This is a genomic window from Curtobacterium sp. MCBD17_008 (genome assembly GCF_003234475.1).
GTDB lineage: Bacteria > Actinomycetota > Actinomycetes > Actinomycetales > Microbacteriaceae > Curtobacterium.
In genome coordinates this window covers 1-360,748 of record NZ_QKTK01000002.1, presented here as the reverse complement: position 1 = coordinate 360,748, position 360,748 = coordinate 1, and the positions used below count along the sequence as shown (strand labels likewise).

The following is a 360,748-nucleotide window of genomic DNA, read 5'->3' as shown; positions in this document are numbered from 1 at the left end:
GGGTACGGGTACGGGTGGGACGGGCCGCGGGGGTCACGGCGCACCCACCTGCGCGGTGGTCGGGTCGGTCGCGGACCAGCGGACGGTCAGGGTGTCGCCGTCGCGCTCGATCGACTCCGGACGGTAGGTGTCCGCCATGGCGTCCAGGGTCTGCTCGGTCGCCGCGGCGGCCCGCACGCTGCTCGCGTGCAGGACGACCTGCCGGAACGTCTGCCCGTCCTCGCCCGGCAGCGGGGTGAAGCGGTCGACGCCCACGGGACGGTCGGCCAGGACCTGACCGAGGGAGACCACGGCGCGCGGGTCCACCTGGCCGGCGCGGAACTGGGACGCGGTGCCGGCGTCGGCACGGAGGGCGGGGTTCTCCGCGAGCTCGGTCCCGAGCGTCTTCCGCAGGTCGCTCGCCCTGGTGGCCTCACGCTCGGCCGCTGTCCGTCCCTGCGCGTTGATGAGCCGGACGTCGACCTGCTGGTTGCCGGTGCCGAACGACGCGACGGTCGTCGAGTTCGCGATCGCCTGCCGCACGTCGGGCGAGGAGGTCCCGCCGGTGCGCATCGAGTCGGTCGTGACGACGTAGTCGGAGTCCTTCCAGCCGTTCGGGGACTGGCGCTCCACGGCTCCGTCGGTGTCGAGCTTGTAGTACCAGACCACGTTGTTCCGCGCGAAGCCGTCGTCGACCAGGTCGACCCACATGGCGTCGTCGACGAGCAGGCGGGAGCTCTTGTCGACGTTGTCGCCGATCCAGTCCTGCGCCTGCGCCATCGGTCGGTCGAGGTCGGCGACCAGGAACCCGCGCAGCTGCGTGCCCCAGAGCGGGACGGCGACGACGACGGCAGCGGCCGTGCCGAGCGCCCAGACCCCGCCGAGCGTGCGACGGCCGGCACCGCGGACCCGGTTCCGGGCGCGGAACGCGGTGGCCCCGGTCACGGCGAGCACGGCGCGCTCCGCGACGTACGCGACGAGCAGGGCGCCGAACGGCACGAGCATGATCACGTACGGCACCGGCAGGTAGCCGCTCGGGCGGAACATGAAGACGAGCAGGAACACGAGCATCGCGGCGACCGGGCGGACGCGGCGGAGGAACAGTCCGACGACCGCGGCTGCCGAGCCGAGCACGATGAACACCGGGTCGAGTGCCCACCACTGTGCTGCGGCCTCGTTCGCGAGGCTGCCGCCGGTGAAGACGGAACCGCTCGCCGCACGCGTGCCGAGCTGGTAGGTGATGCCCTCGAGCAGGCTGACCCGACCGGCACCCGGCAGGAGCTCGCCCTTGACGCCGGCGAGCAGGACGTACGCGCCACCGATCACGGCGAGGACCGCTCCGGCGACGCTGAGCGTGTACCGACGGGTGCTCGGGTCCGCTCGACGGGCGGCGGTCCAGACGAGGAACGGCAGCGCCAGCAGGAAGGTCTCCTTGCTGAGCACCGCGATCCCGAAGCACGCGGCGGCGCCGATGAACCCGGCCAGCTGCTGGCGGCGACTCAGCACGAGGACGAAGGCGGCCAGCAGCCACGGGGTGGCGACGTTGTCGATGTAGACGGTGCGGTGGTACTGCAGCGCCAGCGGCGAGAGGTCGAAGACGAGCACCGCGGCGGCCGCGGTGGGCCGGGCGGCACCGAGACGGCGGGCGAGCACGAAGAGGAACACGGCGGAGACGGCGGCGAAGAACACCATCGCCTCGCGAGCGGCCTCGACGGCGAACGGGTAGCGGGCGAACGCGCCGGTCAGCTGCGTGTAGCCGGCAATCTGGACCCAGCCGAGCGGCGGGTGGTCGTACCAGTACGTGTAGTGCGTGATCTCGCCGAGGTGGGTGATCGCCCACGCCTGTGCGGTGTACGTCCCCTCGTCGTCGATGCGCTGCGGGGTGCCGCCCATGTTCCAGGCCTGCACGACCGCGGCGATCGCGACGACGGGCAGGAGCCAGGCCGCACTCCGGGCGTGCACGCGGATCCAGGTGCCGATGCCGGACGAGTCCCGTGTACCGCGGATCGAGATGCCGGTCGTGTCCGTGATGCTGGCGGTCATCGGTCACCTCCCGCGGTGGCGCCGACGAGGGCCGGCTCGGGTTCGGTCACGGCCGACGGGAAGCCCTGGACCTCGGGCTGGCCGGCACCGCGGTGCTGGCCGGTGTGCTCGGTCTTCTCCCACCCGTTCTGCTTCCGGGCGTGCCGGATGACGGCTCGGACGGCTGCGGCGGCCAGGAACACCTGGTACGGCACGAGGCCGAGCACGAGCTTCACGTAGTCGCGGACGCGGACCTTCTCCTTGTAGAGCCGGCCGAACTCGCCGAGCCCGGCGATCTCGACCGCGAGCAGCATGAGCGTCGGCGCGAGCGGGATGAACGAGATCAGGGCGATCCCGGTGGGCACCTTCACGAACGCGATCATGACCACGCTGAGCGGGATGAGCAGCCCGGTCGCGGCCTGGATGAACGGCATGGTGAGCAGGTAGCGGGCGAAGAAGCGCTGCTTGAACGTGGGGAGCTTCTTCCACTCGCCCTTCTCGAGGACCTGCAGGAAGCCCTGGTTCCACCGGGTGCGCTGCTTCAGGAGCGAGGCGAACGTCGGCGGGGTCTCCTCGCGGGTGACCGCCTCCGGGCTGTACGCGACGACGACCTTGGCGTTGTCGGCCGACAGCCGGACGCCGAGCTCGCAGTCCTCGGCGAGGCAGTGCGCGTCCCAGCCGTCCGACCAGTCGAGCCGCTCCTTCGTCACGAAGACGGTGTTGCCGCCGAGCGGGATGAACTTCGACTCGGCGTGGAAGTGCAGGCGCGACCGGAACCAGAAGTAGTACTCGAGCACGTTGCGGAGCGACCACCAGCTGGACTTGAAGTTCATCAGCTGCACGCCGCCCTGCACGACGTCGGCGCCGGTCTCCTGGAACCGCGAGTCGACGAGGCTCAGCAGGCGCGGGTAGACCTCGTCCTCGGCGTCGAACACGCCCACGATGTCGCCGGTCGCGTACTGCAGGGCCAGGTTCATCGCCTTCGGCTTGTTCTTCGGCAGGGTGTCGTCCACCACGACCCGGATGAGCCCGGGGTGCCGGGCGGCGGCCTCGCGCACGACCCGGTCGGTGCCCGGGTCGTCCTCGCCGACGATCGCGATGATCTCGAAGTCGGGGTGGTCCTGGGTGGCGAGCATGTCGAGCGTCTGCCCCATGACCTCCTCCTCGTGCCGCCCGGGCACGAGGAGCGTGAAGCGGTGCGCGGCCGGTCGCGGTGTCTGGCTGAAGCTCGTGGCGCGGAGGGCCGAGCGTGAGCGCCAGGCGTGCAGCATCCACCAGAGGGTGGACAGCGCGACCAGGGTCAGCAGCACGGAGATCGCGACGAGCGCCGAGTAGCCGATCCACTCCCCCAGGGACCAGGCGACGTGCGCGCTCTGCCCCGACCCGCCGGTCGGGACGTCCGTGGTGCCGCGGTTCGGGACGTCCCCCGGCGTCCCGGCGGGGTCGTTCGGCTGGAGCAGCGGCGCGGCGGCCGCTGTCAGCGTGGTGAGCATGGTCATTCGGTGGGCTCCTTCGTGCGACGAGCGTCGGGGGAACGGAAGACGAGGGTCTTGTACGCGGCGAAGCGGAACGCTGTGCCGAGGACGAGACCGACCCCGTTGCCGGCGACGTTGTCGGCGAGGGTGCTGGTGAGACCGAGGACGTGGTGTGAGACGAGTAGGCAGCCGGCTGCGATCGCGAGCCCGCCGGCGTTCGTGGCGGCGAAGAGCACACCCTCCCGGACCGTCTCCCGACGGCCGCGGGTGCGCTGCGTCCGGAAGGTGACGAACCGGTTGCCGAGCCAGGCGACCAGGGTGGCGACGACGACCGACACGGCCTTCGCGGTCACGGCGTGGTCGGCGAGGACGCCGGCACGGAGGACGTTGAAGACGACGAGGTCGACGACGAAGGCGATGAGGCCGACAGCGCCGAAGGTGGCGAGCTCCCGCACGGCCCGGGTCAGGCGGACGAGACGGGAGGCCGCCGCAGCGGCCACGGGTGCTGCCGGCGCTCCGGGCGTGACGGCTCCACGGCTGGTGGACGGGTGCGGAGTGGTGGACGGGTGCGGGGTCGACGCGGGCGCCACCCCCTGGACGGGTGGCACCAGGACGGGGGTCACTGGTGAGCGCATGCCCCCGGTTCGGGGGTCACGGGGAGGTGGTTTGGTCGGGGTACAGGGTTTGCCAGGCCCCTGCCAGTCGCGCGACACGCGCTGTTCATCTGCCATGGCCCGCAACTCCGTCATGGCGAGCGTCCACGGAGGCGCCGACGCCCGTGCACGGGGAGGTCACCCGGCGCGGCCGGTACCGCCGCGCAGCACACCGGGCCCCGCGGGGTCGTTCGGCGACCAGGTCGCAGCGACCTCGGTGCCGCGCCGGTGGACGCGGTCCGGCGCCAGCGCACCCTCGAGTCCGCGCAGGCGCATCTCGGCCTGCTCGGCGGCGGCGGTGTTCGTGGCCCGCAGGACGACGCCGCGGCGGGCCGTCTCCTGCTCCCCCGGCACCACCGGGAGCGCGGTGAGCGTCACCGGACCGGCCGCGAGCACCGCCCCGATCCCGACCGTCGCCCGCTCGTCGACGCCCCCGCTGCGGAGGAGCGCCGTCTGGTCGTCCGAGGCACGGAGCGCCGGGTTGCCGACGAGCTCCGTCCCGACCCGCTCCCGGGTCGCCGCGGCCCGCTCCGCACCGGCCCGGAGGTGCTCCGCCCCCTGCCGGTCGATGCGCCGGACGACGACCTGTTCGCCACCCTCGCCGAAGACCGCGACCGGCGCCGAGGCGCGGAGTGCGGCCTGGATGCCCGGCAGCTGCGTGGCGCCGATCGCCACGGACTGCGTCGTCACGATGTAGTCCGCGTCGCGCCAGCTGGAGGGGTTCTGGCGTGCGACGGCGCTGTCGGTGCTGAGCTTGTAGTACCAGATGACGTTCTGCCGTGGGAAGCCGGCCCGGACGAGGTCGACCCAGAGTGCGTCGTCGACCAGGAGCCGGTCCGACCGGGAGACGTTCGCGGTGATCCAGTCCTGCGCGCCGAGCATCGGCGCGTCCGCGGAGGTCGTCATGAACGACCCGAGCCGGGCGGCGGAGGCGGGAGCGGCGGCACCGACGACCCCGACCGCCGCGACCGACCAGACCGTCAGTCCGACGACCGAGACCACCAGGCGACCCGGTCTGCCCGACGGCTCGCCGGACGCCCGGGCCAGCCGTGTCCGTCGGACCGCATCGACCACCGCCCGGACGAGGACGTCCGAGACACCGGCGATCGCGAGGGCGGCGAACGGCAGGATCGCGATCGGGTACGGCACGGGCAGGTACCCGTTCGGACGCAGCACGACCGCGATGAGGAAGACGGCGACGGCTGCGACCGAGCGCAGACGCGGCACCGCCAGAGCGGCGACGCTCGCGACCACCCCGAGCGCCACGAAGGCGGGGTCGAGGCCGAGCCACAGGCTCACCACGTGGTTCGCGGGCGTCGCCGGGTCGAACACCGAGCCGCTGCCGCTCCGGTCCCCGAGCTGGAACGTGACGCCCTGCCACAGGCTGACGTGTCCGGGCCCGGGCACGAGCTCGCCCTTCGTCGCCGCGAAGACCAGGTACGACGACCCGCCCAGCGCCAGGACGACCGCGGCGACGCTGAGCGTGTATCGGCGGATCTCCGGGTGCGCCGACCGCCACATCGTCCACGCCAGGAACGGCAGGGCGAGCAGGAAGGTCTCCTTGCTGAGGACCGCCGCGACCATGCAGGCGGCCGAGCCGGCGAACTCGACGAGCTGGTGGTGACGGGACACGGCGAGCACGAAGGCCGCGAGGAGCCAGGGGGTCGCGACGTTGTCGATGTACACGTCGCGGTGGTACTGCACCGCCAGGGGCGAGAGGGCGAACACCAGCACCGCCGCGGCGGCGGCCGGGCGGCTGACGTGCAGCTTGCGCGCGAGCACGTACAGCAGGGCGGCGGATGCGACCGCGAACACCACCATCGCCTCGCGCGCGGCGCCGACCGCGGTCGCGTGCCGCACCCAGGCTCCGGTCGCCTCCGTGTACAGCGCGATCTGGATCCACCCGAGCGGCGGGTGGTCGTACCAGTAGGTGTAGTGGGTGAGGCCGCCGAGGTGGAACACCGACCACGCCTGAGCCGCGTACGTGCCCTCGTCGTCGATCCGCTGCGGGTTGCCCTCCAGGCCGACCACGAGCACGGCGGCCGTCACGGCGAGGACCGGGAGCAGCCAGGCCAGGTCGCTCGCGGACGTGCGCGCCGCGGCGGCGACGGCGCTGTCGGCGAACGACCGGCGGGCTCCGATCGAGGAGGCGGTCACGGGCACCGCAGCAGGTCGCGGGCGTGCGGGAGCAGGGGCATCGTGGAGCCTTCGGTCGTTCGGGTCGCCGGGCAGCAGCGTGGTGAGCGGTGCTCCGTCATCACAACACCGGCCCGGGTTCCCGCACAGGGCACGAGGACGCGTCTGCGGTTTCCCGCACCGATCACGCGGTGTCCCCACCGGAGCGCCCTGCGCCTCCCCCGCCGGTCACGAGCCGAGCAGCGGTCGCCTGCCGGTGGGCGCACGACGGACGGGAGGCCCGGTACCAGCTGGTACCGGGCCTCCCGTCGGTTGGTCGGTCGCGACCGCGACCCGCCGGATCAGGCGGGGCGCTGCGCCGGCGACACGTTCTTCGACGCGTCGCGCTCGGGGATGTCGCCGAGTGCGTCGTCGATCGCGGCGAGCGCGTCGGCGTCGAGGGTGACGCCCGCGGCCTTGACGTTGTCCGTGACCTGCTCCGGGCGCGATGCCCCGACGATCGCGGACGCGACGTTCTCGTTCTGCAGCGTCCACGCGATGGCGAGCTGGGCGAGCGTGAGTCCGGCCTGGTCGGCGACCGGCTGCAGGCGCTGCACGGCCTCGAGGACCTCGTCGCGCATGAACCGCTTGATCATGTCGGCGCCGCCCTTCTCGTCCGTGGCGCGCGAGCCCTCGGGGAGCGGCTGGCCCGGCTTGTACTTGCCGGTGAGCACGCCCTGCGCGATCGGGGACCAGACGATCTGGGACAGACCGAGCTGCTTCGAGGCCGGGACGACCTCGCCCTCGATGACGCGCCACAGCATCGAGTACTGCGGCTGGTTCGAGATGAGCTGGAAGCCGAGCTCCCTCGCCAGCGCGGCACCGGCGCGGATCTGCTCGGCGGTCCACTCGCTGACGCCGATGTAGAGCGCCTTGCCCTGGCGGACGACGTCCGCGAAGGCCTGCATGGTCTCCTCGAGCGGCGTCTCGTAGTCGTAGCGGTGCGCCTGGTAGAGGTCGACGTAGTCGGTCTGCAGCCGCTCGAGCGAGCCGTTGATCGACTCCATGATGTGCTTGCGGCTGAGGCCGACGTCGTTGTGCCCCTTCGGGCCGGTCGGCCAGTACACCTTCGTGAAGACCTCGAGGGACTGCCGACGCTCACCCTTGAGCGCCTCGCCGAGGACGGTCTCGGCGGCGGTGTTGGCGTACGTGTCCGCGGTGTCGAACGTGGTGATGCCGGCGTCCAGCGCTGCCCGCACGCACTGGGTGGCGACGTCGTTCTCGACCTGCGAGCCGTGCGTCAGCCAGTTGCCGTAGGTGATCTCGGAGATCTTGAGTCCGGAGTTGCCCAGGTACCTGAATTCCATGTGCCCGACGCTACTGGAGTGAGCGCTCTCGTGAGGGGTCTCCGCAGTACCCGGGTCGACTCCTCGGTGAACAATGGTTGACGCTTCAACCAAACGGGTGCAGGATGGGGTAGCATCAAGGTCGATGCAGGCGCATGCACCACCGCGCCGGCCCCCCGACTCACCGCTCGAAGACACATCGCTCGAAGAAGGACACACCATGGCTCTCACCGCCTCCGCCATCCCCGGCTACGTCACCGGCACCTGGAAGCTCGACCCGACCCACTCCGAGGTCAGCTTCTCCGTCCGCCACCTCGCGATCAGCAAGGTCAAGGGCAAGTTCGAGCAGTTCGACGCGACGCTCGTCACCGCCGAGAACCCCCTCGACACCACCCTCGAGGCCTCGATCGACGTCGCCAGCATCAACACCAACCAGGCGCAGCGCGACCAGCACCTCGCGACCGGTGACTTCTTCCTCACCGAGGAGCACCCGCACATGACGTTCCGCTCGACGGGCATCCGCGAGGACGGCGACGACATGCTCATCGACGGCGAGCTCTCGCTCCGCGGCGTCACCAAGAACGTCACGCTCAAGACCGAGTTCGGCGGCGTCACCACCGACGGCTACGGCCAGACCAAGCTCGGCGCCGAGGCGATGACCAAGATCGACCGCACCGAGTTCGGCGTGAACTGGAACGCCGCGCTCGAGGCCGGTGGCTTCACGCTCGGCAACGACGTCACGATCAACCTCGACGTGCAGTTCGTCCTCCAGGCGGCCTGACCCGCGGTCCCACTCGACGAGCCCCGGCGCCCTCGGCGTCGGGGCTCGTCCCGTGTCCCGACGCACGACGTGCCGAGCGGTAGCGTGAGCAGCACCGCTGACGAACAGGAGTCACCACGATGCCCACCGACTGGATCGCCCTGCAGACCATCGCGGCCGCGGAGTTCGGCCGCCGCGTCGCCGCGGTCACCGACTGGGACGCCGCCACCCCCGACTCGGAGTGGACGACCCGGGACCTCGTCGCCCACGTGGTCGACGAGCAGCGGTGGATCCCGAAGCTCCTGACGGGGTGCGACCACGAACAGGCCGCGGCCGACCTCGAGCCGATCGGTGACGACCTGGTGGCGGCGTGGGAGCGGCACTCGAGCGCGGCGATCGAGGCGTGGCAGCGCGCACCGAAGGACACCCCGGTGCACCTGGCCACCGACGTGGTGAGCGCCGGCGAGTACCTGGCGGAGCAGACGAGCGACATCGCGATCCACACGTGGGACCTCGCGCGGGCCACCGGCAGCGACGAGCACCTGCCGGACGAACTCGTCGAGGCGGTGTGGACGCACTTCGAGCCGCAGATCCAGTCCCTCGCCGCGACCGGCCTGTACGCGGCCCCAGTGCAGGTGGACGACGATGCTCCGCTGCAGGTGAAGCTCCTCGCGGTCACCGGGCGCGACGCCCGCACGACCGCCTGACCGTCCCGTCGGTACCTGCACCGTCACGTCCCGGGAGGACCCGCATGTCCGACACCACGACCGTCCCCACCACCCGCCTCGGCAGCTCCGGCCTCGAGATCTCGAGCATCGTCCTCGGGATGATGTCATACGGGGACCCGGCCGCCGGCTCGCACGCCTGGAGCGTCGGACTCGATGACGCCCGACCCTTCGTCCGCCGCGCCTTCGAGGCGGGCATCACCACGTTCGACACCGCGAACGTCTACTCCGCCGGCAGCAGCGAGGAGATCACCGGGAAGCTCCTGGCGGAACTCGCCCCGCGCGAGGACGTCCAGGTCTTCACGAAGGTCTACAACCGGATGCGCCCCGGGCGGAACGGTGCCGGACTGTCGCGTGCGGCGGTCATGCACGAGATCGACGCCTCGCTGACCCGCCTCGGCACCGACTACGTCGACCTGTACCAGATCCACCGCTTCGACCCGGACACGCCCGTCGAGGAGACGATGGAGGCGCTGCACGACGTCGTCAAGTCCGGGAAGGCCCGGTACATCGGCGCGTCGAGCATGTGGGCATGGCAGTTCGCCGAGATGCAGCACGTCGCCGAGCTGCACGGCTGGACGCCCTTCGTGAGCATGCAGGACCAGTACAACCTGCTCGAGCGCGAGGAGGAGCGCGAGATGCACCCGTTCTGCGAGCACACCGGCGTCGGTGTCATCCCGTGGAGCCCGCTCGCGCGCGGCAAGGTCACCCGCCCGTGGGACGCGCAGGGCTCCGGCTCGCGTGCCGACACCGACGAGTTCGGCAAGACGCTGTACCGCCAGGACGAGGACGCGAACCGCGCCATCGTCGACGCGGTCGGGCAGGTCGCCGAGGAGCGGGGCGCGAGCATGGCGCAGGTCGCGCTCGCGTGGGTCGCCGGCAAGCCCGCCGTCTCCGCGCCGATCATCGGCGCGACGAAGGAGCACCACATCGACGACGCGGTCGCGGCGACCGCGATCACGCTGACCGAGGACGAGGTCACGCGACTCGAGCAGGCCTACACGCCGCGGGTGCCGTCCGGCTTCTGAGCCACCGGCGGACGGGAGGCGCGGCACCAGCTGGTGCCGCGCCTCCCGTCCGTGCCAGCGCTGTCCGCACCCGGGCCGGTCGCGCTGTCCGCACCCGGGCCGGTCCCGCTGTCCGCACCCCGGGCCGGTCGGGCCCGCGAGGTCGCACGACACGCCGCCCGCGCGGCGCCGAGGTCGCACGAACGCTCGGCCCGGCAGTATCCGGACGGCCGAGCGTGCGACCTCGGCCAGGCCGTCAGGCGCCGTCGATGCCCCGCTCCGCCGCCGCCTCGCGCTCCAGCCGGGCGATGCGGGCGAGCGCCGCACGCTCGGTGCCGGACTGCGTGCCGAGCACGCTGCCGATGCCGTCGAGGACGACCCCGGTCGCCCGGTCGACGGGCAACTCGATCGGTCCGATCGCGGGCGTCCGGATGCCGAGCAGCGACCGGTGCCGCGGGTCGAGGGTCGAGACCGCGCCCTGGTACACCGCCCGGTAGCCCGGTCGCAGCAGCTGGGCGAGCGGGGGGTTCTTGATGAAGCGCAGGACCTCCCGGGTCCTGGGCGTCACCGCGAGCTCCCCGCGGTCGAGGTACCCGTCCATCTGGGCGCGCAGCTCGGCCTCGGACTCGGGGGCGTCCGCGACCCGCATGAGCCGACCGGCGACCGCCCACTCCTTGACGTAGGCGTCCGCGCCGCCGGGGATCGGCTGCCCCCAGCGCTGCGCCGTGCGCAGGAACGCGTCCGTGAACGCCAGGTGCACCCAGCGCGCCAGGTCGGGGTCGTTCGCGGTGTAGGGCCGTCCGACGCCGTGCCCGTCGACGTACACGCCGCGGACCCGCTCGTGCAGCTTCAGCACCCACTCGCTCCCCGCCCGGGCGGTCGCGGTGTCGCCGTGCGTGACGGTGTAGATCCACCGGATCGTGCCGGCGAGCCGACCGAAGGGGTCCTCCTTGTACCGGGAGTGGTCCGCGACGCCGGCGAGCGCACCCGGGTGCAGCGCCTGGACGAGCAACGCGCGCACACCGGCGACGATGGTCTGGTTGCCGCCGTGAACCGACCACGTGGCCGAGCCCGGGCCGAAGAAGCCGGCGTCGGTCCCCTGCTCGAGGGCGTCCACCCACTCCGGACTGCCGGCGGTGCTGCCCGTGAACGTGGCCTGCAGACGGGTGCGGAAGGCATCGGAGACGAACGACATGGTGCAATGGTCCGTCGCGCCCCTGACAGTGCGCCCTCCGTCCGCCCGGGAGCATGCCTGACGAGGACTCGGGTCCGCCCGCTAGGTTGGTCCGCGTGAGCATCGACACGCCTCGTCCCTGGCTTGCCTCCTACGCGTCAGGGGTGCCGCACGACATCGAGCCGATGACCGGGTCCCTGCCGGACCTGGTCGAGCAGTCCGCGGCGCGCTGGCCGAAGGCGGTGGCGCTCGAGTTCTTCACGCGGACGACGACGTACGCCGAACTCGAGGAGCAGATCGCGCGCGCGGCCAACGGCCTGCGGAAGCTCGGGGTGACGAAGGGCGACCGCGTGGCCCTCGTGCTGCCGAACTGCCCGCAGCACGTCGTCGCGTTCTACGCCGTGCTGCGGCTCGGCGCGATCGTGGTCGAGCACAACCCGCTCTACACCCCGCGCGAGCTCCGGCACCAGTTCGAGGACCACGGCGCGAAGGTCGCGATCGCCTGGGACAAGTCGGTCGCCACGCTGCAGGACTTCCCCTCGGACCTCACCCTCGACGCGATCGTCTCGGTCGACCTCACGCGCGCCATGCCGCGCCGCACCCGCCTGGCGCTCTCGCTGCCGGTCGCGAAGGCCCGCGAGTCGCGCGCGAAGCTCACCGCACCGGTCACCGGCACGACCCGCTGGGACGACCTGGTGTCGAGCCGGAAGCTGTCGAAGCGGCACCCGCGCCCGGAGACCGACGACGTCGCGCTCATCCAGTACACCTCGGGCACGACCGGCACCCCGAAGGGCGCCGTCCTGACCCACCGCAACCTGCTCGCCAACGCCGCACAGGCCCGCGCCTGGATCCCCCAGATCAGCGCCGGTGACGGCAGCGTCGTGCACGCCGTGCTGCCGATGTTCCACGCCTACGGCCTGACGCTCTGCCTGACCTTCGCGATGAGCATCGCCGGGCGCCTCGTGCTCTTCCCGGCGTTCGACCCCGCCCTCGTGCTGGCGGCGATCAAGAAGCGCCCGCCGACGTTCCTGCCGGCCGTGCCGCCGATCTACGCGCGGCTGCAGCACGCCGCCGACTCGGCCGGGGTGTCGCTGCAGGGCATCGACATCGGCATCTCCGGCGCGATGCCGCTCTCCCAGGACGTCATCGAACCGTGGGAGGCCCGCACCGGCGGCTTCCTGGTCGAGGGCTACGGCCTGTCCGAGTGCTCTCCGGTGCTCATGGCCAACCCGGTGTCCGACGCCCGTCGACTCGGCGCGATCGGCCTCCCGCTGCCCTCGACCGAGTGCCGCGTGGTGGACCCCGACGACGAGACGAAGGTCCTCGGCACCGGCGAGTCCGGCGAACTGCAGGTGCGCGGGCCGCAGGTGTTCAGCGGCTACTGGGGCAAGGCGGACGCCACCGACGAGGTGTTCACCCCCGACGGCTGGTTCCGGACCGGCGACATCGTGGCGATCGACACGGACGGCTTCGTGCGGATCGTCGACCGGCTCAAGGAGCTCATCATCACGGGCGGCTTCAACGTCTCGCCGTCCGAGGTCGAGGACACCCTGATGAAGCACCCGAGCGTCAAGGAGGTCGCGGTCGTCGGCATCACGCAGGCCGGCAACGAACAGGTCGTCGCCGCGGTGGTGCCCGCCGACCCGTCCTCGTTCGACGCCGACGCTCTGCGCGCCTGGTGCCGCGACCAGCTCGCCGCGTACAAGGTGCCGCGGCGCGTGGTGGTCGTCGAGGACCTCCCCCGCTCGATGATCGGCAAGGTCCTGCGCCGCAAGGTGCGCGACGCGATCACCGACCGCGACTAGGAGCACTCCGGGCGGCCCACCGCGGCCGCCCGGAGCCCTGCGTCAGGTGCTGCTGATCCGGGTGTACTTGCGCACCGCCCACGGCACGAACACCGCGAGCATCACCACGATCCCGATGAGCACGGTGGCGACCGGGTGCTGCATCGTCCAGATGTCCGGCACCGGCGCGGACCCCGCGTTGCCGAACAGCTGCCGAGCCGCCTGCACGAGCGACGACACCGGGTTCCACTCCGCGAAGACCCGGAGCACGAGCGGCATGGTTTCGCTCGGCACGAACGCGTTCGAGATGAACGTCAGCGGGAACAGGATCATGAACGACGCGTTGTTGATCACCTCCGGGGTCTTCACGCTCATGCCGAGCAGCGCCATCACCCAGCTGAACGCGTAGCTGAACAGCAGCAGGAGCCCGACGCCGGCCAGGAACTCGAGCGGTGACGAGGTGACGCGCCACCCCACCGCGAGGCCGGTCGCCATCATGATGACCATCGAGATGCCGTTCAGCACGAGGTCCGACGCCGTCCGACCGACGAGCACCGCGGACGCCGACATCGGCAGCGTGCGGAACCGGTCGACGAGTCCGTCCTTCAGGTCCTGCGCCATCGCCGACCCGGAGAAGGTCGCGCCGAACACGACCGTCTGCGCGAAGATGCCGGCCATGAGGAACTGTGTGTAGTCGGTCCCCTGCACGCTGATCGCACCGCCGTACACCTGGCTGAACAGCAGGACGAACATGATCGGCTGGAGGACGGCGAAGACGAGCATGTCCGGCGACCGCTTGAGCTTCGTGAGGTTCCGCTTCGTGACGACCCAGCCGTCCTCCATCCACACCGCGAGCGGGGACGTCACCACGACGGGCAGCTGCCGCCCGAGGGCCGACCCGGTGGACGTCGCGGTCACCGGCTCCGCTCCCGTCCGGCACCCGCCGCCAGGTGTGAACCGGCGTCCGGGTCACCGGGCGACCCCGCCCCGGTGCCGGTGGTGCCGTCGTCCGGCGGTGGTGCTCCGCGGCCCCGCCGGGAGGCCCGGCCCGCGCCCGCCCCGTCGCCCGCCTCCGCCTCGTCCGCCGTCGCCGCGTGCCCGGTCAACCGGAGGAACACGTCGTCGAGCGTGGGGCGGCGCATGCCCGCGTCGTGCAGCGCGACGTCGGCCGCCCCGAGGTCGGCCAGGACCCGTTGCAGGGCCGCCGGCCCGGCGTCGACGGCGACCGCCAGCGACCGGCCGTCCGCACTGGTCTCGACCTCGCCGCTGCCGTGACGCCGGAGGACGGCCGTCGCGGGCTCCCCGTCGGCGGCGTCGACCAGCGTCACCGCGAGCCGGTGTCCGCCCACCTGCGCCTTGAGCTCGTCCGAGGTGCCCTCGGCGATGACCCGACCGTCGTCGATGACGGCGATGTCGTCGGCGAGCTGGTCGGCCTCCTCCAGGTACTGCGTGGTGAGGAGCACGGTCGCACCGTCGGCGACGAGGTCCTCGATGATCCCCCAGAGCGCGAGACGGCTGCGCGGGTCCAGGCCCGTCGTCGGTTCGTCGAGGAACAGCACCCGCGGGTTCATCACGAGTGCCCCGGCGAGGTCGATCCGCCGGCGCATGCCGCCGGAGAACCCCTTCACGGGCCGGTCCCCCGCCTCGGCGAGCCCGAACACGTCGATGAGCTCGCGGGCCCGGTCGCGCGCGGCCCGACGTCCCAGGTGGTACAGCCGGCCGATCATCTCGAGGTTCTCGGCCCCGGTGAGGTTCTCGTCGACCGCGGCGTACTGCCCGGACACGCCGATCGCGCGCCGGGTGCCCTGCGGATCGGCGACGACGTCGGTGCCGGCGACGGTCGCGGTGCCGGCGTCCGGGACGACCAGGGTGGTGAGCACCTTCACGGTCGTGGTCTTCCCGGCGCCGTTCGGGCCGAGCAGTGCGGTGACGGTGCCCTCCGGCACCGAGAGGTCGAGGCCCGCCAACGCGTGGACGGGCCCCGACCGTGACGTGTACGTCTTGGTGAGGCCGGTGGCCTCGATGATCGCCATGTCGCTCCTTCGTGACCGGCTGGACAGGAGGGGCCGGTGGAGCGCGGAGCGTCACTCAGACGTCGAAGCCACCACCGAAGTCGCCGCCGAAGTCCTGGTCGAACCCGCCGCCGTCGTTCGAACCGCCGAAGTCGGATCCGCCATCGCCCCAGGAGGCGTTCTCGTACCCGCCGCCGTCGGACGCACCGCCGTCACCGGATCCGTCACCAGTGTCCCCCTGACCGCCGTCGTCCGCAGCCCCTGCATCGGTTCCACCGTCGAACGACCCGGGGTCCGGCAGGAAGGCGCTCATCAGGGCGGACCCGATCACGTACCCACCGACGGTGCCGAGCAGGGAGGCGCCGAGCATGCTGCCGAAGCCGGATCCCTGCCGTCCGCCGAACCCGCCGCCGCCGCCGATGCCGCCGAGCGAGCGCTCCATGTACCCGGGCTGGCGGAGCTCGGAGCGGGTCGCCGACTGGGCCAGGGAGCGGGGGTCGTCGCCGCGCGGGGCCTCACCGGCGGATGCGGTGCGTGTGAACTCCTCGTAGACCATGCGGCGCTGCTCCGGGGTGAGCTGCGCGAAGGCCTCGGCGTGCACCTCCTCGATGCGCTCGGGCGGAGCGGTGCGGAGCAGGTAGCGGTAGCGCGCGACGGCGCGCTCGTCCTCGCCACCGCCCTGCTGCTGCGGTGCGCCGGTCGGCTGCTGCGGTGCGCCGTACGGCTGCTGGTACGACTGCTGGCCGTACTGGTACCCCTGCTGCTGTCCGCCGCCGGGTCGTGGCTGTGCCGGACGCTCCTCGCGGCCGAGCAGACGGTCGAGGAATCCCATGACGTGCTCCTTCGTGCGGACACCGTGCCCGCTGGCGCCCACGGTAGGCACCCCCGGCCCGGACTGACTGGGTGTGTGCTCAGAAGCAGCCGCAGAGCGTCACCGCTCCGACCCCGCACCGAGCAGCGCCGCGGACCAGATCGCGGCCAGCTCGTCGGCGGCGCCGGGGTGCGCCACGAGGAACGGTGCCCCGACCGGCGGGAAGTCGGACACCGGTCCGTCCAGGGTCAGCACCACCCCGCCGGCCTCGTGCACGAGCAGGACCGCGGCACCGTGGTCGACCGGGTCGAACGCGGGCGTGCACGCGCCGATCCCCCGCCCGGCCGCGACCTGCGCGATCGTCAGCGTGCCGGACCCGGTCACCCGCACGGAGCACGACCGCGCGGCGAGCGCCGTGACGAACGCGGTGAAGCCCGACCACGGACGGTGCCCGTCGAGCTCGGTGCCGACCACCGCACCGGCGAGGGCACGCGGGCTGTCGTCGAGACGCAGGACCCGGTCCCGCTCGGTGGCGCCCCGGCCGCGGCGGGCTTCCAGCACCTCGCCGCGCCACGGGTCGGCGACGACGCCGACGACGGGTCGTCCGGAACGGGTCAGGCACAGCGAGGTGCTCGTCCACGGCACGCCGTTCGCCAGGTTCGTGCTGCCGTCGACGGGGTCGAGGTACCACCGGTGCTTGTCCCCGGGCGCGACGCCGTACTCCTCGCCCGTGAAGCCGTGCTCCGGGAACACCGCGCGGACCCGGCCGCGGACGTGCTGCTCGATCGCGCGGTCGAGGTCGAGGACCCGGGCGGCGGCGTCGCCGGCGTCCGTGCTGATCCGGTGCTCCCGGGTGAAGGCGATCACCTCGTGCGCGATGCGGTGTGCCAGGGCCTGGGCCCGTCCGGCGACCTCGGGCTCGGTCGGCTCGCGACGCGGGACCCAGCCGTCCCGCTCCGCCGCAGCGAGCACGGCGTGCACCGTGGCGACGTCCTCGGTGAGCAGCAGGTCGGCCCCGAGTCGGGTCGCCCAGCGCGTCGGCTCGGGGTCGTCCACGGTCCACACCGCCACGCAGAGGCCCAGGGCGTGTGCGGCCCGGACGGTCGCCGGGGTCAGGAACGCGACGTCGAGGTCGAGCGTCGAGGGCCGTACCGTCGTCAGGTGCGCGGCCGTCGGCGCTCCGAGCGAGTCCCACGGCAGCCACACGTCGGCCTCGGGCAGCAGCGCGCGCACGGCCGTCACGGCGTCGGTGGTCCCCCGCCAGGCGACCGGCACGGACCCCGCCGCGGCCTGCACGGTGCGGACCGCCACGGCGGCGTCGGCCGGGTCGGCGAGCCGGACCAGCAGTGACGCCGAGCACCCGTCGAGTCGCTCGAGCACCGCGTCGAGCCGTGGGATGCGGTCGAGTCCGTTGCCGAGCCGGGCGACGTCACACCAGGACACCTCCGACACCGGGCGGCCGTCGCCCCACATCCGCCCGAGGGTCTCGTCGTGCAGCAGCACCGCGACGTCGTCGGCGGTGCGCCGGACGTCGACCGCGATGACGTCCGCGCCGAGCGCCTCGGCGACCGCGACGGCGGGCAGCGTGTCCTCGCGGCGGACGCGCGGGGCACCGCGGGACGCGACGACCCGCGGCGGACGCAGGCCGGGCCTCCCGGTCGGTGCGGGGGCCGGGCTCTCGAGCGTCGTCACCACTCCATGGTGGGAGGGCCGCCCCAACGGCACGTGACCGAACGGTGAACTCCTGGCTGCCCGCCGCACCCGGACGCCTGCGAGGATGGTGCCGTGGAGACTCGACCCTGGAACTGGCTCGCGGCGGTCGTCGACGTCGTGCTCGTCGTGACGTTCGCCGTCATCGGCCGCGGGTCGCACGGCGAACCGTTCGCGCCGCTCGGCCTGTGGACGACCGCGTACCCCTTCCTCGTGGGGTGGGCGATCGCGTACGTGACGTCCGGGGCGTGGTCCCGGCCGCTCGTCACCTGGCCGACCGCGGTCGTGGTGTGGGTCCTGACCGTGTTCGTCGGTCTGGCCATCCGGGTCGCGACCGGGCAGGGCGTGGTGGACGGGAACCCGCTGCCGATCTCGTTCGTGGTGGTCACGACGATCGTCCTCGGGGTGTTCCTGGTCGGGTGGCGACTGCTCGCCCGACTGGTCCTGCGCGCCCGTGCTCGCCGGACCGGAGCCCGGACCGGAGCGACGCCGCAGCGCTAGAAGAGTCCGCCCCGCGGGCCCTCGTCGGGTCCGTCCAGCCCGCGGAACATGTCCGAGACGAGTGCGGCGATCTGCGGTTCGACCAGACGGTCGACCGCCTCGGCGATGCGCTCCCGGTGGTCCGTGAGCGCCAGGCAGACCGCCGTCCCGGTCGACCGGGCGCACTCGTCGGACAACTCGATCTCGTGCCGGAGCGCGGCCTTCGCCTCGTCCGACAGCGGCTCGCGCGGCTCCTGCTCGCTCGCGCCGGTGCCGGCGAGCTCACCGAGCGTGAACAGGAACGGCTCCCCCGGCTGCGGCTGCGGGTCGACGTCCAGACCCTGGAACTCGGGCTCGAGTCCCTCCGCCGGCTGGTACCCGGCCCGTCGCTTCCGGGCGGCGGCGCGCTCGAGTTCCCGCTGCAGGAGCGGCAGGTTCCGCGCGGTGTACTCGTCGACCGCGTCCTCGACGATGGCCGACATCCGACCGATCAGCGCGTGCTGGACGGGGTGCGGCACGTCCGGCCCGAAGCCCGCGGCCGCCGCGATCGGCGACCCGGTGCAGCGTCGGCAGATCCGGGTGCGTGGACGTGCGGAACCGATCTGCCACCGCGGCAGCCAGCGCAGCCAGACGTCGACGGCGTTCCGCACGCGTCCGTCGATGCCGTCCATCCCGCCAGCGTAGGCGGCGCGCCCGGGATCCGCGCGGAGGCGCCGGGCGGGTCCGGACGGGAGGCCCGGTGCGGGTCCGCCAGACCGGTGCGCGCGGGTCAGACCGGTTCGGTGACGAAGTCGATGAGCTCCTCGACCCGTCCGAGCAACTGCGGCTCGAGGTCGGCGAAGGTCCGCACCTGCCCGAGGATGCGCTGCCACGCCCGGGCGATGTCGGCCTGCTCAGCGTGCGGCCAGCCGAGCGCCTGGCAGATGCCGGCCTTCCACTCGATCGACCGCGGGATGGTCGGCCACTCGCGCAGTCCGACGCGCGCGGGCTTCACCGACTGCCAGACGTCCACGAAGGGGTGCCCGACGACGAGCACGTGCGCGCCCCACTTCCCGCGCATCACGGCGTCGGCGAACCGCGACTCCTTCGAGCCCGGCACGAGGTGGTCCACCAGCACGCCGACCCGGCGCTCCCGGGTCGGGCGGAAGTCGTCGAGGACGTCGGCCAGGTTGTCCACGCCGGAGAGCTCCTCGACCACGACGCCCTCGACGCGGAGGTCCGCGCCCCACACCTTCTCGACGAGTTCGGCGTCGTGCTTGCCCTCGACCATGATCCGGGAGGGCAGCGCCACGCGGGCGCGCTGCTGCTCGACCGCGAACGAGCCGGACGCGGTGCGCAGCCGGCCACCCTCGGGCGCACGCCGGACCGCCGGGGCCTGGACGGGCCTCCCGGCCGGTCCGCTCGTCCTCGCCGGCGGTGCCGCGGCGGCGGCGCGGCCGACGGGAGCCTGTGGGCGGGTCAGTGTGACGAGTTCGCCCTCGAGCAGGAACTGCCCCGTGAAGGGGAAGGCGCGGGTGCGGCCCTTCCAGTCCTCGAGCGACACGTTGCCCGCCTCGAGCCCGACCACGGCGCCGGCCCAGCCGGAGGCCGGGTCCTCGAGCACCATGTCCCGTTCGAGCGGCACCTGCCGCACCTTCCGCACGCCTCGCGAGCGCCAGTCGCCCGAGAGCACGTCACTGCCGTACCGGTCCTCGTCCACCCGCACGAGCGTACTGTCGACGGGCGGCAGGACGACGTCGACCGGCCGGTCCCCCACCATCACGACGGAAGGCACTCCCCGTGCGCGCAACAGTCATCCACGCTCCCCGCGACATCCGCGTCGAGGAGCGTGACGCCCCGACGATCATCGAGCCGACCGACGCCGTGGTCCGCATCACCGCCGCCTGCGTGTGCGGCTCCGACCTCTGGCCGTACCGGGGCGTCCGCGACACCACCGAGCCGCGTGCCATCGGCCACGAGTTCGTCGGCGTCGTCGACCAGGTGGGCGACGGGGTCACGGACCTGCACGTCGGCGACTTCGTCATCGCCCCGTTCACCACGAACGACGGCACCTGCCAGGCCTGCGCGCACGGCATGACGAGCGGCTGCGACCACCGCTCCACGTTCGGCGTGACGCCGGACGCGTACGGTCACCCGCTCGGCGGCGCACAGGCGGAGTACGTCCGCGTACCGGATGCGGCAGCCACCCTGGTGGTCGTGCCGGGCCCGGTGGACGACGACCTCGTCCCGTCGCTGCTGACGCTGTCCGACGTCTTCTCGACCGGGCACCACGCTGCGGTCTCCGCCGAGGTCGGCCCGGGCAGGACCGTCGTCGTGGTCGGTGACGGTGCGGTCGGCCTGTCCGGTGTCCTCGCGGCCGCGCGACTCGGCGCGGAGCGGATCATCGCCATGAGCCGCCACGCGGACCGCCAGGCCCTCGCACGCGAGTTCGGCGCGACCGACATCGTGGAAGCCCGCGGTGACGAGGGCGTGCAGGCGGTCCGTGACCTGCTCGGCGGCGACCTGGCCGACTGCGCGCTCGAGGCCGTCGGCACCGCGGAGAGCATGGACCAGGCGCTGCGGGTCGTCCGTCCGGGCGGCAACGTCGGGTACGTCGGCGTCCCCGCGGGCGACCCGGAGCTGCCGATGCCGTTCCTGTTCGCCCGGAACATCACGGTCGGCGGCGGCATGGCCCCGGCCCGCGCCTACATCGAGGAGCTGCTCCCCGACGTGCTCGCCCGCACGATCGACCCGGGCCGCGTGTTCGACCTCGAACTGCCGCTCGACGACGCCGCCGAGGCGTATGCCGCGATGGACGAGCGCCGGGCGATCAAGGTGCTGCTGCGCCCGTAGGGGTCGGTGTCCCTCGCGGGACGCACCGTCGTGCGGAGGGGGTCAGCCCCGGACCGCGAGGACCCGGTGCGGGGACGCCGACTCGGCCCGCCACCCCGGCGGCAGGGCGGCGGCCAGCTCCGGCACCGTGAAGCTGCGGCGGATCGAGCGGAGCCCGTCCTCGCGGATGAACGTCCCCGCGGTGACGAGCACCGACCCGATCGCGTACAGCCGGTAGGCGGCTGCGGACCGCCGGATGTCGGAGTGCACGCTGCGCGACCCGGCGAGCACCGCGGAGTCACGCAGGAACGCGTCGCGCTCGGCGTCGTCGAGGTGGTGCAGCACGTGGTTCGAGACGACCACGTCGAACCGCTCACCAGCGGCGACGAGTTCGGCGCTCGACTGCTGCCGGAAGGTGACTCCGGGCGCCGACAGCCGCTCGGCCGCCCGGATCGCGCGCGGGTCCGGGTCGACACCGACGACCTCGAGGTCGAAGCCGTCGCCCCGCGCCCACCGGCTCAGCGACCGGGCGAGGTCCCCGCCGCCGCAGCCGAGGTCGAGCACGCGGGCCCGTCCGGTCGCGGGCAGCGCCGGCACCACGTGCGTCTGCCACACCGCCCGCCAGCCGCTCACGGCGGCGTTCACGACCGCGAACCGCCGGTAGGTGCGGTCGAGCGTGGCCGGATCGCAGTGCGGGTCGTCCATGAGTTCGCGCAGGTCGACGGCGCGCGCGGACAGGTCGATCCGGTCCGTCACGCACCCACCACCGTCAGTGCCGCGGCCTCGACCGTCAGGCCCGGCCCGAAGGCGAGTGCGACGACCGGGGTGCCGTCGGTCGGTTCCGCGGCCAGGGCTTCCTGCAGGACGAACAGCACGGTCGCGCTCGACATGTTGCCGTGCTCGCGCAGCACCGTCCGGCTGGCCGTCAGGGCGCTGTCGGGCAGGTGGAGGGCGTCCTGGGTGCGGTCGAGGATGGCCCGACCGCCCGGGTGCACGGCCCACACCGGCACGTCGTCGGGGGTCCAGCCGCGCGGGTCGAGGAGCGGGGCGACCGCTTCCTGCGCGTGCACGCCGATGAGCTTCGGCACCGCGGTGCTGAGGACCATCTCGAAGCCCTCGTCGCCGATGTTCCACGCCATCTCGCTCGCGCCCTCGGGCAGCACCATGGTGGTGAACGCGTCGAGCCGCAGCCCGGAGCCGTCCGCGGTGACGACGGCGGCGGCGGCCCCGTCCCCGAAGACGCTGTTCGCGACGATCTGGTCCGGGTCCTCCGAGTGACGCACGTGCAGCGTGCAGAGTTCGGCGCACACGACGAGCACCACGGCCGACGGGTCGGCTCCGACGAAGGCGTCCGCGATGCGGAGGGCCGGGAACGCCGCGAAGCACCCCATGAAGCCGACGTGCTGGCGGAAGACGTTGCGCGGCAGGCCGAGTTCCTCGACGATCGCCAGGTCCGGACCGGGCTGTGTGAAGCCGGTGCAGGACACGGTCACGACGTGCGTGACGGTCGCCGGGTCGACGGCGGCGCGTTCGAGGGCGTCGCGGGCGGCACCGACGAACAGGGGCGGCGCGAGTTCGCGGAAGCGGTCGTTGCGCATCCCGGTGCTCGGCGAGGCGAGCACGCCGTCGGCGTCGCGGAAGGGCCCGGGCTCGGCCGCTGCGTCGAGCTCGGGCAGGACGCTGTGGCGGTGCTCCACCTCGGAGGCGTCGAACGCCGCCGGGACGAGTCGGGTCGCCAGCCGCCCCAGGCCGGGCTGGGCGGCGAAGAGGTCACGGACCTCCGCCTGCCCGAGGGTGGTCCGCGGGACGGCGGTACCGATGGCTCGGATCGTTGCTGACACGCTCCATCCTGTCACCAGGTCGCTGACGTGTCCCCAGGATGGTCCGGACGCCGTGGCTGGCGTCCGAGCCGCCCGCGGACGGACGGGAGGCCCGTGGCGATCCCGCCACGGGCCTCCCGTCTCGAATCGCCCCGCCCTACTGCTGCTGGGCGCGCTCCAGGACCAGCTCGCGGACGCGTGCGGCGTCCGCCTGGCCCTTCATGGCCTTCATGACCGAACCGATGATCGCGCCGGCGGCCTGGACCTTGCCGTCGCGGATCTTCTGCAGCACGTCGGGCTGGCCGGCGAGGGCTTCGTCGACCGCGGCGGTGAGGGCGCTGTCGTCCGAGACGACCTTCAGCCCGCGGGCCTCGACGACCTGCGCCGGTGAACCCTCACCGGCGATGACGCCCTCGAGGACCTGGCGTGCGAGCCGGTCGGTCAGGTCGCCGGACTCGACGAGCGCGATGACCTCGGCGACGTGCTGCGGTGACACGAGGTCACCGGGTGCGGCGTCCTGCGCGTTGGCGACGCGGCTGATCTCGCCGGTCCACCACTTGCGGGCAGCCTGCGGAGCGGCACCGGCGTCGACCGTGGCCTGGACCTCGTCGAGCAGGCCGCCGTTGACGACGTCCTGGAACTCGAGGTCGGCGAAGCCCCATTCGCCCTTGAGCCGACGACGGCGGGCCACCGGTGCCTCGGGCAGGCCGGCGCGGAGCTCCTCGATGAGGGCCGGGTCCGGCACGACGGGCAGCAGGTCGGGCTCCGGGAAGTACCGGTAGTCGTCCGCGTCCGACTTGGGGCGCCCGGCCGAGGTGCGGCCGGTGTCCTCGTGCCAGTGCCGGGTCTCCTGCGTGATCGTCCCACCGGCAGCGAGGATCGCGGCCTGGCGCTGGATCTCGTAGCGGATGGCGCGCTCGACCGCGCGGAACGAGTTGACGTTCTTCGTCTCGGTCCGGGTGCCGAGCTCCTCCTGTCCCCAGGGGCGGAGCGAGATGTTCGCGTCGCAACGCAGGTTCCCGCGCTCCATCCGGGCCTCGGAGACGCCGAGCGCACGCACGAGGTCGCGGATGACCTGCACGTAGGCGGCACCGAGCTCGGGCGCGCGCTCCTTCGCGCCGATGATCGGCTTCGTGACGATCTCGACGAGCGGGACGCCGGCGCGGTTGTAGTCCACCAGGGAGTACTCGGCGCCCTGGATGCGACCGGTGGCACCGCCGACGTGCGTCAGCTTGCCGGCGTCCTCCTCCATGTGGGCGCGCTCGATCGGCACCTGGAAGATGGTGCCGTCGGCGAGTTCGACCTCGACCTCGCCCTCGAACGCGATCGGCTCGTCGTACTGGGAGATCTGGTAGTTCTTCGGGTTGTCCGGGTAGAAGTAGTTCTTCCGCGCGAACCGCGAGCTCTCGGCGATCGAGCAGCCGAGCGCGAGCCCGAGCTGGATCGAGTAGCGCACGGCCTGCTCGTTGACGACCGGCAGGGACCCGGGCAGGCCGAGGTCGACCGGTGTCACGTTCGTGTTCGGCTCGCCACCGAAGAAGTTCGGCGCGTCCGAGAACATCTTGGTCTTCGTCGCGAGTTCGACGTGCACCTCGAAGCCGAGGACCGGCTCGAACCGCTCGATCGCCTCGTCGAAGTCCATGAGTGCGTCCTTGGCCATCAGATGACACCTTCCTCTGCGGCGGACTGCTGTACGGCGTCCAGGTCCGGGATCCGGGAGATGAGCGGGGCGCCCCACTGCTGCTCGAGGAGCCGCTCGAGGGCCGCGCCGACGCGGTAGAGCCGGGCGTCCTCGCGCTGCGGCGCCATGAGCTGCACGCCGGTCGGCAGGGAGTCCTCCGGCGCGAGGCCGTTCGGGATGCTCATGCCCGGCACACCCGCCAGGTTCGCCGGGATCGTGGTGAGGTCGTTGAGGTACATCGCGAGCGGGTCGTCGATGCGCTCACCGATCTTGAACGCGGTGGTCGGCGCCGACGGGCTGATGAGCAGGTCGACCTGGTCGAACGCGGCGGCGAAGTCCCGCTGCACCAGCGTGCGGACCTTCTGCGCGCTGCCGTAGTAGGCGTCGTAGTAGCCGGCGCTCAGCGCGTAGGTGCCGAGGATGATGCGGCGCTTGACCTCCGGACCGAAGCCGGCCTCACGCGTGGCGGCCATGACGTCCTCGACCGTGGCCCCGCCCTCGGGCGTGACGCGCAGACCGAAGCGCACGGAGTCGAACTTGGCGAGGTTCGAGGACGCCTCGGCCGGGAGGATCAGGTAGTAGGCGCTGATCGCGTAGGCGAACGACGGCGCGTCGATCTCGACGACGACCGCACCGGCCGACTCGAGCAGCGCGACGGTCTCCTGGAAGCGCTGCGTCACACCCGCCTGGAAGCCCTCGCCACCGGCGAGCTCCTTGACGACGCCGATGCGGACGCCCTGGAGCGAGTCGGCCTGCAGGCCCTCCCGCGCGGCGGCGGCGAACGACGGCCACTCCTGGCGGAGCGAGGTCGAGTCCTTCGGGTCGTGCCCGCCGATGACGTCGTGCAGGAGCGCGGCGTCGAGGACGGTGCGGGACACCGGGCCGATCTGGTCGAGGCTCGACGCGAGCGCGATCGCGCCGTAGCGGCTGACGCCACCGTAGGTCGGCTTGACGCCGACGGTGCCGGTGACGGCGCCCGGCTGGCGGATCGACCCACCGGTGTCGGACCCGAGGGCGATCGGCGCCTCGTACGCGGCGACCGCAGCGGCCGAGCCGCCGCCGGACCCGCCGGGGATCCGGTCGAGGTCCCACGGGTTCCGCGTCGGGCCGTAGGCCGAGAACTCGGTCGACGAGCCCATGGCGAACTCGTCCATGTTCGTCTTGCCGAGCGGCACCAGGCCGGCACGGCGGAGCTTCGCGACGGGGGTGGCGTCGTACGGCGGGACCCAGCCCTCGAGGATCTTCGACCCGGAGGTGGTGGGCATGTCCTGCGTGCACAGGACGTCCTTCACGGCGATCGGCACGCCGGCGAGCGGGCCGAGGTCGTCCCCGGCGGCGCGGCGCGAGTCGATCGACTTGGCCGCGGCGAGCGCGTTCTGGTTGACGTGCAGGAACGCGTGCACGTCCCCGTCGACGGCGGCGATGCGGTCGAGGTGCGCCTGGGTCGCCTCGACGCTCGAGACGTCGCGGGCAACGAGGGCGTCGGCGAGCGCAGCGGCGCTCAGTGTGGTGATGTCGTCGGTCACTGTTCCGCCTACTGTTCTTCGCCGAGGATCGCGGTCACGCGGAAGCGCTCGCCGTCCGAGTCGGGGGCACCCGAGAGGGCCTGCTCCTGGGTGAGCGTCTGGCCGACCTCGTCGGGGCGGGAGACGTTCTCGAGCGGGACCGGGTGGCTCGTCGCGGGGACGTCCGGGGTCGCGACCTCGGTGACCTTCGCGACGCTGTCGACGATGAGTGACAGCTCCTCGGTCATCTTCTCGATCTCGTCGGGCGTGAGTGCGATACGTGCGAGGTTCGCCAGGTGGGCGACCTGCTCGCTCGTGATGTCAGGCATGGTGCTCCGTCGATCGGTTCGTGGAATGCCGCCCAGTCTATTGGGCGGGCCGGACGGAGGTCGGACGCCCCTCCTCGGCCCCTGGACCCGGAGCCGGAGCCGGACCCGGAGCCGGAGCCGGAGCCGGAGCAGCCGATGCCGGAGCGGGCTGCTGCGCCTGACCCTGCGCCTGGGCACCCTGCGTACCCGCGCCCACAGACGTCCCCGAGCCCGCGCCCGGTGCTGTGCCCGCGGTCGGCGCCGGCGCCGCGGACCCGATGAGCGCCGGGTCGGGCGCAGGCAACGGCCCCCCGCCGACGACGCCGTCCAGGTGGGCCATCATCTGCTTGCCGACCCCGAACTTCGCGCTGTACCCGGTCGTCCCCTGCAGGAACGGCCAGTCCGCCAACCGGACGTGGCCCTGCACGTTGCCGATCCACGTGGCGTTCGTGTACTTCGTCGACGAGGCGATGAGCCAGTTCTGCTCGTCACCGTCCGTCGTGCCGGTCTTCGCGAACTTCGGCACCGCGTCGCCGGGGTTCGCACTCGCGGCCGTCCCCTTCCCCGACAGCACGCCCTGGAGCGCGTAGTCGACGGTGCCGGCGACCTCGGCGCTGACGCCGCGCGAGCACGTGGGCGGGGTCGGTCGGATCGTGCCGCCGCTGGCGGTCGTGACGGAGTCGATCGTGGTCGGCGTGCAGACGATGCCGCCGTTCGCGAAGCCGGCGTACGCCTCGGCGAGGTCGATCGGCGACAGTGGGTTCGTTCCCAGGACCGACGCCGGGTTCGAGTCGGGTGCACTGCCGTCGGCCTGGTGGATGCCCATCGCCTCGGCGGTCTTCTGGATGCCGCACAGGTCGAGCTGCTTCGCCATCGCGCCGAACGCGGTGTTGATCGACTCCACGGTGGCCGCGAGCACACTCATCGTCGGTTCCACCTGCTCGGCGTTGGCGACCTGCCACGGCGCACCGCCGACACCGACGCACGAGTTCGTGAACTCCGACTGCGGGAACGTGTGCTCGGTCGTCGACACCGACTGCGACAGCGTGTGTCCGTTCGCCAACCAGTCCGCCAGGGTGAAGACCTTGTAGGTGGAACCGGTCGGGAAGCCGCCCGAGCTGCCGACGGCCTGGTCCGCGTTGTAGTTCACCGCCGTGGCACCAGCGGTCGGGGCGTCCGACTGCGTGTAGTCCGTGTTCTGCACCATCGACAGCACGCGTCCCGTCCCGGGTTCGACGGTGACGTTCGCCCCACCGGCGTCGACGCCCGCCATGGTGGTCGGCACGTACGACGACAGCGCCGCCTGCGCGGTGTGCTGCAGGTCGAGGTCGAGCGAGGTGTGGATCGACAGCCCCTTCGTGTCGAGCGTCGCGATCCGGTCCGAAGCCGTCTTCCCGAACGCCGGGTCCGCGAGCAGCTGTGACCGCACGGCGTCGCAGAAGTACCCCGCGTCGTACTTCGTCGCGGCGCTCGAGCACCCGTTCGCGGTGTCGGTGATCCGCGGTGTGATCGGCGTCGCGACCGCCTTCCGCAGGGCAGCCGCCGAGATCGTGCCGTGGGCGTGCATGCGGCGCAGGACGTAGTCGCGCCGGACCTTCGTCAGCCGGTACCCGTTCGCCGCACCGTTCGCGGTGCTGTCCGGCTCGTCGATGCGCAGGTACGACGGGTTGTTGAGGATCGCCACCAGGGTCGCGGACTGCACGAGGGAGAGGTCCGCCGCGTGCACGCCGAAGTAGTACTCCGCACCGGCCTCCGCACCGTAGACACGCCCGCCGAGGCCGACGATGTTGAGGTACCCGGTCAGGACCTGGTCCTTCGTGTACTTCTGGTCGACCGCGATCGCGTACCGGATCTCCTGGAGCTTCCGGGCCTCGGTCTGGCCGGCGACCTTGTCGTAACAGGCGTCCACCTTCGTCTTGGTTGACGCGGGGTCCTTACCGGTGAGCTGCTCGCACTGCTGCACGAGCACGTTCTTCACGTACTGCTGGGTGATGCTCGACCCGCCTTGGACACCCGCGTGCAGGGCGTCGGCGATGGCGGCGCGGATGGTGCCGACGACGTCGATGCCGCCCTCGTCGCGGAACCGGGGGTCCTCGGTGTCGATCGCGGCCTGCTTGAGGCTGTCGGCGATCTGCGACGACGTCACGTCCGTGCGGTTCTCCGCGTAGAACGAGGCGATCGGCACGTCCTTGCCACCCTGCTTCGCGTAGACGGTCGAGAGCTGTTGCGGTGTCTGGATGTCGAGGTAGCTCGGCAGGTCCTCGAAGAACTCCGCGGCCCCCGAGGCCCCCTCGCCCGCCACCGCCACCGTCGGCGTCACCGCGACGGCGACGAGCAGCCCGGCGAGCACGGACATGACGACGAACATCAGGAAGGCCCCCGGCCAGCGCGCGATCCGCATGTCGAGGACGGTAGGGAGCCGCGCTGGGTCGGGTCTGCTGCGCGCCGGCTCGGGGCTGCGCGGCCGCACAGGAAGGCGCACGACCGGCTCGCACCCGCCCCGACGGTGCGGCCGGGAGGCACGGATCGCCTCCCAGCGCACCCCCGGGTCACGATCCGGTCACGTCCGCCGACCCCGTGGTCGTCAGTCGCGCGGCTGGAGGTCCTGCGGCCGGACGAGGTACATGTCCGGCGTCGCCTGGACGATGTCGCCGTGCCGGCCGTCGCCCTCGTGGTGCTCACCACGGACCAGGTCACCCCGTCCGACCGCGATGAGCGCCACGTCGTGCAGCGACGCGGTGCCCGGCTTGAGGTAGTCGTTGTGCCCGAACGGCTGTCGGAACACGTCGCCGCCTCCGTCCGGGTCGTCCGCGACGAGGAGGTCGAGCCGTGCCGCCCCGAACGCGGCGAGGCCCGGGTCGGTCCCGAAGAAGCCGGTCCCGGCGACCGGGTCCCAGTGCGCTCCGCCGACGTACACCTGCCCCGGGGTCACCGCGAGTTGGTCGGCCGTGGTGACCGCGCTGCCGGGCGACCCCAGCATGGTGAGGCTGTCGACCGTGACCCGCCCCGAGGAGAGTGCGATCATCGCGGTGGTGGACCCGTACGAGTGCGCCACGACGCCGAGCCGTGGCTCGTGGCCGGTGCGGACGGATCGGATGCCGTCGAGCGTCCGGACGAGTCGGTCCGCCCCGAGATGCGCGAGGTCGAGCGACATGAAGTCGGAGATGCCCGGCGTGCGGTAGCCCATCCAGGCCAGGACCGCCACCCCGGGTCCGTCCGCGGGTGCCGCGACGGGGGCGACGGTCGCCTGCTCTCGGTACACGTCACCGGCGGTCGCGGTGAAGTCCGCCATCTGCCCGTTCACGGTGAAGAAGATGCCCGGGACGACGACCGACACGTGCCCGGCCGTCCCGATGTCACCGACCGAGATCGCGCACCGACCGCTCCCCCGCGTGTCCAGCGTGACGAGGTACTTGCGCGGGTCGCCGGGCTCCTGCTCGAGCGATTCCTGCACCTGTCCGAGCATCGCGGCCAGCGCCGTCGGGGCCTGCGGGTCGGCGAGTTCCGACGTCAGCACCGCTCGGTTCGCCGCGTCCCGCACGTCGAAGGGGACCCCGTCGAGGTTGCCGAGGACCGCCGGGGCGTCGTCGGTGAGGACGGTCCGCGTCGCGGGTGAGAGCGCCGACCACCACGCCGTCACCGTGCTGCTGGTGGGCGGGTCGTCCATCGCGGTGGTGAGGACCCGGCCGTCGGCGTCGGCCGCGCGCAGGACGGTCGGCGGTGCCGCCGCGAGCACCTCGAGCCAGCGCTGCCCGGTGGCGTCGGCGAGAGCGTCGACGGCTCCGTCCCGTCCCTGCTCGGGAGGCGCGTGTCGCATGGGCGCGGACGAGGTCGCCTGGACGACGGCGACGGCGGGCACGGCCGGGGCCTCGACCACTCCCTGCGAGTGCATCGAGGCGGTCAGCAGCGCCGCGGCGAAGAGCAGCAAACGGGTCTCCCCCTGGAAGGCCAGCCTGTCGTTCCCCTGCAGACGACAGGTGATGCGCTGTCGAGTGTATGGAGAACGGCCCTTCGGGGGTCATGCGGGATGCAACTTGCCCCCCGTACTGGGGACAGGCCCTGGCGCGTCGCAGCAGCCGGATCCCGCTCCGGTGTGCATGCGTCCGCATCAGGTCGCGGGCTTCTCCGCGTCGTCCGGCACCGCGTCGTCCGGCACCGCGTCGTCCGGGGCTGGGTCGGCGAGCGCTGCCGGCCCCTCGGTGACGAGGACCGCGAACTGCGCCGCGTCGATGACCCGCACGCCGAGCTGCTCGGCCTTGGTCAGCTTCGACCCCGCACCCGGCCCGGCAGCGACGAAGTCGGTCTTCTTGCTGACGCTCGACGCGGCCTTCCCGCCCGCCGCCATGATCGCCTCGAGCGCACCCTCCCGCGTGAAGCCCTCCAGCGATCCCGTGGCGACGACGGTCACGCCGCTGAGCACACCGCCCTCGGCGACGGCTGCGCCCGGGCCCGGGTGGCCGGGGGTGGTGAGCTGCACGCCGGCCGCGGTCCACCGGTCGATGATCTCGCGGTGCCAGTCGACCTCGAACCAGTCGAGGAGGGCGTCCGCGATGATGCCGCCGACGCCGTCGACCGCCGCCAGGTCCTCCCGCGAGGAGGACCGGATCGCGTCGAGCGACCCGAAGTGGTTGGCCAGCGCGCGGGCCGCCACGGGTCCCACGTGCCGGATGTTCAGGCCGACCAGGATCCGCCACAGCGGCCTCGTCTTCGCGGCGTCGATGTTCGCGAGCATCTCGAACGCGTTCTTCGAGGGGTAGCGGCCCGGCTCCCCCGTGTAGTCGGCGCCGCGGGCCTCGGGGTCGAACGGCGGGTCGGTCTTCTTGCGTGCCCGGCTGAACGGGGTGACGCGCTTCGGGGCGCCGCCGTCCTCGGTCTTCTCCATGCCGGTCTCGGCGTCCCGCACGATGACCTCGATGGGGACGATGTCCTCCATCGTCAGGTCGAAGAGCCCGGCCTCCGTCACCAGGGGTGGCGTCTCCGGGTACACCGGCTGGGTCAGGGCGGCGGCGGCGACCTCGCCGAGGCCCTCGATGTCGAGCGACCCCCGCGATGCGATGTGCTCCACCCGCCCGCGCACCTGCGCCGGGCAGCTCTCCGCGTTCGGGCAGCGGAGGTCGATGTTCCCCTCCTTCGCCGGGCGGAGTGGCGTGCCGCACTCGGGGCAGTCCGTCGGCATCACGAACTCGCGCTCGGTGCCGTCACGGAGCTCCACCACGGGGCCGAGGACCTCGGGGATGACGTCGCCGGCCTTGCGGAGCACGACGGTGTCGCCGATCAGCACGCCCTTCGCCTTGACGACCTGCTGGTTGTGCAGCGTCGCCTGTCGCACGACCGAGCCGGCGACCTCGGCCGGGGCCATCGACGCGAACGGTGTCGCGCGCCCGGTCCGTCCGACGCTCACGACGATGTCGAGCAGCTTCGTGTGGACCTCCTCCGGCGGGTACTTGTACGCGATCGCCCAGCGCGGCGCGCGAGAGGTCGAGCCGAGCTCCTCGTGCAGGGCCAGGTCGTCGACCTTGATGACGATGCCGTCGATCTGGTGCTCGACCGCCGACCGGCGCTCCCCGTAGTCCGTGACGAACCCCAGGACGTCCTCGATCGAGTCGAACACGCGGTGGTGCGTGCCGGTCGGCAGTCCCCACTCGTGCAGGAGCTCGTACACCTCGGACTGGGCGCGGACGTCGGTGTCCCGCTCGAGGTCCCGCACCGGCCAGGCACCGATGCCGTGCACGAGCATCCGGAGTCGGCGGAGGCGGTCGACCATGAGCTCGCGCTTCGCCGGGGACTTGCCCTCCTCCTTCTGGCGCAGGGAGCCCGCTGCTGCGTTGCGGGGGTTGGCGAACACTCGTTCGCCGGCGTCGCGCTGCCGGGCGTTCAGCTCGTCGAACTGCGCGACCGGGAAGAAGATCTCGCCGCGGACCTCCACGAGGGGCGGGTGTCCGGTGCCGGCGAGCCGGTCCGGGATGGTGCCCATCGTCCGGACGTTGCCGGTGACGTCCTCACCGACGACGCCGTCGCCACGGGTCGCCGCCGAGACGAGCCGGCCGTGCTCGTACCGCAGGTTGATGGCAAGGCCGTCGATCTTCAGCTCCGTGAGGAACCGCACGCGCTCGGTCCCGGCGTCCCGCTGGACCTTGAGCGCCCAGTCGGTCAGTTCCTCCGGGCCGAACACGTTGTCGAGACTGAGCATGCGTTCGGCGTGCTCGACCGGCGCGAACTGCGTCGTCTGGGCCTGCCCGCCGACGGTCTGCGTCGGGCTGTCCTCGGTGAGCAGCTCGGGGAAGCGCTGCTCGATCGCGTCGAGCCGGCGCATCATCGCGTCGTACTCGGCGTCGGCGACGGGGGAACCGTTGCCCTCGTAGTAGGCGTGACGCAGCTCGGTGACACGGGCGCGGAGCCGGTCGACCTCCCGAGCGGCCTGCGCGGCGTCGAGCCCCGCGGGGTCGATGGTCTCGAAGGTCGCGTCGGTCTCGCTCATGCAGTCAGTTCTACCGTGCTCCACCGACGCCGCGCGCAGCAGCGGTGCGCCCGTCCGGGGGCGTGGACCGCCGGATCAGGCGGGGACGGGAGCGGCCGACACCGTGGTGTCGATCGTGCACTGCCCGAGCACCCGGGTGCCGACGTACACGACCGCGGTCTGCCCCGGTGCGACGCCGGACAGGGGCTCGTCGGGCTCGATCACGAGGGCGCCGTCCTCGACCCGCGCGGTCGCCGGTTCGGGGTCGGCGTGGGCGCGGATCTGCACGTCGCACCGGAACGGCGTCGACGGGTCGGACGGGGCCGATCCCGCCCAGGTGTACCGGGTGCCGGAGAGCGAGGCGACGTCGAGGGCCTCCTTCGGGCCGACCACGACGGTGTTGTCCTTCGGTCGGATCTCGAGCACGAAGCGGGGCTTGCCGTCGGCTGCGGGACGGCCGAGTGCGAGGCCGCGACGTTGTCCGACGGTGTACCCGGTGGCGCCCTCGTGGGAGCCGACCACTGTTCCGTCGCGCTCCACGACCTCGCCGGGCGCGGTGCCGACACGGTCCGCCAGCCAGCCGCGGGTGTCGCCGTCCGGGATGAAGCAGATGTCGTAGGAGTCCGGCTTCTGCGCGACCGTCAGCCCGCGCGCCGTCGCCTCGGCCCGGACCTCGTCCTTGGACGGGGTGGCGCCCAGCGGGAACATCGCGTGCCGGAGCTGCTCGGCGGTCAGCACGCCGAGGACGTACGACTGGTCCTTCGCCCACGCCGCCGAGCGGTGCAGCTCGCGCGAGCCGTCGGCGCCGGTGACGATCGAGGCGTAGTGCCCGGTGCAGACCGCGTCGAAGCCGAGGGCGAGGGCCTTCTCGAGCAGCGCGGCGAACTTGATGCGCTCGTTGCACCGCATGCACGGGTTCGGGGTGCGCCCCGCCTGGTACTCGGCCACGAAGTCGTCGACGACGTCCTCCTTGAAGCGCGCCGAGAAGTCCCACACGTAGTACGGGATGCCGAGTGCGGCGGCGGCCCGCTGGGCGTCCATCGAGTCCTCGATGGTGCAGCAGCCGCGACTGCCGGTCCGGAGGGTGCCCGGCATCCGGCTCAGGGCGAGGTGCACGCCGACGACGTCGTGGCCGGCGTCGACCGCCCGGGCAGCGGCCACCGCCGAGTCGACCCCACCGCTCATCGCCGCCAGAACACGCATGCGTCCAGGGTAACTCCGACACCGGCGTACCGTTGCTCGACGATGACGAGCACCCCGAACGACGGCTTCGACCTCCGTGGCGTCCTGCTGTCCGGCTTCCTGCCCGCGGCGCTCTTCGCGATCGGCGAGGGCGCGATCATCCCGATCATCCCGATCGCCGCGGACTCCCTCGGGGCGAGCCTCGCGATCGCCGGCTTCGTCGCGTCCCTCATCCTCGTCGGCGAGCTCATCGGCGACGTGCCCTCCGGGGTCGTCGTCGCGCGGATCGGCGAACGGAACGCGATGATCGGCGCCGCGGTCGTGTCGGTCGTCGGCCTGCTCGTCTGCACGGCAGCGCCGAACCCGGTCGTGCTCGCGGTCGGGGTCTTCCTGGTCGGCCTGTCGACGGCGGTGTTCGCGCTCGCCCGGCACGCCTACATGACCACCGCGATCCCGCTCCGGATCCGGGCCCGCGCGCTGTCGAGCCTGGGCGGGGTGTTCCGCTTCGGCTACTTCGTCGGCCCGTTCCTCGCCGCGGGCGTCGTGCACCTCACGGGGACGACGCAGAGCGCGTTCTGGGTGCACGTCGTGTGCTGTCTCGGCGCGGCCGTCGTGCTCCTCGTCATCCGCGACCCGGCGACGGGCGCGCGCGGCCCGCAGTGGCCGCGCCGCGCCTCCCGGCCGGCGCCCGCGGAGCACGAGGGCGAGCAGTTCGTGCAGGCGGAGTCCGAGGGGCTGTTCCGCACCCTCCGTCAGCACCACCGGGTCCTCGTCCGGCTCGGCAGCGGTGCCGCGCTCATCGGCGCGATGCGGGCGGGCCGCCAGGTGATCCTGCCGCTCTGGGCGGTCAACGTCGGACTCGACGACTCGGCGGCCGCGCTCGTGATCGGCATCGCCGGGGCGGTCGACTTCGCGCTGTTCTACACGAGCGGCCAGATCATGGACCGGTGGGGCCGGTTGGCGAGCGCCCTGCCCTGCATGCTCGGCCTGAGCGTCTGTTACTTCCTGCTCGCCGGGAGTGACCACCTCGACGCCCGGGTCGGTTGGTTCGTCGCGGTGGCGATGGCGATGTCGCTCGCGAACGGCGTCGGCTCCGGCATCCTCATGACGCTCGGTGCCGACCTCGCGCCCGCCGACCGTCCGGCACCGTTCCTCGGGGCGTGGCGGTTCACCGGGGACGTCGGCTCCGCGGCAGCCCCGCTCGTCATCTCGGGTGTCACCGCGGTCACGACGATCGCGGTCGCGAGCGGGGTGATGGGCGTGCTCGGGCTCGTCGGTGCCGGCGTCCTGCTCCGCTACGTGCCGCGCTACCTGCCCCGCACGCTGCGCTGAGCGGCGCCGCCCCGGCGGTGTCCCGCCGCGGGTGGCCGGCCGGCCGGCGGGTGGCCCACTGCGGCTCCGCCACGGGCCCTCCTGCGTACACTGGTGCGGCCAGCGGGAGTGGTGGAATCGGTAGACACGCAGGATTTAGGTTCCTGTGCTTCGGCGTGAGGGTTCGAGTCCCTCCTTCCGCACCGGGTGACGCGGGACCGACGGTCCCGGTCCGTGCGCCGGCGATCGTCGATCGACGTCAGCCTGACGACGGATGGCCAGGACATGCCCGCACGGTACCCTCGGTCCGGCGGGTGCCATCCGCCCTCGTCCGCCGACCGGAAGAACCATGGACTCCGTCGCACTCGCCCTGATCCCCTGGCTGGATCCGCAGTACATCCTCGACCACTTCGGGGCGTTCGCCGTGCTCGTCGTCTGCGCCATCATCTTCGCCGAGACGGGCCTGCTGGTCGGGTTCATCTTCCCCGGGGACAGCCTGCTCGTCATCACGGGCCTGTTCGCCTTCGACCGCCACGGGCAGATCGGCGGCATCCCGATCTGGGTCGTCGCGCTCATGATCGGCGCCGCCGCGTTCATCGGCGGCGAGCTCGGGTACTACATCGGCAAGAAGGCCGGACCGCCCATCTTCGAGCGGAAGGACAGCGGTCTGTTCTCGAAGGCGAACGTCGACCGGACGAACGCGTTCTTCCACCGGTACGGGGCCCTCGCGGTGATCCTCGCCCGCTTCGTCCCCGTCGTCCGGACCTTCGCGCCGATCGCCGCGGGCGTCGGCCGGATGAACTACCGGAAGTACTCGCTGTACAACGCCGTCGGGGCGGTCATCTGGGGCGTCGGCGTGACGTTCCTCGGGTACTTCCTCGGGTACATCCCCGCGGTGGCGTACATCGTGCGCAACTACATCGACGTGATCCTGCTCGCCGCCGTCGTCGTCACGGTGGTCCCCGCCGTCATCACGTACGTCCGCAACTCCCGCAAGGCGAAGCAGGCCGACCCGCTGCCGTAGCCGCCGCAGTGGCCGACGGACGCCGGCCCGACGGACGGACGGACGCCGGCCCGACCGAGGCCGGCGCGAGCTGGACCAGCACAACACGAACCGGCTCGAACCACGGAGATCCGCGGTTCGAGCCGGTTCGTGTTGTGCCCGTCCGATCGGCACCGGGCACCGGGCACCGGGCACCGCGCCGCCCGCCGGCGGCTACCGCTCCGCGCCCTCGAACCACTCGCGGACGATGGGCGCGATGCCCCGGAACGCCTTCGACCGGTGGCTCAGCGCGTTCTTCTCGGCGCGGGTCAGCTCCGCTGCCGACCCCTCCGCGTCGTCCGGCCGGAACACCGGGTCGTAGCCGTGGCCGCCGTCACCGACCGGCTCGGTGCCGACCTCGCCGTTCCACACCGCCTCGAACACGTGCTCCGTGCCGGAGGGCGTCACGAACGCGGCCGCGCAGACGAAGGCCGCGGTCCGCTCGACCACACCCTCCAGGTTCTGCAGCAGCAGCGCGATGTTGTCCGCGTCCACGCGGGTGCCGGCGTACCGGGCGGAGTGGATGCCCGGCGCACCCCCGAGCGCGTCGACCGCGATGCCCGAGTCGTCCGCGAGCGCGGGCAGCCCCGTGTGGGCGACCGCAGCCCGGGCCTTGATGAGCGCGTTCGCCGCGTAGGTGTCGCCGTCCTCGACCGGCTCGGGGCCGTCGTACGCGACGAACTCGACCCCGCCGAGGGCCTCGCCGAGGATCTCCCGCAGCTCGACGACCTTGCCCTGGTTGTGCGTCGCGAGGACGACCGTGCCGGTCACGAGGACAGCCCCAGCACCTCGCGCTGGACGGCCGCGAGCGAGGCGTTGCCCGCGAGTCCGAGGTCGAGCAGCGCGTCGAGCTCCTCGCGGTCGAACGGCGCGTGCTCCGCCGTGCCCTGCACCTCGATGAACTTCCCCGACCCGGTCGTGACGATGTTCATGTCGGTGTCGGCGCGCGAGTCCTCCTCGTACGCCAGGTCGAGCATCGGCACCCCGCCGACGATCCCGACCGAGATCGCCTGCACGCTGTCCGTCAACGGCGTCGCCTTCTTGCCGATGAAGCCCTTCGACCGGCCCCACTCGATCGCGTCGGCCATCGCGACGTACGCGCCGGTGATCGACGCCGTGCGGGTGCCGCCGTCGGCCTGCAGCACGTCGCAGTCGAGGACGAGCGTGTTCTCGCCCAGGCCCTTCATGTCGACGACCGCGCGGAGCGACCGGCCGATCAGTCGCGAGATCTCGTGCGTGCGGCCGCCGACCTTGCCCTTGATCGATTCGCGCTGCATGCGTTCGTTCGTCGACCGCGGGAGCATCGAGTACTCGGCGGTGACCCAGCCGGTGCCCTTGCCGGCCATCCAGCGCGGGACACCGTTCGTGAACGAGGCGGTGCAGAGCACCTTCGTGTTCCCGAACGAGATGAGCGCGCTGCCCTCGGCCTGGCTGCTCCAGCCGCGTTCGATCGTCACGGGGCGGTGGTCGGTGGTCGTCCGACCGTCGATGCGGACGGGTCCGTCGGTGGCGTTCATGGTGTTCCTCTCGGTCCGGCCTGGAGGCTCGGTGCGGGTGGTCCGGTCGGTCGCGCGCCCGCCGGGTGGCGGGCCGGGCAAGGTCAGCGCAGGGCGCGTGGGAGCGTGATGGTGCCGGTCTCGAGGTGGCCGACGGCGGCGACCTCGGGTCCGAGGAAGCGACGGGCGAGCCGGACGAAGCCGTCGGGGTCGGCACCGGTGGCCTCGAACGAGTGGCTCGGCGGCTCGGTGCTCGTGCGCTCGAGCCCGTGTTCGACCAGGCGGCGGTAGACGTCGCTCGCGGTCTCCTCGGCGCTGGAGACGAGCGTGACGTCCGGCCCCATCACGTACTGGATCGCGGCCGACATGAGCGGGTAGTGCGTGCAGCCGAGGACGAGGGTGTCGACCCCGGCGTCCCGGACCGGGGCGAGGTACCCGGCGGCGACCTCGCGGAGTTCGGCGGACGAGGTGTCACCCGCCTCGACGAACTCGACGAACCGCGGGCACGCGGCCGTGGTGAGGGTGACGTCGGCGGCGACCGCGAAGGCGTCCTCGTAGGCGCGGGACGCGATGGTGCCGATCGTGCCGATGACCCCGATCCGTCCGGTGCGGGTCTGCTTGACGGCCGCGCGGGCCGCGGGCTGGATGACCTCGACGACGGGGATGCCCGTCGCCTGCTCGTACCGTTCGCGGGCGTCCCGGAGCACTGCCGAGGACGCGGTGTTGCACGCGATGACGAGTGCCTTGACGCCCTGGTCGACGAGGTCGTCCATCACCTGCAGCGCGTACCGCCGGACGTCCGCGATCGGCTTCGGGCCGTACGGCGAGTGCAGGGTGTCCCCGACGTAGCGGACGCTCTCGCGGGGCAGCTGGTCGATGATCGCCCGGGCCACCGTGAGCCCGCCGACGCCGCTGTCGAAGACTCCGATCGGTGCATCCGTCACGGTGACCAGCGTACCGACGCCACCGACGGGGCGGACGCGCACCGGACCTCCCGGCGGTCCCTGGCCGGGCGGCGGGCCCGCTGGGTAGGGTCGGACGCGTGACCACCGCGCTCCTGACCGACCAGTACGAACTCACCATGGTCGACGCCGCGTTGAAGGACGGCACCGCCGACCGCCGCTGCGTCTTCGAGGTGTTCGCCCGCCGCCTGCCGGACGGGCGCCGGTACGGCGTAGCGGCCGGACTCGGGCGCTTCCTCACCCAGCTCACCGAGTTCCGCTTCGGCGACGAGGAGATCGGCTTCCTCCGGGACCGCCGCGTCATCGACGAGGGCACGGCGCGCTGGCTCGCCGACTACCGCTTCAGGGGGGACGTGCGCGCCTACCGCGAGGGCGAGGTGTTCTTCCCGAACTCCCCCGTGCTGCAGATCGAGGGCACCTTCGCCGAGGCCGTGATGCTCGAGACGCTCGCGCTGAGCGTGTTCAACGCCGACTCGGCCATCGCCTCCGCAGCCGCCCGGATGGTGTCCGCCGCCGACCGACGCCCGCTCGCCGAGATGGGCTCCCGCCGCACCGGCGAGTGGAACGCCGTTGCCGCCGCCCGTGCCGCGTACATCGCGGGCTTCGGCGCGACGAGCAACCTGGAGGCCGGGCGGACGTGGGGCATCCCGACGATGGGCACGGCCGCGCACGCCTTCACGCTCCTGCACGACACCGAGGAGGCTGCGTTCCGCTCGCAGATCGACGCGCTCGGCACCGGCACGACGCTGCTCGTCGACACCTACGACATCGAGGCCGCCGTCGACACCGCCGTCCGGTTGACGAACGGCAAGCTCGGCGCCGTCCGCATCGACAGCGGCGACCTGCCGTCGGTCGTCGCGAGCGTCCGCGCCCAACTCGACCGGCTCGGGGCGACCAGCACGAAGATCACCGTGACGAACGACCTGGACGAGTACACGATCGCCGCGCTCCGGGCCGCCCCGGTGGACTCGTACGGCGTCGGCACGTCCGTCGTCTCCGGCTCCGGGCACCCCGCCGCGGGCATGGTGTTCAAGCTCGTCGCGCACCACTCCCCCGCCGGCGAGTGGGTCCCGGTGGCGAAGAAGTCGGCCGACAAGGCGTCCACGGGCGGCCGCAAGGAGGCCGGCCGGCGCCTGCGCAACGGGATCGCGACCGCCGAGGTCGTGCTGACCTCCGGACCCGTCGGACCGGACGAGCGGGACCTGCTCGTCCCCGTCGTGACCTCCGGTGAGGTCGACCCCGCGTTCCTCGGCGCCACCGGGGTCGAGGCAGCCCGGGCGCACCACAAGCGCGCGAAGGCCGAGCTGCCGGCGGACGCCGAGCGCATCGGTCGCGGCGATCCGGCCATCCCGACGCTCGTCATCTGAGCGCGCGGGTGCCGGGCGGCGGGGGTCCTACTCGGACTTCATCTTCTCGTAGATGGCCTTGCAGTCCGGGCAGACCGGGAACTTCTCCGGGTCGCGGCCCGGGATCCACTTCTTGCCGCAGAGCGCCTTGACGGCCTTGCCGGTCAGGGCGGACTCGAGGATCTTGTCCTTCTTGACGTAGTGGGAGAACCGCTCGTGGTCGCCGGGCTCGATCGCCTCCTCTTCCAGGAGCTTCTCGAGTTCGCGGTCCATCACGTCGAGGCCGCCACCACCGGGTTCCGTCGTGCTCATGACACCAGCGTACGTCGCCGTCCGCGGACGCGCTGCCCTCCGGTCTCGTCGAGGGCCTGCGGACGGTCAGTTCCGCTGCGCGGCGGCCAGGAGGTCCGGGCCGCGTCGGTCGAACACCGCGCCGCCGACGACGACCCCGAGCACGAGCACCGCCAGGCCGACGCCCGCGCCGATCCACAGCGCCGGCCACGGGTCGCCGCCGTCGAGCAGGACGTGGACCGCCGACCACCCGGCCGGGACCATGCAGGCCAGCGTGCCGAGGACCATCAGCGTCTGTGCGACCGTCGCCGTGGCACCCGCCGCCTGGGGCTGGTGGAAGGGGTGGTCGCCCGGTCGGACCGTCGGGTAGGCCAGGGCCACCGACACGACGCTCGACAGGCCGAGCCCGCCGAGCAGCGCACTCGCCGAGACACCGACGAGCAGCGGGAACGCGTCCGGGTCCCCGTACAGCCGAGCCGACACCGCGGCACCGAGGACGAGCAGCGGGACACCGACGACGATGAGCGGCACGAGACGCCCGAGGCGGTCGGTCCACCCCGGGGCACCCGAGGCGACGTGCAGCCAGACGGCCGTGTTGTCGTACGAGACGTCGTTGTGCGGCAGGAACCCGGCGATGAGCGCCATGAGCGGCAGCGGCGCGAGCGCGGTCCACGCCCACGGCACACCGGCCACGCCGAGCGGCACCACCACGAGCGGCACGAACACCAGGATGAGGTACGAGCTCCGGTAGCGCGGGTCCCGTCCCCAGTACGTCAGCGCCCGGGCGGCGACCGCGCCGAACGGGGTGGCACCGAGCCGGTCGAACCAGCCGAGGGTGCGGTAGTGCCGGCTCCGGCTCCGGCCCTGGACCGTGACGAGCAGCCGCCCGACGAGGGCCCACCACGCGAGGGCGAGCAGCCCGACGACGACGAGCGCGACCAGCAGCTTGCCGGCGGCCGACCCCACGTCCCCGTTCGCGGCGTCCGCGGGGACGGCCCACGCCGCTCCCCACGGCGTCCAGCCGGCGACGTCCGCGATGCGCTGCAGTTCCGGGCCGGCGGGTTCGACCCACGCCGGGCGGAGCAGCAGCGGGACCGTCGGGACCGACAGCACGACCACGACGAACGTCACGAACCAGGCGGCGTCCCGGGCGCGGTGCGCGGCGAAGAGCCAGGCGCCGACGGTGCTGCCGACCCGGATGAGCAGGGCGTTCGTCGCGATGACCAGGACCGCGGCGAGGACCCCGAGGAGCGCCGGCCCGACCCCACGGCTCCACGTCACCACCTGGCCGACGGCGAGCACCGCCACCGCGAGCACCGGGACGCCGAGGAGTCCGGCCAGGCCGAGTCCGACGGCGAGGTCCCGGCGGGAGATGCCGTGCACGAGGAAGCGTCGCGGGTCGAGCGGGTCCGCGACCCCGACGGCGAGGGACACGAAGGTGCACCCGACGGCGACGGCGGCCCCGACCAGGACCACGACTGCGCGGGCGGCCGCGGGGTCCGCTCCGCGGAGGCCTCCGAAGACGGACGCGACCCAGACGGCGACGACGAGTGCGACGAGGCTGCCGACCACCACGGCCACGGACCGTCGGGCTCCCCCGCGGACCTCGCCCGCGAGCAGGTCGGCCCTCAGCCGGAGAAGCTGTGCAACCATTCCATGCTCTCCGTGACGGGGCGGCCTCCGGCGAGTTCGACGAAGGTGTCCTCGAGGCTGCGACGCCCGCGGACCTGCGCCATGGTGCCGGCGGCCAGGACCTTCCCGCCGACGATGATCGCCACGGAGTCGCAGGTGCGCTGGACCAGTTCCATCGAGTGGCTGGAGAGCACGACGGTGCCGCCCCCCGCGGTGTAGCGGCGGAGGATGTCGGTGATGGTCGTCGCGCTGACCGGGTCGACGGACTCGAACGGTTCGTCGAGCACCAGCACGCGCGGCGAGTGGATGAGGGTGGCGGCGAGGGCGATCTTCTTCGCCATGCCGACCGAGTAGTCGGCGACCGGGCGGCCGAGCGCGTCGCCGAGACCGAACGCCGCGGCCAGGTCGGCGCTGCGGCTGCGAGCGGTCGCGCCGTCGAGCCCCCGGAGCGTCGCCGAGTAGAACAGCATCTGCGCGCCGGTCAGGCGGTCGAAGAGCCGGAGCCGGTCGGGCAGGACGCCCATCGCCCGCTTCGCCGCGGTCGGGTCGGCCCACACGTCGTGGTCGAGGACGGTGACGGTGCCGGCATCGGGGCGGAGCAGGCCCGTCAGGATCGACAGGGTCGTCGTCTTCCCCGCACCGTTCGGCCCGACCACGCCGAAGATCGAGCCCTTGCGGATCTCGAGGTCGACGTCGTCCGCCGCGAGCGTCTGTCCGTACCGCTTCACGAGGCCGTCGGCGCGGAGCACGACGGGCTGCTGCGGCACGTTCTGCCGGGGTGAGGGGCGCTTCGTCGTCCGCGCTGCCCGGTCGGGCGCACCGGAGGCGCCGGAACCCTCCCGGGCCTCCTGGTCGCCCCGCCCGTCCTCGGGCTCCGCGCGCTCGTCGGCGGTCCGGGACGCGGCCGAACCCTGTGGGCGTGTCGCCCGCCCGGACCGCTTCTTGCCCTTCTTCGTCGGTCGCGGCGCAGGCGTGCTCGTGGCGGCGGCCGCAGCAGCGACGCCGGCTTCCGCGCCGCCCCCTGCCCGCACCGCGCTGCCGGTCGTCTGGTCCGTCATGTCGTCACCCGCGGACGCGTCGTGTGCGCCCGTGTCCCCCGTGTCGTCGTGGTCGCCCGTGCCCGGCCCCGGGGCAGCGGTCGCGTCGTCGTCGTCCTGATCGGCCGTCCATGTGGCGTCCGACGTGCTGTACACGTCGTCGTCTCCCGTTGTTCCTGCCGACACGAGCCCAACCGTACCAACGGTTCCGACCGGTCGGGGAGCCGCGTCCGGCAGGGTCACGAAATGAACACGATGCCGGGCGAGCCGTACCCCGACGCGGCCTGGTTCCGTATCATTCACCGGGACACGACGCAGTGTTCACCACTCGGAAACCTGCCCGCGCCGCGCGGAGCATCCGCCGGTCGGAGCGCGTGTCGCTCCGGATCGCGCGGACTCTCTGCGAACCCGAACCGGCAGCGAGCAGACTCGAAGAGTCCACCCAGCGCCAGAGGGAGCGCGCCCAGCCAGGGCAGCTCCCGGACACCGGCACCGGTGGACACCGGAAGGGACAAGCATGACCACGCAGATCGTCATCCTCGCAGCGGGGATGGGCAGCCGCCTCGGGCGCAGCCTGCCGAAGCCGCTCACCGAGCTCAGCGACGGCCGCACCATCATGCAGCAGCAGTTCGACAACATCCGCGCCGCCTTCGGGTCGAGCGCCCGGGTGACCATCGTCGTCGGCTACAAGTCGGAGTACATCGTCGAGGCCTTCCCGGAGGCGAACTTCGTCTACAACGAGTCCTACGACTCCACGAACACCTCGAAGAGCCTGCTGCGTGCCCTCAAGGCGACCGGCAAGAGCGGCGTCCTCTGGATGAACGGCGACGTCGTCTTCGACCCGATGGCGCTCGTGCGTGCCGCCGACATGATCGACGAGGGCCGCTCGTTCGTCAGCGTCAACACCGAGAAGGTCTCCGACGAAGAGGTCAAGTACACGGTCGACGCCGAGGGCTTCATCGCGAAGCTCTCCAAGAAGGTCGTCGGTGGTCTGGGTGAGGCAGTCGGCATCAACTACGTCTCCGCGGCCGACAAGCAGGCCCTGGTGCGCCAGCTCGGCCGGGTCGACGACCAGGAGTACTTCGAGGGCGGCATCGAAGCTGCCATCGCCGAGGACGGGCTACGCTGGACGCCGATCGACATCTCGGACCTGTACGCGGTCGAGATCGACTTCGCCGAGGACCTCGAGCGCGCGAACGACCTGTTCGCCTGACCGTCGTCAGGACCCCCTGGTCGTCGCCTGCCTCCGGCGTGGTCCCGACCGGAGGGAACCCATGAGCGGAACGCGCACGCACGCCACGGCAGTCGCGGCGTCGCCGTCGCGGTCCCGGGGCACCGGCCGTCGGTACCGGCAGGCGCTCTGGCTGCTGACCGTCCGCGACCTGCGTGTGCGGTACTCGACGTCCGCACTCGGGTACTTCTGGTCGATCCTCGACCCGCTGGTGATGTCGGCGATCTACTGGTTCGTCTTCACGCAGGTCTTCCACCGCGGCTCGGTGGGCGAGGAACCGTACATCGTGTTCCTGCTCGCCGCCCTGCTGCCCTGGATGTGGTTCACCGGCGGCGTCTCGGACTCCACCCGCGCGTTCATCAAGGAGTCGAAGCTCATCCGCTCGACGACGATCCCGCGGAGCATCTGGGTCGCGCGCATCGACGCGTCGAAGGCGATCGAGTTCCTGCTGAGCATCCCGGTGCTCGCCGTGTTCGTGCTCGCGACCGGGGCGCACCTGCACTGGCAGGTCGTGCTCTGGCCGCTCGCGATCGTGCTGCAGGCCACCCTGGTCTACGGCCTCGGGCTCATCGTGGCCCCGCTCGTGGTGTTCTTCCGCGATCTCGAGCGTGCGGTGAAGCTCGTGCTCCGCTTCATGTTCTACGCGTCCCCGATCATCTACGGCACGCAGGCCCTCCCCCCGGCGTTGCACGACCTGGCCGCGATCAACCCGCTCAGCGGCATCTTCGGGATCTACCGCTCGGCGTTCTTCCCGGGTCAGCTCGACTGGGTCGAGGTGCTCGCCTCGGTCGTGGTCACGGCCGTCGTCCTGGCCGTCGGGCTCGTCGTCTTCCGCCGCAGCGAGCACCGCGTCCTCAAGGAGCTGTGATGGCCACCACCGAACCGACCGTCACCGCGAGCACGACCGCCCCGGTGATCTCCGTCACCGACGCCGGCATCCGGTTCAAGCGGAACCGGCGGGCGAGTCGGAGCTTCAAGGACCTGTTCGGACGCGGGCAGCGGCGACGCAAGGCCGACGAGTTCTGGGCGCTGCGGAACGTCTCGTTCGACGTGCGCCCGGGCGAGGCGATCGGCGTGGTGGGTCGGAACGGGCAGGGCAAGTCGACACTGCTGAAGCTCGTGGCGCAGGTCATGCTCCCGGACGAGGGCCGTGTGCACGTCGGGGCCGGCGTCGCGCCGCTCATCGAGATCACCGGTGGGTTCGTCGGGGACCTCACCGTCCGCGACAACGTCTACCTGACGGCGGGTCTGCACGGGATGTCCCGCGCCGAGATCCGGGCCGCGTTCGACGAGGTCATCGCGTTCGCCGAGATCGGCGACTTCGTCGACACCCCGTACAAGCACCTCTCCAGCGGCATGAAGGTCCGGATCGCCTTCGCGGTCATCTCGCGGCTGGACGAACCGGTGATCCTGGTCGACGAGGTCCTGGCGGTCGGTGACAAGGCCTTCCGCGAGAAGTGCTACAAGCGCATCGAGGAGCTCCTGGCGGGCGGGCGGACGCTGTTCTTCGTCTCCCACAGTGACAAGGACCTGCGCCGGTTCTGCGACCGCGGGCTGTACCTGGACAAGGGCCGACTGCAGTTCGACGGGCCCATCGGCGAGGCCCTCGACCGGTACAACGCGGACCACGGGGCCTGAGGCCACTCCTGCACAACCGGGGCCTCCCGCACCGCGCTCCACAGCCCCCGGTCGTCCGGCGGGCTGACGGGGCCCCGGCGTCGGACCCCACCCCTATCGTGCTGCCCATGCACCACCCCACCACCGCGTACCCAGTACCGTTCACCGTCGACCGATCGGCCGCCCCACGGCGGTACGAGATCATCAACACCAGTACCGAGACCCTGGACGGCATCGACCTGACGCACCTCGGGACGGGCTACTCCCCGCCGCTCGTCGTCCGTCGGCTCGAGCCCGGTCGGGGGCTGTCCCTCGCCGTCTTCGGCGCAGGACCGGAGGAGACCGGCGTCGTCATCGTGCGGTGGCGTCGTCCGGACCGGTCCGAGTACCTGTGGCGGATGTCCCTCGCCGGTCCCGGGCTCGCGCCCTGAGGCCGCCGCCGCCCGGACCGGTCAGGAACCGGACCGGGCGGCGGCGACCTCGTGCCAGTGGGCGACGAGGCGGTCGACGGCCGCGTGGAAGCGCGCGGTCGCCGTGCCCGGCGTCGTGTCGCCGAAGTACCGCTGCACCCAGTGGCGGAGTCGCGCGAGCTGCTCGGCGTCGTTCGCGGCGCGCTCCACACGGGCGATGACGTCCCCGGCGTCGTCCGCGCGCAGCCAGTCGGCGTCGGACAGGTACCCGCGCTCGTCCACCTCGGCGTCGGCGGACACGGGTCGGGTCACGAGCAACGGCTTCCCCACGGCCAGGCGGTCGTAGATCATCGCGCTGATGTCGGTGATCGCGACGTCGGCGTCCGCGAGCTGCCAGCCGAGCGTCGGCCCGTCGTCGTACACGTGGTGCGCCGACGGGTCGGCGGCGTTGGCGGCCGCGATCGCAGCGACGATCCGCTCGTGCGCGGCCTTGTACGCGGGGTCGACCACGCCGCTCCGCGGGTGCGGGCGGTACACGAGCCGGTGCTGCGGCGACGCGAGCACACGGTCGGCGATCGTCGTCCCGTGACTCGCGATGGACCCGTAGGCAGCGGCGCCGCGGTCACCCTCCCACGTCGGGGCGTACAACACCACGGTGCGGTCGTCGGACGGGTAGGGCGGCTCCCCCACGAAGTGGTCGGCCTGCGGACGCCCGATGGCGATGGTCCGGGCGTCCAGGTCGTAGTCCCACAGCGCGTCGGCGAGTCGGTCCCGGGCGGCGTCACCGGCGATCAGGGCGTAGTCGTACGCCTTGAACTGGTTCGTCGTCATGTACATCTTGTCGCTCTCGCCGTGGTTCACGAAGACGTGCCACATGCGCCCGTACCGCATCATCTGGAAGTTGCGGGCGTTCTGGTTGACGTAGAGCACGGTCTTCGGGGCCTGCTCGGCGACGAACCGCTCGAGGTCCACGACCTGCCGGGCGTAGACGACCGGGACCGGCGACTCGTCGAGCAGCGTGAGCATCGCGCCGGGGCTCCGCGAGATGATCGCGACCCCGCGGTGCCGCGCCAGCTCCGCCAGGGGGCCGTACCACTGCCGGATCTGGTACATGTTCACGGGACCGTCGGCGAAGTACACGGCGATCTCGACCGACCCCGGTGCGGGCCGCGGGACCGAGGGCAGGCGACGGGCCAGCTGCGCGCGGACCTTCCGCGACCGCAGCAGGCGGGCCACGAGACGGATCGCGGTGCGGGCGTCCTTGACGATGGCCATGCTCTGCTCCTGCGTGGTGGTCGGTCGGTGGATGGTGGTCGTGTCGGGGTCGGGCGAGTCCGAGGCGCGCGCCGGGTCTCAGACGACGGGCGGTCGACCCGCGAGCGTCATCCGGCCGATCGTCAACCATCCCATCACCCGGACCGGCCCGCAGTCCGCGCGCCACCCCTCGGCGACGCCGGCGAACCAGGTGGTGAGGCGCCGCGGGGAGCGCCACCAGCGCAGGACCTGGATGGCAGCCCAACTGCCGACGTACAGCGGCCGGAGGACGGCGGGCAGGTTCCGTCGGGCCAGCCAGACCCGGTTCCGCGCGTTGAGCCGCACGTACTCACGGTGCCGAGCGGGGTCGATCGCGGGGTGGTTCGCGACGAGCTCCCCCGCGTACCAGGTGCGACGACCGGCGTCCCAGACCCGCCACGCGAGCTCGATCCCCTCGTGCGCGTAGAAGTACTCCGCACCCCAGCCTCCGACGGCGCGCCAGACGTCCATCGGCAGGACGACGGCGCCCTCCCAGACCGAGAACACCGGAGAGCTCTGCTCCGGGTCGCCCTTGCGGATGCGCGGCACCCAGCGTCGGGGGTTCGCGGCGCCGCTCGGGTCGACGACCCGCGGCTGCACGAGCCCGAGCGAGGGGTCCCGCTCGAAGAGCGCGATCGCGTCGCGCAGGAACGTCGGCGACGGCACCGAGGCGTCGTCGTCGAGGAAGAACACGTAGTCGCCGTCGACCGCCGCCGCCCCGGCGTTCCGACCGGCGGGGATCCCGAGGTTCTCCGGCAGCGCCAGCGCCCGGACCCCGTCCGGCAGGTCCACCGGTTCCCACCCGTTCCCGACGCACACGACGTCGAGGTCGACGTCCTGCTGCGCGAGCACGCTGTCCAGGCCACGGCGGAGGTCCTCCGGCCGGGTCCCCTGCGTCAGGCTGACCACGGCGACCCGTGGCCGCTCGCGGTGCGGGACCGCGCGACGCCGATCGGTCCCCGGCATCACGCGCGGACCCGCTTCGACGAGATGATGGCGAGGAAGTGCCCGACCGTCGCGAGGACCGCGAGCGGCAGGAGTGCCCCGACCAGGACCCGGTCGGCCAGCGGGTGCCCGACGACGAGGGCGACGAGCGCGACCACGAACGTGATGATCGTCAGCTCGACCGAGTGGTACAGACGGTGGAACGGCAGGAACCGCGCCACCCGACGCAGCGTCGCGAGGCGGGCACCGGACGGCACCGTCACCCCGTCGCGGCGGTCGGCGAGCTTCTCCATGCCGCCGTGGGCACGGGCGACGTGCACCATGTCGTTGAGCGCCTTGTTGAGCACGATGACCAGGCCGAGCGCGCAGCCGATCGTCGTCCACATCCAGTCGACGCCCTCGATCGGCCACGTCGCCGCGCGGACGCCGAGCGCGATCGGGATGAGTCCCTCGGTGGTGTAGTGCCCGACCTTGTCGAGGAAGATGCCGGCCGGGGACCGTGTGCCCCGCCAGCGCGCGACCTCGCCGTCGGAGCAGTCGACGAGCATCTGCAGCTGCCCGAGCACGAGGGCGAGCAGCGCGCCCCAGATGCCCGGGATGAGGAGTGCGGCCGCGGTCGACCAGCCGACCAGGATCATCAGGCCGGTGACCTGGTTCGCGCTGACCCGGGTCCGGAGCAGCACCGAGGTCAGATACGGCGAGATGTCCCGCAGGTACAGCGAGGCCGTCCAGTGCTCCGCGTTCGCCCGGGCGCGGACCTCGTCCGGCTGGGCGACGGCGCGGAGTTCCGCGATCGAGGTGGGGCGTGCGAACCCGCGGCTGTCGGAGGGACCCGGCAGGCCGCCGTTCCCGCGGTCGTCGTCGGCCATGTCGGTCACCGTCCCGTGTGCGTGGTCAGATCGGAGGTCCGGGTGAGGAACCCGATGATGAAGCCGACGCCCCAGCCGACGTGGATGCACGGCAGGACGACGAGCAGCCACGCCCGTGTCGCCGGGTCCGACCGTCGTGACACCGCGAGGGCGCCGACGACGACGAAGAGGAGGTAGACCGCCGGGACCACGAAGCCGACCGTCGCCCAGGCGACGGGACTGCCGAGCAACGCTCCGACCACACCGACGAGCCCGGCGACCAGGCCGAGCGCGACGGCGACGACCATCGCCGGCGGGACGAAGTAGCGCAGGCCGTTGCCGGCGGGGAAGCGTCGGGCGAGTTCACCGCGCCACAGCCCGGTCGCGACGAACTGGCGGACGAGACGGCGGAGGCTCGGCCGGGGCCGGTAGGTGACGACGAGCTCGGGGGTGAACCAGACCGTGCCGCCGGTGGTGCGCAGGCGCCGGTTGAGCTCCCAGTCCTGCCCGCGCTTGATGCCCTCGTCGAAGAGCCCGACGGCGAACAGCCGCTCCCGTCGGAACACCCCGAGGTACGCCGTCTCGGCCGGTCCGGCCTGCCCGCCGACGTGGTGCGGGGTGCCGCCGAGGCCGACGCGACTGCCGTACGCCAGGGCGACGGCCTTCTCGAAGGGGGTGCGGCCCTCGGCGCGCATGATGCCGCCGACGTTGTCCGCGCCGGACTCCTGCAGGGTCCGCACGGCGATCCGCGTGTAGTCCCGCGGCAGGACGCTGTGGGCGTCGACCCGGACGACGATCGGGTGCTCGGAGGCCCGGATCGCGACGTTCAGCCCGGCCGGCGTGGAGCCGACCGCGTTCTCGACCGCGCGGATCCGCGGGTCCGCGGCGCTCATCTCGGCGACGAGCTCGTTCGTGCCGTCGATCGAGGGGCCGAGGGCCAGGATGACCTCGAACGGCCCCTGGTAGTCCTGCTCGAGCAGACTGCCCACCGCCGCGCGGACCTCGGTGACCTCGTTGAGGACGGGCATGACGTAGGAGACACCCGGCAGGGCCTGTCCGTCGTGCTGCATGTGATCCTCGGGGTCCGGCGGGCGCGGCACGGCCCGCCGGGGCCGTCTCCGCAGAGCGGACCCGAGCCTATCAAGCACCCGGGGCGGCCACCTGGCCGCGCCCCGCCGCGCCCCGGCGGACGCACGGGAGGCTCCCCACCAGCTGGTGGGGAGCCTCCCGTCCGGAGCGTCCCGGGTCAGTTCGAGCTGTCGTACGTGCCGAGCTTGACGTTCGCCGTGCGGGTCTCCCCGTTGCGGACGTAGGTGATCTCGGTCGTCGCACCACCGGCGTAGAAGCGGACCTGCGCGGTGAGGTCGGTGGCGTCCGCGATGGAGGCGTCACCGAGCTTCGTCACGACGTCGCCCTTCTGGAGCCCGGCGTCGGCCGCCGCGCCGCCCGAGGTGACGTCCTTGATGAGTGCGCCCACCTGCGTGGCGCTCGCGTCCTCGGTCGCGTCGCCGACGGATGCGCCGAGCAGACCGTGGGTGGCCTTGCCGTTCTCGACGATCTCGGTCGCGACGCGCTTGACCAGGTTCGACGGGATCGAGAACCCCACGCCGATGCTGCCGGCCTGCGAGCTGGACGAGTCCGAACTGCCGGCGCTGGCGATCGCGACGTTGATGCCGATGAGCGCGCCCTTGTCGTCGAGCAGCGCGCCACCCGAGTTGCCGGGGTTGATCGACGCGTCGGTCTGGATCACGGGGAGCGAGACGGTCGTGCTGGCTCCGGAGCTGCTGCCGTTGTCGCCGTTGCCCCAGAAGTCGAACGGGCCGTTGCCGTTGTTGCCCTGGCCCTCGTTCGTGTCGCCGCCGGCGTTCGGGTCGCTCGAGGTGACCTGGATGCTGCGGTTCAGCGTGGAGACGATGCCGTCGGTGACGGTGTTCGACAGGCCGAGCGGCGCACCGATCGCGACCGCGGTGTCGCCGACGTTGAGCTTCGACGAGTCGGCGAAGTCGATCGGCGTGAGGTCGGGCGCGTCGATCTTGATGACCGCCAGGTCGACCGTCGGGTCGGTGCCGACGAGCGTGCCCTTGTAGACCTTGCCGTTCGAGGTCGTCACCGAGATGGTGCCGTTCGCGCTGTCGCCGTCGAGCGTCACCACGTGGGTGTTCGTGACGATGTAGCCCTCCTTGTTCAGCACGACACCCGAACCCGTGCCGGCCTCGCTGCTCGCGGAGACGTTGATCGTGACGACCGACGGGGTGGCCTTGGCGGCGACCGCGGTCACGACGGTGGCGGAGTCGTAGTCGTTCACGGTGAGGTTGCCACCGCTCTGCGAGGTGCCCGAGCCGCTGACGACCGTGCCGCTGTCCGTCACCGAGTCGGCAGCCCAGACCACGCCGCCGCCGATGAGACCGCCGACCAAGGCTGTGGCGAGGAGCGGTACGAGCAGGCGGTTGCGGCCGGAGCGCTGACGCGGGGTCGTACTGGTCGCGGCCGCGGCGCCGCTGAAGTAGTGGCCGTTGGCGGGCTGCTGGTCGGCGGCCCCTCCGAACGCGCTCGCGCCGGAGGTCGTGTGGTGCTCGCTCGCGTGCTCGCCGTACCGGGGTGCGTCCTGTCCGTACGTGCCCTGCTGGCCGTACTGGCTCTGCCCGTACGTGCCTTGCTGACCGTACTGGCCCTGGCCGTGCTGGTCCTGCTGGCCGTACTGGCTCTGCCCGGACTGGCCCTGGCCGTACCCGGTGCCGGACTGGTCGTGCTCGCCGTACTTGCCCTGCCCGTACTGGGCGGTGCCGTACTGGCCGGCCCCGTACTGGTCCTGCCCGTACTGCGCAGTGCCGGACTGGCCGCTCCCGTACTGACCCGAGCCGTACTGGTCCGAGCCGTACCGACCCGAGCCGTACTGCCCGCCCTGGCCGTACTGACCCTGCTGCGCGTACTGGCCGTACTGGCCGTACTCGGCCGTCGGTGCCGCGTCCGCGGACCCTGCGTCGGCGGTCGGGTACGGGGCGGTGTACCGGTCCGTGTGGTCGGAGGCGGCAGCGAACTGCTCGGTCTCCTGCGCCGGAGTCGTCCCCACCACGTCCGTGTCGTCGGCGTCGTGGTGCCCGTGGCGGGTCCCGTTCGACTCGTGCGGACCGGTGGTCTCGTCGCGACGGTCGTCGTCGCCGTGTCCGTGGTGTGTGTCGCTCATGCTGGACGTGCTCCTTCCAAAGCTCCTGCAGTCTTCTCCACCGACCTGGGCGGTCCTGATGGCGCAGCTGCGAGCTGACCAAGCCGATCGTATGCGTCAGCTGTGTGCTCGACCCGCAGATGTCCGCCGGAGGCGACCACCGGAGGCGACTGCCGGGCGGAGGCTAGGTTGGGGTCCGACGCGCGCCGAGCCTCCCGGCCGGTGCCCCGAGGGTGAGAGGGGTCGCGCATGCGGCAGACCGGTCCGTGGCTCCGAGCCGCCGAGGGAGCGATGCTGCTGGGCCCCGACGGGGTGCCGGCGCCGACCGTCTTCGCGGAGATGAGCGCCCTCGCCGCAGCGACCGGCGCCGTCAACCTGGGGCAGGGGTTCCCGGACGAGGACGGGCCCGCAGAGGTCCTCGACGCGGCCGTCCGTGCGATCCGGGACGGTGCCAACCAGTACCCGCCCGGCCGCGGGACCCCGGACCTGCGCGCCGCCGTCGCCGAGCACCAGGCGCGCTGGTACGGGCTCGACGTCGACCCCGACCGGGAGGTCCTCGTCACCGCCGGTGCCACCGAGGCCCTGGCCGCCACCCTCCTGGCGCTGGTCGAGCCCGGCGACGAGGTCGTCACCTTCGAGCCGTTCTACGACGCGTACGGCGCGCTCATCCGACTCGCCGGCGCGGAGCACGTCACGGTCCCGCTCCGGGCGCCGGACTTCCTGCCGGACGAGGCGGACCTCCGCGCCGCGTTCTCCGACCGGACCCGCGTGGTCCTCGTGAACACCCCGCACAACCCGACGGGTCGGGTGCTGCCGGTCGAGGTGCTCCGCACCGTGGTCGAGCTCGCGGAGCGCCACGACGCCGTGATCGTCACCGACGAGGTCTACGAGCACCTGGCGTTCGCCGGCACCCACGTGCCGCCGGCGTCGTTGCCCGGAGCGCGGGACCGCACGGTGTCGATCTCCAGCGCCGGGAAGACCTTCAACACGACGGGCTGGAAGATCGGTTGGCTCACGGCCCCGGCAGCGCTGGTCGAGGCGATCACGACCGTCAAGCAGTACCTGACCTTCGTCAACGGGGCGCCCTTCCAGCCGGCGATCGCGACCGGGCTCCGCCTGCCCGACGCGGTGTTCGCCGGGATCGCCGCCGAGCTCGGGGCGAAGCAGGAGCTCCTCGCCACGGGCCTGGCCGACGCCGGGTTCGGGGTGCTGCGCCCGGACGCCGGCTACTTCGTCATCGCGGACGCCGCTCCGCTCGGACACGACGACGCCCGCGCGCTCTGCCTCGAGCTCCCACGGCTCGTCGGCGTCGTGGGGGTGCCGGTGTCCGCCTTCGTCCGGCCCGACCACGTCGACGGGTACCGGTCGCTCATCCGGTTCGCGTTCTGCAAGCGCCGGTCGGTCCTCGAGGAGGCCGTGTCACGGCTGGCCGGGCTCGCTCAGTCCCGCGGGACCACCGCGTAACGACCGAGGGACAGCGACGGGTTCACCGCCCGCACGCGGTCCGTGACCGCGGTGTCCACCGTCACCACGAGGAGCCCCGGTTCCGCGCCGAGCGCTGCGACCGCGGTGCCCGTCGGGTCGAGCGCCACCGACGCCCCGATCCCGACCGGGGGCGCCTGACCGACCCCGAGCACCCACACGGTGTTCTCGACGGCGCGCGCCGTGAGCAGGGTCCGCCAGTGGTGCTCCTTGCCCGGACCACGGACCCACTCGGCCGGCAGCACGACGACGTCCGCGGCCCCGGTGTCCGTCGCGGCGAGACGTCGCGTCACCTCGGGGAACCGCAGGTCGTAGCAGGTCTCCAGCCCGACCCGGACGCCGTCGACCTCCACGACGGGCAGCTGCGCGGGGTCGCCGGCTTCGATGCGGTCGGACTCCCGGGAGCCGAACGCGTCGTACAGGTGCACCTTCCGGTAGGTCTCGAGGACCGAGCCGTCCGCACCGATCGCGACGAGCGTGTTGCGGAACCGACCCGGGGTCTCCCCCGCCTCGGCGACGCCGACGACGAGTGCGATGCCGGTGCTCCGCGCGATCCGACGGAGGCCCGTGACGAACGAGCCGTCGAGCGGCTGCGCGGCCGCGACGAAGCGGTCGTCGATGTCGGCGGTGAAGTACGAGGTGTACTCGGGCGTGACCAGGAGGCGGGCGCCGCGCGCGACCGCGTCGACGGCGGCGGCGCGGACGGTCTCGAGGTTCGCGGCTGGGTCGTCTCCGGGGGCGAACTGCGCCGCGGCGATGGTCAGTGTCGTCACGGTGCCAGGCTAACCACGCCGGGCTCCGTCAGGACCGGACGTCGAGGACGTCGAACGACCGCCGCAGGATCCCCACGACGTCGTCGCCGCCCTCCGCCCACCTCGCCACCGAGACGTCGAAGCACCCGAGCGCGGCCTGCACGACCGTCCGCGCACGCAGGTCGCCGTCCGTCCCCCCGAGCCGGTCGACCACCAACGGGAGGAGCACCTCGGCCCAGGCGTGGTGCTTCTCGGTGTTCCGCGCCCGGAGCGACGGTGTGCTCAGCATCACCCGGACGGAGCGCCGTCCGGTCTCCGGATCGTCGTCGCTGCCGTGCTCGAGCATCGCCACGAAGGCCTCACGCAGGGCGCTCCAGACCGGTTCGTCCGCCGGACGTGCGCCGAACGCCGCGGCGAGGGCGGCACCGTGCCGGGCCGGGTCACCGATGACCGCGTCCTCCTTCGCCGGGAAGTACCGGTGGAAGCTCCGTGCCGAGATGCCCGCCTCCGCAGCCACCTGCTCGACCGTCACCCGGTCGAACCCCTCCGCGTCGAACCGGGCGATGGCGACCGCGGCGATGCGCGCTCGCACTGCATCGCGGGCGATGTCCCGTAGTCCAGGCCGTGCCTCCGCCGTCTCGCTCATGGTTCGATCGTACCCCTGAGTCAGCGTCTGCCGTAGTTGACAGACTCTGACAAGTACGGCGTACAGTGCCACTCGAACCACGATCCGTTCCAGGAGGACGACATGCAGCAACGAACACTCGGACGACAGGGCCTGGTCGTCAGCGCGATCGGCTACGGCGCGATGGGCACGACCTTCGCGTACGGCCCCGGCGACGACACGGAATCCGTCGCCGCGATCCGGCACGCGCACGACCTCGGCGTCACCCACTTCGACACCGCGGAGCTCTACGGCTGGGGAAGCGGTGAGCGGCTCCTCGGCGCCGCACTCGCCCCGATCCGCGACCAGGTCACGATCGCGACGAAGTTCGGCTTCACGGACACGTACGCCCCGAACTCGCAGCTCGACCACATCCGCGACGTCGTCGACGCCAGTCTGCGCAACCTCGGCACCGACTCGATCGACCTGCTCTACCAGCACGTGCACGACCCGCAGGTCCCGGTCGAGGACGTCGTCGGCGTCATGCAGGAGTTCGTGCAGGCCGGCAAGGTCCGCTACCTCGGCCTGTCGAACACCGACGCCGAGAACATCCGCCGGGCGCACGCGGTCCACCCGATCTCCGTGCTGCAGACCGAGTACTCGGTCTTCGCCCGCGAGTCGGAGGACCTGTTCCCGGTCGTCGACGAACTCGGCATCGGTCTCGTCGCCTACTCACCCCTGGCACGCGGCTTCCTCAGCGGCGCAGTGCGACCGCGGAGCGCCTACGCGGAGGACGACATCCGCCAGTGGCTGGAGTGGTGGGCCCCGGAGAACTGGGACGCGAACACCGCGGTCGTCGCAGGGCTCACCGAGCTCGCTGCGGAGAAGGACGTCTCCCTCTCGCAGCTGGCGCTCGCGTGGATCCTGGCGCAGCGCGACGACATCGTCCCGATCCCGGGATCGCGGAATCCGGGGCGCGTCGCCGAGAACGTCACGGCCGCTGACGTCACGTTCACCTCGGACGAGCTCGCGCGCATCGACGCGCTCGGCCGCGGCGTCCGTGGCGCACGCGCCACGAGCTGAGCGAGCGACCGCGTCCTGGCAGGACCGGTGACGGACGGGAGGCCCGGTGCCAGCTGGCGCCGGGCCTCCCGTTCGTTCTCCACGCACCCCGGCGTGTCGACCCCGACGGCGGACGCGACGATGAGCCACGACGAGCAGAGGACGTCCGGAGGCACCGGACGGCGCGAGCGCGCCGGGATCGGCTTGAACGGGCAGAGGGGCCGGGAACGCGAAGAAGCCCCGGTCCGTGAGGACCGGGGCTTCTCGTGTCGCGTTGGTTGCGGGGGCAGGATTTGAACCTACGACCTCTGGGTTATGAGCCCAGCGAGCTACCGAACTGCTCCACCCCGCGGCACATGGAAAACACTACACGGGATCGGGCGGGGTGCCAAATCGAGCACCCCGCCCGCCCGCATCAACCGTCGGAGCCGCTGCCACCCTGCGCTGCGATGGCGTCCTCGACGGCCTCCTGCAGTCGCTGGTCGGCCTCGGCGGCGGCGACCAGGTCGTTGTCGGCGTACGCCTGCTCACGAGCCCGGAGCGCCTCGTCCGCTTCGGACAGCGCCTGCTGCAGGTCCGGCGTCGCAGCGCCGGAGGACGACCCACCGGTCGCGCCGCCGGTCGCACCACCGGTGGCACCGCCCGTCGAGCTCCCACCCGTCGACGTGTCGGAGCCCTCGTCGTCGGAGTCCGAGTTCCCCGCAGCCGCACCGGAGTCACCCGCGGCCGCGCCCGAGTTGCCGCCGAACAGTTCGTCGAGCGCCTCGTCGAGCGTGTCCTCGAACGCGATCTTGTCCCCGAAGGCCACGAGCACCTTCTGCAGCAGCGGGTACGACCCACTCGACGTGGACTGCACGTACACCGGCTGCACGTAGAGGAACCCACCACCGACCGGCAGCGTCAGCAGGTTGCCCTGCTTGACGGTGCTGTTGCCCCGCTTGAGGATGTTGAGCTCCTGCGAGACGGCCGGGTCGGAGTTGAACAGGTTCTGCACCTGCGACGGGCCGGGGATGCTGTCGGTCTTCGGGATCGTCAGCAGCGTGAGCTTGCCGTAGCCCTCGCCCTTCTTGCCCTTGCCTGCCCCGCTGGCGTCGGATCCGACGGCCAGGTAGCCGGTCAGCACGTTCCGCGCGTTCGACGACGAGTTCTGCTTCGGGATGTAGGTGCTGTACAGCGAGTAGGCCGTGCCCGCGCCCGGCACCTTCATCGTCAGGTAGTACGGGTCCTGCTGGTCCGGGTTCGTCGCCGTGGTCTGCGTCCCGAGCGCGTTCGTGGTGTTCGCGTTCGTCCCGGTGGTGGTGCCCGCCGAGTCGGCGTCCCCGGCGCTCGTCGAGGTCGAGGTCGGGTCGACCGGCGTCGTCCACGCGTCGTCGCCCGAGTAGAACGAGTTCGCGTTGGTGACGTGGTACGTGCCGAGGATGCTCCGCTGGACCTTGAACAGGTCGGTCGGGTAGCGCACGTGGGCGAGCAGGTCGGCGCTCATCGCGGACACCGGCTGCAGCGACGTCGGGAAGACCTTCTGCCACGTCTCGAGCACCGGGTCCTTCGTGTCCCAGGCGTAGAGCGTGACCTTGCCCGTGTAGGCGTCGACCGTGGCCTTCACCGAGTTCCGGATGTAGTTCACCTGGTCGGTGCGGAAGCTGCCGGATTCGGTGCCGTTGATGCTGTCCGTCATGCTCTGGCTCTGCGAGTACGGGTACGCGTTGCTCGTCGTGTAGCCGTCGACGATCCACTTGATGCGGTTGTCGACGATCGCCGGGTACGCGTCCTGGTCCAGCTTCAGGTAGGGCGCGACGTTCTGCACGCGCTTGACCGGGTCACGGTCGTACAGGATCTGCGAGTCGGCGTTGACGGCGTTCGACAGCAGGATCTGCTCCGACTGGAACTTCGCCGCGTAGACCAGGCGGTTGAAGAAGTTGCCGATCTTCGGTCCGCCGTCCGCCGCGTAGGTCGTGGTGGCGTTGCCGTCGTCGTCGTCCGAGCCGGACGGGTAGTCGAGCTCGACGTCCTTCGTGCCCTCCGGTGCCCCGACGATCGAGTACGCCGGCGAGTTCTCGCCGAAGTAGACGCGCGGCTGGTACTTGCCGAGGGTGTCGCCGGCCGGGATGCCCGACTCGATGAACACCGGCTTGCCGTCGGATGCCCGCTGGTTGCCGTACGCCGCGACGACGCCGTAGCCGTGCGTGTAGACGAACGTCCGGTTGTACTGGGTGGCCGAGGCACCGAGGCCGTCGAGGTCGATGTCACGCACCGCGAGCACGGTGTCCTCGGTTTTGCCGTCCACCTGGTAGCGGTCGACGTCGAGCTGGTCGGGGAACTTGTAGTACTGCCGGTACTGCTGGAGCTGGCTGTACGTGTCCGAGACGATCTTGGGGTCGATGATGCGGATGTTCGCCGTCGTCTGGGCGTCCTCGGACAGGGCACCGGTCGTCGCCGTGGTGGTGGCGTCGTAGTCCTGTTCCTGGACCCCGGCGACGTTGTAGGCGTCCCGGGTGGCGTCGATGTTCCGCTGGATGAACGCGGACTCGAACGAGCGCTCGCTCGGTGCGACCTGCAGGCGCTGGACGATCCAGGGGTAGATCCCGCCGATGACGATCGCGGACACCAGGAGCAGCCCGGTCCCGATGATCGACACGCGCCACCGGCCGATGACCGCCGTCACGATGAACAGGATCGCCACGATCGCCGCGATGCCCGCCATGATCTCGCGGCCCGGGATCGTCGCGTTCACCTCGGTGTACTGCGCGCCCGTGATGAGGGAGTTGTCCTTCGTCAGCGCCGTGTACTGGTCGAGCCAGAGACTGGCGGCCTGCAGCGCGATGTAGAGCGCGGCCGTGATCGCGAGCTGGATGCGCGCGGCCTTCGAGATGCGGACCTCTCGACCGCCGAAGCGGATCGCGCCGTACAGGTACGTCGCGGCGAGCGCGGCGAGGCCGGCGATGAGCACGACGGCGGAGGAGTACGCCACGACGGCGCGCCAGAACGGCAGCTCGAAGACGTAGAACCCGACGTCGAGCCCGAACTGCGGGTCGGTCTTGCCGAACGGCGTCCGGTTGAGGTACTCGAGGACAGTGCTCCAGCGCGGTGCGGTCGCCAGACCGGCGAAGACGCCGAGCACCGCGGGGATGCCGAGCACCACGACGCGGCGCAGCGGCTCGATGACCTGCTGGTAGCGGTCGAGCTGCGCGTTGAGCTTCGCGTAGACCGGACGGAACCGGAAGGCGAGGACGATGCTCAGCCAGACCGGGATCGCCATGCCCAGGAAGCCGGCGACGAACATGGCCGTCCCGGCGAGCCACCGGGTGGTCAGGACGCGCTCGAACCCGAGCTGCGCGAACCACGCGTAGTCGGTGTACAGGCTGGCGAAGATGAAGAAGCCGATCACCAGTGCGGCCAGCACGATGATCGTGACCACGATCGGGACACGCGGCGAGCGCCGTCCCGCGGTGGACGAGGTGTTCGTCACTTGTTGTGCTCCAGACGTGTCGGACCGGCGGCGCCGGCAGGCCGAGCCGTCAGTGCTGACGATCCTATTCGTCCCGGCCGACAGTGAACCTGTGCCGCATCTCAGGATCGCGCCCCGGGTCTCCCGGCCGAGCCGTCCTGGCCGTCCGTGCCGGTCGTCCGGGAGGCCGGCGGCCCGGAGACCGCGGCAGCGCGCCGGGCGCTCAGGAGGTGCAGCGCTCGAGACCGGCCGTGCTCCGGCCCGCCGCGATCGTCTCGAGGTCGGTGACCGCCTGGTCGAGCGTCGAGACCGCGTACACGTCGAGGCCGTCCGGGACGTGTCCGACCACCTCGTCGCAGTTCGCCTTCGGGGCGAGGAACACCGTGGCGCCCGCCGACTCGGCGCCGTGGAGCTTCTGCCGGATGCCGCCGATCGGTCCGACCGCGCCACCGGCGGTGATCGTGCCGGTCCCCGCGACGTGCTCGCCGCCGTTCAACGCGCCGGGCGTGATCTCGTCGATGATCCCGAGCGCGAACATCATGCCCGCCGAGGGCCCGCCCACGTCCTGCAGCGCGATGTCGACGTCGAAGGGGAAGTCGTAGTGCTCGACCACGCCGACGCCGAGCAGCGCGGTGCCCTGCTCGGTCCGCGGGGTGACCGAGAGCTCCCGCGTCGCCCCGTCCCGCTCGACGGTGATCGTCGCCGGTGCGCTCGTGCCGTGCTCCGCGACGAGCTCCCGGAGGGTCGACGCGTCGGAGTTCGTGGTGAGGGACGTGCCGTCGAACGCCGTGATGACGTCCCCCTCACGGACCACGCCGTCGGCCGGGGAACCCTGCTGCACGGTGCCCACCTCGAGTTCGCTCGGGACCTCGAACCCCTCCTGCACGAGGGCCGCGGCGACGGAGGACTGCTGGGAGTTCGTCATGTCCGCGGCGTCCTGCTCGTTCACCTGCTCGGTCGTCCGTCCGGGCGGGTAGATCGCGCTCGCGGGCACCACCGCCTCGGACTCCGAGAAGAGGGCGCGGATGACGCTCGTCCACGGCGGCCGTTCGGTCGCCGTGCCCTGCACACTGACCGTGAGCATGTCGAGCGCGCCCGACGTCGGGTAGGTGCGGTGCCCGTCGATCTGGATGAGTTCGACGTCCTTCGCGTCCTTGCCGGTCCCCTGCCGCTGCGTGCCGATCGTGTTGAACACCGGGCCGGGCATCTCGATGAGGTACGGGCTCGGCAGCAGGCTCGCGACGACCGCCAGGACGAGGGCGCCGACGACGAAGGCCCAGCCGACCGTCCGTGAGCGCGAGCGACGACGGGGGGCGGGGGCGAAGAGGGTCACACGGGTCCTTCCGGGGGCTGTTCGCCCACGGCGCAGCCGGACGGGCGGTTGCCCGGGCCGGTCCCAGGCACGGCCTCACGGGCAGCGGTTAGCGTAGTCGGCATGCCTGATCAACCGCAGCCGGGGCCGGACGACGACTTCCGGGAGATGCTCCGCAAGCTCCTGTCCGGCGAGGGCCAGATCGACCCGTCGCAGCTCGCCGGAGCCGCCGGCCTGCCGAACGACCCGACCTTCGTCGCGAACCTCATGAGCCAGCTCCAGCGGGCGGCGCAGGACGGCGGCGACGGCATCGACTTCACCGTGACGGCCGAACGCGCCGCCACGATCGCCCGCGAGGGCGAGCAGCCGCTCGACCCCGCCACCGCGCAGGCAGCGGCGCAGGCCTTCCAGGTCGCGGCGCTCTGGCTCGACGAGGTGACCACCGTCGCGGAACTCACCTCGACACCGAGCGTCTACACGCGCGAGCAGTGGGCGAAGGCGACCGCACCCGTGTGGTCGCAGATCGCCGAGCCCGTGGCGTCGAGCATCGCGACCGCCCTCACCGAGGCGATCGACCAGCGCGCGCCCGAGGAGCTCAAGCTCATGCTCGGCGACGTCTCGAAGGCCATGCGCGGGGTCGGTGGTGCGCTCTTCGCGATCCAGCTCGGCCAGGTCGTCGGGCAGCTCGCCAAGGAGGTCGTCTCCGGCGGCGACGTCGGCGTCCCGCTCCTCGACGAGCAGCTCGCCGCGCTCGTGCCGCAGAACGTCGCCGAGTTCGCCGAGGGCCTGGACGTCCCGGCCGACGAGGTGCGCATCTACCTCGCCGTCCGCGAGCTCGCCCACGCCCGGCTGTTCCGCTCGGCACGCTGGCTGCGGCTGCACATCATCTCGTCGATCACGGAGTACGCCAAGGGCGTGCACATCCCGTTCGACCGGGTCGAGGAGTCCCTGTCGGGCATCGACCCGACCGACCAGGAGCAGCTGCGGGACGCGCTGGCCTCCGGGGCGCTCATCCCGCCGCGGACCCCGGAGCAGGACGCCGCCCTCGCCCGGCTCGAGACGATGCTCGCGCTCGTCGAGGGATGGGTCGACACCGTCACGGCCGCCGCGACCGCCCGTCTCCCCCGCTCCGGCGCGATCGCGGAGATGGTGCGACGTCGCCGCGCCGCAGGAGGCCCGGCCGAGTCCGCCTTCGCGACGCTGGTCGGTCTCGAACTCCGCCCGCGCCGACTCCGTGAAGCGGCCGCGATGTGGCAGCGGGTCACCGACGAACTCGGTGCCGGCGAGCGCGACGCGCTCTGGGCCGCGTTCGACCTGGTGCCCGGCTCGGACGACATCGACGCGCCGGAGTCCCTGGTCGCCCGGCTCCGCGACCCGTCGCAGACGCCGGAGGACGACGCGTTCGACCGAGCGCTCGAGGACCTGCTCAACGACACCACCGCCGACCGTCCGCACGAGGACGAGGACGGCGGCATCGAGGACTCCGGCATCGAGGAGTCCGGCGACGGTCCGGCGGCCGGGCCCGCCGACGGCGACCCGCAGGGCGGACCGCGGCACTAGTCACCCCGGTCGGGACGGGAGGCGCGACCCGCCTTGCGTCCCGACCGTCCGGCCCGCCTCGTCTTGTCCACAGATCGGCGTCCGGACTGCCCCGTCGGCGGTGCCTGCGCCAGCGTGGACGCATGGGCATCCGCATCGACCCGACGCTCGAGTTCATCTGGCGCGATCCGTGCACGGTCCAGCTCGGGGTCGACCCGCCGCGCGCGCTGGTCACCGTCCCGACGACGGCCGAGGAGCGCTTCCTCTGCGCGCTCCGGAGCGAGACCGGACGGGACGCGATGGCCGGGGTCGCCCGGAGCGTCGGGTGCCCGCCCGCCGTCGCGGCCCGGTTGCTCGGGGACGCCGCTCCGGCCCTGGTCGACCTGGGCGCGGAGCCGGCCGCCCGGGTCGAGGTGTCCGGTGCCGGGCCGCTCGCGCAGGAGCTCGACCGGATGCTCACCGGTGACGGCGTGACCGTCGTGCGGACGTCGGTGCCACGCGGCGGCCCGGTCCCCGAGCCCGACCCGCCGCCGACGCTCGCCGTCCTCGTCGCCGACCACGTGACCGACCCGACGGTCCGGGCCGCCTGGTGTCGCCGGTCGGTCCCGCACCTGCCGGTGGTGGTGGGCGACGGACGTGTCCGCGTCGGGCCGTTCCTGGTCCCGGGAGCCGGGCCGTGCCTCCAGTGCGTGGAACTCGAGCGCACCGACGCGGACCCCGCCTGGCCGGCGATCGCCGCGCAGGTCTGGGGCCGTCCCGTGGCCGCGCTGTCGCCCTACCGGGCTGCGACGGTCGCCACGACGGTGACCCGGCTGGTCCTCGAGCGGCTCCCCCTGGTGACCCAGTACCCGGACGCGCAGCAGCTCCTGGTGGACCGGACGGACCTGTCGGTCACGGTGCGGCGGGTCGCTCCGCATCCGCGGTGTGCGTGCCGAGGGCTGCCAGGAACCGACTCGCCACCCGGGCCCCACCCCGTGTGGACCCCTGACCGGACCACGTCAGCGTCAGGGAACGACGAGCACGGGTGATGCCGACGTAGAAGAGCCGTCGTTCCTCGTCGACGCCGTCGTCGGTCGTCGCGTACGAGATCGGCAGCAGCCCCTCGGCGACGCCCGCGAGCACGACGTGCGGCCACTCCAGGCCCTTCGACGAGTGCAGCGTCGCGAGCGTGACGGCGTCGAGTTCCGGCTCGTGGTGGGTCGCGGCACGGTCCACCAGGTCGGCCGTGAACTGCTGCATGGTCGTCCCGGCCGGCGCGGACTCGGCGAGCTGCATGATCGCCTGCAGGGCCTCCCACTGCTCACGCACGGCACCGGTGCCCTCCGGCGGGGTGCGCGTCCACCCGCTGATCTGCAGCACGAGCTCCACCCGGCGCAGGAGTTCGTCGTCGGTCTGCCGGACCGCCTCGCCGCGCATGTGGTGCACGGCGAGCTTCACCTCCGGGCGGTCGAAGAAGCGCTTCCCGCCCTGCACCCGGTACGGGATCCCGTTGCGGGCGAGCGCCGACTCGATCGCCGCGGACTGCGCGCCGACGCGGTACAGGACGGCGCACTCGCCGTACGCCGCCCCGCCGTCCACGAGCTCGGTGATGCGGCGGGCGATCGTCGCGGCCTCGTCCCCGTCGTGCGCGCAGGCGAGCACCGTCGGCTCCGGACCGGGGACGGTCTCCTGCGCGACGAGGTCGAGCGCCCCCGGCTGCCCCCGCATGAGTGCGTTCGCCGCGTGCACGACCTCCCGGGTGGAGCGGTAGTTCCGTTCGAGCCGGAGCACGGACGCGCGCGGGAACTCCGAGCCGAACCCGAGCAGGTAGCGGCTGGACGCGCCGGTGAACGAGTAGATCGTCTGGCTGGCGTCACCGACCACGCACAGGTCGTCCCGACCGCCGAGCCACGCGCGGAGCAGGTCGTGCTGCACGGGCGAGACGTCCTGGTACTCGTCCACCACGAAGAACCGGTACTGCTGACGCACGTAGGACGCCACCCGGGGCTCGGACTCCACCATGCCGAGGGTCGCGAGCAGCACGTCCTCGAAGTCCATCTGCCGACGGTCGTCCTTGAGCCGCTCGTACGCGCGCATGAGGTCGACCACGCGGGACGGCGAGGTGTCGCGTGGCATCGTCCGCTCGGTCGCGGCGGACTCGTACTCGTCGTACGTGAGCCGCTGCACCTTGCGCCACTCGACCTCGCCGGCCAGGTCGCGGAGCGTCGGGGTGTCGACCCGCAGGCCGATGGTGTCCGCGGCGTGCGCGATCATCCGGCCCTTGGACTCGACGAGCCCGGGGGCGTGCCCGCCGACCGTGTCCGGCCAGAAGTACCCGAGCTGGGACATCGCCGCGGCGTGGAACGTCCGGGCCTGGACGGCTCCGGCGCCGAGGGCGCGCAACCGCGAGCGCAGCTCTCCCGCCGCCCGGGTGGTGAAGGTCAGCGCGAGGACGTGGTTGGGCGAGTACGTGCCGGTCGCGACCCCGTAGGCGATGCGGTGCGTGATCGCGCGGGTCTTGCCGGTCCCCGCGCCCGCCAGCACGGCCACCGGACCGAGGAGCGTCCGTGCGACCGTCCGCTGCTCGGCGTCGAGTGCGGCGAGCAGCGCGTCCGGGGTCGGGGTCGACGGGTCGCCGGCACCGGGTGCGATCGTCACGGCAGGTCGAGCGGCCCGCCGTACCACTCCTCGATGATCACGCGGGCGATCGAGGTCCGGCCGGGCAGCAGGATCGTGTCCCCGGCCTGTTCGCGGATCTCGTCGCGGGAGAACCAGCGGACGTCGAGGATCTCGACACCGTCCGGCCGGGCGGCGGAGGGGTCGCCGTCGACGGCACGTGCGCGGAACCCGACCATGAGCGACGCCGGGAACGGCCACGGCTGCGAGCCGAGGTACTCCGGTTCCTCGATGGTGACGCCCGCTTCCTCGAAGACCTCACGCCGGACGGCGTCCTCGAGCGACTCCCCCGGCTCGACGAACCCGGCGAGCAGCGAGTACCGGTTCGCGTCCCAGGCGGCGTTCGAGCCGAGCAGGATGCGGTCCTCGCCGTCGGTGATGCCGACGATGATCGCCGCGTCGGTCCGCGGGAAGTGCTGGTGCCCCTCGGGGTCGCGGCGGACCCACCCGCCCGAGGTCGACTCGGTGGCCGAGCCGGTCCGCGGCGAGAAGCCGTGCACCGCGTGCCAGTTCGCCATCGCGACCGCCTCGACCGCGAGGCCCTGGTCGCGGGCGGACAGCTCGGTGCCGAACATGCGCAGGTTCTCCCACGCCGCAGTGTCCGGTTCGATGGCGGCTGCAGCGTCGTCGTCGACGAGCGCCGCGACGAAGCGGGTGCCGGCCGGAGCGTCGGCGGCGTCGGCGACCGCGCGTCCGAGGTAGAGCAGCGTCGCGTCCTCGGGTACCTGTCCGGCGTCGACGAAGCGGAGCGCGCCGTCGCCGCCCCGGAGCATCGCGCCGGCGTGGACGGGCAGGAACCGCGTCGCCGGGTCGTCCCGCAGCACGCGGTCGAGGTCGGGGGTGGCGCGGTACTCGGCATCGCGGTCGAGCTCGTTGCGGGCGAGCGGCAGCCGGGCGGCGAACTCCACGGTCACGCGGATCTCCTCGTGGTCGACACGTCCCGGGTCAGCGTGGCGCGCACCGATCAGGTGTGCCGCGGACCTACCCTGATGGGCATGGCGGGATCGCAGTTCACTCTAGCCGCGTTGGCGACGACGGCCGTGCCCGGGCTCGTCCTGACCGGGACGCGCACGCTCGGCTCGGTGGCCGCCGGTGACTACGAGTCGGCGGTCGTCCGTGACGCGGAGGGCCACAGCTCGGCGATCCGCCGTCCCCGGAACCAGCGCGCCGAGGCCCGCCAGTCCGCCGACCTGGTGGCAATCCGCGCGCTCAGCGCCGGGATCCGCACGCGCCTCCCGTTCGCCGTCCCGGAGTACCGCGGACAGGCGCCGATCGGGTCAACCCGCGCCATCCTCACCACGTTCGTCGAGGGCGAGCACCCCGCGCTCCGTGACCTGACGGAACGTCCGGAGCTGGCGACCAGCGTCGGCCGCGCGGTCGCCGCGCTCCACGTCCTGCCCACGAGCTTCGTGACGGACGCCGGCCTGCCGTCCCTGACGCCCTTCGAGGTGCTCCGCTCCGCGGTCTCCGTGATGGACCGGGCCGTCGCGACGAAGCTCGTGCCGGCCGCGCTCCAGGAGCGCTGGGAGGGTGCCGCGCGCGACCAGCAGCTCTGGCAGTTCACGCCGACCGTCGTCCACGGCTCGCTCGGCGTCGACTCGCTGCTCGTGCAGGGCGACGAGGTCACGGGTGTGCTCGGCTGGGGCGAACTCCGCCTCGGCGACCCGGCGAAGGACCTGGCCTGGGTGCTCGCCGGCCGCCGCGAGGCGTTCGACACGGTCCTCAGCGCCTACACCGCCGGCGGTGGCGGTCGGGACCGACAGCTCGGGCAACGCGCCCGCGTGCACCACGAGCTCGAGACCGCCCAGTGGCTGCTGCACGGTGTGCAGGTGAAGAGCACCGAGGTCGTCGACGACGCGGTCGCGATGATGCACCGCCTGGCCGAGGCCGTCCACGCACCGTCGGCCGCGCCGCTGCAGGCGGTGTCGCCGGAGACGATGGAGATCGGCGAGGTCGAGCAGCTGCTCTCCTCGACCGAGCGCCGGCACGGCTGATCCGGCCTGGAGGCGCGGCTCGCCTCAGCCGATCGCGTCCCGCCAGGCGCGTTCCAGCCCGGCGCGGTCGAGCAGCGAGGTCGGTCGGACCTCGAGGTCGTCCGCCACGAAGTAGAACACCGCGTCGACGTCCTCGATCGGTCGGCCGGTGAACTCGGCGTACGCGACCCGGTACAGCGCGAGCTGCACCTGCCGGCGTTCCAGGTCCTCGGCACCGGTCGGGGCCTTGCCGGTCTTCCAGTCGACCACCTCGATCCGCCCGTCGATCTCGTAGACGGCGTCGAGCTTGCACACGACGCTGTGCCCGAGGAACGGGATGTGGATCTCGCGTTCGACCTCGAGGGGCGTCAGACCCGCCCAGCGTGACCGGGCGAAGGTCTCCTGGAAGTCGGCCAGCCGTCGGGCGTCGTCGTCGGTGACGGCGAGGTCACCGTCGGTGGCGGGAGCGGTCTCCCCGACGTCGAGGTCGAGTTCGCCGGCCCAGGCGTCGAGCCCGCCGTCCCACCCGCCGAGCGGCGCCGCGGCGCCACCGCCACGGGCACGCTGTTCGACCCACTGGTGGAACAGGGTGCCGAGGCGGGTGGCCCGGTACGGCCGCTCGGGCATCGGACGGCGCAGCCGTTCGGCGACGCGGTCCGGCTCGCCGAGGTAGTCCTTGAAACCGGACGCCGGGACGCGGTGCGGGACGACCACCGCGTGCGCGGCCGACCGGGCCGCCCGGCGTTCCGCGAGCAGCAGGTCGATGTCGGCGGCGTGGCGACCGGCGGCGCCGGGGTTCGCGTTGCGCACGCGCTCCGCGGCGGCGAGCACCCGCGGACCGCGGGAGCCGAACGGCACGTGCGGCCAGGTCTGCGTCGCTCCCTGGTCGCCGAGCGGGTTCGACTCGTGCGCGGTGCCCTCCGGGATCCGGTCGGCGGGGAGCACCCCGGCGTCGACGAGGTCGTGCAGGTACCGGCTCGGGGCCGTCGGCTTCACCCCGGTCGACCACGAGGACCCGGTGACGAGCAGCTCGTGCTTCGCGCGGGTCAGCGCCACGTAGGTCAGGCGGCGTTCCTCGTCCTCGTTCCGCGCCCGGACCTCGTCCTTGAAGGCGTCGATCGCCGTGACGACGTCCTTCTGGGTCTCCTGCCCGCGCCAGGCCAGACGGGGCAGTTCCTCGGCGTCGCCGCGGAACTCGTACGGCAACCGGCCGAACCCGAGCCACCCCGTCGACCCCTCCTGGGGCCGGGCGGGCAGGGCGCCCTCGACCATCCGCGGCACGGCGACCGCGTCCCACTCCAGGCCCTTCGAGCCGTGGATCGTCAGGATCTGGACGGTCCCGCCCTCGGGTTCCTCCGACCGCGGCCCCATGTCGTCGCGGCGGGCTGCGGCGTCGATCCAGCCGAGGAAGGCGCCGAGGTCGGCACGGTCGTCCGTCTGCACGAAGCCGCTCAGTTCGTCGACGAAGGCGTCGAGGTACGCCGACCCGCCCTGCTCGTGCGCGGCGACCTCGATGTCGAGCCGCATCTCCTGCACCACGAGCGTGACGAAGTCGACCAGGTCCCCGCCGGCACGGGAGCGCAGCGTGGCGAGCTGGGCGCCGAGCGCGCGCATCCGCTCGCGGCCGGCCGGGCTGATGCCGGCGAGGGCGGAGTGGTCGTCGGGCGCGGTCGTGACGAAGTCGAGCGCGTCGACCACGGAGCCCTGCTCCCCCGCGGCGACGGACGCCCGGAAGGCCGCGGTGACGTCGTCGTCGAGGCGCTTGTGCGTGTGGTCGCGGCCGAACAACCAGCGCGCGAGACCGTGCAGCGCGACGATGTCCGCCGCGCCGACCCGCCACCGGGCACCGGCGAGCAGGCGGATGAGGTCGTTGCCCGCCGCCGGGTCGTGCAGCACGCGGAGGCAAGCCACCAGGTCGACGATCTCCGGCCGCTGCAGCAGCCCACCCGTCCCGAGCACGTGGTACGGCACCCCGCGGGCGGCCAGCGCTGCGGTGAACGCCGCCAGGTCCTTCCGGGCGCGCAGCAGGAGCGCCATCGAGCCGTCCGGGTTCCGCCCGCGGTGGTCCGCGAACCACGCGGCGACGGCGTCCGCCTCGTCGGGCAGGGTCTCCGGGAAGGCGACCGCCACCGTGCCGCGGTCCGCTCCCGGTCGCGGTGCGAGCTGCTCCACCCGGACGTCGGACGCGGCGGAGAGCGGGGAGACGACCGCGTTCGCCGCGGCGAGCACGTCGACGGGGTTCCGCCAACTCGTCGACAGGGCGTAGGTGACGACGGGGTCGGCGGCGGGCGCGCCGAAGTCCGCCGGGAACCGGGCGAGGTTCGCGGCACTCGCTCCGCGGAAGCCGTAGATGGACTGGTGCGGGTCCCCGACCGCCATCACCGGGTGGTCCCGGAACAGCCGCGCGAGGAAGCGCGTCTGCACGACCGAGGTGTCCTGGTACTCGTCGAGCAGCACCACCGCGAAGCGGGCTCGGAGGTCGGCGGCCACCCGCGGGGCGGCGTCGGCCGCGGCGAGCGCCAGGGCGATCTGGTCGGAGAACTCGACGAAGCCGCGGTCGACCTTCTGCCGACGGAACTCCTCCACCAGGTCGGCCAGGGGTTCGAGCGACCCGATCGCGGCGACGGCGTCGGTGACGGCCTTGTAGGGCGTGCCCCTGGTCGAGCCGGGCAGTTCCAGGAGCTCCCCGAAGTCGATCGCGAACCGACGGAGGTCCGCCGGGTCCACGAGGTGCTCGGACGCGGCCCCGGCGAGCGCCACCACGGCCGCGGTGACGGTGTCGACGTTGCGGTCGAGTCCGGCCAGGCGGTCGTCCCGTGCGGCGACGACGACCCGACGGGCGAGCTGCCAGGCAGACGGCTCGGTGAGCACCTGTGACTCGCCGTCCCGGCCGACGAGCAGGGCGTTCTCGCGGAAGACGGCGTTCGCGAAGGCGTTGTAGGTCGACACCGTGGGCGCGAGGAAGGCGTCGCCGGCAGCGATGAGCCCGGCGTCCTCGAGCGCGGCGATCCGGTCGTTGATGCGCACGCCGAGCTCGCCCGCGGCCTTGCGGGTGAAGGTCAGGCCGAGCACCTGGTCCGGCTGCACGAACCCGTTCGCGAGCAGCCAGACGACACGGGAGGCCATCGTCTCGGTCTTCCCGCTGCCGGCACCGGCGACGACGAGGGCCGGCGCGAGCGGTGACTCGATCACGGCCCGCTGCTGCTCGGTGGGTCGGGGCTTCCCGAGGGCGTCCGCGATCGCGTCGGCACCGACCCGCGGTGTCAGCGGGACGCCGCCGTCGGGCACGCGGTGCTCGGGTCCGGGTACAGGGACGGCGGGGTCCGACCCGGTCCGACCGGTCCCGGCGCCGTCCACCGCTGTCGGCGCCTCGTCCGCGCTCACCAGGTCACCTCGCCGACGACGTGGATCCGGCACTCGGTGCCCGTGCGGGCGCGGTCACAGTGCTCGTCGACCGCCGCCAGGAACGTCCGTCCCGCCATGCCGCGCGCGACGCCGTGCAACCGCTCGCGGTACGCCTCGCGCGCTTCCGGGTCGAGCGCGCGCTGGGTCCGTTCCGAGTACGCGTGCGCGCCCTTCGGGTTCTGCACGAAGACGAGCCGGGCGTCGGTGGTCTCCGCTCCGACCGGGACGCCCTCGACCGCGCCGTCGGCGACCGCGAGCTGGTAGGCGGCGAGCTGTGGATGGGCCGGCATGTCGTTCTTCTCGCTCGGCATCGACCGCCCGGTCTTCAGGTCGACGATGCTGATCCGGCCGTCGGGGTCGACCTCGATCCGGTCGATGCTCCCCCGCACCCGGGCCGGGCCGGTCACCAGGGCGAAGGAGGACTCGGCCCCGAGCAGTCGACGCCCGGCGCTGGCGGTGGTCCGGAGGTAGTCGCTGAGCCCCTCGATCATCCGTCGGGTCCTCGCGCGCTCACGGTCCGCGATCCACGGCGACTCGAACGTCAGCTCGTCCCACCGGCCCTCGACCCGCTGCCACAGTGACTCGACGTCGATCTCGGTCGCGTGCTCCATCGCCTCGTGCACGATCGTCCCGATGCCCATCGCGGGGCTCGGGGCGCCGCCGCCGAACGTCTGCGCGAACCAGTGCACGGGGCACTCCTCGAACGTGCCGATGCGGGAGGGCGACACCGACACCGTCGGCGGGACGGGCTCGTCGCCGTCCTCGGGCACGACCGGTGTGGCGCCGAGGTCGACGAGCGGCGCGTCGGTCGTCGGCTCGGCCAGGCCGTACCAGTCGTCCGGCGACGCCCCCGGCACGTCCTCGGCGGCGAGGCGCGCGAGTGCGGACGCCGCCTCGGAGTCGCCGGTCGCGACCACGCGCCGACGCAGCGAGCCGGCGAGGCCGCGCAGGGACAGCGGGTGCGCCGACGGCTGTCGGTCCGGCGGGACCGGGACGAGCCGGACGAACGGCGACGGGGACTCGTCGTCGTTCGCGACGGTCGCGATGACGACCTGCGTCGTCGCCCGGGACACGGCCCGGGCGAACAGGCGCAGCTCGTCGCCGATCACCGCCGCCCGGTCGTCCGTCGGCGAGTGCGGGACGCCGGCGGCGGCGCGGACGAGCCCGTCCGGGTCGAGCAGGCTGCCCCGCACGCGGGTGTTCGGCCAGACGCCGTCCTGGAGGCCCGTCACCACCACGACGTCGCACTCCAGTCCGACGGTGGCCGAGGGGGTCAGCACCCGGACCCGCCCGGCGGTCCGGTCCGGTCCGATGGAGTCCTCGGGCAGGTCGGCACCGAGGAGGTCGTCGACGAAGACGCGCGCCGGGGCGTCCGGCGTCCGCTCGACGAACCGCTTGGCGGCCGTGAAGAGCCCGACCACGGCGTCGAGGTGCCGGTCGGCCTCGGCCGCTCCGACACCTCCGGCGACCGACTGGGCACGCCAGGTGCCCGCGAGACCGCTGCGCTCCCACAGCCCCCAGAGGACCTCCTCGATGCTCGCCCCGGTCTCGGCGTCGTGCCGCGCGGCCGCGAAGCTCCTCGCCAGCCGTGCGGCACGGCGGGCGAAGGGCGCGTCGATCGTCGCGAGTCGCTCCGGGGCACCGAGTGCGTCGACCAGGAGTTCGTCGGACGTGCGGGTCCCGCCGCCCGCCAGCTCCTCGCGCCGGAGCGCCAGCCGCAACCGTCGCATCGCCAGGGTGTCGAGTCCGCCGAGCGGTCCGGTCGCGAACGCGGTCGCGAGCTGGGCGTCGAGCGGCACCACACCGAGGGCGACGGCGGCCGCGTCGACGAGCGCCCGGGACGCGGTCTCGTCCCGGGGCCGGGTGGGCGCGGCGCCCGCGGTCGCCGGCACCTCGGCCACCGAGAGCGCCCGGACGAGTTCCGGGATCGCCGCCCCGCTGCGGGTGACGACGACCATCCGGTGCCACGGCACACCGTCGAGCAGCCGGTGTTCGCGGAGGCGCCTCGCCACCGCGGCGACCATCGCGGACCGGCTCGGGGCCTCCAGGTGCAGGACGGCGTCGGAGCGGCCACGGGCCTCCCGGGCGACGGCGGAGCGCTGTCGGCCCGCGGCGGCGGTGCCGATGCGGCCGGTGACGCCGGTCACCAGCGCCCGGACCGGTCCGGCGTGCCGGTGCACCGTGCCGAGCACGATCTCCCGGACGCCGGTGACGCCGAGGCGCGGACCGAGGCGGCCGAGCACGTCCGGCTCCGCGCCGCGGAAGGCCGAGGCGGCGATGTCCGGGTCGCCGAACGCGACGACCTGCACGCCGGAACGGGCCAGGGCACCGAGCAGGGCGATCTCGCCCTCGACGAGTTCCTGCACGTCGTCGACGACGACGAGACGCAGCGCGGCCACCGCGGGCGGGAGGTCCCCCCGCAGCACGGCCGCGGTCGCGAACGCCACGAGCTCTGCCGCGTCCAGCGCGGTCGTCCGGAACGCGGTCACGGTGGCGCGGTACTCGTCGACGAGGTCCCCGACGGCACGCCACTCGGGGTGCCCGGTCTCGTCCCCGAGCTCCCGCATGTCGTCGGGTTCGATGCCGGCCGCGACCGCACGCATCATGAGGTCACGCAGCGCCGTGCGGAAGCCCGCCCGCTCGCGGACCACCGCGGTGATCGGTGCCGGCCAGTCCGGTCCGCCGCCGTCGAGCTCGTGTCCGGCGAGCAGGTCGGCGAGGATGCGGTCCTGCTCGCCGCCGGTCAGCAGGGTGGGAGCGTCCTGGCCCTGCACGGTCGCCGCGTGCGCCACGACCTGGAAGGCCAGGGAGTTGACGGTCCGGGCGAGCGCGCCCGGCGTGACCCGGTCGACCGCGGCGGCGAGCCGGTCCCGGAGCGCCGTGGCCGCCATGCGGGCCGAGGTGAGCGCGAGCACGGTGGCGTGCCCAGCGGCGTCGACGGCACCGGGTCGGGCGATCCGGTCGGCCACGAGCCGCGTCAGTGTGCTCGTCTTGCCCGTTCCCGGCGCGCCGAACACCGCGGCGTGCTCGCCGTCCGGCAGGGCCAGGACCGCCTGCTGCGCAGGGTCCTCGACGAGCGCACGCGACACCGAGCCGAGGTCCGGCGCGGGCGTCAGGGTGGTCGGTGGCACGCACGTACGGTACCCAGCGCTGCCGACATCGCGCGCCACCCGCGCCGGATGCGGGGACCGGGTGCGGGGACCGGGTGCGGGACCGGGTGTGCGCCCGCGGCGAACGCTCCGGGCAGCCCGGGTGCGCTCGACTACGCTGACCTCGTGGACATCAAGATCGGCATCATCAACAGCCCGCGTGAGATCGGTTTCGAGACGGCCCAGACCGCCGACGAGATCGAGACCGCCGTGTCCGAGGCCCTCGCGGCCAAGGCCACGCACCTGTCCCTCAAGGACGACAAGGGCCGCCGGTTCATCGTGCCGGTCGCGTCGCTCGCGTACGTCGAGGTGGGCTCCGAGGAGTCCCGCCGCATCGGCTTCGTCGCCTGACCCTCCCGGGCGTGGAGCTCCTCTTCGCCGTCCTCGGCGGGATCCTGCTCGGGGCCGTCGCCCATGTGGTCGTGCCACTGCGCACGACCCGTGGCGTGCTGGTCGGCCCGGCTGTCGGCGGCATCGCCGCGGCGGTCCTCTGGGAGGTCCTGACCTGGGCCGGGTGGCCGTACGACGGCACCTGGATCTGGGTCGTCGCGTTGCTCGGGGCCGCCGCGGTCGCCCTCGTGGCGCAGGTGGTGCTCGGCCGCCGTCGGACCGCTGCCGACGAAGCGCACTACGAGCGTCTGGTCAAGCAGGGCGCCTGAGCCCGTCCGGCTGCTCGCCGTGGCGCTGCTCACCGTGATCGGCGGACCGTTGCTCGCTCTCGTCGACGCGCGGGGGTCCAGCCAGCAGGCCGATCAGGCCGTGAGGCCGAGCGCGTCCATCCGCCGGGTGTGCGCCGCGATCAGTTCGGTCCACACCGGCTCGAGCCGCTCCTGGTCCTCGCGGGCGTGCGAGGCGAGCGCCGACCGCGCCACGAGGAGCGTGTCCCCGACCAGGCGGCGCCCCCACATCGCGAGACGGGACGCCACGACCGGGTCCTCGTCGATGCGTGCCGTGAGCTCCTCGACCACGGCCGGTTCCTCCCGCGCGTCGAACACGGTGCGCAGGCGCTGCCGGACGTCGATCGGGAGCGACCGGAGCAGGTTCGCGAACAGGTCGTTGAGGATGCCGGCGGTCACGTACCCGGTGAGCATCGACTCGTACCAGTCGGCACCGTTCGTCCGCTCGAGGAACCGGTCGATCGCCTCGCGGTGCGGCGCCATCAGGTCGGCCGGCTCCTGCCCGCCCCGCTCGATCTCCGCGACGATGGCACGGTGCCGCTCGAGTGCGGTGGTCGCGAGCACGCCCGTGACCAGCCGGCCGGAGAGCGTCGGGGCACCGGCTCCGGCGCGGCCCATCGTCTCGTACAGCGACAGCTGGAGGTAGGCGGCCTGGCCGAGGTACACGTCGAGCTCGGGGCTGACGTCGTCGAGCCGGAGACGCTCGACGGCACCGCCGCGCGGGTTCCGCGACGCGAGCCAGGCCGCGGCGAGCTGCGCAGCGCGCTTCCGGTTCCACCACGACACCACACGACCAGCATACGGGTCGGCTCGTCCTCGTCCGGCACGTCGGTAGACTGGGCGGGACTCCTCCCCACGAACAGGGTGAACTTCTTGACTTTCTCAGAACTCCAGATCGAGCAGGACATCGTCGATGCGCTCGCGAGCAAGGGCATCATCGAGCCCTTCCCGATCCAGCAGCAGACGATCCCGCTCGCCCTGACCGGCCAGGACATCATCGGTCAGGCCAAGACCGGCACCGGCAAGACCTTCGGGTTCGGCCTGCCACTGATCCAGCGCATCGGCGCCGACCCCGGGCCGGGGGTGAAGGCGCTCGTCGTCGTCCCCACCCGCGAACTCGCCGTGCAGGTGAGCGAGGACCTCGAGTCCGCGATGGTCAACCGCCCCACGAAGCTCGTGTCGATCTACGGCGGCAAGGCGTACGAGGGCCAGGTCGAGCAGCTCAAGGCCGGCGCCCAGATCGTCGTCGGCACGCCCGGTCGACTCATCGACCTGCACCGGCAGCGTCTCCTCGACCTGTCGCACGTGCAGGAGATCGTCCTCGACGAGGCCGACCGCATGCTCGACCTCGGCTTCCTGTCCGACATCGAGCGGATCTTCCAGGCGGTCCCGGCCGTCCGGCACACGATGCTCTTCTCGGCCACGATGCCCGCCCCGATCGTCGCCCTCGCACGCCGCTTCATGTCGCGTCCGGTGCACATCCGCGCGACGGACCCTGACGAGGGTCTGATGCAGGCGAACATCAAGCACGTCATCTACCGCGCGCATTCCCTGGACAAGGACGAGGTCATCGCCCGTATCCTCCAGGCCGAGGGCCGCGGCAAGACCGTCATCTTCACGCGGACCAAGCGCGCCGCCGCCCGCATCGTCGAGGAGCTGAAGGACCGCGGGTTCAACGCCGCCGCCGTCCACGGTGACCTCAACCAGGAGCAGCGCGAGCGCGCGATGGCCGCCTTCAAGGCCGGCAAGCGCGACGTCCTCATCGCCACCGACGTCGCCGCCCGTGGCATCGACGTCGACGACGTCACGCACGTGATCAACCACACGATCCCGGACGACCCGGACACGTACCTGCACCGCGCCGGTCGCACCGGCCGTGCCGGCAAGACGGGCATCGCGGTCACGTTCGTCGACTGGGACGACCTGCACAAGTGGACGCTCATCGACAAGGCGCTCGAGTTCGGCATCCCCGAGCCCGTCGAGACGTACTCGTCATCGCCGCACCTCTTCACCGACCTCGACATCCCGGCCGGCACGAAGGGTCGCCTGCCCGGCACCTCGCCGCGCGCAGCGACCGCCGGAAGCGAGAAGCCGGCGTCCGGAGGTCGCTCCGGTTCCGCCTCCGGCAGCGCCGGCGGTTCGCGGTCACGCAGCCGCACCCGGTCGTCGGGCTCCGAGGAGTCCGGCTCGCGCCGCACCTCGGCAGACCGACCGGAGCGCTCCGCTCCCGTAGCGGAAGCCACTGCCCCGAGCGGTGCGTCCGCCCCCGCCTCCCCCGCGGGTGACGAGACCGCCGACGGTGCCCAGAAGCGCCGTCGCCGCCGCCGACGTCGTGGCGGCACCGGCTCGTCCGAGGCGACCGCCTCGGCACCGCAGGGTTCCACGGACGGCGAGTAGCGTCTCCAGGCCGAAGGCCCCGTCACGAGCGTGACGGGGCCTTCGTCGTCCCCGGCTCCGGGACGCAGCCCAGCGCCGACGCCGCATCGGCCGCCCTCGCTCCACGAGGACGGGAGGCCCGAGCCTGGTCCGACGGACCGGCCGACGGTCAGGACAGGCGGGAACCGGGCCCGACGACGGGCGCACTGCCGGTCGCCTGGTCGACGATCGCGTCGAAGGAGCGTCGGGCCGTTCGGTGCTCGCCGAGGCGGTTCGGCTTGCCCTCGCCGTGGTAGTCGCTCGAACCCGTGACGAACAGGCCGTACCGACCGGTCCAGTCCAGGAGCGTCCGCTTGCCGTCCGCGCTGTTCTCGCGGTGGTCCACCTCGAGTCCGCCGAGGCCCGCGTCGACGAGCTCGCGGAGCATCGGCTCGTCGATCACGATCCCCCGCGATGACGCGGCCGGGTGCGCGATGACGGGCACACCGCCGGCGGCACGGATGAGCTCGACGCCACGGAGCGGGGTCGGGGCGTCGTGCGGCTGGTAGTAGCCGGAGGACGGGTGCAGGATGCCGCGGAACGCTGCGCTGCGATCGGGCTCCAGGCCGAGTCGGACCAGGGCGTCGGCGATGTGCGGACGTCCGATCGTCGCCCCCTCGCTCGACTCCGCCAGGACGTCGTCCCAGGTGACCGGGTGGTCACGGCCGATGGCGTCGACCATGCTGCGGGCACGGGTGAGCCGGCCGTCACGGATCGCGGTGGTCTCGGCCGCGAGTCCGGGATCCGCCGGGTCCACCAGGTAGCCGAGCACGTGCACGCTCCGCCATCCGATGCGCGTACTGAGCTCGAGCCCGGGCACCAGGGTCATCGGCAGCTGCCGGACCGCCTCGGCGGCCTCGTGCCACCCGGCCGTGGTGTCGTGGTCGGTCAGGGCGACACCGTCGAGTCCGCTCGCCGCCGCCGCGCGGACGAGGTCGGCCGGGCGCTCGGTGCCGTCGGAGACGCTCGAGTGAGCGTGCAGGTCGATGAACGGATCAGGCACGCGGCAATGCTACCGACACGTCGACGGCCGGTCGGACGCCGTTCACAGCCCCTCCCCGCGCGCCGTTCCTCGCGCTGCGCTCGCACCACCGCACGGCTGCGACCCCGTACCGGTCCCTGCGGTTCCGGACTGCGCTGCCGGACCCCGCTCGGTGCAGCGGTGCGATGATGGGGACATGGCCGACACCACTCCCCGCGCGACGAGCAACCGCTCCACCACCCCCGGCTCGTCCGTCTTCAAGGACCACATCGCTGCGAACTGGGCCGAGCGTGAGCGCCCGCTGCCGGCCCCGCGCGAGCAGTCCGCCTTCGCCGCCGCGCGTCGCGCCCGGCTCTCCGGACTGCACCCCGGTCGGACGATCGTGGTGCCCGCCGGCCAGGCGAAGGTCCGCTCGAACGACTGCGACTACCCGTTCCGCCCGCACTCGACGTTCGCCCACCTGACCGGCTGGGGCACCGACACCGTCGTCGGCTCCGTGCTCGTCCTGACGCCGAACGGCGACGGCCACGACGCCACCCTGTACTTCCGCGCCACGGCCGGCCGTGACTCCGAGGAGTTCTACGCGAACCCGGAGATCGGCGAGTTCTGGGTCGGACCGCGCCCCTCCCTGGCCGAGGTCGCCGCGGACCTCGGTGTCGCCACGGCGGACCTCGGTGCGCTCGACGCCGCACTCGCCGGGCTCGACGCCTCCGTGCTCGTGGTCCGCGACGCCGACCCCGGGTTAACCCGCGCACTCGACGAGCGCCTCGGCACCACGGTCGGAGGCGCGCCGGAGCAGGACGGTGCGCCCGCGACGGACGACGTCCTGTCCCGCGACCTGTCCGAACTCCGCCTCGTGAAGGACGCCTACGAGGTACACGAGCTGCGCAAGGCCGTCGACGCAACCCGCCACGGCTTCGACGACGTCATCGCGGACTTCGACGCCGTGCTCGCACACCCCCGCGGCGAGCGCATCGTCGAGGGCACGTTCAACCGTCGCGCCCGTGCCGACGGCAACACGGTCGGCTACGACACCATCGCCGCCGCGGGCCACCACGCCTGCATCCTGCACTGGACCCGGAACGACGGTGCCGTGCAGCCCGGCGACCTGATCCTCATCGACGCCGGGGTCGAGGTCGACTCGTTCTACACGGCGGACATCACCCGTACCCTGCCGGTCAGCGGCACGTTCTCACCCGTGCAGCGCATGGTGTACGAGGCCGTGCTCGAGGCCGCCGACGCCGCGTTCGCGATCGTGGAGCCGGGCATCACGTTCCGGCAGGTGCACGCGACCGCGATGGAGGTCATCGCGCGCAAGACCGCCGAGTGGGGCTTCCTGCCGGTCTCCGCCGAGGAGTCCCTGCAGCCGGACAACCAGTTCCACCGCCGCTACATGGTGCACGGCACGAGCCACCACCTCGGCCTCGACGTGCACGACTGCGCGAAGGCCCGCCGGGAGATGTACCTGGACGGCATCGTGCAGCCCGGCATGGTGTTCACGATCGAGCCCGGCCTGTACTTCCAGCAGGACGACCTGACCGTCCCGGAGGAGTTCCGTGGGATCGGTGTCCGGATCGAGGACGACATCCTGGTGACCGAGGACGGCGCCGAGAACCTGTCGGTGCACATCCCCCGGACCCCCTCGGAAGTGGAGGGGTGGATCGCGAGGTCCGCGCGCTAGCCTGGGCCTCGTGAGCGCTGAAGCCCCCTCGGGCACCTTCCTGATCGACGTCGAGCACTTCGACTCGCCCGACGCCCAGCGGCTGCGAGCGGCCCAGCGCATCGAGATCGACAGCACGTACGGGGCCGACACCGAGCCGGGCCCGAAGCCGACGGCCGACTCGATCGCGGTGTTCTTCGTGGCGCGCGACGAGGCGGGCACCCCGGTCGGGTGCGGCGGCTTGCGACTGGTCGACGACGGCATCGCGGAGGTCAAGCGCATGTACGTCCGGACCGAGTCCCGCGGCTCCGGCGTCGCCGCGTTGATCCTGCGTCGGCTGGAGGAAGCGGCGCTCGACCTCGGGTCACCGGCGCTCGTCCTCGAGACCGGTACGGAGCAGAAGGGCGCCATCCGGTTCTACGAGCGCGAGGGCTTCCGACGCATCGCGAACTTCGGGCCGTACGTCGGCGCAGCCCGGTCGGTCTGCTTCTCGAAGATCCTCTGAGCGCACACGCTCCGCCGACACGGCGAGCGAGGCCGCACCAGTCCGCCGAGCCCGACCCGCCAGCCGGGTCGGACCAGCCCGCCAGGCCACACCAGTCCGCCAGGTCGGACCAGCCCGCGGGCCGCGCCGAGCGGGCGCGATCGCCCATGCGCGACACCGGACACGACGACGGGCTCCCGGTCGGTGCAGCACCGGCCGTGAGCCCGTCGTCGTCCGCTCACTCCCGACGGTGGCACCGTCCGGAGCGGGACCGCTCACGCGCGGCTGTCGTCGTCCTCGCGCCGGTTCGTGTCGTCCGCGGCGCCGTCGGTGTCCGACGGCGTCGGGGCCTGCTCGCCGTACCGCGGGCCGTCGTTCGTGCCGTAGCTGCGGGTCGCCGCTGACGGACGCTGCGTCTGGTCAGCGGTCGCGTCGGCCTCCGGCGCGCGGGCAGCGCCCTCGTTCGTGCCGTACCGCGGTGCGGTCGAGCGCTGGCCGGCCCCGGGGGCAGGGTCACCGGTCGGCGCCGTCCGGGCACCGCCGTCGTTCGTGCCGTAGCGCGGCCCGTCGTTCGTGCCGTACCGCGGCCCGGCCTGCGCCTGTCCGCGGGCGTCGTCCGGACGCGATGACCCGTCCCCGCCCTGCTGCTGAGCCGAGTCGCCGGGCCGAGCCGGGCCGCCGGACTGCGCCGGGCCTCCCGGCTGGTGCGGGGTGGCGTGCCCACCGTAGGGCGAGCCCTGCGGCGGACCGCCCGGGCGCCACTGCTGCTGGCTCGGCTGCCCGTACTGGCCCGGCTGGCCGGCGCCCGGCTGACCGTACTGCGGCGGCTGGCCAGCGCCCGCGCCCCCGCCCGGCTGACCGTACGGTCCCGGCTGACCGTACTGCCCCGGCTGACCTGCGCCCGGCTGACCTGCGCCCGGCTGGCCCGCGCCGTACTGCCCCGGCTGACCGTACTGCCCCTGCTGGGGCGGCACCCCACCGGGCCCCGGACGCCACTGCTGCTGTCCCGGGCGCTGCCCGAGCTGGTCCTGCCCCTTCTGCCCGGGCCCCGGCTGTCCGCCGTACCCGCCGGCGTTCGGCTGGTCCCACGACGTGTGCTGGATCGCACCGCCCTGGCCGAGGATCCGCTGCGCCTGACCGGACAGCTGCGGGTCGACGACGATCTGGTACGTGGTGGCGAGCACCTGGTGGATGCTCGTGAAGTCCCGCTGTCGCTTGGTGATCGCGAACGAGACGATGCCGTAGAGCATGCCGAACCCGGCACCGATGACGGCGGCGGGGAGGAAGAGCCCGCCGGCCTGCGGCGAGAAGAGCGTCAGCACGATGCCGAAGAAGAACCCGAGCCAGAGCCCGGACAGCGCGCCCGCGAGTGCTGCTCGTCCGTAGGTCATCTTGCCGGTCACGCGCTCGACGGTCTTGAGGTCGTTGCCGACGATGGACAGCTTCGCGACGGGGAAGTCCGACTCCGCGAGCTTCGCGACCACGCGCTGCGCTTCGGGGTAGCTGTCGTAGGTGCCGAGGACGTCACCGCGCGGCAGGGTGGGGAACGCCTGTGCCGTGCGGCCGCCGAAGGGGCTCTGAGTACTCACCCAGTCATCATCCACCGGAGTCCTTGCGATCACACGAGAACCACCAGGGAAGGGGCGGCGAGCACGCCCGGACGAGCGACTACGCTGGACGGGTGAGCGCCTCGAAGGTCTTCGTCGCCCGCCTCGCCGGGTGCTCCGTCTTCGACCCCGCGGGCGACCGTGTCGGCAGGGTGCGTGACGTCCTCGTCGTGTACCGCCGCGTCGACGCCCCACAGGTCGTCGGGTTGATCGTCGAGGTCCCCGGCAAGCGCCGCATCTTCGTCAGCATCGGCCGGATCACCTCGATCGGCGCCGGGCAGGTCATCACGACCGGGCTCGTCAACATGCGCCGCTTCGAGCAGCGCGGTGGTGAGGTCCGGGTGATCGCGGAGATCCTCGGCCGCAAGGTCCTCATCAAGAAGGAGCAGATCCGGGCGACGATCGAGGACGTGGCGATCGAGGACCACGGGCAGGGCGACTGGTCGATCGCGCAGCTCTTCCTCCGCAAGCCGAAGACCACGCCGTCGCCGTTCGGCAAGGGCCCGACGACGTTCGCGACCTGGAACGAGGTCACCGAGGACGAGCTCCCCGGTGAGTCCCAGTCCGCCGAGCACGTCATCGCCGCCTACTCCGACCTGGTGCCCGCCGACCTGGCGTCGACCCTGCTCGACCTGCCGTCCGAGCGCCGGTTCGAGGTGGCCGAGGAGCTGCCGGACAACCGCCTCGCGGACGTGCTCGAGGAGATGCCGGACCAGGAGCGGATCGAGATCCTGTCCGCGCTCCGGGACGCCCGTGCCGCCGACGTCCTCGACCAGATGCAGCCGGACGACGCGGCGGACCTCCTCGCCCAGCTGCCCGACGAGCGCAGCGAAGCCCTCCTCGAGCTCATGGAGCCGGAGGAGGCGCAGGACGTCCGCATGCTGCTCGAGTACGAGCCAGACACCGCCGGTGGTCTCATGACGACCGAGCCGGTGATCCTGTCCGCGGACTCGACCGTGGCCGAGGGCCTGGCCCTGGTCCGTCGGCACGAGCTCGCCCCGGTGCTCGGCGCCGCGGTGTGCGTCACGCTCCCGCCGTACGAGCCGCCGACCGGACGGTTCCTCGGGCTCGTGCACTTCCAGCGCATGCTCCGGTACCCGCCGAACGAGCGGCTCGGCACCCTCATCGACCAGCAGACCGAGCCGGTGGAGGTCGACGCGAGCGCGGCCGAGGTCACACGGGTGATGGCGACCTACAACCTCCTGTCCGTCCCCGTGGTCGACGACGCCCACCGACTCGTCGGGGTGGTGACCATCGACGACGTCCTCGACCACGTCCTCCCGGACGACTGGCGGAGTCAGGACGCGGCCGACGCCAACCCCGGCGCCGCGTCGCGACCGCGGACCCGCACCCGCCGCACGGCGATCCCCTCGGGAAGGAGGACGAATCGTGGCACGCCCAGATGAGAACCGCCGGGAGCGGCCCGAGGAACGCCTCGACTCCCCGAAGGGCATGCGCACGCGTGTGCTGCCCACCCGTCGACGCGGACGCGGCGACGCGTTCGGTCGCGCCACCGAGGGAATCGCCCGTGCGATGGGCACGCCCTGGTTCCTGATCGGGCTGACCCTGTTCTGCGTGCTCTGGATGGGGTGGAACACGCTGTCGCCGAAGTCGTGGCAGTTCGACTCGGCGGCGATCGGCTTCACCGCGCTGACCCTGGTGCTGTCGCTGCAGGCCTCGTACGCGGCGCCGCTCATCCTGCTCGCGCAGAACCGGCAGGACGACCGGGACCGCGTGCAGTTCGAGCAGGACCGGCAGCGGGCGGAGCGCAACCTCGCGGACACCGAGTACCTCGCCCGCGAGGTCGTCGCCCTTCGCCTGGCGATGCGGGACATGGCGTCGAAGGACTTCATCCGTGCCGAGCTCCGCTCCCTGCTCGAGGAACTGGACCGCCGCGACGGCGACCCCGAGGACCTCGACGACCTGGACGACCGCGGCCACGAGCGTTCGGTGACGCGTGGCTGACGGCACCACCGCGCAGGACCAGCTCGGCGCCGCGGTCCTCGCTGCGCTCGGCCGTGTCCTCGACCCCGAGATCCGCCGGCCCGTCACCGAACTCGACATGATCCGGGGCGTCGACGTCCAGCCGGGAGGCTCGGTGCGCGTCGACCTGCAGCTCACGATCGTGGGGTGCCCGGCCGCCGACACCATCGAGCGGGACGTCCGCGCCGCCGCCGGTTCCGTGGCGGGGGTCGCGGCGGTCGATGTCGACGTGTCCGTGATGGACCCCGCCGTGCGTCGCGCCCTCACGGAGCGGCTGCGCGAGGGTCGTCCCCAGGGCGTCCAGTTCACCCCGGACTCGTTGACCCGCGTCATCGCGGTGACGAGCGGCAAGGGCGGCGTCGGCAAGTCCACCGTGACGGCGAACCTGGCGGCGGCGCTCGCGCGTCGGGGGCAGCGGGTCGGCATCGTCGACGTCGACGTGCACGGCTTCAGCATCCCGGGGCTCATGGGACTCACCGACGAGCACGGCGTCGCCCCGCGGCCGACCCGCGTCGACAGCATGATCCTGCCGCCGGTCGCCCACGAGGTGAAGGTCGTCTCGATCGGCATGTTCGTCGACGACGTCTCCACCGCGGTCTCCTGGCGCGGGCCGATGCTGCACCGGACGGTGAACCAGTTCCTGTCCGACGTGTGGTTCGGCGACCTCGACGTGCTCCTGCTCGACATGCCGCCCGGCACCGGCGACGTGGCGATCTCCGTCGGCCAGCTACTCCCCCACGCCGAGGTGCTCGTCGTGACCACCCCGCAGGCGGCCGCGGCGGACGTCGCCGAGCGGAGCGGCATCGTCGCACGGCAGACCGGGCAGAAGGTCATCGGCGTCGTCGAGAACATGGCGGGGCTCGTGCAGCCCGACGGCAGCGTGCTGCACCTGTTCGGCGAGGGCGGCGGCGACGAGACCGCCCGACGGCTCTCCCGCGGTCAGGACGCCCCCGTGCCGGTGCTCGGCCGGGTCCCGCTCTCGGTACCGCTGCGCGCCGGCGGCGATGCGGGCCTCCCGGTCGTCCTCGGTGACCCGTCGGACCCCGCGGCGGTCGCGCTCGACGCGGTGGCCGACCGGCTCACCGCGATGGGTCGGGGACTCGCCGGCCGGAAGCTCGGCCTGTCGCTGTCCTGAGCGACGACGGACGACGTCCGGGTCAGGTCGCTTCGACGTCGAACGGCGCGGGCTCGCCCGCGGCCAGTGGCACCACCGGCGCCGGTGCCCGCACCTTCGCGGCGGTGACGGTCGCCGCCGTCGCCGTCGCGGTCTCGGCCCCGGACGAGGGCGAGTCGAGCAGGGCGTCCCGGATGATCCGGCGCGGGTCGTACTGACGCGGGTCGAGCTTCTGCCAGTCCACGTCGTCGAAGTCGGGGCCCATCTCCTCGCGCATCCGCTCCTTGGCGCTGTCCGCGAACCGGCGGACGGCCTTCACGAACTCGGCGAGCTTCTGGGCGTAGACGGGCAGCCGCTGCGGCCCGAGCAACAGCACGGCGATGATCCCGATGATCAGGATCTTGTCGAGCTGGATGTTCACGGGAGCGAGCCTAACGCGTGGACCCGGCGAGTCACCCGTAGAGTTGACCGACGAGGAGTGTGCGTGTCAGAGAAAGACTCGAACTGGAAGTTCGCGGAGGACATCGTCTCCGAACCCGATGGTGTCGCCCGTGCGCGTGAGCACTCCCTCGAGCTCGGGGTCGAACCGGTCTCCCCGGCGATCGGTGCGCAGATGAGCGTCATCGCCGCGGCGTCCCGCGCGACGAGCATCATCGAGATCGGGACGGGTCTCGGCGTGTCCGGGCTGTACCTGCTCGCGGGCGCGCCCGATGCCACGCTGACGACGATCGACGTCGAGATCGACCACCAGCAGTACGCCCGGGACGCGTTCATCGCCGCCGGCACCGCGCCCGGCCGGGTCCGGCTCATCCCGGGTCGTGCCGCCCAGGTGCTGCCGCGCATGAACGACGCCAGCTACGACGTCGTGCTCATCGACGCTGACCCGGAGCACGTCATCGAGTACGTCGAGCACGGCCTGCGCCTGGCGAAGACCGGCGGTACCGTGCTCGTCCCGCACGCACTGTGGCGCGGCAAGGTCGCCGACCCGGTCAAGCGCGACCGGGCGACGACGGACTTCCGCCTGCTGCTCACCGAGGTCTCCACCTCCGGCGCCGTCCGCAGCGCCCTCTCCCCCGCGGGCGACGGGCTGCTGCAGATGACGAAGCTCACGGCCTGACGCGGTCGGCATCGCTCGGTCTGATCCGGTCAGTCGGGTCGGTCCGTCGGCCGGGAGGCCGCCTCACTCCAGGTGCCGCAGGGACCGTCCCGGGTCCTGCAGGGTCGTGGTACCGCGTCTCGGGCCGGGCGCCGGGGCGTTGCCGGAGGCCCGCTCAGCGGCAGGCCCGGACGCACGGAAGGCCCGGGACGTACGCGTCCCGGGCCTTCCGTGGTGGTGCGTCGACGTACTAGGCCGAGACGACCTCTGCCAGTGCGTCGTGGAGTTCCTTGGCCTCGGCGTCGTTGACCGAGACCACCAGGCGGCCTCCACCCTCGAGCGGAACCCGCACGATGATGAGTCGACCCTCCTTGACAGCCTCCATCGGCCCGTCGCCGGTCCTCGGCTTCATCGCTGCCATCAGATGTCCCCTTTCGTGCAGTACGAACAGGGGCCATTATCCCGTAGACAGGCGCGACTGCGAAACCGCCCCGGTCGGGGGTGCTCCGAGCGGACGGGTCAGGGCGTCACGGTGGGGTCCAGTCGTACCCGTCGACCCACCAGCAGAAGTACAGCCAGGTCCACTGCAGCACGACCGCGAGGACCACGAGCGCGACCCGGTAGACCCGCGACCGTGGCAGTGCGACGACGCCGAGCAGGGGTGCGATCGGGAGCAGGATGCGCCACGTGCTCGACTGCGGGAAGAACACCGCGAGCAGGTACACGAGGTACGCGACGCCCCAGAGCCGCAGCTCGAGGCCGATGCGCCGGGCGGCGGGCTGGAAGACGACGGCGGCGAACCCCAGGAGCACCGCGACCAACAGGATCGCCCCCGCCGGCTGGTGGAACCACCACCCGAAGCCCTGCACCCACGGGGTGAACGGGACGAGCTCGCCCCAGCCGATGTACGACGACCGCCAGGCGAGCTCGGTGTCGGTGTAGGCCCTCGGGACACCGGTGACCGCCCAGGCGACCGCGGGCCAGGCGAGCCCGACGAGTCCGGAGACCACCGCGACCGTGGCCGGTGCGACCGCGGTGCGGGGGGTCAGTCGCTCCGGCATCCGCAGCCACGCCGGCCGGAGGACCCCGACGAGCACGAACAGGACCATGAGGAGCGCGAAGGCGAGCCCGGTCGGCCGGGTCATCCCGAGCAGCAGGACGACGGGCAGCATCGCCCAGAACCGCCGTTGCACCAGGAGCAGCAGGGCGACGAGCAGCAGCAGGACCCCCATCGCCTCGGCGTAGGCGACCTGGAACACGACGGAGACCGGCGCGACGCAGAACAGCACGGTGGCGAAGGTCGCGCGGGTCGGGTCGAGGAACCGGCCCATCAGCCGGCGGAACACCAGCGCGGCGCCCCAGCCGGAGAGCAGGGAGACCCACACGGCGACGAACTCGAAGGACGCTCCGGTCAGGGCCATCAGCGCCCGGACCGTGAACGGGTACGCGGGCATGAACGCCCACGCGTTCTCCGTCACGTGTCCCGCGGCGTCGACGGGCAGGGTCGACGGGTACCCGCTCGCGGCGATCACCCGGTACCAGGCGCCGTCCCAGATCGAGGCGAACGACAGGTACGTCGGGTTCTGCACGGTGAACGAGTTCGCCGCCTGGATCCGGGCGAAGCCGGACATCATCACGGTCGCCAGGACCCGCGAGAGGGTGTAGACGACCGTGATGCGCAGCCACCACGGGACGAGCCGCCACCGGACGACGACCCACGTCAGTGCCGCCCTCGACGCCCGCGGACGGGGCACGGCCGTGGAGGCGGTGGTCACGCCGTCAGCCACCGCCGCAGTCCGTCCTCGACGGCCGTGATCTGGGCGACGGGGACCTGCTCGTCGTCGTGGTGTGCGAAGACGGGCTCACCGGGGCCGTAGTTGACCGCAGGGACGCCGAGCGCGGAGAAGCGGGCGACGTCCGTCCAGCCGTACTTGGGGCGCGGGGCCGGACCGCCGACGGCCGCGACGAACTGCTGGGCGAGCGGCGCGTCGAGACCCGGGCGGGCTCCAGCGGCGAGGTCGACGATCGTCACGTCGTACCCGTCGAAGAGCTCGCGGATGTGCGCGACGGCCTCGTCGGCGGAGCGGGACGGCGCGAAGCGGTAGTTGACGTGGACCATCGCCTCGTCCGGGATGACGTTGCCGGCGATCCCGCCCGAGATGCCCACGGCGTTGAGGCCCTCGCGGTACTCGAGCCCGTCGACCGAGACGGTCCGGGGCTCGTACGCCGCGAGGGTCGCGAGGATCGGGGCGGTCTTGTGGATGGCGTTGTCACCGATCCAGCTCCGGGCGCTGTGCGAGCGCGTGCCGGAGGTGCGGATCTCGGCCCGGAGGTTGCCGTTGCAGCCGCCCTCGATCTGCGCTCCGGAGGGTTCGCCCAGGATCGCGAAGTCGCCGGCCAGGAGCTCGGGTCGGGTACGGGCCAGACGACCGAGGCCGTTCAGCGCGTCGCTGACCTCCTCGTGGTCGTAGAAGACCCAGGTGACGTCGACGTTCGGCGCGACGAGGTCCACCGCGAGCTTGAGCTGCACCGCGCAACCGGCCTTCATGTCGACCGTCCCGCGACCCCAGAGGATCTCGGTGCCGTCCTCGGTGGTGCGGAACTCGGTCGGCAGGTTGTCGTTGAGCGGCACGGTGTCGATGTGCCCCGCGATGACGACCCGGCGCTCCCGACCGAGGTCCGTCCGCGCCACGATCGCGTCCCCGTCGCGCACCACGTCGAGGTGCGCGAGCGGGGCGAGGGCGGCCTCGATCGCGTCGGCGAGCGCACCCTCGTTCCCGGACACCGATTCGATGTCGCAGATGGCGCGGGTGATGTCGATGGACGAGGCACTGAGGTCGAGCGGCTGCGGCATGCGGTCACCTTATCCGCCGGCCCTGTCGTCCCGCTGCCGCGGTCGCAGCCCGGCCGGGAGGCCCGTCCCGACCCCGCAACGTCCGTCCGGCCGGTCCGGGAGTCGGGTCCGGCGCCTCGGTACCCTGGTGCGGTGACCGACACGACCGACACGTCCGCCGACGCCCGCCCGACCTCTGCATGGGGCCACGGCCTCGCGACGATCGCCGCCGACGGCACCGTCCTCGACACCTGGTTCCCGGAGACGCACCTCGGTGAGCGGCCGGCCGACGCAGCGGTGCCGGCCGATCTGCAGGCCGCCGCGGGCGAGGACCCGCGCCGCGAGGTCCGGCTCGAGGTCGTCACCGTCGACATCGTGATCGACGAGGCCCCGACGAGCACGCCCGACGCCTACCTCCGTCTCCACCTGCTCAGTCACCTGCACGTCCGGCCGAACGAGGTCTCCCTCGACGGCGTGTTCGGGCACCTGCCGATCGTCGCCTGGACGAACGCCGGCCCGGTGCACCCCGACACGCTCACCCGCCTCCGGCCGACCCTGCAGCGCGCCGGCATCGCCGTGCACGCGATCGACAAGTTCCCCCGGCTGGTGGACTACGTCGTCCCCGACCGGGTCCGCATCGGCGACGCCAACCGGGTGCGGCTGGGCGCGCACCTCGCGCCGGGCACGACCGTCATGCACGAGGGCTTCGTGAACTTCAACGCCGGGACCCTCGGCGAGGCGATGATCGAGGGGCGCGTCTCCCAGGGCGTCGTCGTCGGGGAGGGCACCGACATCGGTGGTGGCGCCTCGATCATGGGCACGCTCTCCGGCGGCGGGACGCACCGTGTCCGCCTCGGTGCCCGTGCCCTGCTCGGCGCGAACGCCGGCCTCGGCATCTCGCTCGGCGACGACTCCGTCGTCGAGGCGGGACTGTACGTCACGGCGGGCACGAAGGTCGTCCTGGTCGGGGCGGCTCCGGGCCCGGACGGCACGCCCCGGACCGTGAAGGCCGCCGAGCTGTCGGACGCGCCGAACGTCCTGTTCCGGCGCAACTCCGTCACGGGTGCGGTCGAGGCGCTGCAGCGGAAGGGCGAGGGGATCCAGCTCAACACGGCGCTGCACGCCTGACACCGAGGAGACGGCGCCAGAGGCGGGGGCCTCCGACGCGCCCTGAGCGTCCCGACCCGGCGCCGGTCGACGAGACCGGCTCCGGGCCGTGCGTCAGCGCGTCAGCGCTGCGGCAGGTCGCGCTCCGGGTACCCCACGTACAGCTGCTGCGGGCGGCCGATCTTGTTGAGCGGGTCGTTGTTCAGCTCGCGCCACTGCGCGATCCACCCGGGCAGCCGACCGATGGCGAACAGGACGGTGAACATCCGCGGCGGGAACCCCATCGCCTTGTAGATGATGCCGGTGTAGAAGTCGACGTTCGGGTAGAGCTTGCGGCTGACGAAGTACTCGTCCTCGAGTGCGATCTGCTCGAGTTCCTTCGCGATGTCGAGCAGGTCGTCCTGCACGCCGAGCGCCTCGAGGACCTCGTCGGCGGACTCCTTCACGAGCTTCGCGCGGGGGTCGTAGTTCTTGTACACGCGGTGTCCGAAGCCCATGAGCTTCACCCCGCGCTCCTTGTTCTTCACGCGCTCGACGAAACGGGTGACGGGCTCCCCCGAGTCCTTGATCTGCTGGAGCATCTCGAGCACGGCCTCGTTCGCGCCGCCGTGCAGCGGGCCGTAGAGCGCGTTGATGCCGGCGGAGATCGACGCGAACATGTTCGCCTTCGTCGAGCCGACCAGCCGCACCGTCGCCGTCGAGGCGTTCTGCTCGTGGTCCTCGTGCAGGATGAGCAGCCGGTCGAGCGCCTTCGAGAGCACCGGGTCCGGCTGGTACGGCTCGGCCATGGTGCCGAAGTTGAGCCGGAGGAAGTTGTCGACGAACGACAGCGAGTTGTCCGGGTACAGGAACGCCTGTCCGATCGCCTTCTTGTGCGCGTACGCGGCGATGACCGGCAGCTTCGCGAGGAGCCGGACGGTCTGCAGCTCGACCTTCTCGGGGTCGTCGACGTCCATGTCGTCCTCGTAGTACGTCGAGAGGGCGCTGACGGCACTCGAGAGCACGGACATCGGGTGGGCCGAGTGCGGCAACGCGTCGAAGAGGCGGCGCAGGTCCTCGTGCAGCAGGGTGTGCCGGCGGATCCGGCTGTCGAACGCCTCGAGCTCGGTCGGCGACGGGAGCTCGCCGTAGATGAGGAGCCAGGCGACCTCGAGGAACGTGCAGTTCGACGCGACCTGGTCGATGGGGTACCCGCGGTAGCGGAGGATCCCCTGGTCGCCGTCGATGTACGTGATCGCGCTCTTCGTCGAGCCGGTGTTGACGAAGCCGTAGTCGAGGGTGTTCAGCCCGGTCTGCTTCTTCAGCGAGGAGATGTCGATCGTGGACGCGCCGTCGACGCTCTGCAGGATCGGGAACTCCGCCTGACCCCCCGGGTACGACAGCGTGGCCGTCTCGGTCGCCTGCTCGGCACCGGGGCTCACCGGGATGGGCGTCGTGGGCGGTGTGGCCGTCTTCTGAGCGTCGTTGGCAGTGTCAGTCACGCTGGACAGCCTAACGGCGGCGACTGTCGATCGGGTACAGCCCGGGGACGGTCGGTTGGTGTGCAACCACGGTTGCGCGGACGCGCCGCCCGTGGGTCGATCCCGGCCGGGAGGCCCGTCAGCCGCCCGCCATGCGACCCGCGCTGGCGAGGCGCTGGGCAGCGGCGGCGATGCGGTCGTCCGTCGCCGTCAGGGCGACGCGGACGTGACGAGCACCGGCGGCGCCGTAGAACGTGCCGGGCGCGACGAGGATGCCGCGGTCGGCCAGCCACGCGACGGTGTCCAGGGCGGGCTCGTCCCGCGTGGCCCAGAGGTAGAGTCCGGCACCGCTGGCGTCGATGCGGAACCCCGCCCGCTCGAATGCCGTCCGGAGCACGTTCCGCCGGGTGCGGTAGCGGGCTTTCTGTTGCTGCACGTGCGTCTCGTCCTCGAGTGCGACGACCATCGCCTGCTGCACGGGCAGCGGCGGCATCATGCCGGTGTGCTTGCGGATCGCGAGGACGTCGGCGAGCAGTGCGGCATCCCCGGCGACGAAGGCTGCGCGGTACCCGGCGAGGTTCGACTGCTTCGAGAGGGAGTACACGCTGAGGACGCCGTCGAAAGAGTCACCGACCACGCGCGGGTCGAGGATCGTCGGGGTGGGTCTGGTGTCGTACGGGGCGTCCCAGCCGAGTTCGGCGTAGCACTCGTCGCCGACGATGACGGCGCCGAGCTCCCGCGCGCGGGCGACCGCGGCGCGGAGCTGCTCGATCGAGAGCACCCGCCCGTCCGGGTTGCCCGGGGAGTTCAGCCAGACGAGCTTCGTGCTGGTCGGCCACGATGCCGGGTCGTCGGCGGCCAGGGCGTCGGCGCGGACGAGTGCGGCGCCGAGCTCGTAGGTCGGGTAGGCGGCCTCGGGGAACACGACCGTGTCACCCGGTCCGAGTCCCATCCAGAGCGCGAGCCCGGCGATGAACTCCTTCGACCCGATGGTCGGCAGGACGTGGTCGGCGGTGAGCCGGACGCCCTGGCGACGGCCGTACCAGGCCGCGATCGCCTCGCGGAGCGCGGGCGTGCCGGCGACCTGCGGGTAGGCGTGGGCGTCGGTCGCGTCGGCGAGTGCGCGACGGACGACCTCGGGCGTGGGGTCGACCGGCGAACCGACACTGAGGTCGACGATGCCGCCCTCGTACGCCGTCGCTCGCTGCTTGTACGGGGCGAGCTGGTCCCAGGGGAAGTCGGGGAGGTCGAGCGCCACGGGTGTCAGGCCCGGGGCTGTGCCATGACGACCGGGTGGTCCTTGTGGATCACGCCGACCTTGGCCGCTCCGCCGGGCGAGCCGATCTCGGAGAAGAACTCGACGTTGGCCTTGTAGTAGTCAGCCCACTCCTCGGGGAGGTCGTCCTCGTAGTAGATGGCCTCGACCGGGCAGACCGGCTCACACGCACCGCAGTCGACGCATTCGTCCGGGTGGATGTAGAGCGACCGGTCACCCTCGTAGATGCAGTCCACGGGGCATTCGTCGATGCACGCGCGGTCCTTCACGTCGACACAGGGCTGAGCGATCACGTAGGTCACGAGCGGGTGCTCCCTTCCGGGGTTGAGCGACTGCGAGTCTACCCGTGCGGTGCTGCGACCTCGGACCGGTCGGCCTGCCGTGCCGGGTCTGCGCGCAGTCCGGAGAGGTCGGGCCAGGCGAGCACGAGCATCGCGACGACGGCGGGGCCGAAGGTCCAGACGTACCCGGCGGCGTTCGCGAGGACGAGGGGCGAACTCGTCCCGGCGACGGCGACGAGCACCTGGGTGGCGAGGATGACCCCGACCCCGACGGCCGCGACGAGCAGCCGCGACCGGTACAGCAGGCGGACGCCGACGACCACGCCGATGACGATCAGCATCGTGAGGACCATGCCGATCGGTGCTGCGCTCCACGACCCGATGGGAACGGTCTGCTGGTGGGTGACGGTGCCGAGGCCGCCGACGATCAGGCCGACGGCCGCGGCGACCACGAGTGCGGCGGCTCGGCCCGGGCCCGACATCTCGGCGAACGACTGCGGCGCGGTCGGGACCGGGGGCACGTCGTGCCGGAAGCCCTCCAGCGCGGGCACGGCCTGCCGGGCGCCGTGCGGCAGGACGTACGACAGCGCACCGGGGTCGCGCGGATCGGCGGCGTCCACGGTGAGCTGGCTGCGGTACTGCTCGAGCGCTGCCCGGACCTTGCCGCGGACCGGGAGGACGTCGACCGTGACGTCGGCGCGGCCGGAGTCCGCGTCGACGATCATCGAGAACGCGACCTCCTCGGCGCGCGCGGCGTACCGGGCGGCGGCGTGGACGCGGACGTGGTCGGGGTGTCCGTACCCACCGTCGTCGTCGTAGGTGACAACGGCGTCGGCACCGGTCGACCGGATCGCCGCACGGACGTCGTCGACCACCTCGCCCAGGTCGGCGCGCGTCAGGGAGTCCTCCGGTGCGTCGCCGGCCGCGGTCGCGCGGCCGTCCGGCCCCCACTGCATGCCCGAGTCGGTGTAGCGGCGTGTCGGGAGATCGGTCGGCCGGGCACCGGGGCCGCCGAGCCACAGGTGGGCCGGGCCGCCGAGGGCTGCGAGGGCCGCCGCGATCTCGGTCTCGCGGTGCGCGGCGACGCGTGGGCCGTCGCCGGCGAGCGGTGCGAGCTCGGCCGTGAGCATCTCGCCGCGCTCCCCCCGGGTGGCGGTCAGCACGGTCACGTGTGCGCCGAGCTCGAGCAGGGTCGCGATGGTCCCGCCGGACGACAGGGTCTCGTCGTCGGGGTGCGCGTGGACGAAGAGGACGCGTTCAGGGCGCGTGGCCGGTGCCGTGGACATCGCCTGCAAGCGTACGGGAAGGGCTCCGGGCGCCGCGCGGCGGCGGACCGCCCCGGGCGTCAGCGCGAGGTGACGATGTAGGTGGCGGTGGCGCCGCCGTCGGCCGCGGAGAACGTCAGGACGACGCGGTGGTCGTCGCTCCGGAACAACCCGAACGCGCTCGAGCTGTCGGCCCGCTCGGCCGACTCGGTGAAGCCGGCGTCGGCGAGCTGCTGCGCCGCCGTGCTGAAGTCCCCCACCGACGCGGTGCGGACCTGCACGACCCAGCCCGAGCCTCCCGGGCCGGCCCCACCGCCGAGCGCGGTGCCGTCGACGAGCGGGACGGACGAGGACGGGAACCCGTCGGGGACCTGGCCGTCGCTCGTCACGTGCGTCCCGCGCAGGGCCGTGTCGAGCGCTCCGTCGATCCCGCCCGCCACGTCGGCCATGCCGCGCTCGATCGCGGCTCCGTCGATGCCCTGGACCCCTTCCGAGACGGTCGACGCGACCGAGGAACCGAGGTCGGTCGCCTGGCGGACGGCGTCGGACGAACAGCCGCTCAGACCGGCGAGGGCGACGCCGGCGGCGACGGCAGCGGTGAGCGAAGTGCGGATCGGGCGGCGCATGCCGGTACCGTAACCGGCCGGACGGCGGAGTCGTGGTGCGTTCGCTGGGAAGTCGCCCCGGACCGGCCTCAGGAGAGGTACGCCCGCGCGGCCGCGACGAGCGCGTCGACCCCGACCGGGATCGCCGTCTCGGCCTGCGGTGCGTAGAACGGCGAGTGGTTGCTGGGGATCTCCGCGCCGCTGCGGAACAGCTCCGGGTCGGTGATGCCGGTGAACCAGTAGACGATCGGGGCACCCGCGGCGGTGGCGAGCTGCCCGACGTCCTCGGACGCCATCGCCAGTCCGGACTCCATGTCGACGGCGTGCGGCACGACGGCACGGACGGCGTCGAGGACGACCGCTGCCTGCTCGGGGTCGTTGACGAGCACGTCGGCCCCCGGCGCACGCGCGATCGTCGGAGCGCCCAGTCCCCCGGCCTCGCTCTCGGCACGGACGATGCGCTCGATCGAGGCCACGATCCGGGCTCGTGTCTCCTCGTTGCGGGCGCGCGTCGAGATCTCGATGACGGCCGTGTCGGGGATGATGTTCGGCCGCGTGCCGGCGTGGAACGACCCGACGGTGACGACCCCGGCGTCGCTCGGGGCGACCTCCCGCGACACGATCGTCTGCAGGCGCACGACGGCGGACGCGGCGGTGACGATCGGGTCCAGGGACGCCTGCGGTGCCGAGCCGTGCGCGCCGCGGCCCGTGAAGGTCACGGTGAACCGGTCGCTCGACGCCATCACCGCTCCGGACCCGACCGCGACGACACCGACCGGCGCCGGGGCGGAGTGCTGCCCGAGCACCACGGTCGGCTTGGGGAAGCGGTCGACGAGACCGTCCTCGATCATGGCCCGCGCGCCGGAGATGACCTCCTCCGCAGGCTGGAACACGGCGACGACCGTGCCGTGCCAGTCCGCGGTCGCGGCGACGAGCCGTTCGAGGGCGCCGAGCAGCCACGTCACGTGGATGTCGTGGCCGCAGGCGTGCATGGTGGGCCCCTCGTTGCCGTCCTCGTCCACCCCGCGGTGGGTGCTGGCGTACGGCAGGCCGGTGCGCTCCTGCACGGGCAGCCCGTCGATGTCGGCGCGCAGCCAGAGCACCGGGCCGTCCCCGTTCCCGAGCACCCCGACGACCCCGGTGCCGCCGACCCCGGTGGTGACCGTGATGCCGCCGATCTCCGCCAGCCGGTCAGCGATGACGCCGGCGGTGCGGTGCTCCTGGAACCCGAGCTCCGGGTGGGCGTGCAGGTCCTGGTAGATCGAGAGCAGGTCGAGAGTCACCGGACCACCGTATCCCCCGGTCCCGCTCCCGACGGTACGGGCGCCGACGGTACGGACGCCGACGGCCCGGCCACCTGGAGCGGTGACCGGGCCGTCGGGAGGAGGACGGGCCTCCTGGATGGTGCTCGGCTGCTTACGCGTCCTGGCGCTTCAGGCGGGCGTAGCTGCGCTGGCGGGCCTGCGCGTCGAGCTCGACCTTGCGGATGCGGACCGCGTCCGGGGTGACCTCGACGCACTCGTCCTCGCGGGCGAACTCCAGGCACTCCTCGAGCGAGAGCTGCCGGGACGGCGTCATCGACTCGAACGTGTCGGCGTTGGCCGACCGCATGTTGGTGAGCTTCTTCTCCTTGGTGATGTTCACGTCCATGTCGTCGGCGCGCGAGTTCTCGCCGATGACCATGCCCTCGTAGACCTCCTCCGTCGGGTTGACGAAGAACGTCATCCGCTCCTGGAGGTTCGTGATGGCGAACGGGGTGACCACACCGGAGCGGTCGGAGACGATCGAGCCGTTGATGCGGGTCTGGATCGGGCCGGCCCAGTCGTCGTAGCCGTGGAAGATCGCGTTGGCGATGCCGGTGCCGCGGGTCTCCGTGAGGAACGACGTGCGGAAGCCGATGAGGCCGCGCGACGGCACGATGAACTCCATGCGGATCCAGCCGGTGCCGTGGTTCACCATGTTCTCCATGCGGCCCTTGCGGGCGGCCATGAGCTGGGTGATGGCGCCGAGGTGCTCCTCCGGCGTGTCGATCGTCATGTGCTCGAACGGCTCCTGCAGCTTGCCGTTCTCGTCACGCTTTGTGACGACCTGCGGCTTGCCGACGGTGAGCTCGAAACCCTCACGACGCATCTGCTCGACCAGGATGGCGAGTGCGAGCTCGCCACGGCCCTGGACCTCCCACGCGTCCGGGCGTCCGATGTCGACGACCTTGAGCGAGACGTTGCCGACCAGCTCACGGTCGAGACGGTCCTTCACGAGACGCGCGGTGAGCTTGTGGCCCTTCACCTTGCCGACGAGCGGCGACGTGTTCGTGCCGATCGTCATCGAGATGGCCGGGTCGTCGACCGTGATGGTCGGCAGCGGGCGGACGTCCTCGGGGTCGCTCAGCGTCTCACCGATGGTGATCGTGTCGAAGCCCGCGACGGCGACGATGTCACCGGGGCCGGCGGACTCGGCCGGGAAGCGGTTCAGCGCCTTGGTGATGAGGAGCTCGGTGATGCGTGCGTTGACGACGGAGCCGTCGTGCTTGACCCACGCGACCGTCTGGCCCTTCTTCATCGTGCCGTGGAAGATGCGCAGGAGCGCGAGGCGGCCGAGGAACGGCGACGCGTCGAGGTTCGTGACGTGCGCCTGCAGGGGGTGCTCGTCGTCGTACGTCGGGGCCGGGACGTGCTGGAGGATCGCCTCGAAGAGCGGCTCGAGGTCGTCGTTGTCCGGCAGCGTGCCGTCCTCTGGCTTGTTGCGGCTCGCGGCACCGGCGCGACCGGAGGCGTACACGACCGGGACGTCGAGGATCGCGTCGAGGTCGAGGTCGTCGACCTCGTCCGCCAGGTCGGAGGCGAGCCCGAGGAGCAGGTCCTGGCTCTCCGAGACGACCTCGTCGATCCGGGAGTCCGGGCGGTCCGTCTTGTTGACGAGCAGGATCACCGGCAGCTTGGCGGCGAGCGCCTTGCGGAGCACGAAGCGGGTCTGGGGCAGCGGGCCCTCGGACGCGTCGACCAGCAGGACGACACCGTCGACCATGGAGAGGCCGCGCTCGACCTCACCACCGAAGTCGGCGTGGCCGGGGGTGTCGATCACGTTGATCGTGATGCGGCCGCCCGGGTTGAACTCCTCGGCGTGCTTCCCGTTGTAGAGCACCGAGGTGTTCTTCGCGAGGATGGTGATGCCCTTCTCGCGCTCGAGGTCGTTCGAGTCCATCATGCGGTCTTCGCCCTCGAAGTGGGCGTCGAACGAGTTGGTCTGCGTGAGCATCGCGTCGACGAGGGTGGTCTTGCCGTGGTCGACGTGTGCCACGATGGCGACGTTGCGCAGGTCGGACCGAGTGGCGAGCGCCATACAGGACATCCTTTTGTGTTCGGAAGAAGATCGGGCGAGCGCCCGGTTTCGGGACCGGCCCGAAGGGGTTCGGGACCAGCCCGAGGAGTGCGGGACGGTGCCCGACGGGGTTCGGGACCATGCCCGACTCGCCAGTCTACCGGTAGTTCTGCAACCAGGAGGAGTACAGCCGATGAGCCGACGGCGAACGTGGACCGAGATCGCCGTCGTGCTGATGCTCTCGCTCGGCGCGAGCGCGCTGTACTCGGTCCTGCAGATCATCGACGACCTGTCGCAGACGACACCGCTCGGCGAGCAGTCCACCGCGCTGAACAGCTCCACGACGACGGTCCAGTACGTCGACCTGGCGCGGCAACTGCTGGGCATCGCCGTCGACCTCGCGCCCGTCGCGCTGGTGTGCATGCTGCTCTGGGAGTCGTCCCGCCCCCACCTGGGCCGGCTCGGCATCGACCGGTTCCGCGTCCGGCCCGACCTCGGCGGCGCGGCGCTCATCGCCCTGGGCATCGGCATCCCCGGGCTGGCGCTCTACTTCACCGGACGGGCGCTCGGCATCACCGTCGCCGTGGACCCGGCGGCGCTCGACTCGTACTGGTGGACGAGCCCGGTGCTGCTGCTCTCCGCCGTCCGGTCCGGGCTGCAGGAGGAGGTCATCGTCGTCGGCTACCTGTACGCCCGGCTCCGCGACGACCTCGGGTGGGGACGCTGGCAGGTCATCCTGTCCACCGCCGTCCTGCGCGGGAGCTACCACCTGTACCAGGGCTTCGGGGCGTTCATCGGCAACGCGGTGATGGGCGTCGCCTTCGGGTGGATCTACACGAAGTGGGGGCGGCTGCTCCCCCTCGTCATCACGCACGTGCTCCTCGACGCGACGGTCTTCGTCGGCTACCCGTTCGTCGCGCGGGCGTTCCCCGGACTGTTCTCCTAGCGGCAGATGTCCTGCGGCGCCCCGCCCACCCGACGGGAGGCGCGGGGCCAGCTCGGCGACGCGCCTCCCGTCCGCCGGTCTCCCGTTCTCCACAGCTCCCCCGACCGCTCGTCCACCCTGCGTCTGAAATGCTACGTTCTACACATCAGAACGAGCGATGGGGGGGGACGATGGGGATCGAGTTCGAAGACGCCGCGGCCGTGCGGCTGCTCGCGTGCGCGTCGGAGGTCGCGCTGTCACTCCGGGCGGGTTCCGCCGGACGACGCGCCAGCGCCGAAGACGCGCTGCGCGACTTCCACGGCGCCTACGCACGGCTCTACGAGCAGGCGCACACGGTCGAGTCGGAGGACCGGGTCCGCCTGGTCCGGGCGCTCGACGACCTCGCCGGGCAGCTCCACGTCGTCCGGCGCCAGGCACACGACGAACAGCGTCGACAGCACGACCTGGCAGCGTGGCACGAGCGTGAACGGCAGCGCGACCAGGTGCTCGTCGGCGTCGGGGCCCCGTTGCGACCCGCGCTGGACTGGAGCGACGCGGTGGTCGACCCGAAGCCGTCGGAGACGCCGGTCCGCCCGACGCCACTCACGGCACGGTTCCGCGCGCGCACTCGTGTCCGGACGAGCAGCGGTGGCTCCGGCGGACGCAGCGGCGCGGACCCGGACCGCCTACGCCGGGTCGCTGCGCGCGCCCGCGCGCAGGACGCGGCCACCGCCCAGGAACTCACCCGTGTGCGGAACGCCTGGGTGACCTTCTCCCGGACGTGCGCCTGGGTGCCCGTGGACGACGCGTCCCTCGTGCCGGGGTTCGAGGACCACCTCGCCGAGAACGCCGCGGACGCTGCCTGGCTGGACCGGATCGCGGACGCCTTCGCCGCGGCGGGAGGAGGGTCGCTGTCCGACGGCGTGCTCGACGCGGCCGGGGCGTCCCGACTGCCCCGGGAGCTCCAGCGTGTCCTCGACCCGTCGTCGACCACCGTCGAGGTCGCGGCGGCCTGGCATGCGCTCGGCTTGTCCGACCAGGACGTCGAGGCGCTGCCGCTGAGGACGAAGCTGCAGCTCGCCGGGATCGACGGGCTCCCGGCCGTGGCGCGGGACATCGCCTCGCGCGCGGTGCTCCGTGCAGCGGTCGCGAACCCGGGGCGGGTGTACCGGATGCTCGGGCTGCCGTACACGTACGGCGCGGTCGGCCTCGAGGAGTTCACGCGGCAGGTCCTGGCGCTGCGGGACGGGCTCGAGCGTGCTGACCAGTCTGCGGCCAGGCTCGCCCCGCCATCGGCGCAGGTCGGTCAGCTGGTCGGGTTCGGGACTTCGAACGGCGCGCTCGTCGCGGCGATCTCGCTCGGGGACCTCGACACGGCGTCGAACGTGACGGTGAACGTACCGGGCGCGACGACGACGATCGGGAGTGCTCCGGAGAAGGTACGTGCTGCACACGGGCTCCTCTCGACGGCAGCACGTCAGGACCAGAAGTCGTCGTTCGCTGTCGTCTCCTGGTTCGGCTACCGCGCGCCGTCCTTCCCCGAGGTACCCGGCCAAGGCCGAGCAACCACCGGTGGGGCGAACCTGGCTTCGTTCCTCGACGGCGCCGTCGACAGTCGCGCGGGAAGCCCACCGCGCTCCATCGCCGTCCTCGGGCATTCCTACGGATCGACGACAGCTGCGGAAGCACTAGCCCAGACACGTCACCGGATCGACTCATTCGTCACGTACGGCTCGGTCGGGTTCACCGACGCGACGAAGCCGGACCAGCTCAACGTCGACCGTGTGTTCGCTACCGAGGGTGAGAACGACCACGTTGCGGCCCTCGGTCGGTCAAGGCGAACGGATCCTCGGGATCTCCCCGAGGTCGAGGTCTTCTCATCCGAAGCCGCCCCCGGTACGAAGGCAGTCACGGGCCACGACATGTACCCAGAGCACGGAGTCGGGTACCTCTCGTCCGGGTCAACGGCTGCACGGCACATCGCCGAGATCATCGCGAACGGGAAGCCAGGATGAAGATCATGACCACGAAACTGCTCGCGATCGTCGTCGCTGCCCTGATCCTCGGGGGGACGGTCAGCTGCACAGCAGGAGGGAAATCCATGCCGAAGGACGCAGCCGGTCTGACACGTGCCGATGTCTCGGAACTCAGTTTGCGCCAGGAATTCAACCGGTACCGGGAGCACTACGAGGAGATGCAACGAGTACTGGCTGCGGCACAGCGCGCGGTCCACGAGGGAGAGTGGGCCTGGAACGGTGGCGACGACAACCCGCAGATCGGTGGCGACGGCCGCACTCCCCTTCCCGGCGCGGACGTCGACAACAGCTACTTCCTTGAGTCGAGCAGATCCTGGACCCCGGAGGGAGCCACGGGTTCCAGAGGAGACCTCGATCCGATGATCGACTACTTCGAGCACCGCGGCGCGAACATGCACATCGAGCGGGTCGCCGACACCTACTACCTCGACGGCAGCGTCCGTGACGGCTGGCACGTCGAGTACTTCATCCAACCGAGCGGCCGCTACTCCCTCACCGTGTCGAGTGACCTCTTCTGGACCAACAACGCCGACGCACTCGCCAGGGCAGTGTTCGGCCGAGCATCACTGCGATGGCCGGATCGCTCTTCTCCCGGTGAGTACCCGGAGCCGCCCGAGTGGGATGCGCCGATCATCAACCGCCCCCGAATCTGATGCAGCCACGACGACGGCCGCTCACGCTCGTCGCCCTCGTCATGACCGTGCTCCTAGCCGGTTGCGCGGCGGGAGCAGCGCAGCAGACGAAGGACGCAGCCGGACTGACGCAGGACGACGTCGCGGAACTCACGCTGCACGGGCAGATCCAGTACTCCCTCGACGTCGACGGCCGGTACTCCCTCGACGTCTACAGCGAACCGTTCTGGACCAACGACTCCGACGCGCTGTCCGCAGCCGTCTACGGCCGAGCGACGCCGGACTGGCCGACCGAGTCCCGACCGGGTGAGTACCCGACGCCGCCGACGTGGGACGACCCGGTCGTCAACCACCCGAGGACCTGAGCAGGCGGGCGCGCCCGGCTGACGGACGGGAGGCGGCGCGCGGTCGGTGCGCACCGCCTCCCGCCCGGCAGCCGGCTACGCCGCGATCGAGGGCACCTTCTCCGGGTAGTGGCACGCAGCCCGGTGGTCGACGTGCTCGCCGCGACGCGGCGCCTTCTCCGGCTCCTCCTGCTCGCACCGGCGCCGCTCGTCCTCGGGGAGGAGCGCGTAGAGCGGGCAGCGCGACCGGAACCGGCACCCGGTCGGCCGGTCGGTCGGGCTGGGCGGGTCGCCCGGCAGCAGGATCGTCCTCCGTGCCCGCTCGACGACCGGGTCCGGCACCGGCACGGCCGACATGAGAGCGGCCGTGTAGGGGTGCATCGGGCGCTCGAAGACCTCGTCGACGGCGCCCTCCTCGACGGTGCGACCGAGGTACATCACGCTGACGCGGTCGGCCACGTGCCGGATGACGGACAGGTCGTGCGACACGAACAGGTACGACAGTCCGAGCCGCGCCTTGAGCTCGGCGAGCAGGTTGAGCACGCCCGCCTGGATGGAGACGTCGAGCGCGGAGACCGGCTCGTCGAGCACCACCAGGTCCGGCTCCACGGCGAGGGCACGGGCGATCGAGATGCGCTGCCGCTGACCACCGGAGAACTCGTGCGGGTACCGGTCGGCCTCGGCCGCTCGCAGACCGACGAGCTCGAGCAGCTCCGGCACGCGGTCGGCGATGCGCGAGGACGGGGCACCGACCGCCCGGAGCGGTTCGGCGACGACGTCGTACACCGACATGCGCGGGTCGAGGCTGGCGGACGGGTCCTGGAACACCATCGAGATGCGTTGCCGGAGCGCCCGGGTGCCGGCGGCCCCGCGCGCGGTGGCGTCGGCGAGTGACTCCCCGAACAGCTCGACCGTGCCGGCCTCGGGCCGTTCGAGGTCCATGAGCTGGTGGAGGGTCGTCGACTTGCCGGAGCCGGACTCCCCGACGAGGCCGAGGGTCTCCCCGCGGCGGATGTCCAGGTCGACCCCGTCGACGGCGTAGACGTCTCCGACCTTGCGGCGGAAGACGGAGCCCTTGACGAGCGGGAAGGTCTTCGTCAGCCCTTCGACGTGCACGACGGGTTCGCGGTCGGTCCGTGTGGCCTCGATCCGGATGCTGTGGTCCGGGATCACGGGGAGCGAGAAGATGCGGCCGGCGTCCGCGTGTGCGGCGGCGACCTCGGCGGTGCGGTGGCATGCGGCGGTGTGCCCGACCGGCACGGTGCGGGCGGTGCCGGCAGCGGCCGTGTCGGCACCGGGTACGACGTCGACGGGCGGGGCGAGCACCGGCTCGGTCGACCGGCAGACCGCACTGACCAGGGGGCACCGGTCCGCGAAGGGGCAGGCGTCCGGCAGCCCGATGAGCGACGGCGGTGCGCCCGGGATCGGCACGAGCGGAGACCGGTCGGAGGCGTCGAGCCGCGGCAGCGCGCCGATGAGCCCGATCGTGTACGGCATCCGCGGTCGGGCGAAGAGCTCCTCGGCCGTGGCCGTCTCGACGATCCGGCCGGCGTACATCACCGCGATGCGGTCCGCGATCCCGGCGATGACACCCAGGTCGTGGCTGACGAACACCAGCGCGGCCCCGGTCTCGCGCTGGGCGGTCCGGAGCACCTCGATGATCTGAGCCTGGATCGTCACGTCGAGCGCCGTGGTCGGCTCGTCGGCGAGGATCACGTCCGGGTCGTTCGCCATGGCCATCGCGATCATCGCGCGCTGGCGCATGCCGCCGGAGAACTCGTGCGGGAAGGCGTCCACGCGGCGACCCGGTTCGGGGATGCCGACGAGTTCGAGGAGTTCGATCGCCCGTGCTCGCGCCTCCGCCTTCGAGGCGCCGCGGTGCAGCCGCACCGTCTCCGCGATCTGGTCACCGATCGTGTACACCGGCGTGAACGCGGACAGCGGGTCCTGGAAGACCATCGCCACCTTGTGCCCGCGGAGCCGGCTCATCTGCTTGTCCGACCGGCCGAGCAGTTCCTCGCCGTCGAGCTCGACCGACCCGCTGACCTCCGTGGTGTCGGGCAGCAGCCCGAGGACCGCCATGCTCGTCACCGACTTGCCGGACCCGGACTCGCCGACGATGCCGAGTACCTCTCCGCGGCGGAGTTCGAGGTCCACGCCGCGGACCGCGTGCACGGTCCCCCGCGGGGTCGGGAACCGGACGTGTAGGTCCCGGACCCGCAGGATCGGCTCCGTGGTGGTCGCGCCCGTGGTCGAGCCGTTCGTGATGGTGCTCATGCTGCTTCCCCGGTCGTCCGCGACGCTCATGCGCCCGATCCGGCCTGTGTGTTCAGCGCGGCCACGTCGACGGCCGCCTGGTTCTGGTCACGACGACGGTTCTGCTTCTGGCGCTTCCCGGTCGTCGAGGTCGGGTCCAGCGCGTCGCGGAGCCCGTCCCCGATGAGGTTCGCGGCGATCGCGAACACCACGAGGGCCCCGGCGGCGAAGTAGAAGAGCCACGGACTCGTCAGGGCGTTGTCCTGGTTCTGGGCGATCAGCGTCCCGAGCGAGACGTCCGGTGCCTGCACGCCGAACCCGAAGTAGCTCAGCGTCGTCTCGCCGAGCACCGCGGTCGCGACCTGGATCGTGCCGTCGATGATGAGGAAGGACGCCACGTTCGGCAGGATGTGCCGGAAGATGATCCGGAATGGCCCGATGCCCATGTACCGGGCGGCCCGCACGAACTCGCGCTCCTTCACCGACAGGGTCATGGCCCGCACGACACGTGCCGTGATCATCCAGCCGAAGACGGTGATGAGGACCACGAGGACGATCCACCCGGCGTTCTGGATGCGCGGGCTGATGATCGCGATGATGAGGAACGACGGCAGGACGAGCAGCATGTCGACGAAGAACATCACGATGCGGTCGACCCAGCCGCCGAAGTAGCCCGCCGCTGCCCCGGTGATCGCGGCGATGGCGGTCGAGAACACCGCGACGAGCAGCCCGATGAGCAGGCTCTTCTGCATGCCGCGCGCGGTCTGGGCGAAGACGTCCTGCCCGATGCCGTTCGTCCCGAACCAGTGCGCACCGCTCGGGGGCCGGGTGAACGAGGTGTAGTCGATCTCGGAGTACTGCCACGGGCTGACGAGCGGCCCGATGAACGCGAAGGCGAACAGCAGCAGGACGACGACGACGCCGATCCCGGCGCCGCGGTTCATGAAGAGCCGGCGCACCGTCTGGAGGATCCGGTTGCCCTGCGCGGTCGGACGGGCCGGCACGTCGCTGCGCGCGACGAGCGACGGGTCGACGGGTTCGATCCGGGTGTCGGTCATGTCATGCCCTCCTGACGCGCGGGTCGAGCGCAGCGGTCGCGAGGTCGGCGAGGAAGCCGGCGACGAGCACCACGACCGCCGCGAACAGCGTGTACGCCGTGACCACGTTGACGTCGTTGTTGTTCACCGCGTCGATGAACCACGACCCCAGCCCGTTCCAGGCGAAGATCTTCTCGGTCAGGGTCGCACCGGTCAGGATGCCGAGGAACCCGTAGGCGAACAGCGTCGTCATCGGGATGAGCGCCGTGCGGAGGCCGTGCTTGAACGTCGCCCGGCCGCGGGTGAGGCCCTTCGCCCGCGCGGTCCGGAGGAAGTCCGAGCCGAGCACGTCGAGCATCGTCGCCCGCTGGTACCGGCTGTAGATCGCGATGAGACCGACGGCGATCGAGATCGTCGGCAGCAGCAGGTGCGCGCCGCGGTCGAGGAGCAGCGTCCACGGTGTCCCGTCGAGCCCCGGCGTCGCCTCCCCCGTGAAGTTGATGAGCTGGCTGCCGGCGTCCTGGTTGAGCTTCGTCGCTCCGATCTTCAGGAACACGGCCGTCAGGAACACCGGCGTGGAGAACAGGACGATCGAGATCGCCGCACTCACCCGGTCGGAGATCCGGTACTGCCGGATCGCGTTCCACACGCCGACGAGCACGCCGAGCACGATGCCCGCGACCGACCCGACGAGCAGGAGCCGGAGGCTGACCCCGAGCCGCGGGAAGAACTGCTCGTTGACGGGGCGGTCCTGGATCGTCTGCCCGAGGTCACCGTGCGCGACGTCACCGAGCCAGTGCGTGTACCGGATCACGATGGGCGTCTTGTCGTTGACGCCGATGTCGTCGAGCTTCGCGTCGATGACCTGTGCTGACGGAGCCGGATTGCGCTGCGCGTACACGGAACGGGGACTGAACGTCGCTGACGCGAGGAAGTAGGTCAGCGAGGTCGCGAGGAACACGAGCACGACGTAGTACACGAGTCGCCGCCCCAGGAAGCGGATCATGGAGGCCACCATAGGGCCTGGTTTGTTTCCGGTACATGTCGTCCGACGTCCCGCCACGTAACGAAAGGACGTCGACAGCAGAAAACGCGCTCTACCCCCTTCGGAGGGCCCTAGGCTCGACGACAACTTCCAGAGGGGAACCACATGAAGCACAGGAAAGTCCTCGCGGTGACGGCGGCCCTCGCCGGCATCGCCCTCGCCGTCACCGGCTGCTCGGGCGGCTCCGGCGACTCCGGCGGGACCGGTGGGAACGACTCGGGCAAGAAGTCACTGCCGACCTCGGCCCAGATCAACGCCACGCCGGTCTCCGACCTGCAGGACGGCGGCACGCTCCGTCTGCCGATCTCGCAATGGGTCTCGCAGTGGAACTACAACCAGGTCGACGGCCCGCTCGTCGACGCGTCGACGATCGAACAGGCGACGATGCCGTTCATCTACACGATCGACGCGAAGGGCGCCCCGGCGCTCAACCAGGACTACGTGACGAAGGCCGAGGTCACAAGCGACGACCCGCTGACCATCGAGTACACGATCAACGACGAGGCGCAGTGGAACGACGGCACGCCGATCACCTGGCGTGACTTCGAGAACGAGTGGAAGACCACGAACGGCGAGGACGAGGCGTACCTCATCGCCGGCTCGACCGGCTACGAGGACATCGAGTCCGTCACGAAGGGCGCGACCGACCGGGACGTCGTCGTGACGTTCTCGACCCCGTTCTCGGACTGGAAGTCGCTCTTCAGCCCGCTCTACCCCGCCAGCCAGACCAGCACGCCCGAGCAGTTCAACAACGGCTACAAGGGCAAGGTCCCGGTCTCCTCCGGGCCCTACGAGATCACCGACCTCGACGAGACCGCCGGCACCGTCACGATGAAGCCGGACGACAACTGGTGGGGCGACGAGCCGAAGCTCGACCAGGTGATCTTCCGGTCGCTGGACGGCAACGCCGACGTCGACGCCTACCTCAACAAGGAGATCGACTCCGTCCTCACGACGACCTCCGAGCGCTTCGACCGCGTGAAGAAGGCGAAGAACACGAGGATCCTCGCGTCGACGTCCGCGCAGTACACGCACGTCGACTTCTCGTCGAACGGCCTGCTCAAGGACAAGCAGCTCCGGCTGGCGATCCAGCACGCCGTGAACCGTGACGCGCTCGCGCAGGTCATCGGCGGCACGCTCCCGTACAAGCTCGGCACGCTCGACAACCACCTGTTCCTGTCCACGGACAAGGGCTACACGTCGAACACCAAGCCGAACGCGACGTTCGACGTCGAGAAGGCGAAGCAGCTGCTCGACGACGACGGGTGGAAGACCGACGGCGCGTACCGCTCGAAGGGCGGGAAGAAGCTCTCCATCGCGATCACGATCCCGTCCGGCGCTCCCACGTCGCAGCAGCTGGCGCAGGTCATGCAGCAGCAGCTGAAGGAAGTCGGCGTCGAGCTGAAGCTGAAGTCGGTCGCCACGGACGACTTCTTCGAGCAGTACGTCACGCCGGGCAACTACGACATGACGATCTTCGTCTGGGGTGGCACCGGCTTCCACTCGAGCAGCGCGACGATCTACACCTCCGGTGACGTCGGCCAGAACTACGGCCGGGTCAGCTCGAAGGAGATCGACGACCTGACGAAGCAGGCCCTGTCCGAGCCGGACACGGACAAGGCGAACGCCATCTGGAACAAGATCGACGAGGAAGTCTGGGCGATCGGACACTCCATGCCGATCACCGCGAAGCCGGCGCTCGTCGCGCAGAACCCGAAGCTCGCCAACTACGGTGCGTTCGCGGGGGCGCAGAACATCGATTGGACGAAGGTCGGCTTCACCGACTGACCGTCCACGGGCGGTGCCCGCTGATCGAGGGAGGGGCCGGACGCACTGCGTCCGGCCCCTTCGTCGATCCGGTGCGCGAGCTCGCAGGGGATCCTCGGTGCGGTCCACGGATCGACGGGCCCCTGGACCGTACGATCTGCCTCATGGCCATCCCCGAGATCGGTTCCGCCGCCCCCGCCTTCACCCTGCCCGGCATGCTCGTCCGCCAGGGCGTCCGCACCGACGCGGAGTACTCGCTCGCCTCCGAGATCGGTCGCCCGGTGGTCCTCGCCTTCTACCCCGGCGACGCGACGCCCGTGTGCACCGCGCAGCTCTGCTCGTACCAGGAGGAACTCGACGACTTCCGCGACCTCGGCGCGGTCGTCTGGGGCATCAGCCCGCAGGGACTCGACTCGCACGAGGGGTTCGCGCGCGGCGCCTCGCTCGCGTTCCCGCTTCTGTCGGACGTCGGCGGTGACGTCATCCGCGCCTACGGCGTCCACCTGCCGGGGATCGGACTCCGTCGCTCCGTCTTCGTCATCGGTCCGGACGGCGTCATCCGCTGGCGGCACGTCGGGCTCGTCGGACTGCGCTTCCCGAGCGCCCAGGTCATCCGCGGCCAGATCGAGGCGCTCGTCGTCTGACCCGTTGACAGCCGGCCGTGTCGGCGTGACCATGGTCTGGACGACGACCCCCGGGTTCGCCTCCTCGGGACATCAGGTCCACCGGTACGCGCACGGCCCGTCTGGCCCGCTCGGTTGGTGGTCCCGAGGAGGCGCTCTCGTCACCGCCCGAGGCCGGGTCTCCTAGGCTTGCTCCATGCCCGCCCGGATCGTCGCGACGAACATGCGCCGCTTCGCCGTCGTCCTCTGGATCGTCGCCGCAGCCCTCGTCGTCATCGGCCTCGTCACGAACGGGCCGGGCGCCGCGTTGCTCGTCCCCGTGCCGTCGCTCTTCACCGCCTGGTTCGCGTGGGTCGTGCTGTGGCGTCCGCGGATCGAGATCACCGAGGACGCCCTGGTCGTCGTCGACGTGCGCCGCACCACCCGGTTCGCGTGGCGGCGCGTCCGGGAGGTCCGGACGAAGTACGGGCTCGCGGTGGTCACCGACCAGGGCGAGCAGCGCGTCTGGATCGCGCCGCGTCCGGACGCCCGCCTGGCGGTGCTCCAGCCGGGAGGCCCGGTGCCGGTGGGCGTCGCCGCGGCGGCCGACGAGATCCGCGCGTCCGTCCCCGCGCCGGTCGTGTACGACGGTGCTCCCCCGGCCACGGTCACCGCGGCCCCGATCGTGCACCGCGTCCACGGCTGGTCGATCACCGCGCTCGTCGTGCTGGGCATCGCCGCGAGCCTCGCCGGCGCGCGCCTCTGAACCGGCCCACCTCAGACGTCGGCGTCCGTCCCTCGATGACGGAACGCGCCGTCCCGTGATCGGGGCGGCGCGTTCCGGCGGACGCGAGGTGCGGCGGGTCAGCGTCCGAACTCGAAGCCGGCGCCGGGGATGGCTGCCAGCAGGTCCTTCGTGTACTGCTCCCGCGGGTTGGCGAACACCTCGTCGGTGGTCGCCTTCTCGACGATCTGGCCCTTGCGCATGACGCACACGTTGTCCGCGACCAGACGGACGACCGCGAGGTCGTGGGTGATGAACAGGTAGGTCAGGCCGAGCTCGGACTGCAGCTCGGTCAGCAGGTCGAGGATCTGCCCCTGCACGAGCACGTCGAGTGCGGACACGGCCTCGTCGAGCACGATGACCTCGGGCTTGAGCGCGAGCGCGCGCGCGACGGCGATGCGCTGCCGCTGCCCACCGGACAGCTCGCTCGGGTACCGGTTGACCATCGACTTCGGCAGCGACACCTGGTCGAGCAGTTCGAGCACCCGCGCGCGGCGGGACGCCTTGTCACCGACCTTGTGCGTGCTGAGCGGCTCGGCGATCGTGTTCCCGACGTTGTACATCGGGTCGAGCGACCCGTAGGGGTCCTGGAACACGGGCTGCACCCGGCGACGGAAGTCGAACAGGTCCTTGCCCTTGAGCGCGCCGATGTCGATGCCGTCGAACTGCACCGAGCCGGCGGTGATCGACTCGAGCTGCAGCACGAGCTTGGCGACCGTCGACTTGCCGGAGCCGGACTCGCCGACGAGCGCCGTGGTGGTGCCCTTCGGGATCGAGAACGACACACCGTCGACGGCCTTGAGCTCGCGGGTCGCGATGCCCTGCCCACGCAGCTTGTAGACCTTCTGCAGGTCCTTCACCACGATCAGGTCCTCGGTCGGCTTGCTCTCGCGCTCGTGGGCGCGGGACAGGAGCTCGTCGTCCTCGCTGCCGGTGCCGGACGCGATGTCCACCGTCTGGTGCTGCACCTTGGACTGGATCCGGCGGCTCGCGAGCGACGGCGCCGCAGCGACGAGGCGCTGCGTGTACGGGTGCTGCGGGTCGGCCAGGATCTCCTTCGACGGACCGGCCTCGACGACCTGGCCCTTGTACATCACCACGAGCTTCTCGGCACGCTCGGCGGCGAGCCCGAGGTCGTGGGTGATGAACAGGACCGAGGTGCCGAAGTCGCGCGTCAGGCTCTCCAGGTGGTCGAGGATGACGCGCTGCACGGTGACGTCGAGCGCGGAGGTCGGCTCGTCGGCGATGAGCAGCTTCGGCCGGCTGGACAGGCCGATCCCGATGAGCACGCGCTGGCGCATGCCGCCGGAGAACTCGTGCGGGTACTGCTTGAGACGGCTCTCGGCGTCGCCGAGCCCGGCCTCCTGCAGGACCTCGACGGCACGGGCGCGGACGGCGGCCTTGCCCGTCGCCATCCCGTTCGCCTTGATCGCCTCCTCCACCTGGAAACCGATCTTCCAGAGCGGGTTGAGGTTCGACATCGGGTCCTGGGGGACGTACCCGATCTCGGTGCCGCGGATCTCGGCCATCTGCTTCTCGTTCATGCCGACGAGCTCGCGCCCGTTCAGCTTGATCGAGCCGCCGGTGATCTGGCCGGTGCCGGGCAGGAGCTTGATGATCGCCTGGGCGCTCGTCGACTTGCCCGATCCGGACTCGCCGACGATCGCGAGGCGCTCGCCCTGCTCGAGCGTCATGTTGACGCCGCGCACGGCCTGCACGAGACCGCTCTGCGTCTGGAAGCCGACGTGCAGGTCGGTGATCTCGAGCAGCGGGGCGCCGGCGGCACCGGACGTCCGGGCGTTCAGCTGGGTGAGTGTCTCGCTCATCGGCGGGCCCTCGCCTTCGGGTCGAGCGCGTCGCGGACCACGTCACCGAGGAGGAGGAACGCGAGCACGGTGATGGACAGGGCGGCGGACGGCCAGAAGATGGTCGACGGGTTCGTGCGGATGGAGCTGCGCGCCGTGCCGATGTCGAGACCCCAGCTGAGCGCCGACGGCGGCAGACCGATGCCGAGGAACGACAGGGTCGCCTCCGCGACGATGAACGTCCCGAGCGAGACGGTCGCGACGACGATGACCGGTGCGAGCGAGTTCGGGATGACGTGCTTGACCAGCGTCTGGAAGCGGCTGACACCGAGCGCCGCCGAGGCGGTGACGTAGTCGGACTGCTTCGCGCTGAGCACGGCACCACGCATGATGCGCGCGATCTGCGGCCAGGCGAACACGGCGAGCACGAGCGACACCGTGATGGCGTTGCGCTGCGGGATGACCGACATGATCACGATCGCGCCGAGGACGGTCGGGATCGAGAAGAAGATGTCCGCGATGCGGGACACGACCGCGTCGAGCCAGCCGCCGTAGAACCCGGCGATCGCGCCGATGACGACGCCGACGATCGTGACGAGCACGGTCGCGAGCAGCCCCACGAGCAGCGAGTTCTGTGCACCCCAGATGACGCGGGCGAACACGTCGGACCCCTGACGGGTGTACCCGAGCGGGTGTCCGGCACGGGCACCCTCGTCGCTGTAGTCGAGGTTCGCGGCGCGCGGGTCCACGTGCGTGAAGAGCCCCGGGACGATCGCGACCACGAGGATCAGCAGGATGAGGACCGCGGAGACCCAGAACGTGGGACGACGACGCATGGACTCCCACGCGTCGGTCCACAGCGAACGGGTCTTCTCGTCCACGTTGACCTGGTCGACCGCCTGCAGCGGCGTCTCCTCGATCGGGGCGACGTAGTGCGTGGCCGATCGCGGTTCGGTGTTACTTGGCATAGCGGATCCTCGGGTCCAGGACGGCGTAGAGCAGGTCGACCAGGAGGTTGGCGAGCATGAAGATGATGACCATCACGGCGACGAACGACACCACCGTCGGGCCTTCGCCGAGCGTGACGGCCTTGTAGACCGTCCCACCGACGCCGTTGATGTTGAAGATGCCCTCGGTCACGATCGCGCCGACCATCAGGCTGCCGATGTCGACGCCCAGGTAGGTGACCACGGGGATGAGCGAGTTCCGGAAGATGTGCACGGTCACGACGCGACGACGGGACAGGCCCTTCGCGGTCGCGGTGCGCACGAAGTCGGCGCTCATGTTCTCGGCGACGCTCGCGCGGGTGAGGCGCACGATGTAGGCGAACGACACGGTCGCGAGCACGATCGCCGGCAGCACGAGCTCCGACCACGGTGCCTGACCGGAGACCGTGACGCGGAACAGCCCGAGGTTGATGCCGAAGACGTACTGCAGCAGGAAGCCGACGACGAAGGTCGGCACCGAGATGAGCAGCAGCGAGACGACGAGCGCGGTGGCGTCGAACCACTTGCCCTTGCGGAGGCCGGCGATGACGCCGACGAGGATGCCGGCAACGGCCTCGAAGACCAGCGCGAGGATCGCGAGACGGGCGGTGATCGGGAACGCCTGGGCGAGCTGCTGGCTCACCGGGAGGCCCGAGTACGTGACCCCGAGGTCACCGCGGAAGAGACCGCCGACCCACAGCAGGTACTGGATGATGAACGGCTTGTCCAGGTTGTACTGCGCCCGGAGCTGCTCGATCACCTGCGGCGACGGCTGGCGGTCGCCGAACAGCGCGGCGATCGGGTCGCCGGGCAGCGAGAAGACCATGAAGTAGATGAGGAACGTGGCCCCGAAGAACACGGGGATGAGTTGCAGGAGGCGCTTGCCGAGGTACCAGAGCATCAGATCCCTGCCTGGTTCGCAGCGCGCATGTCGTTCAGGTTCATGTCGTGTGGGGTGGACGGTCCGAGGGTCGGCACGGGTGTCCGGTGCGGGCGGCGGCGCCCGCGGTCGTGGGGGAAGGTGTAGCCGCCGTGGTACGGGGGTTCGGGGACCGTGTGGTCCCCGAACCCCCGTCCGGTTGGCCGCGGAGCAGGATACCTGCTCGCGATGGGTCCTCCGCGAGGACCGGTGTTACTTGGTGACCTCGATGTCGTAGTACAGCGGCACCGAGTCCCAGCCGAACTTGACGTTCTTCACGTTGTCCGCGGACCACACGCCGGTGACGTTGGAGTACCAGAGCGGGATCTCGGGGAGGTCCTTGAACAGGAGCTCCTGCGCCTGGTCGAAGTACTTGTTGCCCTCTTCGACGGTCGCGGCAGAACGGCCCTTGGCGAGCAGCTCGTTGTACTCGGCCGAGTCGTAGCGCGAGTAGTTGTTCGACGAACCCTCACCCATGGTCGGGCCGAGGAAGTTGTACAGCGACGGGTAGTCGGCCTGCCAACCGGTGCGGCTTCCGCCCTCGAGCTTGTCGTCCGTCTGGAGCTCGAGTGCCTCGGCGAACGTCGGGACCGCGTTGCCCTCGGCCTTGATGCCGAGCGTGTTCGAGATCGAGTTCGTGACGGCGGTCACCCATGCCTCGTGGCCACCATCGGCGTTGTAGGTGATGGTGAGGGTGTCGTCGTACTTCGACATCTTGTCGGCTTCGGCCCAGAGCTTCTTGGCCTCGTCCGGGTCGTACTTCAGGACGTCGGAGCCCTTCAGGTCGCCGGTCCAGCCGTCGATCACCGGGGAGGTGAAGTCCTTGGCCGGGGTGCGGGTGCCCTGGAAGATCTTGTCCGTGATCTGCTTGCGGTTGATCGACATCGAGATCGCCTCGCGCCGCAGCTGGCCCTCTTCACCCTTCCAGTGCTCGAGGTAGTAGGGCAGGTACATGGCCTGGAAGATCGCGGCGGCCTGGTTGACGTTCGAGTCGGGGAAGTCCGACTTGTAGTTCGAGAACGCCGAGTCCGGCACGACGTCGAGGACGTCGAGGTTGCCACCCTGGGCGTCGGAGTACGCGGTCTCCGGCGTCGTGTAGAACGTGATCGTGAGACCACCGTTCTTCGGCTTGCGCTTGCCCTGGTAGTCCTCGTTCGCGACGAGCTTGATGTCCTGGTTGTGGGTCCAGGCCTTCTTGCCGTCGAGCTTGTACGGACCGTTGCCGATCGGGTTCTCACCGAAGGCCTTGGGGTCGTCGTAGAACGCCGAGGGGAGCGGCACGAAGGCGTTGTAGCCGAGCGACAGCGGGAAGTCCGACTGCGCCGACTTGAGCGTGACGGTGAACTCGTCGTCGTCGACGACCTTCAGGCCGGTGAGCTCGGAGTCCTTGTCGGCGTCGTAGCCCTCGATGTTCTCGAAGAAGTAGCTCGCGCCCTGGGCGTTCGACTTCTGCGCCGCCCAGTTCCACGCCTTCGTGAAGGACTCCGCGGTGATCTCCTCACCGTTGGTGAACTTCCACCCGGTGTTGATCGTGATGTCGAAGGTCTTGGAGTCGTCGGTCTCGACGCTCTTCGCCAGTTCCTTGACCGGCTTGCCGTCGGCGTCGTAGGTGAACAGACCGTCGAACAGCGACGTGATGATCTTGCCGCCACCGGTCTCGGTGGTGTTCGACGGGATGAGCGGGTTCTGCGGCTCGCTGCCGTTGGTGGTGACGATGCCGTTGGCGTTCGTGGAGCCGGAGCCCGAGCCACTTCCGCCACCGTTGCCGGAGCAGCCGGTCAGGGCGAGAGCTGTGGCCCCGAGCACGGCGAGGGCAGAGAGCCCAGCGCGCTTCTTGATCAAGAGTTCCTCCTGGTGCATGGGACGCGCCGGGCACAGAGGTCCCTCCCGCCGCGTTTGACTCCTGAACTGTAGGCAGTGCTGAGGGGCCCGTCCAAACCCAGCGCACATCGGTTACACGTCTGAAACCAAGTTGCAGGATCGTTGCGGCAAAGTGCAACTTCCCCGCGTGCGCGAGCCGGGATCAGGTGATCTGTTGCGTTTGCATCGAGGTCCGTGCATCGTCCAGGTGACGTCCCGGTGAACCACAGGTGTGGTCGAGAGCGGCTCGTGGTCGGAGCGCTCCACCGTCGTCGTCAGGATGGCGATCCGGCTACGCGAACGCCTCGATCGGCGGGCACGCACACACGAGGTTCCGGTCCCCGTACGCCTGGTCGATGCGGCGCACCGGCGGCCAGTACTTGCGCGTCGCCTGCCCGGCCGACGGGTAGACCGCCTGCTCCCGCGTGTAGGCGTGGTCCCACTCGCCGGTGATGACCGACGCTGCCGTGTGCGGGGCGTTCACGAGCGGGTTGTCCTCCGCCGGCCACTCCCCCCGGCCGACCGCGTCCGCCTCGGCCCGGATGGCGAGCATCGCGTCCACGAAGCGGTCGAGCTCGGCGAGGTCCTCGCTCTCGGTCGGTTCGACCATGAGCGTGCCCGCGACCGGGAACGACATCGTCGGGGCGTGGAAGCCGTGGTCGATGAGCCGCTTCGCGACGTCGTCGACGGTGATCCCCGTCGCCTCCCGCAGCGGGCGGAGGTCGAGGATGCACTCGTGCGCGACCAGACCCGACTCACCCGTGTACAGGACCGGGAACGCCTCGCGCAGCCGCGCCGCCAGGTAGTTCGCGCCGAGCACGGCGACCTCGGTGGCGCGGGTGAGGCCCTCGACGCCCATCATCCGGACGTAGGTCCAGGTGATCGGCAGGATGCTCGGGCTGCCGTACGGCGCGGCGGAGACCGGACCGCCCGCGTGCGCGAGCCGGCCGTCCTCGGTCGACGCCTCGGCACCCGTCCGCCGGTCGGCCTCCTGCGCCATCGGGTGCCCGGGCAGGAACGGTGCCAGGTGCGCCTTCGCGGCGACCGGCCCGACGCCCGGACCGCCACCACCGTGCGGGATGCAGAAGGTCTTGTGCAGGTTGAGGTGCGAGACGTCCCCGCCGAAGTCCCCGAATCGGGCGTGCCCGAGCAGCGCGTTGAGGTTCGCGCCGTCGACGTAGACCTGGCCGCCGGCGTCGTGCACGGCGTCGCAGACCGCGGTGATGTCGTGCTCGTACACCCCGTGGGTCGACGGGTACGTGATCATCAGCGCGGCGAGCTGCTCGGCGTGCTGCGCGGTCTTCGCCCGGAGGTCGTCGAGGTCGACGTTGCCGTCCTCGTCGCAGGCGACCACGACGACCCGCATGCCGGCGAGGACCGCCGACGCCGCGTTCGTGCCGTGCGCGCTCGACGGGATGAGGCACACCGTGCGTGCCTCGTCGCCGCGGGAGCGGTGGTAGCCGCGGATCGCGAGGAGTCCGGCGAGCTCGCCCTGGCTGCCCGCGTTCGGCTGCACCGAGACGGTGTCGTAGCCGGTCACCTCGGCGAGCCAGGTCTCGAGGTCCCCGATCATGTCGAGGTAGCCCTCCACGTCCCCGCGCGGGGCGAACGGGTGCAGTCGGGCGAACTCGGGCCACGTCACGGCGGCCATCTCGGTCGCCGCGTTGAGCTTCATGGTGCAGCTGCCGAGCGGGATCATGCCGCGGTCGAGCGCGTAGTCCTTGTCGGACAGGTGCTTGAGGTAGCGCATCATCCGCGTCTCACTGCGGTGGGCGCTGAACACCGGGTGGGTCAGGAACGCGCTCGCGCGCTCCAGCCCGGACGCGACGCCCGTGGTCGCGTCCCGCACGGCGGTCTCGATCGCCGGGACGGTCACGTCGGTCGCGCCGAACACCCGGGCGAGGGCGACGACGTCCTCGGGCGTGGTGGTCTCGTCGACCGAGAGCTGGAGGGTGTCGGCGTCGACGAGGTGCAGCAGGTACCCGGCCTCGTGCGCTGCCGTGACGACGGACTCCGCGCGGCCGGCGAACCGGAGCGTGACGGTGTCGAAGAAGGCGTCGTGCACGAGCTCGGCGCCGGCTGCGCGGGCGACGTCGGCGAGGGCCGTGGCCGTCCGGGCCACCCGGGACGCGATGAACCGCAGGCCCTCGGGCCCGTGGTAGACCGCGTACATCGACGCCATGACGGCCAGCAGCACCTGCGCGGTGCAGATGTTGCTCGTCGCCTTCTCGCGGCGGATGTGCTGCTCGCGGGTCTGGAGGCTGAGCCGGTAGGCCATGCTGCCGTCGGCGTCGAAGGACACCCCGACCAGCCGGCCCGGCAGCTGACGCTCGAGGCCCGCGCGGACGGCGAGGTACCCGGCGTGGGGTCCGCCGAACCCGAGCGGGACGCCGAAGCGCTGGCTGGTCCCGACCGCGACGTCGGCACCGAGGTCACCGGGGCTCGCGAGCAGCGTCATCGCGAGCAGGTCCGCCGCGACGACGGCGATGCCGCCACCCGCGTGGACGCGCTCGACGGTGCGGCTCGGGTCGACGATCCGGCCGGAGGCGCCGGGGTACTGCAGGACGACGCCGAAGGCACCGTCGAGCTGCTCGTCGGTGGGGCCGTCCGCGGCGTCGAAGGACCGCAGGGTGATGCCGACCGCCTCGGCGCGGTGGCCGAGGATCGCGGCGGTCTGCGGCAGGAGGTCGGCGTCCACGAGGAACGCGTCACCCTTCACCTTCGAGGCGCGACGGGCGAGGAGCATGCCCTCGACCACGGCCGTGCCCTCGTCGAGCATCGAGGCGCCCGCGGTGGCCATGCCGGTGAGGTCGGACACCATCGTCTGGAAGTTGATGAGCGCCTCGAGCCGGCCCTGCGAGATCTCCGGCTGGTACGGCGTGTAGGCCGTGTACCAGCTCGGGTTCTCGAGCACGTTCCGCTGGATGACCGCCGGCGTGTGCGTGTCGGAGTAGCCCAGGCCGATCATCGCGCGGCGGACGGTGTTGCGCCCGGCCACGGCCCGCAGTTCCGCGAGCGCCTCGGTCTCCCCCACCGCGGTCGGCACGCTCGAGTGCGCGACCGGTGCGGCGTGGATCGACTCGGGGACGGCTGCCCGGACGAGGGCGTCGAGCGACGGCTGGCCGACGACGTCGAGCATGGCTTGCTGTTCGGCCGACGTCGTGCCGATGTGGCGGTCGGCGAAGGTGGTCTGCAGGTTCGTCGACGTGGTGAGGTCCTGGTCCGCGGTCATGCGATCGAGGCCCGGTACGTGTCGTGGTCCATGAGGTCCTCGGGGAACGACGTGCCGTCGACCTTGAGCTTGACGAGCCAGCCGGCGCCGAACGGGTCGTGGTTGACGGTGTCCGGGGTTGCGACGACGGCCTCGTTGACCTCGACGACCTCGCCCTCGATGGGGGCGAAGAGCTCGCCGACGCTCTTGGTGGACTCGATCTCACCGAGCTGCTCGCCGGCGGTCGTGGTGGTGCCCACGGCGGGGAGCTCGACGTAGACCACGTCACCGAGCTGCTCGGCCGCGTGGTCGGTGATGCCGACGGTGACGACGTCGCCCTCGACGAGGATCCACTCGTGGTCCTTGGTGTACTGCAGTGCGGTCTGGTCGGTCATGGGATCAGCCTTTCGAGGCGCGGCGGTAGAAGGGGAGCGCGGTCACGGTGCCGGGGATGGCGGTGCCACGGACGTCGATGTGGAGGACCTGTCCCCCGTCGGCGCAGTCCGGGTCGACGAACGCCATCGCGACCGGGTGGCCGAGCGTCGGCGAGAGCGCGCCGGAGGTCACGGTGCCGACGACGACCCCGTCGCGCAGGACGTCGTACCCGGCACGGGCAGCACGGCGTCCTTCCATCACGATGCCGACGAGGACGCGGGCGTCGGGGGCCGGCTGCACGCCGGCGTCGCCGACGAAGGACCCCGAGGTGGCGACGACCCGGCCGAGTCCGGCCTGTGCGGGTCGGACCGAGGTGTCGAGCTCGTGGCCGTAGAGCGGCATGCCGGCCTCGAGGCGGAGGGTGTCACGCGCCGCGAGCCCGGCGGGCACCACCCCGCGCTCGGCCCCGGCGGCGAGCAGGGCGTCCCAGATCGCCGGGGCGACCTCGGTGTCGCTGTACAGCTCGAAGCCGTCCTCGCCCGTGTACCCGGTGCGGGCGATGAGCACCTCGCTGCCGTCGAACAGGGCGTGCAGGACGCGGTAGTACCGGAGCTCGTCGAGCGGGGACTCCGGCTGCAGACGGTCGGCGACGACGAGGGCGTCGAGCGTGCCCGCTGCGGCCGGCCCCTGGATCGCGACGAGGGCCGTCCGGTCGGAGTCGTCCGTCACGAGGACGTCGAACCCGGCGGCACGGTCCTGCATGGCCGCGACGGCGACGTCCCGGTTGCCGGCGTTCGCGACGACGAGGAAGACGTCCTCTCCGATGCGGTACACGACGAGGTCGTCGAGGATGCCGCCGTCCGGGGTGAGGAGCAGCGAGTACTTCGCCCGGCCGACCGGCATCGCGCCGAACGACCCGGCGAGCGCGGCGTCGAGGTAGGGGACGGCGTCGGGTCCCTGCACGCCGATCTCGGCCATGTGCGACAGGTCGAACACCCCTGCGGCTCGACGTACGGTGTGGTGCTCGGCGAGGTCCGACGAGTACCGGACCGGCATGCGGTGGCCGGCGAAGTCGGTGAAGGTCGCACCGGCGGCTTCGTGCGCTGCCTCGAGCGGCGACGAACGCAGTGGTTCGGACAAGACGGAGTCCTCCTGACATCGGCAGGGCCCGACGACCGTCGTCGGGTGCGGAACTCCCCCTCTGTCATGGGCCTGAGAGCTTCACCGCGGCCCGTGAGGTCCTGCGGCTTTCACCGTGGGCGAGACGGTGCGCCGCGGGATGCGCCCACGTCGATCGCGTCTGCTTTTCAGAGTGGCCTGTCCGCTGCGGTGTTGGACCTGAGAGATTGGCGGGGAGCTTGCTCCTTCGGTGCCCGGGACCGGAGGAGCATCGATGATGCGCTGCGATCCGGTCGGGCTCTCCCGCGGCGGGTGGTCGGCCGTCGTGTTCTGTTGTCCGGTGAGCATACCGAGCCCGCGTTACGGGCATGTGTCGGACTGCGCGTCCGGCGGTCTCCCCGACCACCGATCCGGTCCACGGCGGCGGGAGCACCGGTCGGCCGTTCGACATCACGTAGAGTGGCGGTCGTGGCAGGACAGCGATCGCGCCCCCGCGGGCAGCTCGAGCAGGCGGTGCTCGACACGCTCTGGTCCGCCGACGCCTCGGCGAGCGACGGGCTCACCGCCCGCCAGGTCCTCGACGCGTTCGGGGAGCCCCGGCCCGCCCTGACGACGGTCCTCACCGTGCTCGACCGGCTCGGCCGCAAGGGTGCGGTGCTGCGCGAGGAACACGCGGATGCTCCGCTGACCTTCCGTGCCGCGCACTCCCGCGAGGACCACACCGCGTCGCTCATGTCGACCGCGCTCGCCGCGGCCTCCGACCGTGAGGCCGCGCTCCTGCAGTTCACCGGCTCGCTCGCGTCCGGGGACCTCGAGGTCCTCCGCCGCGCGATCGACTCGCGCACCCGTCCCTGACCGGTCCGTCCCGTGGTCGTCACCGGCGTCTGCCTGGTCGTGCTCGCCCTCGCCGTGGTCGCGTTCGTCCCGCGCGTGCTCACCCGGGCGGGGTGGACGATCGACCGCCCGCGGACGGCGATCGCCGCATGGCAGGCCGCGGTGGTGGTCGGGACGGCCGGGTTCGTCGTCGGCATCGCCTTGGTCGTGCTCGCGGACCGGCCGCTGGGCGACCCGTTCGGCATCGGCGACTCGCCGAGCCACGGGCTCAACGTGGGCGTCGCCGTCCTCGCCGTGATCGCGTTCGCCGTCGCGGTCCGCGTCCGACCGGGTCCCGCGCACGCGGCCGTGCGCGAGGCCTTCCGCGCCGGCGCAGCACCGCACCGCGAGGTGGACGGCACCCTCGTCGCGGTGCTGCAGGCCGACACCGCCCTGGCGTGCGCCGTGCCCGGCCGGTCGGGCGGTGTCCTCGTCAGCACCGGGCTCGCCGACCGGCTGCGCACGGACGAACTGGAGGCCGTGGTCGCCCACGAGCGTGCCCACCTCCGGCAGCACCACGCGTCCGTCGTCGGCTTCGCCGAGTCCGTGGAACGGGCCGTGCCGTGGGTCCCGGGAGCACGGGCGATGGCCCGGTCCACCCGTGTCCTCGTCGAGTTCGCCGCCGACGACGCCGCCGCGCGTCGCGTCGGCCGCGACGCGCTCCGTCGGGCGGTGCTGGTGGCGGACGGGACCGGTGCGCTCGGCGCGGTCCGGGCCTCCCGGCTGTCCTGAACCGGACGGGAGGCCCGCGCTGCGTCCGCCTGTCGGCGCACGGGGCTAGCCTGGTCCGGTCCGCCACCGCGAGGGGAACCGTGCAGCCGCTCACCGAATCCGACATCCGATCGTCCTTCGTCAACGCGACGCCCGACGAACTCGCGCAGCTCCCGATCCCGGGGCTGCACGAGACGTTGTGGAACGAACGCGAGTACCTGGGCTGGCGTGACCCCCAGGCCGCCCGCCGGGGGTACATGGTGTCCTGGATGGACGGCAAGCCCGTCGGCATCGTCGTCCGGGCCGCGGGTGGTTCGCTCCGTCCGGGCATCGCGGCGATGTGCTCGTTCTGCCACTCCCCGCAGCCGGCGACGCAGGTGCGTCTGTTCTCCGCTGCCCGCGCGGGTGAGGCCGGCCGGAACGGCAACACGATCGGCTCGTACATCTGCGAGGACCTCGGCTGCTCGATGCTCATCCGCACGGCACCGCCGCACCTCAACCCGCCGGCGACGATCGCGATGCGGTCCGAGTCGTTGCTCGCGCGGCTGCACAACTTCACGGCCGACATCATGAAGACGGCGTGACGCCGGACCGCTTCCGTACCGCACGGTGGGCCGTCGCCGAGGAGCTCGGGGACGGCCGGTGGCGTCTCACGCTCCGGGACGAGGCCGACGACGAGCTCGGCGCGTTCGGCCTCGGCGTCGAGGGGCCGTGGGACCCCGACGTCGAACCCCACGTGGCGTTCGTGCTCGTGCAGCTCGGGCTCGCGCTGACCGGCACCCGTCCGTGGCGCGAGGACGAGCTCGGCGACCAGCGCGCACCGGTCCTGCCGCTCGGCTGACTCCGCGCCCGGTCAGTCCGCGGCGGCGAAGTTGCGGAGGACCTCGCGGTCGTCACCCGACCGGGACGCCCAGACGAGTTCACTGCGGTGCGCGCTGCCCTCGAGCGGCAGGAGCACCACCGTGTCCGGGGCCGCCAGCGCCGCGCTCTCCGGCAGCACCGTCACCCCGAGGCCGACGCCGACCAGGTGCAGCACGGTCGCCCAGGTCGTGGCCTCCTGCACGATCACCGGACGCCGACCACCCGAGGCCACTGGCGCGGTGTTCCGCTCGGTGGCGAGCCTGCCGGCCTCGGCGGGGAAGAACACGAACGGGTCGTCGAGCAGCTCCGGCCCCCGGATGCTCGTCCGCCCGGCGAACCGGTGGCCGCGCGGCACCGCCGCCACGAACGGCTCGCTCCGGAACCGGGTGAACCGCACGCCGTCGACCGGGTCCGGGTCGCGCACGACGGCCAGGTCGAGTTCCCCGCGCTGGACCGCGGTGACGAGCCGCGAGGAGAACCCCTCGGTGAGTTCGACGCGCACGAGGGGGAAGCGCTCCCGGAACCGTTGCACGCGCTCGATCGGACCGAGTGGCAGCGCCGAGACGACGAACCCGACGTCGAGCCGACCCGCCTCTCCCCGTCCGACCCGCACCGTCTCGTCCAGGTCCCGTCGGGCCTGCGCCAGGAGGGACCGCGCCCGACACTGCAGCACCCGACCGGCGGGCGTGAGGGCGACGCTCCGCGAGGTGCGCGCGAACAGCTCCACGCCGAGGGCGACCTCGACGCGGCGGATGAGCTGGGACAGCGCGGGCTGCGCGATCCCCAGGTCGACGGCCGCCCGACCGAAGTGCAGTTCGTCGGCGAGCGCCAGGAACGCCCGGAGCTGTCGGAGGTCGACCTCGGGAGCACGATCCATACCGGGATGCTATCGATCCGTCCGAACGAGTATTGGACGTGTCTGGTTCGGCGACCCAGGATGGAGGCATGCCCGCCACCACCGAGGTCGTCATCGACGACATGTCCTCCGCCGCCGACGCCGCCGCGTTCCGCTCCCTGAACGAGCGCTGGATCACGACGTTCTTCACACTCGAGGACGAGGACCGTCGACTGCTCGGCGACCCCGTCCAGCACATCGTCGAGCCCGGCGGCGTCGTCCTCGTCGCCCGACTCGGCTCCGACGTGGTCGGCTGCGTCGGGCTCGCCCCGCACGGCGACGACGCGTTCGAACTCGTGAAGATGGCCGTCGACCCGGACCACCAGGGGCACGGCACCGGACGCCGGCTCATCCGCGCCGCGGTCGACCGCGCCCGGGAGCTCGGCGCACGCCGGGTGCTCCTCGAGACGAACAGCGGACTCACGAGTGCCGTGCACCTGTACGAGACGACGGGGTTCCGTCACCTCCGGACCGACGAGCACCCGCCGAGCCCGTACGTCCGAGCGGACGTGGCGATGGCGCTCGACCTCTGACGCCGGCGACGCAGGCCGGAGCGCGCACCTGTTGACGGGCCTCCCGGCCGGTCCGCGTACGGTCCTCGACATGCCCCGCGACCAGTACGAGTACAGCGACCCGACGACCCGGTACCCGAACACCAGCCCGGAACCGCAGCAGCAGCCGGAGCCCGGCCTGGAGTCGCGGATGGACCCGAAGCCGGACCACGGTGAGGACTCCTACCGCGGCACCGGGCGCCTCACCGGGCGTCGCGCGCTGATCACCGGCGCCGACTCCGGGATCGGCGCGGCCGTCGCGATCGCCTACGCGCGCGAAGGCGCCGACGTCGCCCTCGCCTACCTGCCCGACGAGGAGGAGGACGCGCAGCGGATCGTCGCCCTGGTCGAGGCCGCCGGCCGCAAGGCCGTCACGATCCCGGGCGACCTCACCGCTCCGAACTACCCCGCAGCGCTCGTCGAGCGGGCCGTCGCCGAACTCGGCGGGCTCGACGCGATCGTCAGCTGCGCCGGCAAGCAGCACTGGCGCGCCGAGGTCACCGACATCCCGGACGACCAGCTCGTCGACACCTTCACCGTCAACGTGCTCTCGCTCTTCCGGCTCGTGCAGGCGGCGCTCCCCCACCTGGAGCCCGGCTCGACGATCATCACCACCGCGTCGATGGAGGCCTACCAGCCCGCTCCCGACCGGCTCGACTACGCGGCGTCGAAGGCGGCCGTCAACAACTTCTCGAAGGGGCTCGCGCAGCAGCTCATCCCGCGCGGCATCCGCGTGAACGTCGTCGCGCCCGGGCCGACCTGGTCGGTGCTCCAGGTGTCCGCCGGGGTCGACCCCGAGACGCTGCCGGACTTCGGGTCGAGCGAGTCGCCGATGGGTCGCCCCGGGCAGCCCGCCGAGCTCGCTCCCGCGTACGTGTTCCTGGCCTCGCACGAGTCGAGCTTCGTCGCGGGCGAGACCCTCAACGTGAACGGCGGCATGGTCACGCCCTGAACACTCCGAGCCGCGGGCCACTCCGAGCCGCGGGGCGCTCCGAGCCGCGGGCCGCTCCCATCCGCTGGCCGTCCGGGGGGCTCCGCCGTCCTGGCCGGTCCGCTGGTGCCGTTGCTACGCTTCGGGCATGGCGACGCACGAGGTCCAGGCCGTCCGTGAGCAGGGCATGTGGCAGGTGTTCATCGACGGGTTCCCCGTGACCGAGGTCCGCCGGTGGCCGTCCGTCGCGTTCGTGGCCCGCGAGTGGATCTCCCTGACCGACCAGGTCCCCTCCCGCGAGGTCGACCTGCACGTGACCGTCATCGGTCGCAACCACTTCGCGCCCGTCGCCTGAGCGCGGGTCACTCCGCGGCGGCCACCAGCTGCTGCGCTCGCTGGTACGAGCACCGCTCCGGCGTCCGCGTCAGGCGACGTGCCAGACGACACCCTCCTGCGTGCTCGACGGGTACGCGGCAGCGATGCGGAACACCGCCTCGCGCAGGGTCTCCGGCGAGCACGCCAGGTTGATCCGGGCGAACCCCCTGCCCTGCGCCCCGAACGGCAGGCCGGAGTTGAGCGCCACGAACGCGTGCTCCCGGAGCTGCACCGCCGGGTCATCGCCGAGGCCGAGCCCCCGGAAGTCGAGCCAGGCCAAGTACCCGGCCCGCGGTCGCGCGTAGACGACGCCGGGCAGGTGCTCGGCGAGGAGCTTCGCCAGCAGCCGGTCGTTCGCGACGATGCGGTCGACGACGTCGTCGAGCCACCCGACGGCCAGGCTGAAGGCCGCGACGTTCGCGTGCAGCCCGAGGATGCTCGTCCGACAGGCGACCTCCTCCCACAGGGTGTCGAGGAGCTCGGTGGTGCGGGTGTCCCCGGCGACGATGACCGAGCACTTCACGCCGGCGAGGTTCCACCCCTTGCTCGCACTCGTCACGCAGACGCTCCGCGCTCCGAGCGGCTCGGCGATGCTCGCGAACGGCGTGAACTGCACGCCCGGGTGCGTCAGCGGAGCGTGGATCTCGTCACTGATGACGAGGACGTCGTACCGGGCGGCCAGCTCCGCGAGCGCGACGAGGTCCGCGCGGTCGTGGACGAGCCCGATCGGGTTGTGCGGGTTGCAGAGCAGGAACACCCGGACGCCGTCGGCGAACGCCCGCTCGAGGCCGTCGAGGTCGAGCCGGTACACGCCCCACCGTTCGAGCAGCGGCACCTCCTCGACCTGACATCGGGCCTCCTCGACGAGCTCGAAGAACGGCGGGTACACCGGCGGCGTGATGGCGACGCGACCGCCGTCGGGCAGCGCGAGCCGGAGCGTCTCGACGATGCCGACACTGACGTCCGTCGCCAGGTACACGCGAGCCGGGTCGACGTCCCAGCCCCAGCGGTCGCGGGCGAACGCGGCGAACGCGGGCGCGAGCGGTCCCGGCCCGTCCAGGTACCCGAGGTCCGACTGCTGCACCCGCTCGACGAGCGCCTGCCGGATCTCCGGCGCGACCTCGTGGTCCATCTCGGCGACGAACAGGGGCAGCACGTCGGGCGCGTACCGCGTCCACTTGATGCTCGTGCGGACCCCGCGGAGCGTGCCGACCGGGTCCTGTTCGTCGCTCGCCATGCCGTCCAGCATGCCCCGCCGGGAGGCCCGGCACGAGTCCGGACGTCATCTCGCGTCGTCTGCGGCCCGCGCCGCAGGCGACCGTTCGCACTGGGCGACACCGTTCGGGCCGCCGCCCGCGAACGGTGTCGCCCAGCGTGAACAGCGCCTCCGCCGCACGCCTACTGTCGGCTCCATGACCACGAGCACCGCCGAGAAGGCGACGACCCTCAAGTCCCTGCACGAAGCCCCGCAGATCCTCCGCGTCGTGAACGTCTGGGACGCGATCAGCGCGAAGACGGTCGCGGCCCTGCCCGAGACGCGCGCGATCGCCACCGCCGGGCACTCGATCGCCGCGTCGTACGGGTACCAGGACGGCGGCATGCCGCTCGACCTCGCCCTCACCGGCGCGAAGACCGTCGTCGACGCGGTGGACCTGCCCGTCACCGCGGACCTCGACGACGGGTACGAGGACCCGGCCGAGACGATCCGCCGCGCGATCGGCCTGGGCATCGTCGGCGCGAACGTCGAGGACCGTCTCCGCCCGTTCGACGAGTCGGTCGCCCGTGTCGCCGCGATCATCAAGGCCGCCGAGCAGGAGGGTGTCGACTTCCAGCTGAACGCCCGGACCGACGCCATCGCCCGCGGCGGTGACCGCCCGATCGCGGAGAGCATCGCGGACGCCATCGCGCGCGGCAAGGCGTTCCTCGACGCGGGCGCCCCGCTCGTGTTCGTGCCGGGCGGGCACCAGCGCGAGGTCGTCGAACAGCTCGTCGACGGCCTGGGCCGCGGCAAGCTCAGCGTCATCGGCCTGCCGGGCGCACTGCCTGCGTCCGAGTACGAAGCGCTCGGCGTCGCCCGCATCTCCTACGGCCCGCTCACACAGCGCGTCGCCCTGCGGGCGCTCCGCGACCTCGCCGCGGACCTCTACCTCGGCGGCGTCGTGCCGGAGGACACCCCGACGCTCAACTGACGGACGCGGCTGCGGAGCCGCAACGAGACGGACGGGAGGCCCGACCCCAGCTGGTCGGACCTCCCGTCCGTCAGTCGGTCGCGTCGGCGACCGGCGTGCTCACCCGAGCGCCGGGTACAGCGCCGGGCTGGTGCGGGCGTGCGTCGCCTGCTCGAACCCGTAGCCGAGGCCGATGACGGTGCCCTCGTCGTAGGAGCGGCCGAGGAACTCGAGGTTCACGCCCGCCCCGGTGATCGTGGCGTCCGCCGCGGTGGCCTGTCCCATCGGGACGGTCACGGCCGGCATGCCGGTGTTCGGGCTGAGGCGCATGTTCGTGCCCTGCGTGCCGTACGGGGTGCCCGACGGGTAGACGAGCGCGTCGAGGTCCTGCACGTCCATCATCCCGGTGACGACCTGCTTCCCGGTCGCGATCTGCGTGGTGTGCGAGCCCTCCGGTCCCGCCCAGGCCTGGTACTGCGCCTCCGTGATCGCGTTGCGCTGCTGGTACGTGCCCTTCCGGCTCGGCACGTACTCCCCCGAGTCCAGGATGCCCTGCAGGGAGCGCGCGGTGACGTCCGGGTCGAGGTGCTTCGCCACGTACTGGTCCAGGTCGTGCTTGAACTCGTTCGTGCTGCCGCTGCCCTCGCTGAGGACCCGGTTGAACTCGGGCGTTGCGGTGACCGGCACGACGGTCGCACCCTGGGCCTCCAGGGTGGCCCGGGCCTCGGCGAAGAGCCGCGCGGTGGTGCGGTTCGTGCCGACCATCGACGTGACGTAGCCGATCCGCTTCCCCTGCAGCGCCGTCGGGTCGAGGAACTGCGTGTACGAGGTCGGGACCTTGCCCGCCTGGCCCTGCGTGACCGGGTCGGCCGCGTCGATGCCGGTGACGGCGTCGAGCGCCACGGCGGCGTCGGTGACCGAACGGGCGAGCGGGCCGCCGGTGTCCTGGGACAGCGCGAGCGGGATGATGCCGTCGCGGCTCGCGAGACCGACCGTCGGGCGGATGCCGACGAGCTGGTTGTAGGAGGACGGGACGCGGATCGAGCCGCCGGTGTCGGTGCCGAAGCCGATGCCCGCCAGGTTCGCCGCGATCGCCGCGCCCGTGCCGCCGCTGGACCCGCCGGCGGTCTGGCTGGTCACGTAGGGGCTGGCGACGAGGAGCGACGATCCCGCCGGCTGGTTCGAGGAGAACTCGGACACGAACCCGAAGGCGAACTCGTCGAGGCTCGCCTTGGCGAGGACGACCGCCCCGGCGTCGCGGAGGCCGGCGACCATGGCCGCGTCGGTCGTGGTCTGGTTGTCGTCCCAGCAGCCGCAGCCGCCGGTGGTCGGCATGTCCTTCGTGTCGTAGTTGTCCTTCAGCGCGATCGGGACGCCGAGGAGCATGCTCGTCATCCCGTGCGCGGCCCGCTCGGCGTCGGCGGCCTTCGCTGCCGTGAGTGCCGCGGCGTTCGTCGTGACGATCGAGTTGAGCGGCCGCCCGCCCGTCCCGGTGTCCGTGGTGGTCCGGTCGTACGCGGCGATGCGGTCGAGGTAGTCCTGGGTGATCTCGGCCGAGGTCGTGACGCCCGCGTTCATCGCGGCCTGCATGTCGAGCGTCGACGCCTCGACGAGGGTGAACGGCCCGTCGTCGTAGATGATCCGCTGCGACAGACCCGCGACGTCCCCAAGCGTGATCGTCCCGTCCCGGTCGGTGTCGGCCGCCGAGACCGCCGACCAGTCCGCGTCCGCGGTGGTCGCTCCGAGGTGGTCGGACAGGACGGTGAGGTCGGCGGTCGTGACCTGGTCGTCGCCGGTCAGGTCGAGCGCCGTGTAGTACGGGGCGAGCATCGCGGCGGGGCTCGTGTCGACCGCGGCAGGTGCGGCGTTCGCGGCCAGGGAGGGGGTCGCGACGACGGCGGTGCCGACGAGGGCCAGGAGCGCCGCTCCGGCGACGGTGGTGCGACGACGGCGGGTCACGGGGGTTCCTCCGGGGGTTCGGGTCGAGGTGGCGTCGGTCGTCCGGGAGTGGTCGGTGGCGGTCATCGGGCGTCCTCCGTCCGGGTCGCACGGGAGGCACGGCGACGGGCGGCGACGAGGCCCGCGCCGGCGAGCAGCAGCGCGACGCTGGCGGCGATCCAGGGTGCGAGATCGGCACCGGTCCAGGCGAGCGCGCCGCCGGCAGGTGCGGGTGAGGTGTCGGTCACCGGGTCCATGGACCCGCCGGTCCCCGTGCCGGTGCCGGGTCCGCCGGCGCCGCCGGTGCCGCCCGGTGCGGTGGTCGGAGCCGCCGTCGGTGTGCTGGGAGGGCCGGGGGTCGGCGTCGGGCTCGCCGTCGGGACCGCTGCGATCGTCACGGTCGTCGAGGCCGGGTCGGTCAGGGTGGTGGTGCTGCCGTCGGTTGCGACCAGGGTGACGCTCGTGACGGCGAGGTCGACCGTGGCGGGGCTCGTCGCGGTCAGCTCGACCGACGCCGCGAGGTCACCCGACAGCGCGGGCGAGGTCCCGAGGCGGGTGTGCAGGAGCGTGACGGTGTCGCCGTCCTGCTCGACCGAGTCGAACCCGCCGTCCGGACCGGTCGCGCTGCCGTCGACGACCTCGACGGCGTCGGCGTCCGCCGCGATGTCGATCTCGTACGCGAAGACGTCGGACGTGGCCGGCAGGGTCAGGGCGACGTCGACGGTGTCGCCGACCGTCACCGTGGCCGGTGCGGTGATCGTGGCCGTGGTCGCGACCGGGGCCGCGGCGGCCGGTGTCGCCGCGAGGACGGCGAGGCCGACACTCCCCGCGGTGATGACGGCCGTGCGGAGTGTGGTGGTCAGGCGGGTGGTCGTGCGGGAGCGGAGCCGAGTGCGGTGCTGCATCCGTGCGGGTCCTTCGTCGGGGTTCGGGCTGAGCGCTTGCTCAGTGCTCGAACCGTAACGACGGGGTGTTTCGCGCTCGGGCCCCGTCGGTTTCCCACGTGTTACGCCTTCGGAGCGGGCTGTCGCTGCCACTGGCTGCGGTCATGCGGCACGGAGACCGGACACGACGGCGAGCGCTGGGCGGGCCTCCTGGCCGGCGGGGCCCGGGAACCGACCGCGCGACTGGACAGACGGACGTCTACGGAGTAGTGTCCTCATTTGGTGCATTGCAGCGAACCCATCTGACTCGCGCACACCGACCGTCTCGAACCGATCCCCCTGGATCGCATTCCAGCGAGACCACCGCTCCCCGACCGGCGAGCATGCACGTCGAATGTCGACGTGCGCGTCCGCGCTCCTGCGGCCGACGAGACCACGGAGTCCGTCCGGCCCCGCGCGACGCCGAACGACTGAAGAAAGACAGCACCATGACCACGAACGAACACACCATCATCACCGGGACCGCCATCGCGGCGCCCACCGTCTCCCCCGACCGCATCGCCGAGTTCCCCGTGCGTGAGGACCGCTCGCAGCGTGAGTACCTCGTGCGCATGCCCGCCGACGACCTCGGGTTGTTCCTGACGCCCGGCGTCCGCGTCGCCGTCGACGGCGAAGCGGGCTGGGTCGTCCCGGGCCGCTCCTGGCGCGGCGAGGCCAGCCGCACCATCCTGCAGGCGCGCGCCGTGCGTGCGCCTGAGCTGGCACTGGCCGCCTGAGCCGTACGGTCGGGTCCGCCCGACGCCACTCGACACGAGACGCCGTCCCTCCGGGGGCGGCGTTCCGTCGTTCCTGCCCTGCTGGTTGCGGCGCCCGTGGGCGGCAGGCGGCAGGCGGGAACTCGCCGTCGCGCTGGCTCCGGCGGCCGCAACGGGAGTACCGCTACGACGCTCGCTGGGAGGACGGACACGTGGAGTCCGGGGTCGACCTCGTCGCCCTGTACCGGCGTGCGCCTGCTGACCACGAAGTGGTCGAGCGGGTGATGGAGGAGCATTGCCCCGAGTCGGTTACCGGCCCGTGGGTCCGCTACCCGGCGGCCGAGCTGCTCTGAAGCGCTGACGTGGCGCCGTCGGCGACGTCCCTTGGGTCGCTGGTGTCCACTCCCCGCGCCTGGCGACTCATCCTGTGCCGCTCCCGGAACCCCGGTGCCTACCGTGGGGACCAGGGAGGGCACATCGTGAAGTACATCCACTACGACGGCGCAGACGTCCTCACCGGGGACCTCATCGCGGACGCCGTCGCCGACTACGCAGCCATCCTCGGCGCGAACACCAGGACGGACACGATCGCGGTGCCCTGCGTCGGGGACGACGGGACGCTCGAACGGACCAGGATGCTGGTGGGTCCGTCCAGCGAACTGTTGCTGCGCGAGGCGCCGGACGACCTCCTGGAGCCGGAGGACCCGGCGTTCATCCGGCGGCTCCGGGACGCAGCGGCGCGGTGCGGCGACATGCTCCCGGTGAACGCGGACGGGCGGACGCTGTTCGTGGGCGCCGCTGACGACGCTTGACGTCGCACCACGGACGAGCACCGGTCCGGCTGGGCATCACACCGTCGAGGGGTCAGGGCCGGCAGCGCCGCCCAGGACTTCCTCGTCCGTGGCCGTGCCGCCGAACGGGTACTGCACCCAGTGCTCCCGGTCGCCCGACTCGAACAGCTCGACGGCTCGGGACCGGCAGTGCTGCTCGTCGTTCCGGGAACCGCCGGGGGTGATGCCGAGCGCGTCGCGCAGTCCTGCAGTGTCCACCACGAACGAGGTCCCTGCGCCGCTCGACACCTCCCACGTGGTGACGCCGGCGGTGAACAGGAACCGGCGTTGCGGTCGTCCTGCGACGCGGAAGTACCGCGTCTCCGGTGGGCCCGGCTCCGGAGCGCGCGACGAGGTCGGCGACGTCATCGCAGGTCCCAACTCGGCTGGGGGTCCTGGGAGTACCCGGAGTACCCGGCCACCCGGCTCTGCTCCATGTCGTAGTACGCGCTCGGTCCGAGTGGATCGACCCCTGCTGGGCGCAACGCTTCGTCCGGAGCGCCGATGTCGACGATGTCCTTGCCCTGCATCTTCTGGTAGTCCACCCATTTCTCGTTCGCCCAGAGGTGCACCCGCTCGTGGACCGACGTGGGGAGGTGCGCCTCTGTCCAGTCGTAGACCCGGGACGGCAGCGCTTCGTACGACGAGTACCCGTGCGCAGCTCCGTAGGGATGGACGCGGTACTCCATGCTGCGCCCCATGACCGCCGTGTCGGCGGAGGCGTTCCGCGTCACCGCACCCATGATGCCCTCGCTGACCTTCTGGCCCACGGCTCCACCGGCGCCGCCGGTGACGGTCCCCGCGAGCGCACCCTGGCCCGTGGCGGAGAGCGCTCCGGTGACCGAGTGCGGGCCAGGCCCGGTGTAGTAGCCGTACGCTCCCTGGACGCCGCCACCGATCCCGCCGGAGCTGGCACCCGCGACGACCGACGCCTTCATCCCGGTCAGTCCCGCCCGGGCTGCGATGCCCGCACCGCCGAACCCGCCGAGGGCGCCGCTGAGCGCGACCTCGCCCCAGTCGACCTCGCCCGTCGTGGCCTTCTGGATGATCGTGTCGGCTCCGGCGCTGATCAGCATCATCCCCGCCGGGCCGCCCACACCGGTCGCCATGAGCACGCCGCCGGCGACGACCATGGCACCCCCGGCGAAGTACTCCCAGTTGTCGGCGAAGAAGTCACCGGCGGCAGCGAACGCGCCGCGCGATGCCGAGCTGTCGTACGCCTTCAGTTCTGCGTCGGTGAGCGGGCGGAGTCCGGTCGGGTCGACGGCCCCGAGCGGGTCGTTGCCCGCGTACGCGTACGGGTTGCCGTCCCACCCGGCGGCGATGACCGGGGGCAGCGGATCAGCGGACAGGAAGCCCCGGGCGGTCGGGTCGTACACACGCGCACCGAGCCACTCGAAACCCGCGACGACGAGCCCACCCGTCGCCGTGACCCCGATGTCGTCCGGGAACCCGGATGCGGCGGTCGACGAGCCGACGATCCCGGTGACCGCCCAGGGATCGCCGACGTCCGTCGCCCGTGCTCCACGCCACTGGTCGGTGGTCCAGGTCGTCCCGACCGCGGTGAGCCCTGCGGGCAGCCCGAGCACCCGCTCGCCTCCCACCGCCACGAGGGTCGGTACGGCGGCGGCCGTGTCCCACCAGACCGACGCGTCGTCGACCTCCGCGAGTTCGCCGAGTGCGTCGACCCACAGGCGGTGTTCCGTCGCGGGGTGGTCGCTCGTGCCGGGGACGGGACGGTGCACGAGCTCGGCCAGACGACCGATCGTGCCCCAGCCGTACTCGGTCCTCGCCCCGTCCGGGTGGGTGACGGCCACGCGCCGCCCGAGGGCGTCGTGCAGGTACTCGCTGCGCGACCCGTCGGGGTGCTCCGTCGAACGGATCTGCCCCGCTGCGTCGTACTCGTGTGTCGTCGTGCCGTCGGGGCCGGACTCCGCGACGAGGCGTCCGCCGAGGTCGTACTCCCACGTCGACCGGCCCGCGTCCGTCTCCACCGCGACGAGTTGCCCCGCGGCGTCGTACTCGACCGTGGTCACACGGGCCGGACCGTCGTCCGGGCCCTGCCGGGTGACCCGGGAGACCCTCCCGTGGTCGTCACGCTCGACGAGGGTCGCACCGCTCCCGCCCGTGTGCCGGGTCATGAACCCGTCGTGGAAGGCCCAGCTCTGCACGTGCCCACCGGCACGCGCGGCGATGCACCGACCGCTCGCGTCGCGGTCGAACTCGACACGGCCGAGTCCCGGGTGCTCGACGGCGACCGGACGTCCGGCTGCGTCACGCGTCCACGTCGTGCGCACGCCGTTCGTGTCGGTCGACGCGATGCGCTCGCCGTCCGGTCCGTACTCCCAGGTCATGCCCCAGCCGTCCCGGGTCCGGGAGGTGAGCAGACCACGACCGTCGAAGCGCAGTTCGTGGTCGACGACCCTGCCGTCGTCGCGCGTGTGGTCGTGCACGACGACCCGACGCCGGGCGGCGTCGTGCTCGACGACCGACACCAGCCGACCGTCGACCGAGGTGCTGACCGGCCGCCCGGACGCGTCGTGCGTCCACGTGGTGGTGCGGCCGTCCGCATCCGTCCGCGAGATCGGTCGGCCTGCCGCGTCGTACCGGAGGACCGTTCGGCGCGTGAGGGGGTCGGTGATGCCGGTGACCTGGCCGAGGTCGTCGTACTGGTACTCGGTGACGGCTCCGGTCGGCCCCGTGACCCGGGTGATCCGCCCGAGGTCGTCGTGGTCGTACGAGGTGACGCCACCGACCCCGTTCACCGTGCGGACGAGCTGCCCGACGGCGTCGTAGGTGAAGCGACGCGTACCGAAGGCGGGGCCCCGGGTCGCGACGAGCCGCCCGACCCGGTCGTACTCGAACCGCGTGGTCCCGACCCCGGGCACCCGCTGCACCGTGAGGCGTCCGACCGCGTCGTACTCGAAGTGCTCGGACTCGCCCGTCGGGAACGTCCTGGCGACGAGACGCTGATCGGCGTCCCAGACGAGTTCCGTGACCCCGCCGACCGGGTCGGTGGTCCGCCACGGGCGACCGCACGCGTCGTACTCGTACGCCGTGGTCGCGCCGGAGGCCGCCACGACGGCGACGACCCGACCGGCCGGATCGCGTTCGAGCGTCGTCAAGCCGCCCTCGCCGTCGACGAGTTCGACCGCGTTGCCCGCCGCGTCGTAGGTGACGAGTTCGGCCGAGCCGTCCTCGGCCTCGACCCGCACCGGGCGGCCGTACTCGTCGAAGCGGACCGTGGTGCGGGCGAAGGCGTCGGCGATCGTGACGGTGCCGGTGTCGCGCTCCGTCGTCGCCGAGGTCCGGAGTCCGGTCGGGTCGATGCTCGCCGTCAGGTTCCCGGCCACGTCGTACTCGCGCGACCAGGTGCCGCCAGCGGGGTCCATGACGCTCGTGAGCCGCGAGAGCGCATCGTGCGCGAACGCCCACCTCCCGCCACCCGGGAGCACGACCGCGGCCACGTTGCCCAGGTCGTCGAACTCGCGCTCGACGGTCCTGCCGAGCGCATCGGTGGTGCGGACGAGCTCGCCGTTCGCTCCGTACTCGAACCGGGTCCGCGCGCCCGTCGGGTCCACGACCGCCGTGGGCCGTCCCGCAGGGTCGTGCTCGAACCGCCACTCCGCACCGTCCGCGTCGGTCCGCTGCACGAGCAGCCCCGCTCCGTCGTACCGGTACTCGGTGCGCGCACCCGACGGACTGACGGCAGCGGTCGGACGTCCCGCGGCGTCGCGCTCGGTCCGGGACGTCTCCCCCGAGGCGTTCCGGATCGCGACGAGGTCACCGGCCCGGTCGTACGCGAAGTGCAGCGGCACGCCGGTCGGGTCGACGACCCTGAGCAGCCGACCGCGATCCCACTCCAGTTCGGTGCGCCCACCGAGGGCGTCGTGGATGACGGACGGGTTCCGCGACACGTCATCGGGGTACTCGTAGCTGATGACCGATCCCGACGCAGTGACGAAGGTGGTCAACCGGTCCTGCGCGTCGTACCCCCAGGTCAGGTACGCACCCTCGGCGGTGACCGTGCGCGTCCGCCGACCGCGCTCGTCGTGGGCGTGGACCGTGACGGACCCGTCTCGACGCGTGGACGAGACCAGGTTGCCCGAAGCGTCGTACGTCATCGACTGCCGCTGGTCGGCGGAGTCGAGCATCCCGACCAGGCGTCCCTTCGCGTCCGCGATCCACGAGTTCGACCGGGTGCCGTCCTCGTCCGACACAGCGGTCACGCGACCGGGGAGGTAGGCGAACCTCGTGCGCCGCCCGTACTGGGACACCTGCAGGACGACACGTCCTTGCTCGTCGTAGGTGTTCTCGGCCTCGACCACGCCGGCGGCCGAGACGACAGCGGCGATGAGGCCGTCCTCGTTCCACCGGTACGTCCGTGTCCCGAGTGCACCGGTCACGCGGCCGAGGTACCCGTTCTCGTACCCGTACTCCATCCGGCGTCCGTCCGACGCACGGACCACGGCCACGCGCCCGTCGACGTACTCCACCTCGAGGTTCCGGCCGAACTCGTGCTCGAGGCGGATGACGGCACCCGAACCGTCACGGCTCACCGTGGTGGTCTCGCCGTGCCCACGTCCGGACGCGAGCCAGCGACCGGTCGGGTCGAACGCCCACCACCCGCCCTGGTTGTCGCGCACGACGAGACGGGCCCCGTCGGGACCCTCGCCCGGCTCCCGGTGCAGCCAGGAGTTCTCGCCGACAGCACGACCGAAGCCGTCACCGTCGCGCGGGTAGTCGACTGCTCGCCCGTCGTCCCGGACCCAGCGGGCACCGGTGTCGGACAGCAGGAGCGCCTGGTCGAGGACCGATGCCCATCCCGGTCCGAACACCCCCGGCGTCCCGAGCGCGGACGGCATCGAGTTGTACATGCGCGTCAAGGCCAGGCCGGATGCCCCGACGAAGGCCAGGTCCGTCTCCGGCTCGAGGAAGTTGCCGGTCGACGTGTTCACCGGGTCGTTCGCGTACCCGCTGGTGGGCATCGCACCCGCCGCGGTCGGCGGGTCGATCTGGAGGCTCGAACGGCTCGCCGAGACGCCGGCCGCCTGCAGTGCCGCGCCGAGCGCTGCGTCGCTCAGGGTCGAGACCGCCCCGGCGCCGCCGGCGGCCTCGAAGGCGGCGGCGATCGTGTCGGCCCAGGAGGCGTCCTCGGCGTTCGCGCTGAGGTACCGGCGGTAGGCGCCCACCACTCCGGCCGCATCGATGTGGCCCCATGAACAGTCGCTCGCGAAGTCGGCGAGCGCCGCCTCGATGCCGCCCGGGGCCGCCGCGAGGGCGTCGTCGAGCCCGCGGGATCCGGTTGCGAAGGACCGCAGGTCCTCCGGCCGCGCAGAGGAAGTACCACCTCCGCCTCCACCGCCACCGGGAGCCGGGGTCTGGCGGGAGCCGGTCGAGGCCTGGGCAGCAGGGAAGGTCGGGGCCGGTCCGGGATCGACGTTCGGACGCTCGTCCTCACCGAACCAGAAGTCGTGGAACTGGTCGCCGAAGTCCTTGTTGTTGTGCCGGTGGACCCACTCGTTGTTCTCCTTGCGGCGGGCGTCCTCCTCGTGACCGGCCGCGATCATCTTGCCGACGTACCCGGCGACCGTGCGGAGGGCACTGGCGAGGTTCGACGCGTCCTGCGACGCCGTGGTGGCGTTCGTGGCGAACAACTCCGAGAAGTGGCCCTCGAAGTCGTGCCTCGCCGTCGAGACGTACGAGGCCCGGGATCCAGCCTGCCCTTCGAGCCGAGCCGCTTCTGCCAGGAGCTTCGACTGCAGTGCCGACGCGGTGGAGTACGTGAACTTCCCGCCGTTGGACGAATCCGACTGCGGGAGCAGTGGCACCTCGACGAATTCGGTCATGACCGGCACTCCCCCGTGTTGCTTCCCCGGGCCGGGTTGCCGACCCGCCGCGCATCGCGCGCGACGGCTCCACCGTACCCACCGGTGGCGACGAGCACCACGGGTGCGGGCAGGACACCGGGCCTCAGTTGTTGAAGCGGAACTCCACCACGTCGCCGTCCTGCATGACGTAGTCCTTGCCCTCGATGCGGGCCTTCCCCTGCGCACGGGCCTCGGCGATGGAGCCGGTGGCGATGAGGTCGTCGAACGAGATGACCTCCGCCTTGATGAAGCCCTTCTCGAAGTCCGTGTGGATCACACCGGCAGCCTGGGGCGCCTTCCACCCCTTGCCGATCGTCCACGCACGCGACTCCTTCGGACCGGCAGTCAGGTACGTCTGCAGCCCGAGCGTCTCGAACCCGATGCGCGCGAGCTGGTCGAGACCGGACTCGGTCTGACCGGTGGACTCGAGGAGCTCCGCGGCGTCCGCGGGGTCGAGGTCGATGAGCTCGGACTCCACCTGGGCGTCGAGGAACACCGCGTTCGCCGGGGCGACGAGGGCGGCGAGCTCGGCCTTGCGGGCCTCGTCGGTCAGGATCGCCTCGTCGACGTTGAACACGAAGATGAAGGGCTTGGCGCTGAGCAGCCCGAGCTCCTTGATCGGCTCGAGGTCGATCGAGGTCGCGGAGAGCAGCACGCCCTTCTCGAGCTCGGCGCGGGCGTCGCGGGCGGTCTCGAGCACGATCGGCTCGGCCTGCTTCAGCTTGAGCATCTTCTCGTACCGCGGGAGCGCCTTGTCGATGGTCTCCATGTCGGCGAGGATCAGCTCGGTGTTGATGACCTCGAGGTCGTCCGCCGGCGAGACCTTGTTCGCCACGTGCACGACGTCGTCGTCGGTGAAGCCGCGGACGACCTGCGCGATGGCGTCGGCTTCGCGGATGTTGGCGAGGAACTTGTTGCCGAGCCCCTCACCCTCGCTCGCGCCCTTGACGATGCCGGCGATGTCGACGAACGACACCGGCGCGGGCACGGTCTTCTCCGAGCCGAACAGCTCCGCGAGCTGGTCGAGACGCGGGTCCGGCAGGTTCACCACCCCGACGTTCGGCTCGATGGTGGCGAACGGGTAGTTGGCCGCGAGCACCTGGTTCTTGGTCAGGGCGTTGAACAGGGTCGACTTGCCGACGTTCGGGAGACCGACGATTCCGATGGTGAGTGCCACGGGAGGAGAGCCTACCGGCGGCGGCGTGACGGGGCCGCCCCTGGGTCCCGCCGCCGGTTCCGAGCCGACGCGCCGGCGACGGACAGGCCGTGCCGGTGGGGAGCCTCCAGTGTGTCCGTCAGCCGCCGCTGGACGTGGGATCCAGCGTGGCGTACCAGATCGCCGCGATGACGAGCCCGCGGAACCCGGCGAGGGCGCCGACGGCGATCGCGACGCAGGTGCCGGCGAGCACGAGGGCCAGGCTGATCGCCCGTCGTGCGGTGCGCGGCGGTGCGTCGACGACCTCGGCCTCCGCCAACAGGTCGTCGAGGTCGCGTGGGTCGGCCATGACGGGAGGCTACCGCCGCCCGCCTGGTCGGACCAGGGCCGCCACCTGCTCCTCGACGACGCTCAGCACCTCGACCTGGAGGCGCTGCGAGCGTCGCCAGTCACCGGGGACCTCGAGCGCGTGGTCGGCTCCGTCGACGGTCACGAGACGCGCCCGGGTGTGCGTGACACGGTCGGGCCGCCACATGGGATCGGCGGAACCGCCGACCGCGACGTGTCCGTCGTTGACCGTGGCGAGCGCGTCGCGCACCGTGTCGTCGGTGAGCACCGGGGTCAGCCACACGCCGGGGACCTCGTGCGCCACCGCCCAGGGCAGGGCGGAGCACCCGAAGGACTTGGCGACCACCAGGTCGGGCAGCCGGTCGCCGAGCGCGGTGGCGACGTGTTGCGTGACGAAGCCGACCGGGTCGGCGCGGGCAGCGTCGTCGACCGTCCAGTCGGGTGCGAGGACCGCACAGCCGCACTCCCGCGCGATGGTCGTCGACCACCGGAGGAGCGGAGCCTGCTGTCCGTACCCGGCGCCCGCCAGGACGAGGACGAGCGGGGTGCGTGCGGGACCGGTCTCCATCGCCACAGCGTACGAGCGGGGACTCCCGCTGCCGGCACCACGCCGCGCTCGATTCCGGAGTTGTCGTATCCCCGTGCGACGATCGATCGCGTGTTGAACTTCACCGCGATCGACTTCGAGACCGCGAACAACTCGCCCGCCAGCGCGTGTTCCGTGGGTCTCGTCAAGGTGCGCGGCGGCCGCGTCGTGGAACGGGCCTCCTGGTTCATCCGTCCGCCCGCCGGGCATGACGCGTTCCTCGAGTGGAACACGCGGATCCACGGGATCGTCGAGTCGGACGTCACCCATGCCAAGACGTGGGAGCAGCAGTACCCGGACATCGTGGCGTTCGCGGAGGGCGACGTGCTCGTCGCACACAACGCCCGCTTCGACATGGGCGTCATCGCGGGTGGGTGTGCGGCGACGGGGATCGACATCGCCGAGCACCACTCGATGTGCTCGCTGGCGGTCGCACGGAAGACGTACACGCTCGACTCGTACCGGCTGCCGTCGGCCGCGACGGCAGCCGGCTTCTCCGGCTTCCAGCACCACGACGCGGCGGCCGACGCCGAGGCCTGCGCCGCCATCGTCGTCCACGCGGCCGGGATCCACGGCGTCCCGACGGTGGAGGCGCTCGGCGCCGTGACCCGCGTCACGATCAACCCGGTCCGCGCCCGTGTCGAGAAGCCGAAGGCGACGACGCCGCAGCCGCGGCTCTCCCGCCGCCCCATGGTCTTCTCGGACTGACCGCGGTCCGACGGGCACCGCCCGGCTCGCCGCCGGCCGGGAGGCCCGGTGTCGGTGGGACCTGCCAGGGTCGCGTCATGCAGATCCTCGCCCTGGTCATCGGTCTCGTGATCGGCATCGCCGTCGGGGCCGTGGTCGCGTGGTCACTCGCCCGGTCCCGTGCCGGAGTGGACGCAGCGACCGCGAACGCGACGGCCGACGGCCTCCGTTCCCAGCTCGACGCGGCCCGACGTGACGCCGAGGAGCGGCTCGACGCGCAGGACGCGCAGTACCGCCGACAGGTCGACTCCCTCGAGCGCCGGGCGGCCGAGTTGGAGCACCTCGTGCAGCGCATGCACGGCGCCGAGTCGAACCGGGCGCACGACGAGTCGAAGGTGCTCTCCGCGCTCAGCCCGGTCGCCGACACGTTGCAGGTCATGCGGGAGAAAATCGCCGAGCTCGAGCGCTCCCGCAGCGAGCAGTACGGCGCCCTGTCGGCGCAGCTCCGGTCGGCCGCCGAGTCCGAGGAACGCCTCCGTGCCACGGCCGAGACCCTCGCGAGCGCGCTGTCCTCGAACAGCACGCGCGGGGTGTGGGGCGAGACGCAGTTGCGGAACGTGGTCGAGGCCGCCGGGCTGCTCGAGCGGGTCGACTTCGACGTGCAGTCGTCGGTGACCACGACGGCGGGGGCGGCCCGCCCGGACATGATCGTGCACCTGCCCGGCGGGAAGAACATCGCCGTCGACGCCAAGGTGCCGTTCGCCGCGTACCTGCAGGCGATGGACATCCCGGCTTCCGCGACCGGGGCGGAAGGTGCGCGGCGCGAACACCTCATGGCGCAGCACGTCAGGGCGCTCCGGGCGCACGTCGACGCCCTGGCGGCCCGGGAGTACTGGTCGGGCTACGACGCCTCCCCCGAGCTGACGGTGGCGTTCATCCCGTCGGAGTCCCTCATCGCGAGCGCCCTGGCCGCCGACCCCGGCCTGCTCGACCACGCGTTCCGCAAGCGGGTGGCACTGGCTTCGCCCGTGACGCTGTGGTCCGTGCTGAAGACCGTCGCGTTCTCCTGGCAGCAGGACGTCGTCACGCAGGAGGCACGCGAGCTGTTCCGGGTGTCCCGCGAGTTGCACGGGCGGCTGTCGACCATGGCCGGGCACGTGGACAAGCTCGGCCGGTCGATCCGCGGTGCCGTGGTCGACTACAACCGGTTCGTCGGGTCACTCGAGCGGCAGGTGCTCCCGAGCGCCCGTCGGCTGTCGCTGCTCGACGAGTCGAAGGTCATCGCGGACCCGACGTCGATCGAGGACGAGCCGCGGTTGCTCACGGCGCCGGAGCTCGTCGCGAGCACCGAGCGCGACTGAGCGGCGCCGGGGCCGGGGCCGGGACCACGAAAACCCGCTCGAACCACGGGAGTACGTGGTTCGAGCGGGTTCTCCTTGTGCGGATCCTCGGCGCGCCGCGGGTCAGCGGATCAGAACCACTTCTCGGCGCGGTGGTCCGCCTGGATGCGGCGGATCGTGTTCGAGCGGGACCGGAGCACGAGCGAGTCGGTGTGGATGACGCCGCGCGAACGACGGACACCGTCGACGAGGACGCCGTCGGTGACACCGGTCGCGACGAAGAACGTGTTGTCGCCCGTGACCAGGTCGTCCTGGTCGAGCACCTTGTCGAGGTCGTGACCGGCGGCGACGGCGCGCTCGCGCTCCTCGTCGTCCTTCGGCTGGAGCTTGCCGAGGATCACGCCGTCGAGCGCCTTGATCGCGCAAGCGGTGATGATGCCCTCGGGCGTCCCGCCGACGCCGACGCACATGTCGATGTTCGACCCGGGCAGCGCCGCTGCGATGCCACCGGCGACGTCACCGTCGAGCAGCAGTCGGGTGCCGGCACCGGTCGCGCGGATCTGACGGATGAGTTCGTCGTGGCGCGGGCGGTCGAGGACGGCGACGACCATGTCCTCGAGGTCCTTGCCCTTCGCCTTGGCGAGCGCACGGATGTTCTCGCCGATGGGCTTCTCGAGGTCCAGGACCCCGCGGCCCTCGGGCCCGGCGGCGATCTTGTCCATGTAGAACACGGCGGACGGGTCGTACATGGAGCCGCGGTCCGAGACGGCCATGACGGAGATGGCGTTCTGTCGCCCGGCGGCGGTCAGCGAGGTGCCGTCGATCGGGTCGACCGCGATGTCGCAGGCCGGGCCGTGGCCGTTGCCCACGTGCTCGCCGTTGTAGAGCATCGGGGCGTTGTCCTTCTCGCCCTCACCGATGACGACGACGCCGTCGAAGTTCACCGTGCCGAGGAACTTGCGCATCGCGTCGACGGCGGCACCGTCGGCGAGGTTCTTCTCGCCACGTCCGACCCACGGCTGTGCCCGGATCGCGGCGGCCTCCGTCGCACGCACGAGTTCGAGCGCCAGGTTGCGGTCGGGCTGGAGGAACAGGGAGCCGGTCTCAGTCGTGGGAGTCACGACCCGAGCCTACCGACCGCCACCCTCCCGGCCTCCCCGCGCGCACGGATGTGCACACCGTGCTCCGTCCACAGGTGCCGACCACATCCACCGCCCACCAACCGCCCCTGACTAGCATCGGTTGCGACATCACCGAAGAAGTCGAAGGAGATCCCAGTGCCCATCGCAACGCCGGACCAGTACGCCGAGATGATCGACCGCGCGAAGGCCGGGAAGTTCGCCTACCCCGCGGTCAACGTGTCATCGTCCCAGACCATCAACGCGGTCCTCCAGGGCCTGACCGAGGCCGGCTCCGACGGCATCATCCAGGTCACGACCGGTGGCGCGGACTACTTCGCCGGGCACACGGTCAAGAACCGAGCAGCCGGCGCCCTCGCGATGGCCGCCTTCGCGCACGAGGTCGCGAAGAACTACCCGATCACGGTCGCGCTGCACACGGACCACTGCCCGAAGGACGCCCTGGACGGCTTCGTGCTCCCGCTCATCGCGGCGAGCGAGGAAGAGGTCCGCGCTGGCCGCAACCCGATCTTCCAGTCGCACATGTGGGACGGCTCGGCGGTGCCCCTCGACGAGAACATCGAGATCGCCAAGACGATGATCGAGAAGACGCGGAACATCAACGCCATCCTCGAGGTCGAGATCGGCGTCGTCGGCGGCGAAGAGGACGGCGTGCAGCACGAGGGCACGAACGACGCGCTCTACACGACCTCGGGCGACGTCGAGCGGGTCGTCGAGGCACTCGGTATGGGCGACCAGGGCCGCTGGATCGCCGCGCTGACCTTCGGCAACGTGCACGGCGTCTACAAGCCGGGCAACGTGAAGCTCCGGCCCGAACTCCTCGGCGAGATCCAGGACGCCATCGCGCAGAAGCACGGCACCGGTCAGAACCCGCTCGACCTCGTCTTCCACGGCGGTTCGGGGTCGACCGACGACGAGATCCACCAGGCCGTCCGCAACGGCGTCATCAAGATGAACATCGACACGGACACGCAGTACGCGTTCACGCGGTCGATCGCCGGCTCGATGTTCTCCAACTACGAGGGCGTCCTCAAGATCGACGGCGAGGTCGGCAACAAGAAGCAGTACGACCCGCGCGCCTGGGGCAAGGTCGCCGAGACGGCGATGGCCGCCCGCGTCGTCGAGGCCACGAAGGTCCTCGGGTCCGCGGGTCAGTCCCAGAGCTGAGCAGCGAGCACCCGGCCTGGACCGGGAGGCACGGGGCACGTCCGACGGACGTGCCCCGTTCTGCGTCCCGTGGCCTCTGCTGCGTCCGCCCACTGCCGCCGTGCCACGATGGACGGATGACCGTCGACGCCATCGCCAGCGAGTTCGCCCACTTCGTCACGGAGTCGCCGACCGCGTTCCACGCCGCCTCGGTCGCGCGCGACCGCCTGGTGGCTGCCGGGTTCACCGACCTCGCCGAGACCGACGCATGGCCGACCGAGCCCGGGGCCTACGTCGTCGTCCGCGATGGCGCGGTCATCGCCTGGCGTCTCCCCGGAGGAGCCACGGCGACGACGCCGTTCCGCATCCTCGGCGCGCACACCGACTCCCCCGGGTTCCGGATCAAGCCGAACCCGTCCGTCCGTGTCGGCGGCTGGGAACAGCTCAACGTCGAGGTCTACGGCGGCCCGGTCCTGTCGACGTGGTTCGACCGTGACCTCCGTATCGCCGGACGGGTCGTCCACGCCGACGGCACCGCGAGCCTGTTCGACACCGTGGACGCCGTCGCGCGGATCCCCAACCTCGCGATCCACCTCGACCGCGGCGCGAACGACGCCCCGGGCATCGACAAGCAGCGCCACACGCTGCCGATCGTGGGCACCGACGGGACCACCGGCGGCACCGACGTCGAGGCGTGGCTGCGCTCCCGACTCGGCGAGACGGCCGTGGCGTGGGACCTGTTCCTCGCCGACTCGCAGGCCCCGTCGCGGATCGGCATCGACCGTGCGTTCCTGGCGTCCGGCCGGATGGACAACCTGACGAGCGTGCACGCCGGCCTCCGCGGGATCGTCGAGGCGCCGGGCGACGGCGACCACATCCCGGTGTTCGCCGCGTTCGACCACGAGGAGATCGGGTCCTCGTCGCCGTCCGGTGCCGGCGGGCCGTTCCTCGAGGACGTCCTCGCCCGCGTGCAGGAGGGGCTCGGGGCGAGCCGCTCCGAGTCCGCACGCGCCTTCCGGGCATCGTGGCTGCTGTCGAGCGACGCGGGGCACCTGGTGCACCCGAACTTCTCGGAGAAGCACGACCCGACCAACCGCCCGCGCCCGGGTGGTGGCCCACTCCTGAAGATCAGCGCGAACCAGCGGTACATGACCGAGGCGAAGGGCACCGCCGTGTTCGCGGCGGCGTGCGAGTCCGCGGGCGTGGCGTTCCAGCCGTTCGTCAACGTGAACACGATCCCGGGCGGCTCGACGATCGGACCGATCGCGGCGACGCGTCTCGGCATCCCGACGATCGACATCGGCGTCGGTCTGCTCTCGATGCACTCGGTGCGCGAACTCGTGCACGTCGACGACCTCGCCGACCTGCACGGGGCGGTCGCCGCCTTCCTCGCCTGACGGCGCGGCATCGGCGCCGGGCCTAGCCTCCGGCGGCCTGCCGCATCATCGCTGCGACGAACCCGTCGTCCCGGAAGACCACGGCGGCGAACACCACCGCGCTGAGCAGGGTCGCCACCGCTCCCCCGAGCAACGGCACCCAGAAGCTCCTCCGACCTGCACGGAGCCGGACGACGGACCACCAGAGGACGAGCGCGAAGACCACGAGCATGACGACCGAACTGATCATCGCCGCGCCGTTGAGCGCTCCGGGGTCCTGCAGAGCGGTGTAGTTCGTCTCGAGCTCCTCGCGCACCGTCGAGGCGACGGACCCGATCGAGAGTGACTGGACGACGCTCACGAGCCCCATGCCGAGGAGCACGAAGGTCAGCAGCACGTCCACGGGGGACGCGCCGAGCCGTCGGGCGGACGCGGTGTCCCCGGTGGTCGCCGTCCGGTCGGCCGTCGCAGCAGCTCGTGCTCGGACAGCGGGACGACCCGACCCGCCGGCGGCCCCGGGAGCGGCCGACGCGGCAGCGCGCTCGCGGTCCTCGCGTTCCTGACGTTCCTGACGTTCCTGTTCGACGAGGACCGGGTTCACCCAGCCCTCGGGCGCGTACTCGCCGTACTGCGGAGCCGGTCGCCCAGCCGGGACGGCGCCCGGGGTCTGCGTGGCGGCACCCGCGGTATCGGGGGCGATCCGGGCCTCCTGAGCGTCCACGGCCGTGGTCCCGCGCGGCGGGACGACGTCCCACCCGGTCGGACGTCCGTCCGGAGCGCTCATCGGGTGCGCCCGCCCAGCGGACGCGTCGGCTTGCCGTCGGCGTCGGTGCGGAGTTCGCGCGGGAGGGAGAACATGAGGTCCTCGTGCGCGGTGACGACTTCCTCGACCGTGCCGTAGCCGGCGTCGGCGAGTTGGTCGAGCACCTCGGCGACCAGGACCTCCGGGACGGAGGCGCCGCTGGTCACGCCGACGGTCTCGACCCCGTCGAGCCATTCCTGCCGGATCTCCTCGGCGTAGTCGACCCGGTGCGCGTCCTTGGCGCCGTACTCCAGGGCGACGTCGACGAGGCGCACGCTGTTCGACGAGTTCGCGGACCCGACCACGATGACCAGGTCCGCGGCGGGTGCGACCTTCTTGACCGCGACCTGCCGGTTCTGGGTGGCGTAGCAGATGTCGTCGGAGGGCGGGTTCTCGATCGACGGGTACTTCTCCCGCAGGAGCCGGACCGTCTCCATCGTCTCGTCGACGCTCAACGTGGTCTGTGACAACCACACGAGGTTGTCCGGATCGGGGACCTCGAGCGCGGCGACGTCGGCCGGGCCGTTCACCAGGATCGTCCGCTCGGGCGCGTGACCCATGGTGCCCTCGACCTCTTCGTGGCCGGCGTGCCCGATCAGGATGATGGTGCGCTCCGCCTTCGCGAACCGGGAGGCCTCGCGGTGGACCTTGGTCACGAGCGGGCAGGTGGCGTCGATGGCGTGCAGGTCGCGTGCGGCGGCTCCGGCCACCACCGCCGGGGAGACACCGTGCGCGCTGAAGACGACGTGCGACCCGCGGGGCACCTCGGCGACGTCGTCGACGAACACGGCGCCACGCTGCTCGAGTGTGGAGACCACGTGGACGTTGTGGACGATCTGCTTCCGGACGTACACCGGCTCGCCGTACTGCTCGAGCGCCTTCTCGACCGCGACCACGGCGCGGTCGACCCCAGCGCAGTAGCCGCGCGGCGCCGCGAGCAGCACCCGCTTGCTCCCGCTGACCGGCAGGTCACGCAGGCGTCCGCGCGCTGCGGGGACCCGCGGCGGGGCGAGCGGGACCGAGTGGCCGTTGGTGATCGTCACGTCCCCGATGATAGGTGAGCAGGACCCGCGCAGCCTGGGCACGGACGAGCCCGTGGAGAACGCGCGGACGGCCGGGATGTCACCGGCGTCCGACACCATGGTCCGCACGACCGGGAGGAGCACGATGGCGATCGAACAGGGGCCGCCCACGGCGGAGGACCCGTGGCCCGTCGCGCTGCTCGGCGCGAAGCTCCGCGACTGGATCGACCGCCTCGGCGTCGCCTGGGTCGAGGGTGAGATCACGCAGTGGAACGTCGCCGGCGGCAACGTCTACGGCAAGCTCAAGGACGTCGAGGTCGATGCGACCGTGTCCTTCTCCATCTGGTCGAGCGTCCGCTCCCGGGTGCCCACCGACCTCAAGCAGGGCGACCGCGTCGTCGCCGCCGTCAAGCCGAACTACTGGGTCAAGGGCGGCTCGCTGACCATGCAGGTGGTCGAGATGAAGCACGTCGGGCTGGGCGACCTGCTCGAACGGCTCGAGCGGTTGCGGCGTGCCCTGGCGGAGGAGGGGCTGTTCGACCCGTCCCGCAAGAAGCGTCTGCCCTTCCTGCCGCACCGCATCGGCCTCATCACCGGCAAGGACTCCGACGCCGAGAAGGACGTCAAGCGGAACGCCCAGCTGCGGTGGCCGCAGGTCGAGTTCCGGACGGTGCACACGGCGGTGCAGGGCGACCGTGCCGTGGCCGAGGTGACCGCGGCGATCCAGGAGCTCGACGCCGACCCGGAGGTCGACGTCATCATCGTCGCTCGTGGTGGTGGCGACTTCCAGAACCTGCTGGGCTTCAGCGACGAAGGCCTCGTCCGCGCGGCCGCCGCGGCGACGACACCGCTCGTGTCGGCGATCGGGCACGAAGCCGACCGGCCGATCCTCGACGAGGTCGCCGACCTCCGGGCCTCCACCCCGACCGACGCGGCGAAGCGGGTCGTCCCCGACGTGGCCGAGGAGCTCGCGAACGTCCGTCAGGCCCGAGCCCGTCTCGGCCTGCGGCTCTCGCACACCCTGTCGGTCGAGGCGGACCGGATCGCCGCGCTGCGGTCCCGGCCGGCGCTCGCCTCGACGGCCTGGCTGGTGGACACGCGAGCCGAGGAGGTCGCCCGTGACCTCTCCCGCGCCCGGGAGCTGCTCGACCGTCGGATCGAGCGCTCCCACTCCGACGTCGGGCACCTGACGGGGCGGCTCAGGGCCCTGTCCCCGCGCGACACCCTCCGACGCGGGTACGCGATCGTGCAGACGCAGGACGGCGCGGTGGTCCGCGGCGCGGACGAGCTCCACGGCGCCACCGCGGTGCACGTGACGCTCGGAGCGGGGACCGCGGTCGGCACGCTGGAAGCGGACGGGCCCGGTCCGGACGGATCGGGCGCCGGCGGGGCGGCCGAGGACGCCGCCTGACGCGGGAGGCCCGCCCCGGTCGGTCCGTTCCGGCTCGGAGGCCCGTCCCGACCTCCCGGGCGATGCTCCGCCCGCCTCGGCGCGAGTTCTCCACGGACCCCGCCGGACAGCGGAACCGTCGGTGGCGGCTCGGTAGGATCGGACCGTGTCTTCCGAGCAGCAGTCCGAGCAGCCCGACGTCCGCTCGTTGAGCTACGAGGCGGCGCGTGACGAACTCGTCCGTGTCGTCTCCGAACTCGAGCAGGGGTCCGCGACCCTTGAGCGTTCCCTCGGCCTGTGGGAGCGCGGGGAAGCCCTGGCTGCTCGCTGCGAGGAGTGGCTCATGGGGGCCCGCGCCCGCCTCGACGCTGCGCGTGCCGCCACGGAGGACCGTCCCACGGCCGACGACTCCGCGGTCGGTGGTGCCCGATGACCGATCCGGACACCGGTCGACCGATCGTCGCCGAGCTCGGCCGCCCGGAGACCGCCGAGGAGACCTGGGCGCGGAAGGACACCGCTCGTCGTGCGCGGCGTGAGCACCAGACGGCGTTCAACCTCGTCCTGGCGCTCATCGCGTCGCTCGGCATCGTGCTCTTCCTGGTGGCGGTCGTGGTGCGACCCGACCAGGCCGTCGACCGCGCCGTGGACTACCGCCAGGTGGCACAGCAGGCGGACGTGTCCGGTGCCACCCTCGTGGTCCCGACGCTGCCGTCCTCGTACACCTCGAACCACGCCGACTACGAGTCGGGCTCCGCTCGTGGGGTCGCCGTCTGGACGATCGGCCTGCTGACGCCGGACTCGCAGTACATCGGCATGCACCAGGGGATCGACGCGAACGACACCTGGATCGCCGACCAACTGGACCAGAAGCCGGCGACCGGCTCCCGCGACATCGGTGGCGTCGAGTGGACCGTCTACGACCGTCGTGACGAGGGCAAGGACGCGGGCAACAACGCGTACGCCCTCGTGACGACCTCCGGTCGGGACACCGTCGTGCTCGCCGGCACCGCAGACGACCGCTCGTTCCGCACCGTCGCGACCGCGATCGGCGAGGAACTCCGGAACTAGCCCCCGGCGGCCGACCGCGGCCAGCACCGGCCGAGAACCACCACGAACCCGTCCCGAGAACCCGAACGCCCGAGGAACGACACACGATGACCGACCGCGCCGCCTCCACCCCCGCCGAGGCCCTCCGACTCCTCGTCGAGGGCAACGCACGCTTCGCCGCCGACAAGCGCCGGACCGGGCGGATCGACCCCGAGCGTCGCTCCGAGCTGCAGGGCTCGCAGGCTCCGTTCGCCACCGTCCTCGGCTGCTCCGACTCGCGCGTGCCGTTCGAGCACGTGTTCGACGCCGGCATCGGTGACGTGTTCGCGATCCGGAACGCCGGACAGATCGTGGACGAGGTCGTGCTCGGCTCCATCGAGTTCGCCGTCGTCGCGCTCGGCACGCCCCTGGTGGTCGTGCTCCGGCACACCAAGTGCGGAGCCGTCGCCGCTGCCCGGTCGGGTGAGCCCGTTCCCGCGCCGCACCTGCAGGCCCTCGTCGACGCCATCGCGCCGAGCGTCGAGCGTGTCCGCGCCACGGACCCGGACGTCGCGCAGGAGTCGGTCGGCGCCGCACACCTCGAGTCGAGCCTGAAGACGATCCTCGACCGCTCCGGCGCGGTGTCCGACGCCATCGCGGAGGGTAGGTTGGCCGTGGTCGGCGCGACCTACGACCTCACCACGGGAGAGGTCACGATCGACACCGTCGTCGGACAGGCCTGACCGGCCCGTACGGCGGACGCCTGCGCCGTGGGGACACGGGCGGGCGCCCGGACGGACCACGTCCGACGACGACACCGCCCCGGCAGCGACGAGCCGCCGAGCGGACACCGACACCGCCCGCGACCGCGACCCGGTGTGAGCACCACGAGGAAGGACCACGACGACGTGACCGACACCACCACCCCCGCTGACGGCGAGTTCCGCATCGAGCACGACACGATGGGCGAGGTGCGGGTCCCCGCGTCGGCGCTCTACCGTGCGCAGACACAGCGGGCCGTGGAGAACTTCCCGATCTCCGGCACGGGCCTCGAGTCCGCGCAGATCGTGGCGCTCGCGCGGATCAAGCGCGCCGCAGCCCTGGTGAACGGCCGGCTGGGCATCCTCGACGACGACGTCGCCCAGGCGATCGCGACCGCCGCGGACACCGTGATCGGCGGCGAGCACCACGACCACTTCCCGGTCGACGTGTACCAGACCGGCAGCGGCACCTCCTCGAACATGAACATGAACGAGGTCCTCGCCACGCTCGCCTCCCGGACCGCCGGGACCGAGGTGCACCCGAACGACCACGTCAACGCGTCGCAGTCGTCGAACGACGTCTTCCCGACCTCCGTGCACGTCGCGGTCACGGACGCCCTCATCCGTTCGCTCGTGCCGGCACTCGACCACCTCGCCGAGGCACTCGAGCGCAAGGCGACCGAGTGGGCCGGCGCGGTGAAGTCCGGCCGCACCCACCTGATGGACGCCACGCCCGTCACCCTCGGCCAGGAGTTCGGCGGGTACGCGCGCCAGATCCGCCTCGGCATCGAGCGCGTGACCGCCACCCTCCCCCGCGTCGCCGAGGTCCCGCTCGGCGGCACCGCGGTCGGCACCGGCATCAACACGCCGAAGGGCTTCCCGCAGCAGGTCATCGCGCAGCTCGCGGAGGACACCGGACTGCCGATCACCGAGGCGCTCGACCACTTCGAGGCGCAGGGAGCCCGCGACGCCCTCGTCGAGGTCTCCGGTGCCCTCAAGGTCATCGCCGTCAGCCTGACGAAGATCAACAACGACCTCCGCTGGATGGGCTCCGGCCCGAACACCGGGCTCGGCGAACTGCACATCCCGGACCTGCAGCCGGGCTCGTCGATCATGCCGGGCAAGGTGAACCCGGTGATCCCCGAGGCCACGCTCATGGTCGCCGCGCGGGTCATCGGCAACGACGCGACCGTCGCGTGGGCGGGCGCGTCCGGCTCGTTCGAGCTCAACGTCGCGATCCCGGTGATGGGCACGGCGCTGCTCGAGTCCATCCGTCTGCTCGCGAACAGCACCCGCGTCCTCGCCGACAAGACCGTCGACGGGCTGGAGGCCGACCTCGAGCGGGCGCGCGCATTCGCCGAGTCGTCGCCGTCCATCGTGACGCCGCTGAACCGCGTCATCGGCTACGAGTCGGCCGCGAAGGTCGCGAAGACGGCGGTCGCCCAGGGCATCACCGTCCGGGAGGCGGTCGTCGCCCTCGGCTTCGTCGAGCGCGGCGAGGTCACCGAAGAGCAGCTCGACAGCGCCCTCGACGTCCTCAGCATGACCCGCCCCGCCTGACCTCCGGTCCGGACGAGACGCCGGCGTCCAATCCAGGACGCCGCCCTGTCGCCGAGACGCCGCCGTTCGCGGCGGCGTCTCGTGCGTCCGGCGGCGTCTCGTTCGTCCGGCGGCGTTCAACCTCGACGGACCCATTCGACGCCGGACCCGGTCCGCGCCGCCGGACCCGCCCCGCGCCTCCCGTCGAGCGCCGTCGCACCGGACGTCGGATCGCGCTGAGCGACACCCCTCGCGCCGACGAGCGCGAGGGTTGTCGCTCAGCGCGGAGCGAGCCGGCCGGCCCGGCCCGCCCCTACGCCAGGTCGGGCGAGTCCAGCAGCTCCGTCACGAGCGCCGCGATCGCCGAGCGCTCCGACCGTGTCAGCGTCACGTGTGCGAACAGCGGGTGCCCCTTCAGCCGTTCGATCACCGACGCGACCCCGTCGTGCCGGCCGACCCGCAGGTTGTCCCGCTGCGCCACGTCGTGGGTGAGCACCACGCGCGAGTTCTGCCCGATGCGGGACAGCATCGTCAGCAGGACGTTGCGCTCGAGCGACTGCGCCTCGTCCACGATGACGAACGCGTCGTGCAGGGAGCGGCCCCGGATGTGGGTGAGCGGCAGCACCTCGAGCATGCCGCGCTCGACGACCTCGTCGAGCACGTTGTCGGACACGAGCGCCCCGAGGGTGTCGAACACGGCCTGCGCCCACGGGTTCATCTTCTCCGAGGCGTCCCCGGGCAGGAACCCGAGCTCCTGGCCGCCCACGGCGTACAGCGGGCGGAACACCATGATCTTCTTGTGCTGCTGCCGTTCGAGCACGGCCTCGAGACCGGCGCACAGTGCGAGCGCGGACTTGCCGGTGCCGGCACTCCCTCCGAGGGACACGATGCCGATCTCCGGGTCGAGCAGGGCGTCGATGGCGAGCCGCTGCTCGGCGGACCGCCCGCGGAGGCCGAAGACCTCGCGGTCCCCGCGCACGAGCGACACCGAGCCGGCGGTGTGCACGCGGCCGAGTGCGGAGCCGCGCTCGGAGGAGATGACCACCCCGGTGTTGACCGGGACGCCGTCGAGGTCGGCCGTGCGGAGCTCCTCGGTTTCGTAGAGCGCCGTGACCTGGTCGCCGGACACCTGCAGCGTGGTGATGCCCGTGTACCCGGTGTCGACGGCGAGTTCGGCGCGGTACTCCTCGGCGGCGAGGCCGATCGACGCGGCCTTCACCCGGAGCGGCAGGTCCTTCGACACGACCACCACGTCGAGCCCGTCGTTCGCGAGGTTGGACGCGACCGCCAGGATGCGGGAGTCGTTGTCCCCGAGCTGGAGCCCGGACGGCAGGACGGACTGGTTCGAGTGGTTCAGCTCGACGCGGAGCGAGCCGCCGTCCCCGACCGCCACCGGGAAGTCCAGTCGCTCGTGCTCGACCCGCAGCTCGTCGAGGATGCGCAGCGCCTGCCGGGCGAAGTACCCGATCTCCGGGTCGTTGCGCTTCGACTCGAGTTCGCTGACGACCACGACGGGCAGGACGACCGCGTGCTCGGCGAAGCGGAACAGGGCGCGCGGATCGCTGAGCAGCACCGAGGTGTCCAGCACGTAGGTGCGCTGGGCGGCCGACGTCGATGCCGGCGCTGCTGACGAGGTTCCGCGGGAGACGTTCTGAGAGGTCACGACCACTCCATCCCCGGGCCGCGAGCGACCCGGTCCATGTCCTCGACGCGGCCACTGGAGCGGTCCCGGAGCACCGACCGTGGCCGCTCCGACCGGGCGCGTTGCCCGATGTCGCCAAGCTACGACGGGTGGGCGCAGCGCACCAGCGACACGCCTGATCGCGCGGTTACGGTCGTGTGTCGGCCGGCTGAACGGCCGGGAGGCGCGGCCAGCGCCCGGCGTCAGGCGTCAGGCGTCAGGCCGTCATCGTGGCGTACGAGACGCAGGCGTCCCGGAACATCCCGAGCGTCTCGTCCGTCGTGGACGCGAACACCGAGACGCGCACCTCACCGAGGCGGGCCGTCGCGGTGACGCCGTGGTTGTGCAGCGCTGCGCTCAGTGCGGTGAGCCGTCCGGCGCCCGGGCGGAGCACGACGATGCCGGCGCGCTCCGGGAGGTCGCGGCTCGACACGACGGGCAGGCCGAACTCGTCGGCGATGGCGATGACCCGGTCCACCCGGTTCGCGACGCGCTCCTGCACGGCGGCGACGCCGACGGCGGTGAGGCGTTCGAGGGAGACGGCGAGACGGGCCTGGGACACGGGGTCCACCCGCGACATGCTGAAGGCCGTCGCACCGGGGCGGACGGTCGGGACCTCGGACGGCCACCCAGTCGTGCCGTGCGGACCGGACAGCGCCGGCCGGACACGTTCGAGGGCACGGTCGCTGAACGACACGAAGCCGGTGCCCCACCCGGCGTGCAGCCACTTCTGGCCGCCCGTGGCGACGACGTCCGCCACCTCGTACGGGGCGTCGACGACGCCGAAGCCCTGGATGGCGTCGACGATGAGCAGACGGTCACCGATGACGTCCCGGATCGCGGCGAGGTCGGCGAGGTAGCCGGTGCGCCAGTCGACGAGGGACAGCGCCACCGCGGTCACGTCGTCGGAGAGCCGCTCGCGGATCAGCTCGGGCGTGAGCCAGCCGGCGCCGGACTCGATGACGACGGGCTGCACGCGGCCGCCGGTCGCCGACGCGGCACTCGCGAGGGCGAGCGGCAGCGACGGGTACTCGTCGGCGGCGACGAGGACCCCACCGGTCAGGCCGAAGGCGGTGTGGAGCAGGCCGGGCGTGGTCGCGGTCTGCGAGACGACCTGGTCCTCCCGGCGGCGGACGAGACGGGCGGCGACGGCGCGGACCCGGGCGTCCTGTTCGTCGAGCGTCTCCATCGCCCCGAAGCGCATGTGCTCCTGGATGTGGCCGAGGACACGCTGCTCCTCGAGGACGGCGGTCTGCACGGGGCCGAACGCGGCGTGGTCGAGGTAACCGGGCTCCTCGGCGAAGCCGGCGACGTACTCGTCGATCGTGGTCACGGGGTGCACCTTCCAGTGGGCAGAACCCTGTGAGCCTACTGGGACCGGTGCAGGCGGTCGAATGCAGTCCGCGGAACGCCAGGCGCGCGGGGCGGCGATCGGCCGCGGCAGCCCGGGCTCGGACCCTGTGGAGCGGTTCAGCCGCCGAACCGTCGCGAGCGCAACCCGAAGTCGCGGACGGCACGGAGGAAGTCCACCTCGCGCAGGTCCGGGTAGAAGGCCTCGACGAAGTAGAACTCGCTGTGGGCACTCTGCCAGAGCAGGAAGTCCGACAGCCGCTGCTCCCCCGACGTCCGGATCATGAGGTCGGGGTCCGGCTGCCCCTGCGTGTACAGGTGGTCGGCGATGAGCTCGGGCGTGAGCACCTCGGCCAGGGTGTCGAGTGTCCCGCCGCCCTCGCCGTGGGACCGGACGATGCTCCGCATGGCGTCCGCGATCTCCCGCCGACCGCCGTACCCGACCGCGAGGTTGATGTGCAGCCCGGCGTGGTCCGCCGTGCGTTCCTCGGCCCGCTCGAGCGCGCTGACGAGCTCCGGTGGCAGGCCGTCGTTCGACCCGACGTGCTGGACCCGCCACGTGCGGTGGTGCGACAGGCGCTCGGCCAGGTCGGCGATGATCCCGACGAGCTGGTCGAGCTCCTCGCCGCCGCGACCCTTCAGGTTGTCGGCCGAGAGCAGGTAGAGCGTGACGACCTGGATGTCGAGGTCCTCGCACCAGGACAGGAACTCGGGGATCTTGGCAGCGCCGGCCCGGTGGCCGTGTGCCGCGGTCTCGAGACCGAGCTGCCGGGCCCACCGGCGGTTCCCGTCGACGATCATCGCCACGTGCTTGGGCTTCTGCGCGCCCTCGATCTCACGGCGGATGCGGTTCTGGTACGCACGGTAGAGGAGCCCACGCCCCGCCCATCCCAGCCTGCCCGTCACGCGTCGACTGTAGTGCAACCACTCCGCACGGCGACTCCCAGCCGCTCTTCCGTGATCCGGTCGTAGCGTCGAGGGCATGCAGTCAGACCAGGACGCGCCAGCGCTCCCCCACGTCCCGTTCACGGAGGAGGCGAGCGCCGACGCCGCCACGACGGACGCGCCCCGTCCGGCCTGGCGCGGGTGGATCCACGCCGGCACGTTCCCGTTCGCCGTGGCGATGGGCATCGTGCTCATCGCGCTCGCGGCCACCCCTGCCGCGAAGGCGGCGAGTGCGGTGTTCATGGCGACGTCGATGATCATGTTCGGCGTCTCCGCGACGTACCACCGGTTCCCGTGGGGCCCGGTCGTCAAGCGCGTGCTGAAGCGCATCGACCACACGAACATCTTCCTGCTCATCGCCGGCACGTACACGCCCGTGGCGGTCTGTGCGCTGCCGCACACGCTCATGGTCGTGGTGCTCTGGGTGATGTGGAGCGGGGCGCTGCTCGGCGTCGCCTTCCGCGTCTTCTGGATCGGCGCACCGCGGTGGCTCTACGTGCCCCTCTACATGGCGCTCGGCTGCGCGGCGTTCCTCATCCTGCCGCAGCTCTTCGCGGCGAGCGTGCCGATGACCGTGCTCGTGCTCGCCGGCGGGGTGGCGTACATCCTCGGAGCGGCCGTCTACGGCTTCAAGCGCCCGGACCCGTCGCCGACGTTCTTCGGCTTCCACGAGGTCTTCCACGCCCTCACGGTCGTCGCCTTCGCCGCGCAGTGGGCGGGCATCCTGGTCATCGCCCTCGACCCGGTGCGCTGAGGCGGCGCGCGGACGCCGCACCCACGACGGACGGGAGGCTCCCCACCAGCTGGTGGGGAGCCTCCCGTCCGTCGTGCGGACGCGTCAGCCGCGCTCGGTGTCGTCGCCCACGTCGGCCCGACCGTCCTCGGCGGCCCGCCGCGACGGCTCGTCGGTCGCGGCGCCGTCGTCGGGCTCGCCCGCGACCTCGGCCTCGAGGCGTTCCCGCACCTCGGCGCGGTAGCGGGTGCGACGGATGCGCCGCGTCATGTCGAGCACGAGGAGGATCGTCACGATCGCGACCACCGCGATGGCGACGAAGCCGGCGACCCCGGGGGTGACGTCGACGTCGGGGACGCCGCTCGGGCTCGGGCTGGGGGTGGCTGCCAGTACGGCGGCGATGGTGCTCACGCGTGCGCGTCCTCTTCGGATGGGATCCCTGCGAACAGGTCGGACTCGGGGAGCTCGGTCGGCACTCGGGCCTCGACGAGCTGGTAGTCCTCGGTCGGCCAGACCTCGGCGAGCAGGTCGTTCGGCCAGTAGAAGAACGGGCTGTCCGGCGGCACCTGGCTCGCGTGCGCCCGGAGTGCGGCGTCCCGCGCCTCGAAGTACTCGTGCACGTCGACGTGCGACGTGGCGAGGTCCGGCCGGTCCGCGAACCGCTGCACCCACTCGCCGAGCTGCTCGAGGAGCGGGTTCTCGGGGTCGCGCTCCCGCAGGGCCTCGTGGAAGGCCGAGAACCGCCGTGGGTTCATGGTGCGCTCGTAGTACAGCTTCGACACGGACCAAGCGGGCCCGGCCTCCGGGTACTTCTCGGGATCCGCGGCGTCACGCCACGCAGCGACCGAGACCTCGTGCGTCCGGATGTGGTCCGGGTGCGGGTAGCCGCCGTTCTCGTCGTACGTCACCAGGACGTGCGGGCGGAAGCGACGGACGACCCGGACCAAGGCCGCGGTGCTGTACTCCAGCGGGACCGTCGCGAACGTGCCGGGGCGGACCGTCTCACCCTGCTCGGTGTCCGGCAGTCCGGAGTCGTGGTACCCGAGCCAGACGTGGTCGATCCCGAGGGCTGCCTGCGCGGCCGCCATCTCGGTGCGGCGGAAGCCCGCCATGTCGCGGTGCGCGCGGGCCTTCGACGCGTCCGGCAGCTGCTCGTTGAGGATGTCCCCGGCCTCGCCCCCGGTGCACGAGACGACGAGGACCTCCGCACCGTCGGCCACGTACTTCGCCGCCGTGGCCGCGCCCTTGCTCGACTCGTCGTCGGGATGGGCGTGCACGGCGAGCAGACGACGGGGCACAGCGTTCCTCCACTGCTCACGGACCTTCGGACGCGGGTGGCGCACGGCGAGCGTGAACTACCCTGGGATCAGGATAATCACCCCGGGAGCCCCGAACTGTCCGATCAGCACACCACCCCAGCAGCAGGGCCCGCAGCAGCCGGTAGCGCGGCACCCGCCGACCGGGCAGCGCTGGACGACCGCTACGGTCGCGGCGCCGGCACCCGACGCCGGGGCAGGCTGCTCGCGATCGTCACCGCGGTCGCGATCGCCGTCGTGTTCGCGGTCTGGGCGATCTGGGCCGGCCCCGGACAGACCGACCACGGGCTCGACACCGACGACGTCGGGTACGAGGTCGTGTCGGACCACCAGGTCGTCGTGCACACCCAGCTGGCGGTCGACCCGGGCACCGAGGTCGAGTGCGCGGTCCAGGCGCTCGACAAGGGCTACACGATCGTCGGCTGGCGGGTGGTGACGGTGCCGGCGGACGACCAGCGGAGCCGCTCGCTCTCGACGCCCGTGAACACGACGTCGCGGGCCGTCACCGGCTTGATCCACTCGTGCTGGGTTCCCTAGACTGCTCGGAATCACGATTCGAGACCGGCCGCCGGCCGGTCTCGATTCTTTTGCGCCACACGCCGTGACCGGTCCCGACCGTCGCGGCCGAAGGGAAACGACATGAGCAACGACACGCAGGGCACCTGGCTGACCCAGGAGGCGTTCGACCGTCTCACCGCCGAGCTCGAGCAGCTCACCGGCCCGGCCCGCATCGAGATCGCGAGCCGCATCGAGGCCGCGCGCGAAGAGGGCGACCTCAAGGAGAACGGTGGCTACCACGCCGCCAAGGACGAGCAGGGCAAGATCGAGGCCCGCATCCGCTCCCTGACCGAGCTCCTCAAGCACGCCACCGTCACCGAGGCCGAGTTCGACGGCACCGTCGAACCGGGCACCGTCGTCACCGCGACCATCGCCGGCGACTCCTCGACGTTCCTCGTGGGCAACCGCGAGATCGTCGCGGAGGGCTCGGACCTCACCGTGTACAGCCCGGTCAGCCCGGTCGGCGCCGCGATCGTCGGCCTCCGTGCCGGTGAGGCGACGACGTACACGGCCCCCAACGGCAAGGAGATCGCCGTCGAGGTCACGAAGGTCGAGCGGTACGAGCCGTAGGCCCTCACGGCCCTCACGGCCTCCGCGGCCTTCGCGGCATCTGACCTCCGGCCCGGCGTGCACCGTCCTGGTACACGCCGGGCCGTCGTGTGCCCGCCGCGCACGGCGGGCCGCCGGTCGTTGACCGTCGCGACGGCCTGGAGGCGCGCCCGCCGTCCGCCGGGCCGGCCCGGGCCTCCAGGCCGTCGCCGTGCGCAGCGCGGTCCCGCCGGAGGAGCGCGCGTCAGTTCGTGAGCTGCTCCGGGCGGAAGCCGGCCTCCTGCAGCCGGGCCATGACCTCGTCGGCGTGTTCGGGCCCGCGCGCCTCGATCGACAGATCGAGCGCCACCTCGCTGATCACCACACCCTGGCCGTGGCGGGTGTGCAGGACCTCGACGACGTTGGCACCGGCGTCCGAGATGATCTGCGAGACGCGGGCGAGCTGACCCGGACGGTCCGGCAGCATGATCCGGATCCCGATGTAGCGGGACGCGGCGACGAGTCCGCGCGTGATGATCCGCTCCATCATGAGCGGGTCGATGTTGCCGCCGCTGAGGAGGACCACGGTCCGGCCGGTGTCGTGCACCGCGCCCGCCATGATCGCCGCGACGCCGACGGCACCGGCGGCCTCGACCACGAGCTTCGCGCGCTCGAGCAGCACGAGGAGTGCCCGGGCGACGTCGTCGTCGGAGACGGTCACGATCTCGTCGACCAGATCGCGGATGATCGGGAAGTTCATGTCGCCCGGGCGCGCGACCGCGATGCCGTCCGCGATCGTCGGGCTCGTCGTGATGGTGACGGGCTCCCCCGCCTGGATCGACGACGGGTAGGCGGCCGCGTTCTCGGCCTGCACGCCGATGACCCGGATGTCACGACCGAGGCGCTCGGCCATCCCCTTCACCGCGATCGCGATGCCGGAGATGACGCCGCCACCACCGATCGGCACGACGACCGTGTCGACGTCGGGCACCTGGTCGACGATCTCGAGGCCGACCGTGCCCTGACCGGCGATCACCGCGGGGTGGTCGAACGGCGGGATGAAGACGGCGCCCGTGCGGATGGCGAAGTCCTTGGCGGCGGAGAGCGCCTCCTCCACCGAGTGCCCGCGCAGGACGACGTCCGCCCCGTACCGGCGGGTGGCCTGCAGTTTCGGCAGGGCGACGCCGACCGGCGTGAAGATCGTCGCCGGGATGCCGAGCTCGCGCGCGGCGAAGGCGACCCCCTGCGCGTGGTTGCCGGCGCTGGCGGCGACGACCCCGGCCTCCCGCTGCTCGGCCGACAGCGTGGACAACCGGTTGTAGGCACCGCGCACCTTGTACGCGCCGGTGCGCTGCAGGTTCTCGCACTTGAGGTGCACCGGCGACCCGAGCAGGCCCTCGAGGAACTTCGACGTCTCCATCGGGGTCACCCGCGCGACCCCGGCGATCGTCTCGCGCGCGGCCTCGATGTCGGCGAGCGTCGGGATCGGGGCTGCAGTCGTGTCGGTCACGGTCCCATCATCGTCGGTCGCGGAGCGGTCGCGTGCCACGTGACGCTCAGTTCGTGCTGGCGGTCCCGGGCTCGGCCGCGGGCTGCGCGTCGCTGCCCGGTGCCGGGACGTCGTCGCCGATCTGGTGACGACGTCGTCGGAGGAGCTGGATGCGGCCGTGCTGGCCGCGCTTCGGGGTCGCCTCGCGGACGTGCTCCGAGTCGAGTCCCCGCCACCGGCCGCTCGCGATGGTCGTGACCATCGCGTTGAGCGTCGCGATGAGCGGGACCGCGAAGAACGCCCCGGCGATGCCGGCGAGCCCGGACGCGGCGGTCACACCGAGCACGACCGCGAGGGGGTGCACCTTGACGGCGTTGCCCATCACGAGGGGTTGCAGGATGTGGCCCTCGATCTGCTGGACGAGCAGGACGACGCCGAGCACCAGGACCGCCGCGAGCGGACCGTTGAAGATGAGCGCGACGAAGACCGCCAGGAAGCCGGTGACGATCGCGCCGACGACCGGGATGAAGGCACCGAGGAACACGATCGCGGCGATCGGGATGACGAGCGGCATGCCGCCGAAGAACAGCCCGACGATGAACGCACCGAGGCCGATGCCCACGGCGTCGACGAAGGCCACGAAGATCTGCACGCGGATGAAGCTCGTCAGGGTGATCCACCCCGCGACGCCGGCCCCGTCCACGGTCGCGCGGGCCTTGCGCGGGAAGAGCCGCACGGTCCAGCGCCAGACGTTCTTGCCGTCGATGAGCAGGAAGATCGTGGTGAACAGGATGATGAAGAGCGCCTCGAACACGTGCGTGGCACTCGAGCCGGCAGTGGCGACACCGGACAGGATCGTCCCGGTGTTGTCCTGCACCCAGGTGGTGGCCTCCCCGATCCAGTTGTCGACGTCCGCCTGTGAGATCCCGAATCCGGAGTTCAGCACGAACTCGCGGACGTTGCCGAACTGGGACACCGTTCGGTCGCGGAGCGAGGGGTACGACGCGATGATCTGGTCGATGACGAGCCAGAGCAGCGCTGCGACCGCGGCGAGCCCGCCGAGCAGGCTGAGGACGACGGCGAGCCACTTCGGCACGTGGTGCCGCTGCAGCCGGTTCGAGATCGGCACCAGGAGCGCGGAGATCACGATGCCGACGAGGAAGGGGACGAGGATGTCGCTGAAGATCGTCATCAGCCAGACGAAGAGCGCGATCACGCCCGCGATGACGAGCACCCGCCACGAGAACGCCCCCGCGATCCGCATGCCGATCGGCACCGATTCCTCGACCACGGGATCGGGGTGCGCCTTCTTGACCCAAGCCATGCGCTCACTGTATCCACGGGATGCCGCAGGAGTACCGGGCGCGGCACGGACCGGATCGGCACGCGGTGTCGGGCGCCGTCGGTAGCGTTCCCCCATGGTCAGGACCACGCTCTCCGCCTCCGAGGCCCGCCGGGTGGCCCTGGCCGCGCAGGGGTTCGGCCGGCCCCGACCGGAAGCGGTCACCGCGCGCACGGTGTCGGCCGGCGCGGCACGTCTCGGCCTGCTGCAGATCGACTCCGTCAACGTCTTCGAGCGGAGCCACTACCTCCCCCTGTACGCACGCCTCGGCGCCTACGACAAGGCGGCCCTCGACCGGCTGACGCTCACCCAGCGCAGCCCGTGGATCGAGTACTGGGCGCACGAGGCGGCGTTCGTCCCGCGCGACGACCTCCGCCTGTTCCGTTGGCGCATGGACGCGTACCGGGAGCGGGACGCGACGCGGCCGAACCGGATCGCCGGGGTCGAACGCACCGCCCGGGTGCGCGGTGAGCTCCTCGCGCTGCTCGCGGCGCAGGGGCCGATGCCGGCGAGCGCCGTCGAGCACGAGTCGAACGTGCGCCGGGGCCCCTGGTGGGGCTGGAGCGACGTGAAGCACGGGCTGGAACAGCTCTTCCGCTGGGGCGACGTCGTCAGCGCGGGCCGTGCCGGCTTCGAGCGGGTGTACGCGCTCCCCGACCAGGTGTTGCCGGCCGGGTACTTCGCGACCGCTCCGGACCGGCAGGACGCCGTCCGGGAACTCGTCCGACGCTCGGCCCGCGCGGTGGGCATCGGCACCCGCGCGGACCTGGCGGACCACCACCGGTTGCGCGCGGACGACACCGCTGCGGCGATCGCCGACCTGGAGGACGCCGGCGAGCTCGTCCCGGTGTCGGTGGCGGGGTGGAAGGACCGCGCGTGGATGCACGTCGACGCACGGGTGCCGCGACGGATCGACGCCGACGCCGTGCTCAGCCCGTTCGACCCGGTCGTCTGGTTCCGGCCGCGTGCCGAGCGGGTGTTCGGCTTCCACTACCGGATCGAGATCTACACGCCGGCACCGAAGCGCGTGTTCGGGTACTACGTGCTCCCGGTGCTGCAGGACGAGGCGCTCGTGGGGCGCGTCGACCTGAAGAGCGACCGGCAGCGCGGGGTGCTGCACGTCCGGACGGCCTGGCACGAGCCCGGGTCGGTGGTGGACGTCGACCGTTTGGCAGCACTGCTCCGCCGGACGGCGGCGTGGCAGGGGCTCGGCGACGTCGAGGTCACCGACCGCGGGACGGCCGCCGCGGACCTGGCCGGCGCGCTGGGTGTCCGTCCACGACGGGACGGCTGACGAACGCGACCGCCTAGAACTGGACGCGCGGGGGTTCCGCGATCGCGGCGGGCTCGGCCGTCTCGAAGAACGGAGCGGGCCCGACCCCGCGGTGCTTCGCGAAGGTGGACGTGGGGAACGACTTCACCTTGGTGTTGAGCTCGCGGACGCCGCCGTTGTAGTGCCGGCGTGCGGACTGGATCTTGTCCTCGGTGGCGACGAGCTGCGACTGGAGTTCGAGGAACCCCTGGCTCGACTGGAGCTGCGGGTAGTGCTCGGCGACCGCGAAGACGCTCTTCAGTGCCTTCTGCATGTGCCCCTCGGCGGAGGAGGCCGCGACGGCGTCCCCGGCGGAGAGCGTCTCGGTGCGGGCCCGGTCCACGGCGGAGAAGACGGACTCCTCGTGCGCGGCGTACCCCTGCACGGTGCTCACGATCGTCGGGATCAACTCGGCACGGTGCTGCAGGTGCTCGGCGATCTCCGACCAAGCGCTGTCGACCCGTCCCTGCAGTGCGACGAGCGACTTGTGACTGACCCAGAGCCAGATCCCGATCACCACGAGGACGACGACCACCACGCCGACCACGATGAGTGCCGTGATGAGTCCGGTGTCCATTCGGTCGTGCTCCTCTGCGCGTCGGGCCGCGGTCGTGCCGGACCACCAGGGTCCGTCGGGCGGACCAGGGAGGTCCTCGACGATCTTACCGAGCAGGTCGGAGCGCCCTCACCGGGGGAGGATCTTCACGGCCGATTCCCGAGTGCCGCACACCCTGCTCGCGGACCACGCCCGGCTCGGGCGACGATCGGCGCAGAACCGGCCGGATCGTCCGCGCGGGGTGTTGACCCGGGGCGCCTGATCACGTGGGATGGAGGGGATGGACACGGCAGGGGGCGACGTGGGACACCGGGGCGCGAGGGGCGGTACCCGGGCTCGGCGATCCCGGAGCCGTGGCACGGTCGCCCGCCTGCTCCTCGCCGCGGCCGGTCTCGTCCTGGTACCCCTCGTGCTGGTCCCGCTCGACGCCGTACCGGTGGCCGCCGTCCCCTCCACCCTGCCCGGTGCCGGCACGACCGCGCCGCCGACCGAGCCACCCACGTTCGCGAACCCGGTCCCGGCGCCCGCCGCACCGAGCCCGTCACCGAGCCGGACACCCGTGGCGCCGCCGTCGGGCGGCACCCCGACGGCGCCGACCATCGCCGACCCCGGGGACCTCACGACCGACCTCGCGCGCTTCTCGGGCCGTGCCGCCCCGGGTCACGGTGTCCGCGTCGCCGACCCCGCCGTCCCGTCCGCCTCGGTGTGCCGGACGACCGCCAGGGCCGACGGCACCTGGTCGTGCGTGGGCACCGTGCACTCGGGACCGGCGCAGGTCTTCACCGTCCTCGACACGACCACCTCGTCCCTCCCGAGCGCCGACGCCGCTCCGTCGGACGTGATCGTCCCACCGGTCGTCACCACCCGGCGACCGACCGCCGGGGCCGTCACGGGCACCGGCCGACCAGGCGCGACCGTGACGGTCACGCGGGCCGGCAGCACGGCCGTGCGCACCGCGGTCGTCGGGCCCGCCGGCACCTGGCACGTCTCCTGGGCCGTCGGTCCCGGTGCGCCCGCAGACGGCCCGTACACCGTGACGGCGACGCAGACCGCGAGCACGGCCGACGGGTACCGCTCCGACCTCCGGAGCGCGGTCTCGCCGCCGAGCAGCATCACGATCGACCGGACGGCCCCGGCCGCTCCCCGCATCGGCACCCCGTCGGCATCCGCGGTCGTCGGCGCACGCTCGGTCCGCATCGCCGGCACCGCGGAGCCCGGGACCATCGTGACCGCCTACGTCGACGACGTCGCGGTGTGCCGGGCGGAGGTCACGGCGTCGGGGACGTGGTCGTGCCGCGTCGCCGACGTGCTCCGTGGCGGCGCCCACCGCATCAGCGCGGGGGCGCAGGACGTCGCGGGCAACACCTCCCGGGCGGCGCCCGCGGTCCCGGTCCGCGTGAGCGGGCCGTCGGCCGCCGGGCCGTCGCCCACCGACGGGTCCGGATCGGACCCGGGCGCCGACCGCCCCTCCTCCGGCAGCGGCGCCGTGGCCCCGACGCCCCGGCCCGGCCGAGGACAGCAGTCCGACCCCGAGGACGGACCCGGTGGCGGACCGGGGAGCCCCGCCGACGGCCCACCCTCCGCGGGCGTGCCCGGCGGTGGCACCGACGGCCGACCCGACGGAAGGCCGGACTGGTCCGGCCCAGCAGGTGACTGGACGGTCGCCACGGCGTACGACCACGCGGTCCCCACGATCCAGTCCTCGTTCTCCTGGCGCACGCTCGCGATCGCGGTCGGCGTCGCCGCCGCGTTCCTGCTCCTGGTGGCCGGACCGGTGCGGGTCCTCGCCGGCGCCCTCCGCGGGCGACTGCCGCGTCCCGCTTCCCGCTTCACGGGCCGCAACCGGCCCCGGTCCGAGCGCACACGCGGTGACGACGCACTGCCGGCCTGGGTCTCGATCGCGGTCGGCACGACGCTCGCCGCGGTGTCCACGCTGCTGGGCACCGGGATCGCCCTCGAGGCTCGCTACGTCCGACTCGCCCTGGCCGTCCTCGCCGGCGTCGTCGTGCTCACGGCCGGTGTCGTGCTCGCGACGCGGTGGGCTGCTGGTGAGGATCGACGAGCCGTCACCTTCCGGGTCTCACCCGGTCTCGTGCTCGCGGCGGTCGTCGCGAGCGGCCTCACCCGCACCGCGGACCTCTCCCCCGCCCTCGTCGTCGGCGTCCTCCTGGTGCCCGTCGGCCGCACCGACGTGGACACCGCCACCATGCGACTCGGGAACGGTGTCGCGGCCTGTGCGCGGAGTGCCACGTGGCGGTCGGTGACGCTGCTCGTCCTCGCGGCCGTCGGATGGGTCGTGCACAGTGTGACGGCCGGGTCCGGGTTCACCGCCTCGCTCGTGTCCGAGTTCGCCAGCACGCTCTGCGTCGGCGGCCTCGGCGCACTCGTCGTGACGCTCCTGCCGCTCCGGGGGTCGGCAGGAGCAGCCCTCGCCGCCGCGTCCCGTCCGCGGTACGGCGCCCTCGCAGCCGTCGCCGTCGGTCTGGCCGCGGCGGTCTACTCCGGCCCGACGGGGACGCACCTGCCGGTCGTCGCCTGGGCCTCCGCGGTCGCGGTGGTCGTCGCCCTCGCGGCAGCAGTCCTGCTCTGGCCCCGGCTCCGCGGAGGTGCCTCCGCGTCCTGACCGGTTCCGTGGAGGCGGCGGCGGGCGCGCACCGGATGCGACCGGCGGGGAGGCCGCATGCTCCGCACGGAGCGGCAACCGGTCCGACAGCGACAGGCACGCGTCGGCCGGGAGGCCCGCACACGCCGTATGGACCGGGCACCGGTCCGACAGTGACCGGCACGGCGTCGGCCGGGAAGCCCACCACGCGCAGTCCGCTCACTCGTCCTGCGGGCGGAGACCGAGCCTCCAGAACGGGACGACGTGCCCCGGTCGTGTGACGCCAGGTGGTCCCGGCGCCGGCTGCCGGATCCCCTCGGTCAGTGGGTCGGTGCGGACCGGGCGAACAGGCCGGGCAGCAGCCCGCCGATCTTCGTCCCGACACAGAGACTGACGAAGGTCGCGAGCGGCGTCGCGAGCGCGGCGGCGTCGAACGTCGCGACCGCGACCAGCCCGACCGTGCCGGGCACGAGCAGCAGGAACGCCGGCCGGAACGACACGGTCGCCGGCACCACCGGGACGATGCGTTCGAGGACACGCGTCGCGACGAACAGCAGCGCCGCGGCGAGGCCCGTCGCGACGACGCTGCCGCTGAGCGGCGTGAGCAACGACACGACGGCGTAGGCGGTGACCATGACGACGACCGACGCCGCCGTCAGGCGCCACCCGGATCCGAAGACGAGGCTGATGCCGGTCGCGAGGACCACCACGGCGACCCACGACGCCCAGAGCGCCGGGACGGCCTCCCAGCCGGGTCGGTCGGTGCCGATGCCCGCGACCTCGCCGACGAGTGCCGCCGAGGTCGGGTCGATGCGGAGGCCGGTCACCGTGCTCCCCGCCGCGATCCCGGCGGCCATGAAGCCGAGCATGATGAGCCCCTGCATGAGCCGGGCCGACCCCGTGACGATGTCGGCGGCGGTGAGTTCGAGCAGGGCGTTCGTGATGAGTGCTCCGGGCACGAACACCGCGACCGGCGCGCACACGGCGTACAGCGGGACGTGGTCGAAGCCCGTGCCGGCGGCGACGAGTCCGACGACGGCCGTCGAGCAGAAGGCCGCGAGGAACGGCACGACGGCCACGGCCTCACGGAAGCGCCGGAGCAGCAGACCGATGACCCCCACGAGCGCCCCGACCACCAGCGCGAGGAGGACCGCCCACCACGGGCACCGGAAGACGACCGCGAGCCCGGCGGAGGTCAGTGCGTTGCCGAGCACCCACGGCAGCGGGGCCGGTGGTCGCGTGCCCTGGCGGATGCTCCGGACCCGGGCGGGGATCTCGGCGAGGGCGATCGCGCCGCGCTCCAGACCGAGCACCAGGCGGTTCGCGCGGGCGGACTGGCGGAACGAGAGCTCGATGCCCTCGGCGTTGACGATCGTCGCGGCGCCCGTCGCGGTCTCGCTGACGATGACGAGCGCGGGCAGCACCCCGATGGCGAGGCCGTTGCCGACACCCGCTGCGTCGCGGGCCTTCTCGAGCGCTGAGCGGACGTCGGTGACCGAGCTGCCGGCGTCGAGGAGCAGGGCGCCGAGCGTGCCGAGCAGCATGCCGACGGGGACCGTCTCGCCGTCGATGACCTCGACGTGGGCCTCGGGGCGCCGGAGCGCGTCCCGGAGGTTCGTCAGCGCGCTCCCGATCCCGACCACCTGGTCAGCGTAACGAGTACGGCGGGCGTGCCGTCCGGTCTCCGTACCCCCGGAGGGACTCGAACCCTCATCTCGGCGATGTTGAGTCGGATGCCCGTCCGGTCTCCGTACCCCCGGAGGGACTCGAACCCTCATCTCGGCGATTTTAAGTCGCATGCCTCTACCGATTGGGCCACGGGGGCGCACGGCGACGGGCGGCCGCGCCGGGACAGCCTACCGACGCCGGAGGGCGGCCACCCGTCGGGTGACCGCCCTCTCGACAGCGGGTGTGCGCTGCCTACTCGGTCTTGGCGGACTCGCCGGCGCCGACGGGCTCGGCGGCCTTCGAGACGTCCTCGGCGGGCGTGGCGTACGCGGGACCGGCAGCACCGGCGGGCTGACCCTCGGCCGGGGACTCGGCCTCCGGAGCGGCCTCGACGGCCGGCTTCGGGCGGGAGGCCCACGCCTCGAACGCGGCGCGGGGCGTCTCGCGGTCGTCGAGCGACACGATGTCGCGACCGAGGAAGAAGCCGGAGACCCAGTCGCCGACGACGCGGATCTTGCGCTCCCACGACGGCATGGCCAGACCGTGGTAGCCGCGGTGGGCGCCCCAGGCCAGGAAGCCCTTCATCGCGAACTTGCCGGACTGGAAGACACCGATGCCGAGACCGAGGCCGGCGACGGCACCGAGGTTCTCGTGCTTGTAGTCAACGGTCGCTTCGCCGCGCAGGGTCGCGACGAGGTTCTTCGCGAGCTGCTTGGCCTGACGGACCGCGTGCTGGGCGTTCGGCACGCACATGCCGCCGACGCCACCACCGGTGAGGTCCGGGACGGCCGCGACGTCACCGCAGGCCCAGGCGTCGGCGATGACCGTGCCCTCGTCGACGATGCGGAGGTCGGGCTGCACCGTGATGCGGCCGCGGGGCTCGAGCGGGAAGTCGGTGCCCTTGACCATCGGGTTCGCCATGACGCCGGCGGTCCAGATGATCAGGTCGGACTCGATGACCTCGATCGACTCGTCCTTGGCCTTGAGCTGGCAGACGCCACCGACGGCCGAGGCGAGCTGCGTCTCGAGGTGCACGGTGGCCCCGCGCTCGGCGAGGTTCTTGAGCACCCAGTGCGAGGTCTCGAGCGAGACCTCGGGCATGATGCGGCCCATCGCCTCGACGAGGTGGAAGTGCGTGTCCTCGAAGGCGATCTGCGGGTAGCTGCTGAGCAGGTCCGAGACGAAGGAGCGGAGCTCGGCGAAGACCTCGATACCGGCGAAGCCACCACCGACGACGACGACCGTGAGCAGACGCTGCCGCTCGGGGCCGGCCGGCAGGTTCGCTGCCTTGGCGAAGTTGGTGAGGATCTTGTCGCGGATCGCCGCGGCCTCTTCGATGGTCTTCAGGCCGATGGCCTCGTCCGCGACGCCCGGGATCGGGAACGTGCGCGAGACGGCGCCGGCGGTCATGACGATCTGGTCGTACGACTCCTGCCACGGCTCGCCGACCGCGGGGGTGATGGTCGCGGTCTTGTTCGCGTGGTCGACCCCGGTGACCTTCGCGGTGACGACGCGGGTCGACTTGAGGTGGCGGCGGTGCGAGACCACGGCGTGACGCGGTTCGATCGACCCGGCGGCGACCTCGGGGAGGAACGGCTGGTAGGTCATGTACGGCAGCGGGTCCACCATGACGACGTCGGCTTCGCCGTGGCGAAGGTGCTTCTCGAGCTTCCATGCGGTGTAGAAGCCGGCGTAGCCGCCGCCGACGACGAGGATCTTGGGCACGGTTGGTGATCTCCTTGGGGTGGTTGGAATGCTGGGCGGCTGGTCAGGACTCGCCGCCACCCACCCCGACTCCGGCGTCTGCATCCTCATCATAGGCCCGGCATTCGCACCGGGACGGCGACCAGTCCGCGCGCTCCAGCGCGAGGTCTCCGATGGGGTTGACGCCGGGTCCGGCGGCGAGGGCGTGCCCGACCAGTGCGTGCAGGCACTTCACACGGGTGGGCATGCCACCGGCGCTGATGCCCGCGATCTCCTCGACGTGCTCGATCGACTCGCGGTCGTCGAGGTACGCCTGGTGCGCGTGGCGGTACTGCTCAGCGGTGTCCGCGTCCTCGAGGAGGGCGGCCAGCTCGGGCATGACCTGGTTCGCCTCGAGGGTGCTGACCGCTGCGGTGGCTGCCGGGTGGCAGAGGTAGTAGAGCGTCGGGAACGGGGTGCCGTTGCCGAGGCGGGGCTTCGTGGACACGACCGTCGGGTTGCCGCAGACGCAGCGAGCAGCGATGCCGATCACGTCACGGGCGGGGCGTCCGAGCTGGGCGGTCACCACCTGCACGTCGTGCGCGGTCGGCGGGTCGAACGGAGGGGTCGTCACGGGCACGTGAGCCTACCCGACTCCGCGCGTCGGCCCCTACTCGGAGGACGAGCCGCTGTCCGTCCCGCGGTCGGTGTCGCTGCCGCTGCCGGCACCGGTGTCGCCGCGGCGCTCGAGTTCGTCGTCGGTCTCGTCCGACAGCCCGGACTCGAGGACGGACGAGAGCATCGACCGCACCCAGTCCACGTCCGGCGTCTGCACCGTCGAGCTGACCGGGGTGCCGGACTCGGTCCTCGGCGCCGGGGTGGCCGAAGCGCCGGCCTCGCTGCCCATCACCAGGTAGCTCTCCTCGCCCGGGTACACGTAGAGCAGGCGGTCGCGCGCCTGTGCCTCGATGTAAGCGGGGTCGTCCCAGCGCGCCACGTCGTGCTTCTTCTGCGCGACGTCGGCCTTCTGCGCCGCGACCTGCCGCTGCATGTCGGTGATCTGGTCCTGCTGCTGCACGAGCGTGCGGAGCGAGGGGGCGAGCACCACGACGAAGAGCACGATGATCGCGAGCATCAGCAAGCTGAACCCGGAGAAGTGCAGCGACCGGTACCACGGCTGTCCCGAGGTCGCTCCCTCGGGCATGGCCACGGGGACGCGGCGGACGCGGGGCTTCTGGCTGGGCACGACGACGACGATAACGCGGCCGTCGGGGCTCGGCATCCCGCCGCGCGCGCGTTGCGCACCCTCTCAGCGACGGCTGCCGACGCTGGAAGCGTCCCCGCGCCCCGCGCCTCCAGTCCGGCTCGGGTCCCCGAGACGCCCCCGCCGCGCTGAGACGCCGCCAGGCCGCCGAGACGCCGCCGAATCCGGGGGCGTCTCGCGCGCATCGCGGCGTCGTACGCAGACGGGGGCGTCTCGCTCCACCGACCTGAAGGCGCCGCCGGGGTCTGCAGGCTGGCTCAGGGGCCCAAGACGCCCTGGCCGCGCCGAATCGCCGCCACCTCGGCGAGACGCCGCCGAATTCGGAGGCGTCTCGCGCGCACCGCGGCGTCGTCCGCAGACGGGGGTGTCTCGCGCAGACGGGGCGTCCCGCGCAGACGGGAGGAACGGCTCGCGCAGACAGGGCGTCTCGCGCAGACGAGGCGGCTCGCGTGAGTCGGTGGCACGCGCGGACGGGTCCGTTCCGCGGAACGGCGAGACGCCGCCCTCCGGACGGAGGACGGCGTCTCGGGGGTGCTGGGTTACAGCGAAGCCGAACGCGGGAAGGCGGAGCGGCCGGCGTAGACCGCCGCGTCGCCGAGCTCTTCCTCGATGCGGAGCAGCTGGTTGTACTTGGCGACGCGGTCCGAGCGGGCCGGGGCGCCGGTCTTGATCTGACCACCGTCGACCGCGACCGCGATGTCCGCGATCGTGGTGTCCTCGGTCTCACCGGAGCGGTGCGACAGGATCGCGGTCATGCCGTGGCGGTGCGCGAGGGAGACCGCGTCGAGGGTCTCGGTCAGCGTGCCGATCTGGTTCACCTTGACCAGGATCGAGTTGCCGGCCTTCTCGTCGATGCCGCGCTGGAGCCGCGTCGGGTTGGTGACGAACAGGTCGTCGCCGACGATCTGCAGCTTCGAACCGAGCTCGGCGGTCAGGTGGGTCCAGCCCTCCCAGTCGTCCTCGGCCAGCGGGTCCTCGATCGTGGCGAGCGGGTAGTCACGGGCCAGGTCGACGAAGTACTGCGTGAACTCGGCGCTCGAGAGCTGCTTGCCCTCGAAGGAGTACTTGCCGTCGTGGAAGAACTCGGTGCTGGCGACGTCGAGGCCCAGCGCGATGTCCTTGCCCGGGGTGAAGCCGGCCTTCTCGATCGCCGCGAGGAGGAAGTCGAGCGCGGCGCGGTTCGAGGCGAGCTCCGGCGCGAAGCCGCCCTCGTCACCGAGGCCGGTCGCGAGGCCCTGCTTCTTCAGCTCGCCCTTGAGGGCGTGGTAGGTCTCGACGCCCCAGCGCAGGGCCTCCGAGAAGGACTCGGCGCCGTACGGCACCAGGAAGAACTCCTGGATGTCGACGTTGGTGTCGGCGTGCGCGCCGCCGTTGACGACGTTCATGAGCGGCACGGGGAGCGTGTGCGCGTTCGGGCCACCGAGGTAGCGGAACAGCGGCAGGTCGACCGAGTCGGCCGCGGCGCGGGCCACGGCGAGCGAGGCCCCGAGGATGGCGTTCGCGCCGAGGCGGGACTTGTTCTCGGTGCCGTCGAGCTCGATCAGCGCGGCGTCGACGAGACGCTGGTCGGTGGCGTCGAAGCCCTCGAGCGCCGGGCCGATCTCGTCGAGCACGGCCTCGACGGCCTTGAGCACGCCCTTGCCGCCGTACCGGGAGTCGTCGCCGTCGCGCAGCTCGTACGCTTCGAAGGCGCCGGTGGAGGCACCGGACGGGACGAGGGCGCGCGAGACGACACCGTCGTCGAGGAGGACCTCGACCTCGACCGTCGGGTTGCCTCGGGAATCGAGGACTTCGCGTGCGCCTACGGCATCGATCACTGCCACGGGGAACTCCCTGTCGTTGGGTTGTGGTGGTTGCGCTGTCGATCCTAGCGACGCCGCTGCACCGCGACGCCTGGCTGTGGATGACCGGGGGGGAGTCCGTCAGGCGAGCGGACGGAACTCCACGCCGTCGAGCGACGTGGTGTCGGTCCCGACGGTGGCGAACGAGCCGAAGCCCTGCTCCGCGAGTCCGGCGAGCAGGTTCTTCATGTTCTTCGTGCGCTTCTCGAGGCGGACGCGGTGGTGCGTGTCCAGCGCCTCGGCCTTCAGCGCGGCCAGCCGGACCGGGTCGACGTCCTTGTCGTACACGAGCACGACGGCGTCGGACTCGGCCGAACCGGGCAGCGACACGAGGTCCACGAGCCGCTCGAACCCGAGCGAGAACCCGACCGCCGGGACGTCCTGCCCGAGGAAGCGCCCGATCATGCCGTCGTAGCGGCCGCCGCCACCGAGGCTGTACCCGAAGTCGGGGTGCGCGACCTCGAAGATCGTGCCGGTGTAGTACCCCATGCCGCGGACGAGCGTCGGGTCGAAGCGGAGGTCGACGCCCGGGAGCGCCGCGCGCAGTCGCTCGAGGTCGTCGAACGCCTCGGCGTCGAGCCAGTCGGCACCGCGCACGCTGTCCCAGTCGGCGGACTCGAGCGCCCGGATCGTGTCGGCCGTGGCGGCGGGGTCGAGGCCGAGCGTGGTCCCGAGTTCCTCCGCGACGCCGACGGCCCCGATCTTGTCGAGCTTGTCGACCGTGATGAGAGCGCGGTCGGCTGCGGACTGCTCGGTGACCCCCCACGAGGCGAGGAGCGCGAGCAGGATGCGGCGGTCGTTGATCCGGATCGATGTGCCGACGATGCCGAGCGCGTCGAGCGCCGCGGTGGTCGCCCGGATGAGTTCGATCTCGGCGAGCTGCCCGGGCTCGCCCAGGACGTCGATGTCGCACTGCACGAACTGGCGGTAGCGCCCCTTCTGCGGACGCTCGGCACGCCACACGGGCGCGATCTGCACGGCACGGAACACGCTCGGCAGTTCGGCGCGGTGGGAGGCGTAGAACCGGGCGAGCGGGACGGTCAGGTCGAACCGCAGCCCGAGGTCGGCGAGGTCCAGCGGCGCGTCGGCCTGCCGCAGGTCCTCGGTGGTCAGCCCGCGGCGCATCACGGCGAAGGCCAGCTTCTCGTTGTCGCCACCGAGTCCGGAGTGGAGGCGGGCGGCGTCCTCGACGACCGGCGTCTCGATCTCGTCGAACCCGTGTCGCGCGTACACACCGCGGATGACGCCGAGCACGTGCTCCCGCCGGGCCTTGTCGGCGGGGAGGTGGTCTCGCATGCCCCTGGGGGCCGTCACGGTCGTCGCCATGCCGTCGATTCTCGCAGAGCACGACCGCCTCTTGCAGCAGCACGTGTCCGCTGATATTCTGCATCCAGAACCTCGGTCGGAGCGTGCCTGATCCGCGCGTCGGCCGGCAGCGGAGGCGGCGTGCTGCAAGCGCCTCCGCGGTTCGAGCGGGATCCCCTGTCGGCGTCGCTCCCTGGTGACGCCGTCTCCCGCTCGCGGGCGTCCTCCTTTTTCGGGTTAGGAGGACGCCCGCTCCTCGTCGTCCCCGCGGTCGTCTGCCCGGTCGTCTCGGCGGTCGTCCTGCTCGAGGCTGCGGCCCGCCACCTCGAGCATCGCCACCGCGGCTCGGAGACTCGCGATCGGGTCCAGGCCCTGTTCGTGCGCGACGGCCACCTCGGCGAGCATCCCGGCGCCCCAGGCCGCGTCGACCCGGGTCCCCGGCTGCTGCCCGGCAGCGGCGTCACCGGGGTCCGCGGCACCGGCGACGTCCGCAGCACCGACCGCGCCGGAGGCCGCCACTCCGTCGGCGACACCGGGAGCGTCGGCGACACCGGGAGCACCGGCGACACCGGGAGCACCGGGCGCTCCGGGAGCGACGGGGGCTCCGGGGACGTCGGCGGCAGCGGGATCCCCGCCGACACCGGGAGCGACGGGGGCACCGGTGACGGGATCGACCACCTCGAGCACGGCGCCGTCCGTCACGGAGGCCATCGCGGCGTGCAGGTCACCACGCTCCTCCAACCGCTCCAGGAGCTTCACGGCACGTTCGAGCGGCGGCATCGCCCGCGGCACGCCCGTGTACGCGCTCGTCCGCGACGACTTCTCGGCGGCCTTGGCGGCACGCCAGACCCGGATGACGTCCTCGACCGTGTGCGCTTCCTCGTCGCCGAAGACGTGCGGGTGGCGGCGCTGCATCTTCTCGCGCACGGAGTCGGCCACGTCGTCGAGGTCGAACCTGCCCTGCCGCGCGGCGATCCCCGCGTGCAACACCACCTGGTACAGGACGTCGCCCAGTTCCTCGCGGAGCTCGTCGTCGTCCCCGCCGTCGATCGCGTCGACGAGCTCGTAGGTCTCCTCGACGGCGTACCGGGCGAGGGTGGCGTGGGTCTGCTCGCGGTTCCAGACGCATCCGTGCTCGGGGTCGAGCAGGCGGTCCACGACGGCGACGAGTTCGGCAACGGCAGTCATGCCGCCATGCTGCCACCCGCGGCTCCGCGTGGATCGGGCTCCCGGGCCGTCCCGCTATCCTGGTGGAGGTGTGTCGGGAAGTCTGGTCGACGGTCCGTTCCCCGTACCCGATCTCCACCGGAGCCGCATGCCGTCCTTCGTCCGTTCGCCCCGTTTCAGCGCGATCGCCCTCCTCACCGCCGCCGTCCTCGGACTGGTCGTCGCCAACACCGCACTCGGCCCCGGTCTCGAGCGGGGCCTCGACTGGCACACCCCGTGGGGGGCGGTCGGCCTCGACCTCTCCATCGCCCACTGGGTCAGCGACGGCCTGCTCGCGGTCTTCTTCCTGTTGGTCGCCATCGAGCTGAAGCACGAGCTGGTCGCCGGCGAGCTCGCGAACCCGAAGACGGCCGTCGTCCCGGCCATCGCCGCGGTCGGCGGTGTGCTCGTGCCGGCGCTCGTCTACCTGCTCGTCACCGCCGGGACGCCGTACACCCACGGATGGCCGATCCCCACCGCGACCGACATCGCGTTCGCGCTCGGGGTCCTGGCGATGTTCGGGCGCGGGCTGCCCGCGACGATCCGGGTGTTCCTGCTCGCCCTCGCGGTCCTCGACGACCTGATCGCGATCGTCATCATCGCCCTCGTCTTCGCGCACGGCACGGACTTCCTCGCGCTCGGCGGAGCAGCGGTCCTGCTCGTGGTCTTCGCACTGCTCGGACGCCGGCTGCGCCCGGGCAGTGCCGCGCAGCCGTTCCTCGTCGTCGCGATGGTCCTCGTCGGCCTCGTCACGTGGTGGCTCGTGTACCACTCGGGTGTGCACGCGACCATCGCCGGTGTGGCCCTCGGGTTGGTCCTCCCCCGACGTCCGGGCGGCACCCTGCACGAGCAGGTCGAGCCGTGGTCGAACGCGATCGTGCTCCCCGTCTTCGCCTTCGTCTCCGCAGCGGTCGTGATCCCCGCCGTCGGCATCGGCGAACTCTCCCCGACGTTCTGGGCGGTCGTCCTGGCGCTGCCGGTCGGCAAGGTCATCGGCATCACCCTGTTCGGCGTCGTGGCCGGTCGGCTCTTCCGCGGACCGGGTCGGTCGACCCTCTCGGTCGGCTCCGTGATGACGGTCGGCGTGCTCGGCGGCATCGGCTTCACCGTGTCGCTGCTCATGAACGAACTGGCGTTCGCGGCGAACGAGGAGATCGTCGACGAGGGCGTCCTCGCGGTCCTCGTCGGGTCGGGCATCGCGATGGTCGCGTCCGCGGTCGTGGTGTCGGTGCGGGCGCGCCGGTACCGCCAGCGGCGCGAGCTGTCCGAGGCCGAAGCCACCGAGTAGCGCCGGCCCACGCACCGGCGCGACCACGTGACGGACGGGAGGCCCGGGACGGATCCGTCCCGGGCCTCCCGTCCGTCCGGTGGTCACCGGACGAGGACCGTCAGGCGGCCGACGCCTCCGCACGGGCGGGCGCACCGTAGACCGCGGTGAGGATGCTCTCCACCCAACCGATGAGGGCGTCGTCCGGCAGGGTCTCGCCGTGCGGCTTCGGCACCGGGATGCTCGCGGCGTCCTGCTGCGGGAACCAGCGTGCACCGGCGAACATCCGCTTGAGGCGGACCTGCGCCGAGTCGGCGAGTTCCTTGCCCGCCACCCGCAGGTTCGACCCCATGACGACCACGTCGGACAGGCCGACCTGCTGCGCCATCCGGCGGAGGCGTGACACCTCGATCAGCGTCAGCACGGCCTGCGGCGGGGTGCCGTACCGGTCGGTGAGCTCGTCGAGGACCATGTCGATCGCCTCGGGCTGCGCGGCCGGGGCCGACGCGGCGGAGAGCTTCTGGTACGCCTCGAGTCGGAGTCGCTCGGACTCGACGTAGTCCTCCGGGATGTGCGCGTCGACGGGGATCTCGAGCCGGAGCTCGGTCTGCCCCTCCGCCACGTCCCCGCGGAACTGCGACACCGCCTCGCCGATCATCCGCAGGTACAGGTCGAACCCGACGCCCGCGATGTGCCCGGACTGCTCGCCGCCGAGCAGGTTGCCGGCACCGCGGATCTCGAGGTCCTTCATCGCGACCTGCATGCCCGCGCCGAGCTCGTTGTTCGCCGCGATCGTCTCGAGGCGGTCCTGCGCGGTCTCGGACAGCGGCTTCTCGGCGTCGTACAGGAAGTACGCGTACCCGCGCTCGCGCCCACGACCGACACGGCCGCGGAGCTGGTGGAGCTGCGACAGGCCGTACTTGTCCGCCTTGTCGATGATGAGGGTGTTCGCGTTCGCGATGTCCAGACCGGTCTCGATGATCGTCGTGGACACGAGCACGTCGAACCGGCGCTCCCAGAAGTCGACCATGACCTGCTCGAGGGCCTGCTCGCCCATCTGCCCGTGCGCCACGGCGATGCGGGCGTCCGGCACGATCTCGGCCAGGTGCGACGCGACCGACTGGATGTCCTTCACGCGGTTGTGCACGTAGAACACCTGGCCCTCGCGGAGCATCTCGCGCTTGATCGCCGCGGCCACCTGCAGGTCCGACTGCGGTCCGACGAACGTGAGGATCGGGTGCCGGTCCTCCGGCGGGGTCGCGAGGGTCGACATCTCGCGGATGCCGGTCACCGCCATCTCGAGCGAGCGCGGGATCGGTGTCGCGGACATCGCCAGGACGTCGACGTTCGTCTTGAGCTTCTTGAGCTGGTCCTTGTGCTCGACACCGAAGCGCTGCTCCTCGTCGATGATGACGAGGCCGACGTCCTTGAACTGCACGCTCTGCGACAGGATCCGGTGCGTGCCGATGACGACGTCGACGGTGCCGTCGGCGAGGCCCGCGAGGGTCTCCTTCGTCTCCTTCTCGGTCTGGAACCGGCTCAGGGCGCGCAGGTTCACCGGGAACCCGGCGAACCGCTCTTGGAACGTCTCCATGTGCTGGCGGACGAGCAGTGTCGTCGGGACGAGCACGGCGACCTGCTTGCCGTCCTGCACCGCCTTGAACGCGGCGCGGATCGCGACCTCGGTCTTGCCGTAGCCGACGTCTCCGGAGAGCAGCCGGTCCATCGGGATCGGGCTCTCCATGTCGCGCTTGATCTCGTCGATGGTCGTCAGCTGGTCGACGGTCTCCGCGAAGGGGAACGCCTCCTCCAGCTCGCGCTGCCACGGGGTGTCCGGCCCGAACGCGTGCCCCTTCGACGCCATACGGGCGGAGTACAGCTTCACGAGGTCCACCGCGATGTCGCGCACGGCCTTGCGCGCCTTCGACTTCGCGGCCGACCAGTCCGAGCCGCCCATCTTCGACAGGGTCGGGTTCTCGCCGCCGACGTACCGGGACAGCTGGTCGAGCTGGTCAGTCGGCACGAAGAGCTTGTCGCCGGGGTAGTTCCGCTTCGAGGGCGCGTACTCGAGCACCAGGTACTCACGCTGCTGCTTGACGGCGTTCCGGCCGCCGGAACTGACCTCCCTGCTGACCAGTTCCACGAACTTGCCGATGCCGTGCGTGGCGTGCACGACGACGTCGCCCGGCTTCAGCTGCAGCGGGTCGACGACGTTCTTGCGCCGGCTCGCGAGCTTCTTGACGGTGCGGGCGCCCTGCTGGACGCTGCGGCCGTAGAACTCGGCCTCGCTGAGGAGCGCGATGCGCGGGTCCGCGACGGCGAAGCCGTGCTCGACGCTGGCCGTCGTGACGATGGCGACGCCCGGCTCGGGAGGCCCGTCCAGCGTCTCGGCGCGCGCGGCCACCCCGGCGTCGGCGAGCACCTGCACCGCACGTTCGACGAGACCCTGGCCCTGGGCCGTCACGACGACGGCCCACTGGTCGTCGGTCAGCGCCTTGACGTGGGCGACCGCACCGTCCGCACTCCCGGCGAAGCTCGGGATCGCCTCGCCCGGGACGCGGATGTACTCCCCCGCCTCGGCGGCCGCGTCGGCGTCGCTCAGCGGTTCGTCGGCGCCGGAGTCGAACGGCGACACCGTCCACCACGTGCGCTGCCCGCGGGTGTTCTTCAGCTGCTGGACCGTGAGGAAGTTGCCCGCGTCGAGGTCGATGGGCGCCTGGGCACCCGCCACGGCCGCGCTCCACGCCGCCTGCAGGAACTCCTGGTTCGTCTCGGCCAGGCTGTGCGCGCGACCGCTCACCCGCTCCGGCGAGAAGACCGCGATCGTCGCTTCCTCGGGCAGGTACTCCGTCACCGGCACGAGCTTGCGGACCAGCGCCGGGGCGAGGGACTCCATGCCCTCGACGGGGATCCCCTCGGACACCTTCGCGAGCATCTGCGACAGGTTCGGGAACTCGTGGAGCATCTCGCGCGCCCGCTGTCGGACGTCGTCGCTCAGGAGCAGTTCGCGTGATGCGGTGAGCTCCACCGCGTCGAGGTCGTCGTCCGTGGACCGCTGGTCGGCGACCGAGAACGCCTTGATGCCCTCGATCTCGTCACCGAAGAAGTCGACGCGGACGGGGTGGTCGGCCGTCGGCGGGAAGACGTCGAGGATGCCGCCGCGGACGGCGAACTCCCCGCGGCGGGTGACGAGGTCCACCCGGGCGTACGCGAGGTCGACGAGCTGTGCGGCGATCGCGCCGAGGTCGTTGCCCCGCGACGCACTCCGCAGCACGACCGGAGCGAGCTCGGTCAGGTTGTCGGCGATCGGTTGGAGCGCTGCCCGGACGCTCGCGACCACGACGGTCGTCCGGCGCTCCGCGGCAGGGGCGTCCTGCCACCGCTGCAGTGCGCGGAGGGTCGCGATGCGGGTGCCGACGGTCTGCGGGCTCGGGCTGAGACGCTCGTGCGGCAGGGTCTCCCACGCCGGGAACTCGAGCACGTCCGCGTCGGGGACGGTGCAGCTGAGGGCGTCACGGACGGCTTCGGCCTCCCGCCCGGTCGCGGTGATGACGAAGGCGCACTGCGGACCCGAGCGCTCGGCCAGCAGGGCGGCGAACAGGGGCACGCGCAGGCCGTCGACCACCGAGAAGTCGGCGTCGCGAGGAGCGGCACGGAGCGCACGATCGAAGGAGGAGGCGCGCGAGAGCGCAGGGATGAGGCCCGAGATCGTCACTCACACGATGGTACCGGCGGCCCCCGACAGCGGTCGCGGCGTGCGCGACGGGCGAACAGGAGGCGCGTGGCGGAGCCGGGGCGGGCCTCCCGGCCGGTTCCGGCTCAGGAGCTGCCCGGCTCCAGGTCGTCCGGCGGCGGCGTCGGCTCGCCCTCGCGCGCCTGCTCGGCCGCGCGGCGACCGAGGAAGCGCGCCGTCCCGACGAGCGCGATGCCCATGACCGAGACGACGACGAGCGCGGCCGTGGCGAACGGGTTCGTCGCGAGCACGACGGCGGCGACGGCGTTCATCAGGCCGGGGCGTGGAAGCGCTGCTGCGCGGCGAGCAGGCCGTCGGTCACGATCGCCTCGACGGCGTCGGCCGCGTCGGCGAGGAGGTTCGGCAGCGCCTTCTTCTCGGCGGCGGAGAAGTCACGCAGCACGTAGTCGGCCGGGTCCTGACGGCCGGGCGGGCGTCCGATGCCGACCCGCACGCGGGCGAACTCGTTCGTGTTCGTCGCCTTGATGACGTCGCGGATGCCGTTGTGCCCGCCGTGGCCACCGTTGCCCTTGAGCTTCACGGAGTCGAACGGCAGGTCGAGCTCGTCGTGGACCAGGATCAGGTCCGCCGGCGGCACGCTGTAGAACCCGAGGACGGCGGAGACCGGACCGCCGGACGTGTTCATGAACGACCCGGGCTTCGCGAGGACGAGCTTCGGCCCCCCCGGTACGAGGCGCCCCTCGGCGACCTGGTTCGGGGTCTTGTGCTTCCTGAACGTGGCACCCATCCGGGCGGCCAGTTCGTCGAGGACCATCTGGCCGACGTTGTGACGGTTGCCCGCGTAGTCGGGCCCGGGGTTCCCGAGCCCGACCACCACGAACGTGCGCTCCGCCATCAGCGTCGGCCAGACGTCGTCGTCGTCTTACTCGGAGTCGGCGTCGGCCGGGGCGGAGCCGCCCTCGGTGCCGGCCTCGGCGCCCGCCTCGGCAGCGGCCTCGTCGGCGGCGTCGTCGTCAGCGGTGCCACGCGGGGTGACGATCTGGACGACGAGCGACTCGGCGTCGGTCTCGAGCTCGGCACCGGCCGGGAGCTGCAGGTCGGACGCGTGGACCTGCGCACCGTCCTCGAGGCCCTCGACGTCCACGACGACGTGCTCGGGGATGTCGGTCGCCTCGACGAGCAGGGAGACGCTCGCCAGGTCCTGCACGTGGATGGTGCCGGCGAAGGACTCGCCCTCGATGACGACGGGCACGTCGACCGTGACCTTCTCGCCACGACGCACGACGACGAGGTCGATGTGCTCGATGATCTGACGCACCGGGTCACGCTGGACGTCCTTGACGAGGGCGAGCTGGGCAGCACCCTCGATGTCGAGGTCCACGACCGCGTTGGCGGTACGGACGAGGAGCATCGTCTCGTGGCCCGGCAGGCTGATGTGCTGCGGCTCGGTGCCGTGGCCGTAGACGACGGCGGGGATCTTGTCGGCGGCGCGGAGCTTGCGGGCCGCACCCTTGCCGAACTTGGTGCGGACTTCCGCTGCGAGCTTGGTGTAGTCAGCCATGATGCCTCCTGGTGTCGGGGACGACGCCGGAGTGCCGGCATCGGGGGGTCTGTGGTGTTGCAACTCGAACGCGTGCACGCGTGAGGAACGTTCCCAGGGCTGGCCGGGTCTCCCACCGCGTCGATCACGGCCGCTTGCGCGGCCCTCGCCGAAGTCAGTCACCGATCCTAGCAGGGCCTCCGGGCGTGTCGCACCGTCTCGCACACGGCGTCCGGCCGGGAGGCCCGGCACCGGTCGTGCGTGGACCTCGCGTCCCGGGCGCGCGGCCGACGTCGACACGGTGTCGGCCGTCCCGACGGCCGCGGGCCGGCGGCAGCTCCCCCCAGGTGCAGCTGCCGACGGCCCGATGCGTCCGCGCCGAGTGGCCGGGGTCAGCGGACGCCGGCCGGCGCCTCCGGAGCGAGCCGCCGGATCGCCTGCTCCACCCGCCTGTCCACGGCCGCCTGGTCGCGGGAACCCGCCGCGAGCACCGCTGCGTCGGACGCCGTCACGCGGAGCAGCCGCCGCCACTCCGCGTCGTACAGCGCCCGGCGGTAGCCGGTGGACGCCTGGCAGGCCACGTCCTGCTCCGCGAGCCGGACCTCGGCGCGCGGGACGTCCTCGTCGTCCACGTCCGTGATCCAGTCGACGGCGCGCATCGACGCGGTCGGCATCCCCGACGGGTCGGCCGGAAGACCCCCGGCCACCGGACCGACGGCGGCGTCCGCGAGGCAGGACCGCCAGTCGGCAGCTGCGGCGACGACCGCCGGGTCCGACCGCGCCGCCACCGCTGCCAGGTAGGTGAGCCGCTTCGCGACCTGCGCGGCCGCGTCCTTCGACCCGTCGTCCCCCGTGCCGAGCGTCGCCCGCGCCTGCCGGATGCACCGCGCGGCGGTCCCCGCCGGGAGTGCGTCGAACGCCGCGTTGCGCTCCGTGGAGAAGCCCCACCGCCGGAAGCCCTCGTTGTTCGCGCCGGCGAGGGACGGACCGCGGTACCCCCGCGCGGAGGCTTCGTCGGCGGTCATCGGTCGGGTCTCGGCGAGCGCCGGCGCGGGGTTCCCTCGTGCAGCGGTCTCGTGCGCGGCGTCCTCGGCGCGGAGGCCCGCGGCCGTCGCCCACGGGGGCGGGTCGTCGATCCCGGCCGCCCGGAGGCACGGCTGCTCGACGAGGCTCTCGGCGTACGAGGCCGGCCCCCACGAGAGCACGTACCCGTCGAGGGGCATCGTCCACGCCGCGACGTCCTTCGTGGTCGTCGGTCGGACGGCATGGTCGACGGGCTCCGGCAGGCCGTGCAGGACGGCTGCGCCGAGACCGGCCACGACGAGGACGAGGGTGCCGGTCTTCGCGGCCCTGGTGGTGATGCGCATGGTTCCCCCTAGGCGCGGACGAGGCCGCGTTCGTGTGCGGTGATGACGACCTGGATCCGGTTCCGCAGCCCGAGCTTGGTGAGCACCGACCGGACGTGGGTCTTCACGGTGGCCTCGCTGAGGAACACGGACGCGGCGATCTCCTGGTTGCTGAGCCCCTTGGCCACGAGCAGGAACACCTCGCGCTCGCGAGCGGTGAAGGCGTCGAGGATCTCGTCCCGGCGCTCGGACTCGACGAGGGTGCCCTGCGCGCGGAGGAGGTCGAGCGCCTCGGTCTCCGTGGGCGCCGGTCGTCCCTCGTGCACGTCGCGGATCGTGGCCGTGACGACCTCGGGCAGCGCGTCCTTCGTCAGGAACGCCGCCGCTCCGGCACGCAGCGCGGCGAGGACCGCGTCGTCGCGCCGGATCGTCGTGAGCGCGACGACCCGCGGCCGGTCGTCACCCTGCCGGGCGAGGCGCGCCATCGTCTCGATGCCGTTCAGCACCGGCATCCGGAGGTCGAGGAGCAGCACGTCTGGCTGCTCGGTCGCACAGAGCGCGAGGGCCTCGGCACCGTCGGCGGCCGTTCCGACGCACGTCATGTCGTCCTGGGCGTCGACGAGCATCCGCATGCCCGAGGCGAAGAGCCGCTGGTCGTCGACGACGGCGACACGGATCGCCGTCATCGGGACGCTCCGGTGACGCTCGTCCCACCGGGTCCGGTCGCGTCGGCCGCTCCGGCTGTGACGACCGCCGGGAGGCCAGCGGTCGCGTCCGGACCGGACGGTGCGGACGATGCACCGAGCGTCGGCAACCACGCGGTCACGACGTACTCGTGCTCCTCGTCGCCGACCCCGGCACGCAGCCAACCGTCGACCAACCGTGCGCGCTCCCGCATCCCCGCCACGCCGGACCCCGGGCCGTCGAGCGCGACGAGCGGACTGCTGCCGGTGGAGGTCACGACGACCCCGAGCCCCGGCCCGCGCCAGTCGAGCACCACACGCGCGGTCGCCGTCCGGCCCTGGTGTTTCAGCACGTTCGTCAGGCTCTCCTGCACGATCCGGTGCACCGCTCCCCCGGCCTCGGCCCCGATCGGCCGCGGGGCGCCGTGCTGCTCGAACACGGCCTGCATGCCGAGCTCCCGCATGTCCTCGACCAGGTGCGGGACGTCTGCCAGGCCGTGTCGGGCCTCCTGGCCGGTGCCCTGGATCCGTTCGACGAGGGCGCGGACGTCCCCGAGGGCGGTCCGGCTCACCTCGGCGATGTCCTGCAGCGCCGTGGCGGCAGGTCCGTCCCGGACCGTGAGCGCCGCGGCGCCCTGCGCCTGCGAGACGACGACGGCGAGGGAGTGCGCCAGCGAGTCGTGGACGTCCCGCGCGATGCGGGCGCGCTCCTGCTCGGCGCGGAGCTCCGCACTGGCTGCCTCCGTCTCCTGCTCCGCCTCGACGACGCGGACTCGCGCGAGCCCGACCCGCCAGGTCGCCCCGATCGCCACACCGACGGCCCAGGCGATCCCGCTCGCACCGGCGATGGCGAGGGCCAGGAAGGCGAGGTCGGAACGGGTGCCGGACAGCGAGCCGGTCCACGAGGCCCAGACGTCCTGGTCGGCGACGGTGGGGACGACCATCGCCCAAGCAGCGGCGGCGCTGGCGACACCCAGGGCCGGGATCGCGAGCCAGCGGAGCAGACCGGAGCGCCCGGCACCGATGATGCCGACCACGATCGCGATGGCGAGGTACTCCGGCCAGGTCGTGTCGCGGGGACGGTCGAGCAGCCGGAGCGCCTGCAGGACGGGGACGACGACGACCAGACCGAGACTCGTCGACGGCATCCAGTTCGCGAGGCCGATCGCGACGGCGAAGGCGGACACGACGAGGACGTGTCCGGTGAGGTCGCTGCGACCGGCCTCGGCGACGATCCACAGCGCGAGGTACACCGCGCCGGCAACCGGGGCCACGAGGTGCCGGAGCCACCGGCGGAGGAAGAGGAGCATGCCGCCGAGCGTAGGGCGGGGGTCACGCTGGGAGCGAGCGCCGGGAGCCGCTTTCATCCGAGTCGATGAGCGGTCAGGTCAGGAGCCCTCGCGACGGTGGCGACGGGCGGCGACGAGGGCTTCACGGGCGCGGTCGCTCGCGGCCTCGGCGTCGTCGCGCTCCTGCCCGAGCCGCTCGGCCTCGGCGTCGAGGTCGGCCCGCTCCTGGTCGAGGGCGGTGAGCTGTCGCTCGAGGTCGCGACGGCGGCGGTCGAGGTCGGCGCGTCGGTCCTCGACGTCCTCGAGGGCGGACTCCGCCTGGTCGAGAGCGGCATCGGCCTGCCGGGAGGCACGTCTCGCTGCCGCCTCGGCCTCGCGCGCCTCGCGGCGCTCGGCTGCGGGGTCGCGCTGGTCCTCGTCGGGGGCTGGCAGGTCGGGCCCGTCCGGAGCATCCGGTTCGGCAGCAGCATCCGGCTCGTCGGGGGTCCCGGGCTCGTCGTCTGCGTGACGGCGTCCGGCGGGACGGCGTGCACCGCGCCCTCCGGCCGTGATCGGGATGGGGGGCGCGTCGCTGCCGGACCACGCGTCCGGGACGGCGTCCGGGACGGCCACCGCGTCGGTGAGGTCGACGTCCTCGAACCCCACGGCCTCGAGGGGCCGCAGGAGGAGGCCCGATCGGATCGCGGCGCCGGCGTGCGGGTCGGCCATGCCGGCCTCGATGGTCGCGCGGACCTGCTCGAGCACGGCCGGGGTCGGCGGGTGCCCGGCTGCGGACGCCCGGTCGGCCCCGGTGTCGGCGAGCGCCGCCACGACCTGGGACCGCTGCTTCCGGAGTGTCGCGATCTGCTGCGGGTCCGCGGAGGCCTGCGCCTGCCGGAGGGCCGGACCGAGCTCGACGGCGTCGTCGAGGGCGTCCTCGGCGGCGAGCAGGTCGACGATCCACGCGGCCGGCGCGGGCTTCTTCAGCTTCCCGATCGCGGCCGCGAGCTCCCGGTCGTCCTTCCGGACCGCTCGTTGCCGTGCCGCCCGGGCGGCCACGAAGTCGCCCGGAGCGGCGCGCAACAGGTCGCGGGCGACGTCGGCGAGCGCTGCGGGGTCCACGCCACCACTCTGCCCGTCGGGCACGGTGCGGCGCCCGGGAACGCTCACCAGTCGTGCACGGTGCCGTCCGCCAGGCGGTTGAACGGCAGGTACGCCTGCTCGTACGGGTACTTCCCGGCCTCGTCGACGTCGAGCGAGACGCCGATGCCGGGCTCGTCGCCGGGGTGCAGGTACCCGTCGGTGAAGGTGGCCGTCTGCTGGAACACCTGGTTCGTCCTCGGGCCGTGCTGCATGTACTCCTGGATCCCGAAGTTGTGGATGGCGAGCCCGAGGTGCATCTGGGCCGCCATCCCCACCGGCGAGATGTCGGTCGGCCCGTGGAACCCGGACTTCACCTGGTACATCGCGGCGTAGTCCATCGTCTTCCGCAGCGGGGTCACGCCGCCCATGTGCGTGACGGCGCCGCGGACGTAGTCGATGAGCTGGTCGCGGATGAGGTCCTTGAAGTCCCAGACCGTGTTGAAGACCTCACCGATCGCGAGCGGGGTCGTGGTGTGTTGCCGGACGAGTCGGAGTGCTTCCTGGTTCTCGGCGGGGGTGCAGTCCTCGAGCCAGAAGAGGTCGTACGGCTCGAGCGACTTCCCGAGCTTGGCGGCCTGGATCGGGGTCATCCGGTGGTGTCCGTCGTGCAGGAGCGGCAGCTCGGGGCCGAACTCGTTGCGGACCGCCTCGAAGACGGTCGGCAGGTGCCGGAGGTACGCGCGGGTGTCCCAGTCCTCCATGGCCGGGAACGCCCCACGCTGCGCGGGCTCGAAGTCGTAGCGGACGCCGGCGTTGCCCTCGGTGGTGCGGTTCGAGGCGATGCCGTAGATGGACTCGAGCCCCGGCACGCCGGTCTGGACGCGGATCGACCGGTACCCCTCGGCCTGGTGCTGGCGGATCGAGTCGAACAGCTCCGGGAGGTCCTTGCCCGAGGCGTGCCCGTACGCCATCAGCCCGGTCCGGGAAGCACCGCCGAGCAGCTGGTAGAGCGGCATCCCGGCGACCTTGGCCTTGATGTCCCAGAGCGCCATGTCGACGGCGGCGATCGCGGCCATCGTCACCGGACCCCGACGCCAGTACGTCGAGCGGTAGAGGAACTGCCAGGCGTCCTCGATGCGGCTGGCGTCCCGACCGGTGAGCAGCGGGACGACGTGCTCGGACAGGTACGCGGCGACCGCGAGCTCGCGGCCGTTCAGGGTCGCGTCACCGAGACCGGTGACGCCGTCCGCGGTGGTCAGTTTGAGGGTGACGAAGTTCCGGTCCGGACTGGTGACGATCACCTCGGCACGGTCGACGAGCTGTCCACGGTCCGTGCTCGCCCAGGTGTCCGGCCTGGAGGCTGTGCCTCCGCCCGCAGAGCGTGCGTCGGTCGCACCGGGGGTCAGGTTCGCGGGATCGGTCACGGCGTTGCTCCTCCTCGAGGTGGGCGCGGTGCTCCTCCGCGGCGGTGCGGGATGCATCCGGCGTCCACCTGTCGAGCCTGCACCGGCGGCGGCCGCGTGTCCATCGTCAGCGGCGGCTCGAGGCCCGCTCGACCCCGACGCACGGCGGGCGCGCGGCTTCCTCGATCAGCGACGGGTAGGCATCGCGGCCGTCGACGCTGGCGGCGGCCCGGGCGACCGCGGCTTCCAGCAGGCCCGCGTCACGGATGTGTCCCCGGTCATCCCGTCCACCCCGGGGTGACGAGGCCGGTCTCGTAGGCGAAGACCACGAGTTGGGCGCGGTCGCGAGCGCCGAGCTTGATCATCGCCCGGGAGACGTGGGTCTTCGTCGTGGCCGGGCTGACGAACAGGCGCTCGGCGATCTCGGCGTTCGTCAAGCCGCTCGCGACCAGGCGCATGACCTGGCGTTCGCGGTCGGTCAGGGCGTCGAGTTCGGGTGCGAGCGCTGCCGGCTTCGCGTGCGCCGCGTACGCCTCGACGAGCGACCGGGTCGGGCCCGGCGACAGCAACGACTCCCCCGCGACGACGGTGCGGATCGCCCGGAGGAGTTCGGCGGGCTCGGTGTCCTTCACGAGGAACCCGGCAGCACCACCACGGATCGCCTCGAACACGGTGTCGTCCTCCTCGAAGGTCGTGAGGACCACCACGTGCACCGCGCTGAGCGCCGGGTCCTCGGAGATCCGCCGCGTGGCGACGAGGCCGTCGGTCCCCGGCATGCGGATGTCCATGAGCACGACGTCCGGCAGTTCCCGTGCGACGACCGCGACGGCGTCCTCGCCGTCGGACGCCTCACCGACGACCTGCATCCCCGGCTCGGCGGACACGAGTGCGCGGAGTCCGGCACGGATGAGGCTCTGGTCGTCCACCAACACGATCCGGATCAGATCCGGCGTGGTGGGAGTCGCGGACATGGTCATGCGTTCGTCTCCGTCGCTCCGGACGCAGTGCGTGCGGGTTCGCCGATCGGCAGGCGTGCGTGGACCGACCACCCGCCGTCGGGCGTCGGGCCGACGGCGAGTGTGCCGCCGACAGCCGTGGCCCGTTCGTGCATCCCGACCAGCCCGTTCCCCGGACTGCTGCCGCTGCCGCCGTCCGCACGCTCGGTCACGGTGTGCTGGCCCGCCGCACGGGCGAGGGCGGACGTGGAGCGGTGCCCGCGGGGCGCCTCCTCGGCCCGCGGGGCACCGGCGCCGATCGCGCCCGGCGCCGGGACGTCGGCCACCGTGATGTCGACGACCTCGGCCCCCACGTCGACCACGACCGAGGCGTGGTGGTCAGGGGCGTGCTTCATGACGTTCGTGACGGACTCCTGCACGATGCGGAAGGCGTTGCGCGTGACGACGCCGGCGACGGTCTCCACCGGGCCGTCCAGGCGCAGCTCCACGTCCACTCCGGCCAGGCGGGCTCGATCGACCAGGTCGGGGACGCGGTCGAGGCCGGCGACCGGGGCGCGGTCGGAGGTGCCGGACGGTGCGTCGACGGCCCGCAGCACGCCGAGGATCGTCCGGAGCTCCACGAGCGCCTGCTTGCTGGAGTCGCGGATGTTCAGCAGCGACTCCCGGGTCTGCTCGGGGAGTTCGGCCCCGAGGTGCAGGGCCACCCCCGCCTGCAGGTTGATGAGCGACATGCTGTGGGCGACCGAGTCGTGGAGCTCCCGGGCGATGCGGACGCGCTCGGCGCCGGCGCGCTGCTGCTCCGCCGCAAGGCGGGCGCGACGGGCGTCGGCGGCGCGGGCCACCCGTACCCGGACGAGCTCGGTGACGGCGATGGTGACCGTCAGCCACGCCAGGCAGAGCGTCATCGTGGTGACGGTCGGGAAGGGCGCGCGGCCGGTCAGGGTGTCCGCCGAGGGCAGGACGACCTGCGCGACTGCGGCAGCGACGTACGTGGGGACGCGGTGGCCGCGGAACCAGGCGTTCGCCAGCGCCATGGTCAGCGCCGCGACGAACGGCCCACGCGGACTGACGACCAGGGCGTAGCCGATCGTCGTGCCGAGGGTCAGGGCCAGGACCACGACCGGCCACCGCCACCGGAAGGGCAGGACGACGATCCCGCCCACGAGCAGCACCCATGCCAGGGGCCCGAGCAACACCGGGTCGACGCCGTCACCGACGCGCTCTGTCCACGGCGGGCCACCAGCACCGACGGCACCGGGACCGACCCCGGCTGCCCACCGGGTGGCGGCGACGGTGCCGACGACCTGCACGAGCGCCACCGGCAGCACCCGTCCCACGCGGGCGAACCGGCGTCCACCCGCCGGGCGGGTGTCGGAGCGCGTGTCGGTGGTCATGCAGCGAGCCTACGGTCGGCCCTCCCCCGACACATCGCGCAGCGGGAGGGCCTGTGGACTACGCCCGGAGGAGTAGTCGCCTGTGGACGAACCGGCGCGGGTGAGCCGGCGGGAGCAGGGCCGAGTGGGCTCTCCTGGCGGACGCGGGTGGGGCCTCCCGACCGACAACCTTGTCGTGTCGCGACCGCGGCACCACACCCGACCTCGGAGGTCCCCATGCTCACCACACTCGCTGCCACCACTCCGTACTGGCACGGAGGCGGGATGCCGTCCCACGGCTTCCCCGTGTTCCCGGCGCTCCTGCTCCTGCTCGTCGTCGGGGCCGTCGTCTTCGGCGTCCTCCGCCGCGGTGCCGGACGGGCGATCGCCGACGCGCGGTCGGTGCTCGCCGACCGGTTCGCCCGCGGCGAGATCGACGCCGAGGAGTACCGCGCTCGACGGTCGGAGCTCAGCCGGAAGTAGACCCGACGGTCAGGTCGTCGAGCGCTACGGGCTCAGGGCAGGACGGGCTCAGGGCAGGACGGCGAGGATCGCCGCGACGGTGTCGTCCACGACCCCGTGGATCGGCACCGCCGCGACGGCTTCGTCCGCGCCCGGGCGCTCGAGCGTCGCGAACTGCGAGTCGAGCAGGGAGTTCGGCATGTACTCGTGGTGACGGTGGCGCTGCCGATCGGCGATGAGCTCGCGCGACCCGTCGAGGAACACGATGAAGAGGTCCGGGGCGTCCTCACGCAGGCGGTCCCGGTACGCGCGCTTCAGCGCCGAGTTCGCCATCACACACCGCGAGCCGGAGGCCTCGACCTCCGCGATGCGGGACGAGCACGCGTCCAGCCAGGGGCGACGGTCGTCGTCGGTGAGCGGGATGCCGGCGTGCATCTTCTCCTTGTTCGCCGCCGGGTGCAACGCGTCCGCGTCGACGAACTCCACCGCCTGTCCGCGGTCGACGAGCGCCTGTGTCAGGGCCTCACCGATCGTCGACTTCCCGGATCCGGAGACCCCCATCACGAGCACGGGCGGGAGGACGGTCGCATCGGCCATGTCTCCACAGTACGAACAGGGGGACCGACTGTCCCCAGGATGCGGAAGACCTGGATGAGCACATCGGGCGCTGCATAGATTGGCGACGGCCGTCCAGACACGAAGGAGTCGACGTGGCAGACAACAACGAACAGGCGAACATCGGGGTCATCGGCCTCGCGGTGATGGGTTCGAACCTGGCGCGGAACCTCGCGTCGCGTGAGGGGAACACCGTCGCGGTCTACAACCGCACCTACGCCCGGACCGAGGACCTGATGCGCGAGCACGGGGACATGGGCTTCATCGCGTCAGAGGACATCGACGGCTTCGTCGCCTCGCTGTCGAAGCCGCGCACGGCGATCATCATGGTCCAGGCCGGGAAGGGCACCGACGCCGTCATCGGTCAGTTGGCCGAGCGGTTCGAGCCGGGCGACATCATCGTCGACGGCGGCAACGCGAACTTCCACGACACCATCCGCCGCGAGCACGACCTGAAGGACAAGGGCATCAACTTCGTCGGTACCGGCATCTCCGGCGGCGAAGAGGGCGCCCTGCACGGGCCGTCGATCATGCCCGGCGGATCAGACGAGGCGTGGGAGACGCTCGGCCCGATCCTGAAGTCGATCGCGGCCGTCGCCGAGGGCGAGCCCTGCGTCACCCACGTCGGGACCGACGGCGCCGGACACTTCGTCAAGATGGTGCACAACGGCATCGAGTACGCCGACATGCAGCTCATCGCGGAGTCCTACGACCTGCTGCGCCGCATCGGGGGCTACAGCGTCGACCAGCTCGTCGACGTGTTCGACGAGTGGAACAAGGGCGACCTGGAGTCCTACCTGATCGAGATCACCGGGGAGGTCCTCAAGCAGAAGGACGCCGACACCGGCACACCGCTCGTGGACGTCATCCGCGACGCCGCCGGATCGAAGGGCACCGGCGTCTGGACCGTGCAGAACGCAGTCGGTCTCGGCATCCCCGTCTCCGGCATCGGCGAGGCCGTGTTCGCCCGAGCGGTCTCGTCCAGGCCCGCTCAGCGCGCAGCCGTCCAGAAGTCGGTCACCTCACGGCCGGACATCGCCCAGGCACCGGACTCGTTCACCGACGACGTCCGCGCAGCCCTCTACGCATCGAAGGTCGTCGCGTACGCGCAGGGCTTCGACCTCATCATCGCCGGAGCGAAGGAGTACGACTGGGACATCGCGCTCGGGGACATGGCGAAGATCTGGCGCGGCGGCTGCATCATCCGCGCCCAGTTCCTCAACCGCATCGTCGAGGCGTACGAGAAGAACCCGGACCTCGAGTCGCTGCTCGTCGACCCGTACTTCGCCGACGCCGTCGCCGAGGGCGAAGCCGCCTGGCGTCGCATCGTCGGCATCGCGGCCGCGTCCGGTGTCCCCGCGCCCGGGTTCTCCTCCGCCCTGTCCTACTTCGACTCCCTCGCCTCCGAGCGCCTACCCGCCGCGCTCATCCAGGGGCAACGCGACTTCTTCGGCGCCCACACCTACCAGCGCATCGACAAGGACGGCACGTTCCACACCCTCTGGTCCGACAACGACCGCCGCGAGGTCGAACAGGAACCGTCCACACACTGAGCAGGACCCGCGGCAGGACCCGCGGGAGCGCAGGCCCGGGTCGGTTGCCTCGTCATCGACGAGAGCCGACCCGGGCGATCCCGTGTCCCGGTCGGTGCCGGGCGGGACACGGGCACCAGCACGGGCGCGGTCACGGACACGGGCACGGGCACGGGCACGAGCACGAGCACGAGCTCACGCACAGGTCCGCAGCGCCATCCCCGTCAGGCGACGATGCGCTCGCGGGCGAGTCGGGCGAGCAGGTCGTCGAGACGAGCACCGGGGCCGAGCAACCGGTCCGAACCGGGGGCGACACGCACGAAGAACGTCGCGACGGCGGTCGTGTCGTCGGCTCGGACGTAGTGCACCGCCACGGCGGGGGCGGTGCGCCGACCGGCACCCGGCACGAGGACCACCTCGGTCCCGACGTGCATGACGCGGCTCCACCGGATGACGAGCAGCCGAGTCGCCCGCCGTCCGTCGAGTTCCCACAGCGAAGCCTCCGTCGCTCCGAACGCCCAGGTCACGCGAGCGGTGAGCGGCACCTCGGGCCGGGCCGCCTCGATCACCCCGCGCAGTTCCTGCGTCGGAGCCGCGGGGACCAGCCACACCGTCGGGTCGATACGGCGCACCGCGCGCGCGAGCACGTCGTCAGCGCGACGCCGACCCGCTGCGCGTGCACGGACGACCGCGAGGACGACGATCGTCACGCCAGCGGTGACGGCCACCGCCTCCGCGATGCCGAAGGCCCGCATGTCTGCGTCCGGGTGGACGGTCACGACGATGATCCGGGCGGTGAGGAGCGCCACCCACACACCGACGATCACCCACCGGAGCACGAGGAGCCGACCGGCGGAGGACCAGCGGTGCTGGTCGTCGCGGGCGCGACCGGGCCCGGGGACACGATCAGGTCGCCACGGCACGCTCCGATCCTGCCACGGCGCCCGCACGGCACACCTCGCACCGGGTGAACGCTCCCCGAACCCCGACCTCGAACCCCGATCTCGACCCGGTCCCGACGCGCGACCTGCAGCCGCAGCCGCAGCCGCAGCCGCAATCCACGAGCGGCACCGAGGCCCTGTTCCCAGCACGACTGACCTACGATCCGATCGTGACCGAGCCAGACCCGCGCCTCCTCCCGCACCGCAGGTGGGCCGCAGCGCTCGTCGGCGTCATCGCCGTCCTCGCGTTCCTCGCCGTCGCCGAACTGGGCGCGCTCGTCCTGGGCGGCGCAGGCAGTCCGCTCGTCGCGGTCGGCTCCGCCGTCATCGACCTCGCGCCCCCGGCGGCGAAGGACCTCATGGTGTCGCTGTTCGGGACGGGCGACAAGGTGGCCCTGTTCGTCCTGATGAGCGTCGTCCTCGTCGCGGTGGCGGCCGGCGCCGGTGTCCTCGAACGCCGGAACCCGCCGTACGGCGCGCTCGTCTTCGCCGCCGGCGGGGTGCTCGCACTCCTCGCCGTCACCACTCGTTCGGGCAGCGGCACCCTCGACGGCGCCCCGACGGTCGCCGGCATCGCCGCCGCGGTGGTGGTGCTGCGGCTCCTGCTCCAGCGTCTCCGCCGCTGGGAGGACGCCCGCGCGGTCCCGACCGCCGGACCCGGCGGTGCTGGTGCGGTCGCACGCCGCTCCTTCATCCGCTGGACGGTGACCAGCGCAGCGCTCGCAGTGGTGGTGGGCGGCGCCTCCCGGATCGGCTCGGCCTCGCTCCAGGCCGCAGCGGCCGTCCGGCGAGCCGTGCGCCTGCCGCAGCCGGCGACGCCCGCGCCGCCCGTCCCGAGCGGCGCGAGCCTGGACGTCGAGGGCATCACACCGTACGTCACGCCGAACGCCGACTTCTACCGCATCGACACGGCGCTGCGCGTCCCCGCCATCGACCCCGCCGACTGGTCGCTGAAGATCACGGGCGAGGTCGACGAGGAGGTCGAGCTCACCTGGGACGAACTGCTCGCGCTCCCGCTCGAGGAACACATGGCGACCCTGAGCTGCGTGTCGAACGAGGTCGGTGGCGACTTGATCGGCAACGCCCTCTGGCTCGGGTACCCGATCCGGTCCCTGTTGGCGCGCGCCCGCCCCCGCGCCGGAGCGGACATGGTGCTGTCCCGCAGCATCGACGGCTTCACCGCGGGGACCCCGCTCGACGTGCTTCAGGACGAGGGGACCGACGCGCTCCTGGCCGTCGGGATGAACGGCGACCCGCTGCCCGCCGAGCACGGGTTCCCGGCGCGGCTGGTCGTGCCCGGCCTGTTCGGGTACGTGTCCGCGACGAAGTGGGTGACCGAGCTCGAGGTGACGCGGTTCTCCCGGGCACAGGGGTACTGGACGCCTCGGGGTTGGTCGGAGCGGGGACCGGTGAAGCTCGAGTCGCGGATCGACACCCCGGTGGACGGCGTCACGGTGGCCGTCGGCGACCGGGTCCCGATCGCGGGCGTCGCGTGGCAGCCGCACACCGGGGTGAAGGCCGTGCAGGTCAAGGTCGGGGACGCCGACTGGCAGGACGCCGAACTGGCGGACTCGGTCTCGGCCGACACGTGGCGGCAGTGGGTGCTCCGGTGGACGGCGACGAAGGGACGGCACGAGATCCAGGTCCGTGCCGTCGGTGCCGACGGCGAGGTGCAGACGAGCGTGCAGCGGCCGCCGGCACCGAACGGCGCGACCGGGTGGCACGGGGTCACCATCACGGCGTCCTGACGGGAGGCCCGTGCGGTCAGGCGGGGAGCGTCGCCACCACGCACGTGCCGTCGACGTCGTCGTCCCGCACGACATCGGTCGTGAAGCCGGCGGTGCGGAACAGTTCCGCGGACACCGGCGCCTGCTCGGCCGACACCTCGATGACCACGGACCCGCCGCGCCGCACCCAGTCAGCAGCGCCGGCAGCGATGCGCCGGTGCAGGTCGAGCCCGTCGGCGCCGCCGTCGAGTGCGACCCGGTGCTCGTGGTCGCGCGCTTCGGGCGGCATGGTCGCGATGGCGTCGGTCGGGACGTACGGGGCGTTCACGGCGAGCACGTCGACGGCACCGCAGAACCGGGTGGGCAGCGGGTCGAACAGGTTCCCGGTCACGACGATGCCGCGGTCGCCCAGGTTCTCCGCGGCCACCTCGGTGGCGTCGGGGTCGATGTCGGCAGCGACGAGGTCGAGCGCCCCGACGCGTTCCAGCAGCGCCATCGCGACGGCCCCCGCTCCGCAGCACAGGTCGACGACACGGTCGTACCGTCGGAGCCGTCGGGCTGCCTCCGTGACGACGACCCTGGTCCGCGCCCGTGGCACGAAGACGCCCGGTGTGACGCGGACGCGGTGCCCGTCGAACGCCGCCCAGCCGAGGACGTACTCGAGGGGCTCCCCCGCCAGGCGACGCTGCACCAGGCCGCGGAGCCGGACCGCGTCGCCGTCACCAGCCGCGAGGAGCAGGTCCGCCTCGTCCTCCGCGAACACGCTCCCGCCCGACCGGAGTCGGGCGGCGAGGGCGTCCCGCGCGGTCAGTGCCACCGTCGGACGCGAGCGCTCAGGCGGCGCCGTCGAACATCGACGTCACCGAGCCGTCGTCGAACACCTCGTGGATGGCCCGGGCGATGAGCGGCGCGATCGGCAGCACCTCGAGCTTGTCCCAGCGCTTCTCGGGCGGCAGCGGCAGGGTGTCGGTCACGACGACGCGATCGATGAACTCGCTCTGCAGCAGCTCTGTGGCCGGGTCGGAGAACACCGCGTGGGTGGCGGCGACGACGACGCCCTTGGCACCGTTGGCCTTGAGTGCCTCGGCGGCCTTCGCGATGGTGCGCCCGGTGTCGATGAGGTCGTCGACGAGCAGGCACCAGCGACCGGAGACGTCACCGACGATCTCGTGCACGGAGACCTGGTTCGGGACGAGCGGGTCACGGCGCTTGTGGATGATCGCCAGCGGAGCCCCGAGCTTCTCGGACCAGATGTCGGCGACGCGGACGCGCCCCATGTCCGGCGAGACGACGGTGAGGGTCTCCGGGTCGAGCATCTCCTTGAAGCGCTCGAGCAGCACGGGCATGGCGAACAGGTGGTCGACGGGACCGTCGAAGAAGCCCTGGATCTGCGGCGCGTGCAGGTCGACGCTCATGATGCGGTGCGCGCCCGCTGCCTTGAACAGGTCGGCGACCAGACGGGCCGAGATCGGCTCACGCCCACGGCCCTTCTTGTCCTGGCGGGCGTACGGGTAGAACGGCGCCACGACGGTGATGCGCTTGGCCGAGGCACGCTTGAGCGCGTCGACCATGATGAGCTGCTCCATGAGCCACTCGTTGATCGGGGCCGTGTGCGACTGGATGACGAAGGCGTCGCATCCGCGCACCGACTCGTCGAAGCGGGCGTAGAGCTCACCGTTGGCGAAGGTCCGGGCGTCGGTCGGGACGAGGTCGACACCGAGCTCTTCCGCGATCGCCTTCGACAGTTCCGGGTGCGCTCGCCCGGCCACCAGGACGAGTCGCTTCTGGCCGGTTGTCTTGATTCCGGACACGTGTGGTGCTCACTCCCTGACCCCGAGAGGGGGCCGATCTGACCCCGCCGGGGCCGATGTCCTGGGCTCCGATCGGGGCCCACCGCTGACGGCCGCAGGGACCGTCGAAGGTGTCACTCGCCTCGCGCGCGCCGAGCTGCCTCGGCCGCCGGGGTACCGGGTCGGTTCTCCTCGACCCATCCCTCGGTGTTGCGCTGTGGGGCGTAGCTGATCGCGAGCGACCCGGCCGGCACGTCCTTGCGGACAGTCGTGCCTGCACCGGTGTACGCCCCGTCACCAATCCTAACCGGGGCGACGAACACGTTGTGCGACCCGGTGCGGACGTCCGACCCGACGACGGTGCGGTGCTTGTGCACGCCGTCGTAGTTCGCCGTGATGGTGGCCGCGCCGATGTTGGAGTCCTCGCCCACCTCGGTGTCGCCGATGTAGGACAGGTGCGGGACCTTGCTGCCGCGACCGATCACGGCGTTCTTCGTCTCGACGAAGGTACCGATCTTGCCGCGGTCGCCGAGGACCGTGCCCGGCCGCAGGTAGGCGAACGGCCCGACGGAGGCGCCGTCCCCGATGACCGCGAGCGTGGCGTCGACCCGGTTGACGGTGGCGCCGGCTCCGACCTCGGTGTCCCGGAGCGTGGTGCCCGGTCCGACGACGGCGCCGGCCGCGATCGCCGTCGCTCCGAGCAGCTGCGTGCCGGGCAGGAGCTCGGCGTCGGGCTCGATGGACACGTCGAGGTCGATCCACGTCGATGCGGGGTCCTGCACCGTGACGCCGGCGAGCTGGTGCCGACGGACGATCCGCGCGTTCAGCTCCCGTGCCGCATCCGACAGCTGTGCCCGGTCGTTGATCCCGGCCACGAGCCACGGGTCGGTCAGGGTGACGACGTCCACCCGTCCCCTGCGGGCGGCGATGAGCGCGGGCACGTCGGTGATGTACTTCTCGCCCTGTGCGTTCTCCGTCGTCAGCGACGGCAGCACCGCGCGCAGGTGGGTGACGTCGAACGCGTAGATGCCGGCGTTGGTCTCGGTGACGGCACGCTGCTCGTCTGTCGCGTCCTTGTGCTCGACGACACCGGTGAAGGCGCCGGAGGCGTCGCGCAGGATCCGGCCGAGCCCGGTCGGGTCGTCCTGGATGGCGCTGACGAAGGTGACCGCGTTCGACTGGCTCGCGTGCGCCTCGACCAGTCCGCGGAGGCTCTGCGCGTCGAGCAGCGGGACGTCGCCGGAGAGCACCACGACGACGCCGTCGAAGTCGGCCGGGAGCGCGTCGACCGCGACCTCCACCGCCCGACCGGTCCCGGGGACGTCGTCCTGGTCCACGACGAGGGCGTCGGGGGCACGCTCGGTGATCTCCGCCGCGACGCGCTCACGCTCGTGCCGCACGACCACGGCGACGTGCTCGGGCGACAGGGACTCGGCGGTCCGGAGCACGTGGGCGATGAGGGGCAGCCCGGCGAGCCGGTGCAGCACCTTGGGGAGCGAGGACTTCATGCGCGTGCCCTGCCCGGCGGCGAGGACGACGACGGCGATCCGCTGGTCGGTCATGCGTCCCATCCTGGCGCACCGCTCCCCCGGCGTCCGACCGTCGCGGGCATCTGTGCGGAACTCCGCGCCGCAGCACGTCCGTGGAGGAGCCGCCGACGCACCGCGAGCGCCGGGAGGCCCGGCACCGGTCCGCCTGACCGGTGCCGGGCCTCCAGGCCGAGCCGTGGGCGGTCCGCGCGTGCGTGTGGACCGCCGTCAGGCGGACGTGTCCGACAGCTCCACCTTGATCCAGCCCGGCTCGCGACGGTCGAAGGCCTCGTACGCCTCGATCGCGGAACCGATGCCCTCGTGCTCGGTGATGAGCGCGGTCGGGTCGAACTGGCCCGCTGCGACCATGTCGATGAGCGGCGGCGTGACCGAGTGGTGGTCGCAGTTGCCCATCCGGATCGTGAGGTTCTTGTTCATCGCCTCACCGATCGGGTACGACTGCGCGGTCGGCCCGTACACACCGATGATCCCGATCCGGCCGTACTTCGCCACGCACGCGACCGCCCACTGCGCGACCTGCGACGGGCCGTCACCCGGCTTCCACTGCTGCGCCTCGCCGAACCCGTCCGGGGAGGCGTCGGGCGCGACCTGGGCGACCTCGGCGTCGAACGCGGCCGCCTGCTCGTCGGACACCGCTGCCGGGCCCCGCTTCGGGCGCTCGGCGTCGACCCCGACCGCGTCGATGACGGCGTCGGCGCCGATCCCGTTCGTGAGGTCCATGATCGCCTGCACCGGGTCCTCGCGGTTGTAGTCGACGACCTCGCAGTTCTGCGCGAGCGCGGCGGCGAGCCGGGTCTCCTCGCCGTCGACGACGATCACGCGCCCGGCGCCCTGCTTGAACGCGGACGCCGCGGCGAACTGCCCGACGATGCCCGCGCCGAACACCACGACGACGTCGCCGCGGGTGACGCCGGCGAGTTCGGCACCGAACCACCCGGTCGGGAAGATGTCGGAGAGCAGGATGGCCTGCTCGTCGCTCACGTTCTCCGGCAGCGGGTGCATGGTGTTCTGCGCCCACGGGACCCGGACGTACTCGGCCTGCAGACCGTTCACGGGACCGGTCGACTCGGGGCCGCCGAAGAAGCTCGTCCCCGCCTGCGGGCCGTTCGGGTTCGCGACGTCGCACTGCGCGGTCTGTCCCATCCGGCAGTACCGGCACGCGCCGCACGAGATCGTCGAGTTGATCACGACGCGGTCGCCGGCGCTGAAGCCACGGACGGCGTCGCCGACGCTGGTGACGACACCGACGGCCTCGTGACCGAGGATCGTGCCCTCCTGCATCGGGGCCATGGTGCCGCGGACGAAGTGCAGGTCGGTACCGCAGATCGCCGAGCGGGTGATGTGCACGATCGCGTCGTGCGGGTCCTGGATCGTGGGCTCCGGGACCTCGTCGAGCCGGATGTCGCCGATGCCGTGCCAGACAACTGCCTTCATGGGGTTCCTCCTCGTGGGTCGTCGACCCGGACGGTACGCGCGGCGGTCTCGGTGGTCGTCGAGGGCAGCAGGACCCGCGGGCAGGCGGCGGCCGGGAGGCCTTCCCCGCCTCCGTCAGGCGGCGGCGCCCCGGCTGGCGGGCCGGGTCTCGTCGCGCACGAACGCCATGAGCACGAGCCCGGCGACGAGCACCACGACCACCCCGAGGATCCCGTACCGGGTCGACCCGCCGACGGTCACGGCGAGGCCGAACAGCGCCGGCGCGATGAACGAGGCCGCGCGGCCGGTGGTGGCGTAGAGGCCGAACAGCTCTCCTTCACGACCGGGCGTCGCGAGCTTGGCCAGGTACGCCCGGGAGGACGACTGCACCGGCCCGACGAACACGCAGAGCGCGAGACCGAGCACCCAGAACGAGACCTGCGCGGAGCCGGCGAAGAGCACCGCGGTGCCGGTCAGAGCCAGCCCCACGAGCGACACCATGATGAGCGGACGGGACCCGAACCGGTCGTCGAGTCGGCCGGAGAGCACGGTCGAGATGCCCGCGACGACGTTCGCGACGATCGCGAACAGGATGACCTCGGACGGGCTGAAGCCGAAGACCTGGGCGGCGATGATCCCGCCGAACGTGAACACCGCGCCGACGCCGTCGCGGAACACCGCACTCGCGAGCAGGAACGCGAGCACGTTGCGCCGCGTCCGCCAGAGCCGGGCGACGTCCCGCCCGAGGTCCGCGTAGGCGGTCCAGAGCGACCCGCGGCGGCTCGGGTCGGCGGGTGCCTCGGGAACGGCGAGGAAGAGCGGGACCGAGCTGACGGCGAGCCAGACCGCGGCGATCCCGATCGCGACGCGCACGTCCCACTGCCCGCCCGCGACCGTCGCCGGGAGCTGCAGGAGCCCACCGCGGCCGTCCACGCCGAAGTCCTGGATGCAGAGCAGGAGCAGGACGACGAGGAGCACGATCCCGCCGAAGTACCCGGCGGCCCAGCCGATCGCGGAGACCCGGCCGGTCTTCGGTCCGGTGGCGACCTGCCCGAGCATCGCGTTGTACCCGACACAGGCGATCTCGTACGCGACCGTCCCGATGCCGATGAGCGCGGCGCCGAGCACCAGGTACGGCTGCTCCGGGGCGACGAACACCATGCCGACGATCGAGAGGAAGACGCCGACCGTCGCGATGAGCACCGACCGCCTGCGGTGCCCGGACGTGTCGGCCAGCCGCCCGACGGCGGGGGCGACGAGGGCGACCAGGATGCCCGCGACGGTCAACGCCGTCGAGACGACGGCGGCGTTGTGGGCGAGCTCCCGCTCGACGGCGGCGGCTGCTGCACCGGTCGAGTCCTCGGCGGCGACCAGTGCCGGGTCCACGAAGGCCCGGCTCGCCAGGTAGGTGCTGAAGACGAACGTCGTGACGACGGCGTTGAAGGCGGCGGAGCCCCAGTCCCACAGCGCCCAGGACACGAGTGCCCGTCGTCCTGCCGTGGTCGGCGGGGCCGCGGCGGTCGTCGGCGTACCGGTCATGGCGGAACCGTAGCGCGTCCCGGTGTCCTGCCGGGGAACCCGTGCCGCTCCGGGTCAGCAGGTCACCGTCGGAGCGTCTGCTTGGGGTACTCGCCGAACCGCTCCGCGTAGGCCGCGGAGAAGCGTCCGAGGTGCGCGAAGCCCCACCGGGTCGCGACCTCACCGACCGACGCCGTCCGCGGGTCGCGGGCGAGCAGTTCGTCGTGCACGCGGTCGAGCCGTACCTGCCGCAGGTAGGTCAGGGGCGAGACACCGAGGGTCCGGCGGAAGGACTCCTGCACGCTGCGCACGCTCAACCCCGCGACCCGCGCCAGCTCCGCGATGGTGATCGGGTCCTCGGGGTGGGCGTGGACGTACTCGACGGCGGCCCGGAGCTTCGCCTGCCGCGGGTGCAGCAGCTCGGCGGGGAGGCGGTCGAGCTGCGGCGGGACGACCCGGAGGAAGGCGTCGGCCGTCTGCCGCTTCGCCTCGTGCCACACGAGCGAGTCGGTCCCGCCCTCGCGCAGCGCGCGGGAGAGCGCGCCGAGGGAGTCGCGCCAGTGCCGGACGGCCGCGCTCTCGGTCGGTCGCAGGTGGTCGAACCGCAGGTCGCGGGTGCCCACGTCGAACCGTTCCGAGGCGACCTCGCGGACGAACCGACGATCCAGGTGCACGAGCTGCTGGTCGTAGTCGGCGGCCACGAACACGACCTCGCGGTGCGCGGCGAACAGCGTCGGCTGCCCGATGCGGAGCGGGACGCGGTCGCGCAGGGTGTCGGGGACGCCGGAGCCCGACGTGAGCCACCCCATCACCAGCTCGTTGCCCGGGGTGGAGGCGCCGCGGAGGAAGCCGTTCATGGTCGACCGGCGCATCGACACCTCCGAGTCCCCGACGGCCGTGTAGCGGTACGAGTACTCGCCCTCTGTCCGGCGGGACAACCACTGCTTGCCGGCGTAGATGCCGGCGAGGTCGCGGACGGCCGCCTCCGGTTCGGTCCCGGCGACCTCGAACCGGACCGGCGTGACGGACTGCTCGTCGCCCGGACCATCTGAGGACGTCGGCGCGCTCACCGGGTCACCCGACCGGACCGGACGAGACCGCCGTCCGGATAGGGTGAGCCCGAACGCGCGGAGCCGACCCGCGCGCGGCTGCACGTCGAGGAGGCGAGCCCGTGAGTGAACTCGACGTCATGGGCGCCCTGGCCCGGCTCGAGCACTCCTCGATCTCGCTGCGCGACCGTCTGCGCGACCGGACCGGCATCACCGGCACGGACCTGCTGGTCGTGCGGTACGTGTGGCGCGCGAAGACGGCCGGACGGTCGGTCCGCGTGAAGGACCTCAGCGTGCACCTGGGGCTGACGGGCCCCGCGGTGACCGGTCTCGTCGACCGGCTGGCACGGCAGGGTGTCCTGCGACGGGTGCCGAACCCGGAGGACGGTCGGAGCCGCTTCATCGAGCTCACACCCGGTCACGAGGAGGTCTTCGCAGCGGCGCTGGCGAGCACCAACGAGCAGTTGCACGAACTCCTGTCCTCCTTCTCGGAACGCGAGCGTCGACGCCTCGTCCGCATCGTGGACCTGATCGCCGGGGCGCTCGACGACGGGGTGCCACCCGCGTCGTAGTGCAGGGTATGGGCCGGTCGGATCGTCGCCGGGGGGTTTGTCCGCGCAGCGCGGATGGGTCGGCGACCTCCCCGTTCGCCCGGACGTGCTCCCGTCCACCGTCGTACCGTCGGTGACGATCAGGACCCCTCGCAAGGGGGTCATGTCCGACGGGAAGGGACACCATGGGCATGTACGAGTCCGAGCCGGGCGTCGACCCGGTGCGCATCACCACCATCCGCCGTCTGCGCCGCCGCTGGAAGCACGGCGAGCAGCCGACCGACGACCAGGGGTTGTTCGACGACCTCTTCGTCGGCACGACGAAGCAGCGCTGACACACCGTCGTCGACGCGGCAGCGCGTCGCGCTGGCACACGACGGGAGGCCCGTGGCGGGATCGCCACGGGCCTCCCGTCGTGTGTGCGGCCGCTCAGCCCTTCACCGCGCCGGACGTGAGCCCGGAGACGATCGACCGGCGGAACACCAGCACGAGGATGACGATCGGCACCGTCGCCGCCACGCTCGCCGCGAAGATCTGCGCGAACGGCACCGTGAACTGGGTCCCGAACAGCGCGATGCCGACCGGGATCGTCCGCAGCGAGTTCTCGCTGTTGAAGGTGAGCGCCATGAGGAACTCGCTCCACGACGCGGTGAAGGTGAAGACCCCGACGGTGAACAACCCGGGCTTCGCCATCGGCAGGATCACGGAGAGCACCGTCCGCCAGGCACCGGCGCCGTCGATCTCGGAGGCCTCCTCGATCGTCGACGGGATGCCCTGCAGGTAGTTCCGCATGATCCAGATGGCGAACGGCAGGTTGAACGCCACGTACGGCACGATCAGCCCGGGGTACGAGTTGAGCAGTCCCAGGTTCCGTTCGAGCAGGTACAGCGGGGTGAGCACCGCGATCGCCGGGAACACCGACAGCATGAGCAGCGACGTCATGATCGCGGTGCGTCCGCGGATCCACCGGCCGGCGAGCGCGTACCCGGCCAGGAACGCGAGCGCGAGCACGATCACGGTCGTGGACACCGACACGATGATGCTGTTCACCATGTACTGCCCGAGCGCGTTGTCCCGGAAGGCCACGACGAAGTTGTCGAGCGTGAACGACATCGGGAAGGCGGTCGGCGGGGACTGCGCGATCTCGGAGGACGGCTTGAACGACGTCGTCACGAGCCAGTACAGCGGCAACGCGGTGACGACGGCGATGACGACGGCACTGACGTTGACGGTGTTGACCCACCGCCGCCAGCCCTTGCGGATCCGTTGACGGGGCATCAGGCCTCGCCTCCCTTCGCCTGGTTCCGGAAGGCCCGGAGGAAGAGCAGACAGCCGGCGGCCACGATGAGCGCGGTGCTCGTCGCGATCGCCGCTCCCGGCCCGATGTTGATGTCCTGGAAGAGCACCTTGTAGCCCATGATCGCGAGCGACTGGGTGCTCGTCCCGGGGCCGCCGTTCGTCAGCACGAAGGGCAGGTCGAAGACGCCGAACGCCTGCAGGATGCGGAACAGCACCGCGATCGTCAGGGTCGGGGCGAGCTGCGGCAACACCACGCGCCAGAACGTCTGCCAGCCGTTGGCACCGTCGAGCTCCGCGGCCTCGTAGTGGTCCTCGGAGATCTGCACCAGGCCCGCGAGCAGGATGATCGCGACGAACGGCGTCGTCTTCCAGATGTCGGCCACCATGAGTCCGGTGATGGCCGGGACGGGCTCGCCGAGGATCACCGGCGCCTCCCCGAACAGGGCGAAGAACCAGGTCGCCACCCCGTACGTGGAGTCGTAGACGTACTTCCACAGCTGGGCGTTGACGATGGTCACGAGCGACCACGGGACGAGCATGAGCGCGAGCATCCAGCCCCGGGTCGCCCCGAGCCGCTCGAGCACGAGCGCGACGAGCATGCCGAGCACGAGCTCCACGAACACCGTGACGATCGTGTACAGGAACGTGAAGCCGAGCGCCCGGTACCAGTCGGCGCTCTGCACCAGGGCCGCATAGTTGTCGAACCCGAAGCCCTGGATCGCGAAGCCGTCGTAGCCGATCTCGACGTCCGCGAAGCTGAGGACGATCGAGTAGACGACCGGGAAGATCGTCACCGCCGCGACGACCAAGAGGGCCGGGGCGGCGAAGCCCCAGGCGCTCCGGGCACGCAGGCGGTCGAGACGGTTCCGTCCGCTCCGGCGAACGACGGGGTCGGGGCGGGCCGGGCCTCCCGGTCGGGTCGACGTCCGGACGCCGGTCGCGGCGCTCACAGCGCCGCTCCCCGGAGCGCGAGGTCGATGGCGTCGGCCATCGCGCGCGTCCCGCCGTCGACGGTGCGCTGCCCGCCGAGGATGCCGTTGCCGTTCTGGTAGACGCCCTGCGAGACCTTCGGGTAGTAGGCGGTCGAGGTCGGACGCGGCACGAGCGTGATGCCCGCGGCGGTGTCGTACGTCGGGCGCTGCTGCCGCTTCGCGTCCGCGCTGACGAGCGACGCGGACCGGGCCGGCAGGACCCCGCCCTCGCGGGTGAGGAACTGCTGCGCCGTCTCGCTCGACATCCAGCGGGCGAACGTGAGGGCGGCTGCGGGCTGCTGGGTGTGCGGGTTGATGTAGTTCCCCCAACCGCCGATCGTCGAGTGGTGGTCCTCCATCCCGTCGAACGTCGGGCGGGCGGCGAGCCCGACCTTGCCCTGGACGGCGCTGTCCGGGCCGTTCGCGATGCCCCACGCGTACGACCAGTTCCGGAGGAACGCGGCACGACCGCCCGAGAAGGCGTCGTTCGTGTCCTGCTCCTGGTACGTGAGCGTCGCACGCGGGCTCGCGCCGGAGGTGACGAGCGAGCGCATGAACTCGAACGCCCGCCGGGTCTCGGAACTCGTCGTCGTCGCGTTCTCGAGGCCGTCGTCGAGCAGCGAGCCACCGGCGTCGGCGACGAACTCGGTGACGTTGCAGGTCAGGCCCTCGTACACGTCGCCCTGGAACGCGAACCCGTACGAGACGTCCCCGGTGTCGACGAGCTTCGCCGCGGTGTCGCGGACCTCCTCCCACGACCCGGGTACCTGGAAGCCGTGCTTGTCGAGCAGGTCCTTGCGGTACAGGAAGAACGACTCGTCGATGTAGAGCGGGAACATGTAGTACGTGCCGTCGACACTGGCGGCGAGCCGGAGCCCCTCGGGGAACTGCTCGAAGAAGTCCTCCCCCACCAGCGTGTTCACCGGCGTCGCGAGCTTGTTCTTCGCGAACTGCCCGGGCCAGGCGACGTCGCCCAGGTACACGTCCGGCGTCGGCGACCCGGCTGCGATCTGCGTCGTCAGCGACGTCCGGTTCGTGTCGGTGTCGCTCGGGGCGCTGACGATCCGCACGCGGATGTCGGGGTGCTCCTTCTGGAACTCGGCGATCAGTCGCCGTCGGAGGTCCCCACCGTCCTTCGACGCCACCTGCCCGGCCCACCAGCTGATGGTCGCCGGTCCCTCCGGCGGGTCGGTCGGCCAGTCGGCGACCTCGGTCCGCTCGGGGCGCGTGGAGCAGCCGGCCAGCAGCAGCACCCCCGTGCCTCCGAGCAGGAACAGCCTGCGGTCGATGTCCATCCGTCCTCCTCGACGTCCGGTCCGCACCCCCGGCCTCCGTCTGAGCGGGCGCGCGAAGCTGTGAGGCCACTCAACCCCTGACCACCGCACCGCGCCTGGGAGTCCGCCGAGCACGAGGGTCACGCTCCTCCGCTCCGGCCGGTCTCGACGAGCCGGTCTCGTCCGCCCCGCGCGCCGACGCCCGCCGGAGCCGTACCGGACACCGCGCAGCGGTTACGGTGACCGGGTGCGCGGACCACGGACGACGGAGCCAGCGCCCGACGGCGACGCCGAGCGCGCACCGAGGGCCGTCGTCGTCGTGCCCCCTGACCCGCGGCGACGCCCGGTCCGCGCGACCCCGTGGCGTCGGGTCCTGGTGGGCGTCGTGCTCGCGGCGGTGCTCGGCGGTGCCGCGGTCGCCGCTGCCGGGACGCTCGTCTCGCAGCGGACAGCGGAACGCTTCGCCGTCGAGGACGCCACCCGCGACACCGCGGCCGTCGCACGGTCCGTCGTCGAACCCGCGCTCCGCGACGCGATCGTCGACCCGCAGGCCGACACCACCGCACACCGGGAGGCGGTGGAGGCCCTCGACCGGGCCGTGCGCCGTGCCACCGCGGCCAGCGCCGCCGTCCGCGTCAAGCTCTGGGCACCGGACGGGACCGTGCTCTGGTCGGACGAACCCCGGCTCACGGGTGAACGGTTCACGCTGTCCGACGAGGACCTCGAAGCACTCGCCGAGGACCGGTCCGACGCCGAGGTGTCCGACCTGAGCGCACCCGAGAACCGCTACGAGCGGGGGCAGGGGCCGCTCCTCGAGGCGTACCAGGCGGTCCACGTCCCCTCCGGCGACCCGCTGCTGCTCGAGGTCTACTACCCGTACGACGACGTGCTGGCGAGTTCCGCGTCGCTCCGTTCGGCGTTCGCGGCACTCGCGTTCGGCACGGTCGCCGTCGTGATCGGGCTGCTCCTGCCGGTGCTCCTGTGGCTGCTGCTCCGCCTGCGCTCGGGCCAGCGGGACCGCGAACGGCTGCTCGTCCGCGCGCTCGACGCCGAGACCGCCGAGCGCCGACGCATCGCCGCGGACCTGCACGACGGACCGGTCCAGGACGTCGCCGGGCTCGCGTTCTCGCTCGGCGCGGTCGCGCGGGGAGCGACGGGTCCGACCGCCACGGCGCTCGACGCCGCCGCGTCGACCCTCCGCGGAGCGGTGTCCGCCCTGCGCTCGCTGATGTCGGCGGTGCAGCCGGCCGCCCCCGACCGGGACGGGCTCGGTGCCGCGCTCGCCGACGCCACCGCGCGCGCCCACGCCTCCGGCATCGCCACCGTCCTCGACGTGCCGGATCGGGTGGACGCCCCGCCGGCCGCCCTGACCGCGGTCGTGCGGTTCGTGCGGGAGGCAGTGGCCAACACGGTGCGGCACGCCGGGGCCTCGCGGGTCGAGGTCGTCGTCCGACGGCGGGACGGCGACCTGTCGGTCCGCGTGACCGACGACGGGACGGGCTTCGACCCGCTGTCGGTCCTCAGCGCGCGGCGGGAGGGACACCTCGGCACGACGCTGCTCCGGCAGGTGGCCGAGCACTCCGGCGGGTCGCTGCACCTGCGGACCGCGCCGGGTGCCGGCACCACGTGGGAGCTCAGCCTGCCGGCGGAGGCCGACCGGTGGTGAGGGTGCTGCTCGTCGACGACCACGCGCTCGTCCGCAACGGGCTGCGGGCGGTGCTCGACACGACGGCGGACTGCACGGTGGTCGGTGAGGCCGCCACGGGCGAGGCCGCGGTCGACCTGGCGGAGACCCTGCAGCCGGACGTCGTGGTGATGGACCTGTCGATGCCGGGCGCGGGCGGGGTCGCCGCCACGGCCGCGCTGCGGGAGCGCGTGCCCACGGCCCGGGTGCTCGTGCTCACGACGTTCGCCGACGACGCCCGGGTCCGCGCCGCGCTGGCGGCCGGCGCGACCGGCTACCTGCTCAAGGACGCCGACCCCGACGACGTGGTCCGGGCGGTGCAGGCGACGGCGCGGGACGAAGTGCCGATCGACCCGCGGGTGGCCCGGAGCCTCCTGCCCCGCGGGGCCGACCGGCACGCGGATGCCGGCGGTCGCGCGGATGCCGACGGTCACACGGGTCCCGACGGTCACCCGGGTGCCGGCGGTCATGCGGGTGCCGGGGGCGGGAGCGGCGTCCCGGCCGGCACCGGCGACGCGGCCCGATCCCTCGGTGGCAGTCCTGTGCGCGGCGGCGCCGACGGTCCGGTGCGCGGCCGCGCCGACGGTCCTGTGCGCGGCCGCGCCGACGGTCCGGACCGACACGATGCCGGTGGTCCGCTCCGTGGTGCGGCGGACCGGGACGCGCCCGACCTGCCGCCGCGCGAGCGTGACGTGCTGGTCCGCCTGGCCCGTGGCCTGTCGAACCGGCAGATCGCCACCGAGCTCGGGATCGCCGAACGGACCGTGAAGGTGCACGTCGGCAGCGTGTTCCGCCGCATCGGTGTCGCCGACCGGACGAGCGCCGCGCTCTGGGCCCGGGACCACGGCTGGTGACCGCACGCCGACGTCGTCCGGCAGGCGGGTACTAGTACCAAGGTCCGATGGTGCCGTCGCGCTGCAGCGGCGACGATCGTGCCGAGGGGACGAACCGCCCCGAGCACAGGAGGCACACCATGGACACCACGACCACCCACCGCGGCCGCACCGCGGGTCGCCGCACGGTCGGCATCGCCGCCACCGTCGTCGCCGCCGCGGTCGCCGCAGTCGCCCTCGTCGGGGTCGCCCCGGCGCAGGCGTCCGGCAAGACCTCGACCGGCGGGGACTACGCCGTCACCGTGAACGGCACCACGACGAACCCCGCGGTCGGCAAGGACTTCAAGCTCCGTGACACCGCGGTGTCCGGCACGATCGCCGTGCGCGGCAAGCACAACGGCTTCGACATCCGGGTCGCCGACCTCGGCGTCCACGACTACACGCTCACCGGCGCACCGGACACGCAGCGGATGGTGACGAAGCCGACCGTCGTGTTCGCGTCGAAGGTCCCGACGCTGACGCCCGCCCAGCTCGACGGCACGCGGCTGTCGTCCCTCGAGGTGCGGGACGACACCCTGGTCGCGATCTTCAGCACCGCAGCCGGCAAGTACAAGATCCAGGCCAAGGACGGCGCCCAGGGCGGGATCTTCCAGATGGAGACGGAGTTCGCCGGCCCGGTCGAGTTCACGCACACGCTCGGCGCCGGCCTGTTCTACTTCGTCAACCCGTACACGGGCAAGGTCAACTTCGGCGACGGCACCGCGGCGGTGGCCTCGGGCAGCGGCGCGCACCAGATGCTCCTCGGCAAGGACAGCCCGCAGGTCGCGACGAAGACCTCGCAGACGGCCACGACCACGACCTGGACCGTGCAGCCGGGTGGACGCATGGGCGGGGTGCTCGGCGAGGACGCCGTCGAACTGAGCGCGGGTGCGACGAACTGCACGAGCGACTGCCAGGCACAGAACCAGATCCGCGGCTCCCTGCCGGTGCCGCCGGACCCGGTCGACCCGACGCCGATCGCGTCGCGCTGACGGCCGGACGGCCGGACAGGCAGACGGGAGGCCCGGTACCAGCTGGTACCGGGCCTCCCGTCTGCCTGTAGCCCGTCGCGCGCCGCGCGTCAGCGCGGGATGACCGAGAACAGGAACTTCTTCCGCACCATGTACCAGACGAGCAGGATGAGCACCGTGTGGGTGATCGTCCCGATCCAGACGTTGCCGTAGTCGACCGGGATCGACGCGACCACGAGCGCGAAGAACACCTGCCACACGAACACGTACAGGCTGGCCTGACCGAGCGGGATCCAGAGCCAGCCGATCACGGCGTTCACCGGCTTCCAGAACACCGTGAGGATCGCGTACGACACGATCGCGAAGAACGCGATGTCGACGAGACGACCCCACTGCAGGTCCACACGCTGGTACGCCGTGTTGTACAGCTCGCGGTACATGTCCGCAGGGAACGGCACCGGCGTGAAGTCGAACCGGTCACCCGCCCAGACGTAGACCAGGAACGCCGCGTACCCGCACACCAGCACACCGACGAGCACCTTGCCGAGGCGGCCGGTCAGGGCGCGCGTGATCTGCCGTCGGTGGTAGCCGAGCACGAGGCCGTGCGTGAACACCACCTGCCAGATGAACAGCGGGAACACCGCGTCGAACTGGGCGTTGACCGGCTTGAACTCCGGGTTGAGCACCTGGAACACGTAGAGCGCCCAGCTCGCGATGAGCAGCGCCCACCAGAACCCGCGGCGGATGATCCACATGAACACCGGGATGAACAGGCTCAGCACCACGAACAGGCCCATGATGTTGAACGGCCAGGGGCCCATCTCGAGCAGCAGGAACTGTCGGATCGCGTACCAGGGCGGCGGGTAGGCGAGCAGTTGCATCGCGTTCGGGTACAGGTCGTAGACGCGCCCCTCGGCCCGCACGCCGTCCGTCCCGGTCCCTCGGTCGGTGAAGGTCGTGATCGCGTCGGTGTTCAGGAACGGGATGAAGCTCAGCGCGAAGACGACGAGGATGACGACGAGCGTCACGACGTACTGCTTGCGCGCTCGCTTGAAGGCCCCGATCGCCGAAGCCCACTCGCCGAACTTGGCGACGCCGAGCGGGTAGACCATGCCGAGGACCATGCCGGACAGGAACACGAACATCTCGGCACCGGTGATGGCGCCGACCGCGTGCAGCGTCAGGTACGAGTACGGGCCGGACACCTCGATGTGCGTGATCACCACCGCGAGGATGATGAACCCGCGGAACAGGTCGAGTCGGAGGTCGCGTCCGGGCTTGCCGTCGTCTGGGTAGCGCCAGCTCGGCACGAGCCGCCCGAACAGCCCGCTCAACACGAACACGACCGCGAGGCCCGCCGCCAACCAGACGATCCACGCCATCTGGTCGCCGCCGGTGTCGAGCTGCTGGTTGGTGGCCTCGACGCCCTGCTGCGGGGTGACCCGCTCGGTGACCGGACCGAAGACGAAGCGGTCGGACTCCTGCAGATCGGTGCGGAACGACCCGGCGACCCCCGGCGCCTTGGCGAACCGCCAGTCCGCGGGCCGGTTGCCCGCTTCGGGCTCGCGCCGGATCGCGTCGATGTAGGTCACACCGCGGACCTCCGGGTGGTCGCGGACGGCGTCGATGACCTGCCGCCACCACCCCTGCTTCACGAGCAGTTCGGCGTCCCCTCCGAGCGAGTGGTCGTAGAGCGCACCGGTGTCGAGGAGCATCGGGAGGTCCCGGCCCTCGGCGAAGCGCTCCGTGAACGTCTCCGGCTGAGGCCGCTGGTAGCCCCAGGTCTCGGCGAAGCGCTGTGCCACCTCGTCGGACTCCGGCACGTCGTTCCGCGTCAGCGGGACGTCACGCCCGGCGGCCTCCGTCGCCGCTCCCTTGCCGAAGTAGAACATCGACAGGCCGACCCAGTCGACCGACGCCTCGCCCGGCCAGTAGGGCAGGTACGGGTCGTCGGCCTCGGTCAGCTGCCCGTCGCCGTTCGTGTCGAGCTTCTCCGTGTCCGTCGCCGACAGGTCGGCCAACCGGCCGGCGGACGAGCCGAACGGGTACCCGGCGCCGTAGGACGGCTGCCACACCATGCGGGCGTCCGAGTTCCCCGCGTGCACCTGCGTCGCGAGCGCCCGGAAGGCCCGGATGAACTGCGTCGGCTGCTGCCCCCAGCGCAGCCACGTGCCGTTCATCTGCGGGGCGAAGCGGACGAGCAGCTGCGTGTCGTACTGCCGGTGGATCTCCTGGAGGAGCGTGTTCGCCCGACGGGCGTCGGCCTTCGTGAGTGTCCGGAGCGCACGGTCCGGCTCGAGGCTCACCACGAGCACGGCACCCTGCGCCGCAGCGGCACGGGTCGCGCGCAGCAGCTCCCGCTCGGCCGACCGGTCGATCGGGTACGCGACCTCGACGCCGTACATGGACGGCGTCGCGTCGAGTCGTCCCTCGTAGCCGTCCGGTGAGTCCGAACCCCAGTCGAGGTCCGGTCCGAACCAGGTCTTCCCGCTCGCGGGTTCGCGGACGCCGGACGTGACGGCGTCGGCGGGCAGCGCCCCCCCGAGCACGAGCACGCCGATCGTGACCAGGAGCGCGACCGCCTTCGCCGCGTTCTGCCTCAACGAGCGCACACCAGCGTCCAGACGTTGCGGCCGCCCTGGTGGGTGTGCTCGAGGCGGTCGAGGGCGGCGATGGCCAGGGCGAGCCCCCGGCCCCCCTCGTCCTCGGGGTCCGCCATGGTGACCTCGCCGAGGTCGATGTCGACCGGCATGCCGTTGTCGGACAGGACCGCGACCAGGTCGTCGCCGTCGGTGCCGAGGTCGAGCAGGAACCGTCGGCCCTGACCGACGTCGGACCGGCGGGTGTGCTCGATCACGTTGGCGGCGATCTCGACGAGCGCGGTCTCGAACCGGAACCGCAGCGAGACGTCGTCGACCCCCAGGCCCTCCCACCACGACCCGAACGTGTCCTGCACGGTGTCGAGCGACGCCGGGACCGCCGGGACGTCGATGCTGGCGTCTACGTTCACAGGGGTCCTCCGACGGTGGTCGACTCGTGGGCCAGGGGCATCTCCGCCTCGGGTCCGCGGTAGCGCACGGCCCGGATGACGATGCTGAAGATGAACAGGTCGAACACGACCCAGGCGGTGTTGACGAGCGGCGCGATGCCCTCGGCCTGCCCGGCCAGGTAGCGGATCGCGATCATCACGAGCGCGGCGACCAGGGCCCCCATCGCGATGAGCTGCGGCCTGACCAGGTCCCACCGGGGCCGTGCCTCGGACTCGTCGCGCACCTTCGGCGTCACGCGGAACCCGAGGGGCTTGCCGCGGAACACGTTCTCGAACGCGCTCGTCACCGACTCGATCCAGACCGGGAAGAGCGCGAGCGAGTACTGCTGCCCGCGCCACGTCGGTCTGCCTGCGGCCACCACCCAGAACAGCAGCTGGTTGAGCACCAGGAACGGGATCAGCCGGACGAAGAAGTCCACGCTGTACGCCTGCACCGGCACGACGCCGAACGACAGGCAGAGGACCGGTGCGGCGATGTAGACGACCGCGGCGAAGCCCGACAGGTAGCTCCACATCGTGGAGAAGTACATGAGGCGCTGGCCGAACGACAGGCCCTTCTGCACGAGCGGGTTCTCGCGGAAGAACACCTGCATGGTGCCCTGCGCCCAGCGGAGGCGCTGCACGAGCATGGTCTGGAGGTCCTCGGGCGCGAGGCCCTTCGCGAGGATCTCGTCGTGGTACGCCGACTTCCAGCCGAGACCGTGCAGGCGCATGGCGGTCGCCATGTCCTCGGTCACCGAGATCGTCGCCAGCGGCATGATCGGCTGCGCCTCGTCGTCGCGGTTGACGTCGAGCGCGCGGGTCAGCACGGCGATCGCCTCGATCGCGGCGACCGGCGACGCGTCGCGCTGCCCGAGGACGTCGAGTGCGGCGTCGTCGAGCCCCGCGAACGTGTTGGCGTCGGTCGACATCGCGGCGAGCTCCTGCAGCTCGGCACGGACCGCCTCGAGGTCCGCCGCGGCGAACCGGAAGGCGATCGCGTCGATGCCGCGCTGGAACCGGTAGGTGACGTCGCCGAGCGGCTCGCCCGTGGCGATGTCGGCGCGTGCCTGCTCGACCACGACCTCGGCGTCGTCGAGGGCGGCGAGCACGCGCGGGTCGGTCTCGTTCTCGCGTGCGCGGGCGAGGAGCTTCTTCGCCGTCTTGACGGTGCGCTGCACGCTCGTCTCGACCTCGCGGACGTACCGCGTGATGCCGAGCTGCATGAGGGCCTCGCGGCGCAGGATCGCGTTCGACCCGCAGAAGAACGCGGCGTTCCAGCCGTCCTTCGACTGCTGGATCGGCCCGTAGAACAGGGGCGCCTGGCTGCCGAGCGGGTCCGAGTCCGGCACGTTCTCGAACCACTGCGGGGTCTGCACGAGTGCCATCCGCTCGTCCTTGAAGTACCCCAGCGTCCGGTCGAGGATGGCGGGGTCCGGCACCTGGTCGGCGTCGAGGATGAGCAGGAACTCGCCCTGCGTGGCGAGCAGCGCGTTGTTGAGGTTGCCGGCCTTCGCGTGGCGCGGCCGGTCCACCCAGTCCTTGCCGCGCGTGATGACCCCGAGGCCCTCGGCCTCTGCCGCCGCCCGCATCTCCGGACGGTTGCCGTCGTCGAGGATCCAGGTCTCGTGCGGGTGCCGGATCGCCTTCGCGGCACGGGCGGTGCGCATGACGAGGTCGATCGGCTCGTTGTACGTCGTGATGAAGACGTCGACGGTGACCGGGTCGCTCGGCGGGGTCGGCGGCTCACCGCGCTCCCGGAGCTTCCACGCGCCGAACGCGAAGAGGACCGAGTCGATGACGCTGTACGTCTCGGCGAGGATGAGCGGCACGGCGATCCACCACGAGTGCCAGTTCACCGAGGCCACCCACCGCCACGCGATGTAGTTGATGCCGGAGACGGCCGCGAGCACGGCGACCGTCCGCACGGCGAGGAGCCGACGGCGCGGGGTGCCGACCTCGAGCCGACGTCGGTCCTGACGCCCGACCTCGACCGCCGTCATCGACGTGCCTCCGGTGAACCGTGGGTGCTGTGCACGGTGTCCCCTCCTGATCCCGAAGACCCGTGCACGCGGTTGCCGCGCACGGGGGTGCCATCGGGGTCGGCGACGGTCCCGGGTCCCGCCGGTCGCTCCCCTGCGCTCGACGTCACCCCTGGCGACGTCGGCGTGCTGTCCTGTCTACCGCAGGCGGGCGACCACTGTCAGCACCACGCCCCGATCTGGGGACGGCCGGCCCGGTACGACGACGCCCGGGCCGTCGAACTCGTCGACGACCCGGGCGTTGTCGGGCGGTGTTACGCGCCGCCACCCGCGGTGAAGATGTCCTGCGAGATCTTGTCGAGCTGCGTGCGGAGCTGCTCGAGCTCCGTCTTCGCCTTGTCCAGCGCAGCCTTGGTCTCCGGCCACGTCGAACCACGGAAGTTCGCGGCCAACGGCCCGTCCCACACGTTCGAGTCGGACAGGATGCGCCCCTGCGCATCGAGCTGCGAGATCTGGTCCGTGAACCCACCGTTCACGATGGACTGGATCTGACGGATGGCGGTCTTCGCCTGCTCGGTCGAAAGCACACGCGACATGGTGAACCCCTCTTCTCTTCGTACCTGCACCCCCGCGCAGAAGATCCCCCGGAGGCTCTGACGCGGTCCACAGTACCCAACCGCGCCGCAGGCACACCAGGGTGTGCACAGGAACGACAAGAGGCCCGGTACCAGTGGTAACGGGCCTCCCGTCAGCGGCCGGTCGCGTGCGCGGCCGGTCGTGTCAGTCGCGCGTGTGACGCGGCTTGCGCGCCTCGCGGTCGTCGCCGTACCCGCGGTCGTCGCGACCACCGCGGTCGTCCCGGTCGCCGTAGCGCCCGCCGTCACGGCGCGGACCGCTGTCTCGGCGGATCGGGCCGCGACGGTCCGGCTGGATCTCGATGAGCTTCCCGCTGATCCGGGTGTCGCGCAGTCGGTCGAGGACGTCCGAGCCCATGTCCGACGGCAGCTCGACGACGGAGAAGTCCGGGCGGATCTGGATCGCACCGAAGTCGTCGCGGCGGAGGCCGCCCTCGTTGGCGAGCGCGCCGACGATCTGCCGGGGCTCGACACGGTGGCGGCGGCCGACCTCGATGCGGTAGGCCGTCATCGGGACGGAGCGACGTCGGCGGTCGCCGCCGTCGCGCTCACGGTCGCCGTCCCGGGCGGGACGGTCGTCGCGGCTGCGGCGCTCGTCGCGCTCGGCCTGCTGGCGGACGCGGTCGTCGGCCGGGTCGAGGAGGAGCGGGGTGTCGCCCTGTGCGACGACGGCGAGCGCCGCGGCGACGTCCGACTCGGGGACGTCGTGGTGCTCGACGTAGTGCCCGATGATGTCGCGGAACGCGGTGATCCGGGACTGCTGCTCGAGGGCCGCGGTGATCGCGTCGTCGAAGCGGGTGAGGCGGGTCGAGTTGACGTCCTCGACGCTCGGCAACTGCATCTGCGTGAGCGGCTGCCGGGTGGCCTTCTCGATCGCCGACAGCAGCCGGCGCTCGCGCGGGGTGACGAAGCTGATCGCGGCACCCGAACGACCCGCGCGACCGGTGCGGCCGATGCGGTGCACGTAGGACTCCGTGTCCACCGGGATGTCGAAGTTCACCACGTGCGTGATGCGGTCGACGTCGAGTCCGCGGGCGGCGACGTCGGTCGCGACGAGGATGTCGAGCTTGCCGGACTTCAGCTGGTTGACCGTGCGCTCACGCTGGGCCTGGGCGACGTCCCCGCTGATGGCGGCGGCGGCGTACCCGCGGGCGCGGAGCTTCTCGGCCAGGGTCTCGGTCTCGCTCTTCGTGCGGACGAAGATGATCATGCCCTCGAAGTCCTCGACCTCGAGGATGCGCGTGAGGGCGTCGACCTTCTGCGGGTACGAGACGATGAGGTACCGCTGCGTGGTGTTCGCCGAGGTGGTCGTCTTCGCCTTGACCGTGATCTCGGCCGGGTCGTTGAGGTACTGCTTGGAGATGCGGCGGATCTGCGCGGGCATCGTCGCGGAGAACAGCGCGACCTGCTTGGTGTCCGGCGTCTCGGCGAGGATCGTCTCGACGTCCTCGGCGAAGCCCATCTTGAGCATCTCGTCGGCCTCGTCGAGCACGAGGTACTTCAGCTCGGACAGGTCGAGGGTGCCCTTGGCGATGTGGTCCATGATGCGACCCGGCGTGCCCACGACGACGTCGACCCCGCGACGCAGGGCGGACAGCTGCACGCCGTACGCCTGGCCGCCGTAGACGGGCAGGACGTGGACGTTCTTCATGTGCGACGCGTACTGCTCGAACGCCTCGCAGACCTGGAGCGCGAGCTCACGGGTCGGGGACAGCACGAGTGCCTGCGGCAGCTTGGCGCCGGACTCCATGCGGGAGAGCACGGGGAGCGCGAAGGCGGCGGTCTTGCCGGTGCCGGTCTGGGCGAGGCCGACGACGTCGCGGCCCTCGAGCAGGGTGGGGATGGTGGCGGCCTGGATGGCGGAGGGGGTCTCGTACCCGATCTCCTTGACGGCCTTGAGGACGGCATCGCTGAGCCCGAGGTCGGCGAAGGTGATCACGGGCTCCTCGTCGACGGCTTCGGTGGGGGTGTTCGTCTCGGTGCTCATAGGAGGAACGGTATCCCGTTTTCGGAGCGCACCCCAGACGGCGCGGGGCGGACGGGACGGACGGGAGGCCCGTGGCGGCGCCGCCACGGGCCTCCCGTCCGTCGTGCGGCCGGTTCAGACGACCGACCAACCGCCGTCACTCGGCAGGACCGCCCCGTTGACGTTCGCGGAGTCGTCGCTGAGCAGCCAGGTGATGGCGGCCGCGAGCTGCTCCGGCTGCGCCACCGGCGGGATCGTGGTCTGCATGATCGGGCCGACCCGACGGGCGGCGTACTCGCTCCGCATCGGGGCCTCGATGTTCGTCGCGACCGCACCCGGCGCGACCGCGTTCGCACGGATGCCCTGCGGCCCGTGGAAGAAGGCGACGCTCTTGGTGTACCCGGCGATGGCGTGCTTCGACGACGTGTACGCGGCTCCCGCGGCGGAGGCCTTGAGCGCCGCCTCGGAGGCCACGTTGACGACGGACCCCCGGCCCGCGGCGATCATGAGCGGGAGCACGGCACGGGTGAGCCGCATCGGCCCGGTGACGTTGACGCTGAACACCCGCTCCCACGTGGCGTCGTCGACCTCGTCCGGCGGCAGGAACGCGTCCATGATCCCGGCGACGTTCGCGAGCCCGTCGACTCGGTCGCCGGCGACGGCGAGCAGCGCCTCGATCGTCTCGGTGGCGGCGACGTCACCCACGACGGTCTCGACGTCGAGTCCGGCGCCGTCGACGAGCTCGCTGCGGAGCGCGTCGAGCCGGTCGGCGACGACGTCGGTGGCGATCACCCGGCCGCCCTCGGTGGCGATGCGGAGGGCGGTCGCGCGGCCGATCCCGGAGCCCGCTCCGGTGACGATCACCGTCCGGCCGGCGAAACGGGCAGCGGACGCGGTGGCTGGTGCTGGGTCGGTCATGGTGTCTCCTCGTCGAGCAGCCGACGGGCGGGTCCCACCGGCGACGGTCGCCCGTCGGCACAGTTCTAGCACTCAGTGCCGGAAGTCACCAGAGTCCGGCACCCGGACGACCGCGTGGCAGGATCGGCCCATGGCAGATCGGCCGACCGGGCGACCCCGCACGATCGACCCGGACCGGGTGTCGCTCGTCGCGCTCCGCCTGTTCGACGAGCGCGGGTACGACCTCGTCTCGATGGACGAGGTCGCCGCCGCTGCCGGGGTCAGCCGGCGCTCGCTCTTCCGGCTCTTCCCGACGAAGGCGTCGCTCGTCTGGGGTGGCCTCGACGAGTTCGCCGAGCGCCTCACCGCAGCCCTGGACGCCCGCCCCGCTGACGAACCAGCGCGCGCCGGCCTCCGCGCCGCCTACCGTACGGCCGCCACGTTCCCCGACGCCGTGGTCGAGACGACCCGGCACCGACTCCGGGTGATCCGGGTGAACCCGACCCTCGCCCGCGAGGCCCCCCGGTTCCCCGGAGGCACCGAGGAGCACCTGGTCCGCTTCGTGGCCGAGCACGACGGGGTCCGGGCAGACGGGCTCGCGCCCGCGGTCACCGCAGCGGTCGTGATCGGGGCGGCGACGGCGGCACTCCGGTGGTGGGCCGAGCAGGACGACGGTCGCCCGGAGGACGCGGTCGACCGGGCTCTGCGTGACCTCTCCTGAGCAGACGTCCGCACCGTCCGCACCGTCCGCAAGGTCCGCGAGGTCCGCAAGGTCCGCGAGGTCCGCGAGGTCCGCGAGGTCCGGGGAGATGGTTGCGTCATGGAACTATCGGGTGTAACTTTGCATCGTCTGCAAGGTTTCACGGCGCGCAGCAGCCCTCGCGATCCGTCCGGATCCCGGCCTCCGCCCGACCTCGCCACCGCCCGACGACGCGTCCGCCGCCCGGGCACATCGATGAAGAAGGACCCCCATTGTCAACAGCCACCGCAGCGACCTCGGTGCAGGACAGGCACGCCACGACCGCTGGCGCGCCCGGCCAGCAACCCCTGATGACCCACCGTCAGATCCTGCTCGTCATCTACGGCCTCATGGCGGGCATGTTCCTGTCCTCGCTCGGACAGACCGTCTTCGGCACCGCGATCCGCACGATCGGTGACGACCTGCACGGACTCGACCAGCAGGCCTGGGTCACGACGGCGTACCTCATCACGTCGACGATCGCGACGCCGATCTACGGCAAGCTCTCGGACGTCTTCGGCCGTCGTCCGCTCTACATCTTCGGCATCGTGGTGTTCATCCTCGGCGCCGTGCTCTCGTCGATGTCCACCTCGATGCTCATGCTCGCGGCCTTCCGCGCCGTGCAGGGCATCGGTGCCGGTGCACTCATGTCCCTGCCGCTGGCGATCATGGGCGACATCCTCGCCCCGCGTGAGCGCGCCAAGTACCAGGGCTACTTCCTCGCCGTGTTCGGCATCTCCTCGGTCATCGGCCCGCTCATCGGCGGTCTGCTCGCCGGCGCGTCCGAGATCCTCTTCATCACCGGCTGGCGCTGGGTGCTCCTCATCAACGTGCCGATCGGCATCGCCGCGCTCGTCATGGTGATCGTCTTCCTGCACCTGCCGAAGGTGCACGACACGAAGGACAAGCCGGTCGTGGACTGGTGGGGCGCGACCGCGGTCATCGTCACCCTCGTCCCGCTGCTCCTCGTCGCCGAACAGGGCCGCACCTGGGGTTGGGGGTCGGCGGCCGCGATCGCCTGCTACGTCATCGGCGCGGTCGGCCTCGTCGCACTGCTGCTCATCGAGTCGAAGATGGGCGACGCGGCGATCATCCCGCTGAAGCTCTTCCGCTCGGGCACGTTCTCGATGGCGACCGTCATCGGCTTCCTCGTCGGGTTCGCGATGTTCGGCGCGATGCTGACCATCCCGCTCTACCTGCAGATCGTCGTCGGCCTCACCCCGACCGAGTCCGGGTTCGCCACGCTCCCCCTCGTCGGCGGCCTCATGATCGCCTCGATCGTCTCCGGTCAGATCGTCGCCCGCGTCGGCCGGTACCGGGTCTTCCCGGTGATCGGCACCGCGCTCGTCTCCGCCGGGTACGTCGTCCTGACCTTCATGACGATCGACAAGCCGCTCTGGTTCCTGATGATCGGCATGTTCCTCATCGGGCTCGGACTCGGTTCGGTCATGCAGTCCCTGACGCTCGCGTCGCAGGGATCGGTCGAGGCGCGGGACATGGGCGTCGCCACCAGCTCGGCGACCTTCTTCCGCCAGATCGGCGGCACGCTCGGCACCGCCGTGCTCCTGTCGATCCTGTTCTCGGTGATGCCGACGAACATCGTCCACGCGACGGCCGACAGGGCCGACCTGACGTCCGCACTCGACGCCGCACTCGACCCGCGGGTCGCCAGCGCGAAGGCGAACCAGGGCGTCATGGACCAGATCTGGAACCCGATCGTCGACCCGGTCCGGGACAGCATCGGCTCGGGCCTGGCGCGCGCCACCACCACCGCGAAGCAGGCCGCCGACCAGGCCGTCACCGAGCAGGTCACCACCGCCGTCCAGGCGCAGGTCGCCGCCGGCACGCTCCCCGCGGCGGCCGCCGAGACCGTCATCGCGCAGCAGGTCTCCGACGCCACCCCGCAGGCCGAGGCCACCGCGCTCGCGACGGCAGCCGACAAGGCGCACGCCAGCGTCGTGGACGGCAAGCTCGCGGTCGACTGGGAGGACGCCGGACAGCGCACCTACTGGGTCGACCAGGTCGTCCCCGACCTCGCGGAGCAGATCGAGAAGGGCGCGCACGACGGCTCGAGCGCATCGGCCACCAACGACACCTCGTTCCTGACCGGCGCCGACGCCCGCCTGACCCGCCCGTTCATGGCCGGCTTCAACGCCTCGTCCGTCGCGATCTACTGGGTCGGACTCGGTGTGATCCTGCTCGCGTTCGTGCTCACCTGGTTCTTCAAGGTGCCGCCGCTGCGGCAGCGCTCGGCCCTGCAGGAGCAGGCGGACATGTCCGCGCAGGCACAGCTCGAGACCGACGCCGGTCTCGCCGCTGCAGAGGCAGGCTCGTTCACCGGTCCGATGACCGGCTCCACCCCGACCCAGCGTCGGTGACCACCCGGGCCGCCCGTCCGCTCGCCGTCCCCTCGGCTGCGCGCGGGCGGCCCGTCCTCGTCTCTCCCACCCCGGAGGTCCTCCCGTGACCACCACGGCAGCACCCGCACACCCCGACGGCACCGAGCCGTGCACGCTCCGCGAGCGCAAGAAGCAGCAGACGCGCCAGGCGATCCACGACGCCGCCCTGACGCGCGTCACCGAGCAGGGGCTCGACGGGGTCACCGTCGAACAGATCTGCGCGGACGCCGACGTCTCCCCCCGGACGTTCTTCAACTACTTCTCGTCGAAGGCGCACGCCGCGATCGGGCTCGACACCGTCGAGGTCCCCGACGTCGTGCGGGACCGGTTCGCAGCCGCGGACGGTCGGCTCGTCGACGACGTCTGCACCCTCGTCGCGGACACCGTCCCGCTCGCCGCCGACCGCGCCCGCGCGAAGGAGCTCCTCGTCCGTCGCCCCGAGATGACCTCGATGGTGATGCGCTGGATGGCCGAGTCCCGTCAGGCCCTCATCGCCGCGGTGACCACCCGGACCGACGAGGACACCGCCCGCACGGCCGTCGCCCTCGTCATGTCGGCGCTGTCCGAGGCCGCCCACCGCTTCACCGTGCAGTCCCAGGCGGACCTGGCCGTCCGCCTCCGCGCCGTCGTCGCCGAGATGGTCGCGCTCGCCACCGCAGCGCCCGCCACGACCGAACGCTGACGCGCGGCGTCGTCGGGACGTCGGACGGGAGGCCCACCCGGCCCCGCGCCTCCCGGCCCGTCGGCGCGTCAGCCCGTCAGCCCGTCAGGAGCGTCGCTCCGGCCAGCCACCGCGACGGCGACGGTCGCGGAGCTCACGGAGGAAGGCGCTGGGCGTCGTGCCCCGCTCCTCCCGGAAGAGCTGCTGCAGGCGTCGCGGCCGGAGGCCGGCCGCCGCCGCGATGTCGGCCACCGAGCACGCCCCGTCCAGGTGCGCCTCGATGTAGTCGACCGCCCGCCGGATCCGCCACGACGACCCGCCGTCGGGGCGCTGCGACGTCGACGCACGCAGCGTCGCCGAGGGGTCCTCGCCGAACCGCGCGCGGTAGGCGACGGCGAACCGGCTCGGGTTCGTGAACCGCCAGGTCCGGGCCACCTCGAGCACGCTGTTCGGCGACGCACCGCGGAGGAGCTCCCGCCGGACCTCGTCCAGGCGGTGGTCGCGCAGGAACCCGTTCGGCGTGACGCCGAGGGTGCGGGCGAACACCTCCTGCAGGCCGCGCTCGCTGAGTCCGGCTGCGGCCGCGATGGCCGGGACGGAGGGGCGGTCGCGTGCGTGCTCCTCGATGAACGCGATGGCGTCCCGGATCCGGCTCGCGGTCGGGACGTCGTCGCCACGGTCCCGCACGGGGAAGGTGTCGAGCACGACCGTGGCGAGCCGGCGGTTCAGGGCCGTCCGCATCGCGCCGCGCACCCGGTCGTCCATGAGCGTCGGGCTGACCTCACGGAGCAGACGCCGGAGCGGCCCGTACCGCGCGATGCGATCGTCCTGCTGGTCGAACAGCACCGGCCCCGAGGGCATCCGGTAGCCGAGCTCGGCCGCGGTCCGGCGCAGGAACGCGTCCGAGATGTGCACGCCGTTGTAGACCGTGCCCTCGGAGGCGAAGCGGTACGCCTCGGACGCAGAGGCGATGTAGGGCGTCCCCGGCTCGATCACCCGGGACCGGTCCGCGAAGTGCATCTCGAGGCGGCCCTGCTGGAGCCAGAACAGCACGTGGTCGTCCCGCGGACCGATCACGCCACCACGACGGCCGCCGTGCGCGTTCATCGTGCGGAGCGTCAGGTCGGCGTCGCCGATCAGCGAGTACTCGTACCGCGTGCCCTCGGTCGCGAACGCGTCCGTGACCGTCGTGGTCGCCCCGACGAGGTCCCGACCGGAGTACTCGGACCGGAAGATCGCCGTGTAGTCCGCTCCCCCGGCGTCCGTGAACCGCTGTCGGCGGAACCCGTCGTCGTCGTCGATCGGTGGCACCGCGACATCATCCCATCCGGGGAACGCGGACCGTGACCGTCGTCCGCGGAGGGCAGGGCCGGGCGGCGCCGGTCCGGGCGCGACCGGTCAGCTCCGGAAGAGCGGCGCCCAGAAGGCGTCCGGCCCGTCCTGCTGCACGGCCTCGCCGTCGAACCGGAACCCGTAGCCGCCGACGAAGTCCGCGGCGGCTGCGAGTTCGTCGACCCCGTCGTCCTGCGTGTGGTCGAAGAGGTGCACGCCGTGCCCCATCGGGACGCCGCTGTCGCTCACGATGGTGAGGTCCCAGCGGCCCTCCTCGGCGCGTTCGATGCGGACGACGGCGGCCTGGTCGGCGGTGAAGTCGGACATGACGCCGAGCCTACGCACGCGCGCCGGGTGCGGCGCCGGGAGCACGCGCGCCGGGTGCGGCGCCGGGAGCACGCGCGCCGGGTGCGGCGCCGGGAGCGGGCGGTGCCCCGGCGGCGTCCCGGGTCAGACGCCGGTGAAGAAGTCGGCGTAGGTGGGTTCGGCGGGCGTCGACCCGGACGTCCGGCGCGAGACCATCGCGTCGATCTCGTCGGGGTGGCTCAGACCGCGGCGGTGCCACTCGTCGGGCTGGCGGCGCAGGTCGTGGAGGGAGGGACGGATGCGCTCGTTCACGGTGCGCTCTTCCTGCTGGTGCCGCTGGTCCCGATGGGTTCGGAGGCGCACGGACCAGCATCCCGCGTCCGCCCGGCCGGACCAACCGCCGGGCTCCCGCGAGTACGCCGTCCGGACACGGTGTCCGCTGTGCGCACCGCCGTGGCCCTGCGGGTCCGCGCGTGCTCGGGAGGGGCACCCTCGCCCTGCCCGGAACGGCCACTCCCGGACCGGTCGGTCAGCCGCCGGGACGACGGCGGAGCGTTGCCGACGGCGGTTCGCCGAACGTGGCCGCGTAGGTGCCGGAGAACCGTCCGAGGTGCCCGACGCCCCACCCGAGGGCGACCTGCGCGACGGTGGTGGTGCTCGGGTCGGCGGCGGCGAGCTCGGCGCGCACCCGGTGCAGGCGGACCTGTCGCAGGAAGTGCATCGGCGAGGCACCGGTGTGCCGTCGGAACGAGGCCTGCAGGGACCGCACCGCCACCCCGGCCGCCTCGCTGACGTCGGTGATGGTGATCGGTCGCCGGGCGTTCGCGACCATCCACTCCTGGGCGGTCCGCATCGTCGCGGGTCCGCCGTCCAGGAGCCGGGAGGGTGGGACCGGCACGGCGTCGAACGCGAGCACGACCGCCTCGGCGACCGCCGTGTCGAGCGCAGCCCGGCGGTCGCGGGCCGTCGTCGGGTCGAGCAGGGCACCGGCGGCTCCGGACACCACGGCCTTGAGGCGCTGGAGGGCCCCCGGGTCCGCCTGCCGCGCGAACTGCAGCGGGGCCGGCAGGTCACCCTGTCGTGCGGCGGCGACGGACTCCAGGAAAGCGCGGTCGAACCGGATGACGTGCTGCGCGGCCGGCGCGGCGTCGAAGGCGAACGCGCGCCCGGCGGGGTACATGACCGGGACGCCGGGCTGCATGTCGACCGGGTCCGACGAGGCCGTGTCGAGCCGGATGCCCGGCGCGGAGGCCCAGGCCAGGACGTAGTCGTCCCCGGGCTCGATCGTGCCACAGCGACGCGCCGCCACCGAGGACGTCCCGACGGTCACCGCGTCGTCCCCGACGAGGCGGTAGCGCCACGAGAACCCCTCGGCGGCAGCCCGCCCGATGGAGATGTCCCGGCTCGAGTAGACGCGCTCGTAGAACGCGACCGCCTCGTCGACGGCGGAACCGCGGCGGTCGATGTGCACAAGGGGTTGTTCGACGGAGTCCATGCACCACCAGGATGCCGACGACCTCCGACATCGCGCCCGTGACACAGACGAGCCCCGCACCAGGAGGTGCGGGGCTCGTCGTGGTGCCGGCGATGTGCCGGGCTCCGGCAGGCTCAGGCGCGGGAGCGGCGGCGACCGGTGATCGCACCCCAGATGACGAGGACGATCAGCGCGCCGAGGATCGCGATGATCCAGGACTGGATGCTGAAGAAGCCGTCGTAGCCCACGTCGAAGATGAGGCCGCCGAGCCAGCCACCGATGAGGGCGCCGATGACTCCGAGCACGAGCGTGGCGAGCCAACCGCCGCCCTGGCGACCGGGGAGGATCAGCTTGGCGATGGCGCCGGCGATGAGGCCGAGGAGGATGAAGCCGAGGAAGCTCATGGGAGTGCCTTTCGAGACTGGCACCGCGAGGTGCCGTTGTGGTGCAGGGGTGTCACCCGGGGGGCGACGGAGCGGTCGAGATCGACGCTCCCGGGACCGGAGAGTGCCGGTCAGATGGTGTCGAGCAGGCCGTCACGCGACTGCTCCGCGAACAGAGCCGTCATGTCGATGGCCTCGGTCGGGGTGTCCCCGTCGACGAAGGTGGAACTCGAGGGTGTCGAGTGCATCAGACCGGTCCTTCCGTGGTGGTGCGTGTACCGCTCCACCATGCTCCCCGTTCAGTAGTTAGGCACACTACACAGTAGGTGATGCGTTATCTGGAGCATCTGCAGGACCCCGGGAGGCCCGTACGGTCCGTCACACGACGCGCGAGACCTTCGAGACGGGCACGTGCGTGCCTCCGGTGAGGTGCACCAGGACCGGCACCTGACGACCGAGGGTCCGGTCGAGGGTGGTGATCGCGGCGTCCACTGCGTCGAGGACCGTCACGGCGTCCCCGCCACGGCGGACCGCGACGCGGAGCCGTGCAGCGCGGTGCTTGCGCACGGTGTAGACGTCGACCTTCGAGGAGACGACGTCGCGCACGCCGGCCAGCTCGTGGTCGATGACGTCACGGACGAGGGCGACGTTCACCGTGACCTCGTCGTCTCCGACCGACTCGCGGACGGCGATCGCGGTGCCGCCCCGCCCGCGGGTGAGGACCCAGACGAGCGCGAGCACGACCACGACGAGGCAGGCCGCCGCCACGACCCACAGCGAGGCCGCGGGGACCTCGACGCGGTCGGGGATGGTCATGTACGGCCGCAGTGCGTCCCGGACGGCGGGCAGGACTCCGGCACCCATCGCGAGTCCGACGACGACCGAGACGAGGCCGAGCACGAACAGGATCACCCGGTTGATGGTCCGGTTGCTCGATGTCATGACAGGGAGCCCTTCTCGCTGACGCGGACGGTGACGTGGCGGCCGAACCGCTCGTCGAGCTGTCCGAGCCGTTCAGCGACGGCGTGCTCGACGGCTGTGGAGTCCACCGGGATGCCGGACATCGGTACCACGGACACCTCGGTGCGGAGGCCGCGGGCACTCGCGGTGGTGTGCCCGTCGGGGACACCCGCGGCACGACCGGCGGCGTTCCGGGCGGTCGAGGCGACGATCGACGAGTCGACGACGGCGCCGCGGCCGTGCGCCACGACCGATCGGTGCTGGCGGCCGGGCTTGAGTGCCAGGACCACGAGGACGATCCCGGCGACGAGGAGCACCGCGGCGATGACCTCGATCATCGTCACGAAGGCCGCGTCCGGTGCGAGTGCGGCGTCGACCGCCGTCTGCGGGTCGGCCAGGAGCGGCGGCGCTCCGATCGCACGGAGCACCGACTCGGTGCCGATCCACGCCGCGACCAGCACGAGCACCACCAGTGCCACGGACACGGCGGTCGACCGGGACCGGTACACGCTCCGGCGACGGAGCCGACGTTCGACGGGATTGTTGCTCATGGCGTCCTCTCCTACCGGACCCGGACGTCGCGCTCGCGCACGATCCCGGTCAACTCGATGCGGGCCGCGCCGACCCGACGACCGGTGAGGGCGCTCACGCGGATCCGGATCTCAGCGGCGGCGGACGTGGTGCGCTCGACGAGGTCCGTGCCAGCGGCGATCGGGCCGGTGATGTCCATGGCCAGTGCCCCGGAGGCGTCGCCGAGGTCCACCCGCACCCGCTTCGTGGGTGCCCCGAGCCGCTCGGCGGCGACGGCGCGCGCACATGAGGTGAGGGCGCGGGTGGTGATCTCGACGCGGCCCGGCACCGTGCCCGGGCCGTCCGTCACCGGGAGCTCCGGCGTCCGGTCAGCACGTCGGTCAGCGCGGCCCGGTCGACGCGTCCGGTTGCGAGTGCCGCGACGAGCGCACCCACGGCGGCGAACACGGCGACGAGGACGAAGCCCCAGAAGCCGAACTGCAGTGCTGCGACTGCCAGGAGGGCGCCGATCAGGGCGCCGGTCAGTGTGGCGCTCATGCGACGCGCGGCTCCTTCTTGTCCTCGTCCTCGTCGTCGTCACCCGGGATGAAGACGTCCTGGATCGTGACGTTGACCTCGGCGACCTCCATGCCGACGATCTCCTCGAGCGCGCGGGAGACCGCGGAACGCACGTCCTCGGCGACCTGCTGCAGGGGCACCGGGTACTCGGCGACGATGGTGATGTCGGCGGCGACCTGCTTCTCGCCGACCTCGACCTTGACGCCCTGGCTGAGGTCACGCTGCCCGATCGCACCGCGTATGGCACCGATGGCGCGGGCGGCTCCGTTGCCGAGCGAGTGCACGCCGGGGACGTCGCGGGCTGCGATGCCGACGACCTTCGCGACGACGGTGTCGTCGACGACGGTCTTCCCGGTGGACGTGGACGTGAGCGCCGAGCTGCCCGTCGACGTGGTCGCGACGGTGGTCGTGGTGGTGTCGGTCATGGTGTCTCCTTCCGATGGCCCGCCGGACGTTCCCAACGGGTGCTGTTCACGGATGAGACGGGCTGGAGAGGACGTTCGTCACGGAAGCCGCGCGACTTCCAGGTCGGTCCCAGGATCGGCCGGTCCGCACGCATCGATCTGTACCCCGACGGTCGCATGTTTCCGATTGCGGCTCAGCCGATGCGCGGAATGGCACCGATCGAGACCGAGGGTCGTGCCCGCTCGGGGTACACGGCGCTGTGGACACCGGCTCCCCCGACGGTAGGAACGACCCATGACGGCGACCGCGTTCTGCCTCCACGCCCTCGGGTCGAGTTCCGAGGAGTTCGCCGCGTTGCGGACCCGCCTGCACGGCACCCTCGACCTCGTCGGCATCGACCTGCCCGGCTTCGGCACGAGTCCGGCCGCGAGCGGCACCACCGTCGAGGAGATGGCCGTGCTCGTCGAGCGTGCGATCGGGACCAGCGGCGCCACCGAGTGGGCGCTGATCGGGCACTCGATGGGCGGCAAGGTCGCCGCGGTCGTCGCCGGCCGCACGATGAGCGGCGCGAACGGCCTGTTCGGACTGCGGGCGGTCGTGCTCCTGGCGGCGTCGCCCCTCTCCCCCGAGCCGATGGACGAGGGACGTCGGCAGACCATGCTCGACTGGGCCGCCGACCACGAGATCGGGCCGGACGAGGCCGCCGCGTTCGTGGACGCGAACACCGCGGGCCAGCTGCCCCCGCACGAGTCCGCGATGGCCGTGCACGACGTGCAGCGGGCCGATCCGGCAGCCTGGAGGGCGTGGCTGCTGCGCGGCAGTCGCGAGGACTGGTCCGACACGATCGCGCCGAGTCCGGTGCCGGCCCTCGTGCTCGCCGGCGCGGACGACGGTGACCTCGGCCCCGACGCCCAACGTCGACTGACCCTCCCGCACTGGACCCGGGGCGAGTTCGACGTCGTGCCGGACGCCGCGCACCTCCTGCCCTGGGAACAGCCGGACGCGGTCGCCGACCGGATCCGGTCGTTCTGGACCCGACGCGTCGACCACGGGCCGACCGTCCCGACCGACTCCGCCCGTGTCATCGCATCGCCGCGGGTGAGCGCCCGGACCCGCGGGGTGCTCGCGGAGCGCGCGCTCCCCGACGACCCGGCGGCAGAACCACGTGCACTGACCCCGCAGCAGCTCGACACCCTGCGCGCCGTCGCCCGGGTGGTCGTGCCGCAGGCCGCGGACCGGGCGATCGACCTCGCGCTGCGCGTCGACGCCCAGCTCGCCGCCGGGGCAGGTGACGGGTGGCGGACCGAGGGCATGCCCGCCGATCCGGACGCGTACCGGGCGGCACTCGACGTCCTCGCCCCGGAGGCCGCGGTGTCCGACGAGCACCTCGCCGAGGTCCTCGACGCCGTGGACGAGGGCACGTACTCGCCCGCCGGTGGGGTCCTCGACGCCGGGCAGTTGCGGGCGTGGTCCGAGGACGCCGGGGTCGACCTCGTCAAGCAGTGGCTCGCCCACCCCGCGACGATGGGCGCGATCGACTACGACGGCTTCGCCAACGGCGGGGACGGCGTGCGCAAGCAGGGCTTCCAGCTGCTGGGAGCCGGACAACGCGAAGCATGGGAACCGGGAGCGACACGATGAGACTCGACCACCAGCGCCGGTACGGCGAGGACGAGGTCGTCGACGTGGTCGTCGTCGGCACCGGTGCGGGCGGCGCACCGCTCCTCGCGAGCCTGGCCCGTGCCGGCCTGCGGGCCGTCGCGCTCGAGGCCGGCCGGAACACCGAGCCCGGCGACCACCTGCCCGACGAGGTCGAGGCACCGGCGGACATCAACTGGATGGAGGAGCGGATCAGCGGCGGCGGTGCCCCGACCGCCTTCGGTCCGAACAACAGCGGCACCGGTGTCGGCGGGTCGACGCTGCACTGGGGTGCCTTCACACCGCGGCCGAGCGCGCACGACCTGCACCTGCGGTCGGACACCGGCGAGGGCGTGGACTGGCCGGTCGACCACGCCGAGCTCGTCCGCTACATCGAGCAGGTCGAGCACGACGTGGGCGTCGCCGGCCCCGAGCACTACCCGTGGGACCCCGCACGTCGGTACGCGATGCGCCCGCCGGGCCGGAACGCCTCGTCGGACATGATGATGCGCGGCGCCGCAGCCGTCGGGATCACCGCGACGGACGCCCCCGTCGCGCTCACCACCGAGGACCGGCACCAGGAGCACCACGGCCTCCGCCACGCCTGCGTCTCGTGCGGCTCCTGCCACCAGGGCTGCCGGAACGGCGCGAAGGTCTCGATGGACACGACGTACCTGCCGGCCGCCGTCGCGTTCGGTGCGGAGATCCGCGCCGAGGCGCTCGTGCACGGCATCGAGCTCGACGCCCGGGGCGAGGTCGAGGCCGTCGTCTACCGGCAGCACGGTCGCGAACACCGTCAGCGCACCCGCGCCCTCGTCCTGGCGGCCGGCGGGGTCGAGACGCCCCGCCTGCTCCTGCACACCGGGATCGCGAACAGCAGCGGTCAGGTCGGCCGGAACTTCACCGCGCACGGTGCCACGCAGGTCTGGGCCCGGTTCGACGAGTCGATGCGGTCCTACCGCGGCTACCCGTCCTCGATCATCACCGAGGACTTCGTCCGCCCGGCCGACGCCGACTTCGCCGGGGGGTACCTGATCCAGAGCCTCGGCGTGCAGCCGCTGACGTTCGCCACGTCGCTCGTGCGCGGGGGCGGGCTCCGCGGCGCGGCCCTGGTGCGGGCGATGCGGGACTACCCGCACATGGCCGGTGTCGGCATCAACGCCGAGTGCCTGCCGTACGACGACAACCGACTCGTCCTCGGCGACGAGGTCGACGAGCACGGGATCCGGAAGGCGACGATCACGTTCACGCCCGGTTCGAACGAGGAGGCCATCCGGCGCCACGCCGTCCGCACCATGACCGCGATCATCGAGGCCGCGGGCGGGCAGGACGTCCGCGTGCTCGAGCGCACCGCGCACACGATCGGCACCGCCCGGATGGGCACCGACCCCGGCGCGTCGGTGGTCGACGCGGCCGGTCGGTCGTGGGACGTCCCGAACCTCTGGATCGCGGACAACTCGGTCTTCCCGAGCGCGGTGATCGCGAACCCGGCGCTCACGATCATGGCGCTGTCCCTCCGGACGGCCGACCGCATGCTCCGCGGGGACGCTGCCGGCGACCGCGCGCAGGGGCTGGTCGCCGCCGCCTGAGCGGTCCGGCCCACCACCCGTCGGACGGGAGGCCCGCGGCCGCGGCTCCCCGTGCCTCCCGTCCGGGCCCGAGACGCACGCGAGCCCGCTGCGTGCGGCACGACGGTGACCCCCCGGGACGACGTGGACGTCCCTGACCGCTCCTCCTCGTGCGCCCTACCGCGTCGACCGGACGGTGCTCACCCGCAGGTGTTCGAACGTGCTCGTCGACCCGGCACCGCCGAGCGAGATGAGCCCGATGCGCGGCGTCGACCCGAGGTCGGCCGTCCAGGTGCCACCCCGGACGAAGTGGCGGCCGTCGATGCTCGTGTACGCCGTGTAGCGGTGCTCCCCGTCGACGACGCGGTGCACGATCCGGAGCGTGGTGGCGTCCCCGACCGGCCCGACGACCATGTTGCCGTAGCTCGGCGCACCGTCGGGCTGACCGCTGACCTGCTTGCCGAACTCGGTCTGCCGGGTGTTGAAGATGGAGTTCGACACCAGTCGGACGTAGTTCCCGTCGTCCCCGTACACGACGAGTCCGCCCTGCCGGTAGTTGAAGGAGTCACCGGTCGCCGGGGTGTCCATCCGCACCCGGGTCTCCACGACGTAGTCCCCGGCGGGTGCCGCTTCGGTCAGCACCGAGGCGAGCGGCGTCTGCGGCGGGTGCAGGTCGGCGTCCTGGGTCTGCCACCGGAAGGCACCGCCGGAGACCCCGTACGTGGCACTGTCCGGTTGCCGGGTCCACGTGAGCGTCGGCGGCAGCGCGGTGCCGTCGAACTCGGTGGACAGCGACCGGATCGTCCGCGCCGGGACGTCGACCGGGGCGAGGCGCGGCCGGTACGCGGAGCGCTGCCCGGGCTGTGCCGCCGGGGCGGGCTCCACGGAGTCGGAGGGTCCTGCTCCCCCGCGCACCACGGGCCAGCCGCCGACCCAGTCGATCGGGTCGATGAGTGCCGGGCGCTTCGTGTACCCGGTCTGCCCGGCGTAGTACGGGTCGGTCCGGTCGACCGCGTGGTAGATCATCCAGTCCTGACCGGCGAAGTCGGTGACGACCGTGTTGTGGCCGGTGCCCACCCAGCGGTTGCCGTTCTGCGCGAGGAGGGGCGAGCCTCCCACCCGGGTGTCCGTGATCGCGACGCCGTCGCGGTCGCGGAACGGCCCGAGCGGGCTCTTCGAGCGGGCGACGAAGACGCCGTACCCGGTGAGCGATCCGTTGCAGCAGTTCGTCGCGGAGCCCATGTAGTACCACCAGCCGCCGTGCCGCATCAGGTACGACCCCTCGTACCGGTTGTCGATCGCGATCTGGCGTTCGGTCTCCGGACGCGAACGCAGGCCGTCGGCCGTGAGCTGCCGCACGTGCACGCCGCCGAAGTAGCTGCCGAAGTACAGGTAGGTCCGGCCGGAGTCGGTGATGACCTCGGGGTCGAACGACCACCGGAAGCCGTCACCGTTCGGCGCGGTCTGCGGCGCGACGACGGGTCCGCCGGAGTCCGTCCACGGTCCGGTCGGGCTGCTGCTCGTCGCGACCCCGATCGCGGAGCCGCCGCCGGTCGGACCGGTCGCCGAGGGGGTGTCCGACGCCGTGTAGTACAGGAACCAGGTCCCCGGCTTCCCCCGCGATCCGGCGCGGTACACGACGTCCGGGGCCCAGATGCCGTTCGCCTCGCCGACCCATGCCGGCTTCGTGTCGAAGGCGTCGCCGACGTACGTCCAGTTCGTCAGGTCCGTCGACCGGTACGTCGGGACACTGTGCTGCACGAGTGCGCCGTCCGGGGTGGTCTCGGTCTCCGAGATCGCGTCGGTCGTGCAGTACAGGTACCAGTTCCGGTCGCGCCCGACCCCGTGCAGGGCGGTCGGGTCGGCGCAGCTCGCGGCCGTCTCGCCGTCCGGGAGGCGCAGGGCCATCGGGTTCTGGTGCGTCGCCGCCGGGGCGTGGTGGCGGGCGGTGGCGGGTGGTGCGGGAGCGGCGGGTGGAGCGGCGGTCGCGGGCCCGGCCAGGGCCTGGGCCCCGACGATGGTCACGGCCGCGAGGGTGATCGCGATGGTTCGGCGCACGGGACAGCCTCTCGTCGTTGAGGAGGTGGTGTGCCCGCGAGCGTAGCCCTGCCACGGTCCTGTGGCCAGGGGTGCGTCGCCGTCGCCCCCGCGTCCCGGACGGGAGGCCCGGTGCCAGCTGGTGACGCGCCTCCAGTCCGGCGACCACCGGCGGGTACAACGGGAGCATGACGCGACGCAGCCCCGGCCACCCCGTTCCCGTGCAGCCCGGACCCGGTCAGGAGTCGGTCTGGGACTACCCGCGGCCACCGCGCGTCGAGCGCACCGGCGCCCGTGTCGTCGTGCGCCTGGGCGGGCAGGTCATCGCCGACACCACGGCGGCCCTCCGCGTCCTCGAGACGAGCCACCCGCCGGTCTACTACCTGCCGATCGCGGACTTCGCCCCCGGCGCGCTCGTGCCGACGAGTGGCTCGAGCATGTGCGAGTTCAAGGGCAGTGCGACGTACTTCGACGTGCACGGCGGCGACGAGGTCGTGCCGCGGGGTGCCTGGACGTACCGGTCCCCGTGGCAGGGGTACGGCGAGCTGCGTGACCACGTCGCCGTCTACCCGTCGCGGATGGACTCGTGCGAGGTCGCCGGCGAACGCGTGCAGGCGCAGGCGGGCGACTTCTACGGCGGCTGGATCACCGCGGACATCGTCGGGCCGTTCAAGGGCGAACCCGGGACGCTCGGGTGGTGACACCGGCTCCGTCGCCCTCGGGCACCACCCGCCGCCGGGTCGAACTCCGACTGCGCAAGCCCTGGTTCGCCTGGGGCGCGCGACCGACCGTCACCGTCGACGGCGTCGGGCACCCCGCGCAGTGGGGCTCCGGCACGTGGGTGCTGCCGGACGAGGGCGTCGTCGAGTTCGGCGTGTACTGCATCAACCGGGGTTGGCGGTTCGGCGCGGCCGCGGTGCGGGTCGATGCCGCCACGGCGACCGGCGGCCGGATCGACTACCGCGCCGGGGTGGTGCCGATCGGGCCGGGGAGGCTCGAGGTCATCCGGAGCTGAGGCGTCGGCGCGGACGGTGCCGCTCGCGGACGTCCCCTTCCGGCCCCTCGGACTGGGGCGACTCCGAGCCGTTGACCGGTGACGTCGACGCTCCGTAGCGTTGCCCGGACACGACCGGAGGATCTCGATGCGCGCCGTCAGCAGCACCGTCACCACGACCGTCCGACTGGCCGCGGCGGTGCTCGCGGTCGTCCTGCTCGCCGCCCTGCTCGTGGCGCTGCGGACACCGGCCGCCAGCGCCGCACCGTCCGTCCTGTCGACCGGGCGGCCGGCCGTCGCGTCGTCGACCGACTCGAGTTCGCGGTCGGCCGCGAAGGCGGTGGACGGGAACACCGCGACACGGTGGGCGAGTGCGCGGACCGACGCGCAGTGGTTGCGCGTCGACCTGGGCCGCACGGCGACGATCTCGAGCATCACCCTGCGGTGGGAAGTCGCGTACGCGAAGGCCTACAAGCTGCAGGTGTCGGCCGACGCGAAGACCTGGACCACCGTCTCGAACGTGACCGCCGGCAAGGGCGGGGTCGTCCGGAAGGCGGTGTCCGGGACGGGCCGGTACGTCCGGATGCTCGGCGTGCAGCGCGGCACCGTCCACGGCTACTCGCTGTGGGAGTTCCAGGTGACGGGGACCCCGGTGACGCCGACCACGCCCACCACGCCGGCACCGTCCCCAGCCGCGGGCGTGCGGGTCACCGGCTCCCAGGGGAAGTGGCAGCTGACCGTGGACGGCAAGCCCTGGCTCGTCAAGGGCGTGACGTACGGTCCCCCGGCCGCCGAGGCCTCGTCGTACATGGCGGACATCGCCGGCATGGGCGTGAACACCGTCCGGACCTGGGGCACCGACGCGTCCTCCCGCCAGCTGTTCGACGCCGCCGAGGCACACGGCATCCGCGTCGTCGCCGGCCTCTGGTTGAACCAGGACGTCGACTACGTGAACGACTCCGCGTACAAGTCGAACACGCTCGCGAGCATCACGAAGACCGTCACGAGCTACCGCGACCACCGCGGACTCCTCATGTGGGACGTCGGCAACGAGGTCATGCTCGGCCAGGACGAGGCGCAGCGCGTCGCCTACGCAAAGTACGTCGAACAGGTCGCGAAGGCGATCCACGCCGCGGACCCCGCGCACCCGGTGACGTCGACCGACGCGACGACCGAGGCCTGGGACTTCTACCGGCAGTACACCCCGAGCCTCGACCTCTACGCGGTGAACACCTACGGCGGCATCGGCTGGGTGCAGCAGAAGTGGCGGGACGGCGGCTACACGAAGCCGTACCTGGTCACCGAGACCGGGCCGGCCGGGTCGTGGGAGGTCCCCGCGGACGCGAACGGTGTCCCGCAGCAGCCGAGCGACACCGCAGCGGCACGGTCGTACACCGACGCGTGGAAGGCCGTGACCGCCGCTCCCGGGGTCGCCCTCGGCGCGACGATGTTCCACTACGGCGTGGAGGACGACGAGCAGGGCGTGTGGCTGAACCTCCGCACCGGCGGCCTCAAGCGCCTGTCGTACTACGCGGTGCAGCAGGCCTACGGCGGGCCGGTGACCGGCAACCGGCCGCCCGTCATCCAGCGCATCGCCGCCTCGCCCTCGACGGGTGTCGCACCCGGGTCGACGGTGACCGTGACCGCTCCGGCGGTCGACCCGGACGGCGACAACCTGACCTACCGGGTGTCGGTGACGAGCCGGTGGATCGACGGCAACGGGGCGCTCCGGCCGACGCCGGTGACGACCACGGGCGACGGGACGCTGCGCATCACCGCACCGACGACTGCCGGCAACTGGAAGCTCGCGGTGTACGCGATGGACGGGCACGGCAACGCGGGCATCGAGACCGTGACGGTGCGGGTGCGCTGAGCCTGGGCAGGCGGGAGGACGTCGGCGGCTGGACAGTCGATCGAACGGTTCCTCCTGCCGATGCCGTGCAGGATGGTGGACGTGCAGGCGAACATCGCGAGGGTGACGATCGACGGCCGGGAACAGGATCGCGACGCCGACCTCGATCACCATCAGCGGTTCGAGGTCGAGACGGACGCCGGACACCACTACGTCGTGACGCGCGACGGGTCTCCGAGCGGCTCACCGTCGGAGTGGGACGTGACGCGAGCGGACGGGAGTCCCGTGGGTCACGTGCACGGGTCTGGGTGGGCCGGGGCGGGCGACCGGGCCTACCGCTACAAGCGGACTGGTGCCTGGTTCTCCGGGGGACAGCAGCACGACCTGTGGAACGCGGTGCAGTCGCTCCTGGAGTGACCGCACCGGATCGACCGGGCGCTCAGCCCCCGCTGCCGAGGACCGCTCGCGTCCGGCGACGCTCGACGGCGAGCGGAACGTCTCGGACTTCCTGGCGTCGTGACCGCTCCCCGTGGGGAGCCGCGCTCGCTCATCGGGCAGGATGACGCACGGCATTCGACGAAGGGCAGACGTGGGCAGGCGGAGCGCGAGCACGAGCACGACAGGTGACCGCGGCGGAACGCGGTCGGTCCGTCCCGGTCAACGTCGGGCCTGGTTCCGCTTCGGTGCCGGGATCGCTGCGATCCTGGTGATCGTCGGCGTGGTCTTCGTCGGCCCGGCTGTCGTCCAGTCCTACGACGCCGACCACAAGACGACGATCACCTGCCAGGTGACGTCAGCGGAAGGCGAGATGCAGTCGACGTCCTCGCGGGATCGGCGGGCCGATCGCCCAGGTCGTCATCTCGACCCGCGACTGTGGGCGCCGGCTCCTGCGAGACGGTGTGACCCGGGCCAACAACGAGGAGATCGCAGCTCGGCTGGCACCACCCGGTGACTACCGGATCGAGGTCGGGACCGCCTCCTGGAACATCCGGGGCATCCTGCACGCGATCCGGCGGGACCCCTCGGCCTTCGGGTTCGCTCCGGCCCCCTGACCCGACCGGGTCGGTGAGCGCGGTCGGCGGTGTGACGGTCGGGAGGTGCGCTACCGGCCCTGAACTGGTCCCCTGCCCCGCGCTGCCCGACCGCAGGTGGCGGCTGGGCGCCGGGTCGACGCCGTCAGCTGCCGTCGGTCGCCAGCGCGGCGGGCTGCCTAGTCGGTGGTCGGACTGCTGAACAGGTTGACGACGTTGCCGTCGGGATCACGGACCAGTGCGGAGCGGTTGCCCCAGGGCATCGTGGTCGGTTCGAGGACGACGTCCTCGCTCGTGAGCCCGAGCCCGGCGAAAGCGCCGTCGACGTCAGCGACTTCGAACTCGATGAACACCGATCGGTTCGTCGCAGGAGTGAGAGCGCCGCCGAGCATGGCGACGGTCGCGGTGCTCGCGATCGCGAGGCTCGCGCCGGGGCCGACGAACTGCGCGAAGACCGGGGCGGGGCGCTCGGCCTGCTGGCCGGTGACCCGCTCGTAGAACGCGACGAGACCGTCGAGGTCGTCGGTGACGATGCGGATGGATGCGAACGACATGGGGCTCCTTCAGAGGCGCTGGTGAGGTTGGAGCATCAGCATCACGGGTCGTCGCGACACCGTCCTGTCGGTGTTCCGCGGAAGACGTCGGCTGCCGATCAGTCGTCGACGACCGAGCGGAGTCGTCCGTACTGGATCGCGAGGTCCTCAGCGCGGAGCGCCCGCATCGGGGGCCGCTCGTCGGTGACCCGGACCGAGAGCATGCGGTCTCCACGGAACGCCCGCACGCCGTCGCGCCGCCGGCACCAGGCGATCAGGTACCACTGCCCGTCCTTCCCGATCGACCCCAGGGGTTCGACGTCCCGAGTGGACTCCGCACCGCCGGCGTCCTGGTAGTGCAGCTGCACGACGCGATCCGCACGGAGCGCCTCGGCGAACTCGGTCGGCACGACCGCGTCGTCCTCGCTCTCCAGGAAGTGCACCCGGGATGCGAAGGCGCTGGCACGTGCGGCGTCCCGGTCCGGCATGACCGCGAGCATCTTCCGGGCGGCGGTCCGTGCGGCCTGCCGGAACGGGCTGTGGCGGAGCGAGCCGAGCCCGATCAGCACCGCGAGGGCTTCGTCCAGCGTGAACCCCGCCGGGCCGAGCGTTGCTGACGCGTCGATGACGTACCCACCGGTCCGGCCGGGCTCCGCCCAGATCGGCAGGCCCGACTGCTGCAACGCAGCGAGGTCCCGCTCGATCGTCCGCACGGACACCTCGAAGCGTTCTGCGAGACGACGCGCGCTCCGCGGATGCGGCGACACGGCCCGCAGTTCCTCCACGAGGCCGTAGAGACGATCGGTCCGGTTCACCGACCCATCATCCGACACATCGCATCTGCCGCGCGTCGCACGACCACACCGTTCTGGTGAGCAGGTCTCCACCCGGCTGGACGCACGGCGATCCTCCATCGCTCGTCTGCGCCGAGGGAAGTACATGGCCTGGTGTCCCGCCTGCTCCAGCGGTCGGCGCTGTCGACGACGAACCGGTCGGCCGCCCGGGATTCGTGCCTGGCGGCCGGGCGCTGCACGTCGCCCGCGGCGGCAGCGCGGAGTCGGGAGATCGCCGACCACTGCCCGACACGTCGGCGGTGCTCGTCGACGCCCGGGCACACTGCCTCAGCGCGGCAGCCGCGGCACCGCGTCGAGCAGCGCCCGCGTGTAGTCCGACCTGGGCGACGCCAGGACCGCACCGGTGTCGCCCTGCTCCTCGACCCGACCGCCGCGGAGGACCACGGTCGCCGCGCAGAGACGTGCGACCACCGCGAGGTCGTGCGAGACGAGCACGATCGTCATGCCGTGCTCGTCGGCGAGCCGCTCGAACAGCTCGAGGACGGCGACTCGGGTCGTCAGGTCGAGCGCGCTCACCGGCTCGTCGGCCACCAGCACCCGGGGACCGGACACCACGGCGCGGGCGATCGCGATGCGCTGTCGCTGTCCGCCCGAGAACTCGTGTGGGTACCGCCGACCAGCATCGGCGCCGAGCCCGACGTCCCGCAGCGCGGCGGCGACACGGTCGGACGCCTCCGACCCGGACGCCACCCCGAGGGAGCGCAGCGGCTCCCCCACGATGCGGTCGATGCGTTGGCGGGGGTCGAGCGACGAGTACGGGTCCTGGAACACCGGCTGCACGGCGGTGCGGAACCGACGGAGTGCGGCCCGGTCGCCGAGGTCGAGGGGCGCGCCGTCGAACGACACGGAGCCGTTGTCCGGCGCCGCGAGCCCGAGGAGCATCCGGAGCACGGTGGTCTTGCCCGCGCCGGACTCCCCCACGATGCCGAGGTGCTCACCGGGCTGCACGGCGAACGAGACGCCGTCGAGCGCCAGGCCCGTGCCCCCAGTGCGGCGCGTGCCACGGCCGGGGTACCGGAACGTCACGTCCGACAGCTCGAGCAGCGCGGTCATCGCGCACCTCCGCGTCGGCCGGCGTCGAGGGCGTCCTGCAGCGTCCGGGCACTGCCGACGAGCCGCTGCGTGTACGGGTGGGTGGGTGCGGCGATGACGTCCCGGACGGGTCCCTGCTCGACGGCACGACCGTGTTCGAGCACGAGCACCCGGTCCACGGTCCGTGCGACCACCGGCAGGTCGTGGCTGATGAACAGCAGCCCCATCCCCCGCTCGGTCACGGCGCGGTCGAGGAGGTCGAGCACCTGCGCCTGCACCGTGACGTCGAGCGCCGTGGTCGGCTCGTCCGCGATGAGGACCCGCGGCCGGCACGCGAGTGCCATCGCGATGGCGACGCGCTGCCGCTGACCGCCGGACAGCTCCCACGGGAACGAACCGGCGACGCGCTCCGGATCGGCGAGGGCGACGTCGGCGATCGCCTCGCGCACCGCGGCGCGCAGGGCCTCCCCGCGGAGTCCGCGGTGCCGCCGGAGCGGCTCGGCGATCTGGTCGCCGGCGCGCATGAGCGGGTCGAGGGCGGTCATCGGCTCCTGGAAGACGGGGGCGACGACCGAACCGCGGACGTCGCGCAGGCTGCGCTCGCGCGCGCCGAGCACCTCGACGTCACCGACCCGGACCGAGCCGCTGACCGTCAGCCCCGTCGGCAGCAGGCCCATGACCGCGAGCGCGGTGAGCGACTTGCCGCTGCCGGACTCGCCGACGATGCCGAGCCGCTCGCCGACGTCGACGGAGAACGAGACGCCGTCGACGAGCGGGGTGCCGTCGGCGGAGGTGATGCGGAGGTCGGTGACCTCGATGGCGGGCGTCATGCGGGCCTCCCGTCCGGGTCGTCGGTGGCGGCCGCGACCGGTCCGACGGCGGTGCCGACGCCGTCACCGGCGACCGGCGCACCGGCCGGGAGGCCCGGGGCGGCACCGCGCGCGGCTCGCCGTCCGCGACGGGTCGGGTCCGCGACGTCGCGGAGGCCGTCCGCCAGCAGGTTCGCGCCGATGACCAGCACGACGAGCGCGAGGCCCGGCGCGAGGACACCGGCGGGTGCCTCGAACGCGGTCTGTTGGGCGTCCTGGAGCATCCGCCCCCAGGACGCGTTCGGCGGCGGCGCACCGAGGCCCAGGTACGACAGGCTCGCCTCGGCGAGGACCGCGAGCCCGAACTGCAGCGCGAGGTTGACCGCGAGGGTCGGCCAGATGTTCGGGAGCACGTGCTGGGTGACGATCCGCGGCCAGGTCGTGCCGGAGGTCCGCGCCGCGGTGACGTAGTCCTGGCGGAGCACCCGTCGGGCCAGGATCCGGACGAGCCGGGCGACGACGGCGGCCATGACGAGGCCGATGGCGACGATCGCGGTCCCGAGCGACGCACCGCGCGCAGCGACGAGGAGCATCGCGACGAGCAGCGTCGGGAAGGCGATGACGATGTCGAGCACGGCGGAGAGCGTGTCGTCGAGCCAGGGCCGGGCGAAGGCCGCGGCCAGCCCGATGGCGGTGCCGAGCACCCCACCGACGAGGACGGCGCCGATGCCGGTCGCGAGTGCGATGCGGGCGCCGATGAGCAGCTGCGTCGCGAGGTCGCGGCCGAGCGTGTCGGTGCCGAGCCAGTGCTCGGCACCCGGCGGCGTGAGTCGGCCGCCGGAGGTGTCGTAGAGCGAGTAGGGCAGCCAGACGAGCGAGACGACCGCGGCGACGACGACCACGCCGACGAGCACGATGCCCGTGGTCAGGGACACCGACCGGCGGGCGCTCATCGGTTCCCCGAGACGCTCGTGCGCAGACGCGGGTCGACGATGCGCTGCACCACGTCGGCGACGAAGCCGATGACGAGCACCGCGACGGTGGAGACGAGCAGGACGCCCTGGATGCTCGGGTAGTCGTGCTGCTCGATGCCGGTGATGAGCATGCTGCCGAGGCCGGGCAGGGCGAAGACGCTCTCGACGACGACCGCGCCGAGGAAGGTCGACGCGAGCTCGATGCCGAGCACCGCGATCACCGGGACGACCGCCGACCGGACGCCGTGCCGGAGGAACGCCGACGCCGTCGACGCACCGAGCGCCCGGGCGGTGCGGATGTGGTCGGCGCCGAGCACGTCGAGCACCGCGCTCCGTACGTAGCGCGCGATCGAGGCCGTCATCACGACCGCGACGGTGATGATCGGCAGCGCGAGCGACTCCAGCGCGTCGCCCGGGTACGTCCAGTCATCGCGCGGGAAGCCGCTCGACGGGAGCAGGCCCCACTGCAGCGACACCACCTGCACGAGCAGGATGCCGATCCAGAACACCGGGACGGCGATGCCGAGCTGCGTGACGCCGGAGAGCAGCACGCCGTACCAGCGGTCGGCTCGCGCAGCTGCGACGAACCCGACGACGCAGGCCACGACGACGGCGATGCCGAACGCGATGAGGGTGAGCGGCACGGTGACGACCAGGCGCTGCGCGAGGTCGGGCAGCACCGGCAGGCCGCTCGTGAACGACGTGCCGAGGTCGAAGTGCAGCATCTGGCCGATCCACTGCACGAACTGCTGCGCCAGCGGGAGGTCGGAGCCGACCTCCCGCCGGGCGGCCGCGATCTGGTCGGGCGTCGCGTTCGCGGCGAGGAGCGCGTTCGCCGGGTCGCCGGGCAGGATCCGCAGGAGCGCGAACACCACCACCAGGGCGACCGCGAGCGAGAGCACGAGGATGCCGAGGCGGCGGAGGACGTACGCGGTCATGCGGGGGTGCGGATCCTGCCTGGTCGGTCGGTACTAGGAGACGGTGATGTCGGAGACGGGGAACTGCGAGTTCAGCCCGTTCTTCCAGTATCCCGTGACGTCCTTGTCCGACACGACGATCTGCGGGTACAGGTACAGCCACGCGCTCGCGGCGTCCCGCACGATCTGCTCGTTCGCCTTCCGGAGCAGGTCCGTCTGCTGGTCCTCGGACGGAGCCTGCTCGGCGTCCGTGATGTCCTTCTGGACCGCCTTGTTGTCGTACCCGAAGTAGAAGTCCGGGTTGCCGTAGAAGACGACGTCGCGGTCGTTGACGTGCTCCTGCAGCGTCGCCTCGAAGTCGTGCTGCTGGTACACCTTCGTGTACCACTCGTCGGCGCTGATCGTGTTGATGTCGACGGTCACGCCGACCTTCTTCAGCGCGCTCTGCAGGTACTGCGCGACGGCCGGGTGCGGGTCGTACGACGGGGTGTCGAGCGTGAAGGAGAACCCGTCGGCGTGGCCCGACTCGGCGAGCAGGTCCTTCGCCTTCGCCGGGTCGTACGCGTTGACGCTCGTCAGGTCCTCGTACCAGGGGTCGGTCGGCGGGACCATCGAGCCGTTGACCGTGCCGTAGTCGCCCCAGATGGCCTTCAGCAGGGCCTTCCGGTCGACCGCGGCCGAGATCGCCTGGCGGAGCTTCACGTCGGTGAAGGGGCCCTCCGCGTCGTTGAACGCGAGGAGTTCCTTGGTCGTGGAGTCGCCCTCGCTGACCGTGTACTTCGACTTGTCCGCGGTGAACCTGGACAGGGCGTCGGGCGACTGGATGCTCGTGATGACGTCGACCTGCCCGCTCGCGAGCGCGTTCGACAGCGTGGAGGCGCTGGTGAAGTAGTCGAACTCGACCCCGCCGTTCGCGGGCGCCTCGCCCCAGTAGTCGGCGAAGGGCTCGAGCGTGATCGACGAGCCGCGCTTCCAGGTGTCGAGCGTGTACGGCCCAGTGCCGTCCTCCTCGGTCTTCAGCTTCGTCTCCCCCGCGGGGACGATCCAGACGTAGGACAGGTTGTAGACGAACGAGATCGACCGCTGCGACAGGTGCACCACGACGGTCTCGTCGTCGGGGGTCTCGATGGACTCCACGACGGCCAGGCTCGACTTGCGGGAGGACTGTGAGTCCTCGGCGGTGACGCGCTCGATGGAGCTCTTCACGTCGGCGCTGGTGAGCTCCGCGCCGCTGTGGAACTGGACGCCCGTCCGGAGCGTGAACGTGTAGGTGAGCCCGTCGGAGGACGTGTCGTACGACTTCGCGAGCAGCGGCGTCACCTTGCCGTCGTCCCCGAGGCGGAACAGCCCCTCGTAGACGTTGTCCTGGAACGCCTCGTTGACGCCCTGGCCGCCGCCGTCGACGTTCGACAGGTTCGTCGGCTCGTACAGCGAGCCGATCGCCACGGTGGCGTTCCCGCCCGACGACGATCCGCCGCCCCCGGAGGACGAGCAGCCGGCGAGGGCGAGGCTGAGGGCGATGCCGGACGCGGCGAGCGCGACGATTCGGGTCTTCACGGGACTCCTGGTGCTTCGGGGGGTGTGTGGAGGCAGGGTGTGGCTGTGCGGCCGACGGCCGCGTGACGCGTCAGGCGCGGTGCGCGACGTGGCGCTCGCCCGCGTGGACGGGCACGTGCAGACGGTTCTGGAAGGGCGGGAGCGGGCAGTTGTACTGGTCGCTGAACCCGCACGGTGGCACGAACGCCTGGTTGAAGTCGAGGACGACGTCGGACTCCTCGCCCGTCGAGGACCCCTCCGGCCGCTCGACGAACAGGAAGCGGCCGGTGCCGTAGGTGCGCTCGGACTCGTCGGTGCTGCGGTTCGTCGGGTCGCCGAACACGAGCAGCAGGGTCCCGTCGTCGTCGAAGGCGCTGAGCGTGTACTCGCGGTCGCCGATCGTCGCCGTGATGTCCCCGGGGACGACGAGGTCGCGCGTGGCACCGGCGGCGTCGCGGAGGTGCTCGTACGGGATCGTCCGGCCGGGCTCGGCGGGCGTGAAGTGCGCGGTGATCCGCCACGACGGGTCGTACGGGAACACCGGGGTGTCGATGTAGGACCGGATCGCCGGGGACTCGGCGTCCCACAGGCGGTAGCCGTGCTGCGGCTCGCCGGTGTTCAGGTCGGTCCGACGCACACAGGTCGCGGTGACGGTCGCCGGCTGGTCGGCGAGCGCCGCCTCGAGGTCGGGCTCCTGGCCGATCGGGAGCCACTCGGTGCGGATCAGCGCCAGGTCGCCCTGCGCGCCGGTGACCCGCTCGCGGCGGGCTGCGCGCCAGGCGTCCCAGGAGGCGGGGGCGTCGTGCGTCGTGTCGGGGTCGGTGATGCTCATCGGGGACGAGAATCGCAGAGTGGCGTTCGGTATTCCCATGCGGTCGTCACACGGGGCAACACTGCACGTCGTCACGTCGACGGAACGGGGAGGACGGAGACCACGCGTCCCGGTACCGCCCCGACCGCTCGGTGCTTAGAATATAAGGATTGGGACGACAAGGGAGCGGAATGCTGTACCAGTCGACGTTCGAGGACCTCCGGTCGCGCATCCGCTCCGGCGAGTTCGCGGTCGGACAGCGCCTACCGTCCGAGGCCGAGCTGCTCGCGCACTACGCCGTCAGTGCGATCACACTCCGTCGAGCGCTCGACATGCTCCGGCAGGAGGGGTACGTCGCGCGGCGGCCGCGGGTCGGCACGACCGTGGTCAGCGCCGACCCTGCCGCTCGGATCCGTCCCACGGACCAGGTCGACATCGGAGTGGTGCTCACCAACTTCGACGACACCTTCGGGACCCGGGTGCTCGAGGGCATGCTGGACGAGGCCGGGACCGAGACGGACGTCGTCGTCAAGCGGACCCACGGAGACCACGACGCGGAGGACGCCGCCATCCGTGCACTCGCGACGCGGGTCCAGGGGCTGGTGGTGCTGCCGAGCAGCTCCGAGTTCATCCCACCGGGGGTGCTCGAACTGCTGCCGGCCGGGTTCCCGGTGGTGATCCTCGACCGTCGGTACGAGGGCATCCCGGTCTCCGACATCTCCACTGACAACATCGGTGCCGGCGCTGCGGCGACCGAGCACTTGTTCGGTCTCGGCCACCGTCGGGTCGCGCTCGTCACGTCGGACAGCCGCGTGACGTCGAACGACGACCGGAGGCGGGGCTGGGTCGGGGCACACGCTCGCAACGACAAGGCCCTCGACGACCGGCTGGCCTTCCACGACGTCGAGTCGACGCTGCCCGGCGCCACCGACCGCCCGGAGGACGACGTCGCGAGACTGGTGGCCTTCATCGAGGCGCATCCCGAGGCGACGGCGTTCGTGGCCGGGGAGTACAACATCGCCCTGCTCCTCCGTGACGCACTCGAGCAGCTGGGCAAGCACGTGCCGGACGACGTGTCGATCGTGTGCTTCGACCACCCGGACGCGACGTTCGACCGTCACTTGTTCCGGTTCACGCACATGGCCCAGGACCAGCCCGGAGTGGGCCGACAGGCGGTGGCGCAGGTGCTGCGACAGGCACGAGGCGAGAGTGGTTCCCGGAAGATCCTCGTGCCTGCGCAGCTGGTGGCGGGCGCCTCGACCGCGCCGCCGCCTACGGGTCGAGCCGAGCGCGCAACTCGGTCGCCATCGCGGCACTGAGCTGCGTCGAGTACGGCACCGTCCCGACGGGGAGCTCGGTCCAGTCGTTCGCGGCCGGCCGGTCGAGCTCCTCCGGGAACGCCCCCCAGAGCGCGTCGGTGCTGGCACGGACGAACGCCGTCAGGGCGACGCGGTCGGCGTCCCCGTCCGGCAGCCGCTCCAGGAGGAGCCCGAGGTACCGGTAGTAGACGCCCTTGAACAACCCTTCGTCACCACCGTCGCCCTCCTGACGGAAGACGACCCCGTCGGAGAGCTCCGTGACGGCCGTCCGGGCGGTCCGGACCGCGACGGCGAGCAGGTCGTCGTCCGGACGGCGGTCCGCCAGCTCGACGGCGGCGCCGAGGTAGAGGCCCTGGTTGTACGTGAAGCGCCACTGTGTGTCCACCCGCCCGTCACCCTCGCGGTTGACGCCGTCCTCGACGAACCCGTCGGAGACGTCGACGAGGTGCTCGGTCAGCCAGTCGAACGCCGTGTCGGCGTACCGGACGAACCGGTCGTCCCCGGTGGTCCGGTGCAGTCGCGCGCCGAGGATCACGAGCGGACCGTTGGCCGGCGTGTTCTTGTACGCGAGCTGCTGCTTGCGCCAGGCCAGGCTCGTGCCTCCGGCGTCGTTCCAACCGTGTTCGACCACGTGGTCGAACAGGGCGACGACGTCGTCGAGGTACTGCCGTTCCCCTGTCGCGTCGTGGAGTCGCAGGGTCGCGAGCGCGAACCAGAGCATGTCGTCGAAGTAGTCGTTGAACAGCGACCCGCCGTTGCGCTCCACGATGTTCCGGTGCACGGAGCGCGCCTGCTCGAGCCGCGCCGGGTCGCCGGTGCGCTCGTACGCGTCGAGCCGCACGTCGATGAGGTGCGCCAGCCACCAGTAGTTGAACGTGCTGTCGTCGGCGTCCTCGACGGGCCAGGCGTTGTGCAGGAACTGCGGCCACGGCGCTCCGAAGAGCCGCTCGATGCTGTCCTGGATGCGGTCGGCGCGGTCGGCCCAGAGGCCCGTCAGGGTGTCGGTCACTTGCGGTTCTCCTGGAGGATGCGGTCGCCCTGCTTCGCTGCCTGCGTGAGCGCCTGCTCCGCGGTCAGCTGGCCGGACATGAACTTCTCGAGCGCCGGGGTGAGGGCCTTGCCCTCGACGTCGCTGTAGCCGGGGACGTCCGGCCGGACGGAGGCGTAGTCGAGCGTCTTCACGAAACCGGCGTACCGCGGGTCGTCGGTGAAGAAGGGGTCGTTCGCGGAGGAACGGTTCGCCGGGATCCACCCGGACACCTTCGCGAAGTCGACGCCGTTCTCCGCCTTGGTCGCCCACCACTTCTCGAACGCCCAGGCGCCGTCGGCCTGCTGCGCCCCGGTCGGGATGACGAGGCCGAACCCGCCCATCACGGCCCCCTTCTCCCCGCTCGGCCCGGCGACCGGCTCGGTGACCCCCCACTTGAGTCCGTCGGCCTCGTCGAGGTTCGGCACGTCCCACGGTCCGTCGTACTTCATCGCTGCCTGGCCGGCCGCGAACACGTCGTTGCTGTCGCCGAAGCCGTTCGTGTACACACCGTCGTCCATCAAGCTCTTCCAGAAGTCGAGCACCTCGATCCCCTGGGGGCTGTCGAAGGCCGTCTTCGTGCCGTCCTTCGTCAGGAGCTGCCCGCCGGCCTGCTGGAGCCACATCGAGAACAGGCCCGGGTCGTTGAGCATGAAACCGGACTGCTGCAGCTTGCCGCCCTTCCTCTCGGTCAGCTTCTGCGCGTCGCTCCTGAGTTCGTCCCAGGTCGTGGGCGGCTCGAGTCCGGCCTCCGCGAACAGGTCTTCGTTGTAGACGAGCGACCGGTTGTCGACGAGCAGCGGCAGGCCGTAGAGCTTGCCGTCGTGGCGCATCTCCGACAGCGCCTGCGGGTAGAACTCGTCCGTGTCCACGCTGTCGTCGGCGACTCGGTCGTCGATGGCCTGCAGCGCTCCCTTCGGCGCGTAGAGCGAGGTCTGGTAGCGGTCCCAGAGCACGAGGTCGGGGACCTTGCCGCCCGCGATCGCGGTGAGGAGTTTCTGCTCGACGAGTTCCTGCGGGACGTACTTGACCGTGTACTTGCTCTGCGCCTCGTTGAAGGCGCTGGTCATGGTGTCGATCTGGTCGACCTGGTCGCCCGACCAGGAGCCCCACATGGTGACCTCCTGTCGCCCGTCGGCGCCGGTGGTACTGGACGACCCGGAGGAACAGCCCGTGAGGACGAGTGCGGCTGCGGCGAGCGCTGCGGCCGCGCTGAGGAGACGACGTGACGTCATTGTCGTGTGCTTTCTGGTGCGTGGGGTACCGGTTGGATCCGGCGTCCCCGGGGTTGGCGGGAGGACTTACTTGTTGCCGGCGTGCGCGATGCCCTCGATGATCCAGCGCTGCGCGAAGATGAACACGACCAGCACCGGGAGCATCGTGATGATCGTCCCGGCCATGAGCGGGCCGTAGTTCGTCGTGTAGTTGTTGACGAACCCCGCGAGTCCGACCTGGACGGTCATCATCTTCGGGTCGTTGAGGACGATCAGCGGCCAGAGGAAGTTGTTCCAGCCGGCCTGGAAGCTGAGCAGGCCGAGGACGGCGAGCCCGGCCTTCGTCAGCGGGAAGTAGATGAGCGCGAAGATGCGGAACTCACCCGCACCGTCGATGCGCGCTGCTTCCCCGAGCTCGTCGGGCAGCGACTCGAAGAACTGCTTCATGAAGAACACCGCGAACGCACCGGCGGCGCCGGGGACGATGACCGCCCAGTAGGTGTTGATGAGCCCGAGGCCGCCGTTGCCGCTGAAGTCGTTCCCACCGAGCAGGGGGAAGTGCCGGAGGATGAGGAACGTCGGGATCATCGTGACGATGCTGGGCACCATGAGCGAGGACAGGAACGTGAAGAACACCGCCTGGCGTCCGGCGAACCGCAGCTTCGCGAGGGCGTACCCGGCGAGGGAGCCGAAGAACAGGTTCGCGACGGCTCCCCCGACGCCGAGGACGAGGGAGTTGACGAAGTAGCGGCCGTACGGGACGGTCGTCACCGCCTGCACGTAGTTGTCGATGGTGGGGCGCTGTGGGATCAGCGACAGCGAGTGCGCGAGGATCTCGCCGGCCGGCTTGAGCGAGGTCGCGAGCGTCCAGATGAGCGGTGCGACCGTGACGACGCTGACCAGGCAGACACCGACCCACCAGGCGATCGTCTTCGTCCGCTTGACGGCCGCAGCACGGCGTCGCTGCTGGTGGCGGTCCCGCTCGTTGACGGTGCCGGACGGGGGAAGGGTGGCTGTGGCGGTCATCGTTCGGTGTCCCGGTTCGTGAGGCGGGCGTTGACGAGGGAGAACGCGAGGATGATCACGAACAGGATGAACGACAGCGCGGACGCGTAGCCCATCTGCAGCGACCCGAACCCGCGGTCGTAGATGTAGTAGACGATCGTCACGGTCGAGTTCCCGGGTCCGCCCTTGGTCAGCACGTACGCCTGGTCGAAGACCTGGAAGGCGTTGATGATGAGCAGGGTGGAGACGAGGAACGTGGTGCGGCGGATGCCCGGCAGGACGACGTACCGGAAGACCTGCCACGCGTTCGCGCCGTCGAGCCGGGCGGCTTCGCGGAGGTCCGGTGAGACGCCCTGCAGACCGCCGAGGACGATCATCATGTTCCCGCCGAAGCCCGCCCAGACGCTCATCATGACGATCGCGAACATCGCCCAGTGCGAGTCGTACAGCCACGCCGGTCCGTTGATGCCGAACCAGCTCAGGGCCTCGTTGAGGAGACCGTACTGGGGGTTGAGCACCCAGTACCAGACCGTCGCGGTCGCCACGGTCGACGAGACGACCGGGATGTAGAACAGCGTGCGGAAGACGCGGACCGCCCGGCCACTGCGGTTGAGCAGCAGGGCCGTGGCGATCGCGATGACCAGACCGAGCGGCACGTAGAGCACCGTGTACAAGACGGTGTTCCCCAGTGCCGTCCAGAAGAACGGGTCGGATGTGATGTCGACGTAGTTGTCGAAGCCGGTCCAGGTGAGGGGGCCGATGACGGCGTAGTCGCTGAGGCTGACGACGGCCGCGATGACCACGGGCAGCGCCGTGAAGAGCACGAACAACGCTCCCGGCAGCGCGAGGAACAGCCAGGCGGCGCGGGTCTGCTGCTTCCGGGTCGCACTGACGCCGCTCCCCCGTTCCGTCCGCCGTCGCTTCGGCTGCTCGGCGGTGAGGGCGTCGTCCGCTTCGCTCGCGACGACGGCCTGCTCCTCCGGCGTGGTGACGACGCTCATCGTGCACTCCGTTCCGGCTCCGGTACCGGCGTGGCTGCGGTCCGGAGTCCCGCGAGGTCGAGCACGAACTCGCAGAACATCGCGTTGGCCCAGGAGAACCAGGGGCGCGTGTACTCGTTGGGGTCGTCGACGTCGAACGACTCGTGCATGAGCTGCGTGCCCGCGTGGGTCGTACAGAGCTGCCGCAGGAGTCCGGCGCGCTCGTCGGGGTCGGTGGCGGTGAGCCCCTGCACGGCGAGCGCGATCGGCCAGACGTTGCGTCCCGGGGTGTGCGGGCTGCCGATCCCACTCCCGATCGCGCCGCGGAACCAGTACGGGTTCGTCGGCGACAGGACGGCGGCGCGTGTGCGTCGGTAGAGCGGGTCGTCGCGGTCGCACCACCCGAGCATCGGCAAGGCGAGGAGACTCGGCACGTTGGCGTCGTCCATGAGCAGGACGTTCCCGGTGCCGTCGACCTCGTAGGCCAGGACCACGCCGTGGTCCGGGTGGTCGACGATGCCGGAGGAACGGATGGCCGCGTCGATCTCGTCGGCGAGCGCGGTCGCCCGACGAGCCAGCTCGTCGTCGGCGAAGACGGCGCTGGCGAGCACGGCGACGTGCCGGAGCTCCGCGACGGCGAACGCGTTGCCCGGGATGTTGTAGCCGAGCGTCGTGGCGTCGTCGCTCGGTCGGAACGCGCTCCAGGTCAGTCCGGTGCGGACGGTCACCGGTCCACGGCCGTCACGGACGAGGGTGTCGCTCGGCAGCAACGGGTCGGGCCGTTCGAACCGGTAGGGCGAAGCGGTCTCGTGGTCCTGTTCGACCGTCCACAGGTCGATGGCCGTGGTGGCGACCTCGGCGAACCGAGCGAGGTGGTCGGTCCGCCCGGTGCGCTCCCAGAGGTCGTACGCGAGTCGGATCGGGTAGCAGAGCGAGTCGATCTCGTACTTGCGCTCCCACACCCACGGGTCCATGGCGGTGACGTCGTCGGCGTGCCCTGCGCCGTCAGGCGCACGGTTGAAGGCGTTGGCGTAGGGGTCGACGAGGACGTACTCGAGCTGCCGGCGAGAGACCGAGGCCACGGTGTCCGCCAGCGCCGCGTCCTCGCCGACGAAGTGCAGGTAGGGCGTGAGTTGGGCGGTCGAGTCGCGCAGCCACATCGCCGGAATGTCGCCGGTGATCATGAAAGTCGTCCCGTCCGACATCGTCGTCATCGTCGTCGACAGGGTGTTCGCGAAACAGTTCGCGAACAGTGCGCCGACCTCGGGCCCCATCCGGTCTTCGACCTGTCGGGCGACCCGGCCCACCAGGTCTGCATGCATCTGAGCCACGTTGCTCCCTTGACTTCCGCTGGTACTGCCTCAACTATATTCATCAGCCCGATCCACGCAAGAAGTAGTTCAAGTATACTTTTTACGCCTGCGCAGGGCAGGACGGATCAGCTCGGATCGAAGGAGATCCCATGCAGCACAGACTCGTCGGCCTGCTCGTCGCCGGCGCCGTGGCCACGACAGCGCTCACCGGCGTCGGCCTCGCGACCGACCCTGGTCGGGCCTCCGCCCTGACCACCGACCAGGCGACCGCCGCCTACGACGCCTTCATCGCCACCTACTGGGACCCGGACACGGAGTACTTCACGACGTACAGCGACCGGCAGGTCCACCAGGAGCACGCCGTCGGGCCGCAGGGAGGGCTCTACACCGACTACTGGTGGGAGGCCCAGAACTGGGAGGCGGTGATGGACCGGTACGCACGCACCCACGACGCGGCGAGCCGCCGGATGATCGACGACGTCTTCGACGGGTGGCGGGCCGCGTACCCGGACTTCCGGCAGAACGACTGGAACGACGACATGGGCTGGTGGGCGCGCGGTGCCGTCCGCGCGTTCGAACTCACCGGGGAGCAGCGGTTCCTCGACGAGGCCGAGGAGGTCTTCGGGTACATCGCGCAGTACGAGGACACCACCTACGGGGGCGGCATCTGGTGGAAGAACGTCGACGTGGGCGACGGGAGCAGGAACGAGAAGAACGTCGCGACGAACGGCACCGCCGTCCAGACCGCGCTCCGGCTCTACGCGGCCACCGGGGACACCACCTACCGCGACACGGCAGAGCGCATCTTCACCTGGCTGCAGGGCCAGTTCGACCGCAACGGACACATCCGTGACCACGTGAGCGGGACCGGGCAGTTCACCGACTACGACTGGACGTACAACCAGGGCCAGTACGCCGGCGCAGCCCTGCAGATGTACCTGCTCACGCACGACCAGCAGTACCTGACCACCGCCACACGGGCGGTCGACTGGGCGATCGCGAACCTCACGGTCGCGGGCACCTTCGTGAACGAGGGTTCGAGCGACACCCAGGGGTTCAAGGCGATCCTGACCCGGGACATCCGGGACCTCATCGACGATGCCGGGCAGACGCAGTACGAGTCCGTGCTCACCGCGAACGCTTCACAGGCCGCCGCACACGTCTCCCCCGAGGGCATCGGCGGCCCGGACTGGACCGCGCCGACGCCGTCGATCGGCACGACGCCGCAGCAGTCCCTCGCGGCCTCGGCCACCGTCGCAGTGCTGCAGCAGGCCGTTCCGGACGGCTCGACCTCGGTGGTGCAGGGCGACGGCGTGTACCAGGCGGAGAACATCGACCACCCGGGCATCCCGACCGAGGCGTCGAACGCCGGGTACACCGGGCGGGGGTACCTCGCCGGATGGAACACGGTGGGCACGACGGCGACCGCGCACGTGAACGTCACCTCCGCAGGGAGCCACACGCTCACCTTCCGGTACGCCGCGGCCGCCGGCACCGCGACCAGGACGGTCAGCATCGGAGGCGGGACACCCGTCGTCGTGACCTTCCCCGCGACCGGGTCGTGGTCCACCTGGGCGACGGTCACCGTGCCCGTGCAACTCGGCGCCGGGTCGAACGCGGTGGCTGTCTCCTGTGCCTCGAGCAGCGGCGACTACCTGAACCTCGACCGGGTGACCGTCTCGCTCTGACCGAGCGGCGCCTCCCGGCGTCAGGACGTCCGGCCCCGAGATCCGCCGGTGACGACCTCGGAGGTCGAACGGATCGCGTCGGCGATCGGGCGGACCCCGTGCGCCAACTCGACGCTGTCGAGTTCGCCGCGGGCGAGCATGGTCCGCACCACCGAGACACACATCGCGACGAGCACCGGCGCGACGACGGCGCTGCTCTCCGCGGTCGACCCGCGGCGGAGGAGGAGGTCGGTGACGGACACGGCTGCGGTCCGCGCCGACGCCTTCCAGAACGGCCGGAACTCGTCGAGGAGCTCCGGGAACCGGACGAACACCTCGCGACGCAGGTCCGTGTTCGTGCTGTCGACCTGACGGCCGAGGACGGCGACGACGATGGCCACCACGGCGTCGACGACGTCGGCGGGGAGTTGGTCCAACTCGTCCGTAGTCAGCGCACGCGCTGTCCCTGGGATCACCCCGGCGATCGCCGCTTCCTTGTTCGGGAAGTAGTTGAAGAACGACCGTGGCGAGATGTCGGCCTCACGCGCGATGGCGTCGATCGTCAGACCGTCGATGCCGGCATCGAGGCTCCCGACACGCGCTGCCAGGATGATCCGACGGCGCGTCTCCTCCCGCTTGCGTTCACGCAGTCCGACCGGCGCCGGGGCCGGGTCGCCGTCCAGCGCCGCGGTCTCTCCCCCCCCCCCCCGTTCCGTCTCCTCCACCGCGCGGGGTCACGACAGCGCAGCGAGCAGTCGTGCGAGGTCCTCGAGATCCGTGCGCGGCCAGGTCACGAGCCGCTCGCGGAAGGCTGAGCGGGCACTGGCCCGGATGCGCTGGACCCGCTCGACGGCGTCGGGCGTGGCGCGGACGACGACCGCACGGCGATCGACCGCGTGGCGTTCCCGCGTGACGAGCCCGAGCGCCTCGAGCGCGCTGAGTTGACGACTGAGGGCGGTCTTGTCGTACCCGAGCGCCTCCGCGAGTTCGCCCGCTCCGGTGCTGCCGTTGACCACGACCTCGAGGAGGACCCGGTAGCCGGCCGGCTGCAGCTCCATCTGAGCGGCCTGCTCGCGCATCGTGCGCCGGGTCGAGCCGGCCAACGCCAGGAACTGCCGTTCGACGCCGGCGATCGCGCGTTCGGTCGCATCGAGCGCCAGGTCCTCGGCGGACGTCCGCAGGGGGTCCGTGGCCGCGTCGGTCATCACATCAGTGTCGGGCACGCCGCTCGCCGCCGTCCTGGGAGTCCGCCGACTGGATCGTCGGGTTGGACCCGGTCACGGTGCCGACCCCGGCGAAGTCCTCGGCCGCACCGGCGACCGGTCCAGCGTCGGTCGAGCGCTCGGCGACGGTCTTCGTGGTGAGCGGCACGTTCGGCATGAAGGCGATCGCCAGGACGAGCAGGACCGCGATCGGGGCGGCGATGAGGAAGATCTCGGCGACGCCCTGGCCGTACGCCGACTCGATGATCTGGCGTACCCCCTTCGGGAGCGAGCTGACGGCGGGGATGCTGCCGGACGACAGCTCCTTCGCGACGGCAGCGCCCTTCTCGCCGAGCGCGGCGATCGCCCTCGTCAGGGCGTCCTGCTTGTCACTGATGGCGTCCGCCACGCGGGTCCCGAGGACCGTTCCGAGGACCGAGACGCCGATCGCGCCGCCCAGGGAGCGGAAGAACGCGACGCCGGAGGAGGCAGCGCCGATGTTCCTCGGTTCGGTCGTGTTCTGCACCACCAGGACGAGGTTCTGCATGACGAGTCCGACGCCGCTCCCCATGACGAACATGTAGCCCGCGACGACGACGTACTGCGTGTCGTACGCGATCGTCCCCATGAGACCGAGTCCGACGACGAGGGCGACCGAACCGATGAGCATGATCGGCTTCCACTTGCCTGTCCTGGTCACCAGGGCACCACCGACGGTCGAGGCGATGAGCAGACCGGCGATCATCGGGATCGTCAGCAAGCCGGACTGCGTCGGGGTGGCACCACGGGCGAGCTGCATGTACTGCGCCAGGTAGACGGTGGCGCCGAACATCGCGATGCCGACGGCGATGGAACCGATGACCGCCATCGTGAACGTGCGGCTCCGGAAGAGCGTCATCGGGATGATCGGCTCCTCCGCGCGGAGCTCGATGAACACGGTGGCCGCGAGCAGGACGGCCGCACCGATCACCATCACGAACGAGGTGGGCGAGACCCAGTCGAAGTTCTTGCCGGCGAGGGTGACCCAGATGAGCAGGAGCGAGACACCACCGGCGATGGTCGCGATGCCGAGGTAGTCGATGGAGACCTTGCGCTCCGGCAGGGTCCGGAGCTTCAGGGTGACCTGCAGCAGGATGATCGCCGCGACCGCGAAGGGCACGCCGACGAAGAAGTTCCAGCGCCACCCGAGCGTGTCGGTCAGCAGACCGCCGAACAGCGGGCCGCCGACGGTGCCGACGGCCATCACCGCGCCGAAGTAGCCGCCGTACCGGCCGCGCTCCCGCGGGCTGATGATGTCGGCCAGGATGATCTGGCTGAGCGCGGTGAGGCCACCGGCGCCGAGACCCTGCACGACTCGGAACGTGATGAGCGTGCCGGGGTTCTCCGAGAACCCCGCGAGCGCAGAGCCGAGGACGAAGATCACGAGCGAGAGCTGGATGAGCAGCTTGCGGTTGAAGAGGTCGGCGAGCTTGCCCCAGACCGGCGTCGAGACGGTCGTGGCGAGGAGCGTCGAGGTGACGACCCACGTGTAGGCGCTCTCGCCGCCGCCGAGGTCACCGATGATCTTCGGCAGGGACGTGCTGACGACGGTCGACGCGAGGATCGCGACGAACATGCCGAGCAGGAGCCCGGAGAGTGCTTCGAGGACCTGTCGGTGGGACATGGCCGCCGGTTCGGTCGGGTGCAGCTGTGCTGCTGCGGCATCGGGACGGGACATCGTGACTCCAGGACGAGGGATGCCGCGCTGCACCCAATTGATTGACGACGGTCAACTATCGTTGTTTGATTGCTCTTTGTCAACCAAGGACCACCGGCGGAGCACACCATCCGCTGCGTCAGCGCCCGCCACGATGTCCGTGCACAGCTGGACCGACTCCCGCACCAGCGTCCCGGCGCCGGCCCTTTGACCGCCACCCGGCTGCCTGGCAGGCTCTGGGAAGCACACCGAAACGGGACGGTGTCGATCCGTGTCGACGACGTCAGCGGAGCAACCCGGAGTTCTGAAGTGGAACCGACCTACTACCTCTCATCGATGGAAGACGACCGATTCGATTCCGTGTTCCGCTGCGAGCTGGAGTCGAGAGTCGAACTCCCCAACGGCCACCACGCTCTCGTCGTCAGTTGTGACCCGCCAGCGCTCGGCCAGGACCTCGGCTTTCCCGAGGGAATCGCTCGACTCCTCCTCTGGAGCCGTTCCGAGGGGGACGACTTGTGGACTTTCCCGACCTTCCCGCAGTTCGTGCAGATCTGTGTCCCCGACGTCATCATCCCGACGACTCGCATGCCGACCAGCATCGCGTGGGGCGAGCTCTACGCAACCGAGGCGGACGCGGAGGTGCAGTCGATGACCAAGCGCCCGCACACGCCGACCCCCTGCGTCGATGGCGTGGATCTGGACTTCTGAGATGCGAGACGTCTTCTTCCTCTCGTCCATGGACAGCAAGCGGTTCTCGTCCGTCTTCCGGTGCGAGGTGGAACGACCGATCGAGCTCCCGAACAGTCACCACGCACTGATGGTCAGCTGCGATCCGCCGGTGAACGGTCAGGAACTCGGCCACCCGCTCGGCATCGGGGAGTTGTTGCTCTGGAGTCGGTTCGAGGACGACGACCTGTGGTCGTTCCCCACCTTCCCGCACTTCGTGCAGATCTGTCTGCCCGACGTGGACCTGCGTGTCGACGCCATGCCCGCGAGCATCGCCTGGGGCGAGATCTACGAGACCGAGGCAGACGCGCGCGCCCATGAGATGAGCGCTCGCCCGCACTCCTCGGCGGAGTGACCGAGTCGCTCGGCGAGCGCCGATCGCCACGAGGCAGCAGGAGACGATCCGTGCCGAGCAGGATCGACGCGACGGACGTTGGTCTCCAGCGCGCCCGTGGAGAACCGGACGCGGTGAACGCCGGTTGCATCAGGTTCGTGGGGCGGTCGCCGACCGGATCCGGCCGACGCCGGCTTCAGAATCGCATCCGCCCGCCGCAGCTCCCGGCGCGTGCACGGGTACTTCCTCGGTGCTCCGCTCGGCTGATCGGCGGTCACGCGAACCGGACGGCTCCGGACACCCGACATGTGCGCGTCTGGTGGTGAGACTGTCCGCCGGCTTCGACGGTGATCAGTGAGGGCCGACCCATAGCGGCTCCCTGCCGCACCTGCAGGACTCCGCGCGGCAGTTCACCGCTCGCCGCCAGGGCGAAGAAGAGTGCGGCGGCTGCGATGCCGGTGGCGGGGTCCTCCAGGTATCCAGATGCCCGCGGGAACTGCCGCGCTTCCACTTGCCCCTCCGTGATGACCGCGTAGGGATACAAGCCCGTCGACCCCATCTCGGTGCATGCGCGTTCGACGGCGGCTGCGTGCGGTCGAAGTCCGCGCAGTACCGCGGTGTTGCGTAACGGTAGGAGCGTCTTCGTCCGCGGCGCAGCAGCATTCGACGACGTTCCGACGAGGTCGTCCGGAGTGAGGCCCAGCGCGGCGAGCGCCGGGCCCGGGTCGACCGGGTCGATCTGCTGCAGAGACTGCTGGAACCACCCACCGTCCGTGGTCGCTCCCGCCCGGACCAAGCCTGCAGCGGTTGCGAAAACGTATCCGTCGTCGGGTTGGGCATGGCCACGGCGGTTCAGCAACCATGCGGTTCCGATGGTGGCATGGCCGCACATGCTCATCTCGTGGTTCGGTACCCAGTAGCGCAGCCGTCCGACGGCCGGTGTGTCCGAAGGCGACAGGAACGCGGACTCCAGCCCCGTCTCCTCCGCGAGCTCCTGCATCTGCTGGTCGGTGAACGTGTCCGCCTCCAGCACCACCGGGACCCGGTTCCCGCCGGCCTCTCCCTCGGTGAAGACGGTGAGCATCTCGTGCCGGACAGCCATGTGTCGTTCTTAACAGCCCTGCTCGTCGAGCGTCTCGCGAGAGACGTCGGTGGCGTCGGTACTCGCTGGTTGTGACCTTCCCGAGCCCGCGCTGTCGACGCACAGCCGCATGTGCTGCCGGTGCCCAGCCGCTCAGCGCTGACACGCAGCGCCCCGAGACGATGCCCCTGCCCTGGATCCGAGTACGGGGCATCTTGCGTCCGTGAAGGAGGCCGTCGGCGTCGTTCACGGACCCCGGCCAGCGCTCCTCCCCTCCTCGGCGCTGTGCTGAAGGTGCGACAGGAGGTCCGCGCACGTCCAGGGACGCTCCGGAAGGAACACACCCAACCGTCTCCGTTGATGGGCCGATCGGTCCTGAGCGAGCGAGGTGTTCGGCTTTTTCGCGGATGCCAGTGGTGGCGCGGATCGCGGATCCCAGTGCCGACGGGCGTTCCACGGGTTTCGGGGATCCATTCCACGGGTTGGAGGGGAGCCTGACGTTTAGAACGGTGCTGCCCTGGTCGAAGCGGCGCGCTTCTGCCTTGAGCGGACCACCAGGCGCCGCACTCCTGACTGATTCAAGCGGCGACGGGCTTGCGGCACGCTGACTTGATAGCGCCTCGCCACGTCGTCATCCGTGGCATCCCGCCAAGCCTGCCTGAGTGCTGCATCCCACGGTACGAGAAGCTCGCCCGCAAGCCAATCTGCTTCCTCTTCCTGCTCGGCGCCAGCTCCGCACTTCCGGTCGAAGGTCACGACGGCGGATGCTCGTGCTCCAAGATGATGTGACTCATCTCGTGGCTGACTGTGGCTCGACGCCTCGGAAGGCCGTGGAAGTCGTTCTCCACGATCAGCTGCTTGTGCTCGATCTCAGTGACTAGGCCGGAGAAATAGCCCCCTCGTCAGCGACACCGAACAGGAGCATCGATGACCACGTACACCGTGACCCGAGTCCGCAAGGAACTCTCCGCAGGTGGCACCCACCGACACCTCGAGGGAGTCATCACCAACACGAACACCCACTGGACCCGAGGTCAGGTGGTTGCAAGCATCAACGCCGGTAACACCTGGCGCACCAGCACTGGCGGCCACTCCGCAACCATCACCACCATGCACTACTGCCCACGAGGAACCTGCCTCGCGGGCCCCTACATCAAGACGAACCCCAACAGCTCCCAACTCGACAACCTCGAGAACCTCCCGAAGGGCGGACCGCGTGAGGACCGACCGCCTGGGCGGTCGGTCCTCACGCACCCCCGCTACAGAAAGACAGCATGAAACCCATCGATATCGCCTCCGCGTTTTTAGCGGGCTTCATGGCCGGCGTTGTCACTTTTGTGAATGCACTCGCTCTGACCACGCAGTCACACCCGGTTGCGGCGCTCGCCATCGCTTGCATCGGCACACTCGGCATCGCCGCCCGGCGCGTTCGTCGACGCCGCCGTTGAGTCCGTGCATCGGACCCACAGCGCCGGGTTCGGGGGGGGTCGATGCCACCGCCGAATTCCAAGCAGTACGAGCCGCGTATCGGTGCCGACAGCCACATCTGCGGAAAATCCACCACCGACAGCCCCGGCACCCAGCGCACGGAGCCCGCCGCCCAGGTCGTCGCCTCGACCGAGATCGAACCCGACGTGGGCGTGGGGGTGGGATCCGAATAAGGCCAGGTACTAACCCTCCGAACTGGTCTGCCCGGCCGACCCACCATCTTCGTAACAGCAGCAGCAGGTACAGCGACCGGACCGACGACTTCATCGCCACGACGACGGCTTCCTTTTGCACCGGATTCCGCAACGCCGACCACAATGCCTCCCTGAGCAGAGTCCGCATCGCGCTGTGGTTCGTCACCGACACGAACTCTGACTTCCGTCACCGCCTCCCAAACTGACGAGTACCGCTCGGTACCCCCTTGCGATGCCCTTGTAGCAGCTTTGTTGAGATCTATTCAGACGAGACTCAGCAATGCACTACCGCGGGCTGCTTGACCAAAGTTGATGCGCAAGTCACTACGGCGACGGCACGAGCCCAAAGGGGATGTATAGTCCACCTCATGGACGTCACCCTCTCCTCGGTCGACCCTTCCAGCCTCGAACCGTCGGACGACACAGTTCTTTGGCGCTACTTGGACTTCCCGAAGTTCCTAGATCTATTGTCCAGCGCAGCCCTGAAGATGCCACGAGCAACCTCGATGGAAGACGCTTACGAAGGTGTGGCCGGCGACGCGGCCACCAGAGCTGACCTCGATCAGTGGCGAGAAGAAGGTCAGCCCCCGTATCTAAGGAATGCCTCTCTTAGCCGTCAAGCGTTTGAAACACAGTTCCATCGCGAACGGACGTACGTCTCATGCTGGAATACGTTCGAGACAGAGAACGCTGGTTTGTGGCGGATTTACGGCGACGATAGAGGACTGGCCATCAAGACCACGTGGGGAGACCTTCGGCAATCCTTGGGCAGCGCGGACTGCGTGAGCACGATCTTTTATGGCCGTGTGCAGTATCGCAACTTCTCTACCGACGCCACTCAGAGCGAAACCTACACCGATCAATTCTTCGTGAAGCGCAATGAATTTCTACACGAGAATGAATTCCGTCTAGTGGCGCACGATCGGTCGCGAGAGCACAACTACAAGGCTCCGAGCACCGCCGGCCTGCCGAGGTATGCATCAATTGCCTGTGACACAAACGCCCTGATAAACGAACTGATCATCAGCCCCCGGCTGGGCAGCTGGGTCACGGACGGGGTGGAAGCCGTTTCTCGTAAATTTGGCGGAAGCTGGACCGTCCGGCAGTCCAACCTATACGTGCCGCCAGCTATCCATTCCTCCGCGTTCTGAGGAGCCCCAACCGAAGTATGTTCTGTAAGTTCTCGCATAGGCGCTTGAGCCCCTCCGAGAGAACGCAAGTCAATCGCATACCTACGTGCGGAACGTTCGCAGCGTCTAGAGTGCGCACGGGTTGGTCGCGAGCCCCAACCAAGGCGCATCGACACGTCCTGTCTCGACGCACCATCCGTCTCGAGGGAGATCATGAGACGCCTGAAGGCGGGCGCAAGCGCTGAGTCCGCAGCTCGTGTCTGTCGGCCATGCTCGAGGAAGTCGCTAACGCGGGTGCCTCGACCGCCGATTCCTGACGAGCCTCCGATGCGGCGGAAGCGCCGCCCGCTCAGAATTGATGGCGCTTCCGATGACGCGATGCGTGAGCTTAGGCTCCTTTCGCCTTTATGCCTCGCAAGAAAACACATCTCTGCTGTCGCTCTATAGTTCGCGTCGGCGGTCCCGCTGCCTGACCGGGCACCCTCGACGACGACCGTCACGACGAGCACGACGTCGAGCCCGCGTTCCCACACCCGCGCACCGTACCAGAGCGGACCGCTCGTCATCGCGGTCACGAGGGGCAGCGTCCACGAGTCATGCGGCAAGAGTACGGGGCCGCCGCGAGGTGTTCCGCTTATTCGCGGACGCCAGCGGTGACACGGATTGCCGATACTAGTACCGAAGGGCGTTTCACGGGTTTCGGGGATCCGTTCCACGGGCTGAATGAGAGCCCGGCGTTCGGAACGGTGCTGCTCTGGTAGAGGCGGCGCGCTTCTGCTGGAGCTGACCACCAGGCACCAGGTTGTGGTCGAACGTCTGACCCCCACTGCACACATGAGCCCGGTAGATCAGGCCCTCGACCAGATTGCGCAGCTGAGCGAGAACGTTCTGCGAGAGAAGATCACGCTGCTCATGGAGCGTTTCGAGATTGTGCACAATGGCACCGTCGACGCTGCGATCTGCTGGTCGATGGTGTTCAGCGCCCTCCTCTCGGGCGTTCCGTGTCATGCGACCGCTGACCATCGATCTCGCGCCATTTCGGGACATGAGCGGTCATGAGGGCTTTGAAGACCTTCCCGTGATTTCGGTAGCGCAGGTGAAGCAGCTCATGCACGATCACGTAGTCCTGGAAGGTGTCGCTCTCACGTACGAGGTCTTCAGCAAGGGTGACGACTCCGTCAGGCGCGCACGACCCCCACTTCGACGACATTCGGGCAATGACGATCTTTTCCGGATTCACCTTCAGCTCCAGCGCCCATGCGAGGGCGCGGCGCTGCAGGACTTGCTCGGGATAGAGGGAAGCCATCGGGACTACTGCTCCCCCTGATCGAGCACCTGCATTACCTGCTCGATAGCCGCGGCACGCTCTGCCGCGCCGAGCGTGAGCAACGGCTTGTAGAGGCTGGCGCGGAGCCGGCGACGTTCGTCGGGGTTGTCGCGCCACGAGTCGTACTTCTCGACGACCGACTCGATCTCGCGAGCCGCGACGATCGCATCCAGCGTCCCCGGCTCAACGGCGGTCTGACGACTCAGCACCCAGAACACGGCGAAACCGGTGTCACTCAGTCCGCTGTCCTCAGCCTGCTGCTTGATGGCGGCCTTCTCGTGCGCGAGTGCGTCGAGTTCGTCCATGGCCGCGATGCCGGTGATCTTGCGGTCCTCGAGATCCTGCAGGACCCGGTCAGCTCGGTCCTTCAGGCCCTGAAGCACCGGCGCGGTAGCGGGATTGTCACTCAACTCCTTACGGAGGCCACGGAGGAGGTTGTAAACCTTCCCCTCGTCAGGTCCGGACTCTTGCCGCAGAGCTTCGAGCGTCTCCACATCGAAGTTGATGATGCGCGAGAAGCGCCCCAGCGCTCCCTGGGTGGCCGAGTCCGACACCAGGCGCTTGGTCTTGTGCTCAAGATCCGCCAAGAAGCCAGAGGATTGCGAGTAGGCGGCCCGGACAGCTGCGTAGAGCTGGCTCAGGCGCTTGTAGGTCACGATGTGGTCGCTGAGTTCGGCAGACGGGGACAGAATCTCCCACAGAGCCTCAACATTCTTGTAGTCCTCGAAGAACTTCTTGCGGGCGTCGGGGGCCAGGAATCGCCCGTACACGACGCTCTCTAACTGCGCGTCGGGCGTGAGGCTGCCATCCACCTCGAGATAGTCGCCGGCCGCGCTCGTGATCTTCCGCTGCAGGTCGGTCATCAGTACGTCGAGATTCTGAAGCGCGTCGCCGATCGTCGCGGAGTCGAAGCTGAGTGCCTGGGTCAGCTCGCGCAAGATGCCGACGAAATCGACGACCAGGCCAACGCGCTTGCTGACGTTCGCGGCGTCGATGTAGGGGCGGTTGACGCGCGCCAAAGACTGCAGCAGCACGTGGTTGCGCATCGGCTTGTCCAGGTACATCGCGTACAGCGGCGGTGCGTCATACCCCGTCAGCAGCTTGTCGGTCACGATGAGGATCTTCGGCTGCTGGTCTGCCTTCTTGAACAGGCGGCGGACGTCCTTCTCGCGATCGTCTGTGAGCTGCAGCTCTGCCACGTCCGGGCGGTCAACGCTGTCGTTGGGGTTCTTGCTGTAGACGGTCTCGGACCACTCCGCCGGCAGGTGCTTGTCGAGTGCGCGCTTGTACTTGGCGCACGTCTCGCGGTCGACGGCGACGACGAATGCCTTGTACCCAAGCGGCTCGACGTTCTCCTTGAAGTGAGCAGCCACAAACGCGGCGACCTGCTCAACACGGCCGGTTGCACCGAGGAACGTCCGCAGCCCAACCGCTCGGTCGAGCACGCTGTTCAGCTCGTCGATGTCCGTGACATCTTCCTGCTCAGCGATGGCGAAGAACTGCTCGTCCAGATCCTCGGTCGGCATTGTCATCGTCGACGGGGCCATCATGTACTTGATTGGCAGCGTCGTGCCGTCGTCGATCGACTCGATGATCGAGTACTTGTCCAGGTACCCATCGTCGTCCTGGGCCCCGAAGATCTTGAACGATCCCGAGCCATCGCGGGTGCCCCCTACGGGCGTCCCGGTGAAGCCGATGATAGTGGCCTTGGGGACGGCCGCCATCAAATAGGAGCCGAGATCGGCTGCCACTGACCGATGCGCCTCGTCGATGAAGACGTACATGTTCTCGCGATCCGAGCTGTTGGCGCGGATCTCCTCGAACTTGTGGATCATCGAGATGACCAGGCCACGGAAGTCGGAGTCGAAGATGTCCTGCAGGTCGTCCTTGCTGTCCGCCCGCCGGACAGCGATGTCGCTGGCCTGCATCTCGCCGAGGAGGCGCTCGACCCACTCCTTGAGCTGCCCCTCGAGTTCCGTCCGGTCGACGACCACGATCACCGTGGCATTCGCGAAGCGCGTCTTCTCTTCGAGGATCTGCCGCGCTGCCGTGAGCAGCGTGAACGTCTTGCCAGAACCCTGGGTGTGCCAGATCAGACCACGATTCTTAGCAGGGTCGGCGCATCGCTCGACGATCTTGTCGACGGCGACGCGCTGGTGCTCTCGCAGGACTGACTTCTTGGTCTCGCCGTCCTCGATGTAGAAGAGGATCCAGTTCCGGAGGGTACGAAGAAACTCGCCGGGCTCAAAGAACGCTTGAACGGCTGCACGGTAACTCTCGTCTTCGGTGTACTTCCACTTGAAGATCGAGCGCCGAGTGACGTTCCACGTCACGCCGTACCAGTAGCCGAGCAGATGCGTCGTGTTGTGAAGCTGCGTCTGCGCCAGCAGTTCCGGCGTTTCGATTTGGTACCGCCGGATCTGCTTGATAGCCCGCTCTAGGGCGTCGCCGTCCTTCGGGTTCTTGTGCTCGACGATCGCCACCGGGAGCCCGTTGACCAGGAACATCACGTCCGCACGGTTGCCCTTGCGCGCGACTGGCTCGATCTTCCACTCCCAGGTCACGTGCAAGGCATTGTTCGCCGGGTTGTCGAAGTCGACCACCTGGACAGGGCGGTCGCGACTCTCGTTCTCGTCGTGCCACATGTGCTCACCACGGATCCAGCGCAACACCTCCCAGTTGCCCTCGATCGTGGGCGGCAACGCTTCGATCGTCTCGATGACCGAACGCGCCTGACTCTCGGAGAGCCACGGGTTGAACTCCACGAGCTTCCGTTCGAGAACGTCCTCGAACAACATGTTCGCGCGGCCATGGCGAAGCGCCTCAGCCTCGTCGGGACCCACAACGTCCCAGCCGATTTCACCGGCATGGCCGACCATGGGAAATTGGGCGGAGTGCGCCTCGTTGATCTTGAGCATCGTCATGCGAGCGCCTCGAGCCTTTCGGGATCATCTCTTGGTGCGGCCACGACGAATCCGCCGGTCATGGTGTTGAAGAGCAGGGACTGGAATAGCTCCGTCGCGAGCCGCTCCATGCCGCGGTGGGAAGCTTGCACAGCGTCTATCGCAGAAAGCAGATCGACAATCTCGCGCTGCTCGGCTACTTCTTCTGGATAGGCGATAACCAGCGCACGGACGATGTCGAGGTTCAGATTCTGCTGTTGCCCTCCGTGCGCCTTTCCTCGAATGTCCTCATAGCGCCACTCGAGGAAGTAGCGAAGGTAGTCACCGTCGACCCGATTGGCGATCGGCTGTATAGCCGCGCAAGCCTGATTGCATGTCGCGTTGATCCCTAGTTTCGCGACCTTGCCACGGGTGACCCCCTGGCCGTACATCGCCATGAGAAGAGTGCCCGCTGGGTACATACGTACGGATGTGTCCGCGAGGGCCGCAGCCGTGATGCATTCAGAGGTCGAGGTGATGGTGGAGTAGTCGACCTCGGCTGTCTTCACCCACGGGATCTCGCCGCCCCAGTACTTCTCCTTGCTTCGAGACGGGGTTGCCCCGGTGCTCACCGAGTGCTGGGCTCCAAGCTCTTCAACGATCCATGCATCGGGCATCAGGCCTATTTCGGTCTCTCGGGACTCGACGCCGCGAAGGCCGGTTCGGAACGCTCGCTCCATCAACGCCGCCTTGAGCTCCCGGACTGAGCCCGCGATCTGCCCGTGTAGCTCGATCGAGTCGTGCGCGCTTCGCAGGGCGACGACGATCGCTTCCTGCTCAGGCTTGCTCGGGTGCGGAACACTGAGCGCGGCCAAACGGCTCGACGACAGGTTCGGGATCGTGGTGCGATTCCCAGCGCCCTGAAAGAGTCCCAGCTGGGTGAAAGCCGCCTGAAGGAAGTAGACGTAGAACCTCGGAATGACGTCATCTCGCTTCGGCCGGAGCCGATGGAGGTGATTCTGGAAGGTGACATTCTCCATGCCGCCCTCCCAAATGGCAGCCCTTCCGATGTCACCTCCTTCGCACACCAGCATGTCTCCTGACTTCAAGTACTTGGCCGCAAGGTCAGCGGAAGCCACTGCCATCTCGTCAACCCTCGTGAGATCGATGCGGTCCCAGAGCACGTTCGACGTGCGGAGGAATCGAGTTTTCACCTCTCCCTCCCTAGCCGCAGCGGTCATGGTCTTGCCCGCATCGATGGCGAAGAGCGAGCCAAGAGGTACCCAGTCCCACTCGTCGTAGCTCACGATCGCGCCAGCATCTGTGCGAGGGTCCTATCAGCATCAATCGCAAGCTGTCGCTGAATCGCGATGTCAGCGAGGATGTCCTCGATCTCCCGGTGGACCCGGTCATCGACATGCTTGACCCACAGTGTCGGCATGAGGTTGTAGTCGGCTGCCACGATCTCCGATCTGTCCACAACAGCCATCTCGCCTTCGACGTCCACACCTCCGAGGTAAGTCGCTACGACACCGGCGACGTCGTCATCGGACATGTGATTCTTGGGCTTGCCCTTCACGAAGCGCTTACTCGCGTTGAGCAGCAGCACCTTGTCCTTGCGTGCCGCCGGCTTCCGCCGTGAGAGGAACACGATCACTCCAGCTGCGCTGGTGTTGTAGAAAAGGTTCTCGGGAAGCAGGATGACGCCCTCGATCAAGTCGCGGTCAACGAACCATCTCCTGATAGCGCGTTCCTTGTCTTCGTTCTTCGAACCGGATCCCCGCGAAACGGCGCCGGGGTCGAGCACGACTGCGGCCCGCGCTCCGTCGTTCATGACGCCGAGGGTGTGCTGCAGCCAGGGCCAGTCGCCCTTGCCTGAGGTCACACCTCCGGCCTTCCCGAACCGCTCGAACGGGTCGTCCGTCAGCACATCGGGCGAGAGCGGCTGGTTCCACATCGGGTTCGCGACGACGATGTCGAACCGCTGAAGGGCTCCTCCCTTGTCACGGAACTTGGGATTGAGAATGGTGTCGCCTCGACGAAGGTCAACGTCCATATCGTGGATGATCGTGTTCATCCGCGAGACGGCGTAGCTCTCAGCCTGGAGTTCCTGGCCGAACATCTTGAGGGGCACCTTCCCGGTCGGGTCCAGTTCGCGGGCGACCAACTGCTGCTTGATCAGCAGACCGCCCGAGCCGCTCGCGTAATCGTGGACGGTCTCGCCGGGTCGCGGGCGAAGGATCCGCGCCATCAAGAACCCCACCTCGGTCGGAGTGAAGAACTCGCCCGCGGATTGCCCCGATCCCTCGGCGAACTTCCGGAGCAGGAACTCGTAGGCACGACCGAGGAAGTCGGGCTGCACGTCAGCCAGCCCCAGCCGGTAGCGGGGATCCGAGAACTGCTCGACCACGCCGCGCAACTTCGCCGGGTTGATGTCACGCTCCCCGTTCCGTTCCGCCGCGAAGTCGACGATGTCTATGACTCCGGACAACGACGGGTTGAAGCGGACCACCGCCCGAACGGCCTTGGTCAGGTGCTCTCCGACATCCCTCGGGGTGGTCGGACGCCCGCGATCGTCGGGCGGCCACGCGTACGGAGTCCGCTGTGAGATAGCGACCCACCGCGCCTCGGGCGGAAGGTAAAACCGCAGCAGCGAGTGATCTCCCTCGGCGATCTCCAACGCGATATCGCGGTCGCCGTACTCCTCGGCGAGGCGATCGATCTCGTCGTCGAAGACGTCCGAGAGGCGCTTGAGGAAGAGGAGCGGCAGCAAGTAGTCCTTGAACTTGGACGCATCCTTCTCGCCGCGGATAGAGCACGCGGCGTCCCACAGCATCTGCTCCATCGACTTCGTGCTCGGAGTGGCCGAGCTGCGCCGGCCCCGAACCCGCGTCACCGGCACGCTGGTGGACTCGCTGGCGGTGTCTGGCTCCACACCGGCCTCTGCGGCCAGTGCCGCAATGCTGGCCATCGCTGCTCGTTGCGGCTTCGAGGTCCCGCCCTCCCACCGGTTCACCGTCGCGAACGACACCCCGAGCCGGTCGGCCAACTGAACCTGCGTGAGGTCCATGCTGGAACGGATCGCTCGGAGGGTCTGCGGGATACCGGTTTCATCTGCCATGTTTGTTATGTTTGCGACATCTGCGCCTCCTTGTCAAGTCCAACATGGTCGACTGGGACAGTCGTGTCCGACGATCACCGACGGGCAGCGCGACAGGCCGGATGTCAGAAGTCACTCCGACCATGAGCACATGACAGAGCTGCACCCCAGAACGCCGCCGCGAACATGAGTGATCCGTTGTCAATCGTCATTGGCATCGTCGGGGCTGTTGTTGGTGTCATCGGCCTGTTCCTCTCTGGTCGAGTGAACGGGCGGAACAGGCAGCTGGACGTCTGGGGCTGCTGATCTCGATGGAGCGGGACGCTTGCCACGGACGATCGGCGCGCAGTGGAGGTGCTCCGATGAACCGAAAAGACCCTCCCACCTGTAGCTAGCCACTGGCAGGAGCACCAATCGGAAGTTTTGGCATTCGCGGCCGATCCCGTGGCCGTGGCCGTGGCCGTGGCCGTGGCCGTGGAGGATGTACTCAAGGCGGTGTGGATCGGACGGCGGTTGAACTTGCGACCGGAACTAACGGACACCTATCCCGCCACTCGCGAACGCCTGCAGATACCGCCTCTCTAGAAGGCGAACCACATCATCGGGCGTTGTGAACGAAAGTAAATCGTCTCGATCAAGAACAATCAGCTTACAGCCGAGCGGGGAGGCAGCCTTCGCGAGCGACTTTGCATACGTTTGCTCAGCAGAGTCCCCGGTCAATCCATTGCTTGCGACTATTACGGCCAGCTCGACCTTCCGAGAAAGGCAGATAAAGAGAAAGTATCCGACCGCCTTACTGTCTAACTTGTGCCCGTAGTTCTTGCACTCCACAAGGAAGACATTCGGGAGGGAGGGGAAGGCGCCGCGATTGGAGACCGCGATATCGACCTGCTCGGTGCCGAAACTGCTCGTTATGCCCGGTTCGACTATGGTGGCAGGCAGCTCGTCGAAGATATAAACGAGTAATTGCTCAAACAAGCTGCCTTTCGCCGCAGCCGTAAGTCCCGTCGCTTCTGCCGCTTTGAGGCGCTTGCGCACCTCCGACTTGAAGATGGCGCTCACCGCGCGATCCCTCTCGATACCGAGTCCGTTTCAAGAACGGGGGCGAGGCTTCCAAATCGCTCAAGGGCTTGAACGAATGATTCGGTACTGAGTATGCTGACGCCCGGGATTTGTACCTTGTCGATGCGGGGGTGAAGCCCCTGCCGATTGCTGTCCAAATAAATTAACAGGCCGCGGGATGCGCTTTCGCGCAACATTGCATCGCGGAGCCGATCAGCAGCATATGAGAGGTCTGGGTAACCAATTTTCAACTGCACTAGGACCGGCCCGCTGAAATCCGACGCCCCAGGGTTACTGGCGACCAGATCGTACCCCTGGTCCGAATTGGCCGCTGTCTGCACGACGGCTAAGCCGCTGGCTTCCAGAAGACGAATTACCAGGTCCTCAAAGGTTGCGACACTCCACATCGAGGAATCTTCGAAGGCCGCAAAGCCACCCCGCCGGGTCTCTGCCGCCTCAGTCCAATCAGGCCGAGTTACAGACCGTCCTTTGGTACTCGCGGCCGCGCGCAGGAAGAGTCCGACATGCAATCTCAGCGCTGGTGCATTGGTGAGTTCCGTGCGTAGCGTTTGAACTTCCCGCGGAAAGGTACCAGGCAGATCAGACGAATTTTCTATGATTAGCATCAGAGGCTTTTTCTGGCCGACTGCTACACCAGCCTCAAAAAGTATGCTTGCCTCAGAGTTCTTCGCAGATCTATCCAAAACGGCAATAACGGCATCAGCACTCTGAATCTCGTCTCGCGGCGATGCGAAGGAGTTCCGAAGATCGCTTGACGCGTTTGAGATCGTCCATCCAGCGTCCCGCGTGACCTCTCGTAGCGTCTCGAATGCGACGCCGAGTTCTGCAGCGATGAAGACCTTCATGGAGCCCCCTTCCCTGTCCCAGGGTAGTCGTTTCTATTCCACCAATTCTATGCCCAGACCGAGCCAGCCGGATGAGGCACGGCGGAGTATGGACTGCGCCTCCCCGCTTGCGGCCGCGGCGTCTTCCGTCTTCGCGCTCGGTCTAGCCGAAACTTCACTGCGGCGGCCGTTCCCTCGTTCCCGCCGATAACGCGCATTACGACTTTCCGGGTCGAGCTCGCGCGCTAGCGGCCGGAGTCCCTCATCAAAGCTTCGCTGCGCGCGACCTGTGGGCGGCAGGACGAGGCGGAATGGCCACGACAAGAAGCGCCGTCCGCCCGAAGGTGAACGGCGCTCCTTGTCGTCGATCACCTTGCGGCGAGTGGGCCGACTCTACGCCTGTACGACGGTACCGGCATCGCCACGGTGGACCGTCCCTCGCGCTTTACTGCTTGGACAGCCGGACGGTGGCGGTGCTGCCCGCGATAGTCACGGGGAAGCTGATCTCCTCGTTCTCGTAGATAAAGTCCTTCGTCGGGTCCGTCGATGCCAGCAGGGCCGAGTCGGTGGCGGCGGTGTCCCGCGTCGATGTCCAGGTGTAGGGCGACTTGTCGTCTGTCGGCGGAGTGAACGTGCCAACCCAGAACAGCGACGTGGTGTCGCCATTGTCGGTGACGAAGTTCGCCGTGATGGTGTTGCCGTCGATAGTGGCGGTCATCCAACCGTCGTCGCTTGCGGAGTTGTTCTGTTTCCAGTTGCCGGTGAAGTCCGGGATCACTACCGGGTCCGGCGTCGGCGTAGATGAGGCTGTCTTCGTCGGAGCGCTGGTCTGCCCCGCCGATGCGTCAGCGGTGTTCGTCGCGCTGCACCCGGTGAGCGCTAGCACAGCGGCCAGGGCGACGGGAGCGATCAGCCGCTTCACTTAAACCACCCCGAGACACCGACGGTGAACGTGTCGCACGGTGTGTCGTACAGGTCGTGACTGAACGAGACGGTCGCATCCGCCTCGATGTCGCCGGACTCCGTGGCGTAGTCGAGGGTCGACGAGGTCAGGGTGTCACCGCTGAAGCAGTAGACCCCCACTGAGTACGGCCCAGTGAGGGGCTCGCCGGTCTTGTTCACGGCGGTGCCGATGATCGACTTCCCGTTGTTGTCGGCCTGCGTGACGTTGAGCGGTGCCGAGTTGTATGAGGAGGTATCTGCGGGCGACGTCGACGCCTTGAAGTCGTACTGAACACCGGAGTCCGGTACGGACGAGACGTCTTCGAAGTAGATGTAACCGAAGCCGGCTTCTCCCGGCTTCACCTGCGCCGGGATCGTGTCCTGGCTCGAGCCGCTGGCGACGACCTTGCCGCCCACCGATGCCGTGCCGGTGAAGTCGACGTGGGAGATTGAGGCCGCGGTGTTATTCCGGAAAGCGAATGTGAGCGTGCCGCTGCCCGTGCCGTCCGTCTTCTCGAGGGGTGCGGTGGCCACGACGGAGACCTTCCCTACGTTCCCGACGGCGACCTTCGGCGTCGCGTTTCCAGCGAGGTATCCGCCGGCGTTAAAGGGGAGGGCAGCGACCGTCGTCGACGTGGGAGTCGGGGAGGTGGTCGAGGACTCGCCGACGGTGCCTGCTGCGACGTTGGAGGTGGAGGACGTGCTGCAGCCGGCGAGGAGTAGCACAGCCGCCCCTCCGACTGCGGCCGACGCGAGCGTCTGCTTCGAGATCATGGTGAGGGGTGGTTCTTTCTTGAGCGTCTGTCGAAACTGTGGTTCCGCTCAACGTAGTGGATGAAGCGATGGTGCTCGACACCCCAGTTGTGGAGCAGAGAAGAACGGCGGTTGCCCGCACGTTTGATCACGCGCCGGCAACTTCGTCGAGCTGTTGCACACCTCCGCGACAGTCAAGGCCACGGCTGCCTACAAACGGCCCCGGCGACGCTCCTGGTCGTGCAATCAGTACAGGCATGATCATTCTGAGCGATGGGCCAGCCCGGGAGCACCACTACACCGCTCGTTGAAGACCTTCGACTGGCGTCTGTCGCTCAGGCCCCAACCCCGCCGCCGCCCGGGAGCTCCACCCGCTCGGCACCAAAGTCGGCGGACGCAGAGACGCCTTCCCACGCCGTGGCCTCGGCAATCTGCTCCTGCGAGTACGCGATCGCCATGCGCGCCGCCCCGGCGCCGATGACGAGGTGGGACGGCAGCCGGTCCCGTCCCACGGTGCGCACGAGGATCTCGGCGGCCCTGTCCGGGTCTCCCGCCGCCGGCGCTCCGCGGAGACGCTCCGCGAAGGTACCCACCGTGGCGCTGTACTCCTCCGGGATCCCGTGAACGTCCATCGACGCGCCCGCCCAGTCGGTGGCGAATCCGCCCGGCTCGACGACGAGATACCGGATCCCGAACGGCGCCGTCTCGGTGGTGAGCACGCGTGTCAGTCCGTCGATGCCGAACTTCGCCGCCTGGTACGAGCCGAGGCCGGGGGTCCCGCCGACTCGTCCTCCGACGGACGAGAACTGGACGATGGTCCCGCCGCCCTGCTTTCGCAGGATCGGGACGGCTGCCTTCGAGACGTTGTAGACGCCCCAGAAGTTCGTCTCGAACTGCTGCCGGAAGTCGTCTTCCGACGCGGTCTCGACGGGTGCGAGGTTGGCGTACCCGGCGTTGTTGACGACCACGTCCACCGAGCCGAACGCGTCGCGGGTGGCGTCGAGTGCGTCCATGGCAGCGGCCGCGTCGGTGACGTCAAGTGCGAGTGGGAGCACCTGCGACCCGAACTCCTCGACGACGTCCGACAGCTGCTGCGGCTTCCGGGCGGTGGCTGCGACCCGGTCGCCGGCGCGGAGGGCGGCGAGGGTGAGCGAACGGCCGAAGCCGCGGGACGAACCGGTGATGAACCACGTGCGGGACATGGGTGCTCCTCTGCGAGATCGGATGATCGAACGATCTCCGACGCTACGAGCTACCCGGCAGGACAACCTGGCCCGGTTGGGGACACGCTCGCTCCGGCGGCCTTGCCAGAACCTGGGTGCATCGACTCAGGGAGGCCTCAGTGCCGCGACACGTTCTCGTTCACCCAGTCCCGCAGGTGCGCCAGTGGTGCCGCTGCCCCCACGCCGAGCGGCGTCAGCGCGTACTCGACCCGGGGTGGCACCTCGGCGAACACGGTCCGGGTCACGAGCCCGGCGTCCTCCATGCGCTTCAGCGACGCGGAGAGCACCTTCGGGCTCACGCCCTGCAGGTGACGCCGCAGCTCACCGAACCGCTGCGGGCCGTCCTCGAGCACACCGATCGCGAGCGCCGTCCACTTGTTCGCGAGCAGGTCGAGCATCTCGCGGCACGGGCAAGCCGCGGCGTAGACGTCGTTCCGGTCGCAGGTGTCGAGCACGTGGGCGGCTTCGACGGGACGGCTCATCGACGTGGTCACAGCGGCACTGTACCTGCGGCCACGTCGAGCAGCAACCGCTTGGTTCCCGTTGGGTACGGCTTCCGAACTGGGCTTTCTCGGTTACCCGACGGTAACCAGGGGGCCTTGCGGGTAACCACGGGGACGGGTGCACGGTACTGACATGACCACGACGAACGAGGTCCGAGCGATCGGACAGACAGCTGCTCTCCCGGTCACCAGCGCCCGCAGCCTGGTGCCGACGACCATCCCCGAACCGACCCCCGGCCCGCACGACCTGCTCGTCGAGGTCCGCGCGGTCTCGGTCAACCCCGTCGACGTCAAGCTCCGCGGCGGCTCGGAACCGGACGGCGGTGTGCGGGTGCTCGGCTTCGACGCCTCCGGTACCGTCCGCGCCGTCGGCGATGCCGTCACGCTCTTCGCCCCGGGCGACGAGGTGTTCTACGCCGGTGCCATCGACCGGCCCGGCAGCAACGCGGAACGCCAGCTCGTCGACGAGCGGATCGTCGGTCGGAAGCCGTCGACGATGTCCCACACCGAGGCCGCCGCGCTCCCGCTCACTGCGATCACCGCGTGGGAGAGCCTGTTCGACAAGCTCCGGATCGCCCCGGACGCGACCGGCACCCTGCTCGTCGTCGGCGGTGCAGGGGGTGTCGGCTCGATCGCCATCCAGCTCGTCCGGACCCTGCTGCCCGGCGTGCGGGTGATGGCCACCGCTTCCCGACCGGAGAGCGAGGCGTGGGTGCGCGACCTCGGCGCCCACGACGTCGTCGACCACCACGGCGACCTCGCCGCACAGGTCCTCGACGTGGCCCCAGACGGCATCGAGTGGATCCTGACCGCCAACTCGACCGGCCAGCTCCCCGTCTACGAGCGAGTGCTGCGCCCCTTCGGCCAGATCGTCGCGATCGACGACCCCGAGCAGGTCGACGTCGTCTCGCTGAAGTCGAAGGCGCTCACGTGGCACTGGGAGTTCATGTTCGCCCGGTCCCTCCACGGAGCCGCCGACCTGGCCGAACAGCACCGGATCCTCGACGAGGTCGCCGACCTCGTCGACACCGGACGCATCCGCGGAACCGCGACGACGGTCCTGCGGCCCATCACCGCCGAGACGCTGCGCGAAGCCCACCGCCTCGTCGAGAGCGGACGCGTCATCGGCAAGGTCGTCGTCACCGACGAACCGGCCGCCTGAGCCGCAGACCCACCAAGACCACCACCAGAGAAGGAGACAACCATGTCCATCACCCTCACCCAGGCGCAGCGCATGATCGCCGCGGCGGACGCCAAGGCCGCCGAGCTCGGCGTGCCGTCGTCCATCACCGTCCTCGACGACGGCGCCCGGATGGTCGCCTCGGTCCGCCAGGACGGTGCCCCGCTCGTGTCGATCGACTCCAGCTTCGCGAAGGCACGCACCTCGGTGTACTTCGGGGGCGCGGCCACCGGCGACCTCGCGGCGGCGATCCAGCCCGGCGCTCCGCTGTACACGCTCGGAGCCGCGAGCAACGAGCCGCTCGCGTTCGTCGCCGGCGGCCTCCCGATCACCGACGAGTCCGGTGCCGTGATCGGCGCCGTCGGCTCCGGCGGCGGCACGCCCGACCAGGACGCCGTCATCGCGCAGGCCGGCATCGACGCGGCACGCTGATGAGCACCGGCCTCGCGGGCAGGACCGTCCTGGTCGTGGGCGCGGGATCCGGCATCGGGACGGCGGTCGCATCCGCGGCCGCCGTCGTCGGCGCCCGGGTCGTCGCCGCCAGTCGTCGGCAGGACACTGCCGAGCAGGTCGCCGAGATCGTCGGGCGCGGTACGTCCGCCGTCCGGCTCGACCTCGGGGACGAGGACAGCATCCGCGCCGCTCGGGCGACGCTCGGGTCCGTCGACCACGTGGTGACCGTCGCCGCCGACCACGCGAACGGCCCGGTCAGCGCACTCGAACAGAGCGACGTGGAGGATGCCTTCCGTGCGAAGGTCGTCGGCCCGTTGGTGCTGGCGAAGCACCTCGCCCCGATCATGCCGCCCACCGGCGCGTTCGTGCTGTTCTCCGGGTACGTGTCTGCCCGGCCGCAGCCCGGACTCGCGGTGATGGCGACGACCAACGGTGCGGTGGACGCGCTCGTCCCGGCACTGGCCGTGGACCTGGCACCGATCCGCGTCGTGGGGATCTCCCCCGGTGTCGTCGACTCCGGATCGTGGGACGGCATGGACGACAAGGCAGCGTTCTTCGCGCAGGTCGCCTCTTCGAACCCCGCCCGTCGCGTGGGGACCCCGGAGGACGTCGCCGACGCGGTCGTCTTCGCCCTCACCAATCCGTTCCTGACCGCGACCACCGTCCACCTCGACGGTGGCCAGCGGATCGCCTGAGCAAGGGGGCACCATGAGCATCGTCATCATCGCGGAGATCGAACCGTCGCCGCGCGACGCAGAGACCGTCCGGGAGGCGCTCCTCACCGCCGTCACACGGGTCCGCTCCGAGGACGACGGCTGCGAGCGCTACGAGTTGCACCGCGACCCGCGGACCGGTGGGTTCGTCATGGTCGAGCGTTGGCGCGACCAGGCTGCGCTGGACGCGCACGCCGCCGGACCGGCCTTCGCTGCGCTGAGCGCAGCGCTCGAGGGTCGGCTGGCCGTCCCGATCGCGCTCCGGCCGTTGGAGACCGTCGAGGTCTGAGCACGACGAACGCCCCCTGCTGCGGCTCGTGCCGTGGCAGGGGGCGTCTTGCGCGTCCGCACGCTGTCAGCGCCTGTGCGCCTCCTGCAGCGCGTCGTAGCGCTCGTGCACCGGCGCGGAGAGACCGGCTCGGGCAGCGCGTGTGAGCTCGTCGGCGAGGACCTCGTGTGCTCCGGCCTCCAGCCCGTCCAGGACGGCAGCGACCACGTCCGCCGGGTCGTTCTTCGGCATGTCCCCGGGCGTCATTGGGGTGTCGGTGAACGCCAGGTAGGCGCCGAGCACCTGTACGCCGTCCGCCGCGAACTCCAGCCGGAGGGAGTCGGTCGCCGACCACAGGGCGGCCTTCGACGCGCTGTACCCGTTGCCGATCGCGAACCAGCTGAGCGCCGACGCGACGTTGACGACCGCACCGTGCGAGCGGCGGAGCGCCGGTGCGAACGCCCGCGTGACCTGCAGGGGGCCGAAGAAGTTCGTCTCCATCTGCGCACGGACGTCGTCGAGGTCACCGTCCACGAGGGAGCCGCTGCGCAACACACCCGCGTTGTTGATCACGACCGTCACGTCGTCGGCGCCAGCGGCTGCATCCCGTACGGATGCGGCGTCGGTCACGTCGAGCCGGATCGGCACGACGCCCCCGTCGTCCCACGTCCGCGGGCTCCTCGCCGCCGCGTACACACGTGCAGCGCCACGCTCACGGAGCTGGCGCACGAACTCCTGTCCGAGTCCGCCGTTCGCTCCCGTCACCAGGACCACTGCCCCGTCGATGTCCGTCATGGCCGTCCTTCCTTTTGGTGTCGTCCGGGTTCCGTGACGATGCGCTTCGTCAGGAGACGACGACGTCGTCGATGCGGATGGAGACGATGAGCGGCTCCGGCAGCGCGTGCCCGTCGCCGTCGCGGACGAAGATGTTGCGCTCGGTGGCTAGCAGCAGACCGTCCACCCAGGTCTGCCCGGTCATGTACTCCACGCTCGGGGACGCACCGGCGATGTCGACCTCGTAGTCCCGCCGCCGGAGCACACCGTCGGCGTCGGCGTAGAGCGTCTGCGTCGGGGTGTGGGTCGCGATGGAGTCGGGGTAGGTCACACGGAGGCGGTCCCAGGTCTCACCGCCCGGCTCGGTCCACGGGCCGGCTTCCTCGACCTGCACGCCGGGGAACGTGAACGACCAGGGCTCGGTGTTGTAGGTCCACATGGCGTAGCCCGTGAAGTAGGCCAGCTGCAGGGGCGTCCACGGCGTCTCCAGCACGTGACCGGCGAACGACGCCCGCGGGTCGACGAGCTCCTCGACGACCTCGTCGCCGTGGTCGGTCGAGCGGACGACGGCGACGCGGTCGGCGGTGAACTCGGTCCGGAGGTCGGCGGCACCGAAGTGCTCGAGCGAAGCGCGCTGCTCGCGGAGGTCGACCGTGAAGCGGCCTTCCTCGGCGATCCCCGGGACCTGCTTGAGGCCCCAGAAGGCGCCACCGAAGTGCCGGTTCGCGGAGATGGTCGAGACGTCCGCCCATCGTGCGCCACCGTGGGCGTCGAGGATGCGGTCGAGCAGGGTCGTGGTGGTGGTCATGATGGCTCCGGGGTTCAGGCGGCGGTCGCCGCGGTCAGGAAGTCGGTGGTGAGAGCTGCCGCCTCGGCGGGGTACTGGAAGATCGACGCGTGCGCCGCGTCCGGGAACACGTGCAGGCGCGCATCCGGGATCAGCCCGGCGAGCGTGTGACTGCCGGGGGTGCGGATCATCAGGTCGTCGTCGCCCTGCAGGACGAGCGTCGGCTGACGGATCGCGGTCAGACGTTCGAGCTTCGAGATGTCCGGGATGCCCCAGGCCAGCACAGCGTCGTACTGCGCGTCGCGGACCGCCGCGGTCGTCGGCTCGTCCCGATCCTCGGTGCGACCGCCCAGCCGGCGCAGGAAGTCCACGCCGAGCGTGCGGCTCGTCTCCGTGTGCGCGAAGAAGATGTAGAGGAGGTTCTCCGCCGACGGCACGTCCTGGCGCGACTCGCGCTCGATGTCCTCACGCCAACCGTGCATGGTCGGAGCGCCCGCGGGGCCGGTGCCGGCGAGCACCAGGTTGCGCACCGCCCAGGGCCGGAGCAGGGCGAGGTCCTGTGCGACGAACCCGCCGAGCGAGAACCCGAACACGTCGAACCGGCGGATCCCGAGCGCGTCGGTGAACGCCAGCAGGTCGACGGCCATCTGCGCGACCGTCGACGGCACGGTGCCGGTGGACCCACCGACGCCGGCGTTGTCGACGAGTATCACCTCGCGGTCCGCGGCGATCGGGTCGACGAGGGCCGGGTCCCAGTTGTCCAGGTTGCCGCGGAAGTGCATCAGGAACACGAGCGGGACGCCGTCCGCGCTCGAGCCGAAGCGGCGGTAGGCGTAGCTGGTGCCGTTCGCGGCCGTCACGCGGCTCGTCCGGACGGTGGTGGTCGTGGTGCCGGTGGTCGGGGCCGTGCTGGTCATTGCGGTGCTCCCTCGGGTCGGCCGACCCCGTCGGCCGGCGGCGGTGTCGACGCTAAGAGCGGTATGGGCTGCACAGCGTGCTCCCGTCGGGGACATGCTCCCGAGCGGGACACCCTCCCTGCGTCCTCAGTCGGTCCGCCCGGTGACGGTGGCGCGAACGGCAGCTTCCTCGATGTCGAGGACGGTCAGCACGGCACGAACCGCGGCCTCGGGGTAGCGCCCCTCGCGCCGCGCCCCCAGGACGGCTCGGCGTTCCTCGGCGATGGCGAGCATCCGGAGCTCCCCGTACGCGGCCGACCGGTCGGCGCGCACTGCGTCGTCGCCCACGAGCGTCTCGCCGAGCAGTGCGGCGTCGACGCGGACGCGCTCCACGACGCGGTCGTCGTACGCACCGTCCTCGAGCTCCTCGACCAGTCGGAGGCTCTCGGCCCGTGCCTCGGCGAGCAGGAGCTGCGTCTCCATCCGCTCCTGGTCGAGGTCGGGCGGCGGCAGCGCCACCTTCCGGATGACCCAGGGCAGCGTCAGCCCGATGAGGAGCGTCGCCAGGACCACGACGAAGGCGAGGAACTGCAGGAACGCCCGGTGCGGGGTCTGCTCGGGCAGCAGGAACACGGCGGCCAGCGTGACGACCCCGCGGACGCCGGCGACGGTCACCGGCAGGTCGAGACGCCACTGCCAGCTCCGTCTCCGGAGTCGCCTCGGTCCCCACCGGTAGACGGCCGTCACGGCGAGGCTCCACCCGAGACGCGCGGCCACGAGGACCACGACCACCACCCCGATGACCACGGCCGCGCGGGCGACCCCGATGCCGGACGACAACGCGCCGCGGAGGATCGCCGGGAGGCTGAGCCCGATGAGGAGGAAGACCGCGTTCTCGAGCAGGAACTGGATGGTGCGCCAGTTCAGCGACTCAGCGAGGCGCGCCTCCGCCGACTGCAGCACCGGAGCGCGGAAACCGAGGAACAGCCCGGCAACCACCACCGCGAGCGGGCCCGATGCACCGATGCCGTGCGCGAGCAGGAAGGCGACGTAGGGCGTGACGAGCGACAGGCTCGTGTCGAGGACGGCGACCGAGATCCGTCGCCGCACGGCTCCCATGACGAACGCGACCAGGAGTCCGACGCCCACGCCGCCGACCACCGCCAGCACGAACTCGCCCGCAGCACGGACGGGGTCGAAGACCGCGACGATCGCGACGACCGCGGTGTTGAGCGCGACGAGCGCGGTGGCGTCGTTGAGCAGGCTCTCCCCGTCCAGGATCGATGCCAGCAGTCGTGGGAGCGGCGCCCGGCGGGTCACCGCGGTCACCGCCACGGCGTCCGTCGGAGCGACGACCGCACCGAAGGCGAACGCGGCGGCGAGGGTGAGGGTCGGCACGACCGCCCAGGTGGCGAGGCCGACGACCACTGTCGTGAACGCCACCAGGCCGACCGACAGCAGCAGGAGCGGTTCACGCCGCGCGCGGACGTCGGCCAGGGATGTCTGCAGCGCCGCGGCGAACAGCAGCGGTGGGAGGAGGACCGACAGCACGAAGTCCGGTTCGACGTCCACGCGGGGAACGCCGGGCACGTACGAGACCGCCACCCCGATGAGGACGAGCGCGAGGGGTGCCGACCAACCGACGCGTCGTGCCGCCGCGCTCACCGCGACGGTGACCACGAGGAACACGACGACCCACCCCAGGGTCACCTCGACGCTCATCGGGTCCGCCCGTGGGTGTCCGTGCCGCAGGCACGCATCGGGCGCTGACAGCTTCGTAGCCTGCTCGCATGCGTATACACCGCTCCGGATCCACCGTCCCGGTCAGGTCGTCCACGCCGACCCTGGCCTCGATCGCACTCACGCGGATCCTCACCGACCCGGTGGACGTCGCCCCGTCGCCGACCGAGGAACGCCAGCCGGACGGCGACGCGTCGTTCGTGCGCTGATCCCGGACGGTCGGTACGCCGCGGGTCAGCTCGGTGTTCGACGGTGCACGTCGATTTCTGGGAGGACATGCGGTGACGCTAGGGCGGTCCGCAACCGACGCGCGTGTCCCCGCCCAGGCCAGGCAGCACGGGCGGGAACGGAGGGGGTCAGAGCGCTGCGACCGCCGCATTCGCGATTTCGAGGTCCTGGTCGGGGGATCCACCACTCGATCCGATCCCCCCGATGACGTGCCCGTCGGCGTCCCGCACGGGCACACCGCCGGCAACGAACGTGAGTGGCTCCTGGCTCGCGGCCCAGAGCGAGTACAACGGCGCTCCCGGCTGGACGGCACCGGACAGGTCGCCGGATGCGGCCCCGAACGACACCGCGGTCCGGGCCTTCGCGGCACTGGCGTCGACGGACACCAGCGGCGCACCGTCCTGTCGGGCGACGGCGACGAGCCGCGCGCCCCGGTCGAGCACGGTGATGGTCGAGGGGACGCCGAGTTCCTGGGCCTTCTCCTCGGCTGCGGTGATGGCGGCGTGCGCCTGGGTGATCGTGATGTCGGTCATGTCCGGTTCCTTCCGTTCGGTGGACGGCACCGACGCTAGGGATCGTCCTCGACGGGTTGCGTGCCCCTGCCCGGGTCACCCGCGTGGTGACGGAGCGCGGTGTGGGTGGTCCCCACGGGGACACGCCCCCGCGACGCGGCGCTCGTAGCGTCGCCATCGCCGACGACGATCGTTCGGCTTCAGACCACGACGCAAGGAGACAACCATGCCCACGTTCACCACGCCCGACGGCCTCGAGATGTACTACACCGAGCAGGGCGAGGGGCAGCCCATCGTCTTCGCGCACGGCTGGCCGCTCAGCTCGGACGCGTGGCAGCCGGAGCTGAAGTTCTTCAGCGAGAACGGCTACCGCACGATCGCCCATGACCGCCGCGGACACGGCCGTTCGGAGAAGACGGCCGTCGGCCACACCATCGACCAGTACGCCAAGGACCTCGCCGCCCTCATCGAGCACCTGGACCTCCACGACGTCATCGTCATGGGCCACTCCACCGGCGGCGGCGAGGTGGTCCGTTACGCCGCGCAGTACGCGAACGGCCGGGTCGCGAAGGTCATCACCGCCGGTGCGATCCCGCCGATCATGGTGAAGTCGGACAGCAACCCGGACGGCACCCCGATCGACGTCTTCGACGGCATCCGCTCCGGCGTCCTCGAGGACGCATCGCAGTTCTGGCTCGACCTGTCCGAGTCGTTCTTCGGGGCGAACCACGGCCGCGACGTCTCCTACGGCGCGAAGCTCGACTTCTGGCGTCAGGGCCAGTCGGTGAACCTCTCGGCCGCGTACGACTGCGTCAAGGCGTTCTCCGAGACGGACCAGACCGAGGACCTGAAGGCACTGACGGTCCCGATCCTCATCGCTCACGGTGAGGACGACCAGATCGTCCCCATCGACGACGCCGCCCGCAAGTCGATCGACCTCGTCGCGGACGGCACCCTCAAGACCTACCCGGGGGCCCCGCACGGCATCCACGGCGACTACCGCAAGGTGCTCCAGCAGGACGTCCTCGCCTGGATCAGGGGCTGACGCATCGTCAGTCGGACGGGAGGCGCGGTGCGGGTCCGCACCGCGCCTCCCGTCCGTCAGCACTCCGGAATGTCGCACCATCTATGAGGGTTACGTCTGAACCCTTCGGAGGAGATCAGCCATGAGCACCACGTCGGAGCAGCCGCGACCGCGGCTCCCCCTCAACACGTTCGGCATCGCGTTCGGGACGGCCGGCATCGCCGGCACGTGGACGGCTGCCGGCATCGAACTCGGCGCACCGCCGGCCATCGGTGAGGTGCTGTGGGCGGCCGCAGCGGTCGCCTGGGTGGTCACCATCGTGCGGTACCTGCACCGACCCGGCGGTGTGCGGGCGATGGCAGCCGACCTCCGACACCCCGTCCTCGGTCCGTTCGCCGCGCTCGTCCCGGCCGTCGGTTCGTTGCTCGCCGCACACCTCGCGATCCGGTTCCCGGTCACGGGCGCGGTCGGTGTGTGGACGATGCTCGTGGTGACGACGGCGTTCGGTGCCTGGTTCGTGACGACGCTGCTCACCCTCCCTCGTGATCCCGCCGCCCTGCACGGCGGGTATCTCCTCCCGACCGTGGCGGCGTCGTTGCTCAGCTCGCAGGCACTCGCCACGATCGGACACCCGGAGCTGGCCATCGGGTACTTCGCCGCCGGCGTGCTGTTCTGGCTCCTGATCGGCGCCGTCCTCGTCGCGCGCTTCGCCACCGGTCCGGCCGTGCCGGCCGGCCTGCTCCCGACCCTCGCCATCCTCTCCGCGCCTCCCGCCGTGGCCGGGAACGCCTGGTGGACGATGACGGGAGGTTCGGCATCCGTCGTGCACACCGCGCTCGCCGGGACGATGGTCGCCTTCCTCCTGCCCCACGTCTTCCTCCTGCGCCGCTACGTCACGAGCGGGTTCGCGATCGGGTTCTGGGCGATGACGTTCACCACCGCGGCGAGCGCGACGTACGGGATCCGCCTGCTCTCGCTCGCGCACCTCGGCACGACCGGCACGGTCCTCTCCTGGGTCGTCGTCGGGGTGGCCACCCTCGTCGTCGGCAGCATCGCGACCCGGTCCCTCGGTCTGCTGCGTCGGTCGGAGCAGGAGGGACCGCGCCGGTCCTCCGCCGGGTACCGGAGGACCGCGCTGATCGGCGTCGTCGTCGCCTCCGTCGCCGTCGCGTTCGGCGCTGGAGCCGGGAGTCCGCTCTTCGTCGTCTACCAGGCGGCCTGGGGCTTCCCCGACTGGCAGCTCACATCGGCCTTCACGGTCTATGCGGTGACGCTCCTCGGGACGCTCCTGACCGCCGGGCGGCTGTCAGACCATGTCGGTCGGCGGCCCGTCCTCGTGGCGGCCCTCGTCCTCATGCTCGTCGCCAGCGCCCTGTTCCTCGTCGCCGACGGCATCGGGTGGGTGATCGCCGCCCGAGCCGTGCAGGGTGTCGCGACCGGAGCGGCGACGAGCACGTTCACGGCGGCGATCATCGAACTGTCCAGCGAACGGCACCGGCGCACGATGACGGTGCTCACCAGCGCTGCGCCGGTCGGGGGTCTCGCCCTCGGCGCGTTCGGTGGAGGCATGGCGGCGCAGTTCGCGCCCGACCCGACCGCCGCCGTGTTCCTGACGCTCGGAGTGGTGTTGCTCGTCGGCATAGCCGCCGTGCTCGCGGCGGACGAGACGGCGGACCGGCACGCCGGGGCACTCGCGTCGCTCCGACCAGTGCTCGCGGTCCCCACTCGCGCCCGAGCGTGGTTCATCGTGTTGGCTCCACTGACGGTGGCCGGCTGGATGTTCTCCGGCCTGTTCCTCGGGCTCGGGCCGCGACTCGACGACGGCGTCTTCGCACTCGGCAGTGGAGCGGCGAGCGCTACCGTCATCGCCGTGCAACCCGCCGCCGCGGCGGTCGCCGGCATGCTCTTCGCCCGCGTCGCAGACCGGCGCGGAACGGCGATCGGTGCGGGCCTGCTGTTCGTCGGAGCCGTCGGCGCCGGCGTCGCCGTCCTCACTGCCGACCTGCCCCTGCTGGTCGGGGCGGCGCTCGTCGGTGGTGCCGGACAGGGCGCCGCGTTCGGGTCCTCGTTGCGGATCCTCGGCCCGCTCGCGGACAACGCGACCCGCGGCGGCCTCTTCGCAGCCGTGTACCTGATCGCATACGCGGCCTACGGCGTCCCGGTGCTCGTCGCGGGCTTCTGCACGGCCGGCCTCGGGCTCGTGACGGTCGGTGCGTCGTACGCAGCGCTCGTCGCCGTCGCTGCCGCCGTCGCCGCAGTGGGCCTGACCGCTCGCGCTCGTCGAGAACGCACGGTCGTGCCCGCCGTGTGAGCAGCGCCCGCTTCCTCATCCCTTCTCCACCGCATCAGCTGATGAACAGGACCACCATGACCGACATCGATGCACGACCCGTCACCGCCGCGGATGCGGGTACCTTCCGGATCGGCGGGGACCTCCCCGTCGCACGTCTCGGCTTCGGCTCGATGCAGTTGCCCGGCCGGAACGCCTTCGGCCCCTCGCGCGACCCCGAGGGTGCCCGGGCAGTCCTCCGTCGGGCCGTCGAACTCGGCGTGACCCTCATCGACACGGCGGACGCGTACGGGCCCGAGGTCGCCGAGGACCTGATCGGTCAGGCGCTCGCGCCGTACCGCGACGACGTCGTGATCGCCACGAAGGGCGGGTTCGTCCGCGGACGTCGGGGCGAGTGGATGGTCGACGGACGGCCTGGGCACCTGCGCGCTGCCGTTCAGGGCAGCCTCCGCCGACTCCGACTCGAGCGCATCGACCTGTACCAGCTGCACCGGATCGATCAGCGGGTCCCGCTCGACGACCAGCTCGGCGCGCTCGCTGCCCTCCGCGACGAAGGGCTCATCCGGCACGTCGGGCTCAGCGAGGTGAGCGTCGCGGAGCTCCTCGCGGCGCAGCGGATCGTGCCGATCGCGACGGTCCAGAACCTCTACAACCTGGTCGAGCGTTCGTCCGAGGACCTCGTGCGTGTGACGGCGGAGCTCGGCATCGGCTTCATCCCGTGGTTCCCGCTCGCCACCGGAGGGCTGACACGAGGGTCCGGTGCACTCGGGGCGATGGCATCGCGCGCTGGTGTCTCGCCGTCACAGATCGCGCTCGCGTGGCTGCTGCAGCATTCGCCGAACCTGCTGCCCATCCCGGGAACGTCGAGCCCGGCACACCTCGAGGAGAACGTCGCCGCCGCCGCGGTCCGGCTCTCCCCGGTGGACGTGGCGGCGCTCGACCGCGCAGCCTGACCCGGCCGACGAGACGAACGGCCCGGTCCCCTGAGGGAACCGGGCCGTTCGTCGTCGGCGTCTCACCCCGACGGCACGAAGAAGTCGCCGTATGCCGGATCCTCGGGCAGCGAGCGCTCCGTCGCCATGACCGCGATCTCCCGAGGCGATCGGAGACCGCGCCGTCGCCACTGGTCCGGGTCCGCCCGGAGTACCTCGAGCACCGTGCGCATCGGTGTCACGAGTGGCCACCGAAGTGGCTCGAAGCCGTGGCGACGACGGGCAGCAGGAGCGTCTGGAGCACTGGCGGGGCGACGTCGACACCGACGTGCGACGTGGCGGGGACGGGCGGGTGCAGGATCCTCATCGGTTCTCCTCGATCGTGGCCGCCGGACGGCGACGATCCTGACGCTACGGGCCGTTCCCACCCCGGCACGTGTCCCCGCGAGGAGCATCCCCTCCAGGGTCATGCACAACCGAGGATGTCCCCGACGGAGCCACGCTGCCCGGCGGTGCGAGGTCCTACCGTGCGTCGTGGAGGCGATCCGCGCCTCCACGGAGAGCACCTGTCGACCGCGTACCAACGGAGGAACCCATGACCGTCACCGACCCGAGCAACCGGAGTCACCGGACCGCACCGACCACGACCCGCGCGTTCCTCGCGCAGGCGGGCAGGTCCGTCCGCGACGACGATGCGTTCGTCACCCGCGAGGTGCCGCTCGCCCCGCTGCGTCCGCACGACCTCCTCGTCCGCGTCGAGGCCGTGTCCGTCAACCCGGTCGACACGAAGAGCCGCCACGGCCTCCGCTCGGGCACGAAGCAGCTCGGCTGGGACGCCTCCGGTGTCGTCGAGGCGGTCGGCCCCGCGGTGACCCGCTTCGCCGTCGGCGATGCCGTCTGGTACGCCGGAGCACTCGACCGCCCCGGGACCAACGCCGAACTCCACGTCGTCGACGCGCGGATCGTCGGGCGCCGACCCACGTCACTCGACCACGCCGAGGCCGCGGCACTCCCGCTCACCGGCATCACGGCATGGGAGACGCTGTTCGAGCGGTTCCGTCTGACGGAGCACAGCACCGGCACGCTGCTCGTCGTCGGAGCCCCCGGAGGAGTCGGCTCGGTGCTCGTGCAGCTGGCGAAGGCGCGCACCGGACTGACGGTGGTCGGCACGGCCGGACGTCCTGAAAGCCGCGAGTGGGTGACCGCCATGGGCGCGGACCACGTGGTCGACCACCGGGACCTGGTGCGGAACGTCCGAGCGGTGGCGCCCGAGGGTGTGCAGTACGTCTTCACCGCGCACTCGGCCGGGAACGTGCAGGCCTTCGCGGACCTGGTGCAGCCGTTCGGCGAGATCACCGCGATCGACGACCCGCGCGGCCTCGACCTGTACCCGCTCAAGCGGAAGTCCATCGCCTGGCACTGGGAGCTCATGTTCACCCGGTCGTCGTTCAGCACACCGGACATGGCCGAGCAAGGGCGCCTGCTCGACGCGCTCGCGGACCTCGTCGACGCCGGCCGCGTGCGATCCACCGTGACCTCGCTCGTGCAGGGGTTCGACGCCGCAGGCCTGCGCGAGGCGCACCGCCAGGTCGCCGACGGGACGGCCATCGGCAAGGTCGTGGTCGCGCGCTGACGACGGTCGCCTCAGTCGGGCAGCGAGTCGGCGAGGCGCCCGAGACGCCCCGCCGACTCCTCGTCCGCACCGCGCCACAGCAGCAGGGTGTCACCGTCCGGACCGGGCACGGCGAAGCGGTGGTACGCGAGCACGAGGTGACCGACCAGGGGGTTGTCGAAGCCGACGACGCCGTTCGGTCCGGCGTCGCCCGGCTCGGCCCAGAGCCGGGCGAAGTCGGCGCTGCGTGCGGCGAGCTCACCGACCAGCTCGATGAAGCCCTGGTCCTCCTCGTGCTCGTCGAGCAGCCGTCGGAGCTCCGTTGCGAGCCTGGTCCCGACCGGTGTCACGTCGGCTGGACCCGGCGCGGCCCGGAACAGCGGAGCACCGTCGGGTTGCAGGAAGGCCGCACGTGCCAGGTTGGCGCCGGGCCGGAACGACGGGTGGACGGCGTGCACCAGAGAGTTGGCGACACGGACGGTCAGGTGCCGGTCGTAGACGGCTGCCGGGACGGTCCGCCAGGGCAAGACCAGTCTGCCGAGCAGTGCCCGCCGGAAGTCGACCTCGTCGTCCGTGCTCACCTTCCGGAGCGTACGGGCGAGCCCGCACGGGGAACGTGTCCCCGGCCGGGACACCATCCGATGGGGCAGGGATGTGGTCATTCGACGGATGCTGCGGACGTCGTGGGGACGCCACCGTGGAGACACGATCCCGGCACGTTCCCGGGACGGCCTGCTCCGACCCGGGAGGTACCGTGACCGCTCCGTCTGCACACCTCGGCGACTACCTCCGGGCCCGGCGCGCGCTCGTCCGGCCCACCGACGTCGCCATCATCTCCTCCCGGACCCGACGGGTACCGGGGCTCCGTCGCAGCGAGGTCGCGCAGCTCGCGGGCATCAGCCAGGAGTACTACCTCCGCCTCGAACAGGGGCGCGACCGCCGACCGTCCCACCAGGTGCTCGCCGCGATCGGACGGGCCCTCCTGCTCGACCCCGTGGCGGTCGAGCACATGCACCGACTCGCGAAGTTCGACGAGCAGGACGCCCCGTACGCCGTGCCCGCGAAGGCCGCGGTGGTCGACGGGCTGACCGATCTGGTCGACGGGCTGACCGACCTGCCGGCGCTCGTCATCAGCGCCGACCAGGACGTCCTCGCAGCGAACCCGCTCGCACGGCTGGTCCGCCCCCGGCTCCAGCCCGGGAGCAACGTCCTGTTCGAGCTCTTCTCGTCGCACGGGCGCGCGGACGCCGTCGCCTGGGCAGACGACGCCCGCCGCGCGGTCGCCAACCTGCGCTTCCACGGCGACCCGAGGAGCACGCGCTACCAGGAGGTCGTCGGCACGCTCGCGATCCGCGACGACACGTTCCGCACCCTGTGGGCCCGCCACGACGTCGAGCGACAGGTCGTCTGGCCCGCGCAGATCCGGGTCGGCACACTCGGTGCCGTCGACTTCGTGTGCCACTCACTCGCCGTGCCGGGTCCCAGCGGGCAGTCGCTCGTCACGCTGACCGCGAAGGCCGGCAGCGCGGGCGCCCGACTCCTGCAGCACGCCCGGAGGCGCTCGGCGGCGGCGCCGGGCCCTGCCGCCGCCGTCGCGTGACCCGACGGTGACCGGGCACGGGACTCAGTCCGGTGCGTCCGCGGGTGCGAGGACGCCGACGAGCTGGGAGCGGCGGCTGATCCCGAGTTTCGTGAACGCGCGAGACAGATGGGCGGCGACCGTCCGGTGGGACAGGTACACCTCGTCGGCGATCTGCTTGTTGGTCCGGCCGGTCGAGGCCATGCGGGAGACGAGGAGTTCCTGTGGCGTGAGCAGGTCGTCCGCCGTCTCGCGCGCCACATCGCGTTCCGCGACACCACCGGCCGCGCGGAGCTCGGTGCGCGCGCGTGCCGCCCACGAGCGGGCGCCGACACCGTCGAACAGCCGGACTGCCTGCGCGAGCTGCTCACGGGCGTCGACGATCCGCCGGACGCGTCGGAGCCGTTCGCCTAGGTGGAGCCGTGCCACGGCCAGGTCGAACGGCATCGTGCTCGGTGATCCGAGCTCGACCGCTGACGAGAGGTGCTCGAGCGCCTCGGCGTCGTCGACCGCCAGCAATCCCCTGGATCGCGCCACGAGCAGCCGCAGGTGCGAGGAACCGGTGACCTCCGCGACCTGTTCCGCCTCGTCGAGCCACTCGAGCACAGGTGATGCGTCCCCGGTGCGGATCGCTGCCTCGACGAGGTCCGCTCCGGACCACATCGCGACCGGCCGGTTGACGGAGGTCCGGGCGAGGTGCGCGAGTGCGTCGTCGTGGCGCCCCTCGTCCGCCGCGGTCAGCGCCGCTGCCCACGCCGCAGTGGCGACGATGCGAGCGAACCCCTGCGCGACGGGGATGCGCGTCAGCGCGTCCAGACACGCGCGGGCTCCCTCACGGTCGCCTGCTCGTGCGAGCGCTCGAGCCGCCTCGGCGAGCGCCATCCCGGTGACCACGGGAAGCTCCAACTCCTCGCTCAGCCGTGCCGATCGGTCGGCATCGGCCAATCCGTCCGTCAGGTGTCCCGCTGTGATCCGCGGGCTCGCCCGGCCGCAGAGCGCGGTAGCCTCGTCGCTCGTCCGCGCGGCGTCGTGGAACAGGCGGGCGCCTGCTGTCCAGCACCGGTCCGAGAGCGCCATGTCGCCGGCTTCCTCGGCAGCGAAAGCAAGACAGTTGATGATGACGCCGTCGGTCGCCTGGGCGCGGTCCAGGAAGCGGTCGACGGTCGCGTCGTCCAGCGGCCGCCCGGTCCGCACGAGCGCCAGGGTGACGTCTGCGAGGACCGCCGTGTCCCGGTCCTCGTGCTCCTGAGCAGCGCGTTCGACGGTCGAGGCGACCAGCTCCCGGACACCGTCCGGTTCCTGGTGGATGTAGCACTTGGCGGCTGCCCACAACAGGACCTCGGCACGCTCGCTGGCCTCGGACCGGGTGCCGGCGAAGGCCACCAGCTCGGCGGCCCCCCGACCTCGGTGGTCCGCGGTCATGCTCAGCATCCACTCCGCCCGCGCGAAGCGGTGTTGCGTCCGGGCATCCGAGAGCTCCGCGAGCGGCTCCGCGCGGCGCAGGAGCACGGACGCGTCATCGGAGGCGCCCGCACGCCGGGCCGCCTCCGCGGCCTCCACGAGTCGGTTCGCCTGGTGCGTGGGGTCGGGCGAGAGGTCCGCGGCGCGTTGCCACGCGGTCGCGGCTTCTGCCGGCGCGCCGTGCCGGAGGGCAGTCTCCGCGACGCGGTCGAGGTCCGCGGCGACGGATTCGTCGAGGCCGACGGTCGCTGCGGCGCGGTGGAGAGCGCGACGGTCCGGGGCACGGACCGCGGTGGCGAGGACGTCGTGGGCAGCGCGGCGTCGGAGGGGATCCGCCGCGTCGTAGTGTGCCGAGGCGACCAAGGGGTGTCGCGGGACGATGCGGTCACCGTCACGCCGGACGAAGCCCTCCCGTTCCAGGGTCGCCAGGTCCGCGGCACCGAGGCCTGCCGCCGCCACGGCTTCCTCGAGTTCCCGGACCGTGGCGCCTTCTCCTGCTGCGACGAGGAGCAGTGCCTCCTGAGCGTCCTGCGGGAGGAGGCGGACGCCGTCGAGGAAGCTCCTCTCGAGACGTGCGGACATCCGGTCGGTGGTCCGTGATCGAGTCGCACCTGCGTCGGCGGCGGAGAACTCGAGCAGGGCCAGGGGGTTGCCGTACGCCTCGCGTCGGACGCGCAAACGTTCCCGGTCCGGCAGGTGCCCGGCCACGTCCGAGAGCAGCTGCGCAGCGGCGACGTCGTCGAGCGGTCCCAGACGGATCACGGTCGGGAACGCGTCTGCCGGATCGGACACCTGCCCACCTGTCCTGGAGGTGGCGACGATCAGGACGCGGAGAGCCGTCAGCCGTGGGGCTGCGAACAGCAGTGCGTGGACCGACGTCCGGTCCATCCAGTGCAGGTCGTCGAGGAGGAGCACCACCGTGCCGTGCGTGCACGCTTCCTCCAGGAGCCCGAGGACGGCGACGCCGAGCACGAGGCGGTCCGGCGTCGGACCGGTCCGCCGACCGAAGGCGACGTCGAGGGCGGACGCCTGTCGTTCCGGGAGCGCGTCGATGTACGCCGTGAGGGGGTTGAGCAGCTCGTGCAGCGCCCCGAACGCCACGTCGGTCGCGCTCCGGACACCTCGCGCCCGCAGGACGAAGCGTGCATAGTCTCCAACGACCGCGGCCGTGTCCGCCAGGAGGGCGGTCTTCCCGATGCCGGGCTCCCCCTCGATGAGGACCGCGCTGCCCAGACCGGCACGCGCCTCGTCGAACGCGTTCGCGATCAGCCGGGCCTCGGCGTCGCGGCCGACCAGTCGATGGATGTGTTCCGACACCTGCTGAGTTTACGTCGGGTCCGGCCGGACGGGCGGGATGGCTCACGCCCGGACAGGAACGCGACGACGACGGGCGGGGAGCGCCGGCAGCACCGAGGAGACGACCACGAGTGCCGTCGAGAACACGCCCACGGCACCGAGCAGCACGACGGGGAAGACCGGCCGCGCACCGGGGTGCCCGCCGACGAGCACCGCCCACTCTGCGGTGGCTGCGACGCCGACCACCGCCGCGGCGACCAGCGTCCCCGTGATCCCGAGGACGAGCCCCTCGAGCGCCGCGACCCCGACCGGCAGGCCCGGCGACGCGCCGACGGCCTTGAGCTGATCGCGTTCCCGGGCACGGTCCCGAGCGGCCATCGCCGCGGTGGCCGCCGCTCCGATCGCCGCTAGGAGCACCGGGCCGCTGAGGACGAGCACCGTCGCCCCGGCTCCGCCGGGCACGTCCGCACCCACGGCACTCGCCGCGGTCCGCTGCCCGCCGACCAGTCCCGTGGGCAGTCCGACCGCCACCAGCAGAGCCGCGAGCGTCGTGTCGCTCCGTGATGCCGACCACCGCACCGCCGCGCGCGCCAGCCCGAAGGTCACAGAAGTGCTGGCAGGCACGAGCGCGGTCCAGAGCCGCACGGCGGGTGCGCCGACGGTCCGGCCCAGCACGGCGACCGCCGCGACCAGCACCGGGCCGATCAGGAGCGCGGGCGCGGCTCCGTCCGGCACCGACGCAGGCAGCCCGGCGAGCATGCTCCCGGCGAGCGCCACGAGCAGGACGACGACCGTCGCTCGCACGGCGACCGACCGGCGGCCCACCGGCGCGTTCCGGAGCACCGCCGACGGCGAGGTGGCTGCTGCACGCCTGCTCCCTGGTGCACCGGCGACGACCGCTGCTCCAGCCGTGACCACGACGACGACGATTGCTTCGACCCAGGACGCCGCCACTCGGACGTCCGCGAGCCCGTTCGAGTCGAGGAGTGCCGCGGACACCGCCGGCGGCACGACGACCGCTGCGGCGGCTGCGCCTGCCACCGCGCCGGTCGTCGACACCAGGGCCGTCTGCAGGAGCATCGTCCACCGGACGCCGCGAGGCGTGACGCCGGCGAGTTGCCAGAGCCCGTACGTCCGGACGAGGAGCGCCGCTGTGAGCCGGACGACTGCCGAGACGATCACCAGGACGGCGATGAGTGCGAACGCCGCCGTCGTGCCCGCGATGGACAGCATCGCGAGGCCCCGCACGTCCGGTGTCTGCAGCCCGCCCACGACGAGCGTGCCCGGGACGGATCCGGCCACGGCGGCGACCGCACAGACCGCGAACAACCCACACCACACCCGCCACGAGGACCGGAGGTCGGCCGCAGCCAGCTGCGCGACGATCACGTCAGGGCCGCGTGCTCGACGGCGGCGAACAGGCCGTCCACGTCCGGACGGATCAGCTCTGCGTGCACGAGGCCGTCGCGCAGGACCAGGGCACGGTCCGCGCGGGCCGCTGCGGCGAGGTCGTGCGTCACCATCACGACCGACCGCTCGCCCGCTGCGGTCCGGCGGAGCAGGTCGAGCACCCGTGCACCCGCGACGGTGTCGAGTGCGCCCGTGGGTTCGTCGGCGAAGACGACCTCAGGACGGGCGACGAGCGTGCGGGCGATGGCGACCCGCTGCTGTTGCCCTCCGGACATCGCGTCCGGCCGCTGGTCCGCCGCGTCGAGCAGTCCCACGGCATCGAGTGCGGCGTCGACCGTCCGCCGGTCCGCCGGGCGCTTCGCCAGGCGTGCCGGCAACGCGACGTTCTCCCGAGCGGTCAAGGCGGGCAACAGGTTGTACGTCTGGAAGACGAACCCGACCCGTCCACGGCGGTACCGGGCGGACCGTTGCCGCGAGAGCCCGCGCAGGTCGACGCCGTCGAGTTCGACCACGCCGCGCACCGGCGTCTCGAGCCCGGACAGGCAGGCGAGGAGCGTGCTCTTCCCGGAGCCGCTCGGCCCCACGATGGCGAGCATCTCCCCACGCCGTACCTGCAGGGACACCCCGCGCAGGACCGCACGTCCCACTCCCGCGTGTGTCGGGTAGGCGTGCTCGATGTTGCGAGCTCGCACGATCGGCTGCTGGTCGGGGTCTGGCTGCACCGAGGCAGGTTAATCAGCGTCGGGCGTGCCCTGCCTGCCCCCGCCGGGGACATCCTGCGCTGCGACGTCGACTGCACGCGTCGACGGGTCCGGTGCGGCGGCCGTCGTCCTGCGTGCTCGCGCGACCAGCTCACGGAGCTCACCGACGACGGCGAGCGCCTGCGCGTCGGCACGGTCCGCGTCGACCAGCGCGACCGCCCGCTCGGCGTCGGCCAGGGCCTCCGCGACGGAACCGGACCCGAGCAGCGCCTCGGCACGCTGCCGCAGGGCGCGGGCGGCACCGGTGTCCCAACCCATCCCCGCCGCGACGGCGAGCCCGGTGTCCGCGGCGTCGCGCGCTTCGGCCCACCTCCCGAGAGCGTTCGCCGACTTCGCGATCTCCTCGAGCGCCACCACGCGGGTGAAGGCCATCCCGGGGTCGCCCTGCGGCGCCCGGTCCAGGTCGTCGAGGACCCCACGGAACGCGACGATCGCCTCGTCGTGGCGGCCGAGCAGGTGCAGCGCCGCGCCGGCCATCGACCGACACTGGACGAGCGCGGCGTCGTCGCTGGCCCGGGTGTTCCCGTCGATGGCTGACTCGATGTGCGGCAGGGCGAGCAGCGGTTGCCGGAGTGCGAGGTACGCCCACGCGACGTGGTACTCGGCGTTCGCGCGCAGCAGGTCGTCATCGACGGTGTCCGCTGCGGCGAGCCCGGCGGTGGCGAGTTCCAGCGCTCCGTCCCGATCGCCCCGCTCCATGAGCGCCGCCCAGGTCTGGAGGCCGAGGAGGCGGGACTCGGCCGCCCTGTCGTCGAGGCGTCGGGCGGCCTCCACCGCGTCACCGAAGAGCTCGTACCAGTGACCCCATGCCGGCCACAGGTTCGAGAACCACTGCAGCTCGCTGGCCGTGCGAGCGACGGCGGTGTGGTCCCCCGCATCGACGAGCGCCCGGAACGCCGGCCACCAGTGGTCGACCTGCCCGACGATCCACCTCCGCGCCGCGTCCGGGGCGTCTGCGCCGTTCGTCGATGGCGCGCCCGGAGCGAAACGACCGGCGGCGTCGGCCAACCTGCCGAGCACCGCACTGTGCAGCCGGGAGCGACGGGCGTCTCGTGCCGTCGCTCCGTCCTCCGTCACGAGCTGCACGCCGGCGAACGCACGCAGCAGGTCGTGCACGCGGTACCGGTTCCCGCCGCGGGGCTCGACGAGACCGAGGTCGACGAGGTCCTCGAGTGCGTCCTCCGCCGTTTCCGCTCCGAGTCCGAGCGCTGCACCGCCGGTCCACGCGTCGAAGGTCGTACCGTCGATCACCGCGAGGGACCGGAACACGCGCGCGGTCGACGCGGGCAGTGCCCGGTAGGAGACGGCGAAGGCCGCCTCGACCGAGCGGTCGCCGTGGTGGAGCGCCGCGAGCCGCTGCTCCTCGGTGACGATCGCACGGAGGAAATCGTCGAGGTCCGCTCCCGGGGCGGCCACTCGACTGCCGGCGATCCGCAACGCCAGCGGGACTCCCGCGCATCGCTCGGCGAGGGCGGACAGCGAAGGGTGTCCCGCGGCATCGGGGACGATGCGCTCGAGCAGGGCGAGGCCGTCCTGTTGCTCGAAGGGCGTCACCGTCACGCGGAGCCCGGCGTCGAGGCCGGCCAGCAACCTCCGTGCGGTGACGATGACCGGGGCCGCTGGGCCGCTCGCCTCCAGTACCGGCCGGACCTGCGCCTCGTCCGCTGCGTCGTCGAGCAGCACCGCGTGACCGTGCTCGTCACGGAGCGCGCGCCACCGAGACGCTGCCGCGTCGAACTCGGTCGGTGCGTCCTCCGTTCCGTCCGTGGCGATCGAGACGAGTCGTCGGACCACGTCGAGCGAGGACAGGGGCGACGCGGACTGCCCGCCGAGGTCCACGTGCAGCCACCTGCTGCCGCGCACGCGGAGCGCTTCCGCCGCCAGGGTGCTCTTCCCCACGCCGGGCCCGCCCGACACGACGACGACCGTGGCGTGGTCGTCGCCGAGTCGGTCGAGGATCCGGCGCAGCTCGTGCTCACGGCCGGTGAAGTCGTCGACGACGTCCGGCGCGGCGGACGTCGACGACGACTGCCGCCGACCGATGGCGAGGAGTGCGTTCCGGTCGGTGGGACCGGCTCCCAGTGCCGTCGCGATCGCCTCGAGCGTGGCGCGCTGCGGGCGACGTGCCACGCCGCGCTCGATGTCACCGATCGTCCGGACGCCGACCCCGGCCCGGCTCGCGAGGTCGGCGAGGGTCAGGCCGACCTCAGCGCGCAGGCGCCGGAGGACCGCTCCGTCGGTTCGTCCGGACACGGTCTCCTCGATTCCTGCCTGCGTTCTGCATGGTGCGGACGCCGGCTGACTGGTGGGCTGGTGCTCGTCATCATGCAGCACCACGGCCCGGTGCCGCACCGCCGACGAGAGGGACCACCGCCATGCCGACCACCGCGACACCGCTGGGCGAGTACCTCCGTGCTCGCCGAGCCCTCGTGCAGCCGACCGACGTCGGGATCGTCTCGCTGACGTCGCGTCGTGTCCTGGGCCTCCGTCGCGACGAGGTGGCGCAGCGCGCCGGGATCAGCCAGGAGTACTACCTGCGCCTCGAGCAGGGGCGGGACCGCCAGCCCTCGGACCAGGTGCTGCACGCACTCGGCCGCGCACTGCGGTTGGACCCGGCCGCGATCGACCACATGCGCCGCCTGGTGCGCATCCAGACCGGTGGACTCCTTACCGACGCCCCCGCGCCTCCCGGGTCGGTCCTCGCAGCGTTGGCCGGCCTGCTCGACCAGTGGACCGGCACCCCGGCCTACATCATGGACGGCAACCAGGACGTGCTCGTCGTGAACCCGCTCGCACGGGCGATGACGGGTGGCGGCCTGCGTCCCGGGGTGAACCTGCCCCTCGCCGTGTTCTCGCCGTCCGCCCGGGTCACGATGCAGGACTGGCCGCAGGCAGCTGAACGTACGGCCGCCACGCTGCGGTACGGGAGCGACCCGCGGGACCGCCGCCTGCAGGAGATCGTGGGCACCCTGTCAGTCCGTGACGCGGAATTCCGACGTCTCTGGGCCCGGCACGACGCCCGCCCCTACCTGAACGGTGCGATCGACCAGGAGGTGCACGGGCACGGGCTCGTCACCCTGCGTTGTCAGACGCTCGAGGTGCCCGGTCCTCGGCGGCAGGTGCTGACGGCCTTCCACGCTCCCGTCGGCTCGCCCGCGGCAGAGGTGCTCGCGGCGCTACGGGACGACGTGACCGTGCGGCGGACGGTGACGGTGTGACCTCACTCCCCGCCGTCGCTTCGTCGCTCGCGTTCACCCGTCACCCGGGCGGACCCGTGAGGTCGTCGCGCAGCATGGCGAGCTCGCGCTGCAGGGCGTCCAGGCGTGCGGGACGGACCCGCGCCGGCATCGCCTCCAGGGCGCGTTCGACGTCGCGGAGCGCCTCGTGCCGTCGCCCGAGTTCTGTCAGGGCCGCCGCCCGTGTGCGCAGCAGCAGCCCGAGCGACGTCCCGGTGTCGAGCGGGACCGAGCCGAGCCCCGCATCGAGGACGGCGAGCGCTCCATCGGCGGCTCCCGCCGCGAGGAGCGACGTGGCGAGTTCGGCACGTGCGAGGGCCTGGGCGTAGCGGACGCGCTCGTCCACGGGGTCGACACCGGCGACGATGCCCTGCACCGTTGCACGGAGCGCGACGACCGACTCGGCGTGCCGCCCCTGCGCCCGGAGCACGAGGCCGAGGAGGCCGCGCGCCTGGTGGAGGAAGACCGGGTCCGGGTCGGCCTCGAAGCCCGCTACTGCAGCCCGCACGTGGGCCTCGGCACGTTCGACCTCCCCGAGCTCCAGCGCAGCCCACGCAACGTGGTAATGCCCCCAGGCAACCAGGTGCGCTGCGCCGGAACGCTCGGCCGCACCCAGGGCATCCACCGCGTGCCGCGCAGCGAGACGGTGATCGGCCCGCTCGATGTGAGCCGCCCACGCGAGGTGCCCGCTGATCTCGGAAGCAGCACCGTCGTCCCCGGTCGCACTCGCTGCGTCCTGCGCGAGGAGGTCCAGCTCGTACCACCTGCCCCAGTCGGGCCAGAGGTTCGCGACCCACTGCAGCACGCTCGTCAGGGTGAGCACGGTCTCGTGTCGTCCGTCGGCCGCCGCGCGCTGGAACGCCGGCCACCAGTGGTCGACCTCTGCGACGATCCAGTCCCGCGCCGCCTGCTGGTCGGCACCCGACAGTGAGACCGGGGCTCGCCCGGGGACGACGAACACCGACCCGGCGGTGAGCAACTGGTCGAGCAGCCAGCGGTCCAGGCGAGCGCGGACGGAGGGCTCGGCGACCGCGTCCTCTCGCAGGCGGTCGGACGCGAACAGCCGGATCAAGTCGTGCACGCGGTACCGGTCGGCACCGCGTTGTTCGACGAGACCGAGGTCGACGAGCTGTTCCAGCCGTTCCTCGGTCTCGAGCGGGTCGTCCCCGAGCGCTGCCGCGACCACCTGCGCGTCGAAGGTGACCCCGTCGAGTGCGGCGGTCGTGCGGAACACCGCGGACGTCTGCGGATCGAGGTCGTCATGGGAGACCGCGATCGCGGCTGCCACCGACACGTCCCCCGCGACGAGCAGCGCCAACCGACGATCGGCCGAGCGCAGCCGGACGACCAGGTCCGCAGCAGTGGTCGCCGGACGACTCGCGATGCGGTTCGCCGCGACCCGGAGCGCGAGGGGGAACCCGTCGCACAGGGCGAGGAGTTCCGCCACCGAACGATCGTCGCGCTGTTCCGCCGGGATCACACGTTCGAGGAGCACGCGAGCGTCCTCGGCGTCGAGGACGTCGAGGACCACGCGTTCGGCGTCGAGTCCGGCGAGCGATCGGCGGGAGGTGGCGACGACGGTCGCTCGCCCCTCGACGAGGACAGGTCGCACCTGCTCCTCCCCCGACACGTTGTCGAGATGGACGAGCACGCGTTCGTCAGTGGCGATCTCGGCCCACCGTGCACGAGCGGCCACGAGCGTCCCTGGCGGGTCGCCGGGCTCGCACTGGCGGAGCACCCGCTGCAGCACCTCCAGCGCGGTCGAGGCGGGGCGACCGTGCCCCGCGAGGTCGACGAAGACACGACGCCCCTCCCCGGCGACGTGGGCCAGCGCCTCGGTCACGAGCGCGGTCTTCCCGATGCCGGGAGGACCGGACACGACGACGACCCGGACGGGAGCTGCGGTGCCGGATGCCGAGGCAGCGTCCACGAGTCGGACGAGTCGGTGCAGCTCGGCGCCGCGGCCGGTGAAGTCCGTCACGCGGGCCGGACGGAAGTCGGTCCGCCCGCCGTCCGGGCCGCTCGCGATCAGTGGTGCTCGGAGCCAGCGCCGCGCCGCGTCGTCGAGGGCGAGGCCCGACACCAACGCCTCGATCGTGCGGGGCTGGGGGTGGAGGCTCCTGCCGCGCTCGATGTCGCTGATGCCCCTGACGCTCACGCCGGACCGTTCGGACAGCGCCTCGAGCGTCATGCCGGCCGCAAGCCGTAGCGTCCGGAGCCGCGTTGCGAGTTCCGATCCGCCCACGACGTCCCTCCCGATCGGCGACAGCCTAGCGGGCGAGCGAAGTCAGTCGAGGGCGTCTTCGTCGCCGCCCGCCTGGATCGGCCCACCGGGGAGCAGGTCGGGGAACTGGGCGGGGACGATCGTCCGAGCGGGCGCGAACAACGCGACCGCCGACGCCTCCAGCGTCGAGCGGTTCCCGTGGCCCGGCCACCGGTCCGTCATGGTCGCGACGAAGGACTGTGGGTCCGCGCACGTGCCGAGCGCCATCTCGACGTCCTCGAGGTAGCTACGGAGGTCCGCGACCTGGGGGCCGGCGGCGTCCGACACTGCCTCGGGGTGGCGGTGGCCCGCGACGACCCAGGAGGGGCGCAGCGCCTCGACGACGTCGAGCGACCGCCACCACCGACGACGTGACGCCCGGTCGGTACCGACGAGCCACGGGTGCACACGGTTGTACACCAGGTCACCGCCGACCAGGGTGTCGAGGTCCCGGACGGATACGACGCTCGCGGGACGTCCGCCGACCTCGCCGAGGTCGAACAGCTGCAGCGCGTGCCCCTCCAGGTCGATGACACCGGCGGGGGCGGGGGTCGGGGCCGTGACCGTCGGCGGCAGACGTCCGGGGAACAACGTCTCCCAGCGCGATCGCAACGCCGGGCGGGTGTGCGCCTGTGCCTGCTCGGCCACGTCGGCGACCGCGGTCGCGACGGCTCCCGGGAACGCCCGGAGCACCTGCCCGAGCCCGAAGAAGTGGTCCGCCTGGCCCTGCGTCACGAGGACCGCGCGGAGGCGCTTGCCGGTCCTCCGGATCCACGCGACGAGGTCGTCGGCCTCGTCGACCGTCATGAGCGCGTCGACCAGAACCGCGTCGCGTTCGCCGGCGATGAGCGTCGCGGTCGTCGGCGACCACGTGGCAGGTCCGGTCCCGTCGAGACCGGTCCGCGCGATCGGACGGGAGCTCCCGAGCCAGACGTCCATCGTGAGCGGCGGCAGCACCTGGCCGCCAGCTGACTGCAGGCGTTCCGCGAGCCATCGCCCGACCTGCTCCCGGTCCGCCGCCGATCGGCGCGCGAGGCCCTCGGTGCTCCACGTGACGAGGCTGCCGTGCCCGTCCTGCGACACCCGGACGACGGCGTCGAGGTCGTCCTGGGCCGACCCGCCAGGAACCCGCGCACGATACGCCAGGATGCCGTCGATGCTGTCGCCGCGCCGTTCTTCGACCACGCCGAGGTCCGCCGACGCACGGCGGACCCAACGGCTCTCGTCGGGCACGAGGACCTCCGACCACCCGCCGGGGCCGACATGTGCGTCGGAGAAGTCGACGAACCGCGACCACACCTCGCTCGGCGTCTGCTCGAAGCGAGCGGTGACGGTGACGTGCGCGCGTCGTACCGGTGGACTGTCCACGGCTCTCCCTCCGGACTCGCCAGACGGTACGGGGCCGCGTGATCGCGAGGGTGTCCCTGCTCGGGACAGTCGGCACGTTCCGGTCCTGCACGTGCGCGAGGATCGTCATGGGCACCACCACACCGGTGCCGACGAGGAGAGGACCAGGCGTGGGTACACCAGCGTCACCACTCGGCGAGTACCTCCGTGCACGCCGCGCTGCCACCAGCCCCGAGGACGTCGGCGTCCGGTCGCTGACGCGGCGCCGTGTCCCCGGCCTCCGCCGCGACGAAGTCGCCCGGCTCGCCGGCATCAGCCAGGAGTACTACCTCCGCCTCGAACAGGGACGCGACCGCGCCCCGTCGGACCAGGTGTTGCAGGCCCTCGCGCGCGCGTTCCGCCTCGACGATGCGGCGGCGCAGCACATGACGCGGCTGAGCTCGGCGCAGCCCTCCGACATCGCCGCGGCCGAGGCAGCGGTGTCCACCGAAGCGATGGCCGCGATCCTCGATTCGTGGGCGAACACCCCCGCCTACATCATCAACTCCCGGCACGAGGTCGTGCTGTCGAACGCCCTCGCCAGGTGGGTGGTGCCCCTCGGTCTCGAGGTCGGCCGGAGCATCCCGGAGGTGGTCTTCACCTACCCGGAGGTGCGGGCACTGCCGACGTGGCAGGACCTCGCCGACCGCACAGCGCGCCGGATGCGCTTCTACGGCGACCCGTACGACGAGCGTCTCCACACGACGGCGGCCCGGCTCTGCGCACTGGACCCGGTGTTCCGCGACCTGTGGGAGCGCCACGAGGTCGACCCCTACTACGACGGGGACGTCCGTCCGTTCGTCGACGGGTACGGGCAGGTCCCGCTGCGCCACCAGACCTTCGTCGTGCCGAACACCCCCGGTTACCTGCTCTGCGCGTACCACGCGGTCCCGGGATCGGTGAGCGCCGAGGCGCTCGCGCACCTCGGTCGTCGCATCGCGAGCGAGACCGCGTACGCCTGATCGGCCGGTCGTCGGACGGGAGGTGCGTGGCGGCGCCGCGACGCGCCTCCCGTCAGTCGCTCAGTCCTCTCCGAGGGTCCGCTGCATCCGGCTGGTCCGTGCGGCCGTGGCCGCAAGCGAGACGGCCGCCGCCGGGACGATCTGGTCGAACCTGTGGAGGCCGCCTTGACCACACGGTCAACGGGACACGGCGTCAACCCACGTGTCGTCGGCGGCGATCATGCCGAAGGTGGGGGCGGTGAGGTGAGCGGGAGCGATCACGATGTCCTCCGCCTTCGCGCGCGCGAAGAGGGCGGCACGGGCGGCGCTGGCCCCGGTCCGGTCCACATCTGTCATGAAGTGGACGTCACGGTCCGCGAGCTGCACCGGGAGTTCGATGAGGTCGCCCGTGAAGACGATCCGCTGCCCCTGGGATTCGATCTCGATCGCCCGGTGTCCCGGCGTGTGACCGGGAGTGTGGGTTGCGGTGACGCCGGTCAGGAGTTCGTCCGAGGCGGGCGAGAAGGGCCGGAGTATCCCGGCTGCAGCCGCCGCGCCCATGAGGGGCCGGATCGGGTCGTTCTCAGGAGCTCCGTCCACGAGTGTGGGCCAGTCCTCGGCGCCGTAGTGGATCTCCGCGTTGGGGAAAAAGGGCGCACCGTCGTGCATGACCCATCCGACGTGGTCGAGGTGGAGGTGCGTGACGAACACCTTCGTGATCTCGTCCGGTGTCACGCCGACGGCCGCGAGGGAGTCGGGGAGCGACCCGGCTGCAGCCAGGTGGGTGGGAGGCGCGTCCAACCCGTTGAGGGTTGCGAGTTCGGGTGGGAACGGTATCGACATCACACCGGCGCCGGCGTCGATGAGGAATGTGCCCGTAGGTCCTTGCACGAGGTGTGCACCGATGCGGATCCGATGCGTCCCCGAAGCGTCGAGCAGTTCCGGGTACCGCGAGAAGTCCGCGCCGGGATAGGCAGAGGGCGGTAGATGCGACTCACCGTCAACGAGAGCCGAGACGGTGTACTCACCGATCGTGATCGTGTCGGTCATGGGGATCTCCTTGCATCGGATGACTAGGTGGCAGTGACTGCCACTATGGCAGTCAATGACCGTACTCTACGATGGCCGGATGCAGAAGGACGAAGCGCGACCCAAGGGAGTCCGAGAGCGGATGCGCGAGACGATCCGCGCGGAGCTGACCGACGCTGCCGTACGCCTCGTTCGTGAGGTCGGCTACGCCGCGACCACGGTCAGCGCGATCGCCGCCGCCGTCGGGGTGTCGGAGCGGACGTTCTTCCGCTACTTCCCGTCGAAGGAGGACGCCGTGCTGCAGGCGACCGAATCCCTTGGGTCCGCCGTTGCGGACGCACTCGCGAGTAGGCCAGCGGACGAGGCCGGCCTGGCAGCGGTCCGCGCTGCGTTCGACGTGGCTGTCGACTCCGTGCGGGCAGAGCCCGATCGATGGGCGCTCATCATCGGCTTGGGGCAGACGGAACCCGCTCTCCGCCGACGACATCTCCAGCAGCAAGACCTGTGGGTCGACGCACTGGTTGCCGCCGCGGAACAACGAGCCGTTGACGGCGGAGGTGCGACCCCTAGCCGCTTGCAGTGCGGGGTGATGATGCTCGCGTGGGAGCGTGCGCTTGTCACCTGCTACGAGCGGAAGGACTTCAGCGGAGTCGGCGAAGAATTCGACGTGGCCGTCGTCGAGGTGCGCACCTTCATCAACGGGTGAACGAGCGCGTCCCTCGCAGCGGTCGCGGCGTGGAGCGGCTGACGACTCACTCGATCGTGTCCCCGGCTGGGACACGTGCGCTCGGTCCGCCGCTTCGTACCGTGCTGGTGCTGGGAACGAGTCCCCGCACCGAACGCACGGGAGCGTACGTGGACGACAACACACACCTCGGTGACAGGGCCGCGCACGAGCAGGTACCGGTGCCGCCCGACGCGCTGCTCCGTCCGCTCGGAGCGCTCGAGCGGATGTACCACCGGTTCTCCGAACTACACCCGATGCAGTTCGTGGTCGCGGCGCACTTCCGCGGCACCATCGACGCGACCGGACTCCACGACGCTCTGGCGACCCTGCAGCAACACCACCCGTCGTTCGCCGCTCGAGTCGTGGAGTCAGAGTCGGGACCCGCGATCGCCACGACCGACGAGCCGATCCCGGTCCGGAGTGCAGCGCCCGGCGCCGCCTGGGAAGCGGAAGCAGCACGGGAACTGGCTGACGCGTTCACCCTGCGACCAGGTGCGCCGACCGTCCGCGCCGTGCTGATCAGCGACGACGACGGGTCGGATCGTGGCGCCACGGTGCTGCTGACGTTCGTCCACTCCCTCGCGGACGGGCTCTCCGGTGCACTGCTCCTCGGCGACCTGGCTCGCGCGCTCAGCGGCGAGCAACTCGGGCCGGGGACGACATCGGAGTCCCGCGAGACCGCGCTGACGCGGGTGCCCGCCGTCGACGCCGTCGTCCGGCTCGGTCCCCCCGACGGTCCACCTCCGCTCGCCCACGAGGAACTGCGGGCCCTCCCGGTGTTCCGACCGTTCGACGGCCGTCGACCTGCTGTGTACGCGCAGACCCTCGACGAGACGACGACTGCCGGACTGCTGGGTGCGGCCCACAGGCACGGGACGACGCTGCACGGCGCACTCATCGCCGCAGCTGGTCGCGCGGCGACCCGCACCCGAGGCATCGACTTCGTGCGGACGATGAGCCCGATCAGCTTGCTGCCGTTCGTCGGGACCGCAGACGGTCCAGGCGTGTTCATCGCCGTCGCCCGTACGGGAGGCCGAACCGGTTCCCGAGACTCCTTCTGGGCCGAGGCCCGCGATCACGTCGCCGCGCTCGCCCCGGCGCGCAGTGCTGCCGGGGTCGGACGATCAGTGGCCGCCATCGGCGCTGCCATGGACGCCGGTGTGACCGCTGCCCGAGCCGAGGCCTTCATGGCACGTGGGGCGCTCGGTCTCGACGTGGTCGTGAGCAACCTCGGCGTGCTCCGCTTCCCGGTCGGCGGGGAGGTGCAGGTCGACGCCTTCTGGGGGCCCCTGGTGCTCACGCAGGTCGACGGAGAACAGATGCTCGGAGCTGCGACCACCGCAGGACGCCTCGCGCTGGTCGCCACGGGCTACGACATGTCGCCCGACTTCCTGCCAGCCGTCGTCACAGCACTCCGGGCTGCCATCGACGACGGACGATGACGGGCGGGATCAGCCGTCGCTCACGTGAGTGACGACAACAGTGCGAGCTTGTCCGCGTCGGGTGTTCCCGGTGCAGCGTGGTACATCACGACGACCAGCCCGGCGCTGCCGACGACCGCGAGCTTCTCACGGTGGAGGGTCAGGTCACCGACCTGGCGATTGTGGACGACCCCGCTCGGGCTACCGGTGACGCTGACGTCGTGTCTGGCCCAAAGCTGCCGGAAGCGTTCGCTCTTCATCGACAGCTCGCCGATCAACGCCTGGAACTGCGGATCGTCCTCCTCAGCGCCAGTGTCGGCGCGCAACTGCGCGACGACACTGGCCGTGTTCTGGTTCCAGTCCGGGTGCGACGTCCGGGCCTCCTCGTCGGTGAAGAGCGACACCAACCGGTTGGCGCCCACGATCAGGGTCGGTTCGAGCACGTTCGCCAGACGGTTCACCGCGAGGACGTCGCGGTAGCGGTTCATCACGAACGCCGGCACGTTCACCGTGTCGACGAGCATGCGGACACCATCCGGCACCCGCTCCGGCCGGCGACGTCGCAGCGGCCGGCGTTCCGGCCGGGAGCGAGCGAGTTCTGCGACGTGGGCACGGCTCTCCTCGTCCAGCTGCAACGCGGACGCGATCGCGTCTACCACCTGGTCAGACGGGTGCTGGTCGCGTCCCTGTTCGAGACGGAGGTAGTACTCACTGCTGATGCCCGCGAGCATCGCGACCTCCTCACGGCGCAGCCCCGGCACACGCCGGCGCTCCCCCCGCTGGAGTCCGACGTCCTCGGGACGGAGCAGCTCTCGACGTGCCCGGAGGAAGTCGGCGAGGGGCTTGTGCGTGTCCACGACCACGAGCGTACGCAGCGCGGCGACGCCGCAGGATGCTCATCCTGTCCCTCTCGCTACTGGTGTGAGCACGGCCTTCCTGACGACGGTCCACGGATCGAGCATGGCTCTCAGCACCGGCCACACCGGTCGGTGCCCATCCCGAAAGGACGACCTCCATGCCTCAGCGCACCTGGTTCATCACCGGTTCCACCAGCGGTTTCGGACGACTCATGACCGAGCAGCTCCTCGAGCGCGGCGACCGCGTGGCTGCCACCGCCCGCGACACGGCATCGCTCGGCGACCTCGCGGAGCGGTACGGCGACCGCATCTGGCTCGCGCAGCTCGACGTCACCGACACTGCCCAGATCCGCGACGTCGTCGAGCGGGCCTTCCAGGACCTCGGCACCGTCGACGTCATCGTCAACAACGCCGGGTACGGACTCTTCGGTGCTGCCGAGGAACTCACGGACGAACTCATCGAGCACCAGCTCGGCACGAACCTCGTCGGCCCGATCCAGATCCTCCGCGCCGCGGTACCGCACCTGCGCGCACAGGGCGGCGGCCGCATCATCCAGGTCTCGACCTACGGCGGCCAGGCCACGAACCCCGGCGCGTCGCTCTACCACGCCAGCAAGTGGGGGGTCGAGGGGTTCATGGAGGCCAATGCGAAGGACCTCGCGCCCTTCGGCATCGGGGTGACCATCGTCGAGCCGGGCAGTGCAGCGACCGGTTTCCGCGTCGGGAGTTCCCGACTGCCCGAGCCCATGGCCGCCTACGACGGCACGCCCGCTGCGATGAGCCGCGGCATCCAGAACCCCGCACTGCCGTCCGTCAGCGACCCCGCGAAGGTGGCCGCGGCGATCATCGGCTCCGTGGACCAGGAGCCGGCACCCCTCCGCCTGGTCACCGGCAGCGACTCGCAGAAGGTCATCGCGGATGCACTCCGGGAGCGCCTCGCGGACATCGAGGCGCAGAAGGAGACCGCCGCGTCGACCGACCTGCCAAAGGAGGCGTGAGCATGCGCGACGCGGCTCCCCGTGGGACGGCCGTCGTCACCGGCGGCTCGCAGGGCATCGGTCTCGCGATCGCGACGACGCTGCGCGATCAAGGGTGGCGCGTCGCGATCCTCGGCCGGACGGAGTCCACGGGCCGGGCCGCTGCCGAGCAGCTCGGCCCGGAGCACCGCTTCGTGCAGTGCGACGTCGCCGACGAGCGACGCATCCCGGACGCCTTCGCCGAGGTGGAGCGCGAGATGGGACCCGTCGACGTCCTCGTGAACAACGCCGGCGTCGGTCGCGCAGCCACCGTCGAGCACCTCCGCAGCGCCGACTGGGATGCGTTGATGGCCGTCGACCTCAAGGCCGCGTGGCTGTGCGTCCAGGCGGCCCTCCCCGGGATGCGCTCCCGCGGGGGCGGAGCCGTCGTCAACATCGCCTCGATCCACGCTCACCTGACGAGGAAGGGGCTCTTCCCGTACGCCGCCGCGAAGGCCGGGATGCTCGGACTCACCCGGTCGATGGCCCTCGACCTCGCGGATGACGGGATCCGCGTGAACGCGGTCTGCCCGGGCTACGTGCGCACACCGCCGATGATCGCCCAGTACCAGGCGATGGAGGACCCGGAGGAAGCGTGGAACCACCTCCAGCGCATCCATCCGCTGGGACGCATCGGCGAACCGGAGGAGGTCGCCGCCGTGGTGGCGTTCCTCGCTTCGTCGGAGGCGGGGTTCGTCACCGGTGCCACATGGGACGTGGACGGAGGGCTCGGTGCCCGCTTCGCCTCCTGACCGTCCGGCGCTCTTCGTGGTGCAGTACCGGTGGCCGCTCAGCCGGGACGCCGACGTCCGGGCCGCCTACGCGACCCACCGAGCCGACGTCGATCGCCTCGGCAGGGACGGGGGCCTCTGGATGATCGGCACGTTGCCGGCGGTGGAGGGGTGGTCGTGCGCGATGGCCGTGTTCCGGAGCGAACCGGCCGCGCGTGCGTTCCGGGACGAGGACCCGTTGTTCACCGCAGGACTCGCGACGCCCTCGCCGGTGCAGTCGTGGAGCCCGCTCACCTTCCAGCGGTGACCGGCCCCGGCGGCGAGCTCCGCGCGGACGCGCGGCGAAACCGACAGTTGATACTCCAGGCGGCGCGTAGGTGCTTCGCAGAGCGAGGTACGACGGTGCCGCTCGCGGACATCGCACGTGCAGCAGGCGTCGGTGTAGCAACGGTGCACCGCCATTTCGGTGGGAGGCCCGGGATCCTCAACGAGGTGGCGACCGCTCAGGCCCGGGATCTCACCACCGTCAGTACGCGCGCCGCGCGGGAAGCCGACCCGGGCACCGCGCTCTGCGCGCTGCTCCTCGGACTCTTCGAGCTCCGGGAATCCGACAGGACGATCACGGACGCGATGACACGGTGCAGCCCGACCTGTTCCGATGTCGACCTCGATCGCTTCGATGCCGACGTCCATCTGGTCATCGATCGAGCGAGGGCCGCCGGGCTCGTGTCGGACGACTTCGACCGCCGCGACGTCCTGTCGCTCACCATCATGGTCGGCGCCGTGGCCGACGGTCTGCACACGACCGACAGCGATGCTCCGCAACGCGCATCAACCCTATTGCTTCGTGGTGTGTTCGGGTGAGCGCCGTCTCTCGAGTCGAGTCGGAGAGGGTGATCCCCGAATCGAGCGGGCGTCGGCGCTCAAGGGTTGCGGAGCTGACGATGAGGAGGAGGCAAGTTCGACAAGCTGCCACCAGGACGCCAAGCACAATTTTGAAGAGCGTGCGGGGTGAGCGTGGAAGGCGACACGAGGACGGCGCTCCACGACGTGAAGCGAAGAAAGCGACCGGGGAGATCAGCGCGCCGGGAGCCGAGTGCTGAGAACAACATGCTCGTCCTCGTCGACGTCCCAAAGCATGGTGGCGGAATGTCCGGCGGCCTGCTCGTAGGCGAACAGGAGGACCGCGTCGGCGGCAGTGCGGCACCACCGCATGTAGGCAGCAGCGAAGATGGCGTCGTCGGGGTCGGGCAGGACGGGGTCGCTTTCGAAACGGTCGCGGTTCTCCGTCAGGGCCTCGGCGCTCGTGGTCCCGGTGTGCCAGAGCATGTCGGCGAGATGTTGCGTCAGGGTGACAGCCAGTGGGCTGTCAGCCGCCGCGGTCCTGGTGGTGTTCGTCATCGTGTCTCCTTCATTTGGTTGATAAGCGGCGCATGAGTTGCGCTTCGGCCCATGAAGTCTGCGTCCCGGAATCTCAAGTCGACCGGGTGATGGTGGGGGATCGGGCAGGCCTGAACAGTCGGTAGGTGAGCGTCTCTACCTGAATCGGGTCCGCAGACAGCGCGATCACGCCCCCGCGCCGTACCTCATTTCGGTCCAGACCCCGCTCGTTAGTACCAACCCAAAGATCCTCACCGGGATCAGGGTCCATACCTGAGCGAGGTGGCGCTAGCGCCATGCTGAGCCGGTCGGCTCACCGCTCTGACTCGAGCCAATGCTCGAGCGCGGTTTGCTGTTCTCGGAAGGCGCTGTTCCTTCGAGAGGGTCGTGCCCATCTCCACCATTCCTGCGCTTCGAGTGCTGCCAACCGCTCGTCGCTCAGCAGCCCGCGCTTGTAGTCCAGCACACGCCGATCAATCCATCTGCGGAGCTGCGGTGGGAGGGGCTCGTCTAAGCCATGCTCCCGAGCGTGCGCTTCGAGCTCTGCCAGTCGCGCTGAGAAGGTGTCGTTCTTCCAGGATGCGTCCCAGCACCAGCCCGGCAGTTGTTCGAGCAGCTGAATACGTTCGGGTGCTAGTCGGCCACGTCGCTGGCGCTGTCGCTGGGCTTGCACCCACTCCCCAATGCGCTGGCCGCAGGGGGCGACAACTCGGCGGGAGAGGTCGGCGGTGCCGTGATCGGACACCCACTGCAGGAGGACTTCGTACGTCTCGTGCCACGGACTCGGCCTGGGCGTCTGCTCCCAGGACCAGTGCGGCACCGCTTCGAGTACCGCGATTCGCCGAGACGAAAGATCCCCCGCGCGATAGTGAGCGCGTTGCCTTCGAACCCAGTCACCCAGACCCGAATCATCTGGCTCTCGGCTGTGATACGGCACGGCAGTGTGACCGTGAGAGTTAGCGAACGCGATCAGCGACGCCATGTGCGCAAGCGGATTCTCGGACGGCGCGATGCTGCCGTCCGCGCGTGTCCCGCGGTTCTGCTTTGACGCGTGCCAGAGCCACCCAGGGCGCGCCTCCAGCGCTGCGATCGACGAGGCTTCCAGGCGCCCGGACCGGTACCGCCACCGCATGTGCTTCACCCACCGGCCGAGCCGCTGACCAGACTCATCTTCGAAGAGCTGCGGTACCGCAGCATGCCCATGCTGGTCCACAAACCGATCGAGACGCTCCAGCCACTTCTCAATTCGCTTCACCGCTGCGTCATCGCTACGGGTCATGCGGTCCGCCAGCCGTTGATCCCAAGGGCCCGCTGACCGTGCGCGGTCGGGCTTACAAGTTCAAAGCCTGGGCACGCACCGCGTCTCGTCGCGACTGCGCCTAACGCGCCGGTTTTTGTCTGTTTGACTAATACCTCGGCTTTCACGAACCAATTGTACGGAAGCCGTGAAGGCAAGGGAGGCCAGTCACACGACCGAACCGCGTCCTTGCCAACTTTCCTGTTTTTGGACCCGGGCACCGGTGAAACGGTTCCCTCATGTGAAGCGCTCTCCTAGCGTGCAAAGCATGCTCCATACCGCGCTTCACCCCGACGGTGCTGCCACCGTTTCGGCTCGACGCTCCTGCAACACAGGGGCCGCCCGAAAGAAGGCCAACAGATGAGCGAGGCCTCCGACCAGTTGGGGCTGAACTTCACGCAGCATCGGCAGCTCGCCGCAATGCGCGGCATGGCGCGCATCCCGTTGTCGGACCTGCGCGACCAGAGTTCCACGGACCTGACGGCCCTCTACGCTGACGTCCAGGATGGTCAAGCGCTCATCCCCGGTCTGAAGATGGGGGTCGGGGCGCTCATCGTGCAGCGTTGGGATCCCGCCTACGCGGCCAACGGTTGGACCCTCTACGGGGCGGAGCTCACCCTCGACATGGGGCACCCGTTCGGGTCGATATTCTACCGTAACGACGAGGACGGCCGCGTGCTCAGGGTCGGGGTGAAGTGGCATCCGCCGGTGCAGCAGCTCGAGTTCCCTGCCCTGCACCCGACGAAGCCGGAGCTCACGTCTGACTGCACGGCTGAGGAGGTCGCCGCGGTCGTGTTGGACGCGCGGAGTCGGATCGGGACTCTTGTCGCGGTCAACGCGCAGATCGGGTCGTTCGTCGCCACCGAGGAGTCCGAGAACGCGATCCTCGACGCGTCCGGGCTCGGGCTCGAGCGGCTCTCCGAAGACGACCCGCGGCTCGCTGGCCGCGATGCGCCTCGGCAGCCAAGGCCGGGCGGGGGCGGCGTTGATGAGTGATCGGCAGTGGGTGCAGGACATCCGGCATCAGCAGACGATCCTGTCGTTGCCGTTCGGGCTCGGATGGACGATCGACATCACGCAGACGTTGGTCGCGTTAGCGGCTGCGGGGATGCCCGCTCGTGTGGAGGCGTTCGACCGGCTCCGGTTCGAGGACGGCCGGTCCGGGTTCCTGTCCACCCCGAACCCGACCGCGACAATCAACGACGACGGCACACCAGCCGAACGGACCGAGGACCTCATCGTTATCCCCGGCGGTTCCGAAGGCGGCGTGCTCTCGCTCGCCCGCCGGTACCCGGATCTGGTGGTCGTGAACGGGAAGCGGCAACGTGTCTGGGCGAACGGCAAGCAGGTGCACGGGTCGTCGATGGAGCGGGATGCGACACCTGGCTGGCGGACCGTGTTTGCAATCGCCCGCACCATCGCTCTGCACGGCGGCGGCACGCGCGCTATCGCGGACCGCATCGGCATCTCACTCGACGACGTGCGTGCCGCGATGCCCGCTCTCGGGACGCATGTGTTCCACACGCCGATTGGATGGGAGACCAGGGACCGGCCTGCGCTGGTCGACTGGGCCTTGGCGGCGTACCCGGGTTACGGCGGGGTCCGCACCTGCTGGCGCCGCGACATCACCATCGACGAGCAAGCAGATCAGCTCATCAGCCTGGGTGGGGTGATGTCGGACCGGTGGGCGGCGCAGCAGTCCGGCGTCTTCGTCCCACCGGACCGGCTGACGGCGTTCTTCGCCCAGCACCCCGACATGACCGCGCTCGGCTACGAGCCCGCCACAGTGAATGAGGCGACGGTGTCGGTCGTCATCCCACAGGACACCACCGTCCTCACCGGCGCGGAGGGGTGCTGCACGGACGACTTCATCACCGCGCACGTCCTCTACGAAGACAGCTGGGTCACCGCGAACACGGATGCGGTGAACGGGCTCCGGCAGCTGCTGCACTTCCGGTCCGACCTCGCCCATGACCTCCGCTGGCACCCCGGCAGCGGCTGACGAGAGCCCGCAGATGACCTTGCAGTTGCTGTCGTTGACGTTGGCGTACGACGACACCCGGTTCTTCGGCTCCGTCATGTTCACCGACCCGAACCATCCCGACGACAAGCCGGCCACGGTCCTCATCGACCACGCCGACGAATCGCCCTGGTTCCGCCTCACCAACGTCGACCCGGACGGTCAGGCTCCGGCGGTTCCGGCGATGGTCGAAGCGGACCGCATCATGCGGTTCCTCCTCGGCTACGCACCAGAACGCATCGGCCGCACCACGGCCGACTTCCCGCAGCCCTGACCCTGCCCCGCTCACGCCCATTGCTTTGGAGGTAGTTGCTGATGATGCGTCTGGTGTCCCTGCACCTGTCGAACGACCGGGTCCTCTGGGGGCACGTGCTCCTCGAGGACACCGAGAACCCGGATGCGCACCTGGCGCAGATCCTCGTCCGCCCAATCGACAAGGAGCCCGGGTTTGAGCTCTACGACAGGACCAACACGGTCCTGTCGGACTTCAGTGTGCCGGCGGTGCGGGAAGCGAACCGCATCGTGCAGACCCTCCTCATCCCCGCCTCCGAGATCGCGAAGCGGGAGAAAGCCGTCCGAGCGGTCATCCACTCCGGCTACTTGGAAGGGTTCCCGGATGACATGCCGTGGCAGTCGCAGCTGTGGATGTACGCCCGCGGTGAAGTCACCCGCGAGCAGCTGTCCGCGTACGCCGACGAAGGCCGACAAATCCCACGCGCACCCGGACACTCCGCGGTCGGACCGGCAGAAGTTCCTGAGGACTGGTGGCAGACCACCCAGGCGCGCATCCGCCGGCACCTCCTCGACACGACCCTCACCGAGCCAGAAGTCGCAGCCGCGTTGCAGATCAGCATCGACGAGGTGGGTGAGCTGTTCGACTCGTGCCGGCTGACGAGCTTCGACCTCGACGGCGAAGAACGCATCCCCGACTGGCAACTCGTCAAGCCCGCCCTCCCCAAGTTCGGCGACCCATCCTCACTGCTGCCAGGCCTGGACGTCCTCTACGCAGCAGCACCACAACCGCTCCTCGATGCCGCGGCGATGACGGAGTTCATGACCACGCCCCTGGACTCCCTTGCAGTCGACGACCGGGTTCTGACGCCGCTGGACTGGATGCGGGAAGGCCGGCCTCTGACGACGATCATCGCTCTGTTCCGCGGACGACGGTGGCGGCCTTGACCCGCCGGCCCGACCTGTTCCTTCTCAGCGTCGCTTACGACGTCACCGGCGTGCACGGGCACGTCTTCTTCCGCGACCCACCCAGCACCGAGCTGCGGCAGGTCCTCATCCGAAGCACCGACACCGGCAACATCTGCGAACCAGCACACGGCGACACCCGCGACGGCTGGGAACCGTTCCTTGAAGAGACCCGCTGGCTCATCGCCCTCACCCAACCCGACACTTCGGAGGGCCGCAACTGATGGGGGCCGGGCTTGAATGGGTCGCAGCCGCATACGCGGGCCGGCCGCAGATCACGCTGCCGTACGGGCTTGGCGACACCATTGACCTCACGGACACCCTCTCGGTCCTGAAGCTCGCTGGGCTTCGCGCGGTCGTGGAGGCGCACGACACGATCCGCCTCGCCGACGGCCGACGCGCACGCTTCCCAACACTCACCCAACGCCCCCGCGACGACGACACGACTGATGCTGAACTGCTCCTCCTGGCACCTCGGACCGTGACCGCGACGCAGATAGCGCTCGCAGAGCAGACCGCGTCGGTGCTGCTGGTCGACGTCGACCGACGCCGCGTCTGGATCAACGGCAGACAAGCACTCGGGACAAAGGAACGGTGGAAGGACGCCGCCCCCATCTACGTCACCTTCGCCGTCGCCCGCATGCTCGCCGTCAACGGCGCCACCTTCGACCGGCTCGTCCGGGCCGGTCTAACTGCCGGGCAGGTGGACGACGGGCTCGCACGCCTCGGGAGACGCGTGCATCGCACCGACATCGGGTGGGAGTCGCGGCAGGTGGGTGGGCTCGTGGACTTCGTGATCGCGTGTTACCCAGGACCAGGCGGTGTGAGGAACCGGTGGACGTCCGACCTGCCGCTGGTCGAGCAGGCGGAGCGGCTCATCAACGCGGGCTGTCGCATCTCCGGCCGCGCCATCTCCGACCGCCCCGGCTACCCCGCAATCAGCAAGCGCGAGATGCCGTACCGGGTCGTCGCGTTCACCGAGCAGGAAGTCGACATGGCCGCGCTCGGCTTCGAACCCGACACGATCGGCTTCGCCGGCACCGAACTCATCCGCCCCGCCGACCCCACCATCTTCCTCACCGCGGCCGCCGCCGGCTACACGGACCGCACCGACGACATCATCAGCGCGAACACGCTCCTCCGCGCCGACTACCGCAACGCCGACGACACGGCATCCCTCGACGAGGTGCGGAACAGGCTGCAGTTCCTCGCCGACACCGGCTACGACCTCCGCCACAACCTGCCCAGCTGAAGGACGCTAGTCAATCACGATGGCGTCGCACCAACCTGCTGTCGGTGCTTCACCGAACTGCGCCAGAGCCAGGCCGCCAGCTTGGTTTCACCGCGCCCGGCTTCTACCCAGACCGCGTCTCGCGTAAGGCGATACGCCTGGGCGTCACTTCGACGAATCAGACGATCGGGCAGCTGGAACCACGCATGCACCGGCAACGGCTCCGACAGGTCACGCACCTCCGTACCGCGAGCATCCTCCTCGAGCGAGAACGGCGAACCGGGCACCCAACGATCCGAACGACGACGACCCATGACCGCGACAGTAGGAGCCGGCACCGACGTTCTCATACCGGGCCCTCATCGAGAACCTCACCGGACCAGTCATCTGAGACAGAAGACATCATGGTGCGAGCAGGTAACGCTGGCAGGTCCGCTCAAGGACCGGGTAACGGACATCACCTAAGCACCGGTAGCTGGAGCTCGCCGTCAGCGTCGGAGGCCGGCGGTAGATTGCGGCCATGACCTATGTGGCCACCGTCCTCCGAGTGATGATTGCTTCGCCATCCGATGTGAATGAAGCCCGAGATGCAGTTGAACGCGCCATTCATAGCTGGAACGACGCTAACTCTGAAAACAAAGCGGTCATCCTGCAGCCGTGGCGGTGGGAAACCTCGGCAGTTCCCGTCCTTGGAGGGCACCCCCAACGCCTCATCAACTCTCAAGGCGTTGACAAATCAGATGTGGTCTTCGCGATGTTCGCTGGACGGATGGGGTCCGCGACGCCAGACGCCATCTCAGGCACCGCAGAGGAGATCGACCGAGCGCTCGAGGCAGGGAAGCCAGTGCACCTCTACTTCTCAACCGCTGACCTGCCCTCGAACGTCGACATCGATCAGCTCGAAGCTGTTCGTGCCTTCCGGAGCGACATGCTAACTAGAGGGCTGCTCGGCGAGTACAGCAACGTCAGCCAGCTCGAGCACGAGGTTTGGAAGGCGATCGAGCACGACATCGCAGCGATGTCGATCAGTCAGTCTCCGCAGGTAACCAATCCGACGGCGATCGACTTCCTCGTTCAACCAAAACAAGAGCGTGATGTCACCTACGACAGCAAGGGCAAGCCGAAGAACCGGACGCGTCACTGGATCGAGGTAACCAACACGGGAACGGCGGACGCGGAGGGCGTTCGGTTCGCTTCGGTTGGCCAACCGACCTCCCTGCACCTTGCGGCATCAGAAGATGCAACCGTCATCCACCATGGGCAGACACGACGCATCAACACGCTGTACACGATGGGCGGTGGAGAGAGCATTCTCCGAGTCTCTTGGGTCGACGGCGATGGGGAGCACTCCAAAGACTTCCACGTCGACTGAGCCATCGCTTACCGAGACGACACGAGCTTTAGGGTGAGGCCTGAGATCGTGCGGGGTCGAGCTGAGCTTCCGACCCTTACCTGTCAGGTTGGAGTCTGAGACCACCAGTCGTCGGCATCAGAGAAGGTCGAACCAGAGCCTATTCGGACGCGAGTCGAGGCCAACGTTTGACGTCAAGTTGGGGTGTACTTCAGCCGGACGTGCCAGGTGCTGCCACCATGATCATGCAAGGCCTGTCGGTGCTACCGGGCAGCATGGGCAAATGTCCTCGGTTCCCCCCGCTCGACGGCACCACACCGTCCCGCAGTTCTACCTCCGCGGGTTCGCGGATGGTGAGACACTTCGCACTATCGCTTTGCCTGGCAAACGCCGGTACCGACAGTCAGTCCGCGATGCATCCGTTGAGACGGACTTCTACGCTCTCCCCGGTCATCCCGAGGGCGACGATGTCTTGGAGCGAGCCTTGTCCGAGGTTGAGGGAGCGGCTGCTGCCGTGCTGCGTCTCATCGTGGAGGGCTGTTGGCCACTCGACGTCGCAGATCGCACTTCCCTGGGGTACTTCATCGCGCTGCAGTCGACTCGCACACAGGTGAATAGGAGAACGGCGGACTCGCTCGCAGCTTTCGCCGCCCGGCTCGAAATCGGCTTCGGAGGTCGAGAACGATTCAAGGCTCGACTAGAGCGCGACGGTCGGACCGTGCCCGACGAAGAGGTGCAGCAGCTGTGGGATGAAGCCATGCGTCCCGAGGGACCTCCCGTACAAGTCAGCCATGGCGAGTTCGCCGAACAGATGTTGAAGACGGCCGACGGACTTCTGAAGTACCTAATCGGACGGCCATGGACGTTGGTCCGATTCGACCGTCGGTCGCTCATCACCTCAGACTCCCCTGTGAGCTTGGTCGCACAGCCTGATGCCAACGAGTGGGAAGGGGTCGGGTATATGACCGCTTGGGGCATCATGATGCCCCTGACGCGGAAGCTTGGACTCATCATGGGAGACCCGACGCCATTCCACGGTCGGGTGCCCGTCGAAGAGGTGCACCAGGGGCTGTGGGACAGCTTCATCCCGGTCGGGACCACCGCGTACGAACGCTTCTTCAACGAACACACGATCGGACACTCGAGCCAATGGCTCTACTGTCACCCTGGCGATGAGCACCGCGTCCCGGACGATCTACCGGAACCCCGTCTCGTGAACATGCACATCCAGAACGACCCTTGGAAGTTCAACGGCGAACCGAACGGCGTTGTTTGATCCCGACACGACCCGCTGCGCCGGCGCCCCCTCGGCAAGCCAGCGTAGACAAGAACATGCGAGACAGCGCGAACAGTCACAGACCGTTCATCGGCGCAGGTCGCCGCGGATCGCGTCCGAGTGCCTAAGTGGCCGGTTGACGATCAGCTATCGAGACTGGCGTGCCCGCCGCTTGGCTAGTGTGTTCGGGTGCCGATCGTTGGAGGCCGCGCAGTTCACGGTCGGCCAGGCGAACCAGCCGACGGACGGTCCCCTGCCATCGCACCATCGCCCGATTCGGGCGGGACGTCCTCGTCCGCGATGTACCGGATCACCCGTTCAGCGAGGCGAGTGAGCTTGTACCACTCGTAGATGGTGACCTCGCGGTTGGCGATGCTGCCGTCGTCGCCCATTTCGTCGCTGTCCAGCTCCGGTTGCTGGTCCACAAACACCAGGCCGAGCGCTGACAGCTCTGCTGTCAACGCGCGAACTTGCGGTTCGTACGCGTGCGCGTACCGCTTGCCGGAGAAGGCCGCCGCCGCGGTCGACAACGCGACCTGACCTCGCGGGTTCCGTTTCGTCGTGTCGTCGTGAAGTACTCGGAGCAGCTTCACGTGTGTCTCATTCAGCCGATCGAGAACCCGGAGCTCGGTTTCGCTGTTGACGGTTTCGGCAGCGGCTCCGGCAACCAGCGCCCGCCGCAGTCGTGCTCGCCGTTGCGCGTTTTTCGTCTCGGAGCTGCGTTGCAGCACGAACTGCAGGTCGGCGAGGAAACTCTCGGACTGCACGGTCTCATCAGGGTTCTGGATTCGGCCATCCCTGATTGCCGCGTCGAGATCTGCGCGTACATCGTCGACATCGCGGCGGAGGCGACGCATCTGCGCAGATCCCGCGGCGACTTGCACACCGGCGGCGAGGAACGGACCCAGCACCGGGATCGCGCTGGCAAGCGCTTGCAAACTCGCCGCGGCGATGTCCTCGACACTGTCCGTCCGGCGCGCGCGGCGCCGCTCAAGCTCGCCGCCGTCGGATGCCGCGTCAGGTGTCTCGTTCATGCAGTCCCTTCAAGATGCGAACGGTGGACGCCTCAGCCCATGGGGTGTCTGAGCTGTCGATGACCGCCGAGCGCCAGCGGTTCGAGCGGAGTGGCCGCAAACTGACGCGGCCGCTCTCTGAGGAGACCGTTGGTGCGACTTCCGTTTCCCTCCTCCTCCCCGCGCAACTCGTTGGATGCGGCTCCGTGTGAAACCACGCCTCGGTGCTTCAGCGGCGGAAGCGGCTCGAGCTCAACGCACGTCGCCGTCCGTGGAGTCGTCTGCTGGGTCCGTTGACGGTCGATGATCGGTCGCTGGGTTTTGGGGCTCCGAGCCCCGCCGCTTCGCCAACCATCGACCGCCGGCGGTGATCCCGGCGGACGCGACGCTGATCGCAACGCCGATGAGCACACCTTCGATGCGTCCTTTTCCGACTCCTTTGTGGAAGCCGTTACCCCATGCTGGGTTGCCCATGCCGCTCCTTCAGGTGCTGTCGTCGCTGATCTCGAGGGGGTGCAGGATCCCCTCCGCGATAGCGTAGGTCAGCCAGAGACGATCACTCAGTGTGGCGAGCCTGACCGCGATTTGTTCAACGTCGGCTGCTGTGAACTCGGTCCTGGTTGTCCCATTCTTCCTCGTGCGCTGCGCGATCGCTGGCTCTCGGGGGCCTCTTAGCCAGTAGGCGTGCAGCAGGTGGTTGCGGTCCTGCATTGCCGCGAAGATGGCGTTCGCGTCCTCCTCGAACATGCGGCGCACCTGGTCGTCGACGGCGAGCTCGCCGATCAGCGCGGTCGTCTTCTCGAAAATCGCGGTGAAGGTCATACCTTGCACCTGCGCTTCTTTCGCGGTGAACGATCTGCTCGAGGTGCGGATGAGAGCGGCAGCGAGCAAGGGAAGGGTGCTGTCAATGCGGGCAGACCAGTAGGCAACGTGGCCCAATGCGATGAGATGGTCAGCGGCGAGGCCGGTATGCAGGACCTCCCAGTTCTGATCGCTTCCTGGAGTGAGATTCTCGGATGCGGCATCGGTCATTCGGCGAGTGTCCCACTTCTCCCGCTCCACTGGAGGATTGTCTTATAGAGCGCTGAAGCCATCGGTTCAGGCTGAGGCGAGAGCCGTTGCCGTTTCCGTTGCGCGGGCCCAGTCGATGTGCGCGTCTTGCGCGGCGGCGTGGAAGACGACTCGTCCGCGGACTGCTCGCTCGGTGTCGGCGTACAGCGCATTGCTCTTAGCGGCGACGAGTGCTCCGATGGCGTCGAGGAGCGTCCGGTATGCGGCGATGTCGTGACTGGTGATGCCGCGCTCTGCCTCGCGGGCTGCCTGGGCAGCAGCCCGTCGCGCGCTGGCTGGTGCGGCCTCTGCTCGTCGAAGCGCTCCGCCGTGGAGAGCATCGAGGAGCTCCGCTGCTTCGTCGTGCGCGGCACCCGAGAGGTTTGCGATGCGGGTGTACCGGTTGGCGGCCATCTCCACGAGTCCTTCTGACTCGAGTCGGGCGATCGCTTCGCGGACGGGGGTGCGTGAGACGCCGAGCCAGGCGGTGAGCTGGTCGTCGTTCAGGCGTTCCCCGGGTTCGAGCGTGCCGTCTTGGATCGCCGCGAGCATCTGGGCGTACACGACGTCTCGGAGGAGGGTTCGTGGAGTCGCAGTCTTCGTGGGCTTCGGTACTGGCATGTGTACATCGTATACCAGAGCCGGTCGACTTGCCATGAGAGCAAGTGTTGAGTAAAACAGTGTCCGCTCACACATCAGATTACTTAGCGAGGGAAGGGCTGCCGTGCCGCACTCGCCGACACACCGCCGCATCGAACCCGCGGACCTGCATCTGCCGCCGACACGACCGATCGACATGAGTCACCTAGTTGGGTCGGTGCTGGGTTCGGATAAGCGTGTGCGCCCGAAGCCCCGGGCGCTGCCATGAGGCACGACCGAACTTGGTCTTTTGAGCTCGCTCGGCGGGATCCAGCCGAGTGGCGACGTCGGGGGCTGACGCCACCGAATGAACTAGCGGCACTCGTGCAAGCCCGCCTCGACGGCATGCCCACCGAACCTGCGTACGGAGACTTCTTCCGACCCGTGCACTGAGCTCGGGATCGACAGTGAACGGCCGACCGGTATTAGTTGGCCGTTCGCCGTCTCAATGACCGGTCGACTAACGGACACGAGAGGTTCGGTAGCCGACCGGCTCGCGGGCAACGCGCACTCGAACCTGTGCGGCCAGCCAAGAGATGTTCGGTCTAGGTACCGTGTGCTCGACGTCAGGAGATCTGCAGATGAATAAGGAACGGCTCAACGAGCGCCGCGCCAAGGAGATCGTTCAGCGCGAGCTCGGCATCTCGCTCGATCACTCGGACAAGAACGGGGGAGTGGATTACCGCTCCCAAGACGGTTCGATCGCGGTCGAGGTGACTCGGGTTACGGACGAGGATGTGCGGAGGGGGTTGCGAGCATTGAGCGAGTCGGACAAGTCTCCGGTAACGGGCACGCCGCTTCGAGCATGCTGGTTGGTCTTGACCTCGCAGACGGCTCCTGGGCTCAAGACCTTGAAGCAGCGAGTGCGTCCGCTTGTCGCTCAGCTTGAGCAGGCCGGGCTGGATTCCTTTTTCGATCAGCGGGCGCAGCGGCACCTACTCCAGGGCGGCGAGCACGCCGATCTCTACCGCGCGTTGCTTCAGATGAAAGTCGAGCGCGCTCTGGCATCACCGGATTCGGCGGCGCGTGATCCGGATCACCAACACCGCGTGTATGTCGCGGTTGGCGACGGTGGTAGCGCATCCGGCAGCAACGAGGCTGTCGCGCTATTGAGCGAGGCGCTTGCGGTGACGACCGACAATGCGGGAAAACTCAACGCGTCAGGCGCACCGCAGCGCCACCTGTTCGTCTGGATCGATGGCGCGACCCCATTCGCCATCGAGCGCGCGCTCAGCCACCGGCCGCCGTCTTGGGACGACGACGGCGAAAACGGCTTCGGCCTGCCAACCGAGTCTCCGACGCTGGACCCGGCATTCACTCACTTGTGGGTCGTGCACGAGGGATCGGGCCGCGGCTGGCTCTGGGATGGTCACGCCTGGCGGTCTCTTGAGGATGTTCGCTTAGAACCTCTGGCTTGAGGATCTCCCCTTGATCAACGGCGTCGACGAGGTGGTGTCCTGGTGCCGAAGGCACAAGATCGAACCGGTTCTCGCCTCGCTCGCTTGGCAACCCGTCAGCACATCGATTGCCCGGCGGTACGGCTTCACCCCCAACGGTGGACCGCGTGTCGCCGTGTCTTGATCCACGTACGACGGCACCGTCGCCGAGCACTTCGACGAATACGACAAGCGCGACCGGGCACTCGCCCTAGCTATCGAGCGCGGACTTTCAGCGGACAAGTGCTGCGCAATCGGTGACAGCCGCTCCGACCTGCCGCTGTTCGAAGCGGTTCCAGCGTCCCTCGCTCTGAACGCGGGCGACGCCGCCCGCGATGCCGCAACAGCGGCAATCAACACCGTCGACCTGACCGAAATCCTCGCGTGGCTCCAGGAGTGGGAACGCGATCTCGACTGAGCACCGGTAATCGATTAATCACGGAGACGTCAGGGGCAGGGCCAGTCCTCTGGTGCCGATAGGGGGACGGCGATGACCTGCGCAGCGTCTCGGTGAACGATCCTCTACCGGCCGTGCGCTGCCCCGTGGCGGTCTGACTCGTCGTCTCGAGTGTCTGCTTTCGGCTGTCGTAGAAGAAGACCTGAGCATCCCGCGGCCAGGCAACCGCAGGCGGCGGCCGCCGGCAGGACAAGTTGCCAACCGCCCGCCGTCAACAGGAGACCGCCGACGACAGCAGCGACGAACGCCAGCACTCCCACAACGACCGATGCACGGCGGACCGGATGCGCCACGAGCTCGTCTTCCGCGCGGTTTCTCACGATCACTCCGACGCGCGCGACGGCAGCGGCCACCACGACTCCCAACGGGATCGCGACCTCCGAGGCGACAGCCACCGACTCCCAGCTCACGTAGCTGTACCTGATCTTCCCGAGACTGAACATCCCGACCGCGAAGATCGCACCAGCGAGGACGACTACAGCAGGAAACGCAGCTCGGCGCGGACAACTGATTGCCGAGTTGTCTCGAGATGCCACCATGTCGTCAGGGTAGATCGCGGCGGGCGCGAAGATGCTGCCAGCGTCGATCAACGCGCTCACCGATAGCGGATCCTCGAGTGGGATCGAGTCTGATTCGATGTTTCCCTCAGAACCAACGGAGGAGGAACTGCTCGAGCACGTTCCGCACGACTCCCATCGGTCCAGGCGCCGGTTCCCCCGAGTCACGTCCAACGCTCTTGAGGAGCGCGCTCTGCGCAGCGTCGTACTCGCCGCGTTCAGAGTCGGTGAACGCGTCCGGGGCCATGGTTCGACTCGCGCTGACCGCTTCGAGCCGACGGAAGCCGTAGTGGAACGCGACTGGCCGCGGCGCAGCCTGGATCAGCTGTAGCAGACGCGCGTGTGAGTGGCTGTCCGAGCAGCGGGCAGCACGACCGATGAAATCGGTGAGACCCCGGAGTCCTGCTTCAGTTGAGGCAGACCGGATCTGAATGAGTCGAGCACGGCTGCAGAGGTCGTACAAGAGTGCTTCATCCATCGCGGTCCTTCCCCAACCTGGGCACAAGCTTGCCACGGGGGACCGTCCCGGCGCTCCGCAGTGGTGCACGGTAGGGGATCCGCTACCGGGCGCTGCGCCGGAAGTAGGGCGGAGTCTGCCCTCCTTTGCGGCGCCCGCAACCGTCTGCGACGTCACTGGAGCAGTGGCTGCACGGCGTTCCGCTCCTCAGCGCGACGCTCGGGATCGATACACGACGGACGCGATGAGGCAGATGCCACCCAAGATCACGAGCGGGATACCGAACACGAGACCTCCCGTGCCGCCGTTCACAAGCTGCGCTACGCCGGCAAGCAGCACAGCTAGTCCGCAAAGGAGAAAAACCCAAAAATTCTTCATCACCACAAGCTAGATGTTCAGACGCAGGCGTGGCTGCGACGTCCCGTTAGCCGGTCGTTCACCGGTACACGACTGGCGGCGACAACCACGACAACTTGCCCGTGTCCTGCTTGACCTGGGGATTCCCGTATGACTGTCCCGCGAAAATGCCCGGTGAAGGGGCGCTAAACGCAACACCGCTCACGTACCCGAGCAAGGGTGCAGGACTTCCTGTCGGGGGACGCCAGCGCGGGGACCAGATCGCTGCGCGCCCCGCTCGAGCACGTCCCCGCCGAACGCCGTGTTCACCCCGCCAGCGACCTAGCGCGCACGGCACGCTGCTCCTGACTCGCCGGGAGACGACCCCTGACGAAGGCAGCACCGAGGAACGCGCTCCGGCGACAAGTTGTGAGCGAAGGAGACAAGTTATTCGTGCGGCGACAAGAAAGGAATCAGGACCTCACCCTCGCGGAACCGGGTGCCTGTCCGCAGTGGCGAAGCGACCTTCGTGTGGCAGCGGACTTCGCTGACTCGGTCACGGAACACCCACTGCGGACAACGAAGTGGTTCCAGGGACAAGATCACACCGGCAAGGACAAGTTAGAACCAGAGTCCACAACAACAGGGAGCAAGCTCCGCGACATCGACGAACCGCGAGAACATCCCGTGGAACGCCATGGTGACGGTGTTCATCCCCTCTGGCTCGTCACTGAGCAGCACGGACCCGCCGACTGCACTCACTCGGACATCGGGGAGTCGACCTCGTCCGCTTCCCCGAGAAGCAAGAGCTGGCTGTTCGTGCGGACCCCCAGCGAGGCAACCAACCACCGCTTCAGGCGCAGACCGGCGCGCGCCCTAGTGACAGGACACGTGAATCGCTGACAACAAGCCTTGTGGCCCGACATTTTGTCCATGGCCCCGTCCGGAGTGTCGTTCGGTCTACTTGCGCGGTACTCCGCCGTTGAACGCTCCGACGATCGCGAGCTGGTTTCGGAGGCGAAGCCCTTCCTCGGTTTCGCGCCACATCGAGCCCCGCGTGTGACTGACGCCATCCTGAGAAGTCCAGCTGTACGAGATGTTGCCTGCTGGCGTCTCGTCGTTGACCGGCACCCAGCAAGGCTCCACCGGCGGCGTGACCACCTCCGAGTAGATGGCCCGACGCAGGAACTCTCGACGCGAGATGCCCTGTTCCCCGCTCACTTCTCCAGCCATGAATCTGTCTTCGAGGAGCTGTTCGAGCGCCTCGTAGTCCGCGTCGCGGATGGCAGCGTGGAAGCGCCGTTCGAGGATCTGCAAGCGGTCTTGGGATGGTGCGTCAGTCACGCTCCAACACTTCCATGGGTCGACGAAGCCGCAAAACCACCGGAACGCCCAACGCGCCCGGCCGGACAGCGTACGGAGTTCGCTTTGGCGATGCAGCATAGGACGGCGGTGCCTCCGCTGAGCAACTATGAGCGCTCTCTTCTCCGAGCCGGGTCGATCTTCGCGATCGATGTCGAGCCTCGGTCCCACCGCACCTCATCTCGGGTTTCCGGACGGCAAGCCGGTGCTCCGTACGGCCGGCCGTTCGCTCGTCCGGCGCCGGCTACCGGTTGCGCGCACACGCGATGCTGGGAGCAGGAGCCGCTCCTGGCGCAGCTGCGCGGCGACCCAAATTGAGTGCCGCCTTCGGCGAGGGACTCTTGTCGCGCATCCCCGCGACAGCAGCAAGTGCTGCTCCGAGGTACTCGACGAAGCTTGCTCAGGAGCGCTGGCAGCACGTCCGGCTGTTCGTGCTGGATGTTTTACCCCGGGTCTGATGGAGGGTCTCAATTCACGGGAGGACGAGAGTCAATAGAGCACCGAGGAAGTACCCGGAGGAGCTTCGGGAGCGAGCGGTCAGGCTCGCCGTGGATGCCCGCCGCGAGCCCCAACACCAGAGCTGTTGCGCTATGTCGGATCGGTGAGCGACTAGGGCGCCGGCGTTAATCGGTGACGGCCGCGACTCGCTGCCCGGGAACGGTGCGGATGGGACATTGCCTGTGGTGAAGGGTGGTTCTCTACGATCGAACCGGTACCAATGACCTTCAGCAGGGCGCGAACGGTCACCTCCGAGCACCCACTCGGGCTATCGGATGGTGCGCTCGTTGATGACCTCCCAGTCCCGGTGGCCAACCGAGGCGAGCAGGGCCAGGACTCGCGGGCCAAAGTGTCCGGATGCGTTGGCCTCCGCCGAGCTCTTGACCGTCTGTCGCCACTCGGTGCTCCATACGGACGCCCAGGCGCGGATGAAGTTGAGTGAGTTCGTCGGCGAGGTCCGCTACCGAGCGTCCGCTCGGTTTCGATTCGGCCGCTTCCGACCTGTGGTGGTCCCGGCGGGACGGTTCCGCCACTGGCCCTTCTCGTTTACTGTCCTGGAACGCGGAGCAGCGCGGTGCCCTCGGAGGGCACAGTCCGGGCAGCCAGCGGGGTGCTTGTACGTGTGGTTGTCCGGACGCACAGAGAAAGCGCCGTGGTCGGTGCACACCACGGTCACGTCCGTCTTGGCGTCGACGTAGATGACTTCGCTGTAGTCGTAACGTTGCCCGTGGACCTGTACCGCTTTGGCGACGAAGCGGTCACGACGGACTTCCACGCTGGCATTGAAGCCCTTGCAGTCGCGGCATCCCTGCCCACGCTGCGGACCCCAAGGGGTGTCTCGAACTCGCCGGTGCTCGCGCGGCGCCTGCTCGAAGGGGCCGTGCTCGGGGCAGATGATGGTGACCTTGGTGTCACCGTTGACGTAGTTCCGTCCAACGTGGGTGTAGTCGTAGCGGCCGTCGTGCAGCTTCGTCGCGAACGCGATGAACTCGGCTGCTCGTTCTTCGCGGGTGGCGGTGCGGTAGTCCAAGGGGTCCTCCAGGAGTTGGTCTCCTGGCCCCTATGCCGCGCTGCGCCGATCAGGTCGCGGATCTTCCCGGTCGGGCGTGTCGTCAGTGCGCTACCGGTGCAGCTCCCCTCCATTGAAGGCACGCTGCTGGGCAAAGTACTGACGTAGCCGCAGGCCTTCGTCCGTCTCGCTCAACCAGGAGCCGCGCCAGTGTTCGACGCCTTCGGCGTCGTTCCAGCGATAACTGATCTTCCCGGGCGGCGTTTCGTCGTGGTTCGCAATCCACCGCGGCTCGGTGTTCGGAACGACGAACTCTGCGTAGATGGCTCGGCGGAGAAACTCGCGGCGCGAGATCTGTCCTTCGCCTCCAATCTCGGTTGCCGAGAAGTCGGCATGAAGAAGCCGTTCGAGGGCTTCGTGGTCGCCGTCACGAAGCGCGGCGATGAAGCGAAGTTCGAGGGTCTGCAAGCGGTCTTGAGAGGGCGCATCGGTCACCGTTCAGCCTTACGTGAAGCCGCCGCCCCTGGGGACCGGCACGAAGGTGTGACACGCCCGACGGTCACAGCAACGACCCGCTCCTCGGCTCGTCGCATAGGTCGGTTGTGTCGTTCTTCACCGCGCATGAGCGCAATCTTCTTCGTTCAGCTATCGCGCCCGTGGATGCTGTGCGTCCTCAGCGGTTGCGCGTCCCCTCGGGCATCAGCGGCCGTCCTATGGGTGCTGCCTACGGTCGCCCGTTCGCACGCCCGGCCCCGGTCTCCAACTGTGCGCACACGCGATGCTGGGAGCCAACGCCGCTCTCATTCGCTCCCGTGGGCGCGGAGAATCAGTGTTCAGCCCTGGGCGAAGGGACTCTTGTCACGCGCCTTCAGCCGAGCGCCGCGCACGCCATTGCGACATACACCCCGCAGCTCGCGGCGGAGCGGTGGCAGCGCATTCGTTTGTTCGTCCAGGACGCGGTGGCGGTCATCGCACCGGCATGTGCCTGGCTCGCGGAGCGGTTGATGGTCGTCGTCGCCGGGCACGTGGACTGGGTTGTGAACGTGTGTGAGTACCCGTTGCAAGCAGCGGTCGTGTTCCACCCGGTGATGATCCGCCGCTACATCAGCCGCGATGACGTCGAGCGGAGCGACAAGACCCGGCGTGACTATCGCTCGCTGCTGCTGCGGGTCTCGGAGGTCGTCGTTCCGACCGCGGATCCGCTCGAGTTCTCTGCACTCAACGGTCAGTCAGTGACGATGCCGTACACCGACCTCGAACTCAGTTTGCTCGAGTCCTGGGCCCGAGGACAGGCCAACGCACAGCGCCGCCGAAGCGCGAGTGTGCTGCTTGCGCTGTCTGCAGGAGCCGGCTTGGACGCCTGGGAAGTGCAGCACCTCCAACACAGCGACGTCTGCGTCACGAGCTCCGGGATCGTCATCGATGTCACCGGCGCAACGCCCCGGCAGAGCGTCGTCAACCAGCGGTGGGAGCAACTCCTCCTCGACGGACTCCGAGGCCTGAGCGGCGACCGCCTCGTGTTCGGAGCCGCCGACCGCGAGACCACCTTCAACATCGTGACGAAGTTCATCCGTCACACCGACCGGGGCAACGAGCCGAACCCAATGCCCACACGGATGCGGGCCACCTGGATAGCAGGACACCTCGCCGCACAAACGCCCGCCGACCTGCTCATGCGCGCTGCCGGCACCACCAAAGCAGCACATCTCGCAGCGTCCCTCGTCCACGTCCCAGACCTGCACACCGCGGTTCATCGGCGACGTCTGCTTGCCGAAGCCCGCGGTCAGAGCACCCGGTAGCGTGCCGCGCGGAGCCGTGCTGCCCGGTCGGCGCGGAGCTGCCCGCGGCTCTCGAGCGCGCGCTGATGCGCAACCCACCGCCCGATCATCACCTCTGCCGGGTCGGACGAGCGGCGCCGCGGAGCAAACCCGTGCGCTTCCCAGAACTCCTGATGCTCAGCAAAGCGCGCAGACCACGTCGAATCGCGCGGGGACCACGCGAAGCCCGGAACCGCCTCCAGCCGCCGCTTCTGGTAATCGAGGTAGCCACCCGAGGCGTGCGCCTGACGGAAGTACGCCACCGTGTCAACCAGCGCCTGCTCGTCGGTCGCTGGACGTGGCCGCCGCGAATCTGCGCGAGGCATCCGAGCGTGTTGTGCAACGAACGCGTCCAGGCCGTGCACACGCAGGATCCATCGACGCACGAACGGTTCGACTGCTGCGGTCTCGTCGATGTCGGCGAAGAAGTAGTCGATGCTGCGTCGCTGATCGAGGGTGAGCTGCCGTGTCGGCAGCGCGCTGAGTGCTTCGTACTCGGACCGCAGGAGAGCAAGGGAGGGGGTAGGGGCGGGCATGGGTTCCTCTCCGCGACCGGCTTTCGATCGCGGAGCGGGTATGCGCGGAACGGGTCAGAACTTCGCTGGCGGAACGGCATGTCCGCCGGCCGGGTCCACGAACAGGACCAACTGGGCGGAGCGGATCACTACGGTTACCGGGTCCACGACGCAGGAGAGGAGCGCGAACCGCATGCACGCGCCCTCCTCACCTTCGTCGCATGCAAGGCCCGAAATGCCCTCGAACGGGTCACACACGGTGGCACTGAGAAACCCGGGCGTGTCGCGCTGCAATCCGCGCCAGCAGTGGGAACCGAAGGCGTCGGATCATCGATCTTGGATTTCACGGCCGACCCGGACGGGAGCGTCCCGCATAGGGATGGCATGCGAACGACTCCGAATCGATTCAGCCGTCAACTCGTCGAAGCACGCTGCGCCTGCCTACTGCTCCTGGCGGCTACTGTGACGTACGTCCCGACGTTCCCTGCGGACCGCTGGGATCAGATCCGTCGTTTCGTGCTCGATGCCTCGGCCGAGGCTGCCGCGGCGTCAACGATCACGGCTGAGCGTCTCCTCGTCGTCGCGGCGCCGTACGTCGACTGGGTCGTCAACATCAACGGCTACCCGACCAAAACGATGGTCGTGTTCCACCCGGTGATGGTCCGCCGTTACGTCACCCGGGCCGATGTCACCTGGACCGACACGACCCGCCGCACGTATCGGTCGTTGCTGATGCGCATGTCCGAAGCGCTCGTCGGCACCGTCCCGCTCGAGTTCTCCGCAACCTCGCCTCAGAGCACTGCTGCTCCCTACGACGACCTCGACCTGCACCTGCTAGAAAGCTGGGCAACCGGCCAGTCAACTGCCGCGCGCCGCCGCAGCGCTGGCGTCGTCCTCGCTCTCTGCACCGGGGCTGGCCTGAAAGCCAACGAACTGCTCCAGGTCCGCCGACGCGATATCACCGTCGACGCCGACGGGATCCTCGTCAGCGTCGCATGCACCGGACGCGCGGTGCCCCTTCTCGCACGCTTCGAGCCCCTGCTCCTCAACGCGATTGCGAATGTCGCCGAGGACGACTGGGTGTTCGGCTCACCCAAGCGCGTCAAGCACGGCATCAGCACCCTCACCACGTTCCTCTACGACACGGACCGCGGCAACGAGCCCGACCCAGTGACCACGCGCATGCGGAACACGTGGATCATCACCCACCTCATCGCCGGCACGAACATGCGGGCACTGATGACCGCCGCAGGCGTCACCAAGTTCGAACACCTCGACCAACTCGTCGCCCACGTTCCCGCTCTCGGCGCTGCGTCTTACCGCCAGCAGCTCCGCGCCGAGGCGGTAACACGATGACCGCTCCGAAGGCGAAGCATCACGACTTCGAGAAGGCCGAAAAGTGGATGCAGGACTGCTTCGGCATGTCGATGCTCATGTACCTCAAGATGGGCAAACGAGACGCCTTCCAGCGGGCCGTCCGGGAGACGAGCAAGGTCATTGCACTCGGTGGCATCGAGGAACTCCTTGAGCAGTACTGGCTAGAGGACCACCCGTCCCGCCGAGGCCGCCACGCGTACATGAGCACGACGAGCGCCATGGCGCTGATGTTCGTCACAATGCGCGTAAAAGGCACCGTCAGCATCCGCACGGGCGCTGACCTCCTCGTCGACTCAACGAACGAAGAGCTCGAAATGCTCGGCATCGACCCCAGCATCTTCGACCGAGGAGACCTCTACGACGCCTACTGGCGGGCAGTGCACCGCCTCAAAGACCTGCTCGACCGCGACCCCGGCCCCCGCTGGCGACGCCCGAGCCCGGCGCGTCTTGCCGAGATCGAGGAGGAGTTCTACTCTGACCCCGAGCGCCTAGAGCTGCTCGAGGGACGCATGATGACCATCTGCAACCAGCTGCTCCAAGGGACCTGGCTCCTTCTTCCCAAGGAGCTCCGCGAACGCATGCACGGCACTGCGGCAATCGATGCAACCGTCGTACCCGTCGCCGGCATGCAGAAGAACCTCGACAACATGACGGGCGACGACACCGCATCCGTCAACTACGGCTGCGGCTTCTACGTTCGCGAGGGTGACCACGACGGCACGAACTCTGCTCCCAGCAAGCGCATCTTCGGTCGCGAAGCCGAACTCGGCACGCTCACCCGGAACAATCCTGGAGCGGACATCGACGCTCCACTCTTCATCATCTGGTTCGGCGGCCACAAGCCCGGCGAAGTGCATGGCCAAGGCAAGCGCTTCCTCGATTCCTGCAAGGAACGCGGCATTCCGATCACGACGGTCATCGCTGACCGCGCGTACCTGCCCGGCGCGAAGTCCGAGGACTTCCAGCTCCCCATCGCAGCGCACGGCGCGAACGCCGTCATGGACTACCCACACGACAAGCTCGGCATCCAGGCCTACTACGCGAGCAAGGACGGCAAGCACGACCTCGTCATGTGCGACGGCTCCTGGTACCCCTCATTCATGCCCGAGACCCTTAAGCTCGCCGAATCAACCTGGGCGGAGACTCGAATCGCCGCATCGAAGATGACGAATCCCGTGGCTCGTGAGGCGACGCTCGCCGCGGGACATGACCTCGTCACCAAGCGTCGCGAGCAGCGCGCGAAGTATCGACTCAAGCCGCGGGGCCGCCACAACGCCGACGGCTCGCGCCAGTACTTCTACCCGACCGGACTCGACCCCATCGACTTCGACAAGACCACCGGTGAGCAGTTCAAGACCCCCATCCCCGGCAAGACCGTGAAGATCCCCGGCGTCCTCACTGCCGATCCGCGCAACGACGGGGACGGGACGAAGCACCTCAAGTTCGGACAAGAGTTCGAATACAAGTCCGAAGAGTGGCGCCGCTGGTACGGACTCCGCAACACGATCGAATCCGTGAACTCGCGAGTGAAAGACCCCCAGGCAGAGGGACTTCACGACCCGCTGAACCGCCGGGGTCGTGGCCCGTGGTTCGCAGAGATCGCTGCAGCGCTTGCCGCCGCTTCCCAGAACCTCCGCCGCCTCATCCATTTCCTCCAGGACCGTCTCGCGCTCAAGCGCTTGAGCGCCAAGAACCGCAACCACTGGATGACCTACGCCAAGCAGAACCCGAACGCACGGGTCGAGCCGTTCGAAGCCACCGAAGCGGACTCCGAGCCCCCGGAGTACTACCTCGTACCCATCGACGAGCTCCTCGGCTAGGCGCCCTCGCTCGCCCCGAACTGAACAATCAACGACTTCGCTCGGCAATCGAGCCGATGCCCCCTGCCCGAAAACAGGTCAGGGGGCCTTCGTCGTTCACGGAACCGCCTGCTCGCCATGGGCTCGGGCTCACCGAACGGCCAGGACGAGGTCCAGAGCACTGCTGAGCCACACTCTGGCGGCGCCAGCAGCCTTCACAGACAAAAGAATGACCAGGAATCCCGCAAAGACCGAACACGCCCGAGCTCCGCCTCCAGGATTCGAACCCGGACCTAACGGCACCAAAGGCCGTCGTGCTGCCATTACACCAAGGCGGAACGCCCCCGGAGGAGCCCGACCATCTTCCCATGTGCCCGACACTGGTCGTGCGCCGCCGATCCACGCCATGATGGACGGATGCCGCCAGAGGACGAGGTCGACCGGATCGTCGCGGCGTGGGGGCGGGAGCGCCCGGACCTGGACTTCGCCCCGCTCGACGTGCTGTCGCGGGTCGACCGGCTCGCCCGGCACCTGGACCGCGCCCGACGTCAGGCGTTCCAGGCGGGCGGGACGGAGCCGTGGGAGTTCGACGTCCTGTCGGCGCTCCGGCGCGCGGGCGACCCGTACGAGTTGAGTCCCAAGGCGCTGCTCCAGCAGACCCTGGTGACGAGCGGCACGATGACGAACCGGGTGGACCGCCTCGCCGCCCGCGGGCTCGTCGCCCGACGGACGGATCCCCGTGACGGTCGCGGTGTCCTGGTGACGCTCACCGACGCCGGTCGCGCTGCCGTCGACGCGGCGATCGCCGACCTGCTGCAAGCCGAGCGGGACATCCTCGCCGGCCTGTCCGCGGGTGAGCAGGACCAGCTCGCGGGCCTGCTGCGGCGCCTCATCCTCGGCCTCGGTGACTGACGCCGACCGGCACTGCCGTTGGAGCCCGGGCTAGACCCCGAGCTGCTCCGCCACCTCGAGCCACCGCTCCTCGAGCTGCTCCACCTCGGCATCGAGGTCGGCGAGCCGTCCCTGCAGCTTCCCGAGCCCCTCGTAGTCGGATTGGTCGTGCGTCGCGAACGAGTCGAGCAGCTTCTTCCGGTCGTCCCCGAGCTTGGCGATCCGACGGTCGAGGGCCGACATCTCCTTCTCGACGGTACGGCGCTCGGAACCGGACAGGGTCGGCGCAGCGGCCGGAGCCGAGCCGGTCCCCGCTGCCGGACGCAGCCCCGAGGCGGCGGCGACCGCGGACGCACCGGCGGTGTCGGGCCTCCCGGCCGAAGCGGCGGCAGCCGCCGACGCCGTCGTACCGCCGCTGCCGGAGGCGCGCAGGCGCATGTACTCGTCGACACCGCCGGGTAGGTGGCGCAGGTGCCCGCCGAGGACGGCGTACTGCTGGTCGGTGACGCGCTCCAGCAGGTACCGGTCGTGGCTGACGACGAGGAGGGTGCCGGGCCAGGTGTCGAGCAGGTCCTCCATCGCCGCGAGCATGTCGGTGTCGAGGTCGTTCGTGGGCTCGTCGAGGATCAGGACGTTCGGCTCGTCGAGCAGGATGAGCATGAGCTGCAGGCGGCGCTTCTGCCCACCGGACAGGTCCTTGACCGGCGTCGACAGCTGCTCGGACGTGAAGCCGAGGCGCTCGAGCAACTGCGACGGCGTCATCTCCTTGCCGTCGGCGACGTAGCTCGTCTTCTTGCGGGCGACGACCTCGCGGACGCGGTCCTCGGCGAACTGCTGCAGGTCGGCGAGCTGCTGGTCGAGTACCGCGATCTGCACGGTCTTGCCCGTCTTCACCCGGCCCGTGGTCGGCTGGAGCTTCCCGGAGACGAGGTTGAGCAACGTCGACTTGCCGGCGCCGTTCGGGCCGAGGATGCCGGTGCGCTCCCCCGGGGCGATGCGCCACTCGACGCCCTCGATGATCATCGTGCCGTCGAACGAGACGCCCGCGTCGATGAGATCGACGACGTCCTTGCCCAGACGCGCCGTCGCCGTCTGGGACAGGGCGACGGTGTCGCGGACCGGTGGGACGTCGTCGATGAGGGCGTTGGCCGCGTCGATGCGGAACTTCGGCTTGCTCGTCCGCGCCGGGGCACCGCGGCGGAGCCAGGCGAGCTCCTTGCGCGCCAGGTTCTGCCGGCGCTGCTCGCTCGACGCCGCCTGCCGGTCACGTTCGACGCGCTGCAGGATGTACGCCGCGTAGCCGCCCTCGAAGGGCTCGACGACGCCGTCGTGCACCTCCCACGTGTCGGTCGACACCGCGTCGAGGAACCACCGGTCGTGGGTCACGACGACCATCCCGCCCTGGTTCGACGACCAGCGGCGGTTGATGTGCTCGGCGAGCCACTGGATGCCCTCGACGTCCAGGTGGTTCGTCGGCTCGTCGAGGAACAGCACGTCCCAGTCACCGACCAGCAGGCGCGCCAGGGCCACCCGCCGACGCTGCCCACCGGACAGTTCGTCGACGGTCTCGTCCCAGGGGATGTCCGACACCAGGCCGCCGATGACGTCGCGGATCTTCGGGTCGCCCGCCCACTCGTGCTCGGCGAGCTCACCGACGACGACCTGCCCGACCGTCATGCCCTCGGGCAGGACGTCGCGCTGGTCGAGGTACCCGATCGTCACGCCGCGACGGTGCGTCACCCGGCCGGTGTCCGGCTCGAGCCGCTGCGCGAGGAGGGCGAGCAGCGTCGACTTGCCGTCACCGTTGCGCCCGACGACGCCGATCCGGTCGCCCTCGTCGAGGCCGATGGTCACGCTGTCGAAGACGACACGGGTGGGGAACTCGAGATGCACGTTCTCGGCGCCGAGGAGATGAGCCACCTGACCAGGGTAGGCGGGCGCGGGGGCGGCCCGCGCCGCGGGCGGCGTGGCGACGAGCTGTCGGCCGGGATCGGCGGCGGCCGGGGGCTCGGGTGCGGCGGCGCGGCGGCCGGAGGCCGGGCGGCGCGGCGGCCGGGGGCTCGGGTGCGGAGGCCGGGGCGGCATGGCGGCCGGGGGCGGCACGGCGACCAGAGGCCGGGCAGCGCGGCGGCCGGGGGCTCGGGTCCGGAGGCGCGGCGGCGAGCTGTCGGCCGGGCTCGGCGGTGCGGTCCGGATCCGGCCAGCGGCATCCGGTCCGAACCGCGGACGCCCGTGGTTCGGGCCGGAGATCGTCGTGCGGGTCCGCGCGGCGCCGGACCGTCCTGGAGGCTCGGCTCAGCTCGCGGGGCTCGGGTCGCCCTCGCCAGCGGCTTCCTTCGCCCGCTTCAGGCGCGCCTGGGCTTCCCAGTACTCGATCTCACGTTCGAGCTCGGCGAGTTCCTGCTCCGTGCCGGAGATCCGCTTGTCCCCGTGTGCGACCTTGGCGGCGCCGAGCGTGGCGTACCCGTCCTCGTGGCGCTTTGGTTCGACGTACCGGCCGTGGTTCCGGGGGCCGGCGCTCCAGTCGTGGCCGATCGCGAACCACACGATGCTGCCGACGAACGGCAACAGGATCACGAGGATGATCCAGGCGACCTTCGGCAGGCCGCGGACCTCGCTGTCGGGGCGCGTGATGATGTCGATCAGGGCGAACACGAGCAGGACGACGCTCACGCCGGACAGCAGGATTCCCATGGTCCGGATACTAGGGAGTCTCGAGGCGGCGGCGCTACGCCCGTGTTCACGGGGCGGTGCCGGGCCGACTCCTGCGCGGAACCGACAGATCACCGCGGAAGTCCGGCGGCCTTCTGTCGGTTTTCCGACCCAGTGCAGCCGGTCCAGCCAGCCCGGCCCAGCCAGCCCGGCCCAGCCAACCCGGCCCAGCCAACCCGGCGCCGCCGACCCGGCGCCGCCTGCCGCACGGGTCAGGGGTACGTGACGGCTGCTTCCCACGGCGTCGGCGACGACCGCAGCGCTCGTCGGACCCGGGCGACGTCGAGCCCCGCGTACAGGGCGGCTCCTGCCGACAGGACGGCCGCGACGCCGTACAACGCGCCACCCAACGGGGCCGCGGTCGAGCTCCCGACGGCGAGGGCGGCCAACAACGCCGAGTACCAGGTCGTCTCTTCGATCCGGTGGGGAGCGGCACGGAGTACGGCAGCCGCGCGGACGATCCGGAGTCGGTCCTCCGGTGCGCGGACTCTCCCGTCCACGGCACGAGCGACGGCGTGCCGCTCCCGCGCGGACAGGACCGTCGTCACCGTCGGGAACGCGGTCCCGACGACCCGTCGACTGCGCGCGGCGACGACCAGGCGGACGACGACGGACACGACAGCCGCTCCGACGAGGACCATCCCGACGACGAAGTGCGCCACGTCGTCCTCTCCCCGCGGCAGCAGGACGAAGCCGGCGATCGCGGCCAGGAGCGCCGCCAGGCCGAGTCCGATGCTCCACCTCGTCCACGGCGTCACCCGGAGGAGCGACTGCTCGTGGGCGAGCACGCGTTCGGCGTCCTCGTCCGCTGCGGCCCACCGTCGGGTCACCAGGTCGTCGATGGTCACGACTCCCGATCGAACACCACTGCGCGCACCGCCGTCATCAGAGCGCCGCGACCCACTCGTCCGTCCCGTCGGTGAAGCGCTGGTGCTTCCAGATCGGCACCTGTTCCTTGACGAGGTCGACGAGCGCCCCGCACGCCGCGAACGCTTCAGCGCGGTGCCCCGACGCCACCGCCGCGGCGAGCGCCACGTCCCCGATGCCGAGCGCGCCGACACGGTGCAGCACGGCGATGCGGACCTCCGGGTGCTGCTCGGCGATGGTGCGTGCGACCTCGGCGATGACCTCGCCGGCGCTCGGGTGCCGTTCGTAGTCGAGCGCGGTGACGCCCTTCCCGCCGTCGTGGTCGCGGACGACCCCCGCGAAGGTGACGACCGCGCCGTCGTGGTCGGAGGCGACGACCCGCGAGACCTCGTCCACCGTGATGTCGCGGTCGACGACGTCCGCGACGACCACGCGGTCCGCGGCTCCGGCGCTCACGAGGCGCTCCGGGGAGCGTGACCGTCACCGTGCAGCTGGGCGAGCAGGTGGTCGAGCAGGCCGTCGAGCACGGCCAGGCCGTCCGCCACCCCGCCACGGGACCCCGGCAGCGTGACGACGAACGTGCCGCCCCCGACGATGCCGGCGACGCCACGGCTGAGGAGCGCGGTCGGTCCGGCTCCGGCCAGTCCCCGCCGGCGGATCTCCTCGACGATGCCGGGCAGTTCCAGGTCGAGCAGGGGTGCGACGGCCTCCGGGGTGCGGTCGGTCGGCGTGACGCCGGTCCCGCCCGTCGTGATGACGACCCGTGCGCCACCGGCGACGGCAGCGGCGAGGGTGTCGGCGACGGGACCACGGTCGGCGACGATCACCGGGTCACCGACGGCGAAACCGCGGTCCCGCAGCCAGTCGGCGATGACCGGCCCGGTGCGGTCGAGGGCCGGGTCCGTGGCGGCCGAGGTCGACACCACGACGACGGAGGCCCGTCCTCGGTCCGGGACGGCCGTGTCGTTCATCGGGCACTCCAGTCGCCGGAGCGGCCGCCGCGCTTCTCGAGGACGCGGACGTCGGTGATCGAGGCCGTCTTGTCGACCGCCTTCACCATGTCGTAGACGGTGAGCGCGGCGACGCTCGCACCGGTCAGGGCCTCCATCTCGACGCCCGTGCGTGAGGTCGTCCGCACGGACACCTCGACGACGACTCGGTCGTCGGCGCCGGAGATGTCGACCTCGACGCCGGCGATCGGCAGCGGGTGGCAGAGCGGGATGAGGTCCGAGGTCTTCTTGACGGCCATGATCGCCGCGATGCGGGCGGTGCCGATGACCTCGCCCTTCGGCAACGAGCCGTCCAGGATGCGTGCGACGACGTCGGGTCGGGTGACGAGCGTCGCGGTGGCGGTCGCGGCCCGGGCGGTCACGTCCTTCTCGGAGACGTCGACCATGTGGGCGCTGCCGTCGGCGCGGACGTGGGACAGGTCGGTCATCGGATGCTCCAGACGGTCAGGGAGTCGCCCGGCTCGACGCTGGCGACGCCGACGGGGACGTGGACGAGGTGAGTGGCTTCGGCGTAGTGCCAGAGCAGGTGCGAACTCGGGCCCCCGACGAAGTGCACGCGGCCGTCGACGACGGTCCCACGACGGACCTGGTGCTTGTCCGCGGGCGAGGTCGCGGGCTCGGCCGCCGGCAGGTCCGCGGTCGGACGGTGCTCCGGCAGCCCGACGGCGCGGGCGAGGACCGGGCGGAGGAACACCTCGAACGAGACGAGCGCCGAGACCGGGTTGCCGGGGAAGGCGACCACCGGGACCGATCGACCGGCGACCGGGACCGATCCGAGCGCCTGCGGCCCGCCCGGCTGCATCGCGACCGGGGTCACGACGAGTCCGCGGGGTCCGAGGGCCTGCCGGACGACCTCGTACGCCCCCGCGCTGATCCCCCCGGTGGTGAGCACGACGTCGGCCCAGTCGCCCACGGCGTCGTCGACGGCGCCGAGGATCCGGTCGGGGTCGTCGGGGACCCGGACCTGGCGCGTGTCGACCCCGACCTCGGCGAGCGCGGCGGAGAGTGCGACCCCGTTCGCGTCGCCGATGGCGGCCCCGGCGCGCAGGTCGGTGTCGGCCGTCGACCCGGGGTCGAGCAGTTCGCTGCCGGTCGACACGACGAGCACCCGCGGGCGCCGGACCACGTCGACCGTCGTCACGCCGGCGCCTGCCAGCGCACCGAGCACGGCCGGGGTGAGGGGTTGCCCGGCCCGGGCGATCGGAGCACCCGCGGCCAGGTCGGAGCCGGCGACACGCACGAAGGCCCCCGAGGCGAGGTCGGGCGGCACCGGCACGTCGTCGGACTGCAGAGCGGCGGGGAAGGACCCGGCGGGCGTGGACTCGACCGGGAAGACGGCGTCCGCCCCGTCCGGGATCCGCGCTCCGGTCATGATCGGGGCCGCGGTGCCCGCGCCGAGCGGCGGGGGCACGACCCCGGCCGGGATGGGTGCGCCCACCCGGACGGTCGTACCGGCGTCGGCGGCGCGGACGGCGAACCCGTCCATCTGGCTGTTGTCGAAGGCCGGCAGGGGCGTCGGCGCGAGCACGGTGGTGGCGAGCACGCGGTACCCGTGGCCTGCTCCGGACTCCACGGCCAGCGCGACGACCGACGACGACTCCGGCGGCAGCGACGACCCCGCGGTCGGCAGGGCCGGTCCCACGAGCGCCTGGACCGCGTCCCGGTGCTGACCGATCGTTCGCACGCGCGCCTCCGAATGGTCGTGACGTGGCGCCGACAGGACGACGGCACCACACGCGGGCCGCTCCTGGCCCGCATCTGTAGCGTAACGACGGCGCCGACCAGCGCCGAGGACGACCGGAGGACCTGTGGAGAACGAGAAGACGACGACGATCGGCGTGATCGGCGGCTCGGGCCTGTACGAACTGTTCGAACCCGGCACCGCGGACGAGGTCGACGTCCCGACGCCGTTCGGCCCGACCTCCAGCCCGATCAGCATCGGCACGATGTCCGGCCGCCGGGTCGCCTTCCTCACCCGCCACGGCCGGGCCCACTCCGTCGCGCCCCACCGCATCGAGCACCGCGCGAACCTGTGGGCACTGCGCTCCCTGGGCGTCCGCGCCGTCGTGTCCTCGAGCGCCGTCGGCGGCCTGCACCCGGACTACGCCCCCGGGACCTTCGTCGTGACGGACCAGCTCATCGACCGGACCTGGGGCCGGGCCGACACCTACTTCGAGGACGAGGTCCAGCACCTCTCCTTCGCCGACCCCTTCGACCCGGTGCTCCGGCGCGCGGCGATCGACGCCGTCGCGGCGCTCGACGTGCCCTTCCGCCCGACCGGCACGTGCGTCGTCATCCAGGGCCCGCGGTTCTCGAGCCGCGCCGAGTCCGTCTGGATGCGCGAGGCCGGCGGCCACACGATCAACATGACGATGACGCCCGAGGTCCCGCTGGCCGCGGAGCTCGGCATCGGCACGGTGAACCTGTCGTTCGTGACCGACGCCGACGCGGGCCTGGCCCCGGTGACCGACGAGACGACGAGCACCGACGCCACGACCAACACCGAGGCGCCGGTCACGCACCAGGCCGTCATGGACCGTCTGGCCCGCGCGAACGAGGTCATCGTCCGCGCCATCGGCTCGATCGTCGCCGCGGTCCCCGAGGACTACACGCCGCGCGAACTCGTCCCGGCGAGCGCCAGCGCCCGCGTGATGGACCTCCGCCCGTGACCCGGCTGCTCGTGACCGGCGGCGCCGGGTTCATCGGCTCCGCGATCGTCCGGCAGGCCCTGGCGGCGGGACACGAGGTCCGCGTCCTCGACTCCCTCCGCACCGACGTGCACGGCGACCCGGAGGCCGTCGTCACCGCGCACCGGACCGCGGGGATCGAGCTCGTGCACGGCGACGTCCGTGACCGTGCCGCCCTCGACGCCGCGCTGCAGGACGTCGACGTCGTCTGCCACCAGGCGGCGAAGGTCGGCCTCGGTGTCGACTTCCAGGACGCGCCCGACTACGTCTCGAGCAACGACGCCGGCACCGCGCACGTGCTCGCCGCGATGGACCGTCTCGACATCGACCGGCTCGTGGTCGCGAGTTCGATGGTCGTCTACGGTGAGGGTGCGTACAGCACCGCCGACGGCGACCCGATGCGCCCGCCGGCCCGCCGCCGCGAGGACCTGGACGCCGGCCGCTTCGACCCGATCGGCCCCGATGGTCGGCCGCTCCGACCCGGGCTGATCGACGAGTCCGCCGCACTGGACCCGCGGAACGTGTACGCCCAGACGAAGGTCGCGCAGGAGCAGCTCGCCTCGTCGTGGTCCCGCGCCACGGGCGGCCGCGCCGTCGCCCTCCGTTACCACAACGTCTACGGCCCGGGCATGCCGGCGAACACGCCGTACGCCGGGGTCGCGTCCCTGTTCCGCTCGGCGCTGGCGCGGGGCGAGGCGCCGCGCGTCTTCGAGGACGGGGCACAGCGCCGCGACTTCGTGCACGTCGACGACGTCGCGGGAGCGAACCTCGCCGCGATCGACGCGACCGGCTCCGCGCCGTCCGAGTCGTTCCGCGCCTTCAACGTCGGTTCGGGCACGGTGCACACCATCGGCGAGATGGCCGCCGCGATCGCCGGTCCGGACGGTCCGCAACCGGTCGTGACCGGTGAGTACCGCCTGGGTGACGTGCGGCACGTGACGGCGTCGTCCTCGCGGATCGCGGACGAGCTCGGCTGGCGCGCGCAGGTCGACTTCACCCGCGGCATGCGGGAGTTCGCGACCGCGCCGCTCCGCGCGGCCGTGCGCTAGGTCCGGGCTCCCGCGCTGCGGCACCCGCGGCGACCCCGTCCTGTCCCCCGAACAGGGCCGGGAGGCGCGTGGCGGCCCCGCCACGGGCCTCCCGGCTCCCACCCCCTCCGGGCGGGCACGGTCGCACCACAGCGCGGTCCGCCGCGCGTCGGCACACCGCGGACGGTGCGCAGAACGGCCGTCGGGGGACGCGTTCACTGTCCCCCGACAGCCGGGATCGTGTTTGCTCGTGTGCATGACGCAACACCCCGCCGCCGACCCCGACGCCGGACCGCACCGCCAGGACGACAGCTCGACCAGTCGATCCGACGGAGGGCACCGAATGGTCTCCATGAGCGTCGACGTGATCCTCCCCTGCCTCGACGAGGCGGACGCCCTGCCGCAGGTGATCGGTCGGCTCCCCGAGGGCTACCGGGCGATCGTCGTCGACAACGGCTCGACCGACGGCTCGGCGGACGTCGCCCGCGCGCACGGCGCCCTCGTCGTGACGGAACCGGTCCGCGGGTTCGGCTCCGCCTGCGCCGCCGGCGTGGCAGCGGCGACCGCCGACTACGTCGCCTTCTGCGACGCCGACGCCTCGATGGACCCCGCCGAACTCCCCGCCCTCGTGCAGCGGGTCGCGGACGGTCGGGTCGACCTCGCCCTCGGCCGCCGTGTCCCGACGAGCCGCGGCGCCTGGGCCCCGCACGCACGCTTCGCGAACCGCGTGCTCGCCGTCCTCATGCGACGTGCGACCGGCTACCGACTGCACGACCTCGGCCCGATGCGCGTGATGCACCGCGAGGACCTCGTCGCCCTCGACCTCCGCGACCGCCGCAGCGGCTACCCGCTCGAGATGGTCCTCGCCGCCCACGCCGCCGGGTGGCGCGTCGACGAGTCGGACATCGGGTACGCGCAGCGCATCGGCGACAGCAAGGTCACCGGGACGCTCCGCGGGACGGTCAACGCCGTCAAGGACATGTCCCGCCTGCTCCGTGCGTACCGCCGGGAGGCCCGGACCCGCTCCGCCGCGCCCGTGTCGGTCCGCCAGCGCGTCGCCGCCGAGGCCCGCTCGTGACGGCCGCGCGCACCACGGGCGGACCCGGCACCGACGGGCCCATGGGCATCACGGTCGCGGTCGTCGCGAAGGAGTGCCTGCCGGGCAAGGTCAAGACGCGCCTGACCCCGGCACTCTCCCCCGAGGGCGCCGCACGGGTCGCCGCCGCGAGCCTCGCCGACACCCTCGCGACGGTCTCCGCGCTCCCCGCCGCCCGCCGGGTCCTGTTCTTCGACGGCGACGTCCTGCCCGAGGGCGCCGAGGGCTTCGACGTCGTCCACCAGCCCGGTGGCGGGCTCGACGAGCGCCTCGGGTTCCTGTTCGACACCGTGGACGAGCCGCTCCTGTTGGTCGGCATGGACACCCCGCAGGTGTCCGCCGACGCGCTCGCCCCGGTGTTCGCCGGTCCCGAGCGGGACGCGTGGTTCGGTCCGGCGGAGGACGGCGGGTTCTGGTCGCTGTACTTGCGCGAGCCGACCGGCGACCTGCTGCGTGGCGTGCCGATGTCGCAGGACGACACCGGCGCCGTGCAGCTCGAGCGTCTGCGGTCCGCCGGACGCGACACGGGCCTCCTGGCCGAACTGCTCGACGTCGACACGCTGCCCGACGCCGAGCGCGTCGCGGCCCTCGCACCCGCAACGCGGTTCGCCGCGGCCCTGGCCGCCGAGTCCGCGACCACCTCCGGAGGTGTCCGATGACCGACACGACCAGCACCGTCCAGGCCTTCGGGGCCGGTGGCGACGAGCCGTACGCCCGCGCACTGCGGTCCGACGGCCGGCTGCGCCTGACCGACCCCACGCGTCCCGGCGAGGTCGTCACGATGGACGTCGGCCGGTGGAGCGCCGCCGCGGACCGTGTCGACGTGTCGTTGCTCGAGGGCGCCGACGGCCCGGTGATCGACCTCGGGTGCGGACCGGGCCGGATGCTCGTCGCCGCACTCCGGATGGGCCTGCCCGCGCTCGGTGTGGACGTCTCGGCGGAGGCGGTGGCGATCGCGCAGCGCTCCGGCGGACGCGCGGTCCACGGATCGGTCTTCGACCCGGTGCCGGACGAGGGCCGGTGGGACACCGCGCTCATCATCGACGGGAACATCGGCATCGGCGGCGACCCGGTCGCGCTCCTGGCCCGAGCAGCGCAGATCGTCCGGACGGGCGGCCGCGTGGTGGTCGAGACGAACCGCGATGCCGACGCCGACCGCACCTACACCGCCACGGTGACGGACGCGGACGGCCACGCCAGCTCGGCCTTCCCGTGGGCCGAGGTCGGCCTGCCAGCACTCCGTGCACACGCCGCCGCCGCGGGGCTCACCGCCCGTCAGAGTTGGACGGACGGCGGTCGGCACTTCTGCGAGCTCGTCGCCTGAGCCGTCCTTCTTTTGCATCATGCAAGAGAAGGACGTAGAGTGGTCGTAGCAGTCGACGGCGTCGCGGACGTCGACTCGACGGACGTGACACCTCGGCACGACAGCGAGGAGACCACCATGAACACCTTCCCCCTCGGCGGGACCTTCGTGAGCGGGCTCCGGCAGCGCGACGAGCACGGCACGTACACCTCGTCCGCGGACGCCCGGACCGACACGATCGGGAGCTACACCGGCGTCGCCGTGGGCCGCCTCGGCCGCTTCGTGGACACGCAGTCCCGTCGTCCGAGCACGGTCACCGCGAGCACCCGTACCGTCACCGGCTCGGTCCGGACGGCCACGGGGTCGTTCCGCACCGCCTGACCCGCACCACTCCCCCAGACCGCGAGCGGTCGCACTCCCTGACGCCCCCCTTCGTCCGGGAAGGCGGCCGCTCGCTCCTCGTCCGGCAGGCGGCCGTCCTGCTCGTCCAGCGGTGACCCTGAACGCGTCCACCCGTCGGATGCCAGGATGGGCACATGAACGACCGTGCCGGCACCCCAGCGACCGCAGACGACCTCGTCGACCTCGACGCCCTCATCGCCGCGTACTACGACCGGGTCCCGGACGTCACGAACCCCGAGCAGAAGGTCGTCTTCGGCACCTCCGGCCACCGGGGCTCGTCGCTCGACACAGCGTTCAACGACACGCACATCGCCGCCATCACGCAGGCGATCGTCGAGTACCGCACCGCGCAGGGCACCGACGGCCCGCTCTTCATCGGCCGTGACACGCACGCGCTCTCCGGCCCGGCCGAGCGGACCGCGCTCGAGGTCCTCGCCGCGAACGGCGTGCACGTCCTCGCCGACGCCGACAACGGCTACGTGCCGACACCCGCGCTGAGCCACGCGATCATCGCCTACAACACGGCCGGCCACGACGACACCGCCGACGGCATCGTCATCACGCCGAGCCACAACCCGCCGCGTGACGGCGGCTTCAAGTACAACCCGCCGCACGGCGGCCCGGCCGACAGCGACGCGACGACGTGGATCGCGGACCGGGCGAACGCGATCATCGCCGGCGGCAACGCCGAGGTGCAGCGCGCCGAGCACGCCACGCACGACGGCTACGACTTCCTGCACAACTACGTCGCGGACCTCGAGAACATCATCGACATCGACGCGATCAAGCGCGCCGGGGTGAAGATCGGTGCCGACCCGCTCGGTGGCGCGTCGCTGCCGTACTGGAACCTCATCCGCGACCACTACGGACTCGACCTCACCGTCGTGAACCCGGACGTCGACCCGACCTGGTCGTTCATGACGCTCGACTGGGACGGGAAGATCCGGATGGACCCGTCGAGCCCCTCCGCCATGGCCTCCGTGGTCGCGCGGAAGGACGACTTCGACGTCCTGACCGGCAACGACGCCGACTCCGACCGGCACGGCATCGTCACGCCGGACGGCGGGCTGATGAACCCGAACCACTACCTCGCCGTCGCGATCGAGTACCTGTACGCGCACCGCCCGCAGTGGCGCGAGGACGCGGCCATCGGCAAGACCCTGGTGTCGTCGAGCATCATCGACCGCGTCGCGGAGTCCCTCGGCCGTCGCCTGTGGGAGGTCCCGGTCGGGTTCAAGTGGTTCGTCCCCGGCCTGATCGACGGTTCCGTGGCGTTCGGCGGTGAGGAGTCCGCGGGCGCCTCGTTCCTCCGCAAGGACGGCACCGCGTGGACGACGGACAAGGACGGCATCATCCTGGCGCTCCTGGCGTCCGAGATCGTCGCCGTGACGGGCAAGACGCCGTCGCAGCTGTACGCCGAGCTGACCGAACGGTTCGGCGCCCCGGTCTACCAGCGGGTCGACGCCGCCGCCTCGAAGGAGCAGAAGGCGCGCCTCGGCAAGCTCGACGGCGACGCCATCCAGGCCGAGACCCTGGCCGGCGACCCGATCACCGCCAAGCTGTCGAAGGCACCGGGCAACGACGCGGCCGTCGGCGGCGTGAAGGTCGTCACCGACAAGGCGTGGTTCGCCGCCCGCCCGTCGGGCACCGAGGACGTCTACAAGATCTACGCCGAGAGCTTCGTCGGGCAGGAACACCTCGAGCAGGTGCAGCGTGAGGCCAAGGAGATCGTCGACGCCGCGCTGGGGGCCTGACACCGGCCGCCGTTCCGTGCACGGCTGACCCCTGCCGTGCGCGCCGGGCCCCTGATGCGGGCCCTCGACGACCGCGATGCGGGCCTCCAGTCCAGCCGCACGTCGGGCTGTGGACGGCTGCCGATCCCCACAGGAACGCCCCGCCGGAGCACGCCGTGCGTGCGGCGGTTGTAACTTTGCACGCAGCGCAAAGTCCTCGGGAGTCCCGCACATGACACAGATCGCGACCGCACCCGCGGCCCCCACCACGGCGTCGAACGCCGTGATGAACCACCGCCAGATCCTGCTGGTGATCTACGGCCTCATGGCCGGCATGTTCCTCGGCGCCCTCGACCAGACGATCGTCGGCACGGCCATCCGCACCATCGGCGACGACCTGCACGGGCTCGACCAGCAGGCGTGGGTGACGACCGGGTACCTGATCGCCTCGACGATCACGACGCCGATCTACGGCAAGCTCTCCGACCTGTTCGGTCGGCGACCGCTGTTCATCACGGCCATCGGCATCTTCATCATCGGCTCGCTCGCGGCCTCGTTCTCGACGTCCATGCTCATGCTCGCCGGCTTCCGTGCGCTGCAGGGCCTCGGCGCCGGTGGCCTGATGTCGCTGCCGCTGGCGATCATGGGCGACATGCTCGCGCCGCGTGAGCGCGCCAAGTACCAGGGCTACTTCCTCGCCGTGTTCGGCATCTCCTCCGTCATCGGGCCACTGGTCGGCGGTGTCTTCGCCGGCGCCGACGACCTGCTGTTCGTCACCGGGTGGCGGTGGGTGTTCCTCATCAACGTCCCGATCGGCGTCATCGCGCTGTTCATGGTCTTGACGTTCCTGCACCTGCCCAACTTCGGCGAGCGTCGGAAGCCGCGCATCGACTGGTGGGGTGCCAGCCTCGTCATCGTCACCCTCGTGCCGCTGCTGCTCATCGCCGAACAGGGCCGCGACTGGGGCTGGGACTCCCCCGGCGCCTTCGCCTGCTACGGCATCGGCGCACTCGGGCTCATCGCGTTCGTCATCGTCGAGCGCGCGATGGGGGACGACGCGATCCTGCCGCTGAAGCTCTTCGGCTCGCACGTGTTCTCGATGGCAGCCGTCCTGTCCGTGCTCATCGGCTTCGGCATGTTCGGCGCGATGCTGACGATCCCGCTGTACCTGCAGATCGTCAAGGGGGTCACCCCGACCGAGTCCGGCTTCGCGATGCTGCCCATGGTCCTCGGCCTGATGATCTCCTCGATCGCATCGGGACAGATCGTCTCGCGCACCGGCAAGTACCGCATCTTCCCGGTCACCGGCACGGCCTTCACCGCCGTCGGCTACACGGTCCTGACGTTCCTGACCGCGGACCGTCCGCTGTGGTTCCTCATGACCGGGATGTTCCTCATCGGCCTCGGGCTCGGACAGCTCATGCAGACGCTGACCCTCGCGGCGCAGAACTCGGTGAGCCCGCGGGACATCGGTGTCGCCACCAGCGCCGCGACGTTCTTCCGACAGATCGGCGGCACGATGGGCACCGCCGTGCTGCTCTCGGTGCTGTTCAGCCTGATGCCGACCAACATCTCCGGGGCGCTCCAGAACGAGTCCGACCTCAAGAGCGCCCTGAACGCGGCGCTGAACCCCGCGGTGGCGAACGCCGAGCAGAACGCGGGCGTGATGGACCAGATCTGGGACCCGATCGTCACGCCGGTCAAGCGGAACGTGCAGGACGGTCTCGACCAGGGCGCCGTGCAGGCCAAGCGCGCGGCGGACCAGGCCGTCACGGAGCGGGTCACCGCGGCCGTCCAGCAGCAGGTCGCCGCCGGACGTGTCCCCGCCGCGGCCGCCGACACGGTCATCGCCCAGCAGGTCGACGACGCGAAGGGTGCCGCCGAGCAGCAGGCACTGCAGGCCGCCGCCGCGAAGGCGAACGCCGAGGTCGTCGACGGCACGCTGCAGGTCGACTACTCCGACGCCGACCAGCGTCGTGACGTCGTCGACGCGGTGGCGCCGGAGCTCGTCGACCAGCTCCGCGACGGGAAGGGCGGGACGTCGTCGACCACGTCGTCCACCAACGACACGTCCTTCCTCAACGGCGCCGACCCGCGACTGAGCCGTCCGTTCCTGGTCGGGTTCAGCGACTCCGCCGTGACCGTCTACTGGGTGGGTCTGGCCGTCGTCCTCGTGGCGTTCGTCCTCACGTGGTTCTTCCGCGTGCCGCCGCTCCGGAAGACCTCGGCCCTGCAGGAGCAGGCCGACGCCGCACGGAAGAGCGCCGACGACGACCGCCTGACCGTCGACGCGCAGCAGGCCGCCGCGGGGTCGGGTTCGCTCGTCTCCCCCGACACCGGCTCGACGGCGGTCGTGCCCACCTCGCCCGACGTCCCCGCGCAGCCCCGCTCGGCCCAGGCATCCAGCGGAACGGCTGACGCGACGACGCACGGAGCGCACGCGGCGTCGACCCCGGTGGACGAGCCTCCGACGCTGACCGGCGCGATCCGGACGCAGCACGGCGCCCACGCTGCCGGCACGGCCCCGGTCCCCCCGTCGGGTCACGACGACCACCCGCACGGTCGCCACAGCGCCGAGTAGCTGCGCCGAGTAGCTCCGGACGAGGGCGGGTCCGAGCGACGGGACACCGCCGCGCGGACCCGCCCTCGTCACGTTCCGCGCCCGCACCGGGACGACTCCGTGCCCACTCCGGGCCGACCGGGGTAACGTCCGGACGATGAGTCTCGACGTGCGCAACGACACCGACAAGAACCAGTACTCCCTCGTCGAGGACGGCGAGGTGATCGGGCTGGCGGCCTACGAGGTCGACGGCGACGAGATCCGCTTCGTGCACACCGAGGTCGACCCCGAACACCGCGGCGGCGGCCACGCGTCGATGCTCGTCCAGAACGCACTCGACGACGTCCGCGCGAACTCCGACCGACGTGTCGTCGCCCAGTGCAGCTACGTCGCGGCCTGGGTCGAGCGGCACCCGGACTACCAGGAGCTCACGGCTCGCTGACGCGTTCCCGTCAGTACTGGCGGTCGTGCGTACCGGCCCGGTGCGCACCAGCCGAGTGTGCCCCGACGGCGGGCACCCGGATGAGCACCGACCCGCTCAGCAGGTCGTGGTCGTGACGGGACGGCGTCGGCGCCTCCCGCGGCAACCGCGCCTGCCGTTCGTACTCGGTCTGCGTCTCGTGCCGCGTCGGGGCGAACACCTCGTCCAGCATCCCGACCGCACCGCCGGATCCGCCCCCGCGCGTGGCCTTGTTCGACAGGTCGATCCAGCCCAGACGGTCGGCGATCCACATCACGACGGCCGCGACGGCCACCGCCCCCAGGAAGATCAACCAGTTCACGGGAGTGACGCTACGTGGCCGATCGACGGAGGACATCCGCCGCGCGGCTGATCCTCGCGATCCGCACCGACGGCGATGGCCGGACCCCGGGGGTCCGCGCTCAGGGGACGCGCTCGAGCCACTCCCGCGTCGAGAACTTCGTGTCGACGAGCTCCTGCGCCCGCTGCCGCTCGGCGTCGGTGACGTGCCCCTCGGTCGCGCCGTAGAGCTTCGTGAACGTGCCGATGAGCCGGTCGATGATCTCGGCGCGGGTGAGACCGGTCTGCGAGCGCAGCGGGTCGACCCGCTTCGCGGCGCTCGTCGTCCCCTTGTCGCTCATCTTCTCGCGGCCGATGCGGAGGACCTCCACCATCTTCTCGCCGTCCATGTCGTAGCTCATGGTGGCGTGGTGGAGGAGCGACCCGGTGCCGAGGCGCTTCTGTGCGGCCCCGCCGATCTTCCCCTTGGTCGAGGTGATGTCGTTGAGCGGCTGGTAGTACGCCTCGATGCCCAGGGACTTCAGCGCCTCGATCACCCACTCGTCCAGGTACGCGTAGGAGTCGGCGAACGTCATGCCCTGCACGAGGTCGGTCGGGACGTACAGCGAGTACGAGATGATCGCGCCCGCGTCCATGAACATCGCACCGCCGCCCGAGATCCGCCGCACGACCTGCACGCCGTACTTCTCAGCGCCGGCCGGGTCGACCTCGTTCTTGAGCGATTGGAAGGACCCGATGACGACCGCGGGCTGGTCCCACTCCCAGATGCGCAGCGTCGGCCCGCGGCGTCCGGCCCCGACCTCCTCGGTGAGGACCTGGTCGAGCGCGAGGTGCTCGTTCGGGCTGATCGGCCCCTCGTGGACGACCTGCCACTCGTAGTCCCGCCACGAGGAGGCGCGCGAGAGCGCCCGCCGTACCGCGACCCCGACGGACTCGGGCGTGAAGCCGAGCAGGACGGCGTCCTCCGGCAGCGCGTGGCGGACCGCGGCGGCGATGCCGGCCGCGTCGGTGTCGGCACGGAGCCCGTCCACCGCCTGGTCGATGAGCGGGAGCGCGTCGTCCGGTTCCAGGAAGAAGTCACCGGCCAGGCGGAACTGGTCGATCTTGCCGTCGACGACCTCCAGGTCGACGACGACGAGCTTGCCTCCGGGGACCTTGTACTCACCGTGCATGTCGCCACCCTATTCCGGGAGGCCCGTGGCGGCCCCGCAGCGGGACTCCCGTCCGGCGGCCGGGAACGGCGTCCGTCGCCCGCAGTGCGACCCGATCACCTGAAAACGAACCGAGTTGCCGCTGTGCGTGTGCGGGCGTAGCGTCGTCACCACGCCTGGGGTGCGACCCCCCTCGAGCCTCGGGCGTCGCCACTCGATCCGTTCCCCCCAATGGGTCGAGTGGTCCGGCCCCGGTCTGTTCCCCCCAACAGGCCGGGGTCTTCTCCGTCGGTGGGTGTGTTCATCCACAGGTCGCGGGTCGGTCGCTGGTTCCCGAATAGGGTCGTCGTGTGGTCAGACAGGACAGCGGCAGCCAAGGCAGCGGCAGCCAGGGCAGCGCCGGACAGCACGACGTCGGACCGGGCGTCGGACGTGGCGGCGGGGTCCGCGCATGTGCATGACCGGCGTCGTGGTCCGTGCTGTGGCGGGAGCGGCCGCCGTGGGGCTCGCAGCATCGACCGCAGCGGGTGTCGTGGTCGCCCGCAAGGCCGTCCATCCGCGTCCGAAGCGGACCGTGACCGTCCTCGACGTGGGTCCCGCGGGCGTCACCGTGCCGGCCGACGAGCAGACCCGGTGCCCGGGCGTGTACCGGGTGTACTTCGGGGACGACGAGCACAGCGTCCTGCTCGGTGACGTCCGCACCGACGACGGCGAGCGGGTGTGCCGCGCGGTGCTCGACGCCCCCGCGACGCTGCCGGCCCCGGGTGACGAGCTGCTCTGGACGGGGTACCTCCTCGACCAGCCGACAGCCGTGTCGCCCGACTCCGCCCAGGTCACGATCACGGCGGACGGCTCGGACCGACCGGCCTGGCTCTTCCCCGTTCCCGGGGCGACGACGTGGGCGATCCACGTGCACGGCATCCACTCCAGCCGGACCGCCGTCCTCCGTGGCGTCCCCGACACCCTCGACGCCGGCATGACCTCGCTCGTGATCGGGTACCGCGGCGATGTCGAGGACGACCGTGGACTGCCGGCGACGTTCGGCTCCGACGAGTGGCACGACCTCGACGCCGCGATGCGGTACGCCGTCGACCACGGTGCGGAGCGGCTCGTCCTCGTCGGGTGGTCGATGGGGGCGACGATCGCGATGCACGCGGCGAGCGACTCCGCACTCCGGGACCGCGTGGGCGCGATGGTCCTGGTGTGTCCGGCCCTCGACTGGTTCACCGCGCTCCGGTGGGGCGCGGTGAAGGCCGGCTTCCCGGGGTTCCTCGGCGTGCTCGGCGCCGGTGCGCTCACGGTCCCGGGACTCTCCCGGCTCGCCGGCATGCGGACGCCGATCCCCCTCGGACGGATGCGACCGCGGCCGCCGGTCGGGGTCCCGCTGCTCGTGATCCACAGCGTCGGCGACCGGGACGTGCCGATCGACGCCTCGCGGCGCTTCGTCGCGGCGGCGGGACCGGCGGCGACCCTGGTGGAGGTCGCGTCCTGTCCGCACGGCTCGGAGATGAACCGGGACCCGGACCTGTTCCACGGGTCGGTGCGCCGGTTCCTGGCACGCGTGGCGGCACGGTCAGCGGACGCGGACGCGGCCGTTTCCGCGGAGCACGGCGGCACCGCCAGCTGACCCGGCATCCTCCGACCGAGGCGTCAGCCCGCCGGTCAGCTGCGGTCGACCGCCCGGTCGAGCCACGCGACGAGGTCCGCGACCACCTCGTCACGGTTCGTCTCGTTGTAGACCTCGTGCCGCGCCCCCTCGTACACGCGCACCGTGACGTCGGAGAGCTGACCACGCCGCCGGTACGCCCGCGCGAGCAGCTCGACGGACCGGGGCCCGCCGAGCGAGTCCTCGGAGCCGACCTGCAGCAGCATCGGCAGGTCGTGCGGGATCGCCCGGCGCGGGACCCCGAGCAGCCGGAGGGTGTCCGGCAGCCCGAACAACCCCAGCACGTCGGCCTCGACCGCGAGCGGGTCGACCCCGACGGCGTCGATGACCGCCCGGTCCCGGGTGAGCCACTCGTGCTTCGTCGGACCGGACGCCGCGTGCCGCCGGTTGAGGTCCCCGCCGTTCATGAACCCGGGCAACCGGAGCGCGGTCGCCGACAGCACGACGCCCGCGTACCGCTCCGACGAGGTGTTCGCGATCCGCTGGGCCATGAGCGACCCCCACGAGTGTCCGAGCAGCACGACGGGCAGCCCGGGGTCGCCGTCCATCGCCACGGTCGTCATCTGCTCGACCGCCGCGATCGCCGCCCGCAGTCCACCCGGGCCCAGGCGTCCGAGCTTCCCGTGGTCGCCGTCCCACTGTCCGAGACCGGTCCGGCCGTGGCCGCGGTGGTCGGTCGCGTGCACGGTCCAGCCGGCGCGCACGAGGTCCTGGGCGAGCGGCTCGTACCGCAGCGCGTGCTCCCCGACGCCGTGCGCGATCTGCACGATGCCCTTCGCCCTGCCCGCACGCCAGGTCGAGTAGACGATCTCGACGCCGTGGGCGTCGGTGAACGAGGAGTCACCTCGGGCGGCGGAGAACGTGGGCACGGCGTCATCCTGGCAGACGCCGCACCTGTTCATCCCGCGTTCACGCGCACCTCCGGGGACCGGCCTAGCGTTCCGCGCATGGACGTCCTCGTCACCGTCGTGCTGGTGATCGTGGTGGCCCTCGTGTTCGACTTCACGAACGGGTTCCACGACACCGCGAACGCCATGGCCACCTCGGTGGCCACGGGTGCCCTCAAGCCCCGCACCGCCGTCCTCATCTCCGCCGTCCTGAACCTCGTCGGTGCGTTCCTCTCCACCGAGGTGGCGAAGACCGTGTCACAGGGCCTCATCCGCGAAGGAGAGGACGGCATCCACATCACCCCGACGATGGTCTTCGCGGGGCTCGTCGGCGCCGTGCTCTGGAACCTCGCCACGTGGTACTCGGGCCTGCCGTCGTCGTCCACCCACGCCCTGTTCGGCGGGCTCATCGGGGCGTCGGTGATCGGTGCCGGGCTGGACTCGGTCGACTGGGCCACGGTCGTCTCCAAGGTCGTGCTCCCGGCGCTGCTCTCCCCGGTCATCGCCGGGGTGATCGCCCTCGTCGCGACCTACCTGGCCTACACGATCACGAAGAACGCAACCACGCACGGCGCCGCCACCGGGTTCCGGCACGGCCAGACGGTGTCCGCCTCCCTGGTGTCGCTCGCCCACGGGACGAACGACGCGCAGAAGACCATGGGCGTCATCACCCTGACCCTCATCGCGGCGGGCTACCAGGGCGCGGGGACCGCCCCGGAGCTCTGGGTGGTCCTGGCCTGCGGGCTCGCGATCGCCCTCGGCACGTACATGGGCGGCTGGCGGATCATGAAGACCGTCGGCAAGCGGATCTCGGACGTGCAGTCCCCGCAGGGGTTCGCGGCGGAGACCAGCTCGGCCGCGACGATCCTCGTGTCCTCGCACCTCGGCTTCGCCCTCTCGACGACGCACGTCACGAGCGGCTCGGTCATCGGTTCGGGCCTCGGCAAGAAGCTGGCCGACGTGCACTGGGGTGTCGTCGGCAAGATCGTCGTGGCCTGGGTGATCACGCTGCCGTCCGCCGCGGTGGTGGGCGGTCTGGCGACGTGGATCGCGTCGAGCTCCACCATCGGGCTGGTCGTCGTGGCGGTGCTGGCCCTGGTCAGCGGGCTCACGTTCGCCGTCCTCGCCCGCCGCAAGCCGATCGGTGCGGACGACGTGCGCGAGGGCGCCCCGGAGCGCGAGTCCGTGGCCGCCGGGAACTGAGGGAGGACCAGATGGACATCGACTTCGGAGCGATCGGCACCGTCGCGGGGGTGGGCTTCGTGGCCGCCGTCGGCGTCGTGCTGCTCTACACGCTCGGCCTGCGCCTGCTCGGCACCGGTCAACCCGCCGACGTCGGCGGCGAGCGCACACAGTACGCCGAGGAGACCCCGCGCTCGGGCTCGACACCGCGCATGGCGTCCCTCGGTGCCGGCGTCTGCTTCGCGCTCTGCGGCGCAGCCGTCCTGTACGGGATCGGGCTGACGATCCCCCAGTTCCACTGAGCGTTCGAGACGCCACCGTCTGCTCGAGACACCACCTCGCACCCGAGACGCCGCCGGTTCCGGCGGCGTCTCGTCCGTCGTGCGGCGTTACCCGGAGACGGGCCCGTCTCCCAGGCAGGCCCGTCTCACAGGCTGGGCAGGCAGACCCGCCTCGCAGGCACGCCCACCCCGCCCGCGGCCCACGTCCCCCGTCCGGACGGGAGGCCCGCCCCACGGCGCCGACAGGTGCGGCCTGGCAGGATCGCCGAGTGACCCACCACCGCATCGCGACCACCGCGGACACCGCCGTCGACGTGTTCACCGCCGAACGCCGGCCCGTGCTGACGGTCGAGCCCGGCGACACCGTCACCGTCCACACGCTCGACGCCGCCGGCTACACCGAGCGTCTGCCGGCACCGGGCGTCGACGTGCCGACCCTCATCAGTCCGCGACGAGGCCACTGCCTGCTCGGGCCGATCGCGGTCGCGGGCGCCCGTCCCGGGCAGGTGCTGGCGGTCCGGTTCGACGACCTCGTCCCGGACGACTGGGGCTACACCGGTTCCGGTGGGGTGGACACCCCGCTGAACCGAGCGCTCGGGCTCGCCGACCCGTCGACGCGAGGGCCGCTCCTCTGGGACATCGACGCGTCGGCGGGGACCGCCTCCAACCAGCTCGGACTCGGCGTCCGGACAGCCCCGTTCCTCGGCGTCGTCGGCGTCCCGCCGGAGGCCACCGGCGAGCACGTGACCACCCCGCCCCGGGCCGTCGGTGGTGGGAACATCGACTGCCGCGAACTCGTCGCCGGCGCCACGCTGTACCTGCCGGTGACGGTGCCCGACGCGCTGCTGACGGTCGGGGACGGGCACGCCGCCCAGGGCGACGGCGAGGTCTCCGGCACGGCCGTCGAGTGCGGCATGACGACGACGATGACGCTGTCCCTGCTCGACACGGCGCCGGTCGCGGGCATCCACGCCGACACCCCGGCCGGGCGCATCACGTTCGGCTTCGACGCGGACCTCAACGCGGCGACGACGACGGCCCTCGACCGGATGGTCGACTGGATCGCGGCGGAGCACGGCATCGGCCGCGCCGAGGCGCTCGCGATGGCGAGCGTCGCGGTGAGCATGCGCATCACGCAGATCGCCAACCGGACGTGGGGCGTGCACGCACTGCTCGCACACGACGCGATCCTCACGCAGACCCGCTGACGGACGGGAGGCCCGACGGTCGTGAGCAGGTCTGCTCACGACGATCGGGCCTCCCGGCCGGTCCGCCGGCCGGTGCACGCGCACCGGCTCGAGGCCGCCCGCGCGACCGCACGGAGGGTCGGTGCACCGAGGCGGGTGCGTGAGGGTCAGTGCACGGACGGTCAGTGCGCGGAGTAGCCGCCGTCCACCAGGTGGTAGCTGCCGCTGATGAACGACGCCTGGTCGCTCAGCAGGAAGAGGACGAGCGCGGCGACCTCGGTGTCGGTGCCGAGTCGTCCGGCGGCGTGCAGGGACTCGAGGCCGGCGAGCTCGTCGGCGCTCAGCGAGGACCGGACCAGCGGGGTGTCGATGAAGCCCGGGCCGACGGCGTTGGTGCGGACGCCCTTCGCGGTGTACTCGAGCGCCGCGACCTTCGTGAGCCCGACGAGTGCGTGCTTCGACGCCACGTAGGCCGCGTTGTTCGCGATGCCGACCGAGCCGAGGACCGACGACATGTTGACGACGGCGCCGCCGCCCGACTCGAGGATCGCGGGGATCTCGTAGCGGAGGCCGTAGAAGACCCCGTCCAGGTCGACGGCTCGGACGCGGTCCCACGCCTCGACGTCGTACTCGCCGATGGGCTGCGGGGCGGCACCGATGCCGGCGTTGTTCACGGCGAGGTGCAGTGCGCCGTAGGTGTCGACGGCGAACTGCACGGCACGTTCGTTGTCGGCGGCGAGGGCCGAGTTCGCGGCGACGGCGGCCGCGGTGCCACCGGCCTGCTCGATCTCGGCGACGACGCGCTCGGCCGCCTCCTGCTTGATGTCCGTCACGACGACGGAGGCCCCCGCCGCCGCGAGCTCCTTCGCGATCGACTCGCCGATCCCGCTGCCACCTCCGGTGACGATGGCGACCTTGCCCTCGAACCCGTTCATGCGTCCTGCTCCTCCTGGTGCCTTCCGGCCCGTCTCATCTGGGCAACACCTGTTGTCCAGATGCCCATCGTACGCCTGGCGGTCAGAGACAGCGGGGCGAGGCGGCCCAACTGGTTCGTTCGCTGAACTAATGAGGTAGGCTGACGATCCGTGACCGCCACCGACCCGCTCCCGACCACCGCGCGTCGCCGACCCGCTCCGCACGCCGCACTCGCGACCGACGTCCGTGTGGCCGTGAACCGGCTCTCGCGCACGCTCCGCGCGCAGAAGGCCGACACGTCCGTCACCGACGCCCAGTTCTCCGCCCTCGCCCTGCTGCACCGCGACGGGCCGATGACGCTCGCCGACCTCAGCCGGGCCGAGGGCGTCACGCCCCCGTCGATGACGAAGACCGTGGACGTCCTGATCGATCGCGGCCTGCTGACGAAGGACGACCACGGGGACGACCGACGCAAGGTGCTGCTCTGCCCGACCCCGGCCGGCGCAGAGCTGGTCGCCGAGACCCGGCAGCGTCGTGACGACTGGCTCAGTCCCCGGCTCACGGCCCTCACCGCGGCGGAACGACGGACCCTCGCCGCCGCCACGGACGTCATGCGGAAGCTCGCCGCCCGGTGAGCGCCGTGTTCCGGTCCCTCTCGGGACGCAACTACCGCATCTGGTTCGCCGGCGCCCTCGTGTCGAACATCGGCACCTGGATGCAGCGCACCGCCCAGGACTGGATCGTCCTCACCCAGCTGACCGACGACGACGCCGTCGCGGTCGGCGTCACGATGGCGCTGCAGTTCGGTCCGCAACTGCTCCTGCTGCCCTGGACCGGACTGGTCGCGGACCGTTTCGACCGGCGTCGCATGCTCATGGTGACCCAGGGCCTGATGGGACTGCTCGGGCTCGGCCTGGCCGTGATGGTCCTCACCGACACCGCGACGCTGTGGACCCTGTACGGCTTCGCCCTCGCACTCGGTGTCGTCGCGGCGTTCGACACCCCGGTCCGGCAGGCGTTCGTGTCCGACGTCGTGACGGGCGAGAACGTGTCGAACGCCGTCGCGCTGAACTCGGCGTCGTTCAACGCCGCCCGGCTCGTCGGCCCGGCGGTCGCGGGCGTCCTCATCGCGGCGATCGGCTCCGGGTGGGTGTTCGTCATCAACGCGGGGTCGTTCCTCGCGGTGCTCGTGGCCCTGCGCTTCGTCGACCCACGGCAGCTCGCCGACCGCCCGCGGGCCGCCCGCGGGAAGGGGCAGCTCGTCGCGGGGTTCCGGTACGTCCGGACCCGGCCGGACATCCTCGTCGTGCTCGCCATGGTCTTCGTGGTCGGCACCTTCGGCGTGAACTTCCCCATCTTCACCTCGACGATGGCGCGGGTGGAGTTCCACCGCGGTGCGGGCGACTTCGGGCTGCTCAACTCGGTGATGGCGGTCGGCTCGGTGCTCGGCGCCCTGCTCGCGGCACGACGCGACGCTCCCCGGATGCGCACGCTGGTCCTCGCCGCCGGCGGGTTCGGCCTCGCCTGCACCGCGGCCGCCCTCGCCCCGACCTACTGGGTCTTCGCGGTCCTGCTCGCCTTCGTCGGCCTCGCAGCCCTGACCTTCATGACCACGGCGAACGCCCTCGTGCAGACCACCACGACCCCGGCCATGCGGGGCCGCGTGATGGCGCTCTACATGGCGATCTTCGTCGGCGGCACCCCCGTCGGCGCTCCCGTCGTCGGTGCCGTCGCCGACGCCTGGGGACCGCGGTGGGCGATCGTCGTGGGCGCGCTCGCGGGCTTCGTCGCGCTCGCGATCGCCGTCCTGTGGCTCGTCCGGTCCCAGCACCTCCGGCTGCGGTACGACGCCGACGCACGTCTGCACCTCGCCGTCACGCGGTCGACACCGGTGGTCGGGACGCGGGCGAGCCGAGCGGCCGTGCGCCGGGACCTCGAGCACGACGAGGTGGTGGCGGACCGGTCGAGCGCCGTCTGACCTGACCTGGCCCTGGCCCTGGCCCTGGCCCGGATTGGCCCGGCCCGGTCCGGCCCGGTGTCAGCCGACCGGTTCGGGTGCGGCGAACACGCGGGCGTCCAGCGCCGCCGTCACCGTCTCGGCGGCCAGCGCGAGCCGCGCTCCGGCGGACCGGGCGGCGTCGACCGCGGTGTCCGGCGTCAGGGTCTCGAGCTCGGCGCGGGCATCGCCGAACGCCCGGACCTCGGCCGCCAGGTGCACGCCGACGAGGTCGTCGAGGCACTCCTCGCTCCGGCGGGTGAGGAAGAGGAGCGAGCGCGGGCTGTGCGCGTCGAGGAGCAGGAACGTGGCCGCCTCCGAGGACGTCGTGCCGCGCCGGTGCTCGCGGTGGAACGCCTCCCCCGCACCGCAGGCACGCAGCGCGGTCGTCCACGACGCCGCCGAGGCCGGGTCGAGGAGGTCCGACGCGAGCATCCGCGCGGTCACCGTCAACCGGGTGAGCGAGCGACCGAGGGTGAAGAACTCCCACACCTCGTCGCGACTGGCGTCCCCGTCGACGACCCCGACCGCGAGGGCGCTCCGTTCGCGGACCCAGCCGAGGAACTCGTGCGCCCGCTCCCCCGCGATCTTGCGCGGCAGCCGCGACCGCGTCGTGTTGAGGCAGTCCCACAGCTCGGTGGAGACGACGTCACGCGCACGACGCGCGTCGTCCCGGGCGACCGCCACCGCAGCGGCGATGGAGGCCGGTTCGTGGCGGTCGAGCGCCAGGGCCTCCAGGGTCGCGTCCGGACCGAGGTCCACGTCCTCCGGCACGGTGGCGCCGACGACGCCGCGGAGGCTCCGGCCGATCGAGCCCGTCTCGGCCGCGGGGTCCCGGCGCGCGAGGTGCACGTCCAGCAGACGCGCGACGACGTCCGTCCGCTCGACCGCGCCCCCGACGCTGTGGACGCTCCGCGCGAGTCGGTTCAGCACGGCGACTCCTGCATGCGGCGAACCTACTGACCGCGCGTTGCCGGGGTGTTTCGGGATGACGTCCCGAGTGTTGCAGACCGTCGCTCGCTTCGTTCCCTGGACGGTGGACGTGCATCTGACGCGCTCGCTAGACAAACTAACTAGACCGTCTAGCATTGATCCCATGACTTCCGAGGTGACGACAGCAGCCCCGGGTTTCTGGTACGGCGAGGACTCCCGGGTCGACGCGGTGGACGTGCTGAACGCGCTGCGTCGGTACCGCACTGCCGAGAGCTCCGCCCAGCGTCGTGTGCGTGAGGAACTCGGGATCGGTGAGAACGCGTTGATGGCCCTGCGGGTGCTCGTCGACGCCGAGACGTCCGGCCGGACCGTCAACTCGAAGGAACTCGCCGAGCGCCTCGGCATCACCGCGGCGTCGACGTCGGCGCTGGTGGACCGGCTCGTCCGTTCCGGTCACGTCGAACGGCACGCCGACCCGGCCGACCGGCGTGGGGTCATCCTCACCGCCACGGGTCGCTCGATGCGTCGCGCCCTGGCCGTCATCGGCGACCTGGACTCCCGTGCCGTCGAGGTCGCGCAGCACCTGCCCCCGGAGGACATGGCCGTGGTCGTGGCCTTCCTGCGCGAGATGGCGGGCGCCGTCGACGAGTCCGCGGACCACGACGAGTACTGACGTCCGTGTCGCGACACGTCCCGCCGTACGCTGAGGGCATGCGCGAGCCCGAGGACGACATGCCCGCGGCCGAACTCGACGCGCGTGCCCGGGCAGATGCCGCACTGCGACGCATCCGGGACGGCGCGGATCCCGCGCAGGAGGCCTTCACGCTCGCGAACACCCTGAACGACGAGTCCGTGGGCCGGGTCGCCCGACGACTCCGGCAGGTGTTCCGCCGGTCCTGACGGTCGTCAGAACGCGGTGCCGACCGCCGCGATGTCGTCCCCGCCGTGCCCGGCAGCGCTGGCCTCGGCGTAGACCCGGCCGAGTGCGTCGAGCAGGGTGGTGTCGACGCCGGCATCCCGAGCTGCCTTGGTGATGAGAGCGATGTCCTTCCGCAGACCGTCGAGGGCGAACTGCGCCGGGAACTCCTGCGCGATCATCGCCGCGCCCTTCGTGTGGGCGTAGGCGGAGTCGCTCGCCGACCCCTCGATCGCCTGGAGGAACAGCTGCGGGTCGAGGCCGAGTGCCGAGGCGATCGCCAACGACTGCCCGGTGGCCGCGGTGATCGACGCGATCCAGGCGTTGGCAGCCAGCTTCAGGGCAGTCCCCTGGCCGACCCGGTCGCCCGCGTGGACGACCTTGGCGCTGACGGCATCGAGCACGGGCTCGACGCCGGACACCGCGTCGGGATCGCCCGCGACGAGCATGGTCAGCTTGCCCTGCTCGGCCGGCGCCTTCGTGCCGAGCATCATGGCCTCGACGAGGGTCATGCCGTACTTCGCGGCGAGCTGCACGACGGTCTCCGTGCCCGGCACGCCGATCGTCGACGCCTGCACCCACACGGCATCTTGCGGCGCATCACCGGCGGCCTGCTCGAGGACGTCGACCACCGCGTCGGTGTCGAACAGGGTCAGCAGCACGACCTGGGCATCGGCGACCGCGTCCGTGACCTCTGCCACGACGGTCGCGCCGAGGTCGGCGAGGGGTCGCGCGCGCTCCGTCGTGCGGTTCCACACCGTGACGTCGTGCCCTGCGCGGAGCAACGACTGCGCGACACCCGCTCCCATCGCTCCGGTTCCCAACACCGACACGCGCACCGTGGTCTCCTCACCGCGTGGCCCGAGCGCCACGACCAGGTCGACGGTACGCCGCTCCGCGGGACGGCGTCCCGGCCGGCTCGGGCCAGGACGGTGGGGTCGAGGCAGAGGTGGGGGCGCGGCAGAGCGGCGGGGTCGGGCCCCGCGCACCGCAGGGTGCGCACCGCCGGGTGCTCGCCGCCGGGTGCGCGCCGCGGGTCAGGACCGGATGACGCCGCTCGTGGTGATCCGGTCGAGCTCGACGGCGATCGCGTCGACGACCGCCTTGGTGACGGCGTCGACGACCGCCTCGACCAGGGGCAGCTGCTCGCGGCTGACGGGGTACTCGCGCGCCAGGGACGCGCGGAGGCGGGCCGGGATCCCGTCGATCACGGCGATGAGGTCCGTGGGGACGGGTGGGGCGGGAGGAACCGGCGCGACAGGAGGGGTCGCCTGGGC

At 71.2% G+C, this 360,748-nt stretch carries 332 protein-coding genes, 4 tRNA genes, 2 pseudogenes and 1 riboswitch; of the genes and pseudogenes, 137 read left to right on the top strand and 201 right to left on the bottom strand.

Going from position 1 to position 360,748, the window contains the following annotated elements:
• Window positions 1–33 precede the first annotated feature (33 nt).
• The 5 genes from DEI95_RS03465 to DEI95_RS03445 form a co-directional block, all read right to left on the bottom strand.
• Entirely contained in the window at window positions 34–2,022 is a 1,989-nt protein-coding gene (locus DEI95_RS03465; RefSeq protein WP_111059377.1) for a glycosyltransferase family 39 protein, read from the bottom strand.
• Window positions 2,019–3,500: a glycosyltransferase family 2 protein gene (locus DEI95_RS03460; protein WP_258367436.1), complete on the bottom strand. Its 1,482-nt coding sequence runs from the start codon at window positions 3,498–3,500 to the stop codon at window positions 2,019–2,021. Before DEI95_RS03460 ends, DEI95_RS03465 begins: the two co-directional genes overlap by 4 nt.
• Window positions 3,497–4,084 carry a GtrA family protein gene (locus DEI95_RS03455; RefSeq protein WP_258367435.1) on the bottom strand — a complete coding sequence of 196 codons (588 nt, stop codon included), beginning with the start codon at window positions 4,082–4,084 and terminating at the stop codon, window positions 3,497–3,499. The genes DEI95_RS03460 and DEI95_RS03455 overlap by 4 nt, the downstream gene beginning before the upstream one ends.
• Before the next feature lie 183 nt (window positions 4,085–4,267).
• The gene (locus DEI95_RS03450; RefSeq protein WP_146243584.1) at window positions 4,268–6,286 is read right to left on the bottom strand and encodes a glycosyltransferase family 39 protein; all 2,019 of its coding nucleotides are present in this window, start codon (window positions 6,284–6,286) and stop codon (window positions 4,268–4,270) included.
• A 320-nt stretch (window positions 6,287–6,606) separates the two neighbouring features.
• Complete coding sequence (locus DEI95_RS03445; protein ID WP_110823739.1) at window positions 6,607–7,611, bottom strand: aldo/keto reductase family protein; 1,005 nt, start codon at window positions 7,609–7,611, stop codon at window positions 6,607–6,609.
• A gap of 199 nt (window positions 7,612–7,810) precedes the next feature.
• On the opposite strand from DEI95_RS03445, the gene DEI95_RS03440 reads away from it, so the two are divergent.
• From DEI95_RS03440 to DEI95_RS03430, 3 genes are all read left to right on the top strand, one after another.
• Window positions 7,811–8,371, top strand: a complete 561-nt coding sequence (locus DEI95_RS03440) for a YceI family protein (RefSeq protein WP_111059374.1) — start codon at window positions 7,811–7,813, stop codon at window positions 8,369–8,371.
• A 119-nt stretch (window positions 8,372–8,490) separates the two neighbouring features.
• Entirely contained in the window at window positions 8,491–9,057 is a 567-nt protein-coding gene (locus DEI95_RS03435; RefSeq protein WP_111059373.1) for a TIGR03086 family metal-binding protein, read from the top strand.
• A 44-nt stretch (window positions 9,058–9,101) separates the two neighbouring features.
• A complete protein-coding gene (locus DEI95_RS03430) occupies window positions 9,102–10,103 on the top strand; it encodes an aldo/keto reductase (RefSeq protein ID WP_110890272.1) in 1,002 nt (333 codons plus the stop codon).
• Between the two features lie 235 nt (window positions 10,104–10,338).
• Here the strand turns inward: DEI95_RS03430 and DEI95_RS03425 are convergent, their stop codons facing one another.
• A complete protein-coding gene (locus DEI95_RS03425) occupies window positions 10,339–11,277 on the bottom strand; it encodes an oxygenase MpaB family protein (RefSeq protein ID WP_110823735.1) in 939 nt (312 codons plus the stop codon).
• 53 nt (window positions 11,278–11,330) lie between these two features.
• On the opposite strand from DEI95_RS03425, the gene DEI95_RS03420 reads away from it, so the two are divergent.
• Window positions 11,331–13,061 carry a long-chain-fatty-acid--CoA ligase gene (locus tag DEI95_RS03420; protein WP_111059372.1) on the top strand — a complete coding sequence of 577 codons (1,731 nt, stop codon included), beginning with the start codon at window positions 11,331–11,333 and terminating at the stop codon, window positions 13,059–13,061.
• A 42-nt stretch (window positions 13,062–13,103) separates the two neighbouring features.
• Here the strand turns inward: DEI95_RS03420 and DEI95_RS03415 are convergent, their stop codons facing one another.
• The 4 genes from DEI95_RS03415 to DEI95_RS03400 all read right to left on the bottom strand — a co-directional run bounded on the left by DEI95_RS03415 (window position 13,104) and on the right by DEI95_RS03400 (window position 17,555).
• The gene (locus tag DEI95_RS03415) at window positions 13,104–13,883 is read right to left on the bottom strand and encodes an ABC transporter permease (protein WP_111059400.1); all 780 of its coding nucleotides are present in this window, start codon (window positions 13,881–13,883) and stop codon (window positions 13,104–13,106) included.
• A 71-nt stretch (window positions 13,884–13,954) separates the two neighbouring features.
• Complete coding sequence (locus DEI95_RS03410) at window positions 13,955–15,073, bottom strand: ATP-binding cassette domain-containing protein (RefSeq protein ID WP_110901334.1); 1,119 nt, start codon at window positions 15,071–15,073, stop codon at window positions 13,955–13,957.
• A gap of 55 nt (window positions 15,074–15,128) precedes the next feature.
• On the bottom strand, window positions 15,129–15,884 hold the full coding sequence (locus DEI95_RS03405) for a hypothetical protein (protein WP_111059371.1): 756 nt from the start codon (window positions 15,882–15,884) through the stop codon (window positions 15,129–15,131).
• Window positions 15,885–15,983: 99 nt separating this feature from the next.
• A complete protein-coding gene (locus DEI95_RS03400) occupies window positions 15,984–17,555 on the bottom strand; it encodes an inositol monophosphatase family protein (protein ID WP_181436181.1) in 1,572 nt (523 codons plus the stop codon).
• 93 nt (window positions 17,556–17,648) lie between these two features.
• Here DEI95_RS03400 and DEI95_RS03395 point away from each other — a divergent pair, with 93 nt between their 5' ends.
• On the top strand, window positions 17,649–18,074 hold the full coding sequence (locus tag DEI95_RS03395; protein ID WP_111059369.1) for a DUF3054 domain-containing protein: 426 nt from the start codon (window positions 17,649–17,651) through the stop codon (window positions 18,072–18,074).
• Here the strand turns inward: DEI95_RS03395 and DEI95_RS03390 are convergent.
• The gene (locus tag DEI95_RS03390) at window positions 18,071–18,724 is read right to left on the bottom strand and encodes a spermidine/putrescine ABC transporter substrate-binding protein (RefSeq protein WP_110823729.1); all 654 of its coding nucleotides are present in this window, start codon (window positions 18,722–18,724) and stop codon (window positions 18,071–18,073) included. The genes DEI95_RS03395 and DEI95_RS03390 overlap by 4 nt on opposite strands.
• Window positions 18,725–18,822: 98 nt before the next feature.
• Complete coding sequence (locus DEI95_RS03385; protein ID WP_111059399.1) at window positions 18,823–19,752, bottom strand: DUF3097 domain-containing protein; 930 nt, start codon at window positions 19,750–19,752, stop codon at window positions 18,823–18,825.
• Between the two features lie 80 nt (window positions 19,753–19,832).
• Between DEI95_RS03385 and DEI95_RS03380 the strand changes: the two genes are divergently transcribed.
• Window positions 19,833–20,885 (top strand): zinc-dependent alcohol dehydrogenase family protein, encoded by a 1,053-nt coding sequence (locus tag DEI95_RS03380; RefSeq protein WP_110823728.1) that lies wholly within the window; start codon window positions 19,833–19,835, stop codon window positions 20,883–20,885.
• Window positions 20,886–20,927: 42 nt separating this feature from the next.
• Here DEI95_RS03380 and DEI95_RS03375 read toward each other — a convergent pair whose 3' ends face one another.
• The 9 genes from DEI95_RS03375 to mnmA form a co-directional block, all read right to left on the bottom strand.
• Entirely contained in the window at window positions 20,928–21,620 is a 693-nt protein-coding gene (locus DEI95_RS03375; protein WP_258367433.1) for a methyltransferase domain-containing protein, read from the bottom strand.
• Window positions 21,617–22,705, bottom strand: a complete 1,089-nt coding sequence (locus DEI95_RS03370; protein WP_111059368.1) for a type III polyketide synthase — start codon at window positions 22,703–22,705, stop codon at window positions 21,617–21,619. The genes DEI95_RS03375 and DEI95_RS03370 overlap by 4 nt, the downstream gene beginning before the upstream one ends.
• Before the next feature lie 136 nt (window positions 22,706–22,841).
• Window positions 22,842–24,344: an Asp-tRNA(Asn)/Glu-tRNA(Gln) amidotransferase subunit GatB gene (gatB, locus tag DEI95_RS03365; protein ID WP_110823726.1), complete on the bottom strand. Its 1,503-nt coding sequence runs from the start codon at window positions 24,342–24,344 to the stop codon at window positions 22,842–22,844.
• Window positions 24,344–25,891 (bottom strand): Asp-tRNA(Asn)/Glu-tRNA(Gln) amidotransferase subunit GatA, encoded by a 1,548-nt coding sequence (gene gatA / locus DEI95_RS03360; RefSeq protein WP_110823725.1) that lies wholly within the window; start codon window positions 25,889–25,891, stop codon window positions 24,344–24,346. Before gatA ends, gatB begins: the two co-directional genes overlap by 1 nt.
• Before the next feature lie 8 nt (window positions 25,892–25,899).
• Window positions 25,900–26,199, bottom strand: coding sequence for an Asp-tRNA(Asn)/Glu-tRNA(Gln) amidotransferase subunit GatC (gene gatC / locus DEI95_RS03355; RefSeq protein WP_110823724.1), 300 nt, complete (start codon window positions 26,197–26,199; stop codon window positions 25,900–25,902).
• Window positions 26,200–26,236: 37 nt separating this feature from the next.
• Window positions 26,237–28,579, bottom strand: a complete 2,343-nt coding sequence (locus tag DEI95_RS03350; protein ID WP_258367431.1) for a transglycosylase domain-containing protein — start codon at window positions 28,577–28,579, stop codon at window positions 26,237–26,239.
• A gap of 183 nt (window positions 28,580–28,762) precedes the next feature.
• Window positions 28,763–30,106 carry an alpha/beta hydrolase gene (locus DEI95_RS03345; RefSeq protein ID WP_110890280.1) on the bottom strand — a complete coding sequence of 448 codons (1,344 nt, stop codon included), beginning with the start codon at window positions 30,104–30,106 and terminating at the stop codon, window positions 28,763–28,765.
• 180 nt (window positions 30,107–30,286) lie between these two features.
• Window positions 30,287–32,656: an NAD-dependent DNA ligase LigA gene (gene ligA, locus DEI95_RS03340; protein ID WP_111059367.1), complete on the bottom strand. Its 2,370-nt coding sequence runs from the start codon at window positions 32,654–32,656 to the stop codon at window positions 30,287–30,289.
• Between the two features lie 75 nt (window positions 32,657–32,731).
• Window positions 32,732–33,838: a tRNA 2-thiouridine(34) synthase MnmA gene (gene mnmA / locus DEI95_RS03335; protein WP_111059366.1), complete on the bottom strand. Its 1,107-nt coding sequence runs from the start codon at window positions 33,836–33,838 to the stop codon at window positions 32,732–32,734.
• Between the two features lie 42 nt (window positions 33,839–33,880).
• Between mnmA and DEI95_RS03330 the strand changes: the two genes are divergently transcribed.
• The 3 genes from DEI95_RS03330 to DEI95_RS03320 all read left to right on the top strand — a co-directional run bounded on the left by DEI95_RS03330 (window position 33,881) and on the right by DEI95_RS03320 (window position 36,152).
• Window positions 33,881–35,149, top strand: a complete 1,269-nt coding sequence (locus tag DEI95_RS03330) for an MFS transporter (protein WP_111059365.1) — start codon at window positions 33,881–33,883, stop codon at window positions 35,147–35,149.
• A 102-nt stretch (window positions 35,150–35,251) separates the two neighbouring features.
• A tRNA-Leu gene (locus DEI95_RS03325) sits at window positions 35,252–35,331 on the top strand.
• A 146-nt stretch (window positions 35,332–35,477) separates the two neighbouring features.
• A complete protein-coding gene (locus tag DEI95_RS03320; protein ID WP_110823718.1) occupies window positions 35,478–36,152 on the top strand; it encodes a DedA family protein in 675 nt (224 codons plus the stop codon).
• 192 nt (window positions 36,153–36,344) lie between these two features.
• On the opposite strand, the gene rdgB is transcribed toward DEI95_RS03320, so the two are convergent.
• From rdgB to murI, 3 genes are all read right to left on the bottom strand, one after another.
• On the bottom strand, window positions 36,345–36,941 hold the full coding sequence (gene rdgB, locus DEI95_RS03315; RefSeq protein WP_111059364.1) for an RdgB/HAM1 family non-canonical purine NTP pyrophosphatase: 597 nt from the start codon (window positions 36,939–36,941) through the stop codon (window positions 36,345–36,347).
• Window positions 36,938–37,687, bottom strand: a complete 750-nt coding sequence (rph, locus tag DEI95_RS03310) for a ribonuclease PH (RefSeq protein WP_110823716.1) — start codon at window positions 37,685–37,687, stop codon at window positions 36,938–36,940. The genes rdgB and rph overlap by 4 nt, the downstream gene beginning before the upstream one ends.
• An 83-nt stretch (window positions 37,688–37,770) precedes the next feature.
• A complete protein-coding gene (gene murI / locus DEI95_RS03305) occupies window positions 37,771–38,610 on the bottom strand; it encodes a glutamate racemase (protein ID WP_110890467.1) in 840 nt (279 codons plus the stop codon).
• A gap of 137 nt (window positions 38,611–38,747) precedes the next feature.
• Here murI and DEI95_RS03300 point away from each other — a divergent pair, with 137 nt between their 5' ends.
• On the top strand, window positions 38,748–39,995 hold the full coding sequence (locus tag DEI95_RS03300; protein WP_375342339.1) for a nicotinate phosphoribosyltransferase: 1,248 nt from the start codon (window positions 38,748–38,750) through the stop codon (window positions 39,993–39,995).
• Window positions 39,996–40,022: 27 nt separating this feature from the next.
• Here the strand turns inward: DEI95_RS03300 and DEI95_RS03295 are convergent, their stop codons facing one another.
• From DEI95_RS03295 to DEI95_RS03285, 3 genes are all read right to left on the bottom strand, one after another.
• A complete protein-coding gene (locus DEI95_RS03295) occupies window positions 40,023–40,286 on the bottom strand; it encodes a DUF3039 domain-containing protein (protein ID WP_110823714.1) in 264 nt (87 codons plus the stop codon).
• A 66-nt stretch (window positions 40,287–40,352) separates the two neighbouring features.
• On the bottom strand, window positions 40,353–41,918 hold the full coding sequence (locus tag DEI95_RS03290; protein ID WP_146243583.1) for an ABC transporter permease: 1,566 nt from the start codon (window positions 41,916–41,918) through the stop codon (window positions 40,353–40,355).
• On the bottom strand, window positions 41,894–43,120 hold the full coding sequence (locus tag DEI95_RS03285; RefSeq protein WP_258367429.1) for an ABC transporter ATP-binding protein: 1,227 nt from the start codon (window positions 43,118–43,120) through the stop codon (window positions 41,894–41,896). Before DEI95_RS03285 ends, DEI95_RS03290 begins: the two co-directional genes overlap by 25 nt.
• 331 nt (window positions 43,121–43,451) lie before the next feature.
• Between DEI95_RS03285 and DEI95_RS03280 the strand changes: the two genes are divergently transcribed.
• The 4 genes from DEI95_RS03280 (at window position 43,452) to DEI95_RS03265 (ending at window position 46,213) form a co-directional block, all read left to right on the top strand.
• The gene (locus DEI95_RS03280) at window positions 43,452–44,147 is read left to right on the top strand and encodes an NTP transferase domain-containing protein (RefSeq protein WP_110823712.1); all 696 of its coding nucleotides are present in this window, start codon (window positions 43,452–43,454) and stop codon (window positions 44,145–44,147) included.
• A gap of 61 nt (window positions 44,148–44,208) precedes the next feature.
• A complete protein-coding gene (locus DEI95_RS03275) occupies window positions 44,209–45,033 on the top strand; it encodes an ABC transporter permease (protein WP_110911536.1) in 825 nt (274 codons plus the stop codon).
• On the top strand, window positions 45,033–45,803 hold the full coding sequence (locus tag DEI95_RS03270) for an ABC transporter ATP-binding protein (protein ID WP_110823710.1): 771 nt from the start codon (window positions 45,033–45,035) through the stop codon (window positions 45,801–45,803). Before DEI95_RS03275 ends, DEI95_RS03270 begins: the two co-directional genes overlap by 1 nt.
• A gap of 107 nt (window positions 45,804–45,910) precedes the next feature.
• Window positions 45,911–46,213, top strand: coding sequence for a hypothetical protein (locus DEI95_RS03265; RefSeq protein ID WP_110823709.1), 303 nt, complete (start codon window positions 45,911–45,913; stop codon window positions 46,211–46,213).
• A gap of 21 nt (window positions 46,214–46,234) precedes the next feature.
• Here the strand turns inward: DEI95_RS03265 and DEI95_RS03260 are convergent, their stop codons facing one another.
• The 5 genes from DEI95_RS03260 to DEI95_RS03240 all read right to left on the bottom strand — a co-directional run bounded on the left by DEI95_RS03260 (window position 46,235) and on the right by DEI95_RS03240 (window position 52,462).
• Window positions 46,235–47,467, bottom strand: coding sequence for a CDP-glycerol glycerophosphotransferase family protein (locus tag DEI95_RS03260; RefSeq protein ID WP_111059361.1), 1,233 nt, complete (start codon window positions 47,465–47,467; stop codon window positions 46,235–46,237).
• Window positions 47,468–47,545: 78 nt separating this feature from the next.
• The gene (locus DEI95_RS03255; protein ID WP_111059360.1) at window positions 47,546–48,451 is read right to left on the bottom strand and encodes a glycosyltransferase family 2 protein; all 906 of its coding nucleotides are present in this window, start codon (window positions 48,449–48,451) and stop codon (window positions 47,546–47,548) included.
• A complete protein-coding gene (locus tag DEI95_RS03250; protein ID WP_111059396.1) occupies window positions 48,451–49,299 on the bottom strand; it encodes a CDP-alcohol phosphatidyltransferase family protein in 849 nt (282 codons plus the stop codon). Before DEI95_RS03250 ends, DEI95_RS03255 begins: the two co-directional genes overlap by 1 nt.
• A gap of 5 nt (window positions 49,300–49,304) precedes the next feature.
• On the bottom strand, window positions 49,305–50,348 hold the full coding sequence (locus tag DEI95_RS03245; protein WP_110823706.1) for a glycosyltransferase family 2 protein: 1,044 nt from the start codon (window positions 50,346–50,348) through the stop codon (window positions 49,305–49,307).
• Window positions 50,349–50,524: 176 nt separating this feature from the next.
• Entirely contained in the window at window positions 50,525–52,462 is a 1,938-nt protein-coding gene (locus DEI95_RS03240; protein WP_111059359.1) for a S1C family serine protease, read from the bottom strand.
• A 228-nt stretch (window positions 52,463–52,690) separates the two neighbouring features.
• Between DEI95_RS03240 and DEI95_RS03235 the strand changes: the two genes are divergently transcribed.
• Window positions 52,691–53,905 carry an aminotransferase class I/II-fold pyridoxal phosphate-dependent enzyme gene (locus DEI95_RS03235; protein WP_111059358.1) on the top strand — a complete coding sequence of 405 codons (1,215 nt, stop codon included), beginning with the start codon at window positions 52,691–52,693 and terminating at the stop codon, window positions 53,903–53,905.
• Here DEI95_RS03235 and DEI95_RS03230 read toward each other — a convergent pair.
• Both DEI95_RS03230 and DEI95_RS03225 read right to left on the bottom strand, forming a co-directional pair.
• Window positions 53,881–54,696, bottom strand: coding sequence for a carbon-nitrogen hydrolase family protein (locus DEI95_RS03230; RefSeq protein ID WP_111059357.1), 816 nt, complete (start codon window positions 54,694–54,696; stop codon window positions 53,881–53,883). The two genes, DEI95_RS03235 and DEI95_RS03230, sit on opposite strands and share 25 nt — an antisense overlap.
• A gap of 28 nt (window positions 54,697–54,724) precedes the next feature.
• Window positions 54,725–55,321 (bottom strand): TetR family transcriptional regulator, encoded by a 597-nt coding sequence (locus tag DEI95_RS03225; RefSeq protein ID WP_110823703.1) that lies wholly within the window; start codon window positions 55,319–55,321, stop codon window positions 54,725–54,727.
• Between the two features lie 102 nt (window positions 55,322–55,423).
• On the opposite strand from DEI95_RS03225, the gene DEI95_RS03220 reads away from it, so the two are divergent.
• Window positions 55,424–56,362, top strand: a complete 939-nt coding sequence (locus tag DEI95_RS03220; RefSeq protein ID WP_111059356.1) for an aldo/keto reductase — start codon at window positions 55,424–55,426, stop codon at window positions 56,360–56,362.
• 254 nt (window positions 56,363–56,616) lie between these two features.
• On the opposite strand, the gene DEI95_RS03215 is transcribed toward DEI95_RS03220, so the two are convergent.
• The 3 genes from DEI95_RS03215 to DEI95_RS03205 form a co-directional block, all read right to left on the bottom strand.
• A tRNA-Met gene (locus DEI95_RS03215) sits at window positions 56,617–56,693 on the bottom strand.
• 63 nt (window positions 56,694–56,756) lie between these two features.
• A complete protein-coding gene (locus tag DEI95_RS03210; RefSeq protein ID WP_181436180.1) occupies window positions 56,757–59,807 on the bottom strand; it encodes a UPF0182 family protein in 3,051 nt (1,016 codons plus the stop codon).
• A gap of 202 nt (window positions 59,808–60,009) precedes the next feature.
• Window positions 60,010–61,119: a PDZ domain-containing protein gene (locus tag DEI95_RS03205; RefSeq protein ID WP_111059355.1), complete on the bottom strand. Its 1,110-nt coding sequence runs from the start codon at window positions 61,117–61,119 to the stop codon at window positions 60,010–60,012.
• Between the two features lie 102 nt (window positions 61,120–61,221).
• On the opposite strand from DEI95_RS03205, the gene DEI95_RS03200 reads away from it, so the two are divergent.
• Window positions 61,222–62,658, top strand: a complete 1,437-nt coding sequence (locus DEI95_RS03200; RefSeq protein ID WP_111059354.1) for a zinc-dependent metalloprotease — start codon at window positions 61,222–61,224, stop codon at window positions 62,656–62,658.
• A 122-nt stretch (window positions 62,659–62,780) separates the two neighbouring features.
• Window positions 62,781–63,566: pseudogene (locus DEI95_RS17040) on the top strand (TOMM precursor leader peptide-binding protein); the annotation flags it as partial.
• Here the strand turns inward: DEI95_RS17040 and DEI95_RS03190 are convergent.
• Complete coding sequence (locus tag DEI95_RS03190; protein WP_181436179.1) at window positions 63,529–65,274, bottom strand: ATP-dependent helicase; 1,746 nt, start codon at window positions 65,272–65,274, stop codon at window positions 63,529–63,531. The pseudogene DEI95_RS17040 and the gene DEI95_RS03190 overlap by 38 nt on opposite strands.
• A complete protein-coding gene (gene nudC / locus DEI95_RS03185) occupies window positions 65,271–66,206 on the bottom strand; it encodes an NAD(+) diphosphatase (RefSeq protein ID WP_110823697.1) in 936 nt (311 codons plus the stop codon). Before nudC ends, DEI95_RS03190 begins: the two co-directional genes overlap by 4 nt.
• Before the next feature lie 81 nt (window positions 66,207–66,287).
• Here nudC and DEI95_RS03180 point away from each other — a divergent pair, with 81 nt between their 5' ends.
• Window positions 66,288–67,286 carry a phosphotransferase gene (locus DEI95_RS03180; protein ID WP_110890474.1) on the top strand — a complete coding sequence of 333 codons (999 nt, stop codon included), beginning with the start codon at window positions 66,288–66,290 and terminating at the stop codon, window positions 67,284–67,286.
• A 24-nt stretch (window positions 67,287–67,310) separates the two neighbouring features.
• Here the strand turns inward: DEI95_RS03180 and DEI95_RS03175 are convergent, their stop codons facing one another.
• Both DEI95_RS03175 and DEI95_RS03170 read right to left on the bottom strand, forming a co-directional pair.
• Window positions 67,311–70,649, bottom strand: a complete 3,339-nt coding sequence (locus DEI95_RS03175; RefSeq protein ID WP_258367426.1) for an ATP-dependent DNA helicase — start codon at window positions 70,647–70,649, stop codon at window positions 67,311–67,313.
• On the bottom strand, window positions 70,646–73,801 hold the full coding sequence (locus DEI95_RS03170; protein WP_181436178.1) for a UrvD/REP family ATP-dependent DNA helicase: 3,156 nt from the start codon (window positions 73,799–73,801) through the stop codon (window positions 70,646–70,648). The genes DEI95_RS03175 and DEI95_RS03170 overlap by 4 nt, the downstream gene beginning before the upstream one ends.
• A gap of 144 nt (window positions 73,802–73,945) precedes the next feature.
• Here DEI95_RS03170 and DEI95_RS03165 point away from each other — a divergent pair, with 144 nt between their 5' ends.
• Both DEI95_RS03165 and DEI95_RS03160 read left to right on the top strand, forming a co-directional pair.
• Window positions 73,946–74,170, top strand: coding sequence for a DUF3107 domain-containing protein (locus DEI95_RS03165; protein ID WP_110823695.1), 225 nt, complete (start codon window positions 73,946–73,948; stop codon window positions 74,168–74,170).
• A gap of 11 nt (window positions 74,171–74,181) precedes the next feature.
• Window positions 74,182–74,478, top strand: a complete 297-nt coding sequence (locus DEI95_RS03160; RefSeq protein WP_111059350.1) for a hypothetical protein — start codon at window positions 74,182–74,184, stop codon at window positions 74,476–74,478.
• Window positions 74,479–74,571: 93 nt separating this feature from the next.
• Here DEI95_RS03160 and DEI95_RS03155 read toward each other — a convergent pair whose 3' ends face one another.
• Entirely contained in the window at window positions 74,572–75,285 is a 714-nt protein-coding gene (locus DEI95_RS03155) for a ferritin-like domain-containing protein (RefSeq protein WP_258367425.1), read from the bottom strand.
• An 84-nt stretch (window positions 75,286–75,369) separates the two neighbouring features.
• Here DEI95_RS03155 and DEI95_RS03150 point away from each other — a divergent pair, with 84 nt between their 5' ends.
• Window positions 75,370–76,893 (top strand): DEAD/DEAH box helicase, encoded by a 1,524-nt coding sequence (locus DEI95_RS03150; RefSeq protein ID WP_110901343.1) that lies wholly within the window; start codon window positions 75,370–75,372, stop codon window positions 76,891–76,893.
• 148 nt (window positions 76,894–77,041) lie between these two features.
• On the opposite strand, the gene DEI95_RS03145 is transcribed toward DEI95_RS03150, so the two are convergent.
• Entirely contained in the window at window positions 77,042–77,914 is an 873-nt protein-coding gene (locus DEI95_RS03145; protein ID WP_110823693.1) for a PHP domain-containing protein, read from the bottom strand.
• 175 nt (window positions 77,915–78,089) lie between these two features.
• On the opposite strand from DEI95_RS03145, the gene DEI95_RS03140 reads away from it, so the two are divergent.
• Together DEI95_RS03140 and DEI95_RS03135 are read left to right on the top strand one after the other, a co-directional pair.
• Window positions 78,090–79,574 (top strand): aminopeptidase P family protein, encoded by a 1,485-nt coding sequence (locus tag DEI95_RS03140; protein ID WP_111059349.1) that lies wholly within the window; start codon window positions 78,090–78,092, stop codon window positions 79,572–79,574.
• 10 nt (window positions 79,575–79,584) lie between these two features.
• Complete coding sequence (locus tag DEI95_RS03135; RefSeq protein ID WP_220032820.1) at window positions 79,585–80,058, top strand: GNAT family N-acetyltransferase; 474 nt, start codon at window positions 79,585–79,587, stop codon at window positions 80,056–80,058.
• Between the two features lie 254 nt (window positions 80,059–80,312).
• Here the strand turns inward: DEI95_RS03135 and DEI95_RS03130 are convergent, their stop codons facing one another.
• The gene (locus DEI95_RS03130) at window positions 80,313–81,626 is read right to left on the bottom strand and encodes a general stress protein (protein WP_111059348.1); all 1,314 of its coding nucleotides are present in this window, start codon (window positions 81,624–81,626) and stop codon (window positions 80,313–80,315) included.
• A gap of 92 nt (window positions 81,627–81,718) precedes the next feature.
• Here DEI95_RS03130 and DEI95_RS03125 point away from each other — a divergent pair, with 92 nt between their 5' ends.
• From DEI95_RS03125 to DEI95_RS03115, 3 genes are read left to right on the top strand one after another with little or no spacing between them, the layout of a single operon-like run.
• A complete protein-coding gene (locus DEI95_RS03125; protein WP_110823690.1) occupies window positions 81,719–83,050 on the top strand; it encodes a magnesium transporter MgtE N-terminal domain-containing protein in 1,332 nt (443 codons plus the stop codon).
• Window positions 83,051–83,096: 46 nt separating this feature from the next.
• Window positions 83,097–83,609: a DUF1003 domain-containing protein gene (locus DEI95_RS03120; RefSeq protein WP_110823991.1), complete on the top strand. Its 513-nt coding sequence runs from the start codon at window positions 83,097–83,099 to the stop codon at window positions 83,607–83,609.
• Window positions 83,602–84,762: an Mrp/NBP35 family ATP-binding protein gene (locus tag DEI95_RS03115; protein ID WP_111059347.1), complete on the top strand. Its 1,161-nt coding sequence runs from the start codon at window positions 83,602–83,604 to the stop codon at window positions 84,760–84,762. Before DEI95_RS03120 ends, DEI95_RS03115 begins: the two co-directional genes overlap by 8 nt.
• 22 nt (window positions 84,763–84,784) lie before the next feature.
• On the opposite strand, the gene DEI95_RS03110 is transcribed toward DEI95_RS03115, so the two are convergent.
• Window positions 84,785–85,162, bottom strand: coding sequence for a twin-arginine translocase TatA/TatE family subunit (locus tag DEI95_RS03110; protein WP_110823688.1), 378 nt, complete (start codon window positions 85,160–85,162; stop codon window positions 84,785–84,787).
• A gap of 63 nt (window positions 85,163–85,225) precedes the next feature.
• Here DEI95_RS03110 and DEI95_RS03105 point away from each other — a divergent pair, with 63 nt between their 5' ends.
• Window positions 85,226–85,858, top strand: a complete 633-nt coding sequence (locus tag DEI95_RS03105; RefSeq protein WP_110823687.1) for an O-methyltransferase — start codon at window positions 85,226–85,228, stop codon at window positions 85,856–85,858.
• A 229-nt stretch (window positions 85,859–86,087) separates the two neighbouring features.
• On the opposite strand, the gene DEI95_RS03100 is transcribed toward DEI95_RS03105, so the two are convergent.
• The 3 genes from DEI95_RS03100 to dapE form a co-directional block, all read right to left on the bottom strand.
• Window positions 86,088–86,258 (bottom strand): DUF3117 domain-containing protein, encoded by a 171-nt coding sequence (locus tag DEI95_RS03100; protein ID WP_017887054.1) that lies wholly within the window; start codon window positions 86,256–86,258, stop codon window positions 86,088–86,090.
• A gap of 106 nt (window positions 86,259–86,364) precedes the next feature.
• Entirely contained in the window at window positions 86,365–87,612 is a 1,248-nt protein-coding gene (locus DEI95_RS03095; RefSeq protein WP_258367424.1) for a hypothetical protein, read from the bottom strand.
• Window positions 87,609–88,691 (bottom strand): succinyl-diaminopimelate desuccinylase, encoded by a 1,083-nt coding sequence (gene dapE / locus DEI95_RS03090; RefSeq protein WP_111059346.1) that lies wholly within the window; start codon window positions 88,689–88,691, stop codon window positions 87,609–87,611. Before dapE ends, DEI95_RS03095 begins: the two co-directional genes overlap by 4 nt.
• Window positions 88,692–88,823: 132 nt before the next feature.
• Between dapE and dapD the strand changes: the two genes are divergently transcribed.
• Entirely contained in the window at window positions 88,824–89,798 is a 975-nt protein-coding gene (gene dapD, locus DEI95_RS03085) for a 2,3,4,5-tetrahydropyridine-2,6-dicarboxylate N-succinyltransferase (protein ID WP_111059345.1), read from the top strand.
• 101 nt (window positions 89,799–89,899) lie between these two features.
• On the opposite strand, the gene DEI95_RS03080 is transcribed toward dapD, so the two are convergent.
• From DEI95_RS03080 to typA, 7 genes are all read right to left on the bottom strand, one after another.
• Window positions 89,900–91,198, bottom strand: coding sequence for a citrate synthase (locus DEI95_RS03080; protein WP_110823683.1), 1,299 nt, complete (start codon window positions 91,196–91,198; stop codon window positions 89,900–89,902).
• A 178-nt stretch (window positions 91,199–91,376) separates the two neighbouring features.
• Window positions 91,377–92,495: a succinyldiaminopimelate transaminase gene (gene dapC, locus DEI95_RS03075; RefSeq protein WP_111059344.1), complete on the bottom strand. Its 1,119-nt coding sequence runs from the start codon at window positions 92,493–92,495 to the stop codon at window positions 91,377–91,379.
• Between the two features lie 5 nt (window positions 92,496–92,500).
• Complete coding sequence (gene fdxA, locus DEI95_RS03070; RefSeq protein WP_110823681.1) at window positions 92,501–92,815, bottom strand: ferredoxin; 315 nt, start codon at window positions 92,813–92,815, stop codon at window positions 92,501–92,503.
• Between the two features lie 38 nt (window positions 92,816–92,853).
• The gene (locus tag DEI95_RS03065) at window positions 92,854–94,080 is read right to left on the bottom strand and encodes a PIG-L family deacetylase (RefSeq protein WP_110823680.1); all 1,227 of its coding nucleotides are present in this window, start codon (window positions 94,078–94,080) and stop codon (window positions 92,854–92,856) included.
• 59 nt (window positions 94,081–94,139) lie between these two features.
• Window positions 94,140–94,685: a hypothetical protein gene (locus DEI95_RS03060; protein WP_111059343.1), complete on the bottom strand. Its 546-nt coding sequence runs from the start codon at window positions 94,683–94,685 to the stop codon at window positions 94,140–94,142.
• Window positions 94,686–94,753: 68 nt separating this feature from the next.
• The gene (locus DEI95_RS03055) at window positions 94,754–95,947 is read right to left on the bottom strand and encodes an amidohydrolase (RefSeq protein WP_111059342.1); all 1,194 of its coding nucleotides are present in this window, start codon (window positions 95,945–95,947) and stop codon (window positions 94,754–94,756) included.
• 133 nt (window positions 95,948–96,080) lie between these two features.
• Complete coding sequence (gene typA, locus DEI95_RS03050; protein ID WP_110823677.1) at window positions 96,081–98,003, bottom strand: translational GTPase TypA; 1,923 nt, start codon at window positions 98,001–98,003, stop codon at window positions 96,081–96,083.
• A 172-nt stretch (window positions 98,004–98,175) separates the two neighbouring features.
• On the opposite strand from typA, the gene DEI95_RS03045 reads away from it, so the two are divergent.
• The 4 genes from DEI95_RS03045 to DEI95_RS03030 all read left to right on the top strand — a co-directional run bounded on the left by DEI95_RS03045 (window position 98,176) and on the right by DEI95_RS03030 (window position 101,940).
• Entirely contained in the window at window positions 98,176–98,928 is a 753-nt protein-coding gene (locus DEI95_RS03045) for a CPBP family intramembrane glutamic endopeptidase (RefSeq protein WP_111059341.1), read from the top strand.
• Between the two features lie 170 nt (window positions 98,929–99,098).
• Window positions 99,099–100,922: an alpha/beta fold hydrolase gene (locus tag DEI95_RS03040; protein ID WP_181436177.1), complete on the top strand. Its 1,824-nt coding sequence runs from the start codon at window positions 99,099–99,101 to the stop codon at window positions 100,920–100,922.
• A gap of 5 nt (window positions 100,923–100,927) precedes the next feature.
• Window positions 100,928–101,596 carry a hypothetical protein gene (locus DEI95_RS03035; protein WP_146243582.1) on the top strand — a complete coding sequence of 223 codons (669 nt, stop codon included), beginning with the start codon at window positions 100,928–100,930 and terminating at the stop codon, window positions 101,594–101,596.
• Window positions 101,597–101,637: 41 nt separating this feature from the next.
• Window positions 101,638–101,940 (top strand): hypothetical protein, encoded by a 303-nt coding sequence (locus tag DEI95_RS03030; RefSeq protein WP_146243581.1) that lies wholly within the window; start codon window positions 101,638–101,640, stop codon window positions 101,938–101,940.
• A 75-nt stretch (window positions 101,941–102,015) separates the two neighbouring features.
• Here the strand turns inward: DEI95_RS03030 and DEI95_RS03025 are convergent, their stop codons facing one another.
• The 3 genes from DEI95_RS03025 to DEI95_RS03015 are packed head-to-tail and all read right to left on the bottom strand — an operon-like array spanning window position 102,016 to window position 106,218.
• Window positions 102,016–104,196: an ABC transporter ATP-binding protein gene (locus DEI95_RS03025; protein ID WP_111059392.1), complete on the bottom strand. Its 2,181-nt coding sequence runs from the start codon at window positions 104,194–104,196 to the stop codon at window positions 102,016–102,018.
• A 26-nt stretch (window positions 104,197–104,222) separates the two neighbouring features.
• Complete coding sequence (locus tag DEI95_RS03020) at window positions 104,223–105,233, bottom strand: ABC transporter permease (protein WP_110823672.1); 1,011 nt, start codon at window positions 105,231–105,233, stop codon at window positions 104,223–104,225.
• 1 nt (window position 105,234) lies between these two features.
• A complete protein-coding gene (locus DEI95_RS03015) occupies window positions 105,235–106,218 on the bottom strand; it encodes an ABC transporter permease (protein ID WP_110823988.1) in 984 nt (327 codons plus the stop codon).
• A gap of 144 nt (window positions 106,219–106,362) precedes the next feature.
• Here DEI95_RS03015 and DEI95_RS03010 point away from each other — a divergent pair, with 144 nt between their 5' ends.
• From DEI95_RS03010 to DEI95_RS03000, 3 genes are all read left to right on the top strand, one after another.
• Entirely contained in the window at window positions 106,363–108,045 is a 1,683-nt protein-coding gene (locus DEI95_RS03010) for an ABC transporter family substrate-binding protein (RefSeq protein WP_111059337.1), read from the top strand.
• Window positions 108,046–108,188: 143 nt separating this feature from the next.
• Window positions 108,189–108,668: a peroxiredoxin gene (locus DEI95_RS03005; protein ID WP_111059336.1), complete on the top strand. Its 480-nt coding sequence runs from the start codon at window positions 108,189–108,191 to the stop codon at window positions 108,666–108,668.
• A 175-nt stretch (window positions 108,669–108,843) separates the two neighbouring features.
• A complete protein-coding gene (locus tag DEI95_RS03000) occupies window positions 108,844–109,392 on the top strand; it encodes a PH domain-containing protein (protein WP_111059335.1) in 549 nt (182 codons plus the stop codon).
• 98 nt (window positions 109,393–109,490) lie between these two features.
• Here DEI95_RS03000 and DEI95_RS02995 read toward each other — a convergent pair whose 3' ends face one another.
• The 7 genes from DEI95_RS02995 to gcvT form a co-directional block, all read right to left on the bottom strand.
• The gene (locus DEI95_RS02995; protein WP_111059334.1) at window positions 109,491–111,236 is read right to left on the bottom strand and encodes an ABC transporter ATP-binding protein; all 1,746 of its coding nucleotides are present in this window, start codon (window positions 111,234–111,236) and stop codon (window positions 109,491–109,493) included.
• Window positions 111,233–112,183: an ABC transporter permease gene (locus tag DEI95_RS02990; protein ID WP_111059333.1), complete on the bottom strand. Its 951-nt coding sequence runs from the start codon at window positions 112,181–112,183 to the stop codon at window positions 111,233–111,235. The genes DEI95_RS02995 and DEI95_RS02990 overlap by 4 nt, the downstream gene beginning before the upstream one ends.
• Window positions 112,173–113,102 carry an ABC transporter permease gene (locus DEI95_RS02985; RefSeq protein WP_110823666.1) on the bottom strand — a complete coding sequence of 310 codons (930 nt, stop codon included), beginning with the start codon at window positions 113,100–113,102 and terminating at the stop codon, window positions 112,173–112,175. Before DEI95_RS02985 ends, DEI95_RS02990 begins: the two co-directional genes overlap by 11 nt.
• Window positions 113,103–113,333: 231 nt before the next feature.
• Window positions 113,334–114,962, bottom strand: a complete 1,629-nt coding sequence (locus DEI95_RS02980; protein ID WP_181436176.1) for an ABC transporter substrate-binding protein — start codon at window positions 114,960–114,962, stop codon at window positions 113,334–113,336.
• A gap of 310 nt (window positions 114,963–115,272) precedes the next feature.
• The gene (gcvP, locus tag DEI95_RS02975; protein ID WP_111059331.1) at window positions 115,273–118,212 is read right to left on the bottom strand and encodes an aminomethyl-transferring glycine dehydrogenase; all 2,940 of its coding nucleotides are present in this window, start codon (window positions 118,210–118,212) and stop codon (window positions 115,273–115,275) included.
• The gene (gcvH, locus tag DEI95_RS02970) at window positions 118,209–118,586 is read right to left on the bottom strand and encodes a glycine cleavage system protein GcvH (protein ID WP_110890319.1); all 378 of its coding nucleotides are present in this window, start codon (window positions 118,584–118,586) and stop codon (window positions 118,209–118,211) included. The genes gcvP and gcvH overlap by 4 nt, the downstream gene beginning before the upstream one ends.
• A 4-nt stretch (window positions 118,587–118,590) precedes the next feature.
• Complete coding sequence (gene gcvT / locus DEI95_RS02965) at window positions 118,591–119,706, bottom strand: glycine cleavage system aminomethyltransferase GcvT (RefSeq protein ID WP_111059330.1); 1,116 nt, start codon at window positions 119,704–119,706, stop codon at window positions 118,591–118,593.
• Between the two features lie 177 nt (window positions 119,707–119,883).
• Window positions 119,884–120,001: riboswitch (glycine riboswitch) on the bottom strand.
• 152 nt (window positions 120,002–120,153) lie between these two features.
• Between gcvT and DEI95_RS02960 the strand changes: the two genes are divergently transcribed.
• From DEI95_RS02960 to DEI95_RS02945, 4 genes are all read left to right on the top strand, one after another.
• Entirely contained in the window at window positions 120,154–120,540 is a 387-nt protein-coding gene (locus tag DEI95_RS02960; RefSeq protein ID WP_110823987.1) for a BlaI/MecI/CopY family transcriptional regulator, read from the top strand.
• A 12-nt stretch (window positions 120,541–120,552) separates the two neighbouring features.
• Window positions 120,553–121,290, top strand: a complete 738-nt coding sequence (locus tag DEI95_RS02955) for a M56 family metallopeptidase (RefSeq protein WP_110912034.1) — start codon at window positions 120,553–120,555, stop codon at window positions 121,288–121,290.
• Between the two features lie 80 nt (window positions 121,291–121,370).
• Window positions 121,371–121,853 carry an FBP domain-containing protein gene (locus DEI95_RS02950; RefSeq protein WP_181419408.1) on the top strand — a complete coding sequence of 161 codons (483 nt, stop codon included), beginning with the start codon at window positions 121,371–121,373 and terminating at the stop codon, window positions 121,851–121,853.
• The gene (locus DEI95_RS02945; RefSeq protein WP_111059329.1) at window positions 121,850–122,110 is read left to right on the top strand and encodes a hypothetical protein; all 261 of its coding nucleotides are present in this window, start codon (window positions 121,850–121,852) and stop codon (window positions 122,108–122,110) included. Before DEI95_RS02950 ends, DEI95_RS02945 begins: the two co-directional genes overlap by 4 nt.
• Before the next feature lie 12 nt (window positions 122,111–122,122).
• Here the strand turns inward: DEI95_RS02945 and DEI95_RS02940 are convergent, their stop codons facing one another.
• Entirely contained in the window at window positions 122,123–123,007 is an 885-nt protein-coding gene (locus DEI95_RS02940; RefSeq protein ID WP_111059328.1) for a LysR substrate-binding domain-containing protein, read from the bottom strand.
• 68 nt (window positions 123,008–123,075) lie between these two features.
• Here DEI95_RS02940 and DEI95_RS02935 point away from each other — a divergent pair, with 68 nt between their 5' ends.
• From DEI95_RS02935 to DEI95_RS02925, 3 genes are all read left to right on the top strand, one after another.
• A complete protein-coding gene (locus DEI95_RS02935; RefSeq protein ID WP_110912031.1) occupies window positions 123,076–123,558 on the top strand; it encodes a GNAT family N-acetyltransferase in 483 nt (160 codons plus the stop codon).
• Window positions 123,559–123,628: 70 nt separating this feature from the next.
• Window positions 123,629–124,528 (top strand): SDR family oxidoreductase, encoded by a 900-nt coding sequence (locus DEI95_RS02930; protein ID WP_110823656.1) that lies wholly within the window; start codon window positions 123,629–123,631, stop codon window positions 124,526–124,528.
• 127 nt (window positions 124,529–124,655) lie between these two features.
• On the top strand, window positions 124,656–124,862 hold the full coding sequence (locus tag DEI95_RS02925; RefSeq protein ID WP_110823655.1) for a hypothetical protein: 207 nt from the start codon (window positions 124,656–124,658) through the stop codon (window positions 124,860–124,862).
• 69 nt (window positions 124,863–124,931) lie between these two features.
• Here DEI95_RS02925 and DEI95_RS02920 read toward each other — a convergent pair whose 3' ends face one another.
• A complete protein-coding gene (locus DEI95_RS02920) occupies window positions 124,932–126,119 on the bottom strand; it encodes a MalY/PatB family protein (RefSeq protein ID WP_258367423.1) in 1,188 nt (395 codons plus the stop codon).
• Window positions 126,120–126,294: 175 nt separating this feature from the next.
• Between DEI95_RS02920 and DEI95_RS02915 the strand changes: the two genes are divergently transcribed.
• Window positions 126,295–127,071, top strand: coding sequence for an isocitrate lyase/phosphoenolpyruvate mutase family protein (locus DEI95_RS02915; RefSeq protein ID WP_111059326.1), 777 nt, complete (start codon window positions 126,295–126,297; stop codon window positions 127,069–127,071).
• A gap of 99 nt (window positions 127,072–127,170) precedes the next feature.
• Here DEI95_RS02915 and DEI95_RS02910 read toward each other — a convergent pair whose 3' ends face one another.
• Window positions 127,171–129,075 (bottom strand): amidase family protein, encoded by a 1,905-nt coding sequence (locus DEI95_RS02910; RefSeq protein WP_111059325.1) that lies wholly within the window; start codon window positions 129,073–129,075, stop codon window positions 127,171–127,173.
• A complete protein-coding gene (locus DEI95_RS02905) occupies window positions 129,072–129,893 on the bottom strand; it encodes a cohesin domain-containing protein (protein WP_111059324.1) in 822 nt (273 codons plus the stop codon). Before DEI95_RS02905 ends, DEI95_RS02910 begins: the two co-directional genes overlap by 4 nt.
• 467 nt (window positions 129,894–130,360) lie before the next feature.
• On the opposite strand from DEI95_RS02905, the gene DEI95_RS02900 reads away from it, so the two are divergent.
• The 3 genes from DEI95_RS02900 to DEI95_RS02895 all read left to right on the top strand — a co-directional run bounded on the left by DEI95_RS02900 (window position 130,361) and on the right by DEI95_RS02895 (window position 131,439).
• Window positions 130,361–130,648, top strand: a complete 288-nt coding sequence (locus tag DEI95_RS02900) for a hypothetical protein (protein WP_110912028.1) — start codon at window positions 130,361–130,363, stop codon at window positions 130,646–130,648.
• A gap of 191 nt (window positions 130,649–130,839) precedes the next feature.
• A complete protein-coding gene (locus DEI95_RS16585) occupies window positions 130,840–130,980 on the top strand; it encodes a hypothetical protein (protein ID WP_181436175.1) in 141 nt (46 codons plus the stop codon).
• 126 nt (window positions 130,981–131,106) lie between these two features.
• Window positions 131,107–131,439 carry a hypothetical protein gene (locus DEI95_RS02895; RefSeq protein WP_110912027.1) on the top strand — a complete coding sequence of 111 codons (333 nt, stop codon included), beginning with the start codon at window positions 131,107–131,109 and terminating at the stop codon, window positions 131,437–131,439.
• Between the two features lie 36 nt (window positions 131,440–131,475).
• On the opposite strand, the gene DEI95_RS02890 is transcribed toward DEI95_RS02895, so the two are convergent.
• From DEI95_RS02890 to DEI95_RS02870, 5 genes are all read right to left on the bottom strand, one after another.
• Window positions 131,476–131,826, bottom strand: a complete 351-nt coding sequence (locus DEI95_RS02890) for a hypothetical protein (protein ID WP_111059323.1) — start codon at window positions 131,824–131,826, stop codon at window positions 131,476–131,478.
• The gene (locus DEI95_RS02885; RefSeq protein ID WP_111059322.1) at window positions 131,823–137,306 is read right to left on the bottom strand and encodes a DUF6531 domain-containing protein; all 5,484 of its coding nucleotides are present in this window, start codon (window positions 137,304–137,306) and stop codon (window positions 131,823–131,825) included. Before DEI95_RS02885 ends, DEI95_RS02890 begins: the two co-directional genes overlap by 4 nt.
• Before the next feature lie 124 nt (window positions 137,307–137,430).
• Window positions 137,431–138,504 (bottom strand): redox-regulated ATPase YchF, encoded by a 1,074-nt coding sequence (ychF, locus tag DEI95_RS02880; protein ID WP_110823645.1) that lies wholly within the window; start codon window positions 138,502–138,504, stop codon window positions 137,431–137,433.
• 118 nt (window positions 138,505–138,622) lie between these two features.
• Complete coding sequence (locus tag DEI95_RS02875) at window positions 138,623–138,832, bottom strand: hypothetical protein (protein WP_111059321.1); 210 nt, start codon at window positions 138,830–138,832, stop codon at window positions 138,623–138,625.
• Window positions 138,833–138,841: 9 nt separating this feature from the next.
• A complete protein-coding gene (locus DEI95_RS02870; protein ID WP_111059320.1) occupies window positions 138,842–139,399 on the bottom strand; it encodes a hypothetical protein in 558 nt (185 codons plus the stop codon).
• A gap of 90 nt (window positions 139,400–139,489) precedes the next feature.
• Between DEI95_RS02870 and DEI95_RS02865 the strand changes: the two genes are divergently transcribed.
• Both DEI95_RS02865 and rmuC read left to right on the top strand, forming a co-directional pair.
• Complete coding sequence (locus tag DEI95_RS02865) at window positions 139,490–140,125, top strand: exonuclease domain-containing protein (protein WP_309146515.1); 636 nt, start codon at window positions 139,490–139,492, stop codon at window positions 140,123–140,125.
• Window positions 140,126–140,202: 77 nt separating this feature from the next.
• Entirely contained in the window at window positions 140,203–141,465 is a 1,263-nt protein-coding gene (rmuC, locus tag DEI95_RS02860; RefSeq protein WP_111059318.1) for a DNA recombination protein RmuC, read from the top strand.
• Between the two features lie 110 nt (window positions 141,466–141,575).
• On the opposite strand, the gene glpX is transcribed toward rmuC, so the two are convergent.
• On the bottom strand, window positions 141,576–142,565 hold the full coding sequence (gene glpX, locus DEI95_RS02855; RefSeq protein WP_110823639.1) for a class II fructose-bisphosphatase: 990 nt from the start codon (window positions 142,563–142,565) through the stop codon (window positions 141,576–141,578).
• A gap of 156 nt (window positions 142,566–142,721) precedes the next feature.
• Here glpX and fbaA point away from each other — a divergent pair, with 156 nt between their 5' ends.
• Both fbaA and DEI95_RS02845 read left to right on the top strand, forming a co-directional pair.
• Window positions 142,722–143,750 (top strand): class II fructose-bisphosphate aldolase, encoded by a 1,029-nt coding sequence (fbaA, locus tag DEI95_RS02850; RefSeq protein WP_110823638.1) that lies wholly within the window; start codon window positions 142,722–142,724, stop codon window positions 143,748–143,750.
• A gap of 116 nt (window positions 143,751–143,866) precedes the next feature.
• Entirely contained in the window at window positions 143,867–145,126 is a 1,260-nt protein-coding gene (locus tag DEI95_RS02845; protein ID WP_111059317.1) for a M18 family aminopeptidase, read from the top strand.
• Between the two features lie 22 nt (window positions 145,127–145,148).
• On the opposite strand, the gene DEI95_RS02840 is transcribed toward DEI95_RS02845, so the two are convergent.
• A complete protein-coding gene (locus tag DEI95_RS02840; protein WP_111059316.1) occupies window positions 145,149–145,889 on the bottom strand; it encodes a DUF6264 family protein in 741 nt (246 codons plus the stop codon).
• Window positions 145,886–146,950, bottom strand: a complete 1,065-nt coding sequence (locus DEI95_RS02835; RefSeq protein ID WP_110823986.1) for a 4-hydroxy-3-methylbut-2-enyl diphosphate reductase — start codon at window positions 146,948–146,950, stop codon at window positions 145,886–145,888. The genes DEI95_RS02840 and DEI95_RS02835 overlap by 4 nt, the downstream gene beginning before the upstream one ends.
• A 124-nt stretch (window positions 146,951–147,074) precedes the next feature.
• Here DEI95_RS02835 and xseA point away from each other — a divergent pair, with 124 nt between their 5' ends.
• From xseA to DEI95_RS02810, 5 genes are all read left to right on the top strand, one after another.
• The gene (xseA, locus tag DEI95_RS02830; protein ID WP_110823635.1) at window positions 147,075–148,340 is read left to right on the top strand and encodes an exodeoxyribonuclease VII large subunit; all 1,266 of its coding nucleotides are present in this window, start codon (window positions 147,075–147,077) and stop codon (window positions 148,338–148,340) included.
• A gap of 145 nt (window positions 148,341–148,485) precedes the next feature.
• Window positions 148,486–148,752 carry an exodeoxyribonuclease VII small subunit gene (locus DEI95_RS02825; protein WP_110823634.1) on the top strand — a complete coding sequence of 89 codons (267 nt, stop codon included), beginning with the start codon at window positions 148,486–148,488 and terminating at the stop codon, window positions 148,750–148,752.
• Window positions 148,749–149,387, top strand: a complete 639-nt coding sequence (locus DEI95_RS02820; RefSeq protein WP_110890340.1) for a DUF4245 domain-containing protein — start codon at window positions 148,749–148,751, stop codon at window positions 149,385–149,387. Before DEI95_RS02825 ends, DEI95_RS02820 begins: the two co-directional genes overlap by 4 nt.
• Window positions 149,388–149,473: 86 nt before the next feature.
• A complete protein-coding gene (locus DEI95_RS02815) occupies window positions 149,474–150,088 on the top strand; it encodes a carbonic anhydrase (RefSeq protein ID WP_110890341.1) in 615 nt (204 codons plus the stop codon).
• Window positions 150,089–150,253: 165 nt separating this feature from the next.
• Window positions 150,254–151,666, top strand: coding sequence for an aspartate ammonia-lyase (locus tag DEI95_RS02810; RefSeq protein WP_111059391.1), 1,413 nt, complete (start codon window positions 150,254–150,256; stop codon window positions 151,664–151,666).
• A gap of 292 nt (window positions 151,667–151,958) precedes the next feature.
• Here the strand turns inward: DEI95_RS02810 and DEI95_RS02805 are convergent, their stop codons facing one another.
• The 3 genes from DEI95_RS02805 to DEI95_RS02795 form a co-directional block, all read right to left on the bottom strand.
• A complete protein-coding gene (locus DEI95_RS02805) occupies window positions 151,959–153,308 on the bottom strand; it encodes a PhoH family protein (RefSeq protein WP_375342337.1) in 1,350 nt (449 codons plus the stop codon).
• A 235-nt stretch (window positions 153,309–153,543) separates the two neighbouring features.
• Window positions 153,544–154,659 carry an aminotransferase class V-fold PLP-dependent enzyme gene (locus DEI95_RS02800; protein WP_111059315.1) on the bottom strand — a complete coding sequence of 372 codons (1,116 nt, stop codon included), beginning with the start codon at window positions 154,657–154,659 and terminating at the stop codon, window positions 153,544–153,546.
• 137 nt (window positions 154,660–154,796) lie between these two features.
• Window positions 154,797–155,582: an isoprenyl transferase gene (locus tag DEI95_RS02795; protein ID WP_258367420.1), complete on the bottom strand. Its 786-nt coding sequence runs from the start codon at window positions 155,580–155,582 to the stop codon at window positions 154,797–154,799.
• Window positions 155,583–155,658: 76 nt separating this feature from the next.
• Between DEI95_RS02795 and DEI95_RS02790 the strand changes: the two genes are divergently transcribed.
• Window positions 155,659–156,375 carry a hemolysin III family protein gene (locus DEI95_RS02790; protein WP_111059313.1) on the top strand — a complete coding sequence of 239 codons (717 nt, stop codon included), beginning with the start codon at window positions 155,659–155,661 and terminating at the stop codon, window positions 156,373–156,375.
• 84 nt (window positions 156,376–156,459) lie between these two features.
• Here DEI95_RS02790 and DEI95_RS02785 read toward each other — a convergent pair whose 3' ends face one another.
• Window positions 156,460–156,765, bottom strand: coding sequence for a hypothetical protein (locus DEI95_RS02785; protein WP_110890344.1), 306 nt, complete (start codon window positions 156,763–156,765; stop codon window positions 156,460–156,462).
• Window positions 156,762–157,652 carry a mycothiol conjugate amidase Mca gene (gene mca / locus DEI95_RS02780; protein WP_110890345.1) on the bottom strand — a complete coding sequence of 297 codons (891 nt, stop codon included), beginning with the start codon at window positions 157,650–157,652 and terminating at the stop codon, window positions 156,762–156,764. The genes DEI95_RS02785 and mca overlap by 4 nt, the downstream gene beginning before the upstream one ends.
• A 36-nt stretch (window positions 157,653–157,688) precedes the next feature.
• On the opposite strand from mca, the gene DEI95_RS02775 reads away from it, so the two are divergent.
• Window positions 157,689–158,207 carry a DUF4307 domain-containing protein gene (locus DEI95_RS02775; RefSeq protein WP_181436174.1) on the top strand — a complete coding sequence of 173 codons (519 nt, stop codon included), beginning with the start codon at window positions 157,689–157,691 and terminating at the stop codon, window positions 158,205–158,207.
• A gap of 102 nt (window positions 158,208–158,309) precedes the next feature.
• Window positions 158,310–158,798: a transcription elongation factor GreA gene (greA, locus tag DEI95_RS02770; RefSeq protein ID WP_110823625.1), complete on the top strand. Its 489-nt coding sequence runs from the start codon at window positions 158,310–158,312 to the stop codon at window positions 158,796–158,798.
• Window positions 158,799–159,021: 223 nt separating this feature from the next.
• Here greA and ilvA read toward each other — a convergent pair whose 3' ends face one another.
• Both ilvA and DEI95_RS02760 read right to left on the bottom strand, forming a co-directional pair.
• Entirely contained in the window at window positions 159,022–160,266 is a 1,245-nt protein-coding gene (gene ilvA / locus DEI95_RS02765) for a threonine ammonia-lyase (protein WP_110890492.1), read from the bottom strand.
• 46 nt (window positions 160,267–160,312) lie between these two features.
• Window positions 160,313–161,569, bottom strand: a complete 1,257-nt coding sequence (locus DEI95_RS02760; RefSeq protein WP_258365748.1) for an AI-2E family transporter — start codon at window positions 161,567–161,569, stop codon at window positions 160,313–160,315.
• A gap of 94 nt (window positions 161,570–161,663) precedes the next feature.
• Here DEI95_RS02760 and DEI95_RS02755 point away from each other — a divergent pair, with 94 nt between their 5' ends.
• Window positions 161,664–162,881, top strand: a complete 1,218-nt coding sequence (locus DEI95_RS02755) for a winged helix-turn-helix domain-containing protein (RefSeq protein ID WP_111059311.1) — start codon at window positions 161,664–161,666, stop codon at window positions 162,879–162,881.
• Window positions 162,882–162,894: 13 nt separating this feature from the next.
• Here the strand turns inward: DEI95_RS02755 and DEI95_RS02750 are convergent, their stop codons facing one another.
• Window positions 162,895–163,476, bottom strand: coding sequence for a LemA family protein (locus tag DEI95_RS02750; RefSeq protein WP_258367419.1), 582 nt, complete (start codon window positions 163,474–163,476; stop codon window positions 162,895–162,897).
• A 259-nt stretch (window positions 163,477–163,735) separates the two neighbouring features.
• Between DEI95_RS02750 and DEI95_RS02745 the strand changes: the two genes are divergently transcribed.
• The gene (locus tag DEI95_RS02745) at window positions 163,736–166,078 is read left to right on the top strand and encodes an Ig-like domain-containing protein (RefSeq protein WP_181436173.1); all 2,343 of its coding nucleotides are present in this window, start codon (window positions 163,736–163,738) and stop codon (window positions 166,076–166,078) included.
• A 299-nt stretch (window positions 166,079–166,377) separates the two neighbouring features.
• Here DEI95_RS02745 and DEI95_RS02740 read toward each other — a convergent pair whose 3' ends face one another.
• The 8 genes from DEI95_RS02740 to DEI95_RS16885 form a co-directional block, all read right to left on the bottom strand.
• The gene (locus DEI95_RS02740) at window positions 166,378–167,700 is read right to left on the bottom strand and encodes a threonine/serine exporter family protein (protein WP_181419411.1); all 1,323 of its coding nucleotides are present in this window, start codon (window positions 167,698–167,700) and stop codon (window positions 166,378–166,380) included.
• A 108-nt stretch (window positions 167,701–167,808) separates the two neighbouring features.
• A tRNA-Leu gene (locus tag DEI95_RS02735) sits at window positions 167,809–167,882 on the bottom strand.
• A 95-nt stretch (window positions 167,883–167,977) separates the two neighbouring features.
• On the bottom strand, window positions 167,978–169,450 hold the full coding sequence (locus DEI95_RS02730) for an NAD(P)/FAD-dependent oxidoreductase (protein ID WP_111059309.1): 1,473 nt from the start codon (window positions 169,448–169,450) through the stop codon (window positions 167,978–167,980).
• A gap of 43 nt (window positions 169,451–169,493) precedes the next feature.
• Entirely contained in the window at window positions 169,494–170,042 is a 549-nt protein-coding gene (locus tag DEI95_RS02725; protein WP_110823620.1) for a DUF501 domain-containing protein, read from the bottom strand.
• A gap of 36 nt (window positions 170,043–170,078) precedes the next feature.
• The gene (locus DEI95_RS02720; protein WP_111059389.1) at window positions 170,079–170,654 is read right to left on the bottom strand and encodes a septum formation initiator family protein; all 576 of its coding nucleotides are present in this window, start codon (window positions 170,652–170,654) and stop codon (window positions 170,079–170,081) included.
• Window positions 170,655–171,211: 557 nt separating this feature from the next.
• Window positions 171,212–172,495 (bottom strand): phosphopyruvate hydratase, encoded by a 1,284-nt coding sequence (gene eno, locus DEI95_RS02715; protein WP_110890349.1) that lies wholly within the window; start codon window positions 172,493–172,495, stop codon window positions 171,212–171,214.
• Between the two features lie 99 nt (window positions 172,496–172,594).
• Entirely contained in the window at window positions 172,595–173,839 is a 1,245-nt protein-coding gene (gene hisS, locus DEI95_RS02710) for a histidine--tRNA ligase (RefSeq protein WP_111059308.1), read from the bottom strand.
• A 216-nt stretch (window positions 173,840–174,055) separates the two neighbouring features.
• Window positions 174,056–175,006 (bottom strand): MazG family protein, encoded by a 951-nt coding sequence (locus tag DEI95_RS16885; protein ID WP_258367418.1) that lies wholly within the window; start codon window positions 175,004–175,006, stop codon window positions 174,056–174,058.
• A gap of 127 nt (window positions 175,007–175,133) precedes the next feature.
• Here DEI95_RS16885 and nhaA point away from each other — a divergent pair, with 127 nt between their 5' ends.
• On the top strand, window positions 175,134–176,312 hold the full coding sequence (gene nhaA / locus DEI95_RS02700; protein ID WP_111059307.1) for a Na+/H+ antiporter NhaA: 1,179 nt from the start codon (window positions 175,134–175,136) through the stop codon (window positions 176,310–176,312).
• A gap of 100 nt (window positions 176,313–176,412) precedes the next feature.
• Here the strand turns inward: nhaA and mfd are convergent, their stop codons facing one another.
• The 11 genes from mfd to DEI95_RS02640 form a co-directional block, all read right to left on the bottom strand.
• Window positions 176,413–180,006, bottom strand: a complete 3,594-nt coding sequence (gene mfd, locus DEI95_RS02695) for a transcription-repair coupling factor (protein WP_111059306.1) — start codon at window positions 180,004–180,006, stop codon at window positions 176,413–176,415.
• Window positions 180,007–180,110: 104 nt separating this feature from the next.
• The gene (locus tag DEI95_RS02690; protein WP_110890354.1) at window positions 180,111–180,296 is read right to left on the bottom strand and encodes a hypothetical protein; all 186 of its coding nucleotides are present in this window, start codon (window positions 180,294–180,296) and stop codon (window positions 180,111–180,113) included.
• Complete coding sequence (gene pth / locus DEI95_RS02685; RefSeq protein ID WP_110823613.1) at window positions 180,296–180,880, bottom strand: aminoacyl-tRNA hydrolase; 585 nt, start codon at window positions 180,878–180,880, stop codon at window positions 180,296–180,298. The genes DEI95_RS02690 and pth overlap by 1 nt, the downstream gene beginning before the upstream one ends.
• Before the next feature lie 27 nt (window positions 180,881–180,907).
• On the bottom strand, window positions 180,908–181,546 hold the full coding sequence (locus tag DEI95_RS02680; protein ID WP_110890355.1) for a 50S ribosomal protein L25/general stress protein Ctc: 639 nt from the start codon (window positions 181,544–181,546) through the stop codon (window positions 180,908–180,910).
• A 371-nt stretch (window positions 181,547–181,917) separates the two neighbouring features.
• The gene (locus tag DEI95_RS02675) at window positions 181,918–182,892 is read right to left on the bottom strand and encodes a hypothetical protein (RefSeq protein ID WP_111059305.1); all 975 of its coding nucleotides are present in this window, start codon (window positions 182,890–182,892) and stop codon (window positions 181,918–181,920) included.
• An 8-nt stretch (window positions 182,893–182,900) separates the two neighbouring features.
• Complete coding sequence (locus tag DEI95_RS02670) at window positions 182,901–183,557, bottom strand: response regulator transcription factor (RefSeq protein WP_111059304.1); 657 nt, start codon at window positions 183,555–183,557, stop codon at window positions 182,901–182,903.
• Window positions 183,554–184,864, bottom strand: coding sequence for a sensor histidine kinase (locus DEI95_RS02665; RefSeq protein ID WP_111059303.1), 1,311 nt, complete (start codon window positions 184,862–184,864; stop codon window positions 183,554–183,556). Before DEI95_RS02665 ends, DEI95_RS02670 begins: the two co-directional genes overlap by 4 nt.
• A gap of 78 nt (window positions 184,865–184,942) precedes the next feature.
• Window positions 184,943–185,992: a hypothetical protein gene (locus DEI95_RS02660; protein ID WP_146243580.1), complete on the bottom strand. Its 1,050-nt coding sequence runs from the start codon at window positions 185,990–185,992 to the stop codon at window positions 184,943–184,945.
• Window positions 185,989–187,206: a D-mannonate dehydratase ManD gene (manD, locus tag DEI95_RS02655; protein ID WP_111059388.1), complete on the bottom strand. Its 1,218-nt coding sequence runs from the start codon at window positions 187,204–187,206 to the stop codon at window positions 185,989–185,991. The genes DEI95_RS02660 and manD overlap by 4 nt, the downstream gene beginning before the upstream one ends.
• A gap of 380 nt (window positions 187,207–187,586) precedes the next feature.
• Window positions 187,587–188,252: a response regulator transcription factor gene (locus DEI95_RS02645; protein ID WP_110901802.1), complete on the bottom strand. Its 666-nt coding sequence runs from the start codon at window positions 188,250–188,252 to the stop codon at window positions 187,587–187,589.
• A gap of 29 nt (window positions 188,253–188,281) precedes the next feature.
• A complete protein-coding gene (locus DEI95_RS02640) occupies window positions 188,282–189,658 on the bottom strand; it encodes a sensor histidine kinase (RefSeq protein ID WP_111059301.1) in 1,377 nt (458 codons plus the stop codon).
• 216 nt (window positions 189,659–189,874) lie between these two features.
• On the opposite strand from DEI95_RS02640, the gene DEI95_RS02635 reads away from it, so the two are divergent.
• Window positions 189,875–190,120 (top strand): SHOCT domain-containing protein, encoded by a 246-nt coding sequence (locus DEI95_RS02635; RefSeq protein ID WP_258367415.1) that lies wholly within the window; start codon window positions 189,875–189,877, stop codon window positions 190,118–190,120.
• Window positions 190,121–190,168: 48 nt separating this feature from the next.
• Here DEI95_RS02635 and DEI95_RS02630 read toward each other — a convergent pair whose 3' ends face one another.
• On the bottom strand, window positions 190,169–190,696 hold the full coding sequence (locus DEI95_RS02630; RefSeq protein WP_110890358.1) for a gluconokinase: 528 nt from the start codon (window positions 190,694–190,696) through the stop codon (window positions 190,169–190,171).
• Between the two features lie 164 nt (window positions 190,697–190,860).
• Between DEI95_RS02630 and gndA the strand changes: the two genes are divergently transcribed.
• On the top strand, window positions 190,861–192,267 hold the full coding sequence (gene gndA, locus DEI95_RS02625; protein WP_375342338.1) for an NADP-dependent phosphogluconate dehydrogenase: 1,407 nt from the start codon (window positions 190,861–190,863) through the stop codon (window positions 192,265–192,267).
• Between the two features lie 203 nt (window positions 192,268–192,470).
• Here the strand turns inward: gndA and DEI95_RS02620 are convergent, their stop codons facing one another.
• Window positions 192,471–193,169, bottom strand: a complete 699-nt coding sequence (locus tag DEI95_RS02620) for a hypothetical protein (protein WP_111059299.1) — start codon at window positions 193,167–193,169, stop codon at window positions 192,471–192,473.
• A gap of 188 nt (window positions 193,170–193,357) precedes the next feature.
• On the opposite strand from DEI95_RS02620, the gene DEI95_RS02615 reads away from it, so the two are divergent.
• Window positions 193,358–194,935 (top strand): molybdopterin-dependent oxidoreductase, encoded by a 1,578-nt coding sequence (locus DEI95_RS02615; RefSeq protein WP_111059387.1) that lies wholly within the window; start codon window positions 193,358–193,360, stop codon window positions 194,933–194,935.
• A gap of 16 nt (window positions 194,936–194,951) precedes the next feature.
• Here DEI95_RS02615 and DEI95_RS02610 read toward each other — a convergent pair whose 3' ends face one another.
• The 6 genes from DEI95_RS02610 to DEI95_RS02585 form a co-directional block, all read right to left on the bottom strand.
• The gene (locus DEI95_RS02610) at window positions 194,952–195,731 is read right to left on the bottom strand and encodes a putative protein N(5)-glutamine methyltransferase (RefSeq protein ID WP_258367411.1); all 780 of its coding nucleotides are present in this window, start codon (window positions 195,729–195,731) and stop codon (window positions 194,952–194,954) included.
• Window positions 195,732–195,747: 16 nt separating this feature from the next.
• Complete coding sequence (locus DEI95_RS02605) at window positions 195,748–196,725, bottom strand: ribose-phosphate diphosphokinase (RefSeq protein WP_110823606.1); 978 nt, start codon at window positions 196,723–196,725, stop codon at window positions 195,748–195,750.
• Between the two features lie 113 nt (window positions 196,726–196,838).
• A complete protein-coding gene (gene glmU, locus DEI95_RS02600; RefSeq protein WP_111059298.1) occupies window positions 196,839–198,266 on the bottom strand; it encodes a bifunctional UDP-N-acetylglucosamine diphosphorylase/glucosamine-1-phosphate N-acetyltransferase GlmU in 1,428 nt (475 codons plus the stop codon).
• Window positions 198,267–198,461: 195 nt separating this feature from the next.
• Window positions 198,462–199,688, bottom strand: coding sequence for a zinc-dependent alcohol dehydrogenase (locus DEI95_RS02595; RefSeq protein ID WP_110823604.1), 1,227 nt, complete (start codon window positions 199,686–199,688; stop codon window positions 198,462–198,464).
• 114 nt (window positions 199,689–199,802) lie between these two features.
• Entirely contained in the window at window positions 199,803–201,206 is a 1,404-nt protein-coding gene (locus DEI95_RS02590) for an MFS transporter (RefSeq protein ID WP_110890361.1), read from the bottom strand.
• 62 nt (window positions 201,207–201,268) lie between these two features.
• Window positions 201,269–202,255 carry an AraC family transcriptional regulator gene (locus DEI95_RS02585; protein ID WP_110823602.1) on the bottom strand — a complete coding sequence of 329 codons (987 nt, stop codon included), beginning with the start codon at window positions 202,253–202,255 and terminating at the stop codon, window positions 201,269–201,271.
• 101 nt (window positions 202,256–202,356) lie between these two features.
• On the opposite strand from DEI95_RS02585, the gene DEI95_RS02580 reads away from it, so the two are divergent.
• Complete coding sequence (locus DEI95_RS02580) at window positions 202,357–202,806, top strand: MarR family winged helix-turn-helix transcriptional regulator (RefSeq protein ID WP_110823601.1); 450 nt, start codon at window positions 202,357–202,359, stop codon at window positions 202,804–202,806.
• A 164-nt stretch (window positions 202,807–202,970) separates the two neighbouring features.
• Complete coding sequence (locus tag DEI95_RS16580) at window positions 202,971–203,120, top strand: hypothetical protein (RefSeq protein WP_181419412.1); 150 nt, start codon at window positions 202,971–202,973, stop codon at window positions 203,118–203,120.
• A gap of 94 nt (window positions 203,121–203,214) precedes the next feature.
• Here DEI95_RS16580 and DEI95_RS02575 read toward each other — a convergent pair whose 3' ends face one another.
• From DEI95_RS02575 to DEI95_RS02565, 3 genes are read right to left on the bottom strand one after another with little or no spacing between them, the layout of a single operon-like run.
• Window positions 203,215–204,063 carry a carbohydrate ABC transporter permease gene (locus DEI95_RS02575; RefSeq protein ID WP_110823600.1) on the bottom strand — a complete coding sequence of 283 codons (849 nt, stop codon included), beginning with the start codon at window positions 204,061–204,063 and terminating at the stop codon, window positions 203,215–203,217.
• Complete coding sequence (locus tag DEI95_RS02570; RefSeq protein ID WP_181436172.1) at window positions 204,063–205,034, bottom strand: carbohydrate ABC transporter permease; 972 nt, start codon at window positions 205,032–205,034, stop codon at window positions 204,063–204,065. Before DEI95_RS02570 ends, DEI95_RS02575 begins: the two co-directional genes overlap by 1 nt.
• Window positions 205,031–206,350, bottom strand: coding sequence for an ABC transporter substrate-binding protein (locus DEI95_RS02565; RefSeq protein WP_110823599.1), 1,320 nt, complete (start codon window positions 206,348–206,350; stop codon window positions 205,031–205,033). Before DEI95_RS02565 ends, DEI95_RS02570 begins: the two co-directional genes overlap by 4 nt.
• A 226-nt stretch (window positions 206,351–206,576) precedes the next feature.
• On the opposite strand from DEI95_RS02565, the gene DEI95_RS02560 reads away from it, so the two are divergent.
• The 3 genes from DEI95_RS02560 to DEI95_RS16575 all read left to right on the top strand — a co-directional run bounded on the left by DEI95_RS02560 (window position 206,577) and on the right by DEI95_RS16575 (window position 209,877).
• Window positions 206,577–207,995, top strand: coding sequence for a sensor histidine kinase (locus DEI95_RS02560; protein WP_111059297.1), 1,419 nt, complete (start codon window positions 206,577–206,579; stop codon window positions 207,993–207,995).
• On the top strand, window positions 207,992–208,867 hold the full coding sequence (locus DEI95_RS02555; protein ID WP_181436171.1) for a response regulator transcription factor: 876 nt from the start codon (window positions 207,992–207,994) through the stop codon (window positions 208,865–208,867). Before DEI95_RS02560 ends, DEI95_RS02555 begins: the two co-directional genes overlap by 4 nt.
• Before the next feature lie 119 nt (window positions 208,868–208,986).
• Window positions 208,987–209,877, top strand: coding sequence for a hypothetical protein (locus tag DEI95_RS16575; RefSeq protein WP_181436170.1), 891 nt, complete (start codon window positions 208,987–208,989; stop codon window positions 209,875–209,877).
• Between the two features lie 89 nt (window positions 209,878–209,966).
• On the opposite strand, the gene DEI95_RS02545 is transcribed toward DEI95_RS16575, so the two are convergent.
• The 6 genes from DEI95_RS02545 to DEI95_RS02520 form a co-directional block, all read right to left on the bottom strand.
• Window positions 209,967–212,468: an OpgC family protein gene (locus DEI95_RS02545; RefSeq protein WP_111059295.1), complete on the bottom strand. Its 2,502-nt coding sequence runs from the start codon at window positions 212,466–212,468 to the stop codon at window positions 209,967–209,969.
• Complete coding sequence (locus tag DEI95_RS16570; protein WP_110823594.1) at window positions 212,456–212,866, bottom strand: ATP-binding protein; 411 nt, start codon at window positions 212,864–212,866, stop codon at window positions 212,456–212,458. The genes DEI95_RS02545 and DEI95_RS16570 overlap by 13 nt, the downstream gene beginning before the upstream one ends.
• Window positions 212,863–214,887 (bottom strand): glycosyltransferase, encoded by a 2,025-nt coding sequence (locus DEI95_RS02535; RefSeq protein ID WP_110823593.1) that lies wholly within the window; start codon window positions 214,885–214,887, stop codon window positions 212,863–212,865. The genes DEI95_RS16570 and DEI95_RS02535 overlap by 4 nt, the downstream gene beginning before the upstream one ends.
• A 293-nt stretch (window positions 214,888–215,180) precedes the next feature.
• A complete protein-coding gene (locus DEI95_RS02530; RefSeq protein ID WP_110823592.1) occupies window positions 215,181–215,462 on the bottom strand; it encodes a pyrophosphorylase in 282 nt (93 codons plus the stop codon).
• A gap of 184 nt (window positions 215,463–215,646) precedes the next feature.
• A complete protein-coding gene (locus DEI95_RS02525) occupies window positions 215,647–217,488 on the bottom strand; it encodes a DEAD/DEAH box helicase (RefSeq protein WP_110823591.1) in 1,842 nt (613 codons plus the stop codon).
• Between the two features lie 114 nt (window positions 217,489–217,602).
• Window positions 217,603–218,385, bottom strand: a complete 783-nt coding sequence (locus DEI95_RS02520; RefSeq protein ID WP_110901388.1) for an SDR family NAD(P)-dependent oxidoreductase — start codon at window positions 218,383–218,385, stop codon at window positions 217,603–217,605.
• A gap of 130 nt (window positions 218,386–218,515) precedes the next feature.
• Here DEI95_RS02520 and DEI95_RS02515 point away from each other — a divergent pair, with 130 nt between their 5' ends.
• The 3 genes from DEI95_RS02515 (at window position 218,516) to DEI95_RS02505 (ending at window position 222,184) form a co-directional block, all read left to right on the top strand.
• Window positions 218,516–219,085 carry a TetR/AcrR family transcriptional regulator gene (locus DEI95_RS02515; protein WP_110911434.1) on the top strand — a complete coding sequence of 190 codons (570 nt, stop codon included), beginning with the start codon at window positions 218,516–218,518 and terminating at the stop codon, window positions 219,083–219,085.
• Between the two features lie 329 nt (window positions 219,086–219,414).
• Window positions 219,415–221,481, top strand: coding sequence for an MDR family MFS transporter (locus tag DEI95_RS02510; protein ID WP_111059294.1), 2,067 nt, complete (start codon window positions 219,415–219,417; stop codon window positions 221,479–221,481).
• A gap of 85 nt (window positions 221,482–221,566) precedes the next feature.
• The gene (locus DEI95_RS02505) at window positions 221,567–222,184 is read left to right on the top strand and encodes a TetR/AcrR family transcriptional regulator (protein WP_110823587.1); all 618 of its coding nucleotides are present in this window, start codon (window positions 221,567–221,569) and stop codon (window positions 222,182–222,184) included.
• A gap of 84 nt (window positions 222,185–222,268) precedes the next feature.
• Here DEI95_RS02505 and DEI95_RS02500 read toward each other — a convergent pair whose 3' ends face one another.
• The 10 genes from DEI95_RS02500 to DEI95_RS02460 form a co-directional block, all read right to left on the bottom strand.
• A complete protein-coding gene (locus DEI95_RS02500; RefSeq protein WP_111059293.1) occupies window positions 222,269–223,474 on the bottom strand; it encodes an AraC family transcriptional regulator in 1,206 nt (401 codons plus the stop codon).
• Window positions 223,475–223,561: 87 nt separating this feature from the next.
• Window positions 223,562–223,822, bottom strand: coding sequence for a hypothetical protein (locus DEI95_RS02495; protein ID WP_110823585.1), 261 nt, complete (start codon window positions 223,820–223,822; stop codon window positions 223,562–223,564).
• Window positions 223,823–223,945: 123 nt separating this feature from the next.
• On the bottom strand, window positions 223,946–224,113 hold the full coding sequence (locus tag DEI95_RS16565; RefSeq protein ID WP_181419415.1) for a hypothetical protein: 168 nt from the start codon (window positions 224,111–224,113) through the stop codon (window positions 223,946–223,948).
• Window positions 224,114–224,330: 217 nt separating this feature from the next.
• The gene (locus tag DEI95_RS02490; protein ID WP_146243578.1) at window positions 224,331–225,296 is read right to left on the bottom strand and encodes a helix-turn-helix domain-containing protein; all 966 of its coding nucleotides are present in this window, start codon (window positions 225,294–225,296) and stop codon (window positions 224,331–224,333) included.
• Between the two features lie 113 nt (window positions 225,297–225,409).
• The gene (locus DEI95_RS02485) at window positions 225,410–225,679 is read right to left on the bottom strand and encodes a GlsB/YeaQ/YmgE family stress response membrane protein (protein ID WP_110823582.1); all 270 of its coding nucleotides are present in this window, start codon (window positions 225,677–225,679) and stop codon (window positions 225,410–225,412) included.
• A 357-nt stretch (window positions 225,680–226,036) separates the two neighbouring features.
• Window positions 226,037–226,600 carry a hypothetical protein gene (locus DEI95_RS02480; RefSeq protein ID WP_111059291.1) on the bottom strand — a complete coding sequence of 188 codons (564 nt, stop codon included), beginning with the start codon at window positions 226,598–226,600 and terminating at the stop codon, window positions 226,037–226,039.
• A complete protein-coding gene (locus DEI95_RS02475; protein ID WP_111059290.1) occupies window positions 226,597–227,169 on the bottom strand; it encodes a DUF6286 domain-containing protein in 573 nt (190 codons plus the stop codon). Before DEI95_RS02475 ends, DEI95_RS02480 begins: the two co-directional genes overlap by 4 nt.
• A gap of 11 nt (window positions 227,170–227,180) precedes the next feature.
• Window positions 227,181–227,498, bottom strand: a complete 318-nt coding sequence (locus tag DEI95_RS02470) for a hypothetical protein (RefSeq protein WP_111059289.1) — start codon at window positions 227,496–227,498, stop codon at window positions 227,181–227,183.
• Window positions 227,495–227,686 (bottom strand): DUF2273 domain-containing protein, encoded by a 192-nt coding sequence (locus tag DEI95_RS02465; RefSeq protein WP_110901382.1) that lies wholly within the window; start codon window positions 227,684–227,686, stop codon window positions 227,495–227,497. The genes DEI95_RS02470 and DEI95_RS02465 overlap by 4 nt, the downstream gene beginning before the upstream one ends.
• Window positions 227,683–228,132 (bottom strand): Asp23/Gls24 family envelope stress response protein, encoded by a 450-nt coding sequence (locus DEI95_RS02460; protein ID WP_110823577.1) that lies wholly within the window; start codon window positions 228,130–228,132, stop codon window positions 227,683–227,685. Before DEI95_RS02460 ends, DEI95_RS02465 begins: the two co-directional genes overlap by 4 nt.
• A gap of 274 nt (window positions 228,133–228,406) precedes the next feature.
• Here DEI95_RS02460 and DEI95_RS02455 point away from each other — a divergent pair, with 274 nt between their 5' ends.
• Both DEI95_RS02455 and DEI95_RS02450 read left to right on the top strand, forming a co-directional pair.
• A complete protein-coding gene (locus DEI95_RS02455; RefSeq protein ID WP_111059288.1) occupies window positions 228,407–229,753 on the top strand; it encodes an alpha/beta fold hydrolase in 1,347 nt (448 codons plus the stop codon).
• Window positions 229,729–231,339 (top strand): GMC family oxidoreductase, encoded by a 1,611-nt coding sequence (locus DEI95_RS02450; protein ID WP_258367408.1) that lies wholly within the window; start codon window positions 229,729–229,731, stop codon window positions 231,337–231,339. Before DEI95_RS02455 ends, DEI95_RS02450 begins: the two co-directional genes overlap by 25 nt.
• Before the next feature lie 156 nt (window positions 231,340–231,495).
• Here the strand turns inward: DEI95_RS02450 and DEI95_RS02445 are convergent, their stop codons facing one another.
• Window positions 231,496–233,376 (bottom strand): family 43 glycosylhydrolase, encoded by a 1,881-nt coding sequence (locus DEI95_RS02445; RefSeq protein WP_111059287.1) that lies wholly within the window; start codon window positions 233,374–233,376, stop codon window positions 231,496–231,498.
• 167 nt (window positions 233,377–233,543) lie between these two features.
• On the opposite strand from DEI95_RS02445, the gene DEI95_RS02440 reads away from it, so the two are divergent.
• From DEI95_RS02440 to DEI95_RS16560, 5 genes are all read left to right on the top strand, one after another.
• Window positions 233,544–234,056 carry a DUF427 domain-containing protein gene (locus DEI95_RS02440; protein WP_110890381.1) on the top strand — a complete coding sequence of 171 codons (513 nt, stop codon included), beginning with the start codon at window positions 233,544–233,546 and terminating at the stop codon, window positions 234,054–234,056.
• Window positions 234,053–234,370 carry a hypothetical protein gene (locus DEI95_RS02435; RefSeq protein ID WP_146234147.1) on the top strand — a complete coding sequence of 106 codons (318 nt, stop codon included), beginning with the start codon at window positions 234,053–234,055 and terminating at the stop codon, window positions 234,368–234,370. The genes DEI95_RS02440 and DEI95_RS02435 overlap by 4 nt, the downstream gene beginning before the upstream one ends.
• A gap of 127 nt (window positions 234,371–234,497) precedes the next feature.
• Window positions 234,498–236,222: a discoidin domain-containing protein gene (locus tag DEI95_RS02430; protein WP_111059286.1), complete on the top strand. Its 1,725-nt coding sequence runs from the start codon at window positions 234,498–234,500 to the stop codon at window positions 236,220–236,222.
• A gap of 81 nt (window positions 236,223–236,303) precedes the next feature.
• Complete coding sequence (locus DEI95_RS02425; protein ID WP_146232783.1) at window positions 236,304–236,618, top strand: hypothetical protein; 315 nt, start codon at window positions 236,304–236,306, stop codon at window positions 236,616–236,618.
• Between the two features lie 482 nt (window positions 236,619–237,100).
• Window positions 237,101–237,253: a hypothetical protein gene (locus DEI95_RS16560; RefSeq protein WP_181436169.1), complete on the top strand. Its 153-nt coding sequence runs from the start codon at window positions 237,101–237,103 to the stop codon at window positions 237,251–237,253.
• A gap of 158 nt (window positions 237,254–237,411) precedes the next feature.
• Here the strand turns inward: DEI95_RS16560 and DEI95_RS02420 are convergent, their stop codons facing one another.
• The 8 genes from DEI95_RS02420 to DEI95_RS02385 all read right to left on the bottom strand — a co-directional run bounded on the left by DEI95_RS02420 (window position 237,412) and on the right by DEI95_RS02385 (window position 244,719).
• Complete coding sequence (locus DEI95_RS02420) at window positions 237,412–237,786, bottom strand: VOC family protein (protein WP_111059285.1); 375 nt, start codon at window positions 237,784–237,786, stop codon at window positions 237,412–237,414.
• Between the two features lie 98 nt (window positions 237,787–237,884).
• Entirely contained in the window at window positions 237,885–238,580 is a 696-nt protein-coding gene (locus tag DEI95_RS02415) for a YafY family protein (RefSeq protein WP_111059284.1), read from the bottom strand.
• Between the two features lie 306 nt (window positions 238,581–238,886).
• On the bottom strand, window positions 238,887–239,672 hold the full coding sequence (locus DEI95_RS02410; RefSeq protein ID WP_111059283.1) for an ABC transporter ATP-binding protein: 786 nt from the start codon (window positions 239,670–239,672) through the stop codon (window positions 238,887–238,889).
• Window positions 239,669–240,481 (bottom strand): ABC transporter ATP-binding protein, encoded by an 813-nt coding sequence (locus tag DEI95_RS02405; protein WP_111059282.1) that lies wholly within the window; start codon window positions 240,479–240,481, stop codon window positions 239,669–239,671. The genes DEI95_RS02410 and DEI95_RS02405 overlap by 4 nt, the downstream gene beginning before the upstream one ends.
• Window positions 240,478–241,413 (bottom strand): ABC transporter permease, encoded by a 936-nt coding sequence (locus tag DEI95_RS02400; RefSeq protein ID WP_111059281.1) that lies wholly within the window; start codon window positions 241,411–241,413, stop codon window positions 240,478–240,480. The genes DEI95_RS02405 and DEI95_RS02400 overlap by 4 nt, the downstream gene beginning before the upstream one ends.
• Window positions 241,410–242,372, bottom strand: a complete 963-nt coding sequence (locus tag DEI95_RS02395; RefSeq protein WP_110890395.1) for an ABC transporter permease — start codon at window positions 242,370–242,372, stop codon at window positions 241,410–241,412. The genes DEI95_RS02400 and DEI95_RS02395 overlap by 4 nt, the downstream gene beginning before the upstream one ends.
• 33 nt (window positions 242,373–242,405) lie before the next feature.
• On the bottom strand, window positions 242,406–243,908 hold the full coding sequence (locus tag DEI95_RS02390) for an ABC transporter substrate-binding protein (protein ID WP_258367407.1): 1,503 nt from the start codon (window positions 243,906–243,908) through the stop codon (window positions 242,406–242,408).
• A 70-nt stretch (window positions 243,909–243,978) separates the two neighbouring features.
• Entirely contained in the window at window positions 243,979–244,719 is a 741-nt protein-coding gene (locus DEI95_RS02385) for a DUF1684 domain-containing protein (protein WP_111059280.1), read from the bottom strand.
• 170 nt (window positions 244,720–244,889) lie between these two features.
• On the opposite strand from DEI95_RS02385, the gene DEI95_RS02380 reads away from it, so the two are divergent.
• The gene (locus tag DEI95_RS02380; RefSeq protein WP_111059279.1) at window positions 244,890–246,017 is read left to right on the top strand and encodes a GntR family transcriptional regulator; all 1,128 of its coding nucleotides are present in this window, start codon (window positions 244,890–244,892) and stop codon (window positions 246,015–246,017) included.
• Here the strand turns inward: DEI95_RS02380 and DEI95_RS02375 are convergent.
• The 5 genes from DEI95_RS02375 to DEI95_RS02355 all read right to left on the bottom strand — a co-directional run bounded on the left by DEI95_RS02375 (window position 245,971) and on the right by DEI95_RS02355 (window position 251,565).
• Window positions 245,971–247,026: a glycoside hydrolase family 76 protein gene (locus tag DEI95_RS02375; protein WP_111059278.1), complete on the bottom strand. Its 1,056-nt coding sequence runs from the start codon at window positions 247,024–247,026 to the stop codon at window positions 245,971–245,973. The two genes, DEI95_RS02380 and DEI95_RS02375, sit on opposite strands and share 47 nt — an antisense overlap.
• On the bottom strand, window positions 247,023–248,279 hold the full coding sequence (locus DEI95_RS02370) for an ABC transporter substrate-binding protein (protein WP_111059277.1): 1,257 nt from the start codon (window positions 248,277–248,279) through the stop codon (window positions 247,023–247,025). The genes DEI95_RS02375 and DEI95_RS02370 overlap by 4 nt, the downstream gene beginning before the upstream one ends.
• Window positions 248,280–248,345: 66 nt before the next feature.
• Window positions 248,346–249,284, bottom strand: a complete 939-nt coding sequence (locus tag DEI95_RS02365) for a carbohydrate ABC transporter permease (RefSeq protein WP_111059276.1) — start codon at window positions 249,282–249,284, stop codon at window positions 248,346–248,348.
• Entirely contained in the window at window positions 249,281–250,264 is a 984-nt protein-coding gene (locus DEI95_RS02360) for a carbohydrate ABC transporter permease (protein ID WP_111059275.1), read from the bottom strand. The genes DEI95_RS02365 and DEI95_RS02360 overlap by 4 nt, the downstream gene beginning before the upstream one ends.
• Entirely contained in the window at window positions 250,261–251,565 is a 1,305-nt protein-coding gene (locus tag DEI95_RS02355) for a glycoside hydrolase family 125 protein (protein WP_110890402.1), read from the bottom strand. The genes DEI95_RS02360 and DEI95_RS02355 overlap by 4 nt, the downstream gene beginning before the upstream one ends.
• Before the next feature lie 140 nt (window positions 251,566–251,705).
• Here DEI95_RS02355 and DEI95_RS02350 point away from each other — a divergent pair, with 140 nt between their 5' ends.
• Window positions 251,706–253,244: a glycoside hydrolase family 76 protein gene (locus tag DEI95_RS02350; protein WP_111059274.1), complete on the top strand. Its 1,539-nt coding sequence runs from the start codon at window positions 251,706–251,708 to the stop codon at window positions 253,242–253,244.
• 20 nt (window positions 253,245–253,264) lie between these two features.
• Here the strand turns inward: DEI95_RS02350 and DEI95_RS02345 are convergent, their stop codons facing one another.
• From DEI95_RS02345 to DEI95_RS02335, 3 genes are read right to left on the bottom strand one after another with little or no spacing between them, the layout of a single operon-like run.
• Window positions 253,265–253,948, bottom strand: coding sequence for a TetR/AcrR family transcriptional regulator (locus tag DEI95_RS02345; RefSeq protein ID WP_111059273.1), 684 nt, complete (start codon window positions 253,946–253,948; stop codon window positions 253,265–253,267).
• 9 nt (window positions 253,949–253,957) lie between these two features.
• Entirely contained in the window at window positions 253,958–254,428 is a 471-nt protein-coding gene (locus DEI95_RS02340) for a MarR family winged helix-turn-helix transcriptional regulator (protein WP_146243577.1), read from the bottom strand.
• 4 nt (window positions 254,429–254,432) lie between these two features.
• Window positions 254,433–256,142, bottom strand: a complete 1,710-nt coding sequence (locus tag DEI95_RS02335; RefSeq protein ID WP_375342336.1) for an MDR family MFS transporter — start codon at window positions 256,140–256,142, stop codon at window positions 254,433–254,435.
• A 240-nt stretch (window positions 256,143–256,382) separates the two neighbouring features.
• On the opposite strand from DEI95_RS02335, the gene DEI95_RS02330 reads away from it, so the two are divergent.
• On the top strand, window positions 256,383–256,829 hold the full coding sequence (locus DEI95_RS02330) for a hypothetical protein (protein WP_181436168.1): 447 nt from the start codon (window positions 256,383–256,385) through the stop codon (window positions 256,827–256,829).
• Between the two features lies 1 nt (window position 256,830).
• Entirely contained in the window at window positions 256,831–257,202 is a 372-nt protein-coding gene (locus DEI95_RS02325; protein ID WP_111059270.1) for a hypothetical protein, read from the top strand.
• Window positions 257,203–257,455: 253 nt separating this feature from the next.
• On the opposite strand, the gene DEI95_RS02320 is transcribed toward DEI95_RS02325, so the two are convergent.
• Both DEI95_RS02320 and DEI95_RS17080 read right to left on the bottom strand, forming a co-directional pair.
• Window positions 257,456–258,283, bottom strand: a complete 828-nt coding sequence (locus DEI95_RS02320) for a PhzF family phenazine biosynthesis protein (RefSeq protein WP_111059269.1) — start codon at window positions 258,281–258,283, stop codon at window positions 257,456–257,458.
• Between the two features lie 480 nt (window positions 258,284–258,763).
• Complete coding sequence (locus tag DEI95_RS17080) at window positions 258,764–259,018, bottom strand: ImmA/IrrE family metallo-endopeptidase (RefSeq protein ID WP_111059268.1); 255 nt, start codon at window positions 259,016–259,018, stop codon at window positions 258,764–258,766.
• A gap of 171 nt (window positions 259,019–259,189) precedes the next feature.
• On the opposite strand from DEI95_RS17080, the gene DEI95_RS02305 reads away from it, so the two are divergent.
• The 3 genes from DEI95_RS02305 (at window position 259,190) to DEI95_RS16405 (ending at window position 261,095) form a co-directional block, all read left to right on the top strand.
• Window positions 259,190–259,540: a DUF3892 domain-containing protein gene (locus DEI95_RS02305; protein WP_111059266.1), complete on the top strand. Its 351-nt coding sequence runs from the start codon at window positions 259,190–259,192 to the stop codon at window positions 259,538–259,540.
• Window positions 259,537–259,710 carry a hypothetical protein gene (locus tag DEI95_RS16555; protein ID WP_181436166.1) on the top strand — a complete coding sequence of 58 codons (174 nt, stop codon included), beginning with the start codon at window positions 259,537–259,539 and terminating at the stop codon, window positions 259,708–259,710. The genes DEI95_RS02305 and DEI95_RS16555 overlap by 4 nt, the downstream gene beginning before the upstream one ends.
• 602 nt (window positions 259,711–260,312) lie before the next feature.
• Window positions 260,313–261,095, top strand: coding sequence for a DUF2971 domain-containing protein (locus DEI95_RS16405; protein WP_146243576.1), 783 nt, complete (start codon window positions 260,313–260,315; stop codon window positions 261,093–261,095).
• Between the two features lie 955 nt (window positions 261,096–262,050).
• Here DEI95_RS16405 and DEI95_RS02300 read toward each other — a convergent pair.
• The 8 genes from DEI95_RS02300 to DEI95_RS02265 form a co-directional block, all read right to left on the bottom strand.
• Window positions 262,051–262,380 carry a M48 family metallopeptidase gene (locus DEI95_RS02300; RefSeq protein ID WP_111059265.1) on the bottom strand — a complete coding sequence of 110 codons (330 nt, stop codon included), beginning with the start codon at window positions 262,378–262,380 and terminating at the stop codon, window positions 262,051–262,053.
• A gap of 5 nt (window positions 262,381–262,385) precedes the next feature.
• Window positions 262,386–265,325 carry a type I restriction endonuclease subunit R gene (locus tag DEI95_RS02295; RefSeq protein ID WP_111059264.1) on the bottom strand — a complete coding sequence of 980 codons (2,940 nt, stop codon included), beginning with the start codon at window positions 265,323–265,325 and terminating at the stop codon, window positions 262,386–262,388.
• Window positions 265,322–266,590 carry a restriction endonuclease subunit S gene (locus DEI95_RS02290; protein ID WP_111059263.1) on the bottom strand — a complete coding sequence of 423 codons (1,269 nt, stop codon included), beginning with the start codon at window positions 266,588–266,590 and terminating at the stop codon, window positions 265,322–265,324. Before DEI95_RS02290 ends, DEI95_RS02295 begins: the two co-directional genes overlap by 4 nt.
• Window positions 266,587–268,404, bottom strand: coding sequence for an N-6 DNA methylase (locus DEI95_RS02285; RefSeq protein ID WP_111059262.1), 1,818 nt, complete (start codon window positions 268,402–268,404; stop codon window positions 266,587–266,589). The genes DEI95_RS02290 and DEI95_RS02285 overlap by 4 nt, the downstream gene beginning before the upstream one ends.
• Window positions 268,405–268,914: 510 nt before the next feature.
• Window positions 268,915–269,445 carry a restriction endonuclease gene (locus DEI95_RS02280; RefSeq protein ID WP_181436165.1) on the bottom strand — a complete coding sequence of 177 codons (531 nt, stop codon included), beginning with the start codon at window positions 269,443–269,445 and terminating at the stop codon, window positions 268,915–268,917.
• Complete coding sequence (locus DEI95_RS02275; protein ID WP_111059260.1) at window positions 269,442–270,311, bottom strand: restriction endonuclease; 870 nt, start codon at window positions 270,309–270,311, stop codon at window positions 269,442–269,444. The genes DEI95_RS02280 and DEI95_RS02275 overlap by 4 nt, the downstream gene beginning before the upstream one ends.
• Before the next feature lie 424 nt (window positions 270,312–270,735).
• Complete coding sequence (locus DEI95_RS02270) at window positions 270,736–271,212, bottom strand: hypothetical protein (protein WP_111059259.1); 477 nt, start codon at window positions 271,210–271,212, stop codon at window positions 270,736–270,738.
• Window positions 271,209–271,766, bottom strand: coding sequence for a hypothetical protein (locus DEI95_RS02265; protein WP_209080173.1), 558 nt, complete (start codon window positions 271,764–271,766; stop codon window positions 271,209–271,211). Before DEI95_RS02265 ends, DEI95_RS02270 begins: the two co-directional genes overlap by 4 nt.
• On the opposite strand from DEI95_RS02265, the gene DEI95_RS16840 reads away from it, so the two are divergent.
• Window positions 271,759–272,070, top strand: coding sequence for a hypothetical protein (locus DEI95_RS16840; RefSeq protein WP_220036613.1), 312 nt, complete (start codon window positions 271,759–271,761; stop codon window positions 272,068–272,070). The two genes, DEI95_RS02265 and DEI95_RS16840, sit on opposite strands and share 8 nt — an antisense overlap.
• A 250-nt stretch (window positions 272,071–272,320) precedes the next feature.
• Here DEI95_RS16840 and DEI95_RS02260 read toward each other — a convergent pair whose 3' ends face one another.
• Both DEI95_RS02260 and DEI95_RS02255 read right to left on the bottom strand, forming a co-directional pair.
• A complete protein-coding gene (locus tag DEI95_RS02260) occupies window positions 272,321–273,187 on the bottom strand; it encodes an SDR family NAD(P)-dependent oxidoreductase (RefSeq protein WP_111059257.1) in 867 nt (288 codons plus the stop codon).
• Between the two features lie 137 nt (window positions 273,188–273,324).
• Window positions 273,325–273,702 (bottom strand): helix-turn-helix domain-containing protein, encoded by a 378-nt coding sequence (locus DEI95_RS02255; RefSeq protein WP_253206071.1) that lies wholly within the window; start codon window positions 273,700–273,702, stop codon window positions 273,325–273,327.
• 142 nt (window positions 273,703–273,844) lie between these two features.
• Between DEI95_RS02255 and DEI95_RS02250 the strand changes: the two genes are divergently transcribed.
• Genes DEI95_RS02250 through DEI95_RS02235 form a run of 4 tightly spaced genes read left to right on the top strand, consistent with a single transcriptional unit; the run spans window position 273,845 to window position 276,346 of the window.
• Window positions 273,845–274,873 carry a zinc-binding alcohol dehydrogenase family protein gene (locus DEI95_RS02250; RefSeq protein WP_111059256.1) on the top strand — a complete coding sequence of 343 codons (1,029 nt, stop codon included), beginning with the start codon at window positions 273,845–273,847 and terminating at the stop codon, window positions 274,871–274,873.
• 42 nt (window positions 274,874–274,915) lie between these two features.
• Complete coding sequence (locus DEI95_RS02245; protein ID WP_111059255.1) at window positions 274,916–275,323, top strand: heme-binding protein; 408 nt, start codon at window positions 274,916–274,918, stop codon at window positions 275,321–275,323.
• Window positions 275,320–276,039, top strand: coding sequence for an SDR family oxidoreductase (locus DEI95_RS02240; protein WP_258367438.1), 720 nt, complete (start codon window positions 275,320–275,322; stop codon window positions 276,037–276,039). Before DEI95_RS02245 ends, DEI95_RS02240 begins: the two co-directional genes overlap by 4 nt.
• Window positions 276,040–276,052: 13 nt before the next feature.
• Window positions 276,053–276,346, top strand: a complete 294-nt coding sequence (locus DEI95_RS02235; protein ID WP_111059253.1) for a putative quinol monooxygenase — start codon at window positions 276,053–276,055, stop codon at window positions 276,344–276,346.
• A gap of 66 nt (window positions 276,347–276,412) precedes the next feature.
• Here the strand turns inward: DEI95_RS02235 and DEI95_RS02230 are convergent, their stop codons facing one another.
• The 4 genes from DEI95_RS02230 to DEI95_RS02215 all read right to left on the bottom strand — a co-directional run bounded on the left by DEI95_RS02230 (window position 276,413) and on the right by DEI95_RS02215 (window position 280,504).
• A complete protein-coding gene (locus tag DEI95_RS02230) occupies window positions 276,413–277,120 on the bottom strand; it encodes an SDR family oxidoreductase (protein ID WP_111059252.1) in 708 nt (235 codons plus the stop codon).
• Between the two features lie 49 nt (window positions 277,121–277,169).
• On the bottom strand, window positions 277,170–277,907 hold the full coding sequence (locus DEI95_RS02225; protein ID WP_111059251.1) for a hypothetical protein: 738 nt from the start codon (window positions 277,905–277,907) through the stop codon (window positions 277,170–277,172).
• Between the two features lie 14 nt (window positions 277,908–277,921).
• Complete coding sequence (locus tag DEI95_RS02220; protein WP_111059250.1) at window positions 277,922–278,803, bottom strand: alpha/beta fold hydrolase; 882 nt, start codon at window positions 278,801–278,803, stop codon at window positions 277,922–277,924.
• Between the two features lie 126 nt (window positions 278,804–278,929).
• A complete protein-coding gene (locus tag DEI95_RS02215; RefSeq protein WP_111059249.1) occupies window positions 278,930–280,504 on the bottom strand; it encodes a sodium:proton antiporter in 1,575 nt (524 codons plus the stop codon).
• A 68-nt stretch (window positions 280,505–280,572) separates the two neighbouring features.
• Between DEI95_RS02215 and DEI95_RS16550 the strand changes: the two genes are divergently transcribed.
• Complete coding sequence (locus DEI95_RS16550) at window positions 280,573–280,731, top strand: hypothetical protein (protein WP_181436164.1); 159 nt, start codon at window positions 280,573–280,575, stop codon at window positions 280,729–280,731.
• Between the two features lie 147 nt (window positions 280,732–280,878).
• Here DEI95_RS16550 and DEI95_RS02210 read toward each other — a convergent pair whose 3' ends face one another.
• Window positions 280,879–281,283, bottom strand: a complete 405-nt coding sequence (locus DEI95_RS02210; protein ID WP_146243575.1) for a heme-binding protein — start codon at window positions 281,281–281,283, stop codon at window positions 280,879–280,881.
• A gap of 205 nt (window positions 281,284–281,488) precedes the next feature.
• Here DEI95_RS02210 and DEI95_RS02205 point away from each other — a divergent pair, with 205 nt between their 5' ends.
• From DEI95_RS02205 to DEI95_RS02195, 3 genes are all read left to right on the top strand, one after another.
• On the top strand, window positions 281,489–282,307 hold the full coding sequence (locus DEI95_RS02205) for an alpha/beta fold hydrolase (RefSeq protein ID WP_110904249.1): 819 nt from the start codon (window positions 281,489–281,491) through the stop codon (window positions 282,305–282,307).
• 121 nt (window positions 282,308–282,428) lie between these two features.
• Entirely contained in the window at window positions 282,429–284,597 is a 2,169-nt protein-coding gene (locus tag DEI95_RS16835; RefSeq protein ID WP_220036612.1) for an MFS transporter, read from the top strand.
• A 56-nt stretch (window positions 284,598–284,653) separates the two neighbouring features.
• Complete coding sequence (locus tag DEI95_RS02195; RefSeq protein WP_111059247.1) at window positions 284,654–285,529, top strand: aldo/keto reductase; 876 nt, start codon at window positions 284,654–284,656, stop codon at window positions 285,527–285,529.
• Between the two features lie 217 nt (window positions 285,530–285,746).
• Here the strand turns inward: DEI95_RS02195 and DEI95_RS16880 are convergent, their stop codons facing one another.
• On the bottom strand, window positions 285,747–285,875 hold the full coding sequence (locus DEI95_RS16880) for a hypothetical protein (RefSeq protein ID WP_258367405.1): 129 nt from the start codon (window positions 285,873–285,875) through the stop codon (window positions 285,747–285,749).
• Window positions 285,876–286,103: 228 nt separating this feature from the next.
• Here DEI95_RS16880 and DEI95_RS02190 point away from each other — a divergent pair, with 228 nt between their 5' ends.
• Window positions 286,104–287,141, top strand: a complete 1,038-nt coding sequence (locus DEI95_RS02190) for a zinc-binding alcohol dehydrogenase family protein (RefSeq protein ID WP_111059246.1) — start codon at window positions 286,104–286,106, stop codon at window positions 287,139–287,141.
• Window positions 287,142–287,152: 11 nt separating this feature from the next.
• On the opposite strand, the gene DEI95_RS02185 is transcribed toward DEI95_RS02190, so the two are convergent.
• Window positions 287,153–287,701, bottom strand: coding sequence for a hypothetical protein (locus DEI95_RS02185; protein ID WP_111059245.1), 549 nt, complete (start codon window positions 287,699–287,701; stop codon window positions 287,153–287,155).
• A gap of 173 nt (window positions 287,702–287,874) precedes the next feature.
• Here DEI95_RS02185 and DEI95_RS02180 point away from each other — a divergent pair, with 173 nt between their 5' ends.
• Window positions 287,875–288,720 carry a helix-turn-helix domain-containing protein gene (locus DEI95_RS02180; RefSeq protein WP_181436163.1) on the top strand — a complete coding sequence of 282 codons (846 nt, stop codon included), beginning with the start codon at window positions 287,875–287,877 and terminating at the stop codon, window positions 288,718–288,720.
• Window positions 288,721–288,744: 24 nt separating this feature from the next.
• Here the strand turns inward: DEI95_RS02180 and DEI95_RS02175 are convergent, their stop codons facing one another.
• Genes DEI95_RS02175 through DEI95_RS02160 form a run of 4 tightly spaced genes read right to left on the bottom strand, consistent with a single transcriptional unit; the run spans window position 288,745 to window position 295,880 of the window.
• A complete protein-coding gene (locus DEI95_RS02175) occupies window positions 288,745–291,477 on the bottom strand; it encodes an AAA family ATPase (RefSeq protein WP_111059243.1) in 2,733 nt (910 codons plus the stop codon).
• Between the two features lie 42 nt (window positions 291,478–291,519).
• Complete coding sequence (locus tag DEI95_RS02170; RefSeq protein WP_111059242.1) at window positions 291,520–292,845, bottom strand: FtsX-like permease family protein; 1,326 nt, start codon at window positions 292,843–292,845, stop codon at window positions 291,520–291,522.
• Window positions 292,842–293,588: an ABC transporter ATP-binding protein gene (locus DEI95_RS02165; RefSeq protein ID WP_111059241.1), complete on the bottom strand. Its 747-nt coding sequence runs from the start codon at window positions 293,586–293,588 to the stop codon at window positions 292,842–292,844. The genes DEI95_RS02170 and DEI95_RS02165 overlap by 4 nt, the downstream gene beginning before the upstream one ends.
• 9 nt (window positions 293,589–293,597) lie before the next feature.
• Window positions 293,598–295,880 carry a helix-turn-helix transcriptional regulator gene (locus tag DEI95_RS02160; RefSeq protein WP_181436162.1) on the bottom strand — a complete coding sequence of 761 codons (2,283 nt, stop codon included), beginning with the start codon at window positions 295,878–295,880 and terminating at the stop codon, window positions 293,598–293,600.
• Window positions 295,881–296,002: 122 nt separating this feature from the next.
• On the opposite strand from DEI95_RS02160, the gene DEI95_RS02155 reads away from it, so the two are divergent.
• Window positions 296,003–296,845 carry a helix-turn-helix domain-containing protein gene (locus DEI95_RS02155; RefSeq protein WP_181436161.1) on the top strand — a complete coding sequence of 281 codons (843 nt, stop codon included), beginning with the start codon at window positions 296,003–296,005 and terminating at the stop codon, window positions 296,843–296,845.
• 40 nt (window positions 296,846–296,885) lie between these two features.
• Here the strand turns inward: DEI95_RS02155 and DEI95_RS02150 are convergent, their stop codons facing one another.
• Together DEI95_RS02150 and DEI95_RS02145 are read right to left on the bottom strand one after the other, a co-directional pair.
• Window positions 296,886–299,108, bottom strand: a complete 2,223-nt coding sequence (locus tag DEI95_RS02150) for a helix-turn-helix domain-containing protein (RefSeq protein ID WP_181436160.1) — start codon at window positions 299,106–299,108, stop codon at window positions 296,886–296,888.
• Between the two features lie 42 nt (window positions 299,109–299,150).
• Window positions 299,151–300,494, bottom strand: coding sequence for an MBL fold metallo-hydrolase (locus DEI95_RS02145; protein ID WP_111059238.1), 1,344 nt, complete (start codon window positions 300,492–300,494; stop codon window positions 299,151–299,153).
• A 149-nt stretch (window positions 300,495–300,643) separates the two neighbouring features.
• Between DEI95_RS02145 and DEI95_RS02140 the strand changes: the two genes are divergently transcribed.
• The gene (locus DEI95_RS02140; protein WP_181436159.1) at window positions 300,644–301,474 is read left to right on the top strand and encodes a helix-turn-helix domain-containing protein; all 831 of its coding nucleotides are present in this window, start codon (window positions 300,644–300,646) and stop codon (window positions 301,472–301,474) included.
• Between the two features lie 177 nt (window positions 301,475–301,651).
• Here DEI95_RS02140 and DEI95_RS02135 read toward each other — a convergent pair whose 3' ends face one another.
• Window positions 301,652–302,503, bottom strand: coding sequence for an MBL fold metallo-hydrolase (locus DEI95_RS02135; protein ID WP_111059236.1), 852 nt, complete (start codon window positions 302,501–302,503; stop codon window positions 301,652–301,654).
• Window positions 302,504–302,582: 79 nt separating this feature from the next.
• Between DEI95_RS02135 and DEI95_RS02130 the strand changes: the two genes are divergently transcribed.
• Both DEI95_RS02130 and DEI95_RS02125 read left to right on the top strand, forming a co-directional pair.
• Entirely contained in the window at window positions 302,583–303,188 is a 606-nt protein-coding gene (locus DEI95_RS02130; RefSeq protein ID WP_220036611.1) for a TetR/AcrR family transcriptional regulator, read from the top strand.
• Between the two features lie 149 nt (window positions 303,189–303,337).
• The gene (locus DEI95_RS02125; RefSeq protein WP_111059234.1) at window positions 303,338–304,651 is read left to right on the top strand and encodes a hypothetical protein; all 1,314 of its coding nucleotides are present in this window, start codon (window positions 303,338–303,340) and stop codon (window positions 304,649–304,651) included.
• A gap of 20 nt (window positions 304,652–304,671) precedes the next feature.
• Here the strand turns inward: DEI95_RS02125 and DEI95_RS02120 are convergent, their stop codons facing one another.
• Window positions 304,672–305,487: a helix-turn-helix transcriptional regulator gene (locus DEI95_RS02120; RefSeq protein WP_110904308.1), complete on the bottom strand. Its 816-nt coding sequence runs from the start codon at window positions 305,485–305,487 to the stop codon at window positions 304,672–304,674.
• Window positions 305,488–305,645: 158 nt separating this feature from the next.
• Between DEI95_RS02120 and DEI95_RS02115 the strand changes: the two genes are divergently transcribed.
• The 4 genes from DEI95_RS02115 to DEI95_RS02105 are packed head-to-tail and all read left to right on the top strand — an operon-like array spanning window position 305,646 to window position 308,098.
• Window positions 305,646–306,485, top strand: coding sequence for an SDR family oxidoreductase (locus tag DEI95_RS02115; RefSeq protein ID WP_111059233.1), 840 nt, complete (start codon window positions 305,646–305,648; stop codon window positions 306,483–306,485).
• Window positions 306,486–306,487: 2 nt separating this feature from the next.
• Window positions 306,488–307,255 carry an SDR family NAD(P)-dependent oxidoreductase gene (locus DEI95_RS02110; protein ID WP_110904234.1) on the top strand — a complete coding sequence of 256 codons (768 nt, stop codon included), beginning with the start codon at window positions 306,488–306,490 and terminating at the stop codon, window positions 307,253–307,255.
• On the top strand, window positions 307,236–307,541 hold the full coding sequence (locus tag DEI95_RS16540) for a hypothetical protein (protein ID WP_181436157.1): 306 nt from the start codon (window positions 307,236–307,238) through the stop codon (window positions 307,539–307,541). The genes DEI95_RS02110 and DEI95_RS16540 overlap by 20 nt, the downstream gene beginning before the upstream one ends.
• Window positions 307,514–308,098, top strand: a complete 585-nt coding sequence (locus DEI95_RS02105; protein WP_309146513.1) for a helix-turn-helix domain-containing protein — start codon at window positions 307,514–307,516, stop codon at window positions 308,096–308,098. Before DEI95_RS16540 ends, DEI95_RS02105 begins: the two co-directional genes overlap by 28 nt.
• A 213-nt stretch (window positions 308,099–308,311) precedes the next feature.
• Here DEI95_RS02105 and DEI95_RS02100 read toward each other — a convergent pair whose 3' ends face one another.
• Together DEI95_RS02100 and DEI95_RS02095 are read right to left on the bottom strand one after the other, a co-directional pair.
• Window positions 308,312–308,635: a hypothetical protein gene (locus DEI95_RS02100; protein ID WP_110904232.1), complete on the bottom strand. Its 324-nt coding sequence runs from the start codon at window positions 308,633–308,635 to the stop codon at window positions 308,312–308,314.
• A gap of 292 nt (window positions 308,636–308,927) precedes the next feature.
• Window positions 308,928–309,893, bottom strand: a complete 966-nt coding sequence (locus DEI95_RS02095) for a helicase associated domain-containing protein (RefSeq protein WP_111059231.1) — start codon at window positions 309,891–309,893, stop codon at window positions 308,928–308,930.
• Between the two features lie 378 nt (window positions 309,894–310,271).
• On the opposite strand from DEI95_RS02095, the gene DEI95_RS02090 reads away from it, so the two are divergent.
• The 6 genes from DEI95_RS02090 to DEI95_RS02065 all read left to right on the top strand — a co-directional run bounded on the left by DEI95_RS02090 (window position 310,272) and on the right by DEI95_RS02065 (window position 314,380).
• Window positions 310,272–310,907, top strand: coding sequence for a hypothetical protein (locus tag DEI95_RS02090; RefSeq protein ID WP_111059230.1), 636 nt, complete (start codon window positions 310,272–310,274; stop codon window positions 310,905–310,907).
• Window positions 310,900–311,913, top strand: coding sequence for a hypothetical protein (locus tag DEI95_RS02085; protein ID WP_146243574.1), 1,014 nt, complete (start codon window positions 310,900–310,902; stop codon window positions 311,911–311,913). The genes DEI95_RS02090 and DEI95_RS02085 overlap by 8 nt, the downstream gene beginning before the upstream one ends.
• Window positions 311,914–311,926: 13 nt before the next feature.
• The gene (locus tag DEI95_RS02080; RefSeq protein WP_146243573.1) at window positions 311,927–312,205 is read left to right on the top strand and encodes a hypothetical protein; all 279 of its coding nucleotides are present in this window, start codon (window positions 311,927–311,929) and stop codon (window positions 312,203–312,205) included.
• A 95-nt stretch (window positions 312,206–312,300) separates the two neighbouring features.
• Window positions 312,301–313,110, top strand: a complete 810-nt coding sequence (locus tag DEI95_RS02075) for an antitoxin VbhA family protein (protein ID WP_146243572.1) — start codon at window positions 312,301–312,303, stop codon at window positions 313,108–313,110.
• Window positions 313,107–313,352 carry a hypothetical protein gene (locus tag DEI95_RS02070; RefSeq protein ID WP_146243571.1) on the top strand — a complete coding sequence of 82 codons (246 nt, stop codon included), beginning with the start codon at window positions 313,107–313,109 and terminating at the stop codon, window positions 313,350–313,352. The genes DEI95_RS02075 and DEI95_RS02070 overlap by 4 nt, the downstream gene beginning before the upstream one ends.
• 257 nt (window positions 313,353–313,609) lie before the next feature.
• Window positions 313,610–314,380: a hypothetical protein gene (locus tag DEI95_RS02065; RefSeq protein WP_146243570.1), complete on the top strand. Its 771-nt coding sequence runs from the start codon at window positions 313,610–313,612 to the stop codon at window positions 314,378–314,380.
• Between the two features lie 14 nt (window positions 314,381–314,394).
• On the opposite strand, the gene DEI95_RS16400 is transcribed toward DEI95_RS02065, so the two are convergent.
• Window positions 314,395–314,673 (bottom strand): hypothetical protein, encoded by a 279-nt coding sequence (locus tag DEI95_RS16400; protein WP_146243569.1) that lies wholly within the window; start codon window positions 314,671–314,673, stop codon window positions 314,395–314,397.
• 206 nt (window positions 314,674–314,879) lie between these two features.
• Between DEI95_RS16400 and DEI95_RS02060 the strand changes: the two genes are divergently transcribed.
• Window positions 314,880–315,731, top strand: coding sequence for a DUF4062 domain-containing protein (locus DEI95_RS02060; protein ID WP_111059224.1), 852 nt, complete (start codon window positions 314,880–314,882; stop codon window positions 315,729–315,731).
• Window positions 315,732–315,993: 262 nt separating this feature from the next.
• Entirely contained in the window at window positions 315,994–316,986 is a 993-nt protein-coding gene (locus DEI95_RS02055) for a DUF4238 domain-containing protein (RefSeq protein ID WP_111059223.1), read from the top strand.
• A gap of 215 nt (window positions 316,987–317,201) precedes the next feature.
• Here DEI95_RS02055 and DEI95_RS02050 read toward each other — a convergent pair whose 3' ends face one another.
• From DEI95_RS02050 to DEI95_RS02040, 3 genes are all read right to left on the bottom strand, one after another.
• On the bottom strand, window positions 317,202–318,020 hold the full coding sequence (locus DEI95_RS02050; protein WP_111059222.1) for a hypothetical protein: 819 nt from the start codon (window positions 318,018–318,020) through the stop codon (window positions 317,202–317,204).
• A gap of 462 nt (window positions 318,021–318,482) precedes the next feature.
• Complete coding sequence (locus tag DEI95_RS02045) at window positions 318,483–319,031, bottom strand: hypothetical protein (RefSeq protein WP_146243568.1); 549 nt, start codon at window positions 319,029–319,031, stop codon at window positions 318,483–318,485.
• Window positions 319,032–319,097: 66 nt separating this feature from the next.
• Window positions 319,098–319,670, bottom strand: a complete 573-nt coding sequence (locus DEI95_RS02040; protein ID WP_111059220.1) for a GntR family transcriptional regulator — start codon at window positions 319,668–319,670, stop codon at window positions 319,098–319,100.
• A gap of 599 nt (window positions 319,671–320,269) precedes the next feature.
• On the opposite strand from DEI95_RS02040, the gene DEI95_RS02035 reads away from it, so the two are divergent.
• Window positions 320,270–321,106 carry a hypothetical protein gene (locus tag DEI95_RS02035; protein WP_111059219.1) on the top strand — a complete coding sequence of 279 codons (837 nt, stop codon included), beginning with the start codon at window positions 320,270–320,272 and terminating at the stop codon, window positions 321,104–321,106.
• A gap of 214 nt (window positions 321,107–321,320) precedes the next feature.
• Window positions 321,321–321,542, top strand: a pseudogene (locus DEI95_RS17075) (HAD hydrolase family protein); the annotation flags it as partial.
• A 104-nt stretch (window positions 321,543–321,646) separates the two neighbouring features.
• Here the strand turns inward: DEI95_RS17075 and DEI95_RS02025 are convergent.
• The 4 genes from DEI95_RS02025 to DEI95_RS02015 all read right to left on the bottom strand — a co-directional run bounded on the left by DEI95_RS02025 (window position 321,647) and on the right by DEI95_RS02015 (window position 326,295).
• Window positions 321,647–322,180: a hypothetical protein gene (locus DEI95_RS02025; RefSeq protein ID WP_111059218.1), complete on the bottom strand. Its 534-nt coding sequence runs from the start codon at window positions 322,178–322,180 to the stop codon at window positions 321,647–321,649.
• A gap of 1,711 nt (window positions 322,181–323,891) precedes the next feature.
• On the bottom strand, window positions 323,892–324,275 hold the full coding sequence (locus DEI95_RS02020; protein ID WP_111059217.1) for a hypothetical protein: 384 nt from the start codon (window positions 324,273–324,275) through the stop codon (window positions 323,892–323,894).
• A gap of 976 nt (window positions 324,276–325,251) precedes the next feature.
• A complete protein-coding gene (locus tag DEI95_RS16395) occupies window positions 325,252–325,821 on the bottom strand; it encodes a hypothetical protein (protein WP_146243566.1) in 570 nt (189 codons plus the stop codon).
• Window positions 325,822–325,911: 90 nt separating this feature from the next.
• Entirely contained in the window at window positions 325,912–326,295 is a 384-nt protein-coding gene (locus DEI95_RS02015) for a hypothetical protein (RefSeq protein ID WP_111059216.1), read from the bottom strand.
• 317 nt (window positions 326,296–326,612) lie between these two features.
• On the opposite strand from DEI95_RS02015, the gene DEI95_RS02010 reads away from it, so the two are divergent.
• Window positions 326,613–327,599 carry a hypothetical protein gene (locus DEI95_RS02010; protein WP_111059215.1) on the top strand — a complete coding sequence of 329 codons (987 nt, stop codon included), beginning with the start codon at window positions 326,613–326,615 and terminating at the stop codon, window positions 327,597–327,599.
• On the opposite strand, the gene DEI95_RS02005 is transcribed toward DEI95_RS02010, so the two are convergent.
• Window positions 327,584–328,153 (bottom strand): Helicase associated domain protein, encoded by a 570-nt coding sequence (locus DEI95_RS02005; RefSeq protein WP_111059214.1) that lies wholly within the window; start codon window positions 328,151–328,153, stop codon window positions 327,584–327,586. The genes DEI95_RS02010 and DEI95_RS02005 overlap by 16 nt on opposite strands.
• 441 nt (window positions 328,154–328,594) lie before the next feature.
• On the opposite strand from DEI95_RS02005, the gene DEI95_RS01995 reads away from it, so the two are divergent.
• The gene (locus DEI95_RS01995) at window positions 328,595–329,488 is read left to right on the top strand and encodes a phage integrase family protein (RefSeq protein WP_146243565.1); all 894 of its coding nucleotides are present in this window, start codon (window positions 328,595–328,597) and stop codon (window positions 329,486–329,488) included.
• Window positions 329,485–331,329 carry a hypothetical protein gene (locus DEI95_RS01990; RefSeq protein ID WP_111059212.1) on the top strand — a complete coding sequence of 615 codons (1,845 nt, stop codon included), beginning with the start codon at window positions 329,485–329,487 and terminating at the stop codon, window positions 331,327–331,329. Before DEI95_RS01995 ends, DEI95_RS01990 begins: the two co-directional genes overlap by 4 nt.
• 245 nt (window positions 331,330–331,574) lie before the next feature.
• On the opposite strand, the gene DEI95_RS01985 is transcribed toward DEI95_RS01990, so the two are convergent.
• Window positions 331,575–331,646 (bottom strand) — tRNA-Gln (locus DEI95_RS01985).
• Between the two features lie 79 nt (window positions 331,647–331,725).
• On the opposite strand from DEI95_RS01985, the gene DEI95_RS01980 reads away from it, so the two are divergent.
• Entirely contained in the window at window positions 331,726–332,220 is a 495-nt protein-coding gene (locus DEI95_RS01980; protein ID WP_111059211.1) for a MarR family winged helix-turn-helix transcriptional regulator, read from the top strand.
• A gap of 30 nt (window positions 332,221–332,250) precedes the next feature.
• Here the strand turns inward: DEI95_RS01980 and DEI95_RS01975 are convergent, their stop codons facing one another.
• The 7 genes from DEI95_RS01975 to glp all read right to left on the bottom strand — a co-directional run bounded on the left by DEI95_RS01975 (window position 332,251) and on the right by glp (window position 338,472).
• Complete coding sequence (locus DEI95_RS01975; RefSeq protein ID WP_111059210.1) at window positions 332,251–334,119, bottom strand: ABC-F family ATP-binding cassette domain-containing protein; 1,869 nt, start codon at window positions 334,117–334,119, stop codon at window positions 332,251–332,253.
• A gap of 375 nt (window positions 334,120–334,494) precedes the next feature.
• Window positions 334,495–334,893, bottom strand: coding sequence for a PLD nuclease N-terminal domain-containing protein (locus tag DEI95_RS01970; RefSeq protein WP_110890413.1), 399 nt, complete (start codon window positions 334,891–334,893; stop codon window positions 334,495–334,497).
• A 230-nt stretch (window positions 334,894–335,123) separates the two neighbouring features.
• Window positions 335,124–335,759, bottom strand: a complete 636-nt coding sequence (locus DEI95_RS01965; RefSeq protein ID WP_111059209.1) for a hypothetical protein — start codon at window positions 335,757–335,759, stop codon at window positions 335,124–335,126.
• Window positions 335,760–335,796: 37 nt separating this feature from the next.
• Window positions 335,797–336,234, bottom strand: coding sequence for a molybdenum cofactor biosynthesis protein MoaE (locus tag DEI95_RS01960; RefSeq protein ID WP_110890417.1), 438 nt, complete (start codon window positions 336,232–336,234; stop codon window positions 335,797–335,799).
• Window positions 336,231–336,749: a molybdenum cofactor biosynthesis protein B gene (locus tag DEI95_RS01955; protein ID WP_110823552.1), complete on the bottom strand. Its 519-nt coding sequence runs from the start codon at window positions 336,747–336,749 to the stop codon at window positions 336,231–336,233. Before DEI95_RS01955 ends, DEI95_RS01960 begins: the two co-directional genes overlap by 4 nt.
• Window positions 336,746–337,216, bottom strand: a complete 471-nt coding sequence (moaC, locus tag DEI95_RS01950) for a cyclic pyranopterin monophosphate synthase MoaC (protein WP_110823551.1) — start codon at window positions 337,214–337,216, stop codon at window positions 336,746–336,748. The genes DEI95_RS01955 and moaC overlap by 4 nt, the downstream gene beginning before the upstream one ends.
• On the bottom strand, window positions 337,213–338,472 hold the full coding sequence (gene glp, locus DEI95_RS01945) for a gephyrin-like molybdotransferase Glp (RefSeq protein WP_258367402.1): 1,260 nt from the start codon (window positions 338,470–338,472) through the stop codon (window positions 337,213–337,215). Before glp ends, moaC begins: the two co-directional genes overlap by 4 nt.
• A 124-nt stretch (window positions 338,473–338,596) precedes the next feature.
• Between glp and DEI95_RS01940 the strand changes: the two genes are divergently transcribed.
• From DEI95_RS01940 to DEI95_RS01900, 9 genes are all read left to right on the top strand, one after another.
• Window positions 338,597–339,457: an MTAP family purine nucleoside phosphorylase gene (locus DEI95_RS01940; protein WP_110823550.1), complete on the top strand. Its 861-nt coding sequence runs from the start codon at window positions 338,597–338,599 to the stop codon at window positions 339,455–339,457.
• Window positions 339,454–340,524 (top strand): NAD(P)-dependent oxidoreductase, encoded by a 1,071-nt coding sequence (locus DEI95_RS01935; RefSeq protein WP_110823549.1) that lies wholly within the window; start codon window positions 339,454–339,456, stop codon window positions 340,522–340,524. The genes DEI95_RS01940 and DEI95_RS01935 overlap by 4 nt, the downstream gene beginning before the upstream one ends.
• A gap of 322 nt (window positions 340,525–340,846) precedes the next feature.
• Complete coding sequence (locus DEI95_RS01930; protein ID WP_110823548.1) at window positions 340,847–341,581, top strand: glycosyltransferase family 2 protein; 735 nt, start codon at window positions 340,847–340,849, stop codon at window positions 341,579–341,581.
• A 41-nt stretch (window positions 341,582–341,622) separates the two neighbouring features.
• Window positions 341,623–342,258, top strand: a complete 636-nt coding sequence (locus tag DEI95_RS01925; protein WP_111059208.1) for a DUF2064 domain-containing protein — start codon at window positions 341,623–341,625, stop codon at window positions 342,256–342,258.
• Window positions 342,255–342,923 (top strand): bifunctional 2-polyprenyl-6-hydroxyphenol methylase/3-demethylubiquinol 3-O-methyltransferase UbiG, encoded by a 669-nt coding sequence (locus DEI95_RS01920; RefSeq protein WP_111059207.1) that lies wholly within the window; start codon window positions 342,255–342,257, stop codon window positions 342,921–342,923. The genes DEI95_RS01925 and DEI95_RS01920 overlap by 4 nt, the downstream gene beginning before the upstream one ends.
• Before the next feature lie 117 nt (window positions 342,924–343,040).
• The gene (locus DEI95_RS01915; RefSeq protein ID WP_220036609.1) at window positions 343,041–343,283 is read left to right on the top strand and encodes a hypothetical protein; all 243 of its coding nucleotides are present in this window, start codon (window positions 343,041–343,043) and stop codon (window positions 343,281–343,283) included.
• A gap of 155 nt (window positions 343,284–343,438) precedes the next feature.
• Window positions 343,439–345,058 (top strand): phosphoglucomutase (alpha-D-glucose-1,6-bisphosphate-dependent), encoded by a 1,620-nt coding sequence (gene pgm / locus DEI95_RS01910; protein WP_110890430.1) that lies wholly within the window; start codon window positions 343,439–343,441, stop codon window positions 345,056–345,058.
• Between the two features lie 211 nt (window positions 345,059–345,269).
• Window positions 345,270–347,618, top strand: coding sequence for an MDR family MFS transporter (locus DEI95_RS01905; RefSeq protein ID WP_111059205.1), 2,349 nt, complete (start codon window positions 345,270–345,272; stop codon window positions 347,616–347,618).
• Between the two features lie 136 nt (window positions 347,619–347,754).
• The gene (locus tag DEI95_RS01900) at window positions 347,755–348,039 is read left to right on the top strand and encodes a GNAT family N-acetyltransferase (protein WP_110823544.1); all 285 of its coding nucleotides are present in this window, start codon (window positions 347,755–347,757) and stop codon (window positions 348,037–348,039) included.
• Between the two features lie 10 nt (window positions 348,040–348,049).
• Here the strand turns inward: DEI95_RS01900 and DEI95_RS01895 are convergent, their stop codons facing one another.
• Both DEI95_RS01895 and DEI95_RS01890 read right to left on the bottom strand, forming a co-directional pair.
• Window positions 348,050–348,379 carry a hypothetical protein gene (locus tag DEI95_RS01895; RefSeq protein WP_110823543.1) on the bottom strand — a complete coding sequence of 110 codons (330 nt, stop codon included), beginning with the start codon at window positions 348,377–348,379 and terminating at the stop codon, window positions 348,050–348,052.
• A gap of 100 nt (window positions 348,380–348,479) precedes the next feature.
• Entirely contained in the window at window positions 348,480–349,529 is a 1,050-nt protein-coding gene (locus tag DEI95_RS01890; RefSeq protein WP_111059204.1) for a biotin/lipoate A/B protein ligase family protein, read from the bottom strand.
• A 436-nt stretch (window positions 349,530–349,965) separates the two neighbouring features.
• Between DEI95_RS01890 and DEI95_RS01885 the strand changes: the two genes are divergently transcribed.
• Window positions 349,966–351,135 (top strand): S9 family peptidase, encoded by a 1,170-nt coding sequence (locus DEI95_RS01885; RefSeq protein ID WP_146243564.1) that lies wholly within the window; start codon window positions 349,966–349,968, stop codon window positions 351,133–351,135.
• A 35-nt stretch (window positions 351,136–351,170) separates the two neighbouring features.
• Here DEI95_RS01885 and DEI95_RS01880 read toward each other — a convergent pair whose 3' ends face one another.
• Window positions 351,171–352,043, bottom strand: coding sequence for an alpha/beta hydrolase (locus tag DEI95_RS01880; protein WP_111059202.1), 873 nt, complete (start codon window positions 352,041–352,043; stop codon window positions 351,171–351,173).
• Window positions 352,044–352,121: 78 nt separating this feature from the next.
• Here DEI95_RS01880 and DEI95_RS01875 point away from each other — a divergent pair, with 78 nt between their 5' ends.
• The 3 genes from DEI95_RS01875 (at window position 352,122) to DEI95_RS01865 (ending at window position 354,732) form a co-directional block, all read left to right on the top strand.
• Window positions 352,122–353,264 (top strand): inorganic phosphate transporter, encoded by a 1,143-nt coding sequence (locus DEI95_RS01875; RefSeq protein WP_111059201.1) that lies wholly within the window; start codon window positions 352,122–352,124, stop codon window positions 353,262–353,264.
• A gap of 11 nt (window positions 353,265–353,275) precedes the next feature.
• Window positions 353,276–353,545 (top strand): hypothetical protein, encoded by a 270-nt coding sequence (locus DEI95_RS01870; RefSeq protein ID WP_111059200.1) that lies wholly within the window; start codon window positions 353,276–353,278, stop codon window positions 353,543–353,545.
• A gap of 248 nt (window positions 353,546–353,793) precedes the next feature.
• Window positions 353,794–354,732, top strand: coding sequence for an acetamidase/formamidase family protein (locus DEI95_RS01865; RefSeq protein ID WP_111059199.1), 939 nt, complete (start codon window positions 353,794–353,796; stop codon window positions 354,730–354,732).
• A gap of 161 nt (window positions 354,733–354,893) precedes the next feature.
• Here DEI95_RS01865 and DEI95_RS01860 read toward each other — a convergent pair whose 3' ends face one another.
• The gene (locus DEI95_RS01860) at window positions 354,894–355,646 is read right to left on the bottom strand and encodes an SDR family NAD(P)-dependent oxidoreductase (RefSeq protein ID WP_110823537.1); all 753 of its coding nucleotides are present in this window, start codon (window positions 355,644–355,646) and stop codon (window positions 354,894–354,896) included.
• 150 nt (window positions 355,647–355,796) lie between these two features.
• Here DEI95_RS01860 and DEI95_RS01855 point away from each other — a divergent pair, with 150 nt between their 5' ends.
• Window positions 355,797–356,261, top strand: coding sequence for a MarR family winged helix-turn-helix transcriptional regulator (locus DEI95_RS01855; RefSeq protein ID WP_110890444.1), 465 nt, complete (start codon window positions 355,797–355,799; stop codon window positions 356,259–356,261).
• Window positions 356,258–357,604, top strand: a complete 1,347-nt coding sequence (locus DEI95_RS01850) for an MFS transporter (RefSeq protein WP_110823535.1) — start codon at window positions 356,258–356,260, stop codon at window positions 357,602–357,604. Before DEI95_RS01855 ends, DEI95_RS01850 begins: the two co-directional genes overlap by 4 nt.
• Window positions 357,605–357,664: 60 nt before the next feature.
• Here DEI95_RS01850 and DEI95_RS01845 read toward each other — a convergent pair whose 3' ends face one another.
• Window positions 357,665–358,555, bottom strand: coding sequence for an alpha-E domain-containing protein (locus DEI95_RS01845; protein WP_181436155.1), 891 nt, complete (start codon window positions 358,553–358,555; stop codon window positions 357,665–357,667).
• A gap of 163 nt (window positions 358,556–358,718) precedes the next feature.
• Between DEI95_RS01845 and DEI95_RS01840 the strand changes: the two genes are divergently transcribed.
• Window positions 358,719–359,228, top strand: a complete 510-nt coding sequence (locus tag DEI95_RS01840) for a MarR family winged helix-turn-helix transcriptional regulator (RefSeq protein WP_110890450.1) — start codon at window positions 358,719–358,721, stop codon at window positions 359,226–359,228.
• Between the two features lie 38 nt (window positions 359,229–359,266).
• Window positions 359,267–359,455 carry a hypothetical protein gene (locus tag DEI95_RS01835; RefSeq protein WP_110899798.1) on the top strand — a complete coding sequence of 63 codons (189 nt, stop codon included), beginning with the start codon at window positions 359,267–359,269 and terminating at the stop codon, window positions 359,453–359,455.
• A gap of 6 nt (window positions 359,456–359,461) precedes the next feature.
• Here the strand turns inward: DEI95_RS01835 and DEI95_RS01830 are convergent, their stop codons facing one another.
• Both DEI95_RS01830 and DEI95_RS16535 read right to left on the bottom strand, forming a co-directional pair.
• The gene (locus DEI95_RS01830; RefSeq protein ID WP_258367401.1) at window positions 359,462–360,343 is read right to left on the bottom strand and encodes an NAD(P)-dependent oxidoreductase; all 882 of its coding nucleotides are present in this window, start codon (window positions 360,341–360,343) and stop codon (window positions 359,462–359,464) included.
• A 165-nt stretch (window positions 360,344–360,508) separates the two neighbouring features.
• A partial coding sequence (locus DEI95_RS16535) for a hypothetical protein (protein WP_375342335.1) occupies window positions 360,509–360,748 on the bottom strand: 240 nt, incomplete at its 5' end.

Coding starts and splice junctions, on each gene's coding strand:
- DEI95_RS01930 (WP_110823548.1), top strand. CDS start 340,847: ATGGTCTCCATGAGCGTCGACGTGATCCTCCCCTGCCTCGACGAGGCG.
- DEI95_RS03065 (WP_110823680.1), bottom strand. CDS start 94,080: ATGTCCACGGCACCGGCCACGCGCCCTGAACGCGTCCTCTTCGTCCAC.
- DEI95_RS03240 (WP_111059359.1), bottom strand. CDS start 52,462: ATGAGCGACACACACCACGGACACGGCGACGACGACCGTCGCGACGAG.
- DEI95_RS01905 (WP_111059205.1), top strand. CDS start 345,270: ATGACACAGATCGCGACCGCACCCGCGGCCCCCACCACGGCGTCGAAC.
- DEI95_RS02035 (WP_111059219.1), top strand. CDS start 320,270: ATGAATAAGGAACGGCTCAACGAGCGCCGCGCCAAGGAGATCGTTCAG.
- DEI95_RS01900 (WP_110823544.1), top strand. CDS start 347,755: ATGAGTCTCGACGTGCGCAACGACACCGACAAGAACCAGTACTCCCTC.
- DEI95_RS16835 (WP_220036612.1), top strand. CDS start 282,429: ATGAGCACCACGTCGGAGCAGCCGCGACCGCGGCTCCCCCTCAACACG.
- DEI95_RS16405 (WP_146243576.1), top strand. CDS start 260,313: ATGGACGTCACCCTCTCCTCGGTCGACCCTTCCAGCCTCGAACCGTCG.
- DEI95_RS01860 (WP_110823537.1), bottom strand. CDS start 355,646: ATGAACGGGTTCGAGGGCAAGGTCGCCATCGTCACCGGAGGTGGCAGC.
- moaC (WP_110823551.1), bottom strand. CDS start 337,216: ATGACCGACCTGTCCCACGTCCGCGCCGACGGCAGCGCCCACATGGTC.
- DEI95_RS02355 (WP_110890402.1), bottom strand. CDS start 251,565: ATGCATGCAGACCTGGTGGGCCGGGTCGCCCGACAGGTCGAAGACCGG.
- DEI95_RS02890 (WP_111059323.1), bottom strand. CDS start 131,826: ATGACGTCGCCGACCTCGTCGCGCGCTCCGGAGCCGGGCCCACCGGAG.
- DEI95_RS01980 (WP_111059211.1), top strand. CDS start 331,726: ATGCCGCCAGAGGACGAGGTCGACCGGATCGTCGCGGCGTGGGGGCGG.
- DEI95_RS03255 (WP_111059360.1), bottom strand. CDS start 48,451: ATGCCGGGGACCGATCGGCGTCGCGCGGTCCCGCACCGCGAGCGGCCA.
- DEI95_RS02575 (WP_110823600.1), bottom strand. CDS start 204,063: ATGCCCCGTCAACGGATCCGCAAGGGCTGGCGGCGGTGGGTCAACACC.
- DEI95_RS03010 (WP_111059337.1), top strand. CDS start 106,363: ATGAAGCACAGGAAAGTCCTCGCGGTGACGGCGGCCCTCGCCGGCATC.
- DEI95_RS02385 (WP_111059280.1), bottom strand. CDS start 244,719: ATGAGCATCACCGACCCCGACACGACGCACGACGCCCCCGCCTCCTGG.
- DEI95_RS02380 (WP_111059279.1), top strand. CDS start 244,890: ATGCTGTACCAGTCGACGTTCGAGGACCTCCGGTCGCGCATCCGCTCC.
- DEI95_RS02460 (WP_110823577.1), bottom strand. CDS start 228,132: ATGACCGACACCACCACGACCACCGTCGCGACCACGTCGACGGGCAGC.
- DEI95_RS02885 (WP_111059322.1), bottom strand. CDS start 137,306: ATGACCGAATTCGTCGAGGTGCCACTGCTCCCGCAGTCGGATTCGTCC.
- DEI95_RS03275 (WP_110911536.1), top strand. CDS start 44,209: ATGAGCGGAACGCGCACGCACGCCACGGCAGTCGCGGCGTCGCCGTCG.
- DEI95_RS02220 (WP_111059250.1), bottom strand. CDS start 278,803: ATGACCAGCACGGCCCCGACCACCGGCACCACGACCACCACCGTCCGG.
- DEI95_RS02190 (WP_111059246.1), top strand. CDS start 286,104: ATGACCGTCACCGACCCGAGCAACCGGAGTCACCGGACCGCACCGACC.
- DEI95_RS03290 (WP_146243583.1), bottom strand. CDS start 41,918: ATGGTTGCACAGCTTCTCCGGCTGAGGGCCGACCTGCTCGCGGGCGAG.
- DEI95_RS03245 (WP_110823706.1), bottom strand. CDS start 50,348: ATGCAGCACGACGGACAGGCCCTGCCGGGTGTCTCCTACGTCATGCCC.
- DEI95_RS02640 (WP_111059301.1), bottom strand. CDS start 189,658: ATGACCACCGACACGCGCTCCGACACCCGCCCGGCGGGTGGACGCCGG.
- DEI95_RS02820 (WP_110890340.1), top strand. CDS start 148,749: ATGACCGATCCGGACACCGGTCGACCGATCGTCGCCGAGCTCGGCCGC.
- DEI95_RS02680 (WP_110890355.1), bottom strand. CDS start 181,546: ATGGCTGACTACACCAAGCTCGCAGCGGAAGTCCGCACCAAGTTCGGC.
- DEI95_RS02490 (WP_146243578.1), bottom strand. CDS start 225,296: ATGGACTCCGTCGAACAACCCCTTGTGCACATCGACCGCCGCGGTTCC.
- DEI95_RS02210 (WP_146243575.1), bottom strand. CDS start 281,283: ATGACCGACATCACGATCACCCAGGCGCACGCCGCCATCACCGCAGCC.
- DEI95_RS02450 (WP_258367408.1), top strand. CDS start 229,729: ATGGGAACCGGGAGCGACACGATGAGACTCGACCACCAGCGCCGGTAC.
- DEI95_RS01955 (WP_110823552.1), bottom strand. CDS start 336,749: ATGAACGACACGGCCGTCCCGGACCGAGGACGGGCCTCCGTCGTCGTG.
- DEI95_RS01870 (WP_111059200.1), top strand. CDS start 353,276: ATGGACATCGACTTCGGAGCGATCGGCACCGTCGCGGGGGTGGGCTTC.
- DEI95_RS01885 (WP_146243564.1), top strand. CDS start 349,966: ATGACCGGCGTCGTGGTCCGTGCTGTGGCGGGAGCGGCCGCCGTGGGG.
- DEI95_RS16400 (WP_146243569.1), bottom strand. CDS start 314,673: ATGGGTCGTCGTCGTTCGGATCGTTGGGTGCCCGGTTCGCCGTTCTCG.
- DEI95_RS02320 (WP_111059269.1), bottom strand. CDS start 258,283: ATGGCTGTCCGGCACGAGATGCTCACCGTCTTCACCGAGGGAGAGGCC.
- DEI95_RS02905 (WP_111059324.1), bottom strand. CDS start 129,893: ATGCAGCACCGCACTCGGCTCCGCTCCCGCACGACCACCCGCCTGACC.
- DEI95_RS02875 (WP_111059321.1), bottom strand. CDS start 138,832: ATGGCCGACCCACGCGACCTCGACGACCTGTTGGCGGAGGCCGAGGTC.
- DEI95_RS16575 (WP_181436170.1), top strand. CDS start 208,987: ATGGACACCACGACCACCCACCGCGGCCGCACCGCGGGTCGCCGCACG.
- DEI95_RS03330 (WP_111059365.1), top strand. CDS start 33,881: ATGACGAGCACCCCGAACGACGGCTTCGACCTCCGTGGCGTCCTGCTG.
- DEI95_RS02080 (WP_146243573.1), top strand. CDS start 311,927: ATGACCTTGCAGTTGCTGTCGTTGACGTTGGCGTACGACGACACCCGG.
- nhaA (WP_111059307.1), top strand. CDS start 175,134: ATGCCGTCCTTCGTCCGTTCGCCCCGTTTCAGCGCGATCGCCCTCCTC.
- DEI95_RS03435 (WP_111059373.1), top strand. CDS start 8,491: ATGCCCACCGACTGGATCGCCCTGCAGACCATCGCGGCCGCGGAGTTC.
- DEI95_RS02295 (WP_111059264.1), bottom strand. CDS start 265,325: ATGACGATGCTCAAGATCAACGAGGCGCACTCCGCCCAATTTCCCATG.
- DEI95_RS02790 (WP_111059313.1), top strand. CDS start 155,659: ATGCAGTCAGACCAGGACGCGCCAGCGCTCCCCCACGTCCCGTTCACG.
- DEI95_RS02530 (WP_110823592.1), bottom strand. CDS start 215,462: ATGTCGCGTGTGCTTTCGACCGAGCAGGCGAAGACCGCCATCCGTCAG.
- DEI95_RS02235 (WP_111059253.1), top strand. CDS start 276,053: ATGAGCATCGTCATCATCGCGGAGATCGAACCGTCGCCGCGCGACGCA.
- DEI95_RS02760 (WP_258365748.1), bottom strand. CDS start 161,569: ATGGCTTGGGTCAAGAAGGCGCACCCCGATCCCGTGGTCGAGGAATCG.
- DEI95_RS02410 (WP_111059283.1), bottom strand. CDS start 239,672: ATGACCGCGCTGCTCGAGCTGTCGGACGTGACGTTCCGGTACCCCGGC.
- xseA (WP_110823635.1), top strand. CDS start 147,075: ATGGCGATCGAACAGGGGCCGCCCACGGCGGAGGACCCGTGGCCCGTC.
- DEI95_RS03425 (WP_110823735.1), bottom strand. CDS start 11,277: ATGTCGTTCGTCTCCGATGCCTTCCGCACCCGTCTGCAGGCCACGTTC.
- DEI95_RS02900 (WP_110912028.1), top strand. CDS start 130,361: ATGACCACGAACGAACACACCATCATCACCGGGACCGCCATCGCGGCG.
- DEI95_RS02040 (WP_111059220.1), bottom strand. CDS start 319,670: ATGCCAGTACCGAAGCCCACGAAGACTGCGACTCCACGAACCCTCCTC.
- DEI95_RS03220 (WP_111059356.1), top strand. CDS start 55,424: ATGCAGCAACGAACACTCGGACGACAGGGCCTGGTCGTCAGCGCGATC.
- DEI95_RS02940 (WP_111059328.1), bottom strand. CDS start 123,007: ATGGATCGTGCTCCCGAGGTCGACCTCCGACAGCTCCGGGCGTTCCTG.
- DEI95_RS02845 (WP_111059317.1), top strand. CDS start 143,867: ATGACCGTCGACGCCATCGCCAGCGAGTTCGCCCACTTCGTCACGGAG.
- DEI95_RS03060 (WP_111059343.1), bottom strand. CDS start 94,685: ATGCGCCGCCCGATCCGCACTTCGCTCACCGCTGCCGTCGCCGCCGGC.
- DEI95_RS01840 (WP_110890450.1), top strand. CDS start 358,719: ATGACTTCCGAGGTGACGACAGCAGCCCCGGGTTTCTGGTACGGCGAG.
- DEI95_RS02360 (WP_111059275.1), bottom strand. CDS start 250,264: ATGAGCGTCGTCACCACGCCGGAGGAGCAGGCCGTCGTCGCGAGCGAA.
- DEI95_RS02285 (WP_111059262.1), bottom strand. CDS start 268,404: ATGGCAGATGAAACCGGTATCCCGCAGACCCTCCGAGCGATCCGTTCC.
- DEI95_RS02350 (WP_111059274.1), top strand. CDS start 251,706: ATGCAGCACAGACTCGTCGGCCTGCTCGTCGCCGGCGCCGTGGCCACG.
- DEI95_RS03260 (WP_111059361.1), bottom strand. CDS start 47,467: ATGGCCATCGTCAAGGACGCCCGCACCGCGATCCGTCTCGTGGCCCGC.
- DEI95_RS01915 (WP_220036609.1), top strand. CDS start 343,041: ATGAACACCTTCCCCCTCGGCGGGACCTTCGTGAGCGGGCTCCGGCAG.
- DEI95_RS02990 (WP_111059333.1), bottom strand. CDS start 112,183: ATGCCAAGTAACACCGAACCGCGATCGGCCACGCACTACGTCGCCCCG.
- DEI95_RS03035 (WP_146243582.1), top strand. CDS start 100,928: ATGACCACGAAACTGCTCGCGATCGTCGTCGCTGCCCTGATCCTCGGG.
- DEI95_RS02475 (WP_111059290.1), bottom strand. CDS start 227,169: ATGAGCAACAATCCCGTCGAACGTCGGCTCCGTCGCCGGAGCGTGTAC.
- DEI95_RS03410 (WP_110901334.1), bottom strand. CDS start 15,073: ATGGCGATCATCGAGGCCACCGGCCTCACCAAGACGTACACGTCACGG.
- DEI95_RS02520 (WP_110901388.1), bottom strand. CDS start 218,385: ATGACCGACCCAGCACCAGCCACCGCGTCCGCTGCCCGTTTCGCCGGC.
- DEI95_RS02590 (WP_110890361.1), bottom strand. CDS start 201,206: ATGACCGGTACGCCGACGACCGCCGCGGCCCCGCCGACCACGGCAGGA.
- DEI95_RS02405 (WP_111059282.1), bottom strand. CDS start 240,481: ATGACGCCCGCCATCGAGGTCACCGACCTCCGCATCACCTCCGCCGAC.
- DEI95_RS02420 (WP_111059285.1), bottom strand. CDS start 237,786: ATGTCGTTCGCATCCATCCGCATCGTCACCGACGACCTCGACGGTCTC.
- DEI95_RS03430 (WP_110890272.1), top strand. CDS start 9,102: ATGTCCGACACCACGACCGTCCCCACCACCCGCCTCGGCAGCTCCGGC.
- DEI95_RS02440 (WP_110890381.1), top strand. CDS start 233,544: ATGACGCGACGCAGCCCCGGCCACCCCGTTCCCGTGCAGCCCGGACCC.
- DEI95_RS02095 (WP_111059231.1), bottom strand. CDS start 309,893: ATGACCCGTAGCGATGACGCAGCGGTGAAGCGAATTGAGAAGTGGCTG.
- DEI95_RS02455 (WP_111059288.1), top strand. CDS start 228,407: ATGACGGCGACCGCGTTCTGCCTCCACGCCCTCGGGTCGAGTTCCGAG.
- DEI95_RS03225 (WP_110823703.1), bottom strand. CDS start 55,321: ATGAGCGAGACGGCGGAGGCACGGCCTGGACTACGGGACATCGCCCGC.
- DEI95_RS02400 (WP_111059281.1), bottom strand. CDS start 241,413: ATGAGCGCCCGCCGGTCGGTGTCCCTGACCACGGGCATCGTGCTCGTC.
- DEI95_RS03045 (WP_111059341.1), top strand. CDS start 98,176: ATGAGCCGACGGCGAACGTGGACCGAGATCGCCGTCGTGCTGATGCTC.
- DEI95_RS02250 (WP_111059256.1), top strand. CDS start 273,845: ATGACCACGACGAACGAGGTCCGAGCGATCGGACAGACAGCTGCTCTC.
- mnmA (WP_111059366.1), bottom strand. CDS start 33,838: ATGCGTGTTCTGGCGGCGATGAGCGGTGGGGTCGACTCGGCGGTGGCC.
- rph (WP_110823716.1), bottom strand. CDS start 37,687: ATGAACGCCACCGACGGACCCGTCCGCATCGACGGTCGGACGACCACC.
- DEI95_RS16550 (WP_181436164.1), top strand. CDS start 280,573: ATGCGTATACACCGCTCCGGATCCACCGTCCCGGTCAGGTCGTCCACG.
- gatC (WP_110823724.1), bottom strand. CDS start 26,199: ATGCCTGACATCACGAGCGAGCAGGTCGCCCACCTGGCGAACCTCGCA.
- DEI95_RS02480 (WP_111059291.1), bottom strand. CDS start 226,600: ATGACATCGAGCAACCGGACCATCAACCGGGTGATCCTGTTCGTGCTC.
- pgm (WP_110890430.1), top strand. CDS start 343,439: ATGAACGACCGTGCCGGCACCCCAGCGACCGCAGACGACCTCGTCGAC.
- DEI95_RS03040 (WP_181436177.1), top strand. CDS start 99,099: ATGGGGATCGAGTTCGAAGACGCCGCGGCCGTGCGGCTGCTCGCGTGC.
- DEI95_RS03390 (WP_110823729.1), bottom strand. CDS start 18,724: ATGGACGGCATCGACGGACGCGTGCGGAACGCCGTCGACGTCTGGCTG.
- DEI95_RS03320 (WP_110823718.1), top strand. CDS start 35,478: ATGGACTCCGTCGCACTCGCCCTGATCCCCTGGCTGGATCCGCAGTAC.
- DEI95_RS02525 (WP_110823591.1), bottom strand. CDS start 217,488: ATGAGCACCGAGACGAACACCCCCACCGAAGCCGTCGACGAGGAGCCC.
- DEI95_RS02430 (WP_111059286.1), top strand. CDS start 234,498: ATGCGCGCCGTCAGCAGCACCGTCACCACGACCGTCCGACTGGCCGCG.
- DEI95_RS02215 (WP_111059249.1), bottom strand. CDS start 280,504: ATGAGCGTCGAGGTGACCCTGGGGTGGGTCGTCGTGTTCCTCGTGGTC.
- DEI95_RS02260 (WP_111059257.1), bottom strand. CDS start 273,187: ATGTCCCGCACGTGGTTCATCACCGGTTCGTCCCGCGGCTTCGGCCGT.
- DEI95_RS16555 (WP_181436166.1), top strand. CDS start 259,537: ATGAAACCCATCGATATCGCCTCCGCGTTTTTAGCGGGCTTCATGGCC.
- DEI95_RS02510 (WP_111059294.1), top strand. CDS start 219,415: ATGACCCACCGTCAGATCCTGCTCGTCATCTACGGCCTCATGGCGGGC.
- DEI95_RS03030 (WP_146243581.1), top strand. CDS start 101,638: ATGACCGTGCTCCTAGCCGGTTGCGCGGCGGGAGCAGCGCAGCAGACG.
- DEI95_RS02205 (WP_110904249.1), top strand. CDS start 281,489: ATGCCCACGTTCACCACGCCCGACGGCCTCGAGATGTACTACACCGAG.
- DEI95_RS03270 (WP_110823710.1), top strand. CDS start 45,033: ATGGCCACCACCGAACCGACCGTCACCGCGAGCACGACCGCCCCGGTG.
- DEI95_RS02635 (WP_258367415.1), top strand. CDS start 189,875: ATGCTCACCACACTCGCTGCCACCACTCCGTACTGGCACGGAGGCGGG.
- DEI95_RS01970 (WP_110890413.1), bottom strand. CDS start 334,893: ATGGGAATCCTGCTGTCCGGCGTGAGCGTCGTCCTGCTCGTGTTCGCC.
- typA (WP_110823677.1), bottom strand. CDS start 98,003: ATGGCGCTCGCCACTCGGTCCGACCTGCGCAACGTCGCCATCGTGGCA.
- DEI95_RS03200 (WP_111059354.1), top strand. CDS start 61,222: ATGCCTGATCAACCGCAGCCGGGGCCGGACGACGACTTCCGGGAGATG.
- DEI95_RS03180 (WP_110890474.1), top strand. CDS start 66,288: ATGGCGGGATCGCAGTTCACTCTAGCCGCGTTGGCGACGACGGCCGTG.
- DEI95_RS01990 (WP_111059212.1), top strand. CDS start 329,485: ATGACCGCTCCGAAGGCGAAGCATCACGACTTCGAGAAGGCCGAAAAG.
- DEI95_RS02665 (WP_111059303.1), bottom strand. CDS start 184,864: ATGCTCCTCTTCCTCCGCCGGTGGCTCCGGCACCTCGTGGCCCCGGTT.
- DEI95_RS02870 (WP_111059320.1), bottom strand. CDS start 139,399: ATGGAGACCGGTCCCGCACGCACCCCGCTCGTCCTCGTCCTGGCGGGC.
- DEI95_RS02920 (WP_258367423.1), bottom strand. CDS start 126,119: ATGGCGAGCGACGAACAGGACCCGGTCGGCACGCTCCGCGGGGTCCGC.
- DEI95_RS02815 (WP_110890341.1), top strand. CDS start 149,474: ATGACCGACCGCGCCGCCTCCACCCCCGCCGAGGCCCTCCGACTCCTC.
- DEI95_RS02565 (WP_110823599.1), bottom strand. CDS start 206,350: ATGGACATCGACCGCAGGCTGTTCCTGCTCGGAGGCACGGGGGTGCTG.
- DEI95_RS03280 (WP_110823712.1), top strand. CDS start 43,452: ATGACCACGCAGATCGTCATCCTCGCAGCGGGGATGGGCAGCCGCCTC.
- DEI95_RS02225 (WP_111059251.1), bottom strand. CDS start 277,907: ATGACCACCACCACGACCCTGCTCGACCGCATCCTCGACGCCCACGGT.
- DEI95_RS16880 (WP_258367405.1), bottom strand. CDS start 285,875: ATGAGGATCCTGCACCCGCCCGTCCCCGCCACGTCGCACGTCGGTGTC.
- DEI95_RS02275 (WP_111059260.1), bottom strand. CDS start 270,311: ATGAAGGTCTTCATCGCTGCAGAACTCGGCGTCGCATTCGAGACGCTA.
- DEI95_RS02935 (WP_110912031.1), top strand. CDS start 123,076: ATGCCCGCCACCACCGAGGTCGTCATCGACGACATGTCCTCCGCCGCC.
- DEI95_RS16885 (WP_258367418.1), bottom strand. CDS start 175,006: ATGACTGCCGTTGCCGAACTCGTCGCCGTCGTGGACCGCCTGCTCGAC.
- DEI95_RS03445 (WP_110823739.1), bottom strand. CDS start 7,611: ATGGAATTCAGGTACCTGGGCAACTCCGGACTCAAGATCTCCGAGATC.
- DEI95_RS02005 (WP_111059214.1), bottom strand. CDS start 328,153: ATGCCCGCCCCTACCCCCTCCCTTGCTCTCCTGCGGTCCGAGTACGAA.
- DEI95_RS02085 (WP_146243574.1), top strand. CDS start 310,900: ATGAGTGATCGGCAGTGGGTGCAGGACATCCGGCATCAGCAGACGATC.
- DEI95_RS02110 (WP_110904234.1), top strand. CDS start 306,488: ATGCGCGACGCGGCTCCCCGTGGGACGGCCGTCGTCACCGGCGGCTCG.
- pth (WP_110823613.1), bottom strand. CDS start 180,880: ATGGCGGAGCGCACGTTCGTGGTGGTCGGGCTCGGGAACCCCGGGCCC.
- DEI95_RS03420 (WP_111059372.1), top strand. CDS start 11,331: ATGCCTGACGAGGACTCGGGTCCGCCCGCTAGGTTGGTCCGCGTGAGC.
- DEI95_RS03235 (WP_111059358.1), top strand. CDS start 52,691: ATGCGGCAGACCGGTCCGTGGCTCCGAGCCGCCGAGGGAGCGATGCTG.
- DEI95_RS02745 (WP_181436173.1), top strand. CDS start 163,736: ATGGACACGGCAGGGGGCGACGTGGGACACCGGGGCGCGAGGGGCGGT.
- DEI95_RS02495 (WP_110823585.1), bottom strand. CDS start 223,822: ATGTCCGACTTCACCGCCGACCAGGCCGCCGTCGTCCGCATCGAACGC.
- DEI95_RS02155 (WP_181436161.1), top strand. CDS start 296,003: ATGCCGACCACCGCGACACCGCTGGGCGAGTACCTCCGTGCTCGCCGA.
- dapE (WP_111059346.1), bottom strand. CDS start 88,691: ATGCCGCAGCCGCTCGACCTCAGTGCCTCGTCCATCGACATCACCCGC.
- hisS (WP_111059308.1), bottom strand. CDS start 173,839: ATGGCGACGACCGTGACGGCCCCCAGGGGCATGCGAGACCACCTCCCC.
- DEI95_RS03265 (WP_110823709.1), top strand. CDS start 45,911: ATGCACCACCCCACCACCGCGTACCCAGTACCGTTCACCGTCGACCGA.
- DEI95_RS03140 (WP_111059349.1), top strand. CDS start 78,090: ATGGCCGACACCACTCCCCGCGCGACGAGCAACCGCTCCACCACCCCC.
- DEI95_RS02985 (WP_110823666.1), bottom strand. CDS start 113,102: ATGCTCTGGTACCTCGGCAAGCGCCTCCTGCAACTCATCCCCGTGTTC.
- DEI95_RS02910 (WP_111059325.1), bottom strand. CDS start 129,075: ATGACCGCCACCGACCACTCCCGGACGACCGACGCCACCTCGACCCGA.
- gcvP (WP_111059331.1), bottom strand. CDS start 118,212: ATGACCGCGGACCAGGACCTCACCACGTCGACGAACCTGCAGACCACC.
- DEI95_RS02055 (WP_111059223.1), top strand. CDS start 315,994: ATGTCCTCGGTTCCCCCCGCTCGACGGCACCACACCGTCCCGCAGTTC.
- DEI95_RS01890 (WP_111059204.1), bottom strand. CDS start 349,529: ATGCACGGTGAGTACAAGGTCCCCGGAGGCAAGCTCGTCGTCGTCGAC.
- DEI95_RS02840 (WP_111059316.1), bottom strand. CDS start 145,889: ATGAGCGCTCCGGACGGACGTCCGACCGGGTGGGACGTCGTCCCGCCG.
- DEI95_RS01925 (WP_111059208.1), top strand. CDS start 341,623: ATGGGCATCACGGTCGCGGTCGTCGCGAAGGAGTGCCTGCCGGGCAAG.
- DEI95_RS02915 (WP_111059326.1), top strand. CDS start 126,295: ATGACCACGAGCACCGCCGAGAAGGCGACGACCCTCAAGTCCCTGCAC.
- DEI95_RS02100 (WP_110904232.1), bottom strand. CDS start 308,635: ATGACGAACACCACCAGGACCGCGGCGGCTGACAGCCCACTGGCTGTC.
- DEI95_RS02060 (WP_111059224.1), top strand. CDS start 314,880: ATGACCTATGTGGCCACCGTCCTCCGAGTGATGATTGCTTCGCCATCC.
- DEI95_RS03465 (WP_111059377.1), bottom strand. CDS start 2,022: ATGACCGCCAGCATCACGGACACGACCGGCATCTCGATCCGCGGTACA.
- DEI95_RS02335 (WP_375342336.1), bottom strand. CDS start 256,142: ATGTCCCGTCCCGATGCCGCAGCAGCACAGCTGCACCCGACCGAACCG.
- DEI95_RS02395 (WP_110890395.1), bottom strand. CDS start 242,372: ATGACCGCGTACGTCCTCCGCCGCCTCGGCATCCTCGTGCTCTCGCTC.
- DEI95_RS03405 (WP_111059371.1), bottom strand. CDS start 15,884: ATGGGATTCCTCGACCGTCTGCTCGGCCGCGAGGAGCGTCCGGCACAG.
- DEI95_RS03415 (WP_111059400.1), bottom strand. CDS start 13,883: ATGGAGGACGGCTGGGTCGTCACGAAGCGGAACCTCACGAAGCTCAAG.
- DEI95_RS02535 (WP_110823593.1), bottom strand. CDS start 214,887: ATGACGGCGGTCGAGGTCGGGCGTCAGGACCGACGTCGGCTCGAGGTC.
- DEI95_RS03015 (WP_110823988.1), bottom strand. CDS start 106,218: ATGATCCGCTTCCTGGGGCGGCGACTCGTGTACTACGTCGTGCTCGTG.
- DEI95_RS02465 (WP_110901382.1), bottom strand. CDS start 227,686: ATGAGCGCCACACTGACCGGCGCCCTGATCGGCGCCCTCCTGGCAGTC.
- gatB (WP_110823726.1), bottom strand. CDS start 24,344: ATGGCCAAGGACGCACTCATGGACTTCGACGAGGCGATCGAGCGGTTC.
- DEI95_RS03020 (WP_110823672.1), bottom strand. CDS start 105,233: ATGACCGACACCCGGATCGAACCCGTCGACCCGTCGCTCGTCGCGCGC.
- ligA (WP_111059367.1), bottom strand. CDS start 32,656: ATGAGCGAGACCGACGCGACCTTCGAGACCATCGACCCCGCGGGGCTC.
- DEI95_RS02630 (WP_110890358.1), bottom strand. CDS start 190,696: ATGGCCGATGCGACCGTCCTCCCGCCCGTGCTCGTGATGGGGGTCTCC.
- DEI95_RS02925 (WP_110823655.1), top strand. CDS start 124,656: ATGGCGACGCACGAGGTCCAGGCCGTCCGTGAGCAGGGCATGTGGCAG.
- DEI95_RS02995 (WP_111059334.1), bottom strand. CDS start 111,236: ATGAGCGAGACACTCACCCAGCTGAACGCCCGGACGTCCGGTGCCGCC.
- DEI95_RS03250 (WP_111059396.1), bottom strand. CDS start 49,299: ATGGCCGACGACGACCGCGGGAACGGCGGCCTGCCGGGTCCCTCCGAC.
- DEI95_RS02340 (WP_146243577.1), bottom strand. CDS start 254,428: ATGACCGACGCGGCCACGGACCCCCTGCGGACGTCCGCCGAGGACCTG.
- DEI95_RS01835 (WP_110899798.1), top strand. CDS start 359,267: ATGCGCGAGCCCGAGGACGACATGCCCGCGGCCGAACTCGACGCGCGT.
- gndA (WP_375342338.1), top strand. CDS start 190,861: ATGGGTTCGAACCTGGCGCGGAACCTCGCGTCGCGTGAGGGGAACACC.
- DEI95_RS02045 (WP_146243568.1), bottom strand. CDS start 319,031: ATGACCGATGCCGCATCCGAGAATCTCACTCCAGGAAGCGATCAGAAC.
- DEI95_RS02690 (WP_110890354.1), bottom strand. CDS start 180,296: ATGAACGCCGTCGCCGCCGTCGTGCTCGCGACGAACCCGTTCGCCACG.
- rmuC (WP_111059318.1), top strand. CDS start 140,203: ATGCAGATCCTCGCCCTGGTCATCGGTCTCGTGATCGGCATCGCCGTC.
- DEI95_RS02515 (WP_110911434.1), top strand. CDS start 218,516: ATGGCAGATCGGCCGACCGGGCGACCCCGCACGATCGACCCGGACCGG.
- DEI95_RS03295 (WP_110823714.1), bottom strand. CDS start 40,286: ATGAGCACGACGGAACCCGGTGGTGGCGGCCTCGACGTGATGGACCGC.
- DEI95_RS02130 (WP_220036611.1), top strand. CDS start 302,583: ATGCAGAAGGACGAAGCGCGACCCAAGGGAGTCCGAGAGCGGATGCGC.
- glmU (WP_111059298.1), bottom strand. CDS start 198,266: ATGACCGACCAGCGGATCGCCGTCGTCGTCCTCGCCGCCGGGCAGGGC.
- DEI95_RS02230 (WP_111059252.1), bottom strand. CDS start 277,120: ATGACGGACATCGACGGGGCAGTGGTCCTGGTGACGGGAGCGAACGGC.
- gcvH (WP_110890319.1), bottom strand. CDS start 118,586: ATGACCGACCAGACCGCACTGCAGTACACCAAGGACCACGAGTGGATC.
- DEI95_RS02135 (WP_111059236.1), bottom strand. CDS start 302,503: ATGACCGACACGATCACGATCGGTGAGTACACCGTCTCGGCTCTCGTT.
- DEI95_RS02115 (WP_111059233.1), top strand. CDS start 305,646: ATGCCTCAGCGCACCTGGTTCATCACCGGTTCCACCAGCGGTTTCGGA.
- DEI95_RS01875 (WP_111059201.1), top strand. CDS start 352,122: ATGGACGTCCTCGTCACCGTCGTGCTGGTGATCGTGGTGGCCCTCGTG.
- DEI95_RS02930 (WP_110823656.1), top strand. CDS start 123,629: ATGCCCCGCGACCAGTACGAGTACAGCGACCCGACGACCCGGTACCCG.
- DEI95_RS02090 (WP_111059230.1), top strand. CDS start 310,272: ATGAGCGAGGCCTCCGACCAGTTGGGGCTGAACTTCACGCAGCATCGG.
- DEI95_RS02370 (WP_111059277.1), bottom strand. CDS start 248,279: ATGACGTCACGTCGTCTCCTCAGCGCGGCCGCAGCGCTCGCCGCAGCC.
- DEI95_RS03300 (WP_375342339.1), top strand. CDS start 38,748: ATGGTCGACGCCGCGTTGAAGGACGGCACCGCCGACCGCCGCTGCGTC.
- DEI95_RS02675 (WP_111059305.1), bottom strand. CDS start 182,892: ATGCGCATCACCACCAGGGCCGCGAAGACCGGCACCCTCGTCCTCGTC.
- DEI95_RS03440 (WP_111059374.1), top strand. CDS start 7,811: ATGGCTCTCACCGCCTCCGCCATCCCCGGCTACGTCACCGGCACCTGG.
- DEI95_RS02245 (WP_111059255.1), top strand. CDS start 274,916: ATGTCCATCACCCTCACCCAGGCGCAGCGCATGATCGCCGCGGCGGAC.
- DEI95_RS02365 (WP_111059276.1), bottom strand. CDS start 249,284: ATGACCGCCACAGCCACCCTTCCCCCGTCCGGCACCGTCAACGAGCGG.
- greA (WP_110823625.1), top strand. CDS start 158,310: ATGAGCAACGACACGCAGGGCACCTGGCTGACCCAGGAGGCGTTCGAC.
- DEI95_RS02750 (WP_258367419.1), bottom strand. CDS start 163,476: ATGGACACCGGACTCATCACGGCACTCATCGTGGTCGGCGTGGTGGTC.
- DEI95_RS03350 (WP_258367431.1), bottom strand. CDS start 28,579: ATGCGGATCGCGCGCTGGCCGGGGGCCTTCCTGATGTTCGTCGTCATG.
- DEI95_RS03000 (WP_111059335.1), top strand. CDS start 108,844: ATGCCCGCCCGGATCGTCGCGACGAACATGCGCCGCTTCGCCGTCGTC.
- DEI95_RS03025 (WP_111059392.1), bottom strand. CDS start 104,196: ATGAGCACCATCACGAACGGCTCGACCACGGGCGCGACCACCACGGAG.
- DEI95_RS02670 (WP_111059304.1), bottom strand. CDS start 183,557: ATGACGGCGATCCGTGTCGCCGTCGTCGACGACCAGCGGCTCTTCGCC.
- DEI95_RS02755 (WP_111059311.1), top strand. CDS start 161,664: ATGGTCAGGACCACGCTCTCCGCCTCCGAGGCCCGCCGGGTGGCCCTG.
- DEI95_RS02325 (WP_111059270.1), top strand. CDS start 256,831: ATGCGAGACGTCTTCTTCCTCTCGTCCATGGACAGCAAGCGGTTCTCG.
- DEI95_RS02595 (WP_110823604.1), bottom strand. CDS start 199,688: ATGAAGGCAGTTGTCTGGCACGGCATCGGCGACATCCGGCTCGACGAG.
- DEI95_RS02300 (WP_111059265.1), bottom strand. CDS start 262,380: ATGGCTTCCCTCTATCCCGAGCAAGTCCTGCAGCGCCGCGCCCTCGCA.
- DEI95_RS02485 (WP_110823582.1), bottom strand. CDS start 225,679: ATGAGCTTCCTCGGCTTCATCCTCCTCGGCCTCATCGCCGGCGCCATC.
- DEI95_RS03120 (WP_110823991.1), top strand. CDS start 83,097: ATGCGCACGCGTGTGCTGCCCACCCGTCGACGCGGACGCGGCGACGCG.
- DEI95_RS03460 (WP_258367436.1), bottom strand. CDS start 3,500: ATGACCATGCTCACCACGCTGACAGCGGCCGCCGCGCCGCTGCTCCAG.
- DEI95_RS01920 (WP_111059207.1), top strand. CDS start 342,255: ATGACCGACACGACCAGCACCGTCCAGGCCTTCGGGGCCGGTGGCGAC.
- DEI95_RS02195 (WP_111059247.1), top strand. CDS start 284,654: ATGACCGACATCGATGCACGACCCGTCACCGCCGCGGATGCGGGTACC.
- DEI95_RS03005 (WP_111059336.1), top strand. CDS start 108,189: ATGGCCATCCCCGAGATCGGTTCCGCCGCCCCCGCCTTCACCCTGCCC.
- DEI95_RS16580 (WP_181419412.1), top strand. CDS start 202,971: ATGGGCATGTACGAGTCCGAGCCGGGCGTCGACCCGGTGCGCATCACC.
- DEI95_RS02305 (WP_111059266.1), top strand. CDS start 259,190: ATGACCACGTACACCGTGACCCGAGTCCGCAAGGAACTCTCCGCAGGT.
- DEI95_RS02050 (WP_111059222.1), bottom strand. CDS start 318,020: ATGAACGAGACACCTGACGCGGCATCCGACGGCGGCGAGCTTGAGCGG.
- DEI95_RS03100 (WP_017887054.1), bottom strand. CDS start 86,258: ATGGCAGCGATGAAGCCGAGGACCGGCGACGGGCCGATGGAGGCTGTC.